The organism is Denitrobaculum tricleocarpae (assembly GCF_007004665.1).
In the GTDB taxonomy this organism is placed as follows: domain Bacteria; phylum Pseudomonadota; class Alphaproteobacteria; order Kiloniellales; family Kiloniellaceae; genus Denitrobaculum; species Denitrobaculum tricleocarpae.
This window is the reverse complement of the sequence record NZ_ML660053.1, coordinates 456911-877453: the sequence shown is the minus strand read 5'-3', so window position 1 is coordinate 877453 and position 420543 is coordinate 456911. Positions and strand designations below refer to the sequence as shown.

Sequence of the window (420543 nt, the reverse complement as noted above, 5' to 3'; positions counted from 1 at the left end):
TCGATCGCTGTATCGCAGCTCGGACAGCATGAGTCGTCGTGGCGCTGCCGTGTAGTACCTGTCCCATAGTGCTTCCTTATCGATGGTCTTCAATGTGATACCATCACACCGTGGGACTATACACCTAGGGCATAGTGCAGATAGCGCCCCTCCTCGTCCTTGATCCAGCCGTGAGGTTGAGCAGTTACGAAGCCGTTAAGGTTGGCGATCAGCAGCGTTCCGCCGGGTTTCAGCACCCGCACCATCTCGGCAAGGGCCGCGCGAAAATCGGTGATATCAATGAGCGTCAAGTAGGACACGACAAGATCCACGCTGGCCGTATCGAATGGAATCTGTTCCGCCGATGCGACCTTGTAACGGCCCTGCGGATCCCTTTGCCTTGCTCTCTCGATCAGCGTTTTCGTGGGATCGATCCCGATAGTTTCGATGCCTTGGGCCGAGAGAAGACGACAGAAGCGCCCTTCCCCGCAGCCGACATCGAGCGCCTGGCGATAGCTCCTCTCGGCGACTCGCTCAAGCATCGCCGGGTCAAGAATGTTCTGGCGTCCCCAGTCCCCCTTATCCCCCATCGCTTCAATCCAGGCATTCGCCGACTCGTCCCAACCGCCCATTTCACCAATCCCGAATGCTGTGAGGGGGCCTGTTTACCGAGAAGACCGAATGAATTCAAGGTGATGATCTATCGGCGCCTCTGGCGACGAACTTGAAAATCTGGGGCATCATTTTTCCTTGATGAAAATGTTATTGATTTTTTCACGAGACCGCTCTCAAATGCCGAAATGGACGGAGGCACACAGAGTGAAGACACCCAAAGACTGGCGGCACAGCGGGCCGCGGTGGGCCGTGATCTGCGTGCGCTGCGGCAATCGAAACAGGTCACCCTCCAGCAGCTCGCCGATCAGATCGGCCGCTCGGTGGGGTATTTGAGCCAGGTCGAGCGCGGCCTCTCGGATCTGCCCATCGCCGATCTGCGCGCCATCGCCGAGACCCTCAAGGTGCCCATGGGCCTCTTCTTCACTGCCGGCGAAGCGACACCAAAGCAATCCATCGCCGAAGCCCACTACGTCGTGCGTGCCAACCAGCGCCGCCGACTGGGATCACCGGAAAGCGGCATCACCGAAGAGCTGCTGTCGCCCGATCTGGGGGGGAGCTTCGAGACCTTCCTGACTGTGATCGAGCCTGGCGCGGCGCGTGAGCAGGCGATCAGCCGAGGCGCCGAAGAGGCCGCCTATCTGGTCTCCGGTTCGCTGGAGATCAAAATCGGCGACAACAGCTTCACGCTGAATGAAGGCGATAGCTTCCGGATCGAACGGGAGGCCTTCAGCTGGCGTAACAAGACGGAACGGCGCGCGGTCCTGGTCTGGACCCTCTCCCCACCCGTCTATTAGCGGACAACATCAACAAGAAACCCCGAGTTCAGGGCAGACGAGAGAAGACAAAGTCATGGCACAGATCCCAACTACGGCCCGCGTGGTCATCATCGGCGGCGGCGTGATCGGCTGCTCCGTCGCCTATCACCTGGCCAAGCAGGGCTGGAAAGACGTTGTCCTGCTGGAGCGGCGCCAGCTGACTTGCGGCACCACCTGGCACGCCGCCGGCCTGATCGCGCAGCTGCGCGCGACCCAGACCATGACCCAGTTGGCGAAGTACTCCGCCGACCTCTATTACAGCCTCGAGGCGGAAACCGACGCCGCCACCGGCATGAAGCAGAACGGTTCGGTCAGCGTCGCCCTTACCGACGAACGCCTGGAAGAGCTGAAGCGCGGCGCCTCCATGGCGCGCTGCTTCGACGTGGATGTGCACGATCTCTCGCCTGAAGAATGCAAGCAGCATTACCCGCTGCTGAACCTGGAGGGCGTGACCGGCGGTGTCTTCTTGCCGGGCGACGGTCAGGGCGACCCGACCAATATCGCGCTCGCACTGGCAAAAGGCGCGCGCAAGTACGGCGCGAAGATCATCGAGAACGTCAAGGTCACCGGCATCAAGACCAGCCAGGGCCGGGTCACGGGCGTCTCGACCACCGAAGGCGATATCGCCTGCGAGAACGCGGTGAATTGCGGCGGCATGTGGGCGCGCGAGATCGGGGCCATGGCCGGTGTGCGCGTGCCGGTGCAGGCCTGCGAACACTTCTACATTCTGACCGAGGGCATCGACGGGCTGCAGCGCGACCTGCCGGTGCTGCGCGTGCCCGACGAATGCGCCTACTACAAGGAAGACGCGGGCAAGATCCTGCTGGGCGCCTTCGAGCCGGTCTCCAAGCCCTGGGCGGTGAACGGCATTCCCGAAGACTTCTTCTTCGATGAACTGCCCGAGGATTTCGATCACTTCGAGCCGGTTCTGGAAGCTGCGATCAACCGCGTGCCCCTGCTGGAGCAGGCCGGCATCGCCACCTTCTTCAACGGGCCGGAGAGCTTCACGCCGGATGACCGTTACCTGCTGGGTGAAGCCCCGAACCTCAACGGCATGTACATCGCCGCAGGCTTCAACTCCATCGGCATTCAGTCCGCCGGTGGTGCCGGGCGCGCCCTGGCCGAGTGGATGGAAGCCGGTGAGCCGACCCTCGATCTCTGGGACGTGGATATCCGCCGCATGTATCCCATGCAGTCGACCAAGAGCTACTTGACGCAGCGCGTGACCGAGACCCTCGGCCTGCTCTATGCCGATCACTTCCCCTACCGTCAATATGCCTCCGCCCGCGGCCTGCGGCGCACCCCGCTGCATGACCTGCTGGCCGAGAACGGCGCCTGCTTCGGCGAACTGGGCGGCTGGGAGCGCGCCAACTGGTTCCTGCCACCGGAAGCCAAGGAACGCGGTGAAGTGGCTGAATATCAATACACCTGGGCCCGCCAAAACTGGTTCCCCTATGCCGCCGAGGAACACAAAGCCGTGCGCGAGACCGTCGGCATGTTCGACCTCAGCACCTTCGTGAAGATCCGGGTCGAAGGCCGGGACGCGGAGGCGGTTCTGCAGCGTATCTGCGCCAACGACATCGCGGTCGAGCCGGGCAAGATCGTCTACACCCAGTGGCTCAACCGCAACGGCGGGATCGAGGCGGACCTGACCGTCACCCGTCTGTCTGAAACCGAGTTCCTGATCATCACCGCCGCCGCCGTAGGTATGCGCGACATGGGCTGGCTGAAGAAGCACATTCCCGAGGATGCGCACTGCATTGCGACCGAAGTGACCGCGGGCGAAGGTGTGGTCGCGATCATGGGCCCGAACGCCCGCAACCTGCTCTCCAAGCTGACCGATGCCGACCTCTCCAACGAGGCCTTCCCCTTCGGCACCGCCAAGACTATCGAGCTGGGCATGGCCCTTGTCCGGGCGCACCGTATTACCTACGTGGGCGAGCTGGGCTGGGAGCTCTACGTCTCTACGGACATGGCCCGCTATGTCGCCGAGCAGATCCTGGAAGAAGGCAAGAACCACGGCCTGCGGCTTTGCGGCATGCATGTGCTCGACTCCTGCCGGATTGAAAAGGGCTTCCGCCACTTCGGTCACGACATCGTCGATCAGGATCACGTGCTGGAAGCCGGTCTGGGCTTTGCCGTCAAGACCGGCAAGGAAGCCTCCAAGTACGGCGACTTCATCGGCAAGGACGCGGTCCTGAAGCGCAAGGAAGAAGGCCTGAGCAAACGGATGGTCCAGTTCCAGCTGAACGACCCGGAGCCCCTGCTCTATCACAACGAGCCGATCGTGCGGGACGGCGAGATCGTGGGCTACCTGACCAGCGGCAACTACGGCCACCATCTGGGCGCCGCCATCGGCCTGGGCTACGTGCCATGCGAACCGGGCACCCCACCCTCGGCCCTGCTGGAATCCAGCTACGAGATCGAGGTCGCAGGCAAACGCATCGCCGCCACCCCGAGCACAAAGCCGCTCTATGACCCCAAGTCGGAACGGATCAAGTCGTAACGGGATAGCTCCGGTGCCGTAAGTCATTTCCTGCGGCACCGGAGCGGCCTCCCCGGCGCTTTTCAGATTTGACCGCAAGGTTCGGAGTTTCCCACCGCCCGGCTTGAGCTTAGATGCCGCGAATTCAACGCGAGGCATCTGACATGATCACACTCTACAACTACGGCCCCTCCCAGAACGGATATAAGGTCCGCCTGCTCCTGGCGCAGCTCGGGCGCGACTATCGGCAAATCGATATCGCCATCTTCGACGGCGAGAGCCGCACAGCGGTGTTCCTGAAGAAGAATCCCATGGGCGCCGTCCCGGTGCTGGAACTGGAAGACGGGACATATCTACCTGAATCCAACGCCATCCTGAACTATCTGGCCGAGGGCACGGAATTTCTCTCCAGCGACCCTCTGGTGCGCGCGCAGACCCTGCGCTGGATGTTCTTCGAACAGGAATACGTGCAGTCCAGCATTGCCACCCTCAGGCACCGGATGCTGACCGGCAAGCTCGCGCCGGACAGTCCCGTGACCACCGAACGGCGCGCACTGGGGGAGCGCGTGCTGACCGCGCTCGACACTCATCTCGCAACAGAAAATTTCCTGGCAGGCGGGCAATATTCCATCGCCGACATTTCGGTCTTCGCCTACGCCGGTTTTGCTGAGGAAGCAGGCTATCGCCTTGCTGACTACCCGGCCTTCGAAGTCTGGACGAAACGCGTCAGGTCACAGCCGAAGTTCCTGGACGACGTCATCCCCTACTCGGTCGATCCCCATTCAGTTCGCGAATTGGGATAAAATGCTAGGCAATCAGAAATCACAACCCATAATTGACACGAGTCCAAGTATTTGCAATATTAACGGGCTAAAAATAAATTTTTAAAAGTCGGATCGAGCAGGTTGCCGGCAACGACGATGGTCCTGGAAACAATTTTTTCCGTCAAGGTTTGCATGAGGCTTCCTCACCAAATCTGATTGGACCAAAGATTTGATCGGCGATTGCTTCAGACACTTGGGGGGAGTGTATTATGCTGATCAATGGGGAGACTCCGCGTCTAAAGTCTAAAAAATTCAGTGGCTTGAGATCGCGGCACAAGGGCTGGCGCCTCGGCTTTATCTGCCTTTGCCTCGTTGTTCTTTCCGGCTGCAAAACCGAAGAGATTGCTCTGGGCGTCATTGGCGCAACCGTTGTGGGCGCCAGAACACCGACCAACGAAGTCGAGCAGACCTATTACCTCGGGGTGTTCGACGAACAGGAACAGCTCCCCACCCAGGTCTATCGCGTGCGACTGCGCGGCCAGGCCAGCGCGATCAGTTTCACAAAGTTCGCGTCCGGCTGGCTGCCGGCGGAGGTCGTCGATACCCTGGGCACGACCATCAGCTTCAAGAAGGGCGAGAATACCGTTTCCGTGGAGCGGAACCCGGATGCGCAGAGCGGTGCACTCCCGACCGGCCGCAAGCTGATCCTCTTCGGGCCCGAGGGTTTTCGTAAAGCGCCGGAGGGTCACAGGCTTGTCGTGGTCATGGGCTCAAGTCCGGAAACCTACTTCGACGCGGTCAACCAGTCCCTCGGCTCGATCGCCGCAGTGACCCAGAACCGCGCTCCCGCCGTGACCGACAGCGACCTCTTCCAGGCGCTGGTGCAACTGAAAGATCAGCGCGAAAGCCTCAACGCCGTGACCGTTCCAATCCAGCTGGAACTGGAGAAGGGGCAATGAGAAACCGCACGAGCTTCTTCAGCCTGAGCACAGTGACCGCCCTGGCCTCCGCCTTCCTTCTCGGCGGCTGTGCCGTCATGCGCATCGACGTCGACGTCTACAAAGGCCCCCTGGCCAACGACGAGATCGTCCAGCTTCAACAGTTCCAGTCCATGGCCCCGGGCATGTTCGAGGTCATGGTGCAGCTGCGCGACCAGTTCGAATGGGGCGAGCTACCGGTCTGGCAGTGTGAGGATGGACGGGCGCAGATGCGCCGGCCGGGAGAATCAAGATTTGGAAAAACGACTATCGAGTTTGCAGACTGTCCGCCCGGTTACAAGCGGCGAGCAATGGACTCAAACCAGGTTTTCACGCACCCAAAGGCAGTTCAGGTCAATGCGATCCTGAAGCTCTTCGAAGACAAGAAAGTAAGCGAAGCCACGCGCTTGTCCGCAGCGATCGACGAAGCCATCAGAAAATATCGTTCGGCGCTCAACGTCTTTGATCCGCGAGAGAGTGATTACCGCAGATGGAAGCACCTAGAACGGGCCATGCGTTCAACGGAAGACTTTTTGAAGAGCGTAGGCAAAGATCCGGTCAAAGACCGAGAGGTTGGAGAGGCCTACGAACTTTTCAAATCGAGATTTCGGCGTCTGCTGGACCCACTCAATGCGCCTTGTCGGACAAAGAGCGGCACTTGTAATTGGCGTAGCGTGAACTTTTACTTGCGCGACCGGAACGTGCACGAAGGCATCGCAGAGGCCTATACCGCGCTGCAAGAGTGTCTGAGTGAGAATGCCATTGAGCACCCGGCAGTCGAAAAATCGGACAATGTCCGATTTCAAGAAATAATCTCCCCCATTCCACCAAGGCATCGGACGGTATTTTCCGAAGACCTTGCAGGGCAGGAAGTAAAACACTTCCCAAACAGCGATTTTCACTCCGCGCGCTGGATCGACCGCTACGCCGACATCCTCTACGGAACGAAATACCCAGGCAAGCTTCAAAGTTTTGCAAAAAACCAAGATAAGAAAAAACTCTTTATAGCTGCCGTGTCAGATATCGCCCGATCTTACTTCGAAGCTCGTAGTGCAATGCGCGAACTATGGGAGTTGGGAGTCCGCGGACTTTCCAGACATTCTGAGTTTGGAGGAACGAGGTTACAGAAACAACAAATCAGGGACGCGTTGGCAGAGCTCGTATCAACCGTCACAAACCCCAGGCGTCTTGCCATCGCAACGCTCACCCAAGACGCGAATGACGATGCAAGAAAAGAAGTCCTGCAAATCTTGCATCCGTGGCCCTCGACAGTTTTCCTGGACAGTCGTTACGACTACGAAATTGCGACTGATCGCTTAAAGAAAGCGCTAAAAGAATCTCCTAACAGAAACGCTATAAGTATTCGCGCCCTCGATTCCGCATTGATTTCCTCGTTCGATATTCACAAGCTCAACACTGAACAGTTAAGTCGCTTTGTCCCGACACAAATGCCGCCAGCGTTGCAATTCGAGTATCAAGACAAAGCGTCACGAAAATTCGGCGTTACGCGCGGCCTTTCGGCAGATATTCATGTAATTATTGAAACTGCACTTCCTGATTTGTCAGCCGACCTGACAAATGCTGCGGGAAGCGGCGGTTTGGCGAACGGCCGTCCGGAAAAGGGTATCTTTTCTTTGATTGACGACGTTATTAGGGAACGACAGCGCTATAGGCGATGTAGAGGTCAGCTCTGCGAAGCGCGCGCCAAACAGGATTCGAACATAGCGCGCGACGAATTATCGCAAGGCCTTATTCACTTCGCGCAAAAAGTCAGCGCCATTGCGAACCACGACACCCTGCTTCCCGAACCAGAGAACGAAGGCATCATTCCGATTACCAGCATCAGCGGGGTTGGCCCGCGCGTTCGCAAGGCCTTCGTGCCCGCTCTGCAGGCCATCGGCAACACCTTCCTGATCCAGGCAGACGAGTTGGAAGCTCGTGCGCGCCATGAGAAAAAGCTTGAGGAACGGCGGATACCGGGCGAGCTGGCCCGGGCATTCTCGCTGAGCGGAAATTCACGCGAAACCTTCGACAACCTGCTGCTTGACCTGAACAACAGGGTCAGCCAGTTAGAAGAGCAAGTGACCAAGTTCGCCGAAGCCGAGCAGAATGAAGCGGCGGTCTTAGAAGCCATCGAAGAATCCATCTCCGATCTCACAAAACTTCAAGGCGAAAACACGTCGGCCCGCGAAGAAGCGCAAAGAAAGCTCAACGCCTCCAACGCTACAGCCACACCGGCAGTCTTTGCATTCAGAACTCTCACAGGGAACGCGGAGTATGTAACCGACAGTTTCGTCACTCCGGAACAACTCATAACGATCATCCGAGACCAAAACGCGATCAACAAGCATCTTGGGGGGTTGGCCAAAGAAATTTCAATAGATGAAGTTAAACAACACATAGTGATTTGGCTGGAAGGCGACGCGGCGCGCGGGATCGTGAGTCAGATCAACCCAAGTCACGCCGCATCTCCGCGACATCATCGCCTGACGGAGACGCGTGCGTTTTTCAAGAACCGCTCAAGCCATATCGCCGGTAGCGGCAAGCTAGCCAGAGACAAGGCAGTGACAAGCGTTATCACTTCACTAACCCAAGATTATCTGGATGCGGTTGCGCTGGTTCAGGGTGCAGAGGCAGTTGTTTTTGATGCGACTGTCAGGGAGCGCAACAGCACAAACCAACTTGAGTCCGCTCAAACCACGCAAAAGAAACAGCTTGCAAAACAGAAGAACAGAACATCGGAAGACAATGATCTGGACGCCAGACTTAAGCGCATAAAGGACACAATTTCCGTTGCAATGGCTTCGCGCAATGAAGTCGTAGCAAACGCCGAAAAGCTAGGTGTTGACAAGGAACCTTCGGCTGTCTTTGCGCTTTTGAAGCAGCTCGTCAACAATCAAGCAGCCAAAGCCAAAGTGGCGGCTGAGCAAACAGAGCCTCAACTTACTGATGACGAACGAAAGCTGAAGGAAGCCGAACGGAAGAAACTTGAACATGCAGCAAAGACCCTCGCAGCCTATCAGCTGCCCACTGGACAAGCACAGGTCACCAGTCTGCCTGATCGAATGAACGACGGGGATCAGCGGGATGTCCTAGACGACCTCATTGCCGCGCTCCACTACTCCGACATCGAAGCGGAACGAAGCGGTCAGGCGGCTCGCGCGAAGTCGGTTCAAGCAGCGTTGAAAAAGGCCTACGAGTACCGCGCCAGCATGGTGTACATTCGGCCGGCCAGCGCCTACCTACGCAGCAGCTATGCCTCGAGCACCTACCAGGACGATCCTGGTCTCGGCTGGCGGAACATGTTGGACCGGCACGGGACACGCGCTTTGCCGTTCCGGATCGGGGAAGCCTTCAGCAATCTGGATACACGCACCCTGGAAATTCAGTCGGAACTCGACAAGCAGTTCTGGCAGAACATCAACAGCGTGAGGGTCGGCGGCGGGGGGATCACCAACTATGCGCTGATCAAGGACGATATCGGCAACTGGGCGATCAAATCCTACAGTGCCAACCCCGAGCCCATTATCAAGGCCGCACAAAGCCTCGCCATGTTCAATCTGGGCGGCAGTCTGGATACCAACCTGCTGCGGGTCAACGAACTGCGGGCCAATCCCAACCGCAGCGCCGGCGAGCAGGAGGAACTCAACCTGCTGACCGAACGCACGACCGGTGGCGGCCCGGCGCTCAAACGCCTCTTCGAGCATCATGAACAACGTTATGTCGAAAAGACCGACATGCAGCTGCAATCCTTCGCCGCGGCCGTGAAGGACACGACCCTGCAGAAACGGGTGCAAGACGCCTGGACTCAGTCACTTCAGGGGGGCGACGATGAAGCCTTCCGGCAATCCCTGCTCACCCTCCCGGACAATGACGATGCGATTAAGGAAGCCAACAAGACGCTGACGGAAGCCGGTAGCCTACCGGCACTGTCGGCCGGCGACGACGTGAATGACCTTAAGAAGAAGCGGCAAGAGCGCGAGAAAGCCGCCGTCAAGATGGGAAAGAATATGGTCACAGCCCTCGGGCACGTGAACAGTTATCGCTCAAAGCTGCTATCAGAGGCCGGACTTATCATCGAAAAGAAAGTCAAGGAGAACCGCGGACAAATGACCGCGGCATCCACGACGATAAAGTCAATCGAAAAGAGTATCGCAGAGCAGGAAACGACCGAGAAGAACCTGATGGCGGCCCTCGCGGATCTCAGAGCCCTTACGCCCGATGACACGGACCCACAGCGAGCGTCCTTCGACGCCAAAATCGCGGAGCTGGAAGGCAAGCTCACAGTGCTCGGAACAGAATTGGCAGCAAACAAGGAGAAATTGGCCTTAGAGCAATCTGCACTTGCCACCGCCAAAGCGCAGTTCGCACTGCGCGAAATCCAACTGCAGAAAATCTCTGCCGACGCCAACCGGATTGTCGGCGGTGTGATCCTCGAGGTCACCCGCGGGCGGCAGGCGGCCATGGCAGCCTTCGAGCAGGCGATCCTCTTTATCGGGGACGCGCCCGACGCCTCAGGCGATCCCCTGCTGCGAGTTGGTCAGCAGCAATAGCAGCCCGGCACTCCCTTCTCGCTCGGGTGCTTTTGAGGTCTCGTCAGTCGCGCGTCAGTGCCCTATCGATTGCCAACCTCGTCGGGAAGGAAGGCTGCGCGCCCTGTTTCGTGCAGGCCAGAGCCCCCGCGACCGCCGCGCGGCCCATGGCGTTCGCCAGGTCATCGCCCGCATCAAGACCCGCGGCCAGTACACCGGCGAAAGTGTCACCCGCCCCTGTTGTATCAACCGGCGTGACCTGCGGCGAGGAGACCCTGATAACATCTCCACCGCTCTGCGAGGAGGCAGCACCGTCGGCCCCCAGGGTCGCGATTACAGTCACATCCAGGTAACCGGCAAGCGCCTGCACGATCTCTTCGTACCCAACGCCCTCGATACCGTAGTGTCCGGCGAGGTCCGCTGCTTCCGTCTCGTTCACCAGAAGGATCGAGACATCGCTGAAGGCGTCCCGCGCCAGTGGTTGGAAGGGCGCCAGGCTGAGGATCACACATCCCCCGCTGGCCTTGGCCAGACGGGCCGCCGCAAAAGTCTCATGCTCGGAGACTTCCATCTGCAGCATCAGGATCCCGCCCGGAGCGAACGCATCCCTTGGAATCTGTTTTGCCTCGCACCGCAGATTGGCGCCGGGCGAGAGAACGATTGTGTTCTCGGCCGCTTCGTCGACCGTAATCACGGCGACGCCGGTCGTGTCGCCCCGCTCCTCGACAGCGGTCAGGTCAACAGCAGCGGCCCGTAGTTCGGCAAGGGCCTGGCCCGCAAAATCGTCCTGCCCGACAGCGCCGACCAGACGTACCTCCGCCCCCGCCCTGCGGGCTGCGAGGGCCTGGTTCGCGCCTTTGCCACCAGCGAACCGGGTAATATCGGAACCGTGAACCGTCTCACCCGGGCGGGGCAGCTGCACCACCCGCGTAACAAGATCCAGATTGATCGAACCGAATACCGTAATCATCCAAAAACCCTTTTCTCCAAGGCACCGGCCCCACACGCACCGTGAGCGCCGACGAGTCCTGTCGGACAGCCAAGACTGCCCGATCGAAACCTGAAACTCAAAGCGTAGCATTGGCTCCGATGAAGACCCCCGCTTGCGCGTCACAAACCCAACTTGTATACTAGTGCACTAGATTGGTTCACCGCGTTTGCTCCTGGTTTCATGCTTTCTCCCAAAGATTATAGCGTCTCTGCGGACCGCCCGGCGGCGATTCAGATCGTCGAACAGCTGCGGAGCGCCATCGTGCGGCTGGAGCTGCCGCCGGGACAGATGCTGTCGGAGAGCGACCTGGCCGAGAGCTTCGGGGTCAGCCGCACGCCGGTCCGCGAAGCCCTGATCAAACTGGCGCAGCAGGGTTTCATCGAAGTTCGCCCACAGCGGGGCACCTTCATCACCAAGATCCGGCCCAAGGAACTTCTGGAGGCCCGCTTCATCCGGGAGGCCATCGAAACCGCGGCCATCGAGCGGATCTTGGGGCGATTGGACAGCGCGGCGACCCGCGCCTGCGAGGCCACACTTAAAGATCAGAGAGCCGCAGCGGCAGCCAAGGACATCTACGCCTTTCACCTTGCCGACGACGCCTTCCACAGCACGCTGGCGCAGGCCACCGGGTTCGAGCGGCTCAGCGGCATGATTGAAAGTGAGAAGGCCCTGATGGACCGGGTACGCATCCTAAGTCTCAAGACAATGCCGCCATTCAAGCGTTTGATCAGCCAGCACAAAGCCATCCTGGACGCGGTTGTCTCGGGCGACCGGCGGGCCGCCCTCACCCATATGCGCGGGCACCTGCGGGAACTGCTGACCACCCTGCCCCAGGCTTCGCACGACTATCCGCAATTCTTTACCGAAACGATCGAACCCGGCAGCGACTGGGCCGAAACACACTCCGGAGCCTCCTTATGAAAATCGAATCCGCCAAGGTGATCGTCACCTCTCCCGGCAGAAACTTCGTCACCCTCAAAATCGTGACGGAGAGCGGCACCTACGGCATCGGAGACGCCACCCTGAACGGCCGGGAGCTCTCGGTGGCTTCCTACCTGGAAGACCATGTGATTCCCTGCCTGATCGGGCGCGACGCCGGACAGATCGAGGATATCTGGCAATATCTCTACCGGGGCGCTTACTGGCGGCGCGGACCGGTGACCATGTCGGCCATCGCCGCCGTTGATATGGCGCTCTGGGACATCAAGGCCAAGGCTGCCGGCATGCCGCTCTATCAGTTACTCGGCGGGCGCAGCCGCAACGGTGTCCTGGTCTACGGCCACGCCAACGGCAAGGACCTGGAAGGCACCCTGGAGGCGGTCGGGCGCTACATCGAGATGGGCTATAAGGCCATCCGGATTCAATGCGGCGTGCCAGGCAACGCAAGCGTCTACGGCGTCGGCAAGGGCGATCTCTACTACGAACCCGCCGAAAAAGGCCTGCCGCCGGAGGAAGTCTGGTCAACCCCTGACTACCTGCGCTTCATCCCCGGCGTCTTTGAAGCGGTCCGGGAAAAATACGGCGACGCCCCGCTCCTTCTGCACGATTGCCATCACCGCCTGACCCCGATCGAAGCCGCGCGCCTGGGCAAGGATCTTGAACCCTACCGCCTCTTCTGGATCGAGGACGCTACCCCGGCGGAGAATCAGGAAGCCTTCAAGCTGATCCGCCAGCACACCACGACGCCCCTGGCGGTGGGCGAGATCTTCAACACGGTCTGGGACGCCAAGGACCTGATCCAGAATCAGCTGATCGACTACATCCGCGCGACCCTGGTCCATGCCGGCGGCATCACTCACATGCGGACCATCGCCGCGTTGGCCGCGCTCTATCAGGTCCGCACCGGGTTCCACGGCGCCACCGACCTCTCGCCGGTCACCATGGGCGCGGCCCTGCACTTCGACACCTGGGTGCCCAACTTCGGGATCCAGGAATACATGCGCCACACGCCGGAGACCGACGCGGTCTTCCCGCACGATTACAGCTACGCGGACGGCATGCTGCAGGTCGGGGATAAACCGGGTCACGGGGTGGACATCGATGAGGAACTGGCGGCGGAGTATCCCTACGACCGGGCCTACCTGCCGGTGAACCGCCTAGCTGACGGCACGCTTTGGAACTGGTGAGGTTTTGGTTTTTCGCACGGCTGCGAGGAAGGCGTCGAGGCTGTGCTTTGGCGCTGTATCCTTGCGGCGGACGAAATAGGTCGGCAAGTCAGCCAGGCGTTTCGGCAGCGCTTCGACCTCGAGATCTCCGGCAAAGCGTGACGCGGCAATCACAATCTCGGGCAAAAGCGTCACGCCCAGGCCCGCGGCGACGCAGCCCAGAATTCCGTCCAGGGTTCCGAATTCCATAACCCGAAACGGCAATTGTCCCTGGTCACGCAGCCACTCTTCGCTGCGCGCCCGGTAGGAGCAGCCGCGCCGGAAGACGATCAGCTGCTCCGGCGCATCGCTGCGCTGGCTGACCTCGCGGGCGGCCGGGCGGACCAGCACCAGGCGTTCGGCAAAGACCTTCTCGCCGACAAGTTCCTTGTGTGTCTGTTCGCCCGCTACAAAAGCCCCGTCCAGCCGGTAAGCCAGCAGCTCATAGAGCAGCGTCTCGGTCGGACCGGCGGTCACGCGGACTTCCAATTTCGGCTGCTCCTGCTGGAGGCTTTTCAGGATTGGAGGTAAACGGATCGCCGCGGTTGTTTCCATCGCCCCGATCCTGATCAGACCGCCTTCGCCCGCAAAGTCGCGCATCGCCTGCCGGGCCTCCTCTCCCAAACGCTCCAGGCGCCAGGCGTAGCTGCGCAGGATCTCACCCGCCGAGGTCAGCACCATGCCCTTGCCGGTACGGTAAAAGAGCTCGACGCCAAGTTCCCGCTCCAGGTCTTTCAAGCGCGCAGTCACGTTTGACTGTACGGTATTCAGATGGCGCGCCGCGCTGGAGACGCCGCCCGTATCGGCAATTGCCGAGAAGAATTTGAGGTTACGGATATCCATCACTAAAAGCGAACACCATCTGCAACTTTTATCGTTTGTAATGATCACTGGCTTTGATTAGCCTGTCAAGCATGAGCAGGCAAACTCCAGACTCCGGATCCGGTTCCGGCGACGCTTCCCCTTTGGCGCCGAGCCCTGGAGAGTTGCGCCAAGTTGAATTGCAGCCCGGAGCCTCAGCGCCCGTGCTCAAGCCTGCGCTGATCGGTGGGATCTGTACCTTGATCATCGCCATGGGCATCGGACGCTTTGCCTACACTCCGATCCTGCCGGAAATGCAGGGCGCCCTCGGCCTCAGCCACGCGCAGACCGGTTTGCTCGCCTCCCTCAACTACCTCGGCTACCTGATCGGGGCACTGGCCGGCGGTTATGTCACCATGGGACGGACCCGCACCGCCGCTTTCCGCCTCGCGCTGCTGGCCTCGGTCACGACGACCGGCCTGATGGCGGCCAGCGAGTGGTTCGCCTTCTGGGGCTTCTTGCGGCTGGCGTCGGGAGTCATCAGCGGGCTGCTGTTCGTTTTCAGCGCCGACATGGTCATGCGGGTTCTGATGGAAGCAGGCCGGACACGCCTCCTTGGCGTCTACTTCGGCGGTGTCGGAATCGGGATCGCGCTCTCCGGTCTTCTGGTGCCGGCGCTCGCGCATCTGGGCGGCTGGCAGGCCGACTGGATCGGCCTTGGACTGCTGGGCGGACTGCTCGCCGTGCCAGCCGTTCTGTGGCTGCGTGATAACCCCGCGGTGCCGCAAAGCGAAAACGCACCCCCCGGTGCCGGGGCGGAGAAGCAACAAAAACGCTTGCCGCCCGCCGTCATCCTGCCCCTCACACTATTGGGTCTCGCTTATTTCCTGGAAGGTCTGGGCTACGTGGTCAGCGGCACCTTCCTAGTGGCGATCCTACAGGAAAAAGCCAGTGACGCGGTCACCCTGGGCATCTTCGGCGACATCGGGAACCTGACCTGGGTGATGGTCGGACTGGCGGTCGCGCCCTCCTGTCTGATCTGGGCCTGGGCCGCCCAGCGTTGGGGTGAAATCCGCGCTATGATTGCCGCGCACCTGCTGCAGGCCGTCGGCATCGCGCTGCCTTTGTTCTCGACCGCTTTGGTGCCATCCCTGCTCGCGGCCATCCTCTTTGGCGGCACCTTCGTCGGCATCACCCTGTTGGTGGTCGCCTACACCCGCAAGGTCGCCCCGACCGCAACAGCCGTCGCGATCGGCCTGATGACAGGCGCTTTTGGGCTGGGCCAGATTCTGGGCCCTTTGATCGCCGGACTTCTCGCCGAACGCAGCGGATCTTTTGACTCCTCGCTGACGCTGTCGTCGCTTTCCGTGGTCGTCGGGGCCGGGTTGCTTGTGCTTTTGCTCAAAGCAGACCGCGGAAAGACGGCTTAACACTTAGCCAATCTCCAGCTCCCGAACGACCCGGCAGGGATTCCCCACCGCCACCACGTTCGCAGGGATGTCCTTGGTCACGACGCTGCCCGCGCCGATCACTGCATTGTCGCCAATGGTCACGCCTGGGCAGAGGATGGCGCCGCCGCCGACCCAGACGTCGTGGCCGATGGTGATCGGCTGGGCAGACTCCCGGCCGCTGGCGCGTTCAACCGGATCGAAGGCGTGGGTCGCGGTGTAAATCTGGACCGCGGGTCCGAACATGGAGTTGGCACCGACCCGGACATCGGCGCAGTCCAGGATTGCGCAGCCAGCATTGAAATAGACATTCTCGCCCAGGTGCAGATTCACGCCGTAGGCACAGTGAAACGGCATCTCGATGAAAACGCCATCCGCCATAGTACCCAGCAGTTCCTTCAGCACCGGGTTGGGGCCATCGCCCTCCAGAAAGTCCGAACGGTTGAAGTCGCGCAAGAGCTTGCGCGCGCGGTTGCGCATAGCCGAGAGTTCAGGATCCATGTCATAGTAATCCAGACCTGCCGCCATCTTCTCCCGTTCAGTCATTTCGTCGTTCATAAACAAGAACCTTCTCTAGTGCGTGCCGCCGACTGCGGAAAATGAAGACACAGTCGGCGGTGTACATCAATCCTGCATCACGAAACAAATGACGCGATACGACAGAAAGAACTCACCCCAAGTTTTTCTCGGCACCGCATTCGCTGCAGTGCCGGTCGTATTGGGACCGCAGCAGCTTGCCGCAGCTCCAGCAGGGCGGGCCGAGGCAGGACTTCTGGTGGATCAGAATGTGGTGCGCGGAGGTGGTCACACCGCGCAGATCCACACCGGTCAGATCCAGATGCTTTTCGTAGACCGGCGCGAAGAGCTCGGCCTGGGGCACCTGGGCGTCCGGGCCGCCGTGCGCCGCACGGTAGGCCCGGACCTTTTCCAAGGCGGAGCTGCAGGTCCGTTCGATCTCATTGACCTGGGCCTGGGACAGCAGCGGCACCTCAACCCCGCAGATCCCGCAAAACCCCAGGTCTTGATCGCTTACAGCCTCGCTCGCCAAACTTCCTTCACACATATCACCCTCCATCCGGCCGCCCTTCGACGACCGTCCCAAACACGCCTACCGCACCCGTTCTCCGTTGTGGTAGGCCGCCACGACCGCAATCGGTCCCAGCAGATTTCTGTTCAGAGCCTCGAGTTCCTCCGCGGGAACCCAAAGCTCGCGGTGCGCCGAGCCACCGGCTTCATTGGCCTCAAAGGACTCGGCAAAGCCGTCATCGACTTCAAATTCGGTCACGAAACCGACATGATCGTGATCCGGACAGGTCGAGTTCCAATCGCGCGCAATCTTTTCGGCGTAATCAAAACTCAGGACCGGGTAGAAAATCGGCTGCTCCGGCAAACGGGGCGGAAAGCCTTTCATGCCGGCGGCTTCGATCTTCTCGAGTTCGTTCCGTCCCACGGGACGCCACAATTTCATCATTCCGCTCCCTCTTCTCTCTCACTCGTTTTGCAGCGGTTTCGAGCTCTTCTTTTGCGCTCAAATTTTCCGCTGGGCCGCCGGGTCCGGATTGACCCGGCGGCACCGCCTTATCGACTGCAAATGGACGGGGACTTCCATTTGCAGCCCGGTGTCACCCCTTCACGCAGACGACCTGCTTCAAGGTGTGAACCACATCGACCAGATCGGCCTGGGCCGCCATCACTGCGTCGATGTTCTTGTAGGCCTTGGGCGTCTCATCCAAGACACCCCGGTCTTTCCGGCACTCCACCCCTTCCGTCGCATCGCGATGGTCCTGAAGGGTGAACTTCGCCTTGGCCGCCGTCCGGCTCATGGTCCGTCCGGCGCCATGGCTGCAGGAGTGAAAGGACTCCGCGTTGCCTCGTCCCCGGACGATGAAGGACTTCGCACCCATGGATCCCGGAATGATGCCCAACTGTCCTTCGCGGGCCGAAACAGCCCCCTTCCGCGTCAGCCAGACATCCGCACCGAAGTGCCGCTCGCTCGCCACGTAGTTGTGGTGGCAGTTCACGGCCTGCTTCTCCGTGGTGAAGGGCGGCAGCAAGGGGCGGATCGCAACCAGGATCCGCTCCATCATCACCTCCCGGTTCACACGGGCGAAATCCTGTGCCCACATAACCGCTTCCAGGTAATCACCGAAGAGCTCGTCTTCGCCCTCGATGAAGTAGGCCAGGTCACGGTCAGGCAGAGCCTGTCCAAGAACCTTTTTCTCGATCGACTTCCGCGCCTCCTGAATGAAGTAGCTGCCGATCCGGTTGCCCACGCCCCGCGATCCGGAGTGCAACATGATCCAGACCTTGCCCGCTTCATCGAGACAGAGTTCGATGAAATGGTTCCCGGCCCCAAGCGATCCCAGGTGAACCACGGAGTTCGCCCCGGCGATGGCCGGATGCTTGCTCTCGATCCGCTCCAGGCCTTCACCCAAACCGGTCTGCTCGAAGCGTTTGGACACCCGCGAGGGGATCTCGTCCTTCCAACCGCCCTTTTTACCGGTCCCGCCATGGGGCACGGTCCGTTCGATGATCGAACGAATTTTCGCAAGGGAATCAGGCAGTTGCTCGGCCGTCAGGCTGGTACGGACCGCCATCATACCGCAGCCGATGTCGACACCGACGGCGGCGGGAATGATGGCGCCCTTGGTTGCAATCACGCTGCCGACCGTTGCGCCGCGCCCGAAATGGACGTCCGGCATGGCGGCGACATGGCTATGCACGAAGGGAAGGCGCGCGACGTTCGTGAGCTGCTGGCGTGCCGAGTCATCGACCGGCACACCCTTGGTCCACATCTTCACGACGGCGCGTCCCGTCTCAATCACTTCATAGCCACTCATGATCTCTCTCCTCTTCCGCCTGCCTGGCGGATCTTCCGGGCCGCGCCTTTTTTCCGACGACGCAGCCCGGCCCAAAAACAAAAAACCCTCCCGAAGCCTGTGCCTGGGAGGGTGTGTGTCGAAACCGGAGACTGCGTCTAATCTGTTACCGCAGTGTTCTCCCACCCTCCCGCAGGCGCGCAATATCCCATGCAGTGTGCACGAGGCATTTGCCTGCGAACTGCATTTCGGAATTGACGCTTTGGTATAGGGTCGGGGTCATCGGTCTCGTCCAGATTACGGGTTGCTGCACCCGGTGAGGCCACAGCAACTCAACTATCAGGCGAGACGTTGCCTAGGTCAGCGAAAAAAGTCAAGCCGGTTTTTGTCAGGGTACAAATTTTGTTTTCTGAAGCCTGCGCCGGAAAGAGAGTGAGCAAAGAAGTAAGAGCAGTAGAAGGGAGCCTTCACCTGAACCCCTGCGTCATGATGTCGGGTGCGCTCTGACTGCGACAGTCATTGTCATTTCATGGCCCGTGTCTCCGCTGAGTCTTTTCGCACCGGCAAACCGTCGGCGCCGGCCAGACGCGCCTCCATAAAGCTCAGAATGTCAGCCTGCACGGGCGCGATCCAAGTCAGCTGGGGCGCCAATGCACCGACGATCCGAAGGTGGCCGATATCATCGTAGAAGAGATAGTCCGCGCGCCCGCCCATGGCCTGGATCCGCTCCGCGAGGAGCCGGCTGTCGACCGGCTCAACCGTCGTATCTTCCGCCCCGTGCAAGAGCAGAAGCGGCGGCGCGTCCTTTCGTGCGAAGTGCAGTGGCTGTGTCAGTGACGCGGGTTCGACATGGCCGAAGGTCCGGCGGGTTGATCTGTACCGCGCGGGATCGAAATCATAAGGCCCTGCAATGCCGACCACACCAGCCAGCCCATCGGGATCGACCCCGCTCGCCCGAAGCCAGCGCGTTTCCAAAGCCAACATCACCGAGATCCACGCACCCGCAGAGTGCCCGGCGATAAAAGTGCGCTCCGGCACCAGGACACCGAGTTCGGGATGTGCCGCCAGCGCGGCCAAGGCTTCGGCAGAGTCTTCCAGAAATGCGGGATAGCGCACCTGCGGGTAAAGGCGATAGTCGGGAATAGCAACGGCGTAACCGGCAGCGGTGAAAGCGGCCGCGACGAAGCGATAGTCCGCTCTCTCACCGCTGTCCCAGCTCCCGCCGTAGAAGAACACGAGCAGAGCCTTAGGATCGCCGTCTGCCGGAATGTAGATGTCGAGTTTCTGGCGAGGATCGGCTCCGTAGTCGACAGGTTCCAATTGCTTCCAGCTATCCTCGGGAAGCGTTGCGTCAACGAGCGTGAGGGGGGAGCAAGCCTGAAGGAAAAGACAGAAGAGCAGCAGGAGTACTATTCGTTTGAAGCGCCGCAATTGCTCTTCGTCGCGTTTCAATGTCGCCAATCAGTCAACTCCTCGCCAAAGGGATTGAGAATAGAAGCTTTCGGCCAAGCCCTACCACCCGGCATTGCATCACTAAGCGTGCAGCTCGGAACGCTTATCACGCCTATTACAGGAAGATACGTTGCCACGAAGAGATTGGACGCCGCTTACGCAAAAAAAACTAGAGAGAAAAAAATTTCTACCATTAGTTAAATTATTAGAAGAAAAGCATTCATAGGGTGTTTTTATCGCGTAAAAGGAGACAAGCGACAAAGTGGGATTGTGAGCGTTTATGAGATTTAGTGCATAAAACGGTATAAATTTGCATCCTACCTCCGCACAGCCTTGACATCCAAAACCAATAAAGCCTTAATAAAATTAACGGAGCAGATAAGTTACTGAGCTTAATAACAGATACGATTGGTACCAGGGAAAAATAAGCGACGTATAGTAAGAGTGTTTTATTGTACCATTCGTTTCAATATTCGGCGACAGAGAGCTAAACCATCTGCAGTAGAAATAACGGCTTTTTCCAATCATTAAATCAGTGCTTTTTCGAAATCAATTCGAAGGAACAATCAGGTATAGACAGTTAAGCGCCGTTATAAATTTGCGAGCACAATCAGTACTGGTGCTGAGGGTTAAAAACCTTAACTATTGTAGCTGCCTTGCGGATAGATTGCGGTCACAGCGGATACCAGCTGGGGAAAAGAACTGATTTGCTGAGAAAACCGTGAGTTAGAGTTCAGCCGCCTCCTCGCTTTTTTGGAGCCGAAGCTGAGTGATGGTCAATCTGCGCGTAAATGAAAACGGCCGAAACCAATTGCAGTCCCTGGTGCCGGGAATAGGCACAGTATCGATCTGACGTGTCAGTTAAGACAGAAAAAGTCAGATAGTCGGCGAGGTCACAGGATGTGGTATTCGACTAACAAAGCTGAAGCTTCGAAAAACCTGCCGGAGGAAATCGCACACCTTGGTCCGGCAACAGGCTTCTTCCCTGCAAAGCATGGGGAGACTGAATAGTGTATCTTCTAGTCAGTGCCGTGAAGTGGGCATCGATCCTTTTTTTAACGCTTCGTTTGCAGCGTGATATTCGAATGAATGCGCGCATCGGGCGCCGTCAAAGGCAGAGTAAGGACACCGAGTAGCGGCGCTCAGCATTGCACAGGCCTACCCTCAAACGCGTCGCTGTTGATCGCTCTCCGTCCTAGCGTTCCACAAACAGGAAGGTTATGATAACTGGAAAGCGAACGCGCTGTTCGTAAGGCCGCAGATAGACCTGTGCCGAGGCTATAGGTCGTCTTCTGGCGCAACCTGCCTCCAAGCCAAAGCCTATCTCGCAGGCAACAAGCTGCGGACGACTTGAAGGAAGCCCTGATCCGCGGGAAAACAGATAGAGACTCAATGTGAAAATCGGTGAAGCCTCAGAACTCAGCGATCTGCCCGCGAAAACCATTCGCTACTACGAAGAAATCGGACTGGTGCAGTCAGATCGTCTGGACAACGGATATCGGGACTACGGCAAGCAACAGATCCATAAGCTCAGGTTCATTCAAAGATCCCGGAGCCTCGGATTCACCGTCGAGCAATGCCGTACCCTGCTCTCGCTTTACGACGATCCCGACCGCTCCAGTGCCGATGTCCGGGCCCTGGCCGAAAGTCATCTTGAGGAAATCGAGCAGAAGATCCAGGAGTTGGCTGGCATGCGCGACACCCTCTCGCAGCTGGTTAAATCCTGCCAGGGCGATCACCGGCCGGACTGCCCGATTCTGAACGACCTCGCGGGCAGTCAATGAGCCCGTGACCTAGTATCCCGAATCTGAAATTCACTTCATTGAATTTCAGATTCAACGGGACACTATCTCATTGAATCTAGTGTGATTCAGTCTCTAAAATTCGCCGCAGATTATGCGGCGAACTTCAGAAACATCACACTAGGTTGAGCAGCCCCTGACATGCATAGCGGTTCGTCGGCCGGGATTGCGTTCTTACGGCAGGTCGGTGCGTAGCATTAGCTATTTCAGTTCCTGCTGAAGGCTCTCCTCACGCGCACCTCGTTCCTTCATGATCAGCTTGTATGCCGTGTAGTACTTGAAAATGTTGCTGACATACTGAACCGTCTCGCGGCCGATCCTCTTGGCCGCAATCAATTCTACATTGCGGAACCATTTGTTCCGATCCAGGCCGGATGCATCCGCTTCCTTGCGCAACCTGGCGACCTTGGCGGGTCCGGCATTATAGGCCGCCGCCGCGAAGAGCCACTGATCCAAAAGCGCGATGTCATCCGATTTAAAGTAGCGGTCATGCAGAAAATGCAGGTACTTCACACCTGCATGGATGTTCGGCTCCAGCTCTTCGATGTTCGGGATACCGACCACAGGATCGCGCGCCGTGCTGGGCAGGAGCTGCATGACCCCAATAGCGCCCGCCTCGCTTATCTTGCTCTGATCGAAAGCGGATTCCTGATATCCCAGCGCTCCGACGAGCAGCCAATCAAGACCATATTGACCCGAGTATTTCCGGAGAAACCCCACTGCTGTGTTGAACTTCTCAAGCTCGCCCGGATCAAGCGCATTGCTGACAAAGCTGGTGTCCTCCAGGTATCTCTTGAAGAGGATATTGCCCAAGAGCGTGCCCTTCTTGCTTGTTTTGATAAAACGGTTCACGGCCGCTTTGAGCTTTGGGCTGTTCTTTCGAAATGCCCAGGCAATCTCTCCGCCACCCTTGACGACCAGATCCGGATGAAGGCGGATGTCCTCGAAGACCTGAGCCCAGAATTCTGCCTTATGCCGATCGATAATCGCCATCGGGAGCAGGCCGGCATTTACCATCTCCAGAAGATCCGAATCTTCGAGGTTCTCATCCGCATCAATGACTTTAAGCGTCCCGATCCCCTTCGCTTTCAGGCTGTCGTTGAGGTGACGGACGCTGGTTGCATAGCTGCTGGAGGGTCGGACGTGAATGGACTTTCCAGCCAGTCCTTCCAGCTTGCTCGGTGCCGAAACACCGGCGTTCGTGACCAGGATCTCGTCGACATCGGTCAAAAGCGGGTCGGAAAAATCCACTAATGCCCGGCGCTCGGATGTAACGGTCAGGTTTCCGACCGCGATATCGCCGAGGCCGGTCAGCAAGCCTTCGATCAGCCGGTCCCGCCGGACCGGAATAAAGATCACCTGGACCTTCAGCGTCCGCCGTTTCAACTCCTTGTTAATCTGCGCCTCGAAGGCCGTCACCATTTCGTAGGCGAGCCCGAGCTGCCGCCCGCGATCGATAAAGTAGTAGGTTTTGTTGTAGGGAATCAGAACGCGAATGCGATTGCGTTCGACCATCCCGTCGAAGTCACCGGTCCAGGTTTTCAGAAGGGCCCTCTCGTCGGCGGTTAGGGGCTTCGGATCGGCGGCATTCTCTGCGAAAACCTTGGCCGGCATTGCGAGCGCAATGAGCAGACAGGCTAGCAGGAAGATCTGAAGGGTCTTCAGCCTGAACGCCGGATCATCTTGGGAACGACGGATCTTTTTCCACAACACGTCTCAGATCCTCTGTTGAGTCCTGTACAAAAAGTCATCGAACCTATCAGACTCTAACGCACTTCGCCTTTGAAAATCGGCAAGTTACAAACCAGGAAGCGTTTGATCTCACCCTTCAGGCCGAGCGGCAGGATCAATCGGTGCCAATGGCTGACCGTAATCGCGGGCGGCGCTTCGTGAATTGTATAGACCGGGCAGCGCAAACGCTGCGCGGCGATATAGCAGGCCGCGAAGAAGGTTTGTATCGTTGTGGTGGATTCGAGCTCCCACACGCCCCGTCCGGTCATATCGAAGCCGGAAACCGCGGCGATACGGGAGCCATAAAGCGCATAGCGGAAGTCTTCGTTCTCTTCGTCGATGTCGATCAGGATGAGGTACCCAAGCGCCGACCTGACATCTTCCGGCGTGATCTTAACGATATCCGGCACCCCATCGACCTTCGGCAGTCGCGACCAGAACTGCAGCACCGATCGAAGCTGCTCTGCCGGCAAGCTCTCAGGCTCAGGATTACACGCGAGAAAAAGGTCTTCGATCGAGAGACCGAGATATTGCGACGGCGATTGTTCAATAGTCCCGGAGAGGTAGGTTACGATCTTCTCCGAGAGATCTCTGGCCTCCGCACGACTCATTAAAGTTCCCCAAGATGCCCCCACCAAACCGCCTCCTGCCGCCAACACGCACGATTGAGTCAAAAGGCGCGACGACAAATGCAAACGAGGAAAGGAGTCCATTGTCCCTATCTTGTAGCGTAACACGCTTGCCGGTGTTTGCGGGTCACGGATTGCATTGCCGCCGAGTGCGTGGACGCGGCGCTCACTACAGTCAGATCATCTCTTATTCAGAAAGCGAAAATCGCGCGCAAACTTACCCAAAACCGGAGTTTGAACGCAAAAACGGCGGCTGTCTCGATGACAGCCGCCGCTCAGTGGCAGATAGAAGCGCTCGCGTTGGGGCTGCGCGGATCAGGCCGCCCGGTCCTGATTCATCTCAGGTTCCGGTAGAAACGAAGCGATTTCGTTACGGAACGCTTCCCAGCCCTCAAATGCAATGTGCAGCCCCCGCTCCGACGTGCCCACAACCTTCGCTGTTATCGCCATCGGCATCTTATCAATTTTCAAGGTCAGACTCTCGCCCTGGCAATAGATGCCATCGGTTTCAATGCGCGCACCGCCAAGCGAGAGATCACAAATCCGCCCGTGAGCATTCACACCATCACATTCAATGGCGACCGGCCAATCGCCCTCGAATCTGGGGTGCTGGCGCCGGTTTCCTTCCGGGGTCTCCCGAAAGGTCTTCATCATCTCCTCGGGTTCGCCGGCTTCATTGGCTCCTTCACGCACCTCCTCAACAAAGGAGGTCACTTCCGCGCGGAGAACATTTGAGGACTCCATCAGACCCTGGGCACGCTCCAGGACCAGTTCAGCCGAGTTTCCGGTTTCCCGAACCACATCCTGAACCTCGACAATACTGGTCGAGACGCTCTGAGTGCCCTGAGCGGTGGTCGCGACGTTCGACGCGATTTCACGGGTCGCCGCGCCCTGCTGCTGAACCGTGCCGGAAATTGTCGAGACGATGTCATCCATCTGCCCGACGATTTCGCCAATCCCGCGGATCGCGGCAACGGCTTCATCCGTGACACCCTGGATCTGACCGATCTGATCCGAAATCTCATGGGTCGCATTCGCAGTCTGACCGGCAAGGCTCTTAACCTCGTTTGCAACGACCGCAAAACCCTTCCCGGCTTCACCGGCGCGGGCCGCCTCGATCGTGGCGTTGAGGGCCAGAAGATTGGTTTGTTCGGTGATATCCGAAATCATGCTGACCACCGCACCGATCTTTTTGGCCGCTTCGTCGAGCCCCTGAACCGTCGCATTGGTCCGCTCGATCTGTTTGACGGCCCGTCCCGAAATCTCTGACGACTGCACGACCTGGCGATCGATTTCATCAACGGAGCTTGAGAGCTCCTCGGTGGCCGTGGCAACGGTCTGAACGCCGCTTGTCATGGATTCCGACGCCTTGACCACGCTGTCCGAACGGTTGCCGGCCAATGCCGCATTGTCGGACATGGTTTGCGCCGTCGATTGCAGCTCCGACGCCGAACCGGATACGTTTTCGACAACCCGCGTGACACGCTTTTCGAAATCGGCCAGCAGGCGGTTGATCGCTTCCGCCTTTTCGATTTCGGCCCGGACTTTGATTTCACCCTGCTCACGCTCCATGCGCTTCACAGCAATGAGCTTCTCCCGGAACACCTGGATCGCCTTGGCAATCGCGCCGATCTCGTCATTGGATTTGACCTGAAGGTCCGCCGAAGTATCGCCAGCGGTCAGAGCGCCCAGCACCTTCACGGTCTTGCGCAGAGGCCGAACGATGGTCTGATTGAGCCCGAAGATAATGACCAGAACCAACAACAGACCCAGGCCCATGGCCACAAGGGTAATAACCTGAACCTGTCCGACTTTCTCTTCCGCAGCCAATTGGTACTCGAAGCCCTCGGCGGCCGTCGCTTCGACCAGGTCCGACAGACCGGTTTGGATCTGTCCGGCAAGTTCAGGATCCTGGATAAAGGCCTCGCTCTCACCGTCCAGGAAGGCCTGATTCTCCTCTTGCCATCTTTCGCCCAGTAACGTGACCTCGTCCACCATCGCGCGGGTCTCTTCGGACAGTGCGCGCTCGCTGGCAATCTCGAGGTTATCCAGGAAGTTTTCGAAGTGTTCGGCGATCAGTTCGATCTGTTCGCTTTGATCGACCGCTTCGGCTGCGGTGTCCGCTCCGGCGACCGGCTCTGACTCCGGAACGGCTTTGGCCTGAACTTGGGTTTGGGTTTGGGTCTGCTGCGGCGCCACCGCCTTTGCGGCAGCCCCAAGAAGCCGCTGACGTTCACTTAATGCATCCGGTCGGACCCGTAACCGCTCGATCAGGTTCGCCTCGATGCCCGCGGCCTGAAACAGCAGGCGCTGCCGCTCACTTAAGCTTTCTGCCTGCGGCCCTGCCGCGACCAGGACTTGCGGTTCCGGGGGAGTTTGCGGCACCGAAATCGGCTGCGGTGCGGATTGCGACACCGGCTCCTGGCGTGGCGGCTGCAGGCGCGCGACCGTCGAATCGATCATGGCGAAGTCGGTTGCGGCGGCACGGGCAAAATTGATCGCCATCAGGGGTTTGTTGTACATCTCCATGGCCAGGTTGCCCAAACCCGTGACCGAGTAGAGGGCGTAGCTGCCCAGCGCGGCGGTCATCAGCATAACCAGGAAAAAACACAAAAATAGCTTGTATACGAGTGACATGCCCCCACCTCTCTCATCTACGCCGGCCGCTCTCACTTCACGACGACGGTCACCTTCATTTTCGGGTGGATGCCGCAACGGACTTTGAACTTTCCGTTCTTGTCAAAAAGCACGTCGATCTTTTCGCCCGGCTTCTGGATACCGCTGCTGACATCCATCTTCTTTATGACGATGTTGTGCTTGACCTTGTCATCGTTGACAAAGGTAATGCTGTCACCGACGGCAACCTCCATCTTCTTGGTCGAAAAGGCCTTTTCCGCCTGGGAAATGACGTGACTGGTCGAGGCAAAGGCCGAGATGGCGCCAAGACCGCCGACCGCGACAAGTGCCGCGGCACCAGTGCTTGCTTTGAACCCAAAATACTTCATGCTGCACTCCAATAACTGTTTTTTTTCGAGCACGATCCTTACTCTTGAGCCCTGATCTCAAGAGCCATCATGCTCCATAACCCGCAATCAATTCGGCAGTACGGGAATTTCGACCGGGTCGTCTTCGCTGGACAGGCTCTCGAGAAACGCGATCAGGTCGTCTTTCTCGGCGGCTGAGAGCTCGAAGGGTTTGATGTCGTCGGACAGGCTAGGGCGTTCGGCGAAACCCGCGGCGTAATGGTCGATGACCTCGCTGAGGTTTGCCAGAGAACCATTGTGCATATAAGGCGCGCGTTCAACGATGTTGCGCAGCCCCGGCGTTTTGAAAGCATGCTTGAACTCGGGCATGTCGTTCATTTCCGCGGCACGACCGACGTCGTCGGTATCCAGGCCGATATCATGGAAGCTGTCATCGGTCATGTTCCAGCCGGAATGACAGGCCACGCAGTTGGCCTTGGTGTTGTAGATGACAAAGCCTCTTTTTGCGCTCTCGCTGATCGCGGTCTCATCGCCGTCGACCCAGTGGTCGAATGGCGCGCGGTTTGAAACAATGGTGCGCTCGTAAGTGGCAATCGCCTGCCCGATGGTCTCTTCAGAAATTTCCTGGTCCGGGAACGCGGCGGCGAACAACTCCCTATAACCTTCGATTGCCTGCAATTCCGCAATCAGTTCATCGAGAGGTTGGGCCATCTCCACATCCGCCTGAATCGGACCGAGCGCCTGTTCCTCGAGAGAGTCCATGCGTCCATCCCACATGAATATCTCTCCCCAGGCGAGGTTCAGAACAGTCGGCGTGTGCCGACCGAGCCGGTTCATGCCATGACCGGCACCCGTGGGTTGACCGTCTTCCCAGCCGAAACTGGGATTGTGGCAGGACGCGCAGGACAGAAGGTTGGAGCCCGACAGACGCGGGTCGAAGAAGAGCATCTTCCCCAGTTCGGCTTTTTCGACCGAATAGGGGTTTTCTTCAGGAAAAGGAATAGCGGTCGGTCTGACGTTGAGTTCAATCATCTTCTGAAGCTCGGCAGGGTCAACACCTGCAACAGTCCGCGTGGCGATCTGCTCCGCCGCTACCGCCGGTATTGCTGCGGCAAAAACTCCGCCGGCGATCAAGGAACGCCAAGAAATATCCAGTAAATTCATTTTTCAGACTGCTGAAGCAGCCCCCCATAGCTCGTTTTCGGTTCTTATGACGGCCTAAATTGAGCACGCCCCTGAATGTGAAAAACATGCACATCAAGTGGCTAAAGATTAGGCAACCGGATTAAAAATTATTTAAGGAGAGAAGAGCGCAGGAAAAAAATACTTCCCACCAAGGCGAGAAACTTAAAGGAAACTGCAGAGCCGAAAGGACCTGCAGAATCAATGAAAAGAAATATCTATATTTACTTGTTTTGATTATGTTTTACCGGAAAATATTTGACCGGAATGAGAAAGACAGGAATTACTTTGAGTAAGCAAAGCGCGACACCTGTGTTGTCGATGCTCTAACTGACATATGCAACTAAAGACGAATTTTTTCGTATCACCGCAGTCAGTTCTCACAACTAAAAATGGTTTGCTCAAATTGTAGCACGTATCCATTCACGCGAGTATCAAGCCCAGAACAACATCATCTAAATAGAAAACGGGCGGCTAACCCTCTCAATGTACCGCCGCCCGTTTTTTTTGCCAATGGACGCTAAGCGACTTCAACACCGCTTTCCGAGAACGGCAGAGTGAAGATTCGCTTGCCTATCGCCGCATGGATCGCGTTCGCCACCGCCGGTGCCACCGGCGGCGTGCCGGGCTCACCTACGCCCGTAGGCGCTTCGGTCGAATTGACGATATGGACTTCGATCTCAGGCATTTCCGAGATACGCAGCGGATCGTAAACCGGGAAGTTATCCTGCTCGACCTCACCGCCATCCAGGGTCACGGCATTGCGGATCGCCGTTCCAAGTCCGTACACGATCCCGCTTTCCATCTGCGCGACGACCACATCGGGATTGATAACGAGCCCGCAGTCCACAGCGCAGACAATGCGTTTGACCTTGATGGAGCCATCGTCTTCCCGTGCCACCTCCGCGACCTGAGCCACATAGGAATTAAAGGACTCATGGACGGCGACACCGCGCGCCCAGCCTTCCGGCAGATCGCTGCCCCAGTTCGCCTTCTCGGCGGCAAGCTGAAGCACTCCGGTATGGCGCGGGTGGTTCTTCATCTGCTTAAGCCGGTATTCGACGGGATCCTGCCCCGCCGCCTCCGCCAGCATGTCGATGATCACTTCGGTCGAATAGCCGGTGTGGGTATGACCAACCGCCCGCCACCAGAGAACGGGGATCCCGACCTTCGGCGAATGAAGATCGACCGTGATGTTGGGTACGTCGTACCCCAGGTTCTGGGCTCCCTCGACCGAGGTAGCGTCGATACCGTCCTTGACCAGGAAGCCCTCGAAGGGCGTGCCGGCAAGGATCGACTGACCAACGATGCGCTGGTGCCAGGCCGAGGGCTGTCCCTGATCATCGATTCCCGCCTCCACGTGATGAAGGTTGAGCGGGCGGTAGAACCCTCCTTTGATGTCGTCTTCACGCGTCCAGACCAGATGCACCGGCGACCGGCCGTCGATAGCTTTGGCCGCCATCGCGGCTTCGCCCACATAATCGGCATTCGGTGTCGCCCGGCGTCCGAAGCTGCCACCGGCATAGACCGTGTGGATCTTCACCTGTTCCGGCTTTAGTCCCAGGATCGTCGCGGTCACGCCCTGCTCCATGCTCGGGAATTGAGAGCCCGTCCAGACTTCGGCACTCTGGCCGTCAACCCGTATCACGCAGTTCAAGGGCTCCATGGGTGCGTGGGCAAGATAGGGGAAGCGGAAGGTTCCGCTGACCTTTTTACTGGCCTGCGCCAGCGCCGTACCGACATCGCCATCCTGCCGGGCAACGGCGCCAGGCTGTTTGGCGAGCGCTTCATATTCCGCGAAGATCTCTTCGCTGCCCCGGGTCTCGGCTGCGCTCTCATCCCACTCGATGCTCAAGGCATCCCTGCCCTTGATTGCCGCCCAGGTGTTGCTGGCATAGACGACAACAGCGCTATCGATCGACTTGACGTCAACAACGCCGCGCACCTTCATGGCCTCGGTCGCGTCGAAAGAAGCAACCTTGCCGCCAAACCTGGGCGGACGCTGCAGCACGGCGGTGACCATGTCTGGGATTCTGACATCCATGGCAAAGATCGCCTCACCGTTTGTCTTGGCCGCCGTATCCTTGCGCGGAATGCGTTTGCCGATCAGCGTGAACTGCGACGGATCCTTCAATTGAGGTTCCGCAACGGCCTCCAATCCGGACGCATGTTCGACCATTTCGCCGAAGCTCGCGGACTGACCGCTCGCATCGTGGAACAGGCGGCCCTTTTCGGCCCTGACCTCCGATGCAGGAACCTTCCAGGCCCCGGCCGCCGCCCGGACCAGGATATCCCGCGCCGCCGCACCGGCCTGCCGGTACTGCATGAAGGAATTGGCGATCGCCGAGCTGCCGCCGGTTCCCTGAGCTTCGCCCCAGTGCAGGTTGTTGTAGACTTTGGCGTCCGCGGGCGCCCATTCGACCGCCACCTGATCCCAGTCCGCATCCAGTTCTTCCGCGACCAGCGTGGGCAAACCTGTCGTCGTGCCCTGCCCCATCTCGAAGTGCTTGGCCACGACCGTAACCACATTGTCAGGCGTGATCTTGACGAAGGGATTGTGAACCATCTTCGCGTCGCCGGCCGCCAGAGGTTCGGAGGTCGGGCGGAAACCGACCACCAGAGCCGCCGCCGTACCGGTTGCGCCGAGCAGGAAACCGCGGCGGGACGTCCGGCTCTCTCTCATAAGGTGTTTCAACATGACTTAAGCCTCCAACTTACCGGCAGCCTTGTGAATGGCGCCGCGGATACGGACATAGGTCCCGCAGCGGCAGAGATTGCCGGCCATGGACTCGTCGATGTCCGCATCGCTCGGTTTCGGGTTCTCACTCAAGAGGCCGATGGCCTGCATGATCTGGCCGGACTGGCAGTATCCGCACTGCGGCACATCCATCTCCCGCCAGGCGGTCTGAACCGCTTCCGCGACCGGACTGTTCAAGCCTTCGATCGTGGTGATCTCGAGACCCTCGGAGTCCTCGATGAAAAGCTGGCAGGACCGCATGGGCTGGCCGTCGACATGCACCGTGCAGGCGCCGCAGGCGGCAACCCCGCAGCCGAACTTGGTGCCCGTTAAATTGAGTTCGTCGCGAATCACCCACAGCAGCGGCGTGTCGCCATCGACATCAACGCTGCGGGTTTCACCATTTATTTTGAGTTCGTACATGGAAAACCTCCATTGACCGGAGCGGGCTTATCCCGCCCGGCGTGCTTTTCGGACGATAGATCTTTTGGGAAAGGGACGTATCCTACGTCTTCGGATGTGCCGTATTTCCGGCAGAATCGGAGGCCGCAGAGCGGCGTCTCCCGGCCGATTTGTTCCGAAGCGATAATTTTCCGTTCCACCTCTGAGACGAAATCGCGTTAGCGCGATCGATGGAAATCGATATGGGAACAGCTTCGCGGCTTGACCAGAGCCCGAAGAGAAAAATTCTGGAACGCGGCGCACAGCAGTGAGACACTTGCGAACCAACAAAGGGAAATGGGTCGTCATGCCGCTCACGTCATTGGATCATGTCAACATCCGCACCAGAAACCTGCCGGAGATGGTGCGCTTTTACGAGGAGGTTGTCGGTTTGTATGAGGGGGAGCGACCGCCATTTTCCTTCCCGGGTGCATGGCTCTATTGCGGAGACCGGGCGGCCCTGCATCTGATGGGACCCGCCGAGGGGGAAACCGCCGCGGTCGGACAAATCGATCACTTCGCTTTTATGGCTTCGGGCCTCAGCGACTTCATTGCCAACCTGGAAAAGCGAAACATCGAATACGCGACCCGGACGATACCGGAACTGGGCAACACCCAGGTCAATGTGCGCGACCCGGACGGCAACCGGATCGAAATTCAGTTCCTCGCGAGTGAGAGCGCCTGAGCCTAACGCCGAGGTCAAGCCACAACCAAAGCCCTAAAGATTGAGGCACTCCATGACTGAAGCTGCGACACCCACTGTCTTCATCGACAATGACAAAGTCCGGGTCACCGAATGGCGCTTCGCACCCGGGGCCGCAACCGGCTGGCACCGTCACGAGATGGACTACGTCGTCGTCCCGATGCTCGACGGACAACTCAAGATCGTGACTGAGGGCGGTAAGGAAAGCTTGGCCGAACTCAAAAAAGGCGTGCCCTACTACCGCGAAACCGGCGTTGAACACGACGTGATCAATCCGAACGACTTTGAGTTCGTGTTTGTCGAGGTTGAGACGAAATAGTCCACCTTCGAATGCGTTAACCCGGTCTTTCACCGGTCAATGCTGTGCCTTGAGACGCTCCAGGCCGAACGCCAGGAGGCCGGCGAATAAACCCCACATGGCCGCACCCAAACCGAAGGCGCTGAATCCGGAAGCCGTCACGGCAAAGGTGGTGAGCGCTGCAAAGCGGTCGCGTTCTTCGCTGACGCTTGCGCTGAGCGAAGCCATGAAGGGGCTCGCCAGGGCCACCCCGGCAACGGTCGCGATCAAGGCTTCGGGGAAACTGGCAAAAAGCGTTACCAGCGATGCGCCGAAGACAGCGAGAAGAGCGTATCCCAATGCGTAGAAAGGTCCGCAGAGCCAGCGCCTGTCCTTGTCCGGATCAACATCGGGTCCGGTGCAGAGCGAGGCGGTGATCGCCGCGAGGTTCGTGGCGTGCGCGCCGACCGGTGCCGTCAGGAGTGACGCAAGTCCGGTCACCCCGAGGATCGAGCGCGATGGCGGATGATAGTCCGACGCCTTCAACACCGCAAAGCCCGGCAGGTTTTGCGAAGCCATGGTCACTATGTAGAGTGGCAGGCCCAGTCCGATCAGTGTGACGGGGTCGAAAACCGGATGGACGTAGATGAAGCGGGACAGCGCCAGGTCTCCGATCGGCCGGGTTAAATCCAGTCCGTAAGAAAGCGCGACACCGGCCACCAGAACCACCAGAACCGCCCAGGCGGCGGAGAACAGTCTGAAAGTCACGAAGACCGCCAGCAGCGGAAGGACCAGGGCCGGACTGGCCTCCAGGTGGTCGAAAAGGGAAAGAACGAAGCCGAACAAGACGCCCGCGAGCATGGCGGCGGCAATCGCCGTCGGGATCCGTGCCATGAGGGCATTGATCGGACGAAAAGCGGCCGTGGCGATGATCAGGACCGCCGCCAGCAGGAAGGCACCGACGGCCTGCTCAATGTTGACCCCCTGCGTGGTCGCGATCAGGGCAGCACCGGGTGTCGACCATGCCGTCACGATCGGCATGCGGTGACGCAGGCTCAGAACCGCCGTGGTTGCCGCGATTGCCAGGCAAAGCGCGGCAACCCAGGAGGAGGTCTGGTCGGGTGTTGCGCCGACGGCCCTGGCGGCGGCCAGAATCACGGCGACGGAACTGCCGAAACCCACCAGGATGGCGACAAGAGCGGATATAACGTGGGATGAACGCATCATGGAACAACAAATTGGATACAATTTATATATCTGGATACAATTTGATTGTTTTGTCAATCCTCATCCTGGGCTAACATCTCCTCATGACGAGCAATCTAAATCAGAGAGGCACAGACGCCGGCAGGACAGCCCTGCTCACCGGACGGCACGGTGAACAGGCAACGGAAGTTCTCGAGGTATTGCGTGAAGACATTGTCAGTGGCCGTCTGCAGGCGGGCTCGGTCCTGCGCCAACAGCTTTTGGCGGAACGTTTCGGTGTCAGCCGCATGCCGATCCGTGAAGCGCTCTATCGCCTCGAAGCAGAGGGCTTTATCTCCTTCACGCCGAACAAAGGGGCGATGGTCGCGCCGGTCAGCGCGGCGGACCTGCAGGAAATCTATGAAATGCGGGTGGCTGCCGAAACGCTCGCCTTGCGGCTCGCCCTGCCCGAACTCACCAACGCGCAGATCGGGCGCGCGGAGGATCTGCAGGAAAAAATGGAATCCGCGCCCGTCGCCGACTTCGGCCGGTTGAATGCCGCGTTTCACACGACCCTTTATCAGCCCTGCGCGCGCCCACGCCTGCTTGCCCACATCGAAAACCTGAGCAATGCCGCCGACCGCTACCTACGTATGACCGTTAGCACCCTGGACTATGCGAAGGTCTCCCACGGGGAACACCGTGCGCTTTTGGACGCCTGCTGGCGCCGGGACGAAATGGCCGCGATCGAAAGCCTCACCCGCCACATAGAAGATGCCGGCCGTAAACTACATGAACGACTGCTTGGAAGTCCCTAACCTAGGTTTGGCCCGCCAGCCCAGCTTGCACCTCCCGAAAGGCGTCAATGATCCAGTCGGCAACCGCGCGCACCGACTGCACTTCACGTTGATCCGGTCGCATCAGGAGCCAGGCTTCCCGGCTCAGGTTCAGATCCTTCTCCTCAGGCACGATCGAAAGCCCGTCTGCGCCTCCCCGAGACGCCAATTCAGCAACGAACGTCGGCAGGCAAGCCACACCCGCCCCGCATGCAACTGCCCTGGTCAGGGCGTCCAGATCGTTACTCCGCAAGAGAGGTTCCGCGCCATCCAATTTCCCCGCGACAAATCGGGCCTCAGGCAAATGGGCCAGGTCCTCCTGATAGGTCAGCCACTGACGGCTTGCGGCCGGACCGCGCGCTTTCGGGTCCGCACTCGCCTGGAAAACGGCGAAGCGAATATCGGCGAGTTTCCGCACCAGGAGATCCCCCCGCTCTGGACGCGCAAGACGCACGGCAAGATCCGTCTCCCAGCGTGCAAAGCTGACGTTCTCGTGCCCGGTGAGAAAGCGCAGCGTGACCTTCGGGTGAGCCGCCTGAAGGGCCCTGATCCGTGGCGCCAGGATATGGCGGGCAATCATCTCGGTGGCGGCGATGCGCACGCAACCCACCGCCTCTTCCAGGCTATCGCCTGCCAGATGCTCGAGCCGCAGGGCCTCGGCCTCCAAACGCTCAGCCTGGGCGATCAGGCCCGCGCCTCTTGAAGTTGGAATCCGGCGGCCGTCGTAGGCCTGAAAAACCTCCACCTCCAGCGCCCGCTCCAGACGTGCCAAACGCCGGGCAACCGTCGTCTCATCCATGGCAAGCCCCCGCGCCGCCGCCGCGAAGGTGCCACCGCGCGCAATAGCCAGGACGACCTTTGCATCATCCCAATTGATCATGGCTGCAAAAATGCAGGAAGCGGCTGCAGTTGTCGAGGATTTGCAGGAGACATTGCAAAGCGTAAACAAGGCAACAGCTACACCCAACCCGTTGGAGGCCAAAATGTCCGAACCCAAAACGCTGCTGAACCTCGCGGGTGCCGCCATCCCGCAGGCAAAGCTCTCCAAGGCCACGCTGGTCATGATCGATCTTCAGAACGAATATCTGGAAGGTCCGCTCGCCCTGCATAAGGTCGATGCCGCTGTCTCCAATGCCGCCACTCTCTTGGCGCGTGCCCGCGCCGCCGGAGCCCGGATCGTCCATATCGCCCATGTCGGGGGCGCCGGCGGAGCGTTCGACCGCTCGGCCCATCGGGGTCAGATCATCGATGCCGCTGCACCGGAGGGAGGTGAACTGGTCATCGAAAAACGCAAACCGAATGCCCTGGCCGATACCAATCTGCAGGAAGAGCTGGAAAAAATCGGCCGCAAGGATCTGATCCTGGCCGGTTTCATGACCCACATGTGCGTCAGTTCGACCGCGCGCGCAGCTTTCGATTTGGGCTACAACAACACCATCGTCGCTGAGACCTGCAGCACGCGCGCCCTCCCGAACCCCAGCGGCCCGAACCCCGGCAGTCGTGCGATTGAAGCTGGCGTTCTACACGACAGCGCCCTCGCCGCCCTGTCCGACCGCTTTGCCTGCATCGTGCCGACGGTTGCGGATCTCGCAGACTGACCCGGCTCTGCGCGCGTTCCGCGCCTCAATCAAGGTACATGGGACCGGGATTGCTGTAGAGCTCGTCATAGTGGACCAGGCTCTGCTCGCCTCGCAGCGGGCACGGCGCGCCGTCCCGGAAGGCCCATTCACCCCGGTCGCAGTTCTCAGCGATGACATAGCCATTGATGTAGAATCGACGATCGATCGTCGAGCGGTTGGGACCTGAGCCATGGAGCGTGTGGACGTGCCAGAGCGCCATATCGCCGGGCGCCATTTTGAGGACAGCAACCTTATCCGAGCGCAGGCCGAGGCGTGAAAGATCGGCGGTATCCATTTCCTGGTCCATAGAACGCCGGTCCGCGTCGAAGGGCAAATCGCCGCTCAGGTGGCTCTCCGGGCAGACTACCATGGCACCGTTTTCCATGCTGTGGGGGTCAATTGCAATGCCGGTCTGGATGTAGGAATTGGCGAGATCCCGGTAAGCCTCGCGCGGACGGCGAGAGCGGGAATCCTGGTGAAATCCGAACTCTGCGGACGCACCCGGCGCCTTCCAGTGCATCTGATTGATGATCTGCTTGAGATTGGGACCGATCAAGGGCTCCAGGATCTCCAGGATGCGGGGGTCCCGCCGGACACGCTCAAGACCCTCGTCGATCCAGCCCGGCCATTGAACATAGCGCAGAATCTTGCCCTTGGCTGGATCATCGGCAAGACAGAAGAATGTGTTGCGGTCTCGCCAGTTACGCCCGCCCGCCAGGGCCCGCGCATGAATCCCGTCGAAAGCTTCGGCCATCTCAGCGATTTCGTCCGGCGCAAAGACGCCGCGAACGACCGCATAGCCTTGCGCCTGAAACTGAGAAACGTGGTCCTGAACCATACGCGATCCACCAAGCAGTGATCTTACTTTGTTCGAACGAGCACAATAGTATCGCCGCCAACCTAAAAATCGATAAATGAAACTTCCGTTTCAGGCCGTGCTGATTGGTCCTTTTTGTTTGCGCACACAAAATTTTCATTTGTTTTCGGTTTTGAAAACGCCCTGAGAGGATGCAAATGCGAAAACCGACAGCATCACCTTCTTTGCTAAACTTGGGAAAATGCCCGCGTTAAACTTGGGAAAACGGCTGCTCCGCGTTGCACCAGCCGGTGCAATGACTGGGTCACCTGATCCGAATCATTTTGCTTTCTGAAACGTAGTTGCTACAAATAGATAACGATAATGTTTCAATCGAAAACTCCTCCTAGAGTCCGCGAGAGACCTCGGGAAGGGTTTGAGTGCTGAGCGGTCTGAAGCTGCGGCTTTCATCCGCAAAATGAGGAAATACAGGGAGAAACTGATGAAACTTCGAGACCTTCTTTTCGGCTGCGCGAGCGTACTGGCTTGCCTGTCCCTCAACGTGACCGGCGCAGCTGCAGCCGACGAGTGCCCGCGTGGCGATCTCGACAGCCGCTTCTGCGATGTGGATGGTGATCTGATCGCCGACATTCCTACGGATTCATCCAAATGGCTGGATCCCGACAAGCTTATCTTCGCCTACACACCGGTGGAAGACCCCGCTGTCTACAAGGAAGCCTGGTCTGACTTTACGGATTATCTCGAGGAGAAAACCGGCAAGGACGTGGTCTTCTTTCCGGTCCAGTCCAACGCCGCCCAGATCGAGGCCATGCGTTCCGGACGCCTGCACATCTCGGGCTTCAACACCGGATCCAACCCCCTCGCCGTGAACTGCGCGGGCTTCAGGCCCTTCACCATCATGGCCCGGGAAGACGGCAGCTTCGGTTACGAGATGGAAATCATCACCTATCCGGGCAGCGGCATCGAAAAGGTCGAAGACCTGAAAGGCAAAAGCCTGGCCTTCACCTCCCCAACCTCCAACTCCGGCTTCAAGGCGCCTTCCGCGATCCTGAAAGCCGACTTTGGCATGGAAAAAGACCGGGACTTCGAGGCGACCTTCTCCGGAAAGCACGACAACTCGATCCTGGGCGTTGCCAACAAGGACTACATCGCAGCCTCGATCGCCAATTCGGTGAAGTTCCGCATGATATCGCGCGACGTGATTAAGGAAGACCAGGTCGTGACGATCTTCAAGTCGCAGACCTTCCCGACCACCGGTTACGGCGTTGCCCACAATCTGAAGCCTGAACTTCAAGAGCAGATCAAAGATGCCTTCTTCAGTTTCGAATGGGCCGGATCTTCACTGGAAAGAGAATTCTCGAAGTCAAAAGAAGCCAAGTTCCTGCCTATCACCTACCAGGAATTCTGGGACGTCATCCGGAAAATCGACAGCGCGAACGACGTTTCCTACGCCTGTCAGTAAGAGACGTTCCCGATCCTATCGTCACCCCGGCAACTCTGCTTTCACAAGAGTTGCCGGGCGTGTCGTCTTTGCAGGTAGAGTGCCATGCTACAACTGAATAAACTGACCAAGCAGTACGCGACCGGCGACCTGGCGTTGAAGGCTGTCGAGCTGGAAATTCCCAAGGGACAGGTCGTGGCCCTGATCGGGCCTTCCGGTGCCGGCAAAAGCACTCTGATCCGCTGCATCAACAGACTGGTCGAGCCGACGTCGGGGAGCGTAGATCTCAACGGGAAAGAGCTGACCAAACTGGGATCTGGCGCTCTGCGGACGGCACGGCGGCGCATGGGTATGATTTTTCAGGAATATGCCCTGGTCGAGCGCCTGACGGTGATGGAAAACGTCCTCTCCGGCCGCCTGGGCTACGTCGGCTTCTGGCGGTCGTTTCTGCGGCGCTATCCCCAGAGCGATATCGATGAGGCCTTTCGCCTGCTTGAACGGGTCGGACTGGACCACATGGCCGACAAGCGGGCCGACGAGCTTTCAGGCGGTCAGCGTCAGCGGGTCGGCATCGCCCGCGCCCTCATTCAGGACCCGGAATTGTTGCTGGTCGACGAACCGACGGCCTCCCTCGACCCCAAGACCTCGCGCCAGATCATGCGTCTGATCTGCGAGCTCTGCGCGGAGCGCGGACTGGCGGCGATCATCAACATTCATGACGTCGCCCTGGCGCAGATGTTCGTGCAGCGCGTGGTCGGGCTGCGCCTCGGCGAAGTTGTCTACGACGGCCCGCCCAACCAGCTGACGCCCGATACCCTGACCCAGATCTACGGCGAGGAGGACTGGGAAGCCACCATCGAAAAGGTGGAGGATGACGAAGAAGGTGACGATGCGCTCCCACAGGGAGCCCTTGCATGAGCACCTCCGTCGCTGCGCCGAGAAAGTGGCGAAAGCCGCCGCTGATCAAGAACCCCATGATGCGCTGGAGCCTGCTGCTGGGTGCGCTCCTCTATCTCGTGCTGGCACTCGGCACCATGGAGGTCAACTGGTCGCGCGTTTACGAAGGCCTGGACCGGGGCGGGCGTTTCATCCTGGCGTTCTCCCAACCCGATTTCGTCAGCCGCTGGTCGGACATTTCAGCAGGCATGCTGGAATCCATCATCATGACCATCACCTCCACGGCGGCAGGCATCATCATCTCCATTCCCATCGGCCTGGGCGCGGCGAAGAACATCGCGCCGATGCCGGTCTATATCATCTGCCGCGGCATCATCGCCATCTCCCGCGCTTTGCATGAGATCATCGTCGCCATCCTGATGGTCGCCATCTTCGGCTTCGGTCCCCTCGCCGGCTTCATTACGCTCTCCTTCGCCACCATCGGCTTTCTCGCCAAGCTGCTGGCCGAGGACATCGAAGACACGGACCGCTCCCAGGCGGAAGCCATCAAGGCCACCGGCGGCTCCTGGCTGCAGTGGATCAACTACGGCATTCAGCCCCAGGTCATGCCGCGCCTGATCGGCCTCTCCATGTACCGTCTGGACATTAACTTCCGGGAGTCCGCAATCCTGGGACTGGTGGGCGCCGGCGGGATCGGCGCGACCCTGAACACCGCTTTCGACCGCTATGAATTCGATACGGCAGCAGCGATCATCATTATCATCATCGCAATCGTGATGTGCCTTGAATACCTCTCCGGCATTATCCGCAGGAGGGTTCAGTAATGGCCATCGCCACCAATAGATCGGGGCAAAAGGTCTGGCAGCTGCGGGACCGCAATGCCCAGCTCATCCGCTGGTTCGCCTGGTTCGTCGCGGTCGCCGTTATCATGTACTGCTGGCAGGCGATTTCGGAAAAGACGACCTGGTTCTTCGTGATGGACGCTCCGAACATCGCAGGGGACATCATGTCCCGCGCCATGCCGCCCAGATGGCCCTACATCAACGAGCTCTGGGAACCTCTGTGGGACACGATCAATATCGCCACGATCGGCACGCTGCTCTCGCTCATCCTCGCCGTTCCGGTCGCGTTTCTGGCTGCCCGCAACACCACGCCGCATCAGGTGTTCTGCCGCCTGCCCGCGCTGCTGATCATCGTCTCGTCCCGCTCGATCAATTCGCTGATCTGGGCCCTGCTGTTGGTTGCGATCATCGGTCCGGGCATCTTCGCAGGCACCATCGCCATCGCACTGCGCTCGATCGGGTTCTGTGCCAAACTGCTCTACGAAGCCATCGAGGAAATCGACGAGAAACAGGTCGAGGCGATCAGAGCAACCGGCGCCAGCCCCTGGCAGGTCATGGCCTATGGCATTGTGCCGCAGATCATGCCGTCCTTCGCGGGTATAACGGTCTTCCGCTGGGACATTAACATCCGTGAGTCCACCGTGCTGGGACTGGTTGGCGCGGGCGGCATCGGTTTGCAGATGCAGGCTTCGTTGAATGTGCTGGCCTGGCCCCAGGTCTCACTGATTCTACTGGTGATCTTCGTCGCCGTCATCCTCAGCGAGATGGTCTCCGCAAAGGTTCGGGGCGCGATCATCTAGAGCATGTAACTTCGAAGGCCGATCCGGGACAGCGTTTGCAGAGCACACCGCGCTCGGACGCGCCAGAGACTGCAATTTCACGCGACATGCTTAGAACGGCCGTCCCTGACGCAATCCATCAGGGACGGCATCCGGGTTACTCCCAGGAACCGGTCTTCTCCAATACGCGGGAGTAGGCTTCGAACTCCCATTTCACCGGCAACGCATCTTCAAGATGGATGAGTTCCTCCACAGTGAAACGCAGCAGACGTTCGGCCGCGTCGAAAGCCTCGACCTCCGGCCCTTCCCAGATCACCTCTGTCTGACCGGTCATATACAAAAGATCACCGCCCTCGAAATCCACCAGCAGCAGTCCGCAACGCGGATTGAGCAGAATGTTGCCGATCGTATTGAAGAGCGCATTGCCGCGAAAATCAGGCCACAGGATCTGAGCATCACCATCGATCCGCAGGAAGCCGGGCTTGCCACCGCGATGCGAAACGTCCACGCCCTCCGCCGCCTCCCCTTTGCCTTCGGAGAATTGCGTCGCGATGAAGAAAGTATCCGCCTGCTCGATCAGCCGGCGTTGCGCAGATCCGATGACCCGCGCTCTGGTCTGCTTGCCTGACCGCCATCCCGTCCTGGCAACCAGATGACGGGTCTGAATGAAGCGCGGGCAGTTTCCGAAAGACTGAGCAACCTTTACACTGAAGGCGCCGGGCCGGAGCGAATGAAGCTTCCCGTTCATCCGGTTCCGGCGGCGGCTGTGAAACTCCAGCCCGAGCAAGCCGACATCCATGCCCTCCTGAAGGCTATCCCTGAGCGGGTCACCTTCCAGGATATCGGCTTGAATCTGCAGCTGCGTCGGGTCATCCGAAGCGATGAAACCAGACTCTCCGGTCAGGAGAGACGCCCAGGGCCGCCCCTGCTGATCGACATGACCGACGAACAGCGTTTCCAACTGAGCAAAGAAGTCCCGATGCTGTTCGGGCATGTGGTCGCGGATCATCCCGCCCGCGCGCTCCGCCCTGTCTCGCACGCCGGCGCGTTCCTGAGCTTCCTGCTCTCCCGCATGAAAGGGCGATGTCTCGCCCGTTCCTTCTGCATCATCCATGGTATTCTCTCCCAGAGGCGTTGTCGTCGGTTGAACCTAAGCTGCCAAACCGGCTTTGGTGGCCGTCATCGGAACAAAGCCGGGAAGCGCCTCGATCCGGGTCAGCCAGGCGCGCAGATTAGGATAGGGTTCCAGGGTGACGTTGCCTTCCGGCGCATGGGCAATGTAACTGTAGCCGGAAATGTCGGCGAGTGAGGGACTCTCCCCAGCGAGGTAGGGCCGGTTTACCAGAATGCCGTCGATGATCCCCAGGATACCCGCTGCCCGCGCAATCGTTTCTTCGGCATTCAGGGGAGCGCCGAAGACCGTGATCAGGCGCGCGGCTGCGGGACCGAACGCGATCTGCCCGGCAGCGACGGACAGCCAGCGCTGCACCTCGGCGAGGCCTTCCGGGTCCTTCGGATACCAGGTGCCATTGTCGTACTTGGCAGCCAGGTAGATCAGGATGGCGTTTGAGTCCGCGACGATAGTCCCGCCGTCGTCGATGACCGGAACCTGGCCAAGCGGATTGAGCGCCAGAAAGTCGGGAGCCTTGTGCGCGCCATTGGCCATGTCAAGATCGACGGTCTCGTACGGCAGCCCGAGGATGGCGAGCAAAAGCTCGACCCGGTGGCAGTGACCGGAGAGAGGATGGCGGTAGAGCTTGATGGCTTGCGCTGGTTTCATGACTGTATCCTTTGCCTGTTGTTTGCAGATATTTTACCGAACGATTGTTAAATATCTAAACACATATTGTTGATGCTGCGATGCCGGTCTGAGTGAATTTAAGGTATCGTTGGGTGTCGTGTTTCGTCGTCTGACGTGCTCTCCGCCGCCGGGCTCAAGATCGAGCTTGCCGCTTCAGACTGCAGGCGCCAGCAGCCTCTCGGGAAGTGACGCCAAAGTTCGCTTAAATCCCTTTGGTGAGCCGGTGATACGTGTATAAACCAAGGCCCCCTCGATCGAGATCAGAGCGTCCTCGGCCCGGGTCCGGGCAGTGGCTTTGTCGATCCCGGCATCCATGACCACCTCAGCAATGGTCTTTTCCCAGGCTTTGACCGAAGCTGCGAGTTGGTTGGAGAACAGCGCGCCCGCCTGCCCGATCCCAAAGACATCCAGGATACAGGCACGACTGCCGCTGTTGTAAAAGCGGTCAAGCGCAGCCGTCATTTTCTTCAGGCGCGCCGCCGGCGTCCCCTGCCCTTGCAGTGCGGCAAAAACATTCTCGCCGAACCAGGTCTCGATCTGTTGAATAACAACCGCAGCCATTTCTTCTTTCCCGCCCGGAAAATAGTAATAAAGGCTGGCCTTCTTCAGACCCGTGGCTTCGGAGAGTTTAGTCAGACTGGTGCCCTCGTAACCAAGATCGCGAAAGGCGATCGCCAAACGTTCGATGACCTCTTCTTTCGGCAACAAGGCAGCAGGCATTCGACTTTCCTTCCTTGACGATATTGACCGATCGTTCGGTAAAATTATATAGGAACCAGCGGCTTTTCAAGGTAAAGATTTCAAAAAAGCCCTCACGCCCCGCTTCAAAGTTTTGCAGAACAACGGTTTTTTAGAGCCGAAAGGCCCGTTATGAACGACGATACAACTCGGAACGACAGGACTCGGAACGACAGCGGCTTCGTGAGCGACATCGCCTTCACGCCCGCGGTCAAAGAGCTTCAGGAGCGCTATGGCTCCCGGAAGAACTACGCCGACCCGATGGCGGATTGGTCCGACCGAATCACTGGCGACCTCGCCGCCTTCGTCGCTCAACGCAACTCCTTCTACCTTTCGACGGGCAATAGAGATGGACAGCCCTACATCCAGCACAGGGGCGGCCCGAGGGGTTTTCTACAGGTGCTCGACGCCAAGCGCCTGGCCTTCGCCGACTTCAAGGGCAATAAACAGTACATTTCCACGGGTAATCTCAGTGAGAGTCCGAAAGCCTTTATCTTCCTGATGGACTACATGGGTCGGCAAAGGGTGAAGATCTGGGGCCGGGCCGAAATCTCCGAGGACCCGGAACTGATCGCGCAGCTGCGGGTCGAGGGATACCGCGGCCGCCCCGAGCGCGCGATCGTCTTCAGCGTGGAGGCCTGGGACGCCAACTGCCCGCAGCACATTCCGCAAAAATACGACGAGGAAGTGGTCGCACATGCCCTGAAGAAACTCGAAGCGAGGATCCTGGAACTGGAGAGCGAACTGGCGGCTTTGAAGGCCCCATCGTAGATCCCGTATCGTAGATCCCGTATCGTAGATCCCGTCAGGCCTGCCCCGATCTCAGAACAACCACGCCTTCGGTCCGTGCACGCACGTCCGGTGACGCAAGGCAAGAGGTCAGAGCCTCATAGCCGGGCGCGCCAGCATAGGGCTTCACCTCGACCGGCGGACTGTGATTGGCCGGACAGAAAAGAATCCGCTCCTCACTGCCGACCAGCGTCACATCGAGAATCGCATTGGAACGGGTGAGTAGAAACAGCGAAGCTGCTCCGTGCGGACGCCGCCGCAGATATCTCATGAGCGCCTCCTGTGAGGCTTCATCCAAGCCCTGCTCGACCATATCGATCACAAGAATATCGGCACCTTCCGCATGCAAAAGAGAAAGAAGCTGACGCAAGGCCTGTGTATCTGCGGCCCCGTCATCCAGCAACCAGCTCAGCGCGTCGGACCACGCGGCGTCCGAAGTCTGTCTATATCCCGGTCTTTCGCCTGCCCCGCCTTCATCCAGACGATCCAACCCGACAAAAACGGCACCTGGCAGCTTTTCCGCTATCCGCCTGGCCAGACGTGTCTTGCCACTCCCCAGCGGGCCGGTGATGAAGGTGAGGTGCGGAATGCCGTTCAGCTCAAATCTCTCTCCGCCCCAGGGCCAAGGGAGATCGAATGCGACTCTCGCCCCTTCGGCAGGCTCCAGAATGTCGGCCAGCGCCCGGATATCCGGCGTCTGCCCTTGTGACAGTTTTTCGCGGAAGCTTCGGACCTCGGCGATGGTCCCGGAAAGCTGCGTCGCCTGTGCCTCCAACGAAACCTGATGCGCCATGAGCGCAGCCGCGAGACTCTCCGCATCGCCATCGAGCACTCGCGCCACCTGAGCGAGGCTCAGCTTCAGCTTGCGCAGAGTCGCGATTTCGGCGGCACGTGCCATTTCCACCGGACCATAGCTCCGCCATCCGGCTTCACTGCGCAAGGGTGTCATCAGGCCCTGCGCCTCATAGAGGCGCAGGGCTTTCGCGGATACCCCAAGCCGCCGTGCGGCCTCGGATGGGTTCAGAAATTCACCGGACGTCATTGCAATTCGCCTCCACTGTTGGGTCTCGAGACCCTCTGTATCGGGGTGGCCCCGGGGTCCGGGTCAAGAGGCTAATTCACAGCCCGGAGAGAAACGCGCTCAACAGCGTTATGATAGCGCCAGAGGGACTCTGCACCCAGCCCCGACGAGACACCGGCCACCCGCTGTCAGGTCTATCATGGTAGATCACGTCTACTTTGAAAGGTCTTGAGCCAACATGAGAGCATTGCCGTCCGGGTCATAGAATGTCGCCACGCTGACCATCCCTTCAATGGTTTCGGTTTCCCCATCGAATTTCACATCGGCATTTTCCAGCGCCCCCCGCGCGGCCGCGATGTCCGCCACGCCAAACACGGGAACTGTGTTGCCGGGAGTGGGTTCCGACTGTTCGCCCAAACCCAGAGTGACGCCTTGTGTATTGGTCTGCATCTCGCTCCAACCGGCTTCGTCGATATGCACAAGCAATCGGAAACCCAGCATCTTTTCGTACCACTCGGCACTTGCGTGCCTTTCACGAACTGAAAGAGCCAAAGTGATTGTGTTGTCTAAAGAAACGACTGGCATGGTACTTCCTTATGCACTAAAAATATAGTAAATATAATTCATGGATATAACACTGCTTGTCAATCTCACATCCAGAGCCTGGTCGCTGAAAATTCTGGCCCTGTTGGATTCTGGCACCCCGGGCCGGCAGGCTCCGTTGATCGCCGCGGCCAGGGCAAGCCGTACTTCGTTTGCATCGAGCCTGGATCATCTGGTTCAGCTTGGATTGCTCGAGAAAAACCCGGGTCACGGCCATCCCTTGCGGCCGGAGTTCCGCCTGACCCATACAGGCAAGACGGCAGCGGCAATTGCCAGCAGGATTCTGGAGACCCTGCCCGATGACGACGCCTTCGCCATCATAAGACGGAGCTGGGCCGTGCCCATTCTGGCGGTCACGGAGTCCCCGACACGCTTTTCGGTCATTAAATCCGGACTGGGAACAATCACGGATCGCGCCTTATCCCAATCACTCTGCGTTCTAGAAGACCGGGCGTGGCTCAAGCGCGAAATCGATGTTTCCCAGCGTTCTCCATTTCCGACATATCATGCGGTGAACGCTGGCCGGAAAATCAACCAGGCCATCGGTCTGAGCATCTAGGCGGGACTGACCAATTCTCTCAAGAGGCTCCATTCCCTGCGTAGCAAGATCGAGCGGACTGTCGAGGCCCGGAGAGAAGGTCAGCTCATGGGCGATCCCTCGGCCTAGAGTGTCTCCTCTAGTAAATATCGAACATTTTCTGAATGCGCTCCGGGTCGTTCGTGACAGTCAGGGCCAACATGGCGAGCACCCGCGCCTTCTGAGGGTTCAGATTGTCCGCCGCCACGATGCCCGCGTCGCGCATCGACGCACGCCGCAGCACGCGCCCGCTGCCGGCTCGTGTGCTTTGAACAATCACCACCCCCTCTCCGCGCGCGGAAAGTAGCGCCTCCTGCTGAGCGGGCGTTACCAGACCCGGGGCGACGCTCGACACTACGATGCCCCGGGCGCCGGCGGTGACGAAAGCCGAAATGGCGGCGGCATCCGCCCCGGCGTAGGTTGCGGCAACATCGACGCGCGGCAGGGTCTCAAGCCCACCGACGTTGAATTCCGTATCTGGCGCATGGCGCCGTGCCGGATGCCGATAAATCGCAACCCGTCCGTCCGGGTCCGCATATCCCAGCATACCAAGATCCGGGCTGCGAAAGGTCTCCAGACGGTGGGTCGACATCTTCGTGACTTCGCGGGCGGCCTGAATTTCCTCGTTCAGCATGACCAGGACGCCGACGCCGCGGGCTTCTTCCGACACCGCAACCTGCACCGCATTCACCAGGTTGGGACCAGCGTCCGAGCCCAGAGCGTTCTTTGGTCTTTGCGCGCCCACCAGCACGACGGGGATTTCGGTCTTGAGTGTCAGATTCAGAAAGTAGGCGGTTTCCTCGAGCGTCGCGGTCCCATGGGTTACAACAATACCCATCGGCGGATCAGGCGCCACGGCAACTTCATGGATCTTGCCGGCGAGGTCGATCCAGTCCCCGGGCGAAACCGCGGAGCTCGAGAGTCTGCGAAATGATACGCTCTCGATCTCTGCCATGACGTCCAGTTCAGGAAATCTGGCCAACACCTCGCCAATTTCATGGCGCTCCCCGAACTCCACATATTCATAGGTGTCAAGGCCGTGCCTGCCATCGAAGGAGATGGTCCCTCCGGTGCCGATCACCACCACTTTCGGGCGTACTTTCCGTCCTGCCAATAGAGTCTCCTTATCAAGCTCGCGAAACCATTCCTAAGCTTCACCAGTCTGGTGTGGTGGAACTGAAGTTCGTATCATTTATGATCGCTTTTGCGGTTTTCTGAGCAGGAAGTGTCGTGCTGGCGATGCTGAAGCATCGGCGAGCGGCGGTGAAGCCCTTCAGAGAGCCACAAAAGCGACCTTTCCAGCGCCTTTGCAAGTCCCGCGGATGTCGTTGCGAGGACCTTGTGATGCTCCACATCACTGCGGCCCTCGCGCCTAACCGCGTAACTTGCAAAGACGTCATAAATCACACGAACTTCAGTTCCACCACACTAGGGAATGATGCGCAGATTGACGACTCAGACAAAGACGGAAAACAGCGTCCCATTTATGACATGTCGATGTCTGAATTTTTCTCGTTGAAACAAAGATATACGACAAATATAACAGTGTTATATTTTTTTTGTCGGCACCGGCGCGTTTCGGTTCGTTCATCAGTCTGCGGGAGCTTCTTAATGCCAAAAGTCCTTTACGAAAAGGATGGCCGTATCGGCCGAATCACCCTCAACCGACCGGAGGTGTTGAATGCAATCGATGGTGACTTGCCGCATGAGCTTGCCGACTGTGTCGCACGGGCCAATGCCGACCCAAGCGTCCATGTCATCGTACTGGGCGGCGCCGGCCGGGCATTTTGCGCGGGCTATGACCTGAAAGCCTATGCGGAAGACGGCGGTTCCAACGACGTGAACCAGGCGATGCCCTGGGACCCCATGAAGGATTACGCCTTCATGATGCGGAACACGGATCTCTTCATGTCATTGTGGCGCAGTCACCGGCCCGTGATATGCCGAATTCAGGGCAGCGCGGTCGCAGGCGGATCGGATATCGCGCTTTGCTCGGATCTGATCGTCATGGCGGAGACGGCCAAGATCGGATACATGCCCGCGCGGGTCTGGGGCTGCCCGACCACCGCCATGTGGGTTTACCGCCTGGGGGCCGAGGGCGCCAAGCGCATGCTCTTTACCGGCGACACTATCGATGGCGCCGAAGCGGAACGCATCGGCCTGGTTCACAAGGCCGTGCCCGATGCCGACCTTGAACAGCAGGTCGAAGCTCTTGCCGAGCGAATCTGCTCTGTGCCGGTCAATCAGCTGATGATGCACAAGCTGGTCATCAATCAGGCCATCGAAGCCATGGGCCTGCGCAACACGCAAATGATGGCGACCGTGTTCGACGGCATTACCCGCCACAGTCCCGAGGGCATGAACTTCAAGAAGCGCGCAGAGGCCATCGGATGGAAACAGGCCGTCCGGGAACGCGACTCGGGGAGCTACGACTGGACGGCCGACCGGCCCTTTGACGATCCCGCGTAGTTGAGCACCGAAGGCGAGCAGTGAGAGACATGACAAGCGCGCAAGCAACGACAACCGCCAACCGCAAGAGCCGTGGTGCCGCCTTACGCGATGTGCGGCGCAGCCAGCTGGTCGAGGCGGCAAAGACCGTCTTTAAGGCCGTGGGCCTGGAAGGTGCGAGCATGCGGGTCATTGCCGCTGAAGCAGGCTGCTCGACCGGCGCAATCTATCCTTACTTTCAGGGGAAGGAAGAACTTTACGCCGCGGTGCTCGCGACATCACTGGAAGCCTTGAGAGATGAAGTGAAAAAGGCTGCAAATGACCTCCAACCGGAAAACGCGGCGCAAGCAGGTCTATGGGCGATCTTCGATTATTACAGGACAAACCCGGACGACCTCACGCTCGGGCTTTATCTTTTTGGAGGCGAGCAACCCGCTGGCTTGAACAGCGAACTGAACCACGCTCTCAACACGCAGCTCCGCGACGTCTTCGATCTGGTCGAAAATTCTTTCAGGGACGCCGGCGCCCCGGATCCCGCCGGTAAAACCGCGTCCGCGATGGCGCAGGCCACCGGACTTCTGATTCTGGAACAAACCGGCCGGCTGCGTCTTTTCCAAAGGACCGCGTCCGAGCTTTTTGCCAGCTTTCTCAAGAGCCTGTGAACAGGTCCTGAAGAATTTACTTTGACACTGCACCAGACTTGAACCAGCCTCTCACGTGAAAAGATCCAACAGAGGCGGGCCCGGCGGATGACGATCAATATCGACACTTACTTTGCTCTGAATTCCCCTTGGGCCTATCTCGGCAATGCCCGCCTGGAGGAGATTGCGCAGCGCAGAAGCTGCAGCGTCACGATGAAGCCGGCGAAGTTCGCCGAGGTCTTTGCGCAAACCGGCGGCGTGCCTCTGCCCAAACGCTCACCGGAACGGCAGGCCTACCGGATGATGGAGCTGAAGCGCTGGCGCGATCATCTCAACATCCCCATCGTCCTGACCCCGGCGCATAGCATGACCGATCACATGCCGGCGATCGGATTAATCTTCGCTTCGAATGACGCGGGCGAAAACACCCTGCGCTTCTATACGGAGTTGGGCAGAGCTATGTGGGAACGAGACGAAGACATCGCGGAAGCCAGCGTGCTTGCCGCGGCTGTCGAGCGGGCCGGACTCGATACCGCAGCCTTGGAAGCCCATGCGGTATCAGCCGAAGATCTTGCCGAAAGGCTTGAGCAAAATACCGGCGAGGCGATCGCGGCCGGCGTTTTCGGAGCGCCGAGCTACGTCCTGCCGGACGGTGAAATCTTCTGGGGCCAGGACCGCATCGCGTTCTTGGATCGCGCGATAGAAAAGCTGCAGGCCTGAGAGATCGATTCTGATCAGACGCTGCTCAACACCCGGTCAATCAACTGGTCGGTGACACCGAGATAATGCTCGGGGTCGCGAAGCTGCGTCCAATCGACCGGCGCGTCGCAGCACTCCGCCAGCACGTCCATCAGATTCAAACCGCTCGCCGCCGCCTCATGGCAGCACTGCTTGACCAGGGTTTGCGCTTCCGGGCGCGGCAAATGTTCGGCCAGCGCAAAGGTCGCGGCTTCGGCGAGCATCAGACCGTTCGAAATCTCGAGATTGCTTCGCATGCGCTTGGCATTTACCTCAAGATTTTCGATCAAATAGAGCGCATGTTTCAAGGAAACGACGGTCGAGACCACCATTTGCGGCAGGCTCAGCCATTCCAGCTGCCAGGCTGCGCCGCCACGCTCATGCTCCTGCAAGAGCGCCTGGTGCAGTGCCGGCAGCAGGGTCGCGTTGTTTCTCGCCGAAGTCACCAGCACTTCACTGGAGACCGGATTGGATTTTTGCGGCATGGTGCTGGAGCCGCCGCGGGCGCCTTCGCCCAGAGCCTGACCGCCCTCGCGGACTTCGCCGACCTCGTTTTGCGACATCAGCACGATGTCCTGTCCGATCTTTCCGAGGCTGCCGGTCACCAGTGAAAGCCAGCCGGCGAACTCAGCCAGGCCGTCGCGCTGTGTATGCCAGGGCACGGCGGGCGTTTGCAGTTTCAGCTCGGCGGCCAGAGCCTCCATCACCTCCAGACCGCGCCCGCCCAGCGCCGAGAGCGTGCCTACCGCGCCGCCGAACTGGACCACAAGCAATCGCGACCGCAGCTCGGCCAGCCGGGTGCGATGCCGCAGCAGAGGCGACAGCCAATTCGCAACCTTGAGTCCGAAGGTCATAGGCAGAGCCTGTTGCGAGCGTGTGCGCGCGACCATGACTGTCGCGCGATGCCTCTCTGCAAGGCTTTTCAAAGCCTGGATACTATGCTCCAGCCGCATTTCCAGCACCTCGGCGGCGGAGGCCAGTGTCAGGACCAGAGCCGTGTCCACGATATCCTGGCTGGTTGCGCCCCAATGCAGATACTGTCCGGCGTCCGTGTCCATTCTGCTGCGCAACGCCGCGACGAGTGCCGGGACCGGCACGCCTGCGTCCCCAGTGCCGTCCGTCAGTTCCGATACCGGCAAAACCGTCTCGAACAGAACCGCATCGATGGCGTCGGCCGCCTCTTCAGGAATGACACCCAACCGGCCCTGAACGCGGGCCAGGGCCGCTTCAACGCGCAGCATTTGGGCCACCGTGGCCTCGTCACTGAAGAGCTTCGCGATCTCGCGACCGGAGAAGAGCAACTGAAAGAGTGTCGAATCGAGAGGACTGACGGCCATGGTGTTACAGGAAATAGCGGGCGTCAGAGACGAAACAAGTAGTTTTGCTCATAGATCGAAGAATACCGTCTCGTCGGCCCCCTGCATATGAATATCGAAGCGATAGACCGGCCCGGCACCGCTGTCGTCCCGCTTCGCAATCAGAGTTCCGCGCCGGTGATCGGGAATGCCTGCCAGCACCGGATCAGCGGCGTTGGCTTCCACCTCGTCCGAGAGGTAGATCCGCGTGTAGGCGTGATTGAGCATACCGCGCATGAAGACGATGACATTGATATGCGGCGCCTGCCCGTCTCCGACCGCACCGGGTTTGATGGTCTCGAAGAAAAAACGCCGCTCGGGATCCGTGCCTGTCCCGACCCGGCCAAATCCGGTGAAATCCGCATTGGATCCCCGGCTATCGGCGGGATGCGCATAGCGTCCGGCGGCGTCCGCCTGCCAGATTTCGATCATGGCGTCACCGACCGTGACACCCTCCCCATCGAAGATCTGGCCTTCGATCCGAATGTGCTCACCCGCTTGATCTTTGTTGGCGACGTCGGGCGCGGCAATGGAAGTCAGATTATAGCCGTATTGCTCCGGCGTCAGGCCATAGGCGAAGAAAGGCCCGATGGTTTGCGACGGTGTCTGCTTTTGCGTCATGGCTCAGTCTTCCATCGGCGTTTCGTTGCGGCCGCGCAGGACGATGTCAAAGCGGTATCCCAGGGCGACGCCCGGCTCCGTCGCCTCCAGCGAGAAATCAGCAACCAGTCGGCCCCGCGCCGCCTCCGGCGTCGCCAGGAAGATCGGATCCAGATCCAACAGGGGATCGCCCGGAAAATACATTTGGGTAATCAGGCGGGTGGCAAAGCTGGGCCCAAAGAGCGAGAAGTGAATATGATTGGGCCGCCAGGCATTCAGGTGATTACCCCAGGGGTAAGCGCCCGGCTTGATCGTCTTGAAGGCATACCAGCCCTCCGCATTGGTGGCGCAGCGGCCGCCGCCGAAAAAGTTCGGGTCCAGGGGCGCATCGTGCTGGTCGGCAGCATGAACGTAGCGCCCGGCAGCATTGGCCTGCCAAACCTCAATCAGCGTATTTGGCAGGGCTCTGCCATCTTCATCCAGGACACGGCCCGTCACGATGATGCGCTCGCCAAGCGGTTCGCCAGCGGTCGCACCGTTCCTGGTCAGATCGGCGTCAAGTGGCCCAACGCTCTCGTGACCGTAAACAGGTCCGGTGATCTCCGAGAGCGACTGGGCAAGCGGCACCAGTGGCTTGGTCGGACTGCGCAGCGCCGTCGATTTATAGTCCGGGCTGAGATATGCCGGATGGCTGTTCCAGTTTCTCGGTTTGAAGCCAAGCTTATCCGTCATGATCCGCCCTTCCCGTCTCCAGCCTTCCTGCCAGCGGCTTCTTCCGCGTCGATTTCCGCAAAGGCGGACTTCGCAATCTTGATCGCCGTGTTGGCAGGCGGTGCCCCCGCATAAACCGCAACCTGCAACAAGACTTCCTTGATGTCTTCGGCAGTCGCACCCGTGTTGCGGGTCGCGCGCAGATGCAGCGCCAGTTCTTCATGGTGGCCGAGCGCGGCGAGCAGACCAACGGTGACCATGCTGCGTTCCCGCGGCGTTATCCCGTTCCGCGACCAGACCGAGCCCCAGGGCCCTTCCGTGATGTAGCGCTGAAAGTCCTCATCGAAGGGCGTCTTTTTGGCCTCGGCGCCATCAACATAGCGGTCGCCCAGCGTTGCGCGCCGCGTCTTCATGCCCAGAGCGTAGCGATCTTCAGACAAGTCCGGTCTCCTGGAAAAAATCGTTGATCAGCGCAGCCAACTCGTCCGGCCTTTCGATACAGGGCAGATGCCCTGCGCCCTCGATAATCTCAAACTGCGCCCCGGCGATAAGACCCGCCAGCGTGCGCACCAAATCGGGTGGCGTAGAGCCGTCTTCCTTCCCCACGACACAAAGCGTCGGTACCTGCACTGCCTGCGCCGCTTCAGTCATATCGGAATCACGGATTGCCGCAGAGGTCCCGATGTAACCCGCAAGCGGCGTGCGTACCAGCATGTTGCGCCAGCCCATCAGTTCGTCCGGGCGGTTGCCGCGCAGGTCCTCCGAGAACCAGCGCTGCAGGATCGTTTCCGCCAGTGCCTCGATCCCGCCGGCGCGCGCCTGGGCGATGCGGTCGTCCCACATTTCGGGCGGACCGATCTTGTGCGCGGTGTCGCAGAGGATCAGAGCCCGGACCAATTCCGGTCGGGCCGCCGACAAACCCTGAGCGATGATCCCGCCGACAGAAAGACCGCAGACGATGGCAGATTGAACACCCAGATGATCAAGCAAGCCCGCGAGATCGCCCACGTGCTCCTCCATCTTATAGGGCGCATCCGGTGCCTCGCTCAGTCCATGGCCGCGCTTGTCATAGCGCACCACGCGAAAAGGCGCGCCAATGCGTTCAAGAAGTCCGTCCCAGATCCGAAAATCGGTGCCCAGCGAATTTGAGAAGACCAGAGCGGGTGCCGTTCCGGGTCCGCTGTCCGCGTAATGCAGAACGACCCCGTTGATCCTGGCAAACTTCATTGTGTCTTTTCCTCTCCCTGCACTCGCAGATTTCGCGTTCCGCGTTTCTATAAGATTGCCTGCTTGATTTGGTTATGTAAATTTACAATTACGGCCCAACAGATAACCAAAAAGACATATTTCAATGCTGATCCGCGGAACCCTCTCATGATCGACCCCTTATGATCGACAGGCGAATCAAGTTCCGCCATCTGCAGTGTTTCCTGGAGGTCGCGCGGCAAAAAAGCGTGGTCAAGGCGGCGGACGCCCTCGCCATTACACAACCCGCCGTCTCCAAAACCCTGCGTGAGCTCGAGGACATTCTGGCGGTCCAGCTCTTCGACCGCAGCAAGCGCGGCATTGCCGTCACGCGTTTCGGCGAGGTGTTCCTCCGCTACGCCGGCGCAAGCGTCACAGCGCTGCGGCAGGGAGTCGACAGCATCGCCCAAGCAAGAGCAAAGGGCGGCTTCGCCATTACCCTCGGCGTATTGCCCACCGTGGCGGCGCGCGTCATGCCGGACGCAGTCCAAAGTTTTAAAAAAGACGGTGTGGAGACGGTCGTGCGGATCATCACCGGCGAGAACGACCTTCTGATCTCCCGCCTGCGGGTCGGTGAACTGGACCTCGTGGTCGGTCGTTTGGGCGAACCGGAATTGATGACAGGCCTCTCCTTCGAGCACCTCTACTCTGAGCACATCTCTTTTCTGGTCCGCCCCGGACATCCGCTGTTGCAGGACCAGCCCTTCGATTTGTCGCGCATTCTCGAATACCCGGTGCTGATGCCAACCGAGGCCTCGATCATCCGCCCTTATGTCGACCGCTTTCTGATCGCCAACGGCATCGGCACGCCGCCGGATCAGATCGAAACCATCTCCATGGCGTTCGGACGCAGCTACACCCGCATCACCGATGCGGTCTGGATTATCTCCAACGGCGTCGCCGCCAACGATGTCGAGGACGCTGTTCTTGTGGAATTGCCGGTCGACACCCGTGACACCCTGGGCCCGGTCGGTCTGACGACACGCGCGGACACCCCACCTGGCCTGGCGACCCAGATCATGATGCAGGCGATCCGGGATGTGAGTGAGCACCGCCTCGGGGCACAGGCATAAGGGTATTTTGCCTGTATATTTGGTTATGTATCGGCCCAAAAATTTCATTTCCCATAACCAAATGGATCGGCCAGACTGCGACTGTCAGAGACTGAAACAACGATAAAAGTCGGCGCAGGCTGTGTGCTTGGCGCCGGAACGACAGGGAGAAAGCCATGAAAACCCCAAAGGGTCTTTTTACCGGCCTGTTGGCCGCCGCCACGGTCGCCGCGGCTGGATTTGCAGCACCGGGCTATGCCGCTGAGGAGACCATCACGGTCCACCACTTCATCAGCCCCAAGGCGCCGGCGCATAAGTCCTTTATCGAGCCCTGGGCGCGGCGCGTCGAGGAACAGTCCAACGGACGGATCGAGGTCAAGATCTTCCCGGCCATGTCCATGGGCGGCAAACCTCCGGAGCTTTACCGGCAGGTACGTGACGGCGCCGCCGACGTGGTCTGGACCGTGATCGGCTATACGCCCGGCGTCTTCCCCCGTTCCGAAGTCTTTGAATTGCCAACCGTCCATCAGGGCAGCGCGCGGGCTACCAATCTGGCAATTCAAGAGAACTTCGCGCTGCTGGCCGACGACTTCAAGGATCTGAAACCGATCCTTATCCATGCCCATGCCGGCAACGCCCTGCACCTGCGCGAGACCGCCGTGCGCTCCGTCGGTGATGTAAAAGACATGAAGCTGCGCACGCCGTCGCGGACCGGTGCCTGGATGATCGAATCCTGGAATGCGGAACCCGTCGGCATGCCCTTGCCCGCGCTGCCCCAGGCGCTCTCCAAGGGCGCGGTCGACGGCGCCCTGATCCCCTTCGAGGTGGTCCTGCCCTTCAAGCTGCAGGAGCTGACCAAATACTCCGTTGAAGGCGACACGGGCGGACGCTTCGGTACAGCCGTGTTCCTCTTCGCCATGAATAAGGACCGCTACAAGTCTTTACCCGATGACCTCAAGGCGGTGATCGACGCCAACTCCGGCGATGCCCTGGCAACGGAGATCGGTGAACTCTGGGACGGCATTGAAGCGCCAGGCAAAGCGGCGCAGGAGAAATCCGGCGGCGAAGTCATTAAACTGGATGCAGCGACACTGGCGGACTTCGATAAACTGGGCGAAGGCGTCGTGGCGCGCTGGATCGAGGATGCCGACAGCAACGGCCTCGACGGGCAAGCGCTGGTCGACGCCGCCCGCGCTTCGGTCGCCAAGCATTCAACGGCAAAATAGGCGAGGCACTCGTGTGGTGGAACTTAAGCTCCACCACACTAGAACCCGGCCGGGGACGGTTTTGATCCCCCCGGCCGGACGTCTCCAGGATAGCCTCGTGGCTGCTGATCCAATAACCCACGTCTCAGATCGCGACGAGAGAGAAAGACGCGCGTGCCTGCTCTGATGGAAAAGCTAGCGATTGGATGGGCGCTCCTGGGCGGTGTGCTCCTGATCGCCATCGTTCTGGTGACCGCCGTCAACGTCGGGGCGTTCGGTCTCGATCGCCTCGCCGGTCTTTTCGGCGGCGCTGTCCCCGGCCTGCCCGGTTATGAGGACTTCGTCCGTCTGGCGATCAGCGCCGCCGCCCCCATGTTCTTCCCCTACTGCCAGCTCAGGCGCGGACACGTTGCCGTCGATATCTTCGTCAGTCATTTCTCCCTGAGAACGCAACGGAGACTTGACCGCTTCTCACTCCTGGCCATCGCGGTGATGGCGCTGTTCCTGACCTACTGGCTGATCCTGGGACTGGGCGAGACCTACAGCGACGGCGCGCTTTCGCGGGTCCTCGGCTGGCCGGAGTGGCCCTTCTATCTGCCGGGCATCGCCTCGCTTGCGCTTTGGGCTCTGGTCGCCCTGACGCAGTTCTTCAAGGCCGACGCCCATGTCTGAACTTGAGCTGATCGGCCTGGCGGGACTGGTACTGCTCTTTGTCCTGCTGGCCTTGCGGATCCCGGTCGGTCTGGCCATGATCGCCGTAGGGATCGCGGGAAACTACGCCCTCAGTCTCGCCGCACCCTATCTGCGCTTCGAACCCTATCTGAAGCAGTTCAAAACCCTTCTCTGGAACGGTCTGGCCAACTACGAACTCTCCGTGGTTCCGCTCTTCGTGCTGATGGGCTATCTCGCCTCACAGACCCAACTCAGCCGCGATCTCTTTCAGGGCCTCAATGCCCTGGTCGGTCGCCTGCGTGGCGGCGTCGCCATGGCGGCGGTCTGTGCCTGCGCCGGGTTCGGTGCGGTCTGCGGCTCGTCGCTTGCCACCGCCTCGACCATGGGACGGGTGGCGCTGCCGGAACTGCGGCGCATGCGCTACGATCCAAAGCTGGCCACCGGCACCCTGGCCGCGGGCGGTACGCTGGGCATTCTGATCCCGCCCTCGATCGCCCTTGTGATCTACGCGATCATTGTCGAAGCCTCGGTCATACAGATGTTCCAGGCCGCGATCCTGCCCGGCCTCGTGGCCGTGGCCTTTTTCATCGGCGTGATCGCCCTGCAGGTCCGCCTGAAACCGGAGCTGGCGCCCCTCGCCGATCCGATGGAAGAGCAGGCACGCAAGCAGGCCCTGATCCGCCTGATCCCGGTCCTCGTCATCTTCGGCTCGATCATCCTGGGCCTGGGCATGGGGCTCTTCACCCCGACCCCGGCCGCCGCGGTCGGGGTCTTCGCGATCCTCGCCTACGGTCTGCTGCGGCGTTTCCAGAGCAATGGCCTCGGCACCGAAAGTCACCAGCGCGGTGGCCTGACCCTGACGGGCCTGCGCGAAGCCTTGCTGCAGACCGCCGTCACCAGCGGCATGATCTATTTCATTCTCTTCGGCGCTGAGGTCCTGAAAGGCTTTTTCACCCGCGCGGGCCTGCCCACCGCCATGGCCGGCTGGGCCGGAACCAGCGGGCTCGATCCCTGGGTTATCCTGATCGTCATGCTGATCATCCTGATCCTGCTCGGCTGCTTCATGGATTCCCTGGCCATGATCCTGGTTGTGGTCCCCTTCCTCTGGCCGGTGCTGGTCGATCTGAACGGCGGCGACTACACCACCGCCGCAACCGCCGCTTACGGCCTGGATACGGAGGAGCTGAAAATCTGGTTCGGTATCCTGGCGCTGGTCGTTGTGGAGCTCGGCCTGATCACGCCCCCGGTTGGCCTCAACGTCTTTATCATTTCATCCCTCGCCGAAAATGTGGGCATGCGTGCGGTGTTTCGCGGCGTCATGCCGTTCTTTTCGGCGGAGATCGTGCGGGTGGCGCTCCTCTTGAGTCTGCCCGCCCTCACTCTCTTTATGCCCCGGCTGCTGTCGGGCTGATCGAACCTGCGGAGGATATCCCCAATGCGCACGCAAGTCGTCATCATAGGCGCAGGTCCCTCGGGGCTATTGCTGTCGCAGCTGCTGCACCTCAAAGGCATCGACACGCTGGTGCTGGAACGCCAAAGCCGGAACTACGTGCTAAGCCGTATCCGCGCGGGCGTTCTCGAACAGGGCATGGTCGATCTGCTGAAGACCGCGCAGGTCGGCGAACGTCTGGAGCGCGAAGCCCTGATACACGGCGGCATCGAGCTGGCTTTCAACGGCCAGCGCCGTCAGATCGATATGAAAAGCCTGACCGGCGGCAGCGTCGTCACGGTCTACGGCCAGACAGAGGTCACCCGGGATCTGATGGACGCGCGGGATGCGATGAACGGACATCTGATCTACGAGGCCGAGGATGTGGTTCCACATGATTTCGATGGCGGCCGTCCGCGCGTGACCTACCGTAAAGACGGGGTCGAGCGCGAGGTCTTCTGCGACTACATCGCCGGCTGCGACGGTTACCACGGGATCAGCCGCCGCTCGGTGCCGCAAGAGACACTGAAAACCTTCGAGCGGGTCTACCCTTTCGGCTGGCTGGGCCTACTGAGCGATACGCCGCCGGTCAATGACGAGCTGATCTACAGCAATCACGAACGCGGCTTCGCCCTCTGCACCATGCGCTCCCTCACCCGCAGCCGCTACTACATTCAGTGCGCCACTGATGAAAAGCCCGAGGACTGGTCCGACGACCGCTTTTGGGACGAGCTGCGCAAACGCTTACCCGGCGATGTCGCTGAAGCGCTGGTCACCGGTCCCTCGATCGAGAAAAGCATCGCGCCGCTGCGCAGCTTCGTCGCCGAGCCCATGCGTTTCGGCCGTCTGTTCCTGGCAGGTGACGCCGCGCACATCGTACCGCCCACCGGCGCCAAAGGCCTCAACCTTGCGGCCTCGGATATCTTCTTTCTGTCGCGGGCTTTGACGGCTTTTTACGAGACCGGTAGTGAAGAGCTGATCGATTGCTATTCCGAGCAATGCCTGCGCCGCATCTGGAAGGCCCAACGCTTTTCCTGGTGGATGACCTCCATTCTGCATCGTTTCCCGGACAGCAGCCCCTATGACCTCCGCCTGCAGCAGGCGGAGCTGGACTACGTCACCACCTCGACCGCCGCCGCGACAGCCCTCGCTGAGAACTACGTGGGCCTGCCCTACGAGTGAAGACCAACAGCCTGTCGTCCAACTCAAGCCGGCAGATGCAAACCCAATCCACGCTGAAGATCGGAGCACTTGTCCGGAATCTATCGATCGATAGCGGCCGGATTGACGATGACATGAAGCTGGCCCACGCGTTCAACGACGCAGTCACGAAATTTCTCTGATCGTTCGCATGCAGGCTCTTTTGGCTGATCCGGAAAGTCATGAATGGCCAAGGGATCGAATGGCAGATCGGCAAGCGCGTTCAGCGACATCTTCTGCAGATCCGGATGGGAAAGCGGGTCACGATACCATGTGTTGTGGGAGGGGAATTGACCATTACTTCGGCCGGTGACGACCCAGAAAAGCAGTCCTGCGATAGGTTTGAATGAATATAGCATAGCTAAAGCATATTCGTACTCTTGCCTTATTTTCTATCGATCTTTTCTGCAGTGTGATATAGCGCTGCTATATGAAAAACCTGAACCGCATCAACCTGGGTGGCCTGCGCGCGATTGAGGCGGTGGGGCGGCTGGGCTCCCTGCGCGCGGCGGCGGAGGAATTGGGTGTCACTGCAGGAGCGGTGAGTCAGCAGGTCCAAAAGACCGAACAACAGCTCGGCCGCGGCCTTTTCGAACGCCTGCCCAAGGGCCTCGTACTCACACCCCACGGCGAAGACGTGCTGCGTCACCTGACCGCCGGCATGACGGAGCTCGCGGCGGCGGTCACGCTGGCCGGGCGCACCCGGGAGGACAGCTTGACGGTGTCGGTGGCCCCGGTCTTTGCCGCGAAGTGGCTGGTCTGGCGCCTGAAGGACTTCTACAGAAACCACCCCGATATCCGCGTGCGCATCGACTCCACGGTCTCTCTGGTCGATCCCAATCTCTCAGACGTGGATCTTTGCATCCGCGTGGGCAAAGGCGACTGGCCGGACGTCCGCGCCGAAAAGCTGATCGACCAGCGGGTCTTTCCGGTCTGTAGTCCCGCCCTCGCGAAAGAGATAAAATGCCCCGAGGATCTAGCCAGACACCCGATCATCCGCGACGCCGGGCAGGTCTACAGCTGGAATATCTGGCTTAAACCGAACGGCCACAACGAGAGCATGCTGGGCGACGGCCCGACCTTCTCCGACGGCTCCCTCTGCCTGGATGCCGCCGTCGCGGGGCAAGGCGTGTTCCTCGCTTGGGAATCCCTGGCTACCGACAGCCTGGCTATGGGGCGCCTGGCCGCGCCCCTGCCCGGCCGCTATCCGACCGGCCTGTCCTATTGGCTGGTGACGGGCCGCCACCGGCGTCCCTCGCGTGGCGTGCGCCGCTTCGTAGCCTGGCTGCGCGCCCAATTGGATCTCTCCCTGGAGAGCGGCGGTATCCGCTGACACCAGGTATCCTTGACAGTCTCCAGGAGTCTTTCTCGGCAATTTCTGGCGCGGGACCGCTCGGCGCATGCCTTTTGGGACTGCTCCGGCAGGAAAACACCCCACACGCCTCCTCTATTTGCGTATAGCCCTATAGAAATTTCAGCAATTACCAGCGCTCAGTCCAATCGCTAACTTAGTTCCATCAACGGCGTTTCCTTCGACTCACGCCGCAGGATCTTTCTTCGACGAGAGTTTCCGCGGCCACAGCAACCGATCTGTCGAGATCACGGCAGACAAAGTGGAGAGCGGCACTTTACACGGCCCACCCGGGCACGCCGCCAAGAGACCGATGACAGCACCGCAGGAAACCAGCGACAGCCAGCCTCCAGTCACCGAATCCAAGTCACAATTCACCGCAGCGCCGCCCCCGCGACCTATACCTTTGGCAGATCCGGTGACAGCGGGCCTGCCGTCCCTTCTGGCACGGCTTTGGCGCTTCGCCATGGTATTGTCCCACAACGAGGAAACCGCCGCCGAGTTGGTTCAGAAGACCTGCCTGCGGGCTCTGCAGCGCAGCGATCAGTTCGAAGCCGGCACCCAACTGGACCGTTGGACTTTCTCGATCATGGCGTCGCTATGGAAGAACGAGCTGCGCGCCGAGCGCATCCGTCGCGGTGGCGGTTTTGTCGAGGCCGAAGAGGCCTTGATCGCCGACAATCGGGAAAAACTGGAAACGCAGATCTTCCTGAACCAGGTCCTGACCAGCCTTCCCGAAGCGCAGCGTAGCACCGTCCTTTTGGTCTATGTGGAAGGCCTGACCTACGCCGAGGCTGCCGCCACCCTCGCGGTGCCGCTGGGAACGGTCATGAGCCGTCTGGCGAACGCGCGCCTGAGGCTGGCCGATCTGAAACGTGCAGGCGGGCGGCAAATTGTGGGCCACAGAAAGAAGGCCGAGGGAGCTTCTCCGGGCTGAACCGTGAACAAGGAAACCTGATCCGGCCCAGTCCTCGGGAGCAAGAAAACACCAGCGGCGCTCAATCGGTGATGCGGGCCTGAGCCACGCTGACATCCCCGGCCGGTGCCGCGACAATGACCAGGCGCACGATGTCGCCTTTTTCATCGCAGAAGGGAAAGCAGCCGCGGTAAATCGTGACGAACTCACGCTGTTTGAGCGGCACTTTACTGATATGAAATGAAGGCTGGCGCGCTTCCGCAACTGCATTCAGATCTTGCCAGCGCTGTTCAAGGTCCGCGTCACTCAGGCTTTCCGAGAGCGCTTTCCCGGTCAGGTTCGCCCCGAAGAGATTCTTCACGCTTTCCCCCATCAGACGGACAAAATGCCCCTCCAGGGTCGTATCCCGCCGCTCCAGAACAACCATCCATTCCAGAACGTTCGGCACCTCCATGGGGTCGAAGCCCGACCAGAGCGGCGCAAGTGAACAGGTGACACGCGGCAAGCGGAAAAAATGTTCCGCCATAGTATTTATGGGATTTTTTTCTTCAACTTCTGATAGTTTTATTCGCCGCATCGCGGTTGTTTTCAAATTAATTAGAAAGAAAAGTCAGTTCAACTTAACCTAAAACGCAAAAAAGCAGGTAAAGAAACTTCATCGAGGAGGTTTAGGTCCGCGATTGAGAATTGCCGTCGCGCATCCCTTGCGTGCTGGGAGGCTCACTTGTCTCGAGAGTAGAAGTCGCTGCGGGATTCGACGTGATCGCTCTAGCCAGCACCATCAAATCGAACGCCCCTCACACGCTAGAGCCGATGAAGGCCGATATGCGAATCTTAAGGTTCGATCAAGTTCCGGGACACAGCGATCGCCACTGCATGTTCCCGCGTTTTGGCCTCCAGCTTCTGCTTGATAGATTGCATGTGAAAATTGACGGTCACTACCGCGACGTTCATTTTCTCGCTGATCCGATCATTCCGGAGACCCTGCGACAGCCAGAGCAACACTTCGCGCTCGCGGGGCGTTAGGATGGTGTTCTCCGATTGAACCGGAAACCATGGCCCTTGCCGGCGAAGGTCAGACCAAACGGTCATCAGGTAATTTTGGACCAATGCCAAGCCGACCAGAATTTCCATTCGGTTAGACCTGACAAGTCGTAGAAACTCGGCGGTAGGAAGTGCGCTGCCCAGATTGATACCGACAATATGACGCGACGACGGCTGTTGGAAGGGAGAGACAACAGAAGAGCGGATACCCTCCTGCTCGACCTCTCGAAACATATTCCCTGAGCGCTGCGGGTCCGATGTTGTGAAGAGATCTTTATTCTCCTGGAGAAAAAGACTGTCCGGTTTGCCATCAACAACATGTTTGATCAAGGGATCGCATTGATCATAACCAGAGTCCAAATAGTGCGCCATCCAGCCGGCACTCATGTTGGAAAAAAAACCAACAAGCGCTCCGTCCCCCTTTTCCATGACTCCGCAGTTGATTGCGCCAAACTGTAAGTTCTCAAAGTATTTTTCAGCGATGTCCCACGCCGAGAGATTGTCGGACGTGTCTTTCAGATCCGTCACCAGATCTATCAATTGGTTTTCCATGATGATTACTCCCCCAAAGCACTCACGGAACTCAACAGACCTATAGATAGTGATAGGTAGAAAATTATTTTCTCATAGAGTTCCATAGGTTGCCTAGCCTCAATTGAGTCACTCAATTTGGCTCGATTGCGAACTGTTCGCTCAAAATAGAAAGGAATCGGGGATGTGCTATTATTTGAACAGGTTAGCGGCGTTTGCATTGCTAACACCGCTACTTGCTTGCACGCCAATCCCCAACGGCAATGGGGCCAAAGGAGTCAAGTCGGTCGAACCAACAACAACATTTTCGAGCCTAAATGAGGCTGTCACGCGAGTTTATTACGCCCCTACCTACAAATCGCAACTAACAGACAATGGCCACTACGCTGTTGTGCAATTCACAATTGCCGGCCTTGATATGAACAACAATGATGATGTCAAACGAACATTTGGAAACATGGTCCGAAGATTCCTCACTCCAAAAAGTAAGACCGTTGCTCTTGTCGTAGAAGTTCATCGAACAAATACGCTAACAGGGATCAGCACAGCCAGCGAATCTTCGTTGATCGGTAGAGAACCTATTTTCATTATTCAATTTGATGAGAAAGAAAATGTTGTTCGTAGCAGCGCCGTCAGCGCTACCGGCGCATTGACCCCTTACATTCGAGCAAGATCAGGACACACGTTACGTGTCTCATACTCTTTGAGAAGCACTGAAGGATACAGCTCGAACATAATTGATACATTCAGAGAAGCTCTGACTTTCGTCAGTGGCGCAGCCGGGGGCCAAGGCGCATGGCTGCTGAATAGGGTCACCAACCCAACTTTCGAGGATTTCTCCAAAAAAGCCGACAATCGACTGGGGCAGATGTTGTCGAAAGATATTACTTCGAAATACTCAGAGCAATTGGATTTACTTGGTGACACCTCTGGGATCAAAGGCATTAAAATTGAACTGAAGCAAATTACCGATTCCGACGCAACTGGCTCAATCAATATTGAAATTAATCATCGCAGATCTATTTTTGGATCAGACCAAGGTAGACTCGAATCCCTACCTAAAATAGATAGAGACTTTGTAACCATACTTGCCACGAATTTCGGTCCAAGCCCAAATCATAATTTACAACAATATGTGGATCAAAATACCGACATAAAAAATATATATCGTCTTTGGCAAGATCAATTTGGAAACGATTTTATCTCTACTTGCGAATACATCCGAATGAAGATGGTCGGAGAAGTTGGTTTAAATTCAATTGATACCGCAGTAAGTATGTGGGCCTTCCTGATGAACAATAAATACTATCGTGACAGCAGCGCGTTACAGAAACTCGATTGTGAGGGCGAAAATAATAAAAAAATCCGAACTGCTATAGGACTAAATATTACGCCAACCGGCATTACTCAAGATCGCGAATTAGTAGTTTCTGAGATGAATAACCAGCTTACAAAATTAGCAAAACTAATTAAAAGCAAGAACTCTGATTTGATTGATGTTGTAACCGAGAGTATTTTTTCAAAGAAAGACTTATCATATCAAGACAAGACAGGGTCGAGTAGTTTAAATAAGAATCCCATACGCTTGGACTCAGCGGCTTTTGTCGTGGCTAATCTCCGAAAGTTCAATCCTTCGCGTGTTGGATGTTTCCTCTCTAATCCGCACGAACATACGGAAATTCGTAATCTTATGATGCTGTCACAGGATCAAAAGCTGCTCAAACTCACCATAGGTTTTGATCGTCACACTCCGACAGGTGAAGCTCTAAGAATACGTTCAGCACAAATTAATGAAGAGGACGGGGAGTTCTTGTCCAAGGTCTTAGTCGACCGAGTACCAGCCGGAGTCACGTCCCTCGAATTAGAGCAAATACAACCATGTGGCAAAGACTGGAAGCCGTGGGCTGAATTCTCCGGCCTTGTTAAAGAGAATGCATGGGAAAAACTAAATAAGCCGGATCCGCAATCCTGAGTGATCGACGTAAATCTCAATCTTTATTGTGGCATAGACTGATACCAAATGGCGTGAGGCCTATTGAACGTCGTCAAATCATGTGGAAAATTCCCACTTCGACTTTGACATTCGCTCACAAAATCTGCCCTAAAAACTCCTGCGTGCGTGGGTCCTTCGCCTCGCTGAAGAACGTCGCCGGCGGCCCGTGCTCGACAATCACGCCGCGGTCCGTGAAGTAAATATGGTCCGCCACTTCCCTGGCGAAGCCCATCTCGTGGGTGACCAGCATGCAGGTCATGCCGTCCTGGGCAAGTTCCTTGATGGTGACCAGGACCTCCTTCACCGTCTCCGGGTCGAGCGCGGCCGTCACCTCGTCAAACAGCATGATGTCGGGGTTCATGGCCAGCGAGCGGGCGATGGCGACGCGTTGCTGCTGGCCGCCGGAGAGTTCGCCGGGGTAGCTCTCTTCCTTGCCCTCCAGGCGCACCTTCTTGATCAGCTTACGCGCCCGCGCTTCGACCTCGGCCTTATCCTGTTTCAGGACCTGGACCGGGGCCATCATGACATTCTGGAGGGCGGTCTTGTGGGGGAAGAGGTTGTACTGCTGGAACACCATGCCGACCTTTTTGCGCAGGGCCAGCTTGTCCAGGTGGGCGTCGTGGACCTCCTGTCCCTCCACCTGGATCGAACCTGAGTCGATCGGGTTGAGCGCGTTGATGCAGCGGATCAGGGTCGACTTGCCGGAGCCCGAGGGGCCGATGATGCAGATCACCTCGCCCTTCATGACGTCGAAGGTGATGCCTTTCAGCACCTCAAGATCGCCGAAGGATTTGCGCACTTCCTTCAGGGATACGATGGGCTGTTCCGGGGTCCAGTTCCCGGCGGCGGATGCGGCTGCAGTGTTGGTCTCGGCCATACCCGGCCTCCTATAACTTCACCGCGAACTTGCGCTCGAGCCGGATGGTCAGGCGCGCGATCGGGTAGCAGTAGACGAAAAAGATCACCAGGACGAAGCTGTAGAAGGGGATCAGCAGCTCGGGGTGATTGTCCTCGGCCTCGATGGCCTGTCGGGTCAGGTTCAGCACCTCGTCGACCCCCAGGATCGAGACGATGGGCGTGGCCATGGTCAGGATCGCGTACCAGTTCATCCAGGGCGGAATCATGCGCTTGATACACTGGGGCAGGATGATCTCGAACAAGGTCTGACGGCGCGAGAAGGCCAGACTCTCCGCGGCCTCCCACTGGGCCGTCGGCACGGAGTTTACCGCACCGCGCACGATCTCGGAAATGTTCGCCATGATCGGCAGAGCCAGACCGATCACCGCCTTCATCCAGTCGGGTACCGGGATGATGAGGCTGCCGATCTGGATCTCGAAGGGAAAGGACAGCATCACGATGAAAAGCAGCACCAGCCAGGGCGAATTGCGGAAGGTCTGGGTGATCAGCCAGCAGCTCTTCGCCATCACGGGATTATGCGAGATCTGCCCCAGGCCCAGCAGAACGCCGAAAACCGTGCCGATGAACATGGTCAAAAAACTGATCAGAATGGTCAGCGCAAAGCCGGTGGTGACCAGATAGGGGATCCAGCGCAATAAGGCCTCGAAGGCCTGCCCCGCCGTGAAGCCGCTCCCCTGTGCCATCGCGGACAAGGGCCAGATCGCGGCGGCAAAGACCAGCGCGAAAACCGCCCAGGCCGGGACACCCGCAAGCCAGCGGCTGAAACCGATCTCGCTCGGCGCCGCATAACCGGCCTTGAAGGAATGCAGAACCGGCAGGTCGGTCTTGGCGGCGGCGGTTACGCCGGGGATGGAGGCGCTGCGCAGGGAGTGCTTTGCCATGTCAGCCCCCGTAGCCCGGGATGCGCATCGCGCGTTCCCAATTGTTCATGCCGACAACCACGACACCGACAAGCGCCAGATAGGCGAAGAAGAGGAAGGTCATCATGGGATACTGCGCGGAGGGATAGTCGTTCCAGATGGTGACCGACTGATAGAGCAATTCCGGCACTGCTATGACGAAGGCCTGAGTCGTGGTCTTGACCAGATTGACCAGGTTGTTGTTGAGCGCGGGAATGGACACCCGCAGCGCCAGGGGGAAGACGATGTGGCCATAGATCTGCAGGCGCGTATAGCCCAGGGACTCCGCCGCCTCCTGGGTCGACTTCGGTACGGCCTCAACCCCGGCGCGGAAGATCTCCACATTGAAGGCGCCGGCAAAAAAGGAGAGCGAGATGATCGCCCAGCCCACGTTGCTGATGATCGGGATCTCCAGCCAGCCGTCCGGCGAATAGGTCGGTGTGAACTGGCCCAGCGCAAAGTAGAAAAACAGCAGCTGAACGAAGGGCGGCGTGTTGCGGAAGAACTGAATGTAGCCCGCGACAACGGCCCGCAGGACGGCGCTCCTCGCCCCCTGCAGGCCCGCGCCAACGACGCCGATCACCAGAGAAAAGAGCACGCAGACCACGGAAAGCTGGATCGTCATCCACAGCCCGCCCACCACCTTGTTCCACTGAGTCGCCTCGTAAAAGAAGATGAAGTTCCAGGTGGGATTGTTGACCGCAACTTCCCGAAAGAATTCTTGAATCGCTTCGATGATCACCCCCTGCAAAGCGGCATCTTGGCCGACCTCTGCGTCAACGCTGTTTCTGCGATCCTCACATACCTTAAGTATGCTGCGTTTCTCGAAACAACCCTTCCTGAAGCTCGACTCAAGCTTCCGCTTTTCTACATCGAATCCCTATGCGCTACACGGTAGCAGCAAATCATTTTGGCATCGCCCGTTGGGAGCGGTCATTGGCTTTGACCGCTCCCACTCGCAAAACCTCACTTGATCCAGTCGGCGAAGCGTTCTTTCTGGCTTTGCAGATATGCGGTCGGCTGGATGCCCCATTTCTTTTCCAGCTCGATCAGGGTGCCGTCGCGGTGCCAGTTGTACTGCATGCCGGACATGAAGTTACCGAAGACACAGTTCTGCTCGGCTTTGGGCACAGCCAGCGCCCAGGGGTTGTCGTCTTCTGTTTTCAGGGGCATCTCAAAGGCTTCCCAGTTGCCCGAAGAGAGGTCGGCGACAATGGAACTGTCATCGTACACGAAGGCGATGCACTTCTTGTCGCGCAGGGCCTGCTTGGCTTCCGCGTTGCCGCCGAAGGCCACGACCTTGGCGCCGTAACGTTCTTCGACGATCTTATTGTAGAACGCGCCCTGCTTTCCGCAGACCGGACGGTCGCGCAGCTGTTCCCAATCGGCGAACTTCAAAGCCTTCGGCGCCAGGATGTTGGTGCCGGAGGTGTAATAGTTCGGTCCGACGATACCGACGATTTCCCGGCGGTCCGGACGGTCGGACATGGTGGCGATCATCAGATCGATCTTGCCCTGTTCCAGGAACTGCATGCGGTTGGAGGACTGCACAGCGACGGTCTCCAGTTCCACACCCATGGCATCGGCAACTGACTGCGCCATGTCGATTTCCATACCGACCAGATTGCCGCTCTCGTCCCGGAAACCCCAGGGCTTGTAGTCGGCTTTGACTCCCACGACCAGCTTGTCGCGCGACATGACCTTGTTCCAGACTTCATTGGTGCATTGCTCGGCAAAAGCGCTGGTCGCAGTCAGCGTCATGGCCGTTGCGCTTAAAAGACTAATTGCTTTCCTCATGATGTTCTCCCGTTTCCTTGCTAAGTGTTTTTTTGCTTGTGACGCGTTCGCTTGGACCACTGACCGCTTGGGCTCATGAAGGCCAAGAGACGCACTCTTCCTGCTCTATTATCTCTTTGCAGAGTGACTCTGCACTGCCGCGCCAAGATAGGATAGTCCCCAAAGCAGAGATTCCTGTTCTCCGCCCTGTCCACCCAGACGCCGTTCTCTATGATCTTGCAGAGCTTGCTTCCTTCTCCTCATCCCAGTATTCGCCGTAAGCGTGGCGCGCGGCCTCGATGGTCTCGATCTTGGTCAGGGTTTCCGATCCGGCACGCTTCAACATGGTGCTCAACAGCCCCTCAATGACGGTCACCTGTGCCGCGATCGACGGGAAGTAGTGCGGCGAGTCGGCTGGCGCCACCAACGCCACGTCGGCAATGCGCGCCAAGGGTGCGGAGCGCCGGTCGGTCATGGCAACCACCTTCACACCGGCCGCGCGGGCGTCCTGGCAGGCAACCATGGTTGCACGTGAATAAGGTTCGGACGAGAAGGCAATAACGGCATCTTCCTCGCTCAAATCGTAAAGCGAGTTCGCGATACTGCCGCCCTGGGTACGCAGCAAAGACCAGTTGGGAAAGGCCATGCTGGCCACATAATGCGCATAGATGGCGAGTGAGAAACCACTCATCATGCCGACGACCTGTACGCTGCGTGCGGAAATCAGAATATCAGCCGCCAGATCCAGACTTTCCCGATAGCCGGAAGCCAAAAAGTTGTCGATGTTGCCGACTACGGCTTCGGCCTGCTCGCGCATGGCCTCTTTCCGATTGCCTGCATCCGCTTTCAGGGCACGGGCACGACCGGCAAAACTAGCGCCGGGATCATGCCGCCCGGCGACCATTGCCCGATAACTGTGTCGGAAGGTCTCGTAGTCCTCGCACTGGATCGCGCGGGCCAGGCGGGACAAGGTCGCCGGTGCAACCCCTGCCCGTTCCGCAAGGGTGCGCATGGAATAGAGCGCGACATCGTCGGGATGATCCAGGACATAGCGCGCCGCGATCTTCAGGCGCGGCCCCAGGCGCTCAAAAGCCGCATCAAGGCGTGTATGCATGTCGATCCCCATTTCACGACAATAACCACTTGACGCGACTGTTTCAATCACAATTACTATTGAAACAAATGATCCACATCGTGAAACAGTTCGAGACCGGCCAGGGAAATGAACAGCACCACCGCGAAACAGGCGCTTCCCGCCACAGCCTCCGTCGTGATTATCGGCGGCGGGATCATGGGATGTTCCACGGCCTATCACCTTGCGAAACGCGGTGTGAAAGATGTCGTCCTTCTGGAACGCAAGCAACTTACCTGCGGCACGACCTGGCACTCCGCGGCCCAGGTCCGGCAGCTTCGCTCGACCCGGAACCTGACCCAACTGATCAAGGATTCGGTAGCGCTTTACGGTGGCCTGGAAGCCGAAACGGGCCAATCCACCGGCTGGGTCCAGACCGGTTCCCTCTCCATTGCGACCAATCCGGATCGTCTGATCCATATCCGGCGGCAAGCAGCGCTCGCGCGGCTTTACGATGTCCCGGTTCAAGAACTCTCGGCGGCAGAGGTCAAAGACTTTTGGCCACTGGCCCATACAGACGATGTCATCGGAGCCATCTATTCGCCGAGCGATGGCCGCGTGAACCCCTCGGATCTCTGCGCGGCGCTGGTGAAATCCGCCAGGACAATGGGCGTACAAGTCTTCGAAGACACTCCTGTGACCGGCTTCACCAAAGCTGGGGCGCAGATCACAGGCGTCGACACCGCGTACGGCCATATCGCCTGCGAATCCGCGGTGATCTGTGGTGGGCTGTGGAGTGGCGAAGTCGCCGGACTTGCGGGTGTGACGATTCCGATCCAGGCCTGTGAGCATTTCTATCTTCTGACCAAGCCGGTCGAGGGGATCACCGGCCGTCTGCCAACCTTGAGTGATCACGACGGACATCTCTACATCCGCGACGACGTCGGCGGGCTGCTGGTCGGCTGTTTCGAGCCCATGGGAAAAGCGATCCGGCTGGAAGATCTGCCCAAGGACTTCGCCTTCGACCTGCTGGGCGAGGACTGGGATCATTTTGAACCCATGATGCTGACGGGCCTTCATCGCATCCCGGCGCTGGAAACCGCCGAGGTGCGGATGTTGCTGAATGGTCCGGAGAGCTTTACGCCGGATGGCAGCTTCCTCTTGGGGCCTGCGCCGGAAGTGGACGGCCTCTACCTGGGCTGCGGCATGAACTCGGTTGGTGTGGCGACGGGTGGGGGCGCCGGAAAAGCGCTTGCAGCCTGGATCGCGGAAGGCGAGGCCCCGATGGACCTCGACGAAGTCCACCCTGCCCGTTTCCACCCAAGCGAAGCGCAACTGGACGCAATCCTCGCGCGTGCGCCCGAGGTTCTGGGTGAACACTACGCGATTGCTTATCCTGGACGAGAGCACAAGACTGCGCGCAATCTTCACCGCACCGCCACACACGACGCGTTGGTTCGTGCCGGCGCCAGGTTCGGTCAGCGCTTCGGCTGGGAACGCCCGCTCTACTTCGATCCGATGAACAGCGTCGACCAAAGCCTGACCTTCGGAAAGCCAGGCTGGTTCGACGTCGTGGGCGAAGAGTGTCGCGCCGCCCACGAGGCGGTGGCACTGTTCGAACAATCAAGCTTCGGAAAGATCGAGGTCAAGGGGCCGGACGCAGAGGCCTTCCTGCAACGGGTCTGCGCCAATAACATGTCCAGGGCGCCGGGGCGGGCCATCTACACAGCCATGCTGAACAACAAAGGCGGCATCGAGAGCGACCTCACGGCCCTGCGGAATTCCTCCGACGATTATCTGCTGATGCCAAGCACCAACCGTATCCGGCGCGATCTGGCCTGGTTGCGGCGGGCGCGGCGGGCTGACGAGGATTTGACATTCACTGACGTCACCGGAGACCTTTCAATCCTTGGCGTCATGGGGCCGAAAAGCCGGGAGCTGCTGCATTCCCTGAGCGCCGCGGATCTCTCGGATGCGGCCTTCCCTTTCTTCTCCCACAAGACCGTCTCTATCGCCGGTATTGATGTTCGCGCGGTGCGGCTCTCCTATGTCGGCGAGCTGGGCTGGGAGTTGATTGTACCCAACTGCGCCGCCACCGCGCTGTTCGATGCCTTGATGCAGGCCGGCAGTCGTCATGGCGTCCGCCCCGCGGGCGCCTATGCGCAGACCGCGCTGCGGATCGAGAAGCAGTTCCTCGCCATCGGTCACGACATCGGACCGGACACGACACCTCTGGATGCGGGCCTCGGCTTCGCGTTGAAGCTGGACGACGGTCCCGACTTCACCGGACGAAGCGCTCTGCTGGCGCAACGGCAAGCCGGTCCAAAAACCCGGCTCGTAACAGTCATACCGCAGGAAAAAAATATCTGGCCCATCGGCCATGAACCCCTTCTGTGCGATGGCCGGTACATTGGACAAGTCACCTCCGCAGCCTTCGGGTACAGAATTCAGAGGCCCGTCGCGCTCGCCTACGTCCCATCGGAGTTCGCCCGCGAGGGCAGGAAACTGCAGATAGATATTGCAGGAAGCTTTCATCCTGCCACACTCTCCTTGCAGGCGGCCTTCGATCCAGAGGGTCATCGCATGAAATTCGGCGCGCCAACCGTCGTTTCACGCCTAGGTTGAGGACTCATATTCCTTGATGGCCTTGATCGTATTATGGCTGGCTTTAGGCAGGAGGGCTCTCGAAAGCGGGCCTGAAGGCCCGGTGAGCGGGCTCGACGCCCCTAAAGCCTGCTATAATACGACCCCAGAGGGGCGACAAGATTGTGAGTTCCGGACAGCGTCATGTCATCTGTCACGATGCTTCAGCATCGCTCCGCTCATAACTCCCTGCCAGAAAACACAATTTTGTCGTCAAGGCCGTCAAAGAATATGAGTTCCCAACCCAGAGGAAAGCCACGTCTCATGAGCCATGTTTTTCCCCGCCACACCAAAGCGAAACTGCCTGTCGCGTCCCACGGCGACGGCGCTTACATCGTCGACAGCGACGGCAAGCGATACCTCGACGCCTGCGGCGGCGCCGCCGTCTCCTGCCTGGGTCATTCAGATGCTGCGGTGACAGATGCCGTCCGCAGCCAGATGGACTCCATTGCCTTTGCCCACACAGGTTTCTTCACATCGCCGCCCGCCGAGGCTCTGGCCGAGAAGCTGATCGCTCTCGCGCCCGGCGATCTGGACCGGGTCTACTTCGTCTCCGGCGGATCAGAGGCCGTGGAGGCTTCGCTGAAACTGGCGCGGCAGTACTTTGTCGAGATCGGCCAGCCCCAGCGCAAACACATCATCGCACGCTGGCAATCCTATCACGGCAACACTCTGGGCGCGCTGGCCGCCGGCGGAAACCGCTGGCGCAGGGCACAGTTCGAACCGCTGCTGGTGGACATGGCGCACATCGACCCCTGCTTTGTCTATCGCGGCCAGGAAGAGGGCGAGAGTGAATTCGACTACGGCCAACGGGTCGCGAACCAGTTGGAAACCGAAATCCAACGCCTGGGCGTGGACAGCGTTGCGGCCTTCGTTGCCGAGCCGGTGGTCGGCGCAACCCTGGGTGCGGTCCCGGCCGTGGAGGGCTACTTCAAACGTATCCGCGAGATCTGCGACCAATACGGTGTGCTGCTGATCCTTGATGAAGTCATGTGCGGCATGGGGCGCACGGGAACGCTCTTCGCCTGTGATCATGACGGCGTCGCGCCGGACATCCTCTGCATCGCGAAAGGCCTGGGCGCCGGCTACCAGCCGATCGGCGCCATGCTCTGCACCGGGGCCATCTACGACGCCATCGAACAGGGTTCGGGTTTGTTTCAGCACGGCCATACCTATATCGGCCACCCCGCCGCCTGCGCTGCCGGAGGCGCAGTCTTGACCCGCTTGATCGATGACGGACTGGTTGAGCGTGTGACACCTCTCGGCGAAGCCTTGCATACAAGGTTGGAAGCGCGCTTCGGGCAGCATCCGCACGTCGGCGACATCCGCGGCCGGGGGCTGTTCCGGGGGCTTGAGCTGGTCAAGGACCGCGAGACGAAAACGCCCTTCGACCCCGGCCATAAACTGCATGCAAAGGTCAAGCAGGCGGCCATGAACGAGGGGCTGATGTGTTATCCCATGGGCGGCACGCTGGATGGCCAACGCGGCGACCATATCCTGCTTGCACCTCCCTTCATTCTGGAGGATGCGCAGCTCGACGAAATCACCGATAAACTCGATCGTGCCGTTACAACCGCCCTCGCACAGGCCGGTGCGGCATGACCTCGTCCGCGACCATCATGGTGGCGCCCAACGGTGCCCGCAAGACCAAGAGCGATCACCCCGAAGTCCCCATGACCATCGCCGAGACCGCGCAGACGGCAGCCGCCTGCGCCGAGGCCGGCGCAACAGCCATCCACGCCCACATTCGCGATGCGCAAGGTGCACATATTCTGGATGCCGCCGTTTACCGCGAACTGCTGGATGCCATTACCCGCGAATGCGGTGACAAGATCTTCGCCCAGGTCACAACCGAAGCCGTCGGCATCTACCAGCCGGAAGAGCAGATGGCGGTCATGCGGGAGCTCCGGCCGCGAGGCTTCAGCGCCGCGCTCAAGGAGCTGATCGCGAGCCCGGAAAAAGAAACCGAAGCCGCGGACTTTTATCACTGGGCGCTGAAGGAAGACATCGCGGTCCAGCACATTCTCTACGCGGCCGAGGAGATTCACCGCTTTGCGGATCTGGTTCGTCGCGAGGTCATCCCCGGCGGGCGTCACGCTCTCCTCTTTGTCCTTGGCCGCTACGCCAAGAACCTGGAGAGCGAGGTCGAGGACCTCCTACCCTTTATCGAGGCCCTGAATGCGTCCGGCCTGAAATCAAGCAGCGAATGGATGGTCTGCGGCTTCGGGCGCAGCGAGACCGCGTCGCTCGCGGCGGCCATGGCCCTGGGCGGCCATGCGCGGGTCGGCTTCGAGAACAGCCTCTGGCATGCGGACGGTGAGATCGCCGAGTCGAATGCGGAGCGGGTCCATGTTATCTCTGCCATCGCCGAGCACCTCGGGCGCGGCGGTCAGACCCTCGAAGACACCAGCCGGGTGCTGGGCGTTCGTGATACTGAGAACTCGTGATTTGAGAAGGTTCTGAATGACCTCTAAGGACGCCGCAGATGAAATCGTCATCAGGCAAGCGGCCAAAGACGACAGCGCAGCCATTGCCGAACTGTTCCTCATCGCGTCAGACGGGCTCGCGGAATACATCTGGAGCCTGAGCAAGCCAGCCGGTATTTCGCTGCTTGAACATGGCGCGCGACGTTACGCCCGGACCAACACAGCCTTTTCCTATGAGAACTGCCATCTGGCAGACCGCGATGGCACGGTCGTCGGCATGCTTCATGCCTTCGAGATGGAGGCCGATCCGGATGCCGAAACCGAGAGCGATCCGGTGCTTGAACCCTACTCCCATCTCGAAGACCCGGGCTCACTCTACATCTCCGGTTTAGCCGTGATGAAGGAGTTCCGCTCCGGCGGGATCGGCACAAAGCTGATGGATTGCGCCGAGGCCCGCGCACGGCAGGAAGGCCTGCCTCGCCTCAGTCTCATTTGCTTCGAACGGAACGCGCGCGCCCTTGCCTTCTATCAGCGCCGGGGGTTCGAGTTGCGCGACCGGCGTCCGCTGGTGCCGCACCCCAGCCTGCACTATCCCGACGGCGATGCCCTGCTGTTGGTCGCGGACTTGGGTTAGGGGAACATCCCGCGAAACAGTCGAACAGCCGGTTTACATCGCAAGCCTCGCGGGTTACCAAACACCGTTCATTCTTCGGAGATTTCATGTCCTGCTGACCCCAGGCGCCGAATGGCGCCTCGTTACAAATCGAACAGAAGTGACTGCCGGACATCAGTCCGCAGCCCCATCGTCTTGTCCGATCCCATTTTGAGACCGTGCCGGCGGTGTTGCCGCCGTGCGCAGCACGAAAGACATGACTGACAATGATCAGAAGATTTGCAAAAGAAGACACCGACGTCGTGGTGGCGTCATGGCGGAGCGCGAGCGCCCTTGCTCATCCCTTTTTGTCCCAGGCCTTCATCGACCGCGAGGCGGAGAACGTGCGCAACGTTTATCTTGCCCTCGCAGAAACCTGGGTGACGGAAGTCGACGGCGAGGTTGTGGGTTTCATTTCTCTGATTGAAGACATGGTCGGCGGGCTGTTTCTCGACCCGGCGTATCACGGCCGGGGTTACGGCAGAGCGATGCTCGACAAAGCCGTTGCCGAGAAAGGCGCTCTGCAGGTCGAAGTCTTTGAGGAAAACGCGATCGCGCGCAGATTCTACACAGCCTATGGCTTCCAAGGCGCCGAAGAATTCACCCACGAACTCTCCGGACAACCCACCCTGCGCATGACCTTCAAGCCATCATAATCAGACTGGAGGGGCGCGCTCGTTTTAGGGGCGCGTCCCTCCCCACGAATCCCCGATCTAAAACCCGCGCGCCTGTCCGTCGCTGCGCGGGTCGGCGGCGCCTTCGATCAGACCGTCCGGGTGATGGACCAGAGCGCCTGCGTGTCCCATGATCTCGTCGAAGGCACCGACCAGTTCGATATCGTGTCCCGCCGCTTTGAGTTTCGCGATGACCTCCGGATCGAAACGATCCTCCATGCGAACATTGGTGTGCTCCGACCCCCAGGTACGGCCGAGCAGCCAGCGCGGCGCGGTCACCGTCTCCTGGAGATCCTGCCCCATGAGCACATGGCGCGCGAAGAGCATGGCCTGCGTCTGCGGTTGCCCCTCGCCGCCCATGGTGCCGTAGGTCATCACGCGCCCGTCCGAAAGCTGCGCCAGGGCCGGCTGAATGGTATGGAACGGACGGCGACCGGGCAGCAGGTGGTTATGATGCGCCCGGTCCAGGCTGAAGCTGGTGCCCCGGTTCTGCCAGACGATGCCGCTCTCCGGCAGCACCACGCCGGAACCGAATTCCCAGTAAGTGCTCTGAATAAAGGACACCGCGCGTCCTTCCCGGTCGATCGCCCCCAACCAGACAGTGTCGCCGGCATTCGCCGGCGCGGGCCAGGGCATGGCCTTGACGGGATCGATGTCGCCGGCCGCCTCCCTTAAGACCTCGGGCGTCAGGAAGGAAGCCGGATCAACCGTCATGTAATCCGGATCGGTCACATGCCGGTCGCGCACCAGGAAGGCGCGCTTGGTTGCCTCCAACAGCCCGTGGATGAAGTCGAAACTACCGGGCTCACCAAAATCCAGATGCTGCGCGATGCCCAGCAGCATCAGCGACGCGAGGCCCTGGGTCGGCGGCGGCATATTGAAAACCCGGTGCCCGGCCACCTCGACCGAAAGCGGATGCACGCGGCGGGCCTTGAAGCCCTCAAGATCGGAAAGACGCAGAGGGCTGCCGGCAGCCTCCAGATCACTGGCCAGACTGCGCGCCAGGTCGCCCCGATAGAAAGACTCCAGCCCCTCCTTGGCCAGCACCTCGAGACTTGCCGCCAGTCGAGCCTGCCGGAACCTATCGCCCGTGCGCGGGACAGACCCGTCGGGACAGTAGGTCTCGGCAAAACCTGGCGAGCTCCCCATCTCGGGCTTCTTGGCGGCAGTGTTCGCGGCCTGGCTTGCGGTCACGGCGATGCCCTCGCGCGCGACGGCAATGGCATCTTCCAGCAAGCGAGGCAGAAGAAAGCGGCCATCCCAGGCCCCCTTGGAAACTGCAAGCGCGGCTTCCCAGCCCGAGAGTGCGCCCGCGACCGTCAGGGCCGCCAGAGGGCCGCGCCCGGGAATCGCTTCGAGACCCTGTTCCCGGTAGAAGTCGATAGACGCCAACTCCGCAGCGCCGCCACAGGCGTCGATGCCGATCGGCGCTTCGCCAGGTTCGTGGATTAGCCAGAAGTTATCGCCGCCAAGGGAATTCATATGGGGATAAACCACGGCAATCGCCGCAGCCGCGGCAACCATGGCTTCGATGGCATTTCCTCCCTCGGCCAGCACGCGCTGACCGGCTTGCGCAGCCAGGTGATGCGGCGCGACAAGCATCCCGCCATAAGCTCTTGTTGTGTGAAGCATCGTCTTCGCCCGTTTCAAAGATCAGAAAAGCCCGCGTGCGTGCGGTGCCCAATGTGCATGCCAGCACTTTATCCAGCGGCACGGCCGCAAGGCCAGTCAATTGAGCGGGCATATGTGGGGCAAGGCACGCACCTACCGCACTGCGGCAGATAACTCATCAATCCAACGTTCAAAAACGAGTATTTTACTACGACGCCCAAGTCTAACCCCATCCCCTTAAAGAGACTCTGAAATCTGTTGCAGCGCACCCTGTTTCAGGAAGGTACCGTGATGCGTTGCAGCACAAAAACGCTTCCTTGAAGAGTTCGAAAGCCTGCCGCAATTCAAGTGCGCCGGACAATTCACAGTGCAAACCACGGAAATTACAAGCGCTTCTCTCAAAAGGCGAGTTCAGCGCCGGTCCCTCAAAAGCACGGAAACGCGTTCCCTCGCGCAGTGTCTCTCTGTGGTATACCACATATCAAGCTCGCATAATTGCGATAAGTGCTTTGAAATGGCTAAACTTTTATGAAAAATCTGCAGAAATTCGGGAAATTTTGACGTTGACGGTGAAAACCGTGAGTGTATGGTATACCACGAAATCGGCCGCACGGTGACTGCGGAAGAGCGTGTTTCTTCGCAGACGCTAGTCGAAGCCGATCACGGGGAGGCAACATTTCGCTCATGTCGATTAGCGCCAAACTTAAACCTATAGCTGCGAACTTCACGCTGAAGGATCACATCTATGAGGTCTTGCGTGACGCCATCATGGACATGAACATCTACGCCGAAGGAGCCGACCTTCGTCTCGATGAACGTCAGGTCGCCGAACAGCTCGGGATCTCCCGCACACCGGTCAGAGAAGCACTCGCGAAACTTGAGCAGGAAGGCTTCGTGGAGATCCAGCCGCGCAAAGGGGTCTTCGTGCGGCGAAAGTCCCTCAATGAGGTTCTGGAAATGATTGTCGTCTGGGCTGCTTTGGAGAGCATGGCAGCCAGGCTGGCAACCGAACATGCGAGCGACGCGGAGCTTGCGTCGCTGCGCAAGCTCGGCGCCAAGCACAGCCAGGACTCGGCCCGTGCGGATATTGCGGAATACTCCGAAGCCAACATCAAGTTTCATCAGCGCATTCTCGAACTCTCTCAGTGTTCGATGCTCAAGAGTCTGGCAGACGGATTGTTCCAGCACATGTATGCGGTGCGCCGCAGAGCCATGGGCGAAGGCGACCGCGCCAATCGCTCCGTCGTCGATCATATGAGCATCATCGAAGCCATCGAAAGCCGGGACGGCGATCTTGCCGCACGGATGGTGCGGGAGCACACGATGGCTTTGCACGATCACGTCCGGCGCACCTGGACCAAACTCGAAAACCTATCCGGACTCAAAGCGGGCAGCGGCTAGCCGTCCCCGGTCGGGCCTGCCCCTCTATCTATTCAAGAACTTGGAAAAACAATATGAACACATCCACCGCCCTGCAGACTGAAACCGAGCCTGGAACCACAAGCGAACCCGAACGCGAGCTGACAGACGGGTTTCATCTGCTGATCGACGCACTGAAGCTGAATGATCTCAATACGGTCTACGGCGTGCCGGGCATTCCCATCACCGACCTGGGGCGGATGATGCAGGAAGAAGGCATGCGGGTTCTCTCTTTCCGTCACGAGCAGAATGCCGGCAACGCAGCCGCCATCGCCGGGTTCCTGACCAAAAAACCGGGGGTCTGCCTGACCGTCTCCGCACCGGGTTTCCTGAACGGCCTGACCGCCCTCGCCCACGCCACGACAAACTGCTGGCCCATGATCCTGATCTCCGGCTCTTCCGAGCGCGAGGTGGTCGATCTCATGCAGGGCGACTATGAGGAGATGGACCAGCTGGCGATCGCCAAACCGCTCTGCAAAGCGGCCTACCGTGTGCTCCATGCCGAAGATATCGGAATCGCCGTGGCCCGCGCCATTCGCGCGGCCGTCTCCGGCCGCCCAGGCGGCGTTTACCTCGATATTCCCGGCGCCCTGCTTGGACAGGCCATGGATGCGGTCGAAGGCGCAAAGTCCCTGGTCAAGGTCATCGATCCCGCCCCGGCGCAGTTTCCCGCCCCTGCCGCCGTCGAGCGCGCCCTGGACGTCATCAAAAGTGCCAAGAAACCTCTGATCATTCTGGGGAAAGGCGCTGCCTATGCCCAGGCCGATGAGGTGGTGAAGGATTTCGTGGAAAAGTGCGGCATTCCCTATCTGCCCATGTCCATGGCCAAGGGTCTGCTCCCCGACAATCATCCGCAATCCGCAGGCGCCGCCCGGTCGCTGGTGTTAAAGGAATCCGATGTCGTCATCATGGTCGGCGCACGCCTGAACTGGCTGCTGTCCCACGGGAAGGGCAAAAGCTGGGGCGCGCCTCATTCGACCAGGTTCGTCCAGATCGACATCGAACCCAGGGAAATGGATTCGAACGTCGAGATCGCGGCGCCGCTCGTCGGCGACATCGAGTCCTGCTTGTCCGCCCTCACCGAAGGCATGGGCGGCGACTGGAAAGCCCCGCCGCAGGATTGGCTCGATGCGGTGCGTGAGAAACGCGATGCCAACGTCACCCGCATGGCGCCAACCCTGCAGAACAATGCCTCGCCCATGAACTATGCCGGGGCGCTGGGCGCCCTGAAGCGGATCATCGAGAAGCGTCCGGACGCGATCCTGGTCAATGAAGGCGCCAACACGCTGGATTTCGCACGTTCCATCATCGACATGTACAAACCGCGCAAACGCCTCGACGTCGGCACCTGGGGCGTGATGGGCGTCGGCATGGGTAGCGCAATCGCTGCGGCGGTCGAAACCGGCCTCCCCGTGTTGGCGGTGGAGGGCGACAGTGCCTTCGGTTTCTCCGGCATGGAGATCGAAACCATCTGCCGCTACAAGCTGCCGGTCTGCATTGTGGTCTTCAACAACAACGGCATCTATCGCGGCACGGACACGAACCGTTCGGGCGGCGAGGATCCGGCACCGACCGTTTTTGTCGAAGACAGCCGCTACGACATGATGATGCAGGCTTTTGGCGGTGAAGGCCGCCATGTCACCGATCCGGATGCCTTGACCCGCGCCGTCAATGAAGCGATGGATTCAGGTAAACCAACGCTGATCAATGCCGTTATCGATCCTGCCGCCGGCAAGGAAAGCGGCAATATCGGCAACCTCAATCCAACCTCTGTGGTATCCAAGCGGACGAACCACGAGGTTCTTGAAATACTTAAGCAAAAGGCAGCTCAATGAAAGCCCTCGAAGGAATCAAAATTCTGGATTTCACCCATGTGCAGTCCGGTCCGACCTGCACGCAGTTGCTGGCCTGGTTCGGCGCGGATGTAATCAAGGTCGAACGCCCGGGTGTCGGCGATGCAACACGCAAGCAGCTCGTGGATGTCCCCGGCGCGGACAGCCTCTACTTCACCATGCTGAACCATAACAAGCGCTCCATCGAGCTGAACTCCAAGAACGAAACCGGCAAGGAAGTGCTGACCCGCTTGATCGAGCAGTGCGATGTGCTGGTGGAAAACTTTGCGCCGGGCGCGCTCGACCGTATGGGCTTCGGCTGGGAACGGATTCAGGAGATCAACCCCCGCCTGATCATGGCCTCGATCAAGGGGTTCGGCCCCGGCAAGTATCAGGACTGCAAGGTCTACGAGAACGTCGCCCAGTGCGCCGGCGGCTCCGCTTCGACGACCGGTTTCCTGGACGGCCCGCCCCTGGTCACCGGCGCGCAGATCGGTGACTCAGGCACCGGCCTGCATCTTTGCCTCGGCATTGTCACCGCCCTCTTCCAGCGCGAGAAGACCGGGCGCGGCCAGAAAGTCACGGCTGCGATGCAGGATGCGGTACTGAACCTGGCACGCGTCAAACTGCGTGATCAGCAACGTCTCGAAGCAGGCCCGCTCACGGAATACTCCCAGTTCGGCGAGGGCATTCCCTTCGGCGACGCCACGCCGCGTGCCGGCAATGATTCAGGCGGCGGACAGCCGGGCCGGATCCTGAAGTGCAAGGGCTGGGAGAGTGATCCCAACGCCTACACCTATTTCATCTGTCAGGCTGCAATCTGGGGCAAGATCTGCGACGTTATAGGTGAGCCGGACTGGAAGACCAAGGAAGGCTACGCGACACCGCCGGAGCGGCTCGACAAGCTCAACGAGATCTTCGAACGTATCGAGCAGTGGACCATGACGAAAACCAAGTTCGAGGTCATGGATATCTGTAATCCGCACGACATTCCGGTCGGCCCGATTCTCTCCATGAAGGAAATTTCAGAGGACGAAGGCCTTTTCGCCACTGGCACCATGGTCCGGGTCGACCATCCGGAGCGCGGTGAGTACCTCAGTGTCGGCTGCCCGATCAAGCTCTCGGACAGCGACGTCACGGTCGAGCGTTCACCTCTGCTGGGCGAGCACACGAAGGAAATCCTGTCTGACGTGCTGGGGTACAGCGGAGACGATCTGGAGCGGGTCATCAGTTCGGGCGCGGTCGGCGAAGTTCGTGCCGACGCGGCTGAATAGTCCACTTGGTCTTACGGCGCGATGAGTCGCGCCCTTTGGAGTAGTTAAATGCGTATAGTCGTTCACGGTCAGCAGGCTTTCGGTAAAGCTGTCCTCGAAAAACTCCTGGAGCGCGGCGAGGACGTTGTCGCCGTCTGCTCCGCACCGACCAAGGAAGGCCGGCCGGAAGATCCTCTTGTGGAGTTCGCCAAGGAAAAGGGTCTGCCTGTCCATCAGCCGGCCTCCTGGAAAACGCCGGAAGCGCTGGACCTTATGAAGTCCTTCGATGCGGACGTCTGCATGATGGCCTATGTCCTGCTGTTCGTGCCCGAGGCGGTGCGGGATGCACCGCGCTTCGGCACCTTTCAGTACCACCCGTCCCTCTGTCCGTTGCATCGTGGCCCAAGCTCGATCAACTGGCCGATCGCCATGGGCAAGACCCGTACGGGGCTGACGATCTTCTGGCCGGACGACGGCCTGGATGAAGGCCCGATCCTGATGCAGAAAAGCTGCGAAATCGGCCCGGACGAGACCCTTGGCGATGTTTATTTCAAGAAACTCTTCCCAATGGGTGTCGACGCCATGATCGAGAGCCTGGACCTCGTCAAGGCCGGTATCATCATCAAACACGACCAGAGGCTTGAGGACGGCTCCTACGAAAGCTGGTTCAAGAAGGACCTCGCGCAGGTCGACTGGTCCAAATCCGCCGATGATGTCTACAACACGATCCGTGCAGCCAATCCGGCGCCCGGGGCCTGGACGACGGTGAACGGCGTCGAGCTGCAGATGTATGACAGTGCGAAGCTGGAGGGCGCAGGAACCCCCGGGTCCGTCGTTTCTGTTGCAGATGACGGCGTCACCGTTCAAGCCGAGGGCGGACGGATCTTGCTAAAACGCGTGCGCCCCAAAGGTGGGGATAAACAGCCGGCGGCCGAGTGGGCCGCCGCTTCCGGCCTGTCCGCCGGTGATCAACTCGGTTCTTAGGGAGCAGATTTTTAAAAATGGGCTACAAAACAGACATCGAAATCGCACGCGAGGCCAGCAAACGCCCGATCCAGGAGATCGGCGCCAAGCTCGGCATCTCGGCAGAAGACCTCGTTCCCTATGGCCACGACAAGGCCAAGGTCTCGGCGGACTTCATTGCCGCTCAATCGAGCAAAGAGAACGGGAAGCTGATTCTCGTCACCGCCATCAACCCGACCCCCGCCGGTGAAGGCAAGACCACCACGACCGTCGGTCTTGGCGACGGTTTGAATGCCATCGGCAAGAAAGCCGCGATCTGTATCCGCGAAGCTTCGCTCGGTCCCTGTTTCGGGATGAAGGGCGGCGCCGCGGGCGGCGGTTATGCCCAGGTCGTTCCCATGGAAGACATGAACCTGCACTTTACAGGCGACTTCCACGCGATCACCTCGGCCCATAACCTGCTGTCGGCCATGATCGATAATCACATTTACTGGGGCAACGCCCTGGAAATCGATCTGCGCCGGGTGGTCTGGCGCCGGGTCATGGATATGAACGACCGTGCGCTGCGCGACATCGTGACCTCCCTGGGCGGCGTCGCCAACGGCTTCCCCCGCCAGGCCGGGTTCGACATCACGGTGGCCTCCGAGGTCATGGCCATCCTCTGTCTGGCCAAGGACCTCGACGACCTGCAGAAGCGTCTGGGGGACATCATCGTCGCCTACCGCCGTGACCGTACCCCGGTCTACTGCCGCGATATCAAGGCCGACGGCGCCATGACCGTCCTGCTGAAGGACGCCATGCAGCCGAACCTGGTGCAGACGCTGGAAAACAATCCGGCCTTTGTCCATGGCGGCCCCTTCGCCAACATCGCGCACGGCTGCAACTCGGTCGTCGCCACCACCACCGCGCTGAAGATCGCCGACTATGTGGTGACCGAAGCCGGTTTCGGTGCCGACCTGGGGGCGGAGAAGTTCATGGATATCAAGTGCCGCCATGCCGGTCTGGCGCCCGATGCCGTCGTGATCGTGGCCACGGTCCGCGCCATGAAAATGAACGGCGGGGTCAAGAAAGACGACCTGGGCAGCGAAAACGTTGCAGCTGTCAAGGAAGGCTGCGCGAACCTCGGCCGTCACATTGAAAACGTGAAGGGCTTTGGGGTGCCGGCTGTTGTCGCCATCAACCACTTCGTGACCGACACAGACGCAGAAGTTGAGGCCATTAAGGACTATGTCGCCAGCCTGGGTTCGGAAGCGATCCTCTGCAAGCACTGGGCGGAAGGTTCCAAGGGCATCGAGGCCCTGGCCACACGCGTGTCCGAAATTGCGGAGAGCGGCGTCGCCAAGTTCGAGACGCTCTATCCGAACGAGATGGGGCTCTTCGAGAAGATCGAGACCGTCGCCAAGAAGATCTACCGGGCGGACGAGGTCATCGCGGACAAGAAAATCCGGGATCAGCTCAAACAGTGGGAAGATGCCGGATACGGCGCTCTGCCCGTCTGTATGGCCAAGACTCAGTACTCCTTCACGACCGATCCGAATGTGCGGGGCGCTCCGACCGGACACTCGATCCCGATCCGTGAAGTCCGTCTTTCCGCCGGCGCCGGTTTCATCGTCGCCATCTGCGGCGAAATCATGACCATGCCGGGTCTGCCGAGGGTTCCCTCGTCCGAATCCATCATGCTCAACGACCAGGGTCAGATCGAGGGCCTCTTCTAGCCGGGAAAGCAGTACAGAAATGAGGAAAGCATGATCCGCAAAATTATCCTGCCGGTACGTGGTGATGGGAAAGGCAACAACGTTTTTGCCCATGCCGCCGCCCTGGCGCATCGGTTCGATGCCCAGGTCGTTGTCACCCATTGCCGGCCGCGACCTGCGGACATGCTTCCTTTCGGTGTCCCGATTCCGGGCATCCTCAAAGATCAGCTCGTTCGCCAGGCGGTTGAGCTCGCTGATCAGGAAGAAGGCGTCCTGAAGACGGAATTCATCCAATTGGCCGAGCACCTGGGTCTTAAGGTGCTGGACAAACCAAACGGCAGCGGGGCCTGTGCCTCCTGGATTGAAGAATCCGGCCGTCAGGTCGACGTCATCAAACATCATGGCCGCCTCGCCGACCTGATCGTGGTCGCCCAACCCGATGTCGACCGTAATCTGGGCGCCAATACACTTAAATCGGCGCTCTTTCATACCGGGCGGCCGGTTTTGATGTGCCCACCTACAAACACACCGCCGAAAATTCTCGGAGAGAAATTAACCATAGCCTGGAACGGTTCCACGGAGGCTGCGCGGGCCGTTGCATTAACCATCGGTATCATCGAACGGGCGCAGGAGGTGACCCTGCTCTCGGCAGGCACCGAGATTCACGGCGCCAGCTCCAGTGACCTTGAGAGCTACCTCGCTACACGCGGCATCACAGCAAAAATCGAGCGGTTTCAAGCCAAAATGAAGATTGGCGAAGAGCTTTTAGCCCGTACCAAGGCCTGTGGCGCCGATCTCATGATCATGGGGGCTTACGGTGACAGTCACGAGCGTGAAACAGTATTTGGGGGTAACACTCAAGTGATTGTCGACAAAGCTGAAATACCCGTTATTCTGGTACACTAGAGAATTGGATATATGCAGGCGAACAGAAATAAAGGAGATGAAGAGGGGATAACTGGATAACCAGTTAACGACAGCGATGCGTGACACTTTCACGCCGAACAGCAATTGAATTGCATGGGAGCAAGAAATGACTATCGCGAAGAAAATGATTGTGAGTTTCGTTGGTGCGACCGCTCTGGCCGCAACGGCATTTTCTGGGATTGCAAACGCCTTCGAACCCAATAAACCAGTCGATTTCGTCATCATGGCGGGCAAAGGCGGGGGTGCCGACAAAATGGCCCGGCTGATGCAGTCGATCATCGAAAAAGAAAACCTGGCTCCGCGTCCCTTGGTTCCCGTCAACAAGTCGGGCGGTTCCGGTGCGGAAGCACTGGTTGCCATGAAAAACGCGAACGATCCGAACCACACCATCATGGTGACCCTGAACTCCTTCTTTACAACGCCTCTGCGTCAGCCGGGTCTTGACGTCGACATCATGGAGTTCGCGCCGGTTGGCCGCATGGCGGAAGACACCTTCCTTCTGTGGGTCCACAAAGACGAAGGCATCACCAGCTTCGAGCAGTTCCTGAAGGTCGCGGCCGAGCGCGGCAACGGCTGGGTGATGGGCGGAACAGGTAAAAATTCCGAAGACAACATCATCACCGACTTCCTGAACAACAACTACAACCTCACCATGAAGTACATCCCGTACAAGGGTGGCGGCGAAGTCGCGAAACAGGTTGCCGGTAAGCAGTTAAACTCTTCGGTGAACAATCCGTCCGAAGCGCTTGGTTTCTTCGAGTCTGGCGATCTGGTTCCACTGGTTGCCTTCACCGACGAGCGTCTGCCCATGTTCCCGGACGTTCCGACCCTGAGAGAGCTGGGGGGTGACTTCTCCTACTTCATGCAGCGCGCCGTGGTGGGTGCACCGGGTATGTCTGCGGAAGCACAGGCTTACTATCAGGGCCTTTTCCAGAAGGTCTACGACTCAGCCGACTGGCAGGAATACAAGTCTTCAAAGTCCCTCATGGGTGATTTCATGAACGGTGAAGACCTGAAGGCCTACTGGACCACACAGCGTGACCGTCATCAGACGATCCTGAAAGCGTCCGGCGCGATCAAGTAATCGCATCGGCGAACAACACTAAGAAGAAGAGATAGAGAGAAACTTGGGAGAGTTCTGAAGACATGCGTAGAGCGGAAATTGTCACTGCGGTGATCCTCGGAATTCTCTCAATCTATCTCATGTGGAAAAGCGGCGAACCTCCGGCCTGGAATCCGGACGTTCCACGCTTCGCCAACATCGGCCTGATCGAGGGCGAAGGCCCGGGCAGCGGCTTCTGGCCTTTCTGGCTCTCCGGTATCATGCTGATCTGCAGCATTTGGATCGGTATTAACTGGTACCGCAGGACCTCCCCGCCTTCGGTCTCGGAAGAACCCTTTCTCGATCAGTACGGCAAGAAGATGCTCTTGCTTGTGGGCGGCGGGCTCTTCGGCTTCCTGGCGCTCATCCACGTGGTTGGCTTTTACGGCGCCATCTTCGCCTTCCTGATCTACTACCTTCGTTTCCTCGGACGTCATTCGATGAAGCAGACGCTGCTCATTGCCGTTTGCGTTCCGGTCGTCAGTTTCTTTTTCTTCGACATTGCGATGAGAATCGTACTGCCGAAGGGCTATCTCGAGCCGCTGTTCATCCCACTCTACGACCTTTTCCTCTGACCGGCGGTCAGAGACAGCAGCTCCCAGTAACCACAGCAACCTTCGGCGGGAAGAATAATGGATGTAGTCTACGCCCTTTTGAACGGCATTTTGATCGCGCTGGAGCCGATCAACCTGGGCCTCGCGGTGATCGGTGTGATTGTCGGGCTCTTTGTCGGTGCGATGCCCGGTCTGGGGTCTGTGAACGGGGTGGCGATCCTCTTGCCCTTCACCTTCGTCATTCAGAACTTCACCGGTGGTGCGACCTCGCCGATGATCTTCCTGGCGGCGATCTACTATGGCGCTATGTACGGCGGCGCGATTTCCTCGATCACGCTGGGTATCCCCGGTGCTTCGACAGCCGTCGCCACCACCTTCGACGGGCGCCCCCTGGCGCTGTCGGGGAGAGCTCATCTGGCGCTGGTCACGGCGGCCATCGCCTCCTTTGTCGGCGGCACGATCTCGACGCTCTTCTTCACCGGCTTCGCGCCGCTTCTGGCATCCGTCGCCCTCTCCTTCGGCGACCCGGAGATTTTCGCGTTGATGCTCCTGGCCTTCGCGACCTTCGTCGGTCTGGGCGGCGATGACATTCCCAAAACCATCTTCTCGATCTGTATCGGGCTGGTCCTGGCCACGGTCGGCTTCGACATTGTCTCCGGCGAGCCGCGTCTGATCTTCTTCGATATCACCGGCTTCACCCACGGCATCCGCTTCCTGGTGCTGGCCATCGGCGTTTACGGCATCGGCGAGATGATCTGGACGATCAATACCTCGCGCTACGGCAACACCATGACCTCGGTCGACCTGCGGGCCAGCAAGATCTGGGAAGCTATCAGGAACTTTAAGGATGCCTGGCGCGGCACGGCCATCGGGTCCTCGCTGGGCTTCTTCGTCGGGATCCTGCCTGCCGCCGGGGCCACGCCCGGCTCGCTGATGTCCTACGGCGTCGCCAAGCTCACATCCAGCAAGCCTGAGGAATTCGGCAAGGGCTCCGTTGACGGTGTCGCTGCCCCCGAGGCCGCCAACAATTCGGCCTCCACGGGCGCCATGCTGCCGATGATGACCCTGGGTATCCCGGGCTCGCCGACCACCGCCGTCCTGCTGGCCGGTATGGTCATCTGGGGTCTGCAGCCGGGTCCCCTGCTCTTCACCGAGCAGCCGGACTTCGTCTGGCCGCTGATCGGGTCTTTCTACATCTCGAATTTCGTGGCCGTCGCGATCAACATCGCCTTCATCCCGATCTTCCTCTGGATGCTGCGGATGCCCTTTACCATCCTCGCGCCGCTGATTTTCGTGCTCTCACTGGTCGGCACCTTCGCCGCTTATCAGAACCTCTTCGATGTCTGGCTGATGGTGATCGTCGGCATGGCCGCTTTCTTCCTGCGGATCCTGGACTACCCGGTGGCACCGGCGGTGTTGGCCATCGTGCTGGGTCCGATCGCCGAGCCGAAGCTGCGTCAGTCGCTCCTCTTCTCCGATGGCGACTTCAGCATCTTCTTCACCCGGCCGATTGCCGGTCCGATCACGGTCATTGCCCTCATCCTGATCTTCCTGCCGCTGTTCAAATACATACGTGACCGGCTGCGGGCCTCGAAGACGGGAGCGGCTTGAAGCCCGACCCCACAGAAATGGATGCCGGGGCCTGGAACCCCGGCATCACCTCGGAGATTCCAGGCGGCCTCATGCCTCTGGTCACGCTTTACCGGCCGGAAAATGCCACGGTCGATGTGACGCAAGCCAAGGAGGCCGCCGCGTTCTGCGGCCTGAAAACCGCGGATATGATTTCCCTGCGCGTCGAGCGCCTGGTGGTTCATGAGCTGCTGATACGGGTCACAGCCGATCTCTCCGTCCCCGACGGCCCGAACTATGAAGATCTCGGCATCAGCCTGCGCACGATGGTCGCCACCATCCTCGAGCGCCACATCGAGCCGCGCATGGAAAGTGTCCGCGCGGCGTTTGACGCTGTCCGGACAGAGGTCTCCGCACGCATCGATAAAGAACTGACCGATCAGCTTTACGTACCCGAAAAGCCCCCCTCGCCGGTGTCATCGGCACCTTCGATCTTCGCCAGGCTGTTCGGCGGGGTCAAAAAACAGGACCGCAGATCCGCCACGTCGGCTGCGTCGCAGAATTCGGAACGCGCGCGGGAAATCGCGGCTGTCGAAAACTGGAAATCCCGTCTTTCCGCCTGCGACGATCCGCTTGAGCGCGCATGCCTCGAAGCCCTGGCGAAGCTGGTCGGCAGCATCCTCGGCCACCGTGGGCGGTTGGTTGGGGATCTGGAAACCATCGGCACGCTCGCCACCAATATGGTTTGCAACGGCTATGGCAGCCAACAGGTCGGCCAGGCGATTGAGCCTTTTGTCAAACAGGCTATTGAGGCCGAAGGCTATCGGGTCCTGCCCGCCCAGGAAAAACCGGTGGTGATGAACGTAAAAGGCGCCTCGGCGTCCGGCAAAAGCACCATCCGCCCGCAGCAAAGAAAACTGGCGGGACGGATCGGCATCCCCTGGGAAGACTTTGCCCTGATCAGCCCGGACTACTGGCGGAAGTTCCTGCTGGATTACGACTCCCTCGGCGGGCACAAGAAATACGCCGCCATGCTGACCGGCCAGGAACTGGAGATGATCGATAAAAAACTGGATCGCTACATGGCTGCGAAAGCCGCCAGGGGCGCGATGTCCCATCTTTTGATCGACCGTTTCCGTTTCGACAGCTTTACGCTTGAACCCGACCGCACCTCCGACAGCAAGCTTCTGACCCGCTTCGGTGATCTGATTTTCATGTTCTTCATGATTACGCCGCCGAGCGAGACCGTGGAGCGTGCCTGGAAGCGTGGCCTGACGACGGGCCGTTTCAAAGCGGTTGACGACCTGTTGTATCACAACGTCGAAGCCTACACCGGAATCCCCAATCTCTTCTTTTCCTGGGTCCTCTCAACGAAGAAACGTGTGCACTTCGAATTTCTGGACAATGACGTGCCGCTGGGCGAACTGCCGCGCACAGCTGCCTTCGGCTGGAACCGGAGCATGACGATCCTGGATATCCAGGCCATGATCAACATCGACCGCTATCGAAAGGTCGATGTCGAGGCCCTCAGCCCGGATGAAGTTTTTGATCCGAAAGATATGGCGCTGCGCGATAACATCAGCTTCATCAAACGCTGCGCGAAACTGATCCCGGAGATCCATCTCGCGGACCAGGAGAGCGGCTATATCTACGCGCGTTTCGATCATGGCAAAATAACCTGGTGCGATCGGCCCTACATCGAAAAGCTCCCCTTGGATTCCGGCATTAAAGACAGTTTGGAGGCATTCGGCTTTTCGCAGGGAAACGGGCCGGAAGACGCAGAGGCTGCGTCTCTGGACCTCGCACGGGAAAAGAACTACACGCTCGGCAGATGGAACGGCCCGCAAGCCGGCTGAGAACGTGCAGGCTTATCACCTTTATGCAGGGGTGCTATAGGTGAGGCATGGCCAAATCATTGCCCCCGCTGAATGCCCTTCGGGCCTTCGAGGTAGCCGCCCGGCATCTCAATTTCTCCCGTGCGGCGGAAGAACTCGGTGTCACCCCCGGCGCGATCAGCAAACAAATCTTGTCCCTGGAGGACTTTATCGGCGCCCGGCTGTTTGAACGGCTGCCCGACGGCCTGGAACTGACGCTTGAGGGGCGCGAACTTAAGGAATCGATCTCACCTGCCTTTGAGATGCTCGGCGGCGCCTTTAACCGGTTTTCCCGCCGTCCGCCCAGGACCAACGTTGTCCGGCTCGCAACGGTCGCGTCCTTCGCTTCGCAGTTTCTGGTTCCGCGCCTCGACGCTTTTGAGAAAAGCCTGCCTGACATCGAACTCGAAATCCTGACCTCCGACCGGATCACAGACCTTGCCCGTGAAGAAATCGATCTCAGCATCCGCTTCGGTGCCGGGGATTGGGATGGCCTGGTATCCTGCGAACTGGTGGCAGGTTTGCTGGTTCCCGTCTGCGCGCCTTCCCTGCTGGATCAGGTGACTGGCGAAGACGGCTGTTTATGCCTCGACCGAACCCGGCTCATTCAGATTTTCTCAAGTAGTGAATGGCGCAATTGGCAAGAGGCCACCGGCCTTGATCTGCCGACCGCGGCGAGGTCATACATCATGGAGCACTTCCTGGTTGCGCTGCAGGCGGTGACCTCCGGTCAGGGCGTGGCGTTGCTGCCGGAAATCATTGTCCGGGATGCGCTTGACGCCGGCCGGCTGAAGGCTTTTTCGACGGCTATCGAGTGGCATCAGACCTTTCATCTCGCTTACCTGCCGAACGCGGAACGCCAACCGAAGGTGCGGTCAGTGATCGAATGGCTGCAGAACGAAGCAGCCCGTCACGCTTAGCCTCGCGGCGGCAGCACAACCTAAAGCGAACCGCCCGGGCGATGGCCAATGGGCAAACGCGTTTTTCTCAAAGCGTCTTGTCGGAATCCTCGCTCCCCCAAGGCTCCTCTTCATGGCACCGTCCTGCAGCACAGAAACGAGCCTGTAGGACATCCGTCATGAATACCTCGACACGACACGACCCCTACCCGGTCAGAAAACCCTTTCACGGCATCTATGCGCACGGTGTCGAGACCCGCGCAGGGGCCAGAATTATGCACGTCTCAGGCCAGGTCGGCGCCACGCCCAAAGGCGACCTGGCTCTGGATTTTCAAAGTCAGTGCCGGCAGGCAATCACCAACCTGCAAAGCGTCTTGCAGGAAGCCGACATGGAGCTCGATGACATCGTCAAGCTTGGGTTCTTTCTGGTCCGGCGCGAGGACATGGATGACCTGGTCGAGGTCCGCAAGGAGATGCTTTACGGCGTCCGCCCTGCCATCACCACCGTCTTCGTCGCCGGGCTGGTGTCTCCTGACTGGCTCGTGGAGGTCGAGGCGATCGCGTGCGCCGCTTAATCCGGCTCTCGAACTGCACCAGTCAGTCATAACCGGTCAGTCATACCTGGTCAGCCATAAACGCAGGCGGCATGCCCTATTTCGCATCAACGCTGTGAGCCGCCGGGGCACATCAAGTTCAAATTGAGTCGCCTTAGGCGATCTCGCGAGCTTTTGAATCTGCTCGAACGATCAGGCTGAGAACGGGATCTCTATCATCCGGAGCGCGCCTTTCAGGCGTGGATAGAGGTCCCGAGCGTTCCGGCCGGCGTAATTACGACCGGCCGGAACGCACCAATCTCTGCGTTAAAAAAAATTCGCCTACCTGTCAACACCGCAGATCCTCATGAATCAAGCGATTAACCATTGATTTTAGTGAAATATCCAATGCGATAAGGCTTGACATCGGGCTGAAAAAGCATCATTTCCCCGTCTCTCGCTGCTCGCTGTCCTCTCAAGGCTTCGTTGGCGGCTTTACAAAAATCAAAAATGTTTCCGCCGTGCCTCTGCACGTGCTTCGGTTTCGGCCAAAGCGACGTCCTGACGCCCAGCTACGGGTTACACCGCGGAATGCTCAGCCTCTTGCCTGAAAAAGGGGCTGCAACGTCTGCGGAAGGACAAAGACGATGGCATCTTTCGATACGCTCGGCCTGAGCGCCGAACTCCTGCGCGCGGTTGAAGCCCAGGGCTTTACCGCACCGACTGCAATCCAGGGCAAATCCATCCCCATGCTGCTTGAGGGCCGCGACCTCAAGGGCGTTGCCCAGACCGGTGGCGGCAAGACGGCGGCGTTCGTTCTGCCGATGCTGCAAAAGCTTGCCGAGCAGAAACAGGCGACCAAACCCGGTATGGCAAATGCCCTGATCCTGGCGCCGACCCGTGAACTCGCCAACCAGATCGGTGAGTGCATCCGTCAGTTCAGCAAAGGTCAGCGTCTTTTCCACACCGTCCTCTTCGGCGGCTCGCCGTTCTTCCCGCAGATGAAAGCCCTGCAGCGCGGAGTTCACATCGTCGTGGCCACTCCGGGCCGGATGATGGATCATATCCGCCGCGGCAATCTGAAGCTTGACGACGTTCAGACCTTCGTTCTGGACGAAGCCGACCGCATGCTGGACATGGGTTTCATCGACGACGTGAAACAGGTTGCCGCCAGCCTGCCGAAAGAGCATCAGACGGTCATGTTCTCGGCGACCATGAATCGCGGCATCCGCGCCCTGGCCGACCAGCTTCTGAACGATCCGGTACAAGTCGAGGCCGCTAAGGAAAGCACCGTTGCCGCCACCATCGATCACCGGGTCCTCTGCGTCGACTACCGCAACAAAAAAGATCTGCTGCTGCACCTGCTGAAAGATGAAACCCTCAGCCGGGTTCTGGTCTTCACCCGCACAAAGGCCATGGCCGACAAGCTCTCTGACGAGCTGCGCGACAGCGGCCGCCGGGTTGACGCCATCCACGGCGACCGGGAACAACGGATCCGTCAGAAGGTTCTGCAGAAATTCCGCAAAGGCTATATAGACGTCCTGGTCGCCACGGACGTGGCCGCGCGCGGCATCGACGTGCCTGACATTACCCACGTCATCAACTACGACATGCCGCTGGAAGCCGAGAGCTACGTGCACCGTATCGGCCGCACCGGCCGTGCGGGTGTAAAGGGCACCGCCCTCTCGCTCTGCGAGACCAAGGAGGGCAACCTGCTGCGCAACGTCGAACGCGCCATCCGTCAGCCGGTTCCGCTCGAGAAGGATCACCCCTTCCATGCGGAGCTCTCCGGCAGCCGGAACGCCGGTCCCAAGCGCAACGGCAAGAAGTTCGGCAAACCCTTCGCGGGCAAAGGCCGCAAACCCTTCCAGAAAGACGGCTTCAAGTCCGCCAATGCAGAAGGCGGCCATCGCAAAGGCGGCAAAAAGCCTTTCGCAAAAACCGCGGGCAAATACCGGGGTGACGGCGCGCAGAAGCAGGAGCACGCCAACGACGGTCAGAACTTCCGTAAGTTCAAGGAAGGCGGCTACAAGGGCTCCAAACGCAGGCGCGCAGCTTAACCCAAACACTCCGGCTCTCTACAGCCCTGACGCGGAAAGCTTCTGCGTCAGGGTTTTCGTTTTTTAATCCTGTATTTCAGGCCCGGTGTTTAAGAACACCTATTTTAAGTCCGTGGTTCAGCCTCACCGGTAAAATGCTCGCCGAGCGGCCAAAGGTGCAGCGGGAAGCGATCCTGTTGCAGGTTCCGAACCGCGAACCCCGCCGCTTCGATCAGCTGTACCGGGCTGCGATTGAGATTACAGCCACCGGCGAGTTGGCCCCAAAGGCCATTGAAACGGTCCTGCATCCTTCCACAGAAGGGCCGATCTGAACGGCCATGTTCACTGAAGAGCAGTCGCCCCCCAGGCTTCAGAACACGCTTTATCTCCGCCAGGGCGCAGCCCGGCGCGAGAATGGTGCAAAAGGCGTAGGTCACAACGACTGTATCGACGCCGCCGCTCTCCAGAGGCAGGCATTCGCCCCTTGCCGGCAGCAATTCCACCTTCATCAGCTCCGGCAGTTTCGACCGTGCCAGGGACAGCATCTTCTCATCCGGATCGATCGCGATCAGACGCTCCACTTGCTCTGCATTGTAGTAGGGCAGGTTCAGACCGGACCCGAAACCGATCTCGGCGACGATCCCCTTGGCCAGCGGCACGACGCGCTGCCTCGTCTTCGCGAAGGCGCCCAGCGAACAGCCCGCATGAACGACGTAAGGCGCCACCATGCGCTCGTAAGTTCCTGCGCAGGAAAAACACATCTCTATCCCTCCAGTCCCGATCCGCTTAAACTCACGCGAGCTTTCATGGGATGGAGATAGCGCTTTGCTGTCCCCCAACCGTCCCCTCGTGCAATGTTCCGGGTTTTAATGCTGGCTGTGACTCTCGAGATAAAGGCCCTTGGATTTCCGCAGTTTTTCCTGGACGGGCAAAAAACCGATCTTGCTCTGCGGAAAGGTGTCGCGCTGCTGGTCTATATGGCCGAAGCACGCGCGCCGGTCGGCAGGGACGTACTGGCCACACTTCTTTGGCCGGACGCAGATCAAGAGGACTCGCGGGCACGGCTGCGCCGGACCCTCTACAAAGTTCGCACGGCATTCGGCGCGGACATCATCGAAGCGGACCGGGACAGGCTTCAGTTTTCCAGATACCTTGAGGTTACCTGCGACGCCTATGACTTTGAAGCCGCCTGTAACCGCGGAGAGTTCGCCGCCGCCGCCCGGTGCTATTCGTCCGACTATCTCTCCGGCTTCGCGTTGGACGATTGCCCGGAGTTCGAGGATTGGGTCTTTTATCGGCGCGAAGCGCTGCGCAGCCGCTTGATCAATGCCTTGGAACGGCTGGTGGAGGAAAGCCTCGAAGAGGGCAAAAACCGTGACGCCATCACGGCGGCCACGCGTCTACTCAGCCTCGATCCCCTGAGCGAATCCGCACAGCGTTATCTCATCCGCGCGCACCTCAAAGCTGGTAACCGCGCGGCGGCAGAGCGGCAATATACCATTTGCGTGAAGCTTTTACGCGATGAACTTGATGTCGAACCTGCGGCGGAAACAACCCAGCTTTTGATCGACCCGTCCCTTCGTCCTTCCCGGTCTCAGGTTGCGGCGGTCCGGTCGCAGACCCGTTATGCCGCCAGCGGCAGCCTGCATATCGCCTATCAGGTGATCGGCGACGGCCCGCTCGATATTGTTCTGGTGCCGGGGTTCGTCTCCCATGTAGAGCGGGTATGGGAAGATGCCCGCTGCCGCAAATTTCTGACTGCGCTCTCCGGGATAGGACGTCTCATTCTCTTCGACCGCCGAGGTGTCGGGCTTTCGGACCGGGTCGGTGCGATACCCAGCGTCGAAGCCACGGCGCAGGATATTCTCTCAGTCATGGAAGCCGCTGGCAGCAAGCGCGCCCTGTTGTTCGGCGCATCGGAGGGCGGGCCGGGATGCATCCAGTTTGCCGCCGACAGGCCGGACCGCCTGGCCGGGCTCATCCTCTATGGGTCGCTGGCCAAAGGCAGCCGCGCGAAAGACTATGCTTTTGCCATGAGCCGGCGGCAATATGACGTCTGGCTTGAGCGGCTCATCCAGGAATGGGGCGGGCCGGCGGAGATCGCTTTCTTCGCGCCAAGCTTTGTCGGCGACCGCCAGGCGGAAAACTGGTGGGCCGGTCTGCTGCGCAGCGCCTCCAGCCCCGGCGCCATCAAAGGCGTGCTCGAGGCTCTCCGCGATATCGACGTCCGTTCTCTATTGCCCGATATCACGACGCCGACCCTGGTCCTCCACCGCCGCGGCGACCGTGCCGTCCGGCCGGAGGCAGGCCGCTATCTTGCACAGACGATACCCGCCGCGCGCTTCGTAGAACTCGAGGGCGACGATCATTGGTTCTGGGCTGGCGATCAAGACTGTTTACTTCGAGAAATCAAAGGCTTTGCGAAGACCCTTAATCCAAGTACCCGCACGGCAATTTCAGTCCGAAAGAGACAAAAAGCATGACGGAAGCAAAGCCGAAACTGATCTCCTTCGCGATCTCGCACTACTGTGAAAAAGCGCGCTGGGCACTGGACTGGTATGGCATTGACTACACTGAAGAGTTCTGGCCGATCGGCTTGCACGTGGAGATGGCCCGTAAGCTCGGTGCCCGGGAATCGAACGTCCCCATCCTGCAGTTCGCCGATGAGTTGGTTCAGGGCAGCCAGGAAATTCTCGACTGGGCCTACCGCAACAGAACCGTGCCGGAAAGGAGTCTTGAGGACAGGCACCACAACAGAGAAGTTCGTGAAATCGAAGATCGCGCCGACGGCCTTATCGGGATCGAAGTCAGGCGCCTGCTCTATGCCCAGACACTCACACAGTATCCGGACATAATCCTGGAACTGCTCTACGGCAATCTGGATAAAAGAGTCCGCGCCGTCGGTCACAAACTCTGGCCCAGAATCCAGACCGCAATGATTGACACTCTCGACGCCGCGCCCGAAGCCGCTATGGACGCGCGCGCAAAACTCGACAAAGAGTTGGATTGGCTCGACGACAAGTTGGCAGAAGGCGGACGTTATCTCGTCAGCGATCAGCTGACGCGCGCGGATCTGACTGTCGCAAGTCTGCTCGGTGCTCTTTCTTCGCTCTCACGCGAGCGTATGTTCAAAAACGTCGATGTCCCCCCCGAGATCGAGGCAGAGTTTGCGCGCCTGGCGAAACGCCCCTGTATGCAGTGGGTTGAACAGATCTACCGGGAGTTCAGATGAGAATTAGTTCTGGCCGGCGTCACGCGCATAGATGCGGCGACCGGCGGAATAGGTCGCCTCGATCGCCCGATCATCTGCCAGAATCATCTGGATGAACAGCGCTTCGGTCAGGTCCTTGGCGTGCTCCATACGCTGGGTGATCATCGGCGTGGACTTCAGATCGATCACGACCATGTCCGCTTCGTAACCCGGCGCGAGATTGCCGATCTTATCATCCAGGTATAGCGACTTCGCGCCACCAAGGGTCGCCAGATAAAACGCCTGGATCGGGTGCAGGCTGAAGGACTGAAGCTGCGCGATTTCGTATGCGGCCCGCAGGGTCGCGAAGATGGAGAGGCTGGTCCCACCCCCGATATCGGTGGCCAACCCAACCCGCAAGGGATCCGCGCGCTGCTGCGAAGCCGCAAGGTCGAAGAGGCCGCTGCCAATAAAGAGGTTCGAGGTCGGACAGTGGGCCACCGCGCTGCCGGTCTCCGCGATCACCGCTTTCTCGCGCTCCGACAAATAGATCCCATGGCCCAGAACACAGCGCGGCCCGAGCAGGCCGTATTTTTCGTAAACTCCGAGATAGTCGCTGCAGTCCGGAAAGAGCTCGGCAACCCACGCCAGCTCCTGGCGGTTCTCGGAGACATGTGTCTGCATATAGACGCCCGGCGTCTCCTGCCACAGAGTTCCCGCGGCCTCGAGCTGGGCGTCCGTGCTGGTCGGGGCAAAGCGCGGGGTTAGGCCGTAGAGCGCCCTGCCCTTGCCGTGCCAGCGTTCAATCAGGATCTTTGAGTCGTCGTAGGCCGACTGCGCCGTGTCGGTCAGAAAGTCGGGGGCGTTGCGGTCCATCATCACCTTGCCCGCGATTACCCGCAGGCCATAAGGCGCCGCGGCCTCGAAAAAGGCATCCACCGACTCCGGGTGAACCGTGCAGTAAACCGCCGAGGTGGTGATCCCGTTACGCAGGCTCTCTTGGAGAAAAAGCCCGGCGACCTTGGCGGCATAATCCCGGTCGCGAAACCTGCCTTCCGCCGGAAAGGTATAGTCGTTCAGCCATTCGATCAGCTGCGCGCCGTATGAGGCGATCACCTCCATCTGCGGGTAGTGGACGTGCGTGTCCACAAAGCCCGCCATGATCAGGCGGCCGGCGTAATCATGTACTTCGACATCCGGCCCCACATCAGCCAGGAGATCACTTGCCTGCCCGACACTCCGGATGACTCCGTCCTCGACGACGACGACACCATCGGACCAGAAGCGACAGGCGTTCTCCGTTCCAAGCTGAAAGGGATCGGCGGTGAACTGCAGCACCTGCCCCCTGATCGCCAGTCTATTGCTCTCGCCCATCGCCTTCTCCAAACGGGGTGCACGCCCGAATTGACTCCCTGTTCTTCGCAATACAGTGCGCTGATCTGCGGTTCAAGCAATCACGGGCTTGAAAGACCTTCAGTCTCATCCAAATCGATCCTCCGCTCGATACCGATGGCTTCCAGAAAGGCATCGGAGTGAGAGACCACCAACAAGGCGCCATCGTAGTTCCGAAGCGCCCCCTCGAGAGCTGCGAGAGATTCGAAGTCTAAATGATTGTCGGGTTCATCCAGCAACAGCAATGATGGCGCGGCCCGGCCCCCGAAGATACAGGCCAGCGCGACCTTGAGGCGCTCGCCCCCGCTCAGGTCCGCCACGGGCAGCAAGGCGCGGTCGCCGCGCAGGCGCAGCTGGGCCAGGCGTGTCCGGGCCATCGCGTCCGACAGCTCCGGTTCACGCATCTGCAGGTTCTCGAACCCGGAGCGCTCCCGGTCCAGAAAGCTTAAATGCTGGTCGAGCCTTGCCCTGCGCGCGACCCGGCGCGACACATGACCCGACAGCGGGTCGATCGCTCCCTCGACCAGGCGCATGACCGTCGATTTACCGGCACCGTTCGCCCCGCTCAGCGCGACCCGCTCACCTGCCGCGAGCTGAAACGACAGGCCATTTCTCAAAGCTGGTCCGCCATAGGGCATGACCACATCCTGCAAGGCCACAAGCACACCTTGCGCTGGCGCGGCGGAAGGCACGAATAGACTCAGGGGATCTGAGCGTTCGAGCGCGGCACGCGCTTCTTCCGTAGCAGTCTCCGCGCACTCCCTGCGCTGTGCTTCGATCCGCGTGAGTCGTGAGGAGGAAGCCTCGGCCCGGGCCTGCGCGGCATCCAGCAGCATTTTGCTCTGGCTTCCCGTGCCACGCTGCTTGCGGCCATAGGCATCCCGTTGTGCCTGCCGCTCTTTGCGTGCCTGCGCCTCGCGCCGCTCGCGCGATTGAGCCGCCTCGGCGGACGCAAGCGTTCGATGCGCCGCCTCAAGTTCTGTTTCTTTTTGAACGTGATAGAGGTCGTAGTTTCCACCGTACTTCTGCAAACCAAGACCGGTCAGCTCAAAGATCTGATCGACCACGTCCAGGAGGTCCCGGTCGTGGGTCACGATCAGCGCGCCCTTCTGCCACCGCTCAAGACGTTCCGCCAGCCAACGGCGTCCACTGCGGTCCAGATGATTGGTCGGCTCGTCCAGAATGAGGAACTCCGGCATCTGAAGTTCGAGATGCAGCAGTGCCAGCCTTGTGCGTTCACCGCCGCTCAGCTGTTCAACAGGATCGACCAGCCTTGCAGATATTTCAAAGGCCTGAAGCGCCGCGTGAAGGTCTTCTTTCAGAGTCCAGCCTTCACCCAGGACCTCAAAGTCGGCGGGATCCACTCCGCCCGCTTCGATGCGCGCCAGGGCTTTCAGGCGCTCTGCCACGTCCAGCGCATCGGCAAGACTGCCCTGCATCCGGTCCGCCGCGTCCTGGGGCATAAAGCCAATCTTCGCGCGACGCGTCACCCGTCCGTGGCTTGGTGTCTTCTCTCCAGCCAGGATCTGCGCCAGAACCGATTTGCCGATGCCATTGCGGCCAACCAGGCCGGTTCGTTCCGCGCCAAGGGCAACATCCAGGTCTTCGAATAGAAACCTGCCGTCGTCGAATTGAAAGGAAAGAGACTCTGCGGCAATTGCCGCGGGAAAGCGGGCCATGAACGGGCTCCCATCACACTCCACATCTCCCCGCAGATTTCCTGCGGAGGGCGAAAAATCAGATGGAAAGCGTCTGCTTCATGTTCCCGGTCTCTTTATGCCCTGTCCGACCGTGTGCGGCCAAACTCTTGATAGAGCTTATATAAACACCTTACTGCAAATCTTCAAGAAGAGCTTAGCGCAGGCTGCTCTTGCCGTAATGGCGTTCGATGCGCGCCTGGATCAGCTCGAAAACAATGGAGATCAGCCAATAGACCACAGCGGCGGTAATCAGCATCTCCAGATGCTTGAATTCAGAGCGTCCCTGGGTGCGCGCCAGGAACATCAATTCCCAAACCCCCATCACCGAGACCAGGGACGAGTCCTTCAGCATCGCGATGAACTGGTTTCCCGTGGGCGGGATCACGATCTTGATGGCCTGCGGCAAGATAATCTTGCGCATGATGATACCGTCACGCAGCCCGAGCGCCCGCCCTGCTTCCCGCTGACCGGCCGGAATAGCCTCGATACCGGCGCGGAAGATTTCGGCCATGTAAGCCCCGTAGCAGAGCGATAGCGCGGCAATGCCCGCCGGCACCGCATCGACGATAAAGCCCAACTGTGGAAGCCCGAGATAGATCAGATAAACCTGCAGCAACAGCGGCGTGCCGCGAAAGAACGAGATATAGAAGGTTGAAATGCCGTAAGCGACCCCATTCCTTGACAGTTTGGCCAGCGCCCCGACCAGGGCGATGAAGAAGGAAATCGCGATCGCTGCCACCGAGATATAGATGGTGGTAAAAGCGCCCTGCGTGATCAGGAACGGAAGGCGCGACCAGATGAACTCGTAGCTGAGGCCGAAGGAATTGAAAAAGGCCAGCGCGAGAAACAGCAGCTCGCACCAGACGATCCCGACCTGCCATTTGAACGGCAGATACCGCAGGCCCTCAAGATTGGCGACGATGATCAGCGAAAGCACTAGGGCCGCGGCGATGCGGATGTGCCAGCCTGCTTCAGCCGCCGGCGCGATCAACTCGCCGAAAAAGCCGCCGCCGATGTTCGCCGTCACCAGGACGATGAAGGAGACGACAAAAATAAGCGCGGGGCGCTGGAACCTGGCGAGATCCAGGTTCGCCGGCGCCCCGTGGGTTTGTGGAGACACGCGATACGCCGGTTAGTCGGCGGAGGTGAGGTCGGTGCCGTACCACTTGATCGACAAGGCCCTTAGCGTCCCGTCTTCATGCATTCCATTGACGATCTCGGCGACCTTTGCCGAAAACTCGGGATCGCCCTTATCGACGGCCACGGCCAGCGGCTCGTAGAAGGCAGGCTCCCCGATCACTTTGACGGGATAGCCGTTCTTGATCGCTTCGTCGATGGTCGGACGCGCGCTCAAGAGACCATCAAGCCGGGCGCCGTCGCCGAGGCGCAGATCATCCAGCACGTTGACGTCGGTCTCGTAGGTGCGGATCTCGCCTGCGGTTACATCGTAGGTGAATTCCGGCGTGCCCTCGGCATCGATGACAAGGTTCTTGTTGAGATAGGCTTCATAGGTACAGCCACCGCACACACCGATCTTTTTACCGTTCAGATCCGCAGCCGAGGTTGCGGCAGAATCTTTATGCACCGCGAAGGCCGCCGGCGTGTAGTAGTAGACCGCCGGGAAGTCCAAAACCTTGGCCCGCGCTGTGGTTGGCGTCATGGAACCGACAGAGATATCCCAGCGTCCGCCCCAGTTTCCTGCGGTGATGATTTCCCAGGCCGGGGTGACGATCTTCAGTTCGGCCCCCATGCGCTTGGCGATTTCTCGCGCGACGCCGACATCAAAGCCGTCCATCTCGTTCCGGTCGTTCAGAAACGACTGCGGCGGATACTCAGGATCCGAAGACAGTGTCAGCGTCTTCGTACTCATCACCCGGTCCAGAGTCTCGCCAGCAAAGGCCGCCGGTGATGAGGTAAGCGTCACAGCGGCGGCCAGCAGAGCGGCGGCACCGGTTAGCATTAAGTCTTTCATCTTGTTTCTTTCCCTGTTGTTGACGCGGCTATTGATTTGCCGCTGGTAGTCAAGCGCTGCGCCCGGCCGGTTAATGCCTGTCAGATCAGTGCCTGTCAGGTCAGTTTGGGCCCGGCGAATTCTCCGCTTCCGCCGTTACGGTGCGCAGCGCACTCTCGAAATCCTCGTGGTTATGGTAGCAGCCACAAAAAACGCGCTTCCCACTATAGCCCATTCGTCCGTGAAGGAGACGCCAATTATCAAAAACCAAAGCCATGCCCGGACGCAAGGGAATGGTGAGCCAGTTCGCGCGCTCGATTATCCGTGCATGAAAATCGCGGTAGGCTGCATAGAAAGCCGTCATGCGGTCGGGCGGAAGGCTAAAGGGCGCTCTATCATAGTTGTTGAAACTGATTTGCCGGAGGGCTCCGTCGGCTTGCGTCAGAAAGGCCGGTCGCTCGGCACGCAGATGAACGCCTGGTTCGATATAGCGGCCCGGCACGACCACGCTGCACAAGGTCTCGAAATGATCCGGAGCCTCCCGGCGCATCTCCTCGGCCAAGGCGAACCCGTCCACCAGAATGGACTCGCCTCCGCTGCCGTCGAATTCCCGGCAGACGAAGGATTGCAGCCCCGGTGCGTCATGGCTGTAGGTTCCGTCGGTGTGCGGCTCCAGGTATTGCTGACTGTAGGCCGTGTCATCATGGTCCCGGACCTCCGCCGAAAGGGTCCAGAGGCCGCCGAATATGGTCGTGCGGACATAGCCGATGCGGGTCAGGAAGCGCTCAATTGCCGAGTCGTCTGTCGGCACGCCCTCAACCACCGCGAAACCGAGGGCATGAACGCGTTCCAGGCACGCCTGCAGGCCGGTTTTGCTGTCGAGAACGTCGTCGTGCGCGAGCGGCGACGGCACTTCAAGAGGATCGCACTTTGACCAGAGGCGACGTGGAACCTGGGGTGCCAGATCCGCTCCCGAGGGCACCAGGCCCGCCATGACCGCCAGGAAATCCGCCGAATAGCGGCTGGGTGTGCTGCTGCTCTGCCACGCGATTTCGAGGGCGGCGCCTTCGTCCAAAAGCCTGCTCTCAAGCCCACGGATGTCATGTGAGATCTCGAAGGTGTCGACCCGACGTTGGAGCGTGTCCGGGTCCAGGCTGGCCTCGTCCTGCCCGTGATCGCGCAGCCAAAACCAGGGAAACATCGTTTCCTGCCCATCGCCCCACTGCAGCGACAGCCCCTCATCCCTTGGCTCAAGTTTGGCCAAACGCGGCTCGGAGTGTTGCAAGAGACAGGCCCTCCATGAAGAACGGTGTGACAAATAAAAGCCGGCGTCAAAAGCTTCACGCCGCGCTTTCCACTTCATACTACGCCACTTATCGGCTATTTATGCAATTGTATAATTTCGGTCTCTGGCTTCCGTGACAAGCCCCCAGTGCAAGTTTAATCTGAACTATGGCGTGATGGATTGTGAGGCCTGTATGACAAGAGCGCGCTTCATTTCATCAGCCGTCAGATGTGTAAGAGGACCTCATGCCAAGACGTAGTTTCCAACATGCGCCCGAGGGCGTCCGGCGGCAGGATCTCATCAACGCGACTCTGGATTGCATTGCAGAGGACAGCCTGCAGGGCGCGACCGTGCGCCAGATCGCGTTGCGCGCGGGCGTCACCGCCGGTTTGATCCGTTATTACTTCCCGGGAAAAGACGAACTGATCCATGCCGCCTACCGCGAGACCATGAACCGTATGACCGGCCAGGCAAAGGCCCTCTCCGACGATTACGCCCACAGAGAAAAGGCGACCCCGCGGCAGCACCTGGAGTTCTTCGTCAAGACCAGTCTCAGCCCGCCGGTCGTCGATGCGCGCACCCTCTCGCTTTGGGCCAGTTTCGTCAGCCTGATCCACGTGGATCCCGAGATGGCCGAGATCCACAAAGAGAGTTATCTGGCCTTCCGCAACGAAGTGGAGCGGTTGATTGCCGCCGTCTTTGCCGACGAAGGCCGGCCTGTCCCCAAAGCCGAACTGGCGAGATCCGCGATCGCCATCAACGCCATCATCGACGGACTTTGGCTTGAAGGCTGCCTGGCTGGAGACATCTTCGGCGAGAACGATCTCGTCGCGATCGGCATCAAGGCTGTCAATGCCGTGCTGAAACCGCGGGAGGAAAACCCGCTTTGACGGTAAAGCCACCCTATGACCTGCTCTTCGAGCCGGTGCGTATCGGACCTGTTACGGCCCCGAACCGCTTCTTTCAGGTGCCGCACTGCAACGGCTTTGGCCATCTGCGGCCCCGGGGTCTTGCCGCCATGCGCGGCATGAAGGCGGAAGGCGGCTGGGGTGTTGTCTGCACAGAGGAGGTCGAGATCCATCCCACCTCCGAAATCTCCCCCGCGATCGAGGGCCGGATCTGGGACGACCGGGACATCCCGGCCCATCGCCTGGTCACCGATGCCATTCACGCGCACGGCGCCCTTGCCGGGATCGAACTGGTGCACAACGGACTCCACGCCCCGAACCGTATCAGCCGCCTGCCCCCCATGGCGCCCAGCGCAGCACCCGTGGACAGTTCCGACCCCCTGCAGGCCAGGGCCATGGATCTGACCGACATCCGGAACTTTCGCCGCTGGCACCGCGAGGCCGCGCTGCGTGCCAAAGCGGCAGGCTACGACATCGTCTATGCCTATGCCGCGCACGGTATGTCGACGCTGATGCATTTCATGCAGCTGCGACATAACCAGCGTTGCGACGAATACGGCGGATCGCTGGAAAACCGGGTCCGCCTGACCCGCGAGGTCATTTCGGAGATCAAAGATGCGGTCGGCGACAGCTGCGCCGTAGCCTTTCGCTTCGCCGTCGACGAACTGCTGGGCGAGGAAGGTTTATCGGTCGAAGGCGAGACCCGGGACATTGTGGGCCTGCTCGCCGAGCTGCCCGACCTCTGGGACGTGAACGTCAGCGGCTGGGCCAACGATTCCGCGACGGCCCGCTTCGAACCCGTCGAAGGCTATCAGGAGAGTTATACCGCCTTCGTCAAATCCATGACCAGCAAACCCGTGGTGGGGGTCGGCCGTTTCACCTCGCCCGACGCCATGGTCTCGCAAGTCCGGCGCGGCGTCCTGGACCTGATCGGGGCCGCCCGCCCCTCGATTGCCGATCCCTTCCTGCCCGCGAAGATCCGCGACGATCGGATCGAGGCGATCCGCGAGTGCATCGGCTGTAACATCTGTGTCAGCGGCGACTATCTCAACGTGCCGATCCGCTGCACCCAGAACCCGACCATGGGCGAGGAATGGCGCCGCGGCTGGCATCCTGAAAAGATTGCGCCAAAGGCTTCGGACGACAGGGCTCTGGTGGTCGGCGGCGGCCCCTCCGGTTTGGAGTGCGCTCTGCAACTGGGCCAACGCGGCTACCGGGTGACCTTGGCCGAGGGCTCTTCTGCACTGGGCGGCCGTTCCCTGCTGGAGAGCCGATTGCCCGGCCTGAGCAGTACCGCGCGGGTCAAGGATTACCGGGAAGGCCTGTTGAAGACCATGGCCGGCGTCGAAATCTATCTGGAAAGCCCGCTTGATAGCGATTCCATTCTCGAATTCGGCTTTCCCCATGTCTTCCTGGCCACCGGCTCCGCCTGGCGGCGTGACGGCACCGGGCGGGAGAACCACCGCCCGCTCCGAGGCCTCGAGCGGCTTCCGGTCTTCACACCGGACGACATCATGGCGGGAAAGCTGCCAGCTGGTGGCCGCGTCACGGTCTTCGACGACGATCACTATTATCTTGGCGGGGTCATCGCCGAAAAGCTCGCGGACACGGGCTGTGACGTGACACTTGTGACCCCTGCCCTGACGGTCTCGGCCTGGACCGATTTCACGCTGGAACAGGACAAGATCATCACCCGGCTGCTGGAGAAGAACGTCGAACTCACCGTGAGGCGCAACATCGCCGAAGTTCTGCCCGGCGGCCTCCGGCTGGCGTGCACCCACACGGGCCGCACGGAGGACCTCGAAGCGGATGCACTGGTGCTGGTTACGGCCCGTGATGCGAATGATGCCCTCTACCGATCCCTAAGCGCCGAGCCAGACCGGCTCTCCGCGGCCGGCATCCAGAGTCTGCAGCGCATTGGCGACTGTCTCGCGCCGGGCACGATCGCCAACGCGGTCTACCTTGGGCATTTGGCGGCGCAGAACTTCCAGGACGAGGACTGGGATACCGCCCTCTTCAGGCGGGAAATGACCGCCCTCGCATAAGTCCCTGATCTGACGTATAAGCGTTATTCGTTTTCTAACGATCAAATGGCGCAGGGTGTTGTTGTTTTTTCGCCATACCGGCGAGATACGAGACCACTCTGCTCACCCATGTCGTTAGGACAGGGTTGAGGGGGCCGATCCGTCGCTATGACAAACTGGGATGATTACCGTTACTTTCTTGCCGTAGCCGAAGAAGGCAGCGTTTCAGCTGCCGCGCGCCGGCTCGAAACCACGCAGCCCACCGTTGGCCGCCGGATCGCCGAGCTCGAGAAGCGCCTCAACGCCAAGCTCTTTCAGCGCAGCCACCACGGCTATCACCTGACCGAGCTGGGTGAACTGGTGCGCGACCGGGTCAAGGTCATCAACGGGGAGTCCCAATGGATCGAGCACAAAGTCAGCTACATCGATAAGTCACCGATTGGCCGGGTGGTGCTCTCGACCACCGAAGATATCGGATACTTCTGGCTCTCCAACCTGCTCGGCAACTTCCATGCGGAACATCCCGAAATCGACCTGGATCTGATCATCGGCTACCACGCGGTCGACATCATCAACGGCGAGGCCGATATCGCGCTGCGGGTCGGCGATCCGCGCTCGCAGGATCTCGTCGGGCGCTGTCTCGGCCAGGTCCGCTTCGGGCTCTACGCCTCGCCCGAATATCTGGCGCGCAACCCGGAACCCACGTGCGTCGAGGACCTCGCCCAGCACAACATCATCGAATCCGTGCGCCAGATGAACAACTTTCCGCAGACGGCCTGGTTGCGCGAAAACAGCGACGGCGCCCGGGTTTCCTTCACCTGCGACAACATCATGGTCGAACTCTCGGCCGTGGAGGCCGGGTTGGGCATCGTCGCCCTGCCCGTCTATATGATTTCCAACACCGCGAACGTGCAGCAGATCCTGAAGGAGGATTTCGACCTGGCCCTGGATCTCTGGCTCCTGACCCACCGCGACCTGATCAAGATCCCGCGCATCCGGGCCGTCATCGATTTCCTCACCGAGCACGTCCACGACCGTCTGATTCCGGAGCGCAGGTAAGGTCCCTCCGGGCCAATTGATCGGCATCAACGCGCCGCCTGACAGGAGGCCCGAAACTGTCTCCCATCAAGTCGGCACCGATGGGAGGCGTTCCGATGGTCACACGAAGAACCGCAGTCCTGGGTGCAGCCACCACGGCGTTGGAGGGAGCGGCGCTCAATCGAGACAGACAGAGTGCCCCCTACCGGGAACTTGCCGCGTCTGTTGGTGTGGCGAAGTCGCTCCGGCGTCCCCTCTCCGACTTGATTGTCCAAAGCTGAAATCGGGTCTTACGCCATGACCTCTCATCTCGAGCAGAAAAATCAGCACCACAGCCGGACGACCATGGATGCAGAAAGGCCACTGCGGGTCTTAATCATTTACTACTCGAGGACCGGAACGACAAAGAAGCTGGCCAAGGTCCTCGCGGAAATGTTGAACGCCGATCTGGCCGAAATCCGTTGCGACCGCTACCGGCCAGGCATTTTCCGCTATCTCCGGGCCGGCTACGACAGCGTCAGAATTAAGCTGCCGCCCATCAGATTTCCGCCGATGGCGCCGCACGACTATGATCTGGTCCTGATTGGCGGGCCGGTTTGGACGAGCTATCCGGCTCTCCCCCTGCGCAGCTTTCTGGCCCACCCGCCCGGACTCCCGCCTCGGATTGGCCTCTTTCTGACCTATGGCGGTCACTCCGATCCGGTGGTAGCGTTCGAGGCGATGGCTGCAAGCCTGAGCCAACCGGTCGCGGAACGTCTCGCCGTCAAGGCGCAGCATGTCGCTGACGGCAGCTATGTGACGGCAGCGCGAGCCTTTGCCGAGGTGCTGTCAAAAGTTTATCGAGACGGATTCAAGGTATGAAAATCGAAATCCAGCAGGCCAGAGAAGAGGACGGCGAAGAGCTCACCGAGCTTCGGGTGGACGCCATGCGCGAGAGTCTGGAAGCGGTCGGCAGGTTCGAACCCAAGCGTGCACGGGAACGCTTCCTCAACAATTTCGATCCGCAGATCACCTTCCGCGTTCTCTGCGAGTCCAAGCTCATCGGCTTTTATGCGCTTCAGGAGCGCGAGAGCTACCTCTGGCTGGATCACTTTTACATCGCTGCCAGCCTGCATGGGCGGGGCATCGGCAGTCAGGTCATGGAGATCATCAAGAACATCGCCCGCAGCCGCAGAAAGTCGATCCGCCTGGGCGCCCTCAAGGAAAGCAGGGCCAACGCCTTCTATCTGAACCACGGCTTCGTCGAAAAAGAACAGAAAGCGTGGGATATTTACTACGAGTGGGCGGAGGCCTATTCGTAAAACTTACCGGCATGTAGAATTTCAGCCGCGCGGCGCCAGGGATTCTTGTCGGCATCATTTTCTGCGCGACCTCCAGTGCTTCGTGCCCAAGCCGACGCCGCCTCTAAGAAATCTCCGGCGGATACATTCTCCCAGCCATTTGCTCCAGCATCGTAGGGCGAGCTTGGACGGAGACTCTCTTTACGCTGGTCTTCTTCCCAATCCGCGGCCAGTGCATTCAGGAAGTTGATAAATGATGCCTCGTCGTTCACTGCGGCTTCGATATCGTTCAAGTCACTCATGGATATGCTCCAGGTATTGCGGACAAGCCACTCGGTCAATTGGGACACGAAATGATCGTCAGAAGAACTGCGCCATCGCAGCGCAATCAATCAGGCCGCCAACTCGATGGTCATAAATTCGCTATGGGGGTCGAGAACGTAGTCCCCGAAGGGCGCACAGGTTTCGAAACCGAATCTGGCATACAGTCTCCGCGCCGCGGCAAAGGACTCCATCGATCCGGTCTCCAGGCTGAGCCGCGCGTAACCCAGACGCCGCGCCTCGGCCATCAGATGCTCCATCAGGGCGCGCGCCACACCCCGGCCCCGCGCAGCTTCCGCCGTGTGCATGGATTTGACCTCGCCGTGCCGCGCGCCACCCGGCGCAACACCGTCAGTCACGCCCAGATCCTTCAGCGCCACGCAACCCAAAAGCGAGTCCCCGTCCCAGGCGCACCAGAAGGTAATATCGGGCGCGCGCAACGCCTCAAGATCCAGCGCATGGCTACTCTCCGGCGGCGATTCTCCGGCAGTAAAATCCAAGTGTTTTTGGAGAAGTTGGGCAATGAATTCGCCCGATAAGTCGTCTTTTCGGATCGTAAGCTGCATAGCTACCTGCTCTATTAAAGAGACTGAGGATGACTGGCTCCGATGTGGAGTTCAAACCCACACAAGGCCGCTATCTTCAACCTTTCTAATTTCCTCCGGTGCCGGGTTAAAGAGAAAACTGTGTGCAGCAGAAACCTGAAAGCAATACCCTCATCTCCAGGGAAGCGGAACGCGACACACCGCATGCTCCCCAAACTTCGAGGAATACGACGTGAACGAAGATGACTTCCGAAAATGGTCGCGCACCGCCGCGGATTGGGGGGCCGATTACCGCGAGACCCTGGGCGAACGGCCCGTCCGTTCCCGCAGCGCACCAGGCGAGGTCACAGCACAGATTGCCAAGACACCGCCTGAAGCGCCTGAGCAGATGGAGGCCATCTTCGCGGATTTCGAGCGGTGCATCATGCCGGGCATGACTCATTGGCAGCATCCGCGCTTCTTTGCCTACTTCCCGGCCAACGCGGCGCAGGTTTCCGTGATCGCCGAGTACCTGGTCACCGCCATGGGGGCACAATGCATGCTGTGGCAAACCTCCCCGGCGGCGACCGAGCTGGAAACAGTGGTTCTGGATTGGCTGCGCCAAGCGCTGAGCCTGCCGGAAGGTTTCAGCGGTGTGATCCAGGATTCCGCTTCCTCTGCGACCCTGGCCGCGGTGCTGACCATGCGGGAGCGTGCCTTGGATTGGGAAGGCAATAAGAAGGGTCTCGCCGGACATCCCGCCGTCCGGGTCTATACCTCAAATGAGGTACACAGCTCCGTCGACCGCGCGATCTGGATTTCAGGGATCGGTGAGGAGAATCTCGTTCGCATTCCGGTCTCGGGCGCGCAACGCGCCATGGATACCACGGCTCTTGAAGCGGCGATCCGGCGTGACAAGAATGCCGGCCTCAACCCGGCGGGGATCATTGCCTGCGTTGGCGGCACCAGTGTGGGCAGCACCGATGACGTCGCGGCGGTCTGCGCGGTGGCCCGGAAATACGGTCTCTATGTCCACGTTGATGCGGCCTGGGCGGGCTCGGCGATGATCTGCCCCGAATACCGTCATTTCTGGCAAGGCGTCGAAGACGCGGATTCCATCGTCTTCAACCCGCACAAATGGCTAGGCGCGAGCTTCGACTGCTCGGCGCATTTCCTGCAAGACCCCGACAGCCTGGTCAAGACCCTGGCCATCCAGCCGGAGTACCTCAAAACCCATGGCAAGGACCATGTGATCAATTACTCAGAATGGTCGATCCCGCTGGGGCGGCGCTTCCGCGCCCTGAAACTCTGGTTCCTGATCCGCGCCCACGGCCTGGAGGGTCTCCGGACCATGATCCGCAATCACGTCCTCTGGTCGGAGCATCTGGCACAAAAGATTGCGGAAACGCCGGACTTCGAGCTTGTCACCGCCCCCATGCTGTCGCTCTTCTCCTTCCGCTACGTCCCGACCGGCACGCGGGATCTCGATGAACTCAATCAGCGTCTCGTCAATGCCATCAATGACGACGGCCGGATTTACCTGACCCAGACACGCGTCGATGGACAGCTGGCAATCCGCTTTCAGGCGGGACAGTTCGAAACCACCGAGCAAGACGTTCTTTCCGCCTACGATGTCATCCGCGACTGCGCGGCAACACTCTAGAAAGCGGCCCTTCAGGTGAAGGCTGAGCCATCCCAAACCAGTTCCAGCGCGTCACGCAGCGAGGAAGCCAGGATCTGATCGCCGGCATAGAGCGCATGCAGTTCCTCGCCCAGTGTTGTCTGCCCCGGGACGAGCCCGGTGACGTTTATCCATCGGTTCCAGTTTCCCGGCGCCGTTGAGGTGGTCGGATTGTCCGGCACCTCCGGCTGATACCAGCCCGCCGCGTTCAGGATCGGCGTGACCTCGAGGCGGGCATCGTTGGTCTCGACCTCCTCGCACTCGGTCGCGGTGCAGGCCCAGGAAATCCAGTCTTCCGCCGCGATGGCCGCGGCGTCCGGTGCTGCTTCGTTGAAGACGCGCGCCAGAACCATGAAACCGCCCTCCGCCGCCCGCCGGGAAAAGGACAGAGCATCGCTTGCCGGATCGCCGAGAGCAGCGGTCGGCGCGAGCAGGAGGCTGCGGCCGATCAGATCGAGCTGTGCGTTTGCGCCGGGCAAAGCGGACCCGAGCGCCGGCAGCACCCGAAGAGGCGAGAGAACGGGCAAGGCCGCCCCCGACTCAGCGACAGTCGCCAATGCCTGGTCGAAGGCGCCGATAAAATCTGACCGCATGGAGAAACTCAGCGGCAAGGTCGCCTGTGCCGGTCCTTCCGGACGGACTTGTTCCCGCACTGCAAAACTCAAAGGCGGAAAGACGCCAGGCTGCGGCAGGTTCACCCGGGGCCCGGCGATTCCGAGCGCCGCGGCCAGCATGCGCGACCGCTGCTCCTCCTGCTCATACTCCGTGAGCAGATTGATGTATCCCCCGATTTCCGTGATGTTGCGCGGTGGCGGAATGCGGGAGGGCGCGATATCACCGGAGATCGCCAGGCGATGGGCGATCACTTCGCGGGAACGCTGGATCGCCGGTGAGTTGGTGGATTCCAAAATCCCGATAATGGCCTTCACCAGATCGCTGTCGATCGCGTCATCAGGCTGTTGTTCGTCCATCACACATCCTCCTCTTCATCCTCTTCATTGTCCGGCTGGGGGTTAATGACCTCACCGTCACCGAATGAAAACTCGATGCTATTGAGCTCAGTTATGAAGGCCTGGCTGCCGATCTCGATATTGCTTGCAACGTCGGCATCGTTCCTGGCCTGCGTGAAGGCCGAAGATAAAATCGCAGCCTGCAACACATTACTTGGATGGAAGAGTAAACCTGTCCCGCCGGGCAGGCCTGCGAGTACGTGACGGGCAAAGTGACCGGGGTCTTCATGATCCCCGCCCAGCGCACTGATAGCCGGTGCGTTCTTGGCCAACTCGGCAACAGCTTTTTTGAAAGCAGCCTTCTCCGCGTCGGCAGCGGCCTTCTCCTGTTTGGCTTTCGCCGCAGCGTCTGCTTCCGCCTTCTTTTTGGCGGCCGCGTCTGAGGCCTCTTTCTTCTTGTCCTCCGCAGCGGTCGCCGCTTTCGAGGCAGTGGCAAGCGCAACGGCCTTGCCGACCAGGTCCTTGGTCAGATCCGTGCTCGCATCGATCGCCTTGTCACGGCCGGTCGCGGCGGCCTGGGTTTCGGCCTGAAGCTGCTTCTGCAGTTCCGCCAGGCCGGTCAGATTGGCACCGCCTTTTGCCAGCTCCGGCGCCGCCTTCAAGATCTCGGCAAGAGCGGAGGTTCCGGCCGCGGATGGGTTCACATCGCCGCCCGCGATGGTGAGGTTCGTGGCAGGCGGATTGGTCAGGAGACTCGCCGGCGCGCTTGCTGAGAAGACATCGCCCCCGCCCTGCGGGAAGCTTGGTGTCGCCGAGACCGGCGGCGGTGTAGGTGAATCCTGCCAATTCCAGAACCGGCGGTGATCGATCGTTTCGCAGGCATTGCAACGCCCCAGGACCGCTTCCCCCAGGAGTCCCCTGGTCGGCAGGGAAATCTGGCGGTTGGGCGGACGGAATCCTTCCCGGTGGAAGCGCAGGATCGCGTCCTGAATGTCTCCCGTACTGACCTCCATCTCCTCCGCCAGCCGGGCCGGAATATGGAAGGGCATGATCATCATGTTCCCGTAGAACCCCAGAACCTTGTTGGCCACCGCGGAAAGCAGGGGGATCTCGGAACTCGCGTCTTCCAGGCCGCCTTCCGGTACGCCTAGCGTGAAGCGCTCAAGCAGGATGGCCCGCTCTTCCTCTGTCATGCTGCTCCAGACGGCTTTGGAATAGGAGACCGTGTTGCGGATCACATGCTGGTACATGTCTTCGATCAGGCGCAGATCACGACGGGACAAAATAGAGGCGATATTTGCAACCGGGATCGGCAGCACCGGTGGCAGAGTGGTTTCGTAGTCGACACCGACGATGGTTTCCTGATCGGCAAGCCCCTCGTTGATGATGACGTCCACGTCGGTAAGTTGAGGCGCACCGATCAGGTCATCGAACTCGCTGCCGCTTAAGGAGGTGCTTAGCAGACGGTCAATCGCGCGGGCCGCCGCCGCCAGGTCGACCTCGTCCTTGTCCTTATCGTTCTTAATGAGATCGGAGACGATCTCATCCAGTCTCGGCGCGTCGTCCCCGCCATCGAAACGATAGGCGAAGCTACCGGTGCGGCGGCGGATCTCGACCCGGGCAATGTCCGAACGGTCGATGGATTGGGGCAGTGCCACGGCTCCGGAATACTCGACGGAACCGGTGGATCGTGCCGTGCGCAAAAAGGCGATCAGTTGCTCTCGGTCCCGGGCCTTGCGCGCCCCGCCCAGGTCGATATCGATGGGCGTGCCCGATATACGGACCGGGCCGATACGGTCGCCATCCTTGGTCACGACAGCGACCGAGATGTCATCGTTGGGCATGAACGCGCCGTCAACCCGAAAGCGCACCACGTCCTGCGCAATAGGCGATGCGCCTTGCGGATCCATTTCCGGATCGGCCGCGAAGTCTTCCAGAAGCCCCAGTGCCCGGCGATAGCGTCTGCGCCCCCGGAATTCCCGCCGCAGAACATCGGCATAACGCAGGATCATGTTGTAACGGTCCAGCAGGACCCCGCGTGTCGCATTTTCCGGCAAAGTCGGAAAGTTGAAGACGGCGCGCGTGAAGTGGATCAACTGCAGCGGTACAAAACAGACCAGTTGCACGCCTTCGACCCTGGTGTCGATCGTGTAGTCGCGCAGAACCTGGAACCACTGCATGGTCAGCGCATGACAATGGTTCCGGTTGGCGATGAATTTGGTTGTCGCGCTTTGCCGGTCGCTTGCGTTTGCCAGGCGGACGCCGGTTCGGGTCGCGCGCCGCTTAAGGCTCGCCGAACGTTCGACGGCCGAAGAAAAATTCTCGTGCGTTTCGGACAGAAAATCGCGGGAGGTGTTCTGGTTGCTGCTGGCCGATCCGCTGGAAGAACTCTCGGTATTGCCGAAGTTACCGCTGAATCCTCCCGTGATAGAGCCGAAGACCTTGCCGATCCGGCCCCCGACACCGAGACCGAAACCGCCACTCCTGCCCTTGGTCGTGGTGTCGGTTTCCGTATCGAATTTACTGTCCCCATGGATCATTTCATCAAAGGCTGTCGAGACCGTGGCGTCCAGCGAGGTGTCCTTGCTCTCTTCGAACTTTTGCCGCTCCTCCAGCGTCAGGCTTTCCCGATCGCGCACACTCAGGCGTTCGTCCTGCTCGAAAACCGCGACCTGCTGCTCTTCGCCCGGCGCCAGTGGCAAGGAGTAAACGAGTTTTCCAAGCGAGAGCCCCTGGTTGACCATGACCACGCGCATCTTGGTGACATAGCCGAGGCCCAGTGTGGCTGCCTTGGGCACGCGTTCGGGGTCGCGCGTGACATCTTCGAAGAATTCATCGACATCGACCGGCTCCTCGATCGGCAAGCGGTCACGAAAGTTCCAGTCGCCGCCACCTGCTCCCAGGGCCGCCACCACGTCAGTCGCTGAAAAACCTGCGTTCACCAGCCCGGTCGAGGGAATGGTCGAGGGTACGGTCGTCGATCCGACCCGCCGGTCGCGGGTGACGAGCTTCGGACCCAGCAAAGGATCAATCAGCCTGAAAAGCACCGAATAACGGTAACGCGAGACGGTTCCCCCTTCCGTCGCATACTCGGACGCGCAGTCACCCTCGCCCAGAACGAGCGGCGGCTGGCGTGTCTGAAAATCATCGGGGTTCTCAGCGGCATCGGTTTCATCAACGGGCACGAGGTCTGTCAGTTCAGAAACAACGGACCGCTGCAAAGCGATCAGTGTCCTATCAAGGATCGTCAGTCCGATATCGCCGTCCAGGGCGTCGATCCGTGCGACGTCATGATCGATTGTCGCATTCTGGCCACGCAGGCGCAGAACCAGACCATCCTGCGGCACAGGCGCCGGCGACAGGTCGATCGAAAAAACACCGCGTGCGTCGCTCACCGCCTTGCGGGCAGCCCAGGAGACTTCACCCACCCCTTCGGAGTCACGATACTCGGGACGCAGGACCTCGATCAGGATTTGCTTCGCCGGACTGCCGTCCGGGTTTAAAAGCTCACCCCGCAGCCTCGGAGGCAGGGTTGGGCGAACACCGGCAAAGAAGTCGCCCAACTCGTCATTGAACTGTCCGATCCTGCGAAAGACCGCACCCGCCGCAAAGGTCCGCTCCGCAATCAAGCGGTCGATGGCCGGCGGCGAGACTTCGACCCCTTCGCCCCGGCGGAGCGCCCGTAGACGCTCGATCTCGGACCGGTCTCGCAGATCCTCACGCACGCCCTCTTCATCATCCTGTGAGCGCCGGGTGCTGGTGAAAGTGTCGCTCCCCCGACCGACGCCTGGGCCGGTCCCGCGGCCAGTCCCTGACCCGGTCGGCCGGACCGGTGGGACCGTCACAGAAATCGGAGTATCGTCGTCCCTGTTGCTCGTATCAGACATTTTGCCCTCGTCAAAAGTGCGGAGAGTCCGATGCCGTTTCACTCTGCCAGAGAAAAGCGGTGCCAGAGAAAAGCGGGATTCAGCTCTGCCTCATTGCTTAGAGGGCAACGCGAGTCCCCGGGCGCACTGCATCGGGAGCGCGGGCCCACTAACCGAAGTCGTCAACGCCGATCCTGTACTGCTGTCTCGTTCTGTTTGATGTCTACGCTGCTTCTGCCGAGCTGTGAACTCGGCCTTTAAGCGAAGCGGCGCACCCCGGTCTCAGAGTTCGGTATGAGAAACCGAATGAGCGTAATTGCGCTCTGAAGCTACCTGGACCACCCTGAAAAGCTGATGATTCATTAGCATCAATAATTATTAGTATACTGATGATTAATTTATATGTGAACTTATAATTATGCAACAGGGTAGTGCAGATTTGCATCAAGCGGTCGCGTCTGGATGCAAATGTTCAATTCAGGCCGCAGAGGCGCAGCCGAGATGTGGAGCGATGCCAGCTTAAGCCATTCCAGCATTCGACAGAGACTCCCCGCACCGAAGCGCGAACAGCTATACGTCCCGGAGGCGTTACGTCGTCTCGCCGGTTTTGATTTCGGCACCGGACTTGGGCGCGCGGGCGGCATAGCGTTTCAGGGTCTCTTCGTTCGGCGGGTAAAGTCCGATGATGCTCTCACCCGCCGAAACCTGTTCGAAGACATAGTCCTCGAAGGCTTCCATCTGGGTGAGTTCTTCCGCGATTTCCTCCGCCAGATGAAGCGGAACCACCACGACGCCGTCGCCGTCGCCCACCATCAGGTCGCCGGGGAAGACAGGCGCTCCGCCGCAGCCGATCGGAACGTTCAGATCGATGGCATGATGCCTGGTCAGATTGGTCGGCGCGGACGGCCGGGCGCAGAAGGACGGGATCTCCAGGCCGGCGATGGTCTCCGCATCGCGCAACCCGCCATCCGTCACCAAGCCCGCGCAGCCCCGCACCTCCAGGCGTTTGGTCAGGATCGCCCCGGCGGATGCTGCCGTGGCGTCGCCCCGGCAATCCATCACCAGGACATGGCCGGCCGGGACGGCTTCCACGGCCACCCGCTGCGGATGCTTCGGATCGCGGAAGACCTCGATGCCGTTCAGATCCTCGCGCGAGGGAATGTAGCGCAGGGTATAAGCCTGGCCGACCAGATGGATCGGCGCCCTGTTCAAGCGGGACACGCCCTCGACAAAGCACTTCCGCAGGCCGCGTTTATAGAGCAGCGTGCAGAGACTGGCCGTCGAGGCACCGCGGTAAGCAGCCAGGGTCGCGTCGGATAGAATCTTATGGGTCATGGCGGTAACAACGCCCCCTCTTCTTGGGAAACCGCTCATCGGTTTCCTCTTTTGGTTTTTATCTCAGGACCGGCACATGGCTCAGTTGATCAGACCCGGCAGTGTCAGAGAAACCGCGGGCACATAGGTCACCAGCATCAGGGCGGCAAAAATCGCCAGATAGAACGGCCAGATCGTTTTCACCGCTTCCTCGATCGGCACCTTCCCGACCGCACAGCCGACAAAGAGGCAGGATCCCACCGGCGGTGTGCAGAGCCCCAGTCCCAGGTTGATCAGCATCATGATGCCGAACTGTATCGGGTCCATGCCGATGCCCGTCGCGATGGGCAGGAAAATCGGTGTGCAGATCAGGATCAAAGCCGCCATATCCATGATCATCCCGAGCATGAGGAGCATCAGATTGATCATCAGCAGGATGACGATGGGATTTTCCGAGATCGTGGTCAGCAGGTCACTGAGCAGAGCCGGCACCTGATAGAGCGCCAGCAGGTAAGCAAAGGCGCTGGCGCAGCCGATCAGGATCATGACCATGGACGTCGTGCGCACCGCGTTCGTCACCGCCGTCACGAAGTCTGCCCAGCTCAAGGAGCGGTAGACGATCGCGGTAATGACAAAGGCGTAGATGGCCCCGAAGGCGCCTGATTCGGTCACGGTAAAGATCCCGGAGAGCACGCCGCCGACGATGATGATGGCTGTGATCAGACCGGGTATGGCGTTGGCCGCGGAATAGAGGACCACCTTCCAGCCCGGGAAGGCCTCGGCGGGATAGTTGTGTCTGACCGCGACAACATAGGCCGCCACCGCCAGGCAGATACACATCAGGATCCCGGGCACCACACCTGCCAGAAAGAGCTTGGAGATCGAAATACCGCCGCCGGCCGCCACCGAATAGATGATCATATTGTGGCTGGGCGGGATCACGATACCCGCGATCGAGGAGGTTACGGTGACGTTCACCGCATAGTCGCCCTTGTAGCCTTTCTCCTTCATCACCGGGATCAGGATCGAACCCAGCGCGGAAATATCCGCGATGGCCGAACCGGAAATCCCGCCGAAGAGCATACTGGAGAAGATATTCACCGACGCCAGCCCGCCGCGGATATGCCCGATCAAGGCCGAGGAAAAGCGCACCAGCCGGACCGCGATCCCGCCGTGCAGCATCAGCTCACCGGCGAAGATGAAGAAGGGGATCGCCAGCAGCGAAAAGACCGTCATCCCAGAGATGATTCTCTGAAAGGTGATCAGCAGCGGGAAGCCCTCGAAAAAGAAGGCGGAGGCGGCGGCAAGCCCCATGGCAAAGGCGACGGGGATGCCGATCAGGACGCTGACACCAAAAACGCCGAGAAGAATTGCGAGGCCCATCTTCAGTCAGTCCCGTCTTTTTCCGGCGCCACACCGGCGGCCAGCTTAACAATTTGGTCGATGGTACGGGTTCCGGAGAACAGCAGCATTAACGCGCCGCAAATGGCGGCGGGCAGCGTTCGTATGCCTTCGGGAATATCCAGCATGGGCAACATGGTCGACCAGCCGAACTCCACCAGTTCGATGCTGGACAACAACATCACCAGCCCGAACCCCGCCAGCGCGAGATCGCAAATCGCCCGCACGATCCGGCGCAGCGTCGGCCGCAGCGCGTTGCGGAAAAAGGTCACGCCCAGGTGCGTGTCCTCGTAGACACCCGCCGAAGCGCCCAGAAACGCGATGTAACAGACCAGCAGCAGCGCCATCTGTTCGACCCAGGTCGGAGTTACGTTCAGTACATAGCGGCCGAACACCAGCCAGCCGAAAATGACCACCAGAACAACCAGAGCGCAGGAACTGAAAAAAATGCAGGCTGTTCTGAGGAACCCCAGCCACCTGGTGACGGCTGACACGCCGCGTAAGACCGTTTCCAAGACCTTGTGACCTTTGCCAGTGATTTACTGCCCCCTCGGCCGCAGACTCTCGGTCAATCCGAGGCTGACCAGGGTGGCGCAAGACCCGAGCGGGACGGAGTTTCAGAGCATTACGGCACAGCGATCGGGAAGGCTTGATTCCGATCAGCCGTGACGGAGTCTTTGCAAAAATCCTGGCCCCGGGTTCCCCCGGGGCCAGAGTCAGTGCAGGTCGGAGGCGTTATTCCGCGTTCCGGATCAGATTGACCAGATCGGTCAGATCCGGGTTCTTCTCGAGGAAACTGTCGTAAACGGCCGACATGGCGTTCTGGAACGGCGCTTTGTCGGCGATCTTGTTGACCTGCGTACCACCCGCAAGAACGGCTTCCATGCTCTTGGCCTCACGCTCCTGCCACAGCTTACGCTGCAGATCGGCGCTGGCCTTACCGGCTGCCTTCACGACGGCCTGGTCTTCAGCGGAGAGCCCATCCCAGGTCTTTTTGCTCATGCAGAGGCACTCGGGAATGATCAGATGCTCTGAGATCGAATAGAATTTTGCGACCTCGAAGTGGTTGGTGGATTCATAGGACGGCGGGTTGTTTTCCGCACCATCGACCACACCGGTTTTCAGCGACTGATAGACTTCCGCGAAAGCCATCGGAGTGGCGTTTCCACCCAGAGACTCGATCATGCCGACAAAGAGGTCGTTGTTCATGACCCGGACCTTCATGCCTTCGACGTCGGCGGGCGCGTTGATCGGTTTCTTCGAATTGTAGAACGAACGTGCACCGGCGTCGTACCAGCCCAGTGCGACAATGCCCTTCTTCTCAAGGCCCGCACCGATGGCTTCACCGGCCTCGCCATCCATCAGGCGGTACATCTGGTCGATGCTTTTGAAAATGAACGGCAGGGAAACCACGTTGGTTTCCGGAACGGCCTGACCCATCGGGCCGAGGCTGAAAACACCGAAGTCGATGGCGCCGAGGCGAACCTGCTCGATGGCGTCGGGCTGCGAACCCAACACACCGGCGTGGAAAATTTTACCCGTCAGGCGCCCGTCGGTTTTCTCCGTGACGTCTTTCATGAAGGCTTCCATGCCGTGCGACACGGGATAATCTTCGACGTGAATGTTCCACGCCCGCCAGTCCGCTGCCTTCGCAGGCGCGGCACTCAAGGCCGGCAACGCGAGCGCAAGCGCCACGACCGTGCCGATTGCAGCGCGGCGGCCAGTTTTTCCGATACCCATGGTTTTCTCCCTGTTTTCGTCTCTGCGTTAAATCGCAAGTCATGTGCTATTATCTCATGGTAATTTTCAGATCAAGAGATATTATCTCTTTCACATGTACATGCGACCGAGAACCGCAGCCCGGGTATTTCCAAAATCTCGTCATGCCCGCAGAAAAAATAAATGAAACTGCGTTCTCCGGCTCCCGCCGGACGAACGTGAAGGTGAAAGTACGGAATGACCATTGATTCACAATTGCCATCGGGCCGGGGCAAACGCAGCACGCTGACAGAGAAAGTCTCTATCGCCATTCGCGAGAAAATAATGTCAGGCGAATTTGAGGCTGGAGAGAAGCTGCCCCGGGAAAAGGATCTGGTCGCGGACTTCGCAGTCAGCCGCACGGTCGTGCGTGAAGCTTTGGCAAAACTCAGTGCCGACGGCCTGATTGAGATCCGGCATGGGGTGGGCGTCTTTGCCCTTGATCCCGCGCAGCGCGTCGAACGCAACCCCTTTCTTTCAGAGAATTTTACCAAGATTTCTGCGGTTCTCGACCTGTTTGAACTGCGGCGCGGCATCGAGATCGAGGCCGCCGGCCTCGCCGCTTTGCGCCGCTCCCCGGCACAGGAAGCGCGGATCAGGGAAGCCTATCACAGCCTGAAAGCCGCGCTGGACAAAGGCGAAGTTGCCGCCAGTAACGATCTCGAACTGCACCGCACCATTGCTGAAGCGACCAACAACCGCTTCTACACCGAATTCCTCGATTTTTTGACCGACCAGGCGATCGGACGCACCGTCAAGGGCGGTTACGGCGGCGACGAGGCTCAGCGGCTCGACAAGATGACCCACCTTCAGGATGAGCACCGCGAAATCGTCGAAGCGATCGGTGCGCAGGATTCCGAACGGGCGCGCGAGGCCATGCGCAGCCATCTGATGAACAGTGAAAAGCGCTTCCGCGCCCTCTCCATGCGGGAACTTTAAACGGAAATCACAGCCTGAGAGATAATATCTCTCAGGCACGCCAACTTCGATGTAAAGCCAGGCAGGCACCGGGAAACAAAGCTGGCGGGACGAGTGCACAGGTAAGCTAAAGCAGGGATTCGCATCTATGACCGACCGAAAACTCCGCAGCGCACGCTGGTTCGAGACCCAGGATCTGCGCGGTTTCGGGCATCGCTCCCGCATCATGCAGATGGGTTATGCGCCGGAGGACTGGTCCGGACGGCCGGTGATCGCGATCCTCAACACCTGGTCGGACATCAATCCCTGTCATGCGCATTTCAAGACACGAGTCGAGGATGTAAAGCGCGGCGTATTGCAGGCCGGTGGTTTTCCCATTGAGCTCCCGGCCCTCTCCCTCTCTGAGAATTTCGTCAAGCCGACCACCATGCTCTACCGCAATCTGCTGGCCATGGAGACCGAGGAGCTGTTGCGCTCACACCCGGTCGACGGCGCGGTGCTCATGGGCGGTTGCGACAAAACAACACCCGGGCTTTTGCTCGGTGCAACCTCCATGGACCTGCCCGCGATCTATGTGCCCGCCGGTCCCATGCTGCGCGGCAACTGGCGCGGCGAGACCCTGGGCTCCGGCTCCGATGCCTGGAAGTACTGGGACGAAAAGCGTGCGGGGAACATCTCGGATCAGGACTGGACCGGCGTCGAAGCCGGGATCGCCCGCTCCTACGGCCACTGCATGACCATGGGCACCGCCAGCACCATGACCGGGACCACGGAAGCCCTGGGCATGACCCTCTCCGGCGCCTCCTCGATCCCCGCGGCGGATTCAAATCACATCCGTATGTGCGCCGCCGCCGGTCGGCGGATCGTCGGCATGGTGGAGTCTGATCTGCGCCCGAGCAGAATCCTGACCCGCGCGTCGTTCGAGAACGCCATCACCGTGGCCATGGCCATGGGCTGCTCGACCAACGCTATTATCCACCTGATCGCTCAGGCGCGCCGGGCAAAGATCGATATCGGGCTGGGTGACTTTGACCGGCTCAGCCGTAAGATCCCGGTCATCGCCAACATCCGCCCCTCCGGCGAGCGCTACCTCATGGAGGATTTCTACTACGCCGGCGGTCTGCGGGCGCTGATGCAGCGCCTCTCCGATCACCTCGACCTGGGCGCCCGGACCGTTTCGGGCGCGACCCTGGGCGAGGATATTGCTGGCGCGGAGGTCTACGACGACGATGTCATCCGCCCGCTTGATAACCCGCTCTATGCGGAGGGCGCGCTGGCCGTCCTCAAGGGCAATCTCGCGCCCGACGGCTGCGTTATCAAGCCCTCGGCCTGCGCGCCGAAATTCCTGAAACACCGCGGCCCGGCCCTCGTCTTCGATTCCTATGCCGAGATGAAGGATCGGATCGACGACCCGGAGTTGGAGGTCACAGAAGATACGGTCCTGGTCATGCGCGGCGCAGGCCCCCAGGGCGGCCCCGGCATGCCTGAGTGGGGCATGATACCGATCCCGGCCAAACTCCTGAAACAGGGCGTGCGTGACATGCTGCGGATTTCCGACGCGCGCATGAGCGGCACCAGCTACGGCGCCTGCATTCTTCACGTCGCGCCGGAAAGCCATATCGGTGGTCCCCTGGCGCTGATCCGGACCGGCGATATCGTCTCGGTCGACGTTCCTGCGCGGCGGATCGACATGGAGGTTTCGGACGCGGAACTGGCAGATCGGAAGGCGGCCTGGTCTCCGCCGCAACCCCGCTTCGAGCGCGGCTACGGCTGGGTCTTCACCCGGCATATTTTACAGGCCGACAAGGGCTGCGACCTGGATTTCCTGGAGAGCAGCCACGGCGCCAATCCGGGCGAACCCGCTATTTTGTAGAAGACTTCATGTAAGGACCGGCAAATGTCGAAAGCGAACAGAGTTGTGCGCTCCATCAACATGGACGGAGAACAGCGCTGTGTGGACATTTTCCGACGGCCTGACGGAACCTATGGGTTTGACGAATTCCGGCGGGACCCAGAAGACAATCGCGGCTGGTATTCTACCGGTCAAACATCCCTCAAGGCATTCCAGAGCGCAGAGAGCGCGCTCCAGCAGGCACAAGAGTCCGTCAGCTGGCTCGCCGCTGTTTTAGAAACGCGATGAAAAGACGCAGAGGTTCCAACTGACGGTTTTCTTCCGGATAGAACACATAAAATGGCGGGTGCATCGCCGCGAAGGGCTCCAGCACGGACTCCAACCTGCCGTCCGCCAAAGCGTCCTCGACGACGGCCCGTAGTGACCAGCCGATGCCGTGCCCTTCCAGCGCGCCCCCGACGACAGAACGAAAGCTGTCGAAGACGAGGCGCGCGGGCGGGCTCATTGTGGTTTCATGTCCATCGATCAGGAACGGCCAATCGGCAATCCGGTTGGCGCTCACGAAGCGATAACAGATACAACGATGAGATAAGAGATCCTTCGGATGCGCTGGCCGGCCGTGTTCGTTAAAATAGTCCGGCGACGCGGTATAGGCCGCCACGAGAGGCCCGGTCAGACGCGTTGCGATCATCCCGTCAGCCAAACGGTCTCCCAGCCTGAAACCGGCGTGATACCCCTCGCGGACAATATCGACCAATGCTTCGTCAAACGACATTTCGAGACGGATATCCGGGTAGGCCGCCTGAAAATCCGCCAGCACCGGCGCGACCAGAATCTTGTAGGCACTCCAGGGGATGGTCAGCCGCAGGGTTCCGCTCTTGGCTTTGCCCGCGCTGCGAGCGCTCTCGATTGTAGCCTGAACCTGTTCAAGCGCCGGCCCCGCTCCGCTCAGCAACACCCGTCCGGCCGGCGTCAGATCCAGCGCCCGTGTGGTCCGGGTCAGAAGAGACACACCCAGATCTCGCTCAAGCACTTTGAGGCGTTGGCTGATCGCCGGAACCCCGACGCCCATCGCCCGCGCGGCGGCGCTGAAGGAGCCGTGTTTGGCAACGGCCAGGAAGACCTCAATGCCTTTCAGGTGACTTAGCATTATTCATTTTTCATGAAAAATATATTTCATATATTTTGTATACATAAAAAATAAACCCTTGCATAGACTGGTGCCATTCTGCGGGAACGCCTCTATGTCATTGCCGGATCCATCTCAAAAACCGACCGACACCAGGACGGGAAGCCTCTTGATCCTGGGCGCGGTCTTTTTGATGGCCAGTCAGGACGCGCTCATCAAGTACAGCACGACCGATCTCAATCTTGGTCAGGTGTTTTTACTGCGCTCGGCTCTGGTGCTCATGGCTTTGCATGTCATTGCACGGGGGAGTTGGCAGGGTCAGTGGCGCGACGCGGTTTTGCTCTGGCCGCTCGCACGCGCCCTGTTTCTGACCCTGATGTACGTCTTGCTCTATTCGGTCATCTCCCTAATGCCCTTAGCAACGCTTGCAGCAGCCTTTTACACGGGCCCGCTGTTCATCGTTCTGCTTTCCGCGATCTTCTTGAAGGAACCGGTCTCGCGAGCCGGCTGGGGCGCCGTCGTATTCGGGTTTCTCGGCGTTCTGGTGCTCCTGAAGCCCGGATCAACAGCGTTTGCCCCCCTGGTCTTGATACCGGTCCTGTCCGGATTTTGCTACGCCGTTGCGGCAGTCCTGACCCGCGCCAATTGCCAGAAGACGTCGCCCCTCTCAATGGCGCTGGCCTTGAACCTTTGCCTGCTCGCGGCCGGGATCATCATCACCGCGCTCGACTACCGGCAAAGCGATCTGAGCGGCGGACCTTTCCTGTCGCATTACCTGTCATCGCTGGGTGCGCAGGGCTGGATTCTGATCTTCGTGCTCGCAGCGCTGATGGTTGGAATCGGCCTCGGCCTGGCCGCCGCGTACAGGGTGGCGCCGCCCGCGGTCATCGCGAGTTTCGACTACAGCTACCTGATTTTCGCCACTCTCTTCGGCATTCTGCTTTTTTCGGAACGGCCGGAGCTTTCCACTCTGGTCGGGATGGGAATGATCGCGGGGGCAGGCCTTTTAAGTTATCGGGCGAATACAGCGCGCTAGATAGAGAACTCAGCCGATCTCTTTCAAAAGCCACTTGGCCTTCGCCGTCAGATCCCGGGTTTTGAGTAATTTTCTCTCCAGACGCTCTCTCTTCGACTCCTTCTCAGTCGTTGAAATCTCGTCTTTCAAGTCCCGCTCACGCGCTTTGAGCTTGTCGATCATCTTTTCGACATGGGCGGGCTTGATCTTTTTGGCGCTGCCGCTTTTTAGCCGGCCGTAATACTTATCCAGTTTTTCAACTGTCTTACTCAACGCCATCGTTTGACATCCTTCTTGAAGCAAGGCTCGATCGCTCCTCTCGTCGCTTGGCGGAGTAGAGCGAACAGAATGCCCTCGAATTATGACAGGGGTATTACAGGCCGCGATCAGGCCACCCTGTCGGTATCGTCGTCATCAATCGCCAGTATCTGTTCCACCTCGGCCAACGCGCTGTCCCGTTCCACGTAAAAGCCGCGGGCCGCTTCGATCAGTTCGCGCATAGCGTCATAGGCGTAGTTGGAATCGTTCAGAAAGGAGGTCGCGACCTTTGCGCTGATCTGATCGCCGCGAATCAGGCTCTCGATACGTGCGGAGGTCTGATTGTAGGTGATCTCCACATGCTGAAGCTCGTCATCCAGCCACAGGCGGCTTCGGCTCTCCGGCGCCGCGCGCTCCAGCCGTTCGACCTCGACCAGTATCCGCGCAATATCGGTTCTCAGGCCGTCGTAGAGATCGGTGATCGCCCCCTGCGGACGAATGGTATAATGCGTGGTATTGCGCCGCAGATGTTTGACGGCCTTGACCGCACGGACGGTCCGCTCGGCCACGTCGCGCAGCTGATAGACCCGCGCGACCAGCTCCTGCGGCAGTGCCTTGCTGCTCGCCCGGGTGGCGAAGTCCAGGATGGCCGAGTAAAGCGTCTTAATCCGCCATTCGTAGCGCTGATCGATATCGAATTCCACCTGCTTTCGGCTTTTTGCCACAAGGGCTTCGATATCCTTGGCGGCAAAGAGCTCGTGCCTATGCAGGTTCAGTCCATGCGTAATCAGCTCGACCGCGTTGTCGTAGAGGTGTTTCACCTCTTTTTGCATCGCGATTTCGATAGTGGCCGGGAATTCATCGACCGCCTCCGTCAGATATCTCGGCTGGCTGAGATCCGATGCCGGTGCCTTGATGACCCGTTCAACCATCAGGATCAGACGGCCGAGCAAGGGCAGCATCAGAATGATACCCAGGCTGTTGAAGAGGCTGTGGAAGACGGCGAGCTTTAGCGCAAAATCATCCTCGGCGATGCCAAGTATGCCGCTGGTAAACTCGACAGCCTCACGCAGCGGACTGATAAATCCCAGAGCGACGGCGGCAGTCACCAGATTAAATACAAGATGTGCCAGCGCCAGCCGCTTACCCTGATAATTAGCCGTGAGTGACCCCAGGATCGCGGTGATGGTGGTGCCGATATTCGCCCCGATGGCCAGCGCCAACGCGTTTTCGTAACTGATCTGATTGGCGGCGAGCGCGGTGATGATCAAGACCATGGTGGCGTGGCTGGATTGCATCACCACGGTCGCCAGCGTGCCAAACAGGGTATAAACCATCAGACCCAGAACGCCGGTCAGGGCGAGCCGCGTCAGGTCGAACGCGCTTCTGAAGGTCTCGAAGCCTTCCTTCATATGATGGATTCCGAGGAACAGGAATCCCAGACCGGCCAGGACATATCCGAAGCCGCGCAGGTATTTCGAGCTTTGGAAAACCAGGACGACACCGACGGCCAGCAGTGGCATCGCATAGGCGGCGATATTGACCTTCATACCGAAACCGGCGACCAGCCAGGCGCCGGTCGTCGTTCCCAGATTGGCACCGAAGATGATCCCGACCCCGGCAAGAAGGGAGATCAAGCCGGCACTCAGGAAAGAGATGGTGATCACCGAGACCAAAGAGCTCGACTGCATCACCGTTGTCGAAAAAATTCCGAACAGCAGCGAACGCGTTACCGACCTTGTGGCGCGTTCCAGAATCCGCTCAAGAAATCCACCGCTGAAAAGACGGAAACCGTCTTCCAGCATCAGCATGCCGATCAGGAAAATGGCCACGCCTGCGGCAATCTCCTGGAACTCGGGACTGAACCAGAAGCCGGACAGCATCACGATGATGATGACCGGCAGAAGCAGCTTCTTGGCGATCGTGTTCATGCAGGCCTCACGGCAACATCATACCCCTTAGCGCGAAGTAGAAAAGCGCCGCCAAACAGGCGGAAACCGGCACCGTGATAATCCAGGCCGAGACGATCTTCAGAAGTGACGAACGTTTTACCAGTTGTCTTTTGAGGGCCTGGCGCAGTTCCTTGCGCTGGGCTGCAGAGATGACCGCCTCCGGCCCCATTTTCTTCAACTCGCTCAGCAGGCGCTTCTTGTCCTCCGGGGGCGCATTCTGGAAGGTCCGCAGCACCTCCTCCGCCTGAGCGAAGTCCGGTTGCCCTTGATGGCGCGCGAGCACGTTCTCGACCACGCGGCTCATGCGCTGTTCCAGGAATTCACGCAGGAAACCGACACCGAAGACGGCGCCCAGCGCCACATGGGTGGAGCTGATCGGCATGCCGAGTTGACTGGCAATAATCACGGTGATTGCGGCGGCCAACGCGATACAAAAGGCGCGCGCCCGGTCCAGTTCCGTGATCTCGGATCCCACGGTCCGGATCAGTTTCGGACCAAAGAGCGCCAGGCCGATCGAAATGCCCAGTGCGCCGATCACCATGACCCAGAGCGGGATCGCGACCTTTCCGCCTCCCTCGCCCGCGGTCAGGACATCGACCACACCCGCCAGCGGCCCGACCGCATTTGCAACATCGTTCGCACCATGGGCGAAACTCAGCAAGGCAGCGGAACAGATCAGCGGGATCGTAAAGAGGCGGTTGACGCCATCGCGGTCAGGGCTGAGATGCTGGGCGTTGCGCCTGACCATCGGCGCAACGATGAGCCAGATGATGACGGCCACAAGAAGCCCCGCGATCACTGCGGAGGGAAAGGAAACCTTGATGACCTTTGAAAGACCCTTCAACGCGATATAGGTCGTGAAGGCCCAGGCCATGATGGAAATCATGACCGGAACGACGCGTTCCGCCGCGGCGATCGGGTCATCTTTGAAGAGAACCAGTTTCTTCAGGGTAAAGAGAAAGGCGGCGGCGATCAGCCCGCCGGTCACCGGAGAGACCACCCAACTCAGGGCGATTTTGGCCATGGAGTCCCAGTTTACGATTTCCCAGCCGGCCGCCGCGATGCCCGCCCCCATGACGCCCCCCACAATCGAATGTGTGGTGGAGACCGGGGCACCCAGCCAGGTCGCTGCGTTCAGCCAGATGGCCGCGCCCAGAAGCGCGCCCATCATGACCCAAACGAAGACATTGGGGTTGTCGATGTCGGCGGGGTCGATAATCCCCTTCTTGACGGTCGAGACTACATCGCCGCCCGCAATGATGGCGCCGGCGGCCTCGAATATGGCGGCAATTACGATCGCTCCCGTCAGGCTGAGCGCAAAAGAGCCCACCGCCGGACCGACATTATTGGCGACATCGTTCGCGCCGATGTTCAAGGCCATGTAGGCACCGATGACAGCCGCCGCGATCAACAGGTAGGACTGCTCGATATGTGCGAACGCCGCACCGGTATAGATCATCACGACAACGATAAAGATGACCGCGCTACCCAGGCGGCCGGCCTCGGTGCGGCTGAGGTTCGTTGCCTTTTCGATCTTGAGATATTCGGTAATCTGCACCCGCCCCTCCCCATGCGTTTTTTGATTATGGCAACCGCGATTGCGCGCCGCTTTGCGCGCCCGGAGACCGCACGACAATCACGGAAGAAGATTTTGTAATAAAACTGTCATATTTTATGAGGAGCTATCGGGCGCAACCATGCGCTAGATCAAGCGCTGGTCCCTTTCGCGGGCAAGCTGCGGGCGGTCAAAAGCCGACGGTTACGCCGAAGGTCACGCGATCACGGTTGCGGAACTGCCCATAGAGGCCGTCTTCATCGCCGTAAAAGATATCGGCGCCGAGCGTCAGATTGACGTTGCTGGTGAACTGATAATCCAGTTCGGCCTGCGCCACCCCGTCTCCCAGGTTGAGACTCTGAATGACGAGAAGGCTGAGCTTGAGGGTCTCGTTCATAAAGTTCCGCTCGAGCAGGAAGGTCGCGGAGGTCTCGAGCTGATCCTGGACGATTCCCTCGTCGTAATCCGTGATGAGTGACTGAAAGAGCTGCGCGCTGAGAAGCGTATCGCTGAAGCCCTGGTAGTCGAGTCCGAGGACATAGCTCACTTCCCCCGATTCCACGACCCCGTCCCGGTCGTCCGCTTCCTCGGTGATGAAAAAGCGATCGCTGGAATAGCCCGCCTCGCCTCTTAACACCCAATCCGCGAAGGCATTGTTGAAACTGCCGCCGATCAGGTGGGTCCGCTCATAGCTCTGGGAGAGACGGATACCGCCGGGCTCCACACTCCGCCGCACCACAGGCCGGTCGCTATAATGAAAAAAGTAATTGGCCGAGAGCTCCCAGCCCTCCAGGAAGGTTGTGAAGCGTGCGCCGGCATCAGAGTCCTCGACAAAGGAGTTGGGTCTGCGAAATTCGTTGCCCAGCAGCGGCGTTCCGGCGGGCAGCGCGGGCACCAAACGCGGCGCGGTAAAGGCGAAGGCCGCGTCGGCCTCGGGGATATCGTCATAGGTTTGGTCCGGAATCCAGAGCAACTGAAGCAGGCTGTCCTCACCGATCGGGATCTCGCTGTTAAAACTCCAGAGCGGAATGCGGGAATCCTCGAATTCCGGCAGAATGAATTCCCGGAAGGACTGAGGATTGATCACGTCCAGCACCTTGAGGCCATCGGCCTCGCCCCAGACCACCTGCTGCTTTCCAAGCCGGATGAAAACCTCTTCCAGATCGATATCCAGGTAGAGTTCGCGCAGCTCGATATCCACGTCATCACCGATGAAGGCCCGCCGGGACAGGGCGTCCCGGTTGTCCTCTTCCGGCCGCCCCGGCTCCAGCCTGTCTTCGCTGTCACCGCGAAACCGCAGGATGCCGTTGAGCTGCAGGAGCTCGCCCAGGTCCATATTGACCTCGGGTGTGAAGATGACCTCGCCAAACTGCAGGTCGTCGCGCTCGGTTTCCCAGCCAAAGCGGGTTTCCAGGAGCGCCGAAAACTCCGTGTCGTCGAGCACGCCCTGCGCTGCTGCCAACTCCGGCAGCAGGCAGCAAGCCGTTATAAGGCCCGCAACCGAAGGCGAGAGAGACCGGCGCTCCGGCAACACCCTTACAGCCCCCGCTTCAGATTGCGGGTTTTGAAGACCTTGTCTTTGATTTCACTTTGATAGTCGATGTCGCTGAAGCGGAAGAGGGTCTGATGCCCCGTCTTGTGATGCTGGACGTGAATCTCCTGCACGGTCCAGATCCCGTCGATCGCCTCGATTTCACGCGAACGGAGCGTCTTCAACGGATTGCCGTTCACGTCCCACATCTCCGCTTTGCGCGAAATCCAGATCTCAGGATCGACCCGCCATATTACTTTCCCGTAACCCAGTTCCTTGGCGACTTCGGGACTGACAGGCGTGCCCTCGACGATATAGGTCATGTGCCCCTCGACCTCTTCCTGGCCGATGGTCTGAAAGCTGTAGTCCTCCAGCGCCACCTTGTTTTCCTTTTTCATATCCTCGTAGGTCAGATCGGTGCCCAGGAAGTAATCGCCCCGGTCCGAAGCCGAGATCCGGCGCACCTTGCGCAGCGCCGGCAGGTAGAGCCACTGGTCGTCGTCCCGGTCCGCCTCCGGGTAGTCATAGGTGAGGAACCCCGTCCCCTTCACGTTGGTCGGGGATCTGTAGAACATCACCGTGCGTTTCTCGTCCCCGTAGTAGCGCCGGAAGGTCGCCGTCTCGCGCGTCCGGGTCGTCCCACTGCGGTCGGTCATCTCCATGACCAGCGTCCGGGTGACCCACTGCCCCTCGTCCCGGTCGACCACGCTCTGCATAATGTCGTGACCGTCCGGCAGCTCCGCGGCTTCTGCTTTACCGCCGAGCAGCGCCAGAGACAGACCGGTCACGGCCGCCATGGCCAACGCGGCTTTCACGGCAGAAGGCTTCATGCCGCTTGCGGGCAGACCCTCCACCTCACCGGCCGGCCAGATAAAGCGCGGCTTGAGCAGCTTCGCCAGGGCGGGCATCACGGCCATGCTGGCGATGAAGGAGGCCGTGACCGCAATGCCGACCAGGATGCCGAACCTCAGCAGCGGCGGCACCTCGCTGGTGGTCAGGACCATAAAGCCCAGGCCGATGGCCGCGAAGTTGAAAAACAGCGCGCGGCCGGTGGAGGGAAACAGCGGTGCGATACGTGTGTCGAACGATCCTTGACCCTTCATAGCAAGCTCCTTCATGCGATCTATGGTGTGAATGGAAAAGTCGATCCCCAGGCCGATGGCGATGGCTGCGAACATCGAGGTCCCGACCCCAAGCCAGATCCCACTGAAGCCCATGACGGCGTAGATCAGCAGAAGCGACATCAGGACGGGAATGAGCGCGAAGGCGCCCGCGAGCGGTGAGCGGAACACCAGCGACGCCATCAGCCAGACCAGGGCCAGCGAAATGCCCAGGCTGCGCAGGTGGTTGTCGCCGATGGTCTTCAGCCAGTGGAAATTGACATAGACCCGGCCCGAGAGATTGGCGGTCATGCCGTCGTCCGTGAAGTCCCGCGCGATGGTGTCTTCCAGCGCTGCGATGACCTCGCGATTTTCACGGTAGAGACTGCTGTTCAGGTTGAGCCGGACATTGGCGCGCCGATAGTCGTAGTCCACTTCTTCCTCGAAATCGGTCGGATTGGCCGAGGTCGAATAGAGCAGGAACAGCTGCGCGATCAGGAAGTCGTCGTCCGGGATGCTGTAGAACTCCGGACGGTTCTCGTTGACCGCTTTGTGCATCTGCTTGATGTAGTCGACCACAGACGTCGATCCCTGCACACCTTCCAGGCTCTCGGCGGCGCGCTGAAACCGCTCGATCCGGGCCAGGTTCTCGGGCTTGAAGAGATCCTCCCGATTGGGCGTCTCGATCACCACGTCAATGTAATTCGTGCCGTCGAAAACCCGGTTCATGACCTGATCGGCGATGTAAATCGCTTCGTCGCGCTGGAAGTTTTCGATCTGGGACTCTTCGACGATCACCCTGGAGGATCCAAAGGCACCGGCCACCGCGATCATCGCAACGATCGTCACCACCACGCCAGGCCGGCGCAGGACGGCAGCACCGAAGCGGGTCATCACCCGGCCGTAAAGGTCGGAGTCTCTGCTCCGTTTGAAGGCCTTGCTCGGCTTCACCGGAATCAGGGTGATGGCAGACGGCAGCAGCAGGATGGTAGTGAGCCACGCGGCGGCCACCCCGATCGCCGCAAAGAGGCCGAAGTACTGCATCGGCGGCATCTCGGCCCCGATGTAAAGCCCCATGAAACCGGCAATGGTCGTCAGGGTGGTCAGGGTAATGGGCCGGAACATTCGGACCATGGCCTGCACAATGTGATCGCGGCGGCTCTCCTCGGGATGGGCCGCCGCCCGCTCGTAATACTCACTCAAAACATGGATCGAATCCGCGACCGCGATGCCGATCAGGATCGGCAGCAGGCCGTTGGTAATCACAAAGAAAGACACCCCGAAGGCCGCCATCAACCCGAGCGCAGCAGCAGCCGTGGCCATCACGATGAGGTTTGGCAGGATCGCCCCCGCAACACTGCGGAAGGCCACGACCAGCACCAGGGTAATGACAAGGGCTGTGAGAGGATTCAGGCGCTTGGCGTCGTTATCGATGTAGGTCCCGAGGAAGCCCGAGATCGCGCCGACACCCGCCACATGCACCTCGACGCCTTCGGGCAGTGTCACGGCCTCCACCAGCGCCAGCATCTCGTCGTAGGTTGCCTGGCTGAGGTCCTGATCGAGGATCTCCGCGACAATCAGGGTCGCACTGCCGTCACGGGCCACCAGAGAGCCCTGGTAAAGCGGAAAGTTGTCGATGGCGGCCTTGAGCGCCGCCGGATCCAGACTGCCCCCTTCTCCGAGTTCATAAAAATCGTCGACCTCCATCCCCTCGTCGGTGCCGACGATGTTGCTTTCCGTAGCCAGGCTCGTCACCCGGTCGGGATCGACGTTCCGCAGCCCGGCCAGCTTGTCGGAAAGGTCCCTGACCAGATCCAGGGCCGCCTTGTTGTAAATCCCGGTTTCGCCCCGATCCACGACCGCGACCACGAAAGGATCGTCCAGGCCGAAGACCTCTTTCACCTTGTCGCGGTAAATCACCGCCGGATTGTCGGCGGCAATGAAGGCGTCCGGCGTCGTGTCTTTCTTCAGAGACGGCAGGAACGCACCCGCCGCCGCAATCCCGAGAAAACACAGGAGCAAAACCGTCTTGGGATAAGCGGTAACGAAAAGAAAGAACCGCTCCACAGTGTTGCCTTCTCTGCGCATCACAGCGCCGTCTCTGGTCATATTCTGATCTCCTGTATGGTCGCCGGTGAAAACGCGTCCGAATCCGGAGGAGTCTTCAAACCCTCCGACACATAATTATACGTCGTGTATATACACGTTAGATCATCAAAAAATTTCCGGTAAAGCATCCTTTAAGCTGTCCCCTTAAATGAGTTTCCGTGAGATCACGCCGCGATCGTATCCAGCTCAGGCGTATTTGGCTCAAGCATATCTGGCCGCCGTCGACATCTGTTCGTGAAAGGAGGTCCACCCCTCTTCCCCCAGTGCCGCTTTCAAGTCACCCTGCGCACCGCGCCAAAGCGGCACTGCCTCGGCGTAGCGCTCCCTCCCCGCTTTCGTCAGCCGCACCGCGCGCGCCCGGCCGAAACCGTCATCGCAGAGCTCCACCAGCCCTTCCCGCTCCAAAGGTCCCAGGTTGCGGCTGAAGGTGCTCCTGTCCATGCCGAGTTTTTCCGCCAGATCCGTCAGCGACACGCGCCCGTCGGACAGCGCCGCCGCCGTCAGCATCGTAAACTGCGTCGCCTTCAGCCCGAGCGGCCGCATGGCCTCGTCATAGGCCTTGGTAATCAGGCGGGAAGCCTGCCGCACCTTAAAACAGGCGCAGATCTGCCGCGCCTCATTGGCCGCGGCCTGAATGTCGACTTTTTGCTTACCGGCTTTCATAACGTGAATATACACGACAACTGTCGCATTTCAAGACGGGCAGCCGAACTTAACGGCAAGCGGCCAGACCTGGCGTCGCGAAGGATCAGCGCAGCCTTCAATCCCGACGCCTTCTGACTAATCTGTCGCCAACAGCTCGCGCAGCGCCTCAACCTTCGGCGAACGACTGTCTTTCGGCCAGATCATGAGGGTTCTGATACGGTTTTGCCCCTTGGGCAAAGTCGTTATCCGCAGGCGTGTGCCCTCCGGGAACGTCGAGATCACACTGCGCGGCACCAGCGCGGCCCCCATCCCCGCCGAGACGCAGCCCAGCATGGCATGGTAGGAACCCAGCTCGACCGTGCGCTCCGGCAAACTGCCCCGCTGGGCATACCAGGCCTCGAGCCGGCGCCGATGCGGGCAGCCCTGCTCGAACACGATCATTGTGTCCGGGACTCTCTTCGTCTTTCCAATCGGTGGATGATCCTGCGAGGTCACGATGACAGGCTCTTCGACAAAAGCCGGGACCGAGTCAAATCTGGCTTCCGCGACAGGCTCCGCCACGAAAGCCGCTTCGATTTCACCCGCCAGCAAGGCGTTGGCAAGCTGGGCCGGATTGCCCGTGCGCATCTCCATGGTGACCTCGGGATAGAGACGGCTGTAACGGGCGAGCGGTTCCGGCAGCCGGATGGCGGCTGTGCTTTCCATGGCCCCGAGACGGAAGACACCTCTGGGTTTGTCGTCAGCAAGGGCCGCCTCTGCCTCCGCCGCCAGGGCCAGCAGCCGGTCGGCGTAATCCAGCAGCGTCTGTCCCGCCGCGGTCAGGACGAGCTTCTTGCCCCGGCGGTCGAAGAGGCGCGTCTCCAGGCGCTCCTCGAGTTGCCGGATACGCGTGGTGACGTTCGACTGCACCCGGTTGAGGCGTTCGGCGGCGCGGGTGATGCCGCCCTCGCGGACCACCGCCATAAAAATCCTGAGTTCCGAGAGCTCCAATCATCTCTCCATGAGATTATTTTTATCATTATTATTCATTTTTTTAGATTTTGAAAAGCCGCTATCACACCTCCGGCAACGAGCTTGCCTCGCCCAAGCACGCAACAACATAAGGAGGCCGGAATGACACCGGAAGAAAAGACACTTGTTCAAACCACCTGGAAGCAGGTCGCACCTATCGCACCGGCGGCGGCGGATCTCTTTTATCAACGCCTGTTCGAGCAGGCGCCGGAGATCGAGTCCCTCTTCGGCAAGACGGACATGACCGCGCAGAAAAGCAGACTGATCGAGGCGGTTTCCCGGACCGTTGCCGGCCTTCAGGACGAGGACTCCCTGCGCACGGAACTGACTGCGCTTGGACGCCGCCACGCCGGTTACGGCGTTCAGGACAGCCACTATGAAAGCGTCGGCGCGGCATTGCTCTGGACCCTGGAAACCGGCCTGGGCGAGGGCTGGAGTGAAGAGGCCTGCCGGGCCTGGACGCAAGCCTACGGCTTTATCGCCCGGCAAATGAGTGAGGGCGCAAAGCGCGCCACGGGCTGATCCCCCAGCTAAAGCCCTGAAAACCCGAAATGAAAAGGAGTGCAAGATGTCAAAAGGCTATTGGGTGGTCCGCGTCTCGGTCAAAAACCCGGAGAACTACCCCGCGTATCTGGCCGCGGCGCGCCCGGCGTTCGAGAAGTACGATGCACGTTTTCTGGTCCGTGGCGGGCAGTTCGCCGCCCCCGAAGGACAGGCCCGCGATCGGAACGTGGTCGTCGAGTTCAAGGACTATGATACGGCTATCCGCTGTTACCAGTCACCGGAATATCAGGCCGCCCGGGAAGTCAGGATGGCAAACGCCGAAGCGGATTTTCTCATTGTTGAGGGCAGTTGAAGAACTTGGAGGGAACCCGTGCCGCGCGAAAATAAAGGCCGTCATTCATAAGCTCATTAAGCGCTGCCGGCCCGCTCGCTGGAACACTGCATCCATCATTGTCCAAGATCGGCAGGCCAGTTAGAGTCAGAATTATGCAATTAGAGTTGTGCATTCCAAAAGATAAGTATGATGTAGCTGCTGTTCGGCGCGCCTCTTCGGTAGGCTTTCCAGCCCTCAACCCGGTGGTTCCCGAACTATTGGAATGGCTGCAAGACTACAATTGGCCGGTCGCAAGACACGTTTCTTCACTGCTTGCGGCGGCTGGGCCAGAAGTCGCACCCCATATCGACGACGCGCTCAACTCAGATGACGCAATTTGGAAATTTTGGATCATCGAAAATCTAGCCGGTAAATTGCGGCCAACACTCTGGCAAAAACTCTATCCGACGATTCAACGCATTGCCGAGCATCCCACTGCCGCAGAAATAGAGGAAGAAGTGCATCTTGCCGCCAAGGCCGCACTTGAAAGCCGTCACAAGGGTTAGCACCCACACTTCAACCTAGACGTTATATCGGAAGTTCAAGGGTCGCCTTCTCCGTCGACACGACGATGGATGTGCGGAACTTACGGACATTTTTATCGGCGAAGAAAAAGCGGTGGGTGAAGGCTTCGTAGGCTGCAATATCCCTGGCCACGACAATCATCACAAAATCCGCGTCGCCGGCGATGCAATAGAAGTTCAGCACCTGCTCGTCCAGCCGGGCCTTGCGCTTGAAGGCATCGATCTGATCCAGCCGGTCCCGCTCCAGCTCGACCGAGACAATTGCGGTGATGCCAAGCCCCAGCTTTTTGGGGTCTAGCACCGCCACTTCCTTTTGAATGACCCCGCTCTCGCGCAGCACCCGCAGCCTGCGTTGAATGGAAGCGGTGGAAAGTCCGGTCCGCTCGGCCATGTCAGGTATGGTCGTCTTGACATTCCTTTGGAGCAGCGCGAGCAGCTGTCGATCCTTACTGTCGATTTCCTGCATAACATCAAAATTCCTCTATTTCTGATGGCATCCTATCAATTTTTAGCTGAACTCTCAATTTATCCGATCTAAGGACATTCCTATTCTGGCCGGATGAAACAGGGTGCAATTGCCATTCTTCCGCTCGCGTCGGGCGCTGCCATCTACGGCTTCGCCTTCGGCATTCTCGCGGCTCAGGCCGGTTTTCCCTGGTGGGGAGTCGCCATCATGAGCGGCGCGGTTCATGCGGGGTCGTCTCAGATCGTCGCCGTCGAGCAGTTCTCCGGCGGCTCGGCCATTCTGGGAGCGGCCTTGGCCGGAGCCGCGCTCAACCTGCGCTACGTGGGGATTGTCGCGTCCCTGGCCCCGCTCCTACAGAGCCTCCCGCTTCACCTGCGGCTCCTGGCGATCCACATCACCGGCGATGAGAACTGGGCGCTGACCATGGCGGAGCGGGCGAAGAATCCTGCGATAGGGGCGGCCTTTTTACTGGGCGCGGGCTTTGTCATGATCAGCGTCTGGACCGCCTCGACGGCTCTCGGCGCGCTGCTGGGCGCATCGCTGCCGGACCTCGAGGCTTTCGGACTGGGTTTCGCCTTTACCGCTGCCTTCATCGCGATGGCGCGCGGTCTTTGGCAAGGCCGACAGAACCTTCTGCCCTGGCTGGTCAGCTTCGCGGTCACGGGTCTGTTGGTCATGAGCGGACTCCCCAAGGCCTACGCGATTGTCGGCGGAACCCTCTGCGGCCTCATTCTTGCAACTGTGGCGCGCCAGCGCCGGAGTACGAAAGAGTGAGTGCGAAAGCATGAGTGCGGAAGCGTGACGGAGTCTCATTGGCTATTGACCGGCATCCTCGCCGCCGCTGCCTTCGCCATCCGACTGACCGGGTTGATCGCAGGCAACGCAATACGCCGGTCCCGTCTGGCGCCGCTGCTTGACGACCTGCCGGGTCTGATCGTCGTCGCCCTCGTCGCCGCGTCACTGGCCGGACAACCTGTCCTGACGTGGCTCGCAGCCGCCGCGGCCCTTGCCGCCGCCTGGAAAACCAACAACGTGGTCGCGACCATGCTGGTTGGCGCGGCAGTCTTCGCCGGGCTTTCGATGACGGGTTTCTGACGTGACAATCTGGCGGCTTGAAAAACTGGAGCGATGCCGCGTAGTTTCTCGATAGAGTTTGACTCCGCAAAGGTAATCGATGGAAACGGATGCATGGCATGAGCCTCAGCGACAGAACGATTGAAACTGACCGGCTTCTTCTTGTGCCCTGCCAAAAGGAGCATGCGGCGGCGCTCAACCGCATGAACCGTTTGCCGGAGGTCATGAAATACATGGGCGGTCATACCGAAACGCTGGAAGACACGCTGGCCTTCGTCGAACGCGTTACGGCGCGTTGGGCCGAGCACGGCTGCTCCTGGTGGACGGCCTTCGAAAAGACGTCGAACGAATGTGTGGGCGCGGCCACGCTGCAGTATCTTCCCGGCGACGCCAAAGGGCGACTTGAAGTTGGCTGGCGCCTCTTACCGTCGCAGCAGGGAAAAGGCTTTGCGACCGAGGCAGGACAGGCAGCTGTCGATTACGGCCGCAGGAATTTCCCCGGCGAGGAGATCGTTGCGGTGGCGCATCCGGAAAACACCCCGTCGCATCACGTGATGGAACGGCTTGGGATGAGCTATGCCGGCGTGGAAGAACACTACGGCGAGCCCTGCGCCGTCTATGCATTTCAGTCTGATTGATCAGCGGTACCCGCCCCCCATGATCCGTGGCATGCGTCACCTTTGGCAGCCGTCTCACCTCGCAGCGGACCAAAAGGGTTGAAGTCGCAACATCGTTCGCATCTCTTCTGGCGCGCACTCCACATTTCGAATAGCTGCCGCAATGCGCTCGCAGGTCTCTTGCGTTGCCGGGTCAATCTCCTGATCGCGGCCGAGGGCCGACCGCCAGCTATCCCAGGGCGACACTTCCTGACCGCACAGAGCAAAGTAATCCCGCGCCAGATTGACCCACAAAAACCATGCTCCGGCGGCATCCCCGTGACCGAAGAGTTCCGGCGCAGCTTTCCCTGTCCGAACCAGGTCCCACGCCTCGACCGCGGTTACGAATGCGCCGTCCGGCACATCGGAGGGATCGAACGCAATCGCAAGATGGTCACGATGCGCTTCATCCATTTGGGCATCCACCCGCACCCAGCGCCCGGTATCGGCGCACCGGTATTCACAAAGCCAGTGATCCTCGTAGCGGCCAGGAACAAAGTACTGCGCGAACCCGCATCTGACCCGCGCGTCAAAGGACTTATGCCACAAAAGGCCGCACATCATGAGCGCGTAATCGCGGCAGGTTCCGACGGCACGATGATCGACAGGCCTGGCAATCTGCAGGGCCTGATTCGAAATCTGAAAGATCTGATCCAGCCGTTTTTCGACAGGAAGCGTTTCGCGCGACCGCGTCGAAAAAGCGGAACCGGCCAATCCGTGGATATCAAGAAAATCGCTATGAACGAAAAGCCCCTGCACCACCGTCAACAAGGACGAAACATCGTCCGGCAGAGCATCAAACGCAGATGCGTATTTGCCGGGCGACGTCATGGCTCCTTGTTGCAGGAAGCGTCTCATGGGACCTCAGGTCATTCTGTGCGGTATCCGCATCGTCTTACCCGCACAGGATATCATCATTTCGCAACCGGCATCCTACAGTGCCACGATTTCCCGCATCGCGCTCAGGAACTGCGCCACTTCCTGTTCAGTATTGTAGTGACACATACTGACCCGCACGCAGTCCGTCAGGCCCAGCGGCGTTAAGATGTTGGCCGAATAGTGATCCGCCTTGCGGGCATGGGTCCGGATACCGCGCTCACGCAGAGCACTCACCAGGGTCTCGGAGTCCATGCCCTTCACATACATGGACACAAGGCCTTCGCGCAGCGGGTTCTCCGGGCCGCAGAGCACGCCCACCTCGGGCATCTCGGTCAGACCCTTGAGGTTGCCTGTGCCGAAGAGCATGGCGTCGGTCAGGTCTTTTTCGTGGGCGTGGATCGCCTTGCTTGCCGCCTCGATCCGGGCGCGCCGGTCGGTCGCGTCCGTGACCTGGCTGCCCAGCCATTCGAAGTAGTTCACCACGTCGGAAAAGGTCGCATAGGCACCGGTATCGCGCGTGCCCAGTTCCCATTGTTCCTGTGCCGCGCCGATCAGCCCGTCATGGGGCAGTTGCGTGAAGCGGTCCGAGATCCAGGCGATGCCGTAACCGTGGCGCGAGAAGGCCTTGTAGGGCGAGATCACATAGCCGTCGATGCCATAGGAATCGATATCGATCCCGCCGTGGGCCGCGTGCTGGATGCCGTCGATGATGATGAAACAATCCGGCGCGACACTGCGGATCGCCTTGGCAATGGATCCCACGTCGACGCCCATGCCACTGACCGGGGACGTATGCAGGATGGTCGCGACCCGGGTGTCGGGGGTGATGTGCGGCAGGTAGTCCTCGGCGGTGACCGATCCGCTCCCCGCGTTGTGCTCGACACAGACATAGTCCTTGCCCGCGATGCCTGCCCAGCGGATGCAAGCGCTGCGCGAAGCCGGATGCTCCAGCGTACTGCCCAGCACGATGCCGCCCTTCTCCGCGCCCAGGATCGCCGTACTGATCAGGCGGAACAGCAATTCCGTGCCGCTTTCACCGACAAAGACCTGACCGCCGGTCGCGTTGAAGAAAAGCTTGGTGTCTTCCTTCGCCTTGGCAATGATCCGGACCAGTTCGTGGGCCGCCGGATTGTCGCGCCCCTGATTGTCCGGGATCGCCGCCATCTCTTGCGAAGTCTCGACCACCGAATTCAGGGTCAATGCGCCGCCGGCATTTTCAAAGAAAACCCGGTTACCCTGGTAAGGACAGCTCTCCACATGGGCGAAGCGCGCGCGGACGTCGTTGATCAGGTTTTCGTTGGATCCCAGCATTCTCTTTTCCTTTGTATAGCCGCCCATCGCGGAGCCCGGCGCGGGCGCCTTCTCAGAACCCCTGCTTGATAGCACCATCATTCTTGCGGTAAAAAGCCCAAATTCAAGCAATCATTCATGAGCAAAACTCATGCAAAATCCGCCTCAGGGCGCAAGCGATTCCCTTATCCTGGCCGCCCTGCCCGCCATCGAGGCGGCCGCGCGCCTGAGCAGCTTCACCCGCGCCGCGCAGGAACTGGGCCTGACCCAAGGCGCGGTCTCCCGGCGCATTCAGTCCCTGGAGAGCCACCTGGGGGTCGCCCTCTTCACCCGCCAGGGCCGCGCGGTCAAGATCACCACCGACGGCCTGCGTTTGGCTGAGAGCGCCACCGCCATCCTGCGTCAGATTGAAAGCACCCGCCTGGAACTCAGCGGCGATCTGACCGGCAGCCTGCGCATCGGCGTGCTGCCGTCCCTGGGCGGCCTCTGGCTCGCCCCGCGCCTGCAGGCCTTCACGCGGCTCCACCCCGGCCTCTCGGTCAGCGTCTCAACCGTCGACGCCGACTTCAGCGCCGCTCACAAGGATCCGGTGAACTGGGACCCTTCGCTCCTGGATATCGTGCTCACCTGGGGCCACGGCGGCTGGACGCCTCTGACCGCCATCAGCCTTTTCCGTGAAGAGATGATCGCCGTCTGCAGCCCGGACTTCAAGGCCCGGCACGGCATCGAAATCACAGCCGACCTCTGGACCGCCCCGCGCCTCGCCCACACCACCCGTCCCAATGCCTGGGACGCCTTTGCCGAAGCCCGGTCTGTTTCAGTCACATCGGGTCTACAGCCGCAACTGGCCTTCGACCACTTCTATATGATTCGCGAGGGCGCATTGGCCGGGAGCGGCGCGGCGTTATTGCCGGCCTTTCTGATTGCGGATGATCTCGCCAAGGGCACGCTGATTCAAACCGGTCCCACCTGGCCCACTGGCGCGCAGTATGCAGTGGTGGGAACAAGCACCGCCTTTGCGCGGCCGGCGGCAAAGGCCTTTCTGGACTGGCTGGCCGTGGTCTGAGCTGCAAGTTCGGGCGACAACCTCAATGTCATCTACCGCGCACTCCAAGTTAAACCTGTCGCGTGTTTTCCGCCTGCCTCTCAGCAAACTTCGCCTTTCGGAAACCCGCCAGCGTTAGTCCGTAGATGCAGGCGACAAGGATAAGCAACGCCACGATCTGATAGCTCTCGATCCTATCGCCCAGAAAGACGACGGCAAGCGCCATGGTCAGCGCAGGCCAAGGAGTCGTGATGGAACTCGCCAGCGAAACGTCGATGTGCCGGACGGCATAAAACCAGACAATAAGCTCCAGGAAGTAAACCAGGCCCATCACCGCCGACATCGTTTGGAAGATCGCGCTCACACCGGCTGCAATGCCGGCGGGTGCCGCGGCGGCCAGCACGGCGAACAGGAACAGCGTCGAGATGGCGACCCGGAAAAACGTTACCTGGACTGGCGTAATAGGCGTTCGTCCAAGCTCCTCCTTGATGATGACGTGCGCGATGCTCCAGAGCAGCGGCACGCCCAGTGAAACGAGAAACCAGGGCGACAGGCCCGACATCCGAAAACCACCTCCCGTCCCAAGGTAGTAAAGCGATCCGATCAGCAGCGCGGTCAGGGCCAGTTCCAAGACCGACTTTTTGCGCTTGAGGAACAGATACTCCCAAAGAATCGCGAATAGAGGATAAGCCTGAATGGCGATCGCGGCATTGGTCGCGCCTGCCTTTTCGACACCCAAGACATAGAGGTAGGTGGAGAGACCGAAGAGTGCCCCCGTAAAGAGCGCCACGGCAATCATGCGTCCGCGCTGACGCCGTGAAAGTTCGAAGCCGAAAATGCCTCTCGTTCCCCGCGCGAGTTCAAAGCCAAAAACCGGCAGGGCAAAGACCACCTGCCAGACAGACAGCGCGAAGGCGAAGGCGAGCGCCCCCGTCTCGGACGGGCGGAGGTTCGAGATGACCGGCATGACTCCGAGAAAGGCCAGGCAGACCATTGAAAGCGCGACACCTTTGCCGACAGATGGGGAACTCAAGGCCATGGAAAGCATCCGGCGGAAATTGCATTGACGGATCTCAGGATTGATCTCAATATTGCATTGATGCAATTGAAACATTGAACTGATGGCAATTTGGTTACCCGACCTCACTGGGCGGCGCGGTCCCAAATACCTCCAAATCCTCGAGGCCATGGCCGAGGACATTGCCTCCGAGCGCCTGACGGCTGGAACACAGCTCCCGCCGCATCGCGAGCTGGCTTACCAACTGGGTGTATCCGCGAACACAACCAGCCGTGCCTATGCGGAAGCCGTTAAGCGCGCGCTGCTGCGCGGGGAGGTTGGACGTGGCACCTTCGTTCGATCCCCCGATGCGAGCTTGCAGGCGGATGAGCAAGCACACCTTCGCCGTGAGAGAACAGGTCCGGTCGATCTGTCCCGGAACCTGCCACTGCCGGGATTTGCCGAACCGCATATCCGGCGTGTCCTGGGTGAAGTAGCAGCCGGAGACGGGCTGTCGGGTTTGCTTGACTATCAGACGGACGAAGACCTCCTGCACCACAGTGAAGCGGCGAGGATCTGGCTCAACAGCTGCGGCGTGGAGGCGCAGCCGGATCAGATCGTGACGACCATGGGCGGACAGCACGGCCTTTTCTGCGCGCTGATGGGGCTTCTGCGCCCCGGTGATCTCCTGCTCACCGAAAGCCTGACCTATATGCCGGTCCGCGCAATGGCCGAACGTTTCGGGCTGCAGACCGCAGCTGTGACCATGGATGCCAGGGGCGTTGTCCCGGAAGCCTTCGAAAAGCTCTGCATCGGCGCGAAGCCCAAAGCCTTCTATCTGACACCAACTCTGCAAGCGCCGACCACGACGACGCTTCCGGCTGCACGGCGCCGGTCCATTGCGGATATTGCGCAGCGCCATGGCGTTATCCTCATCGAAGACGATGTTTTTGCCCCCCTCAAGGCGGATCGTCCAGCGCCTCTGGCCACATCCGCACCTGACCAGACCGTTTACGTCACAAGCCTCTCAAAAACAGTCGCGCCGGGCTTGCGTGTCGGATTTCTGCGCGCACCCGCAGCCCTGGTCCCTGCCCTGCACCACGCAACCAATCTCTCCGTCTGGATGACGCCGCCCATGACGCTGGAGGTCGCGGCCCGCTTGATCCGCGATGGGACAGCAGCGCGATTGACCGCCCAACAGCGAGCCGCCGCGGAACGCCGTCAATCACTGGCGCGATCAATCCTCGGCCATGTCGAGTTTGCCGCTGATCCGCAGGGTTTCCATGTTTGGATGCCACTGCCGGGAGCCTGGAGAGCGGATACCTTTCGAGCGCACTGCGCCCGCCATGACGTGCTGGTGAGCGAGGGACGCAGCTTCGCGGCCCGGGTCAGCGACGCGCCCGAAGCAATCCGGATTTGTCTGAGCCATGAAGCGGACGAGATACGGCTCAAACGGGGTCTGCAGACAATCGCGAACCTGCTTCGGCTTGCACCGAGCGAGTCCGCGCTGGAAATCTGACATCGAGATTGAACCCGGCTCAAGACCGCAGGGTCCCGCAGTAGAGAAAGGCATGAGCAATAACGTGCGTCACCTCATGGCGCTGATCTTTCTGAAGCTTAACCTGAGACCGGACGGGCGGAGACGGTGCCCCCGCCGCGCCGATTCTACCTAACCCTTATCCCATTTCCTCTTGTCTTGCTGCTTTATGACCTGGCGGACCATTTTGCCGAAGGCCTTATCCTTGGACCTGCGCTCCGCCAAAGTGGCTGAATTCAAAGCCTCTTCAGCCAGGAGTTTGCGCCATCGCTTAAGACGGCGCTCATCGATTTCACCGCTTTCAAGCGCCTGCAGAACGGCGCAGCCGGGCTCGGTCACGTGTTGGCAGTTACCGAATTTGCATTGGCTCGACAGCTGGTGCAGGTCGGCGAAGAGATCTTCGATGCCGGAGGCCGCATCCGTCAGCTGCAGCTCCCGCATACCGGGCGTGTCCAGGACCAGACAGCCGCCCGGCACGACATGCAGTTGCCGCCTTGTCGTGGTGTGGCGGCCCTTCGCGTCGTCTTCCCGGATACCCTGCGTCCTTATCGTCTCGATTCCGGCCAGCGCATTGATCAGAGTCGACTTGCCCACACCAGAGGATCCCAGGCAAGCCAGCGTCTGGCCGGGCTTGCACCATTCACCCAGCTTAACCTTTGGCTCCTCCCCTCTTGCGTCGAGGGTGACGACCGCCACCCGATCCGAAATCGCCTCGGCCTGCGCGAGATAGTCTTCAGAAGCTGATGTCAAGTCAGCCTTTGTCAGAACGATAACAGGCGTGATCTCAGCCTCGAACGCCAGGGCGACATAACGTTCCAGACGGGCGATGTTGAAATCCTGATTGCAGGAGGAAACGATGAAGGCCGTGTCGATGTTGGCGGCGATCAGTTGCAGTTGCCGGTCGGTCCCCGGCGCGCGGCGTTTCAACAGGCTCTTGCGCTCCAACAGGCGGCTGGATGCCGGCAGCTTTGAATCGAGCAGCAGCCAATCGCCGACCGTCACATCCGGACGGGATGGAATCGTCTGGTCGATATCATCACCGATAACGTGCAGCGCGCTGCGGTGCACTTCGACGACGCGCACCGGCGGCATCTGCGCCATCTCCTCCACGCTGATCTGCTGCGCGAAAAAGGGCTGCCAGCCGAGGCTTTCGATTTTGGATAGAGGTCGTTCTGATCCTGCACCCTGCAAGGAGGATGAAAAGAATTGGGAATAGTCCCGTGTCATGGGTTTGAGCTTTCATGTCGGTGCCACGAGCGTCGCCCGGGCTCAAAGTGTCAGGTCTGTCTGAGATCGCAAAACAACCCGCCCGCCCGTCTCACTTGGGCAGCGTCGTTCAAGAGTTGATTTGCGCCGGGAGGCCTGGTGCCTCCCCACTTAGTCAGGACATGAAATCTCCGATGGGTTACTTACAGAATAGGCGGAACTGGCGGGGTTTTCAAGCGCTTGTGCGCAACAGAGCCATGCGCATCAATCGGGACGACCAAGCGACATCGGCCCGGTCACGGCATCACAAGACCATGACCGGACCACGACGCATAACGGGCTAAATGCGCTCGAGGATCACCAGAGTGTCCGTGACCTGAGCCGTCTGGCCGCCCGGACCGGTGGCCTGACGCAGCGAGGGACCGACGAAGACCTCTTTCCAGCCACTGGATTCAAGATCGAGGTCCTTCAAGACCTCCTCCGCCGCCGGGAACTCGGTGTCCGGCTCGGCCCAGGACCAGGGCGCGATGGAACCGTGCGACGCAATGATCAGCAGACCTTTCCTGGCCACGGCCTCGGCGGCACGCCGCAGAACCTTGATCCGCGAAAATTCGACCGGCGATTCCAGAAAAACCGCACAGACCAGCTCGAATTCTCCTGCCGGAAAGCTCTGGCTGAGATCGTGTTTCGCGAAGCTGATCCGGCCTTCAACGCCGGCCGCTTCTGCATTTCGCCGCGCGTAGTCCAGGGCCGTCTGGGAAACATCGACGGCGGTCACCTGCCATCCCTGCCCGGCCAGCCAGACGGCGTCGTCGCCCTTGGCGCAGCCCAGCTCCAGAGCACGCTGCGGCTGCCGCTGCGCCACAAAGTTGGTCAGAACGGCGGACGGCCGTCCGGAGCTTTTCGGCGACACCCCTTGGTAGTGCCGCTCCCAGAAAGCCTGCGGCGAATTCTCTTCCTGCATGATTTGATCCTTTCCAATCTCTGGCCCCAACCGCGACCAGGCCGTGCATGGTTGAGGCGAATAACAAAGTGTGACTATTCGTATCTTCATATGATACGTGATATGCGAGAGTCAATATCATGTAATTTCTTTTGTTACGTATGCGTTTCAGCTATCCTCCGCGCAAGAAAGAAAAGGAGCACCCCTTCATGCGTTACGACAGCCGTTTGCCGCGGGTTTTGCACGTCCTCCTGCATCTTGAAGAAAAGTCGGAACCGGCGACCTCGGAAGAAATCGGCCGGATGCTGAACACCAATGCGGCAGTCGTCCGCCGGACCATGGCGGGCCTGCGGGAGCAGGGTTACGTTCAGTCGGCAAAAGGCCACCGTGGCGGCTGGACGCTGGCGATGCCCCTGTCCGAAATTACGCTGCTTGGGATCTATGAAGCGCTGGGCTCACCGAAACTCTTCGCCCTCGGCAAGTCTGAAGACGCCCCCGCCTGTCTCATGGAACAGGCGGCAAATGCCGCGACCGAGGAGGCCCTGGAAAAGGCCGCCGCCTGCTTTTCCGATTCCCTTGCCGCTATCACCATGTCGGATCTGGCCGGGGATTTTGCGGCAAGGCTCGCTCAGAGCAAAAGGCGGCAATAGCTGCGCTCTCCACCATACAAAAAAGAGATATCCTATGCTTGTGAGAGCGGCCTCTTTAAGCAGAGCGGCACGCTGGCCCAAGTCAGGGAAAGTCAAACCTATTCATGCGATTTGCCGCGCGCGACCAGCAGACCGGCGAGGGTAATAAGGACCATGCCGGCAAGCGTGAGGGAATCGGGCTGTTCCGCGAAGAAGACAAAACCCCAAAGCGCAGCGGAGACAAGATAGGCATAGTCGAAGGTGCCGATGATTTGTGGCGGTGCGATCTGGTACGCCCGCGCCACCCCCAAAAAGAAGGCGGCGGAGAGCACGCCGAGGAATGCCATCAAGCCCCACTCCTCCGCACCTATGGGCATCCAGCCGCCGAGCAGAAAGGGACTGGCGGCGGCAAGCTCCGGCCCCAGATCCAGGAACAGAAGTGTCGCGGTCGCAAGAACGCCCGTGACGATGAAAGCGCCGTGAAGGCCAAGCGCGAGATTGATCGCCTCATGCTGCCGGCACCTGGCACGCGTCAGCACCATGGCCATTGAATAAAACGCGGCGCCCAGCAATGGCAACAGGATCACCCAGGTGAAGGCTTCCGTTCCCGGTTTCAGGATCGCCATCACACCCGCGAAGCCCACCGCGACACCCATCCACTGCCGCCGCGAAACCCGCTCACCCAGGATCGCCGCGGACAAAAGCGCGGTGATGATCGGATTGCTGTAAACCGCAACAGCGGCCAGCGAAAGCTCGAGGAGGGGCAGCGAAGCGTAAAACGCCAACCAGGTCAGAACCAGCAGAAGACTGCGCGCGGCAACCCATCTGTTAAAGATATGCCCGAAGCCAACGCTCTTGACATAGCCCAAGGCCATAAGACAGGGCAGCGCTAAGATCGAACGCGCCACGAAAACCTGCCAGAGCGTCAGATCGGCGCTGACCAGCTTCACAACGGCATCGGCAAAGGCCATCGCCGTCACGGACGCGAGGATAATCGCGATACCCCGTACGACCTGATCCGGTTGTTTCGCGGTGCTGTGCGTCAAATTCCCTCCTGCCGTCTGCCTGTGCGGCCCAGACTACCGGCATTCAATCCTTTCGATAATACCTTGTCGATTTACCTTATTATTTAGTATTTTTAAATAATGGAGCGCGCACCGATCCACGGCATTGAGGTCTTCCTGACGATTGTCCGGGAGGGCTCCATGCGCGCGGCCGCCGAGGTTCTGGGCGTTGGCGCGCCTGCGGTCAGCCTTCAGATGAAAGCCCTGGAAGACAGACTGGGTGTAGACCTCCTTTTCAGAACCACGCGCAGCATTGAGATGACCGATGCCGGCCGCGTGCTCTTCGAGGCCGCCGCGCCGGCCTACCGCGACATGGTCCATGCGGTAAGGAAATCACAGGAGAGCGCGAAGTCGACGACGGGGACACTCCGTCTCAGTCTGTCACGGGGCGCCTATATCACGGCGGTCGCACCCGTTCTGGCGAAGTTTCGGGCCGAAAATCCCGTGATAACCCTCGACATATCCTGGAACGAGGAACTGGTCGATATTGTGCGCGAGGGCTTTCACGCGGGTATTCGCCTGGGCGACATTCTGGCACCCGATATGATTGCGGTCCGTGCCACCGGGCCGGTTCCCTCGGTTTTCTTTGCGTCACCCGACTATCTCAAAGAACAGGGCACACCGAAGCATCCTCGAGACCTGCTGAAGCATCACTGCATCCGCTACCGGCAACCGACCTCGAGAGCCATCCGGGAATGGTGGGTGACTGAAAAGGGTCAGGAAACGCGGATCGACCCACCCAGCCGGCTCGTCTTCGACACCGTCGTCGGCGTCATCCAGGCCGCCCGCGACGGCCACGGGGTCGGCTGGTCCATGCGTACGACCATGGAAGAGCACCTTAGGACCGGAGAGCTGAAGACAGTCCTCGAGCCTTACGCCAGGCCCTTACCGCCCTTTTACATCTACTATCCCGAACAGAATAAGCGGGTGGAGTGTCTGCGCCTCTTTGTCGACTGCCTGAGGCAGCAGCATCGTCAGAAGAAAGCCCAAAGGTGATATGCGCGCGTCAAACGTCGGCGGCGCGGACGAAGCCAACGTTGACGCTGTAAGACCGAATGACCACTTCGCGGTGAAAAGCAAAGCCATGCCGTTGCCTCAGCCTGTGACCGCGTGCAAGAGTTCTGCAACCCGAATGAAGCAAGACAGCGCCCTTTATGTCAAAGACACCGCCTGGATTCGATCACATCGACCTCAAGCTGATTGCAGCGCTCATTGCGCTGATCGAAGAACGCTCGACAACGAAGGCGGCCCGGCGTCTGCATCTTGCCCAATCAACCCTGTCCGGCACGCTGGCGCGGCTTCGCGATATCTTCGACGATGAGCTGTTGGTCCGTCAGGGCCGCGATCTTGTGCCGACGCTTCGCGCGGAGGAGCTGTTGCTGGCTCTGCGGCCTCACTATGAGGGTCTGGCAGCGGCTCTTGGCGAAGTCCGCGCATTCAATCCTGAAACTGACGCGCGGGTGTTCCGCTTCGGATGCACGGATGCCTTTGCTCTGGCGGCGCTGCCGAAACTGACGGAGACACTGCGGAGCAAAGCGCCCTCTTGTGATCTCTCCATTCGGATCGGCGACTATCGAACGCTGCCGGAAATGTTGTCGAGCGGTGAGGTCTCGACCGTTGCCGGGTATCTGCGCGAGGATCCCACGGCAACCGCGAAAACACGCGTATTGCGCAATGCGCCGTGGGTTGTTGTGCGCAACGCGGCCTCGCCTCCTCTTGCGGGGCTTGACGACTTTTGTGCGCGCCCGCAAGCACTGGTGACGCCGATAGGAGACCTGTCCGGATTTGTCGATGATCAATTGCGGTCAATCGGCCGGGAAAGGCGCATCGTCCTGGGTCTCTCAAGCTTCTCCCTCATCCTTGCGGCTTTGCCCGGAACCGACTTGATCACGACTGTGCCCGACTTCGCTGCCTATGGACTTGCGCGCCATGCCGCGTTTGAAATCGAACCCTGCCCGGTGGCGGTTCCGCCAGTGACCAATGCACTCGCGTGGAGTGCGACGACCCATCGTGATCCAGCTGAAGCCTGGTTTCGTGCCGCCGTTGCAGATGCGTTCGAAGCCGGTAAATCGCCCTGAATGCTCGATTGTCACGGCGTCTGGCCAAAACGATTTGATCTATCGGCGCTACCGATTTCTCGAAACGGCGCGCCAGCCTCATCTTCGGATCAAGCGAAACGCACAGCGGAGTTGATCCAATGCAAAACATCCTGATCGTCCTCACCTCCCATACCACCATGGGCGACACGAACAAGCCGACGGGCTTCTACTTTGAAGAAATGGCGGCCCCGTACTGGGCAATGGTGGATGCAGGTCACGAGGTCACCATCGCCTCGATCAAAGGAGGCGCGGCAGTGCACGACCCGTCAAGCCTGGACCCGGACCCAACGAAGCGCCCGGCGCCCGTCGAGAGGTTCATTGAGGACGCCACCGCCATGGCAAGGCTGGCCGATACTCCCGCGATCACCGACATCGACCCAATGGACTATGACGCGATCTTCCTGCCCGGCGGACATGGCACTGTTTGGGACCTGCCCGATAGCGCCGCATTGGCCGGCGCCGTGGGCCGCATCTATGACGCGGGCGGCGTGGTTGCCGCTGTCTGCCACGGCCCGGCCGGTCTCGTAAATGCCAGGCGCGCCGATGGCAGACCGCTGGTCGAAGGCCGGCGAGTCAATAGCTTTACCGATAGCGAGGAAGAGGCCGTGGGCCTCACCGACGTCGTACCCTTTCTGCTGGAGACCCGCTTACGCGAATTGGGTGCGATTTTTGAGGCTGGTGAGAATTTCACACCCCATGCCGTGCGTGACGGGCGCCTGATCACCGGTCAGAATCCGCAGTCGAGCGATGCAGTAGGCGCCCATCTCATCGAAGCCTTGGCGGACGCAAACGCGAAAGCCCGCGCCTCTTAAGGCGCCTCTCTTGCGGCTCAGCCGACCATAGGCTGCTCTGCGCAGGCTGGAAGAGCTTTACCTGAAAACACCAGGGTAAGACTTAAACCTGAACTCGCGCAGCGCAGCACGTGGACGGCGGGATCGTCGGTAGCCTCTTCTGATCCGCCGTACTAATCTCTTCCGCGACAAACGCAAAAGGAATAGGAAGATGGAATATCTCCACACGATGGTTCGCTGCGCTGATCTTGAGGCGTCACTGGACTTTTATTGCAAGAAGCTCGGACTTGTCGAAGTGAACCGGATGGAGAATGAGGGCGGGCGTTTCACGCTCGTCTTTCTCGCCGCGCCCGGAGACGTGGGCCGCGCGAAGGACGCCAAAAGCCCCCTTGTCGAACTGACCTACAACTGGGATTCCGAGAGCTACGCCGGTGGCCGGAATTTTGGCCACTTGGCCTACCGCGTGGACGACCTTTACACGCTTTGCCAAAACCTCCTGGACGCTGGCGTGGTCATCAACCGCCCACCACGCGACGGACACATGGCGTTCGTCCGTTCACCCGACGGCATCTCGATTGAGCTGCTCCAGGCAGGCCAGGCGCTGGAACCGGCCGAGCCCTGGAAGTCCATGCCCAATGTTGGGGAATGGTGAGCTGCAGGATACCACCGTCTCACGCCGTTAAGGCGGGGAATGACCCGCGGACAGGATCACTGCATCCAGATCGGCCAGGATGGCCTTGGACTGCCGGCAATCGGCAAGGCCGTTTTTGCAGATGAAGTGCAGCTTGGATGCCCCATTACGATCCGTCGGATGCGGCAATTCCACGAGCGTCAGGTCGCCGTAAGGGCCGCCGCCAATTCGGATCAGACAGTCAATTTCATCCCGCCGGATGCACTCGATATCTGACGTCTCGATGACCTGGCGGATATGCGGCTGAAGGGCTTCGCGTCGCACGGGCCAAGCTTCCGGCAGGACCGCCGCCGCCTTGGGGCAGAGGCCCAGGGTGAATTTCCTGCCGTTGATATCGGGAGCGATCTCTTCCGTCGCATCCGTGAGGTCCTCGAACACCCGGGTAATGCGCGGCAGGTAAGTCTCCCCGGCCCCGGTCAACAGCAGTCCGTGGGGCAAACGCCGGAACAGCGCCACACCCAGAGAGCCTTCCAGCTTCTTGACCTGCTGGCTGACCGCGCCCGGCGTGACGCCAAGTTCGCCCGCGGCGGTTTTGAAACTCAAATGCCGCGCGGCGGCTTCGAAGGCGCGCAAGGTGTTCAAGGATGGAAGACGATAGGTCATTTCTCTCTCCTGCGCGCAACACTACAGGAGTTACAGCGCGGTCAGACTCAGAAATTCTAATCCTCGAGAAGAGCTTTTCTGCGTTGAGCGCCAGAGACTCCCGCCAATAAGATCGCAGCACCAAACCGAAGGCCGGAAACGGACTTCCCCCGCCAGGCTGTCCTCAAAAATGGAGTGGCGATCTTGAACAGACCTCAGGGCCATCCCGATGTTTATGGCGCAATCAAGGAACGCGGATTGCTCTATGTCACGACGTTTCGGGAACTCAGGAAACGCTACGGCGAGGAAGAAGCCATCAGCATCATGCGCAGCGTCAGTCACGCCCACGGCGTCCAGGTCGGCACGTCCATGGCGCAGTTCGGGCCACGCGATTTTGAAGGGATCTGCAAGGCCTGGGTCCTCTCGCCGGAGAACGGCGCGACCTTCCGTCCCGACATCCGGCGTCTCGACGAGCTTGGCATCGAAGTCAAGATGACGGCCTGCCCGATTAAAGACGCCTGGGTTGACTCCGGATGCAGTGATGAAGAGATCTGCACTCTGCTTTACTGTGCATCGGCCTACGACCGGGCCGCCCTGGAGACCGCGGGCTTCGCCTGTGAGATCGAACTCTGGTCGCCGGGAAAAGATGGCTGCTGCCTGACCCGGATCACAGAGAAGTCTTGATCTTCGGCTCCGCGCGCCAAACACTCTCTAAAACTCAAAACGCCAAGGGAGAAACCGCCCGATGACTGCAAGCTTTGACCCGCCCGGGACTCCCTTCATCGGCGCCGGTATAGAAACGACCGTGACAGATGCGGATCTGGTTGTCTTCGGTGCGCCGCACGGAACCCCCTACCCCGGGATCGACAACGAACCCTATGCCGCCACTGCGGAGGCTTTACGGCAGGCCCTGGCGGAAGATGCCCGCTGGCTGGACCATTGGGATTTCGATCTGGATGGCCCGCTGCTCGGCGACGTGAACTTCACGGTCGCCGACGCCGGCAATCTCAAAACCTCTTCCCGGGACGGAGAGGGCAACCGGCATCTGATCCGGCAGGCCACCACTCAGATTCTGGACGCCGGTGCCATCCCACTCATGATCGGCGGGGACGATTCAACCCCCATTCCTTTTATCGAAGCCCTCGCCCCTCTCGGTCCCCTCACCGTCATTCAGATTGACGCCCACATGGACTGGCGGGATGAACGTCGCGGCGAACCCATGGGATTCTCCAGCCCCATGAGACGGGCTTCGGAAATGGATCATGTGGAGAATATGATCCAGGTCGGCATGCGTGGACTGGGATCGGCCCGCCGGGTTGAGGTCGAGGCTGCAAGAGACTGGGGCTCAAAAATCATTACCGCCAGAGAGTTTCATCGCGACGGTGTAGATGCTGTCCTGAAGCACCTGAAAAGCGGCAGCAACTGTATGATCACCTGGGACTGCGACGGCATGGATCCCGGCATCATGCCCGCCGTCATGGCGCCGACTCCGGGAGGACTCTCCTACATGCAATCGATCGATCTGATCGAAGCCGTGATCGGAAAAGCCAGGCTTGTTGCCTTTGACCTGGTCGAGTTCGTGCCGGAACGGGACCCGGACGGAACCGCCGCCATCACCGCCGCACGTATCTGCGCAAACCTGCTGGGCCGCGTTGCCCGCGAAGAGCCGTCGCGCCCGCGTGGGTGACGACGCAGATCCAATCCGATCAAGCTATCGACTTTGATTGAAGCGTTAGAGAGTCAGGACAAGCGGGAGATGGTCCGAGACCTCGGGCTGTTCGGTCACCTGGAAGTCCCGCACGACGTCCTCGTTGTTGATCAGCATGTAATCGGCAAAACGTCCCGGCTTCTTGTAGTGCGAGCTGCGGGTGCTGCTGAAGCCGCGGCCCTGGACCAGTTCGATCAATCCGGCCTCTTCCAGAATCCGAAGGGCGGCGCTCCCAGGCTCCAGATTGAAGTCCCCACAGACCACGGTGACGTCGCCGGGTTCCGAGACAGCCCGGGAGATCTCGAGCAAACGGCGGGATTGCGCTGAACGTTCCGGCGTGTCCATCTTGCCGTTCAGGTCTCTGAGGCCGTGCATATGGGTGATGCTGATATAGCCTTCTCGCTCGTAGTCATAAACGCGGACGCCATGCGCGCTTCTGGAGCGCGGGTGATCGCCGTAGCCGACGGGCGAGTACGACTTATGCACAAAGCCCTGATGTTGACCTACAACCGGACAGGATCGGTGGACAAAAGTCGCCAGGCCCCACTGGGAAGGGATCGATTGCTCATCGTCCCACAAAACGCCCTGAGCCGCCGGGCAGAAGACCGCGACATGCTCGGGAAGAGCCGCGCAGACATCTCGAAAGAGATTGGCGCGCTGGGGCAGCACATGGTCGCCATCCCGATAGGTCAGCCAGTCTTTATCCGTCTCCGGACTGTGCACGACCTCCTGAAGGCAGAGAACGTCAGGTGCGGAAGCGCGTAAAAACGGCAAGAGATCGGCGTGTAGCTTTCCACCCCAGGCATTCAGGCACATGACGCGCATTAAAATCTTCCTTTGCTTTCACTTTGCGGGGCTTCGCCCGGCGTGCGTCGAACTCCTTCCGAGCCCGGCGGGCAAGCAGACAGTCTCCCTATCTATCGCGCAGCTGGCACGAAACGGCAAATGCCATTTACACGGGAACGAAAACATGAGTCTCGAGAACTCCTGCCCGTGGGCTAGGAACTAGGCCACAACGCCGATTGCCGGTTTTTTTTATGATCTCTTTGAACCAATTCGGGATCGCTTGCGACTGAAGAGAAACACCCCGAAAGGGTCCCCTACTCGCGACTTCCACCATTGGAAGTAGGCTATCGTGGAGATCGAAATGACCGAATTCGAAAAGGCCACTCGCACTGCTCCGACCGCATGCACATGGTCGCCGCATTGGGTATGCCGCAGGCTCCGGCCTGCTGGACTCCCGTGACGCACGACGGCCCGCAGAACGAGCTATCCAGAAACCAAAGGCGCAGCAGACCAAAGAGTTACCGGAGCGGTGACAGGCGGCCGCAGCCGCCTTGTCGGACCCCGCACGCAGGATAACCGATAGAAGATCCATCGGGCGTGGCGCGATTTGAAGTCTCGGGCACTGAACGCTGCCGCCCGGAGGCAACAGCAAAGATGCAAGACGGCTTTGCTGTTTCGTGGGTTTGTTTGCAACAGATTCCACTACGACCTTTGGTGGCATCTCGGCGGAGATCCGGATTGCCCGCCCAGGATCTTTAACTCGGCTTCAGCATACAGCGCGAGAGCAATAGGCCGGATCAAAAGCTCGGCGGCGAAATACTACTATTAATTGTTTTTGTGAGCGATTGCCTATGACCGCATGCAATCGATGCATTGGGAGATGCAAATGGCCCTGACCAACGAGGAGGTAGAGCTCCTACGCGAGAGCTTTCGCGAAATTGCGATCGAAAACGAACAGGCAAACGTGCGCTTCTACGAAATCCTTTTCGAGAAGGATCCTGACTTGCAGGTCATGTTCACAAACGATATCGGCCGCCAGGGGGCGATGCTGATGAGCAAACTCGGCGTTATCGTCTCGGAGTTCCACAACATGGATTTGCTGGCCCCCATGCTGGGAGAGTTGGCAATCCGCCATGTGGCTTACGGTGTGAAAGAGGAACACTATCCAATCGTTGGCGAGGCTCTGATCCAGTTGCTTCTGGAAACGCTCGGCGACAAATTCACGCTTGAAGCGGAAGTGGTCTGGAAGAAGGTTTACCTGGACCTTTCGGAGCTCATGATCGAAGCCGCCTACCCTGATCGTCGCTGACGCGCGACCGCTGGCTCCCAAAGCTGCGGACAGACGCGGACGAGACCGAAGTCATCTATGGCGAGCTCTGCTTCGTAGTTGTGGGATGGCGACGAGCAGATAAACATAGTCTTCGAGCGACGCCCATAGACTTGCTTGACGCGTTGCGGCTGCAGCCATCCAGATCAAGCCAAACGGATGTCGTCTCCGGTCGTCACGATCAGCTCAGAGCGCACCCCAGAAACCACGCGCAAATGGAGCAAAAGCAACGGCATCCTTTTCTGAAAGGCCGAACGCATTCATCGCGACAAGATAAGCCTCTTCCCCATCTTCATCCTCGCCTTCAAAGGGCCCGAACACCTCATTATCGCGTACGCCGAATGCAAGTAGATACTCAACGGGTCCGGCCCAGGTCGAATAGTCGATAAACATCCAGTCGTGCTCGGATGCTCCAAGGCTTTTCAGATAGCTGAGCGCTTCATCGAAGCTCGGCGTCATCTCAGGTGTCAGGATGCCGCTGCCCTTGAACGGGACCTCCAGCTCACGAAACACATGGTCAGTCATCAAAGCAGACTGCCTGATTTGATGCGACCGCGAGAAGACTCCGGTGAAGTGATACCCCATAGTGATGACACTAACCCCCACTTCATGTCGGCAGCAAGTGCGCAGCAGCTTGAACGGCGGCTTTACCGAACGCGCCGGGCCTGTGCGGCACGTCCGCCGTTTATCAGACTCATGCCTTGAGCTCCAAGCAGACCCTCGCCGGTCCCGGCATGATCCCAAAACCGGCGAGGGTTTGTTGCCTCGAGCGGATTGAGCGCGCCGCTCTGCGCGTCAAACTCGGACACCTATTCCATCCGTGGTCGGAAAAAGGCCGCCGCCCGTTGAGTTCTAACGCGATCCGGGCGGCACACCTTCTTAGCGCGCAATCACCATCGAGTGCGCACCGCGCGCGACCGGGACGGAGTGCTCGGTTTTGATAAGCTGCGTGTTGCCGGGGTCCAGCGGGTCCGCCTGGATGCGCCAGAAGTCGATGGACGACCCCGCCACACGATCATCGAAATGGTCGTAGTTGGCGACTGCGAGATAGTTGCCGGAATTGTCGAAAACCGCGGCCTCCGGCAGAATACCATCATAGTTGAAGGTGCCGATCTCGGTCAGATCGCCGGTTTCCTGATCGAGCGCCGCCAGCGTCACGGAGGAATACCAGGTGATGCGGGGATCATCGTAAGGCAGGTAGCTGCGCTCGAGGTTGGTCGTCGCGACCCATCGGCCATCGGGTGAGACCGCCAGACCTTCCGGCGAGACGCCCGTCATCACGCGATCGACCAGCGCATGGCGCACCGCGCCGTCGTCACTGACTTCCGCGTTCATACGCACGGTCACCACCTGCCCGCGAGGCGCTTCAATCCACCTGCCGGCGATATCCGGCCCCCAATAGAGCGCGTTGGCCACCACATGGGAGCCGTCAGGCGTGAACATGACGCGGTAGGGCGCGCGGTCGATGTCGACGACGTTGCCGAAGGGCTCAACGGCGAGGTCATCAGTGACACGGGCAAAGCGCATGGAGTTGCCGAACTGATCGATGATGGCGAGGAGGTTTTCTTCGGGGTGCCAGTCCATATCCATAATGTTGTCTTCGCCCAGGGGATAGCCCTCGATGGTGGGGGAGACCGGATCACTCAAAGTGCCGTCCGCGTTGATACGGAAAAGCTGCATCGGCGTCTGGCCGCCGGAGCCGCCCTCGAAGGCGTAGCTGATCGCCAGAATGTCGCCTGTCGTGTTCACACGAACCGCAAGTGGACGATCCCCGATCTTCAATCTATCCCGCACCTCAGGTGCAGTCGGGTTAGCAAGGCTCACGACCGTAAGGGTCGAGCCGATGGACTTGTCGCTGAAACTGTGCGGATCGTCGTCGTCCGGTCGTGGGGTGAAGGTTTCCACTACAAAGGCGAGACGGCCGTCGGGCGTGATGTCAACGGCCGCCGGCGGGCCGGCAACGGAATTTGAGGCGAAGACTTCGGACGCGGTCCAGTCACGCGGATCGCCGTCGAGCGGAATCACAGCGAGTGTGTCCCTGCCCTCGCGCGGACCAAGCTGGCCATTGACGTAAGCCGAGGAGACCATGTCCGCATCTTGGACGGAGACGATGTAACGGCCTTCGAAATCGAGCTGACCGCGCGCATCGCGCGATCCTGCTTCTTGCGCGGACGCGGGGGCAAGAAGCGCGGTTGAGACGGCCAGTGTGGCAAGCAGAGTCTTCAAGATGATCTCCTTTGTTCCGGGACTGAGGCGCTTGATTTGCGCCCTACCGGACATAAATTCGATCAATCGGAGCTCTTTACGATATTCCAGAATGATAAGTTTGATAAACGGTGGTTATCGAATGTTCACGCTCAACGACTATGAAAGCGTCATCGCTATCGCGGAAGAAGCGCACTTCGGGCGTGCCGCGAGGCGGATGAACGTCACACAACCGGCTTTATCATCGCGGCTGCGCCGCGTAGAAGAAGAACTTGGCGTCCGGCTCTTCGACAGAGACCGCGGCGGCGTCACGGTCACGCCCGCGGGCGAGCAGTTCGTCGAGGGCGCGGAACGGGTCATCACCGCCGCCGAGGAGACCACACGCTCGGCACGCAACGCGCAGGCCGGTCTGGGCCAGACGCTCAGGATCGGAATGACCCAGGTCGCTGCCTACCAGGTCGTCATACCCACGCTGATTGCGTTTCGTCAGGAACACCCCCACGCCCGGATCAAGCTTTACGAAGGCACGACCGCGGGTCTGGAAAAGCGGCTTGAGCAGGGCATGGTCGATATCGCCTTTCTCCACCCGCCCCTCCATGCGCCGGGTCTCTCCGAGACGCTGTTGCTGTCGACGCCAATGTCGATTTTCGATGGTGATCCGGATCCGATGAACCGCAGACCCCTTGTCGCCTATCCCCGTGCCGAAGCCCCCGTGCTGATGGGCGTGCTCGCGCGCCAGTCCAATGAGGGCAATGGCGAATATCCGGCCGCAGAGGCCGATACCATGCTCGGCGCGATCATCCTGTCACGCGCGGGCTTCGGTCCATTCGCAACGACCGCGGATTACCCGACACCTTTTGAAAAGACGGAATCCTGTCTGAACGCGCAAAGCACCGGATTGTCCCTGGACACGTCCATCGCACGGCGGTCACTGGACAGACGGCCGATGGTTGAAACCCTCATCAAGGCAGCGATCAGCTCCTTGACCTGACCCCGCGGTCGGAAACCGGGTGCGATGAAGCGCAAGTTAAGGGTGGCTCTCGCCCAGGCTAATGACGTCCTCGCCACTCTCCGCAAGAGCCGTCATAAGAGGCTCGGTGACGAAATCGATAAAACTGCGCACCGCGGGACGCATCAGATGGCGCGACTTGAAAAGAATGTTCACCGGCGCATGATGAGTTACCCATGGCGCGCAGATGCGCTCCAGCCGTCCGCTCTCCAGTTCCTTGCGGACATTCATTCGAGGAAGCATGACGATCAGGTCGCTCTGCAACGCGGCCTCCAGAAGAATTGGCGGCGAGAGTGAAACAAGCCGTGGCCGGATCGGGATCTTCCTGTCTTTTTGGCCACTCGCCGACAGGGTCAGCATCGACTCGCTCAAATCATCCGATCGGAGCAGTCCGATGGGCAGGCCTTCCAGGTCATCGATGGATAAAGGCGTGTGATCAGATTTGCGAACGCCCTGATAGAGCGCACTTTCGACCTCTCCCACCGTGCGCTTGGTCAGATCGCCCAATCCGGGGTCACCAACACGAATAGCAATATCATAGTTCTCCTCAAAGAGATCGACGCGTCGGTTTTCGAGGGTCAGCGTCAAATCACAGAGCGGAAACTTCGCGATGTACTGTGCCGCGATCGGCCCCATCAGCGTCTGCCCCAGGATAATCGGTGCAGTGACGCGAACCCGGCCCGCGGGCACGCCCCGCATCGCCTCCAGGGAATGGTCTACCGCTTTCGCCTCGTTTAAAATCTGGGTTGCGTGGTCGATTGCGATCCGGCCCGCTTCGGTGATCGTCACATGCCGCGTCGAGCGCTCGAAGAGACGCAGGCCGGCGTCCCCTTCCATGCGGGCGACGCGTCTGCTCAGCGTCGCAGCCGGTAGCCCGATCCGTCTGCCGGCCTCGGCAAAGCTGTATCCGCGCGCAAGCTCGACCAGGATGCGCACGTCTGTCATATCCGAAATCAGCATTCCATTCTCGTCAATATTGCATCCCGGTTTTCGTATCTACCTTCAAAGTTGGAACACTCTATTTATCAGGTGCGCCCAGGAAAACGCAACCGCACGCGGCGTATCTTGGCTTCCACTTTCAGTACATTCGGAGAAACAAATGACGTTGCCGGCATCTGAACTGACACCCGACAATTGTGCCTTCCTCATGATCGACCATCAGGTCGGTTTGATGCAGTTCCTCTCCTCCATCGATCCCATGCAGCTCAAAAACAACATCCTCGGCCATGCAAAGACGGCCCGCGCCTTCGATATTCCGGTCATCATGGGAACGAGCTGGCCGATGGGCCCGAACGGGCCGACAATGCCTGAACTGAAGGCCTTGTTTCCGGACGTCGATGTCATCGACCGCCCCGTGGTCAATTTCTGGAACGACGACACATCGCGCCAGGCGGTTGAAGCGACGGGCCGCAAGAAACTGGTCATTTCGGGTCTCGCAACGGAGGTCTGCGCGGCCTTTCCGGCCATCTCGGCATTGCGCGACGGTTATGAAGTCTACGTCGTCATCGATGCCTGCGCTGATTTCAATCCGATGATCACGGACGTCACGACACAGAGGCTGGCTGCCGCCGGTGCGATCGTGACGACGTGGGTCGCGGTGCTGGCGGAACTCGCCGCGAACACCGAGGTGAATGGCAAGCACATCGGCCTGCTGCTGAGCGAACACATGGGGCAATACTATGCGGCCATGAACGGCTTTCTCGGCGTCTCTCCCAACGCCGATGCCGTGCGCAAAGGCATAGGCCTGACGGGTGAGCCACCGATCCCCATGACAGGCCTTTGATCGCCAAGCGATTGCGTGCGGAGGGTTAGGGCATGAATTCATGCCCCGGGCTCGCACGCAATCGCTACCTGCGCCGTCGTTTGTAAAACGGCAACTGGGTGACCAGCATGAAAATCAGGGTGCAGCTCAGCACCAGGGAGATGGGATGACTGATCAGGTCGGTGAAGAACTGTCCGACATCCTCACGTGCGCCGATCATGGCGCGGCGGTAGTTGGCGTCGATCAGCGGTCCCAGGATAACGCCTAGTATGACCGGGCCGACCTGAAAGCCGTAGCGCTTCAGCAGGTATCCCACCACCCCGAACGCGAGCGCCCAGGTGATATGGATCGGATTGTTCTGGATGGCGTAGGCCCCGACCGCCGACAAGACCACGATCAGGGGAATCAGGATCGCGCGCGGGCATTCAACGACCTTGGTGAAGATGCGAATGCCGGTCAGACCGAAGACCAGAAGGAAGAGGTTCGCCAGGGTCAGGTTGCCGACGATAAACCAAAAGAGATGCGGCGTGTCGGTCAGCAGCAGCGGGCCGGGCTTGAGGCCGTGGATGAAGAGCGCCCCGATGATGATCGCCGTCACGGCATCGCCCGGGATCCCCAGGGTGAGCATGGGCACGAAAGCGCCGCCGACCGCCGCGTTGTTCGCGGTCTCCGGCGCAATCAAACCTTCCTTCGCTCCTTCGCCGAAGGGAACTTCGGGGTTCTTGGTGCTGCGCTTCGCCTGATCGTAGGCCAGCAGCGCCGCGATATCTCCGCCCGTGCCCGGAAGCGCACCGATCAGGGTGCCGAGGCCCGAAGACTTGAGACCTAGAACAAGATACCGCCGGACGTCCGGCCAGGAGGGCACGATGCGGGTCACGGCCTGCTTGATCGGCGTCCTGGCCACATGCTCCAGCTGCACCAGAGCTTCGGCGACACCGAAGAAGCCGATCATGGCGACCACGAAGGGAATGCCGCCCATGAGATTGATCGAGCCGTAGGTAAACCTGGCTTCGGCGGTCATGGGATCGAGCCCGATCATGCCGATCATCACGCCGAGCGCGCCCGCGAAAGCCCCCTTGGCAAAGCTCTCGCCGGACAGTGTGCCGACCAGCAGGATCCCGATGATCCCCAGCAGCATGTAGTCCCGGGAGGTAAACTTGATGGCGAAGTCCGCGATCAGAGGCGCCGCGAGGGCGAGCGCCAGAACCCCGATCAGGCCCCCGATGACGGACATGACGGTGGAAAGGCCGATGGCTTCACCGGCCAATCCCTTCTTCGCCAGGGGATAGCCATCGAGGGCCGTCGCGATGGCGCTGGGTGCGCCGGGGATGTTCAGGAGGATCGCGGTCCGCGCCCCGCCGTAGACGCCGCCCACGTAAACGCCGGCGATGAGCGCCAGCGCTTCGTTCACATCCCACTTGAAGGTAAAAGAGATCAGGATGGAAGTGGCCATGGTCACCGACAGTCCCGGGATCGCCCCTACGTAGATCCCCGCCAGCGTTCCGACCGCCGTCAGAAACAGCAGTCCCGGATCGAGCCAGGAGGTCGCGAAGAAACCGAGGGTCTCCATCATGACCAAAGCTTCCCCGTCTGCCAGAGGCTTCCCAGGGGAAGAACAACCTGAAAGACGACGCGGAACAGCAGATAGATGGCCAGGATTGAAAGCGTCGAGAGCGCAGCGGCCAATACCGGGCCGCGCCGCCAGAGCCCCCAGATCGCGACGAAGAGGAAGGCTCCGGACGCGGCGAGGAATCCGAGACCCGGGATCAAAGCCGCATAGACCGTGACGAGCCCCGCGAAGAGCACGACCCGCAGGGGCAGCAGGTAAGCGATCAGGGCTTGAATTCCACTGCCGTTTCGGGGTTTGCGCAGGGTATCGGCGAGAATCAGCAGGCTGCTGAGCAGCATGACCCCGGCGGCAAGCATGGGCATCACGCCGCCCGTGGTCAGGCCCCTGAATCCCGAGATTGCATGGGCCTCGGCAAAGACGAAGCCTGCGACCAGGACAAGGAGCAGCGCGAAGAGCCGCTCCCCGGGGCGAAGTTGATTTGAAGTCTCCATCGGAAAGTCGTCCGGCCCACGGCGCGCGTGGGCCGGAGCATCACACTAAGGGCGCGAAATGCCGAGTTCTTCCGGGCTGACCTTCGCGGCGCCGGTATCCTGCAACGCCCAGACCGTCACCTGCTGCCACTTCGCGAGAAAGTCGACGGCCTCCTGCCCGCCCATGTTCATCACCACATTGCCGCGATTGGCCATGAGGTCCAGGAAGGTCTTGTCTGTGGCCGCGGTCGCGAAGACCTCGGTCAGCTTTGCCTTCACATCGTCAGGCACGTCCGCGCGCACGAAGACGCCGTAGAACGGGCCCCAGGGCAGAAACTTCGCCATCTCCGGAAGGGTATCGGTGATCGCCGGAACATCCGGCAGGGTGTCCACCGGCTCCGGGTTCACGACCGCGAGCGCGCGCATCTTGCCCGCCTTGATCTGCTCTGCGGCGGCCGAGATGCCGGAGGGCATGAAGTCGACCTCGCCGCCGAGCATGGCGGTCAGGCCGGGACCCTCGCCACCGAAGGGGATAGCGGTGACATCGAAGTCGGTTGCGTTGGAGACGAGCGCGCCGATGGTCGAAGGCAGGCCGCCGGGGCCTGTCGAGCCCATCTTCACCTGACCGGGGTTGGCCTTGATGTCGTCCAGCAGCTCGGACAGCGTCTGGTACTTGGAGTCCGCCGCAACCGCGATGACCGCCACACCGCGCCCCAGTATATTGATCGGATACATGTCACTGTAATCGATGTCCGAGACGCCCATGACGCCATGCAGCTGAGGATTTTCCGCGCCGTAGAGGAAGGTGTAGCCGTCCGCCGGTGCGGCATTCACGAAGGCCGTCGAGATGGCCCCGGCGCCGCCGGATTTGTTCAGGACGACGATGGGCTTTCCGAGCGCTTCTTCCGCCGCCGGGTTGACCGCGCGCGCCACGGTGTCCGTTGCGCCGCCGGCCCCCCACATCACAACACCCAGAACTTCGCGTTCCGGATATTCCGCCAATGCCGGGCTGGTTACGAGCGCCAGCGCAGCCACCGCCAGTTTAAGTGATTTAATCATTTTCTCTCCCCTAAGGACTTACAAGCTCTATACTTTTTATGCATTCAAATTCCCCCGGAGCGAAGGCCGAGTCAAACAACAATGTCTTTTTGACACCACTGGCTACAAACGTGCCGTAGGGAGTCGCGCGACACGCGAAGAAAAACCCGGCCAGGCGTTCCGGCATGGGAATCAGGCCTCAGGCCTCGGCCTCCAGACAGTCCTGAAACTGCCGCGCCTTCCTGTTGGAGGCATGCACATAGAGTGTGATGTCCATCGGAATACGCCGGTAATCTGACGAAAGGATCACCGCCTCCCCCGAAATGATTTCGTCGTGAATCAGCGAATGAGGCACCCAGGCGGCACCGACACCGGCTGTCACCATCCGAGCAACGCCAACGGAAAAGGCGCTCTCCACGGCGATCGGGCCATCGAGTATGCGCGCCGCGCCGCGATGATGGAGAGAGACGATCTGGCCAAGGAAACTCTCGGCCGGGTAGACGATGCAAGGCACATGCTCGGGCAGAATGTTGTCGTCCAACAACTGGTGACGCAGGGCACCCCCGACCACGGGCACAAGCGCGTCCCTGCGCCACACGCATCGCGCAACCGTATCGTCAAAGGGCACCTGTGGTAGCTCCCGGTACTCGTAACTCACCATCACATCCGCTTCATGGCGCAGGAACATGGACATGGCGGTATCCTGATTCTGCGTGCGCAGGCGCACCTGCCATCTCATATCCTTGGCGTTGGCCTTCTGGATGATCTCCGGCACCGCGGACGCCGAGAGCGAATGCTGCGCGACCAGGACCAGCGGCTCCCCCTGCCCCTCCGGCTTCTTCAGATGGCCGTGCAGTTGACGGAGATGCCCGAGCAGTGCGCGGATCTGCGGCTCGCTCTTTGCCAAGAGCGGAGACAGTTCCACGCGGTTGGCCCCACGGACCAGAAGATCCTGCCCGATCCAGTGTTCCAGCGCGCGAATGCGGCGTGAAAACGCCGGTTGGGTCATGTTCCGGCGCACGGCGGCGGCGGTCAGATTGCGCTCTTCCAGGAGTATCAGCGCATCTTCAAGCAATCGTGTATCCATGCCTCAGACATACTTTAAGTATGAGCAGTCTGCAATATCGGCATTATCAATCTCGCTTTTTTCGCCCTAGCCTAAGTACAAATATGTCAAAGGAGATCTCTTTCATGAATACGCCGGCGGTGGCAGAGACGAGAGACGCGACCGAACATCTTCCACTCCTGAAGCGCGCGCTTGAGAAATTTCCGCGCGTTCCATTGGGCCACCTGCCGACGCCGCTGGAACCAATGGATCGCCTGAGCGAAGCGCTCGGCGGGCCGCGCATCTGGATCAAGCGTGACGATTGCACCGGGCTATCCTCCGGCGGCAACAAAACCCGCAAGCTGGAATTCCTGATGGCGGAGGCGCAGAAACTTGGCGCCGACACGATCATCACGCAAGGCGCCACCCAGTCCAATCATGCCCGTCAGACCGCGGCGGCTTCAGCGAAACTGGGCATGGAGTGTCATATCCTGCTGGAGGACCGCACGGGCTCGGACGTCCCCGAATACAATCTCAACGGCAACGTCCTGCTGAACCAGCTTCATGGCGCATCCATTGCCAGGCGACCGGGCGGTGCCGATATGAGCGCCGAAATGGACACTCTCGCTGCCGCGCTGCAATCCGGCGGCAGGAAGCCTTACATCATCCCGGGCGGCGGCTCGAACCGCGTCGGGGCCCTGGGTTACGTGAACTGCGCCGCCGAACTCACCGAGCAGGCGCAGGCCATGGGTGTGAAAATCGACGCGCTGGTGCATGCCACCGGCAGTTCGGGTACGCAGGCCGGGCTTGTCGCCGGTCTGGCGGCGCTTGCCAGTGACATCCATCTGCTGGGCATCGGCGTGCGCGCACCCCGGGAAAAGCAGGAAGAGATGGTCTACGACCTCGCCTGCAAAACCATGGATTATCTGGGCATGGGGGTCGAGATCGACCGCGCCTCGGTGCGCGCGAACTGCGACTACGTGGGCGCGGGCTACGGCCTCCCAACCGACGGCATGCGCGACGCGCTCCTGCTGCTGGCCCGGCTGGAAGGGCTGCTGTTCGACCCCGTTTACTCGGGCAAAGGACTGGACGGCCTGATCGATCAGGTTCGCCAAGGCACCTTCGACGGCATGGAAAACATCGCGTTCCTGCACACGGGCGGCAGTGCCGCCCTCTTCGGATATCCGGAGATCTTCAATCTGCCTGGCTATCAAAAGCAATAACGGCACCAGACGTTCAACAAGGAGGACTTCAGCATGAAACTGCTTAAACCCATGAAACTGCTTAAACCCACGAAGCTGCTTAAAGCCATCCTGGCGACGGCACTGACCTTTTCCTTGGCCGGTCCCGTTGCCGCCGACGGGCATGGTGGCACCCTGGAGAAAATCGATGCCGCCGGCGAAATCGTCATCGGCCATCGCGAGAGCTCCGTTCCCTTTGCCTATCTGGATGAAAATCAGAAACCGATCGGCTATTCCATGGACCTTTGCATGAAGATCGTGGATGCGGTTTCCGCCGAGCTGGGCAAGGAACTCTCGATCAAATACGTGCCGGTCAACCCCAAGACCAGGATTGCGCTCATGGCCAATGGCACCATTGACCTGGAGTGCGGATCCACCACCAACAACCTGACGCGCCAGGAACAGGTTGAATACCTGCCGACCACCTTCATCACCGGCACCAAGCTGATGGTGCGCAAGGGCTCGGGCATCAATTCGGTTGCGGATCTGGGCGGCAAGGCGATTGCGCTGGCTCAAGGAACGACAAACGAGCGTGCAGTCAAAGCCGCCGTAAAAGAGCTGGGCCTCGACGTGAAAATTCTGCCGGTGCGCGATCATGCCGAGGGCATGCTGTCCCTGGAAACCGATCGGGTCGACGCCTACTCCACAGACCACATCCTGCTGTTCGGTCTGATCAACAAATCCAAGTCCCCGGATGATTTCGCCGTGGTCGGCGATTTCCTGTCCTTCGATCCCTACGCCATCATGGTGCGGCGCGACGACAGCGCATTTGAACTGATCGGCAAGAAGGCAATGGCCGAGGTTTTCCGCTCGGGAGAGATCGACGAAATCTACGCCAAATGGTTTGGCCCCCTGGGCGTTGAACAGACCGACCTGCTCAAGGCAGCCTTCAAACTCAACGCTTTGCCGAACTAAGCGTCTCCCGCGACGCCGGGGCTCCGCAGAGAATCGGGGTCCCGGCAACTTCAACAGGGAAACTTCCATATGAACTATAACTGGAACTGGTCGGTCCTCTTCGAGGAGGAATACCTGGGCTGGCTGATATCCGGTGTCGGCTGGACCTTCGCGGTCGCGCTCGTGGCCTGGGTTCTGGCTTTGGCTGTCGGGGTTCTCGTGGGTGTCGGACGGACCCTGCCCTCCAAACCCGTCGCATTCATCTGTACGGCCTATGTCGAGCTCTTTCGCAACGTACCGCTGCTGGTCCAGCTGTTTCTCTGGTACTTCGTGGTGCCGGAAATCGTGCCCGACGACATGGGCCGCTGGCTGAAGCGCGATCTGCCCAACCCGGAATACGTGACGGCTGTCATCGGACTGGGACTTTACACCGCAAGCCGGGTCGCCGAACAGGTGCGCGCCGGTATCAATGCCGTGGGCAGCGGGCTGACGAACGCCGCCTACGCCAACGGCTTTTCAACGGCGCAGACCTACCGCTACGTGCTGCTGCCGATCTCCTTCCGCCTGATCGTTCCGCCCATGACCTCCGAGTTCCTGACCATCTTCAAGAATTCGTCATTGGCCCTGACCATCGGTCTTCTGGAACTCACAGCCCAAAGCCAGCAGATCGCGGAATACACATTCCAGGGCTTCGAGGCCTTCACGGCCGCCACCGTCATCTATGTGGTCATTGCCCTGGGCGCGACGCTGATCGCTCAACTGCTCGAGAAACACACCCGGATCCCGGGTTTCGTCGGAAAGGCCTGACGCATGAGCGATTTCGACCTTTCCGTTATCGCGGACAATCTGCCCTTCCTCTGGCAGGGCCTGCAGCTCTCCCTCTTCCTGACCCTGCTGGCCATCGTGGGCGGTATCATTCTGGGCACGGTGCTCGCACTGATGCGGCTATCGGGTTTCGCGCCTCTTTCGCTTTTCGCTGCCGCCTATGTGAACCTGATCCGCTCGGTCCCTCTGATTCTGGTGATCTTCTGGTTCTATTTCCTGGTGCCTTTGGCCCTGGGACGGCCCATCGGCGGGTTCTACTCCGCGCTGATCGCCTTTGTGATGTTCGAGGCCGCCTATTACTCCGAGATTATCCGGGCCGGCATTCAGTCCATCCGCAAGGGACAGGTCCACGCCGGGCAGGCGACGGGGCTCAGCTACTGGCAAATCCAACGCTACGTCGTGCTGCCGCAAGCGTTCCGCAACATGATCCCGATTCTTGTGACACAGGGCATCATCCTGTTTCAGGACACCAGCCTCGTCTTCGTCGTCAGCCTGCGCGATTTCATGACCGTCTCTTCCATCGTCGCCCGGACCGAGGGGCGCCTGGCGGAAATGTATGTCTTCGCGGCCCTGGTCTACTTCGTTATCTGCTTCGCCGGCTCCCTCCTCGTCCGGCATCTTCAAAAGGCGAAAACCGCATGATCACGATCACGGATATCTCGAAATGGTATGGCAGCTTCCAGGTTCTTGCCGACTGCACGACCGCCGTCGAGAAGGGCGAAGTCGTCGTGGTTTGCGGTCCGTCCGGCTCCGGAAAATCCACGCTGATAAAATGCGTCAACGGGCTTGAGCCGGTACAAAAGGGCAGCATCAATGTCGAAGGCATCGAGGTCACGGACAAGAGCACCAACCTGACCAAACTGCGCGCGCGCATCGGAATGGTGTTTCAGCACTTCGAGCTTTATCCGCACATGAGCGTCCGCGAGAATCTCTGCCTTGCCCAGGAAAAGGTATTGCGCAGGTCGCGCGACGAGGCCAATGCCAAGGCTGAGGCGCTGATCGACCGTGTGGGCCTTTTGCCTCATATCGAGAAACACCCCGGCCAGCTCTCCGGCGGTCAGCAACAGCGGGTGGCCATCAGCCGGGCGCTGGCAATGGATCCCATCGCGATGCTGTTTGACGAACCGACCTCCGCGCTCGATCCCGAAATGATCAACGAGGTGCTCGACGTGATGGTCGAGCTTGCCCAGGACGGCATGACCATGATGGTGGTGACCCACGAGATGGGCTTCGCCCGGAAGGTGGCGGACCGGGTTGTCTTCATGGATGACGGCAGGATCGTCGAGGATCGCGTGACCGACCAGTTCTTCGACCACCCGGAAAGCGAGCGCGCGCAGGACTTCCTCGGCAAGATCCTGAACCACTAACGGCTACAGAGAGCAGTCCATGCTCCGCGGCGCCTTCCTTCACGCTGCGGCAGATCGGCGCGCCATAATAGGTGGCCGTGACAGAAGTCCCCCGAGCTTTATGATCAGCGGCATCATGGATGACCTGACCATTGCCCGCGCCCTTCATATCCTCGCACTTGTACATTGGATCGGCGGTGTCTCCCTCGTCACGCTCGTCCTGCTGCCGGGCCTCCTGCGCGCGGTTCCGGCAACGGAGCGGCTAGCGCTCTTCGAGATGATCGAGGGACGCTTCGCCTTCCAGGCCAGGATCTCGACCCTCATTGCCGGGGCGAGCGGCTTCTATATGACCTACCGCCTGGAGGCCTGGGACCGCTTCGCCGACCCGGCCTACTGGTGGATGCACGCCATGCTCGCCGTGTGGACTCTCTTTACCTTCATCCTTTTCATTGCCGAGCCCCTCTTCCTGCACCGCTGGTTTCATGAAAAGGCGCGCGCCATGCCGAACGAAACCTTCGCCCTGATGCTCACCCTGCATCGTGTCTTGCTCGCAGTAAGCGTCGTGACCATCGGCGCCAGCGTCCTGGGCGCTCACGGCGCGATCTGACAGGCATCGGTCACTGTGAAAATTCAGGCAGCAGCTCTTCCGCGATACGCTTGAGGGTCGTTTCAATGTCGGCGTTGTTGAAGCGCAGGTTCAGCGCTACGTGGTTCACGCCGAGGCTTTCCACCTCGCGCAGATATTGCAGCAGGAAACCAGTCCCTGCGCTAAACCCCAAATGGATCGGGCGCGCTGGGGCATCCGGCTTTGCGAGAACATCGACGTAGAGCGATTGCATCACCGGTTTGTCCGTCCCGCCGCCATCCAGGACGCGCTGGCGGTATTCCGCGACCATGCTGCCCTGGACGTCGGGATTGCGCGGATAGGTCATCCAGCCGTCGCCCTGTTCGGCAACCCACTCAGGCGTTTGCTGACAGCCCCCCGTGATCAGCATGGGAATACGCCCGGCGACCGGTTTCGGCAGCATATCCATATACCCGTTGAGCCGGCCATGCAGACCCTCGAAACGGGGATTGGTCTCGAAGGCGGCCCGCATGTAGTTCACGCTGTCCCGGAAGCGCGCGCCACGTTCGTCATAATCCATATTGAGCGCCGGATATTCTTCCGGCCGGTCGCCGGAGGCCACGCCGAGCAGAACCCGCCCGCCCGACAAAAGATCCGCCGAAGCCGCCGCCTTGGCCACGTGCGCCGGATGGCGCAGAGGCAGGATCACGCTCGCAACCCCCAGGCCGATCCGCTCCGTGCAGGCCGCCAGGGCCCCGAGGTAAACAAAGGGGTCGTAAATCTGCCCGACGTCGCCGAAAGACGGCACGCTGAAGGGAATGTCGCGCAGCCAGATCGCCGAGAACCCCAGCTCTTCCGCCAGTTTGACCCGCTCTATATGGCGTTCCAGCGTCGGCATCTCTTCGATCATATAGGCCTCGAGCGGGGCAACGAGCCCGAGGCTGAGACGCCCCGGCTTGAAGACCCTGTTGTAGGCCCTGCTGATCGGCGCAAAGCCTGGCGTGTCCGGTCTGTTCAATTGCGTCTCGTCCTTTGCGGGTTGCGCGCTACAAACAGCGCGGCGGCATCCGGCTTCCGACACCTTTATGGAGGCTGCGGGCGCGCGCCGCCAGCAAAGACGTTTTCTGGCTCGGATGGAATTCACTTTTTTGTCGCTGCAAGGACGATGGATTTGCGGCCAAGTGATGGTCTTGTTGGGAGACGTGGCGCCTTGCACCTAACTGTGTTTACGTTCAGACTCGAAATTATGCGTCGGACCGAGATCCATGGCGCACAGATTTGGACCTGCCTCTGCTCATTGACCCCGCTTAGTTGCGTTCTGAATCAACGGCGGGGTTTCTTCAAGGTACTATTCTGAATCAGCTGAAGCTGATATTTAAAAGAGAGAAAAACATCGAACGTCACCGTTTAGGTGACAGGGCCCAATGTGGCTGTTTCTAAAGATCGGCAGGGAAATGAAGTCAAAGGACTCAGTGTTATACGTGGCGTTAATTGTGCTTGTTGCCGTTATGCTTTGGGTGCATTTGTCACCTTTTTAAATCTCCAGCTTGTAAAAGTATGCGAGCACACAGCAAACACAGAGCTTTTCTTCCGGTGACGTTCGGCACCTAGACCTCTAAGCTGAGGTACGCTCTTCTGCCTGCTTCTATCAATCGTCGCTTTCTACGCGGGTGCCGGCAACACGATCCTGTCGCGCTTCGCAGGCACCTGCACCCAGGGCGATGCCGATCGTCTTTATGGCGTTGTTATCTCTGCCGCGCTCTTTTTCGCGGCGCTAGCAGCCATGAGGGCGAGCAAGAGAGAACGTATAATCGTCCTCTTCATCATACCTCTTCTCCCAGTCCTCGTCTGGCAAGCCTGGTTTTCGTCCCGGCTGAGCTTCGAAATTCTCGCATGGGGATATTCAGCTTGTGACGTGCTCCAGGAGATATCCCTTGCCTATCCCATGAGCGGTTCAGAGGTCTTCTTCGCTGCCGCCTGGCCTCTAATGTCATTCGCGGTGCTGCTGGGACTGGTGGCCATGTCGGTCAGTCCTTCTGCGTCCGGCAAAATAAGACCATAACCCATCACCGAAACCGCGCTGCTGATCAGTTATTCTCAATTAGAGTCAGGCCAAATTTTGCCGGTCGGGCCAGGAAGGGTTGCACACAGACTTGGATCTGAGCGAACCCCAACGTGCTTAAGCTTGATTGGCCGAATATCTGCTGTCGCCCATCTGTTCGGGATCGTGTTGGATCTGCTATTGTCACGGCTGGTCACCGCTGGCCAACCCCATCCAATGGCGGGCGCGAGTGAGTCCGTTTTGCGGTTCGCAGCAACTGTAGTCTTAGGAGCGTGAAGAATGGAATTTGAAACCTGGCTCGCCTTCACCGCAGCATCGGTCGCGTTTCTGATTTTCCCGATTGGGCCAACCATACTTCTCGTCATCACACTCGGCCTGTCGAACGGTCCACGAATTGCGCCGATTGCCGCGTCCGGTGTCGCCTTGGGAGATATGGCAGCGATGACAGTGTCGCTTGCCGGTCTGGGTGCCTTGATGATGGCCTCGGCAGAGGTTTTCACAGTGTTCAAATGGGTCGGCGCGGCTTACCTTATCTGGCTGGGTCTCCGCACCTTCCGGTCTGCGCGAGATGTAAGCTTGCGCCAGAAGCAGACTGCATCTCGCATCGACACATTGCGCGCGTTTCGTCAGTGCTTTGGCGTGACGGCCCTGAACCCAAAACCCATTGCCTTCTTCATCGCGTTTGTACCGCAATTCATCAGCACCGCCGCGCCACTCCTGCCGCAATTTGCGGCAGCCATCGCGACCTTCACCTGTCTGGCCTGGTTGAATGCGTTTTTCTATGCCTGCTTGGCCGGCCGGATGGGAGGTGTAATCCGCAGCCGCGCCATCGTCGCATGGTTCAAACGGGTCAGCGGTACCATTCTGATGGGGATGGGACTGGCGACTCTGACTTTGCGGCGGTCTTCGATCTGACCGACCCGGCCGGAATGCCATGGAAGAAGTCGATTGATGCTCTTGGCTTAAAAGAGCGATGGGTGTGGGGGTCAGATTGAGTTGCCCCGGTCTCACCCACAACGGCTGTGGCGGACGAAGCGACTCTGATGAATGACCTAAACCCTATAGGTTTTAGGATCCAAAACGGCCATTGCCTGCCCACAAACACAGTGGTCCGTCAGATATTTTGGTCATCGAACTGCTTTCCCAGTTTTTCTTTTTGGTCTGCCGTTAAAGACTCGAACCTGGCCTTTACATCCAAGGGAACAAAGCCCTTGCCGGCTTGCCATCTGTACCGTCTTGGCAGCCGCCGTTTGAACGTGCCGGTCAGAAACATAATCGCGAACAGGATGAAAACAGGAATGAAATAGATGAGCTCCAGTTCAGAGAGAACCGCAACTGCATCTGCAACCGGATCGAAGCCAATGTCTTTTTCCATATCTAATGGATAAGGAGAGTTATTTAATATTGCGTGAATTGCTAAACCGGCACCGCAGACGATAAGGTCCGATCACGGTCGGCAGCCGGTCTCCCCCGAGGCTCGGTTCAAATCTGATGCTGTCGGCGGCGGATCGCGTTCAACTCGACTACCGGCCCTCCAGCCATTCCGCGTGATGGCCGCTATCGCGGATGTCCCATTCCGTGGCGGTAAAGCGGGGGGTCTCGACCTCGAGCAACAGCCAGGCCGCGAAGGCGGCGACTCTCTCCGCCGTCGAGAATTCACCTTGATCGATATAGCTTTGAAATGCCGACCTGGCCGGAAACTCGGCTTCCGGCGTCGCCAGAAAACCGCGCACCATTTCCGTATCGACAAGACCTGGCTTGAAGGCTCCGACAGCTGTATCGCGATCTGCCCATTCAGCCTGGAATCCGCGGCGAAGGGTTTCGGAGGCCGATTGAGCGATAGAGTACGCGGCGGCGCCTACTCGTAAATGCCTCCCTGAGTCCGATCCGATAAACAGAACACGGCCACCGCCCAGATACGGAGCGCATTGCGTGGACAGGGCCCAGCGCGCCGTCACGTTCGTTTCGAACGAAGACTGCCAGTCCGAGGCTGACAGGCTGTCGAGCCGGCCGAGCTGGAAATAGCCCGCACCGTGAAAGACCGCACGCGGCGCCGGGAGTTTGGACAAGGCATCGACCAGCGCCGCCCGGTCATCCTCCTTTGTCACGTCCGCCGGACAGGAGGTGATGAGCGGTGATTGACTTGCGACGGCCTCCAACGCCGCCTGCCGCCGCCCTGACACGATCACGCGGCAGTTGCGTCCGGCAAGGGCGGTTGCAAGTGCGGCACCGATCCCGGAACCACCGCCTGTAATGAGGATAGACTGAATCATTGGAACAACTGGTCTTGTTGGGCGAAGTTTGGACGTAACCTACAGACAGGACGCGCATAAACCAAGACCAGCCCCGGGTTAAGTCATGTCAGGCGCGAGGGGTCACCAAAAAAACGGGCCGGAAGATAACCGCTCTCGATCAAGCCGAAGCAAAGCTAAAACTCCCCGTTAGAACCGGGCCGGACGCCGGCCCGAGGCTCAAACCCAGAACACCCGGCGATACACTGATGTTACCGGCTGCCTGCCGGCTCGATGATGCGCCGCGGACGGGGATCGATTTCTTCGAGGACACGTTCCGCGCTGACGTCCACGCGCTGGCGCATGCCGGGTTTCGGCACTGCATCCGGCCCGGCCGTCAGAACTTTGACCGTCCGGCCTGGGAATTGCTTTCGCGCAAGCTCCGCGACCAGGTCACGCTCAGCTTCCAACGCGCCGCGGTCATTGCTGTGGCGCTTTCCGTCCACCACCTCGTCTGAAACCTGGTGAACGTGAAGGACGTCGCCGGTTTCGCTGTCGTAGGCCACGACCACGTCAGTGGTTTGAAACTCGATGCTCTTAATGTCCATAACGCACTCCTCAATTCCAATAAGTGATTTCATGACTTGCACGGACCCAGCAGCCACTGGCGCGCGTCATAAAGACGATCTGGGTCACGTTGTCGCGTGAAATGCTCGGAACAGGCGGATCGAACTCCTCGAATTGACCATCAGAGACAATCTGAAAAACCCCGGCTTCTACCCAACCGTTGCCTGCGCTGCGCAGGGTGATGCCGGATGTGATCGTCACAGACCTGTTGTTCGGATTTACCTGATGTGTGAACGTAGCATTCTCCGCGCCAAGCCAGCCGACCCACTGAGCCCAAACCGATCCAAACTTTGTCGCCATTCCAAAAATCCTTCCGTTCAAAATATTTAAGTACACAATCCCCCTTAGTCGTCGGCGGGCCCCGAAGGGTTCAAAGGAAATTGCCAAATTGAGTCATAGCGGCAGAACGCGTTGCTCAGGCTTGCAAAGCTCGGCGGGAGATGGCCGCGATAAACTCGTCGGGGTCTAAACCTGCGAGTCAGGTCTAATGGGATGGCCGTGGATAGGCACAGATGACCCTGGATACGGAACGTGTTCTATCTGCCATCGCGCCGTTAACACACCGGTTTACGACGAAGACTTAGGCCAATGTGTCACCACTAGCGCGGATTTGAGTAACACTTGCCGCGAGATACACCGAATTTGGCAATGCGGACGAAGCAGCCTTTGGCGCCTAGTGTCCCGATTCTGAAGTTCGTATCATTTGTTTCGAGTTCGTTCGAACTTCAGAATCGATCAGGATACTAGCTAACCTATTGAGCTAGTGTGGTCTGCAGATTTGAAGTTCCTATGAGGTGCCTGCTGAAAAAATGATAGGAACTTCAAATCCACCACACTAGGGTTTGAAGGGCCGCATAAGCTCTTGACCCTCTACATCTGCTCATGTTTCCTCACTTTGCGCACCACTTCCAAAGGGCTCACGCATGACACGTCCGAAAATCGCCCTTCTTGGTGCAATTCTCGAGTCAAATCGCTTTGCACCCCCGGCCGAGTTGGTCGACTTCACGTCGCTGACCTGGCTCGCCGGCGATGCTTTGCTGTCCGAGGCCCGCGCCACGACCCCGAAGCTTGCGACAGAATTCGCTGCCTTTGTCCGCGCGATGGATGCCACGGGAGACTGGATGCCTGTGCCGTGCATGTTAGCAGCCAGCCATCCGGCAGGTCCGGTGCGCAAGGCCGTTATCGAAGAGGTGATCGCGACGTCGGAAGATATGCTGCGTGCGGCTGGTCCGGTTGATGCGGTCTACATTTGCAATCACGGTGCGATGGTGGCCGAACACGACCATGACCCCGACGGTTTGTTGATGTCACGCATACGCGGCGTTGTCGGGCCGGATGTCCCGATCGCCGCAACGCTTGATCTGCACGCGAACATCTCTCAACGTATGGTCGAGGCTTGTGACCTGATCGTCGGCTACAGAACGAATCCTCATGTGGATCAAATTGAACGCGGAGAGGAAACCGCCTTTTCGCTTCGACGGATATTAGCGTCAGGCGTTCGACCCAAGATCGCGCATGTCAGACTGCCTCTCGTACCGGCATCGGTCACACTCTTAAGCGCAGAACATCCTTATGGCACCTTGATCGACCTCGGCCAACGAAGACAGGCCGAGTATCGGGGTGAGGTCCTCAACGTGTCTGTCTTTGGCAATTTCCTTTTCTCGGACACACCCGATAATGGCCTGAGCATTGTTGTCACAGCGCGTGAAGACGAGCACGCCGCCAAGGCTCTGGCGGTTGAGTTGGCCGACAAGGCCTGGTCCCTGCGCAAGGATTTTGTTCGGCAACTGACCTCCGTCGAGGAAGCCGTGGCGATTTCTTCGGGTCAGGCTCCGGGCCAAGAATCGGGCCAAGACCGGCCGCCCGTGATTTTCTCTGATGCAGGCGACAATCCCGGCGGCGGCGGAAGTGGTCGGACGACAGAGCTATTGGCGGCACTTCACGCGGCTGGCGTCTCAAACTGTCTTTTCGGGTCTTTCTGCGACCCAGAGCTTGCGAGCGAAGCGCAGCGCGTCGGTGTCGGCAACCGCTTCAAGGCGCGCTTTAACCGCACCTGCGATACGACGCTTTCCTGGGGGAAATGGGATCTGCCCTTCGAGGCCGACGCAGAGGTCCTGGCGCTACATGACGGGGATGTGGTCGGCGAACGGGGCATGACGGCAGGGCGACGGCTAGCTCTCGGACCGTCCGCCGCGCTTCGCATCGGCGGTATCACCGTCGTCGTCATTACCGATCGCACGCAGACCGCTGACCCGGTGTTCTTCCACATGTTCGGACTGGACATCGCGTCTGCACGGACAGTCGTCGTCAAATCCCGAGGTCACTTCCGGGCCGGCTTTTCCAACTGGTTCCCTCCGAGCGAGGTCTTCGAAGTTGACACGGGCGGCCTGACGTCGCCGGTCCATGAACGCTGGCCGCTCACGCATCTGCCGCGCCCGAACTATCCGATGGACGAAGACACCGCATGGACGGCGTGAAAACTTTCTTTGCGGCACTTGCCAAAGCCCCGTTTGGCGGTCCCGATAATTCCGGCATGGGTCGCAAGGGCGGAAGAGAGGCTATCCGCGACCTGATCCGGCGGGATCAGGCCCGGCAACTGGACGTTGCCGCGATCCGGGCTGAATCGATCAGGGGTGAAGAAAGCGGCGAACCGCGTGCTTTCGACGCCAATGAATTCAAAGACAAAATGACCGACAGGCATGACCGAAAGGCCCGCTGAGTTCCGGCTTTCGCCGGAGGCGGAAGGCGACCTGGAACAGATCTGACTTCGCACATTTGAGGTCCGAGGGTTTGAGCAAGCCAATCGCTATCCCGACGAACTCGTAGAGGCCTTTGCTCGGCTCGCACAGAATCCACGCCAACCGGCTATGGGATTGCCGTAATCCGTATTCTGCACGGACGCATGAATCCGTCGAACTATTTTTGAGAGCCTTAGCCCCCTTTCCCCCCACAAAAAAAGAGGCGCCCCGCTCCCACGGGACGCCCCCCTCACTCCGAACTTGCGCCTTGATCACCCGTAACGGTACGGACGTCCGGCTTTCTCCATGGTCGCGTTGTAGTCCTTGAAGATCTGGACCACCTTGGCCTTGGTCTCGGATTCCGCGGCGATCTCGTCCCAGAACTTGACCGCGGCGGCCTCGACCTGCGCCCACTCCTCATCGGGGATGGAGGTCAGTTCCATCTTGGTGCCTTTGGTGCGCAGATGGGCTTCGCCGCCCCAGTACCACCACTGACGGTAATAGTGCGAGCTGTCCATGGTCAGCTTGAGCAGCTCTTTCAGGTGATCGGGCAGCTCGTTGTAGCGGTCCATGTTGGCGAAGAAGGACCCCGCCCAGGCGCCGGAGATGTTGTTGGTCAGGAAGTAGTTGGTCACGTCGGCCCAACCCACCGTGTAGTCCTCGGTGATGCCCGACCAGGCGATGCCGTCCAGCTCGCCGGTCTGGACCGCGACCTCGATGTCTTCCCAGGGCAGGGTCACGGGGATGACGCCGAACTGGGTCAGGAAGCGGCCCGCCGTCGGGAAGGTGAAGACGCGCTTGCCCTTCATGTCTTCCAGGCTGCGGATCGGATCCTTGGTGGCGAAGTGACAGGGATCCCAGGCGCCCGCCGAGAGCCATTTGACGCCGACCTTGGAGTATTCGGAATCCCAGATCTCACCCAGGCCGTACTGGTTGAAGAGCACCGGCACGTCCAGCGAATAACGCGAGGCGAAGGGGAAGTAGCCGCCGAAGACCGTGACCTCCGTCGGCGAAGCCATGGAATCGTCGTCAGACTGCACCGCGTCGATGGTGCCCTTCTGCATGGCACGGAAAAGCTCACCGGTCGGCACCAGCTGATCGGCGAAGAAGAGCTCGATCTCCATCTCGTCGCCGGCGACCTTGTTGAAGGAATCAATCGCGGGTTTGATCACGTGCTCCGCCAGCGCCGGTCCGGCATAGGTCTGCATGCGCCATTTGATCTTGGACTGCGCGTGCACGGCGGGCGCGGCCAGCGCGGAGGCCCCGGCGGCGACACCGGCCATGCCGGCGCCTTTCAGAAACTTACGTCTGTCGGTCATATCCTGTTCTCCCTTGTTATCGGACCGGCCTCGATCAGGCCGATCCCCCTGTCAAAAAAGTTACCTCACTTTACCAACTCCGGACGTTACTTCCCCAAAAACAAAACCCGTCCGGTTCTTCACTATTTTCCGTAGACATAGTCCGGCAGCCACAGGGCAATCTCCGGAAACGCCATCACCAGCGCCAGGGCCAGGATCATCACCAGGACGAAGGGCACGATGGAGCTGTAGATGTCTTTCAGGCCGATCTCCGGCGGCGCCATGGCGCGCATCAGAAAGAGGTTATAGCCGAAGGGCGGCGTCATATAGGCGACCTGCGTGGTGATGGTGTAGAGAATGCCGTACCAGATCAGATCGAAGCCCAGCGCTCCCACCAAGGGCACATAAAGGGGCGCGACGATCACCAGCATCGCCGTGTCGTCCAGGAAGGTCCCCATCAGCAGAAACGAGAGCTGCATCAGGATCAGGATCATCCAGGGGTTCAGGCCCAGCTGTTCGGTGAAGAGGTTCTCGATGGCTTTCACCGCGCCCAGACCGTCAAAGACCGCGCCGAAACCGAGGGCAGCCAGGATGATCCACATGAACATGCAGGAGATCGCGAGAGTCTGGCGCACCGAGGTCTCGAAGACCTGCCTGGTCATGCGCCCCTTCAGCACGGCGGCGCCGAAGGCGGTCATGGCGCCGATCGCGGAGCTCTCGACCAGGGAGGTCCAGCCGTTGACGAAGGGCACCATCATGGCCGCAAAGATCACCAGCGGCAGCATACCCGCGCGCAGAAGGCGCAGCTTCTCCGCCAGGGAGACCTTGCGCTCGTCTTCCGGCAGCGCGGGACCCAATTCAGGCTGCAACCGGCAGCGGATCACCACGTAGAGCACGAACATGGCCGCCATCATCAGGCCGGGCAGAACCCCCGCCAGCCAGAGCTGTCCCACCGGCTGGCGCGCGATCATGGCATAGAGCACCAGCACCACGGAAGGCGGCACCAGGATGCCCAGCGAGGAGCCCGCCTGCACCACGCCCGTGACCATGCGCTTGTCGTAGCCGCGCCGGAGCAGTTCCGGCAGCGCGATCGTCGCGCCGATCGCCATGCCCGCGACCGAGAGGCCGTTCATGGCCGAGACCAGCACCATCAGCAGGATGGTGCCGATGGCGAGGCCGCCGCGCACCGGTCCGAACCAGACATGGAACATCTTGTAAAGGTCGTCGGCGATCTTGGATTCCGACAGAACGTAGCCCATGAAGATGAACATCGGCAGGGTCAGCAGCGGATACCACTTCATCAGCTTCATGGCCGCCGAGAAGGCGATGTCGCTGCCGCCGGTATCGCCCCACAGCAGCAGGCCCGCCACCACGCCCACGAAGCCGATGGCGCCGAAGACCCGCTGCCCGGTCATCAGCATGATCATCATGGTCGAGAACATCAGGATCGCGATCAGCTCGTAGGACATCAGATGGAAACCCCACGGATACGCGCCACGTCCTTGAAGAACTCGGACAGAGCCTGAAGGATCATCAGGAAAATACTCAGGCACATGGTGACCTTGATCGGCCAGAGCAGCGGCCGCCACGCCGTGCTGCTGCGCTCGTTATACTGCAGCGAATAGGAGGTGCTCTCCCAGCCGCCGTAGAGCAGAACGCCCAGATAGAAGATCAGCAGAAAGACCGTGAAGGCGTCGAACCAGGCCTTCTTGCGGTCCGACCAGTCGCCGTAGAAAAGATCCATCCGCACGTTGGAACCGAGCTGCAGCGCATAGGGTCCGCCGAGCATGAAGTAGGCGACCATGGCGAACTGCGCCATCTCCAGGGTCCAGAGCGAGGGAAAGAAGAAGGTCTTGGAGATCGAGGACCAGAGCAGGATCGCGACCATCACGAAGATCATGTACATGACCAGCCGCCCGAGCCGCCGGTTCACCGCATCGACGACGCGCACGTAGTGCCGGATCACTGCGGGCATGACGTCACCTTCCCTGTCCCCATAGATCCATCACGCGATGAGCCTCCGCCCGATGAGCCTCCGCCCATAAGCACCCCACCCAAGAGATCCCCGCTCAAGGGCACGCCCACCTTTTCACAGGCCGCCGCGATCCAGCCAGCCAGCAGATCCGAGACGATCTTCTGATCTTGCTCGGCGGCCAGCAGGTCGTTGCGGATCTCGATCATAACGTTGAGCAGACCGTGATGCAGCCCGTGCTCGATCAGGGTATGGGTCACGCCGTCGGCGGGGCCGTAGGGCTCGTTGCGCCGCACGTCCAGGCTGGTGAAGTCCTCGGCGGTCTCCAGCATGGCGTCGGCCAGACGGCTGTCGCTGTCGTGCAGAATGCCGATGTGCAGATCCCGCTGTCCGCCGAAGTAAACCGGCGTGAAGCTGTGGACCGTTACCATCACCTTCAAGTGCCCGCCGCCCGAGATCACGCGGCTGAGCCCATCCTTGAAGGGCAGATAGATGTTCTCGACCCGCTCGGATTTCTGGGCTTCGGTCAGGTCTCTATTGCCGGGAATGTCGAAGACTTCGCTCTTTTCCGGCATGGCGCCGGGCGCATCGGGCGGACGGTTGCAGTCGTAGACCAGCCGCGAGACCCGGGCCGCCACCAGGGCCGCGTCCAGTTGGCTCGCCACGGCCCGCGCGACGATATCCGCGCCGGGGTCCCAGGCCACATGGCTGGTCAGCTCATCCGCGCTCAAACCCAGATCGCCGTAGCGCGCGGGGATGACGTTGGAAGCATGCTCGCAGACCAGCAGAACCGGGCTCGCGCCGCCGGCATTGAATACCTCCGGTGCGATGGGCCCCGCCTCTTCCGGCTTTGCGCCACCTTCAAGCAATCGATCATTCCCCACAGTCATTCTGTATAGATAATTACAGACCTGCCAAGTCAGTCAACTCCTTTTCAGAAAGTCTTTCGGCCCGCCGCCGCCGCCTGTTAGACTGTGCGAAACATAAGAGGATGGGAGCCCTATGCCGGAACCGGTCGAGACCATTGGGGAGCGCCTGCAAAGCTCGTTCGACGCCCTGACCCGGGCCGAGCGGCAGCTGGCCAATGCGATCCTGGAGAACTATCCCGTCTCCGGCCTGGGCAGCATCACCACGCTGGCGGCCAACGCCAAGGTCTCGACCCCCACCGTGGTCCGCATGGTGCGCAAGCTGGGATTTCCCGGCTTTCCGCAGTTTCAGGCGGCGCTCAGGCGCGAGCTGGAAGCCAAGATCACCAACCCCATCGCCAAGCACGACACCTGGGCCGAGAACGCCCCGGACGGGCACATCCTGAACCGCTTCACCGAGGCGGTCATCGACAACATCCACCAGACCCTGGCGCAGATCGACCCGGCGAGCTTCGACGCCGCCTGCGCCCTGCTCGCCGACCCCAAGCGCACGGTCTTCGTGGCCGGCGGCCGGATCACCCGGGCCCTGGCCGACTACTTCTACATGCACCTGCAGATGATCCGCCGGGGCGTCACCAGCATCGAATCCCGCTCCAACTCCTGGCCCCATTCGCTATTGGATATGCAGGCTGGCGACGTCCTGGTGATCTTCGACAACCGGCGCTACGAGAACTCCACCATCAAGCTCGCCGAGCTGGCCCGCGAACAGGGCGTGAAGATCATCCTCTTCACCGACCAGTGGCGCAGCCCGGTCAGCCGCTGCGCCGATCTTTGCTTTTCCAGCCGCATCGTCGTCCCTTCCGCCTGGGATTCCTCGGTCGTGATCATGCTGCTGCTGGAAACCATGATCGCCGAAGTCCAGAAGCAAACCTGGGACGGCACCCGCGAACGCATCGAAGCCCTGGAAGAGGTCTTCGACCGGACCCGGTTTTTCCGGAAGTTTAATTAGGGTCTGTTGAACGGCTTGCTGTTCAACAGACCCAAAAAAAGCAATTTGCGTTCGCTCTAAAAACACACCTTCTCAAAACCTGCGCCAAAAGCTCAGAGGGCGAAATCAGCAGTTTGCTGATTGAGAGGCAGCGGGTTTTGAGTCCACTTAAACGCAAATTGCGCAAAGGGGCGAATTAGGATCTGTCAATGACGATACCCCCTTTATCCGAAGCTGAACTGAATGCGATGATCACAGCGGCCGAGGCCCAGATTACCTCCAAGGAGCAGAGGCTCTGGGAACTGATCAAGATCCCACCGACACGCTGGTCGGGCGGAGATTACGGGCGAGAGACCGGCGGCTTCTGGGCGGTCGGCGTTTTCGGCGATCAGGTGCTCTGGTACAACGAGATCGAAGAGGGTTTCAATCTCTCGCGCTTCACACTCTACGGAAAGATCGATGAACTCTGGTGCAATGAGGACGATTTGAATTGGGTAATCGCGCATTTGATGCGGTTTGTGGAGGAAGGGAAACCCGAGACGCCGCTTAACAGAGGCAGGGCGCGAGGTATCACCTGACCCCTTCCCCAAATGCACAACGAATATGGATTGTTACCTTGCTCAATAAATCTCTTTTCGCCTGTCGGGTATGTGGCTTGGAACAGCCTGAGCCACCATGGGGCCTGGACGGAAAAACAGCCACGTTTGATATCTGCGCCTGCTGTGGCGCAGAATTCGGATATGAAGACTCTCTTTATTCAGCAGTCGTGAGTTACAGAGAGGAGTGGAAACGAAAGGGCATGAATTGGTGGTCGGAAAAAGACAAACCAGAAGACTGGGATGTCAAAGCCCAACTCTCAAATATTCCTGCCGAGTACCTGTAGCGGGAAGCATGTCCTTGTTTATCTGTGCTTTGCTACAGCTCGGCACGCAGTTTAAGACCCGACTTCTCCTTCATGTTCGCCCCAGAAAAAGCCCAGGGACGACACATGCACAGGATCGATGACCTGGACCATGTCGCCGACCGGACCCGGTTTTTCTGGAAACTCAGCAAGGATCAGTCAGGTTCAAGATGCCGCGTCCTAAGACGCCGCGCGCAGGATCATGTCCGAAAGCACCTGCTCGCGCTTTTTCCGCGTCAGGTTCTGCAGGTACTTGATGCGCCCGCCCTCCAGCAGATCGGCCAGCCCGTGCACCATGGCCCAGGTGGCCATGGCCGAGGCCATCACTGCCTCGTCGTCGCAGGGATGGATCTTCCGGAAGCGCCCGACATCCTCCAGCAGCTTCTCGAAGGCCGCGCGCGCTGTCTCTTCCAGTTCGCCGTCACAGAAGTCCGGTCGCTTGGATGAGAACATCAGGCGGAAGAGCGCCGGGTTGGCTATGGCGAAATCGACGTAGCCCAGGCCCACCGCCGCGAGCTGCGCGGCCCCGTCCTTGCCCCCCTTTTGCGCCGCCCTTTTCTGCCGGGTCCGCTGCGCGGCAATGAATCGTCGGTAGCCGGTCGCCGCCAGCGCCGTGAAGAGGCCGTTCACGTCGCCGAAGTGATGCGCCGGCGCCGCATGGCTGACCCCGGCCCGCTTGGCCACACCGCGCAGGGAGAAAGCCTCGATCCCCTTTTCCGCCAGCTCGGCCTCCGCCGCCTCCAGCAGGGCGGCCCGCAGATCGCCGTGATGGTAGCGGCTTTTGGCCGTCTTTTTGAGAGCCGTCTTTTTGAGGGCCGTCTTTTTGAGGGCCATCTTTTTCCCAGCCGCCGTTTTAGGCGCAGCCGCGAGGGACTCGGCGGAGGCTTTGCTTTTCACCATGCGCCCTGACTACGCCAGAGACCCGTACTTGTCAAAAGCAAACTTGACAGTGACAAGATTCTGATCCAAAAGCATCTAGACAGCGTAAAGATCAAATGAAAGTCCAGCCGGCTGTGAAGCGCGGCAGGCGCCCAAAGGTGAAGCCTGCGCCGACGTGAACGTTACCCGGATGTGAACTGTACCCAAACGTGAACTGCACCCAGGCGCAACCCGCGCCAAACCATAACCCGGAGGGAGACCCGGCATGACCCTGGAAGAGATCTTCAGCCTCGCCGGCGCCACGGCCATGCTGGGCTGGCTGGTGCTGTTGGCAAGCCCGCTCTGGCCGGTCTGGACCCAGCGGATTTCCGGCCTGATCCTGCCCCTGATCCTCTCGGTCGGTTACAGCGCGCTGATCCTGGTTTACTGGGCCGACAGCGAGGGCGGTTACGGCAGCCTGGCGGAGGTCATGCAGCTTTTCACCCGGCCCGAGCTGGTCTTGGCGGGCTGGATCCACTACCTCGCCTTCGATCTTTTTATCGGCGCCTGGGAGTGCCGCACCGCGCGCGCCGAGGGGATCCGCTTCTGGCTCGTGATCCCCTGCCTTGCCCTGACCTTTTTGTTCGGCCCGGTCGGCCTGCTGCTCTTCCTGGCCCTGCGCGCGGTCAGGCGCGTCCAGGCGGCGGGCGCCGCCGTGCCTACTTGAGCGCGGCCAGCGCCGTGCCGAGCCGAGGGCGGCAAACGCCGCCGCGTGGAGACACCACCCCCGGAGAAGATGAGCGAGAGTGAGAGACATGACCCGCAGCCTCCCAACCGCGTCCCTTTCGCCATCCCCGAACAGCCTTGCGCCGCTCACCCTGCCGCCTGCACTCTTGTCTCCGGCCCTGGTGCGGCTCCTCGCACCTTTCCGCGCCGAGCCGGTCTTCGCGGCCGCCGGTGTCTTCATGCTGCTGCTGATGCTCCCCACCCTCGCCGCCCTGGCGATCGAGCCGCGCACGCTGCTGGGGCAGAACCTCTGGGTCAAGCCCCTCAAGTTCGAGGTGTCCCTGGCGGTCTATTTTCTGACCCTGGCCTTCTACGCCCGCTGGCTGCGCCCCGGCCTGACACAGAAACTCTGGTACCGCATCTTCGCGGCGGCGGTGGTCTTCGCCTGCCTCGCCGAGATGCTCTGGATCGGCGGCGCGGCGGCCTTCGGCACCGCCTCCCACTACAACACCACCGAGCCCTTCATGACGCGCCTCTACCCTGTCATGGGCCTGCTCGCGACCCTGATCACCTCGGCCAGCGCCCTCTACGGCTTTTTGATATGGCGGAGTAAGTCGCCGGACCTCGCCCCGGCCGTGCGACTGTCACTCGCAATTGGCCTGCTCCTAACCCTCCCCCTCACCCTGATCGTCGCCTACACCCTGGCCGGCAACGGCGGTCACTTCGTCGGCACCCCCGGCCCGAACGCCGCCACCCTCCCCCTCCTCGGCTGGTCCCGCGAGGCCGGCGACCTCCGCGTTCCCCACTTCTTCGCCCTCCACGCGATGCATTTCATCCCGGCGGCCGGATTTGTGGTAGGGAAAGTGGTGGCGGAGTGGAAGGCGACCAGCTTCGTGCTGGCCTTTTCAGTGCTCTATGTCGGTTTGGTGGCTTACAGCTTTGTCGAAGCTTTGAACGGACGGCCCTTCCTGGCCTTTATCGGATAGCCGAAGCCTCACCCCTTCAGCCTGGGACTCCTCGGTCGTGATCCTGCTGCTGATTGCCGAGGCTCAGAAACAAACCTGGGACGACACCTGCGCGCGCATCGAAGCCCTGGAAGAGGTCTTCGACCGGACGCGTTTTTTCCGGAAGTTTAATTAGGCTGAATCGAAACTTAAAAACTAAACATAAGGTGCGATTCTTCAGATTGCTTCAGTGCCCAATCGCCTAATACTCGTTATAGTAATCATCTTGAAATGGCACGGCCTGAACAAAACGGTGTAGGGCTACGAGGTAACTTAGAATACGAAACAAAAATGGCAGAGCAAAAATTTAATTATTTTGAACGACGTGCTTTATGGGAAGCGCACGATAAGCGATGCGCCTATTGCCGCGATCCGATCTCGTTCGCAGAAATGGAAGTCGACCATGTATTGCCGGAGTCACTTCTTAACGACGAAGCGGAGTGGGCTCACGTTCGAGAAGAACAGGGTTTACTTCGCGATTTCTCGCTAAGGGGTTACGAGAATTTGCAACCAAGTTGTCGGGCTTGCAACAGTCGAAAAAGAGCTGAAGTCTTTCCAGCGGGCAGAACAGCTATAGAGTTGGGTGTAACTCGCAAGAAGAAAATTATAGTAGAAGAGTTAGTTCAGCGTTTCAGAAAGGCTGACGAAACCGACAAGTTACGTTTTGCTATTGCGGGCGCGCTTGGGTCGGGCACTATATCTGAAGAAGAAGTGTCTGAAACAATGGCGAAAGCTCGGGAGAGTTCAGGAGTATTTCGGCTAAGTTCGGTCTTCAAACTTTTTGGCGATGCCCCCCTCCGAGACATTTCAAAATCAGATTATAAGCACTATCTAAACACAAAGATATCTCTCCCACCCGAGATGGAAAACGGGCTGAGGCTTATCTCCCAAGGAGGTAAAGAAGTGTACGTTACCACACTCCAGGAATTTCAAGAAGCTGTAGATAATAGCTTCTACGCTTATTCCAACTTTGAAATGAGTGTTGAATTCCAGAGCTTCAAACGCCCTCTTGCATTGCTTCAAACAATAAAAGCCGCAAAGGTGCCCGAGAAGAGTTTCATTGACAATCCAAGGATAGGCTTATCAGATATTTCCTTACTACCAGCCACTCTTTTGTTTTTGACTGAAGATATGACGAACGATCCCGCCTTTGCAGGTCAGAGGGAGGAACTTAAAGGAAGATCCATACAGGATTTAGTCTCATCTGGTGATGCAAGAGTTACGAGGGTTGGCGCCAATTCCATTGGGATTGATTACGACGGTGGCCGCACATTCATGTTTGAACTGATGCGTGCTGACGTTACAGGAGACGGAATTCAAGACATGGTGATCCATTGGGGCGCGGGAGTGCATGGAGGGACATATGGCACAGCCTCTGTGCTGGTACTGACCCGCCTAACTGAAAACGAGATGTTTAGCGTTACGAGGGCCAAAGGAGCGTCGGCTCACCTGCAAGGGTGAACAAGCGGCAGCTTTGCGACCGCAACACTTTCGCACACAATTTACTAGCCCGGCTTGACAGTCGCGTAACACTGATTGAGCTCTGATAGAAACTATCTACCGCCTCACATAGTTTAAATCGATTTCTAGGCCTACGCTTTTCATTTCGCTTGCAACAATAAAACGCCAAGCGCCAGCATCATCCATTTTGACGTAAAGTACGCCTGCATAGTCCGATGGCACTTCTACATCACCCTTGGACAGAATACACACTCTCTGACGACCGAGCGTAGCAGTAAAGTAACCTAATTCCAACAGCACGTTTTGCCGGGCACGTGGCCTCGCGTCGTCTGGTTTACCTGCTGGATATCCCATATCATCTGGCGTAAAAAGAATAATTGCGTATTCCACATCGGAGTTAGATGTAAATTTTTCAACAATTGTCTGCCCTTTATTGGGTTGCTCGTGAAGAATTATTGGCGTCAACTTCAAGTCAGAAAGATATCGAGCAACTGTTTCCTTCGCGCCATCATCGTGACCGTGCACAACAAACACTCGTTTTGAACCCACCGCCGTTGGCTCAGCTTTCTGACTTACATCCGACGATAAGTGATTCGCATCTAACAAACGTTCTTCAAAAAGCTCCTTCAGCGTTGTCAATTTTGCAAGCGCCCCGGCAATACTTTCTTTATACGCATTACGAATTTTCGTCACTGAGTAGTCACGCCCTCCCAATAACAATGGTAGAGCTTCAAAAGAACTTACATAATAATCATTATATTCGACGGTGCCGTGACCAAATATTTCTTGAAGCGTGCTATTGACTTTCCTTTTAAGCGCGTCGACGGTTGGGTCATACAGTTCTTCAATTAAATTGACGTCAAACGCCTTAAGATCATTGATTCTTCGCTCAAGTTTTGGAAGCGCCTCTCTCGTTTCTTGAACACTAAGCCGCGCTTGTTTGGGTGTTGACATGCCTGATCCAGCCACAACTATCTACTTTTCCATTTTAACAAGGCTACGTCACAATGAGTGATATTGACTTGCTTATGATTTTATCTGAACTAGCTCAAAAGACACACTCAAATCTCGTCGCAGCAATACAACTAGATCAAAACTCGGACCAATATGGCTATTGTACTGTAAGTCGAAACACTACCTACATCGATCAGGATCGAAAATTGTCACCCCACCAAATTTGCCATCCCCCCTTCCCTGTCGTAAGTGAATAGACGGCAGCCCGACACTCCGCCGCCAACCACTACACATAAACCACCTCGGTCCAACAGCTATGCAACGCCGCAAAGACTCCAACGGAAACCGTCTCGACGATGCGGCGCGGGCGGGCTGGCTTTATTACGTGGCCAAGAACACCCAGGACGAGATTGCCGAGACCATGGGGATTTCGCGGCAGTCGGCGCAGCGGCTGGTGTCGCTGGCGGTCAGCGAGGGGCTGATCAAGGTGCGGGTGGATCATCCCATCGCGCGCTGTCTGGAGCTGGGGCGGGATCTGAAGGCGCGCTTCGGGCTGAAGTCCGCCGAGGTGGTGCCGAGCGATCCGGGCTCTGCCTCCACCACCGTGGGGCTGGCCGAGGCGGGCGCGGCGGCGATCGAGAAGGCGCTGAAATCCAGCGATCCCATCGTCATGGCCCTGGGCACCGGGCGGACCCTGAAGGCCGCCGTGGATCAGCTGCCGCAGATGGATTGCCCGCAGCACAGGATCGTCTCCCTGACCGGGAACATCGCGCCGGACGGCTCGGCGGCCTATTACAACGTGATCTTCAGCATGGCGGACGCAGTCAAGAACGCCCGGCACTATCCCATGCCCCTGCCGGTCTATGTCTCCTCGCCCGAGGAACGCGAACTGCTGCACCAGCAAGAACTGATCCACTCGACCCTGGAGCTGGCCGCCCAGGCCGACATCACCTTCGTCGGCATCGGCGAGATGGGCGCCCACGCCCCCCTGCGCGAGGACGGCTTCATCGGCGATCCGGAGATGGAGAAACTCATGAAGGCCGGCGCGGCCGGGGAGATCACCGGCTGGGTCTTCGATGCCGAGGGGAAGCTCATCTCCGGCGCCACCAACGCCCGGGTTGCCAGCGCGCCCCTGCCCTCCTGCGAGAGCGGTCTTGTCACCGCCCTGGCCATGGGCGAACGCAAGCTGCCTGCGATCGCCGCCGCCGTGCGCGGCGGACTGATCAACGGCCTGATCACCGACGAAGAGACGGCGGAAAAACTGCTTTCGGACGCTTGAGCACTCAAGAGGAAACGCCAGGAGCCCAATATGAGCCTCAAGGACATCCGCAACGCCGATTACATCGTCCTGCTTTGCAGCAAGATGATCGAAACGCGGGCTTTCTATGAAGAGGTGATGGGCTTTGCCGTGGAGACCGACAGGGAGACCTGGGTGAGTTTCCGGGTCGGCGCGACCCTGCTGACGTTGCGGCCGCGCGGCGCCAACCCGGTCTGGGACGACGGTCCTGCGGCGCCCGGTGCGGCCTCGGTGCAACTGGCATTCCGCGTGCCGCCGCCCGCCGTCGATGCCTGCCACGCCGAGCTGCTGGCCAAGGGCGTTGCGATCCTACGCGAACCCACCGACCTGCCGGACTGGCGGCACCGCACGCTCTTCTTCCGCGATCCCGAAGGCAATGTGATCGAGATCTACGCGGAGTACTGAGTCCTCTCAACTCTTCTCCCCCTCTCCGGCCCACACTCCCAATAATCCCAGCGATGGTCGCTACCGCTCGCCTATTTCTTGTGCAGCGCAGCAACGATTCAATCTTGACTCGTTAAGCATATTCGTGAGTAATTGCCCAATACATAGGCAAATGCTCAAAACCTAAGAGCCACCCCAAGACCTGTGCGGGAGGAAAAACATGACATTCAAATCCTTGATGCTCGGCGCCTGCTCTGTGCTCGCCATCGCTGGTGTCGCCGGTTCAGCCAGCGCCGAGACCCTGACCATCGCCACCGTGAACAACGGCGATATGATCCGCATGCAAAAGCTGACGGACGACTTCACCGCCAAGAATCCCGGCATCGAGGTGGAGTGGGTCACCCTGGAAGAAAACGTTCTGCGCCAGAAGGTCACGACCGACATCGCCACCAAGGGCGGCCAGTACGACGTCATGACCATCGGCACCTACGAGGTTCCGATCTGGGGTTCCAAGGGATGGCTGGTCTCGCTCAACGACCTGCCCGCGTCCTATGATGTGGACGACATCCTGCCGCCGATCCGCGGCGGCCTGACCGTGGACGGCGAGCTCTACGCCGCGCCTTTCTATGGCGAGTCCTCCATGGTGATGTACCGCACCGACCTGATGGAAAAAGCCGGCCTCGAAATGCCCGATGCACCAACCTGGACCTTCGTGCGCGATGCCGCCAAGGCCATGACCGACAAGGACGCGGGTGTCTACGGCATCTGCCTGCGCGGCAAGGCCGGCTGGGGCGAGAACATGGCCTTCCTGACCGCCACCGCCAACTCCTTCGGCGCCAAGTGGTTCGACATGGACTGGAAGCCGCAGTTCGACAGCGCGGAGTGGAAAGAGGCCCTGACCTTCTACATCGAGATGATGAAGGAATCCGGACCTCCGGGCGCCTCCTCCAACGGCTTCAACGAAAACCTCTCGCTCACCCAGACCGGCAAGTGCGGCATGTGGATCGACGCCACCGTCGCCGCCTCCTTCGTGACCAATCCGAAGGACTCCACCGTCGCCGACAAGATGGGCTTCGCCCTGGCGCCTGATACGGGCCTGGGCAAGCGCGGCAACTGGCTCTGGGCCTGGTCCCTGGCGATCCCGGCGGGCACCCAGAAAGAGGCCGCCGCCAAGAAGTTCGTCGAGTGGGCGACCTCCAAGGAATACCTGGCCCTGGTCGCCGAGAAGGAAGGCTGGGCCAACGTGCCGCCGGGCACCCGCACCTCGCTCTACGAGAACCCGGAGTACGCCAAGATACCCTTCGCCAAGATGACTCTGGACAGCATCAACTCCGCCGACCCGACCAACCCGACGGTGGATGAGGTGCCTTACGTCGGCGTGCAGTTCGTCGCCATTCCGGAGTTCCAAGGCATCGCGACCGCCGTGGGCCAGCAGTTCTCAGCGGCGCTCGCCGGGACCACCTCCATCGAGGACGCCCTGGCCAACGCCCAGAAGCTGGCCACCCGGGAGATGACGCGCGCCGGTTACATCAAGTAGGGCCGGTTCATGACCGTAGCGCCGGTGCAACAAAGCGGCGTTATCATCAGCGTTCGCTCCACGGTGGGGCGGTGACGGGACAAGGGCCCCTGTCAATTGTCGTCCCGCCACCCGGATACCCCCGCCGTGGAGACTTTTTCCGGATCAAAAGACGCGCGAACCGCGGCGCCCGAGAGCACGCAGTGGAATGAGAGCGTCTGAGGGATCAGCCGCTGCCGCAGTCTCTTGAACCCGGCTCTTGAACCCGGCTCTTGAACCCGGTTCTTGAAGCCGTCTCCTGAACCGGTTCAGCCTCTTGTTATTCATTGAGGGCTCTCGTTATTCATTGAGGGAGTTTCATCGTGGCCACCGCCCATTCCCGCACCGCCGCACGCCTGATGATCTCGCCGGCCGTTCTGCTGCTGCTGGCCTGGATGATCGTGCCGCTGTCGATGACGATCTACTTCTCGTTTTTGAGCTACAATCTGCTCTCGCCGGGGACCGAACGCTTCATCGGCTTTCTGAACTACGAATACTTCCTGACCGACCCGGCCTTCTTCGCGGCCCTGGGCAACACCCTGCTGCTGGTCGGCGGCGTGCTGGTCATCACCGTCATCGGCGGCGTCCTGCTGGCCCTGCTGCTGGACCAGCCCATGTGGGGCCAGGGCATCGTGCGCATCCTGGTGATCGCGCCCTTCTTCGTCATGCCCACGGTCTCGGCCCTGGTCTGGAAGAACATGTTCATGAACCCGGTCAGCGGGCTTTTCGCTTACGGCGCGGCGGCGGTCGGGGCCGAACCCTTCGACTTCCTGGCCCACGCGCCCCTGCTCTCGATCATCTGCATCGTCGCCTGGCAGTGGCTGCCCTTCGCGACCCTGATCCTGTTGACGGCATTGCAGTCGCTCGACTCGGAACAGCTCGAGGCCGCCGAGATGGACGGTGCGAGCAAACTCAGCCGTTTCTTTTACATCGTCGTCCCGCACCTCTCGCGCGCGGCCACGGTGGTGATCCTGATCCAGACCATCTTCCTGCTGTCGGTCTTCGCCGAGATCCTGGTGACCACCAACGGCGGGCCGGGCACCGCCTCCACCAACATCACCTTCCTGGTCTATGCCCAGTCGCTGCTGCAGTTCGACGTGGGCGGCGGCTCCGCGGGCGGCATCGTCGCCGTCATCCTGGCCAACATCGTCGCGATCTTCCTGCTGCGGATGATCGGCAAGAACCTGGAGGCTTAGAGCATGTTCAAATCATCCGGGATCGATTTGATGGTCTTTGAAGGCGGGATTCTCTCCGGCCAAATTCTCCCCAGCCAGGTGCTGCCGGATAATGGGAGGACGCTCTAATGGCCCGTGCCGTCACCACCCGCCGCAAGGCCGTCATCACCGCCTGTGCCTGGGCCGTGGGCCTGACGATCTTCTTTCCGATCCTCTGGACCCTGCTGACCAGCTTCAAGACCGAGGCCGAGGCCATCGCCGATCCGCCTTCCCTCTTCTTCTTCCAGTGGACGACGGAGAACTACGGCGAGGTTCTGCAGCGCTCGAACTATTTCCGCCACTTCGCGAACTCGGTGATCATCTCGGTCGGCTCTACTCTGCTGGGCCTGCTGATCGCGATCCCGACCGCCTGGTCCATGGCCTTCGTTCCGGCCAAGCGCAACAAAGACATTCTCATGTGGATGCTCTCCACCAAGATGCTGCCGCCGGTCGGCGTCCTGATCCCGATCTATCTGATCTTCCGGGACTTCGGGCTGCTGGATACCCGGACCGGGCTGGTGATCGTCATGACCCTGATCAACCTGCCGATCATCATCTGGATGCTCTTCACCTACTTCAAGGAGATCCCGGGCGAGATCCTGGAGGCCGCGCGCATGGACGGCGCGACACTCTGGGCCGAGATCCTCTATGTCCTGACGCCCATGGCCGTGCCGGGCATCGCCTCGACGCTCTTGCTCAACATCATCCTGGCCTGGAACGAAGCCTTCTGGACCCTGAACCTGACCGCCTCCAAGGCGGCGCCCCTGACCGCCTTCATCGCCAGCTATTCCAGCCCCGAAGGCCTCTTCTACGCGAAGCTCTCCGCCGCCTCCGCCATGGCCATCGCACCGATCCTGATCATGGGCTGGTTCAGCCAGAAACAGCTGGTGCGCGGCCTGACCTTTGGCGCCGTAAAGTAAAGAACGGAGCAGAAAAACAATGGGAAGCATCACCCTGAAGAACGTCACCAAAAGCTTCGGCCCGGTCGACGTCATCCGCCCGATCAACCTGGAAATCGAGGACGGCGAATTCGTGGTCTTCGTCGGCCCCTCGGGCTGCGGCAAGTCGACCCTGCTGCGCCTGATCGCCGGGCTGGAGGACGTGACCAGCGGCGCGATCGAGATCGACGGGCGCGACGCCACCGCCATTCCGCCAGCTAAACGTGGCCTGGCCATGGTCTTTCAGTCCTACGCCCTCTATCCCCATATGTCCGTGCGCAAGAACATCGCCTTCCCCCTGAAGATGGCCGGGATCGATCCGGCGGAGCGGGAAAAGAAAGTCCTGGCGGCGGCGGAGACGCTGAACCTCACAGACTACCTGGACCGCCGTCCGGGGCAGCTCTCCGGCGGCCAGCGCCAGCGCGTCGCCATCGGGCGCTCCATCGTGCGCGAGCCCGCCGCCTTTCTTTTCGACGAGCCGCTCTCCAACCTGGACGCGGCCCTGCGCGGCAACATGCGCCTGGAAATCTCCGAGCTGCATCAGACCCTGAAAACCACCATGGTCTACGTGACCCATGACCAGGTCGAGGCCATGACCATGGCCGACAAGATCGTCGTGCTTCAGGCCGGGCGGATCGAGCAGGTCGGCTCGCCCATGGAGCTCTACCGCAATCCGGCCAACCGCTTTGTCGCAGGCTTTATCGGCTCGCCCACCATGAACTTCATCGACGGGGCCGAGGCCGGAAAATTCGACGCCGCCTCCATCGGTGTGCGGCCCGAGCATATGACCGTCTCGCGTGACGGCGGCGATTGGAAAGGCAAGGTCGGGGTGGCCGAGCATCTGGGTTCCGACACCTTCCTGCACGTGCATCTGGAAAACATCGGCCAGGTGACCGCCCGCGCTGAAGGCGAGATCGATCTGCACTATGGCGAAGAGGTCTTCCTGACCCCCGACGCCGCCAAAATCCACCGCTTCACGGCAGAAGGCAGTGTCCTGGGGTGAGACGTCTTGAAGGAAAATCCGCCCTGATCACCGGGGCCGCCCGCGGCATCGGCCGAAGCTTCGCCGAGGCCTATGTGCGCGAGGGCGCGGTGGTCGCCATCGCCGACATCGACCTGGCGCGCGCCAGCGAGACCGCGGGGGAAATTGGCGCACAGGCCTATGCGGTCGAGATGGACGTCACGAATCAGGCCTCGATCGATGCCGCCATCGGGACAGTGGAGGAACAGCGGGGCGGGCTCGACATCCTAGTCAACAACGCCGCCCTCTTCGATGCCGCGCCGATCACCGAGATCACCCGCGAGAGCTATGACCGGCTCTTTTCCATCAACGTCGGCGGCCTGCTCTTTACGATGCAGGCGGCGGCGCGCTCCATGATCGCGCTCGGACGGCCCGGCGGCGGACGCGGCAAGATCATCAACATGGCCAGCCAGGCCGGGCGGCGCGGCGAAGCCCTGGTCGGGGTCTACTGCGCCACCAAGGCCGCCGTGATCAGCCTGACTCAATCGGCCGGACTGAACCTGGTCGGCCAGGGCATCAACGTGAACGCCATCGCGCCGGGCGTGGTCGAGGGCGAGCATTGGGACGGCGTCGACGCCCTCTTCGCCAAACTGGAAAACCGGCCCCTCGGCGAGAAGAAAAAAGAGGTCGGTGAAGCCGTGCCCTTCGGGCGCATGGGCACCGCCGAAGACCTCACCGGCATGGCCATTTTTCTGGCCGGCAGTGAAAGCGATTACATCGTCGCCCAGACCTACAACGTCGATGGCGGCAACTGGATGAGCTGAAGCTCGTATTTAGTTAAGGAAACGAAGCGTGTATCTTGAGAAGTTAAAGCTGGACGGGAAGATTGCGGCGGTCACCGGCGCCGGACAGGGCATCGGGGCGGCCTGCGCCCGTGCGCTGGGCGAGGCCGGCGCGACGGTCGTCGTCCTCGACCTGCTGCCCGAGCGGGTGGCGGCCAGCGTCGATGAGCTGCAGGCCCTGGGGATAACCGCCTCGGGCATGACATTGGATGTGACAAAATCAAGTCATGTCGAAAAGGTTTCGGGGGATATCCTCGCCCAATTTGGCCAAATCGACATCCTGGTGAACAACGCGGGTGTGGCGAAAAGTGACGTGCCGGCTGAGGAAACAACCGACGAACACTGGCGTTTTCACCTGGACGTCAATCTGGACGGCCTCTTCTGGTGCTGCCGCGCCTTCGGCCGGGCAATGCTCAAGCAGAGCAAGGGCTCCATCGTCAACATCGGCTCCATGTCCGGCCTGATCGTCAACAAGCCCCAACCCCAATCCTTTTACAACGCCTCCAAGGCCGCGGTGCACCAGTTGACCAAGTCGCTGGCCGCCGAATGGGGCGGGCGCGGCGTGCGGGTCAACGCGGTGGCGCCGACCTATATCGAAACGCCCCTGACCGAATTCGGCATGACCGAAGAGCCCGAGATGTATAAAACCTGGCTTGAGATGACACCGATGGGACGGGTCGGCCAGCCCGATGAAATCGCATCGATCGTACACTTCCTCTCATCCGACGCGGCAAGTCTGATGACCGGATCAATCGTGGTGGCGGATGGCGGATACACCTGCTGGTAACCTGCAAAGCGCGCAGCTTCAGACGCGCGAACGCCCGCGTCTCGTGATCTTCGATTGCGACGGCGTGCTGGTCGACAGCGAGCCGCTTTCCTTTCAGGTCCTGTCGCAAAACATTGCGCTAAAAGGCGCTTCCATCCCCATGGAGGATTGCTACCGTCTCTTCCTCGGCAAGAGCCTCACGACCACCACCGAGATTCTGAGCCGCGAATTCAATGTCGAATTTTCAGACGCGGATCTGGACTCCATGCGGATACAGCTCTTCAGTCTCTACCGCCGGGAACTTCGCCCCATCCCGGGTATCGCCGCCCTTATGCAGAACCTGGACCTGCCGGTCTGCGTCGCCTCCTCAAGCCAGTTGGAGCGCATTCGTCTCTCCCTGGAGGTCACCGGGTTGCGGGCAAATTTCGAACCCAACATCTTCAGCGCAACCATGGTCGCGAACGGCAAACCCGCGCCAGACCTCTTTTTGCATGCCGCGCAGGAGATGGGCGTCAACCCGCGGCATTGCCTGGTGATCGAGGACAGTCCAGCGGGCATCGAGGCCGCGCAGCGCGCGGGTATGACGGTGGTCGGCTTTACCGGCGGCGGGCATGCGCAGACCGACAGCCACCGCCTCTCTCTTGAAGCCCTCTCACCCAAAGCCGTGATCGCAAAGATATCCGAGCTCTCCCCCTTTCTTTAGCGCGCGATTTCTCCTCTAATGCTGGAAGCAAGCGAGGCTTCGATAAGGGCTTCGCGCAAACAACATTCCAGGGAAGACGCCATGATCAAGAACGGACTGAAAAGCCTGTGGGACCAGAACAAACCCGCCCTCAACGGCTGGCTCTCCATCGGCAACTCCTTTTCAGCCGAGATCATGGCGGCACAGGGCTACGATAGCCTGACCGTCGACCTCCAGCACGGCGCCGTCGACTACAGCGGTGCGCTGCCCATGCTACAGGCCATGCGGGCGAGTGGTGTCACGCCCCTGGCGCGCGTGCCCTGGCTGGAGCCCGGTATCATCATGAAGGTGCTCGACGCCGGGGCTTACGGTGTCATCTGCCCCATGGTCAATTCGCGCGCGGAGGCCGAACAACTGGTCTCCTACATGCGTTATCCCCCCAAAGGCACCCGCAGCTTCGGCCCGACGCGCGTGAACTTTTCCGCCGGCACGAACTACGCTGGGGAAGCCAACGACGAGATCCTCTGTCTCGCCATGATCGAAACGGCGGAGGCCATGGCGAACCTGGAAGATATCGTCTCCACACCGGGGCTGGATGGCGTTTACATCGGCCCCGCCGACCTGACATTGGGCGTGAGCAACGGCAGCCTGCCGCCGGGCTTCGACCGGGAAGAGCCGGAGATGGTGGAGGCGATCAAAAGGATCCTGGCTGCCGCCAAGAACGCGGGAATCCGCGCGGCTCTGCACTGCGGCAGCCCGGCCTACGCCGCCAAAGCCATCGGCTGGGGCTTCGATCTGACCACGCTGGCCAACGACGTCCGGCTGCTCGCCGCTGCGGCGTCAGAGAGCGTCAGTCAGACCCGTGAACTGCTTGGCACCGGCGGCGCCGAAGCCGACCCAACCGATAAGAGTGGATACTGAATCAGCTTCCCAGCAAGCGCCGCTCATGGCGTTTGAAAAGCTCGACGATTACGTCGATGGCAGCCCGGACACGCGGTGTGCGCAGAAGATCGCGGTGCACCAGTAACCACTGATCCACAACCAGCTCAGGTATAACCGGCGAGACCCGTTGCAGTCCGGTCACCGTTTCTGCGGCGTAGCAGGGCAAGACTGCGAGACCACAGCCCCGCCGAACCGCCTCAACCAGCACGAGGCCATTGTTGGTTCGGGTCTCCGGAGTGCGGTCGCGGTGTTTATCAAGCCACTTTTGACTGCCGAAGTGCGCGTGGGCCTCGTCATACCCGACCCAATCGCAAAGGTCGAAACGCGCATCGGTCCGGCTTTGCGGGAAGCGTTCGACGTAATCATGCGCGCCGTAAACGGCATAGGCGACGCGCCCAAGCTTTCGGGATATCAGGCTGGAATTCTCAGGCAGGCATTCCCGGATCAGGAGATCCGCCTCCCGCCGCGTCAGATTGACCTGCACATGGGAGACGGCGACCTCCCACTCGATTTCAGGCAAGGCCGCTCTCAGGTCCGGTAGCTGCTCCGTCAGGAACATAGCCATCTGCTCCGGTGTCGAGATTCTGAGCGTTCCCGTGAGTTCCTCGGAAAAGGAGTCCCGCCGCCGCTGGATAACGTCGGCGGAGCGGGTCATCTGCTCGGCCAGGGGCAGCAGTTCGATACCGGCCGGCGCCAGGACAAAACCGTCCGGGCGCTTGTCGAAGAGGCGCGCGGAAAGCGATTCTTCAAGGCTCTGAATCCGGCGGCCCACCGTCGGCTGACTCAGCTTTAGTTCTCTGGCCGCCGCCGAGAGCGTGCCCAGGCGCGCCACCGCGCAGAACACGCGGACATCGTCCCAATTCATGACGGAACCCATAACTTCAAAAGCCTTTTCGTATCGATTTACCTATTCAAAAACGAATAATAGTTATTAATAAGAGATTATACAGCTTCATTTTTGAATGCGCTATTCCTGCAGTCAGACAAGCGCTCTTCATCGCCAAAACCTCTGCAGGACCTCCATGACGCCGAATTCGTCTCTTTCCATCACAAAAGCGCCAATCCCCTCCAGCAACGTGAAAACTCCAGGCCTACAGGACGACCCTGGGGCAGCTTTGAAGGGAATCCTGCTCGCCCTCATGGGGACAGCGCTCTTCACCATCATGTTTGCCCTGCCGAAATTCGCGGGCCCAGCCAGCAGCGGACACGACGTGCCCGGTCTGCAAATCGCCTTCATCCGCTATTTCGGTGGTTTTCTTGCGGTGCTCCCGCTGGCGGTGGCCACGCATCGCAAAGGCGTATCCTTGATCTCTCCGCAGCCGCAGTGGCACCTCTTCCGCGCAAGTCTCGGCATTGCCTCCGTGGTCTGCGGGGTCTACGCGGCAACGCATATGCCCCTGGCGAACGCAACGGCCATCGGCCTGACCAACGGTGTCTTCGCGATCATCCTGGCCTTCATCTTTTTCGGTGAACGCATCGCCGGCCTGGCCTGGATTGCATCGTTCCTCTGCCTGGCCGGCGCCTTGGTGGTGGCACGCCCCTCCACCGACCTCATTGCGACCTTTCAGAGCAATCCTGCGGCCTTCATCGCACTGATCGGTGCCATCACGATGGCGGGCGAGATGGCGGTCCTGACCCACGTCTCCAGACGCGAACCCCTGGCCCGGGTCCTGCTCTACGTAAACACCGTTGCTTCCCTCGCCCTGGCCATACCCGCGTTTCTGCTCTGGGAGCCATTGGACCAAAGAACCCTGCTCCTTATCTGCTGCATGGGGCCGGTCGCGATCCTGGGTCAGATCTGCAACATCTGGTCGGTCCGCTTTGCGGCTATATCCTTGATCACGCCCTTCAAATACAGCTCGATGGTCTTTGCGACTTTTATCGACGTACTTTTCTTCGACCTGCTCCCGGACGGCATTACCGTCACGGGCTGCCTGCTGGTGGCCTTTGGCGGCCTTTGGTTAGCGCGCCTTCAACGGCGGCGGAAATAGCGTCCAGAGGATATCAGCGCCAGGTCGACGGCAGCGTGGCCGCAACAGACGCGATGGATCCTCTGGCGACCCGGGCCTCATAGCTGTCGGCGACACATTCGAAGGTGCTGTCGTGAAAGGTAAAGATGAAATGCCGTGCCGAGTCGAAGAAGCTGGGGCTATGGCGAGGATGCACGGAATTCATGCGTTCCAGTAAACGCACCCAGGAGGAATTGAGGACCTCGAAGACCGAATAGTAGGTCAAACCGCGCGCCGCCAGGGGATGGCTCACCAGGGTTTCGTCACCGGGCGCGCCCCAAGAGTGGCTCCATACGCGATCGAAGCGGATGCAGGCGACCTGCCCGCGTTCCGTGTCGGTCGTCACCATTGTCGAGGTTGTACCGTCCCAATCCGGATCCTGTTCCACGATGAGGTAGATCAGATCAACGTATTGCTCATTGGCGACCAAGGCCGGCAAGGGCGCGGCAGGATCCATCTGCGGCAGATCGCGGAGCTCAACGACCTTGTCGTGGGTGTCGATCTGGTACATACCGCCTTCACTCCGTTGCTGCCTGGATTAAATCCCAGACGGCGGCTTTTTGCCATAAAAACGTCGTCGCAGGCGCAGACTTAGAAGCTCAGGCGGCCATAGAGCTCGTCGAAAGGCACCATCACGTGCGCGCGGTAGGCCTCGCGTTTTTGCAGTTCGGCGTACCAGGCCTCTACATTCGGCAGCGACGGCCGTGCGATCTCCATTTCGAAATAGCGATAGAGCGCCATGCCCGCCGGGATATCGGCCAGGGAAAGTTGATCGCCAAGCAGGAACCGTCGGCCCGCGAGAATACCGTCCAGCAGCTCAAAGTCGCCATTTAAGCGCGCGAGGGCCCCTTTGATGAAGGCGGGATCCCGCTCCTGCTCAGGCGTTCTGTAGAAGCCCCAGAACACATCGGAAAAACCGCGTAAAAGGGTCGTCTGCGTCCATTCGATCCACTGGTCGCCAGTCGCCCGCACCGCGAGATCCGTCGGCCAGAAATGCTCGGCACCATAACGGGCGGCAAGGTAGCGCAGGATTGCGTGGGATTCCCAGATCACCAGGCCCCCATCCTCAAGAACGGGGATCTTGCCATGGGGGTTCAAGTGACGGAATTCAGGGCTATCCAGCTTGCTGTAGGAGCCACCCGCGTCGATCCGTTCATGCGGGATCTCCAGTTCACCGATCAGCCACATGACTTTCTGGACATTTGAGGAATTGCGCCGCCCCCAGATCTTCAACATCATCAGCTCCTTCAGGTTTGGATGGGTGTTCCCGACCCCTTACAGACCGAGCGCGCAGCCGTCTTTTCGGGGATCCGATCCTCCAACCAGCACTCCGCGTGCGTGATCGATCCAGATAGCTTGACCGCCGCCAATCGCCCGGTCCGCCCAGACGACTTGATGACCGCGCGCTGCCAATCCTTTGTAGACCGTCTCGTCGTATCCGACTTCGATTTTCAGCTCACCGTCGGAGGCGAAGCTGCGCGGCCATTCCAGGGCCTGCTGAACGTCCACGCCCTCATCGAGAACCCGCGACAGGAAGTTGGCATGGCCGGTCGCCTGGTAGTGCCCCCCCATGACGCCGAAGGGCATTGCGGCCTTGCCGCCGCGCATAACCATGCCGGGAATGATGGTGTGCAAGGGCCGTTTGCCCGGTGCGATCCCATTCGGATGTTCGTTGGAAACCCGGAAGCTGGCACCGCGGTTGTGCAGCATAACACCTGATTTGGGCGCGAGACGCGTGCTGCCGAAAGCTTGGAAGATCGAATTGATGAAGGAGATGGCGTTGCCGTCCCGGTCGACAATGGTCAGATAGACCGTGTCCTTGTGCTCGGGCAGGTCCGTATCCGGCGTCACCAGGGCAGACTTCAATTTGATCTGCTTCCTCAGCTTATCGGCATAAGAGTCTGAAAGTAATCGTTCTACCGGAACTTCGGCCTTTGCGGGGTCGGCCAGGTACTGGTCCCGGCTGGCGTAACCCAACTTGGTCGCCTCGGCCAGAAGATGAACCCGGTCCAGCTCCGGCAGGTTACCGTCAAAACCGAGCCTGGAAAGCTGGTTCAGGATCATAAGCGCGATCACGCCCTGCCCATTCGGCGGACACTCATAAACCTCGTGGTCCCGGTAGCTGGTCTTGATCGGCTCGACGAACTCGCTGCTCTGCACGGCAAAGTCTTCGAGGCTATGGAAGCCGCCGAGCGCACGGAGAGCCGCAACCATATCTTCAGCCACCGCGCCCTCGTAAAAGCCTTTCCTGCCTTTGGCGGCTATGGTGCGCAGCGTCCGGGCCAGTGCGGGTTGCGCGTGGCGATCCCCCGCTGCAGGCGCTTTTCCCCCCGGAAGAAAGGCAGCTGTCGCGTTGGCATCTTTCATCAGGCGTTCGGTATTATCGGCCCAGTCCAGCGCGATGCGCGGAAGCACCCGGTACCCTTCCTCGCCAAGTTCGATCGCCCGGGCGAAAAGCGCATCCATCGGGCGCGAGCCGTAGGCTTCGTGCAAACGGCACCAGGCATCGATCGCACCCGGCACAGTGACCGCGTGCGCGCTCTGGTAATCGATCTCGGTGATCCCCTGTTCCAGCAGCGCAGCGGACGTCATCCCAGAGGGCGCGCAGCCGGAGCCATTCAGGGCAATCACCTGCCCTGCTTTCGGCCCATTTGCGGGGCTATAGAGAACGAAACAATCGCCCCCGATGCCGGTCATGTGAGGTTCGACGACGCAGAGTGTCGAAATCGCCGCCAGCGCGGCATCAACCGCATTTCCGCCGGCGCGCAGTTGATCCAGGGCTGCCAAAGAAGCTTCAGGGTGCGACGTCGCGACCATACCCTTCTCGCCGTAAGCCGGGGATCGGCCGCCCGCCTGAAAATCTCTCATCACGTCTCTCCCTGGTGCAAGCACCCCGCCAGGGGTGTGCGCGCTGCGTTATCGGAACCACGAAGGAAACGCGCCACAATCATACCGATTCTCGCGCGATCTCTTCTTCGCGCAGGACCCTATGTCTTGGGGGGCGAATAATCCAGGACGTGTTTTTGCTGTTCCACGATGCGGAAAGGGCGGGATTGGCTGTCTTTAAAGACCAGGACCGTGGCAATGCGGAAACAATGGGTATTGGCACGGTTACGTGCCGGAACAAGACAGACACTCCGGCACAGCATCAAATGAAGGTCATTTCGTATCCAGGCGGTACTTCAAGAACTCGGCCCCATCGTACTCGGTCATTTCGACAAACCGGGCTCCGAGTCTCGCAAGCCCGCCGAGATTCTTGCGTGATGGCGGCAGAAGGAACGTCACGAATGGAATTCGGGCGTCGGCAACAGCAAATTCAATGGCCTTCCTGGAGATCCGCACGCCTAGCCCGAAGCACGCGGGCTTCAGCACCAGCCCGTAATCCCACTCGTCACCCTCTTTCTGAAATCCGCCCCATCCAACATATCTGTCATCGCAGAGGATCGCCCAATGACCCAGTCCATCGCGAAGCCAGTAGGCTTCCTTGGCGGCAACAAATTCTGTAACCGCCTGACGGTCCCATTCGTGTGTGAGCAACGGCATATGCTCCGCGATGCGGACGTCGGACATATGCGCAATGATCTCGCCCGGTGATATCTCCGGCAATCGCGCAAATGTAATTTTGGGGCTGGACTGAGTGGTCATCTCACTGCGAATTGCGGCAAAAGCTTACGTCGTCGGCATTCGCACTGGTAAACGCGCGCGTGTCAAGAACGAGACCGTTAGCGCATCACCCTGCCTCCGCCGCAGCAGGGCTAATTCCCCAAATGTGACCGCTCTTAAGTTCCGCGATCAAGATCGCGAATACGCCTGAAGCCAAAGCGTCCGGACACCGGGTTTCTCAAGCCGCATCACGGAAACCCTCGTCATCGTAGTACCAGAAGACGTCTTCACCCTCCTGCTGGGTCTTCAGGGCGACAGGCCGTCCCCATAGGCGGTAAACATGTGCAAGGCTGTGCTCGGCGTAGCCCGGATGGAGGTTTCGTCCGTCATGGGCGTGGGAGAGCAGCAAGGTGCCGCTGTGCTCGAAGTCTGCATCTTCGACCTTGATGACCGGCAGCGATCCGGTCCCGACGGACCTCAGCAGGGTCTCACGAATGGTCTTCCAATCCCCCTCATCCGCGGTCTCGGTGACGACCAGGGACCCGTCTTGAGACTGAAATTCGAAGAGCCCGAGTTCGCCGCAGAGATCCTCGGTGAGGAAACGCCGCAGGAAGGAAGAATCGCGGTCGGTCTCGCGCAGCGCAAACATCATCTCGTGACCGGTCATCTCCGGCTTGCCGTCCCGCGCGATTTCCTCATCGGTCGGGTTGTCGTACCGGCGCTTGATATCGTCCCAGACTTTCAGGCCGACATGGTAAGGGTTGATATCCCCCGCAATCGGCTGAACCACCTGATTGTGGCGCACCAGGAACTCGAGATAGATATCCTGCGGCAGATCGAGGCTGTTCATGATCTCGCGGTGCCAGTAGGTCGCCCAGCCTTCGTTCATGATCTTGGTTTCCATCTGCGGAATAAAGTACTGAGACTCCTCGTGCACGATGGTCAGCAGATCACGCTCCCAATCGGTCAGGCGGGGCTGATGGTCGCGAATGAACAGCAGAATATCTTCATCGGGCTCTAGCGGCACCCGGCTGAGGTCCGGTTCGACGTAGTCCGGGCGTTTGTGAATCTTGCTGTATTCGTCCGCAGGCGGCTGAGCTGCCGCCAGAGCTCTGGCCCGCTGTTCTTCCTGGGTGAGCTTCCGGATCGCCGGATTTCGGCTGCACTGCATGGAAAGCGCATGGGCAGCATCGAGTACAGGCTCGACCTTGTTAATGCCGATCGACGGGTCCTCCATATAGTCCCGCACCCGGTCCGCCCGCGCCTTGAACGAAGGAATCACGCTGCCGGCCTTGGTGTACTTGAAGGTCGCGTTGTTGCGGAAAAAATCGTTGTGCGCATAAACATGCGCGATGGTAAGGATTTGAAGACAGAGCGAATTCTGGCTCATGAGGTAGGCGAGGCTCGGAGAGGCGTTGATCACCATCTCGTAGGGCAGGCCCGCGGCCCCATGATTGTAGAGCGTCGATTGCCGTTCAAAGGATTTACCGTAAGACCAATGAGGATAGTGCGCGGGCATCCCATGGTACGCCATGGCCCCGAGCATCTGGGTGTGGTCGCAAATCTCGAATTCCTGATCGTAGCAGGTCAGACCGAAGGCCTCGACCTTCTCCCTGATCTTTTCGTCCCAGGCTTCCAGATCACTGGTTTGGTACATCCGTTCCATTCGATTGTCCGCTCCATCCTTGATCTACAGAGTTTCGATCACACACTCTTCCCATTCAGGCTTTAATCGACAGCTTCCTGTTGCGGATCGGTCCGCTCCTTCGACAACACAGCCTTCAGGCTTGGCCAGACGTCTTCGCGGTCATCGATCACCACCGCATGGAAATTCTCCGCGTCAAGCCGTTCGAAGATTTTGCGCATGGAGGTTGCCCCGAAGTACTCGGCGTCCGACTTGATCTCGCCATATCCAAAGAGGTTGCAGACGTCGCAAAGCTCCTTGGCGGCATTGAAGGCTTCGGTGTTGTCGCTGCTGAAATTTTCGCCGTCAGAGCAATGAAAGGCGTAGACGTTCCAGAGCGAGGGATGATAGCGATCCTGGATGATCTCGAGCGCTTTGCGGTATCCGGAGGAGATGATGGTGCCGCCGGACTCGCCCTTGCTAAAGAATTCCTCTTCCCCCACCTCGCGGGCCTGGGTGTGGTGCGCGACAAAGACCAGTTCCGTGGTCTGATAGCGCGTCCGCACGAACTGGTAGAGCAGGAAGAAAAAGCTGCGCGCCAGGTACTTCTTCATGACATCCATGGAACCGGAGGTATCCATAATGCAGACAACCACGGCATTTGATTCGGGCCGGACGTCCGGGACCCGGCGGCGGTACCGCAGGTCTTCCTTGTGGAAAGGGAAGCGCTGCTCTTCGCTTGCCGCGCCGCCGGTTCGATCTTTCAGCCGTGCCGTGGTCTCGCCCGCAACGTCAGGACGGGACTCTCTCGGTCCCGTGGCCACTTTGCGGCGGATCTTGGATTTGAGTGTCCTCTTTTTATCGAGGTGTACCCGGATACCGCTGCGCCGGTAGCCCAGACGCTTCGTGCCGTGGTCCACCTCGATCTCACGCAGGCGCTTGCGCTCCATATCCGGGAGCTGCAGATCCTCGAACAGAAGGTCAACCAGTTCATCGATGGTGACATCGGTTTCGTAGTAATCCACCCCCGGCCGGTCGCCGCCGGGCCCGGGTCCGTTCCCGGGCTGGCCGTCCTGCTGGTCCTGGCCGATGACCTGGCCCTTTTGAACCTCGCCGTCCCCGGAAGAGGCAACCCGCGGCGAACCTTCCCCGAAGACAAAGCGATATTCCTTGATGCCGCGGATCGGCACTTTGACGATGCGGTCGGAACCGCGGGTCAGAATGGCTTCCTCAGCGACGATTTCGGCAATGTTTTCCTTGAGGGCTTCGCGGATTTTCTGTCGATGCCTGAGACGGTCACCCGCACTGCGGTCGGAACGCAGGGCATCCGACGCAGAATAGGGCCGAAACACAGCACTCATGAAACAACCTCCAAAGAGACTCCGCGGAGGGACAATGAATGCGCCCCCTCCGCAGTTTTTCTCAAATCAGGTCCGGCAATCTGTTCACTCGCGAACATGGGATCCTCATTTGCTCTCCGCTTCCGCTCAATCCTTCCAGAGATTGTTAGCTGCATACTTCAGAACGATTTCAGCGGAAAACTCGTTGTAGCCACGATCAAGCAGATTTTTCACCAGCGCGTCGTATTTCTCGCCCTGCTCTTCATCGCGCGTGCGCGCCTTGGTAATGATACGGCTGATTTCACGCACGGAACTGGTGAGTTTCTTTTCAATCGCTTCTTTCAGGGGCTCATAGCTGTTGAAGCTGATTTTCTCGTTGCGCCGGCTGGCGGCCCAAAGATAGGCGATGACTTCCTGCCGGAAGCCGTCGGCCGCTGCGCCGACAATGGCAATCTGCTCCTCGATGGACTGCAGGAAGGCCATATCGGGTTCCAGCTCCTCGCGCGTATTCTGATCCTTGACCGAAGTCTTGGTCACGTAGGCTTCCGCGTGATCAAGGTAGTTCTGGAAGAGAGAGTCCGCCTGCTCCTCGTAGGCATAGACGAAGGCACGGGTGATTTCTTTCTCCAGAATCTCCAGATAAGCTTTGTGGATCGTGTCCTGCAGAAACTCCAGGTAACGCTTGCGGGTGTCGTCGGGGAAGTCCGCTTCCTTGACCATATTGATCAGGGCCTCGCGGACATGGATCGGGGTCAGGCCTTCGGTGCTCTCCGAAAGCGCATTGTCCACCGCCTTCATGATAAAGCGCGGCGAGATCCCGTTCATGCCCTCGAAAGGTGCTTCCTCGCGCAGTTCCTCGATGTCGATCTTCTTGGCCCGGCCTTTCTCGACGATCTTTTCACCGTCGTAGATCTTCAGCTTGGTCATGAGATCGCATTTGTTCGAGGGCTGCAGGCGCGAGAGAATTGCGAACATCGAGGTGATCTCAAGCGTATGCGGCGCGATATGTGCCCGGAAGCCGGAAGATTTGAGCATCTTGTCGATGATCTTCACTTCTTCCGAGAGGCGCATGTTGTAGGGCACCTTGACGGTCACAATCCGGTCCAGGATCGCTTCGTTGGTCGGATCTGCCTTGAAGCGCTGCCACTCCGCTTCGTTGGAGTGGGCGACGATGGCGGTATCGACATAAACCGTGCCGTGACGCCCGGGCGCGGGCACGAATTTCTCCTGCGTCGCCGTAATGATGGTGTGCAGGTATTCGGTCTCGTTCTTGAAAACCTCAATAAACTCAACCATCCCGCGGTTGCCCACGTTAAAGGCGCCGTTCAGATCCAAAACCCGAGGATCACCCTCGGAAAAACGGTCGAGCTTCGAAATATCCTCGGACCCGATCAGGACAGAGGTATCCTGGTTGTTCGGGTCGACCGGCGGCACGATCGCCATACCCCGGCGCGCGGCCTTGGAAAAACGCAGTGTCGTGACCGGAAACTTCTCGTAGTGCCCGTCGAATTCCTCTTCCAGCCGATGCCGGCAAATCGGGCAGAGCTCGCCTATGATGCTGACGTCCAGCATCTTTTCGAATTCGCGCCGCAAATGGTTCGGAATGAGGTGCAAAGGCTCTTCCTGGATAGGGCAGCCTTCGATCGCATAGAAAGGTTCGGACGCCTCGAGCCCCTTGCGCAGCTTCTCGGCGAGGGAAGACTTACCGGCGCCCACCGGGCCCATGAGGTAGAGAACCTGCCGGCTCTCCTCGCCTTTCAGGGACGCAGAGTGCAGGTAACGCACAATCTGTGAAATGACCCGCTCGACGCCGAAAAACTCGTCTTTAAAGAAATTGTGCAGCTTCGGAGGGTCGTCGCCGAAGAGACGTTTGATCTTCGGATCGTCTTCGTTGGAGAGCAGTTCGGTGCCGTCTTTCGTGACGGCCTCATAGAGTCTGGCGTGCGCCAGCTTGCATAGAGACGGATCGGCTTTGATGATCTCAAGATAATCGAGGAGCGTGCCTTCGAACCGTGATTCGGCATTCACCGCACGGTCTTTTTCGATCAGGCTTTTAAAGTCGCTCGCAGGTTTTCCCATAGTTGTACCTCTTTCGCTTAGGTGGCGGAAAGGCGCCCCGCCACAGCGGCAGGGGGGTACTCAACTTTTCTCTGCGTCTACTATGAGATTTGGACACCAAAGATGGCGAAATCAAGATCTTATCATTCACTTCGGCGTCAAAATCTCTGCCGGGTCGTGATCAAAAAGGTCGATTTACAGGTAATCTATTAGACCGCAAGAAACGACAGCGCGTTACCCTTTACGACCGCTTCGCAAGGCTTTCACCCGCGAGACCCGAAAGCACGTTTCACTGACGGATTCACAACCTGAACTGACAAGTATTTTGTCCGCAAATTAATTAAAATTGTATGTATTTTTGGATTTCGTCTGAAATCATGCCGGTTGCCGGCACCTGAGGCACCGTTTTCCGTCGCCGGAGGTGCATTTCCGCAACAGTTTTTCTTCAACGCGCGTCCGGGCGCGACAACTTACTCCCGGAGTCGCAAAACCGAGACAGCCAGGCACTTGCTATATAGCGCCGCACAATTGTCTCGCCGGAAGTGCATCCTAAATCCCCGCAGAAGCCTCTTGCCCGAGCTGCCCCGGAGAGTCGGCGTCGAGCCTGGAGGGTTGGCGTCAAAAGTTAAAAATTCACCACAAGCAAGTTGACCTCTCAGGCCTCAGGCACGAGACTTTGTTGCTGAACCCCGCGTTCAAAAATGAATCATAAGACTTTCATCTCATGTCGAGGCGATTAACTCTCATGCTATGAAGGCAATAAAGCGGACAACCCAGGTCGCCGTTGCAAACCAGTCGGCGAAGCACGCTTGGGACTCCGGAACAGTGGATTTGACAGGAGGAAAACATGCCCAACGTCTCAATGACGGTCAACGGTAAGGCGGTCTCGGCTGAGGTGGAACCGCGCACACTGCTGGTGCAGTTTCTCAGAGAGAAGCTCTCCCTGACCGGCACTCACGTCGGCTGCGACACCAGCCAATGCGGCGCCTGCGTGGTGCACATCAACGGCAAGAGTGTAAAAGCCTGCACGACGCTCGCCCTTCAGAACGAAGGCGCAGAGGTGACGACCATTGAAGGTCTGGCTCAGAACGGTGAACTGCATCCGATGCAGGCCGCCTTTAAGGAGCACCACGGCCTGCAGTGCGGGTTCTGTACCCCGGGCATGGTCATGAGTGCCATCGATCTGGTCAAAACCCATCCCAATCCGGATGAGAAGACCATTCGCGAAGGCCTGGAAGGGAACATCTGCCGCTGCACCGGCTACCAGAACATCGTCAAGGCTGTGAAAACCGCAGCCGACAACATGGGGGGTTGAGTATGTCCAGCGAAACCGGAATCGGCGCCTCTGTGCGGCGCAAGGAAGACAAGCGTTTTCTCACTGGCAAGGGCCGCTATCTCGACGACATCAACCGTCCCGGGCAGGCCTACGGCGTGTTCCTCCGCTCGCCGCATGCCTTCGCCAAGATCAAATCGATCGACACCACGGAAGCCGGCAAGGCGCCGGGTGTTGTCGCTATCTACACCGGCGCGGACCTTGCAGCCGATGGGATCGGCGGCCTGATCTGTGGCTGGGCTATTACTTCCAAAGACGGTGAACCCCACAAAGCACCGGCCCATCCGGCCATCGCCGTCGATACGGTGCGCCACGTCGGCGACCAGGTCGCCTTCGTCATTGCCGACAGCCTGGCTCAGGCCAAGGACGCCGCGGAACTGATTGAGGTCGACTACGAAGAGCTGACCCCTGTGGTCAGCGGCGCCGATGCACTGGCTTCGGGCGCCCCACAGGTCCACGACGATGTTCCCGGCAATCTTTGTTATGACTGGGAACTGGGCGATCCGGCTGCGGTTGACGCCGCCTTCGCCGCAGCGGCACACGTGACCAAGATGGACATCTACAACAACCGTCTTGTTCCCAACGCCATGGAACCGCGCGCGGCCATCGGTGACTTCGACAGTGGCACCGATGAGATCGTTCTCTATACCACCAGTCAGAACCCGCATGTCGCGCGCCTGGTGCTCTCCGCCTTCGTCGGAATTGCGCCGGAGCACAAGCTCCGAGTGGTGGCCCCTGACGTGGGCGGCGGCTTCGGCTCCAAGATCTTCATCTATGCCGAGGAGACCGTTTGTGCCTGGGCGGCGCGGAAAATCGACCGTCCCGTCAAGTGGACGGCGGAACGCTCCGAGTCCTTCCTGTCGGACGCCCACGGCCGCGACCATCACACCACTGCCGAACTTGCCATGGACGCCAACGGCAAGTTCCTGGGACTACGGGTCAACACCATAGCGAACATGGGTGCCTATCTCTCGACCTTCGCAACCTCGGTGCCGAGTTATCTCTACGCGACCCTGCTGGCTGGGCAATACACAACACCGGCAATCTATGCGAACGTCAAAGCGGTATTCACCAACACCGCACCGGTCGACGCCTATCGCGGCGCGGGCCGTCCCGAAGCAACCTACGTCGTCGAGCGTATGGTCGAGCGGGCCGCCAGAGATCTGGGCATTTCTCCGGTCGAGCTGCGCAAGCGTAACTTCATCGCGCCGGATGCCTATCCCTATGAGACACCGGTCATCATGACTTACGATTCCGGTAACTATCCGCTCAACATGGATACGGCGCTGAAGCTGATCGACTACGACGGCTACGCCGCCCGCAAAGCGGAGTCGGAAAGCCAGGGCAAGAAACGCGGTATCGGCTTCTCGTCCTTCATTGAAGCCTGTGGTATCGCTCCTTCGGCGGCGGTCGGCTCTTTGGGTGCCGGTGTCGGCCTCTGGGAATCAGCACAGGTGCGCTTCAATCCGACCGGTGGAGTGACTGTTTTCACAGGCAGCCATTCCCATGGTCAGGGACATGAGACGACCTTTGCCCAGCTCATCACCGAGCATCTTGGCGTACCGATCGAGAACGTGGAGATTTCCCACGGCGATACGGGCAAAGTTCCCTTCGGCATGGGGACCTACGGTTCCCGCTCACTTGCCGTCGGCGGCTCGGCCATCATGCGCGCGGTCGATAAGATCGTGGAGAAGGGCAAGAAAGTCGCGGCCCATCTGATGGAAGCTTCGGTCGAGGACATCGAGCATGCCAAGGGCGTGTTCAAGGTGGCCGGAACCGACAAACAGGTGACGATGGCAGAGGTGGCCTTCGCCGCCTATGTGCCGCACAACTATCCGCCGGATCTGGAGCCCGGCATGGATGAAACCGCATTCTACGATCCGACGAACTTTACCTTCCCTGCAGGCACCCACATCGCCGAGGTCGAAATCGATCCGGAGACCGGTGTGGTCGAGGTTGTCGATTGGGCGGCCTCGGATGATTTCGGCAACGTCATCAACCCGATGATCGTCGAAGGTCAGATCCATGGCGGCGTGGCCCAGGGTGTCGGCCAGGCCTTGCTGGAAAATGCAGTCTATGACTCGGAGACCGGACAGCTTCTGACCGGTTCCTACATGGACTACACCATGCCACGGGCTGACGATTTCCCGAGCCTTAAGGTCGAAACCACCAACACCCCCTGCCCTGGCAACCCTCTGGGCGTGAAGGGTTGCGGTGAGGCCGGTGCCATTGCGGCGCCTGCGGCTCTGATGAATGCCATCACCGATGCTCTGGGTGTCGAAATCGATATGCCTGCAACCCGTGAAAAGGTCTGGCGTGCGGCTCAAGCCGTGCAACAGGCAGCCGAGTAAGGAGGAAACATCAATGTACGACTTTAATTATCATCGTCCTGGCTCGGTGGATGAGGCTGTCGGTCTGATCAATGAGGACGCCAAGCTTCTCGCGGGCGGACAATCCCTCTTGCCGACCATGAAGCTCCGCCTCGCCCAACCCTCTGATGTGATCGACCTGGGTGGCATTCCAGGTCTCTCCGACATCTCGGTTGACGGATCGACGGTCACCATCGGGGCAACCGCGACCCATGCCTCGGTTGCGGCGTCCGGAGCCGTCGCCGGAGCAATTCCCGCGCTGGCGGATCTGGCCTCGGGTATCGGCGATACCCAGGTTCGCAATGTCGGCACCATTGGCGGTTCCGTGGCCAACGCGGATCCGGCTGCCGACTACCCTGCTGCCGTACTCGGTTTGGGCGCGACGCTCCACACCAACAGCAGGACCATCGCGGCGGATGATTTCTTCACAGGAATCTTCGAGACGGCACTGGCGGAGAACGAGATCCTCACCAAGGTCAGCTTCCCCGTCCCGGAAGCCGCAGCCTACGTCAAGTTCGCAAATCCGGCGTCACGCTACGCGATTGTCGGTGTTTTTGTCGCGAAAACCTCGGATGGCGTCAGGGTTGCGGTCACGGGTGCCGGTGGCAGTGCCTTCCGGGCCAGCGCCATGGAAACGGCCTTGAACGCCAACTTCTCGGCTTCGGCCCTGGACGGCATTGCAGTTGCTTCGGACGATCTGAACAACGATCTGCATGCCTCCGCCGAATACCGGGCCCATCTGGTCTCGGTCATGGCCAAGCGTGCGGTCCAGGCCGCAGGCGGCTGACCGGACGACATAGCTAAACACACAAGGGGAGACAGTATGGTCTCCCCTTGTTCTTTTTGATCCAATCGTTTTCGATTAGGACGATACCCACGACTAAGGTAAGCAGCGTTTTATGGCCACCGCGATCCCCTCTTCCATCGATCAGGTTTCAGAGCTTTTGGGACAGGCCGACTACGTTGCCGACCGCAGCCTTGCGACAGTTCTGTTCCTCAGCCTGAAAATGGGCCGACCTCTGTTCCTCGAGGGCGAAGCCGGTGTCGGTAAGACCGAGATCGCGAAGGTTCTGGCCACCACGCTCGACCGTCCCCTGGTGCGCCTGCAGTGTTACGAAGGCCTGGATGTCGGGTCCGCGGTCTATGAATGGAATTATGCCCGCCAGATGATCGAGATCCGCCTGGCGGAAGCCACCGGCGGCGCGGACCGTCAGCAGCTCGGCAAAGATATCTTTTCTCAGGATTTCCTGGTCAAGCGTCCCCTGCTGACCGCTCTCGAGCCCTCGCCGCGCGGCGCACCGGTGCTGCTGATCGACGAACTCGACCGGACCGACGAACCCTTCGAGGCCTATCTGCTGGAAGTGCTCTCGGATTTTCAGATCACGATCCCGGAAATCGGCACCATCAAAGCAGAGGAGCCGCCGATCGTCATCGTGACATCGAACCGGACGCGGGAAATTCATGACGCCCTGAAGCGCCGCTGCCTCTATCACTGGGTCGACTACCCGGATGCGGAGCGCGAACTGGCCATTCTGCGCCTCAAGGTCCCCGGCGCCGACAAACGCTTGAGCCAGGAAATCGTCAGCTTCATTCAAAAGCTGCGCACCGATGCCGAACTCTTCAAACTGCCGGGGATCGCCGAGACCATCGACTGGACCCAGGCCCTGACCCAACTGGATGTCATGTCGCTCGACCCGGGCGTGATCAACGACACGCTGGGTGTCCTGCTGAAGTATCAGGACGATATTGCGAAGATCCAGGGCTCCGAGGCCGCAGCGCTGCTCGACGAGGTACAGACAGACATGGCTGCGGCGCCAAAATGAGCGGCGGCCGCGATATAGCGCCCGACGGCACCATCGCCGAGCGGGATGGCGGCAAATTCGCCGAGAACATCATGCATTTCGCCCGTGTGCTGCGCCGGGCCGGTCTGCCGGTCGGCCCTGGAAAAGTGGTCGAAGCCCTGCGCGCGGTCGAGACGGCGGGCCTGCAGCGGCGCGAGGACTTTTACTGGACGCTGCATGCCGTCTTCGTGAACCGCCGCGATCAGCGCGAGCTCTTCGATCAGACTTTCCACATTTTCTGGCGCAATCCGGAACTGCTGGAAAAGATGATGTCGATGCTCTTGCCCACCACCTTTCTGGAGGAAGGTCCGGAGCAGGAGCGCGAAAAGGCGAGCCGGCGGGTTTCGGACGCCATGGCGCCGGAAAGCGAGAGCATGCCCTCTTCCAGGGGGGAGGAAGAAGGCGAAACCATAGAAATCGACGCCACCCTGACCTATTCCGACGAAGAGCACCTGCGCCATCAGGATTTTGAGTCCATGTCGTCGGAGGAGGTCGCTCTGGCGAAGAAGGCGATCGCGAAACTGCGCCTTCCGATTGTCGCGGTTCCGACACGGCGCTTCAAACCCCATGTCCACGGCCACAAGATCGATATGCGGCGCAGTCTGCGCGCCTCGTTACGCTCAGGCGGCGACAGCATTCCCCTGCGCCGTAAGGCACGGGCCGAGCGCCACCCGCCCCTGGTCGTGCTCTGCGATATCTCCGGGTCCATGAGCCAGTACAGCCGGATGTTTCTGCACTTCCTGCATGCCATCACAAATGACCGCGACCGGGTGCATACCTTTCTCTTCGGCACACGCCTGACCAACGTGACCCGCTATCTGCGCACCCGCGACGTCGACGTGGCGCTGGAGAAGATCGGCGAAAACGTCGACGACTGGTCAGGCGGCACCCGGATCGGTCAGACCCTCGCCGAGTTCAACGTCAAGTGGTCGCGCCGGGTTTTGGGCCAGGGTGCGATGGTGCTTTTTATCTCGGACGGCCTGGATCGTGATGCAGGCAGCGGCCTGGGCGAGGAGATGGAACGGCTGCATAAATCCTGCAGACGCCTGATCTGGCTAAATCCCCTCTTGCGCTACGAGGGTTTCGAGCCAAAATCCAAGGGTATCCGGGCGATCCTTCCCCACGTGGATGATTTTCGCTCGGTCCACAGCCTGAACAGCCTGGAGGAACTGGCAGCGATCCTCAGTCAGCCGCCGAAAAAGGTTCAGGAAGGACACTTTTACAAAGCCGAAGGGAACGCAGCCGCATGACAGAGACCACCCGCGTTCAACAGGAAGAAGCCGACATCCTGCGCCAGGCCGCAGATTGGAAGGCCCTGGGCCGGGATGTGGCGATTGCAACCGTCGTCTCCACCTGGGGCTCCGCGCCGCGCCCGGCCGGCAGTCAACTGGTGGTCGATGGCGAGATGAATATGATCGGATCGGTGAGTGGCGGCTGCGTGGAGAGCGCCGTCGTACACGAAGCGCTTGAGATCATGGAAACCGGCGCCTCAAAACTGCTGGAGTTCGGTGTCAGCAACAGCGAGGCCTGGGATGTGGGCCTTGCCTGCGGAGGCAAGATTCAGGTTTTCGTCGAGCGGCTGAACTGATGCAGAGTGAAACCCTCGCGCAGATTCAGAGCGACAGAGACCGAAAAACACCGGTCGTGCGGGCACTCGATCTGGAAAGCGGCAATGAGCACCTCATTCGTCCCTTTGACGACGATTCGGGCAGCTCACTCCTGCAAGCTGCACAGAATGCCGCCCTCGCGGACAAGAGTCAGGTGATCGAGATCGATGGCAAGCGCATTTTCCTGCAGGTCTTCAACCCGCCCCTGCGGATGATTGTCGTGGGTGCGGTTCATATTTCCCAGGCCCTCGTGCCCATGGCTCAGATCGCCGGATACGATGTAACCGTGGTGGATCCCCGCCGAGCCTTCGGCAGCGACATTCGTTTTCCCGGCGTCACGCTCTCGAACGACTGGCCGGACGTGGCGGTGACCGCACTCAAGCCGGACCGGCGCACTGCAATCGTAACCCTGACTCATGATCCCAAGATCGATGATCCGGCCCTGAATGCGGCCTTGACCTCGACAGCCTTTTACATCGGCTCCCTCGGCAGCCGGAAAACCCATGCCGCGCGCCTGGCCCGTTTGAGCAAAGCCGGTTTTGACGAAACCGCGCAGGCCCGGATTGACGGCCCCATCGGACTGGCGATCGGAGCAAAATCCCCAGCTGAAATCGCAATCTCGATCATGGCCAAAATCACCCAGACCCTTCGCCAGGCTCCAACCGGAGACGCGCCAACCACCGGGGTTAAGGAGACTGCCGCGCATACAACACCTGCCGTGAGTGCCGGTGCATGAAATTCGGACGCATAGCACCAGGTCAGGCCGAGGGCGCCGTCCTTGGGCATTCGATTCTGGCGGGTCAACGCAAATTCAAAAAAGGCCATCGCCTCTCCGCCGAGGATGTCGCACAGCTTGTGGACGCGGGCATTGATGAGGTCATTGCCGGACGTTTCGAGCCGGAAGATATCCCGGAAGACATAGCCGCCGCCCAGGTTGCGCAAGCCGCCTGCGGAGAAGGAGCCGAGGTCGCGGCCGCCTTCACCGGGCGCTGCAATCTCTACGCCAAAGTGCCGGGCGTTGCCCTGATCGATGGCGATGCCGTGACCCGGCTCAACCGTATCGACGAGGCCATGACAATAGCGACGCTTGCGCCTTACGAACGGGTTTCGCCCGGGCAGATGCTGGCGACGGTGAAAGTCATTCCTTTATCCGCACCCGCGTCTGTTGTCGACGAAGCTTCAGAGACCGCCGCTGGGGACACCCCGCTGATACGCGTTGCCGCTTTCCAGCCTCACAACGTCGGCTTGGTCCTGACGCGCTTGCCGGGCACGCGTGACAAACTGTTGAAAAAATCCCTGGAAGTAATCAAAGGCCGGCTGGAGAGCCTGGGAAGCCGCCTCTCGGAATGCCGCACCGTTCCACACCACGAAAATGACGTGGCCGCGGCCATCTCGGAGCTTCGCGCGGCGGGCTGCGGGATGATCCTCGTCTTCGGTGCCTCTGCCATTACCGACCGGCGGGACGTGGTGCCTGCAGGTATTATCGCGGCTGGTGGCGAGGTTGAGCACTTCGGCATGCCTGTCGATCCAGGAAACCTGATGCTGCTGGCGCGGCACGAGGGAACACCGATCATCGGTCTGCCCGGCTGCGCGCGCTCGCCCAAAATCAACGGTTTCGACTGGGTCCTGGAACGCCTGCTGGCAGGCCTCAGCGTCACCCGCGACGACATCATGGCGATGGGAGCCGGTGGGCTGCTCAAAGAGATTCCAACTCGTCCGCAACCGCGCGAAGGTGACGGCGGAATGCAAGACGGTATTCCGCGGGTTCCACGCATTGCCGCACTGGTCCTCGCCGCCGGTCAGTCCCGGCGGATGGGTGTTGCCAATAAGCTGCTGGCTGAGATCGACGGCAAGGCCATGCTGACCCGGGTGTTGGAGACCGTCGTCGAGAGTCAATGTGTCTCCGCCCTCCTCGTAACCGGTCATGAGGCCGACGCGATAGGGGCGCTCGCTGACCGGCACGGCGTTCCTCATCTGCAGAACCCGGATTACGAGCAAGGCCTGAGCACCTCTCTCAGAACCGGTCTTGCCGGACTGGGCGAAGACATAGACGGCGTCATCGTTTGTCTTGGCGATATGCCGCGCCTGAAACCCGAGACCCTCAACAGCCTGATCGCCGCTTTCAATCCCGTCGAGGGCCGCGCGATTTGTGTGCCGACCCACGAGGGCAAACGCGGCAATCCGGTGCTCTGGGGACGCCGTTTCTTCTCGGCTATGAAGGATCTCGCTGGCGACGTCGGCGCCAAGCACCTGATTGGCGAGTATGCGGAACTGGTCTGCGAAGTGCCGATGGACGGTGCGGAGATCTTTCTGGATATCGATACGCCGGAGGCACTTGCACTGCTGACCGGAAAGCCCTCTGACAACCAGGAAAAGTCGGCGTGAGCGAGGACCTTTATCACAAGACCCTCATTGATCTCGCTGCCGTGCCGGAAGAGCGTCTGGCCGAAGCCGACCTGAGCATCACAGTCGACAATCCTCTTTGCGGCGACCGGGTCACCATCGATGTGCAGATGGAAAACGGCAAGGTGGCGGCGATTGGCCGCGAAGTCCGGGCCTGCCTGATCTGTCAGGCCTCGGCGGCGGTCCTCAGCCGCACCGCCATCGGCCAGGATGCGGATCAAGTCGCCGAGGCTGCCCAAAAAGTGCGCGCAATGTTGAAGTCGGACGGACGGCCGCCCGATAGCGACTGGGCCGAGATGGCCAATTTTCAGCCCGTCGCGGACTACCGCAGCCGCCACGGCTGCGTCCTGCTGCCCTTCGACGCTCTAAAAAAAGCCCTGGCGCCATAGGGCTTGTCGGCTCCAACCGCCGTCGCCGCTGTTGGTGCGGACTCTTTTTTGCAGGCTCTGGCTGTTTCGCTCGGATGATATCTTCATTAATCTGCTCCAGAGAGGTCAAAAAAAGACCTTAGAGTTGCGTTAAGCAGAAACCGTAACCCTTTGGGAAGGTTTTTGGCTGCAGCCTGCATATGAAGACCCAAAAAGCGCAGAGAGGCCCCATGAAGACCCCAAGTTCCAGCTCTGTACACCGCCTCACCAGCAACCCGGCCCTGTTTGCTCTTCTCCTGATCGGGTTCGTACTTTCAGGCTGCGCGACCAAGTCAGTCGACACCAGTTTCGCATTCACACCGGAGACCGAAACCGGTCTGGTCGTGGGCTCGGCATCGTCAGATGTAAAGGACGAGAGTTGGTATGATGGGCTGGTAAAATTCTATTACATAAAAACCGATGAGATTGGGAAACTCGGCACCAAAAATGCGGGTTTCATCTATGCACTTCCGCCGACACTGCCGCTTGGGGCACCCGGCGATTCGGAGTTCAGCGACTCAGATGGCTCGGTCTTTGCCATAGCCTTGGAACCCGGCGACTACATTCTTAGTCGCTGGGAAATTGAGGTCGGCGCCTACGCGATCATCTACCCGGTCGACCCGGCCCCCCTTCCCTTCACTGTTGAAAAAGGGAAAGCCACTTACGTGGGCAACCTCCACATGTTTTTCCGGACCGCCCGCAATATTATCGGACTCACGTCCATTAACGATGGACGGCCCGCAATCAGTGATCGCTCAGAGCGGGATCTCCCGCTACTGCTGGAGCGTTATCCGAACCTGAAGCGCGAAGAAATTGAGATCGAGATTATCGATGACAGGCCATGGGGCGGTAAAGGTCCGCCTGCAAGCATCGAAGCGATGCTCAGGCATTGACACCGCGCGCTAGAAAGCTTTTTTCAGCCTCGCCACCGCCTCATCCAGCACTTCGTCGCGTTTGCAAAAGCAGAACCTGACATAATGGTCGATGGCTTCGTTCTGATAAAAGGCGCTGACGGGAACGGTTGTGACGCCGGCTTCCAGGGTGATGTGGCGGCAGAAGTCGACATCGTCACCGCAGAAACCCAAGGGCCGGATATCGGCCGTGATGAAATAGGTTCCTTCGCAGTCGATGATGCCAAAACCGATATCTGCCAGTCCCGAGGCGATCCGGTCGCGCTTGGCCTGCATCTCGGCGGCCAGACCGTCAAAGTAGCTCTGCTCCATCTCCAGACCATAGGCCACGGCCCGCTGCAAGTTCGGCGGCGTAGTAAAGGTGACGAACTGGTGAGACTTTGCCACCGGTGCCAGGAGGTCCTGCGGTGCGGTGATGTAACCGACCTTCCAGCCGGTAAGCGAGAAGGTCTTTCCTGCAGAGCCGATCCGCAGGCAGCGCTCGCGCATACCTGGCAAGGTCATTAGGGGAATGTGCTGACGCCCGTCGAACAGGATGTGCTCATAAACCTCGTCACAAACCGCGTAGGCATCGTGCCGGATCACCAGGTCAGCGATAAAGGCGAGCTCTTCGCGGTCGAACACCTTCGCCGCCGGATTCATCGGGTTGTTGAGCAGAATGAGCTTGGTGCGCTCGGTGAAAGCCTCCTCCAGAGCCGATCTCGGAAGCGTCCAGTCGGGTGGCTCCACACGTACCAGTTTGGGAACGCCTCCCGCGCGGCGAACGATGGGCAGGTAGCAGTCGTAGAGCGGTTCGATCAAAACCACCTCATCCCCGGGCTCGATCAGGGCGAAGAGACAATCGGCCAGCGCCTCGGTGGCACCGGATGTGACCATGACTTCGCTCTGCCAATCCACGTCCAGGTCGTAGAAGCGTTTGTTGTGCGCGGCAACAGCTTGTCTCAGTTCAGGCAGGCCCATCATGGGAGGGTACTGGTTCGGGGCATCAAGCAAGGCATCGGCTGCTTTCTGACGCACCTCTAACGGTCCGTCCGTATCCGGAAAGCCTTGCCCGAGGTTGATGGCGCCATGTTCGATGGCAAGCCGTGACATCACCTCAAACACCGTGGTCCCATAGCTGGAGAGAGTAGAGTTAGCCGCTTTCACGTAACTTCTTTCTTTTGCTGCCCGCCCCCATGGCGGCCGGACCGGCAAGATATATGGGCGATCGACTTTGGACAAACGATCAAAGCCTTCACCCCGGGCAGTCAAAATAATTGTATACTAATGAAACTTCTCAAGCGAGCGCGCGTTACTTAGCCCGAATCTGCGCAGACTGCTCCGGTGTCTTCTCGCCCGGTTCGCCCGGATGGGCAGGAGGCCAGGCGATCTCCAGGATCAGCTTTTTTCGCACGGCTTCCGCGAAACTGTCCCGGCCATCGACCGTGATCACAAAGCTGCCGGGCCCGCCAACAATCCGCTCAGCGAACGCCGCCTCAAGGTCGTAGGCATTCGGCCGGCCACTGCATTCCTGCTCCCGGCACAAAATTGCAAGACCGTTGATCGTTATGCGGGCGTCGAGGGCGGCCGCGCGGGCCGTTTCAATCGGTAGACCGTTCCAGTTGTTGGCACTGTCTGCGGAAAAGTCGATCACCCGTCGCAGACCGGTGATGTCGTTTTCCTCAATGAGCGCCTGGGCCTTCGAGAGCGCGCTGCCGATCGCGTTGTAGCCGTAGGCTTTGCGGGGGGCAGCCAGAAGTGCCTTCGCAAAATGACCGGCGCTTTCGGCGCCATCGATGACGGTCCAGGGCACCACTACGTCTTGAGAAAACTCGTCGCCCCATTCGACGTAGGTCAAGGCGATCCGCCCGGTCAGACTGCCGGTAATCGCCTCAAGCACCTGGGGGTGGGTCAAAGCCGCGGCATAGCCCTGGCGCTGGAAACGGATTTCGGCATCGTCGATAGAGCCGGTTGCATCGGCCAGCAACACCAGCTCGAGATCCAGCTCTTCCGCCTGCCCTGAAACAGGCATAAGCATGGCCACGAACAGCAGTGCAAAAAATCGCATCCCGGAGCCTCCTTTTTCCAGGACTATAACATGCCCGCTGTCAAAGGGCTGCACTGCAAAAACGACAATACCGATCCACAATACACCGTGATAGCTTGCGTAGTCTCAGCCTGAAATGGAGTGGAGAATGGCAAAACAGCACGCCTATCCGGCCCGGGTCATCTGGACCGGCAACCGCGGCGAAGGGACTCAAAGCTACAAAGGCTATGACCGCAGCTGGGACCTGGCGCTCGAGGGTAAAGCAGTGGTGTCCTGTTCCAATGATCCGGTCCTCGGCGGAGATCCGGCAAAGTACAATCCGGAAGACATGCTGGTTGCCGCTGTCGCCGCCTGCCACATGCTGTGGTATCTCCACCTCGCCTCCAGCGCCGGCGTGACGGTCGTTGCTTACGAGGATACCGCGGTTGGTGAAGGCGTTATGAACCCTGATGCCTCAGGCAATTTCACGTCCGCCACCTTGCATCCGAAGGTCACGGTGCGTGCCGGATCCGATTTGGAAAAGGCGCGCAGACTGCACGGCGAAGTTCACAAATACTGCTTCATCGCCCGCTCGGTGAACTTTCCCATCACCATCGAGCCTGAAATTTTTGAGGAGTGATAGGCTGATCCGGATTTAGACGTACTGGCCCGCGGCAAAGCCCGAAGCCCAGGCCCATTGAAAATTGAAGCCGCCAAGGTGTCCGGTTACATCGATGACTTCGCCGATAAAGTAGAGGCCGGGCACTTTTTTGGCCTCGAAGGTTTTCGAGGAAAGTTCGTTCGTATCGACGCCACCCAGGGTCACCTCGGCAGTACGGAACCCCTCCGTGCCTTGCGGCATGATCCGCCAGTCCTTCACGGCCACGGCAACCCGGCGAAGTTTTTTGTCGGAAAGATCGGCCATCCGCCCAAACGCACCCGGGGTTTCCTCTTCCTCTAGGCTCTCGACGATATGCAACGCCAGACGGCGCGGCAGAAGCTCGGAGAGAATCGATTTCAGTTCCTGTTTGGGTCTCTCGCTTCGGGCCTGCTTCAGGATGGCAAAGGCGTCGCGTTGAGGGAGGAGATCAACGGAGATCTCCCGGCCCGGGTGCCAATAGGAGGAAATCTGGAGAATGGCCGGACCACTCAAGCCCCTGTGCGTAAAGAGCAGAGCCTCGGCAAAGCTGGTTTTGCCGCAACTCACCACGGCATCGAGCGACACACCCGCAAGGTGCTTGAGCTTCCTCAGAGTGGTTTCATCGAAGGTCAGAGGAACCAGAGCCGCCGAAGGCTCGACCACTTTCATCCCGAATTTGCGCGCTAGGTCATAGCCAAATCCGGTGGCGCCCATCTTGGGGATCGAGGGGCCGCCGGTCGCGATGACCAGGGAATGACAAATAAACTTATCCCGCGCCTCATCCCGCTCCACCGCCACTGAGAAGCCATCATCCAGTCGTTCGACCCGCCCCACGCGGGTGCGCACGCGCAGCTCCACGCCGGCGCGGCTGCATTCTTCCAACAGCAAACCCACGATCTGCTTGGAGGATCCGTCACAGAAGAGTTGTCCGAGGGTCTTTTCGTGATACGCAATGCCGTGACTCTCTACCAGGCCGATAAAATCCCGCTGGGTATAACGCTTCAGGGCCGAGACGCAAAAGCGGGGATTTTGCGAGAGAAAATTGGCCGGCGCGGTATGGAGGTTGGTGAAGTTACAGCGCCCACCGCCGGAGATCCGGATCTTTTCACCCGCGGCCTTTGCATGGTCCAGTAACAAGACCGAGCGGCCACGCTTGCCAGCCTCGATCGCCGCCATCAGCCCGGCGGCACCGGCGCCGAGGATAATCACATCATAGGAGGTCATGGTCTGATCGCTCAATCGCGCAACGCCGAACCGGCATGCCGGTAGACCAGGAAATCGCGTCCCGGAATGGATTGCGAGCGCTCGTAAACAGCCCCGACCCGCTCAGCCAACCTGATCGAGGGTTTGTTCTCGGGCTGAATGCAGCTGACCAAACGCGTCCAACCAAGCGTCTCGAAGGCATGGGCCCGCACCCGTATAGCGGCTTCGCTAGCAAAGCCCTTACCCTCATAGCCCGCCAGCACCATCCAGGTAATCTCGCGTTCGGGCCAGCCTTCCGGGAACCAGAGTCCCGCCTGTCCGACGAACGCGCCCGTCGCTTTTTCCTCCAACGCCCAGACCCCGTAGCCACGCAGCAACCAGTGCCCGGCGAACATCGCCATTCTGCGCCAGGCATCATTGCGGTCGCAGGAGCCGCCATAGTATGTCGCACGGTCGCTGCCGAAAAAATCGGCAAAGGCTTCAAAATCGCTGTCCTTGTAGGGACGCAACGTAAGGCGTTCACTCTCGATAATCGGAATCATAGCTTCAAACTTCTCGCATCCTGCCCACAGCGTCCCACCGATGCACCCGAAAGATCTTCGGAACCCGTCGCGTTTGAATAGCGCGTAAGAAGCGGTGACGGCAATCGCGCTTTTGTCCGGGTACAACAACATGCGGCATACCGACGGGACGTCCACAGTTTTTTCAATCATGACGAAACCACAGGTTGGCTGGACGCAGGTGCTGGTACAATTTTGTATACCCCTTTGCAAATTTGTGTGGAGTTGCGCAAGGCCTGCATGACTGCAAAATAACGCACATCGAGCCGGACGTGGCTGCCAACAAAGGTCTACCGGCCTCATTGAGACCAACCGGCAGAAGACCGGGCCCGCAGAAGATCGGAACTGAAAATCAAAGCGCGGTCTGTCGTGCCTCCAGGTCACGGACCACAGATCGACAGGACAGGGGTTTAAAGTGTTGAGCTGGGACGACTATCGTTTCTTTCTCGCGGTTGCCCGTTGCGGGAGCCTGTCGGCAGCCGCCAGGGCACTGTCGGTCACGCAGCCAACGGTCGGGCGGCGCATCGATCAGATGGAAGCGGAACTAAAAATAAAACTCTTCGAGCGTACCGACAGCGGATTCTGCCTCACCGACGCCGGGAAAGCGACACTGCACTTCGCTGAAGCCATGGACCGTGAAGCGGAGGGTGCGGGAAACTGTCTGGCGCGCTATCTCAGCCAACCGAAAGAAATCGTCCGCATTGCCACAACCCTCAACATCGCGACCTGCTGGCTGACGGAAAAACTCGCGGCCTTCAAAACCACCAACCCGAATATCCGCCTCGCCATACGGGTTGGGATTCAGCGCGCAGACGTCAGCCGCTATAAGGCGGACATCGCGCTGCGCATGGGTGAGCCCGGCGACGACCAGCTCTTCGGCCGCAGGATAGGCCAGGTCCACTGCGGCCTCTATGCCTCTCAAGACTATATCGAGGACCGGGGTATGCCCGGCTCCTTGGCAGAGTTGTCGGAACACTCGGTTATCGATTCAGAGGGCGAAATCGAAAATCTGCCCCAGGTCGCGGTATTGCGCGACCTGTTGCCGGAGGGTGATGTGCATTTCGGCGCCGACAACACAACGGTACAGATGGCCGCCGTCCGCTGCGGACTGGGCATTGCGGCCCTTCCCTGCTTCATGGCCGACCCGGCGCCGAACTTCCTGCGTATTCTGCCGGACGTCTTCGACATTCCGGTCGACCTCTGGCTGCTGGTCAACCGTGATCTGAAGGAGACCGGTTCGGTGCGCAGGGCTTACGACTTCCTGGCCCGCGCGATCACGGCAGATGCGGCGCTCTTTAGCGGTACGCTGCCCCGGCGCGAGCGCCGGCGCACAGGCGGGAGCGGAGACGTACCGCAGTTCTTGAGCGGCAGCACATGACACCGGCGGTTTAACGGAGCAACCACAAACATCACTCGCCCTGAGCGGGTCTCTGTTTCAACAGCCAACTGTGGAACTTTTCGACCACCGGCCGGGGCCGTGCAGTGGTCAAGAGTTCATAAGCGCCAAGCACGGCTGAGGGCGCAGCCGGAAGCTCGACGAGTGAACCGGCCTCAACTTCACGCTCGGTCATCACAGGCGGCATCAAAACCATCCCCATCCCGGCGACCGCGCCATGAATCGCGGCGTCATCCGTATCGAAGCGATCGACCACTCGAATTCCGGAGGTTTTCGGAGTTGACCGAGGCCTCTCCTGAATTTCTTCCGGCACGCCGCGCGCAAAGCTGCGGCTCCAGAGCGACCAATCCCAGTCGTCCTGGGTTGCGCTCAAAACAGGAATCGAGCCGATATCGGCAAGACGGCGATAACCGCTCCTCGCAAGCAAAACGGGGGACAGAACCGGTCGGCAAGATTCGGACATGAGAAGCACAGCGTCCTTTGAAGGTCCTCGGCTTGTCAGCGGTGCAGGGGTTTCTTCAGCATCAATGGCGGGGTTCCGGTTGTAGGTTATTGCAAGATCGACGTCCGGACTCAGGGGAACCTGGGCATTGTGAGTCGTTTCCAAACGAATGCTAATCGTCGGATGGCGTTTTTTGAAGCTCTCAAGGCGCGGAATGAGCCAGCGAACGGCGAGTGACACACTGAGCCGCACGACCACTTCACTGGCCGATCTGAGCAGTGCGTCGGCCGCCCGTTCGATGGTGCGCAGCGGCGGCGAGACATCATCCAGGAATTGACGCCCGGCATCGCTCAAGACGACAGCGTTGTTACGCCGCTCAAATAGGACGACGCCCAGCCCCGCTTCCAGTGACTTGATCTGATGACTGACCGCGCTCGGAGTGACAGAAAGCTCTTCCGCAGCCGACTTCAGGCTGCCGTTTCGGGCTGCAACTTCGAACACACGAACCGCATTCAGCGAAACAAGCGGCTTCTTCTGCATCAAAAAAACTCACGCAGACGTAAAATTGATCGTTTGATCAAACTACAGGAACGCACGGAAGATGCAATTAACACCCCGTCCACACCCGGCGCCGACCGGATAGCGCAAACAGTCCTGGAAAGTGAAAAAATGTCTTCCGTTCTGCCGCGTGCAAAACAGAGAATTTCAGCCAACGCTGCAGGCGTTCTCTGGGTAACCGCCGGCACAGCGCTCTTTACGATCATTTTTGCGTCCGGAAAACTGGCGGGAGATACGGCGTCGGCCCTTCAAATTCTCTTTCTGCGTTACGTGAGCGGTTTTGCCACCCTATCCGTGATCACCCTGCTCAGTGGAAAGGGATTAAAATACTATTCCAGCACAAGACCGGCGGCGCACTTTTATCGCGCGGTATTTGGCGCTTTTGGCGGTGTTTCGGCAATCCATGCTGCGGCAAACATGCCCATTGTCGATGCGACGGCGATTGGACTCCTGGAGACCATTTTCACGGTTTTGCTTGGTGTTGCTCTGCTGGGTGAACGGATCAGTCCTCGGCACTGGATCGCTATCATCATCAGTTGCACAGGCGCGGCCGTCATGATGGCAAGCAAGGGAGCTTTTCAAAGCCTGAGCGCCAGTTACCTCTGGCCCGCCGCCTTCGCTCTTGTGGGCGCGATCCTGATCGCCTGCGAGTCGATCATGATCAAGATCCTCGCCGTCTCCGAAAAACCGATGACGGTGTTGCTCTACGTCAACGCCTTCGGGATTCTTCTCCTGTCGGTTCCGGCTTTCCTGACCTGGCGTTCAACGGATCTCCACGACAATCTGCCCTTCTTGCTGCTTGGCCCACTGGCCATCACCGCACAGTATTTCGTCATCAAGGGCTTTCGCCTGGCGGACGTCTCTGTTCTCGGACCGGTCAGCTATACCTGGATCGTCTTTGCAGCTTTGCTCGGCTTCCTTGTCTTTGGCGAGATCCCGGATACCGGCACCATTGTTGGCGCGGTCATCATCGTTATCGGCGGGATAAACCTAGCGCTGCTCAAACCAGGCCCTGGATCAGACCAAGTTTAGATGGAAACGCCGAAGGCGATCCATCTTACTTGTGAATCTGATCTAACTATAAAAGCTAGATCGGACGGTAGCGGCGCGCCTTACCATTGGAAATTGGAAAGCGGCGTCAGAATTAACCTCGCCCGCTGTTAGCTGGATCATCAGCACGGGCCTATAGTACAGAGGGCGATCTGTCGTTTGACAAACCGCCCATCTCAAATCGTGATCATTTCATAATCACGGACTAACCCGACCCCGAACAGGCGAGGCGCGCCCGTTTTACCTTTACGAGGTCAAACATCGGACGCGCCAACCAACGTCGCCACAACTCAAAGCCTTCAGGCAGAAACCCGCTCATCAATGCGCGCCGTGATCTTCTCGAGGAGATTCTGTGGCGCGGACTCTCCGTAAGGATCGCTCTCACAGTTGTCGGAGAAACCAGGCTCTTCGAACCATGCTTCCACCGTGCCGTCATCAATGATCGCCGCGTAACGCCAGGACCGCATACCGAAGCCGAGGTTGTCCTTGCAGACCAGCATGCCCATTTTCCGGGTGAACTCACCGGAGCCGTCCGGGATCAGCTTCACATTGGTCAGTCCCTGCTGCTTGCCCCAGGCGTTCATGACAAAAGCATCGTTGACCGAAACACAATAAATCTCGTCGATACCCTTGCTTTGAAACTCACCGAACAGCTTTTCGAAATCAGGGAGCTGGAACGTTGAGCAGGTTGGTGTGAAAGCGCCCGGCAGCGAGAAAACGGCAACACGCTTGCCCTTAAAGTAGTCATCGGTCGTCTTATCTTCCCAGCGGTATGGGTTAGATCCGCCGAGCGATTCGTCGCGAACGCGGGTGCGGAAAGTGACGGCCGGAAGCCTTTTACCAATCATATTTTCAATCCCTCATTGATGTCGTGCAATGAGGTTTGGCACTCGAAACTCAAACCCTGAACCCACTGCACTTGCGTTTTACAATCATTTTAAAATACATGGCAGAGCGTTCTTTTCAAGAAAAATATTGCGGCGCAATATTAACCTTATTTGACACAGACTCAGCGTCAAGTTCACCAAAGCAGATCGAAAAACCATATAATAACATTGAGATAGAGGGAGAGACCAAAAGACGAGGCGCCGAGCTACGCGGGAAGCCTTAGCGACAGTTTATCGCACCTGCGTCGTCACGCGTCCCGGAGCGAATTGATGCCATCTTAAATGAAACAACTACGGCGCTGCCAACAAGGGTTAAAGCTGCTCCCCCTCGCTCCCGCGCGCAAAATGGGATAGTGGCGGGACCACGAAATCGCAATGGTCAGCGCACACTACCTCTGGCGGACGCCCGGCCTCACCCGCGGTCTTCAAACGTTGGGCGGGCAGACCGGAAATACCGCGAGCGACGCTACAGCATCCAAATTCGGTCAGTAGGAAATAGCAGGGTCCATAGTCTTCGCCTGCTCGATCCACCCTGAAACCTGGCCTTCCGAAACCGCGCCATTGGTAAGACTCTTCTGCTCGTTGATCTCAGTCATTTTTTCGGCGAGGTTGGCCGCGTTGCGATGTTTGAGTTCTTTCACGGTATCGACACCGGCCGCTTCAAGCAGCTCCGCAAACTGTTTTCCAACACCGTTGATCCGCATCAGATCCGCCATGTTGGCCCAGGTCAGCAACATCTTCTCGCTGATCTCCGACGTTTCAGCCAAGGCCTTGCGGCCCGCGGGTGTGCCGCAAGCCTGCAGCAAGCTGTCAGTCGTATCTATGCCTGCTGCCGATAGTTTTTCCCGGTAGACGCCGCCGATTCCCTCGATCTCTTCTATTTTACAGATCATGAGACTTTCCCAATTGTTTTGGTCGATCGCACAGCATTGTTTAAACTGTGTGAACAGACAATTCGGTGAAATACCTATGACAACTGAACGAATACTACCCTGTATCGACGTCAATTTTTGAGAAACAACCCAGCCTTGTTTGATCCAAGCTCAGTTGCCTCACATTTGATTCAGAACAGGCCTTCAATAAACGTGCAGGACACTACGACAACTGTCCGAATCGCAAAAATTCTTTACCAGGGGGATCCATGCAGAACGACGGCACACTTTTCATCGGCGGCAGCAGCAAGCCGCAAACGCTCGCCCTCAAGTTCGCCAACCGGCACGGACTGATTGCCGGCGCGACGGGCACCGGAAAAACCGTTACACTACAGATCCTGGCTGAGGGTTTTTCCAAAGCCGGCGTTCCGGTTTTCCTCTCGGACGTAAAAGGCGATCTCTCCGGTATATCGCAAATCGGAAAAGCCAATCCGAAACTCGAAAGACGCGCGGCGGAAATCGGCTTTGAAGATTTCGGCTACGCCGCCGCGCCCACAGTTTTTTGGGACCTCTTTGGCAAAAAAGGCCATCCCATCCGCACCACCGTGTCTGAAATGGGCCCTCTCCTGCTCGCCCGTCTGCTTGAGTTGAACGACACGCAGGAAGGCATTCTCAATATTGCTTTCGAGCTGGCCGACGACCAGGGGATGTTGATCCTGGACCTGAAGGACCTACGTGCCCTTCTGGCGCACGTGGGCGAAAACGCCAAGGAACTGAGCAGCCACTACGGTAATGTCTCGAAGGCATCTGTCGGCGCCATTCAACGGCGTCTTCTCACCCTGAAACAACAGGGGGCGGAGAAGTTCTTCGGAGAGCCCGCACTGGAATTGAAAGATTTCATGTCTTTCGCGCACGACGGCAGTGGCCAAATCAACGTCCTTGCCGCCGACAAGCTGATGATGACGCCCCGGCTCTATGCCACCTTCCTGCTTTGGTTGCTGTCGGAGCTCTTTGAAGAACTGCCGGAAATCGGCGATCCCGAAAAACCCAAGCTCGTGTTTTTCTTTGACGAAGCTCACCTGCTGTTTGACGACGCCCCGAAGGCCCTGGTCGAGAAGGTTGAACAGGTTGTGCGCCTGATCCGCTCCAAAGGTGTCGGCATCTACTTCGTCACCCAGAATCCACTCGACGTACCGGAATCAATTCTCGGTCAGTTAGGAAACCGGGTGCAACATGCTCTGCGCGCCTTTACACCGCGTGATCAGAAAGCCGTCAAAGCGGCCGCCGAAACCTTTCGCCCCAACAAATCCTTCAGTGCCGCGGAGGCCATCACTGAACTGGGCGTCGGCGAAGCGCTGGTCTCGACGCTCTCCGGCAAGGGCGTTCCAACGGTCGTTCAGCGAACCAAAATCCGCCCACCCATGTCGCGCATGGGCCCTGCCAAAGCCGCCGAACGAAAGGCCGTAATGGAGGCCAGCCCTTTGGCCGGCCGTTATGACAAGTCCGTTGACAGGCGCTCCGCCTACGAGGTCCTGACGGAAAAAGCGGACCAGGCGGCAAGAGAACTTGAAGAACGGGAAGCCGCGGAGCAAGCGGCGAAGAAGCGAAAGAAGCAGACCGTGAAACCCGCGCCTGCAAGGAAAACGCGGCGCAGATCCTCTTCGCGCCAATCCGTTGGCGAGACGCTGATGAAAAGCATCGCGCGTTCTCTCGGGTCGAACATCGGACGGCAGCTGGTTCGCGGTCTCCTCGGCTCACTCTTCAAGGGCCGTTGAGAGCTTGGCGATCTCTCACAACTCCGCAGAATTTACTTGTTTGACACCTCAGGTACCGCCATTGATCTCATGAGCTTTAATGATCGCTGCCGGAATCATCGAGCGTGCTGGAGATCTACGTGGATGGGGATGCCTGTCCGGTCAAGCAAGAAGTGTTGAAAGTCGCCGAGCGTCATCAGGTGATCGTTCACATGGTGGGCAACACCTGGTTGCGTGTCGGAGACAGCCCGCTGGTCAAGCGCGTCGTGGTTCCGGAAAGCCCGGATGCGGCAGACGACTGGATCGCCGAACATATCGGTGAAGGCGACATCGCCATCACTTCGGATATCCCTCTGGCCGACCGCTGTTTAAAAAATGGCGCCGGTGTTCTCGGCCCGACCGGGCGGCCCTTCACCGAACAGTCTATCGGCATGGCGCTGGCGATGCGGGACTTAAAGGCACAGCTGCGCGAAACCGGTGAAATTTCAGGCGCGGGCCCCGGCTTTTCGAAACGGGACCGATCGACCTTCCTAAGTGCCCTGGAAGACATGATCCAAGCCATAAAAAAGCAATCCAGGTTTGCGAGATAGGGCCTCCCGCCAAAACCGGATTCGGGTTATAGACCTTATCCGCCTGCCATCCCCTCTGCGTAAGGAGTATTTCAGTGACCGCTCGCCCCGTCATCATCGACTGCGATCCCGGCCAGGACGACGCGATCATGCTCCTGCTGTCCATGGCCTCGCCGGACGAACTCGATATCCTCGGCATTACGACGGTCGCGGGAAACGTCCCGCTGGCCCTGACATCCCGCAATGCCCGGATCCTGTGCGATCTCGCCGGCAAGCAGGGTATGGGCGTTTATGCAGGCTGCAGCCGTCCGTTGGTGCGGCCCCTGGTAACGGCGGAGGAGGTCCACGGCAAGACCGGTATTGACGGCATCGAAATCACCGAACCCGCGACCCCGTTGCAATCGCGTCATGCGGTCGACTTTATCGTCGAAACGCTCTCAGCCGCCGAGGACAACGCGATCACCCTGCTCCCGATCGGTCCCCTCACAAACATTGCGGCGGCGTTGATCAAGGCGCCCGCAATTGCCGGTAAGATCCGGGAAATCGTGCTGATGGGCGGCGCCATGCGTGAGGGCGGCAATACAACGCCCTCCGCGGAATTCAATATCTACGTCGACCCTCACGCCGCCGACGTTGTCTTTCGGTGCGGACGCCCCATCGTGGTCATGGGGCTGGATGTGACCCATCAGGTCCTCACCACCCAGGCGCGCTCGAAGCGTATTCAGGACCTTGGCAACCCGGTTGCGCAAGCGGCCCATAACATGCTGGCGTTTTTCGACCGCCACGACGTTCAGAAGTACGGCTCCGACGGTGCCCCGCTCCACGACCCCTGCACCACGGCCTATCTGCTCAAGCCCGAACTCTTCAAGACCAAGGCCTGTAACCTGCAGGTCGAAATCCATTCCGAACTGACCATGGGCCATACCGCCGTCGATTTCTGGCACGTCACCGACCGCCCGAAAAACGTCGAATGGGTTTACGGCGTGGACTCAGACGGTTTTTTCGATCTGCTGACTGAGAGACTGGGGCGATATTAAAGGACAAAAAAAAGGGGCAGCCACGTGAAGGCCACCCCTCTATCACGAACCCTCAATCCGGAGGCCGATCAGGTGTCAAAACCGATCAAGCGCTAGAAGAAAGTCGATGACTCCGAGCGGTTACGATTCTTTCTCCGGTGCCACGCCAAAGACTTCTTCACAAACACTCTCGGCGAAACCTTCACTCAAAGAGCGTTCAGCGTCAGACATCATAGCTGCGCCAACGAACCCACCCCAAAAAAAGCTCCGATCCACAAAATACTCACCGATCTGCTCACCAGTCGCTACGTCAACAAGCTCAACCCGGCCGCTTAACTCAATCTCATCGCCCAGGAAGATCGACTTCGCTACATCCTGTTCTTCAAAGTCGACAACCGCGACGTTCATAACATACGGCTTCTCACCTTTCGAACAGGCTGGAACAGACTTAGACAGCTCTTCAGCCAAGGCTGCTTTGAGCTGAGGATGCGGCTTTGGAGTTTCTACGGTAACATTAACTTCTGTTACCTTCACAGAATTGATTGTGTTCTGATCCACACGCTTAATCGCTGAGACATCAGCAGACGCACAGGCAGACAGCGCAACGGCGACGACTCCAAGGGCAAAGACATTACGAGCCGGAAATCCAGCAAGAATTTTCATGTCACGAACACTCCAAAAAGACAAAAGGACACAACCTTAGACAGACACAGGAAAAACAAGCCCCGCAAAGAGTCAAAACATTCCAATACTAATTGAGGGACGCCGATTGAAGGTTGTGAAGTGATGATATACGCCAAACATTAACGAGATTTTGATGTGATCGCACACAGGTCACGGTTGTCAAGAAATTTGTAGTGATTAAGTCCTTAAGAATTCGCCTTAAAGTTTATTTTCGATACTGTCGCGCATCCAGAAAAACGAAGAGTCACAAGAAAATCCGGCCCGTTTCACGATCTGTGCAGTGATTAAATCTTGTCCAACGAACTAAGAGAAGAAAACAAGTGCGTCACAAATTTTTGGGCATTGAACCCAGAACCGGTACGGTCAGATTGACGAACATGTCGATCTTTTCGCCGCAACCCGACAAAGGCCATACACCGCGCACGGCGGGCCGCCAACTGTAGACTTCGTGATAGACGGACGTTTTCCAGAAACTCGGTTGCTGTTCCTGAAGCGTAAAATAATAAGGCTCTACAATGACCTTAAGATTGGAATCGCATATTACCTCTCGCGACGTCTTGCCCGTAACATCATGCCCCACCAGGTTTGCGATCTCCGTGCCGCACAGACGGTAAAAGAGAAACATCCCCTCGCTGTCCTCGCGCAGCTCGACAAGGAGCAGCCAAGGCAAGATCGCCGCGCCCATGGCAATGGGATCAAGGTGTGTACGCGACGGGAACCGGCCAAGGTCTTCCCGCAGAGACCGCCAGTAGCTGTCGAACTGCCCAATTGCGTTGTTATGATGCTCAGGCGGGGATTCTACCCGCACCAGATCCCGGTAGCGTGCGATTTGGGGTGAAGATGGGGCGCTGGACACCTGACATGATCCTGAGCAAATTGAGCATTTATTGCACATCCGCAGCACCGCTTCAGGCTTGGGTGCAACGGTTCAAATGACCACCCTGAGCCGCCCAATCTGATCGAAAACCCGCCGATGGTCTTGAGCGCTCAATCAATCAAAACTGTACGGGGTTACGGCCAAACACTAGAGTTGAAGTTCAGTCGAACGATCACCATGCTTTGGAGCCTCAACAATGCCATCCGTTCTTACGTCAGACCAGGTGAATTCCTATGTCAATGACGGATATGTTATTGTCAGGTCGCTGTTCGATAGCGAAGAAATCAACCTGCTGCGCCGAAGCATGGAAGAGGATCCGGCGATCCGCGGTCACTTCTACGATCGACAAGATACCAGCGGCTCCGCCACGAAGATGGCGCTTTGGAATCACCCCGGTGACAGTGTCTATGGCCTGGCGGCGCGCTCAGAGCGTGTCGTCGACACCATGGAACAGCTCATCGGCGGTGAGGTCTATCACTACCATTCGAAGCTGACGGCAAAAGAACCGCGCGTCGGCGGCGCGTGGGAATGGCATCAGGATTACGGCTACTGGTATGACAACGGCTGTCTCTTCCCACTGATGGCGTCGATGATGATCGCCCTGGACCGCACGACCGCGGAAAACGGCTGCCTTCAGGTCTTGCGCGGGTCGCACCACATGGGGAGGATTGATCACAAGCTTTTGGAGGGTGAGCAGGTCGGCGCCGATCTGGCGCGGGTTGAAGAAGCGAAGAAGCAGCTTGAAACGGTTTATGTGGAGATGGAGCCGGGCGATGCCCTTTTCTTCCATTGCAACACACTGCACCGCTCCGATCAGAACCGGTCCGACAATCGGCGCTGGACCTTACTCTGTTGCTACAACGCCGCCCGCAACGATCCGTATCTGGAACATCACCACCCGGGTTACACCAAGCTGGATAAGGTCGGTGACGAAGCGATAAAGCAGGCCGGGTTGAAGTTCGCTGCGGCAGAAGAGGATGCGAACTTCATGGCTGCGCCTGAAGCTCCTTCGGGCATGAAAGACCAAACCCCGGTCTCGACTTTGCAGAGTTAGGCAGCCGCCTTCTTATGGTTTCATCATCACCAGGCTGCCGTCACTCAAACCGTAGAAAAGCTCCGGCATGCCATCGCCATCCAGGTCACTGACAATCACCGCGGTCGTAATGCGAGCACTGTGACGCCCGCCGTCCTGCGGCAGGCTGGCCAGCACCTTCGCCTCCCCCGCGGCCAAGCTGACGACCTGCAACCGGCTGCGCGACGCATCGGGAATCGCAAGATCAAGAACGCCGTCACGGTTCCAGTCGACCACTGCGCCAAGATCGAGCTCCCGGCTTCCGATTGCGTGATTGGAGAACCCCTGCAGCGCCTCTTCTTCCACAAGCCCCTCCGGCTTCAGCGAGAAAAAGCGCAAGGTGCCGCCGATATGCGGGGTTTCAACATAGGCAATCTCGATATCACCATCACCGTCGAAATCAGCAGCGCCTGCGGGGTTCAGCCAGCGATTGGACACACCGATCGCGGGGGTTTCACCCATGGGAGCGATCTTTCCGTTCACCAAACCGTAAACCGCCAGGGCAGCCCCGGCGTCCAGGTAGCTGCGGATGACGATCAACTCATCTTTGTCATCGCCGTTCAGATCGACAAGCCGGACGCGCAAATCCTCGAAAACCGACTCAGGCCCGACTTCGAAAAGGATCTCTTCGCCCATAAGGGAGATCACAGCAATCCCGGTGGCCTCAATGGCGTCACCGAGAATGGCGTGCGCGTAACGACGAGTCGGTCCGGTCAGCCAGGCGGAACGGATGTCGTTCTCTCCATAGGTTATCTCACTGTCCGGGAGCATCTTTACCGGTTCGACGCGCGGCACGGGAACGGCGTTTTGAACGACATCGCTCAGCTCGGGTTTTCCGTTCACGAGCGTCAATCGCGCGGCGGAACCGTCACAGAGAATCATTGAGACCGTCTCGGCGATCCCCCCGGTCGGGATACCACCGCTCAGGTGTCCCTCGCCCTTGAGGTCCGAAACGCAGATGTCGTCGCGGGAGATTTCAATGATATCCGCGGCCCACAGGGTGCCAACCGGGAGGCCACTTAAGACAAGCGCCGTTAGTAGTCTCCTTAACTTCATCTATCCCTCCGCGTGTTCCTGTTCCACAGAATCTCACCTAACACTTGACCCAAACAGGAGCTCAGGAAATCCGCGCAGTGACATAATCCGCAAGGACTTGGGTCATCTTCTTGAGAGACTGTTTGAGCTGATCGAAGCGCGCGTTTCGCGTGATATCGTCCTCGTTCATATAGAGCGCACGATTGATCTCCACCTGAATGGAATGCCGATCCGTGGCCATATTGGAATAGCGCTGAACCAGCTCTACACCTTTATAGGGATCGTTGAACACAACGGAATAGCCTTCCGCCCGCAGCGTTTCGGCGATCAAAGCGGAGAATTCCGGCTCACAGGTGGTTCCATCCCGGTCGCCCAGCACGAAATCCGCGCGGCGCACGGCGCCGTCTTCGGTGGTCTCGTCTCCCCACTCCGGCATGGAGTGGCAATCGACGTGATAGATAAAGCCATGCTGGGCGTGAAACCGTTCAAAGAGATCCGATAGGGCAGAATGGTAAGGTTGCCAGCAGCGGTCAATCCGCGCCTGGACCTCTTCGCGGGTCAGGAGACGGTCGTAGATCCGTCCGAAGGTTTTGACCTGGCGCCAGATCAGGCCGACGCCGTTGTCGAGCTTGAAAGAGGGTCTCACTTCGCCCGGCCAACCGCCCGCGATCATCGCCGGGTCAATGTCCAGCAGGTTGCGGTTGGGATCGATGTAAGAGCGCGGAAACAAGGCATGCAGAAGGGTCGCGCCCTGGTCCGGCACGTGATCGTAAAGTTCGTCAATAAAGGCATCTTCCGAACGCCGCAGGACGATCCGATCAAGCACGTGATCGAAGTCATCGGGATAACTGGTCCCGGAGTGCGGGCTGTCAAAGATGAGTGGGAGAGGCTCGGCACGCGGGGCTTCGAGGACGATCTGGTCAGTCACGGTAACTCATTCAGGTGAAGTGGGATAGAGCGGGCGTTGTCTCAATCATTGAGATGACAGGCCGAGATCCGGTCCGGCGCGATGGTTTTCAGCAATGGCCGCGCGGCCGAACAGGCCTCAAAGGCCTGCGGGCAGCGAGGGTGAAAGTGACACCCGGGCGGCGGATCGAGAGGCGACGGTATCTCACCCTTGATCGGTTGGAAATCCCGCTTGCGCTGATCAAGGCGCGGCACTTCCGAGAGCAAAGCCTGGGCATAGGGATGATTGGGTGCGGCGAACAAGGCATCGGCCTGAGCGGCTTCCACGACCCGGCCCAGATACATGATCACCACGCGCTCCGAGATATGCTCGACCACCGAGAGATCGTGACTGATAAAGAGATACGTCAGATCAAACTCTTCACGTAAATCCATGAAAAGGTTGATAACCTGAGCCTGAATCGAGACGTCCAGCGCGGCAATCGCCTCGTCGCAGACCAGGAATTTCGGCTTAACCGCCAAAGCGCGGGCAATGCCGATGCGCTGCCGCTGACCGCCGGAAAACTGATGCGGATAGCGCCGTTTCAATTCAGGGTCCAGTCCGACTTTGGTCAGGACTTCATCCACATAGTCAGATTTGTTCCGGCTGGACACCAGGCCATGCACCACCGGCGCTTCGCCGATAATATCCTCGACGCGCATACGGGGATTGAGGCTGGAGAAAGGATCCTGGAAAATCATCTGAACGGCAAAGGTCGCCTCCAGCTTGTCGTCACCGCTCAGCGAGGCGATATCGCGCCCCTTGTAGAGAATGGCGCCGTCGCTTGGTGGCATAATCCCGGCGACCATCCGGCCCAAAGTCGACTTGCCGCAACCTGATTCTCCTACCAGGCCGACGACCTCACCCTGCGCGATCGAGAGATCAACCCCGTCAACCGCATGTACGGTCTCTTCTTCCAAGCCGGCCCCGAGGCGCCGGGCCAGTTTTCCGGCGAAATCGAGCCGCTTGACGAAGCGTTTGCTAACACCCTTGATTTCAATCAGTGGCGCAGCGGAGGTTGCGTGATCGGTCATTGCGCAGCCTCCTCGAGGTGCGGGTGGTGACATCGGATCTTGCGTCCCGGTATCAGCTCGGACACGTCCGGCGTCGTATTGCAGAGCTCACTGGCGCGCGGGCAGCGGGCCTTGAAGGCACAGCCCGGCGGCAGTCCGATAAGATTGGGCGTCATACCCGGAATCTGGTTCAGGCGCTCACCCCGTTTGTTCGCGGAAGGTACGGAGCCCAGAAGCCCAACGGAGTAAGGATGCAAAGGCCGGTCGATCACATCATCGGTCTCGCCGGTCTCCACGATCCGCCCGGCATACATGACGGCAATCCGGTCTGCCAAACCGGCCACGACGGCCAGGTCATGGGTAATCCAGATCATGGCTGTCCCGGTTCGTTTGCAGAGGGCTTGGGCCTCGTGAAGGATCTGTGCCTGGATGGTGACGTCCAGCGCCGTGGTCGGTTCGTCGGCAATGATCAGATCCGGCTCATTCAGAAAGGCGATCGCGATCGCCACGCGTTGCCGCATGCCCCCCGACAGCTGATGCGGATAGGCATTCAGACGCTCACCCGGTGAGGGAATTCCGACCATCTCGAGCGCGTCATAGGCACGTTGCCGGGCTGCCTTCCGGTCCATCTTGCGGTGGGCCTGGATCGCCTCAATCATCTGAGTATCGACCCGAAGCACCGGATTCAGGGTCATCATGGGATCCTGGAAGATCATGGCGATGCGGTTGCCGCGCAGTCCCCGCAACCGCTCCGGAGAGGCTGTGACCAGATCCTCACCCTTAAAGCGGATCGCACCGGATACCACCCTGCCCGGCGGATCGATCAGGCCCAGAATAGAAAAGCCGGTGATCGACTTTCCGGAGCCGGACTCTCCCGCCAGCCCCAGGATCTCACCGGCTTGGACCGAAAAACTTACATCGTCGACCGCCTTGACCGCGCCGATACGGGTGAAGAAATGGGTTTTGAGATTCTCCACCACGAGCGTGGGAGCGTCCTCGCCGTTAAGCTGCCCCTCAAGCTTTTCCATTGTGCCATCAACCGCCGTCATCGCTTCAGCCTCGGGTTCAGAACGTCACGCAGCTGATCGCCCACCAGATTGATCGAAACGATGGTGATCAGCAGCGCCACGCCGGGGAAGACACTTATCCAATATTTGCCTGACAGCATGTATTCAAAGCCGTTGGCGATCAGCACGCCAAGTGAGGGTTCGGTCTGTGGCAAGCCGACACCCAGGAACGAGAGCGTCGCCTCCAGGGCGATCGCATGGGCAGTCTGAATAGTGCCGACGACGATCAGAGGCGCGAGGCAGTTGGGCAGGATGTGCCGGAACATGATACGGGCATGCGAAAGTCCGAGTGAAGCCGCGGCCTCGACATACTCCTTACTGCGCTCTACCAGCGCCGAGCCACGCACGGTTCTGGCGTAGTAGGCCCACTGAGCCACCACCAGCGCCAGGATGATCTTGTCGATCCCCTTGCCCAACAGCGCCACCAGCATCAGGGCGACCAGGGCGGCGGGAAAGGAAAGCTGAAGATCGACGATCCGCATGATGAAGGCTTCAACCCGGCCGCCCACGTAGGCCGCCAGGAGCCCAACTGACATGCCGATCGCAATCGCAATCAGACCTGAGGTCACACCGACCGCGAGCGAAATGCGAAGACCATAAAGGATTGCGGAAAAGAGATCGCGCCCTGCCCCATCGGATCCCAGCCACATGGTGTATTCGGCAAAGGCTTCGGAGCCCGGCGGAAGCCGCCCATCCATAATATCGACCTGCCCCAGATCGTAAGGGTTTTGCGGTGTAATAAATGGCGCGAGAATCGCGGCAAGGACGATTGCCGCCAGGGTCAGAAGTGCGCCCATGGCGACACGGCTCTCGAGGAACTCCGAGACGAATCGCTTGAAGGGAGTCTCGACGATCAGGCCTGTCTCGGCCAGTTCAGCCGCAATCTGAGGATCGCCGTCAGCACCCGTGATGTTAGATGTGGCTTCGCTGCTCATGCGCCTTGATCCCTGAGACGTACCCGCGGGTCGAGCAGGGAATAGACAATGTCGACCGCCAGATTAATGAAGACGAAGAGCGCCACGATAATCATCAGATAGGCAACGATGACGGGACGATCCAGGACGAGGATCGATTCGATCAAGAGCTTGCCCATACCCGGCCAGGCAAAAATGGTCTCGGTCACGACGGAGAAGGCGATCAGACTGCCGAATTCCAGACCGATCACGGTCACCACCGGGATCAAGATGTTTTTCAGCAGATGCACGCCGATGATGCGCCGGTCAGAGAGCCCCTTGGCCCGGGCAAACTTGATGTAGTCCTGATGCACGGCCTCGCGCGTGCCGGCACGGGTGAGCCGGATAACCAGTGAAATCTTGAGCAGCGCCAGATTAAACGCGGGCAGGCATATGTGGGACAAACCATCGAGGGTAAAGAGGCTGGAGGTAATCCCCAGAAAGGTCGCGGTATCGCCGCGCCCGGTCGAGGGCAGCCAGCCAAGCTCCACCGCAAAAATAATAATCATCATCAGCCCGACCCAGAAGGTGGGCAGCGAGAAGCCCATGATCGAGCCGGCCATGATGCCTTTCGAGACCCGGCTTTCCGGCCGCAGTCCGGCGAAGAGTCCCAGCGGAATGCCGATCACGATCGAGAGGAACAGCGCCGCAAAGGCCAATTCCATGGTCGCGGGCATGCGCTGCAAGATGAGCTGAAGCGCAGGTTGACCGAAAATGAAGGACTTGCCGAAGTCGCCGACCCAGATGCCCTTCAGAAAAAACAGGTATTGTTCGCCGATGGGACGATCCAGGCCAAGGGCCCGGATCGTTGCCTCGATATCCGCCTGATCGGCTTCCGGATTGATCAGCATGTCGACCGGATCGCCGACGACATTTACCCCGAAAAACACGATGGCAGACATGGCGAGAATTACGATTGCGCTCTGGAAAAACCGGCGAATCATAAACTCTGACATGAGAAACCTCTCCGCCGGCTAGAGCTTGCACCACATCACTGGAGACAATCAGACTCTAGGGCTCACAAAGCCAATTCAGAACATCAAGATCAGGCTTTTACTGTTTGTTTTTCCACCTGCTTTTGGCGTCGGATGAAACGGCTGCCTTGCTGCTGCACAACACGGCTAAGACGAGCAGGGCACCAGCCACAGCCGCAGAAAACGGGGCGACTACCTGTCGCCCCAGTGTTCTTAGTCCTTAAACACGTCGTAAGCGCGTGTTTGCTCGTCAGTCCGGGCCCGATAGGAAATACCTTTCTTCGCAGCCCAGGCGTTGACCTGGTAGTGCACGGGAATGATGCCGCCGTCTTCAATGGCGATTTCCGTTGCGGTGGCCAGCAGGTCCTGACGCTTGTCGTCGTCCACGGTCGCCAGAGCTTCTTCGATCAGCTTATCGACTTCCGGATTGGAGTAGCGGCCACGATTGGAAGCCCCGAAGCCCCGGTCCTTGTCGTAAGTGTGCAGAAGCGCACGCAAGGGCGAAGACGCTTCACCGGAGCCGGCTCCCCAGCCAACCAGCACGAAGGAAAACTCAGGCAAGCCTTCCGGGCTGCCACGCGACGCCCGCTTGAAGTAGACCGAGCGGGGCATGGTCTCCACATCGGTCTTAATGCCAACCCGGGTCAGCATCTGCGCAATCGCTTCGGCGATTTTCGCATCGTTGATATAGCGGTCGTTGGGACCATGGATGCGCAGCTGAAAACCATCCGGATAACCGGCTTCTTCCAGCAGAGCTTTGGCGCCCTTGGCATCGTATTCAACCGGCTTCAGTTTTTCGGAAACGCCGAAAAAGCCCTCGGGCAGCAACTGGCCGGCGGGAATGGCCTGACCTTCCATCACGCGCTCCGCGATTGCCTCGCGGCTGATCGCCATGGACATCGCCTTGCGCACCTTGGCATTGCGAAGCGGATTTTTGATCGGCCCACCATCCGCGGCTTTCACGAAAGGCGAATCGTCACGGAAGTGATCCAGGTGCAGATAAATCACCCGGTTCGAGATGCCTTCACTGATCTGCAGGTCATCGTTCTGCTTCAGGGTCGCGAGATCCGCGGTCGGCACGCCATCGATCATGTCGACATCACCGGCCAGCAGCGCCGCGACACGTGACGGGCTGGATTTGATCGGACGCAGCGTCACGTCGGAGAAGTCGGGTTTGTTACCCCAGTAGTCCGGGTTCCCGGTCAGGACGATCTTTTCGCCAGGCGTGTAGGACACAAATTTGTACGGCCCAGTTCCGACCGTAACTTCGCCGTTATTGAACTGTTCCGTTGTGCCGTTGCAGCCCTTCTCGTTGCTTACGATATGGATCAGCGACACATCGTTGGCCATCACCGGATAAGGCTGTTCGGTTTTGATATGAACGGTCATATCATCGATCTTCACGACCGTTTTGCCCTTGGTGTAGGTGCCGAAGCTCGACGGCGAGTTCGGAACATCGGGTGCCCGCGTGAAGCTGCAGACCACATCGTCAGCATTAAAGTCGGTGCCGTCGTGGAACTTGACGCCCTCACGAAGCTTGAACTCCCAGGTCAGGTCATCCACAGGCTTCCAGGACACCGCCAGCCCCGGCAAAAGGGTCTGTTTGCTGTCCTGATTGACCAGACCGCCAAAGATATGGGTCGCGATCTGGTTGTTGGGTGTCAGGTTATGAAAGTGCGGATCGACCGAGGTCGCTTCGGCTGAAATGCCAATGGTCAGGCTGTCGGCAGACACAGACGTCGCCGCCCCCACCATCAAGGCAACAGCCGCGCAGGCGCAGCCCACGCTTGTGGTAAAATTCCTCATCAAAGACTCTCCCTGTAACGTCAAGTCACTGTTTCGACCCGTTATTCGGGTCCATTGTGCCGTAGCCGGCTTGTCTAGAAACCCGGGCGTCCGCAAAAACTGCTTGCAGGCGACACCGATTGCTTTCGAAATGCTATCGATTAGTTTCTGCATGAGGAACTAAAAACTTTATGCAATTTACTCATACCCCCATGACAAGCTGTCGGCTTGTTGCCGGTCAGCCGGGTGGTGTAGGGATGAAGGAATGCGCAAAAACTGGCACAGTCTGAGAGAATTCGAGACCCTGCGCGCGGTCATTTCCGCCGGCTCGACGACCGCCGCTGCGCGACGTCTCGGCATCTCGCAATCCGCCGTCAGCCGATCGGTCTCCCAGCTTGAAGGGCGGATCGGCCAAATGCTTTTCGTGCGCGAGCAAGGCAGAATGCAACCGACGGCAGAAGCGCTTGCACTGAATGAAAACCTGGACCCGCTATTCGATGCGCTTTCCAGCATCGACGGTGCCCACTGGAAGAGCTCGCCTCAGCATCCCCTGCGGGTCGCCGCGCCGCCGACACTCGCCCACCGCTTCCTGGTTCGCAGTGTCTCCAGCTTTCTGAAGGCCAACCCGGACCGGATCGTGAGTCTGGAAATCTGCACTTCGGATGACCTGATCGGCGGAATCATGGACGAACGCTTCGATCTCGGCCTGACCGGCGCAGACATGACCCGTGCAGGCCTGAAGCTGATCCCGTACCGGCTTTCCAAGGGCGTCTTTATCCTGCCCAAGGGCCACGAGCTTACAAAACACGATGTCTTGCGGCCTGAACATTTCGACGGCGTGGACTTTGTCGCCCTGACCCGCCGCCACGCGGCCCGGTCGAAGCTGGACCAGCTTTTTGCCGAGGCCGGCGTGTCACCGCGAATCGTCGTCGAGACGGCGACCTCGGTCGCGGCCTGCGAGTTCGTACGTAACGGTCTCGGTGTCACGCTGACCAATCCCTTTCCGCTGATCAGCGGCCCCGACGAAGATATTGTCGTTCGTCCCTTTCAGCCGGAAATCGCCTACCGGACCAGCTTTGCCGTCTCGGCGCGTCGCCCGCCCTCGGTCACAGCGCGGGACTTTATGCGGCACATCCGCCTCTCCACTCCTAAAAGCAACCTCTGGGAACCCGCATGAACGCCCCGACCAGCCGCCCAACCGTCCCATCAGTCGAGAGTGTCATCGGCACAAGCAGCCGCGGGCGGACGATCGCCTGTCTAGAGGCTCTGGTCGGGTTCGACACCACCAGCCGGGACTCCAATCTCGCTCTCATTGAGTGGGTTGAGCGCTATCTCCACACACTTGGCGTCGAGTCCCGGCGCATCGACAACGAAGACGGCACCAAGGCAAACCTCTGGGCCACAATCGGCCCCGCCGTCGACGGGGGCATCATCCTCTCTGGCCACACGGACGTCGTGCCTGTGGACGGTCAGGACTGGCACACAGACCCCTTCGTCCTGACAGCGCGCGATGACAGACTCTACGGGCGCGGGTCGTCCGATATGAAGGGTTTTCTCGCAGCTGTGCTGGCCAAGGTTCCGGAGCTGACGCAGGCCGGGCTGACGCGGCCTGTGCATCTCGCCTTTTCCTACGACGAGGAAGTCGGCTGCCTGGGCGTGCGGAGCCTGATCGCGGAATTAAAAGACGCTTCCCCGCGCCCCTCTGCCTGCATCGTTGGCGAGCCGACAGGCATGGAGGTTGTGGTCGCTCATAAGACCAAACGCTCCCTGCGGGTCACCGTTAACGGCAAAGCGGCCCACTCTTCCCTCGCGCCCCTGGCAGTCAACGCAGTCGAATATGCCGCGCGCCTGGTCGTTTTCATCCGCGAGATCGGCGAGCGCCTGCGCCGCGAGGGCCCTCTCGATCCGGACTTCGATGTTGCGCACACCACCGCTCATACCGGGGTTTTCAACGGTGGCACGCAGCTCAATATCGTGCCGGAACTCTGCAGCTTTGATTTTGAATTTCGCGCCCTGCCCGCTGTGGATGTCGATGCCCTGGTTGAGGAAGTGAAGGCCTACGCGCAAGAGGTTCTCGAAGTAGAGATGCACGCGATCGCGCCCGAGACCTCGATCCATTTCGAGGCAATCTCGGGTTTTCCGGGGCTGGAAACCCCGCCGGATTCGGATTTGATCGGCCTGGTCAAGTCTCTCGCCGGAAAAAACCACCACACGAAAGTCGCTTACGGCACGGAAGCCGGCCTCTTTTCCGAGGCGGAGATTCCCACCGCGATTTGCGGTCCCGGCCATATTGCGCAGGCACACAAGCCGAATGAATTCGTGGAGATCGCGCAGCTCGCGGCCTGCGATGCCTTTCTCGACCGGCTGGTCGCGGCTTGCTCGAAGTGATCGGGTGGCCCGAACTGGCTGGCCTGACCAAGATACCGATAAAAAAATCAGACAACGCAGGAGACTCTTTTATGTCCGCTTCGCCAACCGCCGGTGCCATCGAAATTCCAAATGAATATCCGGTAGAACTGACGGCGCCGGATATCACGCCCTATGCCGCCGGAAATAGCGGCACGCCTTACATCTGGTCGTTCGACAGCGGCGTTCCTGGGCCACATGTGATGATTTCGGCCCTGGTGCATGGCAACGAAATCTGCGGCGCGATTGCCCTGGACTGGCTGCTACGCGAAGACGTCCGCCCGGTCGCAGGCCGCCTCTCCCTCGGGTTCATCAATATCGACGCTTACAGCCGTTTCGACCCGCAAGACCCCAACGCCACACGCTGGGCGGATGAGGACTTCAACCGGCTTTGGTCGGACGAGGTTCTGACCGGTGACCGCGACAGCAGTGAACTCCGCCGCGCGCGAGAGATCCGGCCCTTCATGGATTCCGTCGACATCCTGCTCGACATTCACTCCATGCAGCGCCCCAGCCCGCCCTTCATGATGGCCGGCATGCGCGCGAAAGGACGCGACCTCGCCCGTCAGGTGGGCGTGCCGGAGATCGTCATCAGCGATCAAGGTCATGCTGCCGGAGTCCGCCTGCGCGACTATGCCGGATTCTCCGATCCGGACAGCCCCAAGAACGCAGTTCTGATCGAATGCGGTCAGCATTGGGAAAAGGCCGCGGGCGATCTAGCCATCGAATCGAGCCTGCGAATGCTGCGCAGTCAAGGCACTGTCTCAGATGACTTCGGCGGCGACCTTGCGCGCGGAGCCACCCCAAAACAGACCTTCGTGGAAGTCACCCAGGCTATCACGGTCCAAAGCGAGAATGACTTTACCTTTGCACGCCCCTTTACCGGCGGTGAGATCATCCCGGAAAAGGGCACGCTGCTGGCACACGATGGCGGCGAGGAGATCCTCACGCCCTACGACAAATGTTTCCTCGTCATGCCCTCCATGCGGCTCTGGCGCGGACAGACGGCTGTGCGCCTGGGCCGGATTCTCGACTAAGCCTCAGCCGCTTTCAGCACCCAGGGCCCAGCCAAATGCGCGAATAACTCATAGCCACGTGAAGCCTGCGCGCGAAGATGTGATGCCCGGCAGTCTGGCGATTGTCCGGGCGCCAAGATAGAGTTTGCGCCGCTAGACCATCGTCTTCTTCACTTCAGGATCAAACATGCCGCTCTTTACACCCTTTACCCTGCGCGACGTTACCTTCCCGAACCGAATCGCCGTCTCGCCGATGAGTCAGTATCTGTCAAAGGATGGTTACGCCAATGACTGGCATCTGGTGCACCTTGGCCGGTTCGCCTTGGGTGGCGCGGGACTGGTTTTTACCGAAGCCACCGCAGTTGAGGATAGAGGGCGGCGCACCCACGGCGACCTGGGACTCTGGGAAAACGGGCAGATCGAAGGGATGGCCCGGATTGCCCGCTTCCTGAAGGAACAGGGCGCGGTCCCGGGTGTTCAGCTTGGCCATGCCGGACGCAAGGCAAGCGAGCGGCGGCCCTGGCACGGGGAAACGCCGGTGACCGAGGAAGACGTTGCGTTGCGCGGCGAAGCCCCCTGGGAAACCATCGGCCCCTCCGCGGTGCCCTACGGCGAGAACTGGCATACGCCCACCGAGATGACCCAGTCCGATATCGATGACGTGCTCGCTGCCTTCAGAGACAGTGCACGGCGGGCCGATCAGGCCGGTTACGAGGTGATCGAGGTTTACGCGGCGCACGGCTTTCTGGGTCATCAGTTTTACTCCCCCGTAACCAACAAGCGTACGGACGCCTATGGCGGCGAGCGGGAAAACCGCATGCGCTTCGCCCTGGAAACCGCCCGCGCCATCCGCGAGACCTGGCCGGAGGGTAAAGTCCTCTCCTTTCGGATTTCCACGACCGACTGGGTCGATGGCGGCTGGGAAGTCGAGGACAGCATCGCGCTCGCCAAGGGTCTGAAAGAGAATGGCGTGGACATGGTCGACTGCTCGACGGGCGGCATCGGCGCCGGTCACAACGACAGCTTCAAACCGCGCCGCATGGCCCTGGCGCAAGGCTTCCAATTGCCGCTTGCCGCACAGGTCAAACGCGAAACCGGGATTGCCGCGATGGGTGTCGGTTTCCTTTGGGATCCGGAAGTTGCCCAAGCAGCCATCGCAGACGGAACTGTGGACATGGTGGCGCTCGCGCGCGAGCTGTTGGACAACCCAAATTGGACACTTCACGCCGCGCGGTCGCTGGGCGAAGACAAGGATTACGGCTTCTGGAAACCTCAGTTCGGCTGGTGGCTCAATAAGCGGCAGCGCTTGTTGGACAAGCTTAACTTGCGATGACTATAATCTTCACATAAAAAATTGCTCGCTAAATACTTTCCCGAGTTGAAGAAACGATCTTTACTAATTGATTTTAATAAATTTTTACCCCTAAAACGCTTGAATGTTTTACTTTAAGACAAACCTACAGACCATGGTAGGAAACAGGTTCAACCTGGATCGGGCAAAGCCAGAGACGATACAGCTCAGGGTCCGTCCCAGACATTTGAATTTACGATTATCAGCTGAAAATGCCTTATAAAATATACGTTTTTAGACAAACAAACTCTCTTTCGCTGTGGCATCTCGAGACATGGAAATGACATTTCCTTAACCCCGATATGCCAAATTCCTGCCGTATTTCAGATCATACTCGGCCCTGCTCATTTCTTGAGCACATGTAATATTCTCCAAGAAAAAAGGAAATATATACACGATGGCCACACCAACAGCTTTTGAACAATACATGCTCGAACTGGTAAATCAGGCGCGTGCCGACCCTGGAGCGGCAGCTGAGAAGTACGGCTTCAGTCTTGGCAACATTCCTGATTCCGCGCTCGAGCCTCTCGCCATGAACGAGGACCTGCTGGAAGCCGCCCGCGGCCATTCCGAGTGGATGGAGAACACCGATACCTTCTCCCATACCGGTGCCGGCGGCTCCAACCCGACGCAGCGCGCGGATGCTGCCGGATGGGATGGCGGCGGTGTCGGCGAGAATATCGCCGGCTGGTTTTCCTCCGGCAGCAACGTCAACGAGCAGGACGTCGTCGAAGAACGGCACGGCGCGCTGCTGCGCTCGCCTGGGCATCTCGCTAACATCATGAATGAGAACTGGAGTGAGGCCGGTATCGGCGGCGCGACCGGTGACTGGGAACAGTTCAGTAACGCGTTTCTTTATACGCAGGCTTTTTCGGATGACGGCCAGAGCTTCCTGACCGGTGTCGCTTTCGACGACAACGATGGCGACAATTTCTACGACGTCGGGGAAGGTCTCGGCGGTGTCGACATCGAGATTATCGATTCCGAAGGCAATAGCGTGGACACCTCGACCTGGGAGGCCGGTGGCTACCAGATCGCCCTGGAAGACGGAGACTATACCGTCCGCTTTTCCGGCGAAGGCATCAACGGTGTGGTTGAGAAACAGGTCACGATCGCGGGCGGCAACGTCAAGGTCGACATCAATACCGACCTGGAAAGCCCTGTTGTTGCTGACAACGACGATACGCCGGGCGAAGACCCAACCACCGAAGATCCGGATATGGAAGAGCCAACGGCAGAAGATCCTGATGCCGAAGATCCCGATACGGACGAGCCGACAGCGGAAGACCCGGACGCAGAGGAGCCGACGGCTGAAGATCCCGATACGGACGAACCGACCGTCGAAGACCCCGACGCAGAGGAGCCCACTGCCGAAGATCCAGACACGGACGAGCCGACAGCGGAAGATCCGGACGCAGAAGAACCAACCGCCGAGGATCCCGATGCCGAGGAACCGACTGCTGAAGATCCCGATACCGAAGAGCCTGATCTGGCCGCGGGGCCGGCTGTATCCACCGGTACGGAAGGTGATGATGTCTTCATGGACATGGAGAACGATCAGATCATCCTGGGCGCGGCTGGGAACGACCGCTTCGAGACGGAAAGCAGCTTTGACGACTACAACTTCATGCTACTGCCGAACAACGGTGTCCTCTTGCTGGGTGCCGATTCGACCAAGGTGTTGTTCGATGTCGAAACGATCGAGTTCGCGGATCTCTCGATCGAGTTCAAGGCGGAGGAAACCATCGACGAACCGGACGAGGATGACGGCATGTCCGATCCCTCCGCCGAAGTACCCACTGCCGAGATGCCGGGTGACGAGACGCCCGTCGCCGAGGATGCAGTTGTGGACTCGTCCACCGGCGGCAACTGCTTCAATGACGATCTGATGGTGGCCTGAGCGACTGGTCTGGTCAGCAGTTTCGTCATTCCCATCCGCTTTTCGCCGATGGGATGTGGTGGCCGGGGTAACCCGGCCACTGCAATCCGTCACCGGTCCGGAGATTTGATTCCAAATGTCTTCTCATAAAACCACTGCGCCCGACGCAAGCCCGCGGGATGGCGGCGGAAGTGAACGCAATTTGATCCGCGCCGCGCTGCGAACCTGCCGCGGCGCGTTTATCGGTATCGGCCTCTTCAGTTGCATCATCAACATTCTGATGCTGACCGGTCCGCTCTTCATGATGCAGGTCTATGACCGGGTGCTGACGAGCAGCAGCCTGCCGACACTTGCCGCCCTGCTCGCCCTGGTCACTCTGCTGTATTTCTTTTTCAGTCTCTTTGAGCTGCTGCGCTCCCGGGTTCTGATCCGCGTCGGCCGCCGCCTGGACGAAGAACTCTCGCCCAGTGTCTTTAAGGCAGTTCTCGCTCTACCCCTGCGCCAGGGGCAGAAGGGCGAGTCCACGGCGCCGATCCGCGACCTGGACAACCTGCGGCAATTTCTATCGAGCCAGGGACCGCTGGCGATCTTCGACATGCCCTGGATCCCGCTCTATCTGGGAGTGATTTTTCTGTTCCATCCTTTCCTTGGGTTTATCGCCACGGCGGGCGCTGCCCTATTGCTCCTGCTCGCGGTCATGAGTGAAGCGGTAAACCGGAAACCTTTGCGTCAGGCGGCAAGCCTGGCGAACCGGCGCAATGCCGTGGCCGCCAGCTGTCGGCGCAACAGCGAAGCCGTTCATGCCATGGGGATGAGCGCTCAACTGGGGAACATTTGGGGCGGCATCAATGACCGCTACCTCCAGCTTCAGGGCAAAGCCAGCGACCGGGCCAGCGTGCTCTCCGCCGCCACCCGCTCGATCCGCCTGCTGATGCAATCGGTCATTCTGGCCGCCGGGGCCTGGCTCGCGGTCATGCAGGAGGTTTCGCCCGGCACCATCATCGCAGGCTCCATCATCATGTCGCGGGCTCTGGCGCCGATCGAACTGGCGGTCGCGCACTGGCGCGGCTTCATCGCGGCGCGCCAGAGCGCCAACCGGCTCAAAACGACTCTCAGCGGGCCGCCTCCAACCACGAGAACAGACCTTCCCCGCCCCAGGAAAAGCCTGGACCTCACCAGCGTGACCGTCGTCCCGCCCGGCAGTTCCAAAACCGCCATCGAACGGATCGGTTTTTCGTTACAAGCGGGCGAAGGTCTCGGCATCATCGGTCCCAGCGCCAGCGGTAAGTCAAGCCTTGCCCGCTGCATGGTCGGAGTCTGGCCGAGCATCATGGGCAAGATCTGCCTGGACGGCGCGGCGCTCGACCAATGGGATCCGCTCAAGCTTGGCCGCTACATCGGCTATCTGCCGCAGGCGGTGGATCTCTTCGACGGCACGATTGCGGAAAACATTGCGCGTTTCGATCCGGCCCGCAACGCAGAAGACGTCATTGAGGCGGCCCGGCTGGCAGGCATTCACGATATGGTCCTGAAACTGCCGGAAGGATACGACACCAGTATCGGCGATGCCGGCTCAATCCTGTCGGCCGGGCAGCGCCAACGCGTCGGCCTGGCGCGCGCACTCTACGGCCTTCCCTTCCTCGTCGTGCTGGACGAACCCAATGCCAATCTGGATGCCGAGGGTGAACTGGCGCTGACGGACGCGATCAGCACAATGCTCAAGAAGGGCTCAATCGTCATCGTCGTGGCCCACCGGCCGAGCGCGATCGCCGCCGTGGATCATCTTCTGGTCCTGAAAGACGGGCGCCAACAGGCCTTCGGCCGCAAGGAGGAAGTCCTGGCACAGGCCAACTCACCCCACAAGCCGCCAAAAATCAGGAACGCCACCGCGAAGACGTCCGCCAGCAAGGGAGCCTTGAACATTGCCGCAGAGCCTGCTTGAGGGATACAGAACCCTCGATCCCGCCAACCTTCGCGCCGGCCCTTTCGATGCGCCGCCAACCGGACAGCACACCAGATCTTCATTGCGCCGCCATCTTCTCATTGGCCTCGCGGTCACGACGGTCCTGATTGGCGGTGTCGGCGGCTGGTCGGCGCTCGCATCCATATCCAGTGCGGTCATTGCGTCGGGCAAGGTTGTGGTCGAATCCAACAGCAAACTGGTCCAGCATGCCGAGGGTGGCATCGTCGGAGAGATCGCGGTGCGTGACGGGGACCGGGTCGAGGCAGGCGACCTTCTGGTGCGTCTGGATGGCACCGCCACGAAAGCGAACCTCGCCATCATTACAAAGCAGATGAATGAGCTGGAAACCCGGCGCAGCCGTCTGATCGCTGAACGTGATGATAAAACGGAGCTGGTTTTTCCTGAAAGTCTTCAAAAACAAGCACAGGCGAACGGTGAGTTCGACAGCCTGGAAGGTGAGCGCAAACTCTTCCAGGCGCGCTTGGCGACCCTCTCCGGTCAGCGTGAGCAGCTACAGGAACGAATCACGCAGACACACGACGAGATCGCCGGTCTCACGGCACAGCGCACTGCAAAAGCGCGGGAGATCGCGCTGACGGAGAAAGAGCTCGAGCTGCTGAGCGGCCTGAGGGAAAAGAAGCTGGTGCCCGTCACCCAATACATGGCGTTGGAACGCGAAGCCGCGAAAGTCCAGGGCGAGCACGGGCAACTCACCGCGGAGATCGCCCGCACCGAAGGACGGATCAGCGAGACTCAGTTGCAGGTTCTGCAGCTCGACAAGGAATTCCGTGAGACGGTTCTGGGGGAACTGCGCGCCGTCGAGGCGGAACTCGCCGAACTTGCCGAGCGCAGGGTTGCCGCATTGGACCAGTTGCGCCGCCTGGAAATCCAGGCGCCTCAGTCAGGCGCCGTTCACCAACTCGCCATTCACACCCGTGGCGGCGTGATCACTCCGGGTGAGGCGCTTATGCAGATTGTGCCCCAGGACGACGCTCTGATCGTCGAAGCACGGGTCGCACCGGCCGATATCGATCAAGTACAATCCGGTCAGCACGCCGTCATTCACTTTACGGCCTTTAATCAGCGCACTACGCCACAGCTCGATGCAACGCTCTATTCAGTCGCGGCGGACCTGAGCGAGGACGAACGCAGTGGCGACCAGTATTTCCTGGCCCGACTGCGTCTGAGTGAAGCGGAACTGGCGCGTCTGGATGCATTGAAACTCAGTCCCGGCATGCCGGCGGAAGTCTTCATTCAAACCGGCGCCCGCAGCGCGCTCAGCTATCTGGTGAAACCCTTCGAGGATCAACTCAGCCGGGCGTTCAGGGAAGAGTGAGCAAATTGGTCGCGCACTTCATTTGACCAGGTCGGCCAGCTTGACGATTGCGGGTGGGTCGCTGCTGGCCTGCTGCGGTGGAAGTGCCGCCACGACGGGATGATCCTGGTCGGTCTGGTATTCGTGGTTCCAGCCCTGCGGCGACCCCCACCCCGTCACCTTGTCTTCGAAGAACTCTTTATTGATGACAATGTAGGCGGCCTCGGTAGGTTCGGCATCGAACTCGTCCCGGATCGCGTCGACCGGACAGATCGATTCGCAGAGCCCGCAATTCACGCATTCGTCCGGGTGGATGTAGAACATCCGCCCGCCCTCGTAGATACAATCGACCGGACAGACCTCGGTACAGGCACCGTCTTTGATATCCACGCAAGCCTGGGAAATGATGAAAGTCATGCGGTACCTCCCAGGCTATCGATCTCGAACACCCGTTTCATCGGCCTTAGGTCCCGCTCCAGACCGGGTCGCGCTTCTCCAGGAAAGCTTGTACACCCTCATCGCTGTCCTTGGACTGCAGCGCGGCTACAAGGGCCGGCGTGCGCAATGCCTGGGCGTCACGGGGATGGAGCTGCGCCGTCTTTTTGACCGTATGCTTGATCGCCTTCACCGAAAGCGGCGCGCAGGCCTTGATGTCCGCCACGGTGCGCTCCACGGCATCATCAAGATCTTCTGCAGACACAACTTCATTCACCAAGCCAAGGTCCGCCGCCTCTGAGGCTGACATTCGACGCCCGGTCAGCAGATATCCCATAGCGATTTTCTGCGGGATCAGCCGGGGCAAGAGCACCATCCCGCCATCCAGCGGCAGGCGGCCGACCCGGGATTCAGGCAAGGCGAACTTTGCCGTCTCGACCGCGATCACGATGTCGCTCCCGAGAACCATTTCAAAGCCGCCGCCCATGGCAAAGCCGTTGACGCGTGCGATGACCGGGATATTCAGGCTGTCGCGCAGCGAGATACCGCCGAAACCATTGGGCCGAGCATGGCCCCAATACTCCAAACCGCTGGCAGCGTTTGACGACTTCATGTCGGCGCCAGCGCTAAAGGCCCGGTCACCCGCGCCCGTTAGAACCGCACAGCGCAGATCGGCATTTCCCTCGATCTCAAGCCAGATTTCCTCGAGGCGGTCCTCCGTCTCGGCATCAACTGCGTTCATCCGGTCCGGCCTGTTGATGGTCACGCAGGCGACCTGATCCCGAATCTCGAAATCCACCGGCATCATGCAGCTCCCAAAGCCTGAGGCTTGCTTGCCATGGCATCGCTGACAGCGGCTTCCTCGCGCTCTTCGCCAAGGCCCAGTTCCGCTAAAATCTCGGCAGTGTGTTCACCAATGCGCGGCGGCGGACGCCGCACGATGAAAGGCGCTTCGGAGAGATGTACCGGAGAGGCGATGACGCGGGTTTCACCGTGCAGCGGATGGTCATAGCTTTCCAGCATCCCGTTCTCGATTGTCTGCGGGTCGGTCAGCGCCTTGCCCAAAGGCCGCACTTCGGCGCAGAGCAGGTCCTGTTCTTCAAGCCTCGCGATCCAGTGCTCCGTCGTATTGGCAGCAAAGCCTTCCCGGAAACGCCGCTGAAGTTCCACCTTCCCTGCGCGCTGTGCTGGGAGATCGGGATAGATCTCTGAGAGGTCCTCGATCCCCAGCGCCCTGCAAATATCCTGCAGAGGATTGGCCTTAAAGGCACCAACCAGAACCAGCGCACCGTCGGTCGTCTCGAAAACACCGCTGAGCGGCATGGCGGCCCAGTTCAATTCCTGATCCGTGGTCATGAGATGCGACGCTTCCTGCATCTGCATCGCAAGCATGGAATCGTAGAGAGACACCGAGACCTCCTGCCCGCGCCCGGTCTTCTCCCGGGCCAGCAAAGCCGCCAGGACCCCCTGGACCAGATGCATACCGGCCGTGTAGTCGCAGAGTGCCGTAGCGTAAATCGTGCGCGGCGTATCGTCGTCGGCACGGCGTTCCATCACACCGGTCAGGGCCTGGGAAAGTACATCCTGCCCGCCTTTGTGGGCGTAGGGACCGGTGGGACCGAAGCCTGTGCCGGACGCGAAGATGATGCGCGGATTGATCTCGCGCAGCTTTTCGTAGCCGAAGCCCATACGGTCCATCACGCCGGGCCGGAAGTTGTTCACGACCACGTCCGACCTGCGCACCAGTTCATAAACCGCTTCCTTCGCGCTCTCCTGGCGCGTGTCGAGGGTCACCGAGCGCTTGTTTCGGTTCAGGCTGCAAAAGACCGGGTTGTTTCGGTCTGCCTCGCTGGTACCGCCAAAGAAATTCCGGGAGAGCTCACCGGATCCGGGCCGTTCGATCTTGATCACGTCGGCGCCGAAGTCGGCGAGCATCTGGGTCGCGCAGGGCCCCAGCATGACCTGGGTAAAGTCGACAATCCGAACACCGTCGAGGGGCAGATTGCTGTTACTGGACATAGGATCCTCTTTTTCCGAACTGAGTGAAAAGACACAGGCTGCAAGCCGCAGGCTATTCCGCCGGCTCAAGAACCAGGGCATTGTCCGAAGGCACATCACCGGGGTCGGCCCCCTGCGCGCGCATCTGTTTCTGGATGGCTTTCGGATCTACATCCCGAAGCGCAGAATTTGCGTTCAGTGCCAGGGCGGAGGCCACGCCGGCAGCTTCGCCCTGCACCATGCAGGGTGGGATTTCCCGCGACATGCGCTGGGCGTCAGGCTCCGCCGAATAATGCCGCCCGGCAACGATGAGGTTGTCCAGGCCACGCGGCAGCAAAGCCCGGTACGGCGTGTAGTAGTCCCTGCCCCGGCAGACCGTATCGGCAAAATGCCGTCGGCTGACGATGTCGTCTTTGGTGACGACATACTCGCCGCGCAACTGGCGGGTCTGGCGCACGCCGATCTGCTCCGCCGTGCCCAGCAAATTCGAATTCTGGAAGCCTGGCAGGTTTTCGCGGGCGTACTCGTAGAGCCGCATGATACGTTCGCGGCCTTCATACTCCGCCTTGGTCAGGTCCTCGACCGACATGCCGTCGTAACCAGGCATGTGCGGGCAGTTGCACCAGACCACGCCGGGTATGGGCGTCTTGAGCCACCACATTTCCCAGGCCCCGCCAATCAGACGCCGGGCCTGTCGGTCGAGCTTCTTGAAGGCTTCCGGCTCTTCGTACTGAAAGCGCTCGGCCTCGTCGGTATCGACATTCGAGAGACGGAACACAGTGGTGACGATGTATTGCCCCTGGGTAAAGTCCGCGCCCGCGGCAGCCGTCACATCCAGATCGCCGGTCGCATCGATCACGATATCACCCAGGATCGCCTGCCGTCCGGTTTTGGTCTGGCAGATCACACCCTTGACCTTACCGTCCTCAACAAGGGTGTCGGAGAACCAGCTGTGCAGGCGCAGATTGATTTCGGCCTCCCGGGCGAGGTCCAGCGAAACCCGTTTCCAGGCATCGGGGTCAAAGGCGACGGCGTGGATGATCGGCTGCGGGTGTTCCTGGACATGGAAGTTATGGACGCCCCAGCGGGACCACTTGCGCCACATCTCCCAGTCCTGGCGGCAGTCTTCAGGCGGTGGGAAAACAGCACCATTCTGCTTCGCCATCCGATCGACGAATTCCGAGACGATCCCGGTCACGGTGATTTCGTAACCGTTGACCATATCGTCCAGGACCAGCACCATGCCGCCGGAGGCCATACCACCTAGGTGGTGGTAGCGCTCCAGCAGGGTCACGGAACAGCCGTTCCGCGCCGCCGAGACTGCCGCCGTGAGGCCCGCCGCGCCACCGCCGACCACGATGACATCGGACTGTGCGACCACCGGCACATCCCGCGCGGCTTCGCGCACTGATTTATTCTGGACTTGAGACATAGCATTCCTCCTTACGGCCGCGGCGCGGCAGCAGATTTTGCGAATTCATTGTTGTCACCCGGCGTTATCCTGTCTGCTCCGGTTTCCAGCGGATCACCATCCGCTCGGCCAGGGTCACCGCCGTAAACAGCAGGACCGCAAGGCCGGAAGAGACGAAGACGGTGGCGTAGAGCAGCGCGGACCGGAAATTGAAGGTGGCATCGATGATCAGCGCGCCAAGGCCGACATCCGCCCCAACCCACTCGCCGACGATGGCCCCGATAACGCAGGTCGTTGACGCAATCTTGAGAGCCGAGAAGAGATAGGGCAGCGATGACGGCAGCCGAATCCTCCAGAAGATCTCCCATTTCGAGGCAGAAAGAATACGCGCAAGTTCGAGGGTCTGTGGACTGACCGACTGTAGTCCCCTCACCATATTCACCAGCGTCGGGAAGAAGCAGATCAAGGCGGCGATCACCACCTTGGCCAAGAGACCGTTCCCGAACAGCAGCACCAGGATCGGCGCGATGGCCAGGATCGGAATGGTGTTGATAAAGACCGCCAGCGGGTAAAACGCCTTCTCCACCGATCTGTGATGCACGAAGGTGACCGCCACCGTGATCGCAATCAGATTACCGATCAAAAAACCCAGCACGCTCTCGATCAAGGTCGGCACAAAGTTCCTGAACAGCAGTGCCGACTCTTCCGACAGCGTCGCGCCCACGTCGCTTGGTGCCGGCGCAATGTAGGCAGGTACGTCGAAGATCCGGACGCCCCCTTCCCAGGCCAGAAGAAGTCCGGCGACGGCCAACAGGGGCGGAACGTATCGTCCGGAGAGAAAGCCACTTACAAAGGACCTTTTTGTCTCAGGTGATGCAGCAGGTTCGAGGTTGCTTGCTATGGACATCAGCAGGCCTCCAGCAAACTGCGAAGCCGGGATGCGATGGCCATGAACTCCGGGGTCTCACGCATCTTCAAGCGCCTTGGATAAGGCAAATCGACATCTACGATTTCATGAATCCGGCCCGGATGCGCCGCCAGCATCAGAACGCGCTGCCCCAGGAATGCGGCTTCGGGAATCGAATGGGTCACGAAGAGGATCGTTGTTTTGGTTTCCTGCCAGATCTGCAGGATCTGCTCGTTGAGACGGTCGCGCGTGATTTCATCCAAAGCCCCGAAGGGTTCGTCCATCAGCAGCAGGCGCGGTTTGCAAACCAGGGCCCGGGCGATCGCCACCCGCTGGCGCATCCCGCCCGAGAGTTCGTGCGGCAAGGCGTTTTCCCGCCCTTTCAACCCGACCAGATCGAGCAGTTCTTCCGGTGTCAGATCGCTCTTGGGAAGTGCGGAACTCTGCTTCTGCCCCATTTCCAGGGGCAGGCGCACGTTCTCCAGCGCGGTCCTCCAGGGCAGGAGCGTTGCATCCTGGAACACGAAGGAAAACTCGCGCGCCAGACGGGCCTGTTCGGTTTGCTTGCCGAAGATGACGACTTCGCCCGCCGACGCGGGCACAAGATCGGACACGACCCGCAGCAACGTCGACTTACCGCAGCCCGAAGGGCCGAGAATGGTAAGAAATTCGCCTTCGGCGACGCTCAAGGAGATATCCTTGAGCGCCTGAAGCGCGCCGAAAGAAACCGAGACCTTTTTGAGGTCTGCCGCAACAGCTTTAAGCTCTCTTGCGGCTTCCTCAGGCGGCTCAGTCTCCAGGGAATGGAGGATGGCAGCTTTGGGCATAGTTCGCGGCCTCACCCGGCTTTCGGACGGTCAGCCGCGGTGGCCTCCAGAATCGATGTCGTCATGACATCATCGACAGACGGCACCTCGTTCTTAAACTGCCCGAGATCAGCATAGGTCTTGATCTGGGCTTCCCAATTCTCACGCTTCATGGTGCCCCAGCCGCCAGCTTTGGTCTCGTCATTGAAGACGTAGTTCAAAATCAGCCCCACCGCCTGCCGTTCGGACTCTGCGTCCAGATTCGGATAGCGTTCGACCAGCGCATCGACCGCCGCATCTGGGTTCTGCCGCACCCAATCCCAGCCCCGTGCCGTGGCACTGACAAAAGCCGCCAGCTTGTCCGAGTGCTGGTCGAGAGTTTCATCGGTGACGTAGTAGGGGTTGGCGTAGAGTTGGATCCCGGCATCCCAAAGCCGCATGTCGACACGCTGGTCTCCCAGGATTTTGAGGGCGTTGATATTGGATTGCCAGCCGGTGACAGCGTGGACCTGACCGGTCATGAGGGGCCCCATGTCGCCGCCCATGACGATGACTTTCACATCACCTTCCGCAATTCCGTGCTTGGCCAGCAGCGCCCGCAGGAGAATGCGCGCGGTGCCCTGGGTCGCGATGGTCTTGCCGATCATATCCTTGGGCTCGTTGACCGGATCTTTCTTTAACGAGAAATAAGTAAAGGGATGCTGCTGATATCCGGCAGCGATGCATTTGATGGGAATGCCCGCCGAGCGTGCCAGCATAAGCGACGGACTGGAAGAGAGCTGGCCGACATTGGAACGGCCCGACGCAACGGATGCGACACCGTCCACATTGGGACCGCCGGCGACGATCTTAAGCGAGAGGCCGGCATCCTTGTAATACCCCAACTTATCGGCCGCGACTTCGCCCAGCTGTCCATTGGAAATCAGCCAGCCGAGCTGCATCGAGATCTCAAATTCCTCGGCGCGCGCCGAGCGGGAAACACCGATCATGCTGCCGGTGAGCGCGGCACCGGTCGCGAGACCCAGACCCTGAATGAATTGACGACGGTGAACACTGTTGTTGAAAAACTTAGCCATCCTGTCCTCCTGCTTCGCGGGCCGGAAATCTTTTTGTTTTTAGTCTGATTTAGGCCGAACGTTCCGCTGCTTTCATTGAAGTCCACGTCCCCCCCTGAACGCGTAGCCTTGACTATATCGTCTCACTGCGTGATGCATGATGAAGTTTTTTTCGGCTATAGTGATGCCGTTTCTGCATCAGGTTGGGTTTTGGAGGTCCGTCAGATCATGCATCATCCTCTGCTTCGCTATATCGATGAGGTCGCGCGCCAGGGGTCGATCCGCAAAGCGGCCAAGGTCATGAATGTCGCCTCATCCGCGGTTAACCGGCAGATCCTCAAGGCGGAAGCCGAGTTCGACACTCGACTTTTCGACCGTCTGCCCGAGGGTGTGGAATTGACCGCTGCCGGGCGCGTCGTTGTCGAGCACTGCCGCCGCACCCTCTACGATTACCGTAATCTCCGGGCCGCGATCGACGATATCCGGGATCTTCGGAGCGGTCATATCCAACTCTCAACCCTCGACTCCACGACTTTCGGTTTCCTGCCCCAGGTCATGGAGGGCTTCAGTAACGAGTATCCGGGCATCTCCTTCACGGTTGCCACCGCCGGTCCTGACGAGACCATCGAAGCCGTCGCGAAGGGTAACGCGCATGTCGGCCTGAGCTTTACCCGGGATCTGCATCCCGACGTGCGGGTTATCGCTGAGAAACCATCGCCCTTCGGCGTCATCATGCGGCCAGACCATCCCCTGGCCGACCGGCATTACGTCACTGTGGAAGACTGTGTCGGCTTCCCGCTGGTACGCACCATGGACGCGCGGGGTAAGACTTCGATCATTGATCAGGAAATCGATACCGCCGTGCTGCCGCTCTCCACGATTTTCTATACCAACGCCCATATCATGGCGAAACACGCCATCAGGGCCGGACGGGGCATTGGGATCTACACCAAGGTCGGTTTTTTATCCGACATAAAATCGGGCGAGCTTCGCTTTGTGCCCCTGGCCGAACGCATTCTCAGCGAATACAAGATCGGCGCTATCGTCTCGGCCCATAAGAACGTCGAGACCTCGGCCCACCTCTTCGTCAATGCGATCGAACGACACTTCCGAAAAGTGGATTTTACGTAGGCACAATTGTTTAAGAAGGATCAAAAGGCTCCACATGATCCAACGGCACCCAGCCTTCCATTCCGATGTGACTTCGGCACCAGATCCAGCCGCCGCGTTCCTCCACGCCTTCAAGCTCTTCGCCTTCCTTTACCGTGAGTTCAATCGTATCGAAGTCCGTCAGCAGCTTTGCAGCTTCACCCTCCGTTTGCGAAGACAGTGAAGATGCCGGCAGCCATCCACCGAGACCTTCCGAATTGCGGCACCAGATCCACTCCGGCCAATCCGCGTCTTTTGCGCCGAGTGTCACGGTCTCGCCCGCGCGCACCGACAAAGCAGGCGAGTAACTCTGCGTCCAAGACTGCATTACCCTGTAGCGTTGCACCGGCTCATTCCAGAATCACGGTTAGTAGGACTTGGTGGCCAGGCTTCGAAACTCAGGACGCAGGTCACTGGGCATGCCCCAGGAAAGGTCCGTCAGCACCGTCCTGTAAAGCTCACTCCACTTAGGCGACTGAGCATCGGAAAGTTCATTCTCCCATGTCGTCAGAAGGTCCGAGACTGCAGACACATTGTGGTACTCAGGCCAGATCGCCACGGCTTCACCAAAGGCCTTTATCGCAGCCTGAACATCGCGGTCCAGCAGTGCGGAAAAGCCGTGGCGTTCCAATGCAGAGACTCGCTGCAGGCGTTCTTCTTGGGCGGCAGCAGGCGTTACGCCTTGATTTCGGACAACTACCGGCGCGGTCTGCTGAATCTGTTCAACGCCGCGTGTCAATCGGCTGGAGAGCTTGGTCAGCTTGTTCTCGATATCAGCCGTGACCTGTCCCGCCGCTTCCGGGTCCGCGCCGCCGCCCCTCTCCGTCTGTGTCTGGAGTAAGGCGCGAATATCGGCGATTTCTTCGGTCGCCTGCTGCTGAAGCTGTTCGATTTGCGGACCGATTCGAACCACACCCGCCAACTCGACTTCCCGATTCTCCAGAATGCCTCTGACGTCATCCTGAAACAGTATAACGACCACAAGCGCAATCACCGGCCACATAAAGGTCTTGAGATAGTCCAGGACCAAGCGCCCTAGCGCGTAGCGGTCGCCGCCATCCGAGGCCATAACTCTAAACTCCCTCACCACACCCGAGGGTTGATCCTATACGGCTCTCCGTGACCGCTGCAATCGCGCAAAAAGATGTCGTCGCACAAGCTCAAATTCCCGGGTGAAGCAGCGCAGGGGCCGCAAACCTCAATAAGAACACATCCCGGACGTCCATGGCTTTCCTTGCCCGAACCAACGGGAAGGTTTATCTGCTTCGTTGGATTGGCAGGCGCGCAAGGCTTTATGAAATTCCTGAAACGACTCGCACGAAAGGCCACGCGGATATTGACCCTCTCCGTTTTGCTTGTGGTCGGGCTGATCCTGCTCTTCAGGTTCGTGCCGCCGCCCTTTACACCGCTGATGTTGCTGCGCGACGCTCCGATTCAGAAACAATGGGTTTCCCTGGATCAAATGGCGCCCGCGCTGCCGCGTGCCGTCATCGCCGCTGAAGACAACCTTTTCTGCTCACATTGGGGCTTCGACCTGAACTCGCTTCAGGCCGCCGTCCTGGCCTTCGCGAGCGGTGAACGCGCAGGTGGCGGTTCGACCATTTCGATGCAGACTGCGAAGAACCTTTTTCTCTGGCCCGAGCGCAGCGTGTTTCGCAAACTGCTTGAAGCTCCCCTGACCCTGGCCATCGAAGTCAGTTGGCCGAAGACCCGGATACTGGAAGTCTATCTCAACGTTGCGGAATGGGCGCCCGGTGTTTACGGCGCCGAAGCGGCATCGCGATTCCACTTTGGAAAGCCCGCGAAATCCTTGTCCAGGACTGAGGCTGCCCGCCTGGCCGCGGTTCTACCCAGCCCCTTGAAATGGTCGGCGGGCAAACCCGGAAACTACGTGCGCCGCCGCACGGAGATCATCAATCGCCGAGTGGCACAGCTAGGCCCTCTGCTGGATTGCGTAACGCAATGACCCTCAAATCCCTGTAACAACGCCGAATATGTAACTAACCCTGTTGGCCGTGAGACCTGCTCGGTGACATCAAGTCTTTGTATACCATTGGTCAACTGAACCACACCCGGCAATAGACGAGCCTAAAGCCAAAGTAGTTTCTTCTATAAATTGCAAGTTATAAGAGTTTGATTTCTTTCAAACTTAGAGCCTATAATTAATACATACAGTGTCATCATTGCCCACGGTCTGTTGCCTGGAAAATCTCAGAAGTTTTAACCGATTCAGAGCAAGTACCGATCACAATCAAAGGGTGATGGCAGTGAAGGACCGGCGCTATGCTGGCGGAACCAGGATCGGCACTTCAGTCTCGGTTTGAAGCTTTGCAAAGCTCGGACGTCCGCGCCGAGCGCACAGCAGTGTTTGAAGAATGAACTCTTTGGATCGAATGGTACATCTTCGAGAGGCAACCGGTAAGGAGATGATGTCATGACGCCGTCTCTCGCCAGCTTCCGACCACCGGAAAACCTCTGTCCGCCGCTTAAACACCTTCATAGCTTATGGAGCGGTAAGATTACGGCCGAGGGCCATTTGCCGGCGCGCTCCGATTTCGATCCGGCCGAGATGCTGGCAGCCTTTCTGCCCTACATCACCCTGTTCGACGTCATCAGGAACGGCGACAACCTCCGCTTCCGGATTCGTCTGGTTGGCACCGGTATCGTCGAAGAAACCGGCAGGGACACAACCGGAAACTTTCTTGATGAAATGTCGAACACCTCCCAAATCATTGGCCGCGCCCAGTGGATGGTGGAAAATCGGCAGCCTATCTACGTCGAGAATCAACCCCTTACATGGACGTCCAGAGATTACAAACACTACTCTGCATTGGGCGTTCCCCTCGCCTCTGACGGCATAACTGTCGACAAGATCATCTATCAGATGGCGTTTTCCTGAAGCGCGGAAGCTGCAACGCCCCGATTAATCCGGGCCGGCGAACTACCCGAAAATATAGCTAAATATGTCGATTTTTCTTACATAATTCGTATACAAATAACAACTACCGCAAGTAATTGACACAATTCATTTTTGACTCTTCCCGTTCGATGCCCCGTCCAAGGTTAACTGTCGGTATACTATACAGTGCTCACAAACAAAACCCGGAGCATGAGCATAACCTCTTGAAAATTATAGAAGTAAAAAGATGGCCTACAAATTGCTTGGTGTGGAGCACTTACCGCGCCGGGTAAGTGGCGAAGCCCCACGTTTTGCATGGTCACATTTCGAATCGTAAAGCTGCTATGGGCTAAATAGGAGGCAGTTATGCGTTTAGGATCAGGGAGGAGTTTGGAAACCGCCATTTGTGGGTTTTCGGCTATACTTCTCGCCTGCTCCCTGGCTCACGCGAACCCCATTACCACCAGCCAGCAGTCCAGCGGCACCACGACGGTGGGATCAAGCCCGGCACCCTATAGTGCTCAGACTGGCGACAGGCCGGAGCGGCCTGCAAGCGTTTCGCCTTCCGAACTGACAACTTCGGCCCCCCGCAGATCACTTACGAAAAGTCCGGCGCGAAGTGGATCAAGCCCGGGAAAGCCCGAGAACCAAGACGCAAACTCACAGGACGTGCCCGAGATTCCCTGGGAGATGATAGAAGCCGCGTTGAAACGGCAAAATCGTCCTTCTGTTCAAAACCGTGAACCCGAGGTGGTCATCGGCGGTGAGTATCAGCAGTTGATCATTAACGCAGTGCCTGATCTTGGCCTCGATATTGTCAACATGCCGGGTCCAACAAGCATCCCAATCCTGGACTTTGTAAGAACACAGTCAGCTGAACTCTCTTCTGAGATTGCCATTTACACCAGTGACCTCGCAGTGCCCGACCACAGCATCAAAATGGCCAGCAACGGGAACCTGGATTCGGACCACGCCCCCCCGGAACCAAACCTTATCGGAACCACTGATGAGCGCCCGTTCAAACTCAAGACTATCTTCTTTTGGGGTCTGGGTTTACTAGTGCTCTATACGCTCCTGGACGCGGTCTTTGCCAAACTCAGGCAGCGGGATCCAACGCAACCTCCCGAACCGGGTTCTGGAGACGAACCTAAGATGAAAAGGCGCCGGCGCCGGCGCACGTTCGGCAGATCCAGAAGCCGGCCCAAAACCACCTGAAAGCTCGGGCTTCCCGGAACTCTAGGAGTACCGGAACCTTACTCTACCAGGACCGTCATTTTCATTTTTGAGTGAATGCCGCAGCGGACTTTGAACCGGCCGCTCTCATCGAAGCGGAGGCTCGACCCGCTGCCAGGCTGCTGAATTCCGCTATTGTAACCCAGCTCTTGAATCTGGATGTTGTGCTTTACCTGGTCGGCGTTCTTAAACTCAACGCTGTCGCCGATCGCAATCACAATTTCCTCGCGGTCGAAAGACTTGTTGTTTTGCAAAACAGTATGATGCTCAGCCGCCAGGGCGGCAAAAAAGCCACCAACGGCAAAACAGCAAAAAGAGAAAATAAAGAGTCTCACGATACCGACGCAGTCCTTCGGGGCCATCGCGTCACGGAAACCGCAAATGGGCAGTCCAGCAGCGAACGCAATACGCGCAACTGAAGCGAAGCCTAACCCAATATCCTGAAGATCGTATTAAGTTTATAGCCTTATCTCGATACAACTGCTGTTATCTGAGAGAATTTTTTTCCTGTATGTTCTCCGTGAACCGGGGCCGCGCGGTGATTAAGGTCTTCTCGCAACCTGCCATTGGGGCTTTAATCATATCATTGAGCAACAGGTGAGATCCGGGATAAGCACCATCATGACCTCAATCAAGATCTGGTATCAAAGCTATGTCGACTATGACAACGGCAAGTCCTATTGGGATGTGCTGGGACGGCATCTGGATGAGATCGTTGCACCGGGCACGACGGTCGATATCAACGGCATCACGCCTTTTGATTCCTACGCGCACCCTCTTGTGGAATTCCGCTGCGCGCGGGAAATGATCTGTAATGCCGTTCAGGCCGAGCGGGAGGGCTATGACGCATTTGTCGTCGGGCACTTTCAGGACGCGGGACTCTACGAAGTCCGTGCCGCAGTTGATATTCCCGTTATCGCTCTGGGTGAAGCCTCTATGCTCTACTGCTGCCAGCTCGGACAGCGGATCGGCATCGTAACGATCAACCCGCGCTTCATTCCCTGGTTTCATCATCAGATTGGAAAGTATGGCCTGAAAGAACGCATTTCAGGTGTGCATGCCATGACTTTCGAGCCGGGTCAGATCCTCGAGGCATACAGTTCGAACGAACGCGCGGATCAGGTCAAAGCCCTGTTCGAGGAACAGGCCAGACCTCTAGTGGCGCAGGGAACGGATGTATTGATCCCCGGCGGCGGGATTCCGATGCTGCTGTTTGCCAAGTACCACAATCACCTTGTGGACGAAGCTCCCGTCATCAACGGCATTCCGATCGCGGTGAAGATGGCGGAAATGGCGGTCACTCTGAAACGCCTGACCGGTCAGAGCGTCAGCAGAGTCTCCGACTATGCGAAGGCGCCGCCTGAGGTCATCGAGGAATTCCTGGCTCATCCGAAAGGACTGTAGCGGGACTGCCGGCGAATTCGAGGCCCCAAGCTCAATGCGCCAGGCTCAATCCCCCAGGCTCGGCAGCCAGAGTGCGATATCCGGCCATACAATCAAGAGTCCGACCAGCAGCATGGAACATGCCATAAAGGGGATTGCCGCCACGTAGATATCGCGCATTGTCGTGCCTGGAGCCGATACGCCTTTCATGACGAACAGCAGCAGCCCGAATGGCGGCGTCGTGAAGCTGATCTCCAGCGCCAGCAGAGTGATCACGCCGAACCAGATCAGGTCGAAGCCAAGCGTTTCAGCCAGCGGGAAAAAGACCGGGACGGTCAGGAGCATCATGGAGAGCTGATCCATGAACATGCCCAGGATCAAGAGGATGCCGAACATCACCAGAAGCATCACAATGGGGTCCAGATCGAACCCGGTCGCAAAGCGGATCAGGCCCGAACTGGCGCCGGAGAACGCGAGCAAGGCAGAGAACGTCGCCGAGCCAAATATGATCAGCAGCGCCATGGTGGTCACCCGCAGCGCGCCGGTCACCGACTTGACGAAGTTGTCCCAGGTCAATCGTCCATAGAGCACGGCGAGCAGCAGGACACCCACGCAACCGAAGGCCGCCGATTCCGAGGGCGTCGCCCAGCCATTTAAAATGAGCAGGATTACACCGACCACGATCGAGATCATGGGCAGAACATCGACCAAAAGGAGACGCGCACGTTGTCCCCAGGTGGCGGATTCCACGTCGTAGGAGGGCGCCGCATCGGGATCGATCAGACACATGATCAGGATCAGGATCGCGTAGAAGCAGGCGAGAAGCAGCCCCGGAACCACGCCTGCAATCAAAAGCGCACCGACGTCAAGGCTTGCGAGCGTTGCCAGAAGGACTGCCAGCGCCGAAGGGGGGATCAACATGGCCAGGCCACCGGTCCCCAAAATCGGCCCGATCGCCATGTGTTTCTTGTAGCCGCGCTTTTGCATCTCCGGGACCATCAGAGACCCCAGCAATGCGGTCGAGCCCATCGACGACCCGGACAGAGTGGCAAAGGCCGTACCACCTGCTACGGTGACAAAGGACAAGCGGCCCGGGAGACGTCCCATCAGCCGGTCGATCGCGCTGAACATTTTATTGGCCAGGCCGGTATGGAAGAAGATCTCGCCCATCAGCAGGAACATGGGCACTGGCATAAGATTGAAAGTTGAGACGGTCGGAATGGCATTGTTCGCCAACTGTCCGATCCCACGGGACATCTGCACGAATATGCTGCCGTTGCCCCCCATGAAGTAGGTTGCGCCGATCATGTTGGCGGCCAGAAACGCCAAAGCCACCGGTACGCCGACAAACATGAAGCCAAGAACCAGCGCCAGGAGGAAGAAGAGCGCGTAATACCACTCCATCAGCCGCCCTCCCCGCGCGCGCCGAACTCCGCAAGCTTACTCATGCACGCCCGCCTCACCTGAATGCAGGGTGTCGGGGCCGAAGACGAACCTCGAAAACTGCGCCGCCATAAGCGCAAAACAAATCGGCATCGCGCCCAGGAGCAGCCATTTGGGCATATCGAGCGAACGCATATCCGTATCGCCGAAACGATAGGCCTTCAGCGTGGCTTCACCTGTGTACCAGACCAGGAACAAACAGATCAGAATGCACAGCCCCGAGATGATCCTTGAAAACAAAGGCGCGAAGCTCCGCGGCAGCACGGCCGTAAACATTTCGATAAAGACGTGCCCCCGCAAACGCACGAGCCACGGCGACGCGGCCATCGCGATGTACAGCAGGCCGTATTCTGAAAAGGTAAAGATGTGAGATGACCCGGAAAAACCCATGGTCCGCAGGCTCGCCTGCAGCACAATGGCGAACATCACCAACACCAGGCTGACGCCCGCGAAAACCGCCAGAATATTGCAAATCCGGTCGACGAACCGCATAGACTTCCCCACCCGGTCAAGGCGGGCTGTTACCCGATGCCTTGACCGCAATCACTCATTTAAGAGTCCGACCGTTCCCGCCTGCCCGGCGAAGAACGGTCGGATTCACTTTGCTGCTATTCTTTGTAGTAGAGCTTACGCAGCTTGTCGTAATTCTCCATGCCACCCATTTCCTCCAGGCGCCCCTTCATCCGGCCCCAGGCCGCATCGTTGGCCTTGGTGACGTAAATTTCGGAGGCTTCCGGCGTCATGGACACGAATTGCATGCCGCGCTTTTGCAGCTCTTCCGCATCCTTTGCGATGTCCTGCTGACGGGCGTCGTAAGACTTCTGCTCCCACTCAGCAACTACATCCTGGATAAGTTTCTGGGACTCCGGTGACAGGCTTTCCCAAGAATCCTTATTAAAGATTACGCCGATATCGGTGTTGTAAAACTTGGGATCGATCCGGTATTTGAGGAACTTATCCCATTTCAGGTCGAGAATACCGATCGAAGTCCAGGCCGCCGCGTCGACGACGCCCTTTTCAAGCGCCGAGTAGACTTCGGTGGCTTTCATAGACGCGGTCGTCGCATTCAAAGCCTCGAAAAAGGCATGGTAAATTGGATTGTCACGCAGTTTGACGCCGGTCAGATCAATGACACCATCATCACCGAACTTGAACTCCTGCGTGCTGTAGATGTGGAACTGGACACCGCCGTCAATCCACCCCAGGTGCTTGACGTTAAAGCGTGACTGGTGCACCTGATCCATCAGGGCCGCACCGCCGTTTGCGCGGGCCTCCATCGGGGTCACACGCGCGGCAACCATAGCATCGATTTCCGGAACCGAAGCCCCGTAAAAGCTGCCCGGCGTGTGAACCATGTCAACCACACCGTCGCGTACTGCTTGGGGCTGCTGGAACATGCCGATCGCTTCCGGGCCACCTCTGACCTGAATTTCGACGATCCCCTCGCCACGTGCATTTATGTCATCGACCATCGCCAGAAAGGTCTTGGTATAGACAAGGAACTCTGGAAAGGCATGAACCGCGCTGACTCTGTCAACAGCAAGCGCAGCGCCTGACACGACCGTCGTCGCCAAACCGGCAGCAGCCGCGAGGCTCAGAGCCTTCCTTGCTACCTTACGTAAATCTCTCATCACTTAACTCCCTGTTTGGTGCTCTTCTCCGCCGGGCGCATGGCCCGTTGTCGTCCAGGCCTCAAACGCTGATCAGCCGGGCGATGATGCATGGGAGATTCCCCGGACGCAAGGCCTTGAAAACCGGCTGGCCGGATATGGCACCTGCGCCCCACATCCCTATCGTTGCATTACCCGGCGCGCTATTAATCTGCAGCTTTACTGAAGAGTGTCTCCCGGATCATTGCGTGATGCGTGGAATGCCCGAACGGCGGGAAGCGAACAGAATCGGCCCTTAACGCCGGAACGACGTCGGAATCCAGAGCTCTGTTGAGGCTCTTCAGATCGTCGAAAACCACCTCATTAATGAGCATTACCTTGGACCTCTGAAGTGCGTTGAGATCGAAGTCCTCAGGCAAATAACAAAAGACATTCCGGATCGCTGGCAAACGGCCGAGGATCGGGGGATGATTGTTTGTATAAAAATTCTGAAAGCCAGCTACGTCGGGCATCGGTCCGTAGTAGCGCACGAGAAACGACAAGCCGGCGGTTCTGGGCATTATTGCATCGGATCCCGCAATCGGGAACGGGAATGTCCGGAAAAGATCGAAGCTCATCGAGACGCCCGCGCACAAATCCTGCGGCAGCTGAACTGCCCACTGCCGAAAAGCGCCATCCCGGACCAGGGCTTGCAACGGCTCTCGTTCATCGCTGGAAAACGCCAGAACTGCCGCAGGCGCGGGACCATCATCGAACAACAGGATCTCTCCCGGCTCAGGCACGAAAAGATCGGCGCTGACCGCATCGAGTTGAAATTTCCTGTCCTGCGCGGCAAGCTCCCGAAAATGCGCCGCCAGAACCGGCGTGGCCTCCACAGGGCCTTCGTAAATAGCGAAAAGACAATAACTCAAGACAAATCCATCTCACGATTCGCTCTCATCTGGACGTCGGCAGCGGAACAAACGTCCGCCGCGCCGCACCACCATACGGAATAAACCCTCTATCGCGGAAATCATATCTTGCATCCGTTACGCCCTCTCTGTTGATGTTTATGGAACGGTCAGGGATGAGGTATGAAATGGAAATCGCGGTTCTCGGCGGCGGCAATGGTTCACACGCGGCGGCTCTCGACTTAACCGAGCAAGGTCATCGGGTTCGTTTTTGGCGCCGCGACGCGGATGCGGTGAGAGCTCTCCGCGAGAGAGGCAATAACCTCACACTGAAAGACAGCCGCAGCGAACGTGAGGTAAAGATTGGCCTGGTCACGGCAGATATCGGCGAAGCGATAGACGGTTCAGCCCTGATCGTCTGCCCTGCGCCCGCAACCGCGCAGCCGGATATTGGCAGGGCCTTGGCGCCGCATCTTCACAGCGGCCAGGTCGTCTTTTTGCCGCCGGGCAGTTTCGGCAGCTACCTGATGGCCAAAGCCCTTCGTGATGCGGGTAACGACGCGAAAGTCGCTTTCGCCGAAGCGGGCACACTGCCCTATCTCACCCGCAAACACGGCGATTTCAAAATCGCGATCACGACCCGCGCCTCGCGGCTGCCGACCGGTGTCTTCCCACTCAGCCAAACGCTGCAGGCTCTCGAAGTGATACGCGAGGCCTACCCTGCGGTGGAGGACGCCGGCGACGCTTTGTCCGGGGCGTTGATGAACGCTGGACCGATCATTCACCCGCCGCTTATCCTGATGAATGCCGGGCCTATCGAACACTTCGAGCATTGGGACATCCACAATGAGGGCACGCAACCCGCCATCAGACGCGTGACAACCCGCCTGGACGCAGAGCGCATGGCGGTGCGTGAGGCACTGGGGTACGGCGCGCCGCACTTCCCACTTGCCGACCACTACGACGACGCCCGTGATGAGTGGATGTACGGCAACGCCGCCCACGACAAACTGGTCGATTCCGAGGACTGGCGGGAGCGACTGATCCTGACCGAGCACCGCTATATGCGCGAGGACGTTGCCACCGGCCTCGCATTCCTGGTCTCGGTCGCCGATTGGGCCGGGGTTCCGGCCCCGACCGCAACCGGATTGCTGGCGGTTGGCTCGGCGATCTGCGACGACGACTTCAGAAAAACCGGGCGGACGCTGGAAACCCTTGGCCTGGCGGCTCTCGATCGCGCAGCCATGACCAGGCTTCTTGAGACAGGAGTTTGATATGAGCGCGAAAGCCGTCATCGCGGCCGTCGGTGCCGGGCGCATGGGGCGCGGCATCGCTATCGCCTTTGCATACGCGGGACATCCAGTTCGTCTGATCGATGTAAAGCCGCGCAGTGACATGGAATTTGACCAGCTGCGCAAGGCCGCGGCCACTGAAATTGCGTCGACGCTCGCCATGATGGCCGACCTCGGGATGTTGCAGGCTTCCGACACACAAACCATTGCGCAGAGGATCTCCTATCATTCGCTTGCAGACGCCGCTTCAGCTCTTGCGAATGCCGATGTCATTTTCGAGGGCGTGCCGGAAACGCTCGATGCGAAACGGGATGCTTTTAAGCTGATTTCTGAGCACGTGGATCCCGCCAGCATCGTTGCTTCAACCACCTCGACGATTCTTTCCAACGACCTGCAGGCTTTCGTCTCCTCGCCGGGCCGCTTTTTGAACGCCCACTGGCTCAATCCGGCGTTCCTGGTGCCGCTGGTCGAATTGTCCCCAGGTGATGCGACTGACCCTTCCGTCACCGAACGCTTGAAGGCTCTATTGGAAGATATCGGCAAGGTGCCCGTCGTTTGCAGCGCCAGTCCCGGTTACATCGTACCCCGCATCCAGGCACTGGCCATGAACGAGGCCGCGCGAATGGTCGAGGAGGGCGTCGCCTCCGCCGAGGACATCGACAAGGCGACAAAATACGGCTTCGGCTTCCGCTTCGCGGTTCTCGGCCTGCTCGAATTCATCGATTGGGGCGGCGGTGATATTCTTTATTACGCGAGCCGCTACATGACCGGCGCGACCGGTGAAGACCGCTTTTCCTCACCACCGATCATTGAGCGGAACATGAAGGAAGGCCGGATCGGTCTGCGCACACAGCAGGGATTTCTGGATTACGCCGACATGGATGTTCCTGCCTACCAGCAGGAACGTCTGGCGGCTTTTGTCGCAATGCTGCGGCACCTGGATAAGATGCCGGTCAAGGGCGAGTGACGGGGTGCGGGTGGCCACTAAGCCTGAAAGCGCGCAACAGACTGGATCAGCAGGGAATTGTGCTCCGGTCGTGAGAGCGAAAAACGGATATAGCTCTCCAGGCCCTTTTCGCGCGTCCGATTGACGATGATCCCGGCATCGTCGAAGAGATGCTCAACAAGCGCCTCGGCGCGGTCCGGGTCCCCGTCTTCCGTTGTTACCAGCATGAAATTAGTATGACTGGACAGGCATTTGAGGCCCAAGGCGGCAAGTTCATCTGCGACCCGCTCCCTCTCGGCAAGGATCTGACCGATCCGCGCCTGTACCAGGTCGGGTTCACGAAGCGATGCCAGCGCGGCAGCCTGGGCGACGGCATTGACACTTCCCATTCCACGCGCGGCATAGAGCGACGGGATCATCCACGCCGGTGCATGGCACCAGCCGACCCTCAGCCCCGCCAGGCCATAGGCCTTTGAGAAGGTCCGCGTCACAACGATGTTCTCAAATCGCGCCGCCAGGCTATGAACCCGGGCACAATAGTCAAAGCTGACGAATTCCCCGTAGGCGAGGTCGATAACCAGGACGACGTCCCTGGGCATTTCCTCCGCGAGCCGGACAAGATCACGCTCGGGCAGCATGGTCGCGGTCGGATTATTGGGATTGGCCAGGAACAGCAATTTGGTGTTTGGACCGATCGCGGCAAGAAGGCCATCCACATCAACCGTCAAGTCGGTTTCGGGAACCTTCGTAAGAAGCGCCCCCAGGCGGTTAGCGATAATGGCAAACTGTATATAGCCGAATTCCGGGATGACGATCTCATCGCCCGCGCGCACGAAATTGCGCGCAATGACGTCCAGCAGTTCCTCCGAACCGTTACCGCAGACGATTGTCTCCGCATTCAGCCTGTTGCGGGCGCCGAGCTCTTCGCGCAAGGCCTGACAGGAAGGGTTGCCGTAGAAGTTAGCATTCCTTGTCGCTTCATCAATTGCCGCGGCAACCTCGGGTGAAGGTCCGAACGGCAACTCATTGAAACCCATGTTGATGATAGGCAGGCCCTTTGGCTGGGCATGTGAGATCCGTCCGCGAAGAGCCAACGGCGCGATGTATCCCTGCGGACGTTTCTGTGTCATGCCGACCTCGAAGACTGATATCTGCCTCGGCGACCGCGACAGAAAATCCAACTCGATCGGCACTATCACAGAAAACAGGGTTAAACCAGATCTCCCCTGCATCAGGACCTCAGGGCACATGAATCCTGAGCAGGGTCGATCCGCTGATAGAGTCTGGTTTACTAGAGGATCATTCGGCTCTTAAGCTGTTGAAGTAATCGATCAGCGCGGAGATCTCATTTCTTGAGAGGTTGAAATCGGGCATCTGCGTGTGGGGGATACTCAGCCAAGTCCGCAGATAGCCGTCCGTGATTTCGTTGTTGGAAGCAATCTCAGTAAAGGCGGGCGCCCGGCTGGAGGCATTCTGTCCGGCCTCAATCACGTGGCAGGATTGACACCAGCGTTGCGCGAGAGCATAGCCTTCATCGCTGCGATCCAGGGCTTCAGCCTGCCGCAGAACAATCGTGAAGCAGAGGGCTATACCTGCGGCGATCACGATCCAACGGGTCGGCTTAAGATCCTTAAGCAAGCGGTGTCTGATCTTACGTGAATTTCGCAATTTCGTTTCCTCTCACTCTTAATTATCAACTTTTACGCGCTCCGATAGCCCCATCGCCTTCATTGGGCGGAACCTCACCGGTAAAGCTACGAACCGGTTTGGGGCTACCTTCTTTCTACAACCAAATAGGGTTAACGGCTTTGATCCCGATCAAAGTTGCGAAAGGAGTGTTTATGCGCGGGTTAGAAGCTCTCCGCCACGTGGGGCGACGAGCAGGAAAAGGCGCAACACAGCGGCCATGGCGCACAAAAAAGGCGTCGAATGGGGGTTTCTTTGCAACGATTTAAGGCAGGGAAGGAATGGTGGGCTGTATAGGATTCGAACCTATGACCCGCTGATTAAGAGTCAGCTGCTCTACCAACTGAGCTAACAGCCCCCAGAGGGCGCGGTAATAGCAAGTCCCCAGCGCTTTGTCGAGGGCTTCGATGCTGAAAAGCCGCAGCATGCCATTTTTTTGTAGCATCCTACGGCTCTGCGCCCTCCGGAAATGGCGAGGCCGGATGGGATACCTGCAAATCCGGGCGCGTTCAGGACCGGAACCTAGAGCTCTTCCGTGACCCCGCGCCGGGAGATGAAGGTATCGCGGTGAACGTAGACGGAAATCACCAGTCCCAGACCGACCATCACCGTCAGCATCGCGGTACCGCCATAAGAGATGAGCGGCAGAGGCACCCCCACAACGGGGATCAAACCCATGACCATGGCGATATTGATAAAGACGTAGAGGAAGAGATTTGTGGTCAGGCCGATGGCCAGCAGGCGGCCGAACTGGTTGCGGGTGCGCAGCGAAATCGCAATCCCGTAGATGATCAGCAGGATGTAAAGCCCGATCAGACCCAGGCCACCGACCATGCCGAACTCTTCGGCAAGCATGGTGAAGATGAAGTCCGTCTGCTTTTCAGGCAGGAAGTTCAAGTGGCTCTGTGACCCGAGCAGGAAACCTTTGCCGAACATACCGCCTGAGCCCAAGGCAATCATGGCCTGCATAATGTGGTACCCCGTGCCCAGCGGATCGGTTTCAGGGTTCATGAAGGTCATGACCCGGGCCTTCTGATAATCATGCAGGAGCTGCCAGCCGATCGGAATGGCGGCCAAACCGGCAGCCCCGACGATTGCGAACTTCCAGAGCCGCACGCCCGCACAGAAGAAAACGGCACCGGCTGCCATCACCAGCATCACTGTCGTCCCGAGGTCCGGCTGCTTCAAGACCAGCGCCGCAGGTGCTGCGATCAGGGCGAGCGGGATCAGCAGATAGGTCGGGCGGCCGATATCCTCAACCGAGACGCCGTTAAAGTAGCGCGCTAAGGCCAGGATAAGGCAGACCTTCATGACCTCCGAAGGCTGCAGCTGTATAACCTTGAGATCGATCCAGCGCTGCGCCCCCATGCCCACGGTTCCCATTACCTCGACGGCAACCAGCAAAAACAGCGCAATGAAGTACAGGGCGTAGGAATAGCGGAACCAGAGCCGGATATCGATCAGAGCAACGCTCAGCATCAGGAGCAAGCCGCCGCCAAAACGGATTGCCTGGCGCGAAGCCCAGGGATTGACGTTGCCGTTGCCCGCCGAGAACAGCATGGCAAAACCGACCGAAAAAATCAGGATGATCAAAAAGACCATGCCCCAATTGATCGACCAGACCTTCTGCCCAAACGTCAGGCCGGTGTTTTGCGACATACTGCTGAAACGTCCCGGCATGATCAGGTCTCCTGACCAGGCACTGGTGCCTGGAGCTGGAATGCAGGGACACCTGAAGGGTCACGGCGTTGAGTCTCGGTCAGAATGTCACGCACGATCGGAGCCGCCGTGCTCGATCCGCCACCGCCATGTTCAACAATCACAGCGCAGGCGTAACGAGGATTATGGACCGGCGCATAACCGACAAAGAGCGCATGATCCCGGCGGCGCCAGGGCAAGTCCTCGTTCTTGAATACTCCGGCTGCACGCTCGGCGAGCGTAATGCGGCGCACCTGGGACGTTCCCGTCTTGCCCGCCATCTCCCAGCCTTCTTGCTCGATCCGGGCTTTATAGGCAGTTCCGCGGCGATTGTTCGTCACGGCATCCATTGCGTTATGGACCAGACGCAGATGCTCAGCGGGAATGCCCATGCTTTCGAACTGCGGTTCCGGTGCGGCGATTCCGCCGGCCTCATCGTTGAACCCACGGGTCAGGCGCGGCGTTATCTTCAAGCCTGTCGCAAGCCTGGCCGTCATGGTGGCCAACTGCAACGGCGTGGAGAGTACGAAACCCTGTCCGATTGCCGCAATCAGTGTTTCACCGCCCTGCCAGGGCTCACCAATGTTGGCTAACTTCCAGGCTTTGGTCGGAACGACACCGGAACGCTCGCCCGGCAGGTCGACACCGACCGGCTGTCCCAGGCCAAATCGGCTTGCCATCGCTGCGATCTTGTCAACACCGATACGGCGGGCGACGTCATAGAAGTATACGTCGCAGGAATACTTGATGCTGCCGTTGAGATCGACCCAGCCGTGGCCGCCGCGTTTCCAGCAGTGGAACTTCGCATTGCCGAGACGCATCGAACCTGGGCAGAAAACCGAATGCTGGGGACCAATCCCTTCTTTCAGGGCTGCCAGCGTCACGATCATCTTGAAGGTCGATCCCGGTGCAAAGGTACCGGCGATAGCCTTGTTGGTCAGGGGCGAGAGGTGGTCCTTGATCAGGCCATTCCACTCGCGTGTCGAAAGTCCGCGGTTAAAGGCCGAGGGATCGTAGCTGGGGACCGAGCCCAGCGACAGGACGTCGCCGTTCTTGATATCCATGACCACGGCCGCAGCCGACTGTTCGCTCATCAGGCGCTGCTGCACAAACGTCTGCAGCCCTGCATCGATGGTCAGAACCGCGTCCCGCCCGGGCTCGCCTTCATCACGCGAAAGCTCCCGGATGACACGACCGTAGGCGTTTACCTCCAGATGGCTGTTGCCCTGCTTGCCGCGCAGCACAAGATCGTGCTGCTTCTCCATTCCGTTCTTCCCGATCCGGAATCCCGGAAGCTCAAGCAAAGGGTCGCCGGTCAGTTCGCGCTCCGAAACCGCCGCGACATAGCCGAGAGTGTGTGCCATCGCCGGCCCATAGGGATAGGATCTGGTTTGGCCAACTTCGATGCTTGCACCGGGCAGATCGGCCGCGTTGACCGAGATCTTACTGACTTCTTCCCAACTCAGATTGTCACGGACAGTGACGGGAACGAAAGCGCGCTTACGCTTTACTTCGCGCAGCACGCGCTTGAAATCATGTTCGGAGAGAGAAATAACGCTGCCGAGTGAATCCAGCGTGGCCTCAACGTCACGTGTTTGCTCACGCACCAGCACAAGGCGGTAGTTTTGCTCATTGACGGCCAGCTCAACGCCAAAGCGATCCAGGATACGGCCTCGCGGCGGCGGCAGAACACGCAGATTGACGCGATTGTCTTCTGCGAGTGTCTTGTAGGTATCGGATTTGACGATCTGCAGATAATACATCCGCCCGGCCAGGGTCGAGAACAGCAGAGCCTGACCGCCGGCCAGAAACAGCGCGCGGCGCGAAAAGGTTTTCGACTTACTGCTATCGTCGTGATTCTGTGCCATTACCGTTTGATCCGCTTCGCCTCTTTGCGAGGCAACCCAACGAGGAACCTTCTATATAACTGAACCGGTTAATCTCTATCTCCACGGCCCGCACACAAGGCGTCGAGCCGGTCCCCCGACCTGGAGATAATCAGCGCAAAAACAACCTTTGCCCATGGACAAAAAGCCACGTGAAGCCCGGATACACCGCCAGTGTCATCAGATACTGGAAGGTCGCCGAACTATACTCAACCAGGGTCGCCGTCAACAAGCTCGTGAGTATCCACATCACAAAGAACGCCAGAAACGCAACAAGCGCGAAGATACTCCAGATCACAACAAAGGACGCGCTGGTAAAAAAGCGTGCCTGTGAGATCACGAGATACCGAACGACAAGCAACGAAATACTTCCCACACCCAACATGGATCCGCTGAGCAGGTCCTGGGCCACACCAATCACAAAGACCGCCCAGATGGGCATGAGATCGGGACGGTGGATTGTCCAGTAGTAGACGGCGATCAACGATAAAGACGGAATGATCGGAGCAAGATCGGGTATCCGCAGGGGTACCATGGACGCCATAATCAGGAGAAGCGTCGCCGTAACCGGGAACATGCTGCGGGCTATGGCATCCATGCGTTGCCAAAGACTGAACTTCACTGCGCCAGCTCCGTCGCTGCCCCGCCGGCTTGCACCACGGCGCCTGCCGTCGCGCCTGCCGTTCCTGTTTCGCCCGCCGCCGCGGCTGAACCCGCATCATTGGGTCCGGACGCAGCAGCAACCGGCGCTGCTTGACGTGACTGGATTTTCCCCTTTACCAGACCATCCTCAGGAGAATTCAAGATGCTCGGGAGCTCATAATCCACGAGACGCAGGAATTCGAGATGAGACCAGTCGACATAAGGTTCGACCCGGACATCGTTCTCGCGAACGTCGGTCACGACACCGATCGGCAGTCCGCTGGGAAAGGCGCCGCCGTGCCCGGAGGTGACGACCCGGTCGCCGACACGGATCTGCACACCGGGGCTGAAGTAAAGCAACTCCGGGTTCGGCGAATTATCGCCGGCGAGGACAGCGCGATCGCGCGCATTGCCGACCAGCACCGGCACCCGGCTGTTCATATCCGTCACAAGCAGGATCCGGGCCGCCCGGCGGCCCGTTTCGGCAACCCGACCGGCGAGGCCCCGGCCGGTCAGAGCCGCCTGCCCTTTTTCCACACCGTCGCGCGCACCTGCGCTCACCAGCACCGAGCGCACAAATGCACCACCCTGGTCGCCGATGACCCGTGCAGTGATATAGCGTGTCCGCGGTTCTATGGTCAGTTGGTTGAGGTCGCGCAGCAGGCGGTTTTCATCTTCAAGCCGCTGCGCCGCCGCGCGCCACTGCAGCAAACGCTGGTTCTCCTGCCGCAGCGCTTCGTTCGCCGCACGAACTTCGAAAAGTTCTCGGGTGCTGACGATCGTATCTGAAACGGTTGCGACCGGGCTGGTAGCAAGTTCAAGGACCGGAGCGACAGCATCATTCACCGCTGTGCGAACCCGTTCGACAGCGGGAGTCTGGGCCCGTCCCAGAACAAGGAGCACAATTGCGAGGGCAAAAAAGAAAACAAAAGCCGAACGCTGTGCCCAAGCCCTGATGGGCGTCGCCAAGCCGAGCGCATTACCCGAACGTTTGCTCACAACGTCTCCCGATCGCCGGACGACTCGTCTCCGAATCGCCGTTAAGCACTTGATTCTTTATAACAAGGTTAAAATATTATACCTAATTAATAAAGAAACTATTGACGTTTAATCGTTCGCGATCAGGACGTTTCGCAGGACCTTCATCTCTTCGAGGCACCGGCCGGTGCCGAGGGCGACACAACTCAGCGGGTCGTCTGCAATCGAGACCGGCAGGCCGGTCGACGCCCGCAGGACATAATCCAGATTCGTCAGCAAGCCGCCGCCGCCGGTCAGCACGATGCCCTTGTCGACGATATCTGCCGCCAGCTCGGGTTTGGTATGCTCCAGCGCCACCTTAACGGCTTCGACAATCGCGCCGACAGGTTCAGCCAGGGACTCGGCGATCTGACGTTCGGAAATGACCAGTTCCTTAGGAACACCGTTCATCAGGTCGCGGCCTTTGATCTCCATGGTCCGCCCCTCGCCGTCTTCCGGCGGGCAGGCTGAACCGATATCTTTTTTGATGCGTTCGGCCGAAGCTTCACCGACCAGAAGGTTATGATTGCGCCGGATGTAGGCGATGATCGCCTCATCCATTTTATCGCCGCCGACACGTACCGAGCGGGAGTAAACGATACCGCCGAGTGACAACACGGCAACTTCTGTCGTGCCACCGCCGATGTCGACCACCATCGAGCCCGTGGGTTCCGTAACAGGCAGACCGGCTCCGATTGCAGCAGCCATGGGCTCTTCGATCAGGAAGACCCGGCGCGCACCAGCGCTCTCCGCAGATTCCTGAATCGCACGGCGCTCAACGGCCGTGGATCCGGACGGCACGCAGATGATCACCTCGGGACTGGCGAAACTGCCCCGGTTATGAACCTTGCGGATGAAGTGCTTGATCATTTCCTCGGCGACATCGAAGTCGGCAATGACACCATCGCGCAGCGGACGAATGGCTTCGATGTTACCGGGCGTACGTCCCAGCATCATCTTCGCTTCGTCACCAACGGCGAGAACCTGCTTCTTGCCTTTGTATTCGGTCGTTGCGACCACCGAAGGTTCGTTCAGAACGATGCCGCGTCCCTTGACGTAAACGAGGGTGTTGGCTGTTCCGAGATCGATTGCCATGTCGGCCGAGAACATGCCGAGCAAACGGGAAAACATGAAAGCTTCAACCTTTCACAAATGAGAAAGTTGCATAACAAGCCGGAACCGACGCGCGCCCCCGGACAGAGCAGCGGCGGAACTGAATACGCGGCGTGGCTGATTTTGAATACATAGTCTTCACCACAACCTTGCCACCACGTCGCATTCTTTCGAATGAGTCCGACACAAAGAGAATCTCTCCCCGGGAATCCGGGAAAACCAGTGCATTACCTACTCTATTAACCTTACAGAAAATGGTTAACAAGATCTAACTAGGCAAACAGAAAATCACACTTTATCCAAAGCCGGACTATGCTCGCCGCGGTGCGAAGAAAGCCACCGCATGAGTGAGTAAAAACAATCGCTTCGCGCGCCCCGCGCACAAGAGAGCTCCAGGGGATGAAAAAAGGCCGGCTGATCATCAGCCGGCCTTCTGCGCTCGAGGGCGATTCGTGCAGTCCTTACGACCAGAAATCGCGTCCCGCGTCTGTGAAAGAACCTTAGTTCTTTTCTTTATCGACGAGCTTGTTCTCCGCGATCCACGGCATCATGGCCCGCAGGCGGGAGCCGACTTCCTCAATCGAATGCTCGGCGTTACGGCGTCGGGTCGCCTTGAAACTCGGCTGTCCGGCCTGGCACTCCTGCACCCAGTTGCGCGTAAAGCGCCCGGATTGAATGTCGTCCAGGACGCGCTTCATTTCAGCCTTGGTCTCGGCAGTGATGATCCGCGGGCCGGTGACGTAATCGCCGTACTCGGCCGTGTTGGAGATCGAATAGCGCATGTTCGCCATGCCGCCTTCGTACATCAGATCGACGATCAGCTTCACTTCGTGCAGGCACTCGAAGTACGCCATTTCAGGCGCGTAGCCGGCTTCGGTCAAGGTCTCGTAGCCGGCCTTGATCAACTCGGTCAGACCACCGCAGAGCACAACCTGCTCACCGAAGAGATCGGTTTCGCACTCTTCCTGGAAGGTGGTTTCGATGACGCCGGCCCGGCCGCCGCCGATTGCGGAAGCGTAGGAAAGCGCGATCTCCTGGGCGTTGCCGGAGGCGTTCTGCTCGACAGCGATCAGGCATGGAACGCCGCCGCCGCGCAGGTACTCGGAGCGCACCGTGTGACCCGGGCCCTTCGGCGCGATCATGAAGACGTCGATATCAGCGCGGGCTTCAATCAGGCTAAAGTGAATGTTCAGACCATGTGCGAAAGCCAGCGCCGTGCCCTCGCGCATATTCGGCGCCAGGTCGTTCTGGTAGATGGCGGCCTGCAATTCATCCGGCGTCAGCATCATAACGACATCGGCCCAGGCGGCGGCGTCAGCCGGCGTCATGACTTCCAGGCCTGCAGCTTCGGCCTTTTTGGCAGTCGCCGAACCGGCACGCAGCGCAACGCGGACGTCGGCAACGCCACTGTCTTTGAGATTGTTCGCATGGGCATGGCCCTGGCTGCCGTAACCGACGATGACAACCTTCTTACCCTTGATCAAATTTACGTCGGCATCACGGTCATAATAGACACGCATGGCGTTTTCCTTCCGTTTCTTACTGTCTCTCTGTCAACTTGGATAAAACCCTTCGCGTGCTCGGGAATGACCCGGGATCTTCCGCGACGGAAACTCGGTAGTTTGTTATCTGCACGAAAGCCGGCGGCTGGCCTATCGCGTTGCGGTATCTGTGTCAAAGACCTTTCGGCCCGCGCGAGATCGCGACGACGCCTGTGCGGCTGACATCGACCAGGCCGAGTGGCTGCATCAGGTCGATGAACACATCCAGCTTGTCGCTCTTGCCGGTCATCTCAAACACGAAGTGATCATGGCTGGAATCAACGACGCTGGCGCGGAAGATATCGGCAATACGCAGAGACTCAACCCGCTTTTCACCGGTCCCGGCCACCTTGACGAGGGCGAGTTCACGGTCGACCGCGGGACCTTCGTTGGTCAGGTCGCTAATCCGGTGTACAGGGACGAGGCGATCAAGCTGCGCTTTGATCTGTTCCAGGATCTGAGGGGTACCGGAGGTGACCACCGTGATGCGGGAAAAATTCTTGAACTGATCGACCTCACTCACCGTAAGGCTCTCAATGTTATAACCCCGGCCGGAGAAGAGGCCGATGACACGGGCCAAAACGCCCGGTTCATTGTCTACCAGCACCGCGATGGTGCGTTTCTCGATATTTGTTTCTCTCGGCGCCATTGGCCGTATTCCGTTCATTGCAAAAAGCTGATTTTGAAAAGCTTGTGAAGTAAGTGACACCGTCGGCTACCCCGCTTTGACCGGGGCCGGTCATCTCCCTGCTCTTTCCTGTCATGCGCCCGACCAGCTGGTCATCGCTGCGCGTTGAAAAGTGATAGAACCGGGAGCGGCAGCCGCAATCAGACGAGGACCATGCCCTCCTCGGAAATCGGCTTCTGCACTTTGTCATCCGGTCCGAGCAGCATCTCGTTGTGAGCCGCACCCGACGGGATCATCGGGAAAACATTCTCGTCCTGGGTCACCGCACAATCGAAAACCACCGGCCGCGGGGTATCGATCATCTCCATGATCTTGTCGTCCAGATCCGCCGCGTCCTCGCAGCGGATCCCCACCATACCGAAGGATTCCGCCAGTTTCACGAAGTCGGGCAGCGAGGAGGAATAGCTCTCCGAATAGCGCGCACCGTGCAGGAGCTCCTGCCACTGCCGCACCATGCCCATCCACTGGTTGTTCACGATAAAGACCTTCACCGGCAGATTGTACTGCGCGATGCAGGAGAGTTCCTGAATGTTCATCAGGATCGAGGCTTCACCCGCCACGTCGATGACCAGAGAGTCCCGATGGGCACGCTGCACGCCGAGCGCGGCAGGCAGGCCGTAGCCCATCGTGCCCAGACCGCCGGAGGTCATCCAGCGTTTCGGCTTTTCGAACTTAAAGTATTGCGCCGCCCACATCTGATGCTGGCCCACCTCGGTGGTGATGTAGGTGTCGCGGTCTTTGGTCAGCTCGTACAGCCGCTGGATCGCGTACTGCGGTTTGATCAGCTTGCCCTTCTGCGTGTACGCGAGGCAGTCCTTCGCGCGCCACTCCTCGATCTGAGCCCACCAGGATTTCAAAGCCTTTTGGTCGAGTTGGTAACCGCCCTCGTCCCAGGCCGTCATCATGGCCTCGAGAACCCTTGCCGCATCGCCGATAATGGGCAGGTCGACCATGACATTCTTATTGATCGAGCTGGGATCGATGTCGACATGGATCTTCGTCGAATTCGGCGAGAACTCGTCGAGACGCCCGGTCACCCGGTCATCGAAACGCGCACCGATATTGACCATCAGATCACAGTTATACATGGCCAGATTGGCCTCGTAAGTCCCGTGCATCCCCAGCATGCCGATAAACTGCGGATCACTGGCCGGATAGCTGCCCAAACCCATGAGCGTGTTTGTGCAGGGCACACCCAGCTTGCGCACAAAGCGGGTCAGCAGTTCAGAACCGCGGTCACCTGCGTTGATCACACCGCCACCGGTGTAGAAAACCGGACGCTTCGCGGCGGCGATCAGCTTTACAGCCTGCTCAATCTTGCTGGGTTCCGCGTCGATCTGCGGCTTGTAGCTGCGATGCTTCACGTCCTCGGGCGGAATGTAGCAGTCGCTTTTGCCTTGCAGGATGTCTTTCGGGAGATCGATCACGACCGGGCCCGGACGGCCGGTCTGCGCAACATAAAAGGCCTCGTGCATGATACGTGGCAGATCCTGGATGTCCTTCACCAGGTAATTGTGCTTGGTGCAGGGGCGCGTGATCCCGGTGGTATCGGCTTCCTGGAACGCGTCGTTGCCGATCAGATGCGTGGGCACCTGGCCGGTCAGACAGACAATCGGGATGGAATCCATCAGGGCATCGGTCAAACCGGTCACCGCGTTGGTCGCACCCGGTCCGGACGTCACCAGCACCACGCCGATCTTTCCTGTGGAGCGCGCATAGCCTTCAGCCGCATGCACGGCGCCGCCTTCCTGACGGACAAGGATATGCTCGATGTTGTTCTGCTGAAAAAGCGCATCGTAAATCGGCAGGACAGCGCCGCCAGGATATCCGAAAATGACCTCGACTCCCTGATCCACCAAGGATTTAATCACCATTTCCGCGCCGTTCATCTGCTCCGATGCCATTTCTCAAATCCTTCAAATCGGCATGTTCAATTCCTGCTCTGCCTGACGGATGCGCTGAGACCGGATCACGATAAAATTAGGCTGCAAATCCGGGCATTTGGCCAAGCAAAGGCCATCGACGCCAAGCTTTTGGCGAAGAGGCGCGCACCCTAGCGGGTCGTCACGGCAGGGTCAACAGATACTGACGAATAATATTAAATATTTTTGGACTTAAACTTTCCGAATATTGCGTTTCGATGACGTTTTTAGAAGCATACTGATTCCTCAGCCACGTCATTTGCCGCTTTGCGTAACGCCGTGTCTCCTGCTGCGCCTTGGAAACCGCCGCTTCCAGGCTGAGTTCCCCCGCCAGATAGGCCCCGAACTCCCGGACGCCGATGGCTTTCATGACCGGAAGGGCCGGATCGAGGCCAAGCTTTAAGAGGGCCTCTACCTCCTCGATCGCCCCCTCTGCCGTCATGGCCTCGAAGCGCGCGTTGCAACGCTCATAGATCACCTCGCGTGGCGGAATGACGGCAAGTTTCAGCAAAGACAATCCGGGGTCCAATTGCGCGGCGTTGTCTGCCTGCCGCGCCTGCCACTCGGCAAGCGACGTTCCGGTCGCCGCGAGGACCTCCCAGGCCCGAAGCAATCGTTGCGTATCGCCGACATTCAAACGCCCCGCCATCTCCGGATCGCGCCGTGCCAGTTCGCGATGAAAAGCCTCCGCCCCGAGCTGTTCGAAATCTCGCCAGGTCTGCTGGCGAACCTCCTCCGATATCTCCGGCACCGGCGCGAGCCCCTCTTCCAGCGTCCGCAGGTAAAGGCCGGTCCCGCCAACGACGATCGGCAATCGCCCCGCTTTGAAGGCCGCTTCAATTTCGGCCAGAGCCAGCGCGCGCCAGCGCGCCGCCGAGCAGCGCTCCGCGCCGGAGAGAACGCCAAAGAGCCGGTGCGGCGCTTTGGTCAACTCGTCCGCACTAGGCCGCGCGGTAATGATATCGAGTTCCCGATAGACCTGCATTGAGTCCGCATTGATGACAACGCCGTTGAAGGCCGCCGCAACATCCGCCGCAAGACCGGACTTGCCGCTGGCCGTGGGGCCGCCAACCAGCACAACCGGACGACTGGCCAGGGCGGTTTGCAGGCACTTGAGATTCTCACTCTGGTCGGGCTGAGCGGACATGAGGCTTCGGACTTCTTCCTTTAGACCGCATTGAGGTATCAAGTCTGCCCCTGCAGCGCAATCGCAACGCCTGCAGCGTCAGTGAGCTTATGGCTTGAACTCCCGAGGATCCGGACGCTATACCGGCGTCATGTCCAATGTACTCACCCTGGTCGCCGGGTCCGATACGGCACCACTCGAAGCCTCAACGGTCGAAATGCTGCAACAGGCCCTCACCACAGCCGGGGCCGCTGTCGCTGCGCCCGATTGGCTGGCACAGGGGCACGCCTGCGATCTGGCCTTTGACAGACTGGAAATCGAGGTGGCAAGACAAGCTGTGGGGCCAATTCTCTCGGGTCTCTCGATTGATCACGCGGTCCAGCAAGCAGAAGGGCGTCGCAAAGCGCTCCTGGTCGCGGACATGGAATCCACCATCATCGCGCAGGAGATGATCGACGAACTCGCCGAGGTTCTGGGGATCGGGCCTAAGATCGCCGAGGTTACCAAACGGGCGATGGCGGGCGAGCTGGCGTTTGAAGAGTCTCTGCGGAGCAGAGTGGCGCTGTTAAGGGATGTGTCCGAGACAAACCTGCATGGCCTCAGTAAGCTCATGACCCTCAACCCGGGCGCGCGGAAACTGGTGCAAACCATGCGCGCACATGGGGCCTACACGGCTCTGGTATCGGGTGGTTTTACCTTCTTCACGTCTCAGATCCGCGATCTCTGCGGATTCCATGAAGATCGCGCCAATGAACTCATCATCGAGAATGGGCGTCTGACCGGGCGGGTGGCGGAACCGATCCTGGGCCGCGAGGCAAAACAGGAAGCGCTGGAGGACCTGGCTCGGCGGGAAGGCATCGACAGTCAGGCGGTGTGTGCGGTCGGTGACGGCGCGAACGATCTCGCCATGCTGGCCGTCGCGGGCCTGGGCGCCGCATACCATGGCAAAGCAGTGGTCAGGGAGGCTGCGGCCTTTCAGATTGATCATGGTGATCTAACTGCCTTGCTCTACTTTCAGGGTTACCGGCGGGAAGAATTCGTAAACTGACGCCTGCGCCAGAACCCACAAAGACAACAGCATCACCAGGCAACGGAACCGGAACGAACTGCCGTTCGACATAAGCGCAGAAGCACTTACCATTGATGGGGCCGTCGAAGACGCAGCAAGCAGTCACCTGGTCGCAGCGTAGGGCTGTCAGACCGCATCGCGGGAAACTATGATACTGCGAGTTGCACAAGGCTGCGATATCGGAAAAACGTCTGAACGGATGCCGAAAATCACTTCTTGAATTCTGAGAGGCCAAGTCCCGACCAGAACCGCCGCTGGTGCGGTGGAACGCCTTAGGCAGCCCCTGAAATACGAATGCCTCCGGGCCTTTCGCTTTGAGGAGGGGGCCACCCCTAATCAGTTATATGTGCAAGAAGAGTTTCGAAATCGCTCAGTCGGTCGATGTGATGGGTTGCATCGAACTCAGTTTCGACCACTGCTTGAGCGTGTATGCCGGTGTGAATTCTGACGGTTACGGCGCCGACCTTGTTAAGGTTTACGAAATCCTTGGAGGGATTATCGCCAACATACAGAAGCTGCGGCCAGTCCACACCTTCAGCTTGCTTGATACGCTCAAAGCAATACAGCGACGGTTTGGCATGAGCGATACCAAATCGGTGAGTGATGAATACGCGACGAAAAAAAGTCCCAACTCCAAGTGCCTCTACCTTACGTTGCTGCGCGACCTTGTGTCCGTCAGTCACAAGATAAAGCGGGTATAGTAGCTGCAGACGATGAAGCATTTCCCGATGAGCCGATGGTAGCGTGATATTCGGATGATGGTGCCGGTAGATCTTCACGCAGGCAGCCACGCGCTTGCGGTTCGCAATCCCATGCTGAGCGAGCCATCGATCGAAGATGCTGCCCCGCCCCTCATGCTCAAGAACCTGCTTCATGAAAGAAAAAGATGCTTCGGGATCAAGCCCAAATTCTTGGGAGCCGTGTTGGGCGACACAAAGCAAACCGCTTAAAACAAAGCTGCGCTCATCATAGAGTGTGTCGTCCAGGTCAAATATCAGGATCATAGATCAGAGTATCTGAGGGAAGGCGAATTTGACGGACTTCATGGTCGCTGCGCAGGAAATCAATTTGCCCTTCGGCCATTCCAAAGGCTGTCGTGATACTCCAATAGAAAATGTCGAGCCCGACAGCCAGCGAAGTCGTAGATGCACCACCAAAGCGCGCATTGATTTCAATAATCTCTAGCGTTGACCCGTTGATTACAATGGCTTGCATGACAACCGGGCCATAGAGATCAAAGGCGGCAAGAATACGCCAGGCCTCAGCTTCAATTTGAGGGTCCCGGAAGGTCGTAGTGGTTTGAGATTCGCCGTTCACGACACGATCACGCCGACGCAGAACCAGGCCGGCCGGTGTGCCGTCGCGATTAATCCAAGCGTCGATGCTAATTTCCAAGCCTTGGAAATAGGCTTGGAAAATAGGCGCATCAAGCGTTTTGGCGTGCTCTCTGGCGGCGTCCAGTTCAAGATTAAGGCCAATACTGCGCGAACCGGCCCCAAAGCGCTCTTTTACAACAAATCGATCGGCATCGATATCTTCAGGCTTAATAGAAGCCGGGATAGTTGGCAGATCGTTTGCAATACCAAATTCGGCAAAAGCCAGTTTATCGAGACAGCACGCCACAGAGTCTGATTTGGATACGATTACCTCTATTCCCTGTTCCGCAAAGGCGGCACGATTTTCTGCCCAGAACGTAAGCTCGCCATCGCGTGTAGGTAAGATGGCGCGAATACCCCGCGCGATACAACCGGATAGAAGAGCCGGCAGCTCGCCCACCTCGGTGCGCGGCATCGGCCAGAAGCCATCGGCGACATGTTGGGTGGGGGCGTCGGGGTCGATATCGCCCGCAATGATCTCAATCTCAGATCCAATTCGTTGCGCCGCACTTTTCATCGCTCGGACAAGCGGCGCCTTCCGCGCAGCAGAGGTTATTAAGACATTGCCTAACCTTTGGGCCGAGCCAGTTTTTTGCGATCTGCACTGGGCACGTTCAAAATCGACAATCTCTTGAATGGCGTCTTCCAAGTCGTAGGCTGGAACCCAATTCAAGATCGAACGGAGTTTCGATACATCAGCCTGAGACGCTTCAAATGGAATGTCGCTTTCTACCTCGTTTACTTGAGCATCCGGAAAATGTTGCTGCAGAGTTGTCACAACATCGCTTACCCGACGAGACCGGCCGGTACCAAGGTTCACGACACCCGTTGCATGATCGGCTTGAGCCAGTCGCAAGAGGCCCTCAGCGCTATCGGCAGCGTAGGTGTAGTCGAATAAACCTTCACGACGGTAAACAGTAATCGGCTCGCCCGCTATGAGCGCGCGTACCCACCTTGAAATCACGTCGCGGGAGTTTCGACCATAGCCACGAAAGATTCTGACGCAGATGGATGTGAACGGATACTCTTCGAAACCGTCAAGGAATTTGAGCTCTGTTTCATGAGCTAATTTGGCCATACCCGTGAGGTTTCGGGGGGAAATAGGATGTTCCTCATTGAGGCACACACCAGCTTTTTGTTCAGTATCAAACTGGTACAGAGACTGATCATAGATAAGATAAGACGACGCAAAAACGACGCGCCGCAAGGTCGGGCATCGCCGGCCAAGGGTCATCAAGTGATGGCTCAACATAACATTGTGCCGGAAGTTTTCGCCCCAGAACTCTATGCTTTCCGTCGAGCGTTCGAAAGTGGCGGCAAGATGTATAAAGACATCTGGCGCGAATGCATCTAACTCGGCTTGTGAGAGCGCATTAAGATCTCCCTGCCTGTAAATCACGCAACTCTCAAAACTCGCAGGGCGTGGTTTGAGATCGCCAACGAGCACAGTCGCGCCTGCACGTACAAGCCTAGGCACTAGCTCCAGACCAATGACACCTGCGCCGCCAGAGACAAAAACGCGTCTTCCGATCATTCTTTCGATCACCTAATCACTCGCAATAACAGCATGCAAAATTGAGTTCGCGTATTTCCCGTTCATAACGATATGTTCACGTAGGGTGCCTTCACGCTTGAAACCGGCCGTTTCAAGCGTTTCGATATGACGTGTCCTGTGGGCGAAAGTCTCAGTCGTGAGCCGGTTCAAACCAAGATCGACGAAGGATAGCGCTTTGATCGAATTTAAAAAATCCAAAAAAACCTGTGATCTTTGGTCGGGCAAAGCTTCGACTTCCTCAGATAGAAGAAAGGAAACCTCCGCTCGACGATGCTCCCAATTGATATACACCAGACCGCCGTAGCCGATCAGTCTGCGCCCCTCCTTGATTGCGAGTAGAATTTGGGCAGGCTTGTCTACGGCCTTGTCCGGCCAGACATTTTCCTTGAAAAATTTTTCCTGCTCTTCTGGTGTAATCGGGTGCGACTGCCGAAGCTCGTCCATCTGAGCGTTCCGCCATTGCCGGACCAATTCGATATGCTCAGGCTGGATCGCCGACATACACAAGCTGCCCGAGAGCAACTCAGAATTTGGCATAACACGATATGTTCCAGACCCAACGTTTTCCCCAGCCTGAAGCGTCATTCTATCACCAAATAGGACGTCAGCGGACTGAAAGCTTCCCGACGGATAGCATAACGTGACAAGCCCAATACTTCTTTGAGAGCAAGTGTTTCTCCTGGAAACTCCGGTGTATTCAATTCGTCGAAAGCCAGAACACTGCCCTTGGTCAGGTGAGGTAACAATGCCTCGAGACAATCACGGGTCGGCGCATAGATGTCGAAATCGAAATAGGCGAGCGCGACAATGGTCTCCGGGTTCTTTTCGAGATAATCCGGTAACGTTTTTGTTGCGTCTCCAACGACGAGGTCAAACTTCTTCTTATGTGGGATCGGCGCGTTCGCATTATGGAAGTCCAGGATACCATCGAGGTCTTCCTTCCAATCGGTCGCAACACCGTAGTCGCCCGCGCTGACGAGACGGCCGTCGCGCTCGTCCACTGACGGGAAACCTTCAAAGGTATCGAAGCCGATGATCCGTCGATTGTAGTTGAAGGGTTCATGAATGCCCCGGAGGTTCGAGAAAAGGGACATGTTTTGCCCCCACCTCACACCAAACTCCATCACGACACCATGGACCGGCACAATCAATTCATAGATTTTTTGCATGAAAGCGATGCGCGACAGGGTTTGGCGCGTAAGATAGAGGCCCAAATTGTCCAGGATTTCGGCGTCCGGAATACGGCTGTTCCTTAGTTTCGTTGCGAGGCCCAGTTTGGCGTCCACCTCATTCGGTGTAGAGCCTACAAGGGTTTTGACTACATTTTCTTCAGTCACAGCGTGTTCTCTTTGTTTGGTGCCAGATAGGCGGTAAGGTTTCGACCCAATCCAACGCCCGCCAGCGCGGTGTAGAACTCGTTCGCCGCGTCGGTTCCAGCACGGCCGATCATGGCCTCTAGGGTCAGTCGCGCAGAATGCGCTGACCCGCCCTGCGCCCGGTCTGCAACGTAATTCGAACCTGGGTGACTTAAAAACAGGTCAATCGGGAAATCGCCCTGCATTTTGCGAACCATCCAGCCCGTCGCCTCCGCTGTCCGCGCTAGACTTTCACGCGTGAAGTAGGACAGGTGATCTGGGATTGCGATCCAAAAACGATCGGGAATTGCGCCGCTGTCGAAAAGCTCTTCATGATAAGGGGTGCCGTCATTTGGTACCGTCGCCACTAAAAGGCCGGAAGGTTTAACGATCGCACGGATCGAACGCATCAAGTCCACAGGGTTCCTTACATGCTCCAACACATTTCCCAGCCAAACAATATCGTAAGCGGAACCAGCAGCGACACAGTCTTCGAGTAGCCTGAACAGGTTACCCTGCCTGACATTCTTCAACTGATCAGGGTTCATGCCCCTGACACCCTCGATGCTGTGATCGATCCCCTCGACATCCCATCCATTTGCCTCATAAGCCGACAATACAAATCCCTCGCCGCATCCGACGTCCAATAGACGTCCCGGGTCATTTGTGCCTCGAAGGTGGTCAGCCTGTGTCGCTCGAAGTTTAATACGCAGATTGATTACCGCATGCTCCTCGGGCGAATAGCGGTTGCGATAATTTCCCTGTTCGGACTGGTAATACTTATCGGCATAATACTTGGTGAGTTCGTCCTCGTTCGGAGGCTTAACAAGCTCAAGGAAGCCGTACTCATGCCTTTGCAAACGCCTGTCCATCACGACATCATCCGCTCATGTTTCATTTCTGCCAAAACCCAATCGTCCAGTGTATCTATGTCTTGTACTTCACTGGAAGGCAACTCGACCGCTCCTGTGTTAGACCCCATCAAAACCTTTTCGCGGAGGAATTCAGCAATACGAAACCAATACCACTGGCCAGCATCGTGAAAGGCTGGCGGCAGGTCCTGCGACCGCGCGTTAAGATTCTCGGGGAAATTCAGAGAAATTTTGCCGCCCTGGAGCATCTTCAGCGATCTCCATATCGGATAGTCGAAGCGTGTCACGGGCATGACCACATCGAAGCTTCCGATTTCAAGCTGCCTAAGGCCATCGGTCAACGCGTTCGAAGTGACAAACGGTGCTGTCGGATACAAACAGCAGGCGACGTCAAACTGCTGGCCCCTTTCACCATAGCAACCAAGGACCTCCAGTAAAACATCTGAGGTGGTCGCATGATCATCGGAGGTCTTGGATGAACGCAAAAATGGAACCGATGCACCACACTCACGGGCCGTATTGGAAATCTCCTCGCTGTCGGTGCTTACCATCACCTCGTCAAAAAGACCGGATCCGAGCGCAGCATCAATTGACCACGCAATTATCGGCCGACCTCGAAAACTGCGGATATTCTTGCGTGGAATACGCTTGGAGCCGCCGCGCGCAGGAATAACGGCAAGTTTTTTTTTCGTGGAAGCGTCTGCTGTATCGACCGACATGTCAGTCCGACCGGCCATCAATCATATCGGTGGAAAGTGGTTCACCAAACGATAAGTCACGCGTCGCACGACGTCCGTAAACCTCGTCAAGCATTTTAGGAGGCAGCCCCTTCGCCGGGCGGATGGACCGGATATTTTCAGGTCCGAAGACTTCACCCTTTCGGACTGGGGCTACGACATAAAGTGATCGGCGGTTCTTTAGAACAGACGCTTCCGATTCAATTGGTCCATGCGTCGGCAGTCCAATGGACGAATGGGCGGTGTGCGCATCTTTTACAAGAGTTTTAAGCTCGGACGGCTCCAAGGAAAATGCACTGTCAACACCACCATCAGCCCTTGCAAGTGTAAAATGCTTCTCGATCACCACTGCACCCAGTGCAATAGCCGTAGTGGCCACAACAGTTCCCGTTGTGTGATCGGATAAGCCAATCAGAACGCCAAAACGGTCTGCCAAATCGGCAATTGATGCCAGATTTGCGTCCTGTGGAAGCGCCGGGTAAGCGGCTGTACAATGGAGCAAGACTAGCTCTGTGCATCCGCCTGTCCTGGCCGCATCGACTGCATCACCGATTTCGTCGAGGGTAGCCATGCCCGTGGACATGATCATCGGCTTGCCAGTCTTCGCAACATAGCGGATCAGCGGAATATCGATCAATTCTGGGGAAGCTATTTTGTAAGCCGGCGCATCAAGCCCTTCTAAAAAGTCTACAGCTGTCGGATCGAATGGAGAGGAAAAGATCGTAATGCCGAGGTCGCGGGCCTTCGCGAAAATGGCAGGATGCCAATCCCAAGGCGTGTGCGCCTCCTGATAAAGCTCATAAAGTCTACGACCATCCCACAAACCGCCCTCAACACTGAACTCGGGGCCGTCATGATCGATAGTTATCGTATCCGCGGTATAGGTTTGAAGCTTGACCGCGTCGGCACCCGCTCGATGTGCCTCTTCCAAGAGGCAAAATGCCCGCTCAATATCTCCGTTATGATTACCAGACATCTCCGCGATGATGAAAGGCTTCTCAACGGGTCCGATAGTGCGTCCATCGATGCAAATCGGCGAGGCAGGAATGACAGGTGTTGTCATGGAACGCGCATATCTCCCAATGGGCATTTAGCAACGCTTACTTTATTTATTACCCAATAAAGTGCCGCACGAAACCTCCCGGAATGTATTGACTGAGGCTCGTTACCAGACCAACAGCCATAAGATTTCCGCCAGCAGAGCTTGCTGGTCAAACCCTTAACCTGTGAGTGAATCCAATGCAATACAAACGCGGCTGAAATATAGCCGTCCCTGTGTTGGCGCGACGCAGGAAGCAGAACAATCTATAATTGCACATATTGCAAATTCGGTGGGTGACATGTAGGGACACATAATCTTCAGGATCAAATCGTCCTCGCTGCGTATCCCAGGCATGGTCTGAGGCAATCAAACATGCTGCGCATATTCAGGGACAAGCGACGTCTGTCGACACGAAGTGGGCTCGCGTTACTTCGACTTAGTCCCACCGGGACGGCTCGCTTTTTCCCATCCGCCACTTCGTGGTGAACGACGTCGCGGACGTCTTGCGTAGGACCCGCCAAACGGCCCCGCCCCCTCTTAACCGATGGGAGAAATCGGTCCCGTCGCGACGGTGCCCTAAAATTCGGTCCCGCCGCGACGGCGCCCCAACTGTCAAATGCCGGGGCTAAACACTTGGCGCTTTAGGCAGCAACAGGCTTCAACAGCTTGTCGGTCATGACATTGACGCGATCCTGGATCGGGGTCATGGCCGCATTGGCAACCTTGACCGAAAGTTCGGTCAATTTGGCACTCTCAGCCATCGCTGTGTCGAAGCTGCTCTTGGTGTATGAGGTCTGCATGTCGACAGCCTCACGGAAAGTCTTCACGCCAAGCAACTCCTTGGAGATCGCAACCTGCGCGTCCATGGAGCTCTGTGCGAAACTCATCCAGGCCTTGCTGAGGTCTTCGAAACCCTTGGCAACGATGTTGCTGCTTTCGACGCAAGCGTCGATGTTGTCTTTGCCCAGAGTGGCGATTTCGTCGTAACCCTGAAATACGGCACTGGACGTGCGCTCGACCTGCTCCTTGGTCATGGCAACGGCCTGCTCGTAGCCCTTGGCAGCAGCTTCGGAGCCGGCCTTCACAACGGATTCTACAACTTCTTTACCTGCAGAGACTGCAGCTTCTGCGGATTTGGTCGCTTCTTTTGCGGTGGTGGAAGCGGTCGTCTTCTTAACAGCCATCTTTAAACTCCTAAGATCCAGGTGATAAATGCATGGCGCCTGCCGCCATGTAGCTCACTACAACCGCACGCAAAAAACGTCCGGTTCAATTCTCCAAATTTCGGAATGTTGCAGTGCAACACAGGTGTAAGATAGTTAACGCTTCTCGTGTGTCAAGAAATATTTTGCAGTGCAGCATTTGCATGAAATGCGACCGATTTCCCATACAGAAAAAAGGATCCTACGTGGTTTTTGGTTACAGTTTTTTAACCATAATTGTGAAAGATCTCGCGGTTGCAGCAAAAAACTGCACATAAAAAACGCGTAAATCATTTTTTGGACTCGACTGACGCAGTGGATCAGTCCAAAGCTTGTGTCTGCGCATCCACTTCTGAAAAGGTTTGGATTCGCGCGGTTCGGACTAAAAACCCTGGGATCTTACGGACGCAGATATGACCTATTGCCTGGCCATCAAGGTAGAAGAAGGCCTGTTACTCCTCGCCGACGGCCGCATTACCAGTGGCAATCAGGTCACCAATGCCAGCAAAGTTTCTCTGCACGGACCCACGCAAAATACCGCCCAGAACGTCGCAGCGACCGCCGCCGGATCGGCACTTCCGGGCAAACAGGCCTTCAGCGTCATGACGTCGGGACTCAGGTCCCTGCGCGACAAGACCCTGTCTTATCTGGACCGGGATCTAAAGTCTCCCGACGCTCCAAAGCTCCGCAATATGCTCGATGCGGTCGCCATCTACTCCAGATGCCTTCGGCAGGTTGCCGAGGAAGATCGCGGCGCAATTTCGGAATCTGAACTCAGCTTTAATCTCCATGCCATCGTCGCCGGTCAGCTCAGCGACGACGCCACACCAACCGCCTATCTGGTCTATCCCGAGGGCAATTGGATCGAGATCGGGCAGCGGACCCCTTACTTATCGATCGGCTCCACAGCCTACGGCAAACCGATCCTCGATAGAGGGCTCACCTACGACACCCCTATGCTGACGGCGCTCAAGCTCGCCTATCTCTCGTTTGATTCGACCCGGCTCTCAGCCGCGGACGTCGGTTTCCCGATCGACGTCCTGACACTCTCCAGTGAAGATTCCGGCTGGCGCCAGGCGCATTACGATTACGACGACCTTCGCGATCAGCGGGTCTGGTGGAACGAGCATCTCAAGCAGCTGGCCAATGAAATGCCGGATGGCCCCTGGGCCGAGCGGCTGGTGCCCGGACACGACCCCAAACGGCTTAAACTGGTCTCGGACGACTGATCGCCGCACCCGGAGCCCGCGCTTCACTCAAATCTTGCCGGCGGCGCCCTTCAGACCGTTCTCGCCAACCTCAACGTTGAACGTGGTGTTGTATTCCCGTCGGTCCGGGTGCGAATCATTGGCCTGGATCCGCTCGGCCGCCGGGATAAAGCGGGGAGGATTGAACGCGACACCGGTTTCATCCATGGCTAGTAGAAGTTCAGGAAACTTCAGCTCGCCGTAGCGGTCCGAAGGGTAGCGCCAGGCGTTGAAGACAAAAACGCCGTCGTGACAGATGTTGGCCAGCCAATAAAACTCACCGGAGAAGAGCCGCAATCCCTCGGAAGTCGCCCGGCCGGCACCGCTGGCCTCCAGAGCCTTCTCGAATTGAATGCGTTCGTCGGTCGTGAGAACGCGCTCGGCCTTGGTCCAGGCATTTTTCTTCAGGGGATTGGTCACCGAGAGCTTCGTCACATCAATGCCGATCCCCTCCTGCACACGTGCGGTCAGGCGCGCCCCGCCGGCCCCGTCATCGACCATTTCATAGCTGCGGATCTGCTCATCGTAGCGGCCATTGTAAATCAGCCGGTATTCGAAGCCGCTGCCCGGTTGGCAGCGCGCACGGATATCATCGCCATTCAAATAGCTGAACCAGGTCGCTTTCTGCGTAAAAGGCCGGTCGATCTGCCCACGGTAGGTACAAGCTGACAGAGCCCCCAGGAGCAGCACGGCTGCAATGCCGAAAGAGCTGGAAACAACCCCGCGGTGCAGCGTAGTGTTGCGGTCCATAAACAAGGTGCCTCCGGTGTTTCATCCTTGAAAATATGAGGTTAATTTTAACCACATTTCAAGGAGGCTGGCATTATCCTTGTAGACAGAGACTCATCGAACCCCTAAAGTTTAATTAGAATCATGGGCATATGGTTTAAACTTAGGGATTAACCTTTGCGTTTTTGCAGAACAGTCAGTAATTTCAGACTCTTGGGGATGGACGTGCGGCGACTATTCGGTTTTATGGTTATCGCGGCAGCGCTGCTTACCGCGCCTGTTATCGCTGAGGCGCGCTATGCCTCGATCGTGATTGACGCCGAAACGGGCCAGGTCTTGCACGGCGCAAATCAGGACACACGCAACTATCCCGCGTCCCTCACGAAGATGATGACCCTTTACATGGCGTTCGAAGCCCTGGAGAAGGGCACCCTCACCCTCGATCAGAAGCTCAAGGTTTCCCGGCGCGCCGCCGGCATGCCCCCATCGAAACTGGGTCTCAAGGCCGGACGCACGATCAAGGCCAAGGATGTGATCCTGGCGCTGGTGACCAAATCCGCAAATGACGCGGCAGTCGTCATGGCAGAAGCCCTGGGCGGCAAGGAAACCACCTTCGCCCGCATGATGACCAAGCGCGCTCACGCTCTTGGGATGAAGCGCACCCAGTTCCGCAATGCATCCGGACTGCCGAACCGCGGGCAGTTGAGTACGGCACGGGACATGTCGAAGCTGGCGCAGGCGCTCCTGAACGACTTCCCGGGCTATTACAAGTATTTCTCGACCAAATCCTTCACCTATGCGGGCCGGACTTATCGGAACCACAACAAGCTGCTCAAGAATTACGAAGGCACGGACGGCATCAAGACCGGCTACATCCGCGCATCCGGGTTCAATCTTGTTGCCTCGGTGAAACGGAACAACCGCAGGCTGATCGCCGTGGTCTTCGGCGGCCGGACCTCGCGTTCGCGCGACAAGCACATCAGGAAGCTTCTGGACCGCAGCTTCACCAAGCTGGCCGAGCTGCGCATTGCAAGCACGCCGCCTGTGCCCCGGCGCAAGCCGACCGCAACCCAGCTTGCCCTTGCCGCTTCGGGCACGCCTCGCGCCGGTGCGACAGACCCGAGCAGTGGGCTGCCCATGGTCACAGCTGCGGCGCCGCTCGCCCTGAACGCAAACAACCCGGCGAAACAGGCTGGCGTGACTCCGTCCTTCAGTCCCGGGAACTGGGGCGTTCAGGTGGGTGCCTTCAGCAAACCGGCACCGGCGAAGCAGGCGGCCGCTCTCGCCGCGCATAGCGTGCCGCAAATTCTCAGCGCGAAGCCGATTTCCGTTCTGTCAGTGGATGGCCTGCAAGGCACGCTCTTTCGGGCACGGCTCGGTGAATTGAATGAAGCCGGAGCGCGTGAAGCCTGCCGGCAGCTGACCTATATGTCCTTCAACTGCGTGGTTGTGCCGCCCGGAAGCAGCTAAAGACGAGCCTTTCGAGCTCGGCAGCCCAAAGGCCGCAGCAATATGGCAAATGCCTGCGCAACGCCTGTGGGTATAGGATGTTGCGGATTGCGAGGTCTCTGAGCCACGTCTTTACGCTTCAATCAGACATCCCGGTCAGACATCATCATACCTTGTAGGCAAAGCGCACAGCACCCCAGTGCCTGCCCTTCACGGTAATCGGGGCTGAGACGTCATTCATGAGCACGAAGGTCCCGCCCCCCATATCACGGCGGTAGGTCTGAAGCAAAAAGGCCTCAGTGTTCCGCCCTGCCCGCAAGCCCACGCGATCATCGAAAATCCGCCGGCTGCGGCAGTGCGCAGCGTTCCAGACCGGATCATCGCTCTGGGGCTGCGCGAACTTCTTATTATGAGTTGGCAAATAACCGTTGTCGTCGATGGCTGCGCAGAACACGACCCGTTCATCGAAGTCCAACAGCGGTTCCTGGATCCCGGGCAGCAAGCGGTCCGTAAGATCGGTGAACTTGGCCATCAATTGTTCAGGGTCGGTATTGGCAATCGGCCGATAACTCCGGTCCATGAGATCGCCAAGACTGATCTCTCCCGCATCGACGGCCTCTTCGAAGAGACGGCTGATGGTGCCTGCGGTTTCCTGAACCTTCTCGACAAAAGGCCGGTCGAGGGTATTCTCTTCAGCGCTTGCTGAAATGCTGATCAGTCCCTCGGTCACATCGATCAGACGATTGATCCGGTCCCGGGCCTCTGTGAGGGTTGCTCCGGATTCCTCGACCCCGACCGCCATATCCCCAAGCGTGTTGACGAAGCCGCCGCAGAGGGATTCGATCTCCGCCGCGCCCGATGCAATATCGGCCGTGCCTTCGCCCATGCGGTTCATGGCGTCACCCACCGAAGACATCACTTCGCCAATGGACTCGGTTCCTTCCCGCACCGATTCCGCCCGCTTCGTCGCGGCTGCGCCCTGCTCCACCAGGGTCGTTGCTTGACGGGTGAGCTCGCCAACGGAGGCATGGATCTCCGCCGTAGCATTGCTGGTCTGCTGAGCCAGAAGCTTGACCTCGCCGGCCACGACTGCGAAGCCCTTGCCGGCATCTCCGGCACGGGCCGCTTCGATTGTCGCATTCAAGGCCAGAAGGTTGGTTTGTTTTGCAATCGCCTCAATACCGGCAGCGATCGTTGCAATGGGCGTGACGGCTTCCTGCAGTGCGCTCAAGCGGCTTTCGATCCGCGTAACGGCATCGACAAGCTCACGAATCTCAGAAAGAGAGGTCTCGACTCGGTTGCGCGAACTCTCCGTCTCGGTGACGGCACCGGCGCTCAGCTTCTTTGCATTTTCCGCGGTCTCCGCGATGCGCCGGTTGCTTTCATTGACCGCGCCCGCCGATTGCAGGAGTGCATTGAATGCCTCGACCTGCCGGGCGACTTTGGCAGTCACATCCTCGACATTGCTGGCGATGTCGACAATTTCGATACTCAGATTCCCGGCATCTTGTGCGAAACGGTCGACCAAACCCGCTGAACTACGTTTGCTATGCGCCATCACATTCCACCCAGGCCTTGAGGCATTTAGAGACGCCCTTCTTCACAGGCACTGTGAAAAGGCAACCAGCCTCTAAAACCAAATTACGGAGGGCAGAAGTCTACTGGTAGACGTATAAACAAGCGTTAAAAAACAACCTTACGCATTCATCACAGGCATAATTCAACCAAAACTGGCATATTTTCACAAAGTTTCGCGCAGATTAAAAGTCGGGAACGTCCAGTCCACTCGCGGAGATTTGCGTAGCGACCGCCTGTTTGAGGCGTGACAGCCCCGCTTCATCGTTCGCTTCGCATCGGGCCACCAGCACATCCTGGGTATTCGACGCCCGAAGCAGCCACCAGCCATCTTCGGTTCGGACCCGCACACCGTCGATGTCATTAACATCGGCGCCATTGGCCGCCAACCGGCTTTTGACTTCCGAGATCACCGGCACTTTGCGGTCTTCCGAGCAAGGGAAGCGGATTTCCGGCGTGTTGACCACCTGGGGCAGGGAATCACGGTATTCGGCAAGTGTCTCCGACGACCGACTCACGATGTTCAGCAGGCGGACAGCAGCATAGAGCGCATCGTCAAAACCGTAGAAACGATCAGCGAAGAAAAGATGCGCGGACATCTCACCGGCAAAAGGCGCGTTGGTCTCGATCATCTTGGTCTTGATCAGGGAATGGCCGGTTTTCCACATGACCGGCTTTCCACCCGCGCGGGCAACCTCGTCGAACAGAACCTGACTGGCTTTGACGTCGGCAATGATTGTGCTGCCGGGCAATTCCCGCAGGACGTCGCGCGCCAGCAGCAGCATGATCTGATCGCCCCAGAGAATCCTGCCCTGCCCGTCGATCAGGCCGATCCGGTCGCCGTCGCCATCAAACGCGATGCCAAGATCGCAGTTTCCCTCGGCAACGGCCTCCTGAAGCTGCACCAGGTTTTCGGGCACGGTTGGATCAGGATGATGCGCAGGAAAGGTGCCGTCGATCACTTCGTTCAACAGGCGGTGCTGGCCCGGGACCTTCTTGCAGAGCTCCGCCATGACCTCGCCCGCGGCACCGTTGCCCGCGTCCCAGGCTATCGACAGGGCTTTATCCCCCATGTCGAGGTCTTTCAAAAGACGCTTCACATAGGCATCGAAGATCGGGTGATCTTCGGCTTGCCCGGCGCCACTCTCGAAATCTCCGGCAGCAGCCAGGCGGCTCATCGCCTGAATTTCCTCGCCAAAAAACGACTTCTTGCCAAGCATGATCTTGAAGCCGTTGTAGTTCGACGGGTTGTGCGAGCCCGTGATCATAATGCCGCCGTCGGCGTCCAGCTCATAGGTCGCGAAATACAGCATGGGCGTCGGGCCACGGCCGACACGCACGGCCGTGACACCGCTCGCGCTAAGCCCCGCCACCAGGGCCGCTTCCAGCTCCGGAGATGAGAGACGCCCGTCGTAGCCGACGCAGACCCGCGTGCCGCCCTTACGTGCCACGATGGTTCCGAAGGCGCGTCCGATGGCCCGCGCGTCTTCAGCTGATAAGGTCTCGCCCACCACGCCGCGGATGTCGTATTCTCTCAGGATCGTGCGATCGAAGTTGTAGCCCGTCATCGCCTACTCTCCAGCTTCCGCAAGGCCGCTGGGGCGTCCCACTGACTCGTAATCGAAGCCGGCATTGGCCATCTCGGCAGGATTGTAGATATTGCGTAGATCAACCATCGACGGTGCCTTCATCAGGGACTTGACCCGGCCGAGATCGAGTCCCCGGAATTCGTTCCACTCGGTGATAATAACCAGAACATCCGCATCCGGCATGGTGTCGTAAGCGTTTTCGCACCAGGTCACGTCGGAGATCACCTTTTTCGCCTCTTCAATGCCCTCCGGATCGTAGACGCTCACTGCGGCACCCGCAGCGCGCAGGGCCGGAACGATGTCGATACTCGGCGCGTCGCGCATATCGTCGGTGTTGGGTTTGAAGGTCAGCCCCAAAACAGCAACCTTTTTGCCCTCGAGCGATCCGCCACAGTGGGCGATGACCTTGTCTGCCATGCCTTTTTTGCGCTTGTCGTTGATGTCAACGACTGTCTCCACGATGCGGACGGGAGAGCCCTTCTCCCGCGCGGTGTGCGCGAGGGCGGTTGTATCCTTGGGGAAGCAAGAGCCGCCGTACCCCGGACCGGGGTGCAGGAATTTACGCCCGATCCGGCCATCAAGGCCGATGCCTTTCGCAACGTCGTGCACGTCAGCGCCAACCTTCTCGCAGAGATCGGCGATCTCATTGATAAAGGTGATCTTGACCGCCAGAAAGGCATTGGCTGAGTACTTGATCAGCTCGGAGGTCTCAAGCTGGGTAAAGATGATCGGCGTCTCGATCAGATAGAGGGGCCGGTAGAGTTCACGCAGAACCTCCTGGGCGCGCGGTTCCAGGGTTCCGATCACCACACGGTCGGGCCGCATGAAGTCGTTGATCGCGGCACCCTCACGCAAAAACTCGGGGTTCGAAGCCACGTCGAAGTCTGCATCGGGCCGGGTCGCGCGAATGATCTCAGCGACTTCGCGTCCCGTGCCGACCGGCACAGTGGATTTGGTGACGACCACTGTGTAGCCTTCCATCACTTCAGCCACTTCTTTGGCCGCTTGGCGCACAAAGGTCAGATCCGCCTGACCGTCACCGGCACGCGAGGGCGTTCCTACCGCAATGAAAACGGCGTCGGCGCCTTTGACGGCGGTTGCCAGATCCGTCGTGAAGGACAAGCGGCCCGCAGCGACGTTGTTTGCGACCAGCTTGTCCAGGCCGGGCTCAAAGATCGGAATTTCACCGGCCAGCAACCGGTCAATTTTGCTTGAATCCTTGTCGACACAAACGACATCTGTGCCAAATTCAGAAAAACAGGCTCCGGAAACCAGGCCAACATAGCCGGTACCGATCATTGCAATACGCATAAAGAATTCTCTCCGCTAAAAACGGTCAGTTGAGTGTATGAGGCCGGCGCGGTGCTCAGGTTCCGGGCGCGTAACGCCGCAAAATGTCCGCCATGTCATTCCCCAGGTCCTCGCGGGCCAGTGCAAATGCGATGTTCGCTTCCAGGAAGCCGGCCTTGCTGCCGCAATCAAAGCGCGTGCCGCTAAAGCGTAGACCATGAAACGGAATCCGGTCGATGGTCCGCGCCATAGCGTCGGTCAGCTGGATTTCGTTGCCGGCGCCCCGCTCCTGCCGCTCCAGCTCGTCAAAAACCTCCGGCTGCAGGATATAACGGCCAATGATGGAAAGCGTCGAGGGTGCAACTTCAGGATCAGGCTTTTCCACCAAACCCTTGGCTTTCGCCAGCGAACCATTGTCCTCGACCACATCCAGGATACCATAGCGCTTGGTGTGCTCCTTGGGCACGTCCATGACGGCCACCAGATTGCCACCGATGGGTGCATGAGCCTCGACCATCTGCTTCAGGCAAGGCGTATCCGCCTGCACCAGGTCATCGGCCAGCAGAACCGCGAAGGGCTCGTTGCCAACCAGATTTCGCGCGCACCAGACCGCGTGTCCCAGGCCCAGAGGCTCTTGTTGACGCGTGTAGCAGACCTTTCCGGGCGCCGCCAGCAGGTCGGCGATCAGCTGCAGTTCCTCTGTCTTGCCCCGCCCGGAGAGCGTATCCTCAAGCTCCTGGCTGCGATCGAAATGGTCCTCGATCGAGGCCTTGCCGCGTCCGGTGACGAAGATGAACTCCTCAATACCGGCCTCGCGCGCCTCTTCGACCGCATACTGAATCAATGGCTTATCGACCACCGGAAGCATTTCTTTCGGCATGGCCTTGGTCGCCGGCAAAAACCGCGTCCCAAGCCCACCGACAGGGAAAATCGCCTTACGCACCCTAGCGTTCATCGCAATACAGACCCTTGGATTATTGAAGAATGAGGCTCGAAATTAGCCGTAGCAATACTGTGAAACGTTGTAATGCCATAGCGTTAATAACGTGACAACAGCTGGAGACAGACTATTGCCGGGTGATAAGCCCCAACAAGGCCGAAATTGTTAATTTTTAAGGAGGAGATCTTTGGCCCGGTTAATCTGCGCGGCCAGGAAGTTAGAGCCGCCGTGGTCCGGATGGATCTTCTGCAGCAGGCGGCGGTGGGCCTCACGGATTTCCTGCGTCGAAGCGCCGGGCTCCAAGCCAAGAATCTCGTAGGCCTGCTGCGGACTCATAGCGCCTCCGGGGGGCGCTTCTGCGGAACTTCGGGCCCTGCCGCCACTGCTGCTGCTCTCCCATCCGCTGTGATCCTCTCCGTCTGAAGCACCGGCCCCCATGCCGAAGTCTTCCTGCCAATCCGGCCCCAGCCGCCGCTGCAGATAGCTCTCCAGGACCGAGGCCGATTGGGCATCGACCACGATCTCCTGCCACAGGCTCAGCAATTCCGAGGGCGTCAAATCATCCAGCGTTTGCCCGGCGAAAACTCCTTCCAGAACCATGCCGCTCAATCCGCCGCTGTCATGATCCAGGGTCATCCGGAAATAGCGGGTCACGACCTCGGAACTCTGCCCGGGCTGCGGCCCCAACGCGGCTTTGAAGCGATTCTTGGCGGCCCGAAAACGGGTGAGAAACATCAGGGCGATCGGCGCGAGGGCAATCAGCAAGGACGCACGGCCCGTAAAGACAATCAGCAGAATCACCGCCACCACCAGGAAGATACCAACCCGGGGCACGGTCTTCGCCAGAGTCTTGGGATCGGCAATGCTGTACCATTTCGCGAGAAGCAGCATTCCAGCCAACACGCATAAACCGAGGAAAAAATAACCGATCACGTCAGGTTCACTTCACTTGATGCGTCAATTGAAGAACGGATCCGCCTGCCTTGCGGCTATAGTCTGCCAACGCCCGGCGTCCTCCGGCTGCATAGACAGCCACGGCAGCCAGCAAATCCCGCAACTGTTTTGCGCTGGAGGCATCGAAGGAACAGTAGGCTCCGCCGGAAAGCCGGGCGATCTGCTGAAACGCATTGGCAGCAATTGGATCAAAGCCCTCATGGAACATGAAGCAGGGAACGCCCAGAACACCGAGTTCTCCCGCAAGGTGTCCGAGATGATCAATGTCTTCTTCAACCGCATCTCCGACAAAGACCAGGGCACCCACCTTCTTTTTCCGGGTTTCGTCGATGGCACGTTTCAAGACCTTGCCGATCTGCGTGTGCCCGGCATAACAGGAGACAGAGGTCATTCGGCGCAGCAATTCATTGGAATTTGCGATCCAGCTCGATGCCTTGCATTCGCCAAAGCCGCGGTAAAACACGAGTTGGATTTCCAGGCCACCAAGGGCGCTGGTTTCCCGAAACATCTCGCCCTGAATATGGCAGGCCTTGTCCCAACTTGGCTGGCGGCTCGCCGTGGCGTCCATGGCAAAGATCAGTCGGCCCTTTGCCCCTCCGGTCGCCGCTCCGGGCGCCTGCGCCACTTTTCGCAGGAAGGCATCCACATCCGAGCTTGATGAGCGGCCGCCCTGGGGTTGGGCAACCTCCGATGAGCCTTTTCTGATGTCTGGTGACCGGTGGTCACCGGAGCGGCTCGGTGTCTTCTTGTCAGCTGTCATAATCAGGTGTTCCTAACACTATTTAGGTAGGTTCACCCTGCGCAGAATCCAGAGGCAATAATTCCTCTACCCTATGTGATCACGCGCCGGCAGGCGCCTTGGTCCGCCTGGACAAAAAGCAGTGTCTCAAGCTTCGCTGGCGGCTTCAACCTCCTCGCGCAGCTGTGCACCGGCAGCGGCCCTCATACCGTCAGCTGCGGAAACGGCTGTTTGATCGAGCTGCGCCGCGGCACCCTCGGCGGCTGCGGCATCACCTGCCTGTTCATCGACATGTCCCGGCAGGTTGAGAACCTCGAGAAGCTGGCGCAATTCCTGGCGCGCGGCCACGTGGCTCAGGCTCAGGCTCATGGCCACGTCGCCTTTTGAATCGCCGAGATCCAGGAGCGTCAGCCCCTTTGGAAAGAGCTCACGAAAGACCACGCGCTCGCCGAACCCCGGGGCGATCCGGAACCTTAGGCGCTTCGAAAGCTGCTCCAGCAGCTGCCCGATATCCTTCTTGTTCCGGGCATTGATGTGAGACAGGCGGTTGCGCATGATGATCCAGTCCATGGGCGGGAGCCGGTCCATAGCGCGCTGTTGGCGCTGCTCCCATACCATTTGGCTGTAAACGCTGGGCGAAAGATAATAATCCTCACCATCAAGCTCCACCCGGCCAAGCATATCCATGTCGAGAAAGCTGTCATTGAGCGGTGTGACCAGGGTATCCGCCATGATATGCCCGAGCCGCGAGAGGCTGCTGTCGCTGCCTGGCGTATCGATCACGATAAAATCATTGTTGTCCAGGGCGGCCCAAGCCGTTTGCAGGCTCTGCTTCTCTTCCTGCTCCGCAACCTCCTGGATGTCGCGGGTCGAGCTATAGATCCGGCGGTGCTCCGGACAGGGCAGTTCCAAGCCGGTCGCCTCGATGTAAGACAGCCGGTTTTCGATGTAGCGCGAAAAACTGCCCTGACGTGCATCCAGATCAATCGTTCCAACCCGGAAATCACGCTTCAGCAGAGACACCGTGAGATGCATGGCCGTAGTGGACTTGCCGGAGCCGCCTTTTTCATTGCCAATCACCACCACGTGTGGCCGTCGGCCGCCGTGCCGATATTTCATACGATCTCTATCCAAACAGCGGTGTCATGGAACACAGCCCCTCCCCGCGGGGGACCGGGATCGGCCGACACCAATGCGTTAATACCAATGCCGTCCTCGAACGCCGAGTTGGGCCAGATGCTCTCCACCACCACCACGTTGTGCTGCAGTCCATCGAAGGTTTCTGCGTGTAGGGTTATGCTCGCCAGTTCATTGCCCATCCGCACCTTATCGCCGTCCGAGATCCCAAGGCGCTTGCATGCCTCGGGGTGAATCAGGACGGTCGGCCGCTGCTCGCGTTTCAACGAGCCCGGTGTCTCCGTAAAGGTCGTATTGAGGAACGTCCGCGCCGGCGCCGCGACAAGCCGGAACGGCCGGTCGCTCTTCGCAGCGTCAATGGAGTCCATAAACCCGGGCATGCGCGGCATATCGGCATGGTCCACGCCGATGGCGGACCAGTCGGGTTTGAAATGGAAGCGTTTGTCGTCGTTGCCAAAGCCATCGCTGAAGTGCGCCGTCTCGAAATCCAGGGCGCAGTCCAGCCATCGATCGTCGTAAACACTTTGCGCACTGGGCAGACCAGAGGCCCTCAGCGTCGCGTCGATCAGGTCCCACTCGGACATTTCGAAACCCGGATGCTCTGCACCCAAGCGGTTCGCCAGCGCGCAAATCACCTGATGATTGCTGCGGCATTCAGCAAAAGGTTCAATCACGGGGCGGGCGATCTGCAGATGGGTATGCCCGCCGCCCTTATAGATGTCGTCGTGCTCCAGGAAAGTCGTCGCCGGCAGAACGACATCGGCCATGGCCGCAGTCTCGGTCATGAACTGTTCATGCACACAGCTGAAAAGATCGTCGCGCTCAAAACCCTGCCGGACCTTCAGGCTTTCCGGACAGACCACCATGGGATTGGTGTTCTGGATAAAGAGTGCCGTCACGGGAGGGCCATCCCCCAGATCACGTGGATCGTTGCAGAGGACGGGGCCCAGGCGCGACTGATCAAAAATCCGCACATCAGGGTCCAGAACGTCTAGCCCCTCAATCAGGGTCGCATCGATTGGAAAGATCCCGCCGTTCGAGTAAAGCGCGCCGCCACCCTCGTACTGCCACGCCCCGGTGACGATCGAGAGGCAGGTCGCGGCATGCAGATTGGCCGCTCCGTTCCGCGAGCGCGAGAACCCGTAACCAATGCGGATGAAGGATTTCTTGTGCGCGCCGAAGAGCCGCGCGAAAGAGACGATTTCCTCAACTGAGAGGCCGGTGATTTCGGACGCCCACTCCGGCGTGCGCTGGGCGAAATGAGCCTCGAGCTCGTCATCCCAATCGGACTGGCGCTCCATATACGTTCTGTCCGCCAGCCCCTCGGCCAACATGACGTTGACGGCTGCTGCCGCCAAGGCTCCGTCGGTTCCCGGCTTTACGGCCAGATGAAGGTCGGCCTGTTCGGCCGTGCCGGTCCGGTAAGGGTCGATCACCACCAGCTTGGCGCCGCGTGTCTTGCGCGCCTTCGCCACGTGGGTCATCACATTGACCTGGGTTGAAACCGGATTTCCGCCCCAGATCACGATCAGGTCGGATTGCGCCATCTCCCTGGGATCGAGGCCGCGCTTCACGCCATGACCGGCCAGCCAGCCGGCGTCCGCAAGGGTATGGCAGATCGTCGAGTATTGCCTCGAATAGCCCTTGGCATGGCGCAAACGTTCAATGCCGTCACGCTGCACCAGCCCCATGGTTCCGGCATAGAAATAGGGCCAGACCGTCTCTGCGCCGAGCCGCTGCTCCGCTTGAAGCAGGTTCTCGGCAACCTCGTCCAGCGCCTGATCCCAGGAAATTTCTTCAAAGGCTTCCCGCCCGGCTCCCTTCTCGCCGACCCGGCGCAAAGGTTTGCTCAAACGGTCGGGATGATGAACCCGTTCGGAATAGCGCGCGACCTTGGCGCAGATTACACCGGCGGTGTAGCTGTTGGCCTTTGCACCACGAACCTTGCCGATACGCGCCTCGGACAGCCGCTCGACCTCGAGAGCACAAGTGCTCGGGCAGTCATGCGGGCAGGTCGACTGCACGAATGGTGGTTTCACAGCGCTATCTAGCGGCATAACCTAATGGTTGCTCCCTGGAGTGCGGCTCTTCCTGATCGAAGCAGTCAAGATCTTGCGCCGCTCTCTACCACTATGTCTCAGAGGCTGATGATATTTTTCGCCGGTTTAGTGAAAAACGATCAGACTCTAGTTGAATCGGCGCTTACTTTAACCGCAGGCAGCGCGGTCTTCAATCGAGGTTCGATTACAGGAAACAAAGAGTTACCGGCTTTTTCCAGGGAAATATCAGGGACGCCTCCTAAGCTATTCAAGTGACGGGAAACTGCTGCGCGATACAATGTGTACGAACGAGGACAAAAAAACGATGCTGACGCCGGGAGACTCCTACGACGAGGTCTATAAAAACCTGAATTGGTCGATTCCCCAGCACTTTAATATCGGGATCGATGTCTGTGATAAGTGGGCCGATTCGGACCGCCTCGCGCTGATCCACAAGACCAGCGACGGGCGTACGGCGCGCTACAGCTTTCGGGATCTGAAGGCGCTGTCAAACAAACTGGCCAACGTCTTCAAATCGCTCGGTTTGGAGCGCGAAGACCGGATCGGCATCCTTCTGCCCCAGGCCCCCGAAACCGCGATCACCCATATCGCGGCATACAAAATGGGTGCGATCGCGATTCCGCTCTTCAGCCTGTTCGGGGAAGAAGCCCTGGAATACCGTCTGTCGGATTCAGGTGCCAGAGCGGTCGTCACTGACAACGCCGGGGCAGCCAGGCTTGCGGAGATTCGGAACCGGCTGCCGGACCTGCGCCACGTGCTCTGCATCGATAGCCCGCCCGATAGTCCTGAAGCCTCCGCGCTTCTGGATTTTCACGGCCTGCTCGAGCCGGCCAGTCCGGACTTCACGCCGGTGGACACACTGGCGGAGGATCCCGCGCTCATCATCTACACCTCCGGCACAACCGGTCCGCCCAAGGGCGCACTCCATGCCCATCGGGTATTGCTTGGGCACCTCCCGGGCGTCGAATTTCCCCACGAGTTCTTTCCGCAAGCAGACGATCTTTTTTGGACCCCGGCCGACTGGGCCTGGATTGGCGGGTTACTCGATGTGCTCTTGCCCGCCTGGCATCACGGTGTGCCGGTTCTGGCCCATCGCTTCGCCAAGTTCGAGCCTGAAGCCGCCTTTGCTTTGATGGCCGAATTCAAGGTCCGCAATGCCTTCATGCCGCCGACCGCGCTCAAGATGATGCGCCGGGTCGAAAAACCGCAGGAGCGCTGGGATCTCGATCTGCGCTCGATTGGCAGCGGCGGCGAATCTCTGGGCGAGGAGTTGCTGACCTGGGGCCGCGAGGCCTTTGGCGTCACGATCAACGAATTCTACGGCCAGACCGAGTGCAATCTGGTGGTCGGCAACTGCGCAAACCTCATGCCGGTCAAGCCCGGCGCCATGGGCCGTGCTGTTCCGGGTCACGAAGTCGCCGTAGTCGACGATGCAGGCCTGCCTCTGCCCGCCGGCGAAGAAGGCAATATCGGCATCCGGCGTCCGGATCCGGTCATGTTTCTGCGCTATTGGAACAACCCGGAGGCCACGGGGAAAAAGTTCGCCGGCGACTGGCTGCTCACCGGCGACCGGGGCAGGTTGGACCAAGACGGCTACTTCCATTTCGTCGGGCGCGATGACGATGTGATCACCAGCGGCGGCTACCGCATCGGCCCGGGCGAGATCGAGGACTGTCTGATCAAGCACCCGGCCATCGCCATGGCCGCGGTTATCGGGGTGCCCGATCCCCTGCGCACGGAGCGGGTCAAAGCCTTCGTCGTGCTAAAGCCGGATGTCGAGGGTAGCAAGGATCTGGCGCGGGAGATTCAGGCCTTTGTCAAAGTGCGTCTCGCCGCCCACGAATACCCCCGCGAGGTCGCCTTTGTGGAGGAACTGCCCATGACCACCACAGGCAAGATCATCCGCAAAGCCCTGCGCGCCCTGGAAACGTGAGGCTGCACCATGAAACGAGTCTGTTTTGTCGGCGCCTCGACCGTCGAGGGTCAGGGCGATGAGAACAGCCTGGGCTGGCCCGGACGGCTCGCGGCTTTGGAGCGGCAGACCGGTCGCGCCTTTATCCCCTACAACCTCGGCGTCCGCGGGCAGACTCTGCGCGAAATCCGCGCCCGCGCCAAGGCGGAGTGCGCGGCTCGGATCCAGGACCCAAAAAGCGATCTGATCGTCCTGGGCACCGGCATGAACGACCTCGCCCGCATCGGCACCGGCGCTTTCCGGACGCCGCAACGGCGCACGCTGGCGGATTTCACGCAACTCGTGGAAGAACTGGCGGCACTTGCGCCTTTAATTGTCGTCGGCCCCTTCCCGGTTTTCGAGCCAAAGATGCCCTTTCATTCAGCGGTCAGCGGAATGAACTTCGATTTCAAGAACCAGGACATTGAGGAGGCGGCGGAGAACTACGCCAAGATCTGCGCAGCGCGTCAGATGCCCTATCTCAACCTCTTCCAGCCTCTCTCTAGCGATCCCGACTACATGGCCGGGCTTCAGGCAAACGATGGTCTGCACAGCAACGGCGCCGGCTATCAGGCGATCGCAGGAAAACTGCACGTATGGCATCCATGGCGGACTTCTGCCCGTTAACCCCGCAACAGCGGCATCATCAGCGAGAACAGCTCCGCCTGAGACGAGATCTCGCATTTCCGGTAGAGCTGCTTCCGGAAGACCTTCACGGTCTGGGGACTGATACCCAGGCGCAGGCCGATGGAGGCGGAGGAATGGCCGCGCAGGATCAAAAGCGCGACCGCCGCCTGGCGCCCGCTCAAGGACACCCCATGCTCGGCCTTCGCCGCGTCTATCAGGCGCTGAGCGACATCGGAGTCCTGGAAATCGCCGGTCGAACTCAGGCCCGACCAATGAACCTCCGCCAGGCCGATAGCGATGGGCGCAATCCGTTGCGCAACCTCGACTTCGCGGGTCGAGAACTTGCGGTTCGAAGTGGCATCGCGGCCCAGACAGATATGCAGGGACACGCCTTTTCCCGGATAAGCCACGAAAGCCAGCTCGTCGATCAGGGTCGTGCAGCTGTAGTAGCTGCTGTAGTAAGGATTGCGGTGGAACTGATCCGGGGCGATGTCCCTGAGCCGGTAAAGCCCTTTCGGCGCTCTCTTGACATGAAGCTCATGGAAGGGATCCAAGAGGTAAGCGCCGCCGATATAGACCGTTTCCATCTCCGAATGCACACTGGGATCCTTGGCCTGAAGGTAGAGTGGCGAAGGCGGCCGGTTCTGGTAGTAGACCAGGATCGTTGTGTTATCCATCTCAAGGCAGCGGTTGAGCCAGCTGTGGAGCTTTGATTCGAAAAGCTCGCCGTTGAGAGCTGCGATCGCAGTGCCGAGACTCTCCTCAGCAGCATTCGGCAACTTTTCCATCACTATACCTCTTTGGGGGTATATACCCCTCCAAACAAGAAGATATAGACTGATCTATAATATCAGGGGGTATCTCGCAAAGAGATAAACAGAGGCATTGCTGCAAAAAATCCAAGATGCGACCATCGCGGTCGATATTGAAAAGGTCACGAAGAACTACGGGTCCTTCACAGCGCTCTCAGGCGTTTCGCTGGACATTCGTGACAACGAGTTCTTCACACTGCTTGGCCCTTCGGGTTGCGGCAAAACCACTTTGCTGCGCAGCATCGCGGGCTTTGAAGAGATTTCCGACGGCGCCATCCGCCTGTACGGAGAGGACATCGCGGGCCTGCCGCCACATCAGCGGCCCGTGAATACGGTCTTCCAGCAATACGCGCTCTTTCCCCATATGACGGTCGCGCAGAATGTGCTCTTCGGCTTGCAGCGCCTGCGTAAACCCAAAGACGAAGCTCAGGCCCGCTGCGCCGAGGTCCTTGAGCTGGTGCAGCTCTCCAGCTTTGCGGCGCGCTATCCCAACCAACTCTCCGGTGGCCAACAGCAGAGGGTCGCCCTGGCCCGGGCCCTGGCACCGAAACCGAAACTGCTGCTGCTGGACGAGCCGCTCTCCGCCCTGGATCTGAAGCTCAGACAGGCCGTGCGGGTCGAGCTGAAGCAGATCCAAAAGGAAACCGGTATCACCTTCATCTTCGTCACCCATGATCAGGAGGAAGCCCTGACCATGTCGGACCGCATTGCCGTCATGTCGGCGGGCGAGGTCCAGCAGGTCGGAACGCCCCGCGACGTCTACGAGGCGCCGCGCAACCGTTTCGTCGCCGACTTCATCGGCGAGACCAATCTGCTGGACGTCACGGTCACCTCGGTCACAGGCGACCAGGCGCTCTGTGTTCTGCCCGGCGGGCGGGAGATTACCTGCCCCGCCGCTGCCGTGGTCGATCCAGGTCCGGGACATCTCTCGGTGCGGCCGGAACGGATGACCCTCACCGCCCCGACGGACGCGCTGCTGAGCGGGCGGGTCGAAAACCATGTCTATCTGGGCACGGATATGCAGGTCATGGTGCGGCTGGAGGACGACGAAGTGCTCACCCTGCGGGTCCAGAACTCGGACGCGGTTGCCATCCCCGCCATCGGATCGGAAGTGGGGATCGCTCTGGAGGCCGGCGCGGCGCGCCTGCTTGCCGACTGATGGCAGGCGGGATCGCAAACGCCTCCGAAAGCGCAGGCATTTACAAGGGGCGCGCGGGGTTGCTGATCCTGCCCAGCTGGCTCGTCATCGGACTCTTTCTGCTGCTGCCGGTCGGCATGATGCTGATCTATTCCTTCCTGACCAAGGAGTTCCGCGGCGGTGTGATCTGGGAATTTTCCCTCGCGGCTTACGATCAGTTTTTCTTCAACAGGGGTCTTTTCGGTGACGAGCCGCCGCAGATCGAATGGACCTACATCAACATCTTCTGGCGCTCGCTCTGGCAGGCTGGGCTGGCCACGCTCTTCTGCCTGATCATCGGATTTCCCACGGCCTGGTTCATCGCGACGCGCGTGCCGCGCCACCGCACCGTCTGGCTGCTGCTGATCACGATCCCCTACTGGGTGAACCTGCTGATCCGTACCGTCTCCATGAAGTTCCTCATCCGCGATACCGGCCCGATGAACGAGTTTCTGATCTGGCTGGGCGCGATCGGCGAGCCGCTGCAACTGGTTAACACCAACATCGCAGTGCAATTAGGCCTCTTCTATTCCTACCTGCCCTTTATGGTTCTGCCGATCTATGCCAGCGCCGAACGCTATAACTTCGCGCTGTCGGAAGCAGCCGCCGATCTTTACGCCGGGCGCTGGACCACGCTGCGGCTCATCATCCTGCCAGCGGTTAAACCGGGCATCATTGCAGGCTCGATCCTGGTCTTCGTCCCCAGCCTTGGAGCCTTCCTGGCGCCCGATCTTCTGGGGGGCGCCAAGACCTTCATGATCGGCTCACTGATTGAGGAACAGTTCAAAGGCAATGCCGGCAACTGGCCCTTCGGCGCCGCGGCCTCCATGATCCTGCTCAGCATCGTCATGACAGTGCTGATCTTCTACGCCCGCAGCCAGACCCGGCGGGAGGCACGCTGATGTCCAAGGTCACCGACATGCGCCGCTTTCCCGGCTTCCTGCAGCTGACCCTGCTGTGCCTGCTCGTGCTCTACGCGCCGCTGGTGGTGGTGATGGTCTACTCCTTCAACGACAGCACCTCGATCACCCTCTGGGGCGGCTTCTCCCTGCGCTGGTACGAAGATGTCTTCTTCGGCGTGGACGCCCCGAAATTCAAACAGGCCGCGCTGAACTCCCTGACCATTGCAGTGATGGCGGCGAGCTGCGCAACAATCATCGCCGTTTCCGCGGCGGTCGCGATGATGCGGGCCCGTCATCTCAAGGGCCGGACCGCGAGCTTCGCCCTGATCAATCTGCCATTGATGGTGCCGGAGATCGTGACCGCGGTCGCCAGCCTGGTCTTTTTCTCGGCCATCGGCTTCACCACCGGCTACGCGACCATTCTGGTCGCCCACATCGTTTTCTGCATCCCTTTCGCTTACCTGCCGATCGCAGCACGCATGCAATCGATCGAGGATACCTACGAGCAGGCGGCGATGGATCTTTACGCGACCCCGGCACAGGCCTTCCGGCTGGTCCTGCTGCCACTGATGATGCCGGGGATCTTCTCCGGTTTTCTGCTGGCGTTCATCATTTCGCTCGACGACTTTCTGATCACCAACTTCGTCAAGGGCGCCGGGATCGAGACACTTCCGACAGCCATCTTCGGATCGGTCAAACAGGGCATCAAGCCCAATATCATGGCAATTTCCACCCTGCTGCTGCTGGTCTCCGTGGGATTTGTCACCCTCTCCTATCTGGCCAGCCGGATGGGGCAAAATCGAGAAAAGAAAAGCTAACAAGAAACCCAAGCAACAGTGGAGCGCATCATGAAACAGCTATTGAAATACAGCGTCGCAGCCATAGCCCTCATGGGCTTTTCGAGCATGGCGCAGGCCGAAGGCAAACTCTCGATCTATCACTGGTTCGAGTATATCCCGCAGGAGCTTCTGGATAAGTTCGCCCAGGAGTATGACGTCGAGGTGACCATGGACACCTACGATTCCAACGAAGCCATGCTGGCCGCTTTGAAGGCGGGGAAGATGGGCAGCTACGATGTGGCGGTCCCCGGCGACTACATGGTCGAAATCATGGCCGGCGAAGGCCTGCTCGATACCTTCGAACCCAACGAGCTGAGCAACTTTTCCAACATTCAGCCGCAATGGCTGGACGTCAGTTTCGACCCTGGCCGCAAGAGCTCCATCCCCTATCAGTGGGGTTCGACCAGCTTCTCGGTCAACCGCGATAGGTTCAAGGGCGACATCAACACCACCAGCATCCTCTTCGATCCACCTGCCGAACTCAGCGGCAAGATCAACGTGCTGGACACTCAGGGTGAACTCCTGACCATGGCCTCCATCCACATGGGCATTCCGCAATGCAGCTCCGACCGCGAGCAGCTCAAAGAGCTGAACAAGCTTGTGCAGGATGCAAAAACACACTGGGCTTCCTTCGGGTCTGACACGGCAAAGGACGTGCTGGTCAGCGGCGATGCCCATGTCGGGATGATCTGGAGCGGCTTTTCGGCCAAGGCGCGCAATGAAGGCGCCAACATCGAATACGCCTATCCCAAGGAGGGTTACATCGTCTGGATGGACAATGTGGTTCTCTTGAAGGATGCGCCCAATCGCGAGAACGCGCTGAAGTTTATGAACTTCCTGCTCGAGCCTGAAAACGCGGCCGCGGTCACGAACTATGCGCAGTACACCGCAGGGGTCGCGGGGACGGAACCTTTCCTCGATGAAGCCGTGAAAAACTCACCGGAGTCCAACCCGCCGTCAGGGCCGGTGGGGCATTTCGTGCAGGCCTGCCCACAGGACGTCCAGGTGCTCTACGACGCCATCTGGACGAACCTGAAGAAGTAACGGGCACATACCAGGCGGAAACCGCAAATGAAACTCGCACTCTATCAGGGTCCCTCTCCCGCCGGAGATCCGGACGCAGCCTTCACCGCAATCGAGGGCAAGCTTCTGGTCTCTGCAGCAGCCGGGGCTGACATGGTGGTGTTTCCGGAGCTTTTTCTGCCTGGTTACAATCAGCCTCAGTTGCATGCCTCCCTGGCCCAGCCGCAAGGCGGGCCTTGGGCGGCACGGCTGTCGGCATTGGCGAAGTCCGCCAACTGCGGTCTGACCATCGGCTGGGCTGAGCGGGAGGGCAAGCATCTTTACAACAGTGCCAGCGTCTTCGATGCCCGTGGGCAACGTCTGGCACACTATCGAAAGCTCCAGCTCTACGGCGAGATGGAGCGATCGGTATTTGTGCCGGGGAGCGATTACGTGCTTTTCCAGCTGGGCGGCGTTCGTGGCGGTTTGCTGATCTGCTATGACGTCGAATTCGCCCAGCACTGCCGGGCCTTAAGAGAACTCGGCGCGGAGCTTCTGCTGGTGCCCACAGCCAATCCTTCAGGCTTCGAACATGTCCAGGACATCTTGTTGCCCGCGCGGGCGCTCGAAACCAATATGACCATTGCCTACGCCAACTACTGCGGCCAGGACGGGGAATTGAGCTTCGGCGGCAGGTCCCTTTTGGTCGGTCCGGACGGAAATGACCTTGCCAGCGCGGGCCATAGCGAGACGCTCCTCATCACGGATCTAAATGACAACTCCGACATCGATCCCCTGCGCGTCAGCGCACAATTGAAAGACTTCAGGGAGGCTTCAGGGACGCATGACCAACTTTAATCCAACCCTCACGACCGACGAGATCCTGACCAAGGATGCGCACCTGATTCAATCCTTCGCCAATCTCGATGCCTTGAAACAGGATAGCGCGCGCACCGCAATCGTGCGCGGCAAGGGTGCTTACGTCTACGACAGCGAGGGCAATGAGCTGATCGATGGCATCGGCGGCCTCTGGTGCGTGAACGTCGGGCATGGGCGCCAGGAGATCATCGACGCGGTCACCGCACAGCTTCAGCAGCTCGATTATTATTCGACCTTCTACAACTTCACCCATCCTGCCGCCGCGATGCTGTCCGAGAAGATTGCCAGCCTCGCGCCCGGACACCTGAACAGCGTCTATTTCAGTAACTCGGGCTCGGTCGCCAACGACACGGCGGTAAGGATGCTGCACCACTACAACAACCGGCTTGGCCGCCCGAAAAAAAAGAAAATCCTCTCTCGCATCGGCGCATATCACGGCTCGACCCACCTCGCCATGGCCATGACCACCCCACTCTACAGCGAAGGCTGGGACACGGCCGCCGAGGGTCTGGTCCACCACCTCAAATGCCCAAATGCCTATCGCGAAGCCGGCGATATGACGGAGGCGGAGTTTCTAGATTTCCTATTGGACGACTTGCGCGAGGCCATCGAAAGCCTGGGTGCCGAGAACATCGCCTGTTTTGTCGCCGAGCCTGTTATGGGCGCCGGTGGCGTGATCGTGCCGCCTGAGGGTTATCACAAACGCATGGCGGATATCTGTGCCCAGAACGAGATCAAGTTTGTCGCCGACGAGGTGGTCACGGCTTTCGGACGGCTCGGGCATATGTTCGCCTCCGAAGATGTCTTCGGGACGCAACCTGACATCATCAATACGGCCAAAGGCCTGACCTCCGGCTATCAACCGCTGGCAGCCACTATCGTCTCGGACGAGATTTACGACGTGATCTCCAGACCAGGCGGGATGTTCCTCCATGGCATGACCTACTCCGGACATCCGGCGGCTGCCGCGGCGGGCCTGGCCAACATCGGTATCATGGAGAGCGAAGGCCTGCCCCAACAGGTCCAAACCACCGGTAAGGTCTTCGAGAACAGCCTGCGCGCTCTGGAGGACATGGACATCGTCGGCGAGGTGCGCGGCAGCCATTTCATGATGGGCATCGAATTCGTCAAAGACAAAGAAACCAAAGAGGTCTTCTCCGATGAACATCAGGTCGGTCTGCGCATCGCTCAGGCGGCCCAGAAGCGCGGCCTCATCGCCCGCCCGCTGGGCAACATCGCCATCCTCTCGCCGACCCTTATCCTGACGGAAGAGGAAATTGCCCGCATCGGAGTGATCCTGCGCGAGAGCATCGCGGAGGTCACGCGGGAAGTGCGTTAATTCAGGTGCGGCGGGCAACGACAATCAGTTCTTTGCCATAGGCCGGCGGCGTGCGGTTGAAATCACTGTACTCCGCCTCCACTGCAAACCCGCAGAGTTTCAGCAGGTAGTGCAGCTCCCAGCGATAAGTCCAGCGCAATGCCATTTCGCGTGTCGCCTCTCGCAGTACTTCGCCGTCCTCTCCGAGCTCCGCATAGCGCCAGACATCCCGGCGGACCTGCGCCAGATGATCAAAACAGGTCCGCAAGATCTCGCCGATGTACTGCCGGCCAGTCACCGGATGAACACCGGAATGCCCTGGTGTCGGCACCTCCTCGTCAATCAGAAAATCGAAACGTGGGTCGAAGAGATGCAGCGCTAAGCGCCCGCCGGGCATGAGCTGGTTTCGGATCCCCTCCAGTGCTTGCCACTGCTGCTCGCGGGTCAGAAGATGCTGGAATGAGCGGAAGGGAATCAAGGCCAGCTTGAAGCGCTCATCCAGCTTCAAGGCCGTCATATCCTGATGGATCAGTCTCAGCTGCGCCCGGGCTGCTTCGGTAAGCGCCTCTGACTTCGTCCGGGCAACCTTCAACATGCCCTCGGACAGGTCCGCGCCGGCAATCTCCAACCCTGCCTCTGCCAACGGCAAGGTAATGCGCCCAGTGCCGCAGGCCAGTTCGAGCAGCGGACCGCCGGTCTCCTCTGCAAGACCCGCATAGAAACTCGTGTCGTCAGAAATCTGGGGCAGATCGGCACGATAGAAGGCGTCGTAGGCCTCGACGAAAAGCGAATCTGCATCTTCATAAAAACCGTCCACCAAGCTCTCCCTATTCAACCGTCTCGATATTAAGCCAATATGCCCCGCTGGCGATTTCTCCAGCTAACAGCATGATTAAAATACACTTTAACATCAATCGAGAGTTGTTCTATGCTTCGCGTCTCTGAGAATCACTTCCAGAACCAAGGAACCGCAGAGTGCAAATTGAACTCACCGGCCACCGCACGACTCAGTTCAAGGGACAGCTTCAATCCCTGTTCCGGGACGAGTTTGACGAAGAGCTGTCGGAATACCGCGCGAACGAAATTCTCAAACTTGCCATCAAGACCCTCTGCCCTGACGTTTATAATTAGGCGGTCCAGGATGTTCGCGCCCACCTTCAAATGAAGCTCGACGACCTGGACGTGGAGATCTACGTCGACGTCTGAGCTGACGTTCAAGATGCACTTCGCACCCGGCGTATGATTAGCGGAAACATCCGGCAGACTGATAAACATGACTCAAACCATCGCAATGATCGCAGGCCCCTACCTGCTCGTCACAGGTCTCGGGTTTTTGCTGTCAGCTGATTTTTACCAAAGGATGATTGCGAGCAGCACCAACGCCGAGCCCATGCTCGTCAATCTCTCGGGTGCGGCGCACTTTGTCGTCGGCCTCGTCATCCTGGTTCAGCATTTTCAATGGTCGTCAGCCCCTGAAATTGCCGTCTCGCTGGTCGGCATCGCTGCCGCCGTGAAGGGCACCGCACTCGTTGCGATTCCAGATTTGACCCTCAAGTCTTCGCGGCCAGCCGGAACGGGTCTCAAGCTTTCCGCCATCGGTTTCCTGGCTGCCGGCGGCTATCTCACATATGTCGGCTACACCGAAGCCCCCTCCTGAACACTTTCCGAGAAGATCAGTCCATGTCGAAGAAAAACAGGCCCTTATCCCCACACCTCCAGATCTACCGGCTTCAATGGACCATGCTGCTCTCCATATCGCACCGCATCACCGGCGTAGCTTTGGCCCTTGGCAGCATGCTTCTGATCTATTGGCTGGCAGCGGCCGCGAGCGGGCCTGATGCCTTCAAGACGGCGCAGAGTGTTATCGCTTCCCTCCCCGGACGGCTACTGCTGTTCGGCTGGAGCTTCGCGCTCTTCTACCACCTCTGCAACGGCATCCGACATCTCTTCTGGGATGCCGGCTACGGCTATGAACTGGCAACCGCCTATCGTTCGGGTCTTACCGTGCTTGTGGTGAGCTTGGTGCTGACGCTAGGTGCCTGGGCTGCCGGGTATGGCCTCCTGCCCCTCGGAAACTAAGTCTGCGACTTTTCCCAGGATCCAGCTTCGGAAGGCACGTATCTTCGAAGCATTCCGGCGGTTCTCCGGATAGACCAGCCAGTAGCGCTGGCCATCGTCGCAGGCCAGATCGAAAGGCTGGCAGAGCTGGCCCTGAGCAACTGCATCCTGATAGAAGGCCGGGGTCAAGATTCCCACCCCCAGGCCGGCAATGGCCGCATTGGCCTCAAGAACCTGTGCACCAAACTGTGGGCCGGCGCGTTCTCTCAGCTTGGCGTCCGGCAGCCCGGCGGCGGCGAACCACAACGTCCAGGAAGGGTCCGAGGGCTCTATGATCGGAAGTTTGAGAAGATCCGCCGGCTTGTGAACACCTCCGATCGTCTCCGCGAGCTTCGGGCTCAACATCGGCGTAAAGACCGCGGGCAACAACAGGTCACATGTTAATCCACGCCAGACTCTCTCAAGCCCCGAACGAACTGCGACGTCGACGTCTTCCGACGCAAAGTCTGTCAGAGCGTCCGTCACCTCAACACGCACGGCTATCGAGGGGTGATCGATCTGAAAACATCCCAGACTCTGGGCGAGAAAATTTGTGGCAAAGGTCGGTGTGGAACTGATGACCAGGGTATCATCGGCCTCACCTTTGGCTTCGGCGAAGGCGTCACGCAAGAGCTCAAGGCTCTCACCCGCCTTTCGCGCAAAGCGACCGCCCGCATCGGTGAGCGCCACACCGCGGGCGTTGCGCAAAAACAGCGGGCTCCCGACGCGGTCTTCCAGAATTTTGATCTGATAGCTGACAGCCGCCTGGGTCATCCCGAGTTCGTCGGCTGCCTTGGTGAAGCTGCCGTGGCGCGCAGCGGCCTCAAAGGCCCTGGTTGCGGCTAAAGGGGGAAGCGGCGCGCGCATGAGATATAAAAACTCCTTATAGCTAGTGCGCGACATTCAATTGGAGAACAATCTCGCGCTGCGCCATCTCTGTCTGACGAGACAGACGAAGGAGACAATTGGATGAAACAGGAAAGAACGACGCGGTCGCCCCTTCAGATAATGCAAAAAATTGCACGCCGGCTGGCATTGCGTAAAGTGGAATCGCGCAAACGAAAGTGTATCAGGGTCACCCTGACTCACATACGCGACCTTCCCGAGCACACCAAGAGAGACATTGGTTGGCTTAATGGGTGAAGCGTTAGAGGCCATACATCCGGCCGGCTATGCGAGTTCAACGATGCGACCAGTTATCCGGATCGTCCGAGTCATTGGGTGAAAGCCCAAGATGATCGCCCTCGGTATTGATGCCCAGTCCAAGCACCGTTCGGTTGGCATAGGCGAAATAGCTGACAACCTGATTGATCTCCAGGATTTCGCCGTCATCAAGCCCCGTGCCGCGCAACGCCTGAACATCGTCCGCACCGAGACTGCGCGGATCAAGCGTGAGCGTTTTTGCATAGTTTGCCGCAGCCAACTCCCGACCTGAAAGCACAGCCTCGGGATTGCCGGCCTCGAGCGCTTCACGAATCGCAACGCCCCTTTCCTCGTCTCCAAGCAACCGCTGCAACCCCTGGAAATGGTGCTCGACGCAATAGTCACAGCCATTCAGCAAGCTGACATAGACGCCCAAAGTCTCCAGCAGCGATTTCGGAAGGCTGTTGGCGGAGTGGTGCAGCACGTTTTTGTAGAGCGCCATGTGGCCCTCCATCGAGTGCGGCCGCAGGCTGTGCGCCATCATAATGTTGTCGACGTTGTCGCCAGGGCCCTTGACGCGGTCGTAGAGCTTGCGCAGGCGGCCTTCGGCCTCGCCGTAAGAGAGAGTTTTTATCCAGGTCATTGAAAGGCTTATAGCGGAACTGGAACAAGACGTGAAGCCGGGAGCAGGCGTTATGCTTGTGAGCCTGCTATCGGGGAACGTTCAGGGCATAAGCGCAGAGAGGAATTTAAGCAGAAAGGAATTTAACCGGCCTGCATCAACGTGTGTTGTCGGCGATCGCGAGTTCAAAGTCCTTAAACTTATCCTCGGTCACATTGAGCGTGATGATGAGACAAAGGCTGTTACGAATCCTGCCAAGCTGCTTTGAGGAAGCAGCCGGAAGAGGAATATTGGTCGCTCGGCAAAATCCAACCAGGGCAGAGAGAACCTCATCCTCGGTCCAGTCCAGCAGGATCGGCTCCGAAGAGCGGTCCGGCGCAATCGTAATGCTGACCTTAACGCCTGGGCGGCTGTCCTGGGTAATGCTGTGAACGGTACCTGAAGGCAAGGCATCGCGCTTGCCCTGGCTCTTGCTTTGGTGCGCCGTTATCAACGCCCGGGAAAGCTCCTGGGTCGAAAAAATAACATAGCGAACTTCCGCTACCATGGCCGCCGCTCCCGCAAAAACCGCTTCATCCCGCTTCCCTAAGCTTTTTTTGTTTTTTGGACGCCTGCCGACGAAACGACAGTCATCAGCTTAGTCACATTTCCTGAATAAATCCCTTTCAATCCGATTTTGACACATCTCACAAGCAAATTGATAAAATACGATGACCTGAGATTTCGAATATTCGTGTAAAAATTGAAAAATCGCCGTGCCTTCGATACTGACGAAGCGCTTCTTAAGCTTTGGTCCTGGAGTGTCGGGCACACCTTACCCTGATAAGCAAGCATGCCTGAGCGCTGCGGTCAAACCGCTGAATTCCTGGTGCAAAGCATCCTTCTTTCAAGCCTGCCCTTATTGCATATCTTAGCCAGCCGGTCACGTGCTCTGCTCCCGTCTTAAGCAATCCGATTATCGAATGAAGCGCTTAAGTTACGGGCGTTCTCAACACGAAAGGCCGACTGCAACCAGTGACTTAAGGAGCCTGCGCATAAGGTGCCACAGCTTGCTCAGATGAGCTTGCGTCACGTGTCGTCCGGCCGGGGTGTTAATTGCGCCGCCAACGGACGACCTAGGGCGTAATCCCCGGTGCAAGCCAGTCCGTTTTCATGGGATCAGAACACCTGCCCCAACCGCCGGAGATTGAAAACGCAAGCCTGATATTTTTTTGCTGAGATCCGGCGACACATGCCTTCTGCACATTAAATTGGCAGTTCAACCTTGCGTTGCCTCACTGGGAGGTTCTGCAGGAACTTTCGGGCTAACACGGGGCCTTGATGAAAAAGAGATCGAAACTGTCAGAACCTTCTGACTAAAAACACTTATTTCGGCTTGTCCGTTTCCGCAAGGTGCAAGGCTTCGTACCAAGCGAATCCGAGCAGGAAGCGTCGTTTCCGGCATTGCTGGCAGGGATTGCTTAATTGTTACTGACAGCACGCCAGTTTTCGGTCTAAATCCTACGCTCGTGAACCCATATCAAACGGCGCCCCCGCGGCCGCCACGCATTCAGACATCGCACAGCTATTGCCCTCAGTTTTCCAGTCACGATCAGACAATGGTTGAACTCGCTCCACACGAGCCTCCTGTGGTCGAAGTCGTTCGCGCCCAAGGCAGGTCACCGTTTTTCATTATCTGCGACCACGCGAGCAAGCGTATTCCGGACGCCCTGGGTGAGCTCGGCCTGCCGGAGCACGAGGTTGACCGCCACATCGGCTGGGATATCGGCGCGGCAGCCGTCGCGCACCAGCTATCGCAAGCCTTCGACGCGACACTGGTTCTTCAGGGCTACTCGCGCCTGGTCATCGACTGCAACCGGCACCCTCATGTGGAGTCGTCGATCCCTAAAATCAGCGAGGCAACCACTGTGCCGGGCAACGCAGATCTCAGCGCCGACGCCGCCGCGCAACGCATGGAAAAGATATTCACACCGTACCACTCGATGATCTCGGCGCTGCTGGACGAACGCAAAACTGCGCGACAGCGCAGCGTACTCGTTGCTGTTCACAGCTTCACGCCGGTCTATCACGACGTCGCCAGGCCTTGGCAGATTGGCATCCAGTACAACCGGGATCCTGGGCTAAGCCACTGCATGATCTCGGAGCTGAGCCGTGACGAGACACTTTGTGTGGGCGACAATCAACCCTACTCAGTCAGCGACGAGACCGATTACAGCATACCTGTTCATGCCGAGCGACGCGGCCTGCCCCACGTCCTGATTGAACTGCGTCATGATCTGATCGAGGAAGAAGCCGGCCAAGTCTTTTGGGCACAGCGCCTGATCGAGAGCCTGCCGGCAGCCTTGGCAAACTTCGATGCGCGGGACGCCGGCATCGCATGATCGTTCTTTCAAAATCCCAAAACGGCATCGCAAAGACGCGGGGCAAATCACTCTAACGGGTCCAACAATTGTACCAGGGGAAGCAAAAATGAATCCACGAAATGTCAAAACGGCTGACGATGCGCGCAGCCTTGTAGAGGAGCGCGGACTGGAGCATGTGAAGGTCGGCATCTTCGACGTCGATGGCGTTCTGCGTGGCAAGTACATGTCCAAAGAGAAGTTTTTCTCTGCGCTGGAGAGCGGTTTCGGTTTCTGCGACGTGATCATCGGCTGGGATTCAAACGATCAGCTATACGACAACGTATCGATCACCGGCTGGGACACCGCCTACCCCGATGCCACCGTCCGCGTCATCCCCGAGAGTTGCCGGGAACTGCCCATGGAGGATGGAGCCCTCTTGTTCCTGGCCGAGTTTACCGGCCGTGCCGAGGCGGTCTGCCCGCGCGGCACGCTGCGCCGGGTCCTGGACCGTGCCGATGCGATGGGCTTTTCAGCAACCGCCGCCTGTGAATTCGAGTTTTTTCTGTTTGATGAGACACCCGAGTCCGTGCGCGAAAAGAACTACCGCAACATGACCAACATCACACCGGGCTTTTTCGGTTACTCAATGCTCCGTAACTCGGTTCAGGCGGAATTCTACGAAGATCTTTTGACCATGTGCCAGGATATGGACATGCCCATCGAAGGTCTGCACACCGAAACCGGCCCAGGCGTTTTGGAAGCCGCCATCGGATATGACAGTGCCCTGGAGGCCGCCGACAAAGCCGCTCTTTTTAAGACCTATACCAAGATCCTGGCCCAGCGGCGCGGCTGGATGGCGACTTTCATGGCCAAGTGGTCGCCCGACTGGCCGGGGCAATCCGGTCACATCCACATCTCGCTTCAGGGCAAAAAGGGTAAAGCGGTCTTCCACGACCCCAAGAAACCGCACAACATCAGCGACACGATGCGCCATTTCATCGGTGGACAGCAGGCCTTGATGCCGGAATTTCTGTCGATGATTGCACCGACCGTGAACAGTTTCACCCGGCTCATCCCCGGCTTCTGGGCGCCCACCGATGCAGGCTGGGGGATCGAAAATCGAACCTGTGCCTTGCGCGCGATCCCAGGCAAACCCCTTGCGCAGCGCGTCGAGTATCGTTTGGCCGCCGCTGACATCAATCCCTACATCGCAGTGGCCGGCGCGATTGCTTCGGGTCTTTGGGGCATCGAGAACGAGATCGAGCCGGACGCACCGATTGAAGGCAATGCCTACGAACACAAATTCCCGGCCAAGCGCAAACTGCCGGCCACTCTGATGGAGGCTGCCGGACGCTTGCGCAGATCAAAGCCGGCGCGCGCGCTCTTCGGCGACGCCTTTGTCGATCACTACGCCGCGACGCGCGAGTGGGAGGAACGCGAGTTCCGCAAGGCCATCACCGATTGGGAGATGCAGCGTTACTTCGAAATCATCTGATTTCCGGAAAGATTGGGAACCGGTATGACATTCACGGGAAAGACCGCCGTGGTCACAGGGGCCGCCGGTGGCATGGGCCTTGCCGTAACGCAAGACCTGCTCGCCGCAGGCGCTTCAGTACTCGCCATCGACATCAAGCCGCGACCACCGGCCCTGAGTGATGCCGGGAAGAATTTGCACTTCCTTGAAGGCGATCTGACCGACGATGCTTTCGTGGCGGAGGCCATGTCTGTGGCCTTCTCGCTGAAGGATCGGCTTGATTATCTTGTGAACGCGGCAGCGGTCTTGTGGTTCGACCGTGATGTCTCGATGGTGGATATCGATCTCGGCGTCTGGGATCAGGTGCTGGAAATCGACCTCAAGACCATGGTCCATACAACGCGTCATGCCGTTCCCCTGATCAAGCGCTCCCAGGGTGGCGCCATGGTCCATATTGCGAGCACGCAGGCCTTACGGGGAGACGATAAACCGCAGGACGCCTATCAGGCGTCGAAAGCAGCGATCCTCTCCCTCTCCAAATCTCTGGCGATCCAGTTTGCAGCGAGCAGAATCCGTTCGAATTGCGTCGTCCCCGGCCCTTGCCAATCGCCGATGCAGGCCCGCTGGGACGAGAATCCACAGCTCAAACACGCGACCGCCGGGGTCATTCCCCTGGGCCGCGTTGGTCATCCGGAGGATATCGCAAATGCGGTCCTGTTCCTGCTGTCCGATAAAGCGAGCTATATCACGGGAACGGAACTTGTTGTCGACGGCGGCCTGACCGCGCGTCCATAGGCCGCCCAGCAGCTTCCCAAATATGAAAAATCATTAGAATTTTAGATAAATTTCTCACAATTTCAGATAGTTAAACCGCACTCAATTAATCGGTAATTAACTCCCTACCCGCTTAACTGGCGCATCATGAGTCTTTTTGAGTGAGAACCCGTGCTATGCCCAGGCGTTCCTCTGTTCGACCGGAAAAACCCGGCAATTCCGAGGCCTCGAAACCGATCCGGACTACGGGTTTGGGAGCTTTCGGCTTACGTTTTGCGGCCCTATCCTTTGGCGCGCTGGTAACAGTCTCCTGCACGGCGACGCCGGAAAAGCCGATTTCCGCCGATCCCAAGGTCTATAAATCCGGCACCGTCGTGAAAGACTGCGTCGATTGCCCGAAGATGGTCGTGATTGAGCCTGGAAGCTTCGAGATGGGCTCACGGCGGGGAGAAACCGACGAAAAACCCAGACGTGAGGTGACGATCCCCCATGGCTTTGCCGTAGGGATGTACGAAGTCACATTCCAGGAATGGACAGTCTGCGTCGAAGAAGGCGGATGCAGTCACATGCCCGAAGACGAGAACTGGGGTAAAGCGCTCCGGCCTCTGGTGAATGTTTCATGGAACGACGCCCAGGACTACATATCCTGGCTGAACAGAAAGACCGGACTGGATTACCGCCTGCTCAGCGAGGCGGAGTGGGAGTATGCGGCCCGCGCAGAGTCGAGCGCGATCGACATCTCCGGGCAGGGCATTGGCAACTGCCGTTACTGTTACAGTGAAACTGCGCGCAGCTCCGACATGACCGTGCCGGTTGGCCAGTATCCCCCGAACGCGTTTAAGCTTCACGACATGCTAGGCAATGTCTGGGAGTGGACAGCCGACTGCTACCTGCCGAGCTATCGGGGTGCCCCGTCAAACGGCACGGCCCGCGATAAATCGAACTGCGAAACCCGCAGCATTCGCGGCGGCTCCTGGAAGAGCTTCTACGGACAAACCCGCGCCGCTAACCGTGGCCGGGCCGAACAGGATGTCCGCAGAAACGATATCGGCTTCCGTCTGGCTCGAACTGTCTTGATGGATGAGCGCCGCGAAACCGCTACGGCCGGCGCAGCTATCACCAAGTAACAACAATCACCGAAGCAACCGTCGACCTTGCGTCCCCTGCCCGCTCAGGCATAATTCCTGCTGGCGTTCTGGCGGGACAACAGGGAGAAGTGCCATGGCGACGGATCAGCAACGCAGCGGCGGCTGCCTCTGCAACGCGGTCAGGTTCGAGATTGCCGTTCCGGAGGCCGTGTTCAGTATATGCCATTGCGGAATGTGCCGAAAATGGAGCGCCGGTCCGCTCATGGCCGTTCAATGCCCCGGTGCGCCCATCTTCACGAATCAGGAAGGTCTGGCCTGGTACCAGGGTACAGATTGGGCTCAGCGCGGGTTTTGCGCACGCTGCGGCAGCAGTCTCTTCTGGCGCCTGGCGGAAACCCCGGACGCCATGACCATCGTTTCGGCAGAAAGCTTTGATTCTGCCGATGATTTGAAACTGGGCCGTCACATTTACGTCGACGCACAACCGGAACGTTACGACTTCGGGGATGACCGCCCCCGTGTCACAGAAGCAGAGCTTTTGGCCGAGCTCGGCATTGCGCCCGGCGGCAAATAAAGAGCAGCTTCCGGGCCACAGTTTCCAGCGCAAGAGCGACCACTCACAACTCTCCTTGCAGCATCTCGCCACGCCCCTATAAAGTCACTCCGCATTTTTGGGAGTTAGGGGAATTATGGTCGATAGCCTTAAGTGTGTCTCGCCGGTTGACGGCAGCATCTACGTGGAGCGCCCGCTGGCAAAAGCCAGTGAGATAGCGGCAGCACTGGCAAAGGCCCAAGACGTCCAGGCGGCTTGGCGATCCACGCCACTGGCGGAGCGGCAGGCTCTGCTGACCAAGGCGGTCGATGCCTTCGTGGCCAGGCGTGACGCAATTGCCGAGGAAATCACCTGGCAGATGGGACGCCCGATATCTCAGGGGCCCGGCGAAGTCGCGGGCTTTGAGGAGCGGGCACGGCACATGATCAAGATTGCCCCGGGCGCCCTCGCCGATCTTGCCGTGGAGCCCAAGGACGGCTTTACCCGTTTCATTCGCCGCGATCCTCTGGGTGTGGTCTTTGTTGTCGCCCCCTGGAACTTTCCATATCTGACCGCCGTGAATTCAGTGATCCCTGCTCTGCTGGCGGGCAATGCGGTCATTCTGAAGCATTCCGCCCAGACGCCGCTCTGCGCCGAACGCTTTGCCGAGGCTTTTGCGACAGCCGGCCTGCCGGACGGTGTCTTTCAGTTTCTGCACCTTGGTCACGAGGATGCACTGAAGCTGATCGGCAGCGACGGTATCGACTTTGTCTCCTTCACTGGGTCCGTTAACGCCGGCCGCGCCGTTCAGACGGCCGGCGCAAAGCGCTTTATCGGAATGGGTCTCGAACTCGGCGGCAAGGACCCGGCCTATGTCCGGCCCGACGTCAAGCTGGAGCATGCGATCGAAACCCTCGTCGATGGGGCTATGTTTAACAGCGGTCAGTCCTGCTGCGGCATTGAACGGATCTACGTGCATTCGGACGTCTACGACGACTTTGTCGAAGGCTATGCCGAGTTGGTCCGCGGATACCGACTGGGCAATCCGCTCGAGACCGAGACCAACCTCGGGCCAATGGTGAAGGCCTCAGCCGCCGATTTCGTGCGCGGTCAAAGCGCAGAAGCTGTCGCGCAGGGCGCACAGGCGTTGATCGACAGCTCGATTTTTGCGATGGACCAGGCGGGCACGCCCTATCTCGCGCCGCAGGTACTGTGCGATGTGAATCACGACATGCGGGTGATGACCGAGGAGAGCTTCGGCCCAGTCGTCGGTTTGATGAAAGTCGCCTCGGACGAAGAAGCCATCGGCCTCATGAATGACAGTGACTTCGGCTTGACGGCATCCATCTGGACGCAGGATCAAGATGCGGCGCTCGAGATCGGCGACCGGATTGAAACCGGGACCTGGTTCATGAACCGCTGCGACTATCTCGACCCCGCGCTGGCCTGGACCGGCGTGAAAGACTCGGGACGCGGCTGCAGCCTCTCTCAGGTCGGGTTCGAACAGCTCACCCGACCCAAGTCCTTTCATCTCCGTACAGCCGTTTAAAAGACCACAGAAAACACCTCAACTGAGCGCCCGACCCGAAATAGCAGGGACGCGGCCATGATTAAGAGCGATCGAGCCATGAGCGACAGCATCACAAGCTTCAAAGCCAATTGGAGCTATCCAACACAAATTCTTTTCGGTCCGGGCCGGATCAAGACTCTCGCCGCAGCCTGCCGGAGCCTCGGCATGAGCAACCCGCTGCTTGTCACCGATCCGGGACTGGCAGCTTTACCCATGGTGACCGATGCCATCGCGGCAAACGCCGCGGACGACCTACCCACGGGACTCTTCAGCGACGTAAAACCCAATCCCATCGGCAAGAACGTCGAAGATGGTGTCGCGGCCTTCAAATCCGGCAACCATGATGGCGTCATCGCCTGGGGTGGCGGCAGCGGCCTTGACGCCGCCAAGGCGATCGCTTTCATGGCAGGCCAGAGCCTTCCGATCTGGGACTTCGAAGATGTCGGTGACAACTGGAAGCGGGCGGACAGTGAGAAAATCGCACCTATCGTGGCCGTCCCGACCACAGCCGGTACCGGATCTGAAGTCGGACGCGCTTCAGTCATCCTGGACGAGGCGACTCACACGAAAAAGGTCATCTTCCATCCCAAATTCCTGCCCGGCGTGGTGATCTCCGATCCCGAGTTAACCGTCGGCCTGCCGCCGCATATTACCGCCGCGACGGGCATGGACGCCCTGGCACACTGCCTGGAAGCCTACTGCGCGCCGGGATATCACCCCATGGCGGAGGGTATCGCCGTCGAGGGCATGCGGCTGGTCAAAGACTGGTTGCCGACCGCCGTCGCCGAGGGCAGCAACATCGAAGCCCGTGCACACATGCTCTCGGCCGCCAGCATGGGCGCCACCGCGTTTCAGAAGGGCCTCGGCGCTATTCATTCGCTCAGCCACCCGATCGGTGCTCTCTATGACACTCACCACGGCCTGACCAACGCGGTGGTCATGCCCTACGTCCTGAAGTTCAATCGCTCGGCGATCGAAATCAAGATTGCGCGCCTGGCCGCCTGGCTGGAATTGCCGGACCCCTCGTTCGACAGCTTTATGGCCTGGGTCTTGAAAATGCGCAGTGACTTGAGTATCCCGCACGCCCTCTCCGAAATCGGCGTCGGTACGGACCGGATCGATGAAATTGCCGAGATGGCTGCTGTCGACCCGACCGCTCCAGGGAACCCGATCCCGCTGGAAGTACCGGCATTGAAGAAGATGTTGGAATCCGCCATCGCAGGTGAGCTGTAACCTTCAGCCCGTCCCGACAACGGGAAGATTCGCGAAATAATATTTCAACACACCATCAGCGGCGGAGGGCGTGAGAACGCTTCCGCCGCTTTTCTTTTTCACAAATACCGTTCTTTATTTTTGGCTGCCTGAATTTCTTTTTACTTCGATCATGCGAAGTGAATTTCCGCACCGCACACTAAATATTTTCAACCTGTCTCTCAGAAACAATCTTTCTACCAACAACACTCTAAAATCATTTCTGAAAACTGAATCATCAATGATGACATACATAATAACTATATGTTTCTTATCGATATTTTTTTATTGAAGAGAGAATTTTAACACATAACACTTAATATGGGAGCAATCGAACAGGGATGTTTGAAATGCTGCTACGGTCGGAAACAGCCGACAGATAATTTCAAGCGAGCCGCGAAGAAAGCCCGCGCTTGGACAGAATCTAGCTGAACAGGAATGCCATGACTCCCTTTTCGCACCCCGAGTTCGACGGACACGAGGAAATCGCTTTCTGCAACGACACGGAAAGCGGTCTGAAAGCCATCATCGCCATCCACAACACAAATCGCGGCCCTGCCCTCGGCGGCTGCCGGATGTGGCCCTATGAGAGCGACGACGAGGCTTTGACCGACGCTTTGCGCCTGTCGCGCGGAATGACGTACAAGTCGGCGCTGGCCGGCCTGGACATGGGCGGCGGCAAATCGGTGATCATCGGTGATGCCAAAACGATGAAATCGGAAGCGCTGTTCCGCGCGATGGGACGTTTCGTCGACAGCCTGGGCGGACGCTACTCGATCGCGGAAGACGTCGGCATTTCGGTCGCCGACGTCCAGACGATGGCACAGGAGACCGAGTTCGTCGCCGGAACGCCCGAGCGCGGTGCAGGCGACCCTTCCCCGTCAACGGCCTACGGTGTCTATATGGGCATCCGCGCAGCCGTCGCGCAGCGCCTGAACCGGGCCTCGGTCTCGGGCATAACCGTTGCCGTGCAGGGCCTGGGCAGTGTCGGATGGAACCTCTGCAAATACCTGGCTGATGACGGCGCAAAGCTGATTGTTACGGACATTGACCAGGTCGCGGTCGCCAGGGCGGTGAAGAGCTTCGGCGCGGTGGCGGTGGCGCCGGATGCAATCTATGGCGTCGAGGCCGATGTTTTTGCCCCCTGCGCTCTTGGCGCCGTCATCAATGACGAGACCCTGAAAGTCCTTCAGACACCGATCGTAGCCGGATCCTCCAACAATCAGCTTGCGGAGCCCCGTCACGGAACAGAGCTGCACAAGCGCGGTATCCTCTATGCGCCCGATTACGTCATCAACGCCGGCGGCGTCATCAACATCAGCCACGAAGGACCGGCCTACGATCAGGAAAGAGCCTTCGCCCATGTGGCGAAGATTCACGACACCCTGACCGAGATCTTCAAGCGCTCCGCAGCTTCAGGCGTTCCAACCTTCCAGGCCGCAGACCGTCTCGCGGAGGAACGCTTTCAGAGAGTATCACTGGCTTCATCAGCAGCCTGACACAGCTCCTGTTCCGGATCGGATCGTAAACGCCCGGCAGGTATCATAGCGTGCGGGCTACGTCGTTGGCTTGAACCTCAACAGGTCCTAAGTCATTACGGTCTGCGTCAAAGCGTGGAACTCTTCGCATCGCATTTCGTGAATGGCGACGCGATCCCGGCCGCTCTCCTTGGCAACATAGAGAGCCTCATCCGCCCGGTTCAGAATGACGTCCGGCTTGGTTTCACCCTTGCAGACTTCGGTCAGGCCAATACTCACCGTGTAGTGCAGAAGCTTCTCATCAAGATCGATCTCAGCCGCACGAATCTTCTTGAGCAAACGTTCGCAAAAGACCTTTGCGCCCTCGACACTGGTCTCGGGCAATAAGATCGCGAACTCCTCACCGCCAAGACGGCCAACGCAATCGACATCCCTGACCTCCTGAGACATCAGACTTGAAAGCTGCTGCAGCACACGGTCGCCAACCTCGTGGCCATAGGTATCATTGACGGCTTTAAAGTGGTCTGCATCAACCATCGCCACTGACAAGGGCCGACCGTATCTTTGCGTGCGACTGAGCTCATCGCGGAGTTTATCAAGAAAGTGCCGGCGATTGGCGAGGCCGGTCAGCGAGTCCGTGGTTGCCAGCACGAGCAGGCGTTCGTTGGCTTCGGCCAGCTCGAGCTGCCGTGCCCGCAATTGGAGCATATTGTTGGCGCGTGCGATCAGCTCAAGATCATCGACCGGCTTGCGCAAAAAGTCGTTTGCGCCCGCCTGCAGAGCCGAGTAAAGCGCCTCTTTCTGCTCTGCAGCCGTAATGACAACAACCGGAATGTCACGCAGGGTCTCAAACTCACGGAAGCGGTTCAGGAACTCGGTGCCGTCCATTTCCGGCATGAGATAATCCAGCATCACCAGATCCGGGACATTTTCCGCGCACCACTCGAGGGCTTCAACAGGATCCGTAAAAGTCACCGCTTCGACATCGTCCAAACGCTTCGCGTAACCCTTCAGCAAGAGCGCGTTCGGCAGTACGTCATCAACAATGGCAATCTTTTTCATGCGCTTTCTACTTTACAACAACGTCAGAACAACAACGTCAGAGAGAAACTTGTTGTCAATTCAAGCCGATTTCAGCTGATCGATCTCCAACTGGGTCTGAGTCAGGGTGTCTTCGAGATCCGCGAGTTTTTGCGTCACAGTCTCGATGTCGGGACTTTCCGTTTCGATCTCGCGCGCCACGTTTTGCAGGCGCACGGCACCGAAGTTACTGGCCATCCCCTTGATGCTGTGCGCCGCGCGTTGGGCCGTCTCCAAATCACCGGCGGCAATCGAGTTTTTGATTTCGGCTAGGGATTTCGCTGCTTCGGTGGGAACAAAACCAAGAGCTTCCTGCAAGCCGTCGTCGCCGAGCGCATCACGCAGCTCGTCAAATTTTTCTCGATCGAATAAAGGAAGTAAGCTCGTCACGTTGCTCTCGCTTTCTTCATTTGCAGTGTCAGTGTCAGTGTCAGATAGAGTGTCATTATCAGAGGAACGCGCGGCAACTGGTGCGACCTCGCGCTCAACGATTGCGGGCTCAGCCGGATCTTCTGTTTCAATCTCGCGGCCGCTGACCGGTGCCGGCACATCACCTTGGTCGGCAGCTTTCGGTGCCACTGCGTGAGGCGGCTTTTTGTCTGATATCGCTTCCTCGGAAGGGTCGACGTCAGGGCTCTTTGGCTGCCGGTCCTTTGTGACCCTTACCAATGCGGCAAACAGCTGCCGCGGATCAATCGGCTTGGTGACGTAGTCGTCCATCCCGGCTGCCAGATATTCCTCGCGATGGCCTGCCATGGCATTGGCGGTCAAGGCAACGATTTTGATCTCCGACAGAGGCGCCGGGAGGCCGCGAATTTCCTTTGTCGCCATCGGTCCGTCCATCTCAGGCATCTGGATATCCATCAAGACAACGTCGAAGGCGTTCTCCCTAACAGCGGCAACGGCCTCGAACCCGTTCTCGACAACAGCGACGTCGTGACCGGCTTTGGTCAGAATCGTTTTCGCGACAAGCTGGTTCACCGCATTGTCTTCTGCGACCAGAATTTTCAGCTTGAGCTGGCTTTCGCTGCTTTCCATCCCAAAGCCGCTCCGCAGTTGCTGAACAGGCGCCTCACCGAGCGGACAGCGTATTGTAAACCAGAAGGTGCTGCCCTTACCGACTTCACTGTAAAGGCCGACGCCACCATGCATGAGCTGAGCAAGCTGCCGGCAGATGACCAATCCGAGGCCGCTGCCTCCGAACCGACGCGTTGTCGAACTGTCGGCCTGAGAAAAGCGTTTGAAGAGTTTCTCCTGTGACTCGGGCGCGATTCCGACACCGGTGTCCTTGACGTCAACCCTGACCTCGATCTCATTGTCAGGCAGCATCTTGTGGCTGGCAATAACCCGCACACCACCCCGCTCGGTAAACTTGACCGCATTACCGATGAGGTTGAAGAGAATCTGCCTGACCCGGGTCGGGTCACCCCGCAACCAGGTCGGAAGTTCGTCCGTTCCTTCCGTGGAGAGGCTGAGCCCGACATCATTGGCTTTCGATGAGAGCAGTGAAACCACCCCATCAATCACTTGTTCGGGGCTGTAGTCGACCTCTTCCAGATCGATACGACCTTCCTCCAGCTTTGAGTAATCAAGGATGTCATCGATGATTGAGAGCAGGCTCTCGGCGGAATCGCGCGCGAGCCTGGTGTACTTCATTTGATCGTCCGTCAAGTCGGTATCGGATAAAATACCAAGCATCCCAAGAACGCCGTTCATAGGCGTACGGATTTCATGGCTCATGGTGGCAAGAAACTGAGATTTTGCCTTATTCGCCGCGTCCGCTTCGTCCCGAGCCATCGAGAGTTCTTCCGCCAGCATAACCTGGGCCGTCGCCTCCGCTTCGACTCGCTCGCGCGCATCGCGCAGTTCGGACAGGCGCGCGCCCAGTTCAGCCTGCGTGTCCATCAGCTCCTGTTCGCGGATATTCCGCTCGTGCAGATTTCGCAGAATCACGCCAGTCCAGCCCATTCCCCAAAACAGCAGGAGTCCGGCAATGCCCCAGAAGAAATAGCTCACGTTGTGACGAGCCGGCACATCCTTTGGGGACTTCTCGAAGGAGGCTTCACTCACCAGACGTTGGTCTTTTGCGATCGCCTCATCCTCGGCGATTGCCTCAAAGCTCTCACCCCTTTGGACAATCTCGGTAAAATGACCGCCCGCGCTGACCTTGCCCAAATCAGAGGGCCACGAGGCAACTGTGATCGCGCCGTCTCGATCGAACGGCTTGTAGAGGAAAACGTCACTCCCTCGGCCAGCGAAACCAGGGATTTGCGCATCTTTCTCCGGGGTCCTAAAGGACGCCGATAGCCTTTCCAGGCCCTCGCCCCCCGTCGCCGGAAACATCTCCCGTTTCGGGCCGGAGCCCGTGGCCTGCTGCTTGAGCAAAGACACACGCGCGTCGTAACTCGAAAGCCATGTCGTGGAGAGGGCGGCAACCGCGATCAGTAAGAGAGCAAGAAGCGGGTTCCTGTCCTCTTTTCTACCAAACGCTTTAACACTGGAGCTCGCCACAAGATAACCTGCTATTTCCACGCCACGGGAGGTCACAGCCGGAGCTCAAGAGCCCTCAGCTGAATTAGTGTGCATACCATCATTCACATTGAGTTTTAGTAAACAGAGTTGAGTCGATAACGATCGAATCAATCAGAGGTAATTTCTTGAACGAAGAGGTTCAACCAGTCTATCGCGAAGGAGGCAACAATGCGCCCAGGATCTCGCCCAGACATCGGTGCCGGATCCCTTTCAAGCCCAAGCTGACAGCTCGGAGCTGCCCGGCAGGCTTGTCGTTGCGTTGAGGAGTGCCGGGCGCATCAGCCCCGTGAGAGACGGCGAAAAGACCAGGAGGTATTCAATGCCGTGGCTTCGCTAGCCACCGCGTTCGGGAGACTCGCTCGAGCATAGCCTCGCCCGGATGCGGGCCGGGGCATGATATGCGCTGAACGAAAACGTAATTTGGCGCGACCCAGCGCTCCGGTCCGTATGTGTCTGGATCGTCAAAAAGTTAGAGCACGATGTTCATTGATCATCCCGATCAAGAACAGCCGTGCTCTAACAACACAAGTGCGTCTCTCTTCATCGCCCGTTTGACACTGGATCACTTTGACATTGGATCAAAAGATACCGGCTCAACAAGATGCCGAAGTAAGACTGCAACCCTAACCCAAGGTTAATCGACCGCTACCAAATTCTCAGCGGAAGCCTTGCCGTTCTGTCCTGGAACGAGCTCATACTCGACTTTCTGGCCTTCACGAAGACCTGACATTCCAGCACGCTCCACAGCGGAAATGTGCACGAATGCATCCTTGGAACCGTCATCAGGTTCGATGAACCCATAGCCTTTTGTGGGGTTGAACCACTTAACCGTTCCTGTCGTCATTTTCTGTCCTTTCAACCAACAACGAGCCCACCGACGGCATCGTGCCGCAATGTGGGTTAGGCATCACGATTTCTCGAGGAGTAACGCGGCTGCGCGCAAAGGCGTCGAGGAGGACACGCCAGGAGAATTGTGTAACCAAATTTTTTTTCGCCCGTTTCACAAAAAAGTGCAAGCTGAATCAACGCCTACATCATAAAGACTTCTACTTCGTCCACACACCAAACCCGCGTAAAGTCATGAAGTCGATCAGATCCATCAAACCGCACCAACTTAAGCCCATAGCTTACACTCGCAACCCAAAATTGCAACAACATATGCGCTATCGCCGGGGAATTTCTGTCTTTCACCATACAGCCTGCGGCTGTTTTAAGGAATGGGGATGCGGAGCTGGCGCGGAGTGGCTCTGAAGTACAGACGGCGCGTCGGCTCAAGGACTCTGAATCATGGTCATGGGGCATCGCCGAGACACAGGCATCGCATCACAGAACACCACGGAATACGCGATGGATCGCTTTGAAAGCCAGGTATCGGGCGAACCGTCTCGGCAAGCAGCGCCACCGCAAAATCGGACCTGCCTCCGGCTAAATAGACATAAGAGAGGCGTTTCCGCCCGCTGCGGTCGTGTCGGTCGTCACGGTGCGTTCGGTCGCGTAGCGATGGAGGTAATGCGGCCCTCCCGCCTTGGGCCCGGTTCCGGAGAGCCCCTCACCGCCAAAGGGTTGAACCCCGACCACCGCGCCGATCGTGTTGCGGTTTACGTAGGCGTTACCGACGCGCAAGCGCTTCAGGACGTGCTCAATGGTTGAATCAATCCTGCTGTGAATCCCGAAAGTGAGTCCGTAACCCGCCGTATTAATGGCGTCTATCACTGCATCCAGACGTTCCGCCTGGAAACGAACGACATGGAGCACCGGACCGAACACCTCACGCTTAAGTTGTGCGACCGAGTTAATTTCAAACGCCGCCGGAGCGACAAATGTCCCCTTGGACGCCTCTTTCGCGAGCCCTGTGCGATTTAAGAGGCGGCCTTCCTTTTGCATACGGGTGATATGTGCTTCCAACACTGCTTTCGCTTCACCATCGATGACAGGTCCGACGTCGGTTGAGAGCCGCGCAGGATCTCCGACACGCAACTCATCCATGGCGCCGGACAACATGGTGATGACGCGATCAGCGATGTCCTGCTGTAAAAAGAGGACCCGCAGCGCAGAGCAGCGCTGCCCGGCGCTCTGAAAGGAAGAAGCGACCACGTCGTTCACGACCTGCTCGGGCAACGCCGTGGAATCCACGATCATCGCGTTCTGCCCGCCGGTTTCGGCAATCAGCGGCACGATCGGCCCCTCACGCGCGGCCAGAGCCTGATTGATCAGCCGTGCCGTCTCCGTGGATCCCGTAAAGGCAACGCCTGAGATGCGCTGATCCCGCACAAGTTGCGAACCGACTTTTGCGCCGTCACCGGGCAGCAGATGCAGCACGTCGCCCGGTACGCCGGCCCGGTGCATCAGCTTGACGGCTTCGGTCGCAATCATCCCGGTCTGCTCGGCCGGTTTTGCGATCACCGCGTTCCCGGCGGCCAGAGCCGCGGAGATTTGTCCGGTAAAGATCGCCAGTGGGAAGTTCCAGGGCGAGATGCACAGAAAGACACCGCGCCCATGCAGTGAAATCTCGTTGGTTTCTCCCGTCGGTCCCGGCAAACGCTTAGGCTCACTGAACTCTTCACAGGCCCGCGCCGCATAATAACGACAGAAATCCACCGCCTCACGCACCTCGGCAATCGCATCGGCAATGGTTTTACCGGCCTCGCGCACACAGAGCGCCATCAGGTTGGCGCGATTGCTCTCCATCAGGTCCGCCAGGCGGCGCAGGCAGGCGGCCCGCTCCGTCGCGGGTGTCGCGTTCCAACTTGGCGCGGCGCGGTCGGCACGAGCGACAGCGGTCTCGATATCTTCCGGTGTAGACCAACGCACCTCTCCGACCTTGTCACTCAGGTCTGCCGGATTCTGCACCATGCGGGTCTCCCCGCCTGCTTCCTGGCCGGCGACGAGCGGTGCGCCGACCCAGCCTCGCTTGGCCGCACGCTCCATTTCCCGGCCAAGCGGCGCGAGTTCCTGGGGTGCGTTCAGGTCAAGACCAGCGGAATTGGCCCGTTCGCTGCCATAAAGCCCCACGGGCAGGGGAATTTTCGGATGCGGTATGATATCCAGACGCTGCGCCGCAACCACGGGATCGGCGATGATTTCGTCGATCGGCAGTTTTTCGTCTTGAATGCGGTTAACGAACGAAGAGTTCGCTCCGTTCTCGAGAAGACGGCGCACAAGGTAAGCCAGGAGATCCTCATGGCTGCCGACCGGCGCGTAGATCCTGACCGGACGGTTCATCTTCGCCGGCCCGACAATCTGCGCGTACAGCGCCTCGCCCATGCCATGCAGACGTTGAAATTCGTAATCCTCGGACCCGTTGGAGAGTTCGAGAATAGCAGCGACCGTATGGGCGTTATGAGTCGCGAACTGAGGATAGAAAGCCGCGGGATCGGCGAAGAGCTTCTTGACGCAGGCCAGGTAGGAAACGTCGGTAGAGACCTTGCGGGTATAGACGGGATAGCCGCTCAGTCCCTCCGTCTGTGCCAGCTTGACCTCGGTGTCCCAATAGGCGCCCTTGACCAGCCGGACCATGAAACGGCGGTTATGCCGCGCCGCGACCGAGGCCAACCAGTCCAAAACGAAGGGTGCGCGTTTTTGGTAGGCCTGAACCGCGAGGCCGAAGCCACTCCAACCGGCCAGATCCGGATCGCCCGACAGCGCCTCGATCACATCCAGGGAGAGATCCAGCCGATCCGCTTCCTCCGCATCGACCGTCAGCCCGATACCGAGCCGGGCCGCATCCAATGCCAAGGCCTTGAGGCGCGGCACCACTTCGGTCATGACCCGCCCGCGCTGGGCAAACTCGTAGCGGGGATGCAGAGCCGAGAGCTTCACCGATATTCCGGGTGCATCATTCACAGCCCGGCCTGCCGCCGCCGCGCCGATCGCGACGATGGCGTGCGTGTAGGCCTCGAAATAGCGGTCTGCGTCAGCCATGGTACGGGCACCCTCGCCCAGCATGTCATAGGAATAGCGGTACCCCTTAGCTTCATCGGGCTTGGCGCGTTTCACCGCTTCCTGAATGTCGCGGCCCATAACGAACTGCTGTCCCAGGATGCGCATGGCCCGAGAGATAGCGGTTCGAATCACCGGCTCACCGCTGCGATGAACCATGCGGCGCAAGACGCCACCAAAGTCCTTGGTGTCGTCATCCTCGAGCTTCACAACACGCCCGGTCAACATGAGGGCCCAGGTCGAAGCATTGACGAAAATGGAATCGCTGTGCCCCAGATGCGCCTGCCAGTCGGCCGTGGCGATCTTGTCCTTGATCAGCTTATCCAACGTATGGGCATCTGGAACCCGCAGGAGCGCCTCGGCAAGACACATCAGGACGACGCCCTCTTTACTCGAGAGCTCGAACTCATGCATGAAGGCATCGATCCCGCCCTGCCCGATCCGTGAACGCCGCACCTCGGCGACCAGCGCCCGGGCGCGTTCGGCAATCCGGTCCAGCGCATCATGCGGCAATTCAACTTCGCCCAGCAGGCTTCGAACCACCTGTGCCTCATCGGCGCGGTAGGCCTCGCGGATCGCTGTCCTGAGATCGGATGTTTGGGCCAATGACGGGTCAATGATCATTTGCAGGTTCCTTCGAGGCTGCGGGAGCGCATCACAATATGGTGGTGTCTTAGCCTTTTCTCAGAAGAATGTGCTTCTGTTTTTCCGTATTTACCGAGATAATGATCTGCCGTAACAATATATTTTAGCAGAAAACACTATGGACCAAACGATTCAGAGATCTTTAGACCGGATTGACCGCAAAATCCTGGCCACGCTTCAGGATAACGGCAGAATTTCCAATGTGGAACTGGCACGCGCAGTCAATCTCAGCCCGACACCTTGCCTGGAGCGGGTACGCCGTCTTGAGACGACAGGATACATCGAAGGATACAGCGCCCGGCTGTCGGCGGAAAAACTCGGCGTGGGCTTGACGGTGTTCGTTCAACTGACCCTGGACCGCACCAAGCCGGACGTGTTCGACCGCTTCCGCGAAGCCGTGGCCGACATTCCCGAGATTGCGGAATGTCACATGGTCGCAGGTGGCTTTGACTATCTGATCAAGATCCGCACCAGCGACATGAATGCTTACCGCCAGATGCTGGGCGACAAATTGGCCGCCCTGAAATCCGTCCTCAACACCCACAGTTACGTGGTCATGGAAGAGGTCAAGAATGACCGAAATCTGGCGGTTCCCAAACAAGCCTAGAAAAGATCTCAGCAGAGAGCTGACATCTCTCCACGACGCCCCTTTCACGCCGGGTTTCCTGCAACAGACGGTTTTCCGTTGACTAGTTTTGTTATATTGGTACATATATAACAAATGAAAAAATCAATCGAACGGGTGCAGACCGGCGTACGCATCGAGAAACGTTTGCTCAAGGTCCTGAAAGGACTTGCCGAGCATCTCGATATCACCGTCGGTGATCTGCTGGAGGGAATGGCGCTGCATTCTTTCGAGAACAAACCGCCCTTCTCAAAAAACACGCTCAAGAAAATCGAGCAGTTGAAAGCGGTCTATGATTTCGACCTGCAAGCGTCACACAGCCACAAACTGAATGATACCGGAGAAAAGTGATGTCTACCCGCTCAAGCGAACTCGTACGCGCTTTTGAAGCGCGCGATCTCGATCCCGTCGCTTTTGGGCACGGCGATCACGTCGCGGTCGCCTACGAGATGCTGCGCAAGTACGATTTTCTGAACGCGCTCGTAAACTATAGCAAAAGCCTGGACGCCATCGCCACCAGGGCCGGAGCCCCGGACAAGTTCAACACGACCATCACAGTGGCCTTCATGGGCCTGATCGCGGAACGCATGAGCTCAAGCCATTGCACCGGATATGAAGACTTTATTTCTCAGAACGAAGACTTGCTGTCGAAAGACCTCCTCGCGAAGTGGTACAGCCCCGAGCGGCTGAAGTCTGACCTGTCCCGCAAGACATTTTTGCTGCCGGACGCAGCCAACGGAACCTGAGCCCGATCCATTAGAAATTTTTCAACGAACGACGCGAACCTCTCCTTTCGCCGTACTCGTCGAGAGGGCAAAGTGATACCTACCCTTACAAGGAAACTTACCTTCATAAGGAGCTGGGCATGACCTTTGCACCGGGCGGCTCTCCACGGCGCCTCTCCCTCGACCATCCACCAAAACCTGCCGAGACACTCCATGCGTTAGCCGATTACGCGGGCGATGTTGAATGCGACAGGTATATGGAGGGCGAACTCTTCGATCGGCTGCAAGGGCGGATTGCCGGGCTCCTCGGCAAAGAAGCAGCGCTTTACCTGCCGAGCGGAAAAATCGCTCAGATGTCTGCGTTGAAGGTTCTGACAGGCCGTGCCGGGTGTTCGCGCATCGCGATGCATCCACGCGCCCACTTGGAGGAATATGAAGCCCGCGCCTATCAGGAGCTTTGGGGTCTGACGGCAGCGCAGCTCGGCGGGTACGACCGCTTGCCGACACGCGACGATCTGGATGCAATTCACGAGCCTCTCGGGGCGGTCGTGCTGGAGATGCCGCAACGCCGGCTCGGCTGCCTGCTGCCGAAGTGGGATGAGCTGACGGCCCTCACCGAACTCGCCCGTACCCGCGGGATATATCTGCATTTGGACGGTGCCCGGCTCTGGGAGAGCCAGCCCTTCTACAACCGGCCTCTGACAGAAATCGCTGCGCTCTTCGACACGGTCTACGTGGCCTTCGACAAAGGCCTGGGCAGCTTGACCGGCGCCGCGCTGGCGGGTCCTCAATGGGTGATCGATGAAGCCATGATCTGGCAACGGCGCGCGGGCGGCCGTGCATTGCGGAGCTTTCCCAGTCTTCTCTCCGCTCTCAAAGCCTTGGACGAACGCCTGCCGCACATGACCGAGTTCCACCTCAAATCCAAGTCACTGGCGGCGACGCTGAGTGAAATTCCTTCGGTCAGCGTTTCCCCCAACCCGCCCCATGCCAACGCCTTCCTGGTCAGCCTGCCGGGCTCACGCGAACGCGCGCTCAATGCCCGTGACCGCATCGCCGAGGAAAACGGCATCTGGCTCTTTGACGAGCCTGAAGACGCCATCGATCAATCGCTCGTCCGTTTCGAAGTCACCGTGCGCGGCGCAGCATTCGATTTGGAGGAAACCGAGGTGAAATTGGCCGTAGCCAAGTTTGGCCAACTCATATGCGCAGGTCGATGAACTGGACAAGCTCTGGTGCGATCGGCAGTCTCGCGACCTATGATAAAAGATAAAGAACACTCGATTCCCGACGCCGGCCGGATTCATGGCGGGTTCGCCGATCTGGTCGACTACCAGTTGGGCGTTTGGCGCGAAGACTATGCCGAGGTGGTGCTCGACGTGCGGCCGCAACATCTGAACCGCAGCGGCGTGCTGCACGGGGGCGCGGTCTCGACACTCATCGATACTGCCTGCGGCTATGCCGGTTGTTTTTGCACGGTCGAGGGAAATTTCCGGCGCGCCCTCACCCTCTCGCTCGAGACCCAGTTCATCGGCGCCATCACCGAGGGCAAGCGGGTAACGGTCACGGCCCGCAAGACCGGTGGCGGCCGCTCGATCTTCTTCAGTACCGCCGAAGTCCGAGATCAGGACGGCAAGCTGCTCGCCCAGGGCACCGGCACCTTTAAATACCGCCGGGGCAGCGAAGACCCCGAAGGCGTTCCCGCCGAAGCGCCGAAGCCTCTGCGCCGCCCGTAAAGGACCGAACCTTAGACGCAAGACCTGAAGCCTAGAGCGCGTCATGTTTTAACGGAAACACTCTGTGTTTTCGCTAAAACATGTGAACCCGCTCTAAATCGTATAGTGAGAGCAGATTCACCGGTACGACGCATCGCCGAAGGCGATTCCATCTAAACCGGATCTGCTCTAGCGAGCAGCCACCGCTGCGAAAAACGCTCTATCAAGCTTCCCGAGCGACCAGATGCACGATACCGCCGGGTGCCGCGATCCAAAAGCCGTCTAGGCCCTCCGGCAAAGGCTCCACCTGGTCGCAGCGCACGACGCCCTGCTGTTGCAAATAGTCCGAAGCTGCAACGGTGTCCGGGGTCGTCACCTCAAGCCAGAGTTCCGGCTGTGTCATGGCCGGCACCTTATCCAGCCACAGCCGGACAGCGCCAAAGTCCACCACGGCACTCTCTTCCTCGTACTCTACCGGTAAAGAAAGTGTCTCTTCGTAGAAAGATACAGTCTGGTCAAAAAGATGCGCCGGCAGCTTCATCGCGATGTTGGTGCCGGGTTTGAAACCAGGACTGGTCATCATAGATCACCTCTTCCAGCCATTTACCCTGCCTGCTCACCTTGCGGTGAAATCAGGCGTTTCCTTGGCAAGGAAAGCCCGAATGCCCTCCCGATAGTCGTCGCTGTTGCAGTTCTCGAAGGGGGCAACCCAATCCTTTGCCTTCAGGTCCAGAGGCGCTTCGGCCTTGCGCGAAAAAACCTTATGGGCCCGCGCGACAAGCGGTGCGCCGGCGGAAATCCTCTCCGCCGTCGCCGCAATCTCGCCATCCAAGTCCGCATCCTCCACGACACGGGTCACAAGCCCTTTGGTGCAGGCCTCTTCGGCTGTAAAAATCCGGCCTTCGAGTAGCAGTTCCAAGGCCGTTGGCCGGCCCACCGCTTCGACCAGCGCGATCATGGCCGCATAGGGCAAGACGTTGCCGATACGGTTGATGGGCAGCCCGATCCGTCCCGACCGGCCCGAAATCCGCAGATCACAGTGAATCGCAAGCTCCAAACCACCCCCGACACAGGCGCCCTGAATGGCCGCAACTGTTGGACAGGGGCAGTCCCGCACGGCATCGGTCGCGCGGTCCATGATCTTGGCGTAAGCCTGCGCCTGCTTACTGTTTGCACGCACTTTCGAAAACTCGGCGATATCAGCACCGGCTGCAAAGGCTCTATCGCCCGCGCCGCGCAGGATAATGCAGCGCAGCGTCTCGTCGCTGTTGAGGCCCACCATCACGTCACCAAGCGCCGCCCACATCTCCAGGTTAAAGGCATTGCGGCGTTCGGGCCGGTTCAAGGTGATGGTGGCGATCGCGCCGTCGCGCTGCATCAGAACAGTGTTGGACATCAGTGTTTTCCCAAAATCTGCGCTTTTCATGACATGGCAGCGCCGTATGTGCCGGGGGCGGCAGACCGCGTTTCGACGGTTGTTCCGCTTCCTCGGACAGAGTACATTGTTGCACTGCACAAGAGCAAGATCCGACGAGGCCGCTTGCACCAAACCCGAACAGGCCCCTCTACTCTATAGGCCCCTCTATTGGAAAGCAGTGGAAATGGTTTCAAAACCCAAGACGACCGGGACGCGAAGCACGAAAAAGCCCGTCAAAGCGACAGCAAGCAAGCCCGCAAACCCGACAAACTCCTCTACTGCGCGCAATAAGGTGTCGGTCAAGAAAGCTTCCAACCCCTGTTCACCCTGGCCTCAGGGCGAAAAAGTCAGGCGTATCAACGTTGCCTTGCAAGGCGGTGGTGCGCACGGAGCTCTGACCTGGGGTGTCCTCGATCGCCTGCTCGAGGACGACGGCATATCGATCGAGGGGATTTCCGGAACCAGTGCGGGCGCGGTCAATGGCGTGCTGCTGGCCTATGGCATCACGGCGGGCGGGCGCGCCTTTACACGCGATCTGCTGGCCCGCTTCTGGAAACGCATTTCGGAAATCGCCGCGACCTCGCCGCTGCAGCCGACCCCCCTGGACCGGATGCTCGGTCTGGGCCGCATGGACTACTCGCCCGCCTTCATGGCGCTGGACATGATGTCGCGCGTTCTCTCGCCTTATCAGTTCAACGCGCTCGCACTCAATCCGCTGCGCGACACCCTGGCGGAGTTCGTCGACTTCGAAGTGATCCGGCATTGCAAAGAGGTCAAGCTTTTCGTGAGCGCCACCAGTGTCAAACGCGGCCGGGTCAAGATCTTCGATCTGGAGGAAATGTCCCTGGATGCCGTCATGGCCTCTGCCTGCCTCCCCTTCCTGCAGCCCGCGGTCGAAATCGACGGCGAGCCTTACTGGGATGGCGGATACATGGGCAATCCGGCAATCTTCCCGCTGATCTACCACACGGACAGCAGCGACGTTCTGCTCATTCAGTTGAACCCGATCAATATCCAGGAAACGCCCAAGTCGGCACAGGAGATCCTGGACCGGCTCAACACTCTGACCTTCAACTCCAGCCTGATGCGCGAAATGCGCGCCATCAAATTCGTCACCGACATCATAGACAGCGGCTACGACGATGACGGCCGCCTGAAACGGATGCTGATGCATGTGATCGACGCGGAGGACGTCATGGACGATCTCGGGGTCTCGAGCAAACTCAACGCCGACTGGGAGTTCCTTCAGTATCTCCACAGGATCGGTTACGACCGGACCGAGGTCTGGTTGAAGGAAAACCGCGACGCTCTCGGCGTTCGCTCCACCATGGACATCGAAGAGATGTATCTGTGACCGGCGTCGCTTCGTGACTCGCAATTAGCGTTGCCCGGACCTGGATGAGCGGATAAACAGAGGCCGCAAAAGCCAAGAGGGCAAGGCCCGAAGCTTAAGGTCGGGATAAAGCGGGGGACACTGCGGGAATGACGACGGATATGACAGGCGACAAAGCATTGGCGAACGAGGCGGCGCGGGTCACGGCGCGGATTTTGATGGAGATTGAAGCGGTTCTCTTCCGGCCCGACGATCCCTTCACCTTTACCTCGGGCCGAATCAGTCCGGTCTACGTTGACTGCCGCAAGATCATCTCCTTCCCCCGCGCCCGCGCACAGCTGATGGACTATGCCGTCGAGATGATAACCCGGGAGATCGGATACGAGTCGCTGGACGCCATCGCCGGGGGCGAGACCGCCGGCATTCCCTTCGCGGCGTGGATCGCGGAACGCCTGAACCTGCCCATGCTCTATGTCCGCAAGAAGCCAAAAGGCTTCGGACGAGATGCGCAGATCGAGGGTGCGATGAAGGAAGGAGACCGAATCCTGCTGGTCGAGGACCTGGCCACTGATGGCGGGTCGAAGCTCAATTTCGTCGAGGCCCTCAGGACCGCAGGGGCACAGGTCAGCGATACCTTCGTGGTTTTCCATTACGGCATTTTCCCGAAAGGGATCCAGGACCTCGCCGACAAAGGCGTCCGTTTGCATGCTCTGGCCACCTGGTGGGATGCCCTGGCCGTTGCCGAGGAACAGGGCTACCTGGAGACAGAAGGCTTGGAACAGGTCCGCGCATTTTTGAACGACCCGAACGGCTGGTCCGCCGCACGTGGTGGTGTAGCCGACTGAGTTCATCACCAGGTTTCCTGCTGACGTTCGATCACATTGCCGAAAACCTCTGCACCGCCGCTCATTTTAGGTTTAGACTGCACGTTACAAAAATAAACGGTAACGGGACGGCATCATTAATGCGGCGACTACTCTCTGCCATCGGCGCGCTTTTTCTTGGGCTCGCCACGCCTTCCGCTTTGGCCGCCGAAACGCTCACTATCGGCATCACGCAATATCCCTCTTCCTTTCATCCCACACTGGTCTCGATGCTCGCCCAGCGTTATGTCGAGGGACTGACGTTGCGGCCAATCACCGTCTACGACCATGACTGGAAACTGGTGTGCATGCTCTGCACCGAGCTGCCGACCATCGAAAACGGCGGAGCCAGGCGCGAAACCTACGAAAAGGACGGCGAGACCAAGGAAGGCATGGCCGTCACCTACAGCCTGCACCCCGACGCCACCTGGGGCGACGGCACGCCGGTTTCCAGCGACGACATGCTTTTCACCTGGGAAATGGGCCGTGACGAGCGTTCCGGCGCGGTCTCTCTTGAGGCGTTCCAGCGGATCCTCTCCATCGACATCATCGACGAGAAGACCTTTACTCTGCATCTCGACCGGGTGACCTACAGCTACAATGCCTTTTCACTGGCACTATTGCCCGCCCATATCGAACGTCCGATTTTCGAAGCCAACCCCGCAGAATACCGCAACCGGACCGCATTCGACCGTGATCCTTTCAATCCGGGGCTGGCCTTCGGTCCCTATCGGCTGGCCGCCGCCGAACCCGGCTCTGCAATGGAGTTCCTGCCCAATCCCACCTGGTGGGGTCCCAAACCCGCCTTTGACAAGATTATCGTTCGCGCCATTGAGAACACCGCGGCCTTGGAAGCCAACCTGCTTTCAGGTGCCGTCGACACCATCGCCGGCGAGATCGGCTTGACGCTGGATCAGGCTCTGGCCTTCGAAAAACGCAACGGCGACAAGTTCGACATGGTCTACAAATCCGGCCTGATCTATGAGCATATCGACCTGAACCTGGACAACCCCATTCTGGCAGACCAGCGCGTCCGCAAAGCCCTGATTCACGCGCTGGACCGCGAGACGATCAGCGCGCAACTCTTTCAGGGCCGTCAGCCGGTCGCCCATGCCTCGGTCAGCCCTCTGGATTCCGTCCACAACCCCGAGACGCCGACCTACCCCTACGACCCCGCCAAAGCCAAGGCACTGCTCGATGAAGCAGGCTGGTCGGTCATGAAACGGGGGATCCGTCACAACGCCGACGGAGAGCCGTTAACGATTGAGATTATGACCACCGCCGGGAACCGCTCGCGTGAATTGGTTCAACAGGTCCTGCAAAGTCAATGGCGGCAGATCGGTATCGACATTACGGTCCGCAACCAGCCCGCCCGCGTCTTTTTCGGCGAGACCGTAAGCCGGCGAAAATTCACGGGCATGGCCATGTTTGCCTGGATCTCTTCTCCTGAGAGCGTGCCTTTGACCACGCTTTCTTCCACCCAGATCCCGACCGAAGCCAATGGCTGGTCGGGCCAGAACTATACCGGGTTCAACAATGCCGAGATGGATGCGCTGATCGACGGGATCGAGCGGGAACTCGACTTCGAAAAACGCAAAAAACTCTGGGCACGGCTGCAGACCCTCTATGCCGAGGAATTGCCGGTGATCCCACTCTACTGGCGCGCCAATGCGTTTCCCTTGCCAAAATGGCTCAAGGGCGTGCGTCCCACCGGGCATCAGCTCACCACGACGCTGTGGGTGGAGGAATGGCGCGTGGAAGGCCGGAATTGAAATCCCACAGTCAAAGCCCGCAGTCGCACCGGATCGGGCAACTGAGCCGCTCTGACCAACTGAGTGCCCAGATATGATGAAAGTCGTCCTCAGCAGGCTCGGAGAGTCAGCAGTGGTCTTGCTCATCATGTCGTTCGTCATCTACGCGCTGATCGGTCTGATGCCGGGCGACCCTATCGACATTATGGTCAGTTCCGATCCGAACCTGACGGCCGCGGATGCGGCCCGCCTGCGCGCCCTGCATGGCCTCGACCGCCCGATCCACGAACGTTACTTCGCCTGGTTGAGCGCTGCCGTGCAGGGGGACTTCGGGTATTCCCGGATCTCCAACCAACCTGTCCTCGAGGTTCTGATACCCCGGCTCGGCAATACCGTGGTTCTGATGGGCTGCAGCTTCCTGCTCGCTCTTCTGCTGGCCATTCCGGCCGGCATTCTGGCTGCGCTCGTGCCGCGCTCCTTTTTCGATCACGCGATAAATCTGACGGCCTTTGCCGGGATCTCGGTGCCGCCTTTTTGGCTGGCCATCCTTCTGATCATTCTTTTCTCGGTCATACTGGGATGGTTGCCTGCCGGCGGCATGGGGAGCGCCGACGCGGATTTCGGCACCAAACTCTCTCACTTGGTCCTGCCGGTGCTCACCCTGACCCTGGCGACTCTCGGCGGGCTGATCCGCTTCATGCGTGCCGCCATGATTGAGGCTTTGCGGCAGGACTATGTCCGCACGGCCCACGCCAAGGGTCTGCATCCGGCCCAGGTGGTTATCGGCCATGCGCTGCGAAATGCCATGATCCCGGTTACGACGATCATAGCCCTGAACTTCGGCAGCCTCTTCTCCGGCGCTTTGATCACCGAGACCATGTTCGGCTATCTGGGCATGGGAAAAGCCATCTACGATGGTATCCTGGGCAATGACTACAATTTAGCCCTGGTCGGACTCCTCTTCGCTACGTTAACGACGTTGTTGGCAAATCTGATCGCGGATCTCGCATACTCCTGGCTCGATCCGCGCGTCTCATATGCTTAAGTGCTTAATTTTACCAATCTTGAGCACCAATTGTTAACCACTTTGGGGGCACACTCTTGTTTATTCGAAGTCAACCTCGTGACGGAGCAAAGCCCCGGCTTATGTTTTGGAAACCCAAACCCACAGTTCAGCGCAGACGGCATCCCAGAAGCGACGTTCCACTTGAAATTCGCTTTGGCAATGAAGTCGTATCAACTGTCAACTGGAGCCTGGGTGGATTTCTGATCAAGACCGGCACCCACCGTCACAAAGGCACCCGCCACCGGATCGAACTCGAACTCCACGACATTGAAAACGGAAAAGCCTGGGCCAACGCCGAATGCATCCGCAGCTACGGTGGCCGCAGCGCCTTCCGCTTCAAGGATCTCTCAAAGCCGGCTTATCGCGCCCTGCGCCAGATGATTGCCGAAAAGCAGGCCGCCTGACGACCTCAGCGTATTTGACTCTCCGGGGCACCCAGCGCTTACGCTCGGCCGGCACTTGCTCCCCAACAGTGTCTATTGCGGTGGGTTGACCGGCACCGTTTGCGCGAATGACGGGCGCTTCGAGAGACTTTCGAACCAGGCGCTCAATTTCGGATAGCTGCCGCGCCAATTCCGTTCATCGTAGCGAAAATCCAGATACCCCAGGGCACAGCCCAGCGCGATCTGAGCGAGGTTCAGCATCTCCGCCTTGGGATCCCCGCAGGCCTCCGGATCTGCCTCGAACGCGGCAAGTCCGCTGTCGATCTTACTCCACTGATCCCTAGTCCAGCTTTCCCAGCGGAATTCCTCAGGCCGGAGCCAGGTTTCGTAGCGCACCAGGACCGCCGCATCGCAGATGCCGTTGGCAAGGGCGTGGTCTCGAAGGATCAACCAACGCGCCTCGCCGCCGCCCGGGAGAATCCGCCCGCCGCCTGCCCGCGCGTCGAGGTATTCGCAGATGACACCCGAATCATACAAAACGGAGCCATCGTTCCGCGCCAGCGCCGGTATCTTGCGAAGCGGGTTGCCGTCTCTCGCGTAGTCTTCGTTCGCCATCCCGGGCGCAACCGGGGTCAGAACAAGTTCAATATCATCGGCCAGCCCAAGTTCGAGGGCCGCTACATGAACCTTCCGCGCGAAGGGCGATTGAGGTGCATAGAAGAGCTTCATCGCAGTATCTCACTACCTTTGGACAGAAAACCGGGTTTGAGCGCGTCGAAACCCACAAAGAAAATCTATGATGCAGCAGTTTGCTGCGATAGGTACAGCGATATCCTATCGAAGGCGACGGTCATGCGTTAGTATCGGCGTTCAAGATTCGCCTTACGCCTGGAATGTGCCTTCTATGCCGGAGCCAGCCGCCGACGCTTCCTCCAATCTTCTCGCTGCAGAGGCCGCGCTCGCGACGGGTCCTGCGCGCTCGGTTCGTGCTCTTCTGATCCGGCGGTTTCTTCAGCACCACCTCGCCCTCGTCAGTCTGGCGGTATTGATCGCGCTCGGCGCTCTGGCTGCGGCGGCCCCTCTGGTCGAGAGCCTGCTCGCTGTCGACGCCAATCAGGTCAATCTCCTGGCCCTGAAGCAGGCACCTTCACTGGCCCATCCACTGGGCACGGACGAGCTCGGCCGGGACCTGTTGGTGCGTTTGCTCTACGGGGGGCAGATCTCTCTGCTCGTGGCCGTCGTCACGGCACTCATTTCAGCCGTTATCGGTACCATCATCGGCGTCATCGCCGGTTACTACGGCGGCCTGCTGGATTCGCTCCTGATGCGGCTCACGGACGGGGTGATCGCCCTCCCCCTCCTGCCGCTGCTGATCGTGCTGGCGGCGATCGATCTCTCCAAAACCGGTTTGCCTGAAAGTCTGGTCGCCTCAGAGAATGTCAGCCTCTATCGCATCGTCATTCTGATTTCCCTGGTCGGCTGGACAACGGTCGCGCGCCTTGTCCGTGGCGCGACTCTGAGCATGAAGACCCGGGAATTCGTGCGCGCGGCCCGGGGGCTCGGCGCGGGCGCGCCGCGGATCATGATGGTGCATATTCTGCCCAACGTGATTTCCCCGGTCATCGTCGCCACGACGCTCTCGATCGGAAACATCATTTTACTCGAATCAGTTTTGAGTTTTCTAGGCCTGGGCATTCAGCCGCCTATTCCCAGTTGGGGCAACATGCTCACCAATGCGCAAGAGCTGATCTGGGACGCTCCGATGCTGGCCATGTGGCCGGGGCTGATGATCTTTATCACTGTGATCGCCTTCAATTTCCTGGGAGACGGCCTGCAGGACGCTCTGGATCCACGCGCGGTTGAGAAGGCTTAGAGTGAAGGCTCATAAAAGCTGATCAAACTCACCGGGGGGCAGAGATTCGAACAGACGAAAAACGGAAATCTGCAATCCAGGATAAGACACAGAAACCGTTGGACGGAAAAGCTCTCGGGCCAGACTCACATGCTCTATTGCCGGAATAGCGGGCTCTTATAAGCCCTGGTGCAAGCCAGGGCTTAGCGCTCCTCAGATACCGAGCAGCCCTGGAAGCGCGCGCATATCCGTGAAAACCTGCGCGCCCTCCCGTGCCAAACGCGGATCCAACCCCTTGGGGTCATAGCCGAGCACGCGCATGCTGGCCGCCTTGGCCGCCTGCACACCGAGCGGACTGTCTTCGATGACCACACAGCGTTGCGGCGCATGTCCCATTGTCTCCGCGGCATGCAGAAAGAGGTCCGGATGGGGTTTGCCGCGCTCGACTTCGTAGGCCGAAAAGATCCGCCCTTCAAAACGCGGTTTTAATCCTGTCACGTCAAGCGTGACCGCCATCTTCTCATGCGGTCCCTGGGACGCCACGCAGTGTTGCAGGTCGCTCTCCACAAGAAAGTCGAGTAGCGCATGGATTCCCGGTACCGGCTGCAGATCCTTGCGGAAGGCTATGTCACTGCGCGCGCGCAGATTTGCCAACCAGTTTTCCGGCAGAGATCGTCCGATTTTTTCCTCGATCACGGCCATCACCGTGTCGAGATGCGAACCCTTGAAGTACTTCAGGCAATAGTCCGTCGTCACCTGCCAGCCCAGGGCGCTGATTTCCTCTGCCATAACCGCGTTGGCGATGGTCTCGCTGTCGACCAGAACACCGTCGCAATCGAAGATGATAAGCGCCGGCGGCTCTGATGGTTCAGGGTGCGGCAAAACGGAACCTGCCGTTACCCCGCCCGTGGCATGGTGGTCTCGACGAGTTTCGCCCAGTAACTCGCGCCGATCACCGAGATTTCATCGTTGAAATCGTAAAGCGGGTTATGGACCGAGCAACCGCCGGGCTCGCCATCCGCACCGTTGCCCAGCCAGATGTAACAACCGGGCTTTTCCTGCAGCATATAGGCGAAGTCCTCCGAGCCCATCAGCGGCGGCATGCCGACTTCGACGTTGGGTTCGCCAACCACCTGTGCCGCAACCTCGGCTGCAATGTCGGTTTCCATCGAGGTATTGACCACCGCGGGATAGCGTTTTTCATAGCGCATGGTCATGCTGGCGCCCTGCGACTCGCAAATCCCCTTTGCGATCCGCTCGATATCGGCCTCGGTCTGCGCCTGCACATCAGCATCGAAGCTGCGGACCGTGCCGCGGATGACGGCTTCCTGCGGGATCACGTTCCAGGTATCGCCCGCGTGAATCTGGGTCACGCTCACCACAACGGATTCCAACGGATCGACCCGACGCGAAGCGATGCTCTGCAGCGCCGTCACGATTTGCGAGGTCACCAGTATGGCATCGACACCCAGATGCGGCATCGCCGCGTGTGCGCCGACACCTTTGATCGTCAGTTCGAAGATATCGAAGGCCGCCATCGCCGGTCCGACCCGCATGCCGACCTGTCCCGTGGGAATCCCCGGCATATTGTGGAGACCGTAAACCGCCTCCACCGGGAACTTCTCGAACAGCCCCTCTTCGACCATGACCCGGCCGCCGCCTTCGTTTTCCTCGGCGGGCTGGAAGATGAAATTGACGGTCCCGTCGAAGTTCTTGGTTTCAGCCAGGTAGCGGGCGGCCCCCAGCAACATCGCCGTATGGCCGTCATGACCGCAGCCATGCATCTTGCCCTCGTTCTTGGAGCGATGATCGAATTCATTGAGCTCGGTCAGGTGCAGCGCGTCCATATCCGCGCGCAGACCAATCGCGCGGCCGCTCTTTTTGTTACCATGCAACACACCGACGACGCCGGTGGTCGCCAGACCGCGGTGGACTTCGATGCCCCATTCCTCGAGCTTATCCGCAACGAAGTCGGACGTTCGGACTTCCTCAAAGGCCGTCTCGGGGTGGGCGTGCAGATCACGGCGCCAGCCTTTGATGTCATCATGAAACTCTGCGATGCGATTGATAACAGCCATTCTTCGACTCTCTGCTGGTGTGGTGGTTATTGTGATTGCCGCGCGGCATCTTCGTCCGCGACATCGAGGCCTTCGCGGGAGAGGTTCTCAAGCTTAGGCATCAGATCGAGGAGATGCCGCGTGTACTCATGACCAGGCTCTTCAAAAAGCTGCTCGGTCTCTGCAATCTCGCAGATCTTGCCGTGCCGCATTACCGCCACCCGGTCGCACATCTGCCGGATCACCGGCAGGTCGTGACTGATGAACAACATGGTCAGTCCAAGTTCGTCCTGCAAGTCTTTGAGAAGATTCAGAATCTGGGCCTGGATCGAAACGTCCAATGCCGAGGTCGGCTCATCGCAAATCAAAAAGCGCGGCCGTGTCGCAAGGGCGCGGGCAATCGAGATCCGCTGTCGCTGACCACCTGAAAACTCGTGCGGAAAGCGCTTCGCCGCCGCCCTGCCCAGACCGACATGCTCCAGCAGGTCTTCCACGATTTCGACCACCTCGGCACGGGAGGATGCGAGCTTATGAAAGCGGATCGGTTCCGCCACGATGTCGAGCACACGCATACGCGAATTAAGCGAGGAAAAGGGATCCTGAAAGATCATCTGCATCTGCTGGCGGTAGGGCCTAAGTTGCTTTTCATCCTTGATGGCCGTCAGATTTCCACCGGCAAAATGAATATTGCCCGAGGCCGGCCGGTAAAGGCCGGCGATGCTGCGCGCGATTGTGGACTTACCGCTGCCGCTCTCACCGACCAGACCGAAGGTTTCGCCGTCACGGATCTCGAAGGACACGTCATCGACCGCGGTAAAGAGTTTGTTCCGGCTCGGCAGGATCGAACGCTGTGTCACAAACTTGATGGAGAGAGACTCGACTCGCACCAGGGCGCCACCGTCCGATGCACTGAAGTCGCGCGCCTTCCCCAACCAGTGGGTCGATACGTCAAAACTGCTGCGCGTGGGTTCCGGTCCCTCTATGTAATCGACCATCGGGAAGCGGTTCAGCCTCAGGTCTGCGCGGGGGACGGCGGAGATCAGGCTCTTGGTGTAGGGGTGCTCTGGTGTGGAGAGAATTTTTGCCGTCGGCCCTTTTTCAACGATTTTGCCGTGATACATGACCGCGACGTTGTCGGTGATATCGGCAATAACTCCCATATCGTGGGTGATGATGACCATCCCGACCTGCCGCTGCTTGCAGAGGCTCCGGATGAGATCGAGAATCTGCGCCTGGATCGAAACATCCAGCGCTGTGGTCGGTTCGTCGGCGATGATCAGCTCGGGTTCGCCGCAAAGCGCAAGGGCGATGACCACCCGCTGACGCATGCCGCCGGAGAACTGATGCGGATAGTGTTTGACGCGGACTTCAGGCTCGGGAATGCCCACCTGGTCCAGCAGCTCGATCGCCCGCGCGGCGGCTTCCACCTCGCTCAGTTTTAAGTGCGTCTGGATTGTCTCGACCAGTTGGTACTCGACCGTGTAGAGCGGGTTTAGGCTGGTCAGCGGATCCTGAAAGATCATGCCGATGCGCCGGCCTCGGATACTGCGCATCTTTTCATAGGGCAGGTTTTCGATGGCCGTCCCATCGAGCGCAATATGCCCTGCGGCAACCCGTCCCGGTGGCTCGAGCAAATCAATCACCGCGTTACCGATGGTCGATTTGCCGGCACCGGACTCGCCCACAAGCCCGTAGATTTGCCCGGGTTCCAGTTCCAGCTGGATGTTCTCCACCGCGACGAAGGTATCATGACGGCCGGGGAACTCGACTTTCAGGTCGTCGATCTTCAGGAGTGTCATGGCGTCACCGCAATTTCGGGTTCAGGGCGTCGCGCAGCCAATCGCCCAGGAGATTGACCGCGAGAACCAGGACCGCGAGGGCAATCCCCGGGAAGATCGTGATCCACCATTCACCGGAGAAGAGGAAATCATTGCCGACCCGGATCAAGGTGCCGAGCGAGGGTTCTGTCGGCGGCACACCGACACCCAGGAAGCTCAAAGTCGCTTCGGTGATGATCGCCAGCGCCAGATTGATCGTGGCGATCACCAGCAGGGGGCCGGTGACATTGGGAAGAATATGCCGGAATACGATTAGGAAGGGCGGCAGGCCGGTGACCCGCGCCGCCTCGACGTATTCCTTGCTCTTTTCGACCAGGGTCGAACTGCGCACGGTCCGCGCATACTGCACCCAGAAGGACAGGCCGATCGCCAGGATCATGACGTAAACCGCCAGTTCGTCATGCGTCTTGGAGTCCAGCGCGCCGCGGAAAATGCCGTCGATCAGCAGCGCAATCAGGATCGCCGGAAAGCTCAATTGGATCTCAGCCGCGCGCATGATGAAGGAGTCCAGGAATCCCCCGGCATAGCCACTGATCAGTCCGAGCGAGACCCCCAGCACCATGGCAAAGATGACGCTGGCGAAACCGACGAAGAGCGAGACCCGCGCGCCATGCATGATGGCCGAGAGCATATCCCGCCCCTGGTCGTCCGTCCCCAGCAGGAAGCGGGAGTCTCCATCTTCCATCCAGACCGGCGGCGTCAGGGAGTCGATCAGGCTGATGCTCGCCAGATCAAGCGTGTTATGGGGCGCAAGAATTGGTGAGAAGGTTGCTCCCACGATCATAATGAAGCTGACCAGGGCCGCGACCATAACCATCTTGGAACTGCGGAAGGAATAGTAGAGATCGCTGTTGGCCGCCCGCTGCAGAAGATCGACGGCCCGCGCTGTAGTGGAAATCGACATGGCTCGGCGCCCTTCAGCTTGTTGCGTCGACGCGCAAGCGCGGGTCGACGACGTAATAGAGCAGGTCAACGATCATATTGATCATCACGAAAAAGAACGCGATCAACATCAGGTACGCCGCCATGATCGGGATATCGACAACCTGAATGGCCTGGAGGAACAGCAAACCCATGCCAGGCCACTGAAAGACGGTCTCGGTGATAATCGCGAAGGCAATCAATGAGCCCAGTTGGAGGCCCGCGATCGTAATCACCGGCACCAGCGTATTCTTCAAAGCGTGCCCGAAATTGATCGCGCGGTTTGCCAGCCCCCGGGCCCTCGCGAACTTGATGTAATCGCTGCGCAGAACCTCCAGCATTTCGGAGCGCACCAGGCGCATAATCAGGGTCATCTGGAACAGCCCGAGGGTCACCGCGGGCATGATGATCGCTTTCCAGCCCGTGGCCGTCAGCAGCCCGGTGGACCAGAACCCGAAGTCGATGACCTCGCCGCGGCCAAACGAAGGCAACCACTGCAGTTGCACTGAAAAAACGAAAATCAAAAGAATGCCGATCAGAAACGTCGGCAGGGAAACCCCGACCAGCGAGATCGTCATGAAGATTTTGGAGAGCAGCGAATCCCGGTGCAGTCCGGTGTAGACCCCCATGGGCACGCCCACGACCAGCGTGAAAATCGCCGCGATCATGCTGAGCTCCAGCGTGGCCGGCAGGCGGTCCAGGATCAGACCGGAAACGGCGCGCTTGTGCTGATAAGATTGGCCGAACTCGAACTGTACGGCGTTGCTGACAAAACGTCCGAACTGGATCAGAAGCGGATCGTTGAGACCCAGTCGATCCCGCAAAGCCTCGCGGTCCGCCGCCGTGGTGTCGATCCCGACCATCTGATTGACGGGGTCGCCCAGGAAATTGAACATCGTAAAGGCCAGAAGCGCGACCAAGAACATGACGATAAACGATTGGATGAATCGTTTGAAAATGAAGCCGATCATTTGAACCTGGATCTAAATCCATTGCCGCGCCGAACGCGGATCAGTCACAGGAGAAAAGAGTCCGGCCTTTCGAAGTCCGTCTCGGCTTGCTGGTGGCAAAGCGCGAAACCGGGCCCGAAAGGCCGGGGGTTTTAGCGTGGATTCTAGCTCATCACTTCACGTTTACGAAGTGCAGCATGAACTGGTTGTCAGCCCGCTGTACGAGATCCACGGAGTCTTTCTTGGCCCAGGCCAGGCCCTGCTGATGGAGCGGAATATAGCCGATATCCTCGGCCACCATATCGTAGGCCGCTTCGATCTTGCTGTCCCGGGTTTCCGGATCGGTCTCGACCAGCACCTCGTCCGTCAGCTTGTCGACGTCCGGGTTGCAGTAGCCGCCCAGATTGAACTTCGCCCGGGTCGCGTTTTCGTCGCGGCAGGCCAGCAGGTTGAACATGACATTCCAGCTGTCGAAGCTGCCCGGCGTCCAGCCAAGCATGTAGAAGCTGGTGTCGAAGTCCAGGACCTTCTTAAAGTAGAGCGCCTTGGGCTGTGCCAGCAGATCGACTTTCACGCCAACCTTGGCAAGCATCGCGACCACGGCCTGACAGATCGCCTCGTCATTCACATAACGGTTGTTGGGGCAATCCATGCTCAGCTCGAAACCATCCGGATAACCTGCTTCGGCCAACAGGGCTTTCGCGGCTTCGGGATCATAGCCCATCCGTTCGTACTTCGCGGACTTCGAGAAGAGGAACGGCGAAATCATGATGGCGGATGGCGTTGAGAGGTTACGCATGATCTTCTTACGGATCGTCTCAACGTCGATGGCCTTGTAGAAAGCCTCGCGCACCCGCTTGTCCTTGAAGGGGTTCTCACCCTTGACGTTCGAGTAGAGCAATTCGTCGCGCGACTGGTCCATGCCCAGGAAAATAGTGCGCAACTCAGGCCCGGTCAGGGTGGCGGTACCGCCGTTGGAGTCGATACGCTTGATATCCTGAACGGGAACCGGATACATCATGTCGATTTCGCCCGACAGCAAAGCCGCGACCCGGGTTGCGTCGGAGGAGATCGGAGTGAAGATGCCTTCGGTGACATTGTGCTTCGCCTCATCCCACCAGTCGGGGTTTGGCTTGAAGACCGTTCTCACATCGGTTTCGCGCTCGACGATCTTGAAGGGCCCGGTGCCGTTGGCGTTGAAGGCCGCATAGTTGTTGGCATCCTTGGTCACGTCGGTCGGAGCAGTGGCGTTGTTCTCTTCCGCCCACTCCTTATCCATGATCAGCACGTTATCCCACTCGTAGTAGACGATGGGATTGGGCTGCGAGGTGATGATGTCGACCGTATAATCGTCTACCTTCACGACCTTGGTATCGGCCGCAACCTTGGTCTTGATGTCCGATCCGTCCATGCGGACCCGGTCGAAGGTGAAGACAACGTCGTCGGCATTGAAGTCATTGCCGTTGTGGAACTTGACGCCTTTTCTGAGCGTGAAACGCCAATGATTCGGATCCAGCAGTTCCCAGCTCTCGGCGAGGCTCGGGAGAATCTGCAGATCAGGACCGCGCCGGACCAGACCCTCATAGACATTGCTCAGAAAGCCGAGCGTGAAGGTCTCGTTCAGTGTGTGCGGATCAAGTGACTGGGCATCGCCCTGGAATGCCCACTTGAATGTTTTTGCCTGCGCACCGGATGCTGCGCAGATTGCCGCAACGCTGGCGACGGCAATCAGGCTACGTCGTAAGCCCATCTCTAACCCCCTGTTGGTTGTACTTAGACCGTTGGTTGTTTACGAAGTCTGACCTGGCCAGGAACCATATGGTCCTTGTCGAGCCGGGCCAACTTCTGTTAGCCGTCAGCCTAGTACGGTGTTGCACGAGGAAACAAGCTTCTAGAGCGCGGTCTTTACCAAACGGAGCAATTGATTGGAAGAATCTTCGCCTAACCGCATGAATAAAATGGCGGATTCACGGTGTTCACGACTTCAGGGAAAAATGCTCAGTATTTCTGTGTGGAATGCTGCTAATTTACAGACGCGCAAACAGGAACTTACGGCCACACGCAATCTGGCGTTCCGGATAACTGCCGGATAAACTCGACCGAGCCTATTCAGCACGATAAACGCCCGGATGCAGGCGTAGAGCTTCTGGAGAATTTGATGACGTCTTTGCCCAATTCGACCGCTAGCCGGGATATCGCCTACCACTTCCACCCCTACACCAACGCCAGGAAACACGAGTCCGAAGGACCGCTGGTGATCGTGAAGGGCAAAGGCATTCATGTCTTCGACGAGCAGGGTCAGGAGTATATAGAGGGCATGGCCGGTCTGTGGAGCACATCCCTGGGGTTTGGTGAGCAGCGCCTGATAGACGCCGCAACAAAACAGATGCATGAACTGCCCTACTACCACGCCTTTAACCACAAGGTCTCGACACCCAGCGTCGACCTCGCCGAAAAGCTGATCGAGCTGGCACCGGTCAAGATGTCGAAGGTCGCCTTCGCCAATTCAGGCTCGGAAGCAAACGACAGCGTGGTCAAGTTCGTCTGGTACTACAACAACGCGCTGGACCGCCCTGAAAAAAAGAAGATTATCAGCCGGATCAAAGGTTACCACGGCGTCACGGTCGCCTCGGGCAGCATGACCGGCCTGCCGGCCAACCACGCCGATTTCGACCTGCCGATCACCAATATCCTCCATACCTCCTGCCCGCACTATTACCGTTTTGGCCTGGAGGGCGAGACCGAGGAGGATTTCGCGACCCGCATGGCCGCGGATCTGGAGCAGATGATCCAGGAGGAAGGCCCGGAAACGGTGGCCGCCTTTATTGCGGAACCTGTGATGGGAGCCGGGGGCGTCATCGTTCCGCCCGCGACCTATTGGGAAAAGATCCAGGCCGTTCTCGCAAAGTACGACATTCTGCTGGTCGCCGACGAAGTCATCTGCGGCTTTGGCCGCACGGGCGAATCCTTCGGGTCTGTCACCTTTGGAATCAAGCCCGACATTATGGTGATGGCCAAGGCCCTGAGTTCTTCCTACCTGCCGATTTCAGCGGTCATGATTGCGGACAAGGTCTATCAGGCCCTTGCGGACAACAGCGCGAAAATCGGCACCTTCGGTCACGGCTACACCTACGCGGGACACCCGGTCAGTGCCGCTGTCGCCCTCGAGACCCTGAAGATTTACGAAGAACGGAGACTTTTCGATCATGCCCGCGCTGTGGGTCAGCACCTGCAGGCCGGGTTGAGAGGTTTTGCAGACCGCCCCTTCGTCGGGGAGGTGCGCGGGATCGGACTGATCGGAGCCGTCGAACTGGTGGCCGACAAAGCCGCCAAGACGCCGTTCGACCCGATCGGAAAGGTCGGTGCCTACCTGGTCGGCCGTGCCCAGGCTCATGGTCTTATCCTGCGTAATCTGGGCGACAGCGTGGCCTTCTCGCCGCCCCTGATCATTACCGAAGCTCAGGTGGACGATATGCTTGAACGCTTCGGGAAAGCCCTGGAGGACACCCAGGATTGGCTGGCGCAGGATGCAGATGCACCTGCGCACTGAGAAGCCAGACAGGACGTGACTTAAGTCAAGTTCAATAGGTTGGGAATAGTCTATCTATCATCGAGTTGATCCAAGTCCTGGGGTTTGAACCACTTCAAAACGCCGGAACCGGCGCAGATATTCCGGGTGAACCGGTCGCCAAAGACGGCTGTTTCTCTCTGAATACATGAGAAACCCAGCCTGGCGTCGGCCTTGTCTAACTTGATGGCACAGGCGAAGTAACGTCTTCGTGAGATATGCGACCATAGGACACGGAGACACTGAAAGAAGTGAGATATATTGCTAAGTTAGGGGTACAAATCTGCACTCCAGGCTCACATTTGGTAGTGTTCGGGGTTGCTCGAAAGCCTGCTGAAAGACTGAGTATTTGCGGGCCTGACGCAGGTTTTGCCATTCGTTCGACAAGTTGGGAACCATGAAGATGGACTACGAAGGCTTCTTCACAGACGCAGTTTCAGGCCTGAAAACAGAGGGCCGCTATCGGATCTTCGCGGATCTGGAGCGCCAGGCGGGCCAGTTTCCGACTGCGACCCATCATCGGGGCGACGAACAGACCAGCGTCACCGTCTGGTGTTCCAACGATTATCTTGGAATGGGCCAGCATCCTTCGGTGATCGCGGCCATTCATGAAGCCGTGGACCGCTGCGGCGCGGGCGCGGGCGGCACGCGCAATATCTCCGGCACCAACCACTACCATGTCCTGCTGGAGCGCGAACTTGCCGATCTGCACGGCAAGGAAGCCGCCCTGCTTTTCACCTCAGGCTATGTCTCGAACTGGGCGGCCCTGGGCACTTTGGCCAGCCGCCTGCCCGACTGCGTTGTTCTTTCAGACGCCCTCAACCATGCTTCGATGATCGAAGGCATTCGCCATAGCCGTGCCGAGCGGAAGATTTTCAAGCACAGCGATCCAGAAGACCTGGACCGCCTCTTGAGCGAGATTGACCCGGCGCGTCCCAAACTCGTCGCCTTCGAATCGGTTTACTCCATGGATGGAGATATCGCTCCGATCGCTGAACTTTGCGATGTTGCGGAGAAACACAATGCCATGACCTACCTGGACGAAGTTCATGCAGTCGGCCTATACGGACCGCGCGGCGGCGGCGTTGCCGAGCGCGAAGGCCTCATGGACCGCCTGACCGTGATCGAGGGAACGCTCGGCAAGGCCTTTGGCGTCTTTGGCGGCTACATCGCCGCCTCCAGCGCCCTCGTAGACTTCGTCAGAAGCTTTGCATCAGGCTTTATCTTCACAACCTCCCTGCCGCCTGCCGTCGCTGCCGGGGCCTGCGCGAGCATCAAACACCTGAAGTCGAGCACGATCGAACGCGAGCGCCATCAGGAGCGTGCTGCGACCGTAAAAGCGCGCCTGCTTGCCGCCGGTCTGCCCGTTATGCCCTCGGTCAGTCATATCGTGCCCGTCGCGGTGGGTGACCCCGTCCTCTGCCGTCAGGTCACGGATACGCTGTTGGACAGTTACGGAATTTACGTTCAACCGATCAACTACCCGACAGTGCCGCGCGGTACGGAAAGACTTCGTCTGACGCCTTCGCCCCTGCACAGCGACGCGGATATCGACCGGCTGGTCGAGGCCCTGCTGGACATCTGGCAAGACCTTAAGCTGGACCGCGCGGCCTAAATCACGGATGAAGGTCTTCTGACCCGCAAACTCCTTGCCCAGGAAATCAAACGGCCTGGAGTGGCAGATCGCAAGACCGCATTGACGTTGTTAATGTGCCTATTGAGAATATCTCTTGCACGCGACTTTAACTTTTTCGGGCGGCCATTTGCGGTCGGGTGCATGCAAAGGTTTTACCTAACCCAGCCGGTAGAGCCTTATTTTTAAACACCTTTTTGCGCCGCGAAAAAACCTGAGCATAAGGCGTGACAATCGGCGACGATTTAGCGTAGCGTACCCGTAACAGAGCGGGTACACGACGGCACAAGACCTGGAAGACCCGCCAGATATCAGCAGGGACAGGGCTGAATGGTGGCTGAGAACGCAGAAATCCTCGTACGCTTCGAGGAGGTCCAGAAAAGCTATGACGGCGAAGTGCTTGTCGTCAAAAATCTCAATCTCGACATATCCAAAGGCGAATTTCTGACCATGTTGGGCCCTTCCGGCTCCGGCAAGACGACGTGTTTGATGATGCTGGCCGGGTTTGAGACTGCCACACACGGCAAAATCATCCTCGACGGAGAGTCGATCAACAACGTGCCGCCGCACAAACGCGATATCGGCATGGTCTTTCAGAACTACGCGCTCTTCCCGCACATGACGGTGGCAGAAAATCTGGCCTACCCCCTGGTGGTGCGCAAGATGAGCAAGGCCGACATCGAAACCCGTGTCGAGCGCGCGCTGGACATGGTGCAGCTTGGCGGTTTCGCCGGGCGGCGCCCGGCTCAGCTTTCGGGCGGCCAAGCCCAGCGCGTCGCAGTGGCGCGCGCCCTGGTATTCGAGCCCAAGCTGGTCCTGATGGACGAACCGCTGGGCGCCCTCGACAAGCAGCTGCGCGAGCAGATGCAGTACGAGATCAAGCATATCCACGACAATCTCGGCGTGACGGTCGTTTACGTGACCCATGATCAGTCGGAAGCTCTGACCATGTCGGACCGGGTTGCGGTCTTTAACGATGGGGTCATTCAGCAACTGGCCCCGCCCGACCAGCTCTACGAGCTGCCCGAAAATTCCTTCGTCGCTCAGTTCATCGGCGAGAATAATAAGCTGTCGGGCAAGGTCACAGGCGTAAACGGTGCGACCTGCACGGTAGAGGTCGACGGCAGCGGAGAGGTCAAGGCCGTGCCGGTGAACATCGACGGCATCGGCAGCCGCTCGTCCCTCTCACTGCGCCCCGAACGGGTCATGGTGAACCCCTCGGACGGCGTTTGCCCGAATGTTTTCGACGCGCGCGTTGAGGAACTCATTTATCTCGGCGATCACATGCGCACGCGGGTCTCGGTCTGCGGCCACGATGACTTCATCGTCAAGGTCCCGAACTCCGCTGGCCACGTGCACCTTCGTCCCGGCGAGACGGTCAAGGTCGGCTGGCAGGCGGAAGACTGCAGAGCTCTGGACGCATAGAGAGCACTGGACGCGCAAAAGAAACACAGCGGGTTTGAGTCCGGTAGAGACTGAAAAGGCTGAAAGCGATGCAAAAATCCTCGCATAACAACCAATAAGAAACACCGCGGTGACCGGTAAGGATGTCCCGCAACTTCCGAGCGTTCGAACAAAGAGTACGTAGCAGAGGCTTAATAACTGGGAGAATGATAGCCATGAAATCAATGATGAAGTACACCGGCGCTGCCGTTGTCGCACTTTCGGCCGCCGCCTACGCGGCCGGACCTGCCACAGCAGCGGATTCCCTGACCATCGTGTCCTGGGGCGGCGCCTACACCAAGAGCCAGGTCGAGGCTTATCACAAGCCTTTTACGGAAAACACCGGCATCAAGATCAACTCCGAGGACTATAACGGCGGTCTCGCCCAGGTCCGCGCGCAGGTGGAAGCCGGCAACGTCACCTGGAATCTGGTCGACGTTGAACTCTCCGACGCGGTCCGGGGTTGTGACGAAGGCATTCTGGAACCGATTGATCACTCGATCCTGCCGCCCGCACCGGATGGCACGCCGGCTGCGGACGACTTCCTGCCCAACACTCTCACCGAGTGTTCCGTCGGCACGATCGTCTGGTCGACGGTCTTTGCCTTCGATGCCTCGAAATATCCGAACGAAAAGCCGACCGAGATCGCGGATCTTTTCGACACCGAAAAGTTCCCGGGCAAACGCGGATTGCGTAAAAACCCGAAAGTGAACCTGGAATGGGCCCTGATGGCGGATGGTGTTCCGCTTGAGCAGGTCTACGAGGTTCTCAGCACGCCGGAGGGTGTCGATCGCGCCTTCGCGAAGCTGGATACCATCAAAGACGATGTGATCTGGTGGGAAGCCGGTGCACAGCCGCCGCAGATGCTGGCCGACGGTGAAGTCTCGATCGCTTCGGCTTACAACGGCCGCCTCTTCAACGCGATCTTTACCGAGAAGAAGCCGTTCGAAATCATCTGGGACGGACAGGTCTGGGATCTGGACCTTTGGGTGATCCCGAAGGGTGCGAAAGACATGGAAGCCACTCTGGACTTCGTAAAGTTCTCGACCGACACCCAGCGCCTGGCCGACCAGTCCAAGTGGATCTCTTATGGTCCGGTTCGAAAGTCTTCCTTCCCGCTGGTCGCGGACGACGTAAAGCCGCACATGCCGACGGCACCGGAAAACTTCAAAGCGGCCCTGCAGAACGACTTTGAGTTCTGGGCTGACAACGCGGACGAGTTGAACGAGCGTTTCGCTGCGTGGCTCGCGAAGTAATCTGACGGCATAAACCGTCTCGGGTCGGCGGGAACCTTACGGGGTTCCCGCCATTCCCGGCACCGAAGTCTATTCCGTTTTTTGTTCGTTTGTTTGCCAGTTTCTCGATCTGTTTGTTTTTTTTTGCGGTTACTGGTCCTGGGGAATTTGAATGGCACAGGTTGATACAAGCGGCCCCATGCTGGATGCGGCGGGGGTTCCGCTAAAACTCAGTTTGGCCCGCGCGGAGCGCCGCAACCGGATGCGCGCCCTTGCGTTAGTCCTTCCCCTCCTCGCCTTCATCCTCATTACCTTTGTTTACCCCATCGCCCTGATGGTGTTTCGCGGTGTCGACAATCCGACGGTATCGGAAATTCTCCCCGAAACCGCGGAGATGCTGCGCGCATGGGATGGAGAAGGCCTTCCGGGCGACGAAATCTATGACTCCATGGCGCGCGAGTTTGCCGCTGCGGCCAAAGAACGCTCCCTCGGCAAGGTCGCGACCCGGCTCAACTACGAACTGGCGGGTTCGCGCAGCCTGGTCACGAAAGCCGGGCGAAATCTCAGACGTTTGGAGACCGAGCCGACGAAGGCGGATCTGGTCGCGCTCGACAAGCGCTGGAGTCAGCCTGAAACCTGGTCGGTCATGAAGCGCCTGGCGGAGCCTTACACCCTCTCCTATTACCTCGCCGCCATCGACAAGACCTATAACGTCGAGGGGGCGATCGTCGATCAGCCGGAGTCCCGGCAAATATACGTGCCGTTGTTTGTGCGCACGCTGTGGGTCAGCCTTCTGATCACCGCGCTCTGCGTCCTGCTGGCCTATCCGATCGCCTATCTGATGGCGATCCTGCCCACCAAGACCAGTAATCTTTTGATGATACTGGTGCTTCTGCCCTTCTGGACATCGCTGTTGGTGCGGACGTCCTCCTGGATCGTACTGCTCCAAACCGAAGGTGTGCTCAACGATATCCTGGTGTGGACCGGGATCATCGGAGACGATGGGCGGATACAGATGATCTACAACATGACCGGCACGGTCGTGGCCATGGTGCACATCCTGCTGCCCTTCATGGTGCTGCCGCTTTTCTCGGTCATGAAGACGATCTCCCCCAGCTACATGCGCGCCGCCAAGTCGCTTGGCGCCACACCGGCACGGGCCTTCTGGACGGTCTACTTCCCGCAGACCATCCCGGGTATCGGTGCAGGCTCGATCCTCGTGTTCATTCTGGCCATCGGCTACTACATCACGCCGGCTCTTGTCGGCGGCCGCACGGGGCAGCTGATCAGTAACTTCATCGCCTATCACATGCAGCAGTCTCTCAACTGGGGGCTTGCCGCAGCCTTGGGCGGTATCCTGCTCGCCGGCGTCTTGGCGCTCTATTGGCTCTATAACCGACTTGTCGGCATCGACAACATGAAGCTGGGATAATCGATAGATGGCAACTGCGATCCCTCCCTATGTCGGTCCGATGGGCAAAATCTGGCATTACAGCTTCCGCTTCCTTTGCGGACTGATCTTCCTGTTCCTGATCCTGCCGATCCTGGTGATCATTCCCCTGTCGTTCAACGCGGAGCCCTACTTCACCTTCAGCCCGGGCATGCTTGCCTTCGAGTCCACAGCCTATTCAACCCGCTGGTATCAGGACATCCTGAACAATGAGCAATGGCTGTTTTCGATCAAGAACAGCTTCATTATCGCTTTCTTCGCGACGTTCCTGGCAACCGGCCTGGGAACTCTGGCGGCCTTGGGATTGAGTCGCTCCAACCTTCCGGGCCGCGGCGCGATCATGGGCATCCTGATCTCTCCGATGATCGTGCCCCTGATCATCTCCGCGGCAGGCATGTATTTCTTTTACTCCGGCGTTTGCATTCCGCCCGAGTGGTCCTTCGGGATGCTCGAGGAACGCGCCTGCCTGACCCAGAGCTTTCCGGGTATCATTCTTGCACATGCCGCGCTGGGCACGCCTTTCGTCGTGATCACCGTAACAGCAACCCTGGTGGGTTTCGATCATAGCCTGACCCGGGCCTCCGCGAGCCTGGGGGCCAATCCGACGACGACCTTCTTCAAGATTATCGTGCCTCTCATCCTGCCGGGCGTGATCTCAGGCGCCCTCTTCGCCTTTATCACCTCGTTTGATGAAGTCGTCGTGGTGCTCTTCATTTCCGGCTTCGAGCAGCGCACGGTTCCCCGCCAGATGTGGGCCGGTATCCGCGAGCAGATCAGCCCGACGATCCTGGCGGTCGCCACCATGCTGATTATCTTCTCCGTGCTGTTGATGACGGTGCTCGAACTCTTGCGGCGCAGAAACGACCGCCTGCGCGGGGTGCAGGAATCCTAGGTTGAGACGACGCGAAATATCAGGGCGCAGGTTCTGAGCCCCGGTGTTCCGGCATGGCACCGTCAAAGGGACGCCACCGGATCAATCGGCTCTTGAGTTCATGGTCATCATATTTCCCGACGCCTTAACCTTGGCTCGGAATCCATCGAATTCGTGCGTCCCCGGGAACACAAGCTAAGGGCAGCGTTGATCCGAAGCAGACAATCGGAACCAGTCGTGCTAATGCCTCCATGCGTCTGAAAATGGGCCGCGTCGACGCTACATGCCGTTGCGGCCGAGAGGAGGGAAGAATGACGGGTAAATGTCTCTGTGGCGAAGCGAGCGTTACGATCGATGCCAAACCTGAGTTTATAAACGATTGCAATTGCAGCCTCTGCCGCAAGGCCGGTGGCGCCTGGGGTTACTTCCCGTCCGCTTCGGTCCAGACGAGCGGCAAGACCTTTTCGATCTCGCGCCCTGATAAAAATCCCCCCAGCGTCGAGATCCATTCCTGTGAGACCTGTGCGACCACCACACACTGGGTCCTGACAAAGTCCTTCAAAGATCAAAACCCGTCGGTCGACCAAATGGGTGTGAACATGAGGCTGTTCGACCCTGATGAACTGGAGGGCGTCGAGGTTCGGTTCCCTAACGGCAAGGACTGGGTTGGGGAAGGCCCGTTCGGATATAGACGCACGGCACTGACGATCAGCGGCAGCACGCCTTGGTAATGCACCTTTCTCGCCGAAGGCTCGGTCCCAAGCCGCCATGGCTCCCCGTGTGAGACGCTAGGAATTAGGACAGCCCTGGCGATAGCCTTGTATTTGCAACTACGCCGTCAAATCTGGAATGATGTTGTAGCGTCGCGGTCGTCACAGCCTTGAACAGGTGCCTGGAGCTTTGCGAGAATCTGTTTACCGCACAAATTAAGAATGCGTCGCAATTGCAAACACTAGACAAGCAAAGCTTAATGAACTAGATATAGAGTGTCATAAGAGGGCACTGCTGATGTATCGCGATAACACTCTTGTACCGACCGAAGCCGTCCGGCTGCTCGCGTTGGGTTGCCTGACGGAATCTCCCCTGACTTATGCGCAGCTTGCGCAGGAAGTTAAGCAGTTCACAGGCCACATTATCGGCCCTTCCCTGGACCTGGTCGGAACTCCGCTCGAAGTCCTCAAGGTCGAGCGTCTGATTGCGCCTGTCGAGGCGGCGGCATCTGAAGAAACAGCGCTTCTCACGGTCACGGAAGCCGGCACGGCAGAGATCCTGCGCTTGCTGAAATCCAACTCTCGCGCCCCCATCAATGACGTCAGCAAGCTGATTGTCGCCCTGAAAATGCGGTTTTTACATCTTCTCTCCAAGGAAGACCAGTTGATCCAGATCGACATCCTGCAGGAACTCGCACAGCGTCAGATGGAGCATCTTTCCGAACTGCGCGCCCAGCACACGAAGGGCCGCGGGCAACTGACCGCCTGGCTGGACCACGATATCGACCAAGCCCGCGGTCGCTTGAACTGGCTATCGGAACTTCGCGCCGGCATCGCCTGACGACCCACTACCCTGCCGCCATTTTCCAACGAATATCGCTGCTGCAGCGTTCCGCGTACCCACTGCGTTCGGTCGCTCGCGCGAGATCCCGGGATCAGTAGAGATGCTGCCCGCCAGTTACGAAAACTTCCGTTCCTGTGACATAACCGAAATCGGCAGTGCAGAGCTGGTAGACCGCCGAGGCCACCTCCGAGGGCTCCCCCATACGCTGCATCGGGATGCGTGGAATCAGCGCTTCGTATTCTTCCCCGACCATCGCCGTTTCGATCTCACCGGGTGCGACTGCATTCACCCGGACCCCAAGCCCCGCCATCTCGACGGCAAGCTCGCGGGTCAGAGCCGACAGCGCGGCCTTCGATGTCGAATAGGCCGAGCCGGCGAAGGGATGCACACCGTGACCGGCGATCGAGGTGATGTTGACGACGCTGCCGGCACCGCGCCCGAGATGCGTGGCGAAGCCGCGCGCCAACATCAGCGGCACAAAGAAATTGAGTTCGAAAACCTCTCTCCAGGTCGTGACGTCGCCGTTTAAACAGCCCAGGCGTTCCTTAAAAGGCGTCTTGGGCGAAACAGCGGCATTGTTCACCAGTGCATGGAGGGGGCCGTCGCCAAGCAGGCCAACGGCTTCGGCCACGAAAGCTTCTGTGCTGCCGGTTTCCGCCAAGTCAGCCGTAATGTGATGCGTCCAGTTCGGATCCCGCTGACACTCCATGGGAATCACGTCACGCGAACAGGTGATGACCTGCCAGCCCTCGTTGCTGAACCGCTGGACAGTGGAGTGGCCGATCCCACGGCTCGCACCGGTCAGGATCATGGTCTTTCGATCTGAGTTTGCTGTCATTTGCGAATAATACTCAATCCGCGGGCAACCACCAGCCCCTCACGCGACCCAACTTGTCTTTTCGATCGTGACCTTGAGAGAGCTTGGATGTTTTCGCACTTTCGCCAGCGTCTTCCCCCTGATCCTCTGCCCAGGGCGCACAGGACTCACGTCGGGAAAAAACTACGTCAAGACGGGGATGGTTCTGACGACCCGGAACGTCCGCATGGAGCCGTCCTGTTCATGGACCGAGACATACTCGCCCTCGCGAAAGACATGGTGATCGAACTTAAAACCGGCTTCATCGTCGCCGGGTTCGTTCACGCCGACCCCGTTGAAGGTCGCGCGGTTGTCAGCGTCGCCGGTCGAGATGTCATAGTGAAAGACCCAGGATCTTCCCTTGGTATGGATCAGATGGCCCGTCTGATCGTCTTCCCCGGCCCAGAAACGGCGAACGATGCAGCGTTTGCGGTCTTTGCGCCATCCCTCGGCATCGATATGCCCCTCATCGTTCAGAGGCGCGGTGAACTCATAGCCATGCAGGTTGCTGCCCTGCGGAAAATCATGATCGCGAGCCAGTTCCATGCGTACTTTCGTCAGTGTCATACCGTCATCCTCACTTGCCGTCCTCTAAGATTGCGCTCTGGTGCAGCCGACCTCTCAAAGTCGTTTTAGAGCCTGAAAGCCTGCCTCTGGTGGAGAATTGAGCCGCGCCATCCTATCAAGCGAGAACAGACGCCTCGACACTGCTGGCATACCCGGAATTAATGCGCCAGGAAGACCGGTATTTGCGCATCGTTTACGACACTCCGGGTCGCCCCACCCAGGATCATTTCCCTGAAACGGCTGTGTCCGTACGCGCCCATGACCAGCATATCGGCATTCGCTTTGCTCGCTTCAATCAGAATGGAATTCCCGATCGAGTCCTCGCCCGGCGTGAAGGCCCAGGTTTTCGCCTCGACACCGTGCCCGGCCAAATAGTTTGTGAGCTCGCTGGGCCCGGCCTTGACCGCTGACTCGCGCGCGGTGATCACGACCACCTTTTCGGCCTGCTTCAAGACCGGCAAAGCGATGGCAACAGCGCGCGCGGATTCCCGCGAGCCGTTCCAGGCGATCGCAACCGTTTTCAGCAACTGCGCCGGCGGTTCGGTGGGGATCAGCAAAACTGGCCGTCCCGTATCGAAAATCGCGGCATCCAGACTTTGCGAGAGGTCGAGATCGCTATCGATCTCAGGCCGGGCCAGAATTGTCAGGTCGGCGAGAACACCACGTATAGAGATCTCATCCGCCTCGACCCCGACAACATGGGTAAAGCTGACACCGAATTCGCCTTGCTTGAGCGCCTGAGAGGGCTCCACAACCGCGAGCCCAGGCCGGGTGCAGAGAGCGTCGAAAATCTGCGATGCCTGTTCGCGCCGCTTTGCTGACGTCTCCCGCAAACTGTCGATCATTTGCGAGACGACAGCCCCGGACATACCATCGCCGAGAATTGGGATTGAGGCTTCCGGATCGACTTCTACGTGAAGAGCATCCACACGGCAGGCGAAGGCCTGCCCCAGGCTCAGAGCCGCCGATAGCGCACGCTCGGATGCGGGCGTCCCATCGACGATAGCAAGCAGTTTTGACAGGACCATTGCGCTCTCCAGTTCATCCCAAAGGTTGTCATGAAGGCATTTTATGGCGGCACCGCCGCAACCAATATGACTTAAATCAAGCTGATTTACGAGGTTTCATTGTTGGGTATGCAAGCCTCCGGCCTGCGCGTCGTCCTGCGTGTCGGCTGCAGAGGGGTCCTGGTGAAAGAAGATCTCCGCATTTGGAAAGCTCTCTGACAACCGGGCTTCAATCCGGTCGGTCACCGCGTGCGCCGTAGCCAACGACATCTGTCCGTCCAACTCGACATGGCATTGCACGAAAATCTGTCGGCCCGACGAGCGTGTGCGCAGATCGTGGATCCCGAGGACATCCGCATCATCCAGTATAATCCGGCTGATTTCCGCGCGCTCTTCGTCTGCCAGTTCCCGGTCCATCAGCATGTCCAGTGCTGAGCGCATCAGCTTCCAGGCGCTCCAAAGGATGTACGCGCCAATACCCAGGCCGAAAACCGGGTCGGCCAGAAGCCAGCCAAGTTGAGAAACCATAATCAGCGCGGCAATGACGCTGGCATTGACTAAAATGTCGACCGTGAAATTGAGGGCGTTGGCTTCAATAACCAGAGACCCGGTCTCCCGAACCACGTACTTTTGGTATTGCAGCAAGACCAGGGTCGCGATGATCGATACGACCATCACTGCAATGCCGATGCCGGTGGCCTCGATGGCACGCGGTTCGATAAACCGCTGACTGACCTCAAGCAGCAGGAAGACCGCCGATCCACCTATAAAAGCGGCCTGCCCCAGTGCCGCGAGCGGCTCGGCCTTTCCGTGACCGAAACGGTGATCTGAGTCCGCGGGAATCAAGGCGGCCCTGATTGCGAAAAGGTTGATGACCGAGACCGCAACATCGAGCATCGAATCCACCAGGGTGGACAGCAGGCTGACCGAGTGCGTGACCCACCAGGCGCCGAGCTTGATGGCGACGAGACTTAAGGCAGTCGCAACGGAGGCATAGGTTGCAAGTCTTAAGAGCCGGGCCGCGCGGCGGTTCGCAGACTCAGCGTGCGAGTCGGTCCGTGGCGATCCAGGCGCCTCGCGATCTTCCATTCTGTCTGAACCCACTTCAAACCCATCAGGTGATCATGTCGCGCCATCCATCATCAGGGATAGAGGCGCTCCGTCGTCCAGCTCTCGCCACTCCGGTTGTAGACCAGCCGGTCGTGCAGGCGAAAGGCGCCATCCTGCCAGAACTCGATGCGCTGGGGCAGAACCCGGAACCCCGACCAGTAGTCAGGCCTTGGAACAGTGCCGACGGCATGTTTCGCCGCATAGATGGCAACCCGTTTCTCCAGCTCGAACCGCCCCTCGAGCGGCCGCGATTGCTGACTGGCCCAGGCGCCGATCTGACTCTGGCGCGGACGGCTCGCGAAGTAGGCGTCCGCTTCCTCGCAGGTCACAATCTCGACTTCACCTTCAATACGAACACAGCGCCGTAACGATTTCCAATGAAACAATAAAGCTGCTTTCATGTTCGCTTGCAGCTGCTCGCCCTTCCGGCTTTCGAAGTTGGTGTAGAAAACAAATCCGCGCGAATCGACACCCTTCAGCAATACCATCCGCGAACTGGGCATGCCGTCGGGCCCCACCGTCGCCAGGCTCATGGCGGTTGGGTCATTGATTTCGCTCTCTCCTGCCTCCTCAAGCCAGGTGTCGAACAGCTTAAAAGGGTCACCAGGCGTCGTGTCTCGGATCATGTTTCGCTTTCTCTTCTACCAGCTTCAACCTGAAAAAATGGCTTTTTCCGCTTGGAATGCCGCCGCCGTTCGGCCGCGGCAATCGCCCTGGCCCGGATTACAGCAGTTACAATTGGATTGACGCAACAGTCCTGCATTGCCATATGCGCGACAAAGCTTAAAGCGTCATTCGCCTTGAATACAGCTTCTAAAGCAGAGGGGCATCCTCCCGCCGCTCAAGAGGAGCTTATTCCGGACGCTTGATCGTGACGAGGCTGCCGCCCCCGCTGGTATTTCCCGCAAAAGGATGATTTTCCGGCGAAGAGGCGATAGTCTCCTCGTAAGCACCAACTCAGGAGAGCGATCGCTTCCGGCCCAGAATGACAAAGGCTTCGGCTCACGCTCTCATGTTGCGGAACAAAAAGCTGAAACGCCGCATGGCGCAGATTGAAAGATGACTGAGATGAAGATCAAATCCTTAGCAGCTGTCACCCTGCTCGCTCTAATGACCGCCGCCTGCTCGAACGATGGCGACGGGCCAGGCACGAAGCAGACCATCGGCGGCGTCATTGGCGGCGTCGGCGGGGCCGTTATCGGCTCCCAGGTCGGCAGTGGCTCCGGTCAGTTGGTTGCAACAGCCGCCGGTGCTTTGCTCGGCGCATTGGTCGGCAGTGAACTCGGACGGTCCCTGGATGATGCGGATAAGGAAAAAGCCGAAAGAGCCTATACCCAGGCAACGACCGCACCGATCGGTCAGCAGATCAGCTGGAACAATCCGGACAGCGGAAACTCGGGAACCGTCACGCCCACCCGCGAGGGAACGGCGGAAAATGGCAACTACTGCCGTGAATTCCAGCAAGAAGTAACCGTCGGAGGCGAAGCCGAAACTGCTTACGGCGTGGCCTGCAGGCAGCCCGATGGCTCTTGGCAAATCCAGTCTTAAGCGCTAGGGCATAAGCTGACGCCACGACTGAAGCACTCGAGACAGAACCAATCGCGCAGCAAGGGAACTGCCTTGCAGGGAATACGGCCACGCAACAAGCGAAAACGGCGATAGAACACGGAATGAAAGACCCTTACAAGACCCTGAACGTCTCCAAAACGGCGACTGCCGATGAGATCAAGTCGGCCTACAGAAAGCTGGCCAAAAAACTGCACCCAGACCTCAACCCGGGCAACGAGGCCATCGAACAACAGTTCAAAGAGGTCTCGCAGGCCTATGGCATTCTGGGCGACGCTGAAAAGCGAAAGAAGTTCGACGCGGGCCAGATCGACAGCTCCGGACAAGACACGGGCTGGCAGGGCGGATTCTACCGTCAGCGGGCCGGTGATAGCCAAAAATACAGCCGCTACGACTTCGGCGAAGACGTGGGCGTCGGTGACATTTTTTCCGACCTCTTTGGCGGCGGCCGCTCGCAGAGACGGACCCACTCCGTGCGGCGCAAAGGCGCGGATGTCTCTTATGCGGTGGACGTCGACTTCATGGAAGCGGCGGCAGGGGCCACCAAGCGTATTCGGCTTGGCGAGGGCAAAACCCTCGATATTCGCATCCCTCCTGGAACCGAGGACGGACAAAGCCTGCGTCTTAAGGGTCAGGGCATGGCCGGTGTCGGCGGCGCGCCCAGCGGCGACGCGCTCATCGAAGTCACCGTGCGCGGTCATCCGCATTTCTCCCGCGACGGCATGAACATCACCCTGGACCTGCCGGTCTCCCTGCCCGAGGCGGTGCTGGGGGCCGCCATCACCGTGCCGACCATGGCCGGTAAGGTTTCCATGAAAATCCCGCCCGGCTCGAACTCCGGCACGACCTTGCGCCTGAAGGGCAAAGGCATCCCCGGAAGAGGCGACAAAGCCGCGGGCGATCAACTGGTGAAGCTGCGGGTCGTCTTGCCGGAAGCTCCGAACGATGAATTCAAGAACTTCATCGAAACCTGGTCGGAAAACAACAAATACAATCCGCGCGCCAAAACCGATCTGAGCTAGAAAGCAATCTGGCGCCCGGATATGGCGGCGAGATACAACAGAGCGGAAACAAAGAAAGTACGGGGCCACAGATGCTCAGAAGCGTAGATGATCTGGTCACAGAGTTCGACGTCACCGCGTCGGAAATAACCATCTGGATTGAACAGAACTGGGTCCTGCCGAGTGAACAGGACGGCGAATATCACTTTGACGAGGACGACTTCGCCCGCGTCAAGCTGATCGCCGAGTTGCGGCGCGATATAGGAGTCAACGAGGAGGCCATGCCTGTGGTCCTGCGCCTGCTCGATCAGGTTTACGGCCTGCGCCGGGCCCTGGAGCAGCTCAATGGCGCGATCCAGGAGCTCCCGGAAGACGCCCGGGAGATGCTGGAAGAAAACCTACGCGGATCGTCCGAGAGTTAGCTTGAGGACTCGCGAATTACGATGGCCTTGATCGCTTTGGGATCTTTTTTCAGCAGGAGAGAGCTTGAAGGCGGGCCTACCGGCCCGGTGAGAGTTCTCGACGCCCTGAAAACAAATCCCAAAGCGACCCAACCAGGCGGTAAGCTTACGCCTTTTGGTCATCGTTGTGTCGTCGGTCACGATACCTTTGCATCGCTCCGCTCCTAACGCCTTGCCAAAAAACGTAAGCTTAACGTCAAGTCCTTCGTAATTCGTGAGTCCTCAAGCTCAGGGCCTCCACCACAGGCTTCGTCGCGAGCAGGTCGCCGAGGCTCGTTTCCGTGATTTTTCGACCGCTGCTGTTGAGTTTGCCGATAATCTCGTCAACATTTTCCGGCCATCCCTGCCCCGGCTCCAGGGTCAAATCCAGAGATACCATCAGGTCCTTGAGCTTTGCGCAGTTCAAATCGCGCGACAACACCCAATGCGCCCCCGAAGTCCGCGCGACAAAGCGGTCCCGGCGCAGGCCGTAGAGCACGTCGCCCAGTTCGTCAAAACTCACCGGAAACCCTGCGACCAGGCTGAGTTCGCGGACCTTGCGCCCATCCTGGGCCGCCAGATGAAGCCTGGAAAGGATTGCCAGCGCGAGAGCGAGCCTCGCACCGGGCGCACCGGATTCCTCGCCCCGCTTCAGATTCGCCCGCCACTCCGGCAGGGACGCTGCGATCTCCGCTCCGAAGAGGATCACCGCCCAGGAGAGGTACATCCAGACCAGAAAGATCGGAACAGCCGCAAGTGCGCCGTAAAGCGCCTGATAGGATGGGAAATGGGTCAAGTAGAGTGCAAAGCCCTTCTTCAGCACTTCGAACATAAATGCGGCCACGACCGCGCCCATGACGGCGTGCCGGAAGCGGACAGGCCGGTTCGGCACGACGATAAACAGCAAGGTGAAGGCACCGGCGGAGAGGATCGCGGGCAGGAACTGAGTCACATTGAAGAACGAACGGGTGTAGCCCTCGATCCCCGACCATTCGACCATGGCATATCCATAGCCGGACAAGGACAAAGAGGCCCCGATCAGTAGAGGCCCAAGTGTCAAAAGAGCCCAATAGACCAGGAACTGAAGGAACAGAGAGCGCTGGTCCGCGACCCGCCAGATCGCGTTAAAGGCGCCGGTAATCGTCGAGAGCAGGACCAGCGCCGTGACCGCCAGAGCAATCACCCCGATTCCCGTCGTCCTGGTCGCGTTTTCGATGAAGGACGCCAACTGCTCGCTGATCTCAATCCCCGTGTCGGGCAGGAAATTCTCGAAGACCAAGCCCTGCAACTCGATCCGGATCTCTGTAAAGGCCGGGAAGGCTGAGAGCACAGTCAGCGCAATCGCCAACAGCGGAACCATGGCCAGAAGCGAGGAGTAGCTCAGAGCCGCAGCCGAGCGCGGGCAGCCGTCCTTGAGGAAACGTCTCCCTGCATAGAGCATCACACTTGGCAGATCGCGCAGCGTTTTGACCGGTCGAAGATTCTTGACCGAGTGCAGGGTCTTGCTCAATTCGAATCGGGCCGACATGGCTTATCCAATTCACAATTTGTGTATGACTGTTTCACGATAACACGATAAAAGCGGAATTCCGTGCAATCAATTGACCTTAGGGCCCCGCAAAGCCTACAAAGGCCGCCGGAAAGCGGCTGTGCGGTACCTTTGACCCGCCGGGGCATTGGTGTAGGATGCGGCTTCTCTTAAGGGTAGTGCTACAGTGAGGAAATGAATGTCTGATTCGCAACCGATCATGGCCGGCAAGCGCGGGCTCGTCATGGGCGTGGCGAACGATCGATCGATCGCCTGGGGTATCGCGGCGCAGGCACATGCGCATGGTGCGGAGTTGGCCTTTACCTATCAGGGCGAGGCCCTGGCCAAACGGGTGAAGCCGCTCGCCGAATCGGTTGGCTCCGACATCGTTTTACAGTGCGACGTCACGGATGACGCCAGCGTCGATGCTGTTTTCGCGGCTCTGGAAGAGAAGTGGGGTAAAATCGACTTCGTGATCCACGCGATCGCCTATGCGGACAAGGAAGAACTGAAAGGCCGCTATGTCGATACCAGCCGCGAAGGCTTCCTGCGCAGCCTCGATATCTCCTGCTACTCCTTCACCGCGATCGCCCAGCGTGCCGTGCCGCTCATGAACGAAGGCGGCAGCCTGCTGACCCTGACCTACTACGGCGCCGAACAGGTTATGCCCCACTACAACGTCATGGGTGTTGCCAAGGCCGCTCTCGAATCCAGCGTGCGCTATCTGGCGGCAGATCTGGGATCAGAGGGTATTCGCGTCAATGCGATCTCGGCCGGGCCGATCAAAACCCTGGCGGCATCGGGCATCGGCGATTTCCGCCATATCCTGAAGTGGAACGAGTATAATTCGCCATTGCGTCAGAACGTCTCCATCGAACAGGTAGGCGGCGCAGGCCTCTATCTGCTCTCCGATCTCTCCAGTGGTGTCACGGGCGAAATCCACCATGTGGATTCCGGTTACCACGTGGTCGGCATGATGGCGGTCGACGCGGCCCCGCAGCTCGCGGACCTGCTGTCCAACTTCAATCCGCAGTCCTGATCTCTTCCCATGGCCGGTAACGCCCTCGGCGAAAGTTTCCGCTTCACCACCTGGGGTGAAAGCCACGGTCCGGCTATCGGCTGCGTGATCGATGGCGTGCCGCCGCGCGTGCCACTGAAGGAATCGGATCTTCAGGGCTGGCTGAACGCCCGTAAGCCCGGACAGTCGCGCTTCACCACCCAGCGCCAGGAGGCCGACGAGGTTAAAATCCTCTCGGGCGTCTTCGAAGGCGTGACGACCGGAACGCCGGTTTCGCTGGTGATCGAAAACACCGATCAGCGCTCCAAAGACTACAGCGACATCAAGGACAAGTTCCGGCCGGGCCACGCCGACTACACCTACTGGACCAAGTACGGCATCCGCGACTACCGCGGCGGCGGACGCTCCTCCGCCCGTGAGACCGCCATGCGGGTTGCCGCGGGCGGCGTTGCCCGCAAGGTCCTGGACCACATCCTGCAAGAGAGCGTGAGCATCAAAGGCGCGCTTGTGCAGATGGGGCCGCACCACATCGACCGGGAGAAATGGGACTGGGCCGAAACCGGTAACAATCCCTTCTGGTGCCCTGACGCAGCCGCCGCCGCTGACTGGGCCGACATTCTGGATGCCGCGCGAAAAAGCGGATCCTCCCTGGGCGCGGTCGTCGAAGTGGTCGCCAGCGGCGTTCCCGCCGGGCTGGGCGAACCGGTCTACGACAAGCTCGATGCCGACCTCGCCAAAGCCATGATGAGCATCAATGCGGTCAAGGGTGTTGAGATCGGCGCCGGCTTCGCCAGTGCCGCCTTCTCCGGCGAGGAAAACGCTGATGAGATGCGCATGGACGGCAACAGGATCGCCTTCTCTTCCAACCAGGCCGGCGGTGTCCTGGGCGGCATCAGCAGCGGTCAGGATGTGGTGGTGCGCTTCGCCGTCAAACCAACCAGTTCGATCCTCAGCCCGCGCAAAACAGTCGACATCTTCGGCAAGGACACCGAGATCTTTACCAAGGGCCGCCACGATCCCTGCGTCGGCATCCGGGCGGTTCCGGTCGGCGAGGCCATGATGGCCGTGGTGCTGGCCGATCACCTGCTGCGCAACCGCGCGCAATGTGGCTGACCTTGGGTGGTTATCCTTGGGTGGGTGAACGCAGGCGGTTGAAGGCTCAGCCGACTCTCAAATAAAACTAGTTTCGTTTGAAACCAGCGACCAGTTCAACGTGCCCGGACCAGGGGAACTGGTCCACCGGAGTGACCTCGGTGAGCTCGTATCCCCCTTCAACCAGAGTGCGAGCATCCCGCGCAAAGGTATTGGGATTACAGGAAACGGCAACGATCGTCGGGATGCTTGAATCTGACAGCTCAAAGGCCTGATCCTTTGCCCCGGCCCTTGGCGGATCGAAGACGACGCAATCGCCGCCTTCCAGCTCATCGGCACTGACCGGCTGACGCATCAGGTCGCGCTGCTCGACTGTGATGCGGTTGGCCAGGTCCGCCCGGCGTGCCGCCGACCAGAGCGCCTCCAGTGACCGCTCGTCGCCCTCGACCGCATGCACCCGGCCCCGCTGCGCCAGCGGGAAGGTGAAGGTTCCGGCCCCCGAGAAGAGATCGGCGATAGTCTCCGCCGTCTCCGGTACCAAACCCATGACCAGCTCGGTCAAGATCTCCTCGCCTTCGATACTCGGCTGCAGAAATCCGCCGGGCACCGGCTCGACGGCAATGCCGCCAAACGAAAGCTTCGGATTCCGGCGGACGGTCAGCGGCTCGCTCTCCTCGTCCGGATGCTGCCAGGAAAGGCGTGCCAGATCTTCGGCTTCGGCAAAGGCAGCCCAGTGCTCGCGCGCCTGGAGATCCAACTCTGCCGCCGAAACGATCAGAAGGTCGAGGCCACTCTGGGTCTCGGTGGCGACGATGTCGGCGTGATCCCGGTCCGCAAGAATAGCCGCCAGGGCGGTTCGCAGCGGTGCAATCAGCGCCCGCAGTCCCGGCGTCACCAGCAGGCAGATCTCCAGATCGACGATAAGGTGACTCTCCCGTCCGTTGAAGCCGAGACGTACTTTCTTACCCTGCTTGACTGCGCGCAGCGACATCCGGCGGCGCGTACCGGGTTCGATCCGTCGCAACGGCTGCACCAGGTCGCCGGTAAACCCCCGGCGCGCCATGGCCTGAACCACCAGATCCCGCTTCCACTCGACGTAAGGCGCAGGGTCGAGGTGCTGCACGGTACAGCCGCCGCAGGGCCCGAAGTGCGGGCAAGGTGGTTCCACCCGGTTTGGTCCCGTCTCCAGCAGTTCGACGACCTCGGCTTTCAGCCCCCCGCCCCGCTCGCCCTGGATTCGCGCGATCACGCGGTCGCCGGGCAAGGTCATGGGCAGGAACACCGGTTTACCCTCAAGCTGGGTCACGCCATCGCCGCGCGCGCCCAGGGACTCGACTGTCAGTTCCAGTTGCCGTCCGCCACCGCGTCGCGTTTTCCGCCGCATCGCTTCATCACTTCCTTGTCTTTTAAGTCGCCAACCGCCACGGACACAGCGGCAGAGCTGGCGCAGATTAGCCATTCCCGCCGTGGACGCAAGCCAAGCAAGGACACAACTTCGCCCATCCCCTGCAACACTACACCTGTGGTAGCGTAACCCACGTGCGAGTCGCGAAAGATCTTCGATGCCGAAACCGCTGACAAGGTGTCTTGGTTCCGTCGCAAAAGGGTCAAACCCAGCCGATAGATTTCTCTCGGACAGGACGACAGAAAAGGAAGTAACAGAGCGTGAGACGGTTTCTTTGTACTCTTCTCGTGGGCATAGTGTGCCTTCTTTCGGGCGCAGTCACCCCAGCAGCGGCAAACTCAGATATGACATTGGTGAACCGGATCGATCAGCTGCGTCCCGATGCGCCGGCATTGGCGGCGCACGGGCCTCATGCTATTGGCGTGCGCACGCTCGAGGTCAGCAACCCCAATCAAATCGACATCCTGCGGGTCCTGGAAGGCCAGCCTCTACCGCGCTATGACCGTCCCCTCACGCTCGAAGTCTGGTACCCGGCGGCCCTCAAAGAAGATGTGACACAGCGGGGCAGCTACGATGTTTTCCTGCGCGACGGCAAGACCGAAGTCACACTCCACGGCAGGGCGGTGCGCGACGCCGAGCCCTTGACGACCGCGGGCTCCTTCCCCCTGGTTCTGATCTCCCACGGCTATCCGGGCAACCGCTTCCTGATGAGCCACCTGGGCGAAAACCTGGCAACCAAGGGTTACGTGACGGTTTCCATCGATCACACGGACAGTACCTACAACGACAAGGCCGCCTTCGGCAGCACCCTGGTCAACCGCCGCCTCGACGTGGCTTTCGTGCTCAGTGAAATGAGCCGTTTTGCCATCGAGGAAGGTCATTTTCTTGCCGGCATCGTAGACAGTTCCAACACCGGCCTGATCGGCTACTCCATGGGCGGCTACGGCGCGGTGATCACGGCCGGCGGCGGTGTGACCGAAACCTCGGTCGGCTATGACTGGGGCGCCCCTGCCCGCACACTCGCCATGCATCAGGCGGGCAGCGAGCGCCACGAAGCTCAGATGGACCCGCGCATCAAGGCCGTCATTCCCATTGCCCCCTGGGGCATGACCCGGGACGTCTGGGATGCTGAGGGCCTGACCGGCGTGCGCATTCCCAGCTTCTTCATGGCCGGCAGCCAGGACGGTGTCTCGGGTTATGAAGACGGTGTGCGCGCCATCTTCGAGCAGAGCGTCAATGCAGAGCGCTATCTGCTGACCTTCGATCATGCGGGCCACAATGCCGCCGCCCCGATCCCCGCCCCCGTCGAGGCCTGGAAGCCCAGCCCGCATCTGGATTTCGTGCCCTTCGAGCACTACGCCGACCCGGTCTGGGACACCCTGCGCATGAACAACATCGCCCAGCACTTCGCCACCGCCTTCTTGGGCAAGCACCTTAAGGGCGATGCGTCGATGGATGCCTATCTGGATCTGATCGAAAACGCGGAAGAGGGCATCGAGGCGCGGAACGACGACGGCACGCCGAAAGCCGGGCACAGCGCGTGGAAAGGCTTCCAGGAGGGCACCGCGAAGGGCCTCTCACTGCAGCGTAAAGGCCCCGGCGAACGGTAGCCGGTTCGCTGCATAGATCTTCAGAACCACCCTAACCCACCATAGCCGCATCGTCTTGATCTCGCGTCACCTCCTCGACCTTGCGGCGCAGGAAGTCGATGTGCAGACGCAGCGTGTAGGCGCTGGCGGCGAAGCCCGCCGGGACCGAGACCTTCTCGACCGAGGCCTCGATCTCATCAAGGCGGGCCGTGGCGTCGGCGCGGGAGATGGAGTTTGCGCGCAGCTCGTCATCCAGGGCCTGAAGTTCCTTGTACCAGCGGTTCACCTTGGAGCGCATGCGCCAGCTGTAGGTCGGCGGCAGGATCTTGAAGAGCGGATAGAGCAGCGTGAGCAGCGGCAGCAGCAGGATCTTCAGGCGGTCGATCAGATTAGCCGCCCAGAAGGAGAGATAGCGCTGCAGGAACGGGGGGCCTTCATCGTAAAAACGCTGCGCGACCGGCGCCAGAGGATAGGTCACGAAGTTGCCGCCCGGAAAGGACCCCGGCTTTTCCAGCAGGCCGCCGCTGCGGTGGGTGTCACGCATGGTCAGAAGCAGCAGATCGGCGAGCGCCGGGTGGAGCTCCGGCGAAAAAACCACGGTCGCGGTCGGCGCCAGCAGAACGGTATCCTCGGCGGGCAGATTATTCGCGAGATCGACGGTTCCCTTGGGCAGCAGAACCTTCGAGAGATAATCGTTGCGCCGGACATAAGCATCGGCGCGCTCGAAATTCATGAGGGCGATGCCGGGCGCCTCAAGAAGCGCTCTGATCCTGGGCGAGGTCGCCGAGGTCACGAAGATGGCCGCGTCGATATCGCCCGCCTGCAGCGCCGCCTCTGCCGTCACGCCGTCGAGCGCGGCCAGGCTCGCGGTTGCGTCCGTAATCCCGTTGTCCGCGAGGAGCGCCAGGGCCACCGAGCGCGTGCCGCTGCCCTCGGCTCCAACGGCGATGCGCAGGCCCGAAAGCTCGGTCAGGCGCCGGGGTTTGCCGTCGCTGCGAACGAAAACCCATAGCGGTTCGTAGTAAAGGCTGCCCAGGGACTTCAGGTCCGTATGATCCGCCGGCTCTCCGATCCCGCTTTGCATAAAGGCGACCGGCACATCAGCGTCCGGATCCGACAAAAGCGACAGGTTTTCACTGGAGCCGGCCGTCGAGCGCAACACCAGCTCGATGCCCTCTTCCCGGAAGCGTTCGGCGTAGAGCTTGCCGTAGGCGTGATAGGCACCGCTCTCGGACCCGGTCGCCATCACGATCCTGTCCGGTGGCGGCGGTCCGACGAATTGATAAGCCACAACGAAACCGGCGATCACCAGGATCAGGGCCGGGGCAACAACCGCAATCTGCGCCCAAAGGCTCTGAAAGATCCGGCGGCGCTTATCTCTTTTTCGCGTATCGGGCTGATGATCGTTCTGCGCTTTGACCGCCATTGCGCCTCAATTCCCCCAAAGTGCCAGCCCCAGAGTGCAGGCATGGCCTGTTAACAGGTTCTCATGATCCGCAACAGTACATTCAGGCGCAACCACCTTGCTCTAGGCATGACCGCTGGGAGAGCCGTCGGCAAAAAGCCGGTCGCCCTGCTCGTCGATGATCTGTTTGCCCTTCCGGATGGCGTAGGTCTCCGCCTCTTCGCGCGATGTAAAGAGATCTGCACGGATAAAAGTCCGCTCCAGCTCACCCTCATCGCCCGGCTTGAGGATCACACCCGCCAGCCGCCACTGATTGTCGGCTTTGTCCGGGGCCGCACAGATCTTGTAACCCTCGTACTCCACGGCCTCGCCCCGTTTGGGTGGTCCGCTGTCCTCGGGTGTTTTGCCGGCCAGGCCGCCAAAGAGACGTGAAAGAAAAGATGTCATGGGGATAATCTACCATGTGACGGCGCGACTGCAATCGCCTGCTTCGCAAAGTCTGGGCCCTGACTTAAATCCAGCGCCGGACCCTGGACATGTAATCGCGGTATTCGTCACCGAATTTAGCTTCGAGATACGCCTCCTCCCGTCCGATGACATAGAAGCGGACAACCACAAGGCAGGGTATCAGCAAGACCAGTGCGGCAAAGCTCCCGCCCGCGATGGCAATGCCCGCGCAGACAAACGCCATCCCCAGGTAAATCGGGTTCCGGCTGTAGCCGTAGATACCGTCATCGATAATCGCTGTGGTCGGCTTCCAGGGCTCGATGTTGGTTCCCGCTCTCTTGTGACGCGGCGCGCTGGCGATCAGCAGCGCAAGTCCGATCGCAACAAGAAAACCGCCGGCAAGCATCCAAACCACGGCCGCCAACGCCCCCATAGCCCAGGCGGAGTCGTACGCCAGGCCCGCGAGCAGCGGCAGGAGAAAAATAACCGGCGGCGGCACCCGAACCCCGGCGTGATCCTTTTGCGATTGCTTCTCGTCGGTCATGATTCGGCGTCCCCGCTGTGGTCATAACGCGGCAGACCGTCATTTATATCCGCCCAGCTCACGCACTCCGCAAAATGGACATGAAAGTCCGGCCTGAAATTCGCCGGGTCTTCGAGACTGGCCGCGTAGAAATGAATTTCATCCGGATACTGGTCCGTCTCGTAGGCTATCGGCGTCCCGCAGTTTCCACAGAAAGAACGCCGGACACCGGGCGAGGAAACATAGACTGAGGGTTTCCGGCCGGTGAAACTGGCCGCCGTGCGGGGCACACCCAGGAAGCTGGTGAAAGCAGACGAAGTGTTGCGGCGGCAGCTCTCACAGTGACAGTGCCCGCACCAGTTTTCGGGCCCCTCGTATTCGAAGGACACCTGACCGCAAAGGCAATGTCCGCGCCGTTTCGACATAGTGTTCATCCTGCTCGTAATTGACGCCTTCTTTGCAGACAGTTTGTGTCATTTGAAGCGCTCAAACACTTCCACATTGAAAATCCCGGCGTCCAGAGGCTATTGGTGATTTCCAACACAAGGATATCGCGAAAGACCCGGGAATGACATCACAGGACAGCCAAAGAGTGAGCAAAGATGCGGTGGTTTCTCTGGTTGAGATCACCGGCAAAAGCGTCCGGAGAATCACCGCGCTGAAGGTTGCCCCTTCTCAAACGTCATTTGTCTCCAACAACGCGACCTCGATCGCCGAAGCCTACTTCGAAAAGGGCGCCTGGTTTCGGGCCATCCATGCCGGCGAAACCCCCGTGGGCTTCGTGATGCTGTACGATCCAAGCCTGCCGGGCGCCAAGCCATTAGACGACGGCAAAGCCAGCGATATCTGGCTCTGGCGCTACATGATCGCGGAGCCCTTCCAAAGGCTCGGACTAGGCCGCAAAACGCTCGACCTCATCGTCGAACATGCACGCAGCCGCCCCGGCATGACCGATCTGCTGGCAAGCTACGTCCCCGGCCCCGGCTGTCCGCGGGAGTTTTATCTGAAATATGGTTTTAAGGAGACCGGCAGAACCTGCGCGGATGGCGCTGAAAACGAAATTGCCCTTCGCCTGTAGCTTTCAAGCCAGAACCCCGCAGCTTTTAAGCCAGAACCGCGGCTACACCCAGGGCGAGGAAGCTATAGCGCGCCGCTTTCGCGACGACCACAATCAGAATGAACGGCAGGAAAGGCGTGCGCATTACGCCTGCGATCAAGGTAATGGGGTCACCGATCAGGGGCATCCAGGAGAGTGCAAGGGACCATATGCCCCAGCGGCCGTACCAGGCTTGCGCCCGGGCGAACTCATCTTCGTTCACCGGAAACCACTTGCGGTCCCGGTAATGAGAAAAGAAGCGGCCGAGGATCCAATTGACCAGGGACCCAAGGGAGTTCCCGAGCGTCGCGACGGCCACCAGCGGAAACACGGCCTCACGTGCCAGAATACCGCCATCCGCCGTCAGCAATGTCATCAGCACGGCTTCGGAGCTGCCGGGAAGCAGTGTCGCCGAGGTAAAGGCGCTGACGAATAAGAGCCAAAGGGATGCCGTCACGCGACTGCCATGACCTTTCCGCCATTTCCCTTACGCCACAATCGAAAAGCCACCTTCATAGGGCTGCCCTGGATTCATCGGTTCCTGTCCGCAGGATGCGTTTGCGCAGAATGAGCGAAGTGAGGGATCAGATCAAGCGGACAGGAATCTCCAAAATCAACTTAACCCGTTGACTTAGGCAAAAAATTACGTTGCCGCAGAACCTCTATCGACCCAATATACCTGCACGCATAGCTCGCCTCTTTCAGCCGCCGCTCGCCCGTCAAACAGGAACCGATCTGAAATCATGAAAGTCATTCTTTTTGTCCTGAAGTGCATTGTGGGTCTCTTCGCGACCCTGGGTTTCCTAATGGTTCTGGCCATCGCCATTTCAATATCCGCTTTGCAGGACAATATCAGCCGCTTCGATTACGAGCCTGATCCACTGCCCGAGCGTGTTGTGCTTCAGCTCGATCTGTCCGATGGCGTCAGCGAGACGAGCCCGCAGTCGCCCTTCAGCCGCGCCTCGCACGGTGGCGGATTGGTTCTTCGGGATGCGGTGGATGCATTGTCGCGCGCCAGCAGCGATCCGCGCGTGGTTGGGGTCGTCGCACGTGTCGGACGTGGCCCGCTCGGCATTTCACAGGTCCAGGAACTACGCGAGGCCATTGCGGGATTCAGGGCAACCGGCAAATTCTCTATAGCATTCGCGGAGTCCTTCGGCGAGGGCGGCGACGGCACCCTACACTACTACCTCGCGTCCGCCTTTGAAGAGATTTGGCTTCAGCCTTCCGGCGACCTGGACATTACCGGCATCCAGTTGGAAAGCCCCTACATTCGCGGTCTGCTCGACAAACACGGCGTGAAGCCGAGCTTCGGTCAGCGCGAGGAGTATAAGGGTGCGGTAGAGTTTTTGACCGGTGAGGAAATGTCCCAACCGGTAAAGGAAAACCTCCAACAGCTCGTGGATTCCTGGCTTGAGCAGATCGTCGAGGGTGTGTCGGAGAGCCGCGGACTCGGGCCCCAGCTCACGCAGGAACTGATCGACCGGGCGCCTCTGTCGGCCACCGAGGCAAAAGACGCGGGCCTGGTGAGCGAACTGGGCTACTGGGATGGCGTTTTGGAATTCGCGTTCCCTGACGAAGACTCAAGCCCGGTCGACATCCGTGACTACTACGCGGGGCTTGAAGAGGAGTTCTCCGACGGCCCGGTCATCGCCCTGGTTCAGGGCGCGGGCGCCATCGCGCTGGCCGAGAACGACGATTCCTTCGGCGGCTCTTCGGTGATGGGGTCTGACACCATCTCAGCGGCCCTGCGCCGCGCCGTCGACGACCCCGACGTCGCAGCCATCGTATTTCGTGTCGATAGCCCCGGCGGCTCCTACGTCGCCTCCGATACGATTTGGCGCGAAGTGGTGCGGGCCCGGGAAGCCGGGAAGCCGGTGATCGTCAGCATGGGCGGGCTGGCGGCCTCGGGAGGATACTTCGTCTCCGCCGCCGCCGAGCGGATCGTCGCCAACCCGGCCACCATTACCGGCTCAATCGGCGTTGTCACCGGCAAGGTCGTGCTCGACGATCTCTGGCGCGAGTATGACATCGGATGGGATGGCGTCCAGGCGGGCCGCAATGCCGGGATCTGGAGCGCGAACCGCGACTTCACACCGCAGCAGTGGCAGATGCTGCAAACCTCACTCGACCGGGTTTATACCGACTTCACTCAAAAGGTCGCCGAAGGACGCGGCCTCCCCCTACCGGACGTCTTGTCCTCGGCCAAAGGACAGGTCTGGACCGGGCGCGACGCGAAGGAGCTCGGGCTGGTCGACGAACTGGGTGGTTTTGCCACGGCACTGAAGCTTGCCCGCAGCGCAGCCGGTTTGACGGAGGGACAATCCCACCAGCTGAGAGTGCTGCCTGAGGCGCCGTCCTTCGAAGATATGATCCGTAAACTCCTGTCCGGTGAGTTCAGCGGACCAGGGATCGGCGGCATGATCCGCGACCTTGCCCGTTTGACCGAGGTCGCCGCTCCCTTCATGGAAACCATGGAGCGGGCAACCGCCGATCCGCGCAGCCGTACACTTGAAGCCCCCTTGCTGCGCGCACCCGAATGAGCCATCGAAAAGCTTGATCTCTTCACTCGGTTTCAGGATCTGTCTCTTACAGCGATCCGTTTCAGGCGGATCGCTGTAAGCCGCCCATCCGGCTTATCCATCGCTCATCAATACCGTTAGCAAGCACGCTTCGCCTCGCAGGAACTGCTATCTTTTGGCGAAAAATCTATTCGGTACGGCTCTCGAATGTAAAAACCCAACTGAGGCCAAACCAGACCGGTTCGAAGCGCTGCTCACAACCAGGAGCGTTCAGAGAAACCTCTGGTTTTGCAATTTATCGACCTATCAGATGAGACACCCTCAGCGCAGTTGAGCAGAGACGACAACTTTGCCTGATGTTTTCTTACACCTATCACGAGTTTCTTATTTTCATAATATCAGTAGCTTATGCATAGGCATGCGTATGACTATGGTTAAAATTCAACTTAAACAATAATTAATCAAACGCTTCTAGCTTTTGCTCTGCTCATTTGAATCCTTTGTAACTGGTTAAGAAGTGAGAAGAGTGAAATGCCCAGTAAATTTTTGAAATGTGTATTTGCAACATCGCTTATGTTCTCGACGGTCAGTGCAGCACACGCACTCGAGATAGGCGTTGCATGGCAAGGCAAGTCGGGGATGGCGAAACGTGTTTTCGCCGGGTTCGAAGAACAGATCAAAGCGATCGCGCCCGATGCCAATCTTGAAATTCGTCCGGCACTCGGCAGTGCCGCCGAGCTCGAGGCTGCGATCTCGGAGTTCGAAGGCTCCAAAAAAGTCATGGTCATCCTGCGGTCAAACGGCGCGAAAGCGCTCGGCAAACGGCCGCCCAGTATCCCGACCTTCATCGGTGGCGCCAACCATCCCGGACAGCTCGGCGTGATCGCGGATCTCTCGGCACCCGAAGGCAACATTACGGGTGTGACCTATTACATCGACTACGAAACCCGGCTTGAGTCTTTCCAGGCTGTGATCCCGGACCTCAAGACTATTCATCTGATTGTCGAGGAAGGCCATCCCAGCGGACCTGTCGATGCCGAAGGCACGATGGCGGCCTGTGCAACACTAAATCTGACCTGCACCAGCAGTGCCGTCAAAGGCCGCGATGCAATCGTTGCTGATATCGAGAAGAACAACGGTGTTTCCCTGATCGTGCTGGGCAACCAGGCCCCACTCTATGATCAAAACATGGATGCCATCAATGCGGCAGCCGGAGATGCTCCCGTCGCCGCCTATGCGGCAGGTGCCGTCAAACTGGGTGCTCTAACGGCGCTCTCGGCGGACGATCATAAGCTGGGCGCCATGCTGGCCACCAAGCTGATGGAAGTCGCCAGCAGTGGCGTGTCCGTGCAGGAAGTTCCGGTCGGCTTCGATGAAGACCCGACGCTGGTGGTTAACATGACCACACTCTCGTCCCTGGGCCTGGAGCTTGCTCCCGAACTCTTCGAGGGTGCTGAACTCATCGAGTAGCCTCACCGAAGCGATCTTAAGACGGTCCTTTTGAAGGAATGATTTCATGTCTTCGATATTTTCACTCTCACTCGGTAAGAAAATCACGATGCTCTCGGTTATACCGGTGATTATCGGGATCTTTGCCCTGGTGTTCATCTCTGTTAGCCACCTCGACCGCGAACTCTACGCGGCTGCCGCAAAGGCAAACGAAGATGGGTCGAACTCGATGAGCGATCGGGCTTCGGGCGCCGTGAAATTCAGGCAGAAAACATCCTTCGAGAAGCTCGTCGACGGCTACTACGAAACCTCTAACCTGATGGCCGTGCGCGCGTGGATAGGTGAGACGGACGTGCTCTTTGAATCAACGTCCCCGAACCTCTCCACGCCCGTGCTGGAAGAACTTTCCAGAGACCTGGAGAACGGAACACGCGTCGGAAACCATCAGATTTACGTTCAGCCCATAATGTACGGGAAAGGCGATAAACGAACGACCATCGGATACCTGGCCACGGCCTGGGACACGACAGAGATCGCCGACAAGATCACAAATACCAAACTCACATTGATCTACATATCCGCGGCAGTCTTGCTGTTTGTCATCGCCATCATGGCTTACCTGATCCGCCGCTCCGTCTCCGCGCCGATCCAGAAAACGACCACGATCATGAGCGAGATCGCCGGCGGAAATCTGGACATCGCAATTGAAGGCAAAGAGCGCAAGGACGAGATCGGCTCCATGATCCAGGCCGTCGAGGTCTTCAAACACAACAGTCTGGAGCTCCGCCGCGCTGAAGCCGAGCAGGAAGAGACCCGGCGCAAGGCCGAGGAAACCAAGCGCGCCGACATGAACCGGCTCGCCACCAGCTTCGAGGAAAGCGTCAAAAGTATTGTCAACGAGGTGTCTCTGGCGATCGGCGATATGACTTCAGGTGCCCAGCGCCTTTCCGAGACCGCCGGACGCACGAACCAGACCAGCGGCAACGTGGCGACGGCTTCGGCTGAAACCACCGCGAATGTGCAGACGGTCGCCTCGGCCTCCGAGGAACTCTCCCGCTCCATCCAGGAAATCAGCCGAAAGGTCGTTGATTCCTCCAACGTCACATCCGAGGCGGTTCAGCAGGTTGAAACCACGAACGAGGAAGTCGGCGGGCTCTCGGAAGCTGCCAGGAAGATCGGCGACGTGATTGACTTGATCTCGGATATCGCCGAACAGACCAACTTGCTCGCCCTCAATGCCACCATCGAGGCTGCCCGCGCCGGAGACGCAGGTAAAGGCTTCGCTGTGGTCGCCTCGGAAGTCAAAAATCTGGCAACCCAGACCGCAAAGGCGACCGAAGAAATCGGCGAGCAAATCGGCGCGATGCAAACCGCAACCGAAGCTGCGGTCGACGCCATCAGAAGCATCGGCTCCACCATCGCCAAGGTCGACGAGATCGCGTCTTCAATCTCCGCCGCGGTCGAACAGCAAGGTGCCGCCACGCAGGAAATCTCCAGGAGCATCCAGGAAGCCGCCGACAGCACGCAGCGAATCTCGACAAGCATCGACGACGTCAGCAGCTCGGCCGATCAAACCGGTCAGTCAGCGGAGTCCATGAAGGATGCCGCTTCGCACCTGACGGACCTCTCGGACAAACTGCATGGCGAAGTCGATACCTTTTTGCGGGAAATCAAAACGGCTTAGCTTGTCCGGGCCAAATTGTACGGCCCGGATTTTCTGGCCCGGATTTTCTGGCCCGGGTTGTCTGGCGGCCGAATCTTATGTCGACGAATCCCTCCGCGCGGCAATGAGAAACTCGACGTTACCCTCCGGTCCCTTGATCGGACTCTCGATCAGTCCGATCACCGACCAGTCCGGCAAAGATTCGACCCAGGTCCGGATCTCCCCGCAGACCTTTTCATGAAGTTCAGGGTCCCTTACCACCCCGCCCTTGCCGACCAGGGCTTTACCCACCTCGAACTGCGGCTTGATAAGTGCCAGCAGGGTCGCACCGGGCGCGGTCAGGGTGAGTGCGGCAGGCAGCACCGTCCGCAGGCCGATAAAGCTGGCATCACACACCACCATATCCACGGCTTCTGTAATCTGATCACGGGTCAGGTGGCGGGCGTTACAGCGTTCCAGCACCACAACGCGCGGATCCTGGCGCAGTTTCCAGGCCAGTTGGCCATGGCCCACATCCACCGCGAAGACCTTCGCCGCGCCCTTGCTCAGCAGAACGTCCGTGAAGCCGCCGGTGGAGGCGCCGACATCCAGCGCGGTCAGGCCCGCCGGATCGACATCAAAGCTTTCCAGGCCCTTGATCAGCTTCAGTCCGCCGCGGCTCACCCAGGGATGGTCCTGGCCTTTCATTTCAAGAGGCGCGTCCTCTGGCAGCGTCTGACCCGGCTTATCGATGCGCCGGGTATCGCTGTAGACCAGACCGGCCATGATCATGGCCTGGGCGCGGCTACGGCTCTCCACCAATCCCCGCTCCACCAGCAGCTGATCAATCCGTTGCTTACGTGGTTTCTTCATGCCCCGAGGCTGTAGGTTATTTTCCACGCATCAGGCAATGGAAAAAACGATTGACCGGGTTGCGTCAGATCAGATTGTCATTTCGCCGGACGATTTGAAGCGGTCCGAGCAGCTCCACAAGTACAGACAGTTAAACAAAATCAATTAATTATGACATAGAAATCGTCCAGCGGACGAAACGGCGCCGGGACCGCGCAACACCGGCTGCTCGAAGTAAAAATACAACTTTATCCGGGCTCAAGGCATCGCTTCTTCTCACCCTAATCCCGTTCTTTTCCCGGGCGACATTGCGAAACGATTGACTCAACTGGTCTTCTGGTCTAGTGACCGTACCAAAATACCAGTCAATGTTAAATTTGACCGTTAAAGTGGGGGAGGAAAGAGATGAACAAAGTCGTGTTCTTGGCTGCTGAAAGTTCGCATCTGGAGAAGGTGGCCCACCACTCCATGAAGGATGCAATTGCGGAGCGTTTCGCAACGCTGATTGCTTCGGGTGCACTCTCCGTGGGGGATACTCTGCCAAGCGAACGGGAGCTGGCGTCGGCGATGGGGGTCAGCCGCGAGACGATTCGAGGCGCGCTCCTCATACTCTCAACAAAAGGCATTGTCTCGATCGTGCAGGGGGCCCGCACCCGGGTGATTTCCGCCGATGTCGGCGATCTGGGCATGTCTGCCCTATCCCAGGGCAGGGTCACGGATTACACGCTTGACGATGTTCATGAAGCCCGCCTCACCGTCGAGGCACGGGTCGCCAGTCTCGCCGCGGAGCGGATCGACCCGGCAAGCATCGAACGCCTTTCGGATCTGATTGACACCCAGGAAGATACCATCGGTGATCCGATAAGATATCTCATCGCAGATCGTGAATTTCACACTGAGATCTATCGCGCCTGTGGCAATGCGGTCCTGTCCGATCTTGCCGCCACGCTCTATTCCTACCTGCTTGACCACCGCCGACGCGTCGTCGCCGAACCGGGTGCCATCGAGCGGAGCATCAATGATCATCGAGAGATTTTGTCTGCGCTCAAGACCGGAGACGGACCGGCTTTAACTGCGGCTTTTGGCGTCCACGAGCGCCGTATCTACGACACCACCCGCGAACTGATGGCGACGTCATGATGAAAGAGAAAAACCTGCATGTCATGATTATCGGCGCGGCCGGGATGATTGGCAGAAAACTCGCCGAACGTATTGCTGAAACGGGGTGCATCGGGGGGCAAATCGTCTGCGAGCTGACACTGGTCGATGTGGTCGAGCCCGACGTCGCAGGCGGATTTGACGGCATGCGCAAGGTGCTGGCCGCAGACCTGTCAAAACCCGGTGTCGCGGCACGTCTGGTCGCGAATCGGCCGGATGTCATCGTTCATCTGGCCGCAGTCGTATCAGGGGAGGCCGAAGCGGATCTCGAGAAGGGGTACCGTATAAACCTCGACGGCACGCGCGCGCTGCTGGAGGCTATACGAAGTATTGAAAAATACGTCCCAAGGGTCATTTACGCGTCATCCCTGGCGGTCTTCGGCGCTCCTTTTCCGTCGAAAATTCCGGACGATTATCACTTGACCCCGCTGACCAGCTACGGGACGCAAAAGGCCATTGGGGAGCTGATGCTCAATGACTATTCCCGGCGCGGATTGCTCGACGGAGTGGGCATCCGTTTTCCGACCATCTGTATCCGGCCCGGGGTGCCGAACAAGGCAGCGTCGGGTTTCTTCTCGGGGATTTTGCGCGAACCGCTGAACGGGAAAGAAGCAGTCTTGCCGGTCGACGAGACTGTGCGTCACTGGTTTGCAAGCCCACGCTCTGCTGTTGGGTATATCGAGCATGCGGCGACAATGGACACGGCTTCTCTGGGCGCGCAGCGCAACATGACCATGCCGGGCGTCTCAGCCACGGTCGCTGAGCAGATCGATGCCCTGCGTCTGACCGCAGGCGATGCAGCCGTCGCATTGATCCGCCGGGCGCCTGATCCGGATATTACCAGTATTGTCGCAGGTTGGCCGCAAGACTTTGACACCGCGCGCGCCCTGAAAATGGGTTTTCGTGCTGAAAAATCCTTCCGCGAGATCATCGAGGTCTACCTGGAGGATGAGATGGGGACCCCCGCCCCATCTGATGGTGCCCCACCACAGGCACCGCAACACCTGCGCGATGCGCAGGATGTAACGCCATAGACAAACCTTTTTTGGGAGGACTTAGATGAAATCCACTGTCATCGCGCTCGCAGGCGCAATCGCTCTTGCCACAGGAATCGCAGGCGCGGGCGCGTCCGCACAGGCTCAGACATCCATCGTCGTCGGGCACACGCTGTCGCCGGATTCACACTACGCGATCGGGGCCGAGGCCTTTATTGCCAAGCTCGGTGAATTGTCGGACGGAAGCTTTACCGGCAACCAGGCGCCCGCAGGCCAGCTTGGCGGTGAGCGGGATATGATCGAGGGGCTACAGATCGGCTCGCTCGATGTTGTGATCACCTCAACCGGCCCCCTGGGCAACTTCGTTCCGGAAGTCTATGCCCTGGATCTGCCTTTCCTGTTCCGTGACTACGATCACGCCCGCACGGTTCTCGACGGCGAGATCGGCAAGGAACTGCTGGAGAAAATCAACGGCAACCAGTTGGTCGGCCTCGCCTGGTCGGAGAACGGTTTTCGCCACGTAACCAATTCACAACGCCCCGTGCGCACGCCTGCTGATCTCGATGGCCTCAAGCTGAGGACCATGGAGAACCGTGTTCACATGGAAGCCTTCTCGAAAATGGGCGCGGCCCCGACACCCATGGCTTTTCCAGAGCTGTTCACAGCGCTGCAGCAGGGTGTGGTTGACGGCCAGGAGAATCCCGTGACCGTTATCACGGCCTCGAAGTTCTGGGAAGTTCAAGACCATGTTTCGCTGACGGGTCACGTCTATTCGCCGGCCGTCATCCTTGCTGCACCGAGCCTGATGGATGGTCTGACCGAAGAACAGCGTGGCTGGTTCTACGAGGCCGCCGCTGCTTCAGCTGCCGCGACCCGCGCTGAGGTGAACCGGCTGGAGGAAGCCGGTGTTGCGTTGCTGCGCGAGAACGGCATGGAAGTCATCACCGATGTCGATAAAGCGCCCTTCGCCAAGCTCGCCGAGCCCGCCTACTCTGTCTACACCGACCGGCACGGCCCCGATCTGGTGACGCGTATCCAGGCTGTCAAATAAACCCGGCCCCCTCTCAGGCAGGCGCGGAAGACCCCGCGCCTGCCTCTTTTTTCCTGTAACTTCCACAAGGCGCCGTCATGAGCCTGTTCCTGCGTGTCGAAGACTTCACCACCGGGCTTGCCCTGAGGTTGGCAATCGCGTTTCTGGTGCTTGCCGCCGGTCTGGCTCTGTATCAGGTGGTAACCCGTTTTGCCTTCGGCGCGCCGTCGACCTGGTCGGAAGTGATCACCCGCTCGGCGATGATATGGTCGGTCTTTCTTGGCGTGGCGGTCGCCTTCAGACACGGGGCCATGATCTCCGTGGACGTTATTCAAAACGCTCTCCCACCCCGCTTGGGACTGGGTCTTTTTCTATTGGCCAATATCGGGTCTTTGATTTTTTTCGCCGTGCTCCTGTGGCAGGGCTGGCTCATGACCTTGCGTGTCGTTCCGCAAAGCCTGGCCGCACTGGAAATCTCTATCGCATGGGTCTATGCCGCCCTGCCGGTTGGCTCCGCCTTTATCCTGGTCGCGGTCCTCGCCGCGATAGTACGGGCCCTGCAGGGTGACTGGCTCGCGGCCAGAGATTCGGGGGCCGAACGATGAACACCGCCCTTGGCCTCTCCCTCGCGATCCTCTTCGTCTTAGGTGTACCGATTGCGGTGGCGATCGGCCTCGCCTCGATCATTGGTATCGAAGCGCAGGGCCGCCTGCCTCTTTTGCTGGTGGCGCAGCGCATGTTCGCGGGCATCGACAGTTTTCCGCTCATGGCGATCCCCCTCTTTATCCTTGCTGGGAACCTTATGTCCGCGGGCGGTATTTCGCACCGGCTGGTCGAACTGGCAAAGTCGCTGGTTGGCGGCCTGCAGGGCGGCCTGGCCTGCACCTGCGTCCTGACCTGCATGCTGTTCGCCTCGGTCTCAGGATCTTCGGTCGCGACGACCTTTGCCATCGGCGCGATCCTGATCCCCGCCATGATACGTCATAACTATCCCAAGCCTCTGGCGGCTTCGATCCAGGCCTCTTCGGCCGAGCTGGGCGTCCTGATTCCGCCCTCGATCCCCCTCATCCTCTATGGCGTGTCCACGGATACCTCGATCGGCAAACTCTTCATTGCCGGTCTGGGGCCGGGACTCGTCGTCGCGGGATCGCTGATGGCTCTTGTCCTCATCCTATGCCGACTGCGCGGCATCGGAAAAGAAGATGGCTTGGACCGCGCGAGTCCGGGCGCTGCGTTCGTCTCGGCATTGCCGGCCCTACTCGTCCCCGTCGTGATCCTTGGCGGGATTTACTCGGGTATCTTTACCCCGACCGAAGCCAGTGCGGTCGCCGTTGCCGCCGCCCTCATCGTGGGAATGGGGCTTTACCGTGAACTCAAAATCCGCGACTTGCCGGAAATCCTCAAAAAGACGGTCATTTCGACGTCGGCCATCATGATCATCATCTCGGCGGCCGCACTCTTTTCTTTCCTGATCACCCGTTCAGGTTTGCCCAACGAGATTGCAGCCTGGTTCCGCGACGTTTTCGACAGCCCGATTGCATTTTTGCTGGCCGTCAACTTTCTTCTGCTCCTGGTGGGCATGTTCATCGAGACCTCGGCAGCGATCCTTGTCCTTGCCCCCATCCTTACGCCCATAGCCATCGCCTATGGCGTGGACCCGGTTCACTTTGGCCTGATCATCGTCGTCAATCTTGCCCTTGGAATGATAACGCCGCCGCTTGGCGTAAATCTCTTTGCGGCCTGCGCGGTCGCGAACCTGCGGGTCGAACAAATCATCCCTCAATTGGTCTGGTTCGTACTGACCGTGTTTGCAGCCCTGATGGTTATCACCTACGTCCCGGCAATCACCCTTTGGCCGGTGGACCTCGTCTTTGGAACCTAGAGCAGATCCGGTTTAGATGGAATCGCCTTCGGCGATCCGTCGTACCGGTGAATCTGCTCTAGCACTATGATGTAGAGCGGGTTCACATGTTTTAGCGAAAACACAGAGTGTTTTCGTTAAAACACAACGCGCTCTAGATTGAGGAGACAGGGCGGCGTCGCCCACCCCGGAGGATATTATGCGACCGCCAGCGCCGGCTTTTCAGGGTAACTCAACCCGCTGCCCAATATCGCAAAGCGCCAGAGCAGTGCGACTGCCACGAACGTCAATCCGATGGCCAGGCCGATCCAGATACCCATTCCACCCAGTCCCTGAACGAAACCCAGATAGTAACCGCTTCCGAACCCGATCACCCAATAGCCGACAGCGGCAATGACCATCGGCTTGGTGGTATCCTTCAATCCGCGTAGAGCGCCGGCGCCGACGATCTGCAGGCCGTCGACGATCTGGAACAAGGCGGCGATCCCCAGGAAGGAAACCGCCAGCGCGATCGGCTCGGCATTCTCCGCCAGATCCGGATCGAGGAATAAGCTGACCAGGGTCAGAGGGACCAGCCAGAATAGCAGTGCCGAAGCCAGGCAAAAAACCGTGGAAAGACCATAAGAACTCCAACCTGCCCGCCACACGGCCGCGGCGTCCCGGCGCCCGGCGCCAATCCCGACACGGATCGTCGCAGCATGAGAGACACCCAGTGGCACCATGAACGCGACGGCGGCGCACTGCAAAGCAACCGCGTGCCCGGCAACGGCGGCGGTGCTGATCAGGCCCATCATGAAGGCGGCAACACCGAACATGCCGGTCTCCGACACGACGGACACACCGATCGGCCAGCCCACTTTCAGGATAGAGCCGAAGATGCTCCAGTCAGGCCGCCAGAAGCGGACGATAATGGCAAAGCGGCGGATGCGGCGGTCCGTCGAGACAAAGGTCAGCATGACCGCGAACATTACGAAGTTCACGATCGAGGTGGTGATCCCCGCCCCCAGCAAACCAAGGGCCGGAAATCCGAAGTTGCCGAACATCAGTGCGTAGTTACCGAGAGCGTTCGCCAGAACGCCCAGCAGTGTCACAATCAGGATCGAGCGCGGACGGGACAGAGCCGATACGAAGCAGCGCAGGACGATCAGCCAGAGCGCGGGCAACAATCCCCAGACCGCGGCACGCAGATAGACTTCGGCGAGCTCCGAGTTGATCTCCGTCTGGCCGAAGAAAAGAAAAACCGGGCGGGCGTGATAAATCACGGCGATAAAGGGCATGGCAACCAGAATCGCAACCCAGAAACCCTGTCGGACGGTCCGCCGGACAATGCGGTATTGCCGGGCGCCCAGGGCCTGGGCACAGATCGGCGCGACGGCGGTCAGAAGGCCAAGACCGAAAAAGAAGAAGAGTGTGTAGAAGGCATAGGCCAGCGTGCCCGCAGCAAGTTCCTGCGGCCCGAGCCAGCCCATCATCAGAACGTCGGTGGTATTGATCGCAATCACCGCCAGCTGGGTGAACACCAGCGGCCAGGCGAGCACAAAGGTCGCCCGCACTTCCTCCCACCAGGCAGAAGCGCCGCTTTTGGCCCCGGCACTGCGATCAGTGCGGCCGAATTGGTCCGAATTTACACCCATGCGTGGCACTATGCCGGAATGGGCGAAGGGGCGGAAGAGCAGTTAACGCAGGGCCGCTATGCAGAGATGTCGCCAGGCACGCGCGTGTCGCAGTCTTGCTTCGTCCAAAGGCCACGCAGCGGCGTCGGTTCAGCGACTTGTCTGGAGCTGAACAGCTGCCGAGTCCTCTTCCAACCCGAGTGCTTGCAGGGCCGCAGCCACAATCGCAGTGGAGTCGACACCACCGACCTCTTGCTGAATTGCAGGCTTGTCGTGGTCGATGAAAAAATCCGGCAGATAGAGCGGACGGAATTTCAGTCCCTGATCGAACACGCCGGCTGAAATCATGCAATGCATCACCTGCGTGGCGAAACCGCCGATGGCGCCCTCCTCGACCGTGATCATCACTTCGTGCTCGCGGGCAAGCCGCAAGACCAGGTCCTGATCCAAAGGCTTTGCGAAACGTGCATCCGCGACCGTGGTGGAGAGCCCCCGGGCTGCAAGGTCGTCAGCGGCCTTTAAAGCGTCCTGCAGGCGCGTCCCGTAAGACAGGACCGCTACCTTGGTCCCTTCCCGCAGCACCCGGCCTTTGCCGATCGTAAGTGGCGTGCCCTTCTCCGGCATCTCGACGCCGGTGGCTTCGCCACGCGGGAAACGAAATGCGGAAGGCGCATCATCGATCTGGACCGCCGTTGCCACCATGTCCATCAGCTCGACCTCATCGGCGGCGGCCATCAGCACCATGCCCGGAATACAGCCGAGATAGGTGATGTCGTAGCTGCCCTGATGGGTCACGCCGTCAGCACCCACCATACCCGCACGGTCGATGGCGAAGCGCACCGGGAGCTTCTGGATGGCGACGTCGTGCACCACCTGGTCGTAAGCCCGTTGCAGGAAGGTCGAATAGATCGCGGCGAAGGGCTTGAAGCCCTCGCAGGCCATACCGGCGCAGAAGGTCACCGCGTGCTGCTCGGCGATCCCGACGTCGAAGGTCCGCTCCGGGAAGGCGTCGCCAAAGAGGTTGAGGCCGGTACCCGAGGGCATGGCGGCGGTGACCGCGACAATTTTCTCATCCTCTTTCGCTTCGGCGATCAGCGCCTTGGCGAAGACATTCTGATAGGCGGGCGCCTTGGGTGTGGGTTTGGCCTGCTTGCCGGTCACCACATCGAAGGTCGCGACCCCGTGGTACTTGTCCGCCGACTTCTCGGCGGGCTCGTAACCCTTGCCCTTCTGCGTGACCGCATGGATGAGCACCGGGCCATCGTGGTCGCTGTCACGCACGTTTTTCAGCACAGGCAGCAGATGGTCCAGGTTATGCCCGTCGATCGGACCGATGTAGAAGAAGCCCATCTCCTCGAACAGGGTCCCGCCGGTCAGCATGCCGCGGGCATACTCCTCGGCGCGGCGGGCCGCCTGTTCCAGGGGCTTGGGAAATTTCTTCGCCACTTCCTTGGCCAGGCTGCGGACCGAATGGAAGGATCCGGAGGAAATCAGCTTGGAGAGATAAGCACTCATCGCCCCGACCGGGGGCGCAATGGACATATCGTTGTCGTTCAGGATGACGATCAGACGGCTGTTCATGGCGCCCGCGTTGTTCATGGCTTCGTAAGCCATGCCCGCCGACATGGAGCCATCGCCGATCACGGCGATCACATCGTTCGAGCGCCCGGCCAGGTCGCGGGCCACCGCAAAACCCAGCCCGGCGGAAATCGAGGTCGAGCTGTGCGCGGCGCCGAAGGGATCGAATTTACTCTCCTTTCGGCTGGTAAAGCCGGAAAGCCCGCCCGGCTGCCGAAGGCTGCGGATACGCTCGCGCCGTTCGGTCAGAATCTTATGGGGGTAACACTGATGGCCGACATCCCAGATCAGCTTATCGTCCGGCGTGTTGAAAACGTAGTGCGCGGCGACGGTCAGTTCGACCACGCCCAGCCCGGCCCCCAGATGCCCGCCGGTAACCGAGACCGCGTTGATCATCTCGACCCGCAGCTCGTCGGCAAGTTGCCGCAACTGATCTTCGTCGAGCCTCCGCAGATCCTCCGGGCTCGAAACCGTATCGAGCAAAGGGGTCTGTCTGTTGTGACCGATCTGGCTCACTCTCTTCACCTCTTTACCTGGAAGTGCTTTTTCTCCAGGTGGTTAAGCGCTTATGTTCTGCGCCCGCAATAACTTGCTTGCATAAACTGTAATTTCGCAGGATTACCTGGTCCGTTCCAGCACGAATGTTGCCGTTTGACTTAGTATACTAGCGCGGTCGCCGAATATATCGAGGCAGCGGCGGGCCTGATCAACCAGACCGGAAGCCATATCCCGGGCGCCTGCAACGCCAAGCTGTCCGACGAAGGTCGCTTTGCCGGCAGCTTGGTCCTGTCCGGTCGGCTTGCCGAGGGCTTCAGGTGTCGACTCGCTGTCCAAAAGATCGTCGACGATTTGGAAAGCCAGGCCCAGCTTACCCGCATAGTCGCGCAGGCTTTGGCGTTCCGCCTGCCCGGCTTGTGCCAAAATCGCGCCTGCCTTACAAGAAAAGGCAATCAGCGCGCCGGTCTTGAGCTCCTGCAGATTGGTGATCCCGGTCAGATCCAGCCGATCCCGCTCGGGCGAAAGATCGATCATCTGGCCGCCGACCATGCCCGCCGCGCCGGATGCCTTCGCCAGACCCGCGATCAGCTCGCAGCGAACGGCGGCATCCCCGTGGGTTTTAAGATCCGCCAGAACCGCAAAGGCCTCGGTCAGCAAACCGTCGCCGGCCAGCACCGCCGTCGCGTCGTCGAACCTCACGTGGACGGTCGGATGGCCCCGGCGCAAGTCACTGTCATCCATGGCCGGCAGATCATCGTGGATCAGGCTATAGCAGTGGATCATCTCGACCGCAGCCGCCGTATTCAGCGCCGCCTCTTCCGAAAGACCAAAAAGCCGTGCCGATTCGATGACCAGGAAGGGCCGCAGACGCTTGCCGCCGCTCAGGGCCGAATAGCGCATGGCTTCGATTACGCGGCCGCGCGGCCCCGCCGCTTCGGGCAGGAGTTCGTCGAGGCGGCGCGTCACAAGCTCCGCGCTGGCGCCCAGACGATGGTCGAGACCGGGCCGCTCTTTAAGAATTGTCATCGGGTCGGGCTTCCCACGAAAATCAACCTTCACTCAGCCGACATCAAAGGCTTCAGTCTTGATATCTCCGTCCGGACCCAGACTGATTTTCTCAACCTTCTCCTGGGCATCGCGCAGTTTGCTCTCGCAATAGGCCTTAAGCTCGGCGCCCCGCTGATAGGACGAGATGGCATCATCGAGTTTGCCGTCGCCGCGCTCGAGGGCGCCGACGATCTGACGCAGTTCTTCCAGCGCCTCCTCAAAGGACATCTTCTTTACGTCTGCCGGGATGGCCGGGGTCGCGCTTGCCGCCATAATTTCGTCCTTCGTTTACCTTCTAAAAATCTCGACCGCGCGGGAGCCCTGTTCCGATCACGATCCTTTGCTAGTCCTAATCCTTGCCGGCGCAACACGCAATGCAGAGTCTCAAAACCGGTCTCCTGAGGCCCTGGTGCACGACCCGGCACCGCGGCGCTATGCCGCCGTCAGGCCCCGCCGCTTCAAGCGGCCATTAAACTGCGCACGTGCGCCGCGCTTGATCTCGCCAGCGCGGAAAGATCGTAGCCGCCCTCCAGGGTCGAGACGATCTTGCCGCCGCAAGCATGCCGGGCAATCGCGATCAGCTCGTTCGTCGCCCAGACGTAATCCTCCTCGACAAGCTGCAGATTCGCCAGGGGATCGTCTTTATGGGCATCGAATCCGGCTGAAATCAGGATGAAATCTGGGTCAAAACGTGTCAGGGCCGGGAAAACGCTCGCACGCAGCGCATTGCGGAACTCCTCGGAGCCTGCGTTCGGCGGCAACACAGCATTGCAAATGTTGGTCGAAACACCGCGCTCCTGCGGCGCGCCGGTCCCGGGATAGAGCGGCGATTGATGAGTCGAAGCGTAAAAGAGATCCGGGTCGTTCCAGAAACTCGCCTGGGTACCGTTTCCGTGATGCACATCAAAATCGATCACCGCGATCCGATGACAGCGGTGCACCTCGCGCGCGTGGAGCGCACCGACCGCGACAGAGTTGAAGAGGCAGAAGCCCATTGCCTGGTCCGGTTCGGCATGGTGTCCGGGCGGGCGGATCGCGCAAAAGGCATTGTCCGCCTCCCCGGCCATTACTGCATCCACGGCGGCGCACAGAGCGCCCGCTGCCCGCAGGGCGGCTTCGCCGGAACCCGGCGAGAGGATCGTATCGCCATCCAGGCCGCGCCGTCCGCTCTCGGGCACCGCCGCCAGCAACTGGTCCACATAGGGTTGAGGATGCACACGAATGATCTGTTCGACCGACGCGCGGGGCGCATCCCGGCGCTCGAGCGCATCGAATTCCGGCGCTGCGAGCGCCGTGAGGACAGCCTCGATCCGGGCGGGGCATTCCGGGTGCATCTCGCCCGGATCATGCCGCACGCAGGCTTCATGGCTGTAAAGCAGGGTCGTCATGGCTGGTCCTCCCAAAACCACTGTCCAGGTGCCTCGTTGGCCTGAAAGCTCTCGCCAAGCACAGGCGCCAAAGGCCCCGGTTTCTTCTCACTTTAGAATACGCTTCTACGCAGGGCAGGTAGAATGCGCTCCTTTGCGGAGCCGGGCAATCACTCATAAGGTCATAACAATCCGGTGACCCTCTTCACAAGCCGAACCCGCCGCACTGGGCGGAAAAGCCGCAGATCTCCAGGCCGATCCGGAGTTTCGGGCTGTTCACAACCGGCAGGATCAACCGTGAGGCGGGGTTTTAGCCAAGGTGTTTAAACTAACATTTGAATTGGCCGTGTCATTGACAGCCGGTAACAAATGGCCAAATGTCCTAAGTAAACTATATAGTGTAAGCGCTCAAAGAACATAGCGCGGACCCTGGTGGAGGGACTGCGTTTTTCGGGGTGGAGGATGTCCTGTTAAGTCGTCGCGCATATGGAATGGGTTTGAATAGCAAAACCCGGTTTTTCACCGGCTTGCTGCTGACTCTTTGTACAGTTATGACCATGCTGGTGCCGGCTATGGCCCAGGATGCCCCGCTGGTGCGCGTCGATCTTGTGCGTGTGGAGCCTTTGTCCCAGACGGCGGCGGTGATTGGCCGCCTGGTTGCGCGCCAGGCGGGTGAAGTCTCGGCCCGCATCAACGGGCCGATCGAAAGCTTCGACGTTGAAGTGGGCGACCGGGTCGACGCCGGACAGGTTCTTGCCACCCTTACCAACAGCTATCTTTTGGCGCAGCGCGATCTTGCTGCCGGCGAACTGGCCGTGGCCCAGGCGAATCTGAAAACCCGGAAAGCCAGGGTGACCCTGGCGAAACAAACCCTGGCCCGGCTGGAGAGACTGAAAAAGTCCGCAGCCTTTAACCAATCACGATACGAGGATGCGAAACAGGAGGTCGTGATTGCTCAGGCCGAAGTCACACAGGCTGAAGCAACAATCCTGAGCAGGATCGCTGACACCCGCTCCGCCGATATCAATCTCAGTTACGCAACCATTACCGCGCCCTACAGCGGCGTGGTCACGCGGCGGATGACCGAGGCCGGCGCCTACGTCCAGACCGGTCAAGCGGTGGTTCAAATGGTCGCCGACCGCTCACTCGAAATTGAAGCCGATGTTCCCTTCCGCTTCATTGGCGGCCTGCAGATCGGCACCAAAGTCCGCGTGGCCCTGGACGACTCCACCACCGAGGAAGCCCGGGTCCGGGCCGTTATTCCGAGCGAAAATCCGCTGACCCGCACGCGCGCCGTGCGCTTTACCGCGAACTTCGATCATTCCGAAAGCCCTCTCGCGGACGAACAGAGCGTTACCATCTATGTTCCGGTCGGCGCGCAGCGCGACGTCCTGACCGTGCACAAGGACGCCATCATCAAACGTCCGAACGGCGCGATCGTCTATGTTGCAGACAGCGATACCGCCAAGTTACAGCCCGTCGAACTGGGGCTTGCGGTCGGGAACCGGCTGGTGGTCGAGAGCGGCCTGCAGGAAGGTCAAAAAGTCGTGGTCCGCGGTAACGAACGTTTACGGCCCGGTCAGTCGATCATCGTTGACGGGGCCAGCTGATGAACCTGATCAAACTCTCCATCGAACGGCCGATCGCAGTGATCTCTGCCGTTCTGATGGTGGTGATGTTCGGTCTGGTCGCCCTTCAGTCAATCCCGATCCAGCTCGCGCCCGATGTCAATCGGCCGGTGATCACGGTCCGCACCTTCTGGCCGGGCGCCGCGCCTGCCGAGATCGAGCGAAACATCATCAACCGCCAGGAAGATGTCCTGAAGGGCCTGGAAGGGCTCGACACCATAACCAGCCGGTCGCGCCAAAGCAGTGGCTCTATCACTCTCGAGTTTAAAGTCGGCACCAATATGGACCGGGCGCTGCTGCTCGTCTCCAACCGCCTGGATCAGGTCACCGGTTACCCGGATGAAGCCGACGAGCCAAGCCTGGATACGGCCGGCAGCGAAGATACGCCCATCGCCTGGTTCATCATCACCCGCGAGGAAGGCAACGAGCGGCCGATCCACGAGTATGGCGATTTCCTCGATGACGTCGTCAAGGAACGCATAGAACGCGTGCCCGGTATCAGCCAGGTCAACATCTTCGGCGAGGCCACGCAGGAGATCGACATCGTGGTCGAGCCCGAGCTGCTCGCCCGCTATGGTATGACGGTCAGCGAGGTGGTGACGGCCCTGCGCCGCGCCAATGCTTCGGTCAGCGCCGGCGACGTCGACGAGGGCAAGCGGCGCTACGTGGTGCGGACCGAGGGCGAACTGGATACCGTCGACAAGATCAATGACGTGGTGATCCGCTCGGACACCTCCCAGGAGAGCGGCCGCCTTGCGCGCGTCACTGTCGGCGATATCGCGGAGGTTCGTTTCGGTCATTCGGAGCCTGCCGCCTCGATCCGGATGCTGGGCCAGCAGGCGGTCGCGCTGAATGCCGTCCGCGAAACCGGCGCCAACGTCATCGAGACCATGCGCGGGGTGCGCGAAGCGATTGAAGAGCTTCAGCGCACAGTGATCCCGGAATCGGGACTGAAGCTGCGGCAGGTCTATGACGAGACTGTCTACATCGATTCCTCGATAGAGTTGGTACAACAGAACATCTGGGTCGGCGGCGCACTGGCCGCCCTGATCCTTTTGATTTTCCTGCGCTCGCCCCGCGCCACGCTGGTGATCTCCGTTGCCATTCCGGTCTCGGTAATCGGCTCTTTTGTTGCCATGGCCGCCCTGGGCCGCTCGATCAACGTGATCTCCCTGGCCGGCCTGGCTTTTGCTGTCGGCATGGTGGTTGATGCCGCCATCGTGGTCCTGGAAAATATCTATCGCAAGCGGGAAGCCGGCAAACCGACGGCGATCGCGGCCTACGAGGGCGCGCAACAGGTTTGGGGCGCGATCCTGGTCTCGGCGCTGACCACTGTGATGGTCTTTATTCCGATCCTGGTGATGCAGCTCGAGGTGGGGCAGCTCTTCCGGGACATCGCCGTCGCCATCTCGGTCTCGGTCCTCCTTTCACTGATTGTATCGATCACGGTTCTGCCGGCGCTCGCGAACCGGCTGCTGGGCGGTCCAAAACATCAAAAAGAGCCCGATGTCAGGCGGATACCCCTACCGGGTATCGATCACTTCGCCGCGGGCTTTGTAGCCGCCGTTATCGGGTTCACCCGAACGGTCGTGCGCAGCCCCTCAATTGCTTTCCTGGTCGTCGCGACCGTCACCGCGGGCGCCTCCTTCGGCGCGTGGAAGTTCCTGCCCAAGCTGGAATACCTGCCGGAAGGCAATCGGAACCTGGTTTTCGGGATCATCATTCCCCCGCCCGGCTATAATCTGGATACGACCACCGGCATTGCCAAAAACATCGAAGACGCGACCCGACCGCATTGGGCCATTGAGTCCGGCGAAGAGTCGGGACCGGATGAGCCTCCAAAGATGGAACGTTTCTTCTTCGTCGCCCGCAGCGCCAGTACTTTCCTGGGTGCGGTCGCAGTCGACCCATCACGGGCCAAAGACTTGATTCCGCTTCTGGAGGGGCCGGTCTTCCGAGAACCGGGCACCTTCGGTTTCATCAACCAGCCCTCGATCTTCGGACGCGGGATCGGCGGCGGGCGCAAGATCGAGCTCGATATCAGCGGGCCTGATCTGGAGCAGATACTCGCGGTTGCCCAACGCGCGACCACCAAGATGCTGACGGTTCTGCCGCCTGCGGAAAACAATCAGTTCAGACCAAACCCGGGCCTTGAGCTGGGTGCGCCGGAGGTGCGCGTCATTCCGGACCGTGTGCGCCTGGCCGACAATGGCGTGACGGCGCGCGAACTCGGTGACGCCGTCGACACCTTCAACGACGGTCTCCGCGTGGCTGAAATCACCGTCGGCAACAAGCGCGTCGACATGATGCTGCAGGGGCCGGAGGAGAACGTCACCGAAACCCAGGGCATCGGAAACCTGCCCGTGGTCACGTCCAGCGGGCAGATCATCCCGGTCACCTCTCTCGCCGAAGTGATCCTGACCAGCGGCCCCACCGAGATCCGCCACCGGGAAAACTTCCGGACGGTCACGCTGGAATTGCGGCCCTCCCGGGATGTCCCGCTCGAGACAGCCCTTGATCTGATCCAGACGGAAGTGATCGACGCGGTTATGGCCGAAGGCGTACCAGCGGGTATCCGTATGGGAATGTCCGGCACCGCAGATAAGCTGTCGGAAACCTGGCAGGCGATGATCCTCGATCTCGCCCTGGCCCTGGCGATTGTCTATCTGGTGATGGCGGTTCTCTTCGAGAGTTTCCTCTACCCCCTCATTATCCTGCTCTCCGTACCGGTCGCGGCGGCAGGCGGCGTCGGCGGCCTGGCGGTTCTCAACCTCTACGGCGCCAACCAGTCCCTGGACATGCTCACATTGCTTGGCTTCGTGATATTGATCGGGATCGTGGTCAACAACGCGATCCTGCTGGTGCACCAGACCCTCTATCACATCCGCGAAGAGGATCTGCTGCCCCATGACGCCATCATCGAAGCAACCCGCAACCGGATCCGGCCGATCTTCATGTCGACCCTGACCAGCGTCGTCGGCATGCTCCCGCTGGTGATCTTCCCGGGCGCCGGTTCGGAGCTCTACCGGGGGCTCGGCTCGGTGGTCGTGGGTGGTCTCTCGCTCTCCGCGGTTCTCACCCTTCTGCTGATCCCGCCCATGCTTGCGATCCTGGTCGGTCCCATTGAACGCGCGCGCCGAAACCGTTTGCCCAAGGCGGCGATGGCGCCCGGCGAATAGTTCTGGCTTCAGCAACACCCGGGTCCCCGTGAAAGATTCAAAAACCACGCGCCTGCTGATTCGCGACGCAACGGTCCTCTCCATGGATGCCGGGGTCGGCAACCTGCGGCAGGGCTCGATGCTGGTCGAGGGCGAGTGCATCGCCGCGATTGTGCCGAACTTGAACCGGGATATCGATCTTGCGGGCGTTGAAGTCATCGACGCCAAAGGCATGATCGCCCTGCCGGGGTTTGTCGACGCACACCGCCATATCTGGCAAAGCCCACTGACCATGGCGGCCGCCGACACCGATCTGAACAGCTACTTTGCCCAGGTCCCGGGAAAACTTGCCCCCGTCTATAGCCCCGAAGACCTGTGGATCGCCAACCGGATCGGCGCCCTCCAGGCCCTGAATGCAGGGATCACGACGATCTTCGACTGGTGCCACGTCCTGCACACCCCCGAGCACGCAGACGCCGCCATCGCGGGCTTACGGGACAGCGGCATCCGTGCCGTCTTCGGTTACGGCTTTCCCAACACGGAACCCGCCTGGTCGATGGACAGCGAACGGCCCGTGCCGGAGGACATCCGGCGGGTCCGGCGCAACCTCCTGGCCTCGGACGAGAGCCTCGTCACCATGGCCATGGCGGCGCGCGGCCCGGAACAGTCGACGCTTGAGGTCACCAGACACGACATCGCGGTCGCACGGGATCTGAACCTTCTCATCAGTATGCATGCAGGCAACGGCGCTTTCGGCCTGCCCTACCGCTCGATCGAACGCATGCACGACGCGAAGCTGATGGGACCGGACCTGCAGTATGTGCATGGCAATTCCCTCACAGATGAGAGTATCCGGCGGATTGCGGACAGCGGCGGGCACTTGGTCTGCACGCCGACCATCGAAATGCAAATGCAGTTCGGCTATCCGGCGGCCACCCGGGCGCTCGCCGCCGGGGTCCGGCCTGGTCTCGGCGTCGACGTGGTGACCTCGACGGAGCCCAGCCTCTTTCCGCAGATGGCCGGCACGCTCCAGGCCGCACGGCTCCAGGCGCTGGAACAAGGCACGCCCAACATCGACAGCCGTGACGTCTTGCGTTTCGCCACCCTGGACGGCGCGGCCTCGCTGAGATTGGAAAGAAAAACCGGAAGCCTCACGCCGGGTAAGCAGGCGGACATCGTACTCCTGCGGCCGACCGCTCTCACCGCCATAAACGATCCTATCGGCTTTGCGGCGCTGGGAGCTTCCTCAAGCTCTGTCGATACGGTCGTGGTAGCAGGCAAGGTCAGGAAACGCGGCGGCGCGCTCTGCGGGATTGAGATTGAAGAACTGCAGCGGCAACTGGAAGCCTGCCGCGACCGTCTTTTCGAAAAATCCGGCTTTCAGCCGCCGCATGCGGACTTCCCGGATTAACCGGTTTTGCGAATCCGAAAGCTGTAAACACCGTCCGCCTCACGACTCTCCAACAGTTCGTCGCCGGTGGTCTCGCAAAAGGCCTTGAAGTCCTGAACCGAACTCGGGTCGGTCGCCTCAACCTCCAGAATCTCACCGGCTGCCATGGGTTTCATCGCCTTGCGGGCGCGCAGGACGGGCAGCGGGCATTTCAAACCCTTGGTATCGAGCTGAACGGAACTCATCTCTCGGCGGTCTCCTGTCTTTCCCTGTTTGAGCGGTTAACGCCCCCAGCGCAGTCCCGCAAGCATCAGTGCGAGCCACGCCACCAGGAACGCCATCCCGCCCAGCGGAACCACAGCACCGAGAAAGCGCAGATCTGTCAAGGCCATGATATAGAGGGTCCCTGAAAAGACGATACAACCGAAAAGCAGGCCGGACTGGATGAAAGGCAGATAGCGCAGACCCGGTCCCGCAGTGTCCTGCCGCGAGATGGCGAAGAGGCTGACCGCGAGCAATGCAACTGCATGCACCAGGCCATACCGCGCCCCAGTTTGAACCCAGCCGAGAGCGTCCGCGCTCACCCGCCCCTCAAGCCAATGTGCGGCAAAAGCGCCCATGCTCACCGCCACGAAGGCATTCAGGGCAGCGGCAAAGATCCAGAAACGCGCCATAACATCCTCAGAACGGTCACTGTGAAAGCGCATCTAAGATGAGTTGCCGGACTGCGACCGGCAAGTGTCGATTTTTGACATCTGCCCTGCTTGAATAGCTGTTGTAATGATCGCTGAAAAGCGCCCGCCTCAATCCGAGAACCGTACCTGTCCATGCCCGACCTCTTCGCCGCCAGCCCAACCCAAATCGCGCCCTACCTTGAGGAACTGCGCCAAAAGGATGCGCTCAGCATACCCCTGCTCTCGGAACCGGGACGGCAGCGCTTGCTCGAAGCCGCGCAAGCTCTGACCTACCGCCGCGCCAAACCCTACATGGGCGCGCCAGGACGGGAAGTTCAGCAGGACTTCGAGATCTGTATGGCTTTCGACAGCGGCAGTGCATTTATGGAGCTGGCAAAGCAGCTGGGTGAGCACTTGCGGGCCGCTGCCAGCAGCATGTCCGAACCGCCCCTCACGGACGAGCTGCGCTTTAACGATATCGCTGTACAGCGCTACACCCCGGGCAGCGCAGGCATCACCCCGCATCGGGACTTCCTGCAGTTCCGGCAGGTGGTGGTCCTGATCATCCTCGCTGGCCAGGGCCGTTTCTTCACCTGCGACAACCGTGAGGGCCTGAACCCCGTCGAAGTGCCGGTCAAACCGGGCGACGCCCTCTTGATGCAGGCCCCCGGCTTCGGCGGCCAGGCCCGCCAGCCTCTCCACTTCCTGCGCGACATCACCGAGCAACGGGTCATCGTCGGCCTGCGGTACGACGCGAAGAAGGCCAGCTAAGTCAGCCCCCTCGTCCGATAGCAATCACGTGCAGGGCGTTAAGCGCAACCGTGGCCGCAAGATGCGCGGTCATATTGCCGGGATCGAGCGGCGGACAGACTGTGTTGATATCAACCCCGACAATCTTTAGCCCCGCCAGAGCGCGCAACAGGGCAAGGCCCTCGTAAGCCGTGGGTCCACCCCAGGTCGGCTCGCAGACCCCGGGCGCGCAGGACGCATCGAAGAAATCCATGTCCCAGCAGATATAGACCGGCCGCCCTGCCAATTCTTCCCGGATCGCCGCCATGTGCGCGCGCCCATCGCGGGCCAAAGCCTCCATATCGACGATCCGGTACCCCAGCCCTTGGGAGAATTCCGCCAGCCCCTTCTGCGAGACGGGCCCGCGGCAGCCGATGTGAAAGGACGCCCGGGTATCGATCAGCCCCTCCTCCGCCGCGCAGGTAAAGGTCGTCGCGGTGTTGTGCCGCTCGTCACCAATCGGATAGGCGTCCGTATGGGCATCGAAGTGCAGGACCGCCAGATTCTTGTGGACAGCCTTCATGGCCCTGAGCTGCGGCAGGGTCACCGCCCCGTCACCGCCGAAGGTCACCGGGACCGCCCCGGCGCGCAGAATGTGGGCCGTCGCTTGCTCCATGGCTTCGAATGAAGGCTCGATACGGCCCGATGTCACCGCCGCATCCCCGCAATCCACCAGCCCGAGTTCCGCAACCGCATCCCGCTCGGAAAAACCGAACAGCCGCCGGTCCAGCGCCAGCGACTGCTGCCGGATCGCGGCGGGGCCGTGCCGGGCGCCGATGCGCACCTGATTGGTCCCGCAATCGAACGGCAAACCTAGAACGGCGGCTTTTGCGCCGCTCAGGTCGAGACTGTTTGGAACAGCCATGAAACCATGAGTCGGTTGTAAGAGATTTTCTGTGTCTGTCATGCTGCTACGCTTATGCTGGATCGGGGCGAAGCAGTCTACCGATAAGACCTGCCAAAGCAGCTTAGTTCTTCGGTTTCAAAACCAGAAAATCTTCCAGTGGGAAAACATCAACGTAACGCGCTAAAGCAGATCAAGTTTAGATGGAATCGCCAAAGGCGATACATCGGGCTTGTGAATCTGCTTTAACACTAAGATTTAGAACGGATTCATACCTTTTGACCGAACCGCACGGCGGTTCTGTCAAAAGGTGATCCGGTCTAGAAGCGCACGATGGAAAGCCGCCGTTTCAGTCAAGGCAATCACTTTGCGTGCCGCCAACATGGTATTACAAGGCCCGTCGTCGGTGAGTTCGCTCCCCTCCACGACTGTGCAGGGGGCGCTCAGCCGATGAGGCTTGCCCTTTAGCGACGGTTCAAACCCCGGCAAAAGGCCAGCAGCGGACCGAAGTTCCCGGCATCGGCCGCGCGCAGAGCCTGCAAATAGCTGTCCCGGCGTTCGTTATCCGCCTGCAGGTCGAAACCGCCGGCCCACTCGATGGGAGGATGCTTGAAATAGTCTTCGAGAAAGACGTCTGCCGCAATCCGCGCGTGGCGACCGTTGCCGTTCGGAAAGAGGTGGATCTGCACCATTCTATGATGGAAACGGGCCGCGGACTCAAGGGGCGGAAAGACGGAATTCTCCGCCCAAAAGCGGGCGTTATCCAGAAGCATCCGCAGTTGCACCGGTATCTGATAAGGGTCGATACCGATATTCTTTTCCGTGAGGCGAAAAGTTCCCGCCCAATCCCAGACGTCGCCGAAGAGACGCCTGTGCAGCGTGCGGAGAAAACTCTCGGTGAGAATATCGCCGCCCCGCCGCCGCCCAAGCCATCTCAGCCCCTGCCCGATGTTTGCTTGCTCCAATTCATCGAGTTCACCACGCGTTGTGATATGCGCGAACTTCAGGCCGCCGATTTCATCAGGATCAAGGGGCGTCGCGCCATCCGGATTCTCAAACACTATTCACCTTCCCAGAAATCCGGAGGCATTTCGCGGAGGATCTCGTCGGTAAGTCGCGCAATTTCCTCGCGCGTCCGCTCCGGCGGCAGAGACTGTTTCTCCAGCGCCATGTGAGAACTTGCCCGCCGGATCAGCGCCTCGGCTTTTCTCCCGGCCTGTGTCCTGATGACGTCGTCGACCCGCCCGTCGGGTATGATGGCGTAGACGAATTTCCCCCCGAGAGCCTGCGCCAGCTTCTCCATCTGCCTGAGCGAAATCGCGCCGTCACGCTCATTTCGTTCCGCCTGATAAATGGCCGCCTTGGTAACGCCGGCCCTTTTGGCCAACTGCGGCCCCGAAATGGCCAGTGCTTTCCGCAAGGTCGCGATCCAACCCTCTTTCGGGCTGTGAAGGGATCGGACCTGCTGCGCAGCTTGGTCCGCCAACCTTACGTACTGCCGTCGCGCAGTGTTTTTGACACTCATAGGATATTAAAACCTACTCTAAAAAGTCTATATAGTATATTTATAAATATTCTAGTTGAAGCATTTTGTCAATTTATTGATATTCTTTTGGAATTGTATGCGCGTCTTATCAAGTTGTTACGACAATGGATTACGAACCGCGTTGACCGCATTCTCTTTGCCTCCCCGCGCCGAAATGCTAGATAACCCCGCCCCCGGCGAAGGCTTTATCCACACCCGGCCCAAAAGATGAAAACCGACCTTTTCGACTTCGAGCTCCCGCGTGAGCTGATCGCGCAGCACCCCGCGAATCCACGCCATGCCGCACGGCTGCTGGCTGTGGGCGAAGGCTTGCGCGACCACGTCATGATGGACCTGCCCGGCCTGCTGGAACCGGGGGATATCCTGGTCTTTAACGATACCCGGGTGATCCCGGCGCGCCTGACCGGCCGGCGCGGCATGGCGAAGATCGAGGTGACGCTGCACAAGAGCGACGGCGGCGAGGTGACGCAAGACAGCGCGAACCTGGACGCGCGCGCGCCGGCACAGTGGAAGGTCTTTGCCCGTCCGGCCCGGAAGCTGCGCCCTGGCGAGCGGGTCGATTTCGCCGAGGATTTCTCCGCCGAGGCCATGGCAAAGGGCGAAGCCGGCGAAGTCACCCTGAAGTTCAACGTCGAGGGACCCGAACTCCTGGAGCGCCTGCACCGCCACGGCATCATGCCTCTGCCACCCTATATTCAGCGCGACTCGGCGGGCGACGCACACGACAAGAGTGACTACCAGACCATCTTCGCGGCCCGGGACGGCGCCGTGGCGGCACCGACCGCGAGCCTGCACTATACACCGGAGCTGCTGGCCGCGATCGATGCGCGGGGTCTGAAGCGGACCACCCTGACCCTCCATGTCGGTGCGGGCACTTTCCTGCCGGTCAAGGTCGAGGACACCCGGGACCATAAGATGCACAGCGAAACCGGTATTATCTCGCCCGAGACGGCAGAGATCATCAATGCGGCTAAAGCCGCCGGCGGACGGGTTGTCGCCGTCGGTACGACGCCCCTCAGATTGCTGGAAAGTGCCGCCTCTGAGGACGGCACGCTGAAACCCTATGCCGGCGATACGGATATTTTCATCACCCCCGGTTACCGCTTCAAAATCGTGGACCTGCTGCTGACCAATTTCCACCTGCCCCGCTCGACCCTCTTCATGCTGGTCAGCGCCTTCGCGGGGTTGGACCGGATGCAGGCGGCCTACGAACATGCAAAGGCCGAGGGCTACCGCTTTTACTCCTACGGCGACTGCAGCCTGCTGCAACGTGCCGAACATTAGGAAACCGAACAGACCGCTATGACCGAAGACGCGCTCAAATACGAAGTTCTGGCCAGCGACGGCGCCGCCCGGCGCGGCCGCCTGCATACAGCCCACGGCACCGCCGAGACACCCGCCTTCATGACCGTGGGCACCGCCGGAACCGTGAAAGGCCTGCTGCCGGAGAACGTGGCGGATACGGGCGCCGAAATTGTCCTGGGCAACACCTATCATCTGATGCTGCGTCCGACCGCCGAACGCATTGCGGAGCTGGGTGGCCTGCACAAGTTCATGAACTGGAACAAGCCGATCCTGACCGATTCCGGCGGCTATCAGGTCATGTCCCTGTCAGAGCTGCGCAAGATCACCGAGGAGGGCGTCGCCTTCCGCTCCCACCTGGACGGCAGCCGTCACAACCTGACGCCCGAACGGGCCATGGACATCCAGTGTCTGCTGGATTCCAACATCACCATGGTGCTGGACGAGTGCACCCCCTACCCGGCCGAGCCGGACGTAGCCGCGGACTCCATGCGCCGCTCCATGCGCTGGGCCCAGCGCTGCAAGGATGCCTTCATTAAACGTCCGGGCTACGGCCTCTTCGGCATCGTGCAGGGTTCGGTATACCCGGACCTGCGGCAGGAGTCGGCGGAAGCCCTGCAGGAGATCGGCTTCGACGGCTATGCCGTGGGCGGCCTCGCGGTCGGCGAGGGCCAGGAGGTCATGTTCGAGGTGCTGGACGCGACCATGCCGCACCTGACCCGGGAACGGCCGCGCTATCTCATGGGCGTCGGCAAGCCCTCGGATATCGTCGGCGCGGTTCAGCGCGGCATCGACATGTTCGACTGCGTGCTGCCGACCCGTTCGGGGCGGACCGGCCAGGGCTTCACCCGGCGCGGTCCCATCAACATCCGAAACGCCCGGCATCAGGCCGATCCCCGGCCGATCGATCCGGACTGCGGCTGCAAGACCTGCAGCTCCTACAGCCGCGCCTACGTCCATCATCTGGTCAAGGCCAACGAGATGCTGGGCCCGATCCTTTTGACGATCCACAATCTGCACTACTATCAGGAGCTGATGGCGGGCCTGCGCGACGCCATCGAAAAAGGCGAACTGGATGCCTTCGTCAGCGCTTTTCACCGGCAGCAGGCCGCGGGCGACCTGCCACCGCTCTAACCAGGACCGAGAACAGACCAAATGCCGCCGCCTGATCCCAAAGCCGCCATCCGAGACCAGGCGCTGGCGCTCGGCTTTGACGTGGTCGGCTTCGCCCCGGCGGCCCTTGGCCCTCAGGCTAAGGAGAACCTGCGCGGATATCTGGAACAGGATTATCACGGCGACATGGGCTGGATGGCGGAAACCGAAGCCCGCCGTGCCGAACCCACCGTGCTCTGGCCCGAGGCCAAGTCCGTGATCGTCGTCGCCCTCAACTACGGCCCCTCCCGGGATCCGCTTGAACTGCTCGGGCATACAGAACGGGCCAATGTCTCGGTCTACGCGCGCAACAAGGATTACCACGACATTCTGAAAAAGCGGGTCAAGGCCGTCGCCCGTTGGCTGCACCGGGAGTACGACGCCGGGGTCAAGGTCTTCGTGGATACGGCGCCGGTGATGGAGAAACCCCTGGCCGCGCGCGCCGGCGTCGGCTGGCAGGGCAAGCACACCAACCTGGTGTCCCGCGAGGCCGGCTCCTGGTTCTTTCTGGGCGAGATCTTCACCACCCTGGCGCTTACGCCGGATCAGGCCGAAACCGATCACTGCGGCTCCTGTCGCCGGTGCCTGAACGCCTGCCCGACGGATGCCTTTCCGGCGCCTTACCGGATCGATGCGCGGCGCTGCATCTCCTACCTCACCATCGAGCACAAGGGACACATCGCGCGCGAATTCCGGAAGCCTATGGGCAACCGGATCTATGGCTGTGACGACTGCCTGGCGGTCTGTCCCTGGAACAAGTTCGCCGAACCGACCGGCGAGGAGGCATTTCTGCCACGTGCCGAACTGACCGCGCCGCGTCTGCGCGATCTGGCATTGCTGGATGACGCCTCTTTTCGGCAGGTTTTTTCCGGCTCACCGGTCAAGCGCATCGGCCGGGACCGCTTCGTGCGCAACGTTCTGATCGCCATCGGCAACAGCGGTGCGGCGAAGAGCCATCTGAAAGTCGTCGAAAGCCTCCTGGGCGACCCATCACCCCTCGTCCGCGCAATGGCTGTCTGGGCGCTCAGACAACTCTGTGGCAAAGGCGACGTCGCGATCCTGCGCGACGAACACGCCGCACGGGAAAGTGATCCTGCTGTCGTGGCGGAATGGAGTGCGGAAAGCTAGACAAGGATAGCGTGCGCAACCATCTAGGGTTACTCTGTGGATTACACTGCCCGCGCGCGAAGGGGCCTTAAACTGTGAGTGGATAGAACTATTCTATGATCGAGCTATATCGGACAGGCTTCAGAGCCGCTGTCATTGGAACAGCTGCGGCTGTTGCCGTGGTCATGAGCGGCACGGCATCAGCCAGCACTTTGGAGCTCTCCCTCCCGGTATACTGCAAACTTGGTGAAAACTGTTTCATCCAACAGTACGTCGATCTCGAACCGGGTTCCGGGACACGGGATTACCGCTGCAGCGGCGCGACCTATGACGGTCACAAAGGCACGGATTTCAGAGTCAAAACCCTGGCTGACGTCGAACGCGGCGTCCCCGTCATCGCCTCGGCACCGGGTGAAGTTACAGGCTTTCGCGACGGCGAACCCGACCGGCTGGTCAAAAGCGAGGCAGACCGGGCAGCGGTGCAAAACAAGGAATGCGGCAACGGGGTTGTGATCACCCACGGCGACGGCTGGCAGACTCAGTACTGCCACCTGCGCGAGGGTTCGATCGCCGTTGAAAAAGGCGCAAAGGTCGAACGCGGCGATCAACTCGGTCTTGTCGGCTACTCCGGCAATGCCGCCTTCCCGCACGTCCATCTCTCGGTCCGTAAGGGCACAGAAACGATTGATCCCTTCAGGGGCACCGAAGGCGGTCCGGTCTGCGATCTGGGCACGGCCCCCCTCTGGACACCGCAGAGCCTCGCAAAAATGGATCAGCCGGCATCTCAGCTCCTCGACATTGGATTTTACGATGGACCAGTCGAGGTCAGCGAAGTCGAAGCGGGAACCGTACAAGGCTTCATGCCGCAGCCCAGTTCAGGCGCATTGGTTTCCTGGGGGTGGGCCATCAATCTCAAAAAGGGAGACGAAGTGATCGCCAGTCTCGTCAGCCCGCTGGGAGAGTTGGCGCGAAACGCGATCACGCTTGACCGGAACAAGGCGCAGTACCTCTTGTTCGCGGGAAAAAGGCGGCCCGCCGGCGGATGGCCCGAGGGCAATTATCATGCGGTCTTCACAGTACTGCGCAATGGCAACACGGTGAT

394 protein-coding genes and 1 tRNA gene (1 of these 395 running past the window's edge) are annotated in these 420543 nt (G+C 59.3%); 199 read left to right on the top strand and 196 right to left on the bottom strand.

Going from position 1 to position 420543, the window contains the following annotated elements; all coding sequences use genetic code 11:
* Positions 1 to 116: 116 nt before the first annotated feature.
* Positions 117 to 611 (bottom strand): class I SAM-dependent methyltransferase, encoded by a 495-nt coding sequence (locus tag FKG95_RS08920; protein ID WP_142895958.1) that lies wholly within the window; start codon positions 609 to 611, stop codon positions 117 to 119.
* A gap of 168 nt (positions 612 to 779) precedes the next feature.
* Between FKG95_RS08920 and FKG95_RS08915 the strand changes: the two genes are divergently transcribed.
* The 5 genes from FKG95_RS08915 to FKG95_RS08895 all read left to right on the top strand — a co-directional run bounded on the left by FKG95_RS08915 (position 780) and on the right by FKG95_RS08895 (position 10188).
* Positions 780 to 1388, top strand: a complete 609-nt coding sequence (locus tag FKG95_RS08915) for a helix-turn-helix domain-containing protein (RefSeq protein WP_142895957.1) — start codon at positions 780 to 782, stop codon at positions 1386 to 1388.
* A 55-nt stretch (positions 1389 to 1443) separates the two neighbouring features.
* Entirely contained in the window at positions 1444 to 3915 is a 2472-nt protein-coding gene (locus tag FKG95_RS08910) for a GcvT family protein (protein ID WP_142895956.1), read from the top strand.
* A gap of 143 nt (positions 3916 to 4058) precedes the next feature.
* Positions 4059 to 4697: a glutathione S-transferase family protein gene (locus FKG95_RS08905; RefSeq protein WP_142895955.1), complete on the top strand. Its 639-nt coding sequence runs from the start codon at positions 4059 to 4061 to the stop codon at positions 4695 to 4697.
* Between the two features lie 230 nt (positions 4698 to 4927).
* Complete coding sequence (locus FKG95_RS08900; RefSeq protein WP_142895954.1) at positions 4928 to 5617, top strand: hypothetical protein; 690 nt, start codon at positions 4928 to 4930, stop codon at positions 5615 to 5617.
* Positions 5614 to 10188, top strand: a complete 4575-nt coding sequence (locus FKG95_RS08895) for a hypothetical protein (RefSeq protein ID WP_142895953.1) — start codon at positions 5614 to 5616, stop codon at positions 10186 to 10188. The genes FKG95_RS08900 and FKG95_RS08895 overlap by 4 nt, the downstream gene beginning before the upstream one ends.
* Positions 10189 to 10231: 43 nt before the next feature.
* Here FKG95_RS08895 and FKG95_RS08890 read toward each other — a convergent pair whose 3' ends face one another.
* Complete coding sequence (locus tag FKG95_RS08890; RefSeq protein WP_179953999.1) at positions 10232 to 11137, bottom strand: ribokinase; 906 nt, start codon at positions 11135 to 11137, stop codon at positions 10232 to 10234.
* Between the two features lie 201 nt (positions 11138 to 11338).
* On the opposite strand from FKG95_RS08890, the gene FKG95_RS08885 reads away from it, so the two are divergent.
* Both FKG95_RS08885 and manD read left to right on the top strand, forming a co-directional pair.
* Positions 11339 to 12079: a GntR family transcriptional regulator gene (locus FKG95_RS08885; RefSeq protein WP_142895951.1), complete on the top strand. Its 741-nt coding sequence runs from the start codon at positions 11339 to 11341 to the stop codon at positions 12077 to 12079.
* The gene (gene manD / locus FKG95_RS08880) at positions 12076 to 13284 is read left to right on the top strand and encodes a D-mannonate dehydratase ManD (protein ID WP_142895950.1); all 1209 of its coding nucleotides are present in this window, start codon (positions 12076 to 12078) and stop codon (positions 13282 to 13284) included. Before FKG95_RS08885 ends, manD begins: the two co-directional genes overlap by 4 nt.
* On the opposite strand, the gene FKG95_RS08875 is transcribed toward manD, so the two are convergent.
* Entirely contained in the window at positions 13255 to 14145 is an 891-nt protein-coding gene (locus FKG95_RS08875) for a LysR family transcriptional regulator (protein ID WP_142895949.1), read from the bottom strand. The two genes, manD and FKG95_RS08875, sit on opposite strands and share 30 nt — an antisense overlap.
* Before the next feature lie 182 nt (positions 14146 to 14327).
* Between FKG95_RS08875 and FKG95_RS08870 the strand changes: the two genes are divergently transcribed.
* On the top strand, positions 14328 to 15533 hold the full coding sequence (locus FKG95_RS08870) for a YbfB/YjiJ family MFS transporter (RefSeq protein ID WP_179953998.1): 1206 nt from the start codon (positions 14328 to 14330) through the stop codon (positions 15531 to 15533).
* A gap of 3 nt (positions 15534 to 15536) precedes the next feature.
* Here FKG95_RS08870 and FKG95_RS08865 read toward each other — a convergent pair whose 3' ends face one another.
* The 5 genes from FKG95_RS08865 to FKG95_RS08845 form a co-directional block, all read right to left on the bottom strand.
* On the bottom strand, positions 15537 to 16109 hold the full coding sequence (locus FKG95_RS08865) for a sugar O-acetyltransferase (RefSeq protein WP_246116721.1): 573 nt from the start codon (positions 16107 to 16109) through the stop codon (positions 15537 to 15539).
* A 112-nt stretch (positions 16110 to 16221) separates the two neighbouring features.
* Positions 16222 to 16614, bottom strand: coding sequence for a hypothetical protein (locus FKG95_RS08860; RefSeq protein ID WP_142895947.1), 393 nt, complete (start codon positions 16612 to 16614; stop codon positions 16222 to 16224).
* A gap of 45 nt (positions 16615 to 16659) precedes the next feature.
* Positions 16660 to 17022 (bottom strand): hypothetical protein, encoded by a 363-nt coding sequence (locus FKG95_RS08855; RefSeq protein ID WP_218940120.1) that lies wholly within the window; start codon positions 17020 to 17022, stop codon positions 16660 to 16662.
* A 151-nt stretch (positions 17023 to 17173) separates the two neighbouring features.
* Positions 17174 to 18391 carry an RtcB family protein gene (locus tag FKG95_RS08850; RefSeq protein ID WP_142895946.1) on the bottom strand — a complete coding sequence of 406 codons (1218 nt, stop codon included), beginning with the start codon at positions 18389 to 18391 and terminating at the stop codon, positions 17174 to 17176.
* 501 nt (positions 18392 to 18892) lie between these two features.
* Positions 18893 to 19831: an alpha/beta hydrolase gene (locus tag FKG95_RS08845; protein ID WP_142895945.1), complete on the bottom strand. Its 939-nt coding sequence runs from the start codon at positions 19829 to 19831 to the stop codon at positions 18893 to 18895.
* A gap of 1385 nt (positions 19832 to 21216) precedes the next feature.
* Between FKG95_RS08845 and cueR the strand changes: the two genes are divergently transcribed.
* A complete protein-coding gene (gene cueR, locus FKG95_RS08840) occupies positions 21217 to 21606 on the top strand; it encodes a Cu(I)-responsive transcriptional regulator (protein WP_142895944.1) in 390 nt (129 codons plus the stop codon).
* A gap of 219 nt (positions 21607 to 21825) precedes the next feature.
* Here the strand turns inward: cueR and FKG95_RS08835 are convergent, their stop codons facing one another.
* From FKG95_RS08835 to FKG95_RS08805, 7 genes are all read right to left on the bottom strand, one after another.
* Positions 21826 to 23337 carry an MltF family protein gene (locus tag FKG95_RS08835; protein WP_142895943.1) on the bottom strand — a complete coding sequence of 504 codons (1512 nt, stop codon included), beginning with the start codon at positions 23335 to 23337 and terminating at the stop codon, positions 21826 to 21828.
* 53 nt (positions 23338 to 23390) lie between these two features.
* Positions 23391 to 23966, bottom strand: coding sequence for a PAS domain-containing protein (locus FKG95_RS08830; RefSeq protein WP_179953997.1), 576 nt, complete (start codon positions 23964 to 23966; stop codon positions 23391 to 23393).
* A gap of 333 nt (positions 23967 to 24299) precedes the next feature.
* Positions 24300 to 26621: a methyl-accepting chemotaxis protein gene (locus FKG95_RS08825; protein ID WP_142895941.1), complete on the bottom strand. Its 2322-nt coding sequence runs from the start codon at positions 26619 to 26621 to the stop codon at positions 24300 to 24302.
* A 32-nt stretch (positions 26622 to 26653) separates the two neighbouring features.
* A complete protein-coding gene (locus FKG95_RS08820) occupies positions 26654 to 26989 on the bottom strand; it encodes a cupredoxin domain-containing protein (protein ID WP_142895940.1) in 336 nt (111 codons plus the stop codon).
* A gap of 87 nt (positions 26990 to 27076) precedes the next feature.
* On the bottom strand, positions 27077 to 28132 hold the full coding sequence (locus FKG95_RS08815; protein ID WP_142895939.1) for a cytochrome-c peroxidase: 1056 nt from the start codon (positions 28130 to 28132) through the stop codon (positions 27077 to 27079).
* 538 nt (positions 28133 to 28670) lie between these two features.
* On the bottom strand, positions 28671 to 30848 hold the full coding sequence (locus FKG95_RS08810) for a xanthine dehydrogenase family protein molybdopterin-binding subunit (RefSeq protein WP_142895938.1): 2178 nt from the start codon (positions 30846 to 30848) through the stop codon (positions 28671 to 28673).
* A gap of 3 nt (positions 30849 to 30851) precedes the next feature.
* On the bottom strand, positions 30852 to 31310 hold the full coding sequence (locus FKG95_RS08805; protein ID WP_142895937.1) for a (2Fe-2S)-binding protein: 459 nt from the start codon (positions 31308 to 31310) through the stop codon (positions 30852 to 30854).
* 325 nt (positions 31311 to 31635) lie between these two features.
* On the opposite strand from FKG95_RS08805, the gene FKG95_RS08800 reads away from it, so the two are divergent.
* Both FKG95_RS08800 and FKG95_RS08795 read left to right on the top strand, forming a co-directional pair.
* Positions 31636 to 32013: a VOC family protein gene (locus FKG95_RS08800; protein ID WP_142895936.1), complete on the top strand. Its 378-nt coding sequence runs from the start codon at positions 31636 to 31638 to the stop codon at positions 32011 to 32013.
* Between the two features lie 52 nt (positions 32014 to 32065).
* Positions 32066 to 32350 (top strand): cupin domain-containing protein, encoded by a 285-nt coding sequence (locus FKG95_RS08795; RefSeq protein WP_142895935.1) that lies wholly within the window; start codon positions 32066 to 32068, stop codon positions 32348 to 32350.
* 36 nt (positions 32351 to 32386) lie between these two features.
* On the opposite strand, the gene FKG95_RS08790 is transcribed toward FKG95_RS08795, so the two are convergent.
* A complete protein-coding gene (locus tag FKG95_RS08790) occupies positions 32387 to 33535 on the bottom strand; it encodes a benzoate/H(+) symporter BenE family transporter (RefSeq protein WP_218940119.1) in 1149 nt (382 codons plus the stop codon).
* Positions 33536 to 33618: 83 nt separating this feature from the next.
* Here FKG95_RS08790 and FKG95_RS08785 point away from each other — a divergent pair, with 83 nt between their 5' ends.
* On the top strand, positions 33619 to 34311 hold the full coding sequence (locus tag FKG95_RS08785) for a GntR family transcriptional regulator (RefSeq protein ID WP_142895934.1): 693 nt from the start codon (positions 33619 to 33621) through the stop codon (positions 34309 to 34311).
* A 1-nt stretch (position 34312) separates the two neighbouring features.
* Here the strand turns inward: FKG95_RS08785 and FKG95_RS08780 are convergent, their stop codons facing one another.
* Positions 34313 to 35209, bottom strand: coding sequence for a LysR family transcriptional regulator (locus FKG95_RS08780; RefSeq protein WP_179953996.1), 897 nt, complete (start codon positions 35207 to 35209; stop codon positions 34313 to 34315).
* A gap of 103 nt (positions 35210 to 35312) precedes the next feature.
* Here FKG95_RS08780 and FKG95_RS08775 point away from each other — a divergent pair, with 103 nt between their 5' ends.
* Entirely contained in the window at positions 35313 to 35927 is a 615-nt protein-coding gene (locus FKG95_RS08775) for a cysteine hydrolase family protein (protein WP_142895932.1), read from the top strand.
* Positions 35928 to 35952: 25 nt separating this feature from the next.
* Here FKG95_RS08775 and FKG95_RS08770 read toward each other — a convergent pair whose 3' ends face one another.
* Positions 35953 to 36786: a phytanoyl-CoA dioxygenase family protein gene (locus tag FKG95_RS08770; protein WP_142895931.1), complete on the bottom strand. Its 834-nt coding sequence runs from the start codon at positions 36784 to 36786 to the stop codon at positions 35953 to 35955.
* 460 nt (positions 36787 to 37246) lie between these two features.
* Between FKG95_RS08770 and phnD the strand changes: the two genes are divergently transcribed.
* From phnD to phnE (FKG95_RS08750), 4 genes are all read left to right on the top strand, one after another.
* Positions 37247 to 38227 carry a phosphate/phosphite/phosphonate ABC transporter substrate-binding protein gene (phnD, locus tag FKG95_RS08765; protein ID WP_142895930.1) on the top strand — a complete coding sequence of 327 codons (981 nt, stop codon included), beginning with the start codon at positions 37247 to 37249 and terminating at the stop codon, positions 38225 to 38227.
* An 84-nt stretch (positions 38228 to 38311) separates the two neighbouring features.
* On the top strand, positions 38312 to 39124 hold the full coding sequence (gene phnC, locus FKG95_RS08760; RefSeq protein ID WP_142895929.1) for a phosphonate ABC transporter ATP-binding protein: 813 nt from the start codon (positions 38312 to 38314) through the stop codon (positions 39122 to 39124).
* The gene (gene phnE, locus FKG95_RS08755) at positions 39121 to 39927 is read left to right on the top strand and encodes a phosphonate ABC transporter, permease protein PhnE (RefSeq protein WP_142895928.1); all 807 of its coding nucleotides are present in this window, start codon (positions 39121 to 39123) and stop codon (positions 39925 to 39927) included. Before phnC ends, phnE (FKG95_RS08755) begins: the two co-directional genes overlap by 4 nt.
* On the top strand, positions 39927 to 40745 hold the full coding sequence (gene phnE, locus FKG95_RS08750; protein ID WP_142895927.1) for a phosphonate ABC transporter, permease protein PhnE: 819 nt from the start codon (positions 39927 to 39929) through the stop codon (positions 40743 to 40745). Before phnE (FKG95_RS08755) ends, phnE (FKG95_RS08750) begins: the two co-directional genes overlap by 1 nt.
* A 136-nt stretch (positions 40746 to 40881) precedes the next feature.
* Here phnE (FKG95_RS08750) and FKG95_RS08745 read toward each other — a convergent pair whose 3' ends face one another.
* The 3 genes from FKG95_RS08745 to FKG95_RS08735 form a co-directional block, all read right to left on the bottom strand.
* On the bottom strand, positions 40882 to 41838 hold the full coding sequence (locus FKG95_RS08745) for a PNPOx family protein (protein ID WP_142895926.1): 957 nt from the start codon (positions 41836 to 41838) through the stop codon (positions 40882 to 40884).
* A gap of 36 nt (positions 41839 to 41874) precedes the next feature.
* The gene (locus FKG95_RS08740) at positions 41875 to 42504 is read right to left on the bottom strand and encodes a glutathione S-transferase family protein (protein WP_142895925.1); all 630 of its coding nucleotides are present in this window, start codon (positions 42502 to 42504) and stop codon (positions 41875 to 41877) included.
* Positions 42505 to 42678: 174 nt separating this feature from the next.
* On the bottom strand, positions 42679 to 43245 hold the full coding sequence (locus FKG95_RS08735; RefSeq protein WP_142895924.1) for a TetR/AcrR family transcriptional regulator: 567 nt from the start codon (positions 43243 to 43245) through the stop codon (positions 42679 to 42681).
* 150 nt (positions 43246 to 43395) lie between these two features.
* On the opposite strand from FKG95_RS08735, the gene FKG95_RS08730 reads away from it, so the two are divergent.
* A complete protein-coding gene (locus tag FKG95_RS08730; RefSeq protein WP_142895923.1) occupies positions 43396 to 44034 on the top strand; it encodes a pyridoxamine 5'-phosphate oxidase family protein in 639 nt (212 codons plus the stop codon).
* 34 nt (positions 44035 to 44068) lie between these two features.
* Here the strand turns inward: FKG95_RS08730 and FKG95_RS08725 are convergent, their stop codons facing one another.
* Both FKG95_RS08725 and FKG95_RS08720 read right to left on the bottom strand, forming a co-directional pair.
* On the bottom strand, positions 44069 to 45094 hold the full coding sequence (locus FKG95_RS08725; protein WP_142895922.1) for a MerR family transcriptional regulator: 1026 nt from the start codon (positions 45092 to 45094) through the stop codon (positions 44069 to 44071).
* Between the two features lie 192 nt (positions 45095 to 45286).
* Entirely contained in the window at positions 45287 to 45658 is a 372-nt protein-coding gene (locus FKG95_RS08720) for a VOC family protein (protein ID WP_142895921.1), read from the bottom strand.
* Positions 45659 to 45698: 40 nt separating this feature from the next.
* Between FKG95_RS08720 and FKG95_RS08715 the strand changes: the two genes are divergently transcribed.
* Positions 45699 to 46235, top strand: a complete 537-nt coding sequence (locus FKG95_RS08715) for a winged helix-turn-helix transcriptional regulator (protein ID WP_142895920.1) — start codon at positions 45699 to 45701, stop codon at positions 46233 to 46235.
* Between the two features lie 118 nt (positions 46236 to 46353).
* Here FKG95_RS08715 and FKG95_RS08710 read toward each other — a convergent pair whose 3' ends face one another.
* Positions 46354 to 47367 (bottom strand): asparaginase, encoded by a 1014-nt coding sequence (locus FKG95_RS08710; protein ID WP_142895919.1) that lies wholly within the window; start codon positions 47365 to 47367, stop codon positions 46354 to 46356.
* Between the two features lie 497 nt (positions 47368 to 47864).
* On the opposite strand from FKG95_RS08710, the gene FKG95_RS08705 reads away from it, so the two are divergent.
* From FKG95_RS08705 to FKG95_RS08695, 3 genes are all read left to right on the top strand, one after another.
* Positions 47865 to 48722 (top strand): crotonase/enoyl-CoA hydratase family protein, encoded by an 858-nt coding sequence (locus FKG95_RS08705; protein ID WP_142895918.1) that lies wholly within the window; start codon positions 47865 to 47867, stop codon positions 48720 to 48722.
* Positions 48723 to 48751: 29 nt separating this feature from the next.
* On the top strand, positions 48752 to 49363 hold the full coding sequence (locus tag FKG95_RS08700) for a TetR/AcrR family transcriptional regulator (RefSeq protein ID WP_142895917.1): 612 nt from the start codon (positions 48752 to 48754) through the stop codon (positions 49361 to 49363).
* Between the two features lie 87 nt (positions 49364 to 49450).
* Entirely contained in the window at positions 49451 to 50062 is a 612-nt protein-coding gene (locus FKG95_RS08695) for a 2-hydroxychromene-2-carboxylate isomerase (RefSeq protein ID WP_142895916.1), read from the top strand.
* 14 nt (positions 50063 to 50076) lie between these two features.
* Here FKG95_RS08695 and pcaB read toward each other — a convergent pair whose 3' ends face one another.
* Genes pcaB through pcaD form a run of 5 tightly spaced genes read right to left on the bottom strand, consistent with a single transcriptional unit; the run spans position 50077 to position 53973 of the window.
* Positions 50077 to 51417, bottom strand: a complete 1341-nt coding sequence (gene pcaB / locus FKG95_RS08690; protein WP_142895915.1) for a 3-carboxy-cis,cis-muconate cycloisomerase — start codon at positions 51415 to 51417, stop codon at positions 50077 to 50079.
* Between the two features lie 48 nt (positions 51418 to 51465).
* Positions 51466 to 52056, bottom strand: a complete 591-nt coding sequence (pcaG, locus tag FKG95_RS08685; RefSeq protein WP_142895914.1) for a protocatechuate 3,4-dioxygenase subunit alpha — start codon at positions 52054 to 52056, stop codon at positions 51466 to 51468.
* A 3-nt stretch (positions 52057 to 52059) separates the two neighbouring features.
* Positions 52060 to 52767 carry a protocatechuate 3,4-dioxygenase subunit beta gene (gene pcaH / locus FKG95_RS08680; RefSeq protein WP_142895913.1) on the bottom strand — a complete coding sequence of 236 codons (708 nt, stop codon included), beginning with the start codon at positions 52765 to 52767 and terminating at the stop codon, positions 52060 to 52062.
* Complete coding sequence (pcaC, locus tag FKG95_RS08675) at positions 52764 to 53186, bottom strand: 4-carboxymuconolactone decarboxylase (protein WP_218940118.1); 423 nt, start codon at positions 53184 to 53186, stop codon at positions 52764 to 52766. The genes pcaH and pcaC overlap by 4 nt, the downstream gene beginning before the upstream one ends.
* Positions 53179 to 53973 (bottom strand): 3-oxoadipate enol-lactonase, encoded by a 795-nt coding sequence (gene pcaD, locus FKG95_RS08670; protein WP_142895912.1) that lies wholly within the window; start codon positions 53971 to 53973, stop codon positions 53179 to 53181. The genes pcaC and pcaD overlap by 8 nt, the downstream gene beginning before the upstream one ends.
* Positions 53974 to 54134: 161 nt before the next feature.
* Between pcaD and pcaQ the strand changes: the two genes are divergently transcribed.
* From pcaQ to pobA, 5 genes are all read left to right on the top strand, one after another.
* Positions 54135 to 55064, top strand: a complete 930-nt coding sequence (gene pcaQ, locus FKG95_RS08665; protein WP_142895911.1) for a pca operon transcription factor PcaQ — start codon at positions 54135 to 54137, stop codon at positions 55062 to 55064.
* A 155-nt stretch (positions 55065 to 55219) separates the two neighbouring features.
* Complete coding sequence (locus tag FKG95_RS08660; RefSeq protein ID WP_142895910.1) at positions 55220 to 56269, top strand: TRAP transporter substrate-binding protein; 1050 nt, start codon at positions 55220 to 55222, stop codon at positions 56267 to 56269.
* 153 nt (positions 56270 to 56422) lie between these two features.
* Complete coding sequence (locus tag FKG95_RS08655) at positions 56423 to 56920, top strand: TRAP transporter small permease (RefSeq protein ID WP_142895909.1); 498 nt, start codon at positions 56423 to 56425, stop codon at positions 56918 to 56920.
* The gene (locus FKG95_RS08650; protein WP_142895908.1) at positions 56913 to 58331 is read left to right on the top strand and encodes a TRAP transporter large permease; all 1419 of its coding nucleotides are present in this window, start codon (positions 56913 to 56915) and stop codon (positions 58329 to 58331) included. Before FKG95_RS08655 ends, FKG95_RS08650 begins: the two co-directional genes overlap by 8 nt.
* A gap of 24 nt (positions 58332 to 58355) precedes the next feature.
* Positions 58356 to 59531, top strand: coding sequence for a 4-hydroxybenzoate 3-monooxygenase (gene pobA / locus FKG95_RS08645; protein WP_142895907.1), 1176 nt, complete (start codon positions 58356 to 58358; stop codon positions 59529 to 59531).
* Positions 59532 to 59611: 80 nt separating this feature from the next.
* On the opposite strand, the gene FKG95_RS29570 is transcribed toward pobA, so the two are convergent.
* Positions 59612 to 59782: a hypothetical protein gene (locus FKG95_RS29570; protein ID WP_179953995.1), complete on the bottom strand. Its 171-nt coding sequence runs from the start codon at positions 59780 to 59782 to the stop codon at positions 59612 to 59614.
* A 197-nt stretch (positions 59783 to 59979) separates the two neighbouring features.
* On the opposite strand from FKG95_RS29570, the gene FKG95_RS08635 reads away from it, so the two are divergent.
* The gene (locus tag FKG95_RS08635; RefSeq protein ID WP_142895905.1) at positions 59980 to 60882 is read left to right on the top strand and encodes a LysR substrate-binding domain-containing protein; all 903 of its coding nucleotides are present in this window, start codon (positions 59980 to 59982) and stop codon (positions 60880 to 60882) included.
* 331 nt (positions 60883 to 61213) lie between these two features.
* Positions 61214 to 61837 carry an RNA polymerase sigma factor gene (locus FKG95_RS08630; protein ID WP_142895904.1) on the top strand — a complete coding sequence of 208 codons (624 nt, stop codon included), beginning with the start codon at positions 61214 to 61216 and terminating at the stop codon, positions 61835 to 61837.
* Between the two features lie 61 nt (positions 61838 to 61898).
* On the opposite strand, the gene FKG95_RS08625 is transcribed toward FKG95_RS08630, so the two are convergent.
* Together FKG95_RS08625 and FKG95_RS08620 are read right to left on the bottom strand one after the other, a co-directional pair.
* Positions 61899 to 62342 (bottom strand): PAS domain-containing protein, encoded by a 444-nt coding sequence (locus FKG95_RS08625; protein WP_179953994.1) that lies wholly within the window; start codon positions 62340 to 62342, stop codon positions 61899 to 61901.
* Positions 62343 to 62650: 308 nt separating this feature from the next.
* A complete protein-coding gene (locus tag FKG95_RS08620; RefSeq protein ID WP_142895902.1) occupies positions 62651 to 63412 on the bottom strand; it encodes a helix-turn-helix transcriptional regulator in 762 nt (253 codons plus the stop codon).
* Positions 63413 to 63587: 175 nt separating this feature from the next.
* On the opposite strand from FKG95_RS08620, the gene FKG95_RS08615 reads away from it, so the two are divergent.
* A complete protein-coding gene (locus FKG95_RS08615) occupies positions 63588 to 65363 on the top strand; it encodes a hypothetical protein (RefSeq protein ID WP_142895901.1) in 1776 nt (591 codons plus the stop codon).
* Between the two features lie 115 nt (positions 65364 to 65478).
* Here FKG95_RS08615 and FKG95_RS08610 read toward each other — a convergent pair whose 3' ends face one another.
* The 5 genes from FKG95_RS08610 to FKG95_RS08590 all read right to left on the bottom strand — a co-directional run bounded on the left by FKG95_RS08610 (position 65479) and on the right by FKG95_RS08590 (position 70091).
* Positions 65479 to 66261, bottom strand: a complete 783-nt coding sequence (locus FKG95_RS08610) for an amino acid ABC transporter ATP-binding protein (RefSeq protein WP_142895900.1) — start codon at positions 66259 to 66261, stop codon at positions 65479 to 65481.
* 10 nt (positions 66262 to 66271) lie between these two features.
* Positions 66272 to 67183 carry an amino acid ABC transporter permease gene (locus tag FKG95_RS08605; RefSeq protein WP_142895899.1) on the bottom strand — a complete coding sequence of 304 codons (912 nt, stop codon included), beginning with the start codon at positions 67181 to 67183 and terminating at the stop codon, positions 66272 to 66274.
* A 1-nt stretch (position 67184) separates the two neighbouring features.
* Complete coding sequence (locus FKG95_RS08600) at positions 67185 to 67943, bottom strand: amino acid ABC transporter permease (protein WP_246116730.1); 759 nt, start codon at positions 67941 to 67943, stop codon at positions 67185 to 67187.
* 224 nt (positions 67944 to 68167) lie between these two features.
* Complete coding sequence (locus tag FKG95_RS08595; RefSeq protein WP_142895898.1) at positions 68168 to 68998, bottom strand: transporter substrate-binding domain-containing protein; 831 nt, start codon at positions 68996 to 68998, stop codon at positions 68168 to 68170.
* Between the two features lie 208 nt (positions 68999 to 69206).
* Positions 69207 to 70091 carry a MurR/RpiR family transcriptional regulator gene (locus tag FKG95_RS08590; protein WP_179953993.1) on the bottom strand — a complete coding sequence of 295 codons (885 nt, stop codon included), beginning with the start codon at positions 70089 to 70091 and terminating at the stop codon, positions 69207 to 69209.
* 108 nt (positions 70092 to 70199) lie between these two features.
* Between FKG95_RS08590 and FKG95_RS08585 the strand changes: the two genes are divergently transcribed.
* The 5 genes from FKG95_RS08585 to FKG95_RS08565 all read left to right on the top strand — a co-directional run bounded on the left by FKG95_RS08585 (position 70200) and on the right by FKG95_RS08565 (position 76426).
* Complete coding sequence (locus FKG95_RS08585; protein WP_142895896.1) at positions 70200 to 72674, top strand: GcvT family protein; 2475 nt, start codon at positions 70200 to 70202, stop codon at positions 72672 to 72674.
* A 282-nt stretch (positions 72675 to 72956) separates the two neighbouring features.
* Positions 72957 to 74294, top strand: a complete 1338-nt coding sequence (locus tag FKG95_RS08580) for an aspartate aminotransferase family protein (protein ID WP_142895895.1) — start codon at positions 72957 to 72959, stop codon at positions 74292 to 74294.
* Positions 74291 to 75139, top strand: a complete 849-nt coding sequence (locus FKG95_RS08575) for a beta-keto acid cleavage family enzyme (protein ID WP_142895894.1) — start codon at positions 74291 to 74293, stop codon at positions 75137 to 75139. The genes FKG95_RS08580 and FKG95_RS08575 overlap by 4 nt, the downstream gene beginning before the upstream one ends.
* Before the next feature lie 16 nt (positions 75140 to 75155).
* Positions 75156 to 75752 (top strand): GNAT family N-acetyltransferase, encoded by a 597-nt coding sequence (locus FKG95_RS08570; RefSeq protein ID WP_142895893.1) that lies wholly within the window; start codon positions 75156 to 75158, stop codon positions 75750 to 75752.
* A 245-nt stretch (positions 75753 to 75997) separates the two neighbouring features.
* A complete protein-coding gene (locus FKG95_RS08565) occupies positions 75998 to 76426 on the top strand; it encodes a GNAT family N-acetyltransferase (RefSeq protein ID WP_142895892.1) in 429 nt (142 codons plus the stop codon).
* A 57-nt stretch (positions 76427 to 76483) separates the two neighbouring features.
* On the opposite strand, the gene FKG95_RS08560 is transcribed toward FKG95_RS08565, so the two are convergent.
* A complete protein-coding gene (locus FKG95_RS08560) occupies positions 76484 to 78076 on the bottom strand; it encodes a gamma-glutamyltransferase family protein (protein WP_142895891.1) in 1593 nt (530 codons plus the stop codon).
* Positions 78077 to 78739: 663 nt separating this feature from the next.
* On the opposite strand from FKG95_RS08560, the gene FKG95_RS08555 reads away from it, so the two are divergent.
* The 13 genes from FKG95_RS08555 to FKG95_RS08495 all read left to right on the top strand — a co-directional run bounded on the left by FKG95_RS08555 (position 78740) and on the right by FKG95_RS08495 (position 94734).
* Positions 78740 to 79456 carry a GntR family transcriptional regulator gene (locus FKG95_RS08555; RefSeq protein WP_142895890.1) on the top strand — a complete coding sequence of 239 codons (717 nt, stop codon included), beginning with the start codon at positions 78740 to 78742 and terminating at the stop codon, positions 79454 to 79456.
* A gap of 53 nt (positions 79457 to 79509) precedes the next feature.
* Positions 79510 to 81309, top strand: coding sequence for an oxalyl-CoA decarboxylase (gene oxc, locus FKG95_RS08550; protein WP_142895889.1), 1800 nt, complete (start codon positions 79510 to 79512; stop codon positions 81307 to 81309).
* On the top strand, positions 81306 to 82580 hold the full coding sequence (gene frc, locus FKG95_RS08545; protein ID WP_142895888.1) for a formyl-CoA transferase: 1275 nt from the start codon (positions 81306 to 81308) through the stop codon (positions 82578 to 82580). Before oxc ends, frc begins: the two co-directional genes overlap by 4 nt.
* A 48-nt stretch (positions 82581 to 82628) precedes the next feature.
* On the top strand, positions 82629 to 83543 hold the full coding sequence (locus FKG95_RS08540; protein ID WP_142895887.1) for a methionyl-tRNA formyltransferase: 915 nt from the start codon (positions 82629 to 82631) through the stop codon (positions 83541 to 83543).
* Positions 83544 to 83560: 17 nt separating this feature from the next.
* Complete coding sequence (locus FKG95_RS08535; protein ID WP_142895886.1) at positions 83561 to 85237, top strand: formate--tetrahydrofolate ligase; 1677 nt, start codon at positions 83561 to 83563, stop codon at positions 85235 to 85237.
* 30 nt (positions 85238 to 85267) lie between these two features.
* Positions 85268 to 86122, top strand: coding sequence for a universal stress protein (locus FKG95_RS08530; RefSeq protein WP_142895885.1), 855 nt, complete (start codon positions 85268 to 85270; stop codon positions 86120 to 86122).
* A gap of 127 nt (positions 86123 to 86249) precedes the next feature.
* The gene (locus FKG95_RS08525; RefSeq protein ID WP_142895884.1) at positions 86250 to 87227 is read left to right on the top strand and encodes a Bug family tripartite tricarboxylate transporter substrate binding protein; all 978 of its coding nucleotides are present in this window, start codon (positions 86250 to 86252) and stop codon (positions 87225 to 87227) included.
* Positions 87228 to 87289: 62 nt separating this feature from the next.
* The gene (locus FKG95_RS08520; RefSeq protein WP_142895883.1) at positions 87290 to 87820 is read left to right on the top strand and encodes a tripartite tricarboxylate transporter TctB family protein; all 531 of its coding nucleotides are present in this window, start codon (positions 87290 to 87292) and stop codon (positions 87818 to 87820) included.
* Positions 87821 to 87877: 57 nt separating this feature from the next.
* Positions 87878 to 89410, top strand: a complete 1533-nt coding sequence (locus FKG95_RS08515; RefSeq protein WP_142895882.1) for a tripartite tricarboxylate transporter permease — start codon at positions 87878 to 87880, stop codon at positions 89408 to 89410.
* Entirely contained in the window at positions 89407 to 91224 is a 1818-nt protein-coding gene (locus FKG95_RS08510; RefSeq protein ID WP_218940116.1) for a zeta toxin family protein, read from the top strand. The genes FKG95_RS08515 and FKG95_RS08510 overlap by 4 nt, the downstream gene beginning before the upstream one ends.
* A gap of 47 nt (positions 91225 to 91271) precedes the next feature.
* Positions 91272 to 92162, top strand: coding sequence for a LysR substrate-binding domain-containing protein (locus FKG95_RS08505; RefSeq protein WP_142895881.1), 891 nt, complete (start codon positions 91272 to 91274; stop codon positions 92160 to 92162).
* A gap of 158 nt (positions 92163 to 92320) precedes the next feature.
* A complete protein-coding gene (locus tag FKG95_RS08500; protein WP_179953992.1) occupies positions 92321 to 92716 on the top strand; it encodes a RidA family protein in 396 nt (131 codons plus the stop codon).
* Positions 92717 to 93321: 605 nt separating this feature from the next.
* Complete coding sequence (locus FKG95_RS08495) at positions 93322 to 94734, top strand: DEAD/DEAH box helicase (RefSeq protein ID WP_142895879.1); 1413 nt, start codon at positions 93322 to 93324, stop codon at positions 94732 to 94734.
* A gap of 104 nt (positions 94735 to 94838) precedes the next feature.
* Here the strand turns inward: FKG95_RS08495 and FKG95_RS08490 are convergent, their stop codons facing one another.
* Positions 94839 to 95474, bottom strand: a complete 636-nt coding sequence (locus tag FKG95_RS08490; protein ID WP_142895878.1) for a class I SAM-dependent methyltransferase — start codon at positions 95472 to 95474, stop codon at positions 94839 to 94841.
* Positions 95475 to 95591: 117 nt separating this feature from the next.
* On the opposite strand from FKG95_RS08490, the gene FKG95_RS08485 reads away from it, so the two are divergent.
* Both FKG95_RS08485 and FKG95_RS08480 read left to right on the top strand, forming a co-directional pair.
* Complete coding sequence (locus FKG95_RS08485) at positions 95592 to 97196, top strand: bifunctional AfsR/SARP family transcriptional regulator/alpha/beta hydrolase (RefSeq protein ID WP_218940115.1); 1605 nt, start codon at positions 95592 to 95594, stop codon at positions 97194 to 97196.
* A complete protein-coding gene (locus FKG95_RS08480) occupies positions 97193 to 97945 on the top strand; it encodes a glutathione S-transferase family protein (protein ID WP_142895876.1) in 753 nt (250 codons plus the stop codon). Before FKG95_RS08485 ends, FKG95_RS08480 begins: the two co-directional genes overlap by 4 nt.
* A gap of 3 nt (positions 97946 to 97948) precedes the next feature.
* Here FKG95_RS08480 and guaD read toward each other — a convergent pair whose 3' ends face one another.
* From guaD to FKG95_RS08455, 5 genes are all read right to left on the bottom strand, one after another.
* Positions 97949 to 99277, bottom strand: a complete 1329-nt coding sequence (gene guaD / locus FKG95_RS08475; protein WP_142895875.1) for a guanine deaminase — start codon at positions 99275 to 99277, stop codon at positions 97949 to 97951.
* A gap of 80 nt (positions 99278 to 99357) precedes the next feature.
* Positions 99358 to 100974: an ABC-F family ATP-binding cassette domain-containing protein gene (locus FKG95_RS08470; protein WP_142895874.1), complete on the bottom strand. Its 1617-nt coding sequence runs from the start codon at positions 100972 to 100974 to the stop codon at positions 99358 to 99360.
* A gap of 175 nt (positions 100975 to 101149) precedes the next feature.
* Positions 101150 to 102115 carry an amino acid ABC transporter permease gene (locus FKG95_RS08465; RefSeq protein WP_142895873.1) on the bottom strand — a complete coding sequence of 322 codons (966 nt, stop codon included), beginning with the start codon at positions 102113 to 102115 and terminating at the stop codon, positions 101150 to 101152.
* A gap of 12 nt (positions 102116 to 102127) precedes the next feature.
* Complete coding sequence (locus tag FKG95_RS08460) at positions 102128 to 102967, bottom strand: transporter substrate-binding domain-containing protein (protein ID WP_142895872.1); 840 nt, start codon at positions 102965 to 102967, stop codon at positions 102128 to 102130.
* A 100-nt stretch (positions 102968 to 103067) separates the two neighbouring features.
* Complete coding sequence (locus FKG95_RS08455; protein WP_179953991.1) at positions 103068 to 104231, bottom strand: TauD/TfdA family dioxygenase; 1164 nt, start codon at positions 104229 to 104231, stop codon at positions 103068 to 103070.
* A 245-nt stretch (positions 104232 to 104476) separates the two neighbouring features.
* Here FKG95_RS08455 and FKG95_RS08450 point away from each other — a divergent pair, with 245 nt between their 5' ends.
* The 6 genes from FKG95_RS08450 (at position 104477) to FKG95_RS08430 (ending at position 109502) form a co-directional block, all read left to right on the top strand.
* On the top strand, positions 104477 to 105121 hold the full coding sequence (locus tag FKG95_RS08450; RefSeq protein ID WP_142895870.1) for a TetR family transcriptional regulator C-terminal domain-containing protein: 645 nt from the start codon (positions 104477 to 104479) through the stop codon (positions 105119 to 105121).
* Positions 105118 to 107184, top strand: coding sequence for an oxidoreductase (locus tag FKG95_RS08445; protein ID WP_142895869.1), 2067 nt, complete (start codon positions 105118 to 105120; stop codon positions 107182 to 107184). The genes FKG95_RS08450 and FKG95_RS08445 overlap by 4 nt, the downstream gene beginning before the upstream one ends.
* Before the next feature lie 147 nt (positions 107185 to 107331).
* Entirely contained in the window at positions 107332 to 108222 is an 891-nt protein-coding gene (locus FKG95_RS08440; protein WP_142895868.1) for a LysR family transcriptional regulator, read from the top strand.
* 95 nt (positions 108223 to 108317) lie between these two features.
* Positions 108318 to 108482 (top strand): hypothetical protein, encoded by a 165-nt coding sequence (locus FKG95_RS29565; protein WP_179953990.1) that lies wholly within the window; start codon positions 108318 to 108320, stop codon positions 108480 to 108482.
* A gap of 16 nt (positions 108483 to 108498) precedes the next feature.
* The gene (locus FKG95_RS08435; RefSeq protein ID WP_142895867.1) at positions 108499 to 109062 is read left to right on the top strand and encodes a flavodoxin family protein; all 564 of its coding nucleotides are present in this window, start codon (positions 108499 to 108501) and stop codon (positions 109060 to 109062) included.
* Positions 109059 to 109502, top strand: a complete 444-nt coding sequence (locus tag FKG95_RS08430) for a GNAT family N-acetyltransferase (RefSeq protein WP_142895866.1) — start codon at positions 109059 to 109061, stop codon at positions 109500 to 109502. Before FKG95_RS08435 ends, FKG95_RS08430 begins: the two co-directional genes overlap by 4 nt.
* Here the strand turns inward: FKG95_RS08430 and FKG95_RS08425 are convergent.
* Together FKG95_RS08425 and FKG95_RS08420 are read right to left on the bottom strand one after the other, a co-directional pair.
* The gene (locus FKG95_RS08425; protein ID WP_142895865.1) at positions 109493 to 109783 is read right to left on the bottom strand and encodes a DUF7660 family protein; all 291 of its coding nucleotides are present in this window, start codon (positions 109781 to 109783) and stop codon (positions 109493 to 109495) included. The two genes, FKG95_RS08430 and FKG95_RS08425, sit on opposite strands and share 10 nt — an antisense overlap.
* Positions 109784 to 109873: 90 nt before the next feature.
* Positions 109874 to 110368: a GNAT family N-acetyltransferase gene (locus FKG95_RS08420; RefSeq protein WP_142895864.1), complete on the bottom strand. Its 495-nt coding sequence runs from the start codon at positions 110366 to 110368 to the stop codon at positions 109874 to 109876.
* 211 nt (positions 110369 to 110579) lie between these two features.
* Between FKG95_RS08420 and FKG95_RS08415 the strand changes: the two genes are divergently transcribed.
* A complete protein-coding gene (locus FKG95_RS08415; RefSeq protein WP_142895863.1) occupies positions 110580 to 111989 on the top strand; it encodes a pyridoxal phosphate-dependent decarboxylase family protein in 1410 nt (469 codons plus the stop codon).
* 11 nt (positions 111990 to 112000) lie between these two features.
* Here the strand turns inward: FKG95_RS08415 and FKG95_RS08410 are convergent, their stop codons facing one another.
* From FKG95_RS08410 to FKG95_RS08385, 6 genes are all read right to left on the bottom strand, one after another.
* A complete protein-coding gene (locus tag FKG95_RS08410) occupies positions 112001 to 112978 on the bottom strand; it encodes a hypothetical protein (RefSeq protein ID WP_142895862.1) in 978 nt (325 codons plus the stop codon).
* Positions 112978 to 116844: a hypothetical protein gene (locus FKG95_RS08405; protein ID WP_142895861.1), complete on the bottom strand. Its 3867-nt coding sequence runs from the start codon at positions 116842 to 116844 to the stop codon at positions 112978 to 112980. The genes FKG95_RS08410 and FKG95_RS08405 overlap by 1 nt, the downstream gene beginning before the upstream one ends.
* A gap of 567 nt (positions 116845 to 117411) precedes the next feature.
* Positions 117412 to 118158 carry a ribonuclease activity regulator RraA gene (locus tag FKG95_RS08400; protein WP_142895860.1) on the bottom strand — a complete coding sequence of 249 codons (747 nt, stop codon included), beginning with the start codon at positions 118156 to 118158 and terminating at the stop codon, positions 117412 to 117414.
* An 81-nt stretch (positions 118159 to 118239) separates the two neighbouring features.
* Positions 118240 to 119520, bottom strand: a complete 1281-nt coding sequence (locus FKG95_RS08395) for a TRAP transporter large permease (RefSeq protein ID WP_142895859.1) — start codon at positions 119518 to 119520, stop codon at positions 118240 to 118242.
* A 2-nt stretch (positions 119521 to 119522) separates the two neighbouring features.
* Positions 119523 to 120053, bottom strand: coding sequence for a TRAP transporter small permease (locus FKG95_RS08390; RefSeq protein WP_218940114.1), 531 nt, complete (start codon positions 120051 to 120053; stop codon positions 119523 to 119525).
* Between the two features lie 220 nt (positions 120054 to 120273).
* Complete coding sequence (locus FKG95_RS08385) at positions 120274 to 121278, bottom strand: TRAP transporter substrate-binding protein (RefSeq protein WP_142895857.1); 1005 nt, start codon at positions 121276 to 121278, stop codon at positions 120274 to 120276.
* A 216-nt stretch (positions 121279 to 121494) separates the two neighbouring features.
* Here FKG95_RS08385 and FKG95_RS08380 point away from each other — a divergent pair, with 216 nt between their 5' ends.
* Entirely contained in the window at positions 121495 to 122235 is a 741-nt protein-coding gene (locus tag FKG95_RS08380; protein ID WP_142895856.1) for a FadR/GntR family transcriptional regulator, read from the top strand.
* A gap of 127 nt (positions 122236 to 122362) precedes the next feature.
* Positions 122363 to 124087, top strand: coding sequence for an L-arabinonate dehydratase (gene araD, locus FKG95_RS08375; protein WP_142895855.1), 1725 nt, complete (start codon positions 122363 to 122365; stop codon positions 124085 to 124087).
* Positions 124088 to 124319: 232 nt separating this feature from the next.
* Here araD and FKG95_RS08365 read toward each other — a convergent pair whose 3' ends face one another.
* Positions 124320 to 125216 (bottom strand): LysR substrate-binding domain-containing protein, encoded by an 897-nt coding sequence (locus tag FKG95_RS08365; RefSeq protein ID WP_142895853.1) that lies wholly within the window; start codon positions 125214 to 125216, stop codon positions 124320 to 124322.
* A gap of 94 nt (positions 125217 to 125310) precedes the next feature.
* Between FKG95_RS08365 and FKG95_RS08360 the strand changes: the two genes are divergently transcribed.
* The gene (locus FKG95_RS08360; RefSeq protein WP_142895852.1) at positions 125311 to 126231 is read left to right on the top strand and encodes a DMT family transporter; all 921 of its coding nucleotides are present in this window, start codon (positions 125311 to 125313) and stop codon (positions 126229 to 126231) included.
* Between the two features lie 9 nt (positions 126232 to 126240).
* Here the strand turns inward: FKG95_RS08360 and FKG95_RS08355 are convergent, their stop codons facing one another.
* From FKG95_RS08355 to FKG95_RS08325, 7 genes are all read right to left on the bottom strand, one after another.
* Positions 126241 to 126489 carry a hypothetical protein gene (locus FKG95_RS08355; protein WP_142895851.1) on the bottom strand — a complete coding sequence of 83 codons (249 nt, stop codon included), beginning with the start codon at positions 126487 to 126489 and terminating at the stop codon, positions 126241 to 126243.
* 107 nt (positions 126490 to 126596) lie between these two features.
* Positions 126597 to 128399, bottom strand: coding sequence for a Na/Pi cotransporter family protein (locus FKG95_RS08350; protein WP_142895850.1), 1803 nt, complete (start codon positions 128397 to 128399; stop codon positions 126597 to 126599).
* 7 nt (positions 128400 to 128406) lie between these two features.
* Positions 128407 to 129978 (bottom strand): inorganic phosphate transporter, encoded by a 1572-nt coding sequence (locus FKG95_RS08345; RefSeq protein WP_179953989.1) that lies wholly within the window; start codon positions 129976 to 129978, stop codon positions 128407 to 128409.
* A gap of 187 nt (positions 129979 to 130165) precedes the next feature.
* Positions 130166 to 131509, bottom strand: a complete 1344-nt coding sequence (locus FKG95_RS08340; protein WP_142895849.1) for a DUF1302 family protein — start codon at positions 131507 to 131509, stop codon at positions 130166 to 130168.
* A 2-nt stretch (positions 131510 to 131511) separates the two neighbouring features.
* Entirely contained in the window at positions 131512 to 134715 is a 3204-nt protein-coding gene (locus tag FKG95_RS08335; RefSeq protein WP_142895848.1) for an efflux RND transporter permease subunit, read from the bottom strand.
* 201 nt (positions 134716 to 134916) lie between these two features.
* Entirely contained in the window at positions 134917 to 135393 is a 477-nt protein-coding gene (locus tag FKG95_RS08330; RefSeq protein ID WP_142895847.1) for a MarR family winged helix-turn-helix transcriptional regulator, read from the bottom strand.
* Between the two features lie 102 nt (positions 135394 to 135495).
* Positions 135496 to 136350 (bottom strand): LysR family transcriptional regulator, encoded by an 855-nt coding sequence (locus FKG95_RS08325; protein ID WP_142895846.1) that lies wholly within the window; start codon positions 136348 to 136350, stop codon positions 135496 to 135498.
* A 123-nt stretch (positions 136351 to 136473) separates the two neighbouring features.
* Here FKG95_RS08325 and FKG95_RS08320 point away from each other — a divergent pair, with 123 nt between their 5' ends.
* From FKG95_RS08320 to FKG95_RS08310, 3 genes are all read left to right on the top strand, one after another.
* Entirely contained in the window at positions 136474 to 136893 is a 420-nt protein-coding gene (locus tag FKG95_RS08320; RefSeq protein ID WP_142895845.1) for a globin family protein, read from the top strand.
* Between the two features lie 46 nt (positions 136894 to 136939).
* Positions 136940 to 137227 (top strand): DUF1330 domain-containing protein, encoded by a 288-nt coding sequence (locus tag FKG95_RS08315; RefSeq protein ID WP_142895844.1) that lies wholly within the window; start codon positions 136940 to 136942, stop codon positions 137225 to 137227.
* Between the two features lie 134 nt (positions 137228 to 137361).
* Positions 137362 to 137754 (top strand): DUF5071 domain-containing protein, encoded by a 393-nt coding sequence (locus FKG95_RS08310; protein WP_142895843.1) that lies wholly within the window; start codon positions 137362 to 137364, stop codon positions 137752 to 137754.
* Between the two features lie 22 nt (positions 137755 to 137776).
* On the opposite strand, the gene FKG95_RS08305 is transcribed toward FKG95_RS08310, so the two are convergent.
* Entirely contained in the window at positions 137777 to 138238 is a 462-nt protein-coding gene (locus FKG95_RS08305; protein WP_142895842.1) for an Lrp/AsnC family transcriptional regulator, read from the bottom strand.
* Between the two features lie 93 nt (positions 138239 to 138331).
* Between FKG95_RS08305 and FKG95_RS08300 the strand changes: the two genes are divergently transcribed.
* The 3 genes from FKG95_RS08300 to FKG95_RS08290 all read left to right on the top strand — a co-directional run bounded on the left by FKG95_RS08300 (position 138332) and on the right by FKG95_RS08290 (position 139950).
* A complete protein-coding gene (locus tag FKG95_RS08300; RefSeq protein WP_142895841.1) occupies positions 138332 to 139012 on the top strand; it encodes an AzlC family ABC transporter permease in 681 nt (226 codons plus the stop codon).
* Between the two features lie 24 nt (positions 139013 to 139036).
* Positions 139037 to 139333, top strand: a complete 297-nt coding sequence (locus tag FKG95_RS08295; RefSeq protein WP_142895840.1) for an AzlD domain-containing protein — start codon at positions 139037 to 139039, stop codon at positions 139331 to 139333.
* A gap of 98 nt (positions 139334 to 139431) precedes the next feature.
* The gene (locus FKG95_RS08290; protein WP_179953988.1) at positions 139432 to 139950 is read left to right on the top strand and encodes a GNAT family N-acetyltransferase; all 519 of its coding nucleotides are present in this window, start codon (positions 139432 to 139434) and stop codon (positions 139948 to 139950) included.
* 54 nt (positions 139951 to 140004) lie between these two features.
* On the opposite strand, the gene FKG95_RS08285 is transcribed toward FKG95_RS08290, so the two are convergent.
* Both FKG95_RS08285 and FKG95_RS08280 read right to left on the bottom strand, forming a co-directional pair.
* Positions 140005 to 140799: a transglutaminase gene (locus FKG95_RS08285; protein WP_179953987.1), complete on the bottom strand. Its 795-nt coding sequence runs from the start codon at positions 140797 to 140799 to the stop codon at positions 140005 to 140007.
* 102 nt (positions 140800 to 140901) lie between these two features.
* The gene (locus FKG95_RS08280) at positions 140902 to 142158 is read right to left on the bottom strand and encodes an aminotransferase class V-fold PLP-dependent enzyme (protein WP_142895837.1); all 1257 of its coding nucleotides are present in this window, start codon (positions 142156 to 142158) and stop codon (positions 140902 to 140904) included.
* A gap of 130 nt (positions 142159 to 142288) precedes the next feature.
* Here FKG95_RS08280 and FKG95_RS08275 point away from each other — a divergent pair, with 130 nt between their 5' ends.
* Positions 142289 to 143203, top strand: a complete 915-nt coding sequence (locus tag FKG95_RS08275) for a LysR substrate-binding domain-containing protein (RefSeq protein WP_142895836.1) — start codon at positions 142289 to 142291, stop codon at positions 143201 to 143203.
* A gap of 49 nt (positions 143204 to 143252) precedes the next feature.
* Here FKG95_RS08275 and FKG95_RS08270 read toward each other — a convergent pair whose 3' ends face one another.
* Complete coding sequence (locus FKG95_RS08270; protein ID WP_142895835.1) at positions 143253 to 144221, bottom strand: DMT family transporter; 969 nt, start codon at positions 144219 to 144221, stop codon at positions 143253 to 143255.
* Positions 144222 to 144303: 82 nt separating this feature from the next.
* Between FKG95_RS08270 and FKG95_RS08265 the strand changes: the two genes are divergently transcribed.
* On the top strand, positions 144304 to 145698 hold the full coding sequence (locus tag FKG95_RS08265) for an aminotransferase-like domain-containing protein (protein ID WP_142895834.1): 1395 nt from the start codon (positions 144304 to 144306) through the stop codon (positions 145696 to 145698).
* Between the two features lie 150 nt (positions 145699 to 145848).
* Here FKG95_RS08265 and rsgA read toward each other — a convergent pair whose 3' ends face one another.
* Together rsgA and FKG95_RS08255 are read right to left on the bottom strand one after the other, a co-directional pair.
* A complete protein-coding gene (gene rsgA / locus FKG95_RS08260) occupies positions 145849 to 146943 on the bottom strand; it encodes a ribosome small subunit-dependent GTPase A (protein ID WP_142895833.1) in 1095 nt (364 codons plus the stop codon).
* Positions 146944 to 147262: 319 nt separating this feature from the next.
* A complete protein-coding gene (locus FKG95_RS08255) occupies positions 147263 to 147886 on the bottom strand; it encodes a class I SAM-dependent methyltransferase (protein WP_142895832.1) in 624 nt (207 codons plus the stop codon).
* 188 nt (positions 147887 to 148074) lie between these two features.
* Here FKG95_RS08255 and FKG95_RS08250 point away from each other — a divergent pair, with 188 nt between their 5' ends.
* On the top strand, positions 148075 to 148515 hold the full coding sequence (locus FKG95_RS08250; RefSeq protein WP_142895831.1) for an Rrf2 family transcriptional regulator: 441 nt from the start codon (positions 148075 to 148077) through the stop codon (positions 148513 to 148515).
* A 98-nt stretch (positions 148516 to 148613) separates the two neighbouring features.
* Here FKG95_RS08250 and FKG95_RS08245 read toward each other — a convergent pair whose 3' ends face one another.
* Positions 148614 to 149540: a DMT family transporter gene (locus tag FKG95_RS08245; RefSeq protein ID WP_142895830.1), complete on the bottom strand. Its 927-nt coding sequence runs from the start codon at positions 149538 to 149540 to the stop codon at positions 148614 to 148616.
* Between the two features lie 99 nt (positions 149541 to 149639).
* Between FKG95_RS08245 and FKG95_RS08240 the strand changes: the two genes are divergently transcribed.
* The 4 genes from FKG95_RS08240 to FKG95_RS08225 all read left to right on the top strand — a co-directional run bounded on the left by FKG95_RS08240 (position 149640) and on the right by FKG95_RS08225 (position 153100).
* Positions 149640 to 150554, top strand: coding sequence for a LysR family transcriptional regulator (locus tag FKG95_RS08240; RefSeq protein WP_142895829.1), 915 nt, complete (start codon positions 149640 to 149642; stop codon positions 150552 to 150554).
* A gap of 158 nt (positions 150555 to 150712) precedes the next feature.
* Positions 150713 to 151636, top strand: a complete 924-nt coding sequence (locus FKG95_RS08235; protein WP_142895828.1) for a LysR family transcriptional regulator — start codon at positions 150713 to 150715, stop codon at positions 151634 to 151636.
* 119 nt (positions 151637 to 151755) lie between these two features.
* The gene (locus tag FKG95_RS08230) at positions 151756 to 152469 is read left to right on the top strand and encodes a type 1 glutamine amidotransferase domain-containing protein (RefSeq protein ID WP_142895827.1); all 714 of its coding nucleotides are present in this window, start codon (positions 151756 to 151758) and stop codon (positions 152467 to 152469) included.
* 190 nt (positions 152470 to 152659) lie between these two features.
* Complete coding sequence (locus FKG95_RS08225) at positions 152660 to 153100, top strand: VOC family protein (RefSeq protein WP_142895826.1); 441 nt, start codon at positions 152660 to 152662, stop codon at positions 153098 to 153100.
* Between the two features lie 27 nt (positions 153101 to 153127).
* Here the strand turns inward: FKG95_RS08225 and FKG95_RS30315 are convergent, their stop codons facing one another.
* Positions 153128 to 153742, bottom strand: coding sequence for a LysR family transcriptional regulator (locus FKG95_RS30315; RefSeq protein ID WP_142895825.1), 615 nt, complete (start codon positions 153740 to 153742; stop codon positions 153128 to 153130).
* A gap of 183 nt (positions 153743 to 153925) precedes the next feature.
* On the opposite strand from FKG95_RS30315, the gene FKG95_RS08215 reads away from it, so the two are divergent.
* Together FKG95_RS08215 and FKG95_RS08210 are read left to right on the top strand one after the other, a co-directional pair.
* Complete coding sequence (locus FKG95_RS08215) at positions 153926 to 154405, top strand: L-2-amino-thiazoline-4-carboxylic acid hydrolase (RefSeq protein ID WP_179953986.1); 480 nt, start codon at positions 153926 to 153928, stop codon at positions 154403 to 154405.
* 61 nt (positions 154406 to 154466) lie between these two features.
* Complete coding sequence (locus FKG95_RS08210) at positions 154467 to 155408, top strand: arginase family protein (protein ID WP_142895823.1); 942 nt, start codon at positions 154467 to 154469, stop codon at positions 155406 to 155408.
* Between the two features lie 45 nt (positions 155409 to 155453).
* Here the strand turns inward: FKG95_RS08210 and FKG95_RS08205 are convergent, their stop codons facing one another.
* Positions 155454 to 156254 carry an endonuclease/exonuclease/phosphatase family protein gene (locus FKG95_RS08205; protein ID WP_142895822.1) on the bottom strand — a complete coding sequence of 267 codons (801 nt, stop codon included), beginning with the start codon at positions 156252 to 156254 and terminating at the stop codon, positions 155454 to 155456.
* Between the two features lie 847 nt (positions 156255 to 157101).
* Here FKG95_RS08205 and FKG95_RS08200 point away from each other — a divergent pair.
* Entirely contained in the window at positions 157102 to 157524 is a 423-nt protein-coding gene (locus tag FKG95_RS08200; RefSeq protein ID WP_179953985.1) for a globin domain-containing protein, read from the top strand.
* A 204-nt stretch (positions 157525 to 157728) separates the two neighbouring features.
* Here FKG95_RS08200 and FKG95_RS08195 read toward each other — a convergent pair whose 3' ends face one another.
* From FKG95_RS08195 to FKG95_RS08190, 3 genes are all read right to left on the bottom strand, one after another.
* The gene (locus tag FKG95_RS08195; RefSeq protein WP_142895820.1) at positions 157729 to 158067 is read right to left on the bottom strand and encodes a hypothetical protein; all 339 of its coding nucleotides are present in this window, start codon (positions 158065 to 158067) and stop codon (positions 157729 to 157731) included.
* A 122-nt stretch (positions 158068 to 158189) separates the two neighbouring features.
* The gene (locus FKG95_RS29560) at positions 158190 to 158351 is read right to left on the bottom strand and encodes a hypothetical protein (RefSeq protein WP_179953984.1); all 162 of its coding nucleotides are present in this window, start codon (positions 158349 to 158351) and stop codon (positions 158190 to 158192) included.
* Between the two features lie 70 nt (positions 158352 to 158421).
* A complete protein-coding gene (locus FKG95_RS08190; protein ID WP_218940113.1) occupies positions 158422 to 159768 on the bottom strand; it encodes a lactonase family protein in 1347 nt (448 codons plus the stop codon).
* 121 nt (positions 159769 to 159889) lie between these two features.
* Between FKG95_RS08190 and FKG95_RS08185 the strand changes: the two genes are divergently transcribed.
* Complete coding sequence (locus tag FKG95_RS08185) at positions 159890 to 160738, top strand: LysR family transcriptional regulator (protein ID WP_179953983.1); 849 nt, start codon at positions 159890 to 159892, stop codon at positions 160736 to 160738.
* A gap of 36 nt (positions 160739 to 160774) precedes the next feature.
* Here FKG95_RS08185 and FKG95_RS08180 read toward each other — a convergent pair whose 3' ends face one another.
* Positions 160775 to 161716 carry a LysR substrate-binding domain-containing protein gene (locus FKG95_RS08180; protein ID WP_142895817.1) on the bottom strand — a complete coding sequence of 314 codons (942 nt, stop codon included), beginning with the start codon at positions 161714 to 161716 and terminating at the stop codon, positions 160775 to 160777.
* 139 nt (positions 161717 to 161855) lie between these two features.
* On the opposite strand from FKG95_RS08180, the gene FKG95_RS08175 reads away from it, so the two are divergent.
* Positions 161856 to 162539, top strand: a complete 684-nt coding sequence (locus tag FKG95_RS08175) for a hydrolase (RefSeq protein ID WP_179953982.1) — start codon at positions 161856 to 161858, stop codon at positions 162537 to 162539.
* 64 nt (positions 162540 to 162603) lie between these two features.
* Here the strand turns inward: FKG95_RS08175 and FKG95_RS08170 are convergent, their stop codons facing one another.
* The 4 genes from FKG95_RS08170 to FKG95_RS08155 form a co-directional block, all read right to left on the bottom strand.
* On the bottom strand, positions 162604 to 164091 hold the full coding sequence (locus FKG95_RS08170; RefSeq protein ID WP_142895815.1) for a tripartite tricarboxylate transporter permease: 1488 nt from the start codon (positions 164089 to 164091) through the stop codon (positions 162604 to 162606).
* Positions 164088 to 164579 (bottom strand): tripartite tricarboxylate transporter TctB family protein, encoded by a 492-nt coding sequence (locus tag FKG95_RS08165; protein ID WP_142895814.1) that lies wholly within the window; start codon positions 164577 to 164579, stop codon positions 164088 to 164090. The genes FKG95_RS08170 and FKG95_RS08165 overlap by 4 nt, the downstream gene beginning before the upstream one ends.
* A 45-nt stretch (positions 164580 to 164624) precedes the next feature.
* Positions 164625 to 165617 (bottom strand): tripartite tricarboxylate transporter substrate binding protein, encoded by a 993-nt coding sequence (locus FKG95_RS08160; RefSeq protein ID WP_179953981.1) that lies wholly within the window; start codon positions 165615 to 165617, stop codon positions 164625 to 164627.
* Positions 165618 to 165795: 178 nt separating this feature from the next.
* The gene (locus FKG95_RS08155; RefSeq protein ID WP_142895813.1) at positions 165796 to 166683 is read right to left on the bottom strand and encodes a LysR substrate-binding domain-containing protein; all 888 of its coding nucleotides are present in this window, start codon (positions 166681 to 166683) and stop codon (positions 165796 to 165798) included.
* A gap of 104 nt (positions 166684 to 166787) precedes the next feature.
* On the opposite strand from FKG95_RS08155, the gene cuyA reads away from it, so the two are divergent.
* The 6 genes from cuyA (at position 166788) to FKG95_RS08125 (ending at position 171554) form a co-directional block, all read left to right on the top strand.
* Complete coding sequence (gene cuyA / locus FKG95_RS08150; protein WP_218940112.1) at positions 166788 to 167864, top strand: D-cysteate sulfo-lyase; 1077 nt, start codon at positions 166788 to 166790, stop codon at positions 167862 to 167864.
* Positions 167865 to 167897: 33 nt separating this feature from the next.
* Positions 167898 to 168797, top strand: coding sequence for an amino acid ABC transporter substrate-binding protein (locus tag FKG95_RS08145; RefSeq protein WP_218940111.1), 900 nt, complete (start codon positions 167898 to 167900; stop codon positions 168795 to 168797).
* Between the two features lie 69 nt (positions 168798 to 168866).
* Positions 168867 to 169583 carry an amino acid ABC transporter permease gene (locus FKG95_RS08140; protein ID WP_142895811.1) on the top strand — a complete coding sequence of 239 codons (717 nt, stop codon included), beginning with the start codon at positions 168867 to 168869 and terminating at the stop codon, positions 169581 to 169583.
* Between the two features lie 3 nt (positions 169584 to 169586).
* The gene (locus tag FKG95_RS08135; RefSeq protein ID WP_142895810.1) at positions 169587 to 170243 is read left to right on the top strand and encodes an amino acid ABC transporter permease; all 657 of its coding nucleotides are present in this window, start codon (positions 169587 to 169589) and stop codon (positions 170241 to 170243) included.
* Positions 170240 to 170968, top strand: coding sequence for an amino acid ABC transporter ATP-binding protein (locus tag FKG95_RS08130; protein ID WP_142895809.1), 729 nt, complete (start codon positions 170240 to 170242; stop codon positions 170966 to 170968). The genes FKG95_RS08135 and FKG95_RS08130 overlap by 4 nt, the downstream gene beginning before the upstream one ends.
* Before the next feature lie 100 nt (positions 170969 to 171068).
* Positions 171069 to 171554 (top strand): hypothetical protein, encoded by a 486-nt coding sequence (locus tag FKG95_RS08125; RefSeq protein ID WP_246116720.1) that lies wholly within the window; start codon positions 171069 to 171071, stop codon positions 171552 to 171554.
* A 10-nt stretch (positions 171555 to 171564) separates the two neighbouring features.
* Here FKG95_RS08125 and FKG95_RS08120 read toward each other — a convergent pair whose 3' ends face one another.
* Entirely contained in the window at positions 171565 to 172530 is a 966-nt protein-coding gene (locus tag FKG95_RS08120; RefSeq protein WP_142895808.1) for an LLM class oxidoreductase, read from the bottom strand.
* A gap of 1323 nt (positions 172531 to 173853) precedes the next feature.
* On the opposite strand from FKG95_RS08120, the gene FKG95_RS08115 reads away from it, so the two are divergent.
* Entirely contained in the window at positions 173854 to 174489 is a 636-nt protein-coding gene (locus FKG95_RS08115) for a LysE family translocator (RefSeq protein ID WP_142895807.1), read from the top strand.
* 199 nt (positions 174490 to 174688) lie between these two features.
* On the opposite strand, the gene FKG95_RS08110 is transcribed toward FKG95_RS08115, so the two are convergent.
* From FKG95_RS08110 to FKG95_RS08095, 4 genes are all read right to left on the bottom strand, one after another.
* Complete coding sequence (locus tag FKG95_RS08110; RefSeq protein ID WP_142895806.1) at positions 174689 to 174949, bottom strand: hypothetical protein; 261 nt, start codon at positions 174947 to 174949, stop codon at positions 174689 to 174691.
* A gap of 148 nt (positions 174950 to 175097) precedes the next feature.
* The gene (locus tag FKG95_RS08105; RefSeq protein WP_142895805.1) at positions 175098 to 175847 is read right to left on the bottom strand and encodes an SDR family NAD(P)-dependent oxidoreductase; all 750 of its coding nucleotides are present in this window, start codon (positions 175845 to 175847) and stop codon (positions 175098 to 175100) included.
* Positions 175848 to 176077: 230 nt separating this feature from the next.
* The gene (locus FKG95_RS08100; RefSeq protein ID WP_142895804.1) at positions 176078 to 176413 is read right to left on the bottom strand and encodes a hypothetical protein; all 336 of its coding nucleotides are present in this window, start codon (positions 176411 to 176413) and stop codon (positions 176078 to 176080) included.
* 10 nt (positions 176414 to 176423) lie between these two features.
* On the bottom strand, positions 176424 to 176732 hold the full coding sequence (locus tag FKG95_RS08095; protein ID WP_142895803.1) for a hypothetical protein: 309 nt from the start codon (positions 176730 to 176732) through the stop codon (positions 176424 to 176426).
* A 623-nt stretch (positions 176733 to 177355) separates the two neighbouring features.
* On the opposite strand from FKG95_RS08095, the gene FKG95_RS08090 reads away from it, so the two are divergent.
* Together FKG95_RS08090 and FKG95_RS08085 are read left to right on the top strand one after the other, a co-directional pair.
* Entirely contained in the window at positions 177356 to 178909 is a 1554-nt protein-coding gene (locus FKG95_RS08090; RefSeq protein ID WP_142895802.1) for a M81 family metallopeptidase, read from the top strand.
* Positions 178897 to 179151 carry a ribbon-helix-helix domain-containing protein gene (locus tag FKG95_RS08085; RefSeq protein ID WP_142895801.1) on the top strand — a complete coding sequence of 85 codons (255 nt, stop codon included), beginning with the start codon at positions 178897 to 178899 and terminating at the stop codon, positions 179149 to 179151. Before FKG95_RS08090 ends, FKG95_RS08085 begins: the two co-directional genes overlap by 13 nt.
* A gap of 291 nt (positions 179152 to 179442) precedes the next feature.
* On the opposite strand, the gene FKG95_RS08080 is transcribed toward FKG95_RS08085, so the two are convergent.
* The 4 genes from FKG95_RS08080 to FKG95_RS08065 form a co-directional block, all read right to left on the bottom strand.
* Positions 179443 to 180489, bottom strand: coding sequence for a TRAP transporter substrate-binding protein (locus tag FKG95_RS08080; protein ID WP_142895800.1), 1047 nt, complete (start codon positions 180487 to 180489; stop codon positions 179443 to 179445).
* Positions 180490 to 180611: 122 nt separating this feature from the next.
* Positions 180612 to 181937 (bottom strand): TRAP transporter large permease, encoded by a 1326-nt coding sequence (locus FKG95_RS08075; RefSeq protein WP_142895799.1) that lies wholly within the window; start codon positions 181935 to 181937, stop codon positions 180612 to 180614.
* Positions 181937 to 182443, bottom strand: coding sequence for a TRAP transporter small permease subunit (locus tag FKG95_RS08070; protein ID WP_142895798.1), 507 nt, complete (start codon positions 182441 to 182443; stop codon positions 181937 to 181939). The genes FKG95_RS08075 and FKG95_RS08070 overlap by 1 nt, the downstream gene beginning before the upstream one ends.
* Positions 182431 to 183309, bottom strand: coding sequence for an N-formylglutamate amidohydrolase (locus FKG95_RS08065; RefSeq protein WP_218940110.1), 879 nt, complete (start codon positions 183307 to 183309; stop codon positions 182431 to 182433). The genes FKG95_RS08070 and FKG95_RS08065 overlap by 13 nt, the downstream gene beginning before the upstream one ends.
* Positions 183310 to 183442: 133 nt before the next feature.
* Here FKG95_RS08065 and FKG95_RS08060 point away from each other — a divergent pair, with 133 nt between their 5' ends.
* The 3 genes from FKG95_RS08060 (at position 183443) to FKG95_RS08050 (ending at position 185177) form a co-directional block, all read left to right on the top strand.
* On the top strand, positions 183443 to 184315 hold the full coding sequence (locus FKG95_RS08060) for a MurR/RpiR family transcriptional regulator (RefSeq protein ID WP_142895796.1): 873 nt from the start codon (positions 183443 to 183445) through the stop codon (positions 184313 to 184315).
* A gap of 188 nt (positions 184316 to 184503) precedes the next feature.
* Positions 184504 to 184872: a hypothetical protein gene (locus tag FKG95_RS08055; RefSeq protein WP_179953980.1), complete on the top strand. Its 369-nt coding sequence runs from the start codon at positions 184504 to 184506 to the stop codon at positions 184870 to 184872.
* 77 nt (positions 184873 to 184949) lie between these two features.
* Complete coding sequence (locus tag FKG95_RS08050; RefSeq protein WP_218940109.1) at positions 184950 to 185177, top strand: hypothetical protein; 228 nt, start codon at positions 184950 to 184952, stop codon at positions 185175 to 185177.
* Between the two features lie 198 nt (positions 185178 to 185375).
* On the opposite strand, the gene FKG95_RS08045 is transcribed toward FKG95_RS08050, so the two are convergent.
* Entirely contained in the window at positions 185376 to 186095 is a 720-nt protein-coding gene (locus FKG95_RS08045; RefSeq protein WP_246116719.1) for a TetR/AcrR family transcriptional regulator, read from the bottom strand.
* A gap of 244 nt (positions 186096 to 186339) precedes the next feature.
* Between FKG95_RS08045 and FKG95_RS08040 the strand changes: the two genes are divergently transcribed.
* The 3 genes from FKG95_RS08040 to FKG95_RS08030 all read left to right on the top strand — a co-directional run bounded on the left by FKG95_RS08040 (position 186340) and on the right by FKG95_RS08030 (position 189244).
* Positions 186340 to 186780, top strand: coding sequence for an ABA4-like family protein (locus FKG95_RS08040; protein ID WP_142895794.1), 441 nt, complete (start codon positions 186340 to 186342; stop codon positions 186778 to 186780).
* A gap of 79 nt (positions 186781 to 186859) precedes the next feature.
* Positions 186860 to 187765 (top strand): hypothetical protein, encoded by a 906-nt coding sequence (locus FKG95_RS08035; RefSeq protein ID WP_142895793.1) that lies wholly within the window; start codon positions 186860 to 186862, stop codon positions 187763 to 187765.
* Between the two features lie 309 nt (positions 187766 to 188074).
* Positions 188075 to 189244: an HNH endonuclease gene (locus tag FKG95_RS08030; RefSeq protein ID WP_179953979.1), complete on the top strand. Its 1170-nt coding sequence runs from the start codon at positions 188075 to 188077 to the stop codon at positions 189242 to 189244.
* Between the two features lie 96 nt (positions 189245 to 189340).
* Here the strand turns inward: FKG95_RS08030 and FKG95_RS08025 are convergent, their stop codons facing one another.
* Positions 189341 to 190198, bottom strand: a complete 858-nt coding sequence (locus FKG95_RS08025) for a TIR domain-containing protein (RefSeq protein ID WP_142895791.1) — start codon at positions 190196 to 190198, stop codon at positions 189341 to 189343.
* A gap of 316 nt (positions 190199 to 190514) precedes the next feature.
* On the opposite strand from FKG95_RS08025, the gene FKG95_RS08020 reads away from it, so the two are divergent.
* From FKG95_RS08020 to FKG95_RS07975, 10 genes are all read left to right on the top strand, one after another.
* A complete protein-coding gene (locus FKG95_RS08020; protein ID WP_142895790.1) occupies positions 190515 to 191477 on the top strand; it encodes a sugar-binding transcriptional regulator in 963 nt (320 codons plus the stop codon).
* A gap of 30 nt (positions 191478 to 191507) precedes the next feature.
* The gene (locus FKG95_RS08015; protein ID WP_142895789.1) at positions 191508 to 191900 is read left to right on the top strand and encodes a VOC family protein; all 393 of its coding nucleotides are present in this window, start codon (positions 191508 to 191510) and stop codon (positions 191898 to 191900) included.
* Positions 191901 to 192099: 199 nt separating this feature from the next.
* On the top strand, positions 192100 to 193416 hold the full coding sequence (locus FKG95_RS08010) for an ABC transporter substrate-binding protein (RefSeq protein WP_142895788.1): 1317 nt from the start codon (positions 192100 to 192102) through the stop codon (positions 193414 to 193416).
* A 341-nt stretch (positions 193417 to 193757) separates the two neighbouring features.
* The gene (locus FKG95_RS08005) at positions 193758 to 194630 is read left to right on the top strand and encodes a carbohydrate ABC transporter permease (RefSeq protein WP_142895787.1); all 873 of its coding nucleotides are present in this window, start codon (positions 193758 to 193760) and stop codon (positions 194628 to 194630) included.
* Between the two features lie 107 nt (positions 194631 to 194737).
* The gene (locus FKG95_RS08000; RefSeq protein ID WP_142895786.1) at positions 194738 to 195568 is read left to right on the top strand and encodes a carbohydrate ABC transporter permease; all 831 of its coding nucleotides are present in this window, start codon (positions 194738 to 194740) and stop codon (positions 195566 to 195568) included.
* Between the two features lie 19 nt (positions 195569 to 195587).
* The gene (locus FKG95_RS07995) at positions 195588 to 196589 is read left to right on the top strand and encodes an ABC transporter ATP-binding protein (protein WP_142895785.1); all 1002 of its coding nucleotides are present in this window, start codon (positions 195588 to 195590) and stop codon (positions 196587 to 196589) included.
* On the top strand, positions 196586 to 197371 hold the full coding sequence (locus tag FKG95_RS07990) for an L-iditol 2-dehydrogenase (protein ID WP_142895784.1): 786 nt from the start codon (positions 196586 to 196588) through the stop codon (positions 197369 to 197371). Before FKG95_RS07995 ends, FKG95_RS07990 begins: the two co-directional genes overlap by 4 nt.
* A 28-nt stretch (positions 197372 to 197399) precedes the next feature.
* Positions 197400 to 198176: an SDR family NAD(P)-dependent oxidoreductase gene (locus tag FKG95_RS07985; protein ID WP_142895783.1), complete on the top strand. Its 777-nt coding sequence runs from the start codon at positions 197400 to 197402 to the stop codon at positions 198174 to 198176.
* Positions 198154 to 198858 (top strand): HAD family hydrolase, encoded by a 705-nt coding sequence (locus FKG95_RS07980; protein ID WP_142895782.1) that lies wholly within the window; start codon positions 198154 to 198156, stop codon positions 198856 to 198858. Before FKG95_RS07985 ends, FKG95_RS07980 begins: the two co-directional genes overlap by 23 nt.
* 81 nt (positions 198859 to 198939) lie before the next feature.
* A complete protein-coding gene (locus FKG95_RS07975; RefSeq protein WP_142895781.1) occupies positions 198940 to 199758 on the top strand; it encodes an HpcH/HpaI aldolase family protein in 819 nt (272 codons plus the stop codon).
* 1 nt (position 199759) lies between these two features.
* Here FKG95_RS07975 and FKG95_RS07970 read toward each other — a convergent pair whose 3' ends face one another.
* The gene (locus tag FKG95_RS07970) at positions 199760 to 200644 is read right to left on the bottom strand and encodes a LysR family transcriptional regulator (RefSeq protein ID WP_179953978.1); all 885 of its coding nucleotides are present in this window, start codon (positions 200642 to 200644) and stop codon (positions 199760 to 199762) included.
* A gap of 157 nt (positions 200645 to 200801) precedes the next feature.
* Here FKG95_RS07970 and FKG95_RS07965 point away from each other — a divergent pair, with 157 nt between their 5' ends.
* Complete coding sequence (locus tag FKG95_RS07965; protein WP_179953977.1) at positions 200802 to 201770, top strand: DMT family transporter; 969 nt, start codon at positions 200802 to 200804, stop codon at positions 201768 to 201770.
* Between the two features lie 13 nt (positions 201771 to 201783).
* On the opposite strand, the gene FKG95_RS07960 is transcribed toward FKG95_RS07965, so the two are convergent.
* From FKG95_RS07960 to FKG95_RS07930, 7 genes are all read right to left on the bottom strand, one after another.
* Positions 201784 to 202299, bottom strand: coding sequence for a hypothetical protein (locus tag FKG95_RS07960; RefSeq protein ID WP_142895778.1), 516 nt, complete (start codon positions 202297 to 202299; stop codon positions 201784 to 201786).
* Between the two features lie 80 nt (positions 202300 to 202379).
* A complete protein-coding gene (locus FKG95_RS07955; protein WP_218940108.1) occupies positions 202380 to 203027 on the bottom strand; it encodes a glutathione S-transferase family protein in 648 nt (215 codons plus the stop codon).
* A 36-nt stretch (positions 203028 to 203063) separates the two neighbouring features.
* Positions 203064 to 204656, bottom strand: a complete 1593-nt coding sequence (ggt, locus tag FKG95_RS07950; RefSeq protein ID WP_142895777.1) for a gamma-glutamyltransferase — start codon at positions 204654 to 204656, stop codon at positions 203064 to 203066.
* A gap of 291 nt (positions 204657 to 204947) precedes the next feature.
* A complete protein-coding gene (locus FKG95_RS07945; protein ID WP_142895776.1) occupies positions 204948 to 205358 on the bottom strand; it encodes a hypothetical protein in 411 nt (136 codons plus the stop codon).
* Between the two features lie 271 nt (positions 205359 to 205629).
* Positions 205630 to 207057: a SpoVR family protein gene (locus FKG95_RS07940; protein ID WP_142895775.1), complete on the bottom strand. Its 1428-nt coding sequence runs from the start codon at positions 207055 to 207057 to the stop codon at positions 205630 to 205632.
* Between the two features lie 62 nt (positions 207058 to 207119).
* Positions 207120 to 208376 (bottom strand): YeaH/YhbH family protein, encoded by a 1257-nt coding sequence (locus tag FKG95_RS07935; RefSeq protein ID WP_142895774.1) that lies wholly within the window; start codon positions 208374 to 208376, stop codon positions 207120 to 207122.
* 126 nt (positions 208377 to 208502) lie between these two features.
* Positions 208503 to 210434 (bottom strand): serine protein kinase, encoded by a 1932-nt coding sequence (locus tag FKG95_RS07930; RefSeq protein ID WP_142895773.1) that lies wholly within the window; start codon positions 210432 to 210434, stop codon positions 208503 to 208505.
* 826 nt (positions 210435 to 211260) lie between these two features.
* Here FKG95_RS07930 and FKG95_RS07925 point away from each other — a divergent pair.
* From FKG95_RS07925 to FKG95_RS07885, 10 genes are all read left to right on the top strand, one after another.
* Positions 211261 to 211728, top strand: coding sequence for a (2Fe-2S)-binding protein (locus FKG95_RS07925; protein WP_142895772.1), 468 nt, complete (start codon positions 211261 to 211263; stop codon positions 211726 to 211728).
* 2 nt (positions 211729 to 211730) lie between these two features.
* On the top strand, positions 211731 to 214097 hold the full coding sequence (locus FKG95_RS07920; RefSeq protein WP_142895771.1) for a xanthine dehydrogenase family protein molybdopterin-binding subunit: 2367 nt from the start codon (positions 211731 to 211733) through the stop codon (positions 214095 to 214097).
* Between the two features lie 13 nt (positions 214098 to 214110).
* Positions 214111 to 214902 carry an FAD binding domain-containing protein gene (locus tag FKG95_RS07915; protein WP_142895770.1) on the top strand — a complete coding sequence of 264 codons (792 nt, stop codon included), beginning with the start codon at positions 214111 to 214113 and terminating at the stop codon, positions 214900 to 214902.
* Positions 214903 to 215014: 112 nt separating this feature from the next.
* Entirely contained in the window at positions 215015 to 215938 is a 924-nt protein-coding gene (locus tag FKG95_RS07910; protein WP_142895769.1) for an AAA family ATPase, read from the top strand.
* Positions 215935 to 217206 carry a vWA domain-containing protein gene (locus tag FKG95_RS07905; RefSeq protein WP_142895768.1) on the top strand — a complete coding sequence of 424 codons (1272 nt, stop codon included), beginning with the start codon at positions 215935 to 215937 and terminating at the stop codon, positions 217204 to 217206. Before FKG95_RS07910 ends, FKG95_RS07905 begins: the two co-directional genes overlap by 4 nt.
* A complete protein-coding gene (locus FKG95_RS29555; protein WP_179953975.1) occupies positions 217203 to 217544 on the top strand; it encodes an XdhC family protein in 342 nt (113 codons plus the stop codon). Before FKG95_RS07905 ends, FKG95_RS29555 begins: the two co-directional genes overlap by 4 nt.
* Positions 217544 to 218299, top strand: coding sequence for an XdhC family protein (locus FKG95_RS07900; protein WP_179953974.1), 756 nt, complete (start codon positions 217544 to 217546; stop codon positions 218297 to 218299). Before FKG95_RS29555 ends, FKG95_RS07900 begins: the two co-directional genes overlap by 1 nt.
* Positions 218296 to 219948 (top strand): NTP transferase domain-containing protein, encoded by a 1653-nt coding sequence (locus tag FKG95_RS07895; protein WP_142895767.1) that lies wholly within the window; start codon positions 218296 to 218298, stop codon positions 219946 to 219948. The genes FKG95_RS07900 and FKG95_RS07895 overlap by 4 nt, the downstream gene beginning before the upstream one ends.
* Complete coding sequence (locus FKG95_RS07890) at positions 219945 to 220355, top strand: iron-sulfur cluster assembly scaffold protein (RefSeq protein WP_142895766.1); 411 nt, start codon at positions 219945 to 219947, stop codon at positions 220353 to 220355. The genes FKG95_RS07895 and FKG95_RS07890 overlap by 4 nt, the downstream gene beginning before the upstream one ends.
* Before the next feature lie 209 nt (positions 220356 to 220564).
* Positions 220565 to 221266 (top strand): hypothetical protein, encoded by a 702-nt coding sequence (locus tag FKG95_RS07885; RefSeq protein ID WP_142895765.1) that lies wholly within the window; start codon positions 220565 to 220567, stop codon positions 221264 to 221266.
* A gap of 9 nt (positions 221267 to 221275) precedes the next feature.
* Here FKG95_RS07885 and FKG95_RS07880 read toward each other — a convergent pair whose 3' ends face one another.
* Both FKG95_RS07880 and FKG95_RS07875 read right to left on the bottom strand, forming a co-directional pair.
* Entirely contained in the window at positions 221276 to 222430 is a 1155-nt protein-coding gene (locus FKG95_RS07880; RefSeq protein WP_142895764.1) for an aminotransferase, read from the bottom strand.
* 145 nt (positions 222431 to 222575) lie between these two features.
* Positions 222576 to 223331, bottom strand: coding sequence for a DUF1194 domain-containing protein (locus tag FKG95_RS07875; RefSeq protein ID WP_142895763.1), 756 nt, complete (start codon positions 223329 to 223331; stop codon positions 222576 to 222578).
* A gap of 127 nt (positions 223332 to 223458) precedes the next feature.
* Between FKG95_RS07875 and FKG95_RS07870 the strand changes: the two genes are divergently transcribed.
* On the top strand, positions 223459 to 223929 hold the full coding sequence (locus FKG95_RS07870; protein ID WP_142895762.1) for an OsmC family protein: 471 nt from the start codon (positions 223459 to 223461) through the stop codon (positions 223927 to 223929).
* Positions 223930 to 223944: 15 nt separating this feature from the next.
* On the opposite strand, the gene FKG95_RS07865 is transcribed toward FKG95_RS07870, so the two are convergent.
* Positions 223945 to 225153: a BaiN/RdsA family NAD(P)/FAD-dependent oxidoreductase gene (locus FKG95_RS07865; RefSeq protein WP_142895761.1), complete on the bottom strand. Its 1209-nt coding sequence runs from the start codon at positions 225151 to 225153 to the stop codon at positions 223945 to 223947.
* A gap of 11 nt (positions 225154 to 225164) precedes the next feature.
* Entirely contained in the window at positions 225165 to 225674 is a 510-nt protein-coding gene (locus FKG95_RS07860) for a GNAT family N-acetyltransferase (RefSeq protein WP_142895760.1), read from the bottom strand.
* A 433-nt stretch (positions 225675 to 226107) separates the two neighbouring features.
* Here FKG95_RS07860 and FKG95_RS07855 point away from each other — a divergent pair, with 433 nt between their 5' ends.
* The gene (locus FKG95_RS07855; RefSeq protein WP_142895759.1) at positions 226108 to 227070 is read left to right on the top strand and encodes a LysR family transcriptional regulator; all 963 of its coding nucleotides are present in this window, start codon (positions 226108 to 226110) and stop codon (positions 227068 to 227070) included.
* Between the two features lie 31 nt (positions 227071 to 227101).
* On the opposite strand, the gene FKG95_RS07850 is transcribed toward FKG95_RS07855, so the two are convergent.
* Positions 227102 to 228070: a LysR family transcriptional regulator gene (locus tag FKG95_RS07850; protein WP_142895758.1), complete on the bottom strand. Its 969-nt coding sequence runs from the start codon at positions 228068 to 228070 to the stop codon at positions 227102 to 227104.
* Between the two features lie 129 nt (positions 228071 to 228199).
* Here FKG95_RS07850 and FKG95_RS07845 point away from each other — a divergent pair, with 129 nt between their 5' ends.
* Positions 228200 to 229120: a DMT family transporter gene (locus FKG95_RS07845; protein WP_179953973.1), complete on the top strand. Its 921-nt coding sequence runs from the start codon at positions 228200 to 228202 to the stop codon at positions 229118 to 229120.
* A 317-nt stretch (positions 229121 to 229437) separates the two neighbouring features.
* Here FKG95_RS07845 and FKG95_RS07840 read toward each other — a convergent pair whose 3' ends face one another.
* Both FKG95_RS07840 and FKG95_RS07835 read right to left on the bottom strand, forming a co-directional pair.
* Positions 229438 to 229986, bottom strand: coding sequence for a peroxiredoxin (locus FKG95_RS07840; protein ID WP_142895756.1), 549 nt, complete (start codon positions 229984 to 229986; stop codon positions 229438 to 229440).
* A 524-nt stretch (positions 229987 to 230510) separates the two neighbouring features.
* Positions 230511 to 230918, bottom strand: coding sequence for a DUF4332 domain-containing protein (locus FKG95_RS07835; RefSeq protein WP_142895755.1), 408 nt, complete (start codon positions 230916 to 230918; stop codon positions 230511 to 230513).
* A gap of 248 nt (positions 230919 to 231166) precedes the next feature.
* Here FKG95_RS07835 and FKG95_RS07830 point away from each other — a divergent pair, with 248 nt between their 5' ends.
* The 3 genes from FKG95_RS07830 (at position 231167) to FKG95_RS07820 (ending at position 234257) form a co-directional block, all read left to right on the top strand.
* Positions 231167 to 232672 carry a helicase HerA-like domain-containing protein gene (locus FKG95_RS07830; RefSeq protein ID WP_142895754.1) on the top strand — a complete coding sequence of 502 codons (1506 nt, stop codon included), beginning with the start codon at positions 231167 to 231169 and terminating at the stop codon, positions 232670 to 232672.
* A gap of 107 nt (positions 232673 to 232779) precedes the next feature.
* On the top strand, positions 232780 to 233241 hold the full coding sequence (locus FKG95_RS07825; protein ID WP_142896008.1) for a YaiI/YqxD family protein: 462 nt from the start codon (positions 232780 to 232782) through the stop codon (positions 233239 to 233241).
* A 74-nt stretch (positions 233242 to 233315) separates the two neighbouring features.
* Positions 233316 to 234257 (top strand): nucleoside hydrolase, encoded by a 942-nt coding sequence (locus tag FKG95_RS07820; RefSeq protein ID WP_142895753.1) that lies wholly within the window; start codon positions 233316 to 233318, stop codon positions 234255 to 234257.
* A 120-nt stretch (positions 234258 to 234377) separates the two neighbouring features.
* Here the strand turns inward: FKG95_RS07820 and FKG95_RS07815 are convergent, their stop codons facing one another.
* On the bottom strand, positions 234378 to 234899 hold the full coding sequence (locus FKG95_RS07815; protein ID WP_142895752.1) for a hypothetical protein: 522 nt from the start codon (positions 234897 to 234899) through the stop codon (positions 234378 to 234380).
* A 346-nt stretch (positions 234900 to 235245) separates the two neighbouring features.
* Positions 235246 to 235776, bottom strand: coding sequence for a PAS domain-containing protein (locus tag FKG95_RS07810; RefSeq protein ID WP_179953972.1), 531 nt, complete (start codon positions 235774 to 235776; stop codon positions 235246 to 235248).
* A gap of 217 nt (positions 235777 to 235993) precedes the next feature.
* Here FKG95_RS07810 and FKG95_RS07805 point away from each other — a divergent pair, with 217 nt between their 5' ends.
* Complete coding sequence (locus FKG95_RS07805) at positions 235994 to 236851, top strand: phytanoyl-CoA dioxygenase family protein (RefSeq protein ID WP_142895750.1); 858 nt, start codon at positions 235994 to 235996, stop codon at positions 236849 to 236851.
* 12 nt (positions 236852 to 236863) lie between these two features.
* Here the strand turns inward: FKG95_RS07805 and FKG95_RS07800 are convergent, their stop codons facing one another.
* The 7 genes from FKG95_RS07800 to FKG95_RS07770 all read right to left on the bottom strand — a co-directional run bounded on the left by FKG95_RS07800 (position 236864) and on the right by FKG95_RS07770 (position 244663).
* The gene (locus tag FKG95_RS07800; protein ID WP_142895749.1) at positions 236864 to 237925 is read right to left on the bottom strand and encodes an FG-GAP repeat domain-containing protein; all 1062 of its coding nucleotides are present in this window, start codon (positions 237923 to 237925) and stop codon (positions 236864 to 236866) included.
* A gap of 61 nt (positions 237926 to 237986) precedes the next feature.
* The gene (locus FKG95_RS07795) at positions 237987 to 238832 is read right to left on the bottom strand and encodes an N-formylglutamate amidohydrolase (protein ID WP_142895748.1); all 846 of its coding nucleotides are present in this window, start codon (positions 238830 to 238832) and stop codon (positions 237987 to 237989) included.
* 41 nt (positions 238833 to 238873) lie between these two features.
* Complete coding sequence (locus FKG95_RS07790) at positions 238874 to 239884, bottom strand: ABC transporter ATP-binding protein (RefSeq protein WP_142895747.1); 1011 nt, start codon at positions 239882 to 239884, stop codon at positions 238874 to 238876.
* Complete coding sequence (locus FKG95_RS07785; protein ID WP_246116718.1) at positions 239881 to 240912, bottom strand: ABC transporter ATP-binding protein; 1032 nt, start codon at positions 240910 to 240912, stop codon at positions 239881 to 239883. Before FKG95_RS07785 ends, FKG95_RS07790 begins: the two co-directional genes overlap by 4 nt.
* Entirely contained in the window at positions 240909 to 241865 is a 957-nt protein-coding gene (locus tag FKG95_RS07780) for an ABC transporter permease (protein ID WP_142895746.1), read from the bottom strand. The genes FKG95_RS07785 and FKG95_RS07780 overlap by 4 nt, the downstream gene beginning before the upstream one ends.
* The gene (locus tag FKG95_RS07775; protein WP_142895745.1) at positions 241862 to 242839 is read right to left on the bottom strand and encodes an ABC transporter permease; all 978 of its coding nucleotides are present in this window, start codon (positions 242837 to 242839) and stop codon (positions 241862 to 241864) included. Before FKG95_RS07775 ends, FKG95_RS07780 begins: the two co-directional genes overlap by 4 nt.
* 231 nt (positions 242840 to 243070) lie before the next feature.
* On the bottom strand, positions 243071 to 244663 hold the full coding sequence (locus tag FKG95_RS07770; protein WP_142895744.1) for an ABC transporter substrate-binding protein: 1593 nt from the start codon (positions 244661 to 244663) through the stop codon (positions 243071 to 243073).
* 244 nt (positions 244664 to 244907) lie between these two features.
* Between FKG95_RS07770 and FKG95_RS07765 the strand changes: the two genes are divergently transcribed.
* The 7 genes from FKG95_RS07765 (at position 244908) to FKG95_RS07735 (ending at position 254593) form a co-directional block, all read left to right on the top strand.
* Positions 244908 to 245819 carry a LysR substrate-binding domain-containing protein gene (locus FKG95_RS07765; protein ID WP_142895743.1) on the top strand — a complete coding sequence of 304 codons (912 nt, stop codon included), beginning with the start codon at positions 244908 to 244910 and terminating at the stop codon, positions 245817 to 245819.
* Positions 245816 to 247030 (top strand): acetylornithine deacetylase, encoded by a 1215-nt coding sequence (argE, locus tag FKG95_RS07760; RefSeq protein ID WP_142895742.1) that lies wholly within the window; start codon positions 245816 to 245818, stop codon positions 247028 to 247030. The genes FKG95_RS07765 and argE overlap by 4 nt, the downstream gene beginning before the upstream one ends.
* Before the next feature lie 71 nt (positions 247031 to 247101).
* A complete protein-coding gene (locus FKG95_RS07755) occupies positions 247102 to 248085 on the top strand; it encodes a M14 family metallopeptidase (protein ID WP_142895741.1) in 984 nt (327 codons plus the stop codon).
* A gap of 166 nt (positions 248086 to 248251) precedes the next feature.
* A complete protein-coding gene (locus tag FKG95_RS07750; protein ID WP_142895740.1) occupies positions 248252 to 249397 on the top strand; it encodes an NADH:flavin oxidoreductase/NADH oxidase in 1146 nt (381 codons plus the stop codon).
* A 415-nt stretch (positions 249398 to 249812) separates the two neighbouring features.
* On the top strand, positions 249813 to 251315 hold the full coding sequence (locus tag FKG95_RS07745) for a CAP domain-containing protein (RefSeq protein WP_142895739.1): 1503 nt from the start codon (positions 249813 to 249815) through the stop codon (positions 251313 to 251315).
* A gap of 115 nt (positions 251316 to 251430) precedes the next feature.
* Positions 251431 to 253236, top strand: coding sequence for a type I secretion system permease/ATPase (locus tag FKG95_RS07740; protein ID WP_142895738.1), 1806 nt, complete (start codon positions 251431 to 251433; stop codon positions 253234 to 253236).
* The gene (locus FKG95_RS07735; protein ID WP_218940107.1) at positions 253217 to 254593 is read left to right on the top strand and encodes an HlyD family type I secretion periplasmic adaptor subunit; all 1377 of its coding nucleotides are present in this window, start codon (positions 253217 to 253219) and stop codon (positions 254591 to 254593) included. The genes FKG95_RS07740 and FKG95_RS07735 overlap by 20 nt, the downstream gene beginning before the upstream one ends.
* Positions 254594 to 254611: 18 nt before the next feature.
* On the opposite strand, the gene fdxA is transcribed toward FKG95_RS07735, so the two are convergent.
* The 7 genes from fdxA to FKG95_RS07700 form a co-directional block, all read right to left on the bottom strand.
* Positions 254612 to 254989, bottom strand: a complete 378-nt coding sequence (gene fdxA / locus FKG95_RS07730) for a ferredoxin (RefSeq protein ID WP_142895737.1) — start codon at positions 254987 to 254989, stop codon at positions 254612 to 254614.
* 46 nt (positions 254990 to 255035) lie between these two features.
* Positions 255036 to 255815, bottom strand: a complete 780-nt coding sequence (locus tag FKG95_RS07725) for an enoyl-CoA hydratase-related protein (RefSeq protein ID WP_218940106.1) — start codon at positions 255813 to 255815, stop codon at positions 255036 to 255038.
* Positions 255812 to 257026, bottom strand: coding sequence for a CaiB/BaiF CoA transferase family protein (locus FKG95_RS07720; RefSeq protein WP_142895736.1), 1215 nt, complete (start codon positions 257024 to 257026; stop codon positions 255812 to 255814). Before FKG95_RS07720 ends, FKG95_RS07725 begins: the two co-directional genes overlap by 4 nt.
* 52 nt (positions 257027 to 257078) lie before the next feature.
* On the bottom strand, positions 257079 to 258437 hold the full coding sequence (locus tag FKG95_RS07715) for an FAD-dependent oxidoreductase (protein WP_142895735.1): 1359 nt from the start codon (positions 258435 to 258437) through the stop codon (positions 257079 to 257081).
* A gap of 64 nt (positions 258438 to 258501) precedes the next feature.
* The gene (locus tag FKG95_RS07710) at positions 258502 to 259323 is read right to left on the bottom strand and encodes an ABC transporter permease (RefSeq protein WP_142895734.1); all 822 of its coding nucleotides are present in this window, start codon (positions 259321 to 259323) and stop codon (positions 258502 to 258504) included.
* Positions 259323 to 260150, bottom strand: a complete 828-nt coding sequence (locus FKG95_RS07705; protein WP_142895733.1) for an ABC transporter ATP-binding protein — start codon at positions 260148 to 260150, stop codon at positions 259323 to 259325. The genes FKG95_RS07710 and FKG95_RS07705 overlap by 1 nt, the downstream gene beginning before the upstream one ends.
* An 11-nt stretch (positions 260151 to 260161) precedes the next feature.
* Positions 260162 to 261205, bottom strand: a complete 1044-nt coding sequence (locus tag FKG95_RS07700) for an ABC transporter substrate-binding protein (protein WP_142895732.1) — start codon at positions 261203 to 261205, stop codon at positions 260162 to 260164.
* A 207-nt stretch (positions 261206 to 261412) separates the two neighbouring features.
* On the opposite strand from FKG95_RS07700, the gene FKG95_RS07695 reads away from it, so the two are divergent.
* A complete protein-coding gene (locus tag FKG95_RS07695) occupies positions 261413 to 262315 on the top strand; it encodes a LysR family transcriptional regulator (RefSeq protein WP_179953970.1) in 903 nt (300 codons plus the stop codon).
* A gap of 10 nt (positions 262316 to 262325) precedes the next feature.
* On the opposite strand, the gene FKG95_RS07690 is transcribed toward FKG95_RS07695, so the two are convergent.
* Together FKG95_RS07690 and FKG95_RS07685 are read right to left on the bottom strand one after the other, a co-directional pair.
* Complete coding sequence (locus tag FKG95_RS07690) at positions 262326 to 262661, bottom strand: SH3 domain-containing protein (RefSeq protein WP_142895730.1); 336 nt, start codon at positions 262659 to 262661, stop codon at positions 262326 to 262328.
* A 39-nt stretch (positions 262662 to 262700) separates the two neighbouring features.
* Positions 262701 to 263402: a hypothetical protein gene (locus FKG95_RS07685; RefSeq protein WP_142895729.1), complete on the bottom strand. Its 702-nt coding sequence runs from the start codon at positions 263400 to 263402 to the stop codon at positions 262701 to 262703.
* Positions 263403 to 263627: 225 nt separating this feature from the next.
* Between FKG95_RS07685 and mtgA the strand changes: the two genes are divergently transcribed.
* The 3 genes from mtgA to FKG95_RS07670 all read left to right on the top strand — a co-directional run bounded on the left by mtgA (position 263628) and on the right by FKG95_RS07670 (position 266447).
* Positions 263628 to 264299, top strand: coding sequence for a monofunctional biosynthetic peptidoglycan transglycosylase (mtgA, locus tag FKG95_RS07680; protein ID WP_142895728.1), 672 nt, complete (start codon positions 263628 to 263630; stop codon positions 264297 to 264299).
* Positions 264300 to 264767: 468 nt separating this feature from the next.
* Positions 264768 to 265232, top strand: a complete 465-nt coding sequence (locus FKG95_RS07675; protein ID WP_142895727.1) for a PAS domain-containing protein — start codon at positions 264768 to 264770, stop codon at positions 265230 to 265232.
* Positions 265233 to 265922: 690 nt separating this feature from the next.
* Entirely contained in the window at positions 265923 to 266447 is a 525-nt protein-coding gene (locus tag FKG95_RS07670; protein WP_142895726.1) for a hypothetical protein, read from the top strand.
* A gap of 38 nt (positions 266448 to 266485) precedes the next feature.
* Here FKG95_RS07670 and FKG95_RS30435 read toward each other — a convergent pair whose 3' ends face one another.
* A complete protein-coding gene (locus tag FKG95_RS30435; RefSeq protein WP_142895725.1) occupies positions 266486 to 266827 on the bottom strand; it encodes a cupredoxin domain-containing protein in 342 nt (113 codons plus the stop codon).
* A 259-nt stretch (positions 266828 to 267086) separates the two neighbouring features.
* On the opposite strand from FKG95_RS30435, the gene FKG95_RS07660 reads away from it, so the two are divergent.
* A complete protein-coding gene (locus FKG95_RS07660; RefSeq protein ID WP_218940105.1) occupies positions 267087 to 267869 on the top strand; it encodes an aspartate/glutamate racemase family protein in 783 nt (260 codons plus the stop codon).
* A 45-nt stretch (positions 267870 to 267914) separates the two neighbouring features.
* Here the strand turns inward: FKG95_RS07660 and FKG95_RS07655 are convergent, their stop codons facing one another.
* The 4 genes from FKG95_RS07655 to FKG95_RS07640 all read right to left on the bottom strand — a co-directional run bounded on the left by FKG95_RS07655 (position 267915) and on the right by FKG95_RS07640 (position 271776).
* On the bottom strand, positions 267915 to 269252 hold the full coding sequence (locus FKG95_RS07655; protein WP_142895724.1) for a TRAP transporter large permease: 1338 nt from the start codon (positions 269250 to 269252) through the stop codon (positions 267915 to 267917).
* A gap of 36 nt (positions 269253 to 269288) precedes the next feature.
* On the bottom strand, positions 269289 to 269783 hold the full coding sequence (locus FKG95_RS07650) for a TRAP transporter small permease (protein WP_142895723.1): 495 nt from the start codon (positions 269781 to 269783) through the stop codon (positions 269289 to 269291).
* Positions 269784 to 269899: 116 nt separating this feature from the next.
* The gene (gene dctP, locus FKG95_RS07645; RefSeq protein ID WP_142895722.1) at positions 269900 to 270922 is read right to left on the bottom strand and encodes a TRAP transporter substrate-binding protein DctP; all 1023 of its coding nucleotides are present in this window, start codon (positions 270920 to 270922) and stop codon (positions 269900 to 269902) included.
* A gap of 185 nt (positions 270923 to 271107) precedes the next feature.
* A complete protein-coding gene (locus FKG95_RS07640; protein WP_142895721.1) occupies positions 271108 to 271776 on the bottom strand; it encodes a hypothetical protein in 669 nt (222 codons plus the stop codon).
* A gap of 203 nt (positions 271777 to 271979) precedes the next feature.
* On the opposite strand from FKG95_RS07640, the gene FKG95_RS07635 reads away from it, so the two are divergent.
* Complete coding sequence (locus FKG95_RS07635) at positions 271980 to 273065, top strand: NAD/NADP-dependent octopine/nopaline dehydrogenase family protein (RefSeq protein ID WP_142895720.1); 1086 nt, start codon at positions 271980 to 271982, stop codon at positions 273063 to 273065.
* 1 nt (position 273066) lies between these two features.
* A complete protein-coding gene (locus tag FKG95_RS07630) occupies positions 273067 to 274050 on the top strand; it encodes a 3-hydroxybutyryl-CoA dehydrogenase (RefSeq protein ID WP_142895719.1) in 984 nt (327 codons plus the stop codon).
* Positions 274051 to 274067: 17 nt separating this feature from the next.
* Here FKG95_RS07630 and FKG95_RS07625 read toward each other — a convergent pair whose 3' ends face one another.
* From FKG95_RS07625 to miaA, 12 genes are all read right to left on the bottom strand, one after another.
* Complete coding sequence (locus FKG95_RS07625) at positions 274068 to 275159, bottom strand: pyridoxal phosphate-dependent aminotransferase (RefSeq protein ID WP_179953969.1); 1092 nt, start codon at positions 275157 to 275159, stop codon at positions 274068 to 274070.
* A gap of 169 nt (positions 275160 to 275328) precedes the next feature.
* Positions 275329 to 275667, bottom strand: a complete 339-nt coding sequence (locus FKG95_RS07620) for a c-type cytochrome (protein ID WP_142895717.1) — start codon at positions 275665 to 275667, stop codon at positions 275329 to 275331.
* Positions 275668 to 275997: 330 nt separating this feature from the next.
* A tRNA-Lys gene (locus FKG95_RS07615) sits at positions 275998 to 276073 on the bottom strand.
* A gap of 164 nt (positions 276074 to 276237) precedes the next feature.
* Positions 276238 to 277395, bottom strand: a complete 1158-nt coding sequence (gene rodA, locus FKG95_RS07610) for a rod shape-determining protein RodA (RefSeq protein ID WP_218940104.1) — start codon at positions 277393 to 277395, stop codon at positions 276238 to 276240.
* Positions 277396 to 277397: 2 nt separating this feature from the next.
* Complete coding sequence (gene mrdA / locus FKG95_RS07605) at positions 277398 to 279281, bottom strand: penicillin-binding protein 2 (RefSeq protein ID WP_142895716.1); 1884 nt, start codon at positions 279279 to 279281, stop codon at positions 277398 to 277400.
* Between the two features lie 130 nt (positions 279282 to 279411).
* Positions 279412 to 279921 (bottom strand): rod shape-determining protein MreD, encoded by a 510-nt coding sequence (gene mreD / locus FKG95_RS07600; RefSeq protein WP_142895715.1) that lies wholly within the window; start codon positions 279919 to 279921, stop codon positions 279412 to 279414.
* The gene (mreC, locus tag FKG95_RS07595; protein ID WP_142895714.1) at positions 279918 to 280940 is read right to left on the bottom strand and encodes a rod shape-determining protein MreC; all 1023 of its coding nucleotides are present in this window, start codon (positions 280938 to 280940) and stop codon (positions 279918 to 279920) included. The genes mreD and mreC overlap by 4 nt, the downstream gene beginning before the upstream one ends.
* Before the next feature lie 108 nt (positions 280941 to 281048).
* Positions 281049 to 282089, bottom strand: coding sequence for a rod shape-determining protein (locus FKG95_RS07590; protein WP_142895713.1), 1041 nt, complete (start codon positions 282087 to 282089; stop codon positions 281049 to 281051).
* Between the two features lie 482 nt (positions 282090 to 282571).
* A complete protein-coding gene (gene ilvC / locus FKG95_RS07585) occupies positions 282572 to 283591 on the bottom strand; it encodes a ketol-acid reductoisomerase (RefSeq protein WP_142895712.1) in 1020 nt (339 codons plus the stop codon).
* A gap of 154 nt (positions 283592 to 283745) precedes the next feature.
* Entirely contained in the window at positions 283746 to 284261 is a 516-nt protein-coding gene (gene ilvN / locus FKG95_RS07580) for an acetolactate synthase small subunit (protein WP_142895711.1), read from the bottom strand.
* 179 nt (positions 284262 to 284440) lie between these two features.
* Positions 284441 to 286204 (bottom strand): acetolactate synthase 3 large subunit, encoded by a 1764-nt coding sequence (locus FKG95_RS07575; RefSeq protein ID WP_142895710.1) that lies wholly within the window; start codon positions 286202 to 286204, stop codon positions 284441 to 284443.
* Positions 286205 to 286364: 160 nt separating this feature from the next.
* Complete coding sequence (gene miaA / locus FKG95_RS07570) at positions 286365 to 287369, bottom strand: tRNA (adenosine(37)-N6)-dimethylallyltransferase MiaA (RefSeq protein ID WP_142895709.1); 1005 nt, start codon at positions 287367 to 287369, stop codon at positions 286365 to 286367.
* Between the two features lie 94 nt (positions 287370 to 287463).
* Between miaA and serB the strand changes: the two genes are divergently transcribed.
* Entirely contained in the window at positions 287464 to 288396 is a 933-nt protein-coding gene (serB, locus tag FKG95_RS07565; RefSeq protein ID WP_342779203.1) for a phosphoserine phosphatase SerB, read from the top strand.
* A gap of 353 nt (positions 288397 to 288749) precedes the next feature.
* Here the strand turns inward: serB and FKG95_RS07560 are convergent, their stop codons facing one another.
* The 8 genes from FKG95_RS07560 to FKG95_RS07525 all read right to left on the bottom strand — a co-directional run bounded on the left by FKG95_RS07560 (position 288750) and on the right by FKG95_RS07525 (position 296538).
* A complete protein-coding gene (locus FKG95_RS07560; protein WP_142895708.1) occupies positions 288750 to 289421 on the bottom strand; it encodes an HAD family hydrolase in 672 nt (223 codons plus the stop codon).
* Positions 289405 to 291327, bottom strand: coding sequence for an NAD-dependent epimerase/dehydratase family protein (locus FKG95_RS07555; protein WP_142896001.1), 1923 nt, complete (start codon positions 291325 to 291327; stop codon positions 289405 to 289407). Before FKG95_RS07555 ends, FKG95_RS07560 begins: the two co-directional genes overlap by 17 nt.
* 12 nt (positions 291328 to 291339) lie before the next feature.
* A complete protein-coding gene (locus FKG95_RS07550; protein ID WP_246116716.1) occupies positions 291340 to 291849 on the bottom strand; it encodes a GNAT family N-acetyltransferase in 510 nt (169 codons plus the stop codon).
* A gap of 80 nt (positions 291850 to 291929) precedes the next feature.
* Positions 291930 to 292685 carry a class I SAM-dependent methyltransferase gene (locus tag FKG95_RS07545; RefSeq protein ID WP_218940103.1) on the bottom strand — a complete coding sequence of 252 codons (756 nt, stop codon included), beginning with the start codon at positions 292683 to 292685 and terminating at the stop codon, positions 291930 to 291932.
* Positions 292682 to 293575: a class I SAM-dependent methyltransferase gene (locus FKG95_RS07540; RefSeq protein ID WP_218940102.1), complete on the bottom strand. Its 894-nt coding sequence runs from the start codon at positions 293573 to 293575 to the stop codon at positions 292682 to 292684. Before FKG95_RS07540 ends, FKG95_RS07545 begins: the two co-directional genes overlap by 4 nt.
* Positions 293575 to 294294, bottom strand: coding sequence for a pseudaminic acid cytidylyltransferase (gene pseF, locus FKG95_RS07535; protein ID WP_142895705.1), 720 nt, complete (start codon positions 294292 to 294294; stop codon positions 293575 to 293577). The genes FKG95_RS07540 and pseF overlap by 1 nt, the downstream gene beginning before the upstream one ends.
* A gap of 1 nt (position 294295) precedes the next feature.
* A complete protein-coding gene (pseI, locus tag FKG95_RS07530; RefSeq protein WP_179953968.1) occupies positions 294296 to 295375 on the bottom strand; it encodes a pseudaminic acid synthase in 1080 nt (359 codons plus the stop codon).
* A 620-nt stretch (positions 295376 to 295995) separates the two neighbouring features.
* The gene (locus FKG95_RS07525; RefSeq protein WP_142895704.1) at positions 295996 to 296538 is read right to left on the bottom strand and encodes a phasin family protein; all 543 of its coding nucleotides are present in this window, start codon (positions 296536 to 296538) and stop codon (positions 295996 to 295998) included.
* A gap of 431 nt (positions 296539 to 296969) precedes the next feature.
* On the opposite strand from FKG95_RS07525, the gene FKG95_RS07520 reads away from it, so the two are divergent.
* Complete coding sequence (locus tag FKG95_RS07520) at positions 296970 to 297785, top strand: proteasome-type protease (RefSeq protein WP_142895703.1); 816 nt, start codon at positions 296970 to 296972, stop codon at positions 297783 to 297785.
* Between the two features lie 27 nt (positions 297786 to 297812).
* Here FKG95_RS07520 and FKG95_RS07515 read toward each other — a convergent pair whose 3' ends face one another.
* Entirely contained in the window at positions 297813 to 298553 is a 741-nt protein-coding gene (locus FKG95_RS07515) for a hypothetical protein (RefSeq protein ID WP_142895702.1), read from the bottom strand.
* A gap of 204 nt (positions 298554 to 298757) precedes the next feature.
* On the opposite strand from FKG95_RS07515, the gene FKG95_RS07510 reads away from it, so the two are divergent.
* Positions 298758 to 300002, top strand: a complete 1245-nt coding sequence (locus FKG95_RS07510; protein WP_246116715.1) for a D-alanyl-D-alanine carboxypeptidase family protein — start codon at positions 298758 to 298760, stop codon at positions 300000 to 300002.
* A gap of 145 nt (positions 300003 to 300147) precedes the next feature.
* Here the strand turns inward: FKG95_RS07510 and FKG95_RS07505 are convergent, their stop codons facing one another.
* The 8 genes from FKG95_RS07505 to FKG95_RS07470 all read right to left on the bottom strand — a co-directional run bounded on the left by FKG95_RS07505 (position 300148) and on the right by FKG95_RS07470 (position 310262).
* On the bottom strand, positions 300148 to 301539 hold the full coding sequence (locus FKG95_RS07505; protein WP_142895701.1) for a methyl-accepting chemotaxis protein: 1392 nt from the start codon (positions 301537 to 301539) through the stop codon (positions 300148 to 300150).
* 202 nt (positions 301540 to 301741) lie between these two features.
* Positions 301742 to 303124 (bottom strand): phosphoglucomutase/phosphomannomutase PgmG, encoded by a 1383-nt coding sequence (gene pgmG, locus FKG95_RS07500; protein WP_142895700.1) that lies wholly within the window; start codon positions 303122 to 303124, stop codon positions 301742 to 301744.
* Positions 303125 to 303127: 3 nt separating this feature from the next.
* Positions 303128 to 304456 (bottom strand): UDP-glucose dehydrogenase family protein, encoded by a 1329-nt coding sequence (locus FKG95_RS07495; RefSeq protein WP_142895699.1) that lies wholly within the window; start codon positions 304454 to 304456, stop codon positions 303128 to 303130.
* A gap of 55 nt (positions 304457 to 304511) precedes the next feature.
* Positions 304512 to 305390, bottom strand: coding sequence for a UTP--glucose-1-phosphate uridylyltransferase GalU (galU, locus tag FKG95_RS07490; RefSeq protein ID WP_142895698.1), 879 nt, complete (start codon positions 305388 to 305390; stop codon positions 304512 to 304514).
* A 150-nt stretch (positions 305391 to 305540) separates the two neighbouring features.
* Positions 305541 to 306266 carry a DnaJ domain-containing protein gene (locus tag FKG95_RS30115; protein ID WP_142895697.1) on the bottom strand — a complete coding sequence of 242 codons (726 nt, stop codon included), beginning with the start codon at positions 306264 to 306266 and terminating at the stop codon, positions 305541 to 305543.
* A gap of 49 nt (positions 306267 to 306315) precedes the next feature.
* Positions 306316 to 307089, bottom strand: a complete 774-nt coding sequence (locus FKG95_RS07480; protein ID WP_246116714.1) for a vWA domain-containing protein — start codon at positions 307087 to 307089, stop codon at positions 306316 to 306318.
* A 126-nt stretch (positions 307090 to 307215) separates the two neighbouring features.
* Positions 307216 to 308187: a division plane positioning ATPase MipZ gene (locus FKG95_RS07475; protein WP_142895696.1), complete on the bottom strand. Its 972-nt coding sequence runs from the start codon at positions 308185 to 308187 to the stop codon at positions 307216 to 307218.
* Entirely contained in the window at positions 308184 to 310262 is a 2079-nt protein-coding gene (locus tag FKG95_RS07470) for a molybdopterin oxidoreductase family protein (RefSeq protein WP_179953967.1), read from the bottom strand. The genes FKG95_RS07475 and FKG95_RS07470 overlap by 4 nt, the downstream gene beginning before the upstream one ends.
* A 307-nt stretch (positions 310263 to 310569) precedes the next feature.
* Here FKG95_RS07470 and FKG95_RS07465 point away from each other — a divergent pair, with 307 nt between their 5' ends.
* The gene (locus FKG95_RS07465; RefSeq protein ID WP_142895694.1) at positions 310570 to 312198 is read left to right on the top strand and encodes an acyl-CoA synthetase; all 1629 of its coding nucleotides are present in this window, start codon (positions 310570 to 310572) and stop codon (positions 312196 to 312198) included.
* 9 nt (positions 312199 to 312207) lie between these two features.
* Positions 312208 to 312843 carry a GDSL-type esterase/lipase family protein gene (locus tag FKG95_RS07460; protein ID WP_142895693.1) on the top strand — a complete coding sequence of 212 codons (636 nt, stop codon included), beginning with the start codon at positions 312208 to 312210 and terminating at the stop codon, positions 312841 to 312843.
* On the opposite strand, the gene FKG95_RS07455 is transcribed toward FKG95_RS07460, so the two are convergent.
* Complete coding sequence (locus tag FKG95_RS07455; RefSeq protein ID WP_142895692.1) at positions 312840 to 313631, bottom strand: helix-turn-helix transcriptional regulator; 792 nt, start codon at positions 313629 to 313631, stop codon at positions 312840 to 312842. The genes FKG95_RS07460 and FKG95_RS07455 overlap by 4 nt on opposite strands.
* 97 nt (positions 313632 to 313728) lie before the next feature.
* Between FKG95_RS07455 and FKG95_RS07450 the strand changes: the two genes are divergently transcribed.
* Genes FKG95_RS07450 through FKG95_RS07425 form a run of 6 tightly spaced genes read left to right on the top strand, consistent with a single transcriptional unit; the run spans position 313729 to position 319793 of the window.
* On the top strand, positions 313729 to 314814 hold the full coding sequence (locus FKG95_RS07450) for an ABC transporter ATP-binding protein (RefSeq protein ID WP_246116713.1): 1086 nt from the start codon (positions 313729 to 313731) through the stop codon (positions 314812 to 314814).
* The gene (locus tag FKG95_RS07445; RefSeq protein ID WP_142895691.1) at positions 314814 to 315734 is read left to right on the top strand and encodes an ABC transporter permease; all 921 of its coding nucleotides are present in this window, start codon (positions 314814 to 314816) and stop codon (positions 315732 to 315734) included. Before FKG95_RS07450 ends, FKG95_RS07445 begins: the two co-directional genes overlap by 1 nt.
* Positions 315734 to 316552, top strand: coding sequence for an ABC transporter permease (locus FKG95_RS07440; protein ID WP_179953966.1), 819 nt, complete (start codon positions 315734 to 315736; stop codon positions 316550 to 316552). The genes FKG95_RS07445 and FKG95_RS07440 overlap by 1 nt, the downstream gene beginning before the upstream one ends.
* Before the next feature lie 30 nt (positions 316553 to 316582).
* A complete protein-coding gene (locus FKG95_RS07435) occupies positions 316583 to 317617 on the top strand; it encodes an extracellular solute-binding protein (protein ID WP_142895689.1) in 1035 nt (344 codons plus the stop codon).
* A gap of 27 nt (positions 317618 to 317644) precedes the next feature.
* Positions 317645 to 318433 carry a carbon-nitrogen hydrolase family protein gene (locus FKG95_RS07430; protein WP_142895688.1) on the top strand — a complete coding sequence of 263 codons (789 nt, stop codon included), beginning with the start codon at positions 317645 to 317647 and terminating at the stop codon, positions 318431 to 318433.
* Positions 318420 to 319793 carry an aminotransferase class III-fold pyridoxal phosphate-dependent enzyme gene (locus FKG95_RS07425; protein WP_142895687.1) on the top strand — a complete coding sequence of 458 codons (1374 nt, stop codon included), beginning with the start codon at positions 318420 to 318422 and terminating at the stop codon, positions 319791 to 319793. Before FKG95_RS07430 ends, FKG95_RS07425 begins: the two co-directional genes overlap by 14 nt.
* 1 nt (position 319794) lies before the next feature.
* On the opposite strand, the gene FKG95_RS07420 is transcribed toward FKG95_RS07425, so the two are convergent.
* Positions 319795 to 320589, bottom strand: coding sequence for a class I SAM-dependent methyltransferase (locus FKG95_RS07420; protein ID WP_179953965.1), 795 nt, complete (start codon positions 320587 to 320589; stop codon positions 319795 to 319797).
* A 158-nt stretch (positions 320590 to 320747) separates the two neighbouring features.
* Between FKG95_RS07420 and FKG95_RS07415 the strand changes: the two genes are divergently transcribed.
* The 3 genes from FKG95_RS07415 to sdhC all read left to right on the top strand — a co-directional run bounded on the left by FKG95_RS07415 (position 320748) and on the right by sdhC (position 321851).
* The gene (locus FKG95_RS07415) at positions 320748 to 320903 is read left to right on the top strand and encodes a DUF2164 family protein (RefSeq protein WP_218940101.1); all 156 of its coding nucleotides are present in this window, start codon (positions 320748 to 320750) and stop codon (positions 320901 to 320903) included.
* Positions 320904 to 321045: 142 nt separating this feature from the next.
* Positions 321046 to 321429, top strand: a complete 384-nt coding sequence (locus tag FKG95_RS07410) for a hypothetical protein (RefSeq protein WP_142895685.1) — start codon at positions 321046 to 321048, stop codon at positions 321427 to 321429.
* Between the two features lie 23 nt (positions 321430 to 321452).
* Complete coding sequence (gene sdhC / locus FKG95_RS07405) at positions 321453 to 321851, top strand: succinate dehydrogenase, cytochrome b556 subunit (protein WP_142895684.1); 399 nt, start codon at positions 321453 to 321455, stop codon at positions 321849 to 321851.
* Here sdhC and FKG95_RS07400 read toward each other — a convergent pair.
* From FKG95_RS07400 to FKG95_RS07390, 3 genes are all read right to left on the bottom strand, one after another.
* The gene (locus tag FKG95_RS07400; protein WP_142895683.1) at positions 321804 to 322736 is read right to left on the bottom strand and encodes a LysR substrate-binding domain-containing protein; all 933 of its coding nucleotides are present in this window, start codon (positions 322734 to 322736) and stop codon (positions 321804 to 321806) included. The genes sdhC and FKG95_RS07400 overlap by 48 nt on opposite strands.
* Before the next feature lie 313 nt (positions 322737 to 323049).
* Positions 323050 to 323655, bottom strand: coding sequence for a carboxymuconolactone decarboxylase family protein (locus tag FKG95_RS07395; RefSeq protein ID WP_142895682.1), 606 nt, complete (start codon positions 323653 to 323655; stop codon positions 323050 to 323052).
* A gap of 136 nt (positions 323656 to 323791) precedes the next feature.
* Positions 323792 to 324181 (bottom strand): hypothetical protein, encoded by a 390-nt coding sequence (locus FKG95_RS07390; RefSeq protein ID WP_142895681.1) that lies wholly within the window; start codon positions 324179 to 324181, stop codon positions 323792 to 323794.
* Positions 324182 to 325232: 1051 nt separating this feature from the next.
* Between FKG95_RS07390 and FKG95_RS07385 the strand changes: the two genes are divergently transcribed.
* The 8 genes from FKG95_RS07385 to FKG95_RS07350 all read left to right on the top strand — a co-directional run bounded on the left by FKG95_RS07385 (position 325233) and on the right by FKG95_RS07350 (position 334164).
* Positions 325233 to 326015 carry an N-formylglutamate amidohydrolase gene (locus FKG95_RS07385; protein WP_142895680.1) on the top strand — a complete coding sequence of 261 codons (783 nt, stop codon included), beginning with the start codon at positions 325233 to 325235 and terminating at the stop codon, positions 326013 to 326015.
* A gap of 88 nt (positions 326016 to 326103) precedes the next feature.
* Positions 326104 to 327471, top strand: a complete 1368-nt coding sequence (locus tag FKG95_RS07380; RefSeq protein WP_142895679.1) for a glutamine synthetase family protein — start codon at positions 326104 to 326106, stop codon at positions 327469 to 327471.
* Positions 327472 to 327495: 24 nt separating this feature from the next.
* Positions 327496 to 328245, top strand: coding sequence for an SDR family NAD(P)-dependent oxidoreductase (locus FKG95_RS07375; RefSeq protein WP_142895678.1), 750 nt, complete (start codon positions 327496 to 327498; stop codon positions 328243 to 328245).
* A 155-nt stretch (positions 328246 to 328400) separates the two neighbouring features.
* Positions 328401 to 329351, top strand: coding sequence for a formylglycine-generating enzyme family protein (locus FKG95_RS07370; protein ID WP_142895677.1), 951 nt, complete (start codon positions 328401 to 328403; stop codon positions 329349 to 329351).
* Positions 329352 to 329445: 94 nt separating this feature from the next.
* Positions 329446 to 329886 carry a GFA family protein gene (locus tag FKG95_RS07365; RefSeq protein ID WP_179953964.1) on the top strand — a complete coding sequence of 147 codons (441 nt, stop codon included), beginning with the start codon at positions 329446 to 329448 and terminating at the stop codon, positions 329884 to 329886.
* Positions 329887 to 330001: 115 nt separating this feature from the next.
* Entirely contained in the window at positions 330002 to 331393 is a 1392-nt protein-coding gene (locus FKG95_RS07360; protein ID WP_142895675.1) for an aldehyde dehydrogenase family protein, read from the top strand.
* A 57-nt stretch (positions 331394 to 331450) separates the two neighbouring features.
* Complete coding sequence (locus FKG95_RS07355) at positions 331451 to 332647, top strand: iron-containing alcohol dehydrogenase (RefSeq protein ID WP_246116712.1); 1197 nt, start codon at positions 331451 to 331453, stop codon at positions 332645 to 332647.
* A gap of 461 nt (positions 332648 to 333108) precedes the next feature.
* On the top strand, positions 333109 to 334164 hold the full coding sequence (locus FKG95_RS07350; RefSeq protein WP_142895674.1) for a Glu/Leu/Phe/Val dehydrogenase dimerization domain-containing protein: 1056 nt from the start codon (positions 333109 to 333111) through the stop codon (positions 334162 to 334164).
* Between the two features lie 87 nt (positions 334165 to 334251).
* On the opposite strand, the gene FKG95_RS07345 is transcribed toward FKG95_RS07350, so the two are convergent.
* The 4 genes from FKG95_RS07345 to putA form a co-directional block, all read right to left on the bottom strand.
* Positions 334252 to 335205: a diguanylate cyclase gene (locus tag FKG95_RS07345; protein WP_142895673.1), complete on the bottom strand. Its 954-nt coding sequence runs from the start codon at positions 335203 to 335205 to the stop codon at positions 334252 to 334254.
* 60 nt (positions 335206 to 335265) lie between these two features.
* A complete protein-coding gene (locus FKG95_RS07340; protein ID WP_142895672.1) occupies positions 335266 to 337734 on the bottom strand; it encodes an ATP-binding protein in 2469 nt (822 codons plus the stop codon).
* A 655-nt stretch (positions 337735 to 338389) separates the two neighbouring features.
* Positions 338390 to 338599: a cold-shock protein gene (locus FKG95_RS07335; protein ID WP_142895671.1), complete on the bottom strand. Its 210-nt coding sequence runs from the start codon at positions 338597 to 338599 to the stop codon at positions 338390 to 338392.
* Between the two features lie 581 nt (positions 338600 to 339180).
* Complete coding sequence (gene putA, locus FKG95_RS07330; protein WP_142895670.1) at positions 339181 to 342318, bottom strand: bifunctional proline dehydrogenase/L-glutamate gamma-semialdehyde dehydrogenase PutA; 3138 nt, start codon at positions 342316 to 342318, stop codon at positions 339181 to 339183.
* Positions 342319 to 342457: 139 nt separating this feature from the next.
* Between putA and FKG95_RS07325 the strand changes: the two genes are divergently transcribed.
* From FKG95_RS07325 to FKG95_RS07305, 5 genes are all read left to right on the top strand, one after another.
* Positions 342458 to 342946, top strand: coding sequence for an Lrp/AsnC ligand binding domain-containing protein (locus FKG95_RS07325; protein ID WP_142895669.1), 489 nt, complete (start codon positions 342458 to 342460; stop codon positions 342944 to 342946).
* Positions 342947 to 343060: 114 nt separating this feature from the next.
* Positions 343061 to 343315, top strand: a complete 255-nt coding sequence (locus FKG95_RS07320) for a hypothetical protein (protein WP_142895668.1) — start codon at positions 343061 to 343063, stop codon at positions 343313 to 343315.
* Positions 343315 to 343710 carry a hypothetical protein gene (locus tag FKG95_RS07315; RefSeq protein WP_142895667.1) on the top strand — a complete coding sequence of 132 codons (396 nt, stop codon included), beginning with the start codon at positions 343315 to 343317 and terminating at the stop codon, positions 343708 to 343710. Before FKG95_RS07320 ends, FKG95_RS07315 begins: the two co-directional genes overlap by 1 nt.
* A gap of 119 nt (positions 343711 to 343829) precedes the next feature.
* Positions 343830 to 344909 (top strand): threonine aldolase family protein, encoded by a 1080-nt coding sequence (locus tag FKG95_RS07310; protein WP_142895666.1) that lies wholly within the window; start codon positions 343830 to 343832, stop codon positions 344907 to 344909.
* Positions 344910 to 344948: 39 nt separating this feature from the next.
* Positions 344949 to 345425 (top strand): PaaI family thioesterase, encoded by a 477-nt coding sequence (locus FKG95_RS07305; RefSeq protein WP_142895665.1) that lies wholly within the window; start codon positions 344949 to 344951, stop codon positions 345423 to 345425.
* Between the two features lie 202 nt (positions 345426 to 345627).
* Here the strand turns inward: FKG95_RS07305 and FKG95_RS07300 are convergent, their stop codons facing one another.
* Together FKG95_RS07300 and FKG95_RS07295 are read right to left on the bottom strand one after the other, a co-directional pair.
* The gene (locus FKG95_RS07300) at positions 345628 to 345987 is read right to left on the bottom strand and encodes a hypothetical protein (protein ID WP_142895664.1); all 360 of its coding nucleotides are present in this window, start codon (positions 345985 to 345987) and stop codon (positions 345628 to 345630) included.
* A gap of 33 nt (positions 345988 to 346020) precedes the next feature.
* A complete protein-coding gene (locus FKG95_RS07295; protein ID WP_142895663.1) occupies positions 346021 to 346800 on the bottom strand; it encodes an enoyl-CoA hydratase/isomerase family protein in 780 nt (259 codons plus the stop codon).
* 205 nt (positions 346801 to 347005) lie between these two features.
* Between FKG95_RS07295 and FKG95_RS07290 the strand changes: the two genes are divergently transcribed.
* The 5 genes from FKG95_RS07290 (at position 347006) to FKG95_RS07270 (ending at position 352238) form a co-directional block, all read left to right on the top strand.
* The gene (locus FKG95_RS07290; protein ID WP_142895662.1) at positions 347006 to 348175 is read left to right on the top strand and encodes a patatin-like phospholipase family protein; all 1170 of its coding nucleotides are present in this window, start codon (positions 347006 to 347008) and stop codon (positions 348173 to 348175) included.
* A 128-nt stretch (positions 348176 to 348303) separates the two neighbouring features.
* Positions 348304 to 348999, top strand: a complete 696-nt coding sequence (locus FKG95_RS07285; protein WP_142895661.1) for an orotate phosphoribosyltransferase — start codon at positions 348304 to 348306, stop codon at positions 348997 to 348999.
* Between the two features lie 119 nt (positions 349000 to 349118).
* Positions 349119 to 350789, top strand: coding sequence for a peptide ABC transporter substrate-binding protein (locus tag FKG95_RS07280; RefSeq protein ID WP_142895660.1), 1671 nt, complete (start codon positions 349119 to 349121; stop codon positions 350787 to 350789).
* Positions 350790 to 350862: 73 nt separating this feature from the next.
* Positions 350863 to 351813, top strand: a complete 951-nt coding sequence (locus FKG95_RS07275) for an ABC transporter permease (protein WP_142895659.1) — start codon at positions 350863 to 350865, stop codon at positions 351811 to 351813.
* 101 nt (positions 351814 to 351914) lie between these two features.
* On the top strand, positions 351915 to 352238 hold the full coding sequence (locus FKG95_RS07270) for a PilZ domain-containing protein (protein WP_142895658.1): 324 nt from the start codon (positions 351915 to 351917) through the stop codon (positions 352236 to 352238).
* 72 nt (positions 352239 to 352310) lie between these two features.
* Here FKG95_RS07270 and FKG95_RS07265 read toward each other — a convergent pair whose 3' ends face one another.
* Complete coding sequence (locus tag FKG95_RS07265; protein ID WP_142895657.1) at positions 352311 to 352946, bottom strand: glutathione S-transferase; 636 nt, start codon at positions 352944 to 352946, stop codon at positions 352311 to 352313.
* A gap of 175 nt (positions 352947 to 353121) precedes the next feature.
* Here FKG95_RS07265 and FKG95_RS07260 point away from each other — a divergent pair, with 175 nt between their 5' ends.
* Positions 353122 to 354090, top strand: coding sequence for an ABC transporter permease (locus FKG95_RS07260; protein WP_142895656.1), 969 nt, complete (start codon positions 353122 to 353124; stop codon positions 354088 to 354090).
* Positions 354091 to 354282: 192 nt separating this feature from the next.
* Here FKG95_RS07260 and FKG95_RS07255 read toward each other — a convergent pair whose 3' ends face one another.
* The 6 genes from FKG95_RS07255 to FKG95_RS07230 form a co-directional block, all read right to left on the bottom strand.
* On the bottom strand, positions 354283 to 354951 hold the full coding sequence (locus FKG95_RS07255) for an HAD family hydrolase (protein WP_142895655.1): 669 nt from the start codon (positions 354949 to 354951) through the stop codon (positions 354283 to 354285).
* A 14-nt stretch (positions 354952 to 354965) separates the two neighbouring features.
* Entirely contained in the window at positions 354966 to 356147 is a 1182-nt protein-coding gene (locus FKG95_RS07250; RefSeq protein WP_142895654.1) for a M20 aminoacylase family protein, read from the bottom strand.
* 26 nt (positions 356148 to 356173) lie between these two features.
* Positions 356174 to 357925, bottom strand: a complete 1752-nt coding sequence (locus FKG95_RS07245; protein ID WP_142895653.1) for an ABC transporter ATP-binding protein — start codon at positions 357923 to 357925, stop codon at positions 356174 to 356176.
* A gap of 4 nt (positions 357926 to 357929) precedes the next feature.
* Entirely contained in the window at positions 357930 to 358868 is a 939-nt protein-coding gene (locus tag FKG95_RS07240; protein WP_142895652.1) for an ABC transporter permease, read from the bottom strand.
* Positions 358869 to 358881: 13 nt separating this feature from the next.
* Entirely contained in the window at positions 358882 to 359856 is a 975-nt protein-coding gene (locus FKG95_RS07235; RefSeq protein ID WP_142895651.1) for an ABC transporter permease, read from the bottom strand.
* 151 nt (positions 359857 to 360007) lie between these two features.
* A complete protein-coding gene (locus FKG95_RS07230) occupies positions 360008 to 361585 on the bottom strand; it encodes an ABC transporter substrate-binding protein (protein WP_142895650.1) in 1578 nt (525 codons plus the stop codon).
* A 408-nt stretch (positions 361586 to 361993) separates the two neighbouring features.
* On the opposite strand from FKG95_RS07230, the gene FKG95_RS07225 reads away from it, so the two are divergent.
* The 8 genes from FKG95_RS07225 to FKG95_RS07190 all read left to right on the top strand — a co-directional run bounded on the left by FKG95_RS07225 (position 361994) and on the right by FKG95_RS07190 (position 371586).
* The gene (locus FKG95_RS07225) at positions 361994 to 363385 is read left to right on the top strand and encodes an aspartate aminotransferase family protein (RefSeq protein WP_142895649.1); all 1392 of its coding nucleotides are present in this window, start codon (positions 361994 to 361996) and stop codon (positions 363383 to 363385) included.
* Positions 363386 to 363806: 421 nt separating this feature from the next.
* Positions 363807 to 365018 (top strand): 5-aminolevulinate synthase, encoded by a 1212-nt coding sequence (gene hemA / locus FKG95_RS07220; RefSeq protein ID WP_142895648.1) that lies wholly within the window; start codon positions 363807 to 363809, stop codon positions 365016 to 365018.
* 348 nt (positions 365019 to 365366) lie between these two features.
* The gene (locus FKG95_RS07215; protein ID WP_142895647.1) at positions 365367 to 366461 is read left to right on the top strand and encodes an ABC transporter ATP-binding protein; all 1095 of its coding nucleotides are present in this window, start codon (positions 365367 to 365369) and stop codon (positions 366459 to 366461) included.
* A gap of 194 nt (positions 366462 to 366655) precedes the next feature.
* A complete protein-coding gene (locus tag FKG95_RS07210; protein ID WP_142895646.1) occupies positions 366656 to 367735 on the top strand; it encodes an ABC transporter substrate-binding protein in 1080 nt (359 codons plus the stop codon).
* Positions 367736 to 367886: 151 nt separating this feature from the next.
* Positions 367887 to 369146 carry an ABC transporter permease gene (locus FKG95_RS07205; RefSeq protein ID WP_142895645.1) on the top strand — a complete coding sequence of 420 codons (1260 nt, stop codon included), beginning with the start codon at positions 367887 to 367889 and terminating at the stop codon, positions 369144 to 369146.
* Between the two features lie 7 nt (positions 369147 to 369153).
* On the top strand, positions 369154 to 370056 hold the full coding sequence (locus FKG95_RS07200; protein WP_142895644.1) for an ABC transporter permease: 903 nt from the start codon (positions 369154 to 369156) through the stop codon (positions 370054 to 370056).
* Positions 370057 to 370346: 290 nt separating this feature from the next.
* A complete protein-coding gene (locus FKG95_RS07195) occupies positions 370347 to 370766 on the top strand; it encodes a GFA family protein (protein ID WP_142895643.1) in 420 nt (139 codons plus the stop codon).
* A 277-nt stretch (positions 370767 to 371043) separates the two neighbouring features.
* Entirely contained in the window at positions 371044 to 371586 is a 543-nt protein-coding gene (locus tag FKG95_RS07190) for a hypothetical protein (protein ID WP_142895642.1), read from the top strand.
* 94 nt (positions 371587 to 371680) lie between these two features.
* On the opposite strand, the gene FKG95_RS07185 is transcribed toward FKG95_RS07190, so the two are convergent.
* The 5 genes from FKG95_RS07185 to pdxH all read right to left on the bottom strand — a co-directional run bounded on the left by FKG95_RS07185 (position 371681) and on the right by pdxH (position 375755).
* Complete coding sequence (locus tag FKG95_RS07185) at positions 371681 to 372427, bottom strand: SDR family NAD(P)-dependent oxidoreductase (protein WP_142895641.1); 747 nt, start codon at positions 372425 to 372427, stop codon at positions 371681 to 371683.
* Between the two features lie 162 nt (positions 372428 to 372589).
* The gene (locus FKG95_RS07180; protein WP_142895640.1) at positions 372590 to 373012 is read right to left on the bottom strand and encodes a hypothetical protein; all 423 of its coding nucleotides are present in this window, start codon (positions 373010 to 373012) and stop codon (positions 372590 to 372592) included.
* Between the two features lie 158 nt (positions 373013 to 373170).
* Positions 373171 to 374040, bottom strand: a complete 870-nt coding sequence (locus tag FKG95_RS07175; RefSeq protein WP_142895639.1) for a universal stress protein — start codon at positions 374038 to 374040, stop codon at positions 373171 to 373173.
* 96 nt (positions 374041 to 374136) lie between these two features.
* Positions 374137 to 375108: a cation diffusion facilitator family transporter gene (locus FKG95_RS07170; protein WP_142895638.1), complete on the bottom strand. Its 972-nt coding sequence runs from the start codon at positions 375106 to 375108 to the stop codon at positions 374137 to 374139.
* Between the two features lie 53 nt (positions 375109 to 375161).
* A complete protein-coding gene (pdxH, locus tag FKG95_RS07165) occupies positions 375162 to 375755 on the bottom strand; it encodes a pyridoxamine 5'-phosphate oxidase (protein WP_142895637.1) in 594 nt (197 codons plus the stop codon).
* A 442-nt stretch (positions 375756 to 376197) separates the two neighbouring features.
* On the opposite strand from pdxH, the gene FKG95_RS07160 reads away from it, so the two are divergent.
* The 3 genes from FKG95_RS07160 to FKG95_RS07150 all read left to right on the top strand — a co-directional run bounded on the left by FKG95_RS07160 (position 376198) and on the right by FKG95_RS07150 (position 378118).
* Entirely contained in the window at positions 376198 to 376677 is a 480-nt protein-coding gene (locus tag FKG95_RS07160; protein ID WP_142895636.1) for an RT0821/Lpp0805 family surface protein, read from the top strand.
* A 122-nt stretch (positions 376678 to 376799) separates the two neighbouring features.
* Positions 376800 to 377717 carry a DnaJ C-terminal domain-containing protein gene (locus FKG95_RS07155; protein WP_142895635.1) on the top strand — a complete coding sequence of 306 codons (918 nt, stop codon included), beginning with the start codon at positions 376800 to 376802 and terminating at the stop codon, positions 377715 to 377717.
* Between the two features lie 71 nt (positions 377718 to 377788).
* On the top strand, positions 377789 to 378118 hold the full coding sequence (locus FKG95_RS07150; protein WP_142895634.1) for a chaperone modulator CbpM: 330 nt from the start codon (positions 377789 to 377791) through the stop codon (positions 378116 to 378118).
* A 235-nt stretch (positions 378119 to 378353) separates the two neighbouring features.
* On the opposite strand, the gene FKG95_RS07145 is transcribed toward FKG95_RS07150, so the two are convergent.
* Positions 378354 to 379664, bottom strand: coding sequence for a YihY family inner membrane protein (locus FKG95_RS07145; RefSeq protein WP_142895633.1), 1311 nt, complete (start codon positions 379662 to 379664; stop codon positions 378354 to 378356).
* A gap of 199 nt (positions 379665 to 379863) precedes the next feature.
* Here FKG95_RS07145 and fabI point away from each other — a divergent pair, with 199 nt between their 5' ends.
* The gene (fabI, locus tag FKG95_RS07140) at positions 379864 to 380703 is read left to right on the top strand and encodes an enoyl-ACP reductase FabI (RefSeq protein ID WP_142895632.1); all 840 of its coding nucleotides are present in this window, start codon (positions 379864 to 379866) and stop codon (positions 380701 to 380703) included.
* 9 nt (positions 380704 to 380712) lie between these two features.
* A complete protein-coding gene (aroC, locus tag FKG95_RS07135; protein WP_142895631.1) occupies positions 380713 to 381795 on the top strand; it encodes a chorismate synthase in 1083 nt (360 codons plus the stop codon).
* A gap of 67 nt (positions 381796 to 381862) precedes the next feature.
* On the opposite strand, the gene FKG95_RS07130 is transcribed toward aroC, so the two are convergent.
* The gene (locus FKG95_RS07130) at positions 381863 to 383158 is read right to left on the bottom strand and encodes a class I SAM-dependent RNA methyltransferase (protein ID WP_142895630.1); all 1296 of its coding nucleotides are present in this window, start codon (positions 383156 to 383158) and stop codon (positions 381863 to 381865) included.
* A gap of 365 nt (positions 383159 to 383523) precedes the next feature.
* Here FKG95_RS07130 and FKG95_RS07125 point away from each other — a divergent pair, with 365 nt between their 5' ends.
* Complete coding sequence (locus FKG95_RS07125) at positions 383524 to 384789, top strand: alpha/beta hydrolase family protein (protein WP_142895629.1); 1266 nt, start codon at positions 383524 to 383526, stop codon at positions 384787 to 384789.
* Positions 384790 to 384820: 31 nt separating this feature from the next.
* Here the strand turns inward: FKG95_RS07125 and FKG95_RS07120 are convergent, their stop codons facing one another.
* The 4 genes from FKG95_RS07120 to FKG95_RS07105 all read right to left on the bottom strand — a co-directional run bounded on the left by FKG95_RS07120 (position 384821) and on the right by FKG95_RS07105 (position 387568).
* Positions 384821 to 386194, bottom strand: a complete 1374-nt coding sequence (locus FKG95_RS07120) for a TAXI family TRAP transporter solute-binding subunit (protein ID WP_142895628.1) — start codon at positions 386192 to 386194, stop codon at positions 384821 to 384823.
* 102 nt (positions 386195 to 386296) lie between these two features.
* Entirely contained in the window at positions 386297 to 386620 is a 324-nt protein-coding gene (locus tag FKG95_RS07115) for an HlyU family transcriptional regulator (RefSeq protein ID WP_142895627.1), read from the bottom strand.
* Positions 386621 to 386684: 64 nt separating this feature from the next.
* A complete protein-coding gene (locus FKG95_RS07110; RefSeq protein ID WP_142895626.1) occupies positions 386685 to 387164 on the bottom strand; it encodes a methyltransferase family protein in 480 nt (159 codons plus the stop codon).
* Complete coding sequence (locus FKG95_RS07105) at positions 387161 to 387568, bottom strand: GFA family protein (protein WP_179953963.1); 408 nt, start codon at positions 387566 to 387568, stop codon at positions 387161 to 387163. Before FKG95_RS07105 ends, FKG95_RS07110 begins: the two co-directional genes overlap by 4 nt.
* A 167-nt stretch (positions 387569 to 387735) precedes the next feature.
* Here FKG95_RS07105 and FKG95_RS07100 point away from each other — a divergent pair, with 167 nt between their 5' ends.
* Positions 387736 to 388221, top strand: a complete 486-nt coding sequence (locus FKG95_RS07100; protein ID WP_218940099.1) for a GNAT family N-acetyltransferase — start codon at positions 387736 to 387738, stop codon at positions 388219 to 388221.
* A gap of 25 nt (positions 388222 to 388246) precedes the next feature.
* On the opposite strand, the gene FKG95_RS07095 is transcribed toward FKG95_RS07100, so the two are convergent.
* Complete coding sequence (locus FKG95_RS07095; protein WP_246116711.1) at positions 388247 to 388696, bottom strand: YqaA family protein; 450 nt, start codon at positions 388694 to 388696, stop codon at positions 388247 to 388249.
* Positions 388697 to 388982: 286 nt separating this feature from the next.
* Here FKG95_RS07095 and sppA point away from each other — a divergent pair, with 286 nt between their 5' ends.
* The 3 genes from sppA to FKG95_RS07080 all read left to right on the top strand — a co-directional run bounded on the left by sppA (position 388983) and on the right by FKG95_RS07080 (position 393894).
* Positions 388983 to 390782: a signal peptide peptidase SppA gene (gene sppA, locus FKG95_RS07090; RefSeq protein WP_142895623.1), complete on the top strand. Its 1800-nt coding sequence runs from the start codon at positions 388983 to 388985 to the stop codon at positions 390780 to 390782.
* 618 nt (positions 390783 to 391400) lie between these two features.
* Complete coding sequence (locus tag FKG95_RS07085) at positions 391401 to 392231, top strand: ABC transporter substrate binding protein (protein WP_179953962.1); 831 nt, start codon at positions 391401 to 391403, stop codon at positions 392229 to 392231.
* A 46-nt stretch (positions 392232 to 392277) separates the two neighbouring features.
* Complete coding sequence (locus FKG95_RS07080) at positions 392278 to 393894, top strand: methyl-accepting chemotaxis protein (protein WP_142895621.1); 1617 nt, start codon at positions 392278 to 392280, stop codon at positions 393892 to 393894.
* A gap of 75 nt (positions 393895 to 393969) precedes the next feature.
* Here the strand turns inward: FKG95_RS07080 and FKG95_RS07075 are convergent, their stop codons facing one another.
* Positions 393970 to 394725, bottom strand: coding sequence for a TlyA family RNA methyltransferase (locus FKG95_RS07075; RefSeq protein ID WP_142895620.1), 756 nt, complete (start codon positions 394723 to 394725; stop codon positions 393970 to 393972).
* A 384-nt stretch (positions 394726 to 395109) separates the two neighbouring features.
* Here FKG95_RS07075 and FKG95_RS07070 point away from each other — a divergent pair, with 384 nt between their 5' ends.
* From FKG95_RS07070 to FKG95_RS07050, 5 genes are all read left to right on the top strand, one after another.
* On the top strand, positions 395110 to 395844 hold the full coding sequence (locus FKG95_RS07070; protein WP_142895619.1) for a FadR/GntR family transcriptional regulator: 735 nt from the start codon (positions 395110 to 395112) through the stop codon (positions 395842 to 395844).
* Positions 395841 to 396896 (top strand): D-erythronate dehydrogenase, encoded by a 1056-nt coding sequence (gene denD / locus FKG95_RS07065; RefSeq protein ID WP_246116710.1) that lies wholly within the window; start codon positions 395841 to 395843, stop codon positions 396894 to 396896. Before FKG95_RS07070 ends, denD begins: the two co-directional genes overlap by 4 nt.
* A 25-nt stretch (positions 396897 to 396921) precedes the next feature.
* Positions 396922 to 397908, top strand: coding sequence for a TRAP transporter substrate-binding protein (locus FKG95_RS07060; protein WP_142895618.1), 987 nt, complete (start codon positions 396922 to 396924; stop codon positions 397906 to 397908).
* A 77-nt stretch (positions 397909 to 397985) separates the two neighbouring features.
* A complete protein-coding gene (locus FKG95_RS07055; RefSeq protein ID WP_142895617.1) occupies positions 397986 to 398492 on the top strand; it encodes a TRAP transporter small permease in 507 nt (168 codons plus the stop codon).
* Positions 398489 to 399769, top strand: coding sequence for a TRAP transporter large permease (locus tag FKG95_RS07050; protein WP_142895616.1), 1281 nt, complete (start codon positions 398489 to 398491; stop codon positions 399767 to 399769). Before FKG95_RS07055 ends, FKG95_RS07050 begins: the two co-directional genes overlap by 4 nt.
* A gap of 176 nt (positions 399770 to 399945) precedes the next feature.
* Here the strand turns inward: FKG95_RS07050 and FKG95_RS07045 are convergent, their stop codons facing one another.
* The 5 genes from FKG95_RS07045 to FKG95_RS07025 all read right to left on the bottom strand — a co-directional run bounded on the left by FKG95_RS07045 (position 399946) and on the right by FKG95_RS07025 (position 405872).
* Positions 399946 to 401382 (bottom strand): MATE family efflux transporter, encoded by a 1437-nt coding sequence (locus tag FKG95_RS07045; RefSeq protein WP_142895615.1) that lies wholly within the window; start codon positions 401380 to 401382, stop codon positions 399946 to 399948.
* 129 nt (positions 401383 to 401511) lie between these two features.
* Positions 401512 to 403455, bottom strand: coding sequence for a 1-deoxy-D-xylulose-5-phosphate synthase (dxs, locus tag FKG95_RS07040; protein WP_142895614.1), 1944 nt, complete (start codon positions 403453 to 403455; stop codon positions 401512 to 401514).
* Positions 403456 to 403557: 102 nt separating this feature from the next.
* The gene (locus tag FKG95_RS07035; protein WP_142895613.1) at positions 403558 to 404463 is read right to left on the bottom strand and encodes a polyprenyl synthetase family protein; all 906 of its coding nucleotides are present in this window, start codon (positions 404461 to 404463) and stop codon (positions 403558 to 403560) included.
* Between the two features lie 33 nt (positions 404464 to 404496).
* Complete coding sequence (locus FKG95_RS07030) at positions 404497 to 404757, bottom strand: exodeoxyribonuclease VII small subunit (protein WP_142895612.1); 261 nt, start codon at positions 404755 to 404757, stop codon at positions 404497 to 404499.
* Between the two features lie 185 nt (positions 404758 to 404942).
* The gene (locus FKG95_RS07025; protein WP_142895611.1) at positions 404943 to 405872 is read right to left on the bottom strand and encodes a histone deacetylase family protein; all 930 of its coding nucleotides are present in this window, start codon (positions 405870 to 405872) and stop codon (positions 404943 to 404945) included.
* A gap of 476 nt (positions 405873 to 406348) precedes the next feature.
* On the opposite strand from FKG95_RS07025, the gene FKG95_RS07020 reads away from it, so the two are divergent.
* The 3 genes from FKG95_RS07020 to FKG95_RS07010 are packed head-to-tail and all read left to right on the top strand — an operon-like array spanning position 406349 to position 412048.
* On the top strand, positions 406349 to 407461 hold the full coding sequence (locus FKG95_RS07020) for an efflux RND transporter periplasmic adaptor subunit (RefSeq protein ID WP_179953961.1): 1113 nt from the start codon (positions 406349 to 406351) through the stop codon (positions 407459 to 407461).
* Positions 407461 to 410658, top strand: coding sequence for an efflux RND transporter permease subunit (locus tag FKG95_RS07015; protein WP_142895609.1), 3198 nt, complete (start codon positions 407461 to 407463; stop codon positions 410656 to 410658). The genes FKG95_RS07020 and FKG95_RS07015 overlap by 1 nt, the downstream gene beginning before the upstream one ends.
* A 28-nt stretch (positions 410659 to 410686) precedes the next feature.
* A complete protein-coding gene (locus tag FKG95_RS07010) occupies positions 410687 to 412048 on the top strand; it encodes an amidohydrolase family protein (RefSeq protein WP_142895608.1) in 1362 nt (453 codons plus the stop codon).
* On the opposite strand, the gene FKG95_RS07005 is transcribed toward FKG95_RS07010, so the two are convergent.
* Both FKG95_RS07005 and FKG95_RS07000 read right to left on the bottom strand, forming a co-directional pair.
* Positions 412045 to 412272 (bottom strand): sulfurtransferase TusA family protein, encoded by a 228-nt coding sequence (locus FKG95_RS07005; RefSeq protein ID WP_142895607.1) that lies wholly within the window; start codon positions 412270 to 412272, stop codon positions 412045 to 412047. The genes FKG95_RS07010 and FKG95_RS07005 overlap by 4 nt on opposite strands.
* A 36-nt stretch (positions 412273 to 412308) precedes the next feature.
* Positions 412309 to 412701 carry a DUF423 domain-containing protein gene (locus FKG95_RS07000; RefSeq protein ID WP_142895606.1) on the bottom strand — a complete coding sequence of 131 codons (393 nt, stop codon included), beginning with the start codon at positions 412699 to 412701 and terminating at the stop codon, positions 412309 to 412311.
* Positions 412702 to 412854: 153 nt separating this feature from the next.
* Between FKG95_RS07000 and FKG95_RS06995 the strand changes: the two genes are divergently transcribed.
* Positions 412855 to 413472 carry a hypothetical protein gene (locus FKG95_RS06995; RefSeq protein WP_142895605.1) on the top strand — a complete coding sequence of 206 codons (618 nt, stop codon included), beginning with the start codon at positions 412855 to 412857 and terminating at the stop codon, positions 413470 to 413472.
* Position 413473: 1 nt separating this feature from the next.
* Here FKG95_RS06995 and FKG95_RS06990 read toward each other — a convergent pair whose 3' ends face one another.
* The 3 genes from FKG95_RS06990 to FKG95_RS06980 form a co-directional block, all read right to left on the bottom strand.
* Positions 413474 to 414397: an arginase family protein gene (locus tag FKG95_RS06990; protein ID WP_142895604.1), complete on the bottom strand. Its 924-nt coding sequence runs from the start codon at positions 414395 to 414397 to the stop codon at positions 413474 to 413476.
* A gap of 401 nt (positions 414398 to 414798) precedes the next feature.
* Positions 414799 to 415395 carry a mobile mystery protein B gene (locus FKG95_RS06985; protein WP_142895603.1) on the bottom strand — a complete coding sequence of 199 codons (597 nt, stop codon included), beginning with the start codon at positions 415393 to 415395 and terminating at the stop codon, positions 414799 to 414801.
* Positions 415395 to 415859, bottom strand: coding sequence for a mobile mystery protein A (locus tag FKG95_RS06980; protein WP_142895602.1), 465 nt, complete (start codon positions 415857 to 415859; stop codon positions 415395 to 415397). The genes FKG95_RS06985 and FKG95_RS06980 overlap by 1 nt, the downstream gene beginning before the upstream one ends.
* A 228-nt stretch (positions 415860 to 416087) precedes the next feature.
* Here FKG95_RS06980 and queA point away from each other — a divergent pair, with 228 nt between their 5' ends.
* The 4 genes from queA to FKG95_RS06960 all read left to right on the top strand — a co-directional run.
* Positions 416088 to 417164: a tRNA preQ1(34) S-adenosylmethionine ribosyltransferase-isomerase QueA gene (queA, locus tag FKG95_RS06975; protein ID WP_142895601.1), complete on the top strand. Its 1077-nt coding sequence runs from the start codon at positions 416088 to 416090 to the stop codon at positions 417162 to 417164.
* Positions 417165 to 417182: 18 nt separating this feature from the next.
* Positions 417183 to 418316, top strand: a complete 1134-nt coding sequence (gene tgt, locus FKG95_RS06970) for a tRNA guanosine(34) transglycosylase Tgt (RefSeq protein WP_142895600.1) — start codon at positions 417183 to 417185, stop codon at positions 418314 to 418316.
* Positions 418317 to 418337: 21 nt separating this feature from the next.
* Entirely contained in the window at positions 418338 to 419462 is a 1125-nt protein-coding gene (gene queG / locus FKG95_RS06965) for a tRNA epoxyqueuosine(34) reductase QueG (protein WP_142895599.1), read from the top strand.
* A 95-nt stretch (positions 419463 to 419557) separates the two neighbouring features.
* On the top strand, positions 419558 to 420543 hold the 5' portion of the coding sequence (locus tag FKG95_RS06960; protein WP_142895598.1) for a M23 family metallopeptidase. Its footprint extends 31 nt past the window's final position; 986 of the gene's 1017 nt are visible here — the first part of the coding sequence; its start codon is at positions 419558 to 419560; its stop codon lies off the right edge, out of view.

Coding starts and splice junctions, on each gene's coding strand:
- FKG95_RS08920 (WP_142895958.1), bottom strand. CDS start 611: ATGGGCGGTTGGGACGAGTCGGCGAATGCCTGGATTGAAGCGATGGGG.
- FKG95_RS08915 (WP_142895957.1), top strand. CDS start 780: ATGGACGGAGGCACACAGAGTGAAGACACCCAAAGACTGGCGGCACAG.
- FKG95_RS08910 (WP_142895956.1), top strand. CDS start 1,444: ATGGCACAGATCCCAACTACGGCCCGCGTGGTCATCATCGGCGGCGGC.
- FKG95_RS08905 (WP_142895955.1), top strand. CDS start 4,059: ATGATCACACTCTACAACTACGGCCCCTCCCAGAACGGATATAAGGTC.
- FKG95_RS08900 (WP_142895954.1), top strand. CDS start 4,928: ATGCTGATCAATGGGGAGACTCCGCGTCTAAAGTCTAAAAAATTCAGT.
- FKG95_RS08895 (WP_142895953.1), top strand. CDS start 5,614: ATGAGAAACCGCACGAGCTTCTTCAGCCTGAGCACAGTGACCGCCCTG.
- FKG95_RS08890 (WP_179953999.1), bottom strand. CDS start 11,137: ATGATTACGGTATTCGGTTCGATCAATCTGGATCTTGTTACGCGGGTG.
- FKG95_RS08885 (WP_142895951.1), top strand. CDS start 11,339: ATGCTTTCTCCCAAAGATTATAGCGTCTCTGCGGACCGCCCGGCGGCG.
- manD (WP_142895950.1), top strand. CDS start 12,076: ATGAAAATCGAATCCGCCAAGGTGATCGTCACCTCTCCCGGCAGAAAC.
- FKG95_RS08875 (WP_142895949.1), bottom strand. CDS start 14,145: ATGGATATCCGTAACCTCAAATTCTTCTCGGCAATTGCCGATACGGGC.
- FKG95_RS08865 (WP_246116721.1), bottom strand. CDS start 16,109: ATGAACGACGAAATGACTGAACGGGAGAAGATGGCGGCAGGTCTGGAT.
- FKG95_RS08860 (WP_142895947.1), bottom strand. CDS start 16,614: ATGTGTGAAGGAAGTTTGGCGAGCGAGGCTGTAAGCGATCAAGACCTG.
- FKG95_RS08855 (WP_218940120.1), bottom strand. CDS start 17,022: ATGATGAAATTGTGGCGTCCCGTGGGACGGAACGAACTCGAGAAGATC.
- FKG95_RS08850 (WP_142895946.1), bottom strand. CDS start 18,391: ATGAGTGGCTATGAAGTGATTGAGACGGGACGCGCCGTCGTGAAGATG.
- FKG95_RS08830 (WP_179953997.1), bottom strand. CDS start 23,966: ATGAGTCGTGCGGAGGCCAGAGATCTCTCGGAGAAGATCGTAACCTAC.
- FKG95_RS08825 (WP_142895941.1), bottom strand. CDS start 26,621: ATGTCACTCGTATACAAGCTATTTTTGTGTTTTTTCCTGGTTATGCTG.
- FKG95_RS08820 (WP_142895940.1), bottom strand. CDS start 26,989: ATGAAGTATTTTGGGTTCAAAGCAAGCACTGGTGCCGCGGCACTTGTC.
- FKG95_RS08815 (WP_142895939.1), bottom strand. CDS start 28,132: ATGAATTTACTGGATATTTCTTGGCGTTCCTTGATCGCCGGCGGAGTT.
- FKG95_RS08810 (WP_142895938.1), bottom strand. CDS start 30,848: ATGTTGAAACACCTTATGAGAGAGAGCCGGACGTCCCGCCGCGGTTTC.
- FKG95_RS08805 (WP_142895937.1), bottom strand. CDS start 31,310: ATGTACGAACTCAAAATAAATGGTGAAACCCGCAGCGTTGATGTCGAT.
- FKG95_RS08800 (WP_142895936.1), top strand. CDS start 31,636: ATGCCGCTCACGTCATTGGATCATGTCAACATCCGCACCAGAAACCTG.
- FKG95_RS08795 (WP_142895935.1), top strand. CDS start 32,066: ATGACTGAAGCTGCGACACCCACTGTCTTCATCGACAATGACAAAGTC.
- FKG95_RS08790 (WP_218940119.1), bottom strand. CDS start 33,535: ATGATGCGTTCATCCCACGTTATATCCGCTCTTGTCGCCATCCTGGTG.
- FKG95_RS08785 (WP_142895934.1), top strand. CDS start 33,619: ATGACGAGCAATCTAAATCAGAGAGGCACAGACGCCGGCAGGACAGCC.
- FKG95_RS08780 (WP_179953996.1), bottom strand. CDS start 35,209: ATGATCAATTGGGATGATGCAAAGGTCGTCCTGGCTATTGCGCGCGGT.
- FKG95_RS08775 (WP_142895932.1), top strand. CDS start 35,313: ATGTCCGAACCCAAAACGCTGCTGAACCTCGCGGGTGCCGCCATCCCG.
- FKG95_RS08770 (WP_142895931.1), bottom strand. CDS start 36,786: ATGGTTCAGGACCACGTTTCTCAGTTTCAGGCGCAAGGCTATGCGGTC.
- phnD (WP_142895930.1), top strand. CDS start 37,247: ATGAAACTTCGAGACCTTCTTTTCGGCTGCGCGAGCGTACTGGCTTGC.
- phnC (WP_142895929.1), top strand. CDS start 38,312: ATGCTACAACTGAATAAACTGACCAAGCAGTACGCGACCGGCGACCTG.
- phnE (WP_142895928.1), top strand. CDS start 39,121: ATGAGCACCTCCGTCGCTGCGCCGAGAAAGTGGCGAAAGCCGCCGCTG.
- phnE (WP_142895927.1), top strand. CDS start 39,927: ATGGCCATCGCCACCAATAGATCGGGGCAAAAGGTCTGGCAGCTGCGG.
- FKG95_RS08745 (WP_142895926.1), bottom strand. CDS start 41,838: ATGGATGATGCAGAAGGAACGGGCGAGACATCGCCCTTTCATGCGGGA.
- FKG95_RS08740 (WP_142895925.1), bottom strand. CDS start 42,504: ATGAAACCAGCGCAAGCCATCAAGCTCTACCGCCATCCTCTCTCCGGT.
- FKG95_RS08735 (WP_142895924.1), bottom strand. CDS start 43,245: ATGCCTGCTGCCTTGTTGCCGAAAGAAGAGGTCATCGAACGTTTGGCG.
- FKG95_RS08730 (WP_142895923.1), top strand. CDS start 43,396: ATGAACGACGATACAACTCGGAACGACAGGACTCGGAACGACAGCGGC.
- FKG95_RS08725 (WP_142895922.1), bottom strand. CDS start 45,094: ATGACGTCCGGTGAATTTCTGAACCCATCCGAGGCCGCACGGCGGCTT.
- FKG95_RS08720 (WP_142895921.1), bottom strand. CDS start 45,658: ATGCCAGTCGTTTCTTTAGACAACACAATCACTTTGGCTCTTTCAGTT.
- FKG95_RS08715 (WP_142895920.1), top strand. CDS start 45,699: ATGGATATAACACTGCTTGTCAATCTCACATCCAGAGCCTGGTCGCTG.
- FKG95_RS08705 (WP_142895918.1), top strand. CDS start 47,865: ATGCCAAAAGTCCTTTACGAAAAGGATGGCCGTATCGGCCGAATCACC.
- FKG95_RS08700 (WP_142895917.1), top strand. CDS start 48,752: ATGACAAGCGCGCAAGCAACGACAACCGCCAACCGCAAGAGCCGTGGT.
- FKG95_RS08695 (WP_142895916.1), top strand. CDS start 49,451: ATGACGATCAATATCGACACTTACTTTGCTCTGAATTCCCCTTGGGCC.
- pcaB (WP_142895915.1), bottom strand. CDS start 51,417: ATGGCCGTCAGTCCTCTCGATTCGACACTCTTTCAGTTGCTCTTCTCC.
- pcaG (WP_142895914.1), bottom strand. CDS start 52,056: ATGACGCAAAAGCAGACACCGTCGCAAACCATCGGGCCTTTCTTCGCC.
- pcaH (WP_142895913.1), bottom strand. CDS start 52,767: ATGACGGATAAGCTTGGCTTCAAACCGAGAAACTGGAACAGCCATCCG.
- pcaD (WP_142895912.1), bottom strand. CDS start 53,973: ATGAAGTTTGCCAGGATCAACGGGGTCGTTCTGCATTACGCGGACAGC.
- pcaQ (WP_142895911.1), top strand. CDS start 54,135: ATGATCGACAGGCGAATCAAGTTCCGCCATCTGCAGTGTTTCCTGGAG.
- FKG95_RS08660 (WP_142895910.1), top strand. CDS start 55,220: ATGAAAACCCCAAAGGGTCTTTTTACCGGCCTGTTGGCCGCCGCCACG.
- FKG95_RS08650 (WP_142895908.1), top strand. CDS start 56,913: ATGTCTGAACTTGAGCTGATCGGCCTGGCGGGACTGGTACTGCTCTTT.
- pobA (WP_142895907.1), top strand. CDS start 58,356: ATGCGCACGCAAGTCGTCATCATAGGCGCAGGTCCCTCGGGGCTATTG.
- FKG95_RS29570 (WP_179953995.1), bottom strand. CDS start 59,782: ATGTCGCTGAACGCGCTTGCCGATCTGCCATTCGATCCCTTGGCCATT.
- FKG95_RS08635 (WP_142895905.1), top strand. CDS start 59,980: ATGAAAAACCTGAACCGCATCAACCTGGGTGGCCTGCGCGCGATTGAG.
- FKG95_RS08630 (WP_142895904.1), top strand. CDS start 61,214: ATGACAGCACCGCAGGAAACCAGCGACAGCCAGCCTCCAGTCACCGAA.
- FKG95_RS08625 (WP_179953994.1), bottom strand. CDS start 62,342: ATGGCGGAACATTTTTTCCGCTTGCCGCGTGTCACCTGTTCACTTGCG.
- FKG95_RS08620 (WP_142895902.1), bottom strand. CDS start 63,412: ATGGAAAACCAATTGATAGATCTGGTGACGGATCTGAAAGACACGTCC.
- FKG95_RS08610 (WP_142895900.1), bottom strand. CDS start 66,261: ATGGCCGAGACCAACACTGCAGCCGCATCCGCCGCCGGGAACTGGACC.
- FKG95_RS08605 (WP_142895899.1), bottom strand. CDS start 67,183: ATGGCAAAGCACTCCCTGCGCAGCGCCTCCATCCCCGGCGTAACCGCC.
- FKG95_RS08595 (WP_142895898.1), bottom strand. CDS start 68,998: ATGAGGAAAGCAATTAGTCTTTTAAGCGCAACGGCCATGACGCTGACT.
- FKG95_RS08590 (WP_179953993.1), bottom strand. CDS start 70,091: ATGCATACACGCCTTGATGCGGCTTTTGAGCGCCTGGGGCCGCGCCTG.
- FKG95_RS08585 (WP_142895896.1), top strand. CDS start 70,200: ATGAACAGCACCACCGCGAAACAGGCGCTTCCCGCCACAGCCTCCGTC.
- FKG95_RS08580 (WP_142895895.1), top strand. CDS start 72,957: ATGAGCCATGTTTTTCCCCGCCACACCAAAGCGAAACTGCCTGTCGCG.
- FKG95_RS08575 (WP_142895894.1), top strand. CDS start 74,291: ATGACCTCGTCCGCGACCATCATGGTGGCGCCCAACGGTGCCCGCAAG.
- FKG95_RS08570 (WP_142895893.1), top strand. CDS start 75,156: ATGACCTCTAAGGACGCCGCAGATGAAATCGTCATCAGGCAAGCGGCC.
- FKG95_RS08565 (WP_142895892.1), top strand. CDS start 75,998: ATGATCAGAAGATTTGCAAAAGAAGACACCGACGTCGTGGTGGCGTCA.
- FKG95_RS08560 (WP_142895891.1), bottom strand. CDS start 78,076: ATGCTTCACACAACAAGAGCTTATGGCGGGATGCTTGTCGCGCCGCAT.
- FKG95_RS08555 (WP_142895890.1), top strand. CDS start 78,740: ATGTCGATTAGCGCCAAACTTAAACCTATAGCTGCGAACTTCACGCTG.
- oxc (WP_142895889.1), top strand. CDS start 79,510: ATGAACACATCCACCGCCCTGCAGACTGAAACCGAGCCTGGAACCACA.
- frc (WP_142895888.1), top strand. CDS start 81,306: ATGAAAGCCCTCGAAGGAATCAAAATTCTGGATTTCACCCATGTGCAG.
- FKG95_RS08540 (WP_142895887.1), top strand. CDS start 82,629: ATGCGTATAGTCGTTCACGGTCAGCAGGCTTTCGGTAAAGCTGTCCTC.
- FKG95_RS08535 (WP_142895886.1), top strand. CDS start 83,561: ATGGGCTACAAAACAGACATCGAAATCGCACGCGAGGCCAGCAAACGC.
- FKG95_RS08530 (WP_142895885.1), top strand. CDS start 85,268: ATGATCCGCAAAATTATCCTGCCGGTACGTGGTGATGGGAAAGGCAAC.
- FKG95_RS08525 (WP_142895884.1), top strand. CDS start 86,250: ATGACTATCGCGAAGAAAATGATTGTGAGTTTCGTTGGTGCGACCGCT.
- FKG95_RS08520 (WP_142895883.1), top strand. CDS start 87,290: ATGCGTAGAGCGGAAATTGTCACTGCGGTGATCCTCGGAATTCTCTCA.
- FKG95_RS08515 (WP_142895882.1), top strand. CDS start 87,878: ATGGATGTAGTCTACGCCCTTTTGAACGGCATTTTGATCGCGCTGGAG.
- FKG95_RS08505 (WP_142895881.1), top strand. CDS start 91,272: ATGGCCAAATCATTGCCCCCGCTGAATGCCCTTCGGGCCTTCGAGGTA.
- FKG95_RS08500 (WP_179953992.1), top strand. CDS start 92,321: ATGAATACCTCGACACGACACGACCCCTACCCGGTCAGAAAACCCTTT.
- FKG95_RS08495 (WP_142895879.1), top strand. CDS start 93,322: ATGGCATCTTTCGATACGCTCGGCCTGAGCGCCGAACTCCTGCGCGCG.
- FKG95_RS08490 (WP_142895878.1), bottom strand. CDS start 95,474: ATGTGTTTTTCCTGCGCAGGAACTTACGAGCGCATGGTGGCGCCTTAC.
- FKG95_RS08480 (WP_142895876.1), top strand. CDS start 97,193: ATGACGGAAGCAAAGCCGAAACTGATCTCCTTCGCGATCTCGCACTAC.
- guaD (WP_142895875.1), bottom strand. CDS start 99,277: ATGGGCGAGAGCAATAGACTGGCGATCAGGGGGCAGGTGCTGCAGTTC.
- FKG95_RS08470 (WP_142895874.1), bottom strand. CDS start 100,974: ATGGCCCGCTTTCCCGCGGCAATTGCCGCAGAGTCTCTTTCCTTTCAA.
- FKG95_RS08460 (WP_142895872.1), bottom strand. CDS start 102,967: ATGAAAGACTTAATGCTAACCGGTGCCGCCGCTCTGCTGGCCGCCGCT.
- FKG95_RS08450 (WP_142895870.1), top strand. CDS start 104,477: ATGCCAAGACGTAGTTTCCAACATGCGCCCGAGGGCGTCCGGCGGCAG.
- FKG95_RS08440 (WP_142895868.1), top strand. CDS start 107,332: ATGACAAACTGGGATGATTACCGTTACTTTCTTGCCGTAGCCGAAGAA.
- FKG95_RS29565 (WP_179953990.1), top strand. CDS start 108,318: ATGGTCACACGAAGAACCGCAGTCCTGGGTGCAGCCACCACGGCGTTG.
- FKG95_RS08435 (WP_142895867.1), top strand. CDS start 108,499: ATGACCTCTCATCTCGAGCAGAAAAATCAGCACCACAGCCGGACGACC.
- FKG95_RS08430 (WP_142895866.1), top strand. CDS start 109,059: ATGAAAATCGAAATCCAGCAGGCCAGAGAAGAGGACGGCGAAGAGCTC.
- FKG95_RS08425 (WP_142895865.1), bottom strand. CDS start 109,783: ATGAGTGACTTGAACGATATCGAAGCCGCAGTGAACGACGAGGCATCA.
- FKG95_RS08420 (WP_142895864.1), bottom strand. CDS start 110,368: ATGCAGCTTACGATCCGAAAAGACGACTTATCGGGCGAATTCATTGCC.
- FKG95_RS08410 (WP_142895862.1), bottom strand. CDS start 112,978: ATGGACGAACAACAGCCTGATGACGCGATCGACAGCGATCTGGTGAAG.
- FKG95_RS08405 (WP_142895861.1), bottom strand. CDS start 116,844: ATGTCTGATACGAGCAACAGGGACGACGATACTCCGATTTCTGTGACG.
- FKG95_RS08400 (WP_142895860.1), bottom strand. CDS start 118,158: ATGACCCATAAGATTCTATCCGACGCGACCCTGGCTGCTTACCGCGGT.
- FKG95_RS08395 (WP_142895859.1), bottom strand. CDS start 119,520: ATGGGCCTCGCAATTCTTCTCGGCGTTTTTGGTGTCAGCGTCCTGATC.
- FKG95_RS08385 (WP_142895857.1), bottom strand. CDS start 121,278: ATGGGTATCGGAAAAACTGGCCGCCGCGCTGCAATCGGCACGGTCGTG.
- FKG95_RS08380 (WP_142895856.1), top strand. CDS start 121,495: ATGACCATTGATTCACAATTGCCATCGGGCCGGGGCAAACGCAGCACG.
- araD (WP_142895855.1), top strand. CDS start 122,363: ATGACCGACCGAAAACTCCGCAGCGCACGCTGGTTCGAGACCCAGGAT.
- FKG95_RS08365 (WP_142895853.1), bottom strand. CDS start 125,216: ATGCTAAGTCACCTGAAAGGCATTGAGGTCTTCCTGGCCGTTGCCAAA.
- FKG95_RS08360 (WP_142895852.1), top strand. CDS start 125,311: ATGTCATTGCCGGATCCATCTCAAAAACCGACCGACACCAGGACGGGA.
- FKG95_RS08355 (WP_142895851.1), bottom strand. CDS start 126,489: ATGGCGTTGAGTAAGACAGTTGAAAAACTGGATAAGTATTACGGCCGG.
- FKG95_RS08350 (WP_142895850.1), bottom strand. CDS start 128,399: ATGAACACGATCGCCAAGAAGCTGCTTCTGCCGGTCATCATCATCGTG.
- FKG95_RS08335 (WP_142895848.1), bottom strand. CDS start 134,715: ATGACCAGAGACGGCGCTGTGATGCGCAGAGAAGGCAACACTGTGGAG.
- FKG95_RS08320 (WP_142895845.1), top strand. CDS start 136,474: ATGACACCGGAAGAAAAGACACTTGTTCAAACCACCTGGAAGCAGGTC.
- FKG95_RS08315 (WP_142895844.1), top strand. CDS start 136,940: ATGTCAAAAGGCTATTGGGTGGTCCGCGTCTCGGTCAAAAACCCGGAG.
- FKG95_RS08310 (WP_142895843.1), top strand. CDS start 137,362: ATGCAATTAGAGTTGTGCATTCCAAAAGATAAGTATGATGTAGCTGCT.
- FKG95_RS08305 (WP_142895842.1), bottom strand. CDS start 138,238: ATGCAGGAAATCGACAGTAAGGATCGACAGCTGCTCGCGCTGCTCCAA.
- FKG95_RS08300 (WP_142895841.1), top strand. CDS start 138,332: ATGAAACAGGGTGCAATTGCCATTCTTCCGCTCGCGTCGGGCGCTGCC.
- FKG95_RS08290 (WP_179953988.1), top strand. CDS start 139,432: ATGAGCCTCAGCGACAGAACGATTGAAACTGACCGGCTTCTTCTTGTG.
- FKG95_RS08285 (WP_179953987.1), bottom strand. CDS start 140,799: ATGACGTCGCCCGGCAAATACGCATCTGCGTTTGATGCTCTGCCGGAC.
- FKG95_RS08280 (WP_142895837.1), bottom strand. CDS start 142,158: ATGCTGGGATCCAACGAAAACCTGATCAACGACGTCCGCGCGCGCTTC.
- FKG95_RS08275 (WP_142895836.1), top strand. CDS start 142,289: ATGCAAAATCCGCCTCAGGGCGCAAGCGATTCCCTTATCCTGGCCGCC.
- FKG95_RS08270 (WP_142895835.1), bottom strand. CDS start 144,221: ATGGCCTTGAGTTCCCCATCTGTCGGCAAAGGTGTCGCGCTTTCAATG.
- FKG95_RS08265 (WP_142895834.1), top strand. CDS start 144,304: ATGGCAATTTGGTTACCCGACCTCACTGGGCGGCGCGGTCCCAAATAC.
- rsgA (WP_142895833.1), bottom strand. CDS start 146,943: ATGACACGGGACTATTCCCAATTCTTTTCATCCTCCTTGCAGGGTGCA.
- FKG95_RS08255 (WP_142895832.1), bottom strand. CDS start 147,886: ATGCAGGAAGAGAATTCGCCGCAGGCTTTCTGGGAGCGGCACTACCAA.
- FKG95_RS08250 (WP_142895831.1), top strand. CDS start 148,075: ATGCGTTACGACAGCCGTTTGCCGCGGGTTTTGCACGTCCTCCTGCAT.
- FKG95_RS08240 (WP_142895829.1), top strand. CDS start 149,640: ATGGAGCGCGCACCGATCCACGGCATTGAGGTCTTCCTGACGATTGTC.
- FKG95_RS08235 (WP_142895828.1), top strand. CDS start 150,713: ATGTCAAAGACACCGCCTGGATTCGATCACATCGACCTCAAGCTGATT.
- FKG95_RS08230 (WP_142895827.1), top strand. CDS start 151,756: ATGCAAAACATCCTGATCGTCCTCACCTCCCATACCACCATGGGCGAC.
- FKG95_RS08225 (WP_142895826.1), top strand. CDS start 152,660: ATGGAATATCTCCACACGATGGTTCGCTGCGCTGATCTTGAGGCGTCA.
- FKG95_RS30315 (WP_142895825.1), bottom strand. CDS start 153,742: ATGACCTATCGTCTTCCATCCTTGAACACCTTGCGCGCCTTCGAAGCC.
- FKG95_RS08210 (WP_142895823.1), top strand. CDS start 154,467: ATGACTGCAAGCTTTGACCCGCCCGGGACTCCCTTCATCGGCGCCGGT.
- FKG95_RS08205 (WP_142895822.1), bottom strand. CDS start 156,254: ATGCGCGTCATGTGCCTGAATGCCTGGGGTGGAAAGCTACACGCCGAT.
- FKG95_RS08200 (WP_179953985.1), top strand. CDS start 157,102: ATGGCCCTGACCAACGAGGAGGTAGAGCTCCTACGCGAGAGCTTTCGC.
- FKG95_RS08195 (WP_142895820.1), bottom strand. CDS start 158,067: ATGACTGACCATGTGTTTCGTGAGCTGGAGGTCCCGTTCAAGGGCAGC.
- FKG95_RS08185 (WP_179953983.1), top strand. CDS start 159,890: ATGTTCACGCTCAACGACTATGAAAGCGTCATCGCTATCGCGGAAGAA.
- FKG95_RS08180 (WP_142895817.1), bottom strand. CDS start 161,716: ATGCTGATTTCGGATATGACAGACGTGCGCATCCTGGTCGAGCTTGCG.
- FKG95_RS08175 (WP_179953982.1), top strand. CDS start 161,856: ATGACGTTGCCGGCATCTGAACTGACACCCGACAATTGTGCCTTCCTC.
- FKG95_RS08170 (WP_142895815.1), bottom strand. CDS start 164,091: ATGATGGAGACCCTCGGTTTCTTCGCGACCTCCTGGCTCGATCCGGGA.
- FKG95_RS08165 (WP_142895814.1), bottom strand. CDS start 164,579: ATGGAGACTTCAAATCAACTTCGCCCCGGGGAGCGGCTCTTCGCGCTG.
- FKG95_RS08160 (WP_179953981.1), bottom strand. CDS start 165,617: ATGATTAAATCACTTAAACTGGCGGTGGCTGCGCTGGCGCTCGTAACC.
- FKG95_RS08155 (WP_142895813.1), bottom strand. CDS start 166,683: ATGGATACACGATTGCTTGAAGATGCGCTGATACTCCTGGAAGAGCGC.
- cuyA (WP_218940112.1), top strand. CDS start 166,788: ATGAATACGCCGGCGGTGGCAGAGACGAGAGACGCGACCGAACATCTT.
- FKG95_RS08145 (WP_218940111.1), top strand. CDS start 167,898: ATGAAACTGCTTAAACCCATGAAACTGCTTAAACCCACGAAGCTGCTT.
- FKG95_RS08140 (WP_142895811.1), top strand. CDS start 168,867: ATGAACTATAACTGGAACTGGTCGGTCCTCTTCGAGGAGGAATACCTG.
- FKG95_RS08135 (WP_142895810.1), top strand. CDS start 169,587: ATGAGCGATTTCGACCTTTCCGTTATCGCGGACAATCTGCCCTTCCTC.
- FKG95_RS08130 (WP_142895809.1), top strand. CDS start 170,240: ATGATCACGATCACGGATATCTCGAAATGGTATGGCAGCTTCCAGGTT.
- FKG95_RS08125 (WP_246116720.1), top strand. CDS start 171,069: ATGATCAGCGGCATCATGGATGACCTGACCATTGCCCGCGCCCTTCAT.
- FKG95_RS08115 (WP_142895807.1), top strand. CDS start 173,854: ATGGAATTTGAAACCTGGCTCGCCTTCACCGCAGCATCGGTCGCGTTT.
- FKG95_RS08110 (WP_142895806.1), bottom strand. CDS start 174,949: ATGGAAAAAGACATTGGCTTCGATCCGGTTGCAGATGCAGTTGCGGTT.
- FKG95_RS08105 (WP_142895805.1), bottom strand. CDS start 175,847: ATGATTCAGTCTATCCTCATTACAGGCGGTGGTTCCGGGATCGGTGCC.
- FKG95_RS08100 (WP_142895804.1), bottom strand. CDS start 176,413: ATGGACATTAAGAGCATCGAGTTTCAAACCACTGACGTGGTCGTGGCC.
- FKG95_RS08095 (WP_142895803.1), bottom strand. CDS start 176,732: ATGGCGACAAAGTTTGGATCGGTTTGGGCTCAGTGGGTCGGCTGGCTT.
- FKG95_RS08090 (WP_142895802.1), top strand. CDS start 177,356: ATGACACGTCCGAAAATCGCCCTTCTTGGTGCAATTCTCGAGTCAAAT.
- FKG95_RS08085 (WP_142895801.1), top strand. CDS start 178,897: ATGGACGGCGTGAAAACTTTCTTTGCGGCACTTGCCAAAGCCCCGTTT.
- FKG95_RS08080 (WP_142895800.1), bottom strand. CDS start 180,489: ATGACCGACAGACGTAAGTTTCTGAAAGGCGCCGGCATGGCCGGTGTC.
- FKG95_RS08075 (WP_142895799.1), bottom strand. CDS start 181,937: ATGTCCTACGAGCTGATCGCGATCCTGATGTTCTCGACCATGATGATC.
- FKG95_RS08070 (WP_142895798.1), bottom strand. CDS start 182,443: ATGCCCGCAGTGATCCGGCACTACGTGCGCGTCGTCGATGCGGTGAAC.
- FKG95_RS08060 (WP_142895796.1), top strand. CDS start 183,443: ATGCCGGAACCGGTCGAGACCATTGGGGAGCGCCTGCAAAGCTCGTTC.
- FKG95_RS08055 (WP_179953980.1), top strand. CDS start 184,504: ATGACGATACCCCCTTTATCCGAAGCTGAACTGAATGCGATGATCACA.
- FKG95_RS08045 (WP_246116719.1), bottom strand. CDS start 186,095: ATGGTGAAAAGCAAAGCCTCCGCCGAGTCCCTCGCGGCTGCGCCTAAA.
- FKG95_RS08040 (WP_142895794.1), top strand. CDS start 186,340: ATGACCCTGGAAGAGATCTTCAGCCTCGCCGGCGCCACGGCCATGCTG.
- FKG95_RS08030 (WP_179953979.1), top strand. CDS start 188,075: ATGGCAGAGCAAAAATTTAATTATTTTGAACGACGTGCTTTATGGGAA.
- FKG95_RS08025 (WP_142895791.1), bottom strand. CDS start 190,198: ATGTCAACACCCAAACAAGCGCGGCTTAGTGTTCAAGAAACGAGAGAG.
- FKG95_RS08020 (WP_142895790.1), top strand. CDS start 190,515: ATGCAACGCCGCAAAGACTCCAACGGAAACCGTCTCGACGATGCGGCG.
- FKG95_RS08015 (WP_142895789.1), top strand. CDS start 191,508: ATGAGCCTCAAGGACATCCGCAACGCCGATTACATCGTCCTGCTTTGC.
- FKG95_RS08010 (WP_142895788.1), top strand. CDS start 192,100: ATGACATTCAAATCCTTGATGCTCGGCGCCTGCTCTGTGCTCGCCATC.
- FKG95_RS08000 (WP_142895786.1), top strand. CDS start 194,738: ATGGCCCGTGCCGTCACCACCCGCCGCAAGGCCGTCATCACCGCCTGT.
- FKG95_RS07995 (WP_142895785.1), top strand. CDS start 195,588: ATGGGAAGCATCACCCTGAAGAACGTCACCAAAAGCTTCGGCCCGGTC.
- FKG95_RS07980 (WP_142895782.1), top strand. CDS start 198,154: ATGGCGGATACACCTGCTGGTAACCTGCAAAGCGCGCAGCTTCAGACG.
- FKG95_RS07975 (WP_142895781.1), top strand. CDS start 198,940: ATGATCAAGAACGGACTGAAAAGCCTGTGGGACCAGAACAAACCCGCC.
- FKG95_RS07970 (WP_179953978.1), bottom strand. CDS start 200,644: ATGAATTGGGACGATGTCCGCGTGTTCTGCGCGGTGGCGCGCCTGGGC.
- FKG95_RS07965 (WP_179953977.1), top strand. CDS start 200,802: ATGACGCCGAATTCGTCTCTTTCCATCACAAAAGCGCCAATCCCCTCC.
- FKG95_RS07960 (WP_142895778.1), bottom strand. CDS start 202,299: ATGTACCAGATCGACACCCACGACAAGGTCGTTGAGCTCCGCGATCTG.
- FKG95_RS07955 (WP_218940108.1), bottom strand. CDS start 203,027: ATGATGTTGAAGATCTGGGGGCGGCGCAATTCCTCAAATGTCCAGAAA.
- ggt (WP_142895777.1), bottom strand. CDS start 204,656: ATGAGAGATTTTCAGGCGGGCGGCCGATCCCCGGCTTACGGCGAGAAG.
- FKG95_RS07945 (WP_142895776.1), bottom strand. CDS start 205,358: ATGTCCGACGTCCGCATCGCGGAGCATATGCCGTTGCTCACACACGAA.
- FKG95_RS07940 (WP_142895775.1), bottom strand. CDS start 207,057: ATGGAACGGATGTACCAAACCAGTGATCTGGAAGCCTGGGACGAAAAG.
- FKG95_RS07935 (WP_142895774.1), bottom strand. CDS start 208,376: ATGAGTGCTGTGTTTCGGCCCTATTCTGCGTCGGATGCCCTGCGTTCC.
- FKG95_RS07930 (WP_142895773.1), bottom strand. CDS start 210,434: ATGGGAAAACCTGCGAGCGACTTTAAAAGCCTGATCGAAAAAGACCGT.
- FKG95_RS07925 (WP_142895772.1), top strand. CDS start 211,261: ATGCCCAACGTCTCAATGACGGTCAACGGTAAGGCGGTCTCGGCTGAG.
- FKG95_RS07920 (WP_142895771.1), top strand. CDS start 211,731: ATGTCCAGCGAAACCGGAATCGGCGCCTCTGTGCGGCGCAAGGAAGAC.
- FKG95_RS07915 (WP_142895770.1), top strand. CDS start 214,111: ATGTACGACTTTAATTATCATCGTCCTGGCTCGGTGGATGAGGCTGTC.
- FKG95_RS07910 (WP_142895769.1), top strand. CDS start 215,015: ATGGCCACCGCGATCCCCTCTTCCATCGATCAGGTTTCAGAGCTTTTG.
- FKG95_RS07905 (WP_142895768.1), top strand. CDS start 215,935: ATGAGCGGCGGCCGCGATATAGCGCCCGACGGCACCATCGCCGAGCGG.
- FKG95_RS29555 (WP_179953975.1), top strand. CDS start 217,203: ATGACAGAGACCACCCGCGTTCAACAGGAAGAAGCCGACATCCTGCGC.
- FKG95_RS07900 (WP_179953974.1), top strand. CDS start 217,544: ATGCAGAGTGAAACCCTCGCGCAGATTCAGAGCGACAGAGACCGAAAA.
- FKG95_RS07895 (WP_142895767.1), top strand. CDS start 218,296: ATGAAATTCGGACGCATAGCACCAGGTCAGGCCGAGGGCGCCGTCCTT.
- FKG95_RS07885 (WP_142895765.1), top strand. CDS start 220,565: ATGAAGACCCCAAGTTCCAGCTCTGTACACCGCCTCACCAGCAACCCG.
- FKG95_RS07875 (WP_142895763.1), bottom strand. CDS start 223,331: ATGCGATTTTTTGCACTGCTGTTCGTGGCCATGCTTATGCCTGTTTCA.
- FKG95_RS07870 (WP_142895762.1), top strand. CDS start 223,459: ATGGCAAAACAGCACGCCTATCCGGCCCGGGTCATCTGGACCGGCAAC.
- FKG95_RS07865 (WP_142895761.1), bottom strand. CDS start 225,153: ATGACCTCCTATGATGTGATTATCCTCGGCGCCGGTGCCGCCGGGCTG.
- FKG95_RS07860 (WP_142895760.1), bottom strand. CDS start 225,674: ATGATTCCGATTATCGAGAGTGAACGCCTTACGTTGCGTCCCTACAAG.
- FKG95_RS07850 (WP_142895758.1), bottom strand. CDS start 228,070: ATGCAGAAGAAGCCGCTTGTTTCGCTGAATGCGGTTCGTGTGTTCGAA.
- FKG95_RS07845 (WP_179953973.1), top strand. CDS start 228,200: ATGTCTTCCGTTCTGCCGCGTGCAAAACAGAGAATTTCAGCCAACGCT.
- FKG95_RS07840 (WP_142895756.1), bottom strand. CDS start 229,986: ATGATTGGTAAAAGGCTTCCGGCCGTCACTTTCCGCACCCGCGTTCGC.
- FKG95_RS07835 (WP_142895755.1), bottom strand. CDS start 230,918: ATGATCTGTAAAATAGAAGAGATCGAGGGAATCGGCGGCGTCTACCGG.
- FKG95_RS07830 (WP_142895754.1), top strand. CDS start 231,167: ATGCAGAACGACGGCACACTTTTCATCGGCGGCAGCAGCAAGCCGCAA.
- FKG95_RS07815 (WP_142895752.1), bottom strand. CDS start 234,899: ATGAAAATTCTTGCTGGATTTCCGGCTCGTAATGTCTTTGCCCTTGGA.
- FKG95_RS07805 (WP_142895750.1), top strand. CDS start 235,994: ATGCCATCCGTTCTTACGTCAGACCAGGTGAATTCCTATGTCAATGAC.
- FKG95_RS07800 (WP_142895749.1), bottom strand. CDS start 237,925: ATGAAGTTAAGGAGACTACTAACGGCGCTTGTCTTAAGTGGCCTCCCG.
- FKG95_RS07790 (WP_142895747.1), bottom strand. CDS start 239,884: ATGACCGATCACGCAACCTCCGCTGCGCCACTGATTGAAATCAAGGGT.
- FKG95_RS07785 (WP_246116718.1), bottom strand. CDS start 240,912: ATGACGGCGGTTGATGGCACAATGGAAAAGCTTGAGGGGCAGCTTAAC.
- FKG95_RS07780 (WP_142895746.1), bottom strand. CDS start 241,865: ATGAGCAGCGAAGCCACATCTAACATCACGGGTGCTGACGGCGATCCT.
- FKG95_RS07775 (WP_142895745.1), bottom strand. CDS start 242,839: ATGTCAGAGTTTATGATTCGCCGGTTTTTCCAGAGCGCAATCGTAATT.
- FKG95_RS07770 (WP_142895744.1), bottom strand. CDS start 244,663: ATGAGGAATTTTACCACAAGCGTGGGCTGCGCCTGCGCGGCTGTTGCC.
- FKG95_RS07765 (WP_142895743.1), top strand. CDS start 244,908: ATGCGCAAAAACTGGCACAGTCTGAGAGAATTCGAGACCCTGCGCGCG.
- argE (WP_142895742.1), top strand. CDS start 245,816: ATGAACGCCCCGACCAGCCGCCCAACCGTCCCATCAGTCGAGAGTGTC.
- FKG95_RS07755 (WP_142895741.1), top strand. CDS start 247,102: ATGTCCGCTTCGCCAACCGCCGGTGCCATCGAAATTCCAAATGAATAT.
- FKG95_RS07750 (WP_142895740.1), top strand. CDS start 248,252: ATGCCGCTCTTTACACCCTTTACCCTGCGCGACGTTACCTTCCCGAAC.
- FKG95_RS07745 (WP_142895739.1), top strand. CDS start 249,813: ATGGCCACACCAACAGCTTTTGAACAATACATGCTCGAACTGGTAAAT.
- FKG95_RS07740 (WP_142895738.1), top strand. CDS start 251,431: ATGTCTTCTCATAAAACCACTGCGCCCGACGCAAGCCCGCGGGATGGC.
- fdxA (WP_142895737.1), bottom strand. CDS start 254,989: ATGACTTTCATCATTTCCCAGGCTTGCGTGGATATCAAAGACGGTGCC.
- FKG95_RS07725 (WP_218940106.1), bottom strand. CDS start 255,815: ATGATGCCGGTGGATTTCGAGATTCGGGATCAGGTCGCCTGCGTGACC.
- FKG95_RS07720 (WP_142895736.1), bottom strand. CDS start 257,026: ATGTCCAGTAACAGCAATCTGCCCCTCGACGGTGTTCGGATTGTCGAC.
- FKG95_RS07715 (WP_142895735.1), bottom strand. CDS start 258,437: ATGTCTCAAGTCCAGAATAAATCAGTGCGCGAAGCCGCGCGGGATGTG.
- FKG95_RS07710 (WP_142895734.1), bottom strand. CDS start 259,323: ATGTCCATAGCAAGCAACCTCGAACCTGCTGCATCACCTGAGACAAAA.
- FKG95_RS07705 (WP_142895733.1), bottom strand. CDS start 260,150: ATGCCCAAAGCTGCCATCCTCCATTCCCTGGAGACTGAGCCGCCTGAG.
- FKG95_RS07700 (WP_142895732.1), bottom strand. CDS start 261,205: ATGGCTAAGTTTTTCAACAACAGTGTTCACCGTCGTCAATTCATTCAG.
- FKG95_RS07695 (WP_179953970.1), top strand. CDS start 261,413: ATGCATCATCCTCTGCTTCGCTATATCGATGAGGTCGCGCGCCAGGGG.
- FKG95_RS07690 (WP_142895730.1), bottom strand. CDS start 262,661: ATGCAGTCTTGGACGCAGAGTTACTCGCCTGCTTTGTCGGTGCGCGCG.
- FKG95_RS07685 (WP_142895729.1), bottom strand. CDS start 263,402: ATGGCCTCGGATGGCGGCGACCGCTACGCGCTAGGGCGCTTGGTCCTG.
- mtgA (WP_142895728.1), top strand. CDS start 263,628: ATGAAATTCCTGAAACGACTCGCACGAAAGGCCACGCGGATATTGACC.
- FKG95_RS07675 (WP_142895727.1), top strand. CDS start 264,768: ATGACGCCGTCTCTCGCCAGCTTCCGACCACCGGAAAACCTCTGTCCG.
- FKG95_RS07670 (WP_142895726.1), top strand. CDS start 265,923: ATGATAGAAGCCGCGTTGAAACGGCAAAATCGTCCTTCTGTTCAAAAC.
- FKG95_RS30435 (WP_142895725.1), bottom strand. CDS start 266,827: ATGGCCCCGAAGGACTGCGTCGGTATCGTGAGACTCTTTATTTTCTCT.
- FKG95_RS07660 (WP_218940105.1), top strand. CDS start 267,087: ATGACCTCAATCAAGATCTGGTATCAAAGCTATGTCGACTATGACAAC.
- FKG95_RS07655 (WP_142895724.1), bottom strand. CDS start 269,252: ATGGAGTGGTATTACGCGCTCTTCTTCCTCCTGGCGCTGGTTCTTGGC.
- FKG95_RS07650 (WP_142895723.1), bottom strand. CDS start 269,783: ATGCGGTTCGTCGACCGGATTTGCAATATTCTGGCGGTTTTCGCGGGC.
- dctP (WP_142895722.1), bottom strand. CDS start 270,922: ATGAGAGATTTACGTAAGGTAGCAAGGAAGGCTCTGAGCCTCGCGGCT.
- FKG95_RS07635 (WP_142895720.1), top strand. CDS start 271,980: ATGGAAATCGCGGTTCTCGGCGGCGGCAATGGTTCACACGCGGCGGCT.
- FKG95_RS07630 (WP_142895719.1), top strand. CDS start 273,067: ATGAGCGCGAAAGCCGTCATCGCGGCCGTCGGTGCCGGGCGCATGGGG.
- FKG95_RS07625 (WP_179953969.1), bottom strand. CDS start 275,159: ATGACACAGAAACGTCCGCAGGGATACATCGCGCCGTTGGCTCTTCGC.
- rodA (WP_218940104.1), bottom strand. CDS start 277,395: ATGCCGGGACGTTTCAGCAGTATGTCGCAAAACACCGGCCTGACGTTT.
- mrdA (WP_142895716.1), bottom strand. CDS start 279,281: ATGGCACAGAATCACGACGATAGCAGTAAGTCGAAAACCTTTTCGCGC.
- FKG95_RS07590 (WP_142895713.1), bottom strand. CDS start 282,089: ATGTTTTCCCGTTTGCTCGGCATGTTCTCGGCCGACATGGCAATCGAT.
- ilvC (WP_142895712.1), bottom strand. CDS start 283,591: ATGCGTGTCTATTATGACCGTGATGCCGACGTAAATTTGATCAAGGGT.
- ilvN (WP_142895711.1), bottom strand. CDS start 284,261: ATGGCGCCGAGAGAAACAAATATCGAGAAACGCACCATCGCGGTGCTG.
- FKG95_RS07575 (WP_142895710.1), bottom strand. CDS start 286,204: ATGGCATCGGAGCAGATGAACGGCGCGGAAATGGTGATTAAATCCTTG.
- miaA (WP_142895709.1), bottom strand. CDS start 287,369: ATGTCCGCTCAGCCCGACCAGAGTGAGAATCTCAAGTGCCTGCAAACC.
- FKG95_RS07560 (WP_142895708.1), bottom strand. CDS start 289,421: ATGATCCTGATATTTGACCTGGACGACACACTCTATGATGAGCGCAGC.
- FKG95_RS07555 (WP_142896001.1), bottom strand. CDS start 291,327: ATGATCGGAAGACGCGTTTTTGTCTCTGGCGGCGCAGGTGTCATTGGT.
- FKG95_RS07550 (WP_246116716.1), bottom strand. CDS start 291,849: ATGTCGGCGATCCAGCCTGAGCATATCGAATTGGTCCGGCAATGGCGG.
- FKG95_RS07540 (WP_218940102.1), bottom strand. CDS start 293,575: ATGGACAGGCGTTTGCAAAGGCATGAGTACGGCTTCCTTGAGCTTGTT.
- pseF (WP_142895705.1), bottom strand. CDS start 294,294: ATGTCGGTCGATACAGCAGACGCTTCCACGAAAAAAAAACTTGCCGTT.
- pseI (WP_179953968.1), bottom strand. CDS start 295,375: ATGACAACACCTGTCATTCCTGCCTCGCCGATTTGCATCGATGGACGC.
- FKG95_RS07525 (WP_142895704.1), bottom strand. CDS start 296,538: ATGGCTGTTAAGAAGACGACCGCTTCCACCACCGCAAAAGAAGCGACC.
- FKG95_RS07520 (WP_142895703.1), top strand. CDS start 296,970: ATGACCTATTGCCTGGCCATCAAGGTAGAAGAAGGCCTGTTACTCCTC.
- FKG95_RS07515 (WP_142895702.1), bottom strand. CDS start 298,553: ATGGACCGCAACACTACGCTGCACCGCGGGGTTGTTTCCAGCTCTTTC.
- FKG95_RS07505 (WP_142895701.1), bottom strand. CDS start 301,539: ATGGCGCATAGCAAACGTAGTTCAGCGGGTTTGGTCGACCGTTTCGCA.
- pgmG (WP_142895700.1), bottom strand. CDS start 303,124: ATGACGGGCTACAACTTCGATCGCACGATCCTGAGAGAATACGACATC.
- FKG95_RS07495 (WP_142895699.1), bottom strand. CDS start 304,456: ATGCGTATTGCAATGATCGGTACCGGCTATGTTGGCCTGGTTTCCGGA.
- galU (WP_142895698.1), bottom strand. CDS start 305,390: ATGAACGCTAGGGTGCGTAAGGCGATTTTCCCTGTCGGTGGGCTTGGG.
- FKG95_RS30115 (WP_142895697.1), bottom strand. CDS start 306,266: ATGCTGCTTCTCGCGAAATGGTACAGCATTGCCGATCCCAAGACTCTG.
- FKG95_RS07480 (WP_246116714.1), bottom strand. CDS start 307,089: ATGACAGCTGACAAGAAGACACCGAGCCGCTCCGGTGACCACCGGTCA.
- FKG95_RS07475 (WP_142895696.1), bottom strand. CDS start 308,187: ATGAAATATCGGCACGGCGGCCGACGGCCACACGTGGTGGTGATTGGC.
- FKG95_RS07470 (WP_179953967.1), bottom strand. CDS start 310,262: ATGCCGCTAGATAGCGCTGTGAAACCACCATTCGTGCAGTCGACCTGC.
- FKG95_RS07465 (WP_142895694.1), top strand. CDS start 310,570: ATGCTGACGCCGGGAGACTCCTACGACGAGGTCTATAAAAACCTGAAT.
- FKG95_RS07460 (WP_142895693.1), top strand. CDS start 312,208: ATGAAACGAGTCTGTTTTGTCGGCGCCTCGACCGTCGAGGGTCAGGGC.
- FKG95_RS07455 (WP_142895692.1), bottom strand. CDS start 313,631: ATGGAAAAGTTGCCGAATGCTGCTGAGGAGAGTCTCGGCACTGCGATC.
- FKG95_RS07445 (WP_142895691.1), top strand. CDS start 314,814: ATGGCAGGCGGGATCGCAAACGCCTCCGAAAGCGCAGGCATTTACAAG.
- FKG95_RS07440 (WP_179953966.1), top strand. CDS start 315,734: ATGTCCAAGGTCACCGACATGCGCCGCTTTCCCGGCTTCCTGCAGCTG.
- FKG95_RS07435 (WP_142895689.1), top strand. CDS start 316,583: ATGAAACAGCTATTGAAATACAGCGTCGCAGCCATAGCCCTCATGGGC.
- FKG95_RS07430 (WP_142895688.1), top strand. CDS start 317,645: ATGAAACTCGCACTCTATCAGGGTCCCTCTCCCGCCGGAGATCCGGAC.
- FKG95_RS07425 (WP_142895687.1), top strand. CDS start 318,420: ATGACCAACTTTAATCCAACCCTCACGACCGACGAGATCCTGACCAAG.
- FKG95_RS07410 (WP_142895685.1), top strand. CDS start 321,046: ATGACTCAAACCATCGCAATGATCGCAGGCCCCTACCTGCTCGTCACA.
- sdhC (WP_142895684.1), top strand. CDS start 321,453: ATGTCGAAGAAAAACAGGCCCTTATCCCCACACCTCCAGATCTACCGG.
- FKG95_RS07400 (WP_142895683.1), bottom strand. CDS start 322,736: ATGCGCGCGCCGCTTCCCCCTTTAGCCGCAACCAGGGCCTTTGAGGCC.
- FKG95_RS07395 (WP_142895682.1), bottom strand. CDS start 323,655: ATGACCTGGATAAAAACTCTCTCTTACGGCGAGGCCGAAGGCCGCCTG.
- FKG95_RS07390 (WP_142895681.1), bottom strand. CDS start 324,181: ATGGTAGCGGAAGTTCGCTATGTTATTTTTTCGACCCAGGAGCTTTCC.
- FKG95_RS07385 (WP_142895680.1), top strand. CDS start 325,233: ATGGTTGAACTCGCTCCACACGAGCCTCCTGTGGTCGAAGTCGTTCGC.
- FKG95_RS07380 (WP_142895679.1), top strand. CDS start 326,104: ATGAATCCACGAAATGTCAAAACGGCTGACGATGCGCGCAGCCTTGTA.
- FKG95_RS07375 (WP_142895678.1), top strand. CDS start 327,496: ATGACATTCACGGGAAAGACCGCCGTGGTCACAGGGGCCGCCGGTGGC.
- FKG95_RS07370 (WP_142895677.1), top strand. CDS start 328,401: ATGCCCAGGCGTTCCTCTGTTCGACCGGAAAAACCCGGCAATTCCGAG.
- FKG95_RS07365 (WP_179953964.1), top strand. CDS start 329,446: ATGGCGACGGATCAGCAACGCAGCGGCGGCTGCCTCTGCAACGCGGTC.
- FKG95_RS07360 (WP_142895675.1), top strand. CDS start 330,002: ATGGTCGATAGCCTTAAGTGTGTCTCGCCGGTTGACGGCAGCATCTAC.
- FKG95_RS07355 (WP_246116712.1), top strand. CDS start 331,451: ATGATTAAGAGCGATCGAGCCATGAGCGACAGCATCACAAGCTTCAAA.
- FKG95_RS07350 (WP_142895674.1), top strand. CDS start 333,109: ATGACTCCCTTTTCGCACCCCGAGTTCGACGGACACGAGGAAATCGCT.
- FKG95_RS07345 (WP_142895673.1), bottom strand. CDS start 335,205: ATGAAAAAGATTGCCATTGTTGATGACGTACTGCCGAACGCGCTCTTG.
- FKG95_RS07335 (WP_142895671.1), bottom strand. CDS start 338,599: ATGACGACAGGAACGGTTAAGTGGTTCAACCCCACAAAAGGCTATGGG.
- putA (WP_142895670.1), bottom strand. CDS start 342,318: ATGATCATTGACCCGTCATTGGCCCAAACATCCGATCTCAGGACAGCG.
- FKG95_RS07325 (WP_142895669.1), top strand. CDS start 342,458: ATGGACCAAACGATTCAGAGATCTTTAGACCGGATTGACCGCAAAATC.
- FKG95_RS07320 (WP_142895668.1), top strand. CDS start 343,061: ATGAAAAAATCAATCGAACGGGTGCAGACCGGCGTACGCATCGAGAAA.
- FKG95_RS07315 (WP_142895667.1), top strand. CDS start 343,315: ATGTCTACCCGCTCAAGCGAACTCGTACGCGCTTTTGAAGCGCGCGAT.
- FKG95_RS07310 (WP_142895666.1), top strand. CDS start 343,830: ATGACCTTTGCACCGGGCGGCTCTCCACGGCGCCTCTCCCTCGACCAT.
- FKG95_RS07305 (WP_142895665.1), top strand. CDS start 344,949: ATGATAAAAGATAAAGAACACTCGATTCCCGACGCCGGCCGGATTCAT.
- FKG95_RS07300 (WP_142895664.1), bottom strand. CDS start 345,987: ATGATGACCAGTCCTGGTTTCAAACCCGGCACCAACATCGCGATGAAG.
- FKG95_RS07295 (WP_142895663.1), bottom strand. CDS start 346,800: ATGTCCAACACTGTTCTGATGCAGCGCGACGGCGCGATCGCCACCATC.
- FKG95_RS07290 (WP_142895662.1), top strand. CDS start 347,006: ATGGTTTCAAAACCCAAGACGACCGGGACGCGAAGCACGAAAAAGCCC.
- FKG95_RS07285 (WP_142895661.1), top strand. CDS start 348,304: ATGACGACGGATATGACAGGCGACAAAGCATTGGCGAACGAGGCGGCG.
- FKG95_RS07280 (WP_142895660.1), top strand. CDS start 349,119: ATGCGGCGACTACTCTCTGCCATCGGCGCGCTTTTTCTTGGGCTCGCC.
- FKG95_RS07275 (WP_142895659.1), top strand. CDS start 350,863: ATGATGAAAGTCGTCCTCAGCAGGCTCGGAGAGTCAGCAGTGGTCTTG.
- FKG95_RS07270 (WP_142895658.1), top strand. CDS start 351,915: ATGTTTTGGAAACCCAAACCCACAGTTCAGCGCAGACGGCATCCCAGA.
- FKG95_RS07265 (WP_142895657.1), bottom strand. CDS start 352,946: ATGAAGCTCTTCTATGCACCTCAATCGCCCTTCGCGCGGAAGGTTCAT.
- FKG95_RS07260 (WP_142895656.1), top strand. CDS start 353,122: ATGCCGGAGCCAGCCGCCGACGCTTCCTCCAATCTTCTCGCTGCAGAG.
- FKG95_RS07250 (WP_142895654.1), bottom strand. CDS start 356,147: ATGGCTGTTATCAATCGCATCGCAGAGTTTCATGATGACATCAAAGGC.
- FKG95_RS07245 (WP_142895653.1), bottom strand. CDS start 357,925: ATGACACTCCTGAAGATCGACGACCTGAAAGTCGAGTTCCCCGGCCGT.
- FKG95_RS07240 (WP_142895652.1), bottom strand. CDS start 358,868: ATGTCGATTTCCACTACAGCGCGGGCCGTCGATCTTCTGCAGCGGGCG.
- FKG95_RS07235 (WP_142895651.1), bottom strand. CDS start 359,856: ATGATCGGCTTCATTTTCAAACGATTCATCCAATCGTTTATCGTCATG.
- FKG95_RS07230 (WP_142895650.1), bottom strand. CDS start 361,585: ATGGGCTTACGACGTAGCCTGATTGCCGTCGCCAGCGTTGCGGCAATC.
- FKG95_RS07225 (WP_142895649.1), top strand. CDS start 361,994: ATGACGTCTTTGCCCAATTCGACCGCTAGCCGGGATATCGCCTACCAC.
- hemA (WP_142895648.1), top strand. CDS start 363,807: ATGGACTACGAAGGCTTCTTCACAGACGCAGTTTCAGGCCTGAAAACA.
- FKG95_RS07215 (WP_142895647.1), top strand. CDS start 365,367: ATGGTGGCTGAGAACGCAGAAATCCTCGTACGCTTCGAGGAGGTCCAG.
- FKG95_RS07210 (WP_142895646.1), top strand. CDS start 366,656: ATGAAATCAATGATGAAGTACACCGGCGCTGCCGTTGTCGCACTTTCG.
- FKG95_RS07205 (WP_142895645.1), top strand. CDS start 367,887: ATGGCACAGGTTGATACAAGCGGCCCCATGCTGGATGCGGCGGGGGTT.
- FKG95_RS07200 (WP_142895644.1), top strand. CDS start 369,154: ATGGCAACTGCGATCCCTCCCTATGTCGGTCCGATGGGCAAAATCTGG.
- FKG95_RS07195 (WP_142895643.1), top strand. CDS start 370,347: ATGACGGGTAAATGTCTCTGTGGCGAAGCGAGCGTTACGATCGATGCC.
- FKG95_RS07190 (WP_142895642.1), top strand. CDS start 371,044: ATGTATCGCGATAACACTCTTGTACCGACCGAAGCCGTCCGGCTGCTC.
- FKG95_RS07185 (WP_142895641.1), bottom strand. CDS start 372,427: ATGACAGCAAACTCAGATCGAAAGACCATGATCCTGACCGGTGCGAGC.
- FKG95_RS07180 (WP_142895640.1), bottom strand. CDS start 373,012: ATGACACTGACGAAAGTACGCATGGAACTGGCTCGCGATCATGATTTT.
- FKG95_RS07175 (WP_142895639.1), bottom strand. CDS start 374,040: ATGGTCCTGTCAAAACTGCTTGCTATCGTCGATGGGACGCCCGCATCC.
- FKG95_RS07170 (WP_142895638.1), bottom strand. CDS start 375,108: ATGGAAGATCGCGAGGCGCCTGGATCGCCACGGACCGACTCGCACGCT.
- pdxH (WP_142895637.1), bottom strand. CDS start 375,755: ATGATCCGAGACACGACGCCTGGTGACCCTTTTAAGCTGTTCGACACC.
- FKG95_RS07160 (WP_142895636.1), top strand. CDS start 376,198: ATGAAGATCAAATCCTTAGCAGCTGTCACCCTGCTCGCTCTAATGACC.
- FKG95_RS07155 (WP_142895635.1), top strand. CDS start 376,800: ATGAAAGACCCTTACAAGACCCTGAACGTCTCCAAAACGGCGACTGCC.
- FKG95_RS07150 (WP_142895634.1), top strand. CDS start 377,789: ATGCTCAGAAGCGTAGATGATCTGGTCACAGAGTTCGACGTCACCGCG.
- FKG95_RS07145 (WP_142895633.1), bottom strand. CDS start 379,664: ATGTCGGCCCGATTCGAATTGAGCAAGACCCTGCACTCGGTCAAGAAT.
- fabI (WP_142895632.1), top strand. CDS start 379,864: ATGTCTGATTCGCAACCGATCATGGCCGGCAAGCGCGGGCTCGTCATG.
- aroC (WP_142895631.1), top strand. CDS start 380,713: ATGGCCGGTAACGCCCTCGGCGAAAGTTTCCGCTTCACCACCTGGGGT.
- FKG95_RS07130 (WP_142895630.1), bottom strand. CDS start 383,158: ATGCGGCGGAAAACGCGACGCGGTGGCGGACGGCAACTGGAACTGACA.
- FKG95_RS07125 (WP_142895629.1), top strand. CDS start 383,524: ATGACATTGGTGAACCGGATCGATCAGCTGCGTCCCGATGCGCCGGCA.
- FKG95_RS07120 (WP_142895628.1), bottom strand. CDS start 386,194: ATGGCGGTCAAAGCGCAGAACGATCATCAGCCCGATACGCGAAAAAGA.
- FKG95_RS07115 (WP_142895627.1), bottom strand. CDS start 386,620: ATGACATCTTTTCTTTCACGTCTCTTTGGCGGCCTGGCCGGCAAAACA.
- FKG95_RS07110 (WP_142895626.1), bottom strand. CDS start 387,164: ATGACCGACGAGAAGCAATCGCAAAAGGATCACGCCGGGGTTCGGGTG.
- FKG95_RS07105 (WP_179953963.1), bottom strand. CDS start 387,568: ATGTCGAAACGGCGCGGACATTGCCTTTGCGGTCAGGTGTCCTTCGAA.
- sppA (WP_142895623.1), top strand. CDS start 388,983: ATGAAAGTCATTCTTTTTGTCCTGAAGTGCATTGTGGGTCTCTTCGCG.
- FKG95_RS07085 (WP_179953962.1), top strand. CDS start 391,401: ATGGCGAAACGTGTTTTCGCCGGGTTCGAAGAACAGATCAAAGCGATC.
- FKG95_RS07080 (WP_142895621.1), top strand. CDS start 392,278: ATGTCTTCGATATTTTCACTCTCACTCGGTAAGAAAATCACGATGCTC.
- FKG95_RS07075 (WP_142895620.1), bottom strand. CDS start 394,725: ATGAAGAAACCACGTAAGCAACGGATTGATCAGCTGCTGGTGGAGCGG.
- FKG95_RS07070 (WP_142895619.1), top strand. CDS start 395,110: ATGAACAAAGTCGTGTTCTTGGCTGCTGAAAGTTCGCATCTGGAGAAG.
- denD (WP_246116710.1), top strand. CDS start 395,841: ATGATGAAAGAGAAAAACCTGCATGTCATGATTATCGGCGCGGCCGGG.
- FKG95_RS07060 (WP_142895618.1), top strand. CDS start 396,922: ATGAAATCCACTGTCATCGCGCTCGCAGGCGCAATCGCTCTTGCCACA.
- FKG95_RS07055 (WP_142895617.1), top strand. CDS start 397,986: ATGAGCCTGTTCCTGCGTGTCGAAGACTTCACCACCGGGCTTGCCCTG.
- FKG95_RS07050 (WP_142895616.1), top strand. CDS start 398,489: ATGAACACCGCCCTTGGCCTCTCCCTCGCGATCCTCTTCGTCTTAGGT.
- FKG95_RS07045 (WP_142895615.1), bottom strand. CDS start 401,382: ATGGGTGTAAATTCGGACCAATTCGGCCGCACTGATCGCAGTGCCGGG.
- FKG95_RS07035 (WP_142895613.1), bottom strand. CDS start 404,463: ATGACAATTCTTAAAGAGCGGCCCGGTCTCGACCATCGTCTGGGCGCC.
- FKG95_RS07030 (WP_142895612.1), bottom strand. CDS start 404,757: ATGGCGGCAAGCGCGACCCCGGCCATCCCGGCAGACGTAAAGAAGATG.
- FKG95_RS07025 (WP_142895611.1), bottom strand. CDS start 405,872: ATGACGACCCTGCTTTACAGCCATGAAGCCTGCGTGCGGCATGATCCG.
- FKG95_RS07015 (WP_142895609.1), top strand. CDS start 407,461: ATGAACCTGATCAAACTCTCCATCGAACGGCCGATCGCAGTGATCTCT.
- FKG95_RS07005 (WP_142895607.1), bottom strand. CDS start 412,272: ATGAGTTCCGTTCAGCTCGATACCAAGGGTTTGAAATGCCCGCTGCCC.
- FKG95_RS07000 (WP_142895606.1), bottom strand. CDS start 412,701: ATGGCGCGTTTCTGGATCTTTGCCGCTGCCCTGAATGCCTTCGTGGCG.
- FKG95_RS06995 (WP_142895605.1), top strand. CDS start 412,855: ATGCCCGACCTCTTCGCCGCCAGCCCAACCCAAATCGCGCCCTACCTT.
- FKG95_RS06990 (WP_142895604.1), bottom strand. CDS start 414,397: ATGACAGACACAGAAAATCTCTTACAACCGACTCATGGTTTCATGGCT.
- FKG95_RS06980 (WP_142895602.1), bottom strand. CDS start 415,859: ATGAGTGTCAAAAACACTGCGCGACGGCAGTACGTAAGGTTGGCGGAC.
- queA (WP_142895601.1), top strand. CDS start 416,088: ATGAAAACCGACCTTTTCGACTTCGAGCTCCCGCGTGAGCTGATCGCG.
- tgt (WP_142895600.1), top strand. CDS start 417,183: ATGACCGAAGACGCGCTCAAATACGAAGTTCTGGCCAGCGACGGCGCC.
- queG (WP_142895599.1), top strand. CDS start 418,338: ATGCCGCCGCCTGATCCCAAAGCCGCCATCCGAGACCAGGCGCTGGCG.